Here is a 461,373-nt window from a genome sequence, read left to right on the forward strand (position 1 = left end):
GAAGCGAAATTTAATTTTTTTCATATCAACACCTCTTATAAAAAATGCGTTTTAGGCTTTTCCATTTGTTATACGGATACCATTGTCAAAAAGTTCCCTTAATCGTAAAATTTCATATTCTATTACATTTTTCCCACTTTCCGTAATTATATATTCCTTCTTACGCCCATCACCATCTAATGCTTCGATCCATTGTCGTTCCAACAATGTTTTAATAGCGCCATATATCGTGCCTGCACCTAGGCGAACACGACCTTTACTCATTTCTTCAACTAATTGCATAATGCCATAGCCATGTCGTGCTTCGAATAATGCTAATAAAATATAATAAACCCCCTCTGTTAAAGGCGGATATTCCTGTGCTTGTGTCATAAAAATACCTCCCTCTATATCGCCAAACAATATATCGACTGACGATATAAATAAAATATATCAGCGCCCGATATAGTTGTCAATGACAAAACTAACGATTGATTGATTTTAAGCTATTGCTATTAGAAATTACTCATGGTAACATGTAAGTAACCACTTGCATTGGAGGTTGTTTTTTATTGACAACAAAAGAAACAGCAGAACGAATCATCGAAGCAGCGATTCAGTTAATTAGTGAAAAGGGCTACACCGCAGCGACAACGAAGGCAATTGCCGACTTAGCACAAGTCAATGAAGTAACGATTTTCCGCCACTTTGGCAATAAACAAGGGATTCTAAAAACCATTGTGGATAGATTTTCCTATAATCCTATTTTGCAAAAAATGATGCATGAAGAGGTGACATGGGATTTAGAAAAAGATTTAAACCATTTTTCAATGAAATATTTTGAATATATGATGTCCATAAAGGACCTTGTGATGATTGGCTTTAAGGAATCAATGCAATTTCCAGAAATCAGTAATGAAATAGCAACAGTTCCCCTTATCTTCAAAAATGAGTTAATTCAGTATTTCGAGGAGATGCACCATAAAGGGAAAATCCGTGAGGTCAACTTTGAAGCCGCTGCACTATCTCTTATTGCCCTGAATTTTGGTCACTTTATTTCACGCGCTCGATTAGGTACTACCGTATCTACCCTACCAACTGAAGAACTCATTAACACAAGTGTTGCAATTTTTTCTAGGGGATTATCTTCCTAGAAAAAATTTTCCCCAAAATGCAAGTAAGCACTTACTTATAGGAGGTTTATTATGAAAGCATTACAAGCGTTATTTAACATCCGTGAAACTTATATTGGCATTTTTGCTACTATTGCTTTTCAATTAATATTTTTTACCATTTGGATGACCGCATACGACGGTATAAATGATCGAGCAGAAAATTTAACGATTGGCATTATTAGTGACGACTCATCCGTTGGTCAAGAAGTGATAAACGGATTAAAGGAATCATTGCCATTTGCAACGAAAGATTTCACTTCAATTGAACAAGCAGAAAAGGATTTGAATCAACGTCATATAAATATGATCATTCACATTCCAGCTGATTTTTCAGCTCAAATACAGGCAGGAGCAGAAGCTAACATTATTTATTCCATAAATCAAGCGAACGCAAGTCTTGCTAAAACAATGATGGAGAGCGTAGCAAATCAAGCTACAGTGGAAGTCAATCATAGTCTGTATCCTCTACAACAAGGAGAGATAATAAAGACATTTTCACAGCAGTTTTCTCAGCTACCTTTGGAACAAAATACAGCATTAAAAATTCAAGATACTGTTGCCACTACCATTATGAGTGTAAAAGACCAAACAGTTAAATCTACTATAATTAAAACAAATGAGGTCAAAGGATTTGCAGCAAATTTTGTGCCGTTAATGGTCATTATTTCATCATTTGTCGGAGCAATGGTAATGATTATGCAACATCAGCAGGCAGCAGAAATCGTACAACATACCGTTTCAAAATGGTCTTTATTTTTCGCTAGACAGCTTGTAAATATTGCTGTTGCTTTTGTTCTTCCATTACTAACAATTGGATTGATGCATCTATTTTCTATTTCGAGTGCGGAAAACTTTTTCACTATTTATTTTTTCCAAGCTTTCATGTTTTGGGCTTTTCTATGTTTAGCACAAGTCTTTGTTATCGTCTTTGGTAATCTTGGCATGGTCTTTAATATTTGCGCACTTTCGCTACAGCTTGTTACTTCTGGCGTACTCGTACCAAATGCTATGCTTTCAGACTTTTACCATCGCCTCGCTTCCCTATTACCAGCAACTTACGGCGCAGACGGCTACTATACAATCATTTTTGGCGGTAGCTCAGAAAGTCTAAGAAATAATAGCAGTTCGTTAGCTATTATCATTGCTGTCACACTAGTCATTGCAAGTATTGCCGTTGCCCTGAAAAAATCTAAAATAGAACAAAATCCAAGCGTGCCTAGCCTTCAGCAATAGAACAAAAAAAGCTTGGACAAAATGAAAAAGTGTTTGATTGGCTATTATCAATCGAACACTTTTTTGCTAAGATTCAATTAAATACTGGAAATTATCACTGTTTAATCGGCGTTTTCCTAGATTTATCGATAATTGTCTTAACTTTCATCAAAACGTAAAATTGCCGCAAGCTGCTGATTTAGTTCAATCGCACTTTCTTTAAAATCATGACGGTACCATTCAATAATTATGCCAATAATTGCATTTGCTTGATAGGCACTATAGAAATCCGTTTTTATTTTTCCAATTTTATTTTGTGCTAAGTCTCTTTTTAATAACGATTGGATTTCATCAAATAACATATAATAATAGGTTAACGGTACATTTTTCGAAAAGACGATTCGATAAAATAGTTTAAACCGTTCTATATGATGAAAAATACGAATTGTATTTGGATCTAGCTTATTTTTAATAATAGTCGTCGATGCTACACGATATGGTTCCTCATAGGAATTATATAAATCCTCGACAATTTCCTGAAAATATTCCTCGAACAGTTTCTCTTTTTGTTCATAGTGCAAATAAAATGTACCCCTATTTACATTGGCCACACGACATATTTCAGCAATCGAGATATTTTCTAGCGGTTTATGACTTAACAAAGTAAGCAAGGCATTATGTAACGCTTGTTTTGTTTTAACTACCCGCAAATCATGAATGGTCAAAATTTTTACCCCCTTATTGTACAAATATTTTAAATGTGTTGATTACTGAACAGTTCTACGAATTCTGCATATTGAAATCGCTTACATGAGTATTATAATATTTTAATGAACACATGTTCAATACATAACCAGTGGTAATAGATGCCCATGTATCATTACTTCTGGTTAAGCATTCGGACAAAGTAACTTTGTCCTCAGGAAAATTCGATCTAATAGGAGGTCTTTTGACATGAGATTAGAAGGTAAAGTAGCAATCGTTACGGGAGCAGCTTCAGGAATGGGAAAAGCAATTGCAGAAGGTTATGCAAAAGAAGGTGCTAAAGTTGTTGTTTCTGATTTAAATTTAGACGGAGCAAAGGCTGTTGCGGATAGTATTCAAGCAAATGGCGGCACAGCTATTGCTATACAAACAAATGTCGCTTCAACTGAAGACATGCAACACTTATTTGATGAAACAAAAAGTGCATATGGTAAATTAGATATTTTAGTTAACAATGCGGGCATTATGGATGGTATGGAACCTGTTGGTGAGATTTCGGACGAGCGTTGGGATAAAGTATTTGCGGTAAACACAACTGCTGTTATGCGTTCAATGCGCATGGCAACAAAGATTTTCCTAGAGCAAGGACATGGTGTTTTCGTTAATAATATTTCTGCTGGCGGATTATATGGTGCACGTGCTGGTGCTGCCTATACTGCATCTAAACATGCGGTAGTTGGTTTAACAAAAAATACAGCATTTATGTATGCAAACCAAAACATCCGTTGTAATGGTATTGCACCAGGTGCTGTTATGACAAATATCGCTGCATCAATGACGAATATGAGCGAAGTTGGTGCGGCTCGTCAGTCACTAGGATTAGCAATCAATCCACGTGCTGGACAACCAGAAGAAATAGCTCAACTTGCTATTTTCTTAGGCTCAGATGAAGCAAGCTTTGTGAATGGACAAGTCATTGCCGTTGATGGTGGATGGACTGCTTACTAAACCCTATATAAAAAGCACTCAAAGGACATACATGACCTTTGCGTGCTTTTTTCGACCTTTATGCTTTTTCTGTTGCAATGCGTATGCCAATTCCTACTAACATAACGCCTGCAATTTTATTAAATATTGCCTGCACTGTCTGTTTCATAAACCATTTTCGAATAACATTCATAACGAGTATCACAATGCCCAACCAGACAATCGATAACGCGATTAAAATGCCTGCCAACACGATTAATTGAGTGTTAATATTAAAATTTGGCTGAATAAATTGTGGCATTAATGTTACATATAAAAGCAATGTTTTTGGGTTTAATAGATCTGTCGTAATGCCTTGAGTCATACAGCTAAGCGATACGTTTTTTTCTCCATCTATCTCTATAGGTAGCTCCTCTTGCAACATCATATTTTGTGCTCTAGCACGCCAAGATTGAATGCCTAAATAGATTAAATAAGCAGCACCTGCATATTTTATCGTTAAAAATACGACCATTGATTTAGAAATAATCGTAGCTAGTCCTAATACAGCAAGGGTTGTCCAAACGACAAGGGCAAGAATAATCCCCACCATTGTAAAAAAGCCTGCTTTCTTTCCATGTATGATTGTATTTTTTAACACTAGCAGTGAATCCACCCCTGGCACCATAACAATCATCAATGCCACTGCTGTAAACATCCAAATCTCATGCATATGCTCACTCCTTAAAACAATACTAAGTATCATTATAAATTAAATTAAATAAATTTTCTGCATATAATATTTTCTTATATAAAAGCACACACATTCATTTTTTGTATGTGTGTGCTTTTGCATGTTTTAGTTAATTGTTGCTACTTTTTTTGAAGGCATTGCTAATCCAATAATGACACCAACTACAGCTGGTAATATCCAACCTAAACCAATATCATATAAAGGTAATATATTTGAATACAGCTCTGCTACTGAATCCAATACACTTAATTTTGCAGCAGGCATACTATTTACTAGTGCATTGTAGCCGTCAATTAGGCTAACAAAAAATGTTAAGAACATTGCAGATGCATAAACGGCTTGCTTATTGTTAAATAATGAAGAGCTTAAGGCTAGTAAAATAAGAACAATCGCAAGTGGATATAAGAACATTAGCACTGGAATAGCAAATTGAATAATATTATTCAAACCAAAGTTGGCTATTGAAAATGATACTACGCACAAAATGAAAACAAACCATTTATAGCTAATTTTCGGGAAAACTTCATGGAAAAATTCACTACAAGAAGTAATTAAGCCAATACTAGTTTTTAAACAAGCTAGTACAATAATTACTGCCAATAAAATAGCACCAAATGAGCCGAAATAATGGTCTGCTACTGCTGCAAAAATTAAACCACCATTATCAAATGTTCCGACAGCTTCAATACTAGATGCACCCATATACGTAATGAGCCCATAGATTAAAGTCATTAATGCCATTGCGAAAATACCCGATTTCCATGTTGCCTTAGCAATTTCTTTCCGATCAGTAATACCCGCATTTTTAATAGCATTAATTACGACAATACCAAATGCTAGTGATGCTAATGCATCCATCGTATTGTAGCCTTCTTTAAAACCTGTCATAAAGGAAGACTGGATATAGTCACCTATTGGCTGTTGGAAATGCCCCATCGGCTTCACAATACTGATAATAATTAATATAAATAATACGACTAAAAAGGCTGGTGTTAAAACCTTACCGATATAATCCATAATTTTCGCTGGATTTAATGAGAAATAATAGACTATTGCAAAAAATATGAAGCTAAATACGGCTAATAAAATTGTTGTATACTCCGCACTAATATATGGTTCAAAGCCAACGACAAATGGTACTGTCGCAGTTCGAGGAATTGCAAAAAAGGGACCAATTGTTAAGTATAGCGCTAGTGAAAAAATAACGCCAAATAAAGGATGAATACGGCTCGCTAAATCACGCAGACCATTACTGCCCGATAAACCAATCGCTAAAATGCCCAAAAATGGCAAACCGATTGCTGTAACTAAAAAGCCGATCAGTGCAAACCAGAAGTTTGTTCCTGCTAGTTGTCCAAGTTGGATTGGAAAAATAAGGTTCCCTGCTCCAAAATACAGTCCGAATAACATTGTGCCAATGACTGCATAAGTAGAAAAAGGTATTTTCTTTTGCATAATTGATGTACTCCCTTGATGTGTTTGACTATAGCAAATTACCTTGGCGTAATTCAATTCAGATTATTATGTGCTTACTCGAAAAGCCTTCTAAAAAATCTGGGGCATTCGCCAGGGCTTTAACTGTTTAAGCGTTTCTCTTCGTGCAAGTGACAATTTTTAGCTTGTCTCACTTCTCAGTTTTGAGAGTTATGCTAAAAAAGTTAAATCGAATGAATTTTCACTACAATTTCACTATGGTAACAGGCATTTATTATAAAAACAATAGTTTTTTCGAAGTTGATTACTAAATGCACAGTTGCTAGCTAATAAGTAAAAATTTTAAAATGAAAAGAGCTGTCAGAAGACAGCTCTTAGTTTGCAACAGACCACTCAATATGGTTTAAAAAATTATATACATCTTCATAAACTTTTTCACGTTCTTTATCTAATGTAATGATATGACCTGAATTTTCATACCATATAATTTCTTTATCATCAGTTTTAACTGTATCTAAAATAAACGGAGCGCTTTGTTGGTATAGCTCATCGTCTAATAATCCTTGCAATACTAAAGTTGGTGCTTTAATTGCTGGTAAATCTTCACGTGTTTCTTCTGTTAAACGAGTAACACCGTCTAAGGAATCTTTTGGTGTAATTCGTAATTCATGTAATTCAGAAATAATTTGGTCTTTTGATTTGTTTTCAAAATGTTTATATAGTCTTGCGTAATTATATAAACGTGTAAATAAACCTTTTGAGCTATCGCGTGTTATCGGCGCACACATGGCAACAACTCCTTTAACAGGAAATTGCTCTGCTACTTTTAACGAAAAGACACCGCCAAGTGAAATTCCTACTACTGCGATTTCTTCATGGCCTTTATTTTTTAGGAAGTTGTAGCCTTCTACTACATCATTCCACCAGTCTTCAGGCTTTGTTTCAAGTAGGGCTTCTGGTTCTACCCCATGACCACTATAAATAGGTGCATGAACTGTATAACCACGTGTTGATAAAAATTCCCCTAGCTTTTTCACATCTTTTGTGCTACCTGTAAATCCATGCAGTAATAGTACGGCTTTTTTGCCTCCCTCAATTGTTAGAGGTTGCGGCTTTGATAACTTCATTTTATAATATCCCCTTCACGGAAATTTGTATTTGTGTATTTTATGTGTCTATCTTAACACCCTTTATTCATAATGTACAATTTATAGTTTTTATCGATTCGATACTTTTCATGCATGAATGGTGTGAGGTTGAAGCCTTGTATAATCACTCTTTGCGGATGCTTAGAAATAATAAAAATTACTTTATTAAAATTACTTTGTTTTCCCTTATAAAATTTTTCCACGTTGCCTATACTTCCTATACTTTTACCGTTATAATGCAGGTAACTAATAGAAATACTATTAATGGAGGTGGGAAAAATGGAATGGCAACAATTGGAATATTTTGCAACGGTAGCAAAACTTGAACATATGACACGTGCTGCGGATGTATTAGCTATTTCACAGCCTGCACTAAGTCGCTCAATCTCTAAGCTTGAGGAGGAATTAGGTGTACCTTTATTTGACCGCCAAGGACGCTCCATCATGCTAAATCGCTATGGAGAACAGTTTTTATATCGTGTGCAGCGTATGCGCAAAGAATATGAAAAGGCAGTTTTAGAATTACAGGAGCTGAATAATCCTGAGCTTGGAGACGTGTCACTGGGCTTTTTACATACACTTGGAACAAGTATTGTACCTGATTTGATCCGCGCTTTCCGTCAGCAACATCCGCAAATCCGCTTTCATTTCACGCAAAACTATTCACACTCACAATTAAAACAACTACTTGCTGGTGAGCTCGATCTGTGCCTACTTGCAGCTATTAACACTGAACCACCTGTATGTTGGAAGGAACTATGGCGAGATGAGCTTTACATTATGGTGCCGATTGATCATCATCTTGCCAATCGGAAAAGCATTACAATGAAGGAACTAGAAAATGAAAATTTTGTATTAATGAAAAAAGGCTATGCATTACGACGGACTGCGGATCGATTATTAAATGCTGCAGGCATTAAGCCTAAAATTACTTATGAAGGAGATGAGGTCTCTACCGTTGCGGGATTTGTAGGGGCTGGCCTTGGCGTATCACTACTACCTGATGATGAAGATCTTAATCCAAATAAAGTCGTAAAAATTCATGTTGAAGATATGGTCTGTGAACGTATTATCGGAATGGCTTGGATTGAAAATCGTTACCTTTCACCTTCCGCTCGACAATTTCAGAAATTTGTCTTTGATTATTATGAAAAAATGGGACCTGCTAAAAACAACGACTAAAAGCGGAAGGATGCATTTATGCATTCTTCCGCTTTTAATTTATACTTGAAGAGTTATGATTGAAGGAAATTCATTACTCCCCTATATATTTAATTTGATAAGAAAACATATCCGTGGTATCTCCGCTAATTTCAAAAAGCCCTTGCCTTGCCATCGTAAAAATTCGATATTCTAAAAAGGCGTCGCTCATATAGTCCTCGTTTTTATTGATAGTTTGCCCAATGACAGTCGCTGGTGAAAGCCAGAACTCCTTGTTTTTATCTTGTAAATCTTTTGCACATTCAATAATTGTTGCATCGTAAATATTCTCTTCTGCGTAAACAACACCATTTTGCCAAACTCGCAATGTACTTGGGTTTTGCTTGAGTTCTTCCCATTCTTTAGCAAGTCGCTGACACTCTTCCAATGAAAAGCGCTTAGCGTCAGGTCGTAGTTTCATAAGCATATCTGCTGATAATTCTCCTGTATGGTGAATGGACATATCTGGATGAATTCGCTTTAAAGCAACAGTTGCATCTATACCAAATACCATGCTGCATTTATTTATAAACTCACTCATAACATAGCGTAACCCAATTTCTTCATGTGTATTTTGGCTATACCAAATCCATACATCCATATCACAAGGAATACCTGCGATTGATCTCGTCCACATCTTATGAATGTCTTCGTATAATGCTCGTTCTTCTTTATCTCTAAAAATATTAGTATTTAACCATTGCTTTCGATTTTCCAAACTTGTAAGTGGTCCAATCGAGAAAATATCATTGACACAAATGACCGACTCTTCTCGCTGTAAATGGTGTTGTCGTATCGCGTGTTTAATAGAACCTTGTGCAGATAAACTAAAGGTAATATGTAAAATTGCCATATAACCTCCTCCTTTTATTGTTTACTTAGTGCGATCTGTATACCGATAAAAGTAAATAGTATGCCTTGTACCATATTCAAACGTTTAGCGATTGCTGGCTTCCCTATAATGACTTTTCTAACTTTCCCCGCAAAAATACTAAATAACGAGAATAGAATGAGTGCCTGTACTAAAAATACAATACCCAAAATAAGCATTTGTAATGCCACATGGCCATGTATTGGGTTTACAAACTGTGGCAATAGTGCTAAGAAAAATAAAGAAACCTTTGGATTTAAGACATTCATCAAAATGCCTTTACGATACAGCGAACCTAAAGCTTGAATATTTTGTTGATCCAATGTAAAAGGATCATCCTTTGCTCGAAATGATTGCCATGCTAAATATAGTAAATAGGCAGCGCCTGCAAATTTGACAATCGAAAAGATGACCGTCGATTGATAAATAATAGCTGAGATTCCTAAAACTGCAGCTCCGATATGCACAAGTAAACCTGTACATAAGCCTAATGAAGTAGCAATGCCTGCCTTTTTATCTTGTGTAATGCTTTGTGCAAGGACAAATAAATTGTCTGGTCCTGGCATTAACGTTAAAATGATGGCTGCTCCTAAAAACGTCACTAACGTTGAAATTTCCAACTCTTCCCCTTCTTCCCACTGCTTATAAAAAAAAACATAATTAGAATGGTTTTATTTTCATTATACTACACGACACTCGCTACTTTAGTTGTGAGTTTATGACTATATATAGAATTTTTTACAAGAAAATTATTGTTTCGATTAATGCTCGTTCAAACAACATTTTCTTTGTTTATGCATTATAATGATAATAAACACTAGATATTCAGTTTACATTGCATTGGAAAAGAGGGGAGCCGACGATGGCAGTAAGCGATATAGTTCAAGAATTTGAGGACGAGCAAGGGAATGTTTTTTATAAAATGAAAACACATGATGTCGACGTTCAAGCAATGCAATCTTCTGGTTTAGCACCAGTTCTTACGTATTGGCTTAGCGAAAAAGATATTACAGAGGATATCCGAAATTTACGTTTTAGCCCAAGACCCCCATCAAGTTATATACAAGATTATGATGCATTTCAGTCAATGCTCTATGCAAAAGAGCAACGTGCCATCAATCAACTCTATGAAAAAATGAGCATTAAGCCAAAAAATATGACAACAGGAAAACAATTATTATGGAGTTTCTTTGTTATGATTTTGGCGATGTTGCCTTTATTAGTTGCCATTTGGTGGTTTAAATAACCGTTTTTAAATTATTAGGACATTCATTTTAATATGCGAGTGTTCTGATCTTCACCTTTTTGTCCTCATTTATACAGATTTTTTCTATTCAGCTTGACAGACTCACAGAAGTAGTGCATTCTTTATTCAATTACTAGTACGAACGAGTGCCGTTTTCATTATATATGGTACGGACCTCTGCACAAAAAACAATAAAAATAAAGCGAACGAAGACTAGTACGTAGAAACTAATTGCTAAGAGAGCGATGCCCACCGGCTGCAAGGCATTGTACAAAAAAGTCTACAGAACCTACTTCGTGAAACGTCCTAGCAAAAACTAGGCGCAGTCTCAAGCGTTATGAGGAAAGTGGAATATCTCAAGATATTCAATGTAGGTGGTACCACGGAAAGCAACCTTTTCGTCCTAATTTTTTAGGATGAAAAGGTTTTTTTATTGTTATTTCATGCTGTACAGCGGGTGAGACAACGAATGGTGAACTGGGGGAAATGGAATGGAAAGAAAAAGAATCGTCGTAAAAATTGGCAGTAGCTCCTTAACAAATGCAAAAGGCGAAATTGACAAAGTACGCTTAATGGATCATGTGCAAGCTATTGCAGAATTAAAAAAATGTGGTCATGAAGTTTTGCTTGTTTCTTCAGGAGCTGTTGCAGCGGGTTTTAAACATTTGGGCTACCCTTCTCGTCCAGTAACAGTAAAAGGGAAACAAGCTGCCGCCGCAGTTGGCCAAAGTTTACTTATCCAAACGTACCATGCGCTATTTAGTATTTATGATATTACGCCTGCACAGATTTTACTTACACGCACGGATTTTTCGAAAAAAGAACGCTACAAAAATGCCTATGCAACATTTGAGGAATTGTTAGAACGTTCGATGCTCCCAATTATAAATGAAAATGACACTGTATCTGTTAGTGAGTTAACATTTGGCGATAATGATATGTTATCGGCACTTGTAAGTGGACTTGTCCATGCAGACCAGCTCATTATACTTACAGATATTAATGGCTTATACGACGCAAATCCCAATAAAAATCCGCTAGCTAAGCGCATTGATCGTTTAACCGAAGTGACTGATGAAATGCTTGGCTTTGCTGATGGTGCAGGCTCAAAAGTCGGAACAGGTGGAATGGAGTCTAAACTTTTGGCTGCGCGAGCAGCTTTAAATGCTGGTGTGAAGGTATTTATCGGCACTGGTGATGGTGCGCATAAACTTGTCGATATTATGAATGGTCATGGAGATGGGACATATGTTGAGCATGAGGCGCTCGCTATATTAACAAATAATAAACAGTGGATTGCACTTACGGAAATTTCTGGTAAAATTTTTGTAGATAACGGTGCTGAAATTGCCTTGCTAGAGAACGGTAAAAGCTTGCTACCAGCTGGTGTCTACCGTGTTGAAGGAGACTTTGAACATGGTGATGTTGTAGAGGTTTATTGTGAAAATAGACTTCTTGGTCGTGGCGAAGTTTTATACTCCTCACTTGAGTTAGCACATGCAATGGGAAAACGGACCGATGAATTAACGAACTATCCAATAGAAGTTATTCATCGAGATAAATGGTTAAAAATACAAACGAATTAAGGAGGAATAAAGATGACAAGTGAAGTATATCTAAAGGGACAACGCGCAAAGGCAGCAAGCTATGTATTAAATATTAAAACAACTTGCGAAAAAAATGATGCACTACTAAAAATTGCTGAGCAATTAATCAACGATCAGGATGTACTCATTGCAGAAAATTTAAAGGACTTAGCAAGTGGCAAAGAAAAAGGTATGCCCCCTTCTACCCTTGATCGCATTATGTTAAGCAAAGATCGTATTTCAGCAATGGCCGATGCTATTCGTTTACTTGTAACATTAAATGATCCCGTTGGCACAATCCTTGAGCGTATTGATAAAGAAAACGGACTACTTATTGAAAAGCGTATGGTACCAATTGGCGTAATCGGCATGATTTATGAGGCGAGACCAAATGTAACTGTTGATGCTGCAACATTATCGTTGAAAACTGGAAATGCCGTTATTTTACGAGGAAGTTCCTCTGCTAAATTTTCAAATATTGCGCTTGTGGCAAGTATTCACAAAGCGCTTGAAAAAACATCTATCCCTGTTGATGCAGTGCAACTAATTGAAGATACGAATCGTGAAACGGCAAAGGAATTATTCCATTTGAAAGAATACCTAGATGTATTAATTCCTCGTGGAGGCAAAGCCCTTATCGATTTAGTCGTTCGTGAAGCTTCAGTACCAGTGCTTGAAACAGGAGCTGGTAATTGCCATATTTATATTGACCAAACTGCTGATTACATAAAAGCAGAGACAATTTGTCTGAATGCCAAAACACAACGTCCTTCTGTTTGTAACGCGGCTGAAAGCTTACTCATTCATCCTGACTGGTTTTGTGAACACGGTTCAAAGCTGTTAAATGCGATGCACGATGCTGGAGTGACAATTGTCGGTGATGCAACGGTTTGCCAAACCGTAAATTTCGCGCAGCTCGCTACAGAGGAAGACTTTGCAACGGAGTACTTAGATTTAAAAATAAGCGTTAAAGTTGTCGAAAACGTCTTTGAGGCTATTGAGCACATTAATCAATACGGTACAAACCACTCGGAAGCTATTATTACTGAAGATCAACTTGTAGCAGACACATTTTTAAATAATGTAGATGCCGCAGCCGTTTATCATAATGCATCTACTCGCTTTACAGATGGCTTTGAATTCGGCTATGGTGCCGAAATCGGTATTAGTACACAAAAATTACACGCACGGGGGCCAATGGGCTTACCAGCATTAACATCTACAAAGTATTTTATCCATGGAAATGGGCAAATTCGTCAGTAACAATTAGTTACCAATATTACAAGCCGACAGTAAACTACACTGTCGGTTTCTTTACTAGCATAATCACTTAACAACCAGTAGCTATTGTATGTCTACTAGAAAGAAGGTTTGATATGAATATTTCTGCAGTAATAAAACTTACTGTATCGATGGCCATTTTCGGCTCCATCGGCTTTTTCACCATTCATACTGGTTTACCAGCTATAGAGCTAGTCTTTATCCGTTGTATTTGTGCTACTCTCTTCCTCGGCTTTTTGTGGCTAATGACAGGTGGCCATAAAACCGAAGTATGGGACAAAAAAGAAGTAGCACGCACACTACTATGCGGTGTCTTTATCGTATTGAATTGGGTATTTTTATTTAAAGCATTTGAAGAAATGTCAATCTCCATTGCTATTTCAATTTATAATCTAGCACCGATTTTTGTGCTTATATTAGGAGCTCTGTTGTTAAAGGAAAAAATGACAGTACAAGCACTTGTCGCAACATTGACTTGTTTTATCGGAAGTATTTTTATCATCGGTCTACATAATTTTATTTCATTATCTGAATTTATGCAGTCTGGCTTCGTTTGGGCGTTACTCTCTGCTCTCTTTTATGCATTTACAATGTTAACGAGCAGAACGATACAAAATTTAAGCTCCTATGCCCTTACGTTTATACAAACAACAGTTGGTATCGTCATGCTTTTACCTTTTGTGGATTTTTCACTATTTGAAGTGTTAACAACAACGAATTGGCTTTATATTTTAGGTACAGGTTTTATTCATACTGGATTCGTTTATTATTTATTTTTCGATAGTATCCGCAACCTTTCTACGATACTAGTGTCTGTTTTAGTATTCGTAGACCCTGTTGTAGCTATTTTATTAGATATGCTATTGCTGGATTTCATGCCGAGCATTATGCAAACTGTTGGCATTGTTTTAATATTTGGGGGAATTTTTTATACGATTTACCTCCCAAAGCAAAAAGCTAAGTTATCGTAAAAGGGGGTATTATATGCGTAAATTGTATACAATCGGTGAGCTGTTAATTGACTTTACCCCTACTGAACAAAGTGACTCGCTTTGTTCAGTAGAACAATTCACAAAAAATGCTGGAGGGGCCCCTGCTAATGTAGCTGCGGTCTGCGCAAAATTGGGGCACCCCGCTGCCCTACTATCACAAGTAGGGAAAGATGCATTTGGTGACTTTTTAATCGATACCGTCAAACAAGCGGGCGTAAACATCCAATATATTGCGCAAACAACTGAAGGTGAAACAAGCCTCGCCTTTGTATCTTTGTCAGCAGATGGTGACCGAGATTTTTTATTTTACCGCAGAAATGCCGCTGATTTACTATATCAACCAGAACAATTACCAGCTAATTTACTTACAGCAAAAGACATCCTCCATTTTTGCTCGGTGAACTTAGTGGACAGTCCGATGAAGCAAGCACATGAGGCTATCATTGAGCAAGCACATCAAACAGGCTGTCTCGTTTCTTTTGATCCGAACGTACGACTCCCTCTTTGGCAAGACGCTGAATTATGTCAACAAACGATTTTAAATTTTATTCCGCGCGCGCATATCGTAAAACTTTCTGACGAGGAACTATCATTTTTAACGCATCTAGACGATGAACAACATGCCGTTCAATCATTATTCCAAGGGAAGGTCCAAGTTATTTTTGTAACCCATGGTGCACAAGGCGCTAGTCTTTATACGAGGCAACAACATGTGAAAGCTGCTGCTGAGGTTGTGCAAGCAATTGATACGACAGGTGCAGGCGATGCCTTTATCGGAGCCATCTTAAGTGTTTTATTGCAGAAAAACATAACAGCAGAGACAGTCGAAAACTTTTGCGAAACGTTTGCTACGCCTCTCCTTACCTATGCGAATCATTATGCAGGTGCATCCACAACAAAACATGGTGCCATCGCATCTTTTCCAACGAAACATGATATTCCATTATCGTTTTAAATCAAAAAACTCCATTTTGAAATAATTCAAAATGGAGTTTGCTTTATCAATTTTCTTCAAAATCCATACATATTCGATCAGTCATTAATGAACCGACGAATTGGCTCACACGAACATGGTCAGGGTGAATTTGATATTGTTGCAAATGTTCTTCACTTTCAAATAGACTGTTTAATACTACTTGTCGATTACTAGATGCTAATGGATTTGTGATAACATGTAATGAGATAATTCCACTAATTTTATCTGTTAGGCTTTCTAACTCTGTTTTGACGATTTGTGCATTTTGCGCTTGTTGCTCTTCGTTAAATTCATCTTTATGATTCCACATCACAATATGTCTAATCATGTACATATCCCCTCCTACACATCTTTTTTAATAATCATATAGAGTCGTCTATTAAATTTCAATACTAGTAATTTTGACAATTTTTATTTTTTTGAACAATATTCGTAAATTTATACGTCTAATCATTAAAAGACAAGTAAGGTGGTAGTTTTATGGAGCAGCTAGTGGACGAATACGGTGAATACCTATTCCATCTAAGCTATTTATATGTGAAAGATCGGCAACTCGCTGAGGAAATTACGCAGGATGTATTTTTTACATTTGCCATAAAGGGCGACGCTTTTCGCAAAGATGCATCATTGAAAACGTATTTAACAAGAATATTAATTAATCGCTGTCACGATGAATTACGCAAAATAAAGCGCAAAAACGTCCTGCAATTTTTAACACCCTTTTGGACGAACGAAAAATCTGCCGAACAGGAAGTCATGCGCCAACAGCAATTTCTTTCGTTAAAACAAGAAGTAATGAAGTTACCGATTCACTATCGGGAAGTCATTATATTGTTTTATTACGAGGAATTTGAGGCATCGGAAATAGCTGATTTGCTAAATCTTTCTCAAAACACAGTTCGCACGAGATTACGTAGAGGAAAAGAATTACTGAAATCAAAGTTATCGGCACATACGGAGGTGTTTATCCATGAATGATTTTAAAGATCAATTAAAGCAAGAGCTTCGTGCAGATGTTCCATTTACTGAGGACATGAAACAGCGTATGCTTATGCCGAGCCACCCAAAAAAAATACAAACTAAAACACAGTATTGGAAAGTACCCTTAATTACGCTGACATTTGTTTTGATTTTAGGCCTCGTACTGATATTGCAATTCACACCGTATGAACTGCACGAGGCAACTGCTGCAAAAACGGTAGCAACATTACCAGCAGATCCCCATGACCTTATAGAACTACTGCAAAAAAATGAAACAGTACTACCAATTATTGATTCCAAAGGGAAATTGGTGATTGATCCTACTATCTCCTTTGTAATGGGTAAACAGTACATATTATCCCATTTTCCAATGGTGGTTGACCCAGATGCAAAAATCGAAGTAGGTGATTATATTGCATATTCCGATAAATTGGATATTATAGTTACCCCTGTATTTGGTATCGAAGGCGATAAAGTACAAACATCGAATGGACAAGTAACATTAAATGGTGAGTACCTTGCCTTGCCAGGCGCTGTAGCTCCAGTACAATTCACACAGCCCGAACAACAGGAAATATATAAATATTATTTTAATAGTCGCTTCCATATGGATGCTGCTAACATGAAAACGATAGATGTGGACCTTGAACCGTTACGTGAAGAGGAGTACGCCGTTTATATGAACAATAAAGGTGGGACCATTGAAGTAGTAAATGCTAAAGCATTAATCGGTAAAGTTGTCGGAGTAAAAAAACTAGAACCAACCTTTACATTAACCGCCAAGGAACAATCACTTTATAATGCATTTAAAGAAAATTATGATTTAAATGTCCTTAAAGGGGTTAAACCACTGTCCATTGCAAAAATGTATGTCATTTCAGAAGCACAAGGGGACTACTTAACACATTATTCATTAGTGGCGAGACAAACACGTTCGGAAATTGAAGAGTATATAGATAACCAAAAATTTAAAAAATATTATTATACAAAGGAAATTCAGATGCTTATTAGTGCTTATAATTATAATGGTATTGAGAAAGCAGAATTTGAACAACTAAGTGAAACGCAAGGCACTATAATTTTAAGATTCAAGGATTTTACATTAAATATTAATTTCGTTAAAAATGAACAAGGTGTATGGCATCCTAACACTAAGTAAATTTAATAAAAAGGTCTTCTCAAAAATCATTTAAGAAGACCTCTTTTGTTTCAATTCTTTGACTCACAAAGTTAAGCTTTGTTAAATTGCTTTTTCATTAAAATATGCGGAATACCTGCGTCCATATATTCTTCACCTGTACGCGTATAACCGAGCTTCTCATAAAAGCCTTCTGCATATACTTGCGCACTTAGCTTCGATTTCGTTAAGCCCTTTTCTTGTGCTAACTTTTCTAGCGTTTGAATAATCACTTTTCCTAGCCCATATTTGCGGTATTCCTCTAAAATACAAATTCGCTCAAGCTTCCCATAGCCATCTACAACACGTAAACGACCTGTACCAACTGGCTGCGCATTGTAATACACAAGAATGTGATCACATAGAGCATCGAGTGCATCAAATTCATCGTATTCTTCTGATGCAGGAATTTGTTGTTCTTCTATAAAGACCGCTTTCCGAATAGCAAAAGCTGTTTGTAAGTCATTTTCTGTTGTAATTAGTGTTGTTGTCATGTAGAGTACCTCCTCGAATTTTACATGCGTAATCTATTTAGTATAGAACGTTTTTTAACTCCATGACAATAGCTGTTTTTTACGATTTTGAACGAGGATCCAGATAATCACGTAAGGCATTGCTCAGCATATACAATCCTAACACTAGCAGCGTAATTGCTCCTCCTGGGGCAAATGTATACCAAGATGCTTTCACTAAATACGCTTGAGAATCTTTTAACATGCGTCCCCAGCTAGGATTTGGTGGTTGTACACCAAGCCCTAAATAACTAAGTGCTGCTTCAGCGAGCATTGCTGTCGCAAAAGTAACCGTGGCAGCAACAATAATTTGTGAGGAAATATTGGGTAAAATATGACGAAACATTATTTTATAGGGCTTTACTCCAATTAATTTAGCAGCTAATACATATTCGGCATCACGATGTTGGACATAACCACTACGTGCTATTCTAGCGATGGCTGGAATGGCGATAACCCCGAGTGCTATCGCCGTATTGACTACGCCAGGTCCGAAAACAGCCACTAACATTAACGCTAAAATAATTCCTGGAAATGCCATTAAAGCATCCATCAAACGCATAAAAATTTCATCTACCCAGCCACCGATATATCCCGCTACACCTCCGATTAAAATACCAAATGATGAGCCGATGAATACTGTTAATAAACCGACCGCAAATGCTGTTTGGGTGCCTTTCATCATCCGACTAAAAATATCACGCCCGAATTCATCTGTCCCAAAGAGATACTTACTACTTGGACTGTGCAATTTTTCTGGTATATTCATCGTATTGACATCATGCGGTGTATAAAAGAAGCTAATGACCATTACAAGTAAAAATCCGACGATGACGAGTAGACCAATGATTAAATTTATATTTTTCATGTAGCGCTGTATAGTTTGCATTGCATCCACCTCTCATCGTAATCGGATTCTTGGATCTAAAACAGAATATAAAATATCGACGATAAAATTAATTACAACTACTGCAACTGTAATATACATAACAATCCCTTGTACTAAAGGGAAGTCTCGATTACTTATAGCAGTAATTAGTAGCTGGCCCACACCTGGCAATGAAAATACTTGCTCGACAATAATTGTTCCTGCGACCACTTCTGTCATAATTAATCCAAAGACCGTTAATATCGGTATCATCGCATTTTTTAAAACATGCTTATACATGACATTTTGCTCTGACATGCCTTTACTGCGTATTGTTCGAACATAATCAAGTTGCATTTGCTCTAAAATAGCCGTTCGCACGTAACGGAAGTTGACAGCAATTTGAGGTATAGCAATTGTTAACGCTGGAAGGACAAGCGTACTTAACGCACCAGATATACTTTGTGTCCATGGGATATAGCCACTAATTTTAAAAAAGCTAAATTTCATTCCGACATATAAAATAAGCATCATACCTAGCCAAAATGAAGGGACAGCCATGCCGATTTGTGTCAATGTCGATAATGACACATCACTCAGCTTATTTTGTCGTCTCGCTGCAAACATGCCAAGCGGCAAAGAAACGAGTAATACAATGGTTAGTGTGAGCAATGCTAATGACATCGTTACAGGAAGTCTATCAAACAATAAATCTTTTACAGGCATTGAGAAACGAATTGAATTGCCTAATTCCCCTGTCAATAACCCCTTCATCCAATCAGCGTATTGTTCATAAAGGGGTCGGTCCAAACCAAGCTCAGACCGCAAATTTTCAATTTGTGTAGGGTCTGCTTCCGTTCCTAACATTGTTCGAACAGGATCCCCAGGTAAAATTTGAAAAACACCAAATGTAATGATCGACACTAGAAGAATTGTTGTTATTAACAGGATGAATCGACGTATAATATACATCATTTGTAATCATCTCTTTCTAGTTTGAGAATTTTACCTCCGACATATCGTGGAACCAGAATGGATAGCTCTTCAGACCTGTCACTTGTTTATCAGACCCCCACACGATTTGGTAATCAGCCACATAAACGGACACTGCCTGCTCTGCTAAAATTTGTTGTGCACGTTGGTAGTAGTCGATTTGCTTTGCAGTATCTGTTTCTTTTAAGACGTCTGCCATAATTTTGTCGTATTCCTCATTTTTAAATAAGAAGAAGTTTTCACTGTCATTTGTAGAAATATAGTCATTTAGTATTTCAAAGGCAGATGCACGCCCTGTTAAATCGATCGTTGTCATATTATAGTCGCGGCCGAAGTACACACGATCAAGCCAAATCCCCCACTCCACTACTTCAATTTCTACATCCACACCTATTTCCTTTAAGTTTGCCGCAACAATTTGCGCTATATTTGAATAAATATCATTATGTGAAGATACAGTAATTTTTGTTTTAAAGCCGTCTGGGTAACCCGCTTCTGCTAATAATGCTTTCGCCTTTTCCACATCAAGCTTGTACATGTCTTCTAAACCTTTCTTTTGATAGTCCCCCATCGCTGGACTCATGTTTGAGCCAAGTGGTACGGCATAGCCTGCAAATACTGAATCAATAATATCCGATTTACTAATCGCATAGTTCATCGCCTGTCGTACTTTCACATTATCAAATGGCGCTTTCGTTTCATTAAACGTCACGATTAAGGAAGAGTTATTGTTTTGATGCGATAAATGATGACTACTCTCAACTTCATTAACACGTTGCCAAGGAACACTTGTTAAGTCCACCTCATTTGCCATTAGGCTCATAATGGCTGCTTGATCGTCCGATTGGAAGGTAAAAGTTACTTTATCTAAATAAGGCAAACCTTCCTTCCAATAGCTATCATTCTTTTTCAATATTAAATTTGAACCAGGCGCGTATTTCACATAGGCAAATGGGCCAGTCCCTATTGGATTTTCATTGTGTTTGCCATCATTACTTTTCGGAATAACTGCTGATTGACGAGCAGTCAGCGAATATAAGAAATTAGAATTCGGTTCTTTTAACTTAATAACAAAGGTCGAAGCATCTGGTGCTTCAGTAGACGCCACATTATCAAAATTATTGGACATTTTTTCTCCACCACTTTTGCCCATTAAGCGATCAAAAGAATATTGAATATCTTCAATTGTTAACTCCTCACCGTTATGAAATTTTACACCTGGACGGATTTTAAATGTATAGGTTAAACCATCTTCTGAAATCTTATAGCTTTCCGCTAGTCCTTCTTTTAATGACCCATCTGTTTCAGGTGCCATCAGCCCTTCAAACATATTAAGAATCATTTGGTAGGATATAGACGCTGTCGCTTTATGAGGATCTAAAAAATCTGGGTCATCATTAATACGGACAACAATTTCTTGCGGTGTTTCTGTTGTTACAGGCGCGTTTGTACTGACTTGATTTGTATTTTTCTTGTCCTCTTCATTTGAACACGCGCTAATAATCAGCCCAACTAGCAATAACAGCATTAGTACAAACCAATTTCTACTCTGCTTCAAATTGTTTCTCCCCCTTTGCCTCTTGAACATATTTTGAAATACTTATATAGCTTTCAACCTCTTCTAATTTTGTCGCACATTTTACCCCAGCAATAATGGCTTGCTCTACGACCTTGGTTGCCAAGTGTCCAAGATAGTCCACTGGATACGTTTGATGCCCTGTACCTAAAACAAAAATCGTATCACCATCTAACATTGTATGAACAGGATAAATTGTTCGGGCTAACGCATTTTGTGCAAGCTGTGCAATTTTTTTCGCCTCTGCCTTTGATAACTTAGCATTCACAGCAACAACGCCAATGGTCGTATTTGTGCCAGCCAGTGCCTGTGATTGTCCATGCTCTTCTAAATAAGTACAGCTATCCAGCCATTGTCCCGTTTCTCGGTTACGAGCTCCCGCAATGGTTGCTCTGGTATTAGGATCTTTAATATCACCGACTGCATTTACCGCTACAAGGGCTCCTGCAACTAGCCCCTCCTTGCCTTCTAGTGAACTACTGCCTAATCCTCCTTTCATACAATATTGAGGACCTGCTAGCTTCCCAACTGTTGCACCATATCCCGCGCCAATATTGCCGTTTTTAAAAGAGCCAACTGTCGCATTTTTCGCCGCCTCATAGCCCATTTGTGCTGTTGGTCTTGTATGTGCATCACCGATAAATAAATCAAACAATACCGCACTTGGTACAATCGGTATTTTTGCAATACCTGCATCTACTCCAACACCATGCTCCTCTAAGTAAGACATCACACCTGTTGCGGCATCTAAGCCAAATGCACTCCCACCAGCTAAGCAAATACCATGCACTTGCTGAATTTCATTGATGGGATCAAGAGCATCCGTTTCACGAGTACCTGGTGCAGAGCCTCGAACATCGACGCCACATACTGCGCCATCTTCTACTAGAATGACGGTGCATCCCGTTATACCGTCTTTATTTTCTGCATGACCTACCTTCACGCCAGGTACGTCTGTTATATTGCCAAACATTTAAACACCTCCTCTTTGAATAATAAATTGAATATTCAGATTTTTATTCATGTAAAAAACAGGCTACTTGCTGCTGCGCATTTATTTGTTGCAGTGTAGGTCGCTCCAGTCGACATTTCTCCATAACATATGGACAGCGAGTATGAAATACACAGCCAATCGGTGGATTCATAGGGCTTGGTAGCTCCCCTTGTAAAGGCACTAATTGCTTTGGCTCATCAAAATTCACAGTTGGAATCGCCGATAGTAACGCCTTTGTATATGGATGGAGTGGATTGGCATACAACTCTCTTTTCGCACCTATTTCTACTACTCTCCCTAAATACAGCACTGCAACCCGATCACTAATATGTTTCACAACACTTAAATCATGTGAAATAAATAAATACGTTAAATGAAATTCATCTTGTAAATCCATCATTAAATTTAATACTTGCGATTGTATTGAAACATCTAATGCAGAAACAGGTTCATCTGCAATAATAAATTCTGGATTGATGGCAAGTGCGCGAGCAATACCGATTCGTTGACGTTGCCCACCTGAGAATTCATGGGGAAATTTATGCATAGCATCTTCAGGTAAACCGACCTTTTGTAAAAGCTCACTAACTCGTTTCTTGCGTTGCTCTTTAGACAACGTTAATTGTAATGCCATCGGTTCTTCTATAATGGCGCCGATACGCATCCGTGGATTTAATGATGCGAATGGATCTTGAAAAATCATTTGCATTTGGTTGCGATATTTTTGTAAATGACGTCCCTTCAAGTGGTGAATAGGTTGACCTTTATATAAAATTTCCCCATCTGTCGGTTCAACAAGCTTTAAAATTGTGCGTCCGAACGTGGACTTACCTGACCCTGACTCTCCTACAATCCCAAGTGTCTCACCACGGAAGATTTCAATTGAAATATCATCAACAGCCTTGACGACTTTTTTCTCTTCTTTCATAGACTTGCGTTTCACCGAAAAATAGGCTTTTAAATGAAGAATTTCAAGTAAAACTTCTCTCTCCGTCATGTGCAAGTACTCCTTCCTCCGTGAATAAATGACACCTTACGCTATGATTATGTTGGATAAGTCTAGTTTCTGGCGTTACTTGACGACAATGCTCCATCGCAAATGGACATCGTGGTGCGAAACGACAGCCATTCGGCAGTGCATAGGCTGGTGGCACAGTACCAGGGATAGAAGGTAATCTAGTCATCTCTGTTTCAAGACTAGGCATCGTTTTTAATAAGGCAGCTGTGTAAGGATGTTTGGGCTGAAGAAAAATTTCTCGGACAGGCGCTTCTTCCACAATTTGCCCTGCATACATAACCATCACACGATCTGCTGTTTCCGCAACTACACTCATATCGTGTGTAATAAACAAAATGGCTGAGTGCTGTTCTTTTTTCATTTTCATCATTAACTTTAAGATTTGCGCTTGCACAGTTACATCTAATGCCGTTGTAGGCTCATCTGCGATTAATAGCTGTGGATTATTGGACATCGCGATGGCAATCATAACACGCTGGCGCATCCCACCTGATAACTGATGGGGATATTCTGTGATAATTTTTTCTGCATTGGCAATGCCCACTTCTTTTAATAGTTGAAGTGACATTTCTCTTGCTTGTTTTTTAGAGACTTTTTGATGTCTTTGAATCGCTTCTATCATTTGATTGCCAATTGTAAAAACGGGATCAAGGGATGTCATCGGCTCTTGAAAAATCATACTCACTTCATTGCCCCGTATCCTGCTCATCTCTTTATTTTTATAATGTAAAAGATTTTTTCCATTTAAAAGAATGTCACCTTTCGTAATTTCACCAGGTGGCATCGGAAGCAAACGCATTATCGACAACGAAGTTATACTCTTGCCACTGCCCGACTCTCCAACAAGTGCAACGGTTTCACCTTTATGAATCACAAAGCTTACATCATCAACTACTTTTGCCTTTTGGCCATTTTTCATATGAAATTGAACATTTAAATGTTGAACCTCCAACAACACCTGCTTGTCTTTTGCTTGTTCCATATCCTACCCTCCTACTCACTATCGTGATTGGGTGTTGAATAACGTATCGCAATATTTTTCATTTGTGTATAATTTCTTAATGCAACAAAGCCCTTTTCACGTCCGATGCCACTCTTTTTATAACCTCCAAATGGCATTTGAATTCCGCCTGCTGCGCCATAATTATTGACAAACACTTGTCCAGCCTTCACCCGACTTGCCACATAATGTGCTGTGTCTAAATCTTTTGACCAAACACCTGCCACTAATCCGTAGTCTGTCCCGTTTGCTAATGCAATCGCTTCATCTATTGATGTAAACGTCAATATTGTTAACACTGGTCCGAAAATCTCCTCCTGCGCTAATGTAGCATTTGCATCTACACCGTCGAGAATCGTCGGTTGAATATAATAGCCTTTTTCATAGCCTTTAATCGTAATGGTTTCTCCACCAGAGATAACATAACCATTTTCTTTCGCCTGCTTCAGCAGTGTGGAAATCTTCAAATATTGCTGATGATTTAACAGTGGCCCCATATCAACATCCGCTTCCCCTGGACCAATCTTTAAAGTTTGAAATTTCTTCACTAGCTTTGCAACGAACATCTCTTTCACGTCTTTTTCAATAAGCAACCGTGCTCCTGCCGAACAGGTTTGCCCAGCATTTTGAATAATGGCACGCATTACCCCTTCTAAAGCCTGTTCCATCGGCGCATCTTTAAATACAATATTCGGCGATTTGCCACCCAATTCTAATGTGACAGGTACAATGTTTTGAGCCGCTGCTTTCATCACTTCAATGCCTGTAGGGACCGAGCCTGTAAATGTAATATGATTAATATCAGCATGTGTCGTTAAAAATGGTCCTACATCACGACCTAAACCTGTAATATGCTGAAAAATTCCTCTCGGCAATTTATCAGCAAACCATTTCGTCATAGCATGCGTCGTCAGTGGGGTATCCTCTGCACTTTTAACGATGACAGCATTCCCTGTTGCGATAGCAGCGGCAACGCTTCTTGCAGTAATTTGTAACGGATAGTTCCATGGCACAATATGGACAGTAACCCCAACTGGTTCTAAAACGACCGCATTTAAAATACCATCTTCGATAGGAATGGTGTCACCCATAATTTTGTCTGCCGCACCGCCGTAAAATTCAAAGTAGCGAGCAGCGGCTTCCACATCTGCCCGCGCCTGTGTCAAAGGCTTACCCACATCACGACACTCTAACAAACTCCATTCTTCAGCATGCATGCGAATATATTGTGCTAATTGGATAAGTAGCTGACCACGCTCATAAGCTTTGACTTTTCGCCACTCTTCACTTTCATATGCATGACGAGCCGCTCGAACCGCCTCGTCTACCTGTGCCTTACTAGCATTCTTTATTTGCGCGAGCACTTCACCAGTAGATGGATTGACAACATTTATTAACTCCTGACCATCGCCTTGTACCCACTTACCATTTATTAGCATCGGAATAATTTGCATCGTACCCCTCCTATAAGCCACGGCCACCGTCAACATGTAATGTTGTGCCTGTCACCATTGTTGATGTATCTGATAGTAAATAATTTACTGCACCTGCTATATCAGTTGGATTGACTAAACGGCCAAGTGGCACTGATTGGATAAAGACATCTTGCTTTGTTTGCTCTGCATCTGCACCTTCTGCTGTAAACTGTGCTAACATCTGTGTATTCGCTGGTCCTGGATGAATTGTATTAACACGAATTTGATGTGATGCAAGCTCAATCGCCAGCCCACGCGTAAAGCTTTCCGCCGCTCCTTTTGAAGCAATATAAACCTGCAAGCCAGGACGGGGACGCACTGCCGAAATGGATGCAATCGTCACAATCGAGCCTTTTTTTCGCTCCTTCATATAAGGAACAACGGCCTTCGTTGTTATAAATAAACTTTTCACATTTACGTCCATAAGTCGATTCCACTCATCCATTGTTACTTGCTCAATTGGCGTCGCAGCCTGAGCAATACCTAGTGCATTGACGAGCCCATCAATTCGTCCATATTTGGCGTAAACTTCGTGGAAAATCGTCTGAATGCTTTCTTCTTGCAAAACATTGACCTCGAATTTTTGTAAAGATTCATGCGCTAGATCAGCAAGTGAGGCAACTGATAGATCAATGCCGATTACAATATTTCCTTGCTCAAGCTGATCTTGAATAATCGCTTTCCCCATGCCTCCCCCAGCACCTGTCACAATAATAACTCGCTGCGCAACTGCCATCTTACACACCCCTAGCTGTTTGATTTATGTTAACAAGCGCCTGACAAATTGCATCCCCCATTTGTGAGGTAGATGCCCGTCCTCCAATATCCGCTGTTTTCACGATACCTTCTTTTAACACCGCTTCAATCGCTGAAACAACACGTTTCTCTGCGTCTGATCTCCCAATATGCCCAAGCAATAATGCAAGAGACCAAATTTGTGCAATCGGATTGGCAATCCCTTTCCCCGCAATATTAGGAGCGGAACCATGCACTGGCTCGAACATCGATGGAAACTCCTTTTCAGGATTCAAATTTGCCGAAGGAGATAATCCAAGCCCACCAACAATCGCGGAGCCCAAATCCGATAATATGTCCCCAAATAAATTGGATGCCACTACAACTTCAAAATCTTGAGGACGCTCTACAAAATAAGCCACTAATGCATCAATATAAATAGATTCTAGCTTTAATGGCGGCGAAGTTTGCGTAACAATATGTTTAGTATGCTCATCCCAAAATTTCATGGAATGAATAATGGCATTTGATTTCGTTGCACTCGTAATTTTCGACTTGCCATATTTACTGGCATAATCACATGCTGCTTGTACGATTTTTTCAACACCGAGCCGTGTCATAATTGTATTTTGAATCGCCATTTCTTGTGGCTGGTTATGATACATATGGCCCCCGCTATTGGAATATTCACCTTCTGTATTTTCACGAAAAATAACCATATCAATGTCCTTACCATTTGCAAGAGGTGACACAATTCCTTGTAGTGATTTGACTGGTCTGAAATTCACATATTGCTGGAATTGCTTACGTATTGGCATAATAAATTCCCACACTGTCACATCATCTGGTACACGTGCATCACCAATGGCACCGAATAATATCGCATCATAGTTCTTTAATGTTGTAAGTGCATCTTTTGGCATCATTGAACCGTGTTGGACGTAATAATCAGAGCTCCACGGAAAAATGGTTGTTTCAATTTGTAAAGTTGGGTCATCCACCTTTAGTTGTTCGAGCACTTTTAACGCTTCCACCATGACTTCCTTGCCTATACCATCACCTGGAATAACAGCGATTTTGACCATTACGCTTCACCTGCTAAAAACTTTAATGCCGCTAAACGGTAAATGGCCGTTGTTTCTGCGAGTTCTTCAATATCGACATACTCATCAATTTGATGTGGAATTTCACGATCACCTGCTCCTACTGTTACGATTGGTACACCATGCACATGAAGGAAAGTACCATCCGTTGCACCTGGCACACCGTTATAAATCGGCTCTTTTTGCGTCACTTCTGCCACTGCCTCGTAAATAGCTTGTACAACTGGCTCTTCTTTCGCAGTAGCGGTTGCTGGGCGATTATCAAGTACAGTAAGCTCCACTTTAAAGTCTGGATCATCTGCTTGTAGTCGTTGAATAATGGCATCAATTTTACTTAGTAATTCATCATGCTTCTGTGCTGGTACGGTGCGAATATCAAGTGTCGTCATACAATGATCTGGAATAACATTAATTTGCGCATCCCCTTTCACAGGAGCGCGTAAAATCGTTGGCGTAATCGATGGCCAGTTGAGCATTGGGTCTTTCCCTAATCGTGCTTGCTCTTCTTTTTCTAACTTTTCAAGCTCCACAATCAAGCGTGCCATCCGCCAATTCGGATTAATGCCGCTCCATGAAATCGCACCATGCGCCATTTTGCCGAAAATATCGACCTGTAATCGAATAGCACCACGCTGTGCAATGCATACATTGTTTTCCTGCGGCTCACAAATAATCGCTCCATCTACGCCATCTGCCCAGCCATTGAGGATAAAATGTTTAATGCCAAGCATAAGCCCCTCTTCATCACACGGGATACATAAAATAATTTTGCCTGTAAATTCCTCATCGTCTAGTAACAATGACTGACAAGCAGTAATCATACATGCGAGATTCCCTTTTGTATCATTTGTCCCTCGACCATACATACGCCCATCAATGATTTCAGCTCCGAACGGATCATAAGTCCATGCCTCACGATTGCCTTCGGTTACGACATCTGTATGCCCTTCAAATAGTAAGGTTTTTCCTGGCTTCCCCGAATCAATAATGCCAATAACATTCGGTCTGCCAGGTACAACTTCCTCCACAAATGTTTCAATACCGATATCACTTAAATATTGTGCGACGTAATTGGCTACTTCCTGTTCATTGCCATGAGGATCATTTTCGCGATAGACACTTTCGATACGAACGAGCTTTTGTGTTAAGGCAATAACGGTTTCCCGATCCCGTTGATACGTTTCCGATGTCTTTATAGTTGGTTCAAGCATGTATGAAGCCTCCTTTATATTAGAAAATATTTACAATCCATATTTTCATATTGTATATTTACTAATATATTGGTTAAATTGATAATCATTCATAGAATCCCATGAAGTTTTTTGCTACTATCCATATGGAAAAATAAGGTGTAACGATGGCAATCTACAAAAAAAAACGTCGCCCAAATAGAAAACACTCACCTAAACTCTGTGAGCTCAACGTTTTGGGTGAGTGTTTTGCTTGTTTATAATTTACGGATTTGAAAACCTACTATTTACTTAACTCCCAGCTAATAAATAGTACTCATACTTAGTAAAGTCCATTTTATGCTTGATGTTCTTTTGGAAAAACTTCGCATTATCCTCTGTAATTTTGTAAGAGCCTGTGACTGGATGAATAGAAGAGAGTTGAAAAATAGTTCGCAACTCCTCTAAAGACATATCTTTCAATATTTCACTATCTTCGATTATTGTTTCTCCAGGAAAGCTCCATGCCACTTCTCGAATAACATTTTTTTCAGAAAGATAATACGGCGATATCATTTGTTCTACAAAAAGTCTCTGCTCGCTCGCAAATTGTATCGCTTCCTGTTGTATGCTATTAGCACCAATAAATAGATAATAGTCATAACCGAGATGGACAAAGAAATCCTCAGTAATCAGTTGACAATAAATATACTCTCTCAGCGCCATTTTACAGACAATCGGAATTTGTTCAATGGTTACTAGCATATCTTCTGCCAATGGAATTGTCTCAAACGATGAGTCATATAAAGGCGAAGTTTTATCCACGTTACTCAAACCATACGTTTCAAGATGAATGAGTCGTACGCTCTCAATTTGATAAACCTCAAGAAATTTCATCACCGTATCGACATATGCTTTCTCGACCTGTAAATAGTCGTCTATCGTTAATATTTCTCCAAGAAAAGATTTTCCAATTTCTGAAGCACTTGTCCACTCATCCCTCAAATAATGTCCTTCTGCATTTCGATAAGCAGGATTGTATTTTGTAATCCGCCATTGATAGTCGATATCTCTATGCACAGATAGATGCACCTCCATTTTTAAATTTTTAATTAGATATTATCAAAAACCAATCTCCAATTCTTTTAAAAACAGCATCAAAAGTAGCTAATTTAATAGTGTTATTTTTTAAATGTTCTACCTTGTCGGTTACTGCTCGCCTACACCCTATTTACCTCTATTATCTAAAATATCTTGAATCGTATAGTCTGCTAGCACAGATTGAAACGTTTTTTCCGCTTTCGCAATAATCATGGAAATAAAACGTTCCGAACCAGTAGATGGCACTGACCAATAAGGTGTTTCATTGTCATTGCCGAGCACGCTATAAATATCTTGCATCGTAATTTGCGCTGGTGCTTTATTAAGGCAATAGCCACCATAGCGTCCACTATGCGCCTGTACATAGTCTTGTTCTGCAAGCTTCGCAAGAATTTTTCTGACGAATGTCGCATCCTCCCCTAGCGTTTCCGCAATAACATTACTTTTTAGTAGTTCATTCGATTCCGCCATTAGGACGATTGCTCGTAATGCCACATGGAACCATTTTGGCCCAAGGTCACCCGATTGGATAAGTAGTTGCATTGTCACTCCTCCAATTTTCAAAATACTCTATTTTTTCATTTGACATCTCTTACCCATTGTACTATATTTTAATTGTGATATTTTAATCACAATTAAAATGATAGCGTTTTCAAAAATAAGGAGGGCATGCAATTGGAAAATCGAGTACATCCTGAGTTAACAACATTCTTATCCGCTATGCAGGAACTAAATTTAACAAGAGAGAATATTGCTGAATCACGTAGTGTCATGAATGAAGCGCTTGGCAGCGAAGAAGTAAAAATGGAAAACGTTACAACGACAGAACGCTATATTAGTAGTCCTAACGGGGCACCAGATGTGCGTATTCGAATTTACGAACCGACTGAAAAATATGGCACGTTGCCTGCTATTTTGTATATCCACGGCGGCGGTTTTATCATTGGGTCTATCGAAATGTTTGATGCAAGTTGTCAGATGCTTGTTTCACAATTAGATTGTGTGGTCGTTTCAGTTGGCTATCGCTTAGCACCCGAACATCCTTATCCTGCTGGTGTAGAAGATTGTTATACTGCACTTGAATGGGTAGCGGCAAATGCTGATGAATTAGGTATTGATTTAACACGTCTTGCTGTCCATGGCGCAAGTGCTGGAGGCGGATTAACTGCTGCTGTTTCACTCTTGGCTCGGGATCGAAAAGGACCTAAAATTGCTTTCCAAATGCCACTGTATCCAATGATTGATAATCGTTGTATTTTACCTTCAAATGACGAAATTACAGATGCTAGAGTATGGAATGGTCCACAAAATCATCAAGCATGGGAAATGTATTTAGGGCCAAATTACGCTGTTGATGCGCCTATTTATGCGGCTCCTCTTCATGCAGAGGATTATAGCAATCTTCCTCCTACGTATACATTTATAGGAGATTTAGATCCATTCCGTGATGAAACAATCGAATATATTGCGAGACTAACAAAGGCGGGTGTACCGACAGAATTCCATCTATATCCAGGGTGCTTCCATGGCTTTGAGCACATGGTCCCTCAAGCAGAAATTAGTCAACGCGCAATTGAAAATTATATGTATGCCTTTAAAAGAGCTTTTGAAAAAGCGGTTTCACCTACTACTTAACTAATCAGCGATTCTGAGGAATTTATCGGCGATTTCCAAGGTTCTATCGGCGATTACTGATGTTTTATCGGCGATTCGAATGGCTCTATCGGCGTTTCCTGATGTTTTATCGGCGATTCGCATGGCTCTATCGGCGATTTCAAAATCAACCAATCCAACATTTCTGCCGTTGCTGTCCGTTGCGGGCGGGGCATTCCTCGGGCACACCGTTAGCCGCAGGAGTAGCCGACTTTGCTACCATCAACTATAAAAGAATCACGTTCCTTTCTATATCAAGACAACTAAAAGAGCATCTAAGTTTAGATGCTCTTGCGAATATTTTTTATGCTATTATTGCTGACGTGATTCCGTCATTTGCTTCCATACAGAGCCTTTTGCCTCTTCACCTTGTTCGATTCGAGCAATGGCCATTTTCACTTGAAGCTTCACTTCAAACTCTTTATCTTCTTCAGCTGCCTTTAACGCTGGTAATGATTGCTCTGTTCCTACTTCATACAAATACATCGCTGCGCGCCAACGAACAAGCTTATTTTTATCTTGCAATGCTTGTTGCATCGCCTCTTCAAATTCTACCAAGCCTAGGTCACTCATACAGTCTCCCGCAGTACGGCGCACGGCTGCACTTTTATCGTGTAATGCTTTTTCCAAATACGGTACAACTGCTACATCTTCTATCATGCCTAAGTAAACGGTTGCTAGGCGACGAATAGACATTTGTTCATCTTGTAGCGCTAAATCTAATAGTGGTAAGTCATCTAGCTCTGGGTCTGCCATTTGGTCAAGTAATTGGAAACGCTTTTCCCATTCTGGCTGTTGGAACTGCTCGACCGTTATTTTTAATTTAGCAGGCTTTTGGTATACCTTCTCTGTATCATTAATCGTTGCAACAATGTCAGCTAGACGTTGTGCTGAAAAGGTTACATCAATTTCCTGTTTGACCGCTTCAGCAATTTCCTCAAGCTCGCCATAACGAACACCGTAGTCAATCCATTTACGTTGGAAAATATAGTTTTCATCGACATCTGATTCAATAATTTTATTGAAAGCATCGACAAAACGGTCACCACAGCTCACACGGTATTCACGTTGGTTATCAAACACCTTTACTTGCAATGGCACCTGCTTGTAAAACTGTACATGGACATATACTTCGCCATAAAATTCATTGGCAATTTGTATATCGCTAGCTTCAGTAACATCCTCGCCTAATACTTGTCGAATGCTCGATAAAATACTTTCCCATGCGTATTTTGCATTTCGTTCAACTGCAAAGAAATCAGCTACATGATAAACACCTTTAACCCCCTCAATGGCTAAAATAGCTGCCGCTTCCCCAGTAGCTTCGTCTTTATTATCCTTTGTAAAGTTAAAGCTTTTGCCAAACGGTAACTCCGTATCGACAATAATTTTCATAGAATTAGGACTTGGTGTCGGCTCAATTGTAAGTATTTTCATATTATACGCTCCTTATCCGTTTACGATTTCATCTAAGTACGACCATCTTTCTATTAGATGCTCATAATGTGCATTCAGCTCATCTAGTTTAGCCGTTAACTCCTGTAATTTAGTAAAGTCAGCGCCAGCGCTTGCAATACCTTCTTCGGTTTCCATAATTGCAGTCTCTGTTTTTTCTATATCATCTGCAATGGTTTCCCATTCTTTTTGTTCTTTAAATGATAGTTTTTTCTTATCTGATTTCGGCTTCTCGACCTTCTGCTTGTCTGCTTTCGGTGCTTCCACCTTCACTGACGTTTGCTGCTCTCGCTTCTGTAAATAATCACTATAAATATCAAGTGACTCATCTACATGTCCTTGACCGTCTAAAACCCAAAGTTTTTTGGCAATACGATCGAGGAAGAAGCGATCGTGGGAAATTGTTATAACGACACCTGGGAAATGTTCGATAAAGTCCTCTAATACCCCAAGTGTTTCAATATCTAAGTCATTTGTTGGCTCATCCAGTAATAGCACATTTGGTTGCTCCATTAATAGTTTTAATAAGTGCAGACGCTTACGTTCCCCACCAGATAACTTACCAATTGGTGTACCATGTGCATGTAATGGGAATAAAAAACGTTCCAGCATTTGCGCAGCGGAATAACGTATACCTTCTGCATCAGTAATATCATTTGACGCTTCGCGAATATATTCTATCATGCGCTCATTTTCATTCATCTTCGGTAACGTTTGTTTAAAATGTGCCAGTTTTACAGTGGAACCGACATGAATCTCTCCTTTGTCTGGCGACAGTTCACCAGCAAGCATGTTGAGTAAAGTCGATTTTCCAACACCATTGGCACCAATTATACCGATGCGATCACCTTGTTGCAGTAAAAACGTAAATTGTTCGACTATTTTTTGCGAACCGAAAGCCTTCGATATATTTTCTGCCTCTAATACTTTGCGTCCAAGTCGCGTTGTTGCTAAGCCCAATTCAAGAGAAACATCATCTGACTTGCGTTCTAAGTTATCTTCAAGTTGCTCGAAGCGCTGAATGCGAGCCTTTTGCTTTGTAGAACGTGCCTTCGCACCACGACGAATCCATTTTAACTCTGAACGATAACGATTGCGGTCCTTTTGAGCTGAAGCTGCAGCCATTTCCTCACGAATTGCACGCGCCTCTAAAAAGTCTCCATAGTTCCCTGTATGGCGATATAACGTTTGGTCTGCTATTTCATAAATATGCGTCGACAATTCATCTAAGAAATAACGATCATGGGTAATGAAAATTACAGCACCTTTTAAGCGCATTACCATTTCCTGTAGCCATTCTGTTGACTGTACATCTAGATGGTTGGTCGGCTCATCCAATAAATAAAGGTCTGCTGGTTCAATTAACACTTTCGCTAGAGCGACACGTTTTTGTTGACCGCCTGAAAGGGTTAACACTTCCTTATCGAACATTTCAATGCCTAGCTTTGTTAGGGCCGTTTTTGCAAGTGCATTGACGTCCCAAGCTTGCTCCTCGTCCATACGCTGCTGTAAGCTAAACAATGTTTTTTGTAAGCTTTCGGATGTAGGATTTAATGCGAGTGCCGCAACCGTCTCTTCGTATTGGCGATTGAGTTGTAAAACAGGAGAATCACCCGCAAACACTGCCTGTAGTACCGTTTCGCCACTATTAAATGTAGGCTCTTGGGGTAAATAAGCAATACGATACTTATTAGGACGATCAATATCTATTGTATCCGCCTCGATTTGACCAGCTAAAATAGATAACAACGTCGACTTACCTGTCCCATTAATACCGATCAGACCTGCGCGTTCCCCTTCATAGATAGTAAACTCGATATTTTGAAAGAGCGTTTTATCGCCCACTGTCTTCGTTAAATTTTGTACGATTAAATGACTCATTATGCTTTTCCATCTCTTTCATTTTGTAATTGCTCTAAAAAGCATACCATAAATTGATGGCGTTCCTTAGCCATTTGCTTACCTTTGTCGGTCGTCATTAATTCTTTTAATAATAAAAGCTTCTCGTAAAAATGAGTGACAGACGACGTATTTTTACTACGATAATCTTCCTCAGACATCGTTGTTCTTGCTTCCTCTGTGTCATCATATAATTTCCGACCTTTAGCACCACCATAAGCAAATGTCCTCGCTATTCCAATCGCTCCTATTGCGTCTAAACGATCCGCGTCACGTACAATTTTCGCTTCAATAGAAGTAGCCTCCAGCTCATTACCACCATTAAATGACACTTGTGCGATGCAATCACGAATATGTTGTTTTTTTGCTTCACTTATATTCAAATCGTTAATCAACAGGTCTTCTTGCTCTTTACTATCCGTATACTTTTTATCACTGACATCATGCAAAAGCACCGCCATTTTTACAACTTCTGCATCTGCATTAGGCTCTGTATGTAAAATCGCTAACGCATTTTGATAAACACGTTCTATATGTTGAAAGTCATGACTTGCATCAAATTGCTCATATATGCTACGTACTTTGTTCTTTAACTCATTCATATTAATACTCAGTCCTTTCTCTTTGCCTATTATACTGTATTGCTTTGTGAAGTGTAACGATGTCGCCTTCTATATTGGAAAACAAATAAAAAAATACATATCAATTGACTAATTATTCAGAATATTGTAGGATAAAAATACAGAACAAACTTTATTGTTCTGTAAGCTCACAATTTGCGTAGTGTACAAAAACTATGTGTTTTACAATTTTAAACAACTTCAGCGGGCATACAATTGAATACTGTTTTGCAATGAAATGCGTATAGTGTAACCGATCATCTTCAATTAAAAGTGAACACTTTCCCTAAATTTTAAAGTTTGTTAACCCGCATAGTAGCTGTACAATACAAAAATGTGAACAACCAGTTAGTTTTGTTTTCGCGACCACGAAGGCTTTTACCAAATGTAGCAAGTTATTATGGATTTTTCATTAAACGATGTTACCTTCTTTTACAATGTTGAACGTAACTTCTCCCTTAATGATTAATGTATAGCCAACAATGCAATCATTTTGCGAAAGGCCGCTTTATTGGAGTCGTGTTAACAATATTCGATAATTCATTGAAATAACGAAAGTTCATTTAAGCCATGAGTAAGAATACGTTATGAAGGAAGTAGGAAAGAAATTGATCGTATGTAATACCCTCCCGCTGAAGGAACAATAAAAGCTGCCCATCTTGAAGAGATGTAGGCAGCTTTTATTAATTAGATTGCTTTCTTGCTAATTTATTTTTATAAATCCTTACCAATCACCGCATCAATTTCCTGTAACAGCTCAGCATTTTTCATCGTTGAGCTTAAATTTAACTGGCTTTGATCAACTTGGATAACTGCTATATGCATGCCTTCTTTAATGCTTGCACTTGGTACAGGTACCATCCCTTCAATATCAAATGTCATGATTAAATCTGGAAATCTCGATTGGATGGTCCCTGCCTTTGATAATGTCATATATTCATTCCAAAAAGTTAACTCAACATCCTCAACAGTTAAGCTACCGACATCAAAGCCATTTTCCCTTATCAGAGTAAAATCCTTTACTGTTCCAGATACGATATGCTCGCCATTTAACAGATGAATAATATTATCTAATTTTTCATCCATTGTTCGCCCAATTAGGAAGCTATACCCGAGCTCAATCGCGGCAGATATTGCATTTGGTGCACCATGTTCTGTTAAATAGCCTATTGTTATTGGATTACGTGTCACCGCTACCATTCCTCCAGCTAGAATAGAAGCATGACGAACTGTCTTTGCGGTGTTTTGTAAATTACCTTCAGCTAAGCCTTGAATAGCGAAATCATTTTTTCCACCTGCATAAAATTGAACAGATTGATAATCTTGTTGTTCATGTAGATTTAGGGAACCCATTATAGCAGTAGGGTGAGCCCGTCCATTACAAGGGGCATCAATGACTGGTACGTTCAGTAATGCCGATTGTAACCAACCATTGATTGTCGTTATGGCACCATTTTCATTCGTAATAATTCCTTTTAATCGATGACCCATATACGCATTCATCTGTTGATAGCTCCAGCAAAGCTGTTCATTAGATACATATTGTTCTTCTGCTGAAGGTGCACCAACCATTGCAACGCAGGCTACTAAATCTTCATGGTTTAATGCCGTTATATCGATAAGTTGAGGGTTTCCTGAAGCGAAAATCTCCTCCAGTAACTTTAAACCTTCCGCAAGGAGGCCGCCACCACCGCCTCCAAGTATTGCACCTCCATAAACAGCAGCTAAACCATCCTTATACGTTAACACCCTTCCCATGCGCACTTACCCCTTTCTATTTTCCTATTTTCAGAATAGAAGAGAAGAAGCTATATAAAGCGTCTCCAGCAATAACACCTGCTGCAAATACAGTCATTTCAGATTCTTTCTTACCTTTTGTCATATAGGTGAAAATCACACGAAGGATAATACCTACTAATACTGCCCAACCAGCTATCGGATTGATTAGTAATAAACCAGTCGCAAACAGAATACCCATTTGTCTCTTTGAACCGCCAATTAATTGAATCAATGCCCCAGGAATCGACCAGATTAATAGCTGTTTTGCTACATCTCCAGTCACTCCGGATTGGATAGTGGCTGCATAGACATGGTTAACTGGTGCTACTAAACCTTGTGCAAAATACGATTGATATGAAAGTAAAACTACGACTGCAGAAATTGAAAATGCTAGCATCCCAGCAATCATTTGCTGTTTACGCCCTTCTTTTTCTAATACAGGATCACTGCCATTTCCACGTAAAATAAAACCTGTTTTCAAGTCATAGCCCATATCTGCAAATGCTACCCCTGTTGCCGCACTAAAGCCAGCTAACAAAGCAAGAGCAGGTGCTGGGAAACCAATTAATATTCCGACAATTAGTGTGATAAACGCCACTGCAAATGCAGGGAACCAGCCTGCATGCATTGCAGCAATCCCAACGATAAGTTCATGAACAAATGCTGCAATTGTTGCGAAAATGATAAAGCCGATTAGCATGCCAAAAGACATATGTGAAATCATACCGCCTATTAAAGCAATTAATAATGCAATCGCTAAATAAGCAATAAAACCTACACCAAAACCTTGTCGAATTTCTTTTTGGTCTTTCGAATAGATTAATTCTTCTGACTCTTTAGTTGCTCTTTTACTTAGCAAAGTAAAAGCAACCTGGAAAAGGGCTACAATACCCGCTCCAATCATAATGCCATGTGGAATGTAATATTCATTCAAATCGACATTAAATAATTGAACCGAATAACCTCTTAGTAAAAGACCAATTCCAAACATCGTAAGCGCCCAAATATTTCCGATAAATGCTACCCCGAAAGCTGACATTGGAATTTTAAGAATAGACCCCACTATACCGATTAACACACCGCCAATTAAAACCTTTGCATTTTTACCGCCTTTATCACCAGCTTTAATAGCCTCTGCTGTTGCAATCCCTGGCGGCCAGGTACCTGTTGCGGGGAAAATCTTTGTATCAAAAAATTTATATAATAATAAAGCATCCACAAACATCGCTAATATAACACCAATAAACAATGGCAAAACTAAATTTTCATAACCTAAAACATACGGAATACCAATTGGCAACATTAGACTACTCGCTGCACTAAACGTAGCCGAAGATATTGCTGTCTGTATAATATTTTGTCTATGCACGGATTTAAATGCAATTAGCTTGCCAATCGGAATTCTTCCTAAAATCATCGCAAATATCGCACCAATGATTGATGTATTAGCTGAAATACCTAAAGTCGTAATTAGCTGTATCCCAATAATTGCCCCTACAACAGATGTTAAGACAATCATTAGTAAAGTTACAGGCTCCAAAGCCCGCGGATGTAATACTTTATTATTCATAGTGTCAGGTCCCCTATTGTTGTTATAGTTTAGATATGTGAGATTGAATTTGATGAGCAATTTTCACTAACTGTTCAAGCATGTATTTCTCCCTTTGATTGTCAATGTCATATACTAATCCAGAAATTGTTAGAGATGCCATGATTTCTTTCTTATAATTGAATAATGGTACACTTATACCAAAAGCATGTTCATTGTACTCCCCGACAGTAACACACCACTTATTTTGTCGAATGGTTTGTAACTCCTCTTGTAAACTATCAAGAAGGTTTTTAAGCTCCTCTTCCGACAGCTTTTCATGAAAATAGGCTAACAATTCAAGCTGCCTTTCTTTGTCTAAATAAGCAAACATAACTTTACAAGAAGCACCGACATAAAGCGGTGTTTTTGTACCTAAGGACACTGCATATTTTATATTCTTACTACTTTCAGCAATTTTTGTTGTGACACCATACTCGTTATCCATATAAGTTAGAAATACTGATTCATTAATTTCACTTGCAAGACTTTGCATCAATTCATAAATTGTAAAGTGAGGGTCACTTGAGTTAGATAGCTTGTCATGAAATATAAACATTTTATAACCTAATTTATATTTTTTTGTAGCTTCATCCTGTAATAAATACCCTGCTTCAGTAAATGTATTGATGGTTCTTTGCACAACACTTGTATGCAGTTTTGTCATGCGTGAAATTTCACGTACACCTAATGCGCCATCTGTAGTTGCAAAGCATTCTAGTATATCCAATGAATTTTTTAATGTCTTGACAGTCATTTATATATTTCTCCTTTTATGCGTTTTCGTAGCCGTAACGGTTTTCAGCTACCTCTAAAGAAATATATCCATTTATTAGATCTTTTTCAATCGCTTTCGTACTTCGCTCTTGTGGATTGCCATAGCCACCCCCTGTTGCTGTGACAAGCTCAATACGATCGCCCTTCTGTAATTCATAATTGGCGAGTACTCCTACGGGTCCCACCTGTGTACCATCTTTTTTATGAATAATTAAATAGTTATACGAGCCTTCCTCACCATCATTTAAGCCAAATGGTGCAAATTTATGTCTACCTAGGTTGACAGAAACCTTTTGACCATCATGATTAACGGTATAAACTCGGCGTACACCTAGGCCACCTCGATATTGCCCTGCACCAGCACCATCGCAGTTTAAGCTATATTCATCAATCTGAATTCCGTATTTTGTCTCTGCAACTTCTATAGGAAGATTATAAGTTTCCCCATCTCCCATACAATATTGTCCACTTTGCCCATCCTCATCATTTGACGCTCCCCAGCCACCTACTGAAGGCTCAACGATTAGGAAGGATTCATTATTTTCAGGATTTTTGCCTGTTAAGATAAATGTACATACCGACTGTAAATGCCCTGCTGATAATCTTTCTGGTAAATGAGGTGCAAGCGCCTTCCAAATTAAGTCTGCTGCTCCAATACGTGCTTCAAAGTTCATTGAAACTGGATGCGGACGTTTGGCTGAGACAATTGAATTATCATCTGTAAGAATTGTTAAGCGTTTAAAGACACCTTCATTAATCACGTCAATATCTCCAAGTAATGCTAAGAACATTACACGAACACTCGCCATTAAACCAAATTGTGAACAGTTTACTGGCACATTCACAGCAGGGTGTGAGCCTCTAAAGTCACAAATAAATTCTTCATCGCTAATCGTTACTTTCACTTGAATTGGATAAGGTCCTCCTTTTAATGGATCGCCTTCAATAAAGTCTTCTGCATAAAATTCACCTTTAGGTAGATGTTGAAGCTCATACTCTACAATCTTTTCACCCTTGTCCAATAATTTTTGAATGGACAACTTCACCGATTCAGCACCGAATTTATGACAAAGTTCTGCAATCCTTTTTTCACCTGTTTTTAATGCTGCTACTTGTGCAAACATATCTCCAATCGATAGCTCTGGTAGACGAACATTTGTAGAAATGATTTCATAAATGCCTTCATTGAGCTCGCCCTTTTGATAAAGCTTTACACCAGGTAGCTGAAGGCCTTCCTGATAAATTTCATTCGAATTACTTGTAAATGAACCAGGGTCCATCCCCCCTACTTCGGTCCAGTGAGCTTTATTTGCAGAATAAGCAATAATTTCACCATTATTGAAGATTGGTAAAACCAATCCTACATCTGATAAGTGAGAGCCTCCTCCAACATAAGGGTCATTAATAATGATGACATCACCTTCGTTTAATTTTCTCCCATTATCATATTTTTCTATGACACGTTGAACCATTGGACTCAACATCCCAATAAAACTTGTCACACCATTACCTTGGCTAATCAAATTACCATTGGCATCAGTTAAACCACAGGCATAATCTAAAACCTCATAGATAACGGGGCTCATAGATGAGCGAGCTAAAGCAACAAACATCTCATCTCCAATGGCCAGCAATGAATCCTGAATAATTTCTATAGCAAAAACATCTTTTTTCATGTGTTATTTCCCCTCCATCTCTACAATTAGATTGCCGTATTTATCTATTTCAATAGATTGCTTTTCATTTATCACAACTGTAGATGTAGGGCTTTCCACAATAGCAGGACCAGCAATAACATAGCCAGGTACTAACTTTTGTTGATCGTAGACATTGACCTCTACCCAGCCTGTACCTTTGACGTATAACTTTCGTTTTGCTTTTATACTTGTTGAAGCATCAATATGTGAGAAATCTAACTCCTTAAACTGGACCGCTTCATCTTTCCCATAAATAGTGAGATGTAAATTTACTAGCTCTATCGCAGTCTCTGGTAAGTCAAAAGAGAACTCTTGTTTATGTTTGATATGGAAAGCTTTTGCTAATTGAGCTAGCTCTTCCACATGAAGCGAAATATTTGATGCATTCAATTTAACTGCATGCTCCTGACCTTTATAGCGCAAATCATAATTAATCTCGAAATAATAATGTTCCTTCGATAAAGGTGCATCCGCATAAGCATTTTCAATAGCCTCATCAATATTTGTTTGAATAGCAGTTAAATGATGCTTATCAAAATCCATTAAGCTTGTTTGAATATAATCTTGTCGATATTCCGTCATCAACATCCCTAATGCTGAAAAGACCGATGAGCCATAAGGAATAATTACTTTCTTCATGCCCAGTTCTTCAGCTAGATTAATCGCATGTAGTGGACCACCACCACCAAAGGCAACCATTGTAAAATCCTCAGGGTCATAGCCTTTACGAATAGAAATGAGCTTAAGTGCATTTAGCATATTAGAGTTGGCAATATCTAAAATTCCTTGCGCTGCTTCCTCTGCTGTCACATTAAACGGTTTCGCGATTGCTGCAATTAGTGCTTCCTCCACTTTGTCAATAGACACTGGATTATCGAAGTTTTCTAATGATAATCTCCCTAAATAGACATTTGCATCTGTAATTGTTGGCAATGTATTGCCTAAGCCATAAGCAACAGGACCTGGATTTGCACCAGCAGAATCTGGACCAACTTTTAAGGAGCCGAATGGATCGATGCGTGCGATGGAACCACCACCATTACCAATTTCAACAATATCTACAACAGGTGTTTTAATTGGATAGCCTGCAAATTTTTCATTTCTTTCAATATAGTAATCTGTCGTAACATTTACTTTTCCTTCCGTAATAAGTGAACATTTTGCTGTCGTTCCACCAACATCAAATGCAATTATATTGGATTCATTTAAAAGCTCTCCTAGTTTTGCAGCGCCAAACATACCCGCTACAGGACCAGATTCGACTAAATTAATTGGCAATTCCATCGCTTTATCAAAACTTGTCGTTCCTCCGTTTGATTGCATTATTTTCAAATGGTCTGTTATACCAATCGTGCTTAATTTTTCTTTTAGGCTTTTTAAATATGCGTGTGCAATTGGCTTTACATATGAATTTAAAACAGTAGTATTTGTTCTCTCATATTCCCGATATTCTTTAATCGTTTCACTTGAAAGTGTGATGTACACTTCTGGCCAAAGCTTTTCAATTTCTACTTTTAGCTGTAATTCATGAATTGGGTTTTTATAGCCATGAATCAAAGAAATAGCAATAGCCTCCACACCTAATTCCTTGAACTTTCTAACAATTACTTCAACTTCATCGGTATTAAGCGCTTTCATAACATTTCCTTTATAATCGATACGCTCATCAATTTCTTGTCGTAAGTAACGCTCTACAAAAGGTGCTGGTTTTTTATATTTAAAATTATATAGGTCTGGACGATTACCACGAGCAATCTCTAATACATCACGGAAGCCTTTCGTTGTAATTAACCCAACTACGCCCCCTTTTCTTTCCGTTAATGTATTAATAATGACTGTTGAACCATGAATAAATGATTCAATCAATGAATCTTCTGTAACGTGTCGCCCTAAAACATTTAAAATACCATCCTCAAAGTGACCTGGTGTCGTATGTCCTTTGTCAAAATGAAGATTTCCCTTCTCATCTGTGTAAACTAGGTCAGTAAAAGTACCGCCAATATCTGTTGCGATTTTCAAGTCTTCATCCCTCCGTGTTCCTATTATCGGAACGCTGTTCCAATTAAGAATTAAATAAATTATATTTAAAAGAAAAAGAAAATTCAATGTATTTTATAAATAAAAATTCATTTGACAATTAAATTTAATATAAAATCCTACTTTTTCTTAGCATTATTGGTTGGTTAGTTATTAAAACAACCAACTATTACATTTCACAAATTCACTAATATTAGTCATAAAACACAAAAAAGACCCTGGTTATACACCAGAGTCCTCAATTACATAATATATTTATAAAGTTTATAGGCCATACTTCTTCAATGTTCCCTGTTTACCTTTCTGACTAAAAAGAGCAGCTTTACATATTTTATAACAATTAAAACAATCCTACCGCATGTCCTTCACGATCGACATCCATACGTAAGGCAGCAGGTTGTTTCGGTAAACCTGGCATTGTCATAATATCACCTGTCAGACAAACTAAGAAGCCTGCACCAAGCTTTGGAATGACTTCACGAATCGTTACTGTGAAGCCTTCTGGACGTCCAAGTAAACTCGGTTGGTCAGATAATGAGTATTGCGTTTTCGCCATACAAATCGGCAATTCGTCCCAGCCAAATTTTTCGATTTGCGCAATTTGCTTTTTCGCTTGCTCTGTAAATTGGACATCTTTACCGCCATAGACCTTTTGTACAATTGTACGCACTTTTTCTTCAATCGATTCTGCTACATCGTATAAAGGAGAGAAATTATTTTCTTCTTCAAGGACAGATAGTACTTGCTCTGCTAGGGCTAATCCGCCTTTGCCGCCCTCTTCCCAGACATTTGTACGGGCAATGCGCACATCATTTTCTTGACACCAGTTTAGCACTGCTTCCAGTTCAGCTTCTGTGTCTGTAATAAAACGATTTAACGCGATGATTGGTTCAACACCAAATGTGCGAATCGTCTCCACGTGCTTCGCTAAGTTTTCAATGCCTTGTAATAGCGCAGGCACGTTTTCTCCAACGAGTGCTGTTTTCGCAACACCACCATGCATTTTCAACGCACGAATCGTTGCCACAATGACTACGGCACTTGGTTTGAAGCCTGCTTTTCGGGCTTTAATGTTCATGAACTTTTCAGCACCTAAATCGGAACCGAATCCCGCTTCTGTTACAACGATATCTGCTAGCTTGCGTGCTGTTTGTGTTGCCATAATCGAGTTACAGCCGTGTGCAATATTTGCAAATGGACCGCCATGAATAATGGCAGGTGTCCCTTCAAGTGTTTGCACTAAGTTTGGTTTAAACGCATCTTTTAATAGCAGAGTGAGCGCGCCTTCTACTTGTAAATCACGCACAAATACGGGCTCACGCTCAAATGTATAACCGATGACAATGCTTGCTAAACGCTCACGTAAATCATCTATGCTTGTTGCTAAACAGAATACCGCCATAATTTCAGAGGCAACTGTAATATCAAAGCCGTCCTCACGTGGCATGCCTTGCACTGGACCACCAAGACCGATGACTACTTTGCGAAGCGCACGGTCATTTAAGTCCATTACGCGCTTCCAAATGATACGACGAGGATCAATGTTTAATGCATTGCCTTGATGGATATGATTATCAATAAAGGCTGAAAGCGCATTGTTGGCCGTTGTGATGGCATGCAAGTCTCCCGTGAAATGCAGATTTATATCTTCCATTGGGACAACTTGAGCATACCCACCGCCTGTCGCGCCTCCTTTTACACCCATTACTGGGCCAAGGGAAGGCTCACGCAATGCGACAACAACATTTTTCTTTAATTGATGAAGTGCATCTGCCAACCCAACCGTTACTGTTGATTTTCCTTCACCAGCTGGAGTTGGACTTATCGCTGTCACCAAAACGACCTTCGCATCCTCGCCCTGTGCTGTTATTTTTAATGGATCTATTTTTGCTTTGTAGCGGCCGTATTGTTCTAGTGCATCTTCTGGAATACCTGCCGCTTCAGCAATGTCTATAATAGGCTTCATAACCGCTTGACTAGCGATTTCTAAATCTGATAAAGGTTGATTTTTCGTTGTCATTTGGCACCCAACTTTCTATTATTATTCATCTCCATTATAGACTTTATTGAGCAAGAAAACACAGTTAGTTACGCAATATTTCGACAATCAATTGACAACTGGAATCAATTCATGTATGTTCTAAGAGAAAATGCAATTTTTTCATTTTTTATCAATTATGCCACGAGTTAATTGGTAGTATTTTACATTCAGGCGCATTGGAGGCGAATGCTTATGCAACAAGGAATCGTAAAGTGGTTCAATAACGAAAAAGGTTATGGCTTTATTGAATGTGATGATGGAGAAGATGTATTTGTACATTTTACGGGCATACAAGAGGAAGGCTTCCGTACACTTGAAGAAGGTCAAAAGGTTTCATTTGATGTAGTGGAAGGCAATCGCGGACCTCAAGCGTCAAATGTTGTGAAATTATAAGCGGCAAGGAGCTGTTCAACAAATGAACAGCTCCTTCTTTTTTTAAAACTATGGGTTAAGCCAATAAAAGGCTCCAGGAAAAATTAATGTTTCCTTCGTCCGATCAGTGTCTCTCAACGTAACACCGAAAGGTCCTTCACATTTACGTCCAAGCATCATTTTAGTTGCTGCAGCTTCTTCATAAAAATCTAAACGAATATTTGGCAAATGTAATGACACAAACGCTGTGTGTGCTTCTGGCTCAGATAATTGTAGTACTTCTTGCCATTCTTTTGCTGTAGCCAGCGCATCTTGGACATAAAACTGTACTGACTCCATTGATATATTTTGGGTTGCTTTTAGCGCGCCACTTGCCTTTAATTGTTCTTTGCGCTTCTCATCACTATCCGCCCACTCAATAAAAAATGGAAAATCGATTTCTTGCTCTTGCTTTCCAAAATGTAATAGTTTCCATTCCACAACCGATCCATCTGGTCGTGTTCGACTACATACATCTGGTCCATAAACTTCAAAACCAAGCGCACTTAAACGCTGTGCCTCTTCTTCTATATTAGTTGTACGTAAAGCAATTCTTGAAAAACCATAGCGCTCATTGTCCTGTTTAAAAGTATAATGTAAGGAATACGGTAATTTTGCCGCTTCCTCAAAAAGCGCATGATCATAAATCGCTATTTGTTCAATATAGCTTAACCCAAAATAGCTTAATGTATTATACGTTCCCCACATGGTGTGCTGTCCACCATTTACAGTATGAATATGACGTTTATTTAAAAAGACTTTCATATTTTCTGGTGATTGAACTTGATGGACAAGATGATCAAAAAACAAAGTCATTCTCCTTCCCCCTTTTTGTCCTTTCATTATATACTTTACCTGTTAGTTTTCTAGGTTTAAATTAAAATTAGCAATATTCAAATAATTAAAGGTGTTTTAAAGGTGTTTAGTAGGTATTTGGAAGAGCCAAAATTAATCATAACTCACGAATTGTTATGTATTTTGTCATCAACTTTTTTATCATTATCACTTTTTAAATTATTAAAAAGGCTTAGCATGAATGTAAAACCTGCAACAATTTCAATGAAATAGGAACTTATAGCTTTATTAAACCATATGCCACCTATTGGTAATGATAATGGCAAAATTGTGGCTACTGGTACAAATATTGAAAAGAGAAAACAAGGAATGAAAACGCAAATAAGTAAAGGTAAATTTATATTAATGGTCCATTTTTTTATTAAAATAAGTGATAAATAGACACCCCATAAAAAAAGAGTAATAAAATTAGTCCAAAAAACAGGAGCTATACGATAAGTTGAAGCTGACATAACTTTTATTTCATTTTTTATATCAAAACTGACGATTGTACATAAAAATAAGCCTATCACCCAAATTAATTTCCATAAATACGGTGACCATTTCTTCATAAAATCTCCCTCCTTAGCCTCTTAGATGTTTGATTTATTATTATTAATACGCCCCAAAATTTAAATAGTTCCTAATAAATTATCCTTCTAATTACATTCGAATAGCCAACTGCTTTTTATTGACGATCGTCACGTTTCGAATTGCTGATGATTATCTTTTGACTTTAGTAATTTTTTTATCACCCTCGACTTTTTTTCCCCTCTCTATTTTACTAAAATTTTGTTTTCACATCAGCCATTTCCTTAGGGCTACAAAAAAGTTTCATGCATAGGAAAAAGGGTAATTTATTTATAAATGAAATGAACAGAAGCAGCTAGAGTATTCAAGGAGCTATTCACATGGTGAATTTTTAGATGCTCCTTTTTATAGTCAAAAATATTGTCATAACAGGTACTCTTCATTTTGCCTTTTATGAAGTTCTTTGTTTGGACAAGCAATTTTTAGAACAGCTAGCGGTCAGAAAGGATAAGAACATGGAAAAATTTTTGTATGTAGGCCTAATCCTCCTTAATTTTTGCTTTTTCACTATAACAAAGGAAGCAGAGGCGAAGGAAAATGACGAAACAACGGAGCGGAAGGTCATCCTTATCTCATTTGATGGAATGAAAAATGACTATACTAAAAAATATGTTCAAGAGAATAAATTACCGCATATCAAACAGATGCTTGAAAATGGTGTTACTGCGAAAAAACCTATTACTATTACCCCTTCTCTAACTGCACCTTCACATGCAGCGATTGCCACTGGGGCTACGCCAAAACAAACAGGCATTGTAAGTAATCATTTTCATGAACCAAACACCGCTTTAGATAATGAAGAAAGCGGTTTTCAAGCAGAAATTGAAGTCCCCCCATTATGGGAAGAAGCTCGAAAACAAGGAAAAACAACAGCCACTATAGCTTTTCCTGGCGCCAATCCTAAAGAAGAAAAACAAGGAGATTATTCTATATATCATGGTGAAACATGGGCACCAAGTAATTTAGAATCACTTACCTTTAAGAAAACTACTGAGTGGGTTCAGTCACCTAAAAGCTTCAGTCCTTTAAAGGAATCGGAATTCCGCATTAAGATGAAAAATGAAAAGGATCGTGTCATTCATATTTTGGCGATTGACTCAACTGATGATCAACATGAAAACTATGACACGTTTATATTATCTGAAGATAAAAAAGTAGATGCTGAGGATACTATTGTAAAAGGAAACAAATGGGGATCTATTCCCATCCATATGAAAGATAAACAAAGTGCGGGCTTTTGGTTCAAAATGAAAGTAGAGAACAATGAACTTAACCGTCCTATAAAGTTGTACCGCACAGCCGTAACCTCTAGTCAAATTAGTGGTCCTAAAGGATTTGCCGAAGAGATAGAGAAGGAATTTGGATTTTATCCAGCACAAGATGATGATGAAGCGCTAGAGAAAGGATGGATTACAAGACAGGAATATGAGGAGATTAGCAAACGATATATTATGTGGATCACAAAAGTTTCGCTTTATATAAAACAGCAATACAATCCTGATTTGCTCATGTTTTATGCCCCCCATATTGATCATGAACAACATAAGTATTTATTAATAGACCCTCGTCAGCCAGACTATTCAGATGAAAAGTCAAAACAGTACATGAGCTATATCGAATGGTCGTACCGTGTAGCAGACGAAGTAGTAGGAGCAACAATGAATTCCCTGCAAGACAATGATTATTTGTTTGTTGTCTCCGATCATGGAATGGAACCCGCCCATTCTACCCTTTCACCTAACAAAGTACTACAAGATGCAGGGTTATTAACGGTCGATCCAAAAGATAAAACTAAAATAAATTATGAAGAATCAAAAGCATACGCCATTCCGAGCGGATCTGCAGCAAATGTATACATCAATCTAAAAAATCGTGAAAAGGGTGGCGTTGTTCCTCAAGATGAATATGAGAATGTCCGTGACCAAATTATCGAAGCTTTTAAAGCTGTCGAAGTCTCATATAACAAAGGAGCAATCATTCAACATGAGATGAAAAAAGTGAAGTCTGCAATACAAACAGACAATTTTTCATTCGGGACTGTTCAACAACATGTCAAAAATATGTGGCGCCATCTGTTGGAACCAAGAGTACATCCATATGAAAGTGTATTGAAAAATGAAAATATCACCCTTCTGGAGCATCAAAATGCAGGCGATGTCGTGTTGATTGGTGCACCTGGCTATGTGATGGGGAGTGACGTTGAAAAAAATGTTTCGCCACCAATTGAATTAGGGACACATGGGGGAGATGCAAACAGAAGCATGCTTAGACCTATTTTTATCGCTACTGGAGCAGAATTTTCCAAAGGCAAAGAAATTAATGCCACCTCTAATTTAGATATAGCACCGACGATTTACGATTTACTAGGGTTAGAAATACCTTCATTTGTAGAAGGCAAAATAATTAAAGGTGTTTTTGAGGGAAGTGAATAATACAATTCTCTAACTTCTACTATTTTTCACTACAAGTAAGTGCTTTCTGCTCAGCACACCTTAAGCCGCAACCCTATGCAAAATGCATAGTTTGTTGCGGCTTACTTGGTGCTTTCCCTCTAATTTGATAGTAAGCACTGTAGCGCTCGCTAAACTATCACCTTGTTTAATTTGTCAGCAATGTTCCAGCATAAATTGCGTTCGTTCTTACGCCTGGTTTAATTTCTCCATTAATAGAGTAAATATTTTTATCCATTAACACTAAGCCCTCTCCGCAAGGTGCATCAAATGGAATTTTCCCAATAGTGCGCCAAGTATCCTTTTGCGCATTATAAATTAGTACATCTTTATTCCAATTAAACTCATAAGGATCTGCTGTAAAGTATTTTGTTCTAAATGCCAATAGTTCTTCATCTTTTAATGTCCCTAAATTTTTAACAGCATTATCATATACTGCTTTATTAAAGCCACCAATTACCAACATTTCATTTTTGTTTAATTTGACTGAATTTGCACCAAGTAACGAAATTTCTTTCCCATTTACTTTTACGGAAGACACTTTTGACCATTGGTTTTTCTCGATATTGTATTTGTAGCCATCTGTATATGCAATTGATCCTCCACCACTAAATACATAGAGGTTTCCATCTAATATTTGCGCTACACTTTGATTTCTCACACTTTCTCCAGGAATGGAAGCTAGCTCCCTCGTTTTGGATGTTTTTAAATCATACTCGTATAATTTATTGCTCTCTTTTGCATTTTGCTTACCTAGCCCAATATACAATTTGCCATCTTTCTCAACAGCTATCCCATCACTAAATGTAAACGGAAGGTCTCCTACTTTTTCTACTTTCAATTTTTTATTTTTATCAATCGTTAGTAAAGTAATATCGTCTGCATATTCTTTGTCAGGGCTACCGCCAATATAATAAATGCCTTTTTCTGTCGTTATCGAAGATCCATAACCTATTTCGTGTGTAAGATTCGTATGTTCGACCATCGTTAATTTGTTTTTCTCTTTTTTATAAACATATATATCTGAGTAATGTTGCTTGGCTCCTCCATTTAACACTGTATCATAAGGGAAATTCGCACCCCCTCCTACAATTAAATAATCTTTATAAGAGCCAGACAACACGCCAGCTGTCCCAATATTCTTTTCGAATCCTTTTTGTGCTTCTAGTTCTCCTGCATATTCCCATGTTATTCTTTCCACTGAATCTCCGCCTTTAGAAGCTTCTACTTTACTTCCAATACCTACGCCTAAAACCAACATTGATGTCATAGCTGCTACCAAAAATTTTTTCATAATTTCTCCTCCTTTTAATATGGAAATACCATCAAATTTCTAATTATAGATAATGACAAAATATCTCCAATCACCTCCTTTGGGGATTGCATTTATTTTTAAATCACCTGATTGAAATTCTTAATATTCCGAATATTTAACTGTTAACAAAACCTTTACTTTGTTTTTTAAAAGGAAAACTAGAAGAGAATTGAGGTAAAACGACAACCTTCGTGGTATAAAGTCTGCATTGGTAGTCGTAAAAGAAATTTATCAATAATTTGTTTAAGAACGCGTAAAATTTCAAAACTATGTAAATGAATAGTTTCAAGAAAGTTTTCGCGTTCTTCGTTAACCCATTGCCTATAATCTAGTCCACTATTAATAGTCTGCTAAGGCAAATTCTTTAGATGTCTAATCGCTAAAAATTAGTTAAAGGTAGATAATGTTAATCCACCATCGAGCTTTCTTTTTGATAAGATAAAATTCCTCTGCAAAATGTCATTAGCACATCATAATCATTGTTTAACACAACTAAATCTGCATCCATTCCAGCTTTAATGCTACCTTTACGATCACTAATCTGTAACTGTTTTGCTGGATTAGTTGCTGTCATTTTAATAACATCCTCAAGCGTACAGTCATCACAATATTTCAGCATATTTTTTAGCGCATCACTTAGTTTTAAAACACTGCCTGCTAATGTGCCATTTTCTAAAACAGCCATTCCATCTTTCACAATAACCTTTTGACCGCCTAAATCGTAGTTGCCATTTTTTAAACATTTTGCTCGCATGGAATCTGTAATTAAAATTAGTTTTTCGCTTTTTTTGTTTTGATAAGCTAATTGAATCATTTCTGGGCATATATGAATTCCATCTACAATTAACTCTGCATATAACTCTTCAAGAAGCAAAGCTGCCCCTACAACACCAGGCTCTCGATGATGCAATCCTTTCATCTGATTAAACAAATGCGTTACTTGCGAAGCACCTGCCCCTATTGCCATTTTTACTTCTGCAAATGTCGCATTTGAATGGCCAATAGAGACGACAATTTCATTTTCATTCAAGTATCGAGTTAATTCCATTCCACCCTTTTGCTCAGGAGCCAATGTAACCAGTTTAATAGTTCCTCCAGCTAGTTTTTGCCACTTTTCAAAAAGTGGAATTTCGGGCTCGATAATAAAATCAACAGGTTGGGCTCCTGCCATACGAGGATTCACAAATGGCCCTTCAAGATGAACCCCAAGCACCTCAGACTGTCCTGGTTTTTGATGATTTTTTATAAAGCTCGCTGCATTTTTCAATGCATTGGAAATATTCTCATCAGATTGGGTCATTGTAGTTGCTAGAAAGCTTGTTGTCCCTTCCTGTGGCAAAGCTCGGACAATTGTTTCCAGAGATGCAATTTCTGCATCCATTACATCAGCGCCAGACGTCCCATGTGTATGAATATCAATCATGCCAGGAATGACTGTTTGTCCTTGTAAATCGATAACATAGAATTGATCATTTGCTTTATAGTGAGTCATCCAGCCGATTTCTTCAATTTTCATTCCATCAATTTTAATAAATCCATCTGAAATAATCTGATTTTCTGCATAAATTTTTGCATTGATTAAAACAATTGATTGATCCATTCTATCTTACCTCTCCATTCTTTTAGCTTAGCTATTCCACATTGTAAGAGCTTTTAGCATCCCCTAGCTTCCCTCTAAAGCATCTTTTCAATAACTGCTTGCGCCGTTAGTTCTTTGTTATGAACTGATTCTTTGTTCGTTTTCTTGAAGTATTCAAGATAAAGTAAATCTAGAAGATAGAGCTGCGATATTTTTGCAGATAAACTGCCCCCTTGCAGTGGCCCTTCATTTGCACCACAAAGCAATGTTATATCGGCGAAACTTGTCAAAGGAGATTTGGCAAATCTCGTTATTGAAATAACTTTTGCCCCTCTTTCTTTTGCTACTTTTGCCACTTCAATCGTATCTTTCGTTGAACCAGAATAAGATATTAGAACAGCTACATCTTGCTCTGTCATTAAAGCAGCAGACATAATTTGAAGGTGAGAATCCACTGAACACTCCGTTTTATTGGTAATTCTCATAAACTTATTTTTTGCTTCCATTGCTGTCATTAAGGAAGAACCAACGCCAAAAAAGTGTATTCTTTGAGCGTTTATCATGCACTCGACAGCTTCCGCAATATCACTTTCTGATAATAAATTATAGGTTTCAGTCAACGCATGAACATTTGACGATAAAACCTTCGATGATAGTTCTGCAATTGTATCTTGCATCGTAATCGCACTGGAAAGTTGCGGTGTTTCATTATCAAGCGTAATGCTATGTGCTAACATAATTTTAAATTCTTGATACCCTTTAAGATCCATCGTTTTACAAAATCGAAACACACTTGACTCGCCTACATTACACGCATCAGCTAAATCAGTAATGGACATGTAAATGACATCTTTTATATTTTCGAGAATATAATCCGCTACCTTTTTTTCCGTATTAGTAAAAGAGTTGTATCTCGAATGAATAAGTGAAAATATATCTTGATTTCCCATATTAGTACTCCTTCTATTAATCGCCTCTTAAATGAAGTGATACTGCGCCAAGAATGCCAGCTTTATTTCCAAGAGAGGCTTTCATGATTTTTACATCCGAGAAACTCTCCATCATAAACAATTTAACTTTATCCGCTATATTGTTAACGAGATGTTCTTGCTCCATCACACCACCACCTATAATAATTGCTTGTGGATTAAAAATGTGAATGAAGGAAGTTAAACCTAATGCTACTTCTAAAATCCAATCTTGAAGAACTTTTTCTAAACTTTTATCCCCTTGTTGCATTCTTTCAAAAATGACTCTACCATTTATAAAGTCAGCGTTTATTTCCTGTGCTCTTTTTATTAAAGCGGTTGTAGATGCATACGATTCATAACAACCATTTTTACCACAGTTACAATTTTCACCGAATGGATGGGTAATAACATGCCCAAATTCTGCCGCCAATCCATTATGTCCTTTATAAATTTTAGAGTCTATTATGATGGCACCACCAATACCCGTACCATATGTTAAACAAAGAAAATCATTATAGTCCTTTGCTGCACCGAAATACTTTTCTCCTAATGCAGCAGCGTTTACATCATTTTCAACTTTAACAGGCACGCTAAAATGATCTTCAAGTATAGTCTTTAGTTGCGTACCAGTATAATTTGGAATATTATCATTAGCATAAATGATTGAGCCATCAGTACTATTCACTTGTCCTGCAGTGCTTATACCTATTGCATGAAAGCCCTGATACTCATTTATTATCTTAATTAGTTTTTCAACTAAATACTTTCCACCTTTTTTACTTTCTGTATCATATTCTTTAAATACTTCTATTTGCCCATTTTCATCAGAAATGCCCACTTTTATCGATGTGCCACCAATATCAGCTGCTAATATTTTCACTTTACTCATCCCTTTAGCCTGACAATCTAATTTACTCTAAATTTATTGAATCGCACTTACAAATCTTTTAGTAATTTCCATCGGTCTTGTAATAGCAGTACCTACGACTGCTGTATGAACACCAAGATCAAAAACACGCTTTAGTTCGTCTGGCGTCCAAATGCCGCCCTCAGCGATGACAGGAATAGGGAAATTTTGAATTAGTCTATTAATTAACTCTAAATCAGGTAATTTTTTATCATTTGTATACTCTGTATAACCACTCAATGTTGTACCTAAGCAATCAAAACCTAATTCATACGCCTCTTTAGCCTCTTCAAACGTTGAGCAATCCGCCATAAAAATTTGATCTTTATATTTCTTTCTAATTTCAGGGAATAATTCGCTTATTGTAGTGCCATCAGGTCTAATTCTTTTCGTTGCATCAAGCGCGATAATATCTACCCCCTCTTGGTAAAGCAACTCGACCTCTTGAATTGTCGGTGTGATACACACGTCAGATCCGTCAGTTGTTTTTTTAATAATACCAATAATGGGTAGGTCAACCATATTCTTTATTTCTCTAATATCTTCAATACTATTTGCTCTAATTCCCTTAGCCCCTCCAAGCATCGCCGCATACGCCATTTTCCCCATAATAAAAGAGCTATGAAGAGGTTCTTCTGGAAGTGCCTGACATGAAACAATCAGTTGTCTTTTAATTTCATCAAAAACTTTCTGTTTTTTATTCATTTGCATACATCTCCATGGATAATCATATTACTTATCTGCCCCAATCGTAATTCCTTTTGTAAAATACTTCTGGAAGAAAATAAATATTAGTAGCATCGGAATTGCTGCTACAGTAGCACCTGCCATCTTATAAGCAAAGTTTGGATTCAAGTCTTGCATTAAAGTTGCAATTCCTACCATTAGTGTTTTTGAGTTAACATCTTGACCTACAACGAGTTGCCATAAGTAATCATTCCAAACTTGAACAAAATTAAGAATAAATAATGCTCCAATACCAGGTTTCACTAATGGCAGCATAATTTTATAAAATATACGAAATTCGCTGGCACCATCAATTTTTGCAGCTTCACGTAATGAATCAGGAATGGTATCAAAAAATCCTTTCAGTAAAAACACACCAAATGCTGTAGCTACGTTAGGCCAAATCATGCCACTTAACGTATTTACCATATTAAAGTCTTGAATAATTCTAAACAGCGGAACAATCATAACTTCCTTTGGAATCATTAAACTTGAAATAAAAATAATGAAAATAACATTTTTCCCTTTAAATTTTAGCTGTGAAAATGCATACGCTGCAAGGGAGCTAACAACAATTAAAGCAAATGTAGACATCAACGCTACAAATAAACTATTATACGTCCATGTTAGCGCAGGCTGATTATTAAAGACATCTACATAGTTACTAAAGTTTAAGCTTTTAGGAAACCAATCTGGTGGCATTTTCACAACATCAGCACTGTTCTTTAAAGAACTCGTCACAAGCCAATATAATGGAAAAAGACTTAAAACAGCGAAAAATATAACAATACAGTTTGTTACAATTTCTATTTTTTCTCTTTTTCTCTTGTTCTTTTTTCTTAACATACTCATTCACCTCTAATTCTTCTTAAACATAGCTCTTAGCTGTGGAGTAGATAACACTAATGTAATGAGGAACATAATTACACCTACTGCAGAAGCAATACCAAGCTGATTATACTTGAATGCATTATTATATAAGTAATACATAAGTGTCGTTGAGGCGTTGTTTGGACCCCCACCTGTTAATAGCTGTATAACGACAAATATTTTGAGTACAGCAATAATGTTCATAATAATAATGTAAATCGTTGTTGGTTTTACCATTGGAATAATAATCTTGAATATTATTTTCAATCGGCTTGCACCATCCACTTCTGCGGCTTCAAAAAGTTCCTTTTGCACACCAATCATAGAGGCAATATAAAGAATGATTGCCTGCCCTACATTTGTTGCAAAGGTTACAAAAATAATTACTGGAAGTACCCAATGTGTATCCCCTAAAAAGTTAACTGAGGTTTCCATTTTTCTCGCTATAAATGGTATAAGACCATTGGCAGGATTTAGCAAAAAACTCCAAATCATACTCATAACAACCATCGAAACCATGACTGGAATATAATATGCTCCTTGTATAAAGGACACGTATTTTGCATTTTTATCAAAAACTGTAGAGGCAACAAACAGAGCGAAAATGACTGTTAATGCCACAATGAATACAACAAAAATAATGGTGTTGATTGTAGATTGAACGAAGACAGGATCGCTAAACAATTTTCGATAGTTTTCAAACCCTACAAATATTTCATTTTGATAGTTAATCTTAAATAAGCTTAAGCGAATCCCTTCAATGATAGGGTAAACTAAAAAAACTAAAAACAGTAAAATTTGGGGTCCGATAAACAAGTATCCTGTCATATTTTCTTTAAAAGATTTTTTATTGATTTTCATCGGTATCATTTACCTTTCTACAATTTAAGCCCCGAAATAAAGGGGCTTAAATTGTTGTAAAGTTATATACGCGCAGAGCTATTTATTATAAATTACAGAGTCTTCTTTCGATTCATCAATAACTTTATTACCTTTTGTTTGGTAATCTTTCACAGCTTCTTCTGCCGTTTTACCACCAGTATATAAAGCTTGTAATTCTGGATATAAAACTTGTCTTAATTGGCTGTATCCTGGTACATTTCCAGTGAAATTAAACATGTACGGATCATTTGCAGAATACGCCTCGAAGTAAGGCTTTTCTGATTTAAACTCATCGGCAACCGTTGTTCTAACTGGTACACCATTTTTAGATGCTTTCACAAGTTCAGGATCTGTTGAAATAAATTTCACGAAATCCTTACTAATTTTAATTCTTGTTTCATCTTTTGTATCAAATACAGCTGCGCCTGTTACATAAGTAAATGTTAATGGGTCCCCACCATCAGATGGAATATTAGCCAGTCTAATATCAAACTTAGGCGCTTTTCCACTTTCCATATCAGCCAATGCATTATTAAATAAAATTGCGTTTGTAAAACTAATTGCAAGTTGTTGATTTTGGAACATCGCATTCACATCGTTTGAAGAAACAGATTCTGCACCTGGGTTTGTTAAGCCCTCATCATATATTTTCTTTAACCAATTTGCAGCTTTTACACCATTTGCGTCATCAATGATTAAATTTCCATTGTTATCAAAGAACTGATTACCAAACATTCTTAAATAAGCAAGATTCCAAGTATCACCTTGATTATTTAGCGCGTATAATCCCATTGGATACGCATTTGAATATTTATCTTTTGGTAAATCTGTTTTTAACTTGTTTAGAATTTTTTCATAATCTGCTAGAGTCCAAGTTTTGATTTCATGCTCTCCACCAATGTACTCATCTAATCCAGCAGCTTTAAACATATCTGCGTTGTACGTTAAAGTACCTGGGTTATGAGAAAATGGGAAGAAATAAACATCATCACCGAATGTCACGCTGTCCCAATACCCTTGTGCAATATCACTTTTCGATTCATCATCAACGATATCATTTAATGGTACTAGTGCACCTCGATGAGCATAGTCCCCCATAGCAAACACGCTTTCAAAAAATACATCTGGAGGTGTTCCCCCATTAAGACTTACGTTCAATAGCTCATCACGTTGATCTCCTGCAATAACTTCTACATTAACTTTTACTTTGTGGTCTTTATACTCAGCAGCGAATCGCTCCCCTGCATGTTTGAAAAAGCTATCATAATCTGCTCCATCTTCAGAAGAATCTAAAACACCTTTCCATTGTGGAGTTAACCAAACTTTTAGTTCGACCTCATCAGAAGAACTAGATTTAGAACTATCTGTAGAATTACTTGTACAACCTGCTAGCACTGAGAGTACAAACAAAATTGCTATTGTGGTTGCTAGATAACGCCTTTTAAACATAACTACTCCCCCTTAATAATTGTATTTACAAATTAACATTACCTTTATGAAAGACAAGCCCGTGTAATAAGCTTGTGACCTTCCCCCATTATGTGAAACAACTTCAATTACTCCATAGCTTTAAGAAATTCAAAAAGCTTTGAATCTACTCTTCATACTTTATTATTGTTTGATCGATGAACGCTTTAATGCCTGCTACTTTATTTAAATCCTCACCTGATACTGGCTCTAATGGGCCTCTTACACTGCCAATAGTAACCCCATTTAATTTTAAAATTTCTTTAATTGTTGAATACATGGAGCCATTTAAAGAACATAAAGCAACGATAATATCATTAATATCATGCTGAATTTTTCTCGCATTTGCGATATCCCCATTCGATACAAATTCCTCAGCCTTGATAAAAAGTTCCGGCATCGCACCATATGTTCCACCAATTCCACTATCTGCACCGATTACTCTGCCAGCTACATATTGTTCATCTGGTCCATTGAATACAATAAAATCTTCACCTGCAGTTGACTTAAATCTTTCAATATCCATAACTGGCATTGACGAATTTTTTACCCCTATCACTTTCTTATTCTCTAATAATTTCTTAAATAGATTAATCGAAAGATCAAAACCTGTTGTTTGAGGTATATTGTAAATAATAAATGGCATATTCGTTGCATCCATAATTTCAGTCCAATATTTATAAACTGAACTTTCAGAAAACTTAAAGTAAATAGGTGGAATGGCAGAGACCGCATCGTACCCTAATTCCTCAGCATATTTTGCTAAAATTACACTATCCCTTGTCGATGGTGCCCCAACATGAGCGATTAACGTAAGCTTCCCTTTGACATGTTCTGCTACATATTTTAGTGTTGCTTTTCTTTCTTCAAGGTTGTGATAAATACATTCCCCTGAACTTCCACCAACATAAAGCCCTTTAACGCCTTTGTTGAATAAATAATCGCAAAGTTCTTTTGTTCGGTTCTCCGATATTTCCCCTAGATCATCATAACAAGCATAAAAAGCAGGAATGATACCTTTATATTTTTCTAAATTCAACTTTGAACACCACCTATATAATTTTAATAAAGCCAATTTGTGATATTACATCACGAATAAATATGACAATACATAAACCTTAACTCTACACCACTAACTGTTAACGCTTACAACTAATATTATAACAATTCAAAATAAAATGTAAATAATTTTCTTTATTTTTTTATTTTTTGGAGAAAAATTTCACCTTTTGTATGCATAAAAAAAGATTTACCCTTTAAATGCTACTTTAAACAACTTAAACAAGCTGTTATGTAGTGCTTCTTGTCATTAAAAGTAAAGAGTGATTAGCGATATTGTTTTACAGTTAGGCTGAAAATTGTTTACAATCAGTCTAAAAAGGAGAAACAAATGCTTGAAAAACTAGAAAATCTTTTTCAAACGGCTTTTACGACTACATATAATGCGCAAGATAATAATCGATATTGGTTCCAAACAGAAGATGGTAAGAAATTTGGCATCGTTAAAACTGCCCTATCCAATTCCGAACATAATTTGTTAAAAACTTTATTCCATCCTATTGAGACTCTTAATGTCGAACAAAATAATACGAAAAATCAACAGCGATGGTATGATTTTTTATTTAATGATGCAAAAGAGGTACCATTTTTACAGGATGTAAAAACATTACGTTTTTTTTATTTCTATCTGAAACAACCCATTGATGATTTTAACAGTTTTAAAGAAGCGATTATTGGCGGATTTCAGCAACCCATTATTTTAATGATTAATGAAACACAAGGTTTGATAATAGATGAAAAGCCACAAGTAGTTTTCGATCAAGAGTCATTCAATCAACTAAGTGACACGTTAACTAGTGATTTTTTTGTTAAAATTGATAGTTATATTGGCCAACTACACCAAGTTAATCATCTACTAAAAGAAAAATTTAATTATGAATTTCAATGCTTTAATACAATTCATCGATATGCAAATCGTGAAAAAACGATTACGTTTTACGAAGCTTTACCACTATTAATGATTCAGTCGCCGTCATGCGTAAAAAAGGATATACTATCTGATCTTTTTATAGAAAGTATCCAAGCGCAAGAGATGCTTCATACGATTCAAGTTTTTTTACAATGTAATTTAAATGCTTCTTTAACAGCCAAAAAGCTGTACATCCATCGCAATAGCTTGCAGTATCGATTGGATAAATTTATTGAAAACACTGGAATAGATATTCGTTCCTTCGCAAACGCTGCTTTTGTTTCTCTTGCTATGATACTGTTGAAATCTGAAAATTATCAATAGTTGTACAATGTGCCCAAACTTGTTTTGTGTAATGTATACGTATACATTTTACATATTTTTCTCATATACTCTAAAAAAACAGTTACATAAGGGAGATGAAGATATTGGCAGAATTAAAATTACAACATATTTTTAAAATTTACGACAAAAATGTCACGGCGGTAAAGGATTTCAATCTTGATATTGAAGATAAGGAATTTATTGTATTCGTAGGTCCTTCAGGTTGTGGTAAATCTACTACATTGCGTATGGTTGCTGGTTTAGAAGAAATCTCAGAGGGAGATTTAATCATTGATGGAAAGCGAATGAATGATGTAGCGCCTAAAGATCGTGATATCGCCATGGTATTCCAAAACTATGCCCTATACCCGCATATGAGCGTATTTGAAAATATGGCATTTGGCTTAAAGCTGCGCAAATTACCGAAAGATGAAATTAATCGCCGCGTGAACGAGGCAGCGCGTATCTTAGGGCTGGAAGAATACTTAAATCGTAAACCGAAAGCACTTTCAGGTGGTCAACGTCAACGTGTCGCTTTAGGACGTGCCATCGTGCGTGATGCAAAAGTCTTTTTAATGGATGAGCCTTTATCAAACTTGGATGCGAAACTTCGCGTACAAATGCGTGCTGAAATCACAAAACTTCATCAACGCTTACAAACAACGACAATTTACGTGACACATGACCAAACAGAAGCCATGACAATGGCTACTCGCCTCGTTGTTATGAAAGATGGCATTATTCAACAAGTAGGTGCACCAAAAGAAGTGTATGAGCAACCGAATAATGTATTTGTCGGCGGCTTTATCGGCTCCCCTGCTATGAACTTCTTTACAGGTACACTTACAGATGGCAAATTCCACATTGGGAATACGTCCATTACTGTGCCACAAGAAAGAATGAAAGACTTACTTGCGCAAGGCTATAACAATAAAGAAGTTATTATGGGTATTCGTCCTGAAGATTTCCACGATGAACAAGCATTTATCGAATCAACTCCAGGTTCAAGAGTCGATGTAACAATTGAAGTAGCTGAATTAATGGGCGCAGAGATTATGCTCTATTCACAAATTGAAGGTCATCAATTTATTGCACGTGTAGATTCCAATGCCACTGCTAAACCAGGCCAAGTATTGCCACTGGCATTGGATATGAACAAAGTCCACTTCTTCGATAAAGATACGGAGAATCGTATTATTCCAGGTAATAGTGGACAAAACAAAGGCAACGAAGGCACTGAAAAGCCTGTTATTGTTGGCTAAGATGGTAGCGAAGTTGGTGACTCCTGTTCATAACAGCACACAATGAAAGGCGGAGGCACTCTGCACAATAGCAAGGGTTACGGCTTACTGTGCTGAGCGGAAAACACCGCCGCAGCGGACATCAAAGGTATAGAAAAAGTGTTAGATTGATTGCAGTCAATCTAACACTTTTTTGCATTGTCGTAGATGTTCGCTACGATGATGCTTCCTCGGTCAAAATGCACGATAGCGACGGTCCAAAGGCAGAAGATTAGTTATACTCAATATAAATCGATTCAAATACGGGTTTTTAATTTTTGAATTTTTTCAATTTCGTAGCTATATTTAGTCAAATCAAGTTCTTTTACAAGAACTGTAAAAAAGACTTCAGCACGATTTAAAAAGATACCTAATAGCATTTTTTGTTCAAATTCTAACACATGATCGTCGTTATCAAATAAAAATTGTACTTTTTTATTTTTTAATTGCTTTAATTGTATTTTAACTGGTTGATCAGGAAAATAACTTTTCCCAATGCCATCCTCTAAGTAATCTTCAATCACATTGACAATATATCCCCATAGCTCAGGGAGATAGTCCCAATATCGAACACCTAAAATTTCTTTATTATAGCATTTAATCGATAACCCACCATCAAGTCTAAGAAGACCGTCTTCTTCTATATATTTATTTTGAGTGTTATTGATAAAAGAAACAAATTCATCCCAATTATCGTTTATGCTTATCGTATATTTATCAGGATTGTTGACAGCATCTTCCAAATCATTGATAATTCTTTTTACAACAAATTCATTAATTGTTACTACTTCCATCATATATTCACCTCACATTAGTTTTTTAGATATAGTTGTCTAATATGCCCCTCTTTAATCCCTAATACGTATTTAACACCATCTACTTGTCCCTCTACTCTGAACATACCATTTGTTCCTTTTTTGGCTAATATCGTAATAGGGGTTAATAAGAAATCCTTAAATACATATGCTATTAACTATAAAGGAACTATTATCTGCAAATACTTTTATTGCTTCAAGAATATTAGTATATGCTGATAGAAGTTGAAGGTTTGAAACAATATTGCTTGGCTATAAATGATTTGAAAATACTTAACTCATTCGATAGGCGAAGAATCAATAAATCAAGCTTTTTTTATGAAGTAAATACAATAAAATTTTTCAGAAAATTATAATTATAAATTCTTGCGGGAATATTATCATATGTCATTAATATAGTCAATAAATAATGTATCTCTTTAAAAACCTATATCAAATACCCATATTTAAGGTCTCTTTCTCTTTTTAGAAATTTTTATATTATAACAACTGAATAATATACGCTTTACAGTTGCTGGATTATTTTGTAGGCTTTCCTTTATAGCAACAGAAAAATGAGTAAGAACAAACAACCCGTTTTCTCCATAAAATAATAAGAGGTGATTGTATGACGGACAAAGTAACTGCTTTTAAACAGGCTTTAGGTAATTATCCAACAGGTGTCACAGTTGTCACAGCTTACAATGATGTGAATGAACCGATTGGCTTAACGGTCAATTCCTTTGCATCTGTTTCCATAGATCCGCTCCTTATCCTATGGTCATTGGACAAAAAATCCCAACTGCATCCGCTTTTTTGTAATGCGGACAAATTTGCGGTTAATATTTTAGCGAACGATCAAACACAATTATGTACAGTATTTTCAAGTAAAATCCCTGACCGATTTGCGCAAGTCAAATGGTCTTCTTCTTTACATGGTTTGCCGATATTACATGATACTTTAGCTACGCTGCAATGCGAAACATTTAAAAAAGTCGATGCAGGAGACCATACAATTTTCATTGGTCATGTGCTAGCAATTGATAATGCCCAAAAGGAACCTTTGCTCTATCATCGAAGACACATTGGTCAAATCCCAACGAGTTTTTACGAATAATATGTAAAAGTAGGTATTTCAAAATTTTCTTTGAGATACCTACTTTTTGTTTACCGTTACATACAATGCTATCCTTCAAGCATCCTACTGGATCATGACCAAATTTAAAATGTGTTGCTCATTCATTCGGGATATTATGCTTAAAATGGCCCCGAGTTAATTCATTTAGTTGTTGTAGAGCTTCACTTTTTCTGTGGAAATCTTTGCTTTTCAAGTCGATTAATTTGGACAATCACACCATCTTGAATAGTAATTTGCACTTCCCCAAATTCTAAATTTTGAATGGCCTTCGCAATTACTTCTAACTTCTTATCATCAATCTTTGACAGTTGAGACATACGATACACCCCTTCTTTTTTCATACTTTTGTGTATAAAAGAGATCTACGCATCAAGAAGATTTGATGCCTCCCCTTATCTCTTCGATAACCCAGTTGGATTTAGCAACGATTAATCGAGTTACCAAGACTTCATTGGGACTAGTCCCTCACACCTCACACGATAAGAGCATTACGTTTCTTGGAAATAATTCTATAATTCAGAAAACCCATTGTCAATATAAATATTACAAAACCTAGTCGAATACTATGAAATTAAGAAAAAAGGTACATTTTATTGCTATAAGATTTCTCAACATTCCATCTTAAAATCCTATTTTTCCTTAAAAGCAATAAAATAAATGTTAATACATGAAAAAAGCTGTGCAGAATTATATATTCTACACAGCTGCACATTATTCGTTTAGCAAGTATTCCATTAACACTTTTGCAGTTTCTTGTTTACCAATGACTTTAATCGGTTGTCCTTGTGCAGGCACTATCCAATGTGGCTCTTGTCCGCCATACAGTGATTGCGAGCTATTAGCAACCATGAATTGCGCATTCGCTGTCTCCATACGAAGACGTGCACGGGACAGTAAAAACTCCTCATCATCCGTAGCCTCTAGCTTAAATCCTACTAACGTGACATTAGGTTGCCAACTCTTTATTTGCCCTAGCACTTTTGGCGCCTTTTTAAAATGAATCACAGGGGGCTCGTCCGATGGCATCTTCCCTGCACCTTCCATTAGATTCCCTGATTGATCGTACACTTTATCAATGACCCAATCTGAACCTGCCGCTGCCATAATCACGATGTCTACTTGTTCTTCCTGTACAGCATGGCGAACCTTGTCACCTAAATCTTCAATACCTTCAAAGCGTACTGTACGCATTTTATGTTGATTAATCGGCAGTTGCGCAAAATAACCATACATATAGATAACGTCCGCTCCAGCTTCTAGTGCTGCTTCAGCCAAATAGCAGCCCATAGAACCCTTCGATAAATTCGTATGCCCGCGCACACGATCCCATTTTTCAAGTGTTCCCCCACTTGTAATGAGTACGGTTTTTCCTTGTAATGTCCCCACTCACACTCACCTTTTCTTTTCAAACTAATAACTAATTGATATCCAATCTACATGTTCTATTTTAACGTAAAAAGCTTAAATAACCTATTTCTTATTTTGTTCTTTTAGCCACACGCTTAAAATTTCCGCAAACTTTTTCGTTACTGGTGAGGCTTGATGTTTCATTGCCAGTCCTATCGTACGATAACCACCTTGCTTTAGTGGGATAGCCCTTAATGAGGACGGTAGTCGGTTAATCACTAATCGAGGTAAAATGGAAATGCCTAAATCGTGTGAAATCATTGAAATAATTCCAACCTCCTCCGATAGCTCGAACCGAATATTCGGTTTTACATGGTACTGCTCTAAAATTACTTTTACATCATTAGTACCTCGATACGACGTCATTATAAAAGGCATGTCTTCTAGTTCAGTAATATCAATTTCTGATCGATTGTAAAGAGAGCTTTGATCGGAAACTATACATAAAAGTGGGTCTTGGACTAATTCGATAAATTGAAATTGCTCCGATTTTTGTCCATTTAAAAAACCAGCATCAACTTCTCCACTTTGTAGCCACTGTTCGATTTCATAATAATCGCCTTCACGTAACTCAACTTGAATACCTGGAAACTGATTGTCCATAATACGAATAATTTCTGGCATCCAGTTGGAAGAAATACTAGAAATAACACCGATTCGTAATTTCCCTCGGGTTACCCCTAAAATATGTGCCGCTTCTTGTTGTAATAATTCGTCCGCATCGAGTACATTTCGCATTGCCCGAAGCATTGTTTGACCCTCACTCGTTAATGTCACACCTGTACGACTACGATGAATAAGGGCAAAGCCACATTCTTTTTCTAAGCTGGAAACAGCATGACTAACTGCCGATTGGGTTAAGCCAAGTGCATCTGCAGCTTTCGTAAAGCTGGAAACTTCTGCAACTTTGTTTAAAATCTCATATTTGACTAAACTCATTCACATTCCCTCATATATACATGAATTTTTTTAATATTAATCATTATAAACATTCGTTTTACTAATCACAATACAAGATATATAGTAAATTTTAGTATGAAACTGTTTTAGTACACAGAGATAGAAGGTGCATAATGAGTAATCAAGGAAAAGCAAATTTATTAATGGTCATTGTAACAATGTTTTGGGGATTGTCTTATACGTTTATGGTAATGGGACTTGAAACATTAGCTGTCTTTAACGTAGTAGCATTACGCTGTATTATCGCTTTTTTGGCAGCAGGCATTATTTTTTATAAACGTATGCTAAAAGTCAATTTTAAAACATTGAAATATGCAGCTATTCAAGGTTTGCTATTATTCATAGTATTTGCACTGAGCTTATTTGGATTAGAGACAACTTCCGTTTCAAATGCTGGATTTATTTTAAGCCTTACAGTAGTCTTAGTGCCTATTTTTAGTAGCTTTATCGAGAAAAAATTGCCTTCAAAAGCAGTAAGTTTTGCAATTGTTAGCACGATGATTGGTATTACGGTTTTAACAGTCCAACATTCTTTTACTTTTCAAACAGGTGATATATTAGTCGCAATCGCAGCGTTGTGTTATTCCATTTACCTACTATTAAATGGTAATTTCACACGTAATGTAGAATCGATTTCCTATGGCATATACCAACTCGGTTTTGCTGGCATTTATGCGCTTGTTTTAACACTACTTTTTGAAACACCAACTCTTCCGAATTCAACTACTTCATGGATTGCCATCCTAGGACTTGGAATTATTTGTAGTGCATTTTGCTTCGTTGGTCAAACTGTTGCACAACAGTACACTTCTGCTACACATACAGGACTTATTTTCTCATTAGAACCTATTTTTGCAGCGATGTTTGCCATGATGTTTATCGGTGAGGGCATAACGGTTAAATTACTGATCGGTGGAAGCTTTATTTTAATAGGTAATCTTGTCGCACAATTTGAACAACTTCACATTCTACGATTTATGCGAAAACATGAACAAGAAAAAGTTATGCATTGAATTTAAATATACGAAGGCTCTAGAAATATTCTAAATTTCTCAGAGTCTTTTCTTTTTTGTTAATAAAAAAGTAAAAAGTGAAATGGAGTGCATACCATTTCACTTTTTACTTTTTTTGCAAGCTAGTTAAACTCTAGCCACTTACATCTATAAATATCTTCTCATTTGTTCAGCTTCATTCATTTGCTCTTCAGCTTTTAATCGCTCTTCGCGTTGTTCAGGTGTCTCGTCTACGATTGATTGAGGTGGCGTTACATGTGTATCGAATGGGTCAAGTTGAGCGCGTTTCGAATCTGCAATCAGTGTAGACGTTGAAGGATTTACATCATCATGCTCCGCATATAAAACGATAGCACCTTCCTCTACAAGTTGAGCGTAATAAGCTGTTTGCCCCTCTGTCAGATCAAAACGTTTTAAACCTTCCGTCACAGCTGTTTCACCTGTAAACCATGATTTAATTTGGTCAAACCAGTTACCTGCCTCATGTGTTTTCACATCAACATTTGATTTTACATCATCAATTTCGTGTGCTTCTCTAGAAATAATATGAATTTCATCTGTGTTATAACCTTCCATGCGCATACATTTTAAAATATGAAACATCTCTTCTCTCGTATGTGCAACTTCAATTTTTGGGTTTTGTTCATTCATCATGTTCAATTCCTCCTAATTTTGTAAGGCTTACTATGTATGTACCCCCCACCTTTCACAAAAAACCCTTTTTATATATCCTTTATATAACTGTAATATTTGTCATAGCGTTTTGCCTTCTGTAGTGTTTTTGTCATATTTTTATTTATTGATATAAAAAAAGCACTTGGAGCGATTCACTAGACTCCAAGTGCAAATGTTAATTATGCATATTTTTTATCAAGAAAGGCTTTTAACATCCAAGTATGTTTTTCAAGGGAAAGATACATCGAATTTAGTAAATCTTCAGTACGATCGTCCCCTTCCAGTGCCGCTAGCTGCATAGCATTATTAATAGCCTGCATTTGTTTTTCGAAGTCTGAAACAATCGTTGCTACCATTTCATCAGCTGTTTCATTACCTGTTGCTTCTTGAACATGTGATAGCTCGAGATATTCTTTTAACGTGGCAACCGGCTCTCCACCTTTTGATAGAATACGTTCTGCCGTATCATCAAAGTTTATTGTAATTTCATTATATAATTCTTCAAATTTTGCATGGAGTGTAAAAAAGGCATTACCTGTTACATACCAATGATAGTTATGTAGTTTCGTATACAGTACTGACCAAGTTGCGACGAGTTTATTCAATTCCTTGTTTAAATCTTGTGGCATAATTACCCCTCCAAATTATAGTATTTTTAGATTTTTAGTATGCAACATTTTGTCGAACCCTTTCAAGTATACAGATTAAATAGAATAAAAAATAAAAAAATTTTCTAGTTAAACTCCTAATACTCAATACACTATTAGTTTGGTGAATTTAATAAACAGAACGCCAAATAGTATTATTTTAAAATAGCGTCCTATTTTAGTGATGAAGAATTTGAAATGATTGGACATAATTTAAAATTGGTTTATTATAAATGGAGTGATTCGGAAGCAACTTTTATCGATTAACTTTCTGAAAATGATTTAGTTTAGTTTTAATATTCAATAAATAAAAGATATTTTTAAACTAGTAAACCACCTATCAATTTTATTTGATCGGTGGCTACTGTTTTTAAGTTATCGAATTGACAAATCACTCAATATCAAATTTGTATAACTGCTTACTATATGGAATATGTTTAATAAACTTGCCTAATTCAATATTAAAATAGCTTTCAATATCTTCTTTAAGTTTTTTCTCTAAAACTAAAAATTCATTAACAATATAATCTAAGTCAAAAACATTATAAACATTAGATTTTGCCCAAATGGATTTTAACCTAGCTTTATTAGAAAAAGGTATCAAAGAAATAATCGCTCCATCTTTATAATCATCATACTCTACTGAATAATAATGGAAATCCAACCTTTCAATTTCTTTGATACGTTCTTTCCACACATACAGAGACTTATAAAATTCTAAAAAAGCTAGTTCTTCTTCAAAATATAACGCTTCATTAATTTTAATTTTAAAGATAGCCTCTACTCCCAAGATTAACGAAACATTTCTCTTATCTTTATTAGAAATGGCATCTGATTCACTTAAAAATTCATATTCAAATTTTATTTTACTGGAAATGCCGTCCATATATTACCATCATATCCTATCACTATTCTTATTTTTGTTTCACCTTTTGTACCTATTTTTTTATTAAGATTTACGTCAAACTTAAATGATAATTTATCATTATAATTTATTTCAAAATCTGAAACCGAGGCTTTCTGTAATGCTTCTTTTATCCAACCTTTGGCAGTTGTCTGACTGTTAGTATTAAATTTTGCCCAATTGCTAGTACTACTACTCAAATGTTTATTTTTAACAATGAAATTGGGCAATTTTTTTATTGCATTACTTAGAGCATATTTTCCAAAAGCACTTATAAGTGCTTTTTCTCCATACTTTTTAATGGCCCATCTTGCACCTTGTTGAATAACAATAGCTAAAACTGGAATTGCTGATGCATTTGCATCAATTGTATTCATTAAGAATACCTCTTCAGTATCTTTATCTACAAGAAGTGCTTTGAAATTTTCTCCTTCGATTTCCACAAAGATTAAATCATACTCTCTGTCTTTTCCATTTTCTTTTAAATTAACAAACATCTCACCAGAATCAATGTTTATATGCATATATGAATAAAAATCAAAATATTCTGAAATCAAATGCGAACTTATTCCAATTTCATTCATTGAAAACTCTTCTACTTGCATTTCAAAATTTTTATTGCTAATGCCCAAGTCGTCTTCGACATTGATACGATAAACAGACTTACTATCTTCTGAAGATATTTCATTAACACTATAGTCTACATCCAAATCAATTTTTCTCGCATTTGCTTCAATAGAATCATCACTAAAATTGCTCGCAAGACCCATCGCTGAATATGTTATATTAAATACTAAAGCTACAACTAATAATTGGATTAAACATTTTTTCATTTCCTTTCCTCCAAAATATTTTTATTAAGCGTCAATAGCCCTTTTCCATATCCTTTGTCATTTCCTATATTCACAATATAATTGCCTATAACATCTAATAAATCTTTTTTCTCTTCAATATTTTCTTGTTTTAATATCGAAGCAATTATTCCAGTTGCATAGGCAGTCGCAAAAGAAGTTCCTGAAAACAACTCATAATCCCCATCTTTATTTGTTGATAAAATATCAACACCAGGAGCTGAATAATCCACTTTATCAATAGCAGAATATGAATCAATCTTTAAGTTTTCATCTAATGATGCTATAGAAAGTACCCCATCATATTTAGCCGGATAGTCAACTGAAATCCCCATAGTATTCCCTGCTGCAGCAATAATTATAATCCCACTTTTTATAGCCTCTTCAATAGCAATTTTTAAATCTTTACGATCATTGATAAAGCCAAAACTGATATTAATTATATCAACTTCATTTTTAATACTCCAATTAATCCCTTCTATCACTGTGTCTAATTTAGCTTCTCCGTTTTCATTAATTACTTTAACATCATAAATTATAGGATTAGCTAAAATCCCCTTTACTTTCCCTCCTTTAGCTGCAATAATTCCAGCTATAGCTGTACCATGTCCATAATCATCATGAACTTTTTGAACTTTTTCTTTCTTTTTAGAAATCGCATTATATTCTATAAAATCTACATCTTGTAAATCAGAATGCTCTTTATTTATGCCACTATCTAAAATAGCTATTTTTACTGGTATATCATATTCATTTTTATCAAAACCAACAATTTTTTCTGACCAGCTTAAATCAGAACTATTATTATCCAATTTGGCAAATAAAAAAATACAAAATAAAATAGGTAAAGAACCTAAAAAAACAAATTTTATTCTTTTAGATTTGAAAACATTCACCTCTTTCTACACATGAACTCTGCAAAAAAATATAATCAAAAAACACCAATAGTCTTTATGAATTTCTTAAAAGAACCTTCTATTTTCAAACTAGGAAATATTTTAACCGCATTATAATTATTTCACCTTTAAAAGTCAATACATTTTTAAGAATTATTTTTATTTTTATAAAATATGAGCTACATCTAAACTTTGAGAGATAATTTTTAAACAATAATCCTCTGGAAAATAAAAATACTCAAAACGCTAGAATACTAGCATTTTGAGCTTTAAATGATGAAAGTTTTATTGGCATTAACCTTAATCATAAATTTCCCACTGTGTCTACTCATCATCTAATATATTTTCCTTAGACCTTTTCATGGCAGCCTTCATTTGATTTTCACTACTTATTATTTGAAAGCTTACTTGCTTCATTAATCGCAAAATCCGTTTATGATTAAATTGTTTATTAAATTTCTGGTTCATATGCTGCTGAATTTTGCGATAGCCATAGTTCGCTTGTCCCTTTTCATGTAGCTCGCGTATTTCTTTTAAAATCTCGTCATTTTCCTGTTGTCTTGTCGTTGGTGTACGCTGTGTCCATTTATAGTAAGCAGAGCGTGCAATCCCTGCGAATTCACATAGTAGTGAGATGGACAAGTTGTCGTTGTGATGCAATGCTTGAACGGCCATATATTTATTAATTACATTACTTTCCTCCCCTCGAGCTCCTCTAGCTTTTTTAACAATGCATTTTCTGTACGTAGTCGTTCATTTTCATGTTCAAGTTGTTTTATTTCTACCTTGAATTGCTCTTCTACAGTTCGTTCATGTTCTTCTTTATTTCGCCCACGCTTATCTTTCAGCGATTGTTCGTCACCCGCCTCATATTTTTTTACCCACTGGTAAACTTGTTGGTACGATACTTGATACGTATTTGCTGTTAGTTGATAATTGTTGTCGTTCTTTAAACAAAATAAAACAATTTGAATTCGTTCATCTAAGGTCGTTTTTCTTCCCTTTGGCATAAGTGCTTTCCTTTCAGTTTATCCGTCATTTTTTCTATTATAATTGTTAATGGAATGAACGAGAACAACATATTCATTAATGCTTAAAATATAAAAAATACCCCCTTCGTCAGTTGAAGGGGGTATTTTCACTCTGTTTTGTTTCTATTCAAATGTTCCATTTCTTCCATACTTTCTTCAGCAATTAATCGATTTTCCCGCTGCTGAGGTGTCTCGACGTTATCAATCGTATCAATAAATGGTTCTGGTGCTGTCATGCGAGGCTCAAGCGGATCATGGCGATATGGGTTTCCCTCTTGGTCGACCGCTATTTCTAATGGGCCATCCGTATCTGCCTTCTCAGCAAATATAACAATGGAACCATGCTCAACAAGCTCTGCATAATAGGCCGTCTGCCCCTCTGTTAAATGAAAGCGCTTAATGCCTTCCTTTACCGCAGAGTCACCTGTAAACCATGACTTAAATTGATCTACCCAATTCCCTGCCTCATGTGTTTTCACATCAGTTTCCCATTTAATGTCTTCAAATGGCGTAGAGTCTTTGGCAATAATATGGATATCATTTGTATGATAGCCTTGACTATACATATTTGTTAATATTGCTAGCATTTCCTCTTTCGAGTGTGCCACTTCAATATGTGGATTTTGTTCATTCATGCGCTTGTCCTCCTATTTTATGGCCCACTCAAGACACGTGCGTATCAGAGGAATTGCCTTTACCTTTTTTGTTCATAATTACTTAGTGATCTCATTTCATTTTTTATTCGTTAAGATATGCCTTTAACATCCAAGCATGTTTCTCAAGTGACTGATACATCGCATTTAGTAAATCTTCTGTACGATCGTCGCCCTCTTCAGCTGCTAGTTCCATTGCAAAATTTAAAGCCTTCATTAGCTTTTGAAAATCTGAAATAGTTGTTGCAACCATTTCTTCTGTTGTTTCTTTACCTGTTGCTTCATCAATATAAGAAAGTTCAAGGTGCTCTTTTAAAGTAGCAACTGGTTTTCCATCTTTTGAAAGAATACGTTCTGCGATCTCATCTAAATTTAATGTTGTTTCATTATATAACTCTTCAAATTTTGCGTGGAGTGTAAAAAATGAACTGCCCGTTACATACCAATGATAGTTATGCAATTTTGTATATAGTACAGACCATGTAGCTACCAGCTTATTTAATTGTTTGTTTAAATTTTGTGACATAATATCTCCTCCAATAATTCATATACTAGCCTTTAGTATGCGTTACATTGTGTATTGGCTATACCTCATATTTCCCCAATGACACATTTTCAAACATTTGATTTCACACATTGCATATTATTTTTCAAAGTTGACTGACTTTATGCATGAAAAGATAGCTTTTAATTTTTAAAACTTCTGTCTATAATTATTTCACTTTTCGAAATAGTTTCGTTATAATGGTATCACTTACGTTAAAAGGGGTGTTCTTACATGGAAGTATTACCATTACGCAAAGATGTTGCAATAGAGGAAACATGGAATTTACAAGATTTACTTGAAAATGATGCTGATTTTGAACCTGCATTAGCTCAGTTTGTTGAGGATGCAGTAAAATTTGAAAACACATATAAAGGTACAATTACAGATGCTCAAAAAGTAATTGATGTACTTACAGCTTATGAAGCATTACAAGTAGGGATTGTCCCAATCGGAACATATGCAAGTTTAAATATCCAGGCTGATCGTACGGATGAGGTCGCACAAATGCGTGCAGCGAAATTTGGGACAGCAGTTGGTAAAATTAGCAGCTCCATTGCATTTGTACAAAGTGAATTGCTTGCATTGGATGAAGCCATCTTAGAGGAGGCTGCAGCATCAAGTACGCTTTATAATCGCTATATTACAGAGCTATTAAAGCAAAAGCCTCATCAATTGCATCCAGAAGTAGAAAAAACGCTCGCTGCATTAAGCTCTACGTTTGAAGCACCATATGAAATCTATAACACGACAAAGCTTGTGGATATGCATTTTGGAGAGTTCGAGGCAAATGGTAAGAAGCATCCCCTAAGCTATGTTTTATTCGAAAATGATTGGGAACTTGAAACCGATACAACTATACGTCATGCAGCTTTCAACGCATTTTCTAATAAACTCCGTGACTATCAGCATACGACGGCAAAAGTGTATAACACACATATCCAGCAAGAAAAAACGATTTCTGATTTACGTGGCTTCGACTCTGTTATTGACTACTTATTGTTTGACCAAGAGGTAGATCGTTCACTTTATAATCGTCAAATTGATCTTATTACAAAGGAACTTGCCCCACATATGCGTCGTTATGCTAAGCTTGTGCAAAAAGCGCACGGTTTAGAAGAAATGACATTTGCTGATTTAAAAATAGCGCTTGATCCAAGCTATGATCCAAAATTAACAATGGCAGAAGCAAAAGATTATGTTGAAAAATCATTGGCTGTTATGGGTAAAGATTATGCGCAAATGATTGAAAGAGCGTTCAACGAGCGTTGGATTGATTACGCACCAAATAAGGGTAAATCTACAGGTGCATTTTGCTCAAGCCCGTACGGCAGTCATCCTTATATTTTAATGTCATGGAATGAACGTATGAATGAAGTATTTACGCTGACTCATGAGCTTGGTCACGCAGGCCATTTTGTCAATGCGCATGGACATCAATCTTATTTAAATAGTCGCCCTTCTCTATACTTTATTGAAGCACCATCTACAATGAATGAAATGTTGCTAGCAAACTATTTACTGACACATAATGACGATAAACGCTTCAAACGTTGGGTCATTTCAAACATCGTATCGAAAACGTATTATCACAACTTCGTTACGCATTTATTAGAAGCAGCATACCAGCGTAAAGTCTATGAATTAGTAGACGCAGGTGATTCTGTGAATGCAACTGTCTTAAACCAATTAAAACGTTCAGTTTTAGAAGAATTCTGGGGAGATACTGTTAACATTTCAGAAGGTGCAGAGCTTACGTGGATGCGCCAGCCTCATTACTATATGGGCTTATATCCATACACATATAGTGCTGGGCTAACAATCTCTACACAAGTATCGCAACGTATTTTAAAAGAAGGCAGTACTGCAGTAGACGAATGGCTAACTGTTCTTCAAGCAGGTGGCACAAAATCCCCTGTTGAGCTTGCCCAAATGGCAGGCGTGGACGTAACAACAGACCAGCCGCTACGTGATACGATTGCTTACATTGGTCATTTAATAGATGAACTTGAAAGACTAACAGAAGAGATTGATGCTTAATAGATTCCATCTCTTTTCTTCACTTTTTAACGTTACCATCTACGCTCTTTTCTAAGGCGTAGATGGTTTTCATTTTTTAGTTCTAAGCGAGAAAACTCATACATATACTAGAATGAGGGCCCGCCCCATTAACTTTTTTGATATTTCAAAATAGATAATCATTTTTCTTCGTACAAAAGTACCGTTATTATTAAGAGTACGCAATTTATTTAGCAAAAATCGACTAACAATTTTCAAAGGAAGTGTTTCTAATTATGGTAAAACGTAATGATCCATGCCCATGCGGTAGCGGCAAAAAATACAAAAAATGTTGTGAAGGTAAACAGCAAGTTACAGTGGAAGCTGTAGCAATCGAAGAACTAGAGCGTGTATTACAAACATTTTATCTAGAATATCCAGAACGCAAAGATGTTCGAGCTTATATCGAGCATGTTGGTACATGGCAGCCTAAATTAGAGAGCGTACTTCAACGTGAGCTTATTGAAGCGATTGCGTTAGACGACTTCTTCTTCCATCAAGAGCCATCTATTTGGAAAGGTTACTTAAAGAAAACGAAGAAAAAAACGGTTAGACCTTCTACTTTAAAAGTGCTAGAAGGCTGGTCACAACCAACATTATTTATCGGTACAGTGACTGTTGTAGAGGAGAAATATTTCAAAGCTAGTCATGTCCTATCAAATGAAGAAATTTATATTCGTCGCGAAAATGATAAGCCAATTCCTGAGGGAATGCATGTCTTTGCGTTCATCCTGCCAGATGGCACAAAGCAAGAAGCACATTATTTAGCGGTGTCTACTCTTATATTCTTCCCACAAGACCATGAAAAGGTATTTGTGAAGTTAAAAGAAAACTTTGAGGCTTCTAACAAAAAAGTTCAAACCTTCTTAAAAGAAGATCATCTTTCATTCTGGGAGCTACTTGTATCAAATGGCTACAAGGGTGAAGAATTTACAAGCTTTGAGAACGGTGTTATTGCGCAAGTAAAGGAATTTCTTGAGCAAAATGAGCGTGAAACAGCACCAATGCTTGAACTATTAGAGGATTACTTAATCGAAGGACAACCATCTGCACGTAAAGAATCGGCAATCGCAGCAGGTGCCATTCGCTACGGTCAAGAAAAAGAGCTATTTGAATCGCTTTCTTTAACCGTTAAAGAAATTGCAGCGACTTTTGATATCTCGCCATCCTCTTTAACAAAATACTATCAAGATTTAAGCCAATACGCTGCAACTAAATAAAAAAAGAAAAAGTGTTAGATTGATCGCAGTCAATCTAACACTTTTTGCTTTTTTAATGCTACCGCTTGCTGCGTTTCCGAGCTTTATCGGCGATTTACTTAGTTCTATCGGCGATTTCTGCTTGTTTACCGTCGATTCATGGGCATCTATCGGCGATTCATAGACTTCTATCAGCGATTTGACATTCGCCACCTTTGCTCTTGTTTCTAAAACACCACATGCTTATAAATAGAAAAAAGCTACGTATGTTATCTGCATAGCAGAACACAAGGTAGCTTTTTCTATGGTAACCAACCAATATTATTATTTCCGAACATATTGTTATTTATGCAAGCAAGAAAGGAAATATGATTAATTACGTGCATAAATATTTCTTTTTAAGTATTTTGGTGAGAGACTCCATATCTTTGGCTCCTATTTGCTATAAACTTTCATTAGCTCTTCACCAAGAAATTGTAGTCGCTCCCCTACTGTACATTCCTCAATACAAAAACGATGGGCTTCTGGTTTGCCCCGTTCTTTGCGTAGTTGCTTAATGACTAAGCAATCAGCACAGTACATATCATGTAGTTCATCAATATCTTTCATAACCGTCACTTTATCCATTAAGAACATTCGCCCCTTTCACGTCCAAATTTCATGTCTTTCTATTATGAAGCGAACGTTGTGTTCAAGCAACTATTTTGTTCATCCTTATTTAACAAAAATTGTTTGATAATTTGAAGGTTGTCAAACAGCACGATTGCGGTAAAATAAAATGGAAGTCTAATCACAAAGTAGGGATTTTCATGTTAGAGGTCTATATAGATGCGGCAAGTGCAGGTAATCCAGGTCCTAGCGGCATTGGCATTTTTATTAAAGGAGAAGGTCATCACGTTCAAATTAGTGAGTATATCGGTCAGACAAATAATCATATTGCAGAATTCACCGCGTTAGTACGCGGTCTAGAGGAAGCACAAAAGCTTGGTACAAGTATTGTCTCCGTCCGCTCCGATTCAAAGGTTGTCGTGGCATCTATAGAAAAAGAATATGTAAAAAACGAAGAGTTTAAACCTTTTCTTGAGCAAGCGTTAAAACTGGCAAGCAATTTTGATTTATTTTTCATCAAATGGATTCCAGATGGGCAAAATAAAGCAGCAGATGCATTAGCGCGTAAGGCAATTATTAAGGAAAAAAATTAAAATAATAGTGGGACTGCTTAAGCAGTCCCCTGTTCGCTTAATTTTAACTCATTGTACGTTTCTAAAAGCCCTCTATACTCCTTCTTCACCTCTCTTTTAAATAACTCTATAGGAACTAGAAAACTCTGGTATTTATCCAATTGAATTTCATAAAAATGACCATTTTCTTGAATGGTAGTATCGAAATAAGGATAATTGTCTAAAAAACAATCCTATGGAGTCTTCCATCATAATGACTATCAAAAATATAGATTAAATCACACCACGTATCTAATAAATCTTCAGTTAATTGCTCTTCCCCAAAAATCACCACATCATTATAAATTAAGCTGACAAAGCCACATAAATAATCACCTTCGTTTTCTTCTAAAATCGTCTGTGCTTTTTCTACCGCTAAAGGATTGGTAATCGGGTAGCTTTCAATTTTATAAACAGGAGCATATATATCTTCTTCCCCTATAAACGTTTCGATCTTTAGTTTATTCATACAAAGCACCACACTTCTTTGAAAATGAATCTTTTGTTAAAAACCTTAAATTACGGGAACTGCTCATTGGAAATAAGCAGTCCCACATCCACTAGTTTCATTTATCTTTATCATAGAGTAATTCGTTATATGTTTTTAAATGACTTTTATATAAACTTTCCTCCGAGAATATAAAGTTGCCATTTTTACAAAAGTCCATAAATTCAATAAAACCTTTTTTCACCTCATTTTTTAATGGCTCTATAGGCAATTGGAAGCTATGGGAACTATCAAGGTGAATTTGATAATGTTGATCAATTATTTCAATTTCAGCATCATAAGTTGCATTGTCCAAAAAGATGATATTATGAATACTACCATCATATCTGTGGTCCAAAATATAAACTAAATCACTCCACGTATCCAATAAATTTTCCGTTAATTGCTCTTCTCCAAAAATAACTACATCATTATATATTAAGCTTACAAACCCACATAAGTAATTCCCTTCATTTTCTTCCAAAATCCTTTGAGCCTTTTCAAAAGCTAAAAGATTCGTAATAGAAACTGCCTCAGTTATTCCTTCTGGAAAAGAGCTATCATATTGTCGACCAATAAATGTTTCAATCTTAAGATTGTTCATACGACACCTCACATTTATGAGTATTCCAAGAGAAATACAATGTGGGGACTGCTTGAATTTATCAAGCAGTCTCCTCTATATAATTTTGCCGTCTAAATTTACCTATCTTCAAGTCGAAGTAATTTTTCATAAGTGTCTAAAAGACCACGATAAGAACTATCTTCGGAAAACTCTAGTTTTTCATTTTTACAAAACTCCACAAATTTTAAAAATTCTTTCTTCACTTCTTTTTTGAATGGCTCTTTAGGCAACAGATAGCGCTGAGAACTATCAAGTTGAATTTCATAAAATTGATCAATTTCTTGAATTGTAGTATAATAATAGGGATAATTATCCAAAAAATTTATCTCCTCTTTGCTCCCATCATATCTACTATCTAAAATATTACTTAAACTACTCCACGTATCTAATAAACTTTCCGTTATTTGCTCTTCACCGAAAATCACCACATTATTATAAATCAAGCTTATAAAACCACATAAGTAATCACCTTCGTTTTCTTCTAATATCTTTTGTGCCTTTTCCACAGCTAAAGGATTGGTAATAGGATAACTTTCGATTTTATTAACAAGAGCCATTAAATCTTCTTCCCCTATAAATGTTTCGATTTTTAGTTTATTCATACGACACCTCACACTTATGAGTAATCCAAAAAACATCGTGGGGACTACTCGTAGACAAGTAGTCTCCCTTCTACCTTTTAAATTTTGGACAGCTAATTTTTCTCCTCTTCTTCTTGAATTAATTCTTCGTATGTTTCTAATAGTCCTCGATAAGAAATCTCCTCCGAAAACTCTAATTTTTCATTTTTACAAAATTCCACGAATTTAAAAAATTCCTTTTTCACTTCATTTTTAAAAAGTTCGATAGGAACTAGAAAGCGTTGGTGACAATCTAGTTGTATTTCATAAAACTCACCAACTTCTTGAATTACCGTATCATTATAGAAAGCATTATCTAAAAAAACAATTCCATGATTTCTTCCATCATAGTATTTATTAAAAATATAAATTAAATCACTCCACGTTTCTAATAAACTTTCCGTTATTTGCTCTTCACCAAAAATAACCACTTCATTATAAATCAAACTCACAAAGCCACATAAGTAATCACCTTCATTTTCTTCTAAAATCTTCTGTGCCTTTTCCACAGCTAAAGGATTGGTAATCGGGAAACTTTCAATTTGGTAAACAGGAGCGTGAATATCTTCTTCCCCTATAAATGTTTCGATTTTTAGTTTATTCATACAAAGCACCACACTTTTTTGAAAATGAGTCTCATGTTCAAAACCTTATATTATAGGAACTGCTCTTTGGAAATAAGCAGTTCCTTATCCCCAAAGTTTCATTTACCTTTATCATAGAGTAATTCGTGATATGTTTCTAAATGACTTTTATATAAACTTTCCTCCGAGAATATAAAGTTGCCATTTTTACAAAAGTCCATAAATTCAATAAAACCTTTTTTCACCTCATTTTTTAATGGCTCTATAGGCAATTGGAAGCTCTGGGAACTATCAAGGTGAATTTGATAATGTTGATCAATTATTTCAATAACGGCATCTTCATAAGTTGCATTATCCAAAAAAATGATACTTTCAGCACTACCATCATATCTATGATCTAAAATGTAAACTAAATCACTCCAAGTATCTAATAAATTATCTGTTAATTGCTCTTCGCCAAAAATAACCGAATCATTATATATTAAGCTTATAAACCCATATAAGTAATCACCTTCATTTTCTTCCAAAATACCCTTTGCTATATCAACAGCTAATGGATTATGAATAGAATAGCTTTCGATTTTACATTCTGGAAAAGCATTTAAATCTTCTTGAACAATAAATGTTTCAATCCTAAGATTGTTCATCCGACACCTCACATTTATGGTATTCCAAGAAAAATATAATGTGGGTACTGCTTGATTTTATCAAGCAGTCTCCTGTTATAATGTTGCCGTCTAAATTTTTCTATCTTCAAGTTGAAGTAGTTCATCATACGTCTCTAAAAGTCCACGATAAGAACTCTCCTCGGAAAACTGTAGTTTTTCATTTTTACAAAATTCCACAAATTTAAAAAATTCCTTTTTCACTTCATTTTTGAAAAGTTCGATAGGAACTAGAAAGCGTTGGTGACAATCTAGTTGTATTTCATAAAACTCACCAACTTCTTGAATTACCGTATCATTATAGAAAGCATTATCTAAAAAAACAATTCCATGATTTCTTCCGTCATAGTATTTATTAAAAATATAAATTAAATCACTCCACGTTTCTAATAAACTTTCCGTTATTTGCTCTTCTCCAAAAATCACCACATTATTATAAATCAAGCTTACAAAGCCACATAAGTAATCACCTTCGTTTTCTTCTAAAATCTTCTGTGCCTTTTCCACAGCTAATGGATTGGTAATTGGAAAACTTTCAATTTTATAAACTGGGGCAGTTATATCTTCTTCACCTATAAATGTTTCGATTTTTATTTTATTCATACGACACCTCACACTTATGAGTAATCCAAGAAAAAATACATTGTGGGGACTGCTCAATTTAAAACAAGCAATTTTCATTTTGAATTAATTCTTTGTATGTTTCTAATATTACACGATAAGAACTATCTTCAGAAAACTGTAGTTTTTCATTTTGACAAAACTCCATAAATTCGAAGAATTTTCGCTTCACTTCATTTCGAAATGGCTCGATAGGCACTAGAAAGCATTGGTTACGATCCAGATGTATTTCATAGGACTGATCAATTTCTTGAATTGTAGTTTCGATATAGGGATGATTATCTAAAAAAACAATCCTGTGACTGCTTCCATCATAATGTGTATTAAAAATATAAATTAAATCCAACCACGTATCTAATAAACTTTCCGTTATTTGCTCTTCTCCAAAAATCACTACATCATTATAAATCAAAGAAACAAAGCCACATAAGTAGTCACCCTCATTTTCTTCTAAAATAGTCTGCGCCTTTTCAACTGCTAATGGATTAGAAATATGAAAACTTTCAATCACTAAATCTGGAAAAGCATTTATATCTTCTTCTCCTATAAATGTTTCAATTTTTAGATTTTCCATACTAAACACTTCACTTTCTTTTATTTTCCAACAGGGTATGCTGTACTAACATGCCCATGTCCATTGAAATTAACTTCGTATTCAATTCCGTTTACTTTGGATCGAACACTTATCTTTTGCTGTTTATATAACTGTCTAGATATAGCAGATTTATTATTATTAATTACTGTTGTGACAATATTTTTAATATCATTAACCGATAAATCTGGATCAAAAAATGTCTTTTTCTCATTTCCAGTCCAATAATTCGGATGATGTCTTTCTAGAATGTGTCTCATTTTAGCTTTCGTAAAATAAACCTTTTTACCACCGCCTACATCCAACGTGATATCTGTAAAGTTGGCTACAGCTTTTTTCGCTGCATCTTTTGACTTGCTGTAAAATGAGCGTTTGCCAATTTGCAGGATTTTCTTAGTCCCGATTTTTGTTACTGTATAATGAATAATCGCACTACCGATTCTGTATACAATGGCATGTATTATCGATGCCTCTAACCTTGCAGGATTGGCTTCATACGTTTCATACGTTTCTAAATCCGTAAAGATTGTACTGTAATGGTCATCTTCTAGTTGTTGCATCGTCACACGATAATGGTTTTGCTCTACAATGCCGTTTTCTTCGATAACACTATCGATGAATATTTCTTCGCTTTCACTATTAAACTTGATGTCTAAATCCGCTTTCAAAGTCTCAGACTCAAAAGTTATTTGGACAAGTAATTCACTATTATATATTTCAATATTCCGAATATTTATCGTGCTATCGTCTGAATAAACAAGATTTTTATTTAATTCATCGTATAGTTCTTGTTGGTATTCTTCTGGATTAACGTCATGTAAATTATCTATAGAAACCATCACAATAGGCTCATCAGACACTACATCATATTCCTGTGCAGCAATCAAATTGGGCCCAATATTTGCAAATAGCAACCCTGCAATAATAATAGATATGAAGTGTTTTTTCCATTTCATCGTTTCATTTCCCCTTTATTATTGTATAAATATTGTACCTTTGCCATATTCAGCTTCATTCCAAAAATCTTTTGTCACAGTATATTGTTGTATAAATGAGTTAAAATCTTTTGTCTCAACTTCTTTATATGTCTCTTTCAACTGAATGAATAGATGTGTTGCATAAGCAGCTGCAAAAGAGGTTCCTGTAAAGACAGATGCTTGACCATTATTATTAATACTTTGTACATCTTCCCCCTTAAAAACATAATCAATTTTTCCAATAGCTGAAAAAGATGATCGTTTATTTTTTTCATTCATTGAACCGATGGACAGTACACCATCCAATTTTGCTGGGTAGTCGGTTGCTAAACCATATGTATTGCCAGCGGCGGCGACAATGGTAATCCCTTGCTCTATTGCTTTTTCAATAATAGATTCTAGTTCAGCATTTTGCGTTTGAAAGCCAAAACTAATATTCATAAAATCTACCTTTTTATCCATACACCATTTAATAGCTTCTATTAAATCCTCAATTGAACCATTGCCCTTTTCATCTAACAATTTAATATCATATATTTTTAACTTTCTACCAATTGGAGCATCACCTTCCCCTATAATAATTCCCGCGACTGGCGTACCATGATTAAAATCATCAACAATCTTTTCACCAGGATGAATGAGATTGACTTCTTCAAATACGACGCCTTGAAAGAAATCCAACTCTTTATTAATACCACTATCCAGTACAGCTACTTTTATATATTGGTTATCACTTTTAATTACCAATTGTCCGAAGGCAACATTACAAAGGAAGAAAATAATCAGTGACAAAAAGACTCCCATTTTTTTATTGATAGCGTTCACCACCTTACTATGTAGTTGTTAAAATTAATTCCAACATGGATGGGCTCTCTCACTGTAAAGAGAGTTATTCTAAAGGCTTTTTCGAAGTTAAGGGATGGTCATGTTGGAAAATTAAAATAGATTTATGTATATAAATCCTTTTAGTTCTCTACAAGACAATTGAAGTTTATCAAGAGAAGATTTTTTTAACATTATTCTAAATTCTCACTATAAAAAGTGTCAATAATTTTATGTAGATTTTCTTGCAAATTTTATGTAATGGCGATTGCTATTAGTTTAGTGGCGTTTCTTAAGGTTTTCGTGGCGATTCTAGAAGGGTCATCCTAGTGTTAATATGTGCCCGCGGAAAGCGTCAACCTGTAGCGGAAATCAACGGCAGTATGTATCGCTATAAAAAAAGCCATCGTGAAGTAACTCGATGCCTTCTATTTTTGTATTTTTTTAAAGCTTAACGTTTATCAGAGTTGATTGGAGCGAAAGGTGGCGACTCCTGCGGGAACGCATAATACGTAAGACACAACAATCCGCGCGTAGCGAGGGTTGTGGCTTACGGTGTGCCCGCGGAAAGCGTCCACCTGTAGCGGAAATCAACGGCAGTATTGATCTCTATAAGAAAAGACATCGTGAAGTAACTCGATGCCTTCTATTTTTGTATTTTTTTAAAGCTTAACGTTTATCATAGTTGATTGGAGCGAAAGGTGGCGACTCCTGCGGGAACGCACAGAACGTAAGACGCAACAATCCGCGCGTAGCGAGGGTTGTGGCTTACGGTGTGCCCGCGGAAAGCCTCGCCCGTAGCGGAAATCAACGGCAGTATTTATCTCTATAAGAAAAGACATCGTGAAGTAACTCGATGCCTTCTATTTTTGTATTCTTTTGAAGCTTAACGTTTATCAGAGTTGATTGGAGCGAAAGGTGGCGACTCCTGCGGGAACGCACAATACGTAAGACGCAACAATCCGCGCGTAGCGAGGGTTGTGGCTTACGGTGTGCCCGCGGAAAGCGTCCACCTGTAGCGGAAATCAACGCTAGTATTGATATCTATAAGAAAAGCCATCTCAAATGAGATAGCTTCTAAATTATTTCAAATTCCTTTGTAAAAATGCTTTTGTCCGCTCATGCTGTGGATTAGTGAAGAAAGCTTCTGGATGGTTTGCCTCGATAATGTCGCCGCCATCCATAAAGACAACCTTGTTTGCGACTTCGCGTGCAAAGCCCATTTCGTGCGTTACAACGATCATTGTCATATGATCTTCTGCTAAATCCTTCATTACCTTTAATACTTCACCTGTCAGTTCTGGATCGAGTGCGGAAGTTGGCTCATCAAATAATAGTATTTGTGGATTCATCATGAGTGCTCGCGCTATGGCAACTCGTTGTTTTTGCCCACCAGATAAATTCGCTGGGTACGCATTCGCTTTGTCCGCAAGCCCGATTTTTTGCAGTAAATCTTGACAGCGACGTGCAATAGCATCTGATGACTCTGTTTTTAGTAAGCCTGGTGCTATTTCAAGATTTTGCTGTACTGTTAAATGTGGGAATAGGTTAAAATGCTGAAATACCATACCCATTTTTGCCGTAATTTTTTTAATATCCTGTTGCTTGGCATATGCACCGTCTTTGACTAAATAGTCACCATCGACAGAAATGCTTCCCCCATTGATTTCTTCTAAATGAATTAAGCTTCGAAGCATGGTACTTTTACCAGATCCCGAAGGACCAATAACAGCTACGACATCGTTTTTTTCTATATTAAATGTGATCGTCTTTAGCACCTCTAACTCGCCAAAGGATTTCTTCAAATTCGATACTTCAAGCAGTGCCATTCGTGTCACCTCTATTCAAATTTAAAACGTTTTTCTAACCACTTAAAGAATACCGTTAAGACAAGCGTCATCACTAAATAAATAGCGCCAGCAATAAAGAATGGCACAATCGTAAAGTCACGATTTACAGCTGTTTGTGCAAAATGCAACAATTCTGGTACAGCTACCGCGTAAAGAAGTGCCGTGTCTTTAATTAATGTAACCGATTCATTCGATAATGCAGGTAACGCTACACGAAACATTTGTGGCAAAATAATGCGTGTCGTTGTTTGCCATTTTGACAAGCCTAGTACTTGTGCCGCTTCGTATTGCCCTTTGTCGATTGCCAATAAGCCACCTCGGAATATTTCTGCAAAATAGGCAGCGTAATTTAAAATAAAGCCAAGACATGCGGCAACAAAGCGATCCAGGACCATATATTCTCCAATCACAGGTACCATTGGTAAACCGAAACAAATTAATAGCAATTGTAGTAACAGCGGTGTACCACGCATGATGTATATATACGTTTGAGCAAACCAAGACAATGGTTTGATACGACTTTTTACCGCTAATGTAAGTAAGAATCCAAGTGGAATCGATACAAGTATGGCTATAATGAACAGCAGCACCGTCATTTTTGCGCCATCAAGCATCGGCAAAATCATTGTTTGCCAGTAATCCGCCATAACTATTTCCCTCCAAAAAGTATAAGAGTTTCACGAGGAAACTCTTACCGACTAATGACATTCAATTATCTTGTACGAATAGCTTAATTACGACCAGTAGGCATAAGTCGGAATTTAGCTCGTAAGTACATGCGATATTTACCTATTTCAACACCTTATCTTCACCAAACCATTTTGTAGAAATTTCTGCTGCTGTACCATCTTCATTCATTTTATCTAAAGCGGCTTGTAGCTTTTCTAATAATGCTTCGTTTCCTGGTTTGACACCAATTCCATATTGCTCAGGTGCTAATGATTCATCTAATAGTTTGAATGTGTCAGGTTCTTGCGTCATGTAGTATTCTGCTACCACTGCATCAATAATGACTGCATCTAAACGGCCTGTTTTTAAATCTGTTAAGGCTAACACATTATCCGCAAACTCTGTGACGTTTTTCACTTCTTTGTGAATTGGGTTTGCATTCAGCGCCTCTGCAGCAGAAGACTGTGCTTGAAGTCCAACTTCTTTTCCTACTAAATCGCTTAGAGCGTTAATAGAAGATTTTTTAATTGTCATTACTGCTTGTGCATTTTCTAAATAAGGCTTTGTGAATAATACCTTTTCTTTACGCTCGTCTGTAATTGTATAACCATTCCAAATTAAATCAATGCGGCCACTAATTAACTCAGCCTCTTTCGTTTTCCAATCGATTGGTTGGAATTCAGCTTCCACTCCCATATGTTCAGCAGCAGCACGTGCTAAGTCAATATCAAAGCCAACGATTTCGTTTTTATCATCACGGAATCCTAAAGGTGCAAACTTATCATCAATTCCGATTATTACTTTTTCTGTTGATTTATCTGATTCCTTCGAGCCAGCTGTTGAACTCGATTTTTCTCCAGAAGTACCGCAAGCTGCTAAAGCTAGTACCGCTGTAAGCATGCATAGTATTGTGAAAATGCGCTTCATTATCTAATATCCCCTAACATTTTATATTAATTATTAGAAATAATAGTTTTGCTTTCTCTTGCTAAACTACTAACGTGTTAAAGAATATCAAAACGGCGCATTGTTGTCAATATCTTAATTGAATTATTAGAATATTATACTAGAATTCAAAAACAGCCCACCCAGAAAACTCTGGCTGAACTGTTTTTAGAGTAAATTTTTATTTATGCTGTTGTTTTAACCATTCCATTGCCACATTTGCATGTAATGCAGCACCATATTTAAATACATCCTCATTTTGACGCATACGAGGGTTGTGCACAGGTGCTTCGCCTTCTTTTCCTGTTCCTAGCACAACAAATGCAGAAGGTACTTCTTGCGAAATGTAAGAAAAGTCTTCTGAACCTCCAAGGTATCCATTATCTACTATATTTTCGGCCCCTACTATATTTTCTAAAAATGGCGTTATCGCATCAATAAATGCTGGATTGTTATATGTTGTTGGCGTATGGAATTCAATTGTCTGATATTCTCCACGCCATGCTTTTACAGTATGGTCTATCATCTCTGGGATGCGTTTACATAAATGGTCACGTGTTTGTTGATCATAGCTTCTCATATTTCCTTGTAATACCGCTTTGTCTGGTATAATATTTGTCGCAGTACCACCAGCCATCGCACCTACTGAAAATGTTACACTATGATTTGGATCTGCTTCCCGTGTCATTAATAGGTTTAAACTTGTATACAGTTGATTCATAATCATATTGGAATCTATCGTTTTATGGGGCTGTGAGCTATGTCCACCATTCCCTTGAATATTGACGATATACGTATCCATTGCTTGTGTTAATGTTCCTTTATGGACAGATAATGTGCCTGCTTGTTGATCTGGCATAATGTGAATTCCAAATGCCGCATCCACTTTTGGATTTTGTAGCAAACCATCATCAATCATTAGCTTAGAGCCATACCCCCACTCTTCCCCAGGTTGGAACAATAGTTTAACCGTTCCTTGTAACTCCGCTTCATGGTCCTTCAAAATTTGCGCAGCGCCTAACAGCATTGCTACATGTGAATCGTGACCACAAGCATGCATCACACCAGGATTTTTGGATATAAATTCACAATCAACTTCTTCTTGAATTGGCAATGCATCCATATCAGCACGCAGAAGAATACAAGGTGTCCCCTGTCCAATTGTTGCAACTACACCTGTACATTGATCTTGTGAACCAAACCCTGCTATTTCATATTTTTCTTTAATTTCAGGTGGCACCACTCCACATTGCTTATGGGCAATGCCCATTTCATCAAGGCGTTGTTGGATATACTTTTGTGTATTTGGCAGTTCAAAGCCAATTTCCGGATATTGATGTAAATAGCGACGATCTTTTATAATTTGTTCTTCATATTTCTTAGAATGTTCCAAAATATTCATCGTGTCGTAATCCCCTTTATGTTTAATAGTAAGAGTAGAACTTCAAAGTGTTGAATGAACTAATAGATTAAAATGGTCCTAACCCCATATAATGTGCAATTAATATTAAAACAAATGCCGCGAAATGTAGGATAAGGAATAGTTTCATTGAAAATTTAACCCAAGCAGAATAGCTGACATTTGACATACCAAGCGCTGCCATAAGCCCACCAGAAGTTGGCCATAAATAATTCGTAAAGCCATCACCGAATTGATACACTACAACCATTACTTGTTGGTTAATGCCTAATATTTTTCCTAATGGCCCCATAATCGGCATTAAAATTATTGCCTTTCCACTTCCCGAAACAACGAAGAAGTTAAAGAAAATAACAACGATAAATAATACTAATAATGTAATAATCGTTCCCGTATTGTTTAATATATTTGATAATGAATGTACCGCTGTATCAATGATTTGTGCTTGCGTCATCAAAATCATTACCGAACGAGCAAACCCGATTGCAAGTCCTGTAGGTAAAAGTCTCGCTGCCCCAACGCCAAATGTTTCAGCAGCATCACTTGGTTTAAGTTTTAAAATAATGACTAGTAAAACAGCATAAATTGCATAGACAGCAGAAAGTTCAGGCATCCCCCATCCTAGCTTGATAGCCCCAAATGCGCTACCAACTAACACGACAACTAAACCTAGTAATGCCAACTTTCTTGACATAGTAAATTCTTCTTCTTCATACTCAGCTGTTTTTGTATTTTCAATTTCCTCTAAATATTCAACAGCAACAATACTTTTACTTGGATCTGCCTTCGTTTTATTTGCATAGCGCAAAATGTAAATCATTGAAATAATAATAAAAACAATTAATGCAACGATACGGAATGCTAGTCCAGAATAGATAGGTAAACCAACAATCGTTTGACTTACACCAGTCGTATAGAAATTAACAACCCCTGCGGTAAAACCAATAGCTAAACCTACTGTTGGGATAGCGAAAGCTGTGATGCGGTCATATCCCAATCCCATTACGACTGCCATTGCAAGCGGAATGAACGGAATACCCCCTTCTCCGAATCCAATTGTACCTAATACGGAGAACAATACGAGCAATGAGATAATAATTAATTTTTCTTTTCCTGCTGCGACGCTTAATAATTTATGGATACCTGCTGCTATTGCACCAGACTTTTCAAGTATAAATAGCGCTCCACTTGCAAACAGCAACATCACAATAATATCTGCTGATTGCACAACTCCGTTATGTAAAGCAGTGAAAAAATCCATAAATCCTATCGGCTTTGCTTGCTCCACATACGAAAAATTGTCGGTATTTAGTTCGGTAATACCCGTTTCTGGATTTACTATCCGTTCATACTCCCCACTCGGAACAATCCACGATAGTAATACAACTAGTAGCATAACGAGCATAAACATTATGTAAACATGTGGGAAATTAATGCCCTTTTGTTTTTCCTTTGTTGACATGAAAAATCCTCCAAACCCCTTTTACTCGTTTATTTAATTAATGCTTTAAATAGATTCACACCTGATTCAATCAATTCATCACGGAAATCATACTCATGTGTATGAACATGTGGATAATCTTCTCCATTTCCGATGAAGCAATAAGCACCCTTTGTTAGCTTTGTAAAATGGCCAAAATCTTCGGAACCGCGGAAAGCTTCCTCTAGTTCAAGTAATGCCATCCCCTCAGATTTCGCAACGGCACGTATTTTATCTGCACTATCTTTGTGGTTGAACGTTTCTGGGAATTCATCATTATAATCAAAACTTACCTGTAGCCCGTATTGTTGTGCTTGTTGTTTTGCAAAATTTTCAAGGTTTTCTTGTAGTTTAATTAGCTCTTCTTCATAAAGGGCACGTATTGTTAAACGAAGATCACCTGTCGATGCTGCAATTCCAAAAGCGTGTTCACCTACATCGATTTGTACTACAGTACAAAGAACAAGTCCTCTATTTAGTTCAGGGGAAATAAATTTAGGAATTTCATTCACAATATTTGCAATGGCAAACGCTGGATTGATGCCCTTTTCTGGCTGGCTAGCATGTGTAGGTGAACCTTTCATATGAATGGTCATTCCTTTTGATGCACATAAAGCAGTACCATCAATAATTCCAACAGTTTTGTAAGGAAGTCCACTCATGTTATGGTAGGCGAAAATTTCATCGATATTATGCTCCTTAATGAAATCAACACATTGAATTGCCCCATCTCCTGTTTCTTCAGCTGGCTGGAAAAGGAAAAAGATATTTTTGTCAGCACCTAGTTGATCGACTTCAAGTGCAAATCCCGCTAGTGTCGCTGCATGTCCATCATGACCGCATTTGTGTGCTTTTCCTGGAAATTGAGAAGCCCATGGCAGATCAATCACTTCATCCATCGGTAGTGCATCATAATCAGCACGGAAAGCAATATTTTGCTTAGCCGATTCTGCATGATAAATGGCATAAAACCAATTTCCTTTATCTACAATCACTAGCTTTGTATACGTTTTCAAAAACTCAATTAAATGCTGTTTTGTCCATACTTCTTCATTTGAAAGTTCTGGATGCTGATGTAATTCGTGACGCAATTGTTTGGCTAAATCAAAATTTTTACTGTTCACTATGTGTATCCTCCTCAAAAGCTAATTTTTGATATTTCCACCCTCATCTCTTTATCTATCAAATATTTCAAGGGTAAAATAAATCGTTTTAACCTTCTGTATATTGTATATTGTATATTATATTTAAATTTTTTCAACAAAAAAATAATTCTGTTTATTTAAAAACAGAATTACTTTTCGTGTATAAGCGAGCAATTTAGTACCTAAAGCGGTATAAGCTCTGCTTTATCAATATTCCAATGTACTTCTTTCATGTATCTCTCTAATTCAGCTATTTCACCTTTTTTAAATAGCTCGACCATTTTTCGATGTTCGTTGTTTGTTTGAGAAAGTCGTTTTTTTGTAATTTCTGGCTCATCTGCATGATGGAAATTTTTTAAAAATTTCTTTTCTAATTGTAATAGCAAGTTTACAAGACTTTTATTAGGACAAACCGATAAATATACGCCATGAAAAGCTTCCTGCATTTTATGATACATCGAAAAATTGCCAGTATTAATGGCTAAATCGATACTTTGAATATAAAACTCCATCTCATTCATATGTTTCTCGGTTAAAAAAGGTGCAGCTAAAGCAGCAGCCAAGCCATCCAATGCCCCGATAATAAAATACGTTTCTTTGGCTTCTTCCGTCGTAAGGTTTTTAATAACAAAACCTTTTCTTGGCACATTTTCTAGTAACCCTTCGGAAGAAAGTTGTATTAATGCCTCTCTGACTGGTGTCCTGCTGACATTTAGGCTTTCGCTAATAGCACTTTCATTCACCTTTTTTCCAGCAATCAGATTACCGTTATTAATTTGATCTACGATATAATTATAAACATGGTCTTTTAGCGATAAATAATTATTCATAAAGTAACCTCAATTTTAAATTTTTTAACAATCCTTTTATCTACTATACACTTTTTTCTAGTATGTTAGCCATAGCCTTTGCATGATTCCTATTCGTTAAAAATAATATTCCATTATTTTCCCCATCTAAGCATCTGTATTTCCATATACAATCTATTTTTCTTTTTATCATTTTCATTTATACGAATGCCTGAACTAGAAAAGGTTGATCTTTAACAAATAAGACCAACCTTCCTTTAGCTTTTAAATGAAGTAGAAGCGATTATTCAACAAATTCGAAATTAATTTCACTTTTGTAAAATAGAGCGATAGCAAAAATGATTACCATCATTTTTAGAATAGGACTGATAAGTTTGAATGAACCGACGTTATGCACCCCGATATTTCCCTAACATAATTTCATCATAATATTTATCTAATTGTGGTAAGCCCAACTCTTCTGCCATCTTAAGTTCAGCCTCTCTATCATAATCTACCCTAATAAACTGAATGGCGTTATTTGATTGTGTTCCATCTAGAATGGCGTATGATGCTGACGTTAAGTCAAGTGAATTTCCGACGCTGCCAACGTTACACAAAATCCCCTTTCTATATGTATGTAAAAAAGTTGTATGAATATCGCCGTAGAATACGATATCTGGCAGTTTATCGTAATGGATTGAATTGGTTATTTCACTATTCTCAAACATAGATAGACGCTTTTCAATTGGATGACTATCCAAAATACGTTCAAATTCACTTCTTGGCGATGCATGGAAAAACCTGATTAATTGTCCGTTTAATTCAAGATCAATATGAAAGGGTAACGAATTTAAATACGCATAATCTTTTTCTGTTAATCGATCTTTGTACCATTGGATAAACTTATTATCCGTAGGTGTTTGGATGAACACATCCCAGTTGCCTCGAACAACTCGCTCGCAGTTCTTTTGGATAAGTTCAATACATGCAGATCCTTGTGGTCCTTTCCCAATTAAATCTCCTAAACAAAAAATTCTTTCAATCTCTCTTAATCGAATGTCTTCTAATACTGCTTCCAATGCCGTTTTATTCCCATGAATATCTGAAATAATTGCAATCTTCGTCACAAAGCTTCCCCCTTAAAATTCCATATATTCTCTATTTATAATTCGACAAAATCGTTATTTAATCCTTTAAAAGCTAACTACACCGAAAAAAGACGTACATATCTCTGGAGCGCTGTTAATCGCTGCCTTTTTTGTACGTCAAACACCTTCTATTATAGAATTAATCAAAAGTGCAGTATTCCAAATCTTTTTTAACGTTTAAAAGAACCTAAAGTGTCCCCTTAAATTTTTCTGGCTTTTTTACATAGCTTTCAATTATGTACCCACAGTCAGTACAAAGAATATATTCAACTTCAGAACCAAAGCTCATCTTATTTGTTGGATGCATCACGGCATATCCATGATGTTTGCCCTTCCCTAATTCTACTCCTCCACATTTCGGGCATTCTGTTATTGCTTTAAATTGTTTCATTGGAAAACCTCCTCATTAGAAATATATGTATCACTTTCAAAGGACTGCATAATTTATTTACGGCCAAGCAGACATTTGGTTTCATGTTCCACATAAGAGACTTCAACCTGTTTATCAAAAATTTTGGCTTAAGTTGAAATCCTTCTATCTTATGGTTTTCCGATTACCGGAATTCTACCCGTTCATTTTCTTCGCCCAATAAATGAAATTTCATTTAATTATCTCTTCTCTTTTCTATCTCTATTTATATCTCAAAACGATTGGTAGCCGTCTTGTAATCTTTTAAACATTTACAGGTATGATCTTAAAGTGACATCATACCTGTGAATAGCTAAACAAAATTAGTAATTAATTTCATTTAATAGTTCAAAATGCAATGTATAATCTGTATTTTCTCCGTTTTCTTTTATAATTTTACCTTCATATAATGATTCACCTGTATATAAATCATAGATAAAGAACAAATGTTCATTAGAAACACTTTCGGCTAAATAGACTTTACCATTGGCAATCTGGAGAAAAGGCTCCCTCTCATCATTAACCGGGCTTACAAGATTAAAATGTAAAGGCTTTTCCCATTGTTTCTTTTCTATATTATATCGAGTCAACTGTAAACCATCAGACGAATAAAGAGGAATAAATATATCACCTTCGCGAAGCATTAACCTGTACAAATCCGGCGTCATTTCTTCAGGGATCGTCAACTCTTCTTGTGCACTATTTTTATTATTATAAAGAGAAATTTGTCTAGAAATAGTATTTCGTCCACCATCTTCGTATTGATCTTTATATTTTTCTATCATATAGACAAAATAATCATTTTGATATTTACTATTATCTTTAAATATACTAAGACTAGATTTAATTTCCTTATCGGATTCTTCCTTTGCAAGAATGGAGACAGATAATAATTTCTTATTGTTTATATCGACTGAATATAAAAGTAACTCCTCACCGCCATTAATCGGAGCGCCCGTTGCTAAAATCTTGATCTCTCCATTTTCTTTATAGATATTATTTACAACTATAAAATTATAGCTTGCTTGGGCTGTCGTACTGACTTCAAATGATAAACTGTCATTTTTCTTTTTATCGAGTAAATCGATTTTGAGTGTTAATAGATTTCCCTGTATTACTTTCTGACCATTATTTGGCGGTGCTGCGTAAATTATATGTGTTTCATTTTCTGAAAAATTACTTGGGAATAATACTTTACCTCGCATAAAATTCCGATGTTCTTCAATATAATTTTGAAACATCAACGTCTGAAATGGATCTTTTAACTTTGCAATAATTGAGTGTCTTATTTGAGGTGTAGAACCATCTTTTGTGATGTATAACCGTCGATCACTATCACCACTCTGATAATTAGCTTGGAACATTAGATTTTCGATTTCTTCTTTATCTCCGCTAATCGTTTCAATTTTAAAGGAAACGTCGTTTTTAGAAGCGACTGCTAACTGCATATAATATACACCCACTGTTATGACAATCACGAAAAAAATTACTACCATTTTCCAATATTTTTTCATTTTTTCCTCCCTGTTAGACCCGGATTTTATACTTTAGTAGCTGGTTCGCTATCCAAAAGGCACTGCCTAATACGATGATGCTTGTTACTAGTTCCATTAACAAGATTTCAAGTGGGTAAAAATAACCTGTGACAATACGTGATACTATGATTGGTGCAAAAAGGACTCCAAACGAAAGCACTCCATAAACAATTGCAGCGAAAATGCCCTTTAGCCCATAACTTCGTTCAAATAATATTGCGTTGAATAATATTACAACTAAGATTAACCCCATTCCATACATGATCATAAATTCGATAACGCTGTTAGGATACAACCATCTCCATATCTCTACACTATAGAAATCAAAAAGTGGATAGGATGTTCTAAAATCTGATGGTACAATTCTGTTAAAAATAAACATTTCAATTGGTATTAAGATGATTTGTAATGCTATTAAGCCAAATACAAAAAGCATGATTGCAGACAATTTGGAGACATAGATTGTAATTCTTTCGGTCGGCAACATGAATAATCTGTAGATGAAAGTGTTTTTACCGAACCACTCCCGATACCAAATAAAAAAAACATAAATCATCAACATGACGATACAAAAGAAAATCGGCATAATAAACCATTCAGAATAAATGACACGTTGAAAAGAGAATGTCCCATAGTTTTCAACATATTGGCTAACAGATAGTTGATTTTCGTAAATTACTTTATTTACTTCATTCATCTTTTCTTTTGTGACAATAATCGTCCCGATGAGCTGACTGACAATTGTTAAACCAATTATGATTAGGTACAGTTTGAAAAATCGGTTTATTTCAAAATTTACAAGCTTTAAATAGCTTTTCATCTACAATATACCTCCCTCATAACATCTACGACTGATTTCCCTTCACTCTCTCGTATTTCCTCTACGCTAAATTGCTTTAAGACTTCTCCGTCATCAATCAACACTGCTTTATCAATTAAGTGTTCAACATCACTAATTTCATGAGTAGTAAGAATGACTCCACGCTCTTCGATTAAGTGACTTGTAAACACTTCTGCAATCTGCTCACGGGAGAACATATCAATACCAGAGAATGGTTCATCCATCAGTATGTAATCTACATCTAGTGCTAAGCCTAAAATCATATTAACTTTAGCCCTCCCCCCTTTCGATAAATTGCCAATTCGATTAGTAGGTTCAAGTTGAAAAAATCGCAATAGATCTTGTGCTCGTTGTGAATTCCAACTTTTATAAAAATCCGCCATAAACTCGAAAGCATCACAAATTTTCATTTTCGATAACATCGTCATGGAATCTGGAATAAATGTAACTTTTTCATAGGTTTCTTTCTTAATTTTTTCACCATCAATCAAAATTTGACCGCTATCAATTGGCGTAAGTGCCATAATAGCTTTCATAATTGTTGTCTTCCCTACTCCGTTAATGCCGATCAGGCAAGTTATTTCTCCTTTATTAGCAGTAAAGGAAAGCCCTTTTAAAACCTGCTTTTTGCTGTATTTTTTCTGAACATTTTTCACTTCAATCATTTCGATTCCTCCGCTTCTCCACTTTCAGCATCGTACTTTTTCTTCACAAGTTCCAACACTTCTGCTAACGGTACATTGATGGATTTAATAGAACCTAAAAATAAATCAACTGCTTCAATCATTAACTCTTCACGAACACTTTTAAGGACTACCTTATCATTTGTAATGCAACTCGGCATATTTCCTTCAGTAAATATCAATCTTTGTTCCTCCATTTCCTTATAAGCTCGTTGTGCAGTATTTGGATTTATCTTCAGTTGATTGGCCAGTTCCCTTCTTGACGGAATTTCCTGACCTGGTTCAAAATATCCTTTGGCTATTTGCTCTTTAAAATGCCGAATAACCTGAACATAAACCGGATCCCGATTATTAAACTTTACATTCACTTCACTCAACTCCTTGAAAAAATATTTCGTGTATTAAGTACTTAATACACATTAGATAAAACAAATGGTCAAGAATTTAAATTATAAGAGACGTCCAATAAACCATGAAAGCAATGAAGTCGCTAGTCCGTTCTGTCCGTTCTATGTATTAATAGGTTAATACACCGTTCGAAGTGTATTATATGCTTAATACATAACAACGTCAACCATATCATAGTAATAAAAATAATAATTAACAAACAACCCAACTTCGGGTATCTGTATCCCAAACTCTTAAACACTGTGATTGGAACAAGTTTTGGTTTACTTAAAGCGTTATACAAAAAACACTACTTTTAAAGTAGTCGCAGCTTGTCGACAAAAGGGATTAAGAATAGAAATCTTAATCCCTTTTGTTGTTTTTATTGTGAAAAATGGGTTCTTACTTTCGTCTTGCCATACTCTTCGAGCATCTCCTCTCTATGAAGCTGTTGACCATGTCCAAGTAGCAATTATAGTAGACTTCTAGCAATACATATAAAGTTGATTGGAGTGGAGGGCGATTCCTGTGGGAACGTACAGTACGTAAGACGTAACAGACCCGCAACAGACCGTGTTAGCGAGGATTGCGGCTTACGGTGTGCCCGCGGAAAGCGACCACCCGCAACGGAAATCAACCATAACAATACTTCTTATTTAGAATACGCTTAGTGCCAGGCACTCAAACAATTTTTAGTTGATTGGAGCGGAGGACGGCAACTCCTGCGGGAACTGCACAGCACGTAAGACGCGGGCATTCCGCACGCTAGCGAGGGTTGCGGCTTACGATGTGCCCGCGGAAAGCGCCCGCCCGTAGCGGAAATCAACGGCAGTAATCATCCCCTATATTAGTTTTAAATTAAAAAAGGACTATAGACAAATTCGAAAAACTTCGAGTTTGTCTACAGTCTGGCACTACTTTTAAAGTTGTGGTCTTTAAAGTGTTTATTAAAGCTCCCAGCTTTACTTACATTGCCATATTTACGACTGCGTTAGCTTCCCTATCTAATGTTTTCTTAAAATATCATAACTGTAGACAAGCGCTACAATCTTACGGTTCATATTATGTATTCAATATTAACTTCCCACTAAAATTACATAAAAAGTGCAATAAACTCCCATATTCTATCGCTCGTTTTGTTTATATCAAAATAATATAACAATAGCTTCTCAGCAAGTTCAAACAAAAGAAGTATTATAGATACATGTTTGTGTCCATTTTGTTAAAGATGTATTTTATATATTGCTTTAAAGATATTTTAGGAATATAGTAAATCACGAAAGGACGTGTTCAACATGTTAGATCAACACACAATTAACGTTATTAAATCAACAGTACCAGTATTAGAGGTGCACGGCGTAGCCATTACAAAAACATTCTATAGCAACTTATTTAAAGATAATCCTTCATTATTAAATATTTTTAATCACACAAACCAAACTCAAGGTCGCCAACAAGGCGCTTTAGCAAATACAGTTTATGCAGCTGCTCAGCATATCGATAACTTAGAACCAATCGTACCAGTAGTCGTGCAAATTGCACATAAACATGTAAGTCTTGGGGTTTTACCTGAGCATTACCCAATTGTAGGTCAATATTTACTTGCAGCAATTAAAGAAGTATTAGGTGATGCAGCAACTGACGAAATTATCGAAGCCTGGGGTAAAGCTTATGGCGTAATTGCAGATATCTTTATTTCAGTAGAAGAAGATTTATATAAAGCTGCAGAGCAAAATAATGGATGGCGTGCATTTAAACAGTTCAAAATTGCTCGCACTGTAAAAGAAAGTGATGACGTTACATCATTCTACTTACAGCCAACAGACGGTTCAAAAGTACCCGCTTATAAACCAGGACAATATGTTTCAATTCGCGTAACTGCCCCAGGTGAAGAGTATTTATTAAATCGTCAATATACTTTATCTCAACCAAGTAATGAACAAGAATTCCGTATTTCTGTGAAACGTGAAAGCCAGCACAATCCTAAAGGTAAAGTATCTAACTTTTTACATGATGCTGCACTAGGCACAACGATTGACGTTAGTGCGCCAGCAGGTGTTTTCACATATGAAGCAACAAATGCACCAGTACTATTCATTAGTGGTGGCATTGGCGTAACACCTTTAAATGCTATGTTACAAACGATTCAAAATAAAGAGAACGTTACATTCATTCAATGTGCACGTAATGAACATGTCCTTGCTTTCCATGAAGACATTCAAAATAAAATGAACGCATTAAACGGCCCGACAGGTTTAAGCAAGTTATTCAGTGTATTCAAAAAAGACAGTAATGCACATCATAAAGTGTTATACTCTGAAAAAAATGAGTACATTAACGCGAACGTACTTCGCCCTCTTTTAACAAAAGATACGCAAGTGTACATTTGTGGACCAACACCATTTATGGAAACAACGATTAACGCTTTACATGAATGCAATATTGATGATAGTCAAATTCATTATGAATTTTTCGGTCCTGCTCTACAATTAAATACAAAATAAAAAAAGAACTAGCCCTGCAATGCGCAAGGCTAGTTTTTTGATACTTAAGTCTTACTCTCTGTATAAATTACTTCAATATTATTTTAATTGTATCCTTAATGTTATTTTGTTGACATAGAACTGTAATATAAGCATGTTAATATCATTAATGTACCAAGTAATACGTTTTAATGTTTTTAGGAGGATACATATAATGCAAAAGAAAAAACGAAATAAGTGGGGGATGAAATTAGCAGTATTAGCTTTAGGCTCTTCTGTACTTTTTTCAACAATCGACACAGCATCAGCTGCAACATATACAGTTAAATCTGGGGATTCCCTATGGAAGATTGCCACTCAAAATGGCATCTCTTATCAAACTTTGATGAGTTGGAATAACCTAACTTCTTCAAATATTCGAGTTGGTCAAAAATTAACGCTAAATAGCACGGCTAATAAGGCGCCTAGCACGCCTTCTAAAACACCAGCAAACCTTATCCAAATTGCTAAACAGCAATTAGGTGTAAAATATACATTTGGAGGCAGTAAACCGAGCACAGGTTTTGACTGCTCAGGTTATATCACATATGTATATAATAATGCTGGTATTTCAACGAGCCGTAAATCAGCAGCTGGTTTTTATGTTGCAGCGAAGAAAGTAAGTTCACCGCAAGTAGGTGATTTAGTATTTTTTGCTAACACTTATAAAGCTGGAATATCTCATGCGGGTATTTATATCGGAAATAACCAAATGATTAATGCAAGTGACGGTGGCGTTAGCATCGCTAACATTAACAGCACCTACTGGAAGAAATATTTTGTAGGTTACGGCCGTTTATAATTTATAAGGAAGCAGTTAGGCATGTCCTAACTGCTTTTTTTTATAGATTTACGTAAAAAATCCAAAATAAAAACGCCCTTTACAATAGTAATGGGCGCTTTTTATTGGTTTATCGGCGATATGCCTAGGGCTATCGGCGATTTTCTAGTCTCTATCGGCGATTTACCCGAGGCTATCGGCGATTCCAAGGATTATCCATGATTTTTTCCTACTAAATATGTGCTACCTTTTTCGATTTTATTTTTGCTAAGCGTAGTAAATATATGATAAAGACAACGGCTAGTACGCCTGCACCTGTTAAATAGACAGATCCATACCCTACTTGCACTGCAACCATTCCTAATATATATGAGCCAAGGGCAATACCAAGGTCAAACATTGTAAAGTATGTTGCCGTTGCGTAGCCACTACGTGTATGTGCTGTTGATTGGACAGCTAATGCTTGTAAGCTTGTTGTTACAGCGCCGTAGCCAAATCCAACAAAAACTGCCGAAAATAAGAATAACGCGGGTCCTGAAACATTTGCAAGGAGAATTAATCCAATGGCAAACGAAATAATGCCAGGAATAATTACAAATTGCGGCCCTTTTGTATCATAAAGCTTACCAGTATAAGGTCGTGTAATCAGCATAGCTGCCGCAAACACGGCATAGAAGAAACTTGCAACTGCCATGAGATCCTTTTGCTGCGCGTACACTGACAAAAATGATAATACACTAGCGTAGGCAAATGCTACTAAGCTGGCAATAGCCGCTACTGGTAACGCTTTTCGTTCAAATAAATCATTGAATTTAAAAGTTAGTTTTCCTTGATGTTCAGGTTTCGGTAAATCTTCTGTATTAATCGTTACAGCTAAAATACCACCTGCTAAAACACAAATACTCATTACGATAAATAATACATTGAAACTACTATATTGTATAAGGAGTAGTCCGATAAATGGACCGATAACAACAGCTAAGTTCGTGGACATTGTAAAATAGCCTAGCCCTGCTCCTTTGCGACTTACAGGTACTATATCTGCCGCTAAAGAACCTGCAGCTGTCGTAATAATACTAAAGAAAATCCCTTGTACAAATCGTAAAGCTAGTAATAGCCCAAATGGATGAATAAATAAATATAATATCGTACATAAAAAATAACCTATAATCGCAATGACTAAAAGCTTTTTCTTGCCGAATACATCTAGTAATTTACCTGAAAACGGACGTACTATAATTGCTGATAATAAGAAACCTGATAATAGTAACCCAGCTTCTTTATCTGTTTGGTGTAGCTCCCCGATCGCATACAATGGCAAAGTTGTTACCAAACCATAAAAAACAAAAAATACCGATATATTTGTTACAAATAAACTAATGAACCGCTTCGTCCATATTTGTGTGTTGCCTTCTTGCTGCACTTCAATCAACCTTTCATTTTTTGCAATAGATTTATAAATTGTGTCTGCTCTTCTACTGTGAGTGACCCTACCATTTCTTCCTCAAACGTTAATATCGTTTCCGTAATGGTCGGTAGACGCTCCTCAGCCATTACTGATAAAGTTACAATTTTTTCGCGCTTATCTTCTCCATCGATTCGTTCCACCCAGCCTAACGTTTCAAGCCTGGATATAGCTCTCGTTACACTTGGCGCTTCGACATTTAAATATTTCCAAATTTGAGTCAAAGTCATTGGACCATGTGTATGTAAGCAATATAAAATGGTCCATTGTGAGCTATACAACTGATGCTGTTTCAATACTTCATTCAAACAATTTGTTAAATAGCGACTTTTTTGAAATAAAGCATGGAAAACGGGATTCATATAATCACTCTCCTTATTTATTTACCTAGCTAAATAAATACTATACGCCTCATTTTTTCTGTTGTAAAGTAAGTTGTTTTCGCTTTTATTAGCGATTGGTTGATTATTTTTGGCGTTTTCAACTGGTTTCGTGCGTTTCGTGGCGATTTCCAAAGGTTAATGGTGCTTCAATGCTTTTCTCAGTGTTAGCAGGTAATTTACAATAAATGTCGAATACAGCTACTAGATTTAAAAAAGGGAGATGGGAACATGGGGAAAAACATACTAATTATCGCGGGCGACGCAGTAGAGGCATTGGAGATTTACTATCCATATTACCGCTGTTTAGAGGCTGGCTATGAAGTATCCATTGCCGCACCGTCAGTAAAAAAATTACAAACGGTTTGTCATGATTTTGTTGAGGGTGTCGACACCTATATTGAGCGTCCAGCGTATGGCTTAGAAGCGACGGTAGCCTTTGCAGATATTGATCCGACAAAGTATGATGGCTTAATTATCCCTGGTGGTCGCGCGCCTGAATACATTCGATTAAACGAGCATGTGCCAGCGCTTGTTAGCCATTTCTTTGAAGCAAATAAACCTATTGCTGCTGTATGCCATGCGGCACAAATTTTTGCAACCATTCCAGATGTACTTAAAGGACGTGAACTCACAGCTTATATTGCCTGCAAACCAGAAGTGCAAGTTGCGGGTGGTAAGTATATCGAAGCAAATCTGCACACAGATGGCAACCTTGTTAGTGGTCATGCTTGGCCTGATTTACCTGGATTAATGCGTGAATTTATTCAAAAATTAGAAGCTTAAAGAGGAAGAGGATGCCAATTTGGCATCCTCTATTTAGCTGTTTCTTGAAGCTCAATATCCAACACTTTTTGTGTTTCAGTTATATACTTAATCCTTACATAGACACCGAATTCTTTGTCTCCCTCTTTTAACCAAAGCTTAAATTTCTCAATGGTTGCATCGGCATTTGATTCACTACCTTCATGCAAGTAGTCAATAATTTTCGAATTGGGGTATGATGATTGTGTCTTTTCGATAGCAAGCTTTCCCCACTTCGCATAGGCAGGCGTTACCTCAGCATGTGTTTCCAAAATGTGTAGCGGCACAGCTTGAGACATTAACAAAATTCCAAATGCTACAAGTAATTTTCGCATATTTTGAGCTCCTTTCTTTTTATAGTTTGTACAACATAGAAAAAATCATTATGTTTCGCAGCATAATTGAAGAAAATGGCATTACTTTTATTATGTATTTATCGGTATAGCTTGGCTGTAACTACAAAAAATAAATGCTCCAGATGTTATCTTTGGAGCATCTCATATTTCAATGTCTTTTTGTTGTTGGTTGTTGCGGGTTATTATGAATTACTTTATTAAATTCTGCCGAATATTCTTCCCGATCATTTCTTTTATGCGTATCTTCCTTCTTTTTCTTTTTAAAGCTTGTTTTACTTTTCTTTGCCATTGCTAACTCCCTCCAATTTAGCTCTTTTTATTCGATTGTTGATTTTTATCATGATTCGTTTTATTGTTTTTATTTTTCGCTTTGGCATCAAATTCCGCACTGAATTCTTCGTTTAGATTATCATTAGGATTGTTATTATTACTGTTACTGTCATCTAAATCTTTACTTTTGTAAGTTCCAAAAGGATTGTGGGTTCTAGCATTCATTGTTTTTTTACTGTTTTTGTTATTTCTATTGCCCATAGCATCTTCACCTCCTACTTGTAATTTGCTCAGGAGAGAAGGAATTATGCTTTGGGGAAAACTTCAATGGGAGAAGAAACAATGGTAAAATTCACAGGCAGAAACACTAAAATTCATCAACAAAAAGGTTGCGCCTACTACGTTTTATATAGAAAAAATGTACATCACCAATCATCATTAGTAATGTACATTTTTATTTGTCCTTTAGACAATTGTATATTCAGTTATATTTAGTAAAGCACCGACTGCACCTGAAAAACCGTGGTCATTAATAAATACAGGCGTATGCTTTTTCGTGCGTGTATAATTGGCAATGACATGTGCTAAGTGGTCATTATGACTAAGCGTTGAGCCGATATAAACGATATGCTGTGCATTCTTTTCTTCGGCATATTGAATACTTAGTGTCGTGATCACCTCACCAACAAGACCTTGGACAGTCGCAATGATATCCTCTGGAGGATGTTTCACTTCCTCCGTAATACCGACCTTACCAAAATTGCTTGCAGTCAAATGCCCATCAATTGGTGTATCCATGCCTTGATAAATATCTTTCACAAGCAAATCTACACCTTCACGATTACCTCTAGTAGCCATCTCACGGATTTCATTGTAATCCGTAATTCCAGTTGTAAGCGCTGACAATCCAATCAATGTCCCACCGCCTACGCCTGTACCACCAACGCGAATATGTGTATTATCTTCCATGTAATGAATGGAAGTTCCCGTTCCAATATTGGTAATCATACTACGCTCGAAGAAATATCCTTCTTTATTTAGTAAAAAACGAACACCCTTCAATGTAGCTTCAAATTCTACTATATAATGAATCGATTTCATTGTTTTTATGACATCAAGTAATTGTTCTGTACGTCCCCCCGTAACTCCAATATCCTCAATATCTGGATTATTTTTAATCCACTCCATTACAGTCTGCAAATCATTTGACGGAAAAGTTGTTAAAACAAGTTCGTTGTGCTCGTCTAAGTAGGCAACCTTCGTCAATGTGCCGCCTGCATCAATACCTATAGCCTTTGGCATACCATTCTCCTTTAACTTTATTCAGTAGAAAAATTTCCTACCTAAATAGATGGTTAGATGAATACTAGTTTACTCTTTTATTCAGTGAGTGTCTAAAACGCTAACTGATTAAAGTTCATGCCTCTGGCGATCGTCAAGGATTTCGAAAGGAGTTTATTGTGTATGCACAATTCAAAATCCTGACACACTGGTTCTGCGCGAAAGCGAAACGTCAGCGATAATTAAGCCGAGGCGCAATTGAATATTCGCCCTTCCTAAACTTTACCGCTGTTGAAATGATTGTGCAATAACTTGGCAAACTTTCATGAAAAAAAACATGAAAAATAGCATAATTAATAGATAAATCCAACATATATTTACTTTTTATGTAAAAAAGAGCCGCTGTCAAAACAGTCGACTCTTTTTTCTATATAACAAATTTTAAAAAAACTTAAATTATTGTGCAGAGTATCCGCCATCAATTACAAGCTCGCCACCTGTGATGTAAGAAGCTTCATCAGATGCTAAGAATAAAATAGCATTTGCAACTTCTTCTGGTTGTCCAAGACGACCCATTGGAGTAGCACGAACTAACATGTCCATTGCTTCTTTAAATTGACCGATGTTAGCAGTCATTGGTGTTTCAATTACTCCAGGGAATACAGTATTTACACGAATGTTAGATCTACCTAATTCAGCTGCAGCAGCACGTGCGATTGCGCGTAAAGAACCTTTTGAAGCTGTATATGAGTTTAAGCCAGAACCGATAATAGCAGTGTATGATGATGTATTAACGATTGAGCCTTTTCCAGCTTCTTTCATGTATTTAGAAACGTGTTTAATACCTAAGAAAGGACCAAATGAGTTAATTTTGTGCATAATAGCCCAATCTTGGTCTGTAATATCTTGTGGAGATTTTTGTGAAGAAATACCTGCATTGTTGATTAAAATATCGATACGACCATATTTTTCAACAACTGCTTTTGTAAATTCAGCCCAGTTTTCATCAGAAGAAACATCTAATTTCATACCTTCTACATTTTCTAATTCAGAAATTTTAGCTAAATTTTCTTCGTTAATATCAGCAGCAATTACAATAGCGCCTTCTTTAGTGAATAGTTCTGCCATTGAAGCGCCCATTCCTGATGCGCCACCTGTAATAATTGCGATTTTGTTGTCTAAACGTCCCATTTTTAAAAACTTCCTCTCTTTTCTATTTCGCCTAAGCGTATTGAGCGTTGTTATGTAAGTTAAATACTAACAGTCGCCTAGCTCTTTAAAACGGATACAGTTATATATCAAACTGTATAGGTTTAAATAGTTTACTAATAAACTTTATCATATTTATGAAGCGTTTTCAAAGAATATGTACGAAATTTGAACAATCTGTTTTCACTTTCTTCACTTTTGCGATACGATATACATAGAGGCTTGACTATTTGAACGGAGGAAAAAGAAGTGAAAGATCAAAAAACACTTTATAAAGAAGCGATGCAAGTTTTAAAAGAAACGAGTCGCACATTTTATATACCGATTACTTTTCTAAAAAATGATTTAAAAATGTCAGTTGCTGCGGCATATTTAGCGATGCGTGCTATTGACGAAATCGAAGACCATGAAGAACTTTCGAATGATGTAAAATTCGATTTACTTTCCGCCACAAGTGAATTATTAAAAAATGACTTCGATGCAGCAGCCTATAATGCTTTATTAGCTCCATATGCTGAACAATTACCCGAAGTTTCCCTTCGTTTAGCGGATTGGTTAACATTTTGTCCAGATGGCTCTCGAGAAATTGTCAAAGCATCCACAAGTGAAATGGCATTTGGTATGGCCAAATGGGCAAAAGCAAACTGGCAAGTGCATACACGTGAAGATTTGGATGATTATACATACTATGTTGCAGGGCTCGTTGGGACAATGTTGTCAGAGTTATGGGCATGGGGTGCGGACGTTCAAACAGATCGCGACTTAGCAATTGGTTACGGTCGTGGACTACAAGCCGTCAATATTTTACGTAATCAGCATGAAGATTTAGACGAGCGTGGTGTAAGCTTTGTGCCAGACGGTTGGACACGTGAAGATTTATTTGCCTACGCTGAGGAAAATCTAGCGAAAGCAGATTTATATATGAAGGCAATCAATAAGCGTACGATTTTATTGTTCTGTCGTCTTCCCCTTGCTTTAGCACATAAAACATTAAAAGCAATGCAAGATGGCCGTGAAAAAATGACGCGCGCTGAAGTAGAGCAAACAGTAGAAGAAGTTCAAGCGGATTAACGCGGTGCCTGACACCGAAACAATTCGCACAATTCACTACAATTTATAAAAATTTAAAAGCCCTTGTGTTGAGAAAATTCACACAAGGGCTTTGTTGTTCAAATAACGCTAATGAACCGATTAATTAGCTCATAACTGAAATAAAGTGCAAGGACCGATAACAATGTAAAGACGACCTTTTCTACTTTTCCGCCAGTTTTTGTTGTTAATGGCAAGCGCACTGACAAGTTTATCGGGAAAAATAGCTTCACCCCTTGTTTCGTCCCCATATCGAGAACAATATGACTTATCATGCCGAGTAAAATCCCTACAATAATCGATTCATACGGGATTATTGTGTGTAACAGTGTTGCTACAAGAAACAAAAACAGTAAACTATGTGTAAAGGAGCGATGTCCAAATAGCTTATTAACAATTTTTGAGATAATGGGAAATGTCCGCCCAATTTTACTTCCGCCATGGCAAATATCGGGAAGTAAAGCACCGATAACACCCGCTCCAACTAATACGAATGGATTATCATTTGAAATTTGAGCAAAAGCAAGGCTAGCCGTGATGCCTCCAACGATGTGTGTATTCCCTTGCATAATGACTTCCTCTCTATGTATTGAAATTTCACTTTCCTAATGTAACATATTATTCTCCAAAAGAGAACATACATTCCAAACATACGTTTTATTTTTTTGTGATGTTAATGCTAATTAAAAAAATATGAAACAAGTGTATATCTAGTAGGTCGAACGGAGAAAAATGACTACTGGAGGTAACTATGAAAACATATAAAGGTTTGCTATTTATTTTCATTACTATGATTGGGAGTGCATTACTTTGGTATTGTGCCACGCCGATTGAAACAATCAGTGAGTTAAATAGGATTAGCCATATTGTTGGTGGCTTGGCGATTACAGGGTTCTTCCTTGTATTTTTATTATCAACACGAAGTAAGATTCTCGAACGATGGTTTTGCGGCTTAGAACATGTCTATAAATATCACAAGTATTTGGCGATTCTATCGTTAGGGTTAGTAATTTTACACAGCCAGTTACAGGGCATGTTACCACAAAAGGAAAATGGGTTAGAAACTCCGTTCAGAGAATTAGCAAAGCAACTTGGTGTGCTTGCACAATATGGCTTTATCGTTTTAATTGCCATTGCACTACTTGCAAAATTTCTGAAATATGAGCAATGGCGATTTATTCACCGTCTATTGCTTATTCCATATGCTTTAGGTCTGTACCATGCTTATTTTTCTAGCAAATATAATTTATTTCAAGCAACACCACTAGCCATTTTTACAGCGATAACGGCCACTATAGGGACAATGTCCGCTTTATATATGCTTTCAATGTATCAGGATATGCAATTTAAACACACAGGGAAAGTAACAGGTATTCAAAAAAAGGGTGGGAATGCTGTTGAAATACAATTTACTTTAGATCAAAAACTTTCTTATCGAGCTGGTCAGTATATTTTTATAAAAATATTCCAAACAGGATTCGAAAAAGCACCACACCCCTTCTCAATTTCAGGTGGAGATGGTCAAAAAATTTTTGTAACAATTAAGTCACTTGGCGATTTTACGAAAGAGGTTAATACAAAATTACAAGTGGGTACACAAGTAGCCATCGAAGGCCCCTACGGTCATCTAAACTTTGACAAAGGACATCAAAAGCAAATATGGATAGCTGGTGGTATAGGTATTACACCTTTTTTATCATATTTACAAGCGCATCCTACCGATCGAGAAATTGAATTATTTTATACATTCCACGGGCCACATGATGCTATCTATAAAGATTTTTTACAAAATTACGCAGAAAACAATACACATTTTAAGGTTAATTTTATTGATACGACCACTATGGATAGACTTACTTTCAAGCAATATACAGTGCCCGTAAATACGAGCATCTTTTTGTGTGGACCTGAGAAAATGGTGAAGCACTTCATCAAGCATTTTAAATCCAACTATAGCGCTATCGACATCAACTATGAAGCCTTTAAATTTAAATAAAAATCAAAAAAAGAGGCTACATCCATTAGTAGGGATGGTAGCCTCTTTCGTTTGTTTTCATTCGCCTCATTTAGCGATTAAACAAATGCTTATTTTTCACTATGATGACACATACGACAGCAAGTAATAGACCTGATATCGTAAACACTGCTCTTACCCCTATAACATCAGCAATAATCCCCATCATGAGAGAAGAAATGCCAAACGCACCAGTTGAAATAGCACTTAAAGAGGTAAATACAGAGGACAGTTCTGCTTTTGGAACACTTTTTTGAATAACTGTATGTTGTGGGATGCTTTTTATTTGTCCAAAAACGCCAACACAAAAAGTTAGGAATAAGGCGATAGTTGGAATAGTGTTTACGCTAAACAAAATCGTTGCAATAAACATACACAAAGAACCAACAAACATTACTTGCGCTAATTGCCGTTCAATAAAGGCGTTATATTTAACACAATAAACGCTTCCTGTTATTAACCCTACAAAAAATGTGCCATTCAAAAAGCCCCACCATTGCTCGTCAACTTGTAAAGCATCTGTGACAAATACCAATATAATTGCAGCAATCCAAACTGTACCAGCGATTGACTCAAGAAAATCGATCCAAACAACCCTTCTTAACACTGGAGTATGCCAAAGTAATTTCCAGCCTTTTATAACTTGTGTTAGTTTCCCTTGTTGGGTAAATGATTGATGATCAACATTTTCTAACAAACATAAGACGATACTGGCTATTATAAACAAACAGCCTACTACCCAAACTACTTGTTGGGAACTTAGAAAAAGTAAAAATAGGCTGCCTACAAACCACATAACTGTTTGAATAAATTGCGTTACCGCTTCATCAATGCCATTTGCCTTCAACAATTGTTCTTCTTGTACATAATGCGGAACCAATGTCTGTCTTATTGGATTCGCACAGCCATCGAGAAATGCAATCATACTTATGACAATAAACAACAAGTAAAAATTAGTTGCTGTTGTTACATACAACAGTAGCCCTAATAAAAATAATAAACATGTCTTTCCTATTTGAGAACCTGCCATTAACCATTTTAAATTCACCTTTTCAAACAAAAGCGGCGTCAAAATACTTGATACAAACATTGACGAAGCAATTGTAAATGGTACAAAGGAGGCTGCAATAGCCGATTCCGTTATAATGTAAATTAAATGGATAATGCTCACTATATATAAAACATCACCTATATTTGCCAGTGATTGACCGATTAATAATAATGAAAAGTTTCTACCCAATTTCATAAACAATCCCCCATTTTCAAAAAGTTAGCTTAATTGAAATGGGTGATTTTTAAATTGGACTGTTCATGTATACTTGCCTCCCCCATTTTTCACGAAATAAAAATCATTAAAATGGGGGATTTTAAATTGGACTACACATGCAAACTTGCCTCCTTTTCTCTAACAAATAAATCTTGGGGGAATTAGATTTATCTTAATTTTTGTATGTATTTGTAATTCTGTTGAAAAGCTTATGCCTTTTTATTATCAAAAAATCAGTACTAATTTTTATATTTCTGTTGAATGGTTTGAAGGTGTTGCGCTTTTACCACCTCTGTTACGTGCATTTGTGGTAGTAGTTTCGTATAAATGGCTTCAATATCACTTTGTGTGAAAATTGGCTTACCTGATTGATTGCGGGTTTCTATAAAATGCCTTACATTGTCTCGCTTTAACACATGTACATTTTCAGACTGTACCTCAATTTTCTTTAACTGACAACGCTCACTAAAAACAATAACGGAATGTAAAGCATCATCTGGTAGTCCTAAAAAATTTTGAATTGCTCTCATGTGGGTAGCATTTTGACGTATTGGATTGTAAAATTTAAATTTTTTATTATTAGGCATTGTTTGTGTCCACTGGCTTTGATTTTCATTGCCAAAAATCCAACCGCTATAGTTTTTAGACTCTATTACGTATAAACCAGTCCGATCTATATAAAGTAAGTCCACTTCCGTCCAATCATTTGAATTCTTTTTTTGAATATACACATTAAATAATTGCTTATGGCTTTTTAAAGCATACTTTTCTATTATACGTGATGTTAAATACTCTCCATACTTTCCTTTATCAAATATTACGTTAAACAGGCTGTATTTCGTTAGTGCATAGTAAATGCTTACTCGATAGTTTTTTTGCTTAAAATAAATAATTGATATGGCCATTAAAATGACTATTAGCAAGAAAATAATGTACACAAATTCTTCCCTCCTCATAATAAGTTTTTTAGTCTTTATTTTTTAAGTCCCTCAATTAGTTCACGAAGTCAAAGCACAAATCATTCATTACACAATTATACCAATATTTTCTAAAAAACGCGTATTTTTTATTTACATAGCATGAAAAACTCGACGATTTCATAAAGTGATTTAATGTTCTCTGAAATATTTAGTGTATTCATCTTGGAATATTACTAAAAATTTTTTGAGAAATGACTTGGATTTTGCATCCTAAGTTAATTATTAAATCTGTTGAAGGGGAGGTTTTTTGTTGAATTATTATGATCCGTATTATAGTGATTATGATGCAGTCTTTGGTGGCTTTATGGTTGTGTTCTTTTTAATATTTTTTGTATTTTTAATTATTGGCTATATTGTGAATGCACTAATTTATTTTATGGCATCTAAAACAAATGGCTTTAGCGACATTGCTTATATCGCGTGGATTCCAATTATAAATATTTACAGTTTATTTCTTCTAACTGCTAATGGTGATGACGATGCAACAATTCGTGCAGCTGCTAAAAAAACAACCTTAATTTATGCAGGTCTATTTATCGTTTCCTTTGTCCCTGTAGTTGGTATAATCGCATCTCTTGCTATGTTTTGCTATTGGATTTATTATACCTATCGTCTCTTATACCGTTGGACGGGAGAGACAGGAAAAGCTGTTCTCTATATGATCTTATCAATTATTACTTGCGGCTTATTCTTTGCCATTTATGGCTTAATGCGTATGAAACGCCCATTCATAGTATAGGCGACCCTATTAATTCCTCTTTCGTTTAAAAACTGAAAGAGGATTTTTTTGTGCTTCAGTACATTCTTCTGTTCCTATTTAATGCAATTCAGTGTTAGATGATTTTCCCTCATCTTTCCAATATTTTTAAAAAAAGAAGTCAGAAATTATGATGGATATGCTATATTATAGTTAGAAAATTTAGACATTCTAACTTTTAAAGAAAAGGGGATTTTTGATTATGTATGAAAATATTTTAAGACATCCAGGGCCGACACCTATTCCAAAAAAAGTGCAGCTTGCGATGAACCGAGATATCTTCAGCCATCGAAGCAATGAATTTGTCGAGCTATATCGGGAAACAACTGAGCTCGTGAAACCTATTTTCGGCACTAAGCAGGACATTTTATTGCTTCCATCTGGTGGTACAGCAGCATTAGAAGCAGCAGCTGTCAATACCGTTTGTGCAGGTGAGGATGTCGTTGTCATTACGGTAGGCGCTTTTGGGGATTATTTCGTTTCGATTTGTGAAAAATATGGCTTTAACGTACATAAGCTTGCGAAACAATGGGGACAAGCATGCACTGCTGAAGAGTTACGTAATTTTTTACAGCCTTTGCAAAATATTAAAGCTGTTTTTGTTACGTACAATGAAACTTCCACAGGTATTTTAAATCCAATTGCAGAATTAGCACAGGTTGTTCGTGAAGAAAGTGATGCGTTAGTCATTGTGGATGGGGTAAGCTGTATTGGTGGAGCTCCTGCTGAAATGGATGCATGGGGCATTGATATTCTCGTAACTGGCTCACAAAAGGCTATGATGCTTCCTCCTGGACTTTCACTTATGAGTGTAAGCGACAGAGCGTGGAAGGTCATTGAAGAAAATAAAGCGCCCTCTTATTACTTGAATTTATTAAGCTACCGCGATTGGGCAGAGAAAGGGATGACACCAAATACCCCTACCATTACATTAATTTATGGGCTACACGAAGTGTGTAAACTTATTGAGCATGAAGGTGGTTTTGCCCAAACCATTGCCCGTCATGAACTGATGAAAAATATGGTGCGCAGCGCGATGAAAGCACTTCATATTGAGCTTTTGACAGATGATGACTACGCTTCTCCTACAATAACAGCCATTATGGCACCAAAAGGTATTGCATTAGGTGAATTTCTGACACATCTTAAACAACGATATCATCTAGACTTTGCGGGCGGATTAGGTCATTTACAAGGTGAAATTTTCAGATTTGGCCATATGGGCTACTGCTTCCCAAGCGATGTTTTGCAAGCCGTTTCATTAATGGAGGCGGCACTACAAGACTTTTCTTATGACTTTGAGCCTGGTGCGGGTGTTAGCGCAGCGCATAAAGTGTTTTTAGCGGCACAACGAAGCTAACCTACTTTAACAGCAATAGACTGCTTGACGATAAAACATATCTAGCAGTCTATTTTTTTGTATACGCAATTCAACGAATTTTTTTCATATATTCCTCGCGCATTTCCTGAGGAACCATGCTGCCTCCTGTTGCCCATACAAGATGTGTTGCTTGTTCCATTTCATCCACTAAACCTTGATTTTCCAAATAACTTCGCCCATTCTTCATTAGTTGAATTGGTCCAAACATCCCTGCATGTGCAGACGGTTCTAAAAATAATCCTTCACAGTCCATGGCTAAACTGAGTGACGTAAACAATTCTTCGTCTTTTACTGTATAACAGCCGCTAATATATGTTTCCATCACTTTGCCAACAAATTTGGATGCACGTCCAACGGCTAGTCCATCCGCTTCCGTTCTATTGTCTAAACCGATATCCTCTACACTGATTTCATCGTGTAAACCTGTCATAAGTCCGATTGTCATACACGGTGAAGCAGTTGGTTCAGCAAAGAAAATATGAACATGCTCCCCAAACATTTCGCGCAAACCATATGCAACTCCACCAGGTCCACCGCCAACACCACATGGTAAATAAACAAACAATGGATGTGCCTCATCCACTTGAATATTTGCCTTTTTTAATTGATTTTTTAAGCGCATTGCTGCTACTGCATAGCCAGCAAATAAATCTTTAGAATTCTCATCATCAATAAAATGACACATTGGATTTTGTGAAGCTTCCTGTCTTCCCTGCTCTACAGCAACACTATAATCCGCCTCGTATTCAATGACTGTTGCCCCTTTTTCTCTTAATAATGCTTTCTTCCACTCTTTTGCGTCACTCGACATATGTACAACGACATTGAATCCTAGTTTTTTGCCCATTATGCCGATACTAAGCCCTAAATTGCCTGTTGAGCCTACCGCAATTGTGTATTGCTGAAAGAATGTTCGTAGTTCTTCTGTAGCAAACATTGCGTAATCATCGTCTACTTTCACCTTACCATGAGCAATTGCCAATCGCTCGGCATGCTTTAATACTTCATAAATACCTCCTCGCGCCTTGATTGAACCCGAAATAGGTAACGCATGATCACATTTTAAAAATAATTGACCTGGAATTAATAGTTGAAACTCTTTTTCAAGTGCTACCTTCATTCCATCTATCTCCTGAATAGAGGACTCAATCAGTCCTTTGCTTTCTACTAGTTCTGGAAAAGCAATATTTAAATAGGAAGAAAAGCGTGTTAGCGTTTCTTCCGCATCCTCAACCTCTTCTATGGAAAAGAGAGTTGTACTTGCATTTTTCGACCATTTTGTATTTTCCCAAAATACAGTGTCTCGATTTTTAATCTTTTCAAGTTTTGGAAATAGGTGAAATAATTCGTTTTTTAGTTTATTTTCCATCTGTGGAGCCCTCCATTTTTTGTGCCAAAATTGCTCGTTCACAAATTTGTCGAAATTTCATTTCAAACAGTATATTGTTTTCTTTCGTTCTTTTTTTAGGTCCCTTGGTTCGTCCTCCTGCCCGTCTAATCTTCTGTCCAACATGACGCATATCGAGCAGACGTTCGATGTTTTCACTAGACATTTCCCTACCGTTTTGATCAATCGGATACCCACCTCTTGCCAAAACCATAGCTGCTAAACCGTAATCCTGTGTAATCACAATATCGTGTTTTGAAAGCGCATTCACTAGCGTGAAATCAACCGAATCTGGTCCCTTCGGCACAATAATTGTTATTACATTTTCACGTTCAATACGGTGTGATGTATCGCAAAACAAGATAGTTTCAATCTCAAACTCAGATGATATAGATAGCGCTAAATCCACGACTGGACAGGCATCAGCATCAATTAATACCTTCACAATAAAGCATCATTCCTTTCTCATAATTAGATGAATCAAGCACCTCTATATTATTTTAATATAACATTCTCAAGACCTCGATTGCTCATTTTTTCACAAACTTATTTGACTTGGAAAAAGTATTTTATTGAATAGTGTGAAAAATAGATATACGATACACCTATCAATTAATTGGAGGTTTTCAATATGACAACAACAACTGTAAGCAACGATCAATTAGCAAAAGAATACGTTGACGGCGTGTTCGAGCAACTGAAAAACCAAAACAGTCATCAAGCGGAGTTTTTACAAGCAGCTGAAGAGATTTTCATTTCATTAGTGCCTGTATTTGCACAACACCCTGAATATATTAAGGCAAATATTCTTTCTCGTATCGTAGAGCCAGATCGCATCATTTCATTCCGCGTAGCATGGCAAGATGATAACAACCAAGTGCAAGTAAACCGTGGTTATCGTGTACAGTACAGCAATGTCATGGGACCTTATAAAGGCGGGCTTCGCTTCCACCCTTCAGTAAATGAATCCATTATTAAGTTTTTAGGCTTTGAGCAGATTTTTAAAAACGCATTAACTGGTCAACCAATCGGTGGTGGTAAAGGTGGATCAAACTTTAATCCAAAAGGTAAATCTGATTCTGAAATCATGCGTTTCTGCCAAGCATTCATGACTGAATTATACCGTCATATTGGTCCAGATGTCGATGTTCCTGCTGGCGATATCGGTGTTGGTGCTCGTGAAGTAGGTTATTTATGGGGTCAATACAAGCGTATTACAAAAGCAAATGAATCTGGCGTATTAACAGGTAAAACACCTGGTTACGGTGGTTCATTAGCTCGTAAAGAAGCAACTGGTTATGGTACAGTGTACTTCGTAGAAGAAATGTTAAAAGAAGTAAATGATTCATTTGAAGATAAAACTCTTGTTGTTTCTGGTTCAGGGAATGTATCAACTTATGCAATTGAAAAAGCACAAGCATACGGGGCAAAAGTTGTAGCTTGCTCTGATTCTTCAGGCTACATTTATGATGCTGAAGGATTGGATCTGGATGTCATTAAAGAAATTAAAGAAGTAAAAGGTGACCGTATATCAACTTACGTTGACTACCGTCCAAATGCTACATTTACAGAAGGTTGTACAGGAATTTGGTCTATTCCATGTGATATTGCTCTACCATGCGCAACGCAAAACGAAATTAACGGCGACGCTGCTCGTACATTAATTTCAAATGGTGTAAAAGCAATTGGTGAAGGTGCCAACATGCCATCTGATCTTGAAGCCATTAACGAATTTTTAAACGCTGGTGTATTATTTGGACCTGCAAAAGCAGCAAATGCTGGTGGTGTTGCAGTATCTGCACTAGAAATGGCACAAGATTCAAGTCGCGTATTCTGGACATTTGAAGAAGTAGATGCGAAGCTACACCAAATTATGAAAAATATTTATGCAGATAGTAAAGCTGCTGCTGACAAATACGGCTATCCAGGAAACCTAGTAGTTGGTGCAAACATCGCTGGCTTTATAAAAGTAGCTGATGGAATGCTTGCTGAAGGTATCTATTAATACAATTTATTCGATTATTCAACCATCTAGTAACTAGAATCCTTTATTAATATTTTAAATTTTCTTAATTTCACATAAGGTGATAACGATTATTCGTTATCACCTTGTTTTTTAGTATAAAATGGGTAAAAAACAAGCATAAATAAGTTTATAACGAACGTTTTTTATATTAAACATTATAATTATTCGTGTTATAATGTTAGAGTACTATGAAATATTGGAGGGTTTTTTGTGGAATTATTGTATACAGGTAAAACGAAAAATGTATTCAAGTTAGAAGATGGTCATTACTTATTAAAATTTAAAGATGATGTAACTGGAGAAAATGGCGTATTTGATCCTGGCGCAAATACTGTAGGTTTAACAATTGATGGTGCTGGCCTAGCGGGTCTTCGCTTAACTTCTTATTTCTACTCAAAACTAAATGAACAAGGTGTCCCTACTCACTACGTAGATGCAAACTTCGAAGATGCAACGATGACAGTCAAGCCCGCAACCGTTTTCGGTAAAGGGTTAGAAGTTATTTGCCGCTTCAAAGCTGTTGGCTCTTTCCTACGTCGTTATGGCGCTTATGTACAAGAAGGACAACCTTTAGATTCTTTCGTTGAAGTAACAATTAAAGATGATGATCGTCTTGATCCTCCAATTTCTGAAGATGCTTTAGCTATGTTAAACCTGTTAACACATGAAGAATATGCAATATTAAAACAACGCACAATTGAAATTTCTAAATTCGTTGGTGCAGAGCTAGCCAAAAAAGGCTTAACGCTTTACGATATTAAGTTAGAGTTTGGTCGTGATGCAAAAACAAATGAAATATTATTAATTGATGAAATTTCTGGCGGTAATATGCGTGCATACAAAGGCGAACAATATATTGAGCCATTAGAGCTTGAAAAAATTATGTTAGCTGACTAATAACTGCTACCCTTCTAAGTAATACGTTTACTTAGAAGGGTTTTGTTTTCAATATTCTTTTTTGTAAAATCCTCTCTATTATAAATTACCGATAATTCCCTGTAGCTATAAGGTTTCCTTTCATTTATGCTCGAATACGTTGGGCAAAAAATTTAATCCCAGGATATTTTTTGAAACCTTTCATCTTTTCACTCGTATATTGAGTAGAAACAAACTTATCATCTTAGGAGGTAGTTTAATGGAAAACTATAATGAAACAACGCAACAAGAAAGGCCTAAAGTTAATCCGTTTCTGTCTACTTGGATGCATCCAAAGCAAACAGCTCGCTACATGATTGATGCAAAATCTATCGGTTATGCTATCCTTGTTATGTCCATCGGTTATATTGGTTCTTTGCTTTCAGGCCTTATAGATAGTAATTTCTTACTAGATGTGTCCCCATGGATTATCGTGCTATTTTGTATCATTTTAGCACCAATTTCAGGAATTGCCGGTACAGCATTCTCTAGCCTTATTTTTTGGCTATTTGGTAAATTGTTTAAAGGTACTGCAACGTATTCTGACTTATTTAAAGCACTGAGCTTAACTGCTGTACCATTTATTTTAGCTATTCCTTTTTATTTAATTTGGCTATTTACCTCACAAGAATCATTAATGGATACTAACTTTATCGGGGCTACTCCTTGGATTTTTTGGCCAGCAATGTTAGTGACTGCTGTTGTTATCATTTGGTCCTTTGTGACTACAGTAGCTGTTGTTGCCGAGGCGCATCAAATTTCAAATTGGAAAGCATTCTTTACAATCTTTATTCCTTCTATCATAGGAGGAGTCCTTGTCTTTGTATTGGTTGCTGTTCTCTTTATTGGCCTTATCGGTATTAGCATGATGTAATAAAAATCTCCCGCTCTCAAATGAGAGGGGAGATTTTTTAGTTTAAAACCGACTATCTACAGATTAAACGGAAAGTACCGTCTGTTGCTGGAATAACTCGGATACACCAGATGCAACAGCTGCCCCACTAACAGCACGTGAAACAATTTCAACAACACGCTCATCTAAAGATTTAGGCACAATATATTCTTCTGTTAATTCTTCATCGCTAACAAGAGAAGCAATAGCTTCAACTGCCGCTAATTTCATATCCTCATTAATATCTGTAGCACGTACATCTAATGCTCCGCGGAAAATTCCTGGGAAAGCTAAAACATTATTAATTTGATTTGGGTAATCTGAACGTCCAGTACCCATAATACGAACGCCCCACTTTTTAGCGTTTTCATACGTAATTTCAGGATTCGGGTTGGCTAATGCAAAAACAACTGGATTTTCATTCATAGATGCAATATGTGCTTCTGTTAATAAATTCGCAACGGACACGCCGATAAAGACATCTGCACCTACAAGAGCATCTTCCAACGTACCATGAATTTTTTCTGGATTTGTTAAATGTGCAACGGCCTCTTTAATCGGATTCATACCTTCCACGCGACCTTCATAAATAATTCCTTTTGTATCGCACATATAAATATTTTTATAGCCCATTTGCACAAGGATACGTAAAATAGCAATACCTGCTGCACCCGCACCATTAATGACCACTTTCATTGTTGCTACATCTTTTTTTACGATACGATTTGCATTTATCATGCCCGCTCCTACAACGATGGCAGTGCCATGTTGATCATCATGAAACACAGGAATATCACATTCTTGACGTAGACGATCTTCAATTTCGAAGCAACGCGGTGCTGAAATATCTTCTAAATTAACAGCACCAAATGTTGGCGCAAGCGCCTTCACAATGCTGACGATTTCATCCGTGCTTTTTGTATCTAAACAAATTGGAAAAGCATCAACATTGGCAAAACGCTTTAATAAAATCGCCTTTCCTTCCATAACTGGTAGTGCCGCCTTCGGTCCAATATCCCCTAATCCTAATACTGCAGTACCGTCCGAAACAATCGCAACCATATTGCCCTTCATTGTATAGTCGTAGACAAGAGAAGGATTTTTTTCAATTTCAATACATGGTGCAGCTACCCCTGGTGAATATGCAAGGCTCAGATCATAAGAATCTTGTACAGGAACTTTTGAAATCACCTCTAGTTTTCCACTATAATGTGCATGCATCTCTAATGCCTTTTTCATAATATCCATTTTATCCGCCCCTTTTTCGTTTTTATTGTATGTCAGAATCATAATACTTTGTGAAATGACAGTCAACAAAAATAACTCAAAAAGCAATATTTTCTTTGATAAATCAATATTTTACGTCGTTAAATACATTTTTTCTTTTTGTTATTAATTTCACAATCTATTATTTCAATATAATAAACAACCCTTTTTCTCTTTATCAAAATGCACTTATATCAGCGCTAAGCCTGTTCAACTTTTCACATAGTATTTTTCTACAGTAAATGAGAAGAATTTCACAAACTAACGTAAGCGCATCCATTGTCATATCTATATTTGCCACATTTTCTCCACATTTTTTCACAAACATTTTTATTATTATTTTAAAAACATTTTACGTACAAGCGTTTCCTTCCAAGTGCAAAGCAGAACTTTACCTATCTTCATCCTAAAAAATAAAAAAAGAGTCCTTAGCGTAAGGACTCTTGTACAAATTGATTCGTAAATGCCGTAATAATATGTTTGGATGACCATTGTTCTCCCGATACCTTTGTAATCGGGTAATCTTTACGAAAGATTGCCTTCGTTATATCATCTACAGAATAGCCACGATCATAAAGCTTCCGAACCTCGCCCTCCAGCTCCTCTAAATAAGAAATTTTTTCAATAATTTTAGCACGTCCATCTGCTAGATAACCTGCATGGCAGCAATAAACCTTTTCAAAATCATAATGTAGTAGTTTTTTTAACGATGCCAAAGTATGTACAACGTTTTCCTCATCAAGTACGACCTTTGTTTTCGTTTGAATGTATAAATCCCCTGTGAACATCGCACCCGTTGCACGGTTGTAAAAAGACAAATGATCTGTTGTATGTCCTGGCGTAGCAATAATATCCCATGTAGCCGATGTTGTTTCAAGTGTCTCGTTAAACGGCTGGGCCATAAAAGCTGGGCGTTGTCCCCATAGCGCCTGACGATACAACTGATAGTTTCCATCTTCTGCACAATCCCCAATTGACGCATGATGAACATAAATAGGAACACCCATATGCTGCTGTATCCATGCAGCATTGCCCGAATGGTCCTCATGGGAATGTGTTAAGGCAACTTGTTCAATCGGTAGCTCTCGAAAAAAAGATTGAAACTCCTCGGCAAGTGAGTTAGAACCTGTGTCTATTAATAAACCATCCACATAAAAACTATACACACTCATACCAATACCTTGAACTGCTACCTTTCCATGCGCACATCGCACATCATTATTTTGTTCAATTTCAATACTTTTCTCTAGTTTAAACATGCTTTCTCCCCCTTACCCTTTGTAAAAAAAGTGTAGCACAAAATGAATAGCGAGTCATTTTCTGGCGTACGTTTCCATTTATTTAATGGAAATAGCAATTCTTTTTGAATATATAATAAACAATAAATAAAAAAACGCCCACCAAAGTGAGCGTTTCAGACTGTAGACAAACTCGAAGTTTTTCGAACTGCCGTTGATTTCCGCTACGGGCGGGCGCTTTCCGCGGGCACATCGTAAGCCGCAACCCTCGCTAACGCGCGGTTTGCTGCGTCTTACGTTATGTGCTGTTCCCGCAGGAGTCGTCCGCCCTCCGCTCCAATCAACTGGTTAGGTAATGATAACAGCTCCTCTCAATAACTACTGGTTTTGGGGTTAATTTCTGCTAAGGTCGGATGCTTTCCGTGAGCATACACGTAAGCCGTAACCCTCGCTAACGCGCGGAATGCCCGTGTCTTACGTTTTGTGCTGTTCCCGCAGGAGTGGTCCGCACTTCTCTCCAATCAACTTTATATATGTTGCTAGCAGTCTACTATAATTGCTACTTGGACATGGCAAACAGCTTCATAGAGAGGGGATGCAGGAAGAGTCTGGCAAGGCGAAAGTAAGAACCCCTTTTTACAATAAAAATAACAAAAGGAATTAAGATTTCTATTCTTAATTCCTTTTGTCGACAAGCTGAAACGCCCACCAAAGTGAGCGTTTTTTTATTTATTCGTTTGTTCCTGTTTCTACATCATACGCTGTAATCCAGTCACTGAAGCTACCTGTATAGAGCTGAATATTTTCATAGCCTTCATCTGCAAGCACTGCATAAAGCGGTGAAGCTGTGACACCACTGCCGCAATACACAACAATATGTTCATCATGTGCAACCTTTGCCCGTAGCGCATCATTAGCTTGAAGAGTATTTTCTACCTTTAATTGCTCCCAGTCAAAGTTTTTAGCTGTTGGAATATGTCCCGCTACTTGGTCTAGTGGCTCAACCTCACCACGGTAGCGAGCAGCTGCGCGTGCATCTAATAGCGTTGCTGACTGTTCTCCATCTACAATAGCTTTCACTGCTTCACGCGGAGCATAAAGATGATCTTGCCAATCAAAGTCGATTGTCGTTGGTGCATATTTGACAACATCTTTTGTAAATGTCACTTTGTTTTCAAGCGCAGGTGCTCCCCCATTGACAATGACAACATTCGGGAAACCTGCATATGTTAGCATCCACCAAGCGCGCGGCGCAAACGGTGATGCCCCTTGATCATAAACAACAATATGCTCTTCATAGCGGAGACCTAATTCTTGAAACACAGACGTTAGCTTTTCCTTACTCGGCATCGGATGACGACCATTTTCACTTGTCATATCTGATAAATCTTGCTCTAAATCTAGATATACAGCGCCAGGAGCATGACCTGCTTCAAATGCTAGTTTACCAAATTCTTTGTTCTGTAAATCAAAGCGAGCATCTACAAAACGGACATTGTCAACTTGAATTTCCTCAACTGTTTTGAATACTTTTCCCATATGAATCACCTCATGCGTATTGTAGTTGTGCGTAAATTGATTTCCACGAAGCTAATCGACTTTCTTCTTGTAATGCAAGTCGTTCAGTAGCAATTTGCTCTAATGCCTGATGGTAAATATGCAGACGTAATCTTTCTGCTTCCTCACCGATAAAGGCAATTGCCCATGTCATTAGAGATACTTTTTGTCCATCTAAATAGTTTTGTGCATCTGGTTTTGTTAATGTTTCTAATGCTTCACTTAGCTTCATTTTTTCATTTTTCTCAAAGAATGCTTTTTGATTGCGGAAATGAGATTTCACACTTACATATTTAGAAATATCAGCAAAAGGACCTTCAAAAGCTAATAAATCCGGTTCTGTTGATTCAAATGATAAAAACGAGAAGCTACGGTTCATTTCTTTTAACTCACGTACTTCATCTTTAAAGCGTAACTGCATTTTTTTACTTATAAATTGCGATAAGCGGAAATTAGTAACGCGCATTTCCTGTGTAAAGTCAAAACGTAAGCTTTGTAACACTTCTTTCAACGCATGTTCTAACGCTTGCTGTGCAGGCATCGCGGCAAATGTTGAAGGGTTATAGCCTTCCTTAAAGAATTCAGGATAACGATAATAGACACGCTGTAAGACATAATACAATAACTCATCTAATTCCTGCTTTGTCTCGCTTTCCATCATGCTTGTATTTAACGCATTAAACTTAGATTTAACATGCTGTTCAAGCGTTGTCAGCTCTGCCAATCGTTCATCTTTACGTTTTAAGTTTTCCTCTGTTTGTGCAATTAAATCCCCTAAACGTTGCTCTGTTTTATCAACTTCCTCTGCAAGTGCTTGCACCGCTAATGCACTTAGTTCATCATTTAAAAATGTATGGAAAGCATCTTCAAATGGAGGCATACCCGATGCAAATGAACCGCCCTCTACTTTTTCTTTTAAAGCCATCAAGCTTGATACTCCATATAGACGAGGGAAGCGAATGCCAAAGCGTTGCAATTCTGAACGAACATAGCCTTTGACATCTTCTTGCTCTTCTTCTGTCGTCGCTAAATCGATCGCATTGACGATAAAGAACATTTTATCAAGTTCAAACGCATCTTTGACACGACCTAATTGAATTAAGAACTCACGGTCTGCTTTCGCGAACGCATGATTATAGTACGTAATAAATAAAATGGCATCTGCATTCCGAATATATTCAAAAGCAACCCCAGTGTGACGTGCATTGATTGAATCGGCTCCTGGCGTATCCACGAGCGTTACACCCATACGTGTTAACGGGCTATCGTAATAGAAGTCAATATTATCTACGAAACAAGATTTATTTTCTTGAGCTACAAATTTTTCAAATTCTGCCCGCTCTACACGCAGCACTTGACCAAGTTCTGATTTAAATGTTGGATAGCCTTCTTTAAATGCACGGATAAACGATTTATGGACATTTAATCGCTCATCTGTAAGTTGCACCGCAAGCCCTTCATCTGCTCGGTTAAATGCTTCTTCTAATGAACTAACAGTTAAACCAATTGCCGCATAAGAACCTTGAATATCTTCAAGCATTTGTTCAGCATTTTTCAACTGAACATCTGCTGTTTCATGCGGATGCTCAGGAGTCACTGGTCGAATTTTATTGATTGCTGCTGTTGTTGGATTCGGTGATACAGGGAGCACGTTTGCACCCATTAGTGCATTAGAGAATGAAGATTTCCCAGCACTAAACGCACCGAATAACGCAATTGTAAAATCTTTTTTCTGTAATCGCTCGACTTTGTTTTCTAAATAACTCGCTACTTCAGCAAAGCCTTGTACCTCTTTTACTGCATTTGCTGTATGCAATGCACGCTTAATTACACCATCGATTGGCAAGCTCGCTGCACTTACCGACTGCTGTGCTTCCTCTTGCTGTACAATCTCTTCCTTCGGCTTTAACATCGATGCATCAAATATTCGAATTTCAGCTAAGTCTTGCTCAAACGATTTATCCCAAACTTCCAGCTGATAATTCGCTTCTTTGCGAATTTCATTACTTGCTTGGTGCATTACACTTGCACTATATTGCTGGTAGCCCTCGATTTCTAAGACAGCTTGAATGGCATCTACCTTCGCTTGCATACCCGCCATTTTCAACTTAGATGGAGCAGCGGTTTCAGTTGCAACAGTTTGTAACGTTGTTGCTTGTGCATCCTTCCACACATCTGTTTCTTGAATAAAATATCGCTTTGTTGCCTCGGCAATACGGTTAGCAAAATTGAGTACTGCATCTCCTGTTAATATTGCACCGACTTGCACTTGCTGTTCAATCAATGTAAATGGTAGTTCAAACACATAGGCATCCACTGCTTGTGCACGCTCTTCACTTAAAGCACCGACTTCTTTTAATGCCTTTTTCATTAGCCCTTTTAAGTGACCCGTAATTTGTGCATGGACAACTGTTTGATAGGCACTGTAAGCATCCTCTTTACGGCGATTGCGCTCTTCCTCGGTTTTTTTCTTTGCTGAAAATAAACCACCTACTTTGAATCCTTCTTGTTTACTTTCTAAATAAAGACGTAATTTATCACGCACATCTGCTGGCATAATTGCCGCATTTGCAAGTAGTTCTTTGCGCTCTTCCTCGAAAGTTTCATTCCAAGCTTCTACTGAGAATAATTCCACTTGACGATTTAATTTATTATATTGCTCTAAAATATCTTGATGGTGTGCCCAATCATCTGCACTTAATATATCCTCATCGATATCTAAACGATCTTGCTTTTCTTCCATTAAATAATTGTCATGCTCACTTTGTAGTAAACGTAACGTATTTGTCGCTGTATGAATAAGCTGGTCTTGCCAGTCATTCATACTATCCATCACAATTTTTTTCACAGCTTCAAAATCATTATTTGGATGTTCTGGCTCGCGTAATGAAGTGAAAAATACTCCTTTAGGCACAACACCCCAAGCAGCAAATGAATTGTGAACAGTTGCTTTAAATTCTTCAAAGCTTAATTCATTTTCCTTATGCTTATCAATCATATTTACGATTAAATAAACATTTGGATTGTATTTCATTAATTGTTTTGTAAATTGAAAGTTTAGTTCTGATTGAACATGATTATAGTCCATTGTATAGAATACAATATCTGCAATATGGAGCGCTGATTCTGTAGACATACGGTGTGCATCATCTGTTGAGTCTACTCCTGGTGTATCCATTACTGTTACGCCCATTGGCAATGTAGACGCACTATGACCAATTTCAATTTGCGATACAAGATCCCCATTTTTACTAAGCTCTTTTACGGTTTTAAAATCATACCCTGCTTCAAACTTAACTGGCTTTTCATCGTGCATATAGACAATGGCAAAATCCTCTTCAGATTTATGAACCTTTACGATATTCGCACTTGTCGGAATAGGACTGGAAGCAAGTAAATTCTCCCCAGATAGCGCATTAATCATACTTGATTTTCCAGCAGAGAAATGGCCAGCAAAGCCAATGACATATTCTTTTTGCTGTAATTTACGTGCAAAGAGTGATGTCTTATCCATGCGCTCTGTATCACCGTTATGCTGATATATTATGTATTGTAACGAAGCTTGCTTTAAAAGCCCTTCCAGTTGTTGTTCAAATTCTTTCATAAAACGTAAACCCCTTTACCCTTTTAATTATTCACAATTAGTATTCTACCTTATTAGATATGCAAAGTATAACACTAATTTACTTTGAAAAGCATATATATCAAGGTTTCAGACGTAATATTCGTCAACAAAGTCATGTTTATCCAAAATGATATTGCAACGATCTTCTAAAAAAACGACTGTATTTCCCCTTACCGTGGATGCATAACTAAGTTTCTCGTGATTTTTTTCATATTTTAGAAGGATAGTGAACTATGAAAAGCTGAAATAATAATTCCAACATAATTGTTAACTCCGTTTAATATTTCAAAGCACAAAATAAGAAAAGTTTTAAAGTAGATAGGAGCAAGGGGCACAAATAAATTAAAGGAGTGATTATATATATGGTAAAGGAAAAAGATTGTCGTCACATTATTCATTTATGTGACTGTGAAGATAGATTTATATGGCCACGTATAACAGCTATTAATGTCCCTGTTATTGCACCTCCTCCCATCATTGTTTCCGATGAAAGAATTATACCTAAAGTGAATAGATATTTTTATATAGTGACATCAGATATTCATTTGACGAACGGGGTCACACTTGCCGCTAATCTTTTTTCAGATGACAATGGAGCAACAGTAACGGAATTTTCCATAGTACAACCAAATGGCTATGTAAACCTCTTTATTAATGCCGTCATGCAAGAAGGTGGGATTTATTCTGTAACTTCGACTTCCCTAAGTTTAAATGCTGATAACGCAACCATTTATAGAGGGACGCCAATTATTATCGAATCTATTGGTTTTTTTACTGAAGTGAACTAAAACTTTTGAAAGGAGGTGAACGTACATGGCGCTTTCCATTATTAATATCAATGTCAATGTTTCTAGCACATCCACAAGGTTTTTCAATATTTTAGCTACCCCGCTCGCAATTACAGATGGCACAACACTTGCTGCAACAACTTTTTTAACTGACAGCGGCACTGCAGCAACTGCTTTCCCAATCATCATTAATGGGTACTATAATTTATATATCAATGGTGTGCTGCAGGAAGGTGACGCCTATTCAATTTCCTCAACAGAACTAACATTTAACATAGTAACAGCTTCTATTGCTGCTGGAACTCCAATAATTATTGAAGCTGTTGAATTATCGACTATTATTTAATCAATCGTAGAATTTCAGTCTGCTTATTTTGCTATTAACTACAACAATTAAGTATGCGATATAACTATTAGCTATGTTATCTGTATGGATGCTCTAAATTAATTTAATGCCTATTTTAGAGCATCCATACTAGCTATTCACTTAACCTATTTGTTTTCTTAATTCATAAATTTTTTTGGCATAGGCTAGTGCATGTGGTCCATCTCCATGTATACATATTGTTTGCGCCGAAATCTTAATTTTCTTTTGTTGCACTGACATCACTTCATTCGAAGTCAAAATATTTTTGACATGAACAAGCATCTCTTCCTCTGTTTGAATTAACGCATTTGCGTCTTCTCTACTTACTAACGTACCGTCTTCATTGTAATTGCGGTCAGAAAAAACTTCCTCGTATACGGATAAACCCTTTTCCTTTGCAATAGTCACCATTTCACTACCCGCTAAACAATATAAAACATAAGTTGGATTTAGATCATATACTGCATTGACAATCGCTGTTGCTTTTTCTATATTATTAGCACTTTGATTATAGAGCGCTCCATGTGGCTTCACATGATGAAGTGTTCCTTTTTCCACTGAAACAAATGCTTGTAATGCTCCTACTTGATAAACGATCATATTATATATTTCCTCTGCACTAAAATCCATATTCCGTCGGCCAAATCCTTGAAGATCAGGATATCCTGGATGAGCTCCAATAAGCACGTTTTTTCGGATGGCATTTCGTACAGTGTTATGCATAATTGTATGATTCCCTGCATGATAGCCACAGGCAATATTGATTGACGTCACATAGTCCAAAATTTTTTCATCATTGTCTAGTGTGAAAGCATCAACACTTTCCCCCATATCACAATTAATATCAATTGGCATATCTATTCCTCCATTAATGCAAATCTTATTGTGTTAAACATGCGCATTTGGGCAACTTTATGTAAATCATCTTCATGAATTGTTGCAATGATTGGATAGCCGCCAACCGTTTGGGCATCTGCCATTAAAACAATAGGCTCACCACTTTGCGGCACTTGAATTGTCCCATATTGGGTCGCTTCAGATAGGATATCTTTCCTGCTTTTCATCTGTAAGGCACTGCCTTTTAAATAATAGCCCATCCGATTTCCGCCAGTAAATTGATACGGACTATTTAAAAAATGTTGCTTGCTCTCTTCGGTAAATAAGTCAAAATGCGGGCCTTTAAATATCCTTACTGTTAGCGCCGTTTGAAATATCGGGCGATAAGGACCATAGAGCCCTCTTGTATAAGGTAGTGGCTCTATAGGCTGTCCATATAATACAGAGCCAACATTTAGCGCATTTTCTACAATTGGCAAGCACGATTTACTCCCAAGAATGGGCTCTGTTTGAAATCCATCTTTAGGTGTGAGATAGACGATAGCGCCATCGTTGACACTTTTAATGGATAAAATATCTCCTTTTACTAATTGAAAGGTTTTCCACATTTCCACAGGGCTACCATTCAATAAACAATGACAGGTTGCACCAGTCAATACATATGTGGCCTCATGTAACGCTTGAAATTCAAAGCCCCCTATAAACATTTCAAATGACGTTTGGTTTTGCACATTATTTAAAATTTGTTGGGCTAATTGAAAGGATACTTTGTCCATCGGTCCCGAAAGTGGGATACCATAGGCACGATAGTGGAATCTCCCTTGGTCTTGCAGGCTACCATAGACCCCTTGTTTTTTTATCAGAAGAAGTGACTTCATTTGCTACACTCCTCTATTTTTTATTTCTAAAAACTGTTGTTTTGTAATTTCGTAAAATTGTACATGATCTCCGAGAGTAAAGATAAACGTTTCTTCCCTATGAATATCAAATAAATTGACTGGCGTCTTGCCGATAATATTCCATCCTCCTGGTGAATCGAGCGGATAAATTCCTGTTTGTGCCCCTCCAATCCCTACTGAACTTGCAGAGACAAACGGTCGTGGTTTGGTTAACCTCGGTACAAATAATTGACTATTTAAATCACCTAAATAAGGAAAGCCTGGTAAAAAGCCGATTAAATAGACACTATATACTTTCGACATATGCAATTTTTTTATGTCTTGAAACGATAAACCCGTATATTCCATTACACGCTGCATGTCCAAAGCAAATTCCTCATCATAGCAAATTGGAATCTGTAACTGTCGACTCGTTTCTTCATCTACAGGAGCGTTACGTTGCATGAATAGCCATTGTTCTTGTAAAAAGCCAACATCAATTTTGCGTTTCACATATGCAGTCACCGTATGATAGCTAGCGACACTTTCAATAAGGTTGTTATGTAGTATTTTTTTTAGAAAGCGATTAAACTTTTGGACAATCTGAAAATTTTCTGTTGAGATGATTTCATTAAACGCAAAACGAATCGTGTTTTGACTAATCCACATCGTATGAGGAAACTCAATCATTTGTTTCACAAATGGTTTCCTCGATACAAAGCTTAATGCTCGCTAGTAGATCTTGCATATTCCACCCAGGTATTTTGCCATGCTGAATCGCCAATTCAAAAGACGCAGGAATATGAATAAAGCCAGCACGAATTCCGTTATGTTGCTTAGCATAAACGAGCCCTTCGTACATGATATTATTGCATAGATACGTACCTGCAGTATTTGAAATTTCTGCTGGATAGCCTTCTTTATTTAATCGGTCTACTATACTGCGAATAGGCAAATTTGTTAGATAGGCATCTTGGCCACCAGCCACAATACTTTCATCAACAGGTGCATAGCCATTATTATCTGGCTCGCCATCTTTTACATTAATCGCAATGCGCTCTGGTGTTATTTTAAAACGCCCTCCAGCTAATCCCAAAGAAATAATGATTTCAGGCTTTATATCCGCAATATATTGTTTCAACTGCTGAGCGGATTGCTGAAAATCTACGGATAGTGTACGTCCTACAATTTCATAGCCATCCATTATAGTGCCATGTAAAGTTTCTACAATTTGCATCGTTGGATTTATTTTAAAGTCTAAAAATGGAACAAATCCTGTTAATAATATTTTTGTCATGTTCTTCACCTAAATTTCTATAGGACGGTGCTTAATTGCCCATCCATTTATATTTTGTTTTATTAACTCAGAGGATACTGCTGAATGAATTACTTTTGTTGAAGAGGTATTTTTCTTTTCAATTTTAACAAACAACGGCAACAAATACTCTTCATGCTATGAAATAATTTTATTTTTCTAAATTTTCTTCTTATCTATTAAATTATCGATTGCTCATTTTATTCATATCCAAATTGAAGCCGCAAATTGTAAAATTCCATAAAAAAAGAGTATGACACAAGTCATACTCTCAGATTTTAGACAAAAGAATTCTATAGATTAAAGTAATAAATGATAGTTCACCAATTTTTGTTTATTCAAGCTTCTTTAGGAACTTGTTGCTTATAAGAAGTCACTACTACATCTCCAGCTTTATCAAGTACTAAAGTAGTTTGAGTTGGTGAATGATAAAGAATTATCGCTCCCGTATTTTTATCTACATATTTTGTTCCATACGTCATTGCGGATGCAAAATGCCTCTCAGTAATACCTCTTTGAGCAGCTCTTTCAGCTGCATGCTTAGATACTTTCTTTACAGCCTGTTTTCCTACCCATTTGGCAACTAATCTTATTACGTCCCCAATAACAATAGGTACAAAAGGAAGAGCCCTTGCTTGAATTTGTGATTCTACCGAATCATTGTCAGAACCTTCATTATCATCCGAATCATCCAGAAATATCGCCCAATCAAAACCTTCAACACCCTCATGGTAATCAACTATGTAATCATCTTCATCAAAAACTTCTTCATCATTAGCATAACTTACAGTTGTCCCAATAGTAGCAAATAAAAGAGTAAAAACCATAAAATGAACAATTACATAGTAGAAGGTTGAAATACAATATTAATATTTTTCAACTCATTTATCACTTTTTCTGTTAATTTAAGCCCTACTTCATTATGTTGTTTTTCTAAATTTTCACCTCCAACAATTAAGCTATCAGAATCCCATTTTACCCAAACACCATAATCATTTATCCATGATCTTAGCTGTATCTTTAAAGAAGGAGAAATTTCCATTTTATCCATATCCAAGTTAAAGCCACAAACCTTACACCATAACGGATCAGAACCAAAATCTGCTTCCACTTTTATTTGCACAAGTTCTTTACAATTACATAATGAATCCATAAATAACTCCACTCCTGAAATTTTTACGTAAATTAAAGAGTATGACGCAGGTCATACTCTTTAGGTATATATTCATTTATAGTAAAAAATGTTGAAAACAAGAGCACTAACGAAAGCGCGCTATTATTTTAAATGTGCAGTCGCCTGTTTCATGACGTATTTCCCCACTCCAATATAAATAGCAACTGTTGCTCCGATCAATACGAATGTCATTGCTGACCGCTCCTTTTCTTATTAAAATTAGGCTAAAGCAACGAATGCCGTAGCGTGAATTAACTGATTTTGAAAATCATTCTCATTAATATAATATAAATTTCGCCCTATTTCGTCAAGACATACTTTCATCTTACCCTTTTAACATGGTAAGATGTAGAAAAGTCGGAAAAAGGATGCGGTAATGATGAGTAATTCGAAGTACTTTCAAACTATTTTAAACGGGACAATCCATGCATTGAAAACGATTCTCCCTATGGATATTCAAGTGAAAACACCAAGTATTATTTCAGAGCCCTTTCAACAACAGCAAATGGGTGTATTAATAGGCCTTATTGGAGATGTAAAGGGACGTGTAATCATAGATTCTTCCCCTGACATATTTAGTGGTATCGGCAGCTCTATGTTCGGCATGCCACTTGAAGGCGAAATGCTAGAGTCTTTTACTGGCGAGTTCGGAAACATGATAGCAGGTAATCTATGTACGGCAGTAGGACAAGAAAGCCTAGATATAGATATTACACCGCCAACTGTAATGGTAGGAAACACAAAATTATATGGTTTTGAAAAAGCATTTGTACTACCCGTTACGATTCCAGACGTTGGTGCACTAACAGTATTACTAACGATTGAGGAAGAAGTAATAAGAGCGTAATCTTAATTCTTTCAAACTATACATTCTATGCAATTATAGCTAGTATTTATGAATACGAAATCGTTATCTGCATAAAAAGGAGTTGGCTCTTATTTGAGTCAGCTCCTTTTGTATTTCAACTAATATTTCACATTTTTTTCACACAATCCACTCGGTTGTGTGATTTTTTTCACATCAAAATGAATGGAATTTTAATATCATGACTTTAAGAAAGCCACTATGAAAGCATAGGAGGGAGTAAAAAATGGCTAACAAAAAAAAGTCAGAAGATAATCTAAAAGGTTCACTTTATGGAGTATTTGGTATTGGCTTTATCATTATTTTAATTTGGATTTATTGCTTCAATTTATTCATTGAACGCTTTTAATTTTTCAGTAAAAAGAATCATTCCGTCAACAAGATGTAAGTAATACGACAGAGGAAGGACGATAGAGAGATGCATATACATAAATACGAGAAATATTGGCTTGTATTTGGAGTTGCTACTTTAGTTGCATTTCTTATTATTCTTGGGATTGGGGCGTTTCATCAAGGCTCTCATCCAAACAGTAATAAGAAAACCATAGATTATGAAAAAGTGAAGGAAATCGCGCCATTTACGAATCCAGGAGTACACAAGGTAGAAGGTAAGGATTGGGATTACGAAGTAGTCATTTTAGCATCTGCTTTCTTTTACAATCCACCCGAAATTGAAGTACCTCTTGGTTCAAAGGTAAAATTTATTGCGACAAGTGAAGATGTTATTCACGGATTTGAAATCGCAGGTACAAATATTAACATGATGCTTGAACCTGGCTATATATCTGAATACGTAGCAGAAATCAATCAAGCTGGAGAATTTTTAATTGTATGTAATGAATACTGCGGTACAGGACATACGCTTATGCATTCTATGCTAAAGGTGGTGGATCCAAATGAGTCTAAATAATAATTTGACAAAGGTGGATCGTCGTGATGCGAAACTAGCACTTGCCCATATTTATGTGGCTTTTATCGCATTATTATTAGGTGGTCTAGCTGGTTTATTACAAGTTTTTGTACGGTCAGGACAATTCACATTGCCTGCTGGTATTGGCTATTATCAAGTGTTAACTGTTCACGGCGTATTACTCGGTCTTATTTTAACAACATTCTTTATTTTCGGTTTCCAAATCGCTGGGGTTAGTCGTACATCTGGCACACTTTCAGATAAACAGCGATTACTTGGCTGGATTGGTTTTTGGTTAATGACAATCGGTACAGCTGCCGCTGCAGTGATGGTGCTATTAAATAAGGCAACTGTCCTTTATACATTCTATGCCCCATTGCAAGCACATTGGATTTTCTATCTTGGCTTAACGCTCGTAGTAGTCGGCTCTTGGATTGGTGCGGCAGGACAAATTTTACGTTACGTTCAGTGGCGTAAAGAACATAAAGGCCAAACGTCTCCCCTATTATCTTTTATGGTAGTAGTCAATAATTTACTTTGGTTTGTGGCCTCTTTAGGTGTAGCAGTTTCTGTTTTATTCCAACTGTTACCTTGGTCTCTTGGTCTCATTGAACGTGTTGATGTGTTACTTTCTCGAACATTATTCTGGTATTTTGGTCACGCACTCGTTTATTTCTGGTTATTACCTGCCTATATGGTATGGTATGTTGTTATTCCAAAAGTCATTGGCGGGAAAGTTTTCTCTGACTCATTAGCTCGCTTATCTTTCATGCTATTTTTAATCTTCTCTGTACCAGTTGGTTTACATCACCAATTAACAGAACCAGGTATTGATACAACATGGAAATTCATTCAAGTTGTGTTAACAATGGCAGTGGTTGTCCCTTCTTTGATGACTGCATTCTCCCTATTTGCCACGTTTGAACTACGTGGTCGTGAACTTGGTGGGAAAGGTATTTTTGGCTGGTTTAAAAAATTACCATGGAAAGATGCACGCTTCTTAGTTCCGTTTATCGGTATGCTAGCATTTATCCCTGGTGGTGCAGGTGGTATTGTCAATGCATCTTATCAAATGAACCAACTTATTCATAATACGATTTGGGTACCTGGACACTTCCATTTAACATTTGCTAGTGCAGTTGTCTTAACATACTTCGGTGCAGCGTTCTGGTTAATTCCTCATTTAACAGGTCGTACACTGACGAAGTCGTTAAACTCGCTTGGTATTGCTTCTGGTGTTTTATGGGGCGTCGGTATGACTATTATGTCGGGAGCAATGCATATTGCAGGATTACTTGGTGCTCCCCGTCGCTCTGACTATTCAGAATATGGCGGTGCACAACAAGCGTATGATTGGATTCCATATCAAATTGCTCAAGCTGTTGGCGGTACTATTTTATTCATTGCGATTTTAGTTATTACGTATGTTGTCATTAAACTAGCTTGGTTTGCTCCGAAAGGCGAAGAGGAATTCCCTATTGGGCCAATTCATGAAAGCAGTGGCCCAACACCACCAATACTTGAAAACTTTAAAGTATGGCTCGTTATTTTAGTCGCATTAATCATTTTTGCATACACAATTCCAATCTTTGATATTATCTCGAACTCACCAGCTGGCTCAAAAGGCTTTAAGCTGTGGTAAATGGTTATTTGCAAAGCAACAAGCGATTTCTCATTGTAGAGAAATCGCTTGTTTTTTGGAACGTTTTTTTAGATTTATTTTGTATACTTTATAAATATTTGTTTCACTAAAGCTTTGTTAGTGGAATAAGAAGTTTCGTTTCTAAATAAAGCGATATTTACGTGAAAATTGCGTGATCACCAAAATACTCGTTAAACCAACAATGAAATACCATATTGTATTAAAAGGAACTATATACATTAATAAACCAAATAAAATAGCTGTTAAAAAACTAACTGTAATTGATTGTACTTTCGTAATTTTATCTTGAATTAAGTAATATAAAGTGAATGGTAGTGCTAAAGTAAATAACGGAATATAAATCGTTACAATAGATGTTTCTATGAGAGATATTGAAAGCACAGCTATTATGAAGCCTATTGACGTAGTAAGCGTTCTCCCCACAAATACTTTACCAGTAAAATAGCTGTATAGCAGAATAAACATAAGCGTTAAACTGGAACAAATCCCCGTGATTAAAACAAATGAATGACCTATGAAGAAAGCTGCTATTGAGAAAAAAACGAAAGAAACGAATGGCAACAGCAATATGGAAGGACACTGAACTTCTTCTATATTTATGACATTTGTAAAACCTACAAGAAGTATTAAAGTAAATGGAACCGCCAAATATCCTAATTCAAAATGTTTACCTAGAATAATATGACTAACCTCGAGGTGTCCAAATATTAAGATTACAAGTGACGCACTGATTTGACCAAGCAACCCTAAAGTGCTTGATAATTTAAAAGCATGAGTAAGTTTATTCGTAATTACAATTAAAACGACACCAATAAATAAAGCGAAATATAACAAATTTCCCCCTCCTAAAATAATTTTTTCGGATTTAAATCCTCTAATTCCAAATTATACATTATTTTTAAAAAACAGGAGCTAATACTAAGATAATTTGAATTTCATTAATAAACATCAAAAGGATGTATCACCTATTCAAAGAATTCCCCCATTACCAAAATTGGAAAAAAGCTCTCATATAAATTAAGAACGAATTTTATGGGATAATGTTACATATTAAAGTCCACAAACCGTCGTTTGGTAACATACCTTAAAAATGTTATGCAATAAAATGGCACGATTGTGGAATAAGAATGAAACAAATGTGTACGGCTTTGGTATAAATAGTGAAACAGAAAATAACCATTTCAGCACATTTATTTCGTGAATATGCCCATTAGCGTTGTAAGCAGGATTGTTAGACAAAGGTGGTATCAGTTTACAATGGTAAGTAAAAAGATGTTACCAAACGACGAATTGGAAATGTTATACTTAATCAAAAAGTAAATTAATGTTATAAAATATAAAGTTTTGGAGGTATTTAAATGAGCTCTTGTTCATTTATAGCAACAAATTTTGAAATGCCTGAAATAGAATCCAAAGCAAAGTATATTACGGCCAAAGAAGCTATTGAATTAGAAATAAAACCGCATGAATTGGTACCTTGGGAGAAGATGGATCCGAATACCCAAGTATTATTTGTTGAAAATAAAGAGGATTTAAATGAGTTAGTCATTAATAAAGACTGTTACTATAATGTAAGTGCATATACTGGATATCCATTTATATATGAAGTAAATTTTAGCTATTCAGAATTAAGAGTAAAGCAATTATTGGATTACTTAAAAGCCAATATTAGAGAAGGACAGATAATAGAACTATGGCGAGTATGGATCGGTCATGATGATAATGAACTAAATATACCGTATAGGAGGTTTAATCATAACGAATTATCTCTCAATCATCTGTTACAAATGTACAATTGGAACAATGCAAACTATAAACAACAATATTGTATAGTATTAGAAAGATAATATTGTTGTTGTGGAAGCAACGATTCCCAATTGTAGCTTTTCTACTTGTTAGGCAATCTTAGAAAGAGCTACGCTATCCTTTAGTTTAAGGGCAAGCGAAGCTCTTTTAAAAATTTCTTAATACTTTAGTTAATTCGCCTTTTAAGCAGGTTAACAGATCAAGCATCTAAGCGTCAGTTGCTTTGCCAGTTACCTTAAAGAGTGTTATTTCTTAGAAATCAAATGACTTCACGCCGCTTCTAAAAAACAAAAGTATATAATAAACTGCTCATTGACACTCGGAAAATCAGATTACCTTGTATTTGGGACGTTATGAAGTTTATTTATGTATTTGTTATAAATCCTATAAATCCTTGCTGCACTAATATAACGTGTTACTGTCTCTTTTCAACAAATAACAAAATTAATGTTGCCAATGGACCTAATACAAGTGAAAGTAGGAACCAATTTAACCCTCTTCTATTTTTCCCTTGTGCAAGTGCAGCATTTATCAATGCCAATGTACCCCAACCTACGAAATATTGGTTATCCATCCTCTGTCCCCCCTTTTACATTTAACTATACTACAATGTTAGATGAAAAAAGCTCCCAAAGAATCGTCTAGTTACATTTACAAAATCATGTTATTCAATAATCTAACCCTCTAATGAAAACGAGCGCTAATCCTTATTATAGAATCGCGCCGATTGTTGAAAAATCCTGTTATTATGATTTTTGTTACAGTTCATAAACAAAGGGAAATTTGCCATCTACAAATTATTTTTTTTTTATTTTCCCTTCCACTTTACTTTGGTTTTCAGCAACCCTAAATTTTACTATTTGACTAATTAATCCATAAGGGATGGGTTTTCCAATTGGGAATTGAACTGCACCTTTAGAGGTTTTATATCCCGATAATTCATGCTGAAAATTATTAATCCCGCTTGAAGTTGGGTAGAAGCCTATATGGTTTTTGTAAGCAGCAAAATGTACCAGATTTCCGTTTAATACAAAAGTAGGCATTCGGTAACTTATTTTTTCCTCGGCATTTGGTGCTGATTCTTTTATAACCTTTCTTATTGTTTTTAATATTTCTTGAATCACTTGAGGATATTGTAAAATATATTCATCAATTGATTTAGGAATGTTTTGTTCCATAATATGCCTCCTTGTAAATTTAAGTATTTAAAGGATTTTAAACCACTTTAATAATAAAGTAAATATTCTTTATCTATTTCTCACTCTCCTCAATTTTAAGCATCTTCTGTTGCATGAACCTCAACTTCTCCAATGCAGTTTATTTTAAGTACAAACATCCACCATCTTTTAGATGTTATCATGCGATATTGACTAATAGATACCAATACTATTTACACTATTAAAATTCTGATATTTTAGATAAAAATACATCTATTGTAACTGTTAATCAAAATTCAGAATTGTTAGAATATTATTAATTACCAAGAATACACTTAAAACCTAATTTCTTTCAGGAGGGATACAAATGAAGCAAAAGTTACATTTAATTCCGTTTCAAGTGAATGAAGTGTTCGAAGTGGTCGAAGTGGTGCCAGAAGGTATTGAACTTATTGCAGCGCCAAAAGTTTGGGAGAATTCTAAAGGGAAGGGGATTACTGTTGCGATATTGGACACAGGCTGCGACGTCACCCATCCTGATTTGAGTGGGCGTATTATCGGTGGGTGGAATTTCACTCATGATGATGATGGACAACCTGATCGATACATCGATTATAATGGCCATGGAACCCATGTAGCTGGCACAATTGCTGCAATTAATAACTACACAGGAGTAGTTGGTGTTGCACCTGAGGCAAGTTTATTGATTTTAAAAGTGCTTGATAAAAATGGATCAGGGCAATACGACTGGATCATAAATGGTATTAACTATGCAGTTGAACAAAGGGTGGATATCATCTCCATGAGCCTTGGAGGTTCTGTCGATGTACCTGAGTTACACCAAGCTATTCAAAACGCAATCACTAATCAAATACTAGTCGTTTGTGCTGCTGGTAATGAGGGAGATGGACAGAGTTCTTCAAATGAATTGGCCTATCCTGCCTGCTACAATGAAGTCATCAGCGTCGGTTCCATTAACCTGCAACGTAGATCTTCTTATTTTTCAAATTCGAATAATGAAGTCGACTTAGTTGCCCCTGGTGAAGAAATCCTTTCAACGTATTTAAACGGAACTTATGCAAAACTAAGCGGAACTTCGATGGCAACACCGCATATATCTGGTGCACTTGCACTCATAAAAGAGAATACCAACAGAAACTTTGAGCGAAATCTGACAGAGGCTGAACTGTATGCACAATTAATAAAAAGAACGATTCCTTTAGGAAACTCGCCAAAACTCGAAGGCAACGGAATGCTGTACTTAACAACAGAGGAGTACTTATCGGATGTATTCAACCAAAAATTATCTGGACAGGCGTTGAAAATATAATGGAAAAACTAGATTTGCTATACTGTGAATGGGAAACGGCCAAGTCAGACTTTTTAAACTATCAGGAAAATCGACCCTATTATGACGAAAAGAAAGATAAGGAAGTCAGAAATCAATACTATCATAGCATTTCATTCACGAATACTTCTCTTTTAGACAGCCTTCACACATTGCTCAAAAAAACACATACAGATCAGTTAAACTATAGCCCGCACCGTTATGTGTACCCCTGGGTTGATTTACAGGAAAACGGTTCATTAAAAAGTCTTTATTCTGGAAAAAGGATGGACCCCCTTTCTGTCATAGAGGAGGACGTTCGGCTCCACGAAATGCAGGCAAAAGGGTTAATGAGCATCTTATCGGATAATCTATTTAACTGTGAACATGTAGTCCCTCAATCATGGTTCGATAAAAAAGAACCGATGAGAGGAGACTTGCATCATTTATTCGCCTGCAATCCTACCTGCAATAGCAGTCGCAGCAACTACCCTTATTACGATTTCCATGATTATATCCCTGAAGGATTCATTTTAGGAATCAAAGATGGCTGCGGCAAAGCTGAAGAAAGTAAATTCGAACCAGAATACGGCAAAGGAATCGTTGCTAGAGCAACACTCTATTTCCTAATTCGCTATCCAAACATAATAAAAAAAGAACTAGAGAATATCTCCTTGTTGTTAAAATGGCATCAATCTTTTCCAGTATCTATCTATGAAAAGCATCGCAACCTAGCTATCCATGAACTTCAAGGCAATCGGAATCCTTTTATTGATTTTCCAGGGATTGCAGAATGTATTGTAACAAATTAAACAACACTAATTCCCTTATAATCGTACAAAAGAATTAGAGTTCGCTTTTTTAATATTAAACGCCAATAAAAGTATAATTTCTACATGTAGTAGGTTGAGATATTAAGGGTGATTGGACATCTTTTATTCCAAAAATTCGTTTCAAACGAAAATAAAGGAGATGGTTCCAATGACAGTTTATGAGTCTATAACGCTCATGTTTAGTTTCGCTACACTTATTGTAACGATTCTTGCGTTGTCATTTACTTTTTCAAAAAAAAAGTAAATCACCCTCTATATCTTACAGGATAGGGTGATTTACTAGCGCCAATCGCCTTTAATGTAATCATCTAAACCCGAACTATCTCATTACCTTTAATAGAAACTATCGCTGGTCTCTTTTGGTGTATTTTTTACATATTTAATAAATCTTCAAGGATATGTTGCAAACCTTATTATTCTTCCCCTTTGATACTTCTGGTTCTTTAAAAAAATTAGTAACATGAATAAACGTCTCTTCTGTTTCCTTATTTAAATTAAGGAAAATTAGTTGATGGGTTGCATTTACCTTTAATGCAATATCCAAAAACCTAGTAGCGTTATATTTGCTTACACAATTCCAACCTTCGAAATTATTTCGAATTCACAAGCTAGCTCAAAAGGCTTTACGCTGTGGTAAAGCAACAAGCGATTTCTCTATAATGAGAAATCGCTTGTTTTTTATAGCTGATAAAGCTTCGTATATTTTTCTTGTAAGTAGTTTGCCAGATACTTGGCATTTAAGCCTTCTCCTGTCGCCTCTTGAAGTAGCTCAAACGGCTTTTTCAATGCACCGTATTGATGTACTTTGTCTGTTAGCCATTCTCGAATTGGCAGAAGCTCCCCTTTTGCCAGTAAGTCATCAAAGTTTGGAATATCCTTATCCATTGCGTGCTTCCATTGCGCTGCATAAATCATCCCTAATGCATAGGATGGGAAGTAACCAAACATGCCTCCTGCCCAGTGCACGTCTTGTAAAACACCTTTGGCATCGTTGTCTGGTCGGATGCCTAAATATTCTTCGTACTTAGCGTTCCATACTTCTGGAAGGTCTTTTGCTTGCAAGTCTCCATTGAACAAATCACGTTCAATTTCATAACGAATCATAATATGCAGTGGGTATGTTAGCTCATCCGCTTCAATTCGAATTAACGATGGCTCCACCATATTAATGGCACGTAAAAAATCAGCTAATGGGACATCCCCAAATTGTGCTGGCGAATGCTTTTGCAAGCGCTCATAGTTTTGCTCCCAAAACTTTTCATTGCGACCAACCAGATTTTCATAGAATAGTGATTGCGATTCATGAATGCCTGTCGATGTCCCCATTGCTAATGGCGTACCTGCTAGTTTGGCATCAATATTTTGCTCATACATTGCATGCCCACATTCATGAATTGTGCCGAAGATCGCAGAACGGAAATCATGCTCATCATATTTCGTTGTAATACGTGCATCTCCATGATTGATGCCTATCATAAATGGATGAACGCTTTCATCTAAGCGACCCGCTTCAAAATCATAGCCAAGCTGTGTTAGCATTTCTAATGATAATGCTCGTTGCGACTCTCTTGGAAATTGTTTAAATAACATCGTTGTATCTGGTTTATTTGGAGAAGCTGCGATTTTTTGAACAAGTGTTACTATTGTTTCGCGTAATTGACCAAATACTTGATCTAATACATCCGTCGTCATATCTGGTTCATAAACATCGAGTAACGTATTGTATGTAGAGCCATTTTTAACGCCCCAATATTGAATAAATTTCTTTTGCCACTCAATGATTTGCTCTAAATAAGGTAAAAATTGTGCAAAATTATTTGTTGCTTTTGCTCCTTCCCAAACGGTTTCTGCTTTTGCTTGTAAAATAACATATTCTTTATACTCATCAGCTGGAATTTTTTTATTTTGATCGTAATTTTTGCGTACTTCTTCTACTAAACGTCGTGTTACATAGTCCAAATCTGTTTTTTGTGCTTCTAAAGCCGATAGTAGTTCTCCTAATTGCTCGCTCGTTTGCATCTCAAATAAGGAGGCCGATAATGTGCCTACTACTTCTGAACGCTGCGCTAATCCCTTCTTTGGAGCACCCGTGCGCATATCCCAATACACCACACCTAGCGCTTCCTGATAGTGCTGCATTTTTTTCACATAGTCTGTAAATTGCTGTACCGTCATATCCATTCATCCCCCTTTTTTCACCTTATTAGTTTAGCATATTTTCGAATATTTTGTTTATTTTGGACTTTTGAATTTTGAAGAAAAGCCCTCCTGAAAATTTAATGAAATCTTTGTATAATAAAAATCACCTAGAGACTACTAAAAAAGAAAGAAGGGTTTTAAATGAAGTATTTTTGGTATTTTATTATCGGAGGCTTAATTGGATTACTACTTTCATACATTGCAACTGAAATATCACGGACAGTGGCTTTTTTAACCTTGTGCATTGTAGCGGTCATAGCCTTCTATATTAAAAAGAGTGCCAGTCACTCAAACAATTCTGGCGATTAAACAATCTAAATAAAATGCCAGTTTAGTGTTTATTGACTAGCTAAGTAATAATCCACGTAGACTCCTGCGGGAACGCGCCTCCCCTAGGCAATTTCTGATTCTATCGGCGGTTCACTTAGTCCTAGCAGCGATTTCGGTAGGTTAATCGGCGGTTTTCATAGGTTTACCAGCGATTTCTATGATTCTATCGGCGGTTCGCGCAGTTCTTCCGTCGATTCCCCCACATGGGTAATAGTCTCTTATTTAAATCAAACGAAAAGTAGCTCCCTTCTATATGAAGGGAGCCTCTATTTTAAATTGGGGATTTCACGTTCATGTTCGGTTTCCAATCAAACATATTAATCATATGACGTTGGGGAGCGTCTATATGAATACTCGTTAAATGTTTTGGCAAATTTGCAATACTTGCTTAACGGCTTCTGCTGATTGAGTGAGTGCCGTTGTTTCTTCATGTGTCAGATGCAATTCAATGACTGATTCAATGCCATTGCCGCCTAAAATTGTCGGTACACCTAAAAATAAATCATTGTAGCCGTACTCCCCTTCTAACAGGGCGATTGAAGGAATAATTTTGCGCTGATCCTTCATAATAATTTCAACCATTTGAGCACATGCTGCAGCTGGTGCATAATAAGCACTACCATTTCCTAATAAAGCTACAATTTCGCCACCGCCTTTACGTGTACGTTCGACGATTTGCTGTAGTCTATCTTGCGGGATAAGCTTTTCTAATGGGATGCCTCCTGCATAGGAATAGCGGATTAATGGCACCATTTCATCACCATGTCCTCCTAATACAAATCCAGATACATCTTCGGGGGCAATTTGTAGCTCTTGTGCTACAAATGCATTAAATCGCGCGGTATCTAACACACCCGATTGGCCGATGATACGATTTTTGGGGAAGCCTGTTTCCTTATAGCAAACATACGTCATCGCATCTACAGGATTGCTTAAAACGACCACAATACTATTTGGCGCATATTGCTTTATTTGTTGCGAAACATGCTGAATAATTTTCGCATTTGTTGTAACTAAATCATCTCGACTCATCCCTGGTTTACGAGGAATACCTGCCGTAATAATAACGATAGATGCACCTGCAATATCCTCATAATGACTTGTTCCATGTATGGATACATTAAATTTTTCAATTGGTCCTGTTTGTAATAAATCCAGTGCCTTTCCTTTTGTTGGATTTTCGGCTTCTGGAATATCTACCAATACAATGTCGCCTAATTCCTTCTGTGCCAAGAATAAGCTTAATGTTGCACCCGTGTGACCGGCTCCAATAATAGCAATTTTATTTTTTCGAAATGCCATTATACATCACCTCAATTGTCCGTAGCTTCTGTCGTTTTTTTAGCACGCGCAGGTGTTGGTGCTGGCTTTTTCTTTGGTGTTTCTGAACCTTTAATCATATTGAATACTTCCTCATCAGGTCGAGGAATGACATGGGCACTTAATAATTCTCCGACACGCTTAGCTGCCGCCTTGCCAGCATCGACTGCTGCTTGAACTGATCCAACGTCCCCTTTGACGACGACAGTCACGATACCACCATCCACAAATTCTTGTTTGACAATCGTCACATCAGATGCCTTAATCATTGCATCTGCCGCCTCGTAAGAGCCTACTAATCCCTTTGTTTCTATCATGCCAATTGCACTACTCAATGTCTTCACCTCGCATAACATCTGTTGAATCTATAATTCCTATTACAACTGCATCAATAGGAAGTGGATTGTCTTTCATAATATAACGGGATGATCCCCCACTCGTTATGAGCACATCATCGCCAATGCCTGCCCCTATACGATCAGCTGCTACCATTTCCGTGCGAATTGGCTGCTGATTAGAATCAATTGGTTGAATAATTAATAGCTTTAAGCCATTCAATCCTTCTTCCTTGCGTGTTGCCCATACGCTTCCTATTACTCTTCCCATCTGCATGAACTCACCCTCTTTATGTTGCATAGATAATACTTATTATTCAGAGCGAATCGTTAATTTTTTATTCAGCTCTCGTAATTTGTCATAAGCTAGTGCCGTAACGATAGTTTTTTTCGGCACAACTATTTCTTGCGCTTCTATTTCAAGCACTTCCACCTGTGAAAGAAGCTTCTTGTCAAAATGATAAACCGATTGTTTTACAGGTGGTTGATTTACAACGAGCGGACGTTCTTTCACAGTTATCGCTTCAATCGCTTGACCATTGATGATTTCAGCCAATGCGCCTTGTTGGATTAAGCCTGCATTTGCTTCATCAGTATCGATATGCATTTCCAAACGATAGCGCTCAGACACCCGAATCAACACATTGGATAAAGTAATAGGTCGTATTCCTTGAACCTTGATTTGCACTGATTGCCCATCCACTACTTGGAACCTCAACCCATCTGACGGTGACATATGAATATGCGCTTGCGCAATAATCAACCCTTCTGTTAGTACTGCACTGCCTTTTGGCCCAATTAACGTAACAGGGCTGGAGCCTTTAATGTCTCCAGATACTCTTAATGGTGGCTTGACGCCGAGCTTCATCGCATCTGTCCAGCTAACTTCAACTTGTGTTAAAGTGCGTGCTGGACCTAATATGCGAACCCTTTCAATAGAGCCTTTCGGTCCCGCAATAACGACCGTTTCTTCAGCTGCAAATTGGCCTGGCTGTGACAGCTCAAACTTAGGTGTTAATTGATAGTTCTCGCCAAAAAGTTGCTCTACTTCTGCCTGTGCAAGGTGGACATGTCGCGCTGATACACCGATTGGAATTTTACCGTCGTCGTGTGGGGAAGGCTGATTTTTTAATACTTGCTGTAATACTTCTTCTACAATTTTTTGCACTAATTGTTCCTGCATCAAACCTCCTCCTTATGAAAATGTTTTAACAATTCTCCCCTGAGCTTGCTGTTGAATAAAGCCTGCATTCGCTTCATCTGTATCGATATGCATTTCTAAGCAAAAATCATTCGATACACGCACGACTACACCACGGAATGTTACAGGTCTTTCGCTTTCAACTACTACAGACACTAATTCATTATTGTGGACATCCAATGCTTGCGCATCTCCTTCTGTCATATGAATATGCGCCTGTGCAATAATAACTCCCTGCTCAATCATAATTGCTTGTTGTTGGTTAATTAATTTGATGCTTGCTGAATTTGCAATATCCCCCGATTGTCTCAAAGGAGGGGTTACTCCTAATTTCATCGCATCTGTTCGACTTATTTCCACTTGGGTTGCCGCTCTTACTGGTCCTAATATACGTACATTGTGAATAATACCTTTTGGTCCTTCTATGGAGACACGCTCATTCGCTGCAAACTGTCCTGGCTGCGAAAGGTCAAAATCTTTCGTTAACGTTGCGTTTGGACCAAACAATGCCTGCAAATCCTCTTCACTAACATGTACATGGCGAGCTGAAATGGCAACTGGAAATGCTTTAGATTTTATGTTCAAGCTAGCCACCTCTAAATCTAGTAACTTATTTTTCTTATGATAGACATCCATTGGTACTTACGCTTCTGCTTTTGGCAAGATTAATTCCAATTCGTTATGTGGGCGTGGAATTACATGAACAGAAAGCAGTTCTCCAACACGTTGCGCTGCTGCTGCACCTGCATCTGTAGCTGCTTTTACTGCGCCTACATCGCCTCGCACTAAAACCGTAACAATTCCGCCACCAACATGTACTTTCCCTACTAAATTAACACTCGCAGCCTTTACCATTGCATCCGCCGCTTCAATTGCTCCTACAAGACCTTTTGTTTCTACCATTCCTAATGCTGTACTCATTTGTCATTCCTCCAAATTATTTAGTTTGTAATGTGATTTGCTTTAATACTTGATCGACAATTTGTTGCACCACTTCTGTATCCAGTGATGGTGCTTGCGCCTTAATATTTTCTACTACTGGTTCAATTTCCAATTCCGGTTTTGGCACCTCTATATCTTTAATGCCATATGCCATGCGTTTTATATTCAATAAATGTCTAGCTGTAATATTATCGGACGTAATATTGCCCCCAAATGTACCACAGCCTAATGTAAAGGATGGGGCTAATCCAGTTGTTCCACCAACTGCGCCAATCGACGATAACGTGTTAACGACAATACGCGACACTGGTAAGTCGAGCGAAAACTGCTCTGCTAACGCTGCATTTTCCGTATGAATAGAACATGAATGACCGCGTCCTCCAATATTCAATAAATCAATCATCACTTGTTTTGCCTCTGTGCTGTCCTCTACTGTGTAGAACGCAAATATCGGTGAAAGCTTTTCTAGTGAAAATGGAATATTTTTACCGATCAGCGTCTCCAACCCAACAAGTACTTTCGTCTCTTCTGGCACGACAATACCGACTAAATTGGCCAAGCTCACTGCTGATTTCCCAACAATTTGAGGGTTTACTTTTCCTGGCACAGGAGAAATCAGCTTCTCCATCTTCAACTTCTCTTCAGCGTTTAAAATATACGCATGCTGTTTCTTTAACTCGGCTAAAACTTGCTCTGCAATCGCTTTATCCACGATAATGGCCTGCTCTGTTGCACAAATGGTGCCATTATCAAACGATTTACTTTGTACTAACTGACGACTAGCTTTTTGAATATTGGCTGATTTTTCGATGTAAGCTGGCACATTTCCTGGTCCTACTCCATACGCAGGTTTTCCAGAGCTGTATGCCGCTTTTACTAACGCACCGCCACCTGTCGCTAAAATTAAATGTATATTAGGATGCTTCATTAATTGCTGTGTCGCTTCCATTGAAGACATTGTTAAACATTGCAACAATCCTTCTGGTGCACCAGCTTTTTCCGCCGCTACTCTACAAATCTCTAAAGCTTCCTTTGTACATTTAACAGCATAGGGATGTGGGCTAAGGACAATACCATTTCTTGTTTTTAATGAAATAAGTGTTTTAAAGATTGCGGTTGAAGTAGGATTCGTTGTTGGCACAATCCCTGCAATAACACCAAATGGGCTTGCAATCTCTGTCACTTTTTTTATACGGTCAGTGCCTATAACGCCAACAGTCTTTAAATCCTTTATATCTTCATAAACATCTCTCGAAGCAACTTCATTTTTCATTTTTTTATGATTGGGGATACCCATCCCAGTTTCTTGTACTGCCATTTTGCCTAATCGTTCTGCCTCTTTAAATGCGGCATCCGCCACAGCCTTTACGATGGTATCCACTTGTTGCTGTGAATATTGCATATAGGCTGCTTGTGCTGTATTTGCCTGTCTTACGGCGTCTCTCATTTCCTGAATGGCTAATAAATCTTTATCTAAAGAAGCCATAAAGCCGCCTCCTTTCTAAATAACTGGATTTCTCGCAACATTTTCGATTGCTTCTCTAAAAGCATCTGCCGCAGCTTGACATGAAGACTGACTGCCACTCACTATGCCACCACCAAAGTTCGTTTCTGAAGGTGGACCAAAAAATAGTTTTAGCTCTACATCCGCTGCCTTTAATGCGGCATCTAAACCAACGACCGCCTCAAGTGGTGGGGCGATTAAGTAGGCGAGCGCCGTGCCAATCTTCACATCTGCTAGCTCGGCCAAATAGGTGCCACAGCTTGCAACAGTATGCGCAAAAAGAGCATGGCTGTCATTGCCATTAATTGCTTCAAAATACGTATCGAATTGAATTTTTTGTTCAATTGCATCTAGCCCACTGCGTATTTCGTCTGGTGAGCTGCCCGCGATAATGCCAATCATTTCACCTGATAAGGGACCTGAGGCATGTGCTGCTCCTGCATAGAAACTTTTTGCATAAACGACATCCACAGCAGCTTTTTTCGTCGCCTCGTCTAATGCTACATAACCGACATCATCGATTGTTAGTGTGACAAGCCCAATGCTATGTTGATTTGGCTTTAACTCAAGCTGTGCTGCTAATTCACGATTCACTCTAGGAATCATTTGCATTGCTAAAATTTCAGCCATAATTTTTTGAGGATTCATGGCTTTCCCCCTAACTTTCTTTAGCGACAAGATTTACGCCGCTTGCCTTGTATTGCAATATTTTTTGAACGACTGTACCTAAATAGGCACCTGCCTCAAGAGGCGGAATACCACCTTTATGAATGTTTGAAATAACCATTCGATCCGCTTCTACCGTACCTATTCTCGGCTGATAACATAAATACGCACTCATCGACTCTGCTGATACAAGGCCAGGGCGTTCCCCAATAAGGTAAACAATGACCTCTGCCTGCAATAGTTCGCCAATTTCATCCATGAGGGCAACACGCCCTTTATCAATATAAAAAGTGGTGCCTATTTCAATATTTAAATTGCTAAGACTTTGCTGTAATGCTAAATAAACATCTTGCACATTTTCTTCTATCGCACTTGCACTTAAGCCGTTAGAAATAATGATCTGTACTGTTGGACGTGCTTTGCAAGATGATTGAATAAGTGCTTTCGATTCATCCGATAAGCGACGACCTAAATCTGGTCGCGTAATATATTCTTCTTTATCCGTTACTCGTGTTGTAACTTGAAAGATATTCAATTTTTGTAATAGCCCTTCTGTCACTTCACCATATACGGCATCAACTGCTGCTGCATGATCAAGGCGGAACTTTAACCAAGTTTTTGTTTTTGGTCTTGTTCCCGCTCTACCTACACCAATTCTGGCAGGTGTATGTTTTTTTGCCGCTTGTACACTTTCCGATTGATTTTCCTCTTCAAATTGAAATGCTTTAGTAGGTTCCCCTGTTGAAGAATGCTCTACAATCGTTGCACTGTGCGACTTTTGTGTAGAGGATGCTTGTTGATAAAGCTTAATCAACGGTTGATCCGATGTTGTCATTGGATTCGATTGTTCTTCAAAACGATTAGCAGCTGGTTCATTAAACTTAATAAGTGGTTCTTTTTGTTCTACCGTAGGCGTCGCTTGTTGTTCAGATGAATCGTTTGATGAATCATTATTCATTTTCTCCATAACAAGCTTTGTAATCATGGATACTAGCTGCTCATTCAATGGTTTCACCTACCTTTCAAATATCGATAAATCGCCAGCTCTAGCTGAAAGTCGTCCATCTTCGTAAATGCCCATTTTTTCTAACCAAACTAAATACTCAGGCGCTGGTTTTTTACCAAATGTTTGAAGCAATGTTGCAACATCATGGAAACTCATTGACTGGTAGTTCAGCATAATATCGTCTCCCATCGGCGCTGCAATAATAAAGTTCACACCTGCTGCGGTTAGTAACACGCTTAAATCTTCCACATCATTTTGGTCTGCCTTTATATGATTTGTGTAACAAATATCAACACCCATTGGAATGCCGTGCATTTTACCCATAAAGTGATCTTCGAGCCCTGCCCGAATAACTTGTTTATTGTTATATAAATACTCTGGGCCGATAAAACCAACAACGGTGTTGACAATATACGGATTAAAATGTCTAGCAAATCCATAATTGCGTGATTCCAGTGTTACTTGGTCAATGCCCATATGTGCTTCGGCCGAAAGCTCCGAGCCTTGCCCTGTTTCAAAGTAAAATAAATTCGGTCCCGTTCCCGTTCCTTGTTTTTTCACAAGCTCCTCTGCTTCTTGAATTAAGTCTGCAGAAATACCAAACGAGCGGTTGGCAATTTCAGTACCAGCAATACTTTGGAAAATCATATCTGCCGGGGCCCCTTGCTTGATGGCCTTCATTTGAGTTGTAATATGTGCCAATACACAGTTCTGTGTAGGGATCGACCACTCATTGATAAATTCTTTTGTAGCATGTAAAACTTTTTTAACACTCTCGACCGAATCGTCTACAGGGTTAATACCAATAACGGCATCGCCGATTCCATAGGACAATCCCTCTTTTAAAGAGGCAATAATGCCGTCAATATTATCTGTTGGATGGTTGGGCTGTAGCCTTGAGGAAAGCGTCCCCTTTTGCCCAATCGTAATATTGCACGTTGAAAGGATTTCTACTTTATTAGCCGCATGAACTAAATCCAAGTTAGACATGAGCTTCGTGACAGCTGCAATAATTTCTGAATTCATGCCTTTACTTAAGCGCTTTAACTCTCGATCGCCTGTATTATTTGATAAAATGTATTCTCTAAGCTGCTCAATGCTCCAATTTTTTATTTCTCCGTAAATTTGCTCATTGATATCCCCTTCAATAATGCGTGTGACCTCATCATTTTCTGGAGGAACTAAAGGATTCTCTCGTATATCCTTCACGAGTAATTCGCTAAGCACAGCTTTTGCTGCAATGCGTTGTTGTACTGATTCGGCAGCTATACCCGCTAGCCGATCTCCTGATTTTTCTTCATTGGCCTTGGCCATTACGTCTTTTAATGAATGAAAATTATATTTTTCTCCACCAAATATCACCGATAGATTCACATTCATCCTCCTTACTTTGAGTGGAAAGCTAGTGTTTTGACAACAACAGGGACAACACCAGAAGGTAGCACTTCCCCAATGTCAATATAATCACCTGTTTCTACTTTAATTTGATCGATGCATAGTATAGGAACGGTCGAATTAAGCGCTTGTATCGTTTGCCCTATAACCTTTGCATAATCTGATTGAATGACTATGATAATTGGTATGTCCTTGGAGCTTCTTGTTCCTAAGTGCTGTAAAATGGCCTCGCATAATGTATGGACATCCTGAAAGCTTAAGTAAGGTAACTCACTAAAATAAAGGGCAAATGGGGAGTGATTGTCCTCTATCGAAAAGAGTGCATCTGCTCTTTCCACTGCCGTCTTTACCATATGGTCGAACGCTTTTGATGCAGAATTCATATGACAATTAAATACTGGAACATTTTTTAACGGCAATACATCGGCATCTACTTGAATGGTCGCACCACTAATTTCAGTTGTTTGCATCCCCGCACCCGTCACAGTTGCTCTTGCAGTTTCTTGTGGCTGTAACCATAAAAATGTTTGTAATTGCTCGTGCTGTAAAAGCATACATGCTAGTTTTTCACCGATATCATCATACTGACGCTGTGAACAATCATCATGATAAATACAGGAAGCTACTCCACCTGAAAAGACGATAGCCTCGACTGGCTTTTGCCAATTTGGCAAATGACCTAATAACAATGGATGCTCGGCATCAATTTCTTGCCCACTCAATGTTTTAGCTAAGAAGCACACCATTTCTTGAATAAGCAACGCAACGCGAGCATCGTCTGCCGAATCCCCTAGCTGTAATGGATTTGGCCAGTTCTCCATGAGCTTCTTAATGGGTGGTGAAATGGAAAGGATCTTGCCATGATGAAATTCAATTAATCTACCACCAACATGCAATGTACATGTACCAATGACTTCACCGAACTGCATAACTGCGATATTAGCTGTACCCCCACCAATATCGATATTGGCGATGACTTTGCCTGTTTTTTTTGACAGTTGGACAGTACCTGCACCTTTAGCCGCAATAATCCCTTCTAAATCTGGCCCTGCAGTCGCAACTAAAAAATGACCTGCTGTGTCAGCAATTGCATGGACAACCTCACTAGCATTTTCCTTCGTAGCGGATTCACCCGTAATTATGATGGCCCCTGTGGATATAGCCGTAGGTGAAATTTGAGCAAGCTCATATTGCTGAAATATAAATTGTTCTATCTGTTCCATATCGATCATGTCATGATTGACAAACGGCGTTTTAATAATAGGACTTTGATGTAACACTGTTTTTTCAATTATTTCTATCCGCGGCACATGTGTCACACCAGCAACGTTTTTTAACAGAAAACTACTAACAACCATCTTTGTTGTACTTGTCCCAATATCAATGCCAGCACTAAAAATTTTTTCTGTTTTCAACTTATGCCTCCCTCTATGTGACTACGGACAATAAATGAGATAGGGACTATCGCTTTCGTTAACAAATTCCCTAATTTCCTCGTCTGAATTGAGCTGAATTAGCGGTGCAATATACTCAATGCCAAGCATTTGCCATGCAGATGTTTGGACGATTGGACCGTGTGTCATCACGTTTTTTAATAATGTTGTTGCTCGCTCTATATCAGCAAGTGGTGCATCAATTTTAGTAATAACACCAATTTGCATTTTAGGAATGCCTAAGCTAAATTGTGGTGGAAAAACACTTCTTGATGATGTTGCATCTTGTAAATAAATTACATGTGTCACTTCAAGCGATGTTGCCATAATATTTCTGTAATACATTGGATTTTCTATATATTCTCCAGGTGTATCAACAATCCAGTCATCAAAAACGAGTGCTTGCGTTTTATTAGCTTTGCTATCTTTGCCGAGTAGCACATTCATTAGCGTTGACTTACCAGCTTGCACACCGCCTATTATCATTACTCGATTTTTCATATGGCACATCCTATGACTTCGTTATTTTAGATGGCGTATAGCCTAGCATTTCTGAAAGAAAACGATTAATTTCTAACATCGCCATTTCAACTTCAGAGACACTGCCCACGATAACGAGACTGCCAGTAAAACGATCTAAAAACCCCAGTTTTACATTTGCTGCCTTTGTAGCTATGTCCCCAGCAATAATGACTGTTTCACTCGGTGTACAAGTCATAATGCCAAGTGCACCCGCTTCTTGAATACCAAGCTTTTGAAACATATCAGGATCAGGATTTGCAATGAGATGACTCAATGTAAGTTGCTTACCTGGGACAAATTCCTGAATAAATCGTTTCTTTTCTTCACTCATACGTCATCACCTCTTTCTATCAAGACTTTTGATCGGTTAAATACTCTCCCTCTTTAATAATGCCTGCCTTGCGATCATCTTGTTCCAATTTCAAAGCTGTCGGTACTGATAGCTTATAGGCAAAGAATATGGCAATAATTCCAGCTAAAAGCTTCCCTGCCATTACAGGTAAAATAATTGTCGGCTGAAAATTGGCTGTAAATGATAAATGATCTCCTAACAGGAATGCCGAACAAACCCCAAAGGCAATGTTGATTACTTTATCTTTTGGTGGCATCTGACGCACGAGCGTAAACATAGCTAAAATATTTGCACTTGTCGCTAAAATTCCCGCACTTCCTACCGATGAGAGACCTAATTTTTTCCCTGCTGTTTCTAGCGGCTTAGAGGCATATTTTCGGATTAAATACACCATTGGGAAGGCACCTGCTAACATAATGCCGATATAACCAGCCGTTTCTAATGCACGGAATTGATCTACACTATCTGCCATGATCGGGTCAAAGCCCCATGCCCCAAAAATCTTTGTGAAAAGTCCAGTAAAAATTTCAACAATCGAGAATACAAGTACAAGCTTAATCGCCGCATCCATTACACGCCCGAAAATCATAAAGCCTTTGATCATGCCATTTGGAATAAGCTTTAGCCCTAACGCAATTAAGATAACGAAAATAAATAAAGGCAATAAATTAAGTAATATTTGTAAAACAGAAATGGCAAAAACATACGTCGGTGCAGATGTAGTACTAATGACTTCCCGAACCTCTGTATTAAACATGACAATCATGATTGATGAAATAAATGCACCAATCGGAATTGTTAAAACGCCCGCCATAATTCCTAATGCCATATACTTATGATCACGCTTGTCTAACATCGCAAGCCCCATAGGAATGGAGAATACAATTGTTGCACCTGACATAAACCCAACAACAAGTGCCATCACCCATCCTTCATAGGATTCCTTCAAGGCATTTGCTAATTGATATCCCCCCATGTCCGACGCTAAAATTGTTGTCGCGGCTATGGCTGGATCAGCTCCAATCCATTCAAAAACTGGACTAATAAAATGACTAATAAACCACGTTAAGTAAGGTATAGCTGCCATGATTCCTGCTGCGGGTACAAAAATATGACCTACAGTATGGAGTCCATTCATAAATTCTTTTCCAATCCCATACTCCGCATCTCGAATTGCTCCGATTGCTCCTAAAACGGCACAAATCATAATAATATAAACGATTATCGTTCCTATCATCGCCATCTTACTCATCCCCCCCTTTTGTTTTTTTTATATAGAAAAAAAGACGCATTAAAGAAAAAATCTCTTTAAGCGTCTTTGCTTCAACTATTCACTTGTAACGTATTAATAATTCGTTTTGCGATTGTTACCATTTCCTGCTGACTTTGCATACTCTCATTGCGAATTTTTTTATAAGCCTCGTCTTCGCTAAGTTTTTCTGATTGCATCAGTAAGCCTTTCGCTCGTTCGATTAATTTCCGCTTATCTAATTCACTTTGCTTATGCAAAATTTCACCGTTTAGCCGATTGAATTTATCAATTTGATGAAATGCCACTTCCAATGCTGGCAGGACATTTTTCTCGGAAAACGGTTTCATAACATAACCTAAAATATTATCCTGTTTCATGTACAATAACAATTCTTTTTCGCTGTAAGCTGATATAAAAAGGACTGGTATACCTAACTGCTGTTCTATAATTTTACTTGCTTTTAAACCATCTAGCTTTGGCATTTTAATGTCCATCAATATCAACTGTGGCTTATGTGTAAAAGCTAGCTCAATCGCTGATTCTCCATTATTTGCTTGTGCAACGACTTCATAGCCATTATCCTCTAGCATAAATTTCAAATCAATGGCAATAAGTGATTCGTCTTCAACAATCATTACTTTCCTAGTCATTTAGGATAAATACCTCCTCACTTACAGGAAACTGAATTTGAGTATGTGTACCTTGTTCACTAGGGATAATTGTAAATGTGCCAGCTAAATCATATTCGACAAGTCTTGTAATAATCTCCATTCCAAAAGATGCCTTCACCTCTTGCATACCAACGCCGTTGTCGGAAATATGAAGTGAAATAAAGGATGCATCTTGAAGAAATTGAATATCGATTATACCTTCCTCGCGATCGATAAAAGCATACTTTAATGCATTTTGTAGCAATTCACAAATGATTAAAGCGAGAGAAACAGCTTTTTTCGCATGACAATATAGCTGAATTTCATCATTATGGAACACTAATTGAATAAATGGTGTATTCGTAGTTCCAACCATTTTATGCCCTATCTTTTTAGACAAAGCGATAACATCAACTTTTTCTTCTGCATTATCCTCATTTTCTAAAATAAGCTCATAGACAGAGGAAATACTATATATTCGATTTAATGCTTCTTGAAAAGCGCTTGCATTTGAAGCTGCTAAGTCATTTCGCATTTGCAATCGCAATAGACTTGTAACCGTTTGTAAATTATTTTTCACACGATGGTGAATTTCTCTAATAGCAAATGTCTTCATCATCAGTTCATTTTCTTTCAGCTTTAACTCTGTTAGATCATGAATGATAAGAAGTGTGACTTTATCATGTTGACTGCGTATTGGTATTTTTTTCACTATAAACGATTTACGATCAATCGTAATTTCTAAGAAAAAGACATCATCGCCTTTATCATAGACTTCTTGTAAAAAAGGTAAAATTTTGTCCAATGCTATATTGTCAAAATGCTCTAGCCCTGAAAGCTCCGTAATAAAACGATAGCCCGCTGGATTGCTATAAATTACTTTATTTTCATGATTCGTAAGTATAATTGACTCTACTAATAAATCAGACACAACAGGAATTGGTTGCGTATTAGGTTCGACGATATGCTCAATTAAAGCAAAAGGCATATTTGCAAAATCATCCTTTGGTGCAGTTTGCATTTTAACCTTTTTTTCTTGAATCAACACGGCAATAACCTGTCCTTCGTCATTAAAGACTGGGACTACATTTTGTTCAACGGTGATACCTTCTTGTGTGATACCTCTAGAAATTGACGATTTTTCTTTATATTTAAAAGCTGCAAATACTGCAGGTTCAAAGCTTTCAAATACGAATTTGCCAATTACTGATTTCTCGTATAAACCAATTTCTTTTGTAGGGAATGCCTCTGCTATGACGATTGCATGTGGTAAATTTTCTACCAAGCAATCTATAAACATATAGCAATCTGTCAATTCAGCATAATAGGATAGTGTCGTTTCAAGCTCTACTAACTTCTCAATATCTCTATTTGATAAGTTTGTATAGCTACTACATAATGTATGAATGCTCGACAGGCCCACCCCCTACCATAGAATACTCACCAGTGAGCGTAACTATTCCTTAAATTTCTTGTCATCATTATAAACCTTTTGTAAAATTATTTTCAAGAAGAAAAATTTAATGTTTTAATCAATTACACCACATTACAAAGAACTATATAGTTTAAAAGAGAAATATTCAACACTTTTTTCGACACTATATTAATATCGTGTCAAAATTACTATTTCTATATATTTAAAAAAGCGAGTTTGCTTCGATGGCAAACTCGCTTTTTTTTATTTTATTTCTGGTGTCACCGCTAAAATATTTTCAAATGTTTCACGTTGCTTAGCTTCTTCTTCATTTAACAAAATATGAATATCCCCATGATCGTTCGATGTTCTTATTAATCGTCCCATTCCTTGTTGAAGACGCAGTTGCATAAATGGTAATTCTACTTCTTCATACGGATTTTCAGCAAACGTCCGTTTAGCATCAAACAATGGATCATGTGGAGGGAAAGGCAAGTCATAAATAATGACACGAGTCAGTGCTTCTTCAGGCAAATCTAAACCTTCCCATAAATGATAGGAACATAATGTTTTCACAGTACCTTCTTGGAAATCACGCACTATTGCAGATAGTTCTCGATCCCCTTCAAATGCAACATGCATACGTTCCATAATAGGTAATTCTGCCTTAAAGTTTAACATTGCTTGTTTAGATTTGAATAATATTAATGTCTTTTCTCCATCTCGTAGCAGTTGTTGAACACGAGCTGTTTTATTATTTTGAGATAGTTCATGTAAATAGATTTTCATTACCGCTTCATAATCAAAAGGAGACGGTACTGAGAAGGATTGGTAATTATTAATACCAAGACTATAAGCAATATATGAGAAATCTTTATTAACAGATAGTGTTGCAGAAGAAAATACGATTGGAAGTTTTTTCGAGAATAATTTTTCTTCTAAAACTTCTGTAATAAGTCTTGGCATAATAACAAGTGTTTCCTCGCCATCTGTTTCCTCTAGCCAGTCAACAGCATCCCCTTGCGCAGTAAAAATGCGAAGTGAAGCTTGATATTGCTCCAAATATTCTTCTGCCATATTTAACTCATACTCTGGAATCATATACATTTCTGATTCAAAGACAAATTCCTCAAGCAGTATTTCCACGTCTTGGATAAGTTGTTTTCCATATTTTAAAAGTGCTGCGGATTTGTTTATACGCTTACGTTCTTCCTCAGAAGCTACAATATCATCACGAAGTTGGTCAAAAAATAGTTCGTGATCGTCTTGTAATTTTTCCATTGCATACAAAGTTCGTTCACGCACACCATCTACCATTAAACGTTCTAAGAGTGGAACAATTGTCTTCGCCTGAACTTTGTATGTCATCGCTTTCTGTGCAGCATATTCTAATAAATGCCCTTCGTCCAGAACCATCATCGATACTTCTGGAAGTAACGCTAACTGTCCTTCACGTTCACGTGACTCTTTTGTTGCTAAATGCTCCATTAAAAAGTCTTGCGAGCAAATAATTAAATCCGTCGACTTACGGTAATGTGCACGGTGAAGAGTTTGACCGCAACGATTACGTAGATCACATACAGAGCATTGCATAATGGCGTTATAATTGACCTTGTGCCAATCTTCATCACTAACCGTTGGATAATCACTGCGGTCGCCGTATGGTTGCACAGCAATCATCGAACCTTGTGCATATACACCGTCAGGAATTGAAAAGGCTATATCATCAATCCATTCATCTGTTTCAACTTTTTCGGCTTCCTCGAAACGCTTTAAGCATAAATATTGATCACGTGATTTTGCTAAACGTACATCAATTTCTAAACCAAGTGTTTTTTGTAATTTATAAATATCGCCGCCCTCTTTTACGAGCTGATCGATTAATGTTTCATCTGCACAGGCTATCAATGCTGGTTTACCTGTATAACGTGCATAGGAAACAGCAGGTAGTAAATAAGCAATTGTTTTCCCTGTCCCTACTCCCGCTTCAGCAAATAATACATTTTTCTCTTTTAAAGCCTGTTCAATTTGATACGCCATAAAAATTTGCTCATCACGGCATTCAAATCCTTTTTCTGGTAATTCATCATAAAGGACGTCTCCCATCCAGTCACCTAATGACTCGAAAAACGAGCGATCCTTTGTTAATGCAAATGGTAAAGATTTACGCAATTGACGTTCCCCCTCATACAATCTGTTCCTATTATACGCGACGAAACGGAAGATAAGAAAAAATCTCACCTTCCGTTACTCTAGTTAGTCTCTTTTAGACTTTTGTCCCCAGTATTGATAATAATTCGTTTCAATAAAACCATTGAATAACTTACGTTTTTTCGTCGCTTGACGACCGTACAATTCTTCAAAGTTTTTCATGGAGGACAGCATGTACACTGACCAAGTTGGATAGTTTTTCATGACTTGTCCTAAATCACGAATGACCTGCTCCACAACTTCTACATCACCAATACGTTCACCGTATGGCGGATTCCCAATCATAACGCCATCTGTAAGCAGTGTTGTAAAGTCACGAGCTTGCATTTGTTTGAACGTAATCATGTCCCCAAAACCTGCTTCAAGAGCATTTTCTTGCGCAATGCTTACCATGCGATGATCAATATCTGAACCAATTATCTCCAGTGGTTGATCGTAATTGGCTATGCTATCTGCTTCATCTCGAACCGCTTCCCAAATTTTCGCTTTCATCCAAGGCCAGCTCTCCGAAATAAATTCACGGTTGTAGCCTGGTGCGATATTTTGTCCGTACATTGCTGCTTCTAGCGCAATCGTACCTGACCCACAAAATGGATCTACAAACGGTCGATTCGGATTCCATTTTGAAATCTGAACAAGTGCTGCGGCTAAAGTTTCTTTTAACGGTGCTTCCCCTTGAGCTTGTCGGTAGCCACGCTTATGTAGGCCAGCGCCAGAAGTATCAATGGTAAGTGTAGCCACATCTTTTAAAATTGAAACTTCAATTTTATAAGTTGCACCAGATTCATCTAAAAATCCAAGACGTTTGTAATGCTGCTTCATGCGTTCTACAATTGCTTTTTTCGTAATGGCTTGGCAATCTGGCACACTAAATAATTTAGACTTTACCGATTTTCCTGACACAGGAAATGATGCGTCTACTGGTAAATATTTTTCCCATGGTAACGCCTTTACACTTTCAAACAGTTGCTCAAAAGACTTTGCAGGAAATTGTCCTACGACAATTTTCACACGATCTGCTACACGTAGCCATAAGTTCGTGCGTGCAATAGCTGTTTCGTCACCTTCAAAATAAACCTTGCCGTTTTCGACTGTCGTTTCATAACCGAGAGCCTGTACTTCTTGTGCTACAATCGCTTCTAAGCCCATTGCAGCCGTTGCTACTAATTTATAATTTGCCATACATTATTTCCTTCCTTGATGTTCAATTTCCCAAAACTCGATATACTCCAGCAATTCGGGAAGTGGTAATGGTTTGCTGTAATAATAGCCTTGGATAATATCACAGTTCATTTTTCGTAGTATATCCACTTGTTGCGCTTGTTCTACACCTTCTGCGACAACTTTCATTTTTAGACGATGTGACATTTGAATAATAGCATCTACAACTGCCTGTTTTTCATCGAGCGAACTAATATGTTGAATGAAGCTACGATCAATTTTTAAACAATCGAGTGGGAATCGAACTAAATAGCTTAGTGATGAATAGCCTGTACCAAAATCGTCAATCGAAATTTTAAAGCCTAGTTGTTTTAGTCGAACGAGCTTGCTGACCGTTTCACTAGCACTATTCATAACAGTGCGCTCTGTAACTTCTATTTCAAAATTGTTAGCGGACGTGTTGTATCGTTCCAGTATTGTCTGAATCGACTCTAAAAAGTTTTGCTGCTTAAAATGAATGCTTGAAATATTAATTGCAATCGGTATTTTACGACCAAATTGTTGTAATTTGATCGCTGCTTCACAAGCCATTTCAATGATGACTTCGCTTAATGGAATAATAAGTCCTGTTTCCTCAGCATATGGAATAAATTCTGCTGGAGATACGAATCCAAGTCTTTCATTATTCCAGCGAACAAGTGCCTCAAGTCCTTGAATATTTTCATTTTCCACAGTAATTTTCGGTTGAAAATGCAGCTCAAATTCGCGATTTTCAATCGCTCTACGTAACTCTGAATCTAGCAAAAGAACACGCTGACTGTCAGTTTGCAATTCATCAAAATAAAATGAATAGCTATTAAGACCATTCTTTTTAGAATAGGTCATCGCTTTATCTGAACAAGTAATAAGCTGCTCAGATGTAACCCCATCAGCGGGATACATACTAATTCCAATACTCGTAGAGATAAAGACATCTTGTCCATTTATATTCATCGGTTGTTCTATAATGCCAATAATTTGCTCAGCAAATTTCGCAGCTTCTCGCACATTTTTTACATTCGTTAATGTAACGATAAATTCATCTCCGCCGTACCTTGCAATGATATCTTTATTTTTTAGCAAAGTTTGAATACGTTTTGCTGCTTCTACAAGAATTGTATCTCCTACTGCATGACCTAACGTATCATTTATTTGTTTAAATCTATCCAAATCAAGGAAATAGACAGCATGCTGTACTGAATGAGAAATAGTAGAAGACGATTCTAGTAGGTTATCCATTCTCTCAATATAAGCAAATCGATTTGATACATCTGTTAAGGAATCTGTTAACAAACGCTTTTCTAGTTCATTTTCTACTATTTTTCTTTCAGAAAGATCTGTGAAAATACCACAATAGTTTGTAATTTCTCCCACATCATTTGTTATGCTAACAATTGTTAACCATTCAGGATACACATCTCCTGTTTTACGACGATTCCAAATTTCACCTTGCCATATTCCTTCTTGTCGAATCTTTTCCCACATTGTCAAATAGAAGGATAACTCATGTACACCTGACTGCAACACCGCGGGCGTTTTTCCTATCACTTCATCGCGTTTATAGCCTGTAACGAATTCAAATGCTGGATTAACCATCTCTATTTTCTTATGTTTATCCGTAATCATAATGCCTTCAGATACATTTTCAAAAATTTTCTTCAGTAAGGAAGTGGGGTATTTAGAAATCGAATTAATCTTCTCCAGATTATTAATTACTCCGCCCATGTTTCCGCTCCATCCTATCTATCGATACTACCCTTATTTTTAGAAAAGCGCGTTCCTACTTTTTTGCGTAGGTATGTATGTCGCGTCCATACGATAACGGTGATGTTATGACTTTGAAGCGTATCGACAGAGGCGCGGCCAACATGGTGTTAGCCTAACCTCAGGCGTATATCGCGCATGACTAGACATCATAAGTAATAGATACAACTTTAATTAGTTCAAAAGAAAAGCTCTCCACCGAATTGGAGAGCGCTTGTTATTTCGTAGTTAAGCATCAAAAAATTCAATAAGCCATGTTTTGTTCCCGAGTACTCAAACAGCTTGCGCCTCGTACGACCGGGCAGTAATCATCTATCTACAGAGCGAACTCTGTCCCTCTATCCGTTCAATTCCTTCAAGAGAGTGCCCCTACCATAATTTGGGTTTCTCACTCGTGGGGTTTACCTCGTTCCACCTTGTATGTTTCCAAACAAGCTTCGTCACTGTGGCACTTTCAGGAAGTGTCAACCATATCAAAAAGACTTAGGTCTTCCTTCCGCCGTCAGCTTTAAGCTGCCTTACCTTATTTTTTCAGTAAGCACGAACACTACGGCCATCGCAGAACCGTGTGAGCATGGACTTTCCTCTACGACGTCTAGCGTCGCAGCGATTACTCGAATTTCATGATGATACGAAGATTATACTAGAGTTTTATGATAAATACAATGTATATGATAAAAATTATTCGTAAAGCTTGCTACCAAATACATGTTTTTCTAAATTTGAAAGTCGTTTGAGAATATCAAAGTTGGTTGTACCTGCTGCTGATACGGCTGGCTGCGGTTGTCTCTTTGGCGTATTTTCTATTTCTTCTTTTAGCTGTCTATTCTCTTCTTTCAGTTGAGCAACAACTTTTTCAAACGATTCATAATCTTGAATGATTTCATCAAGAAAAGAATCGACCTCTTCTACATTATAGCCTTTAAAGTTTTTCTTAAATTCCTTTTCAAGAATCATTTTTGAAGTTAATTTAATGTCCATTCACATCGCCCTTCCTCGCACTACATACACGAATTCATTATAGCATATTTCATAACATTATATCGTCTGTAACCATCAATTGTAAGGCTAAACTTGTCGTTTCTTGCGCTTACCCGGGAAATTATTGCTTATTTCCTAATCTGTGCATTCTCTTTTCCCAAGAAATTGCCCATTTTTGCTTTTGTTCCATTCGCCATTCCTCAGTCGAAGTAATCAATTGTATACCTTCTAATGTATAATTAAGGGCCTGCTTGTAATCTTTCATTTGATGCTCATAGATCATAGCTAATTGTTCTAACGCCTGCAACTTTTTACGTGGCTCTATAAAGTGGAGTGAAGCCACAAAAGCATCGATTGCTTCGTTGAATTGCTTATTTTTTTTAAGTTGGATTGCCAAATAAAATTGGGCATTGCCTGCTTCTCGTGCATCAAATTGGGCCGTGACCTTTTCTAAAACGTTAACACTTTGAGGGCTTTTCTTTAAATCAGCATACCATTTCCCAATATTCGTATAAGTATTGGCTGATTCATCACTCGCCTCTTCAAACAATAAGTTAGTAGAATGAACATATAAGGTAATAAGGGACAGCAAATCCCATTCATTATGAATAAGAACCTTCATCAGCGCATCAGGCACACCGCTTTTCACAGCATCAAGGTAAATTATTGGTGCTAAGTAGCCAGGAATATCGCCCAAACGTGAAAAGCCAAGCTTCTCCTCTTCTACTGATTTTAATTTCATGCGCTCCATATCATTTTTCCATAATCGCTTAGAGCTATGCAGTAAATCAATTTGTCGTTGTGTCCGTAATTTCGGTAATACTTTCTGGTTGAGCGTCCATCTTGTTTCAAGTTGTGGCCAATCGAAGCTTTTACCGTTATACGTAATTATCGTTGCTGTTTTTTGCCAAAGACTTGATTCAAATAACATGGCTGCTTCATGAGCAGGATCTGCTAAAACATATTGCGTTAAGACAAAATCATGATCTGTCAGTTCTAAAAAGCCTAGAAGAAAGATTTGTGTCCCAACACCTTTTAAACCAGTCGTCTCCGTATCAAAAAACAGCACTTTTTCATCCAAATCTAGTGCATAGGGATGTTCAAAATCAGCACTTTGCCATTTTGTGAGGGCATCAAAAAATGACTGCAATTGATAGTGACCGTGCTGATAATGAAATGGATAATGCACCTGTCGTTTAAAAACGATACCAAAGTCATTATCAATGCGCGTAAGTCCAGCCTTTTGCCACTGCTCGGTATAGTTAGGAGCATTCGGCTTTTGAAAAGCTGTTTCTTCAGTAGCTACCTGTTTTTCTACTTTTTTTCCGAGCATTTTTTTCATTTGTAATATTTTATTTTCGTAAGACATTAACTTCACTCATTTTCTGCCTGTAAGTTTTTTAATACTCGTAGTTCCTCACTTTTATCTACTGTATACTAAATTTTAAAATTAAAAATATTGGTCGGCCTTTATACCGCGTCTTTTACCACAACATTATGACATTCTATTGATGAATGTGGGATTTATCCCTACCTCTCCCATCATACACTACAATTATAACGCATCCATTTATATGTGTTAAAACTAAGAGGTACTTATTTTACACATAAGATATTTAAAAATTGAATTATTTAAAAGTGAACTTTCAAGAAAGTAATGACAACTCTTTAGCTATTACTATATAAAGAATCTAGAAATATAGTATCTTTCTAAATAGTAAAGCACATCCTCTTCCTTTTGTAAAAAGAGAGGATGTGCTTTTTATGTTATTGCTTCATTTCACAATACGTGAATACAAAAAAATATGCCTGTGTCACTCGAAAACTACCTTCCTCTAATCCAATCCTTTTATGTTCAGAGAAAGCGATATAATGACAGCTCCAATACGCAGTTGCTACATCTTTGAAAAAACTCGTCCCACCTAATGTTCAGTTGAACGCTAAAACGAGTACTTTTGCCATTTGTGCCCGTGGCAGTTGAATTCCCCGTTTGAACCATCTACAATACTATTTCTTTTCCTATGAGCAACAAAAAACATTCTACAAAGTTTTAGCATTCGCCTTTGTAGAATGTTCAGTACTTAATTATAAAGTCGTTTTTTTAAAATTCTTCAAACTAATAATTGTCGTTCAGCAAATGAAGAAGTTTGACGACTTTACTTTTTGAATCAATGATTGATTCTTGTGGACCGATACAAGATGGACAACCAGATTTACAAGGACATGCTGTAATATGTTGCTGTGCCTTCATCACTAAGTCCTCCCACAAATCATAAACCTTATCACTTAAACCAATACCACCTGGATACTTATCATAGACAAAAAATGTCGGTTGTTCGTTGTGTGTTGCCTTCACTTGCGGCACTACTGCGACATCACTACTATCACATTGAATAAATAATGGGATAAAGGCATTCATTGCATAGGCTGCTCCCGTCATAGCTTCGGTCAAATCTTCTTCGGTCCATTTATCAGGCGCTAAAAATGATAGCCACGATGAACTTGTATGCATCTCATCTGGTGGGAGGTGAATGGGACCAGAACCAATGTTATCATGCGTTCCAAAGCGGATTTTTTTAAAGATTGTAGCTTGAGCTACTAATCCTACATCACCAAAACTAATCGTTCCACCTCGATAGTTACGGCTTCGATCTTCCTCAAGTACTTTCATTTCCACAGCTAAATTAGCGTCTGTGTAATAATCTACATCTACTTCACGCACAAAAGCTTTCTTCTCTTCCCAATCAAGTTTTTCTACTTGATATTGAATGCCCTGATGCAAATAAATAGCTTCCTCATGCAATAGTGTCATAGCGCTATGGCGATCCATTTCTCCAATTACTTTCGTGCGAGCAGGAATAGTCATATCGATGATAACAACATTTTCTTGTGATGCAGAACGAAGGCTAATATCATGTGCTGGGAAACGATCATTCATCCAATGCCACTTCTCACTCGTTTTAAAAACAACCCCTTCTTCTGCTAAATATTCCAGTAATTCTTGTATTTCAAATTCTCCATATGAATCATTTGTTGTAAATGGTAACTCAAAGGCCGCACATTTTAAATGATCCATTAATATCAACATATTTTCTGGATAAATGCGTGCCTCCTCAGGGTCGCTTCCAAGTAAATAAAGTGGATGATCTACAACGTACTGATCTAATGCTGTCGATTGTGCCACATAAATAATGAGTGCTTCGTCTTGACGGCGCCCAGCACGTCCCGCTTGCTGCCATGCACTTGCAATATTTCCTGGGTAACCAGTCATAATACATGCCTGTAGTTGCCCAATATCTACACCTAGCTCAAGCGCATTCGTACTTACTACCGTTTGAATTGTTCCATCACGAAGTCCACGTTCAATAACACGTCGCTCAGAGGGTAAATAGCCCCCTCGATAGCCACGCACAGACTCATCTTGTAATTTATTGCGAGTCAATTCTTTTAAATAAGTAACAATCATTTCAACACGCACTCGACTTTTTGCAAAAATAATTGTTTGAATTCCTGCTGTATAAAGTCTTTTGGCTAAATCACTTACCTCTAAAACCGCACTGCGACGAACGCCAAACGTTTTATGGATAATCGGTGGATTGTAAAAAAGAAAAGTTTTTTTGCCAACTGGCGCACCTGAATCAGCAATTAACGTTTGTGATTCGTTCGTTAAATTTTCCGCTAGTTCCTTTGGATTTTTAATCGTGGCAGACGTACAAATAAAAACAGGTTTACTGCCATAAAATTCACAAATTCGTTTCAGTCTTCGAATAACATGTGCTACATGTGAACCAAATACACCTTTATATGTATGCAATTCATCAATAACGATATACTGCAAATTTTCAAAGAGTGACACCCATTTTGTATGGTGCGGTAAAATACCTGAATGTAACATATCTGGATTCGTCATCACAATATGTCCTGCTTTTCGAACCTTTTGTCGTATACCAGGAGCTGTATCCCCATCATACGTATAGCTTAAAATATCTTCTCCACTCTGTTCAATCAGTTCATTTAAATCATTTTTCTGATCTTGCGCTAACGCTTTTGTCGGAAATAAATAAATGGCACGTGCATTTCGATCTTCTAAAATCTTTTGTAATACGGGTAAATGATAGCAATATGATTTACCTGATGCAGTCGGTGTAACAGCCGTAAATGATTTGCGGCTTGTCGCCAAATCAAAAGCTTCGCGCTGATGTGTATATAATTGCTCGATGCCACGTGCATGTAATGCTTTAACAAGTGAAGGATGTAAATTTTGTGGAAAAGGGGCAAGCTTAGCATCTCGTCCATCTAATGTTTGCCAATGAATTATTCGCTCTTTTAGTTCCTCATCATATCGCCATTCATTTAATAGCGCACTAATCGTCCGTTTTTTCGATAGCATCACTTTGCGCCTCCTTCACTATGCGATAAAAATTATTTAGCGTGTAGGAAGTGGAATGCGTTGCATCTAAAAAACGCTTTTTACTTGTTTCTTTATAAAAAGATTGCACAACAAATTGCTCCATCGATTCAACCGCGGAAGCAATTTGCCCTGCATGCATATATTTCGGTCTGTTTTTTTGTATCCAAGCATTCGCTTCTTGTTGCCACTCTTTCAATAGTTGATGAATCGTATCAACATGTGGCTTGACCTCTCCAAAAAAGTCTGGCGTACGATCCTCCTCACGCATTTGCCAAAAGCGTGCAACACATTTTTCGCATTCATCTATTAATATGGAAGTTTGCTGTATTAGTAACAATTTCGCACCTCATCTCGTATCAAATGTACCTTTAGCATAATCGTCGCTAGCATGCTTACAACAATTAACAACGTATCAAAATGAAAATACATGCTGACATTCAGGACATTATGTCGCTCTCTTATTAGCGCGACATTTTATTTCGTACAAGCCTGAACGTTTTTCTGTATAATTCCCATCGTCTGCTAAAGACTTTAAATGATGCATCAAATGAATCATTTTTATTTGTATGAGATTAGTGTACCAAAGTCTATCATTTTTCACTACTAATAGGCGAACAAGCATTCTTTACTTGCCAGTTCTTTTCTGCTAAGCTTACTTTCTGGCTAACAGATTTGAGCTGCATAAAAAATTGCAGGCTGTGTGCATTGCTTTCCAATGACACTCTCGTTAAAAGTAATTGATTGACTAGATCCAACTGTGCAACTAATTGTCCTAATTTGTTCAATACAACGCCCCCTTTTATCTTTACTTACAGTATTCCTCGCATGTATAAAATTACCTTCATGCGTGACAAAATAAGCGTAAGTTAGCTGAAAGAAGAAGAATTTCGATAAATTTTTAATAGTTGCTCTTAATGGCCACTTTAATGATATCGCTGTAAAAGAATGATTCCCAACGGTTCTAGGAAAAAAGTGGTGCACTAAATAACAAATACAATGGCGAATGTAGTTGTTTTATTGGCGAAATTTCTACTTTAAACAGCGAATCATGCAAATCTATCAGCCATCATAAACTATCTTGAACACAACGTTCTTCCTGTGGTGAAGATATACTGAATCATGGTAAACTATTGTGTATAATAGCAGTATTATAGAAGGTGAGCTAAGTGACAATTCGTTATCCAAATGGGAAAGTCTACACCCCTGCTCCAGCTACTCACAAGGCTGAGAAAAAGGGAAAAACAAAGGATTTTTCCTATAGTAATCGAGGGAAGACGCTAGAGGATGAAATTAATGAAGCAAACGACTTTTATTTAGAAAGGCGACTTGCTATTATTCATAAGAAACCTGTTCCCGTACAAATCGTCAAAGTAGAGTATCCATCACGAAGTGCTGCTGTAATTCGTGAAGCTTATTTCCGAACGCCCTCTACAACTGACTACAATGGCGTTTGGGCTGGGCATTACATTGATTTTGATGCTAAGGAAACCGCATCTAAGACGAGCTTTCCATTAAAAAATATACACGAACATCAAATGAAACATATGCAGCAAGTGAAGGAACACAATGGTGTGGCATTCATTATCGTTCGTTTTTCAGCTTTTGAACGCTATTTTTTAGTGCCATACGAAGTTTTACAAAAGGCCTGGCAGGCAATGGACAATGGTGAACGAAAATCGATCCCTTTTGCAACGATAGAAAAGGAAGCTTACGAAATTCCAACAAGCTATTATCCCCGTATCGATTATTTACCCGTTCTACAGCAGTTCATTGAAGCAACAAGTCATGGCTCTGAAAGTGAGGAGATAAAAAAATGAGTGAACGTCGTCAAACACGCGGAGAGCATCAAAAGGCTCTCGCTCAAAAAAATAAAAAGAAAGCGCCGAAAGCATCTAAATCATCGGCCAAAACCTGGCTGAAGCGCATTGTCCTAACAATACTTATCATAGGAGTTGTTGGCTTAGTCGGCGGAGCTGGTGTATTTGCTTATTATGCAAGCACTGCACCAGAGCTTAATGAAGATTTACTAAAGGATCCTGTTTCTTCTGAGTTTTATGATAAAAACGGTGAAGTTTTCGCCACAATCGGTGCTGAAAACCGAAAATACGTAACATACGATGAAATTCCTGAAGATATGATTAACGCCATTCTCGCAACAGAAGACGTTCGCTTTTTCAAACATCATGGTATGGACTTTTACCGCCTTGGTGGTGCAATACTTGCAAACTTCCGTGATGGTTTCGGGGCACAAGGTGCTTCCACTTTAACGCAGCAAGTTGTCAAAAACTCATTTTTACAAAATGAGAAAAAGTTAAAACGAAAAGCACAAGAAGCTTGGCTTGCTTTCCAACTTGAACGTAAGTATTCAAAAGAAGAAATTTTTGAAATGTACTTTAATAAAATGTTGATGTCTGGCCGTGTATACGGCTTTGGTACAGCAGCTCAATATTTCTATGGCAAAGAGTTAAAAGATTTATCATTGGATGAAGAAGCACTGCTAGCAGGCTTAGTACAACGTCCGAACGCTTACAATCCATTAAAAAATCCAGAGCTGGCAGAAAAACGCCGAAATACAGTTTTAGGCTTAATGTATCAGCATGGAAAAATTACAAAAGCTGAAATGGAAGAAGCGAAAAAAGTGGATGTGCAAGCAGGTCTTGCAGACGATGCTACACGCCAAACATTTGCTGGCTCTAAGTACGATGCCTTCTTAGATATCGTTATTAATGAGCTTGAGGAAAACGGTGATGGTACTGCCATGGCAGAGGGCATTAAAGTTTACACTACACTTGATCCGAATGCTCAGCAAATTGTCGAAAACATCATGAATGATGACAGTAATTTCCCGACAGAAAAAATTGAATCAGGTGTTGCTGTTGTCGATACAAAAACAGGTCAAATTCAAGCAGTCGGCGGTGGACGAAACTATGGTAACCGCGGCTTTAACTATGCAGATGACTTAGTAATGAATCATCCTGGCTCTACAATGAAACCATTACTAGATTACGGTCCTGCAATTGAATATTTAAAATGGTCAACAGGTCAAACACTTGTCGATGATCCAATGAAATATACAGGTACGAATCAAACCATTACAAACTGGGATGGTAAATATTTTGGTGCTATGACAGCACGTAAAGCTTTATATGCTTCTCGAAATGTGCCCGCTGTTAAAACATTTAAAGAAGTTGGCGCCGATAAAGCGAAAGAGTTTATTGGTCGTTTAGGTATTGATACAGAGAATGTTGTCGAGTCAGATGCCATTGGTGGCGGTAACATTACCTTGTCTCCAATTCAAATGGCAGCATCTTATGCAGCATTTGGGAATAATGGTGTTTACACTGACCCTTATTCGATTACAAAAATTGTTTATCGCGATGGTAAATCATCGAAAGACTATACACCAAAGTCAAATGTTGCGATGGAAGAATATACAGCATACATGGTAACTGATATGTTGCGTGATGTTGTCAGCAATAAACCAGATGCATCTGGTACTGTAGCAAACGTTTCTGGATTAGATATTGCTGGTAAAACAGGTACAACAAACTATTCAAACGACGAGTTTAACAAATATAATTTACCAAGTACAAGTGTGCCAGATTCTTGGTTTGCTGGTTACACTACCAATTATTCAATTGCAATTTGGAGTGGTTACGAAAAACGTTCTGACCCAATTACAACATGGGACGAACGTCGTTTACCTCAACATTTATTTAAAGATATAATGCGAGATCTTTCTGCGAACATCGAAACTGAACGTTTCAAAAAACCAAGCTCGGTTGTAGAAGCTACGATTGAAGTAGGCTCTAGTCCGCTAAAATTAGCAAGTGACTATACACCAAGTGAATTACGTCAAACAGAGCTATTTGTTCGCGGTACAGAACCTACAGAAGTTTCTAATGAATACCAAGCTCCTGAACTTTCTACACCTTACAATGTAAGTGCAAGTTTAGATTTAGCAGGACAATCCATCAACATTAGCTGGGAGCATGATGCTATTCTTGACCCAGAAACGGATGAGCCAATGCCGACTACCTTTGAAGTATCCGCTACACGCGAAGGTGGAGAAACGGTTGTACTTGGAACAACTGAAAGTAAAGGTTTAACAGTTGGCAACACATTAGAAGATGGTAATTATACGATTTCTGTCGTAGCGATTGTGGATGAGACACGCAGTGAACCAGGAACGACAACCTTCCAAATAACGAGCATGCCTGATGAGGATTTAGAAACTGAGGATCCAGATGAACCGGATATTGACCAACCAACAGATCCTGATCAAGGCAATAATGGTAACAATGGTGACAACGGCAACCACAATGGAAATCATAATGGCAATAACGGAAATGGCAACAATGGAAACAATGGCAATAATGGGAATGGCGGTAACAACGGCAACAATAACGGTACCCAACCACCTGTTACGCCAACAGATCCTGCTGTGCCAGACGATGAAGATCCTGATGGTGAGTAAATAAAAAGCATACACTAAAATGAACAGGTGAAGAAAACAATGTTTTCTTCACCTGTTTTTTTCATAATAAAAAGGTTGTCCTTATATAGTCTAAAGGACAACCTCTTTATTATGTGATTGTTAAATTGCTTCATCTTTTAAGTGCTACTTAGCTTCCTACGTTTTTGGTTGCCTGTAGGCGTAAGCGTGCTGTGCGTTTTTTTGTTTCTTTAAATAATTCATCTAATTGACGATAACACGCATATTGTCCTGGCTTTGCTTTAATAAAGGTCATACGCTCAATTCCATTAATCGGCATTACCTCTTCACCTGCTTCAATCACTAAACGTTCGAATAACATGATAGCCTTTTCCATGAGACCCTTCGCTTCCCCATTACGTGCATCATGGGCAGCATGTATTTGAGCTTCCAGCATCGTCCATTCTGTATACCATGCATCGACTTTTTCTTTTGATATTGCATCAATATTCACGCGTTTGTCACCAGCCCTTTTTTTAAACGCTTTTGTCCTTCACGGCAATCCTCGAGTAACGGACATGTTTGGCAGCCAGGATTTTGTGCCTTGCAATGATAACGTCCGAAGAAAATTAACTGATGATGGGTTTTTGACCATTTATCCATTGGTGTTTTTTTCATTATTGTTTCTTCCACTTCAAGCACTGAATCCTTCCAGCGACATAAACCTAGTCGTTTCGATACGCGTTCTACATGTGTATCAACAGCAAGTGCTGGAATATCAAAAGCTACTGATAAAACAACATTTGCCGTCTTACGCCCAACACCAGGCAATGTCACGAGCTCTTCACGACTTGCAGGAATTTGCCCATCATACTCTGTTAAAAGTCGCTGACAGAGAAGTTGAATATTTTTAGCCTTATTGCGATAAAGACCTATTGATCGAATATCCTGTTGTAGCTCCTCTAAACTCACTGCCAAATAATCTTCTGGCTTTTTATATTTTTGAAACAACGTTTTCGTTACTTTATTGACAAGTACATCCGTACATTGTGCAGATAATAACGTGGCGATTGTCAGCTCGAACGGGTTGTCATGCACAAGTTCACAATGCGCATTAGGAAACATGCGGTCCATTTCAGCTAGACAATGCTCCCACTGTTTTTTTGTTAACATTCCCTAAAAGCCCCCTATTCTCTTTCTTCTAACCAGTTATAAAATGGTACTCTGTTTGTCGACTGCGTTTCTTGCTGTACTGTACGTGCTGGCGATCTATTCAAACTTTGTTTCTCACGGAACTGCTCGCTTTGTTTATGTGCAGCTTGTGGTGTCGTAATATTTTTCTTTTTCCACTCCAATAATATCCGATCAATATAACGAATGCTCAATTTACCAGCAAAAACAGCTTCCTTTAATGCCTCTTTAATAAGCGCAGGACTGTGCTTATCCTCATCTAGCCAAAAACCGATTTTTTCTAGCTCTAAAGGAGATAAAAGACGCCCCATTTCCTCTTCAAATAAACGGAATACTTCACCCTCTTCTTGACGAAGTGTAGCTGCTGTATTTTTTTGTTCTTTCATTTCTATAATCTGCAATATACGTTCCCAAAGGGGGTACACCGAATATTTTTCGTATAGCGTGCCATTTGCATCGACATCACGTGTAATCTCAAGAAAGCCCTTTTGCATGAGACGCTGTAAGCGAGAAGTAATATCATTACTAGGCATTGTGAGACGATTCATCAAATCTGTTGGTGTAGGAAAATCGTTTCCTTCCACATGAAAGGCAAGTAAGTGCATGACAATTAGCGCCTCATCATCCTCAATATTTAACTCCTTATAAAACTGAAAAAAGAGCTGAGGAATTTGTATAGTTCTCTGCTCGGTCCATGTACGGAGTCGATTATTTTTTGTATTCATGTAGACATGACTCCTTTTTCTAGTAAGTAGAAAAGCCGCGTAGAAATTTCACTACGCGACTTTTAAATTGTTTTCGTTTGTTGCTAATCGATTAAGGGTATAAACGATTTAATAAACGTGGGAATGGAATCGTTTCACGAATATGCTCTGTTCCAGAAATCCATGCTACTGTACGTTCTAGTCCTAGACCGAAGCCAGAATGTGGTACTGAACCTTGCTTGCGAAGCTCTAGGTACCATGCGTAAGCATCTAATGATAGATTATGTTCCTCAAGACGAGCTTTTAATAAATCATAGTCATGAATACGCTCTGAACCACCAATAATTTCCCCGTAGCCTTCTGGCGCAATTAAGTCGGCACATAATACGACATCATCACGGTCTGGGTGTGGCTGCATGTAGAATGGTTTGATACCTGTTGGGTAGCACGTAATGAATACAGGTTTGTCAAATGAATTTGCAATGGCTGTTTCATGTGGCGCACCGAAGTCATCACCCCATTCGATGTCATCAAAACCTTGTTCATGTAATAGTTTAATGGCATCATCGTATGAAATACGAGGGAATGGCGCTTTAATATTTTGCAGAGTTGATGTATCACGACCAAGTCGCTCTAATTCTAGAGTACAGTTTGCCAGAACAGACTGCACAATATGTTCTACATACTGTTCTTGTACCTCTAAGTTTTCTTCGAATTCTACAAACGCCATTTCTGGCTCAATCATCCAAAACTCGATTAAGTGACGGCGTGTTTTAGATTTTTCAGCACGGAACGTTGGACCGAAAGAAAACACTTTCCCTAACGCCATCGCAGCCGCTTCCATATAAAGCTGACCAGATTGAGAAAGGTAGGCATCTTCATCAAAATATTTTGTGTGGAATAGCTCTGAAGTACCTTCAGGTGCTGATCCAGTTAAAATTGGTGGGTCCATTTTTGTAAAGCCATTGTTGTTGAAAAATTCATAAGTTGCACGGATGATTTCGTTACGAATTTTCATCACAGCGTGTTGTTTACGAGAACGTAACCATAAGTGACGGTTATCCATTAAAAATTCAGGACCATGCTCTTTTGGCGTAATTGGGAAATCTGTTGCTGCATGTAACACTTCAATTCCTGTTACTGCTAGTTCACAGCCGAAACTTGAACGTTCGTCTGCTTTTACCTCTCCAATAACGTACATCGAAGTTTCTTGTGTCATACCTTTTGCAATTGCAAAAATTTCTTCGCCTACTTCTTCTTTTACAACAACGCCCTGCACAAAGCCAGAACCATCACGTAGTTGTAAGAAAGCGATTTTACCACTTGAACGTTTGTTAGCTAACCAAGCACCTAGCTTGACTGTTTCTCCGATATGCTGTGGCATATCTTGAATCATAATTTTTTTCATAGAAATCCTCCAAAGTTGGTTAGAAGGATTAGTCTTGCCATTTTGATTTTACGAATGCATCAATACGACGGACTGCCTCTTCTAATAATTCTAAAGATGTAGCATAAGATAATCGCATAGTAGTTGGTGCACCAAAGCCAGAGCCTGGAATCACTGCTACGTTTGCTTCTGTTAAAATGTCCGCAGCAAAAGCATCTACTGAATCATAGCCAGTATGTGCCATTGCTTCTGCTACATCTGGTAATAAATAAAATGCGCCTTGCGGTTTTAATACTTTGAAGCCAGGAATTGCACTAATTTGTGGATAAATTTTCTCAAGACGAGATTCGAAAGCTTGACGCATTTCTTCGACAGTGTCTTGTGGTCCATTATACGCTTCCACTGTTGCATATTGTGCAGTTGTTGTTGCGTTTGAAGTAGAGTGTGAAGCAAGGTCAGTCATTGGTTTAATAATGTCTGCATCACCTGCTGCATATCCGATACGCCAGCCTGTCATAGAGTGAGATTTTGCTACACCATTTACTACGATTGTACGTGCTTTCAATGCATCTGAAAGTTGTGCAATTGAAAAATGCTCAATACCATTGTATACAAGCTTCTCATAAATTTCATCTGACACGATTAAAATATCCTTTTCTTCTGCAACAGCAGCAAGTTCTGCTAGCTCATTGCGAGAATAAATCATACCAGATGGATTGCTTGGCGAGTTAATGATCACTGCTTTAGTTTTATCGGTAATAGCTGCACGTAATTGATCTGCAGTAATTTTATAGCCTTGTTCACGTGTCCCCTCAACATAAACGGGCACACCGCCTGCTAGTTTCACTTGCTCTGGGTACGATACCCAATAAGGAATAGGGATGATTACTTCATCGCCTTCATTTAAAATTACTTGGAATAACGTGTAAAGAATGTGCTTTGCCCCAACGCCTACGATAACCTCGTTCGGTTTATATGTAAGATTGTTGTCGCGTTGAAGTTTGTCAATAATCGCTTTTTTAAGAACTGGTAGTCCGCCAGCAGGGGTATATTTAGTTAAACCTTTTTCCATAGATTCAATTGCCGCATCTAGAATATTGCGCGGTGTGTTGAAGTCAGGTTCACCAGCTCCTAGACCAATTACATCAATACCTTGCTCTTTTAATTCTTTTGCTTTTGCAGTAATTGCTAATGTTGAAGATGGTGTTAAAGTTTTCACTCGGTTTGCTAATAGTTTTTTCATTCGGGATCTACTCCTCTTATAAATTCTTAATGCGCTTCCACCAGTCGCCGTCCTTAAATAAAATATAGACATAGTTGAGTTTATCTTGATCGTTTAGGTAAGTTATTTCCCAAACAGCCCCTACTTCCTCATAGCCTAATTTCATATGAAGAACCTTTTGGACATTTCCTTCATTTTTAAAAACCGATAATGCTTGCTTTTCCGTAATACCATCTTTCAAAAATACTTCCTGAATGGAATCCTCTTCTAGATTCGTTGGAACAAAGACAGCCTTTTTGTCACCATATTCGTCTACCCCGAACACAGTAACATACGAATGTTTGCCATTATATGTGTATGACTCCGAGACAATTGCTAGGGCTTTGGCATCAAGCGCCAACTGTTCAGCCTGTTCTTCAATTGAACTAAACGGAGCCTCGGCTTTCCAGAGTACTAAAATACTAATGACAAGTGACAAGGAAACCATAAAGACAGAAATGAAAATCAACCAGTTTTTCATATATTCACCTTATGTTTCATACCTAGCTTTTTTTGCGCTAAGAATGCCAGATATTTTTGCGTGTCTATAACTGCGCACACTTTCATTTTGCTTACCATTTTTGTCAACCTGCTTTCTTTCCTCATACCACAACATTATACACCAAAATTCTCTTGTCGTGTTTGCTAATTTCATTTATTGTACGTTGATAAACCAGCGTTTTCAAATGATTCGAGGCGTGATTTTCATTTTTTGCTCTTCCACTAAAAAAGACTGTACGTTATCGTTAAAAGTTCCTATTTTTTTCACACTAAAGAAAGGTGTAGATTTGCGAAAAAATCACTTTTTTACTATACCCAAAAGAGCAAAAGTCCTACACAAATTTATTCCCACTGCCTTTTGTTGACAGTGGGAACGATTCTCTCTTACATATATTATTTTATACTTGATAGACTCATTTATAGTGAGCTAATGACATAGTTTGCACGACCATTATTTTTCGCTTTGTATAAGTTGCGATCCGCCTGCTTAAAAAGCTGAATATAGTCATAATTTTCTTGATCATTCATACAGGCACCTAAGCTAATCTTTAAAGGATAACTATCAAAGTCTTGTTCTACTTTTAATGTTAAGATGTAGGCATGTAGTTCCTTAATAAAGTCATAGAAAAACTGCTTATTGTTATGACGCAGACATACGATAAATTCATCTCCACCATAACGTATAATGACCGCATCCTCATTACGTAAAAAATCTCTTAATCCAGTAGCAAGTAACTGGAGTACCATATCACCTAACAAGTGACCGTACTTATCATTATATGCCTTAAAATAGTCGATATCGAGGACAATTACGCCAACATACTGATGGCAAGCCTGTGCTCCCTTCAACCAATCATTTAGCTCACTATCTAGAAAATGACGATTAAGGACACCTGTTAAAGGATCATAGAGAGCCCTTTTTTCCAGTTTCTCTTTTTGTCTATTAAAATCTAAGTTCATGACCTGTTGAAGCAAATTGTCAGCACTCATTTTTTCTGTAAGTTCTATATAAGCTCGTTGCACATCAAATATCTCATTTCGGTAATCCAATTGATAAAGAACATTTAACAGCATACGCATGACCCTTTTCGTAATTGGATTATCCCCGTATGATTGCGCCAAATCTATCGCTTGCTTATAATATTTCACGGCCTCATCTAGCTTTTGTTGATGTTCATATAAAAAGCCATAGCCAAATAAAGCGGCTACCTTTTCTCGTTTATGATTTTGAATAATATCTGAATTTAATGTATCGTCCAATAATGCTTGACCAGTAACAAAATCGCCCTCTAGTATATAGACATCAGCCATATTATTATTAATGCGAATTTCTTGTAGCTTTGCCAATTCTGGCTGTGTTTTGGCAAGCTCCTTATTGTAATTTCTTGCGATAAATGCCGCATTAAGAGCGTCCCGATAACAGCCATTTTCGACTTCAAGATAGCACAGATTGCTATAGCAGCGTACAAGCATTTTAGTATCTTTAAGTTGTGTAGCAAATTCAATCGATTTTTTGGTCATTTCCACTGTTTTTTCTCTGACCCCAACTAAATCATATATTAAAGACATAACAAGATAATAATTCATAAAATCCTTTGTCGTGCCGTACTTTTGGCAGCACTCCTCATATTCATGAATGTGGCTCACCATGCTTAATGTATCGCCTAGAGCATGATGAATTAATATTTTTTGGAAGAATAAATCTAGTCCATGCTTATGATTATCATTTTCTATTGCTACTAAAAGTCCCTGTTCAGCAAGATTTAGAGCTTCTGTCAAACGCCCTTTCGTCCGCATTTCCATGATTGTTTTGTTTAATTCTTCTAATGTTAACTCCAAATAATCACCACTTCTCTATGCTCGGAATTTTCCTTATCCATAATACTTTAATGTAGCAGTTAGCCTATACATTAATTATAAGCGAAGTCTATGCCCTCGTCCGTCATTTCAAGCATATCCCATAAATTACCAAACACATTAAATGATATTAGTTGTCTCTAGGCTTATCTTTTCTCCAACAAGCTATTTCTTTTTATGTTTAATTTAAACAGGGCTAGAATAACAGCTTTATTTGCATGAATTTTTGAAATACAATATTTTTTATATATATTAGCACAAATAATTCCATTATTGTCCTCGTTTCTCATTGTTTTTACCCATATGATGTAGTTGATTGAGTATTTATTTGTAAAAACATAAGGGACGTGATGTTGTGAATAAACATATAAATCCATCTGATCCAGCAACAATACCTAAATTTGTAGATGAATTACCGAAGCCTGTTACTGCAAAGCCAAAATTCAGTAGCGGGCAGCCGAAGAAAGAATATTATGAGTTGCAAATGATGGAAGCAGAACATGGTTTTCATAAGAACTTTCCGAAATCCACGATTTGGGGATATAATGGACTTTACCCTGGTCCAACTATTGAGGCTTCTAAAGACAAAACGATTTATGTCAAATACAAAAACCAATTACCAGCAAAGCATTTTTTACCTGTAGATTTTACACTCCATGCGGCCAATGATTCTCAAGAGGTTCGAACGGTAACACATCTTCACGGAGCCAATGTTGATTGGGAAAGTGATGGGCATCCTGAAGCATGGTATACAAGAGACTTTATGTATACTGGTCCAAAATTCAATAAAGAAATACATGAATATACCAATCATCAGCCAGGTACAACGTTGTGGTATCACGACCACGCAATGGCATTAACACGCTTAAATGTATACGCAGGTCTTGCTGGCTTCTATTTGCTGCGCGATTCCATTGAGGAACGCTCAAATCTACCGTGCGGTGATTATGAATATCCTCTATTAATTGCGGATAAAACTTTTAATGAAGATGGCTCCCTCTTCTATCCTGATGAACCGCCTTTCCCCGTGCCAGTACATCCATCGATTACACCTGGCTTTGTGGGTAACACCATCGTTGTGAATGGTAAAGTATGGCCTTATTTAAATGTTGAGCCTCGCAAATATCGTTTTCGTTTGCTAAATGGTTCAAATCGAAGAGGTTACGTCATTAGCCTTTCTAATGAACAGCCTATGATTCAGCTCGGAACAGATGGAGGTTTTCTAACAACCCCGAACGAAATTTACGCTGTGGAATTATTGCCTGCTGAAAGAACGGATGTCATCATTGACTTTTCTAATTGTGAAGGTCAGGAAATAACATTAATTAACGGAGATACAGATTTTATTGACGAGCATACGAGTGTCATTATGCAATTTAAAGTGACTTGTCCGCTTCGCTGTGAAGATACGAGCGAAATTCCTGAAAGGCTTGCCGTCTCAATGGATTTACATCCACATCATGCACATGTCGAGCGCAACTTACCATTAAGTGCATCAACAGATGACTTCGGAAGACCAATGCTATTATTAAATGACCGTATGTACCATGATCCTGCTACTGAAAAGCCAGCTCTTGATAGTATAGAAGTTTGGAATTTCATTAATGCCACGCCATTTATACACCCAATCCATATTCATTTGGTTCAATTTAAAATTTTGGAACGACGTCCATTCGACGTAGAGCTCTATCAAAATGAAGGTAGGCTTGAATTTATTGGCCCAGCTGAAGAGCCTCGAGACTTTGAACGAGGCTGGAAAGATACTGTAAAAGCTGATGCAGGAAAGGTTACAAAAATTATTATGCATTGGAAAGACCATATCGGAAATTACATGTGGCATTGTCATTTCCTTGAGCATGAGGATCATGATATGATGCGCCCTATTCTAGTGATGAAAGATGTTCATCCCGTATCAGAGCCACATGTTGAAATAGAGCATGCTACAGAAAACCATAATGCCACAGCAACGACAGTTCTAAATAATAATGACAGCACTGCCCCACTTTTGAATAGTGCGCATAGCATTGCACCGACTACTGATCACACACAGCACACTCCTCTAGTGACCGATAGGCAACATTTATCAGTTACAAAGGAAACTTCGTCAGACGTTGCTACTCATACTCAGAATGTCTCACAGTTCATACCTCAACCCATTTATCCTTCTAACAGAAAACAATTACAACCTAACATGGCAAATAGATGGGGTAGGAGACGTCCGTAGGGATTTACATTATTCCTGTATAATGCCAATTAAAAAATCGAGGTATTTGACGTTAGTGTTTTCGAATACCTCGGTTTTTAGAGTTGCTATATATAGCTATCTTCACTCATCTCTCCTCATTCCGTTCCAATTGAATAACAGGCAATAATAAATCTAATTGCGAAAAATCTTCCCCTCGGTACCATTCAAGTATAGATCGGGTTGGTACCCAACTATGTTGCAGGGCATATTGTAGTAATTTTTGATATCCCTTGTTTATTTTGGTTAGAGGCTCTTTGAATGGTAGTGCCAAGCAAATACAAGCAGGCAAATGTTCAATAAAATCAACGCCTGTTAATTCATTTAAACTTGTATGTTCTAATACACCAAAACCAATTTGTACTTTTATTAAATCTTGTCCTTGTCCTGATAAATAATTTACATAATAGCTGTTAATTTGAATATTGTTTTGCTTTAATTCATCGGCTCTTTTCGCAAAATGCTCTCCAAACTTCCCCATTGTGGATTCTTCAATGAACCAAATTATTTTTTCTTCGTTTTTATCAATTAGATAGATATCCTCTCGAATGGAATCACTTTCTAAAAACCTTAAGCTAACATCAATTAGCTCGCGTTTTTTCTTTAAAGTGCGAATCCAATTATCCATCATTGCTTGACGAGCTACTTCGTCGTTATTTTGTAAGTAATGTTGAATGTCCTTAATAGGTACGTCTGCTATACGCAAAGTTGTAATCAATTTCACGATTGCAATTTGGTGAGATGCATATACGCGATATCCATTTCCTCTCCGTTCTACTGGCAACAATAAATTTTTCGTTTCATAAAAACGTAACGTACTTTTTGAAATACCTGTTCTATTAGAAAATTCCTGAATGGTCATATAGTTATACAAAAGCGACACACCTTTCAATTTCCATAATAAACCTTCAAGTTACTTGATGGTCAAGTGTATTTTCTGAATTGTTTGAGTGCCTGTCACCATTTCATATTCAGTTCATAAATGCGTGCTATAGTAAGGACACACAATCAATGATTCTATTGTTTAGCGTAATCAAGGAGGAAATTTATTAATGGATAACACAACTACTAAAGAAGTACCAATAAAAAATTGGCGGCGCTTTGTGGGGCTTGTAAAACAGGCGCAGCCACCGATGCTCTTGTTAATAATCGCTTTATGTATGAGTATAGCGACCACTGGCGTAGGATTTATCGTGCCACTATTCACTAAAAAATTAGTGGACGGCTTTTCATTACAATCTCTTAATTATTGGCAAATTATTTTACTAGGAATAGCTTTTATCGTGCAAGCCATCGCGAGCGGACTTTCCATTTATTTTTTAAATCGCGTTGGTCATCAGGTTGTAGCAAAATTGAGAGATCAATTATGGCGCAAATTGCTCCATTTACCAATCCCTTATTATGATGATAACGATACTGGTGAGACGTTAAGTCGTGTAACAAATGACACAGCTGTAGTAAAAGAGCTAATAACCGAACATCTGGCAAATTGTTTAACAGGCGTTATTTCGATTGTCGGTTCTGTCATCATTCTATTATTTTTAGATTGGAAAATGACCTTAGTCATGCTCATTGCTGTCCCACTCGCGATGATTATTTTAATGTTATTAGGAAAGCGTATGTTTGTCATTTCAAAAGGTATGCAAGATGAAACCGCTAAATTTACCGCTATTCTCAATCAAGTGTTACCTGAAACACGTTTAGTAAAAGCTTCAAATGCTGAGAACATTGAATATGAACGAGGAAAAAAAGGCATTACTAATCTATTTACATTCGGTCTAAAAGAAGCTAAAATCCATGCACTGATTTCACCTTTAATTTCATTCATACTAATGAGTGTCCTAGTAGCAATCATTGGCTATGGCGGAGTTCGTGTTTCATCTGGTGAACTTACAGCTGGTGATATGGTTGCTTTTATTTTATATTTAATTCAAATCATTATGCCTATGACGCAATTAACAATGTTCTTTACCCAGCTACAAAAAGCTATGGGTGCTACAGAACGAATCAGTGCATTACTTGAGCATGAAGAAGAAAACATTTATGATGGCCAACAATTAAATTCTGTACAAGAACCGATTCATGTCCGAAATGTAGACTTTGCCTATGGTGAAGAGCCTATTTTATCGAACATCAACTTTACAATTGAGCCTGGTAAGGTCACTGCCATTGTTGGGCCGAGTGGCGGAGGGAAAACGACGACTTTTGCGCTGTTAGAACGCTACTATCAACCGACAAATGGCTCAATTACATTAGGCGATACACCTATTAATACATTTTCTCTTCATTCATGGAGAAATCAAATTGGCTATGTTGCACAAGAAAGTGCGCTTCTATCAGGAACGATTCGTGAAAATATTTGTTATGGTATTGCGAGAGACGTTTCAGACGAGGAACTTGAACGTGTAGCAAAAATGGCCTACGCTGATCAATTTATCAATGAACTGCCAGATAAATTTAACACCGAGGTCGGCGAACGAGGCATAAAGCTTTCAGGTGGACAACGACAACGCATTTCGATTGCCAGAGCTTTGTTACGTAATCCACAAATTTTAATGCTAGATGAAGCGACTTCTAGCCTTGATAGTAATTCAGAAATTTACGTACAAAAAGCATTGGATAATTTAATGCAAGGACGTACAACACTCGTAATCGCTCACCGACTTTCTACTGTCGTAGATGCAGACCAAATTTTATTTATCGAGAAAGGTCATATTACAGGCTGCGGGACACATGATACATTATTTGAAACACACGATATGTATAGAGAGTTTGCTAAACAACAATTGCGCATTAAAGATTAAAGGCGAAAGGATTTGTTATAATGACAAAACTATTAGTCGTGGATGATGATGACCATATTAGAGAATTAATAAAAGTATTTTTACAAAATGAAGGTTTTGATGTTATTGAAGCATTGGACGGTGTGGATGCACTGTCCAAATTGGATGCAGAAAAAGTCGACATGGTGATTATGGACATTATGATGCCTAATATGGACGGTTGGCAATTATGCAAGGAAATTCGAACATTCAATAGTGATTTACCGATCTTGATGTTAACGGCAAAAGGTGAAACCGCTCAGAAAGTGAAAGGATTTAATTTAGGAACAGACGATTATTTAGTCAAACCTTTTGAGCCTGTTGAATTGATTGTACGCGTTAAATCTATTTTAAAACGGTATCGTATTGCGCTCTCTCAAACGATTGAAATTGGAAATGTTAAAATGAATCGCCATACATATGAAGTATTGTATGACGGTGAAAGCATCACGTTGCGCCTAAAAGAATTCGACCTTTTATTTACATTAGCAAGTTATGCGGGCAAAACATTTTCTCGCGAGCAGCTTATTGAAGAAATTTGGGGATTTGACTATGAGGGTGATGAGCGTACGGTAGATGTTCATATTAAAAGGTTGCGTGAACGATTTCCTGAAGAAAAAAGTGGCTTCACCATTCGTACGATTCGTGGACTTGGCTATCGCTTGGAATTAGCACTATGAAGTATTGGAAATTTTTCTTTAAGCTTCTAATGATTTTTATTATGTTCCTTCTAGCCAATATAGTATTTGCCTTTATTTCCTTCCACGTAACTTCTTGGCTCTTTCAGCGGGTGGACATACATCTGCAAGGATTTTGGCGACAATTAACGACGGTTCTCGGTGTATTTGTACTATTTGCCTGCACCGCAGCTTGCATTTTTTTAATCGGTTTAAAAAGACAGCGCAATTATTGGGATACGATTGTTGATGCTATTGGACGAATGGCTAAAGGGGATTTCAATGTACAGTTAGACAAAATGTCAGATGATGAAAATGATCATTTTGGCCAACTAATTAGTGGGATCAATCATATGGCGGTCGAATTAGGCGAATTAGAGCGTATGCGCCAAGAATTTATTTCAAATGTATCACACGAAATTCAATCTCCCCTGACATCCATAAATGGTTTTGCAAAGGCATTAAAAAATATGGATTTATCTGAAGAGAAACGTCAGCACTATTTAGCCATTATTGAAATGGAAAGTCACCGTCTATCAAAAATCAGTGATAATTTATTAAAACTAACGTCCTTAGAATCACAGCATCATCCATTTGAACCGAAGTACTATCGACTAGATAAACAGTTGCGCAATGTTGTGTTAGCCTTAGAGCCAAATTGGTTAGAAAAACAAATTGATATTGATATTCAATTACAAAACATAACGATTATGGCTGATGAGGACTTAATGAACCAAGTATGGATGAATGTACTCAGTAACAGCATCAAATTTACACACAAAAATGGCCAAATCCGTATTTTGATGACCGCCCACCATGATAAAGTTACGGTAAGCATTTGTGATAACGGTATTGGCTTAACGGATGAACAGCAAAAGCACATTTTTGAACGTTTTTATAAAGCAGACCAATCGAGAATCGCTACAAATGGAGGTAGCGGACTAGGACTATCCATAGTAAAAAAAATTATTGATATACATCATGGTACGATTACTGTCAAAAGTAAACTTGCTGAACAAACGAAATTTTTAATCACACTCCCTTTAGATAAAGTTACGGCAGAGAAGGAAGAGCATAGGATGTGAAAGTAGTTCACACCTATGCTCTTTCGCTTCTTCTAGTAAGCTACTTGTCGAAAATATTGATATACTTTTGCTAACTTTTTTTGTTGTCCTCCCTTTTTACTTTCCATATTCCCAAATTCAAAAAACTTCACTTTCTTAATTCCTACAAAATTAAATAAAGCCTTTCTCATCAATACTTTATGTGCATTATTCAACCATAATAGTGGATAATTTGTCGGGCCTTTCATTGTCGAAACACAAACGACTGACTTCCCTTTTAAAAGTCCATCGGGAAACAAACCCTTCTTATCTCTATAAGCAAAATTGGAGGCGAATAATTGATCAATATAGCCTAACAGCATTGCTGGCGGTCTTCCCCACCAAATCGGATAGACAAACACAATTTTATCTGCCCAAGTTATTTGTTCCCTATATTTTTCTAAGTTTGGATCACGATACATATCACGACGTCGTCTATGTTCATTAAAGTGTAAAATCGGATCAAATTTTTCTTTATATAAATCAACGACTTGTAATTCATTTATGTACGGATTTTCTTTGCATCCTTTCACAACTTCCTGCAAAAAGGAATAATTCAAACTTTGATGATTTGGATACGTATAAATAATTAATGTTTTCATAACGGCCTCCATTACTTATCATTTGATAAGTAAATAATACGCATTACTTATTTAGTTGTCAAATGATAATTGTTTTAAGATAAGTTATTTGTTATCTTGTCAGTAAGAGGTGAGCTATTTGGACAAGAATGCATTATTCAATCAATTTGTGACATTTACAGCAAGCGTCCATCAAGTAACAAATGAGTTAACACAAAACGTTAAAACGGAAGCCATAACTCCTGTTCAATATAAAATTCTTGAATATATAAAAGTAAGCCAGCCTGTTACGACTACTGAAATTAGTGATTGTCAGCAAATGTCGTTACCGAATACAAGTCGAGAGCTTAAGAAACTACAAGAGAAAAATTTAATTGAAAAAATTAGTGATACAGAGGATCGTAGAAAACATTATGTGCGCCTCACCGAAGATGGGGAACAAATGATGGATGAGGCATTTCGATGTATTGAAGTCCGTTTTCAACACCTTATTCAAGATGTTTCAGAAGAAGATTTAGAAGAAATTAAGCACGCATTAGATATTTTGCAGCAGAAGGTTTTTAAACAACAAGGTAAGCTTTAAGACGCATGATTTACTTCCGTTAATTTTTAGGACAGACTATAAGTGTGACCTCAAATGCAATTTGATTTGAGGTCACCTTTTTTCAAGGTTTTTAATTAGTTTAGCTATGTAGATTAATAAAGTTAGAAATTATTCCCTAATAATTCGTCACCGATTAGCCCTCCCTTTAATAGTCTAATGATGTATAAAGGAGATGACTCATGTGGGAGCAGTTGTAGATAAAAAATGGCTTGATCAGCATTTAACTTCCCTACCATTATGGCAACAGAATGCATTTAAAGATTTTTCTACAATGATTGCAGATGAAGCGAATACCTTTCCCTGTATTCCTGCCAGAACAGGTTTCTTATCGAATCAACTTCGCTTCAGCTTTATCGGAGATCCCCGAGAGTTACAATCAGCTAAAGCGTTAGCAGATTGCTTAAAGGAATATGGACAGTGCGCTCGATCTGCTGGCAAATATACTTCACATGCTATTTTCTTTGAAACGCCACAGGATATGCTAGAAAATTATGAGGTAGAGGATTATAGAGACCTATTTTGGACAGTGTTAAACAACATTACCGCATTTGACGAGAAAGAATGGCCTACAGAAATTCCCTCCGATCCATCTGTTCATACATGGGAATTTTGTTTTAATGGCGAGCCTTATTTTGTATTTTGTGCAACACCTGCCCACCAACTTCGAAAAAGTCGCCATTTTGCAACATTGCTTATGGCCTTTCAGCCACGCTGGGTATTTGAGGACATTAATGATACAACTGTATTAGGTCAAAAATTAAAAAGGCTAATAAGAAAGCGCATCGATTTATATGACGAAATCCCTGGTCATCCAGACTTAAAATGGTACGGGCAAAAGGACAATCATGAATGGAAACAATATTTTTTAAGCGATGATGAGCATAGTCCATCAAAATGTCCCTTTTTACGGGGGCATCTTCCATTAACTTTTTCAAAACAGAGAAATAATTAAACGGAGCTTTTGTTGCTCCGTTTTTTCATAACAATAAATGTCGCAACAGCAATGATGACGATAAAAAGCAGGCTTATGTAAAAACCGAATCTGCTTGTTTTATCACCTAATGTACCCGAAACTGTAACCGCTATAAGTAGCATCCCAACTACATTTTTTACATGTTGCCACTTCGTTAATGTCATAAGCTTTGCATAAGTGACCAAAATAAAAAGCCAATTGTAAATTAACATTAAACCTGCTGCTGTTATTAAATATTCAAAAATCTTTTCAGGAATTAGGAACCCTATCACAATCGTCATTATTAAACCAATTGTTAAAAAAAGAAATGCCGGGAATGGCACTTTCAGTTTTCCTTTTTTCGCTAATAGTGCCGGGGCATCATGATCTTCCGCTAAAGCCGTTAATATCGTAACTACTGCATATAAAGAAGCTACCATGGTCGAAAATCCAGCAATAATTAAAATGCCTGTTATTATATCTGCTACATATGGTAAGTGAAAATCTGCAAGAGCTGTAATGAACGGGCTTTCATCTATTATGAATGTTTCCCACTGTACTAATGCAAGCGCACCTACGAGTGCAATGACGTAGATTGTAGTCAACATCACAATCATCACTTTTCCAGCTTTCGGTGCCTGCTGTGGATCTTTTAAATCAATGACTAAGAGGCCCATCACTTCTATACCGCCAAAAGCAAAAAATGCATACAGTAGACCAAGCCATATCCCCTTTATCCCTTCAGAAAAGAAGCCTTGAAAGTTCGCTATTAAAGCATCTACTTGCTTAGGTTCACTATTTATCCCTTTTATTAGTAGGATGACAGCCACTACGATAAACATCACGACAGCAGCTGCCTTCATCGCCCCAAATATATTTTGAAACTTTTCAAAGCCTTTCATTCCAGTAAGTAAAATAAGCAAGCCAAGTGCGCCGAATCCAGCTGCAGTCATCCATAGCGGTAATGCAGGAAACCAAAATTGAGTAAAAATCCCCAATGCCATTAATTGACTTGCCATAATTAATATTTCCGAAATCAAATATACCCACCCATTACTAAAACCAGCCCAATTGCCAAATGCTTGTTTAGCATAAGTACGAAATGATCCTTTATCTGGATTGGCAACAGACATTTTCACAAGTGCATCATAAACAAGGTATGTTCCAATGGCTGCTAATATAAATGGAATTAAAATAGCAGGTCCACTTTTAGCAATTGCCATACTTGTACCTAGAAAAAAACCTGTCCCTAATGTACAACCGACACCTAATAGGGACAACTGCCACCAAGACATTTGGCCTTTGCTAGTTTTAGACTCCATTGCGATCACCTCTCTTACAATTTCCGCACCAATGGTAAGGTCATACAGCGAATACCACCGCCGCCTTTTTCAAGTTCTGTCACTTCGATTTCCACTATATTTTTCTTTTGTAATAGTGGATGGTTTTTAAATTGCTGTTTTGTAGCTTTTTTACTAACTAACAATGTCTCGGGATTTAAATTTAAAAAATTAATATCAGGAATCGTATTATATTTTTCTAACCAATAGACCTCAAAGCCATGACGATTAAAAAATTGCTCTGCCATATCAAAGCGAGTTGAACATGCGGTCATCACATACACAGGAAAATATCGCATAAAGCTTTTGGCTATCACAACATCTTCGTTTGCAACATTACAATTCATATCTAAGTGGAGTGTGTCAGAGCTTCGAGGCAAATCAATAATGCCAATTTCAGCAAAACCAGCTTCAAATAGTTTTTCCTTCACACGATCCACACCTTGTTTCGATGTCCGAACGCCAATATTGATAAGTACTGCATCCTTATTCAATACCATCACATCTCCAAACTCTAATACATCGCCAGTTTCCTTTGATGCCTGAAAGTTTTTAGGAAACCACTTTTCAAGTAATGCATGAGCATGTCCATATTCAGGGCGTCTAATAGAACTACCTGCTTCGCCTGGCAGCATTTGATTGCCAAATACACATGCGAGATCACGCACAAAATAACGATTTAGAAGCTGTTCGCTTAGTTGCTTCGCTTCCCCTTGCAGTTCCGTTGAGTAATCAATTACTTTCACACCCGCATGTTGTAAAGTACCTTTTAGCTCCATAAAGTTCTCCATTGCTCGTGCATGTAAAACAGGTGCGCTCCATTGTACGTTTTCAGCTGTTTTTAAATCGGGCACATCTAAGCAAGAAGGCGCACAAAGCATAACAGCCGTAAGCTCTCCATGCTCTGACCAACAACTCGGTTGTATTGAATACATCGTGTTTTCTCCCCTTTTCTTTACTATTACTGTTAGCCTTACCGTCAACTTTCAGATTATACGAAGCAACATTAACAAAAAAAACACACCATAAACAATGGTGTGCCAAAGTGTAGACAACACTAAAAAATTAAACAATAACAGTTGATTTTACAGCATGTGGACGCTTTCCTCGGCTATCGTGCCGCCCCACTCTATGCTGTTTCCGCACAAGGTTGTTTCCGCAAAGTAGTGTGCTTTACGTAAAATATTCTAGCTTCGCATTTGGGAAAAATTTCTTCATGTAACCATAAAGATGTTCTTTAATGTCTTCCTCTTCCTCTTTTTGATAAATATATTTGCCAATTCCATATTTGCCCCACTTGTACCTTCTAGCTGTTTCATCCAATTCTAATTTCGTCATTGGATAATTTTTTTCAATAACTCTTTTCGCGGGCTTTGTAAAACGGTGCTGAATAAATTCAAAGGTAATATCATCCCGTACATCTTGCGGTAATTCAGCATCAAGACGTTCAAACATATGATAGTAACCTTCCTCCCAGCCTTCATGAAGATAAATTGGAGCGACAATAAAGCCGAGCGGATATCCCGCCCTCGCTACTTTTCCAGCCGCTTCAATACGTAAGTCTAATGGAGATGTACCTGGCTCAAAGTTTTTTATGACATAATCCGCATTTACACTAAAACGAAACCTCGTCCTACCATTATGCTTAGCATCTAACAAATGGTCGACATAATGGAATTTCGTTACAAATCGCAACAACCCATGTTCACTTTGTCCAAAATGCTCAATGGCTCTTTTCAATGTATGTGTTAAATGATCAATCCCTACAATATCTGACGTACAAGATGCTTCAAATCGTGTTATTTCAGGAGCTCGTTCTGCGATATAGTGATCTGCTGCTTCCAGAATTTCATCGACATTCACATACGTACGAATATATGGTTTACTGCCCATCGTTGTTTGTAAATAACAATAATGACAGTGCCCCATACATCCAGTTGCGAACGGAATAGCATATTCAGCTGACGGTTTAGATGTATCAAATTTGAGTGTCTTTCGTATCCCAACAACGAGCGTTGACTTAGCTATACGATATTTTTGCAAATCATTGTCACCTGGGAGATTCCGCACCTGATTATGAGAAGTCGTATAACGGATTTCCACACCAAGCTTCTCAAATTTCTCTTTTAATTCTTTTCCTAGTGGATAATCCAGCGCATCAGGCTCAAAATAAACGAGCTGAGGAGTAAATGGTTTTCTCATTCTCTACCTCCATTAATGAAAATATTGATGATACGCTTGCTCCGCATCCATTTCACTTTTAAAAATGACAAAGTCATTCGTTAATGGATAATACGTCTCAAATAGAAATAACGCTAATTCATTTGGATTTTCTGGATTATTCACGACTGCAGCCTCCTGTATATTCGTTACATCTTGAATATGTGGATTGCGATAAAAAATATAAACAATATCTCCTGCATTATAAGTTTGCATGTACGTTCTCCTCCCAAAACATTTCATTTAGTTTGGCTTAAGTACGAGGAAATTATGTTAGTCTTTTGCAAGCATCATTTTCAAATCGCAGAGCAGAGTATCCTTCTACATTTCATTCTTTTCTAAGAGCTGCTCCAGTTTACTGTTGGCACGCTCTAATACTTGTTTTATTTGTACAATCTCTTTTTCTTTTTGAACAATTTGTTCATATTTATTTTGAAATAATCTTTTTAATTGTAGAAGATTGTCGATTTCTACTTTGGTCAATTTATTATGTTGATTCGTATTTTCAGTCCATTCGAAAAGCAATTTAATTTCCTGAAGTAAAAAACCAGATTGTTTGAGCTTAAGGATTATACTAATAATCTCGATGTGATGCTCATTATACTTACGATGATTATTTTTTATTTCGGGTTGTAATAGATTTATTTTTTCATAATAACGAATTGTATCCTTACTAATACCAGTACAGATTGCAAATTCACTTATTTTCATGGTTTCCTCCTAGTATTTTATAAATTTAGAAACTAATAATAGAAGTATACAATGTATGATGAAGCGAATGATATGGTGACTGTATCTAAGCTTATTATTTGTTAATTGACCTTCTATAATAGCTAATAGATGAAACATCATAAATTCAAAAATTAGTATTTTAAGTATCCATTCTTTGTATGGAATCCATATTGTTAAGAGAATACTAGTGGATAATAGGACAAAGAATAATGTTCTCAATTGATATCCTTTCTCTTTCCACTGCATTAAAGCTGCAAGTCCTGTTAATATTGCATATGCCTCAATTAATCCGTACGTAATCATAATCATTGGATCACCCCATTCTTTTTGTCCTTTCACTTTAAAAGGTGGAGTTTACTCCATGTCAACAATTATTATTATAAATTCCCGTAAAAGCTGACCACTATGTTTTTTACAAAATTGATACTTTTAAATAGGCCAAGCCTTTGCTAAGGTTATCCTAGCATGCAGCATTGATTTACAAAGTACAGTTTTGCGCAACTATTCTTTGAGATTTATAAAGCAAAATAAGGAAGGTTTACAACTATGCAAAAAACAATAAACTATTCACATGCACGAACTTTTGATCTTATTCTATCCGCAATGTTAATTGCACTTGTGTTCGTGGCAACACTCACATTAAATATTAAACTACCTATTAAAGCGAATGGTGGATTAGTTCATCTTGGGACAGGCATGCTCTTTACGGCATCTATTCTTTTTGGTTCAAAAAAAGGAGCGATTGCAGGTGCAATTGGCATGGGTTTATTTGACGTCGTTTCTGGCTGGATGTTGTGGGCACCTATTACATTTGTGGCTCGTGGCTTGCAGGGCTATATCGTAGGAAAAATCGCTTGGTCGAACGGACGCAATGGACATAGTATTGCCTTCAATCTTTTTGCAATGATTATTTCAGTTCCATTCATGATAGCTGTTTATTATGTTGGTGAAGCTATTTTATATGCCAACTGGGTTGCACCGTTGACATCGATTCCTGGAGACTTAGTACAAAATATTCTCGGGATGATTGTAGCAATACCAGTTTGTATTTTATTGAAAAAAACACCGATTTTTAAATAAAATCTTGATTGTTGTCTATCGACGATTTCTACCGACTTATCAGCGAATCAATTACTACGACAAAAGGGATTAAGAATAGAAATCTTAATCCCTTTTGTTATTTTTATTGTAAAAAAGGGGTTCTTACTTTCGTCTTGCCATACTCTTCGAGCATCCCCTCCCAATGAAGCTGTTCGTCATAATTATAATAGACTGCTAGCAATTCATATAAAGTTGATTGGAGTGGAGGGCGGGCGACTCCTGCGGGTACAGCACAAAACGTAAGACGCAACAAACCGCGCGTTAGCGAGGGTTGCGGCTTACGATGTGCCCGCGGAAAGCGCCCGCCCGTAGCGGAAATCAACGGCAGTAGTCATCACCTATATTAGTTTTAAATAAAAAAATAGATTCTTACTTCCATCTTGACCATACTGTCTGAACTTGATTTATATTGGTGATACGCTTGCTTCGTTTTTTAGTAGACTGCTTGCAATACTAATAAAGTTGATTGGAGTGGAGGGCGGGCTACTCCTGCGGGAACAGCACAAAACGTAAGACGCAACAGACCGCGCGTTAGCGAGGGTTGCGGCTTACGATGTGCCCGCGGAAAGCGCCCGCCCGTAGCGGAAATCAACGATAGTGGTCATCACTTCTATATAAATTTTAAATAAAAAATAGGGTTCTTACTTCCGTCTTGACCATACTGTCTGAACTTGATTTATATTGGTGATACTCTTGCTTCGTTTTTTAGTAGACTGCTTGCAATACTAATAAAGTTGATTGGAGTGGAGGGCGGGCGACTCCTGCGGGAACAGCACAGAACGTAAGACGCAACAAACCGCGCGCTAGCGAGGGTTGCGGCTTACGATGTGCCCGCGGAAAGCGCCTGCCCATAGCGGAAATCAACGATAGTGGTCATCACTTCTATATAAATTTTAAATAAAAAATAGGTTCTTACTTCCGTCTTGACCATACTGTCTGAACTTGATTTATATTGGTGATACTCTTGCTTCGTTTTTTAGTAGACTGCTTGCAATACTGATAAAGTTGATTGGAGTGGAGGGCGGGCGACTCCTGCGGGAAAGCACACAGTACGTAAGACGCAACAAACCGCGCGCTAGCGAGGGTTACGGCTTACGATGTGCCCGCGGAAAGCGCCCGCCTGTAGCGGAAATCAACGGCAGTAGTCATCACCTATATTAGTTTTAAATAAAAAAAGACTATAGACAAATTCAAATAACTTCGAGTTTGTCTATAGTCTGAAACACACTCGCTTTCACGAGTGTGTTTTTTATTTTGAAAGATCTATTTTTTTATTTAATAAGTGAATCGTCACACCGCCGACAGTCATTGATAATAACTCACCGACTCCAACAGTAAACCAAGTCGCCCAAAATGGTAAATCATATAGAATGGTTAATTGGCCTGCCACAGTGAACATTGATAAGGCAAAAATCAATGCTGTAATCACCATTTTCCAACTATCACTTTTAATATTTTTCGTTACTGATCGACAAAGAATTAATACTAGACATGTTGCAATACCACCTATAGGTACATCAAGTATCCAAGTCGGTGACATAAAATTTGCTACGATAACGCCTAGTGTTACTGCTACAACGTAACGTTTATTGTACAGTGCCAAATAGTTGAACATCTCTGATAGACGTAGTTGGACTGCACCAAAGCTAATAACTGACAATACTACAGTTACAGCCACATACAAGGCTGCGACCAGTGCTACCTTTGTAAGTTCCCTTACAGAAGTACGCGATGAATCTTTTACAATAGATGTATTCAATTTACATTCTCCTTTGTAAAATAGCAATCTGCTATTTTAGTACTAACTACGACCAAAGGAAGAGAGCAAGTTGCCCTAACTGAAGTGTCGTAGTGTAAGCTATTTTTTGCTTACTTGCGTATTATAGCAAAAGAATGTTAGATTGACCAACACTATTTCGCAATCCATCCGCCATCTATCGGTATCACAGATCCGTGCATATAATCAGCTGAATGACTCGCCAAGAAAAGCGTTAAATTGGCAACTTCACTTGGTTGTGCCCATCGACCTGCAGGTGTTTCATCAGCAACCCATTTTGCCATTGCACCATCGCCTTCAAAATCAGCTTTAGTCATTGGAGTTTGAATAGCACCTGGCGCAATGGCATTGGCACGTATCCCTTCACGGCAATAGTCTAAATCAAGTTGTTTCGTGTAGCCTACAATTGCATGTTTAGATGCTGTATATGCCGCACCTCCCCCACCTGCAATAAGCCCTGCAATTGACGCCATATTAACAATAATGCCAGCTTTTCGTTTTAACATATGGGGTAATATCGTATTTGTCACAAGAAAAGTACCTTTTACATTCGTATTCATAATCTTGTCCCATAGTGCCTCATCCGTATCAAGCGTTTTGGCAAAACCATCTAAGATGCCAGCAGTATTTAGTAAAATATCCACTTCTTTAAAAATCCCTAGTGCTTTTTCAACTGCTAGTTCTACATCATGTTTTTTACATACACTACCTATCATATAAGCAAAACATTGAGGGTATTGCTTGTATAAATTCAATAACCCTTGCTCCTCCATATCAAAACCGAAAACATTAGCCCCATTTTCTAAAAAAGCAATGGCTTGAGCTTGGCCAATACCTGAAGCGGCACCTGTTATAAAAACGGTTTTGCCACTATATTCTTCAAACTTCATAACATCTCTCCTCTATAAAAAGCAATCACTAATAGGCATAACTTCTAAGCTATTAGGAAATTACCTTAACATCAAAAAAATAGCATACTAAGTAACACCTAGCATACTATTTTATCTTTACCCACAGGTAATTTAGTTTACGATTTTCCAGTCTTCCGCTAATAAATCACAGACAGTTGGTGTGAACATCGTGTAGCCTTCACCGCGTACATTGATTAAAAAATAGGGGTTTAAATTTACACCCTCATGCTCGCTTTGTCCAACGAGCTTCACATATAATTCAGCACCGCCCCAACCTTCACGGATTACTTTGTCGCCCGCTTTTAAACGCGGTAATACTTCTTCAAATGTCATATAAATTCATCCTTTTTCACAATCTTTTCAAACTTTCCTTACAAAAAAGTATACTGGATAATTATTTTGTTTACAACTATAGCTAGTTCATTTATACTTTTCATTCTAACTACTTTTTTTACCTTTAATGTGAGTCTCTTGATATAAAAAATAAAATGGTCACTAAAATCGAGGGGCGGCTACCCCTTTTATTTCAAAGCATTTTACTTGCCCTTTCCAACAAAAAAGAACCTTCAATCCAAGATGGATCAAAGGTTCCTATTTTTTAATGACTAGTTTTTGTTTAGACCAAGTGTCTGCGCTGTTGAAGCATGAACTTCTTCAAGTAGCTCAGGGTTTTGTAGTAATGAGATACCGTATGAAGGAATCATTTCCTTTAATTTTGGCTCCCAATCTTTTGCTTGTTGTGGGAAGCATTTTTTGATAACTTCTAGCATAACGTGAACGGCAGTCGATGCACCTGGTGAAGCACCTAATAAAGCAGCGATTGAACCGTCTGCAGCACTTACTACTTCAGTACCGAATTGTAATGTTCCTTTACCGCCTGCTTCAGTATCTTTAATAACTTGTACACGTTGACCAGCAACTACAATATCCCAATCCTCACTTTTAGCAGTTGGGATAAACTCACGTAACTCTTCCATACGTTGATCTTTTGATAATAGAAGTTGTTGGATCAGGTATTTTGTTAATGACATTTCTTTAACCCCTGCCGCCAATAATGTTGTAATATTATGCGGTTTTACAGAAGCAATTAAATCCATGTTGGAACCTGTTTTCAAGAACTTTGGTGAGAAACCAGCGAATGGTCCAAATAATAATGATTTTTTATTATCGATAAAGCGAGTGTCTAAATGTGGAACAGACATTGGTGGCGCACCAACAGCAGCTTTACCGTATACTTTTGCATGATGTTGTTCAACAATTTCTTGATTTTTACATACCATAAATAATCCACTGATAGGGAACCCACCAATGTGTTTACCTTCAGGAATGCCTGATTTTTGTAGTAGCTCTAAGCTTCCTCCGCCAGCTCCAAGGAAGACGAATTTTGCTGTATGATACTCCATTTTACAACCATCTTTGTCATGCACTTTTAATTCCCATAAACCGTCTTTTGTACGTTTAATGCTTTCGACACTATGGTTGTAGTTGATATCAACATCTTTTTGTTTTAGGTGGTCAAATAAAATACGTGTTAGAGCACCGAAGTTTACGTCTGTACCAGTGTCAATTTTTGTAGCGGCAATGGCCTCATTTGCTGGACGGTCTTGCATAATAAGAGGAATCCATTCCATTAGTTTTTCTGGGTTATCAGAAAATTCCATTCCTTTGAAAAGAGGATTATTTGACATTGTTTCATAACGTTTTTTCAAATACTCAACATTTTTTTCGCCTCTTACCATACTCATATGTGGTAATGGCATAATAAAGTCTTGCGGATTTTGGATAAGCTTGTTTTTTACAAGATAAGACCAAAACTGCATCGAAACCTGGAACTGTTCATTAACATTAATCGCTTTGCTAATATCGATAGTCCCGTCTGGTTTTTCAGAAGTGTAGTTTAGCTCGCACAGTGCTGCGTGCCCTGTTCCTGCATTATTCCATTCATTAGAGCTTTCCTCACCGGCGTTTGAAAGTTTTTCAAACACAGTAATATTCCAGTCCGGTGCTAATTCTTTGAGCATCGTCCCCAAAGTCGCACTCATAATTCCGGCACCAATTAAGATGACGTCTGATTTAGTTACTCTGTTACTCATTTTTACCATCCTTATATTTTAAGATTTGCAGAAATGATGTAGGTGTAAACTAGTTACACACCTTTTCTGTATCAACTATAAACTTACAATAGTCTATCACAACTAATTAAAGAATAAAATATCTACTACAATATTATAGTAATAAACTAATCAAAAAGTAGTAAAAAGTGCGAAGTCAGCTTTTAAAGTTCTTTGTATAAACTAAAACTAAGCTATTGCCAATGTTTCCAAATGTATCACGATGGGTTGCCAATACATACATTATGTGTGCTAGTAGTCATCTTATTGAAAATAACATTAAATGAAGACATTTTAGTATGCTACTACTAAAATAAATTATCCATCGCTTTACAGATGTTAAACACTTCTTCGCTTCGCTTATTTAAAAAGCCCTAGAACTTTTAGTCTAATAGCTCGTAATCGACTCTATTTTACATGATTCACTAACATTCACAAGGTACCTTTAAACTAATTTTCGACTTTTTCGGCAGAATGTTTCATACGCTAAAATATGTATAGTACGCAGAGGCACTAATTTTTAAGCGGAAAAATTACGTCCATTAATACATAACAAAATAGCAAAAGCTTTTGACATTATTTATTTTGCTAGGCAAGAAATAAGAGGTTTTTCGTCACCTTCCTCCTTAGCTACTGTATACGCTTTCATCAAATCTATCAAGAGTTAAAGCTTCGATTTAATAATTTTCCTCCTTTTCATTCAGCGAATTTTTCACCTTAATACTATTCAATTTATCTTCATGTTGTTATATAACACCATCTGCACGACATAAATTTTACCATATAACAATCGAAATTATTAGAATATTTTATTTTTTAAAAATTAGGCAAAGCTTTTGCTGTATACACGTATTCCTAAATAATTTCTACTTAAGTCAATTTATCCACTTAATTTTTACCATTTGTTCTTACAATGCCAAAAAGGTAGGTCACCAATATATTAGGTGACTTACCCTTTTAATTTTAGTAAATCTGTTTTATAACGAAATTTTACTTCCTTTTATGTTTTAGTTAACACAAGGTAATACAGACACAATTTCACAGCAAAAGCGAAATGTTATGATTTCTAATTTTTTTATTTTATATAGCAGCTGATTCCATCATTTTTTTCTCAATTGCTTTTTGTTCTGTGGCATTCAGGACTTTTTCAGGTAAATTGTTAGAAATTCGAATAGTATAACGACCATCTAATATAATTTTCTTTAAGTCCGTTATTGTATGGCAGTCTTGCTCTAGTTCGTTGTAGATACAGCCATACTGTAAAAGATGATGTGTATCACTTCCACCTATAACTGGTTTATTGTATGTTTTAGCAAATTGATAAACAAGGTGCGAATTTTCTTCAATGCCCATTGAATATAAATCTTTACCATTTAAATCGAACGCATCCAGCTTATTTAATAAAGTTGGATCAAGATGATACAACGGCGTACTTTTACGATACGGATGTGCGCCAATTATTAATAGCTCGTATTGTGCGACAAGTTCAAGTAACTGCGCAAACTTAATAAAGCTATCTTTGGCTATATATGGTTCTAACTTTGTACGTATTTCGCGAATGATAGCTCGGTCGGCCACAATTAAAATATGCCCCACCTCTTGAATATCTACTTCCATCCCAGGGAAAATTCTCACATTGTCTACTAAGTAGTAATTTTGAATATATGGATAAACCTCATCAAGTGTGTTATAGACATCAAAAAAATTACGTGTATTAAAATGTTCTGTTAAAGCGAAGCCAGAAAGACCATTTTCTTGCGCTGATTTCACCATGTTTCTAAAATAATCTAATGAAAACTCAACTTTTTTTGAAAGCTTACCATGTGTGTGAAAATCGAAATTCATCTAAATGCACATCCTTTTTAGTTTAATAGTAAATTCCTAATGTAAAACTACACCCAATATAAAATATTGAGAAAACAATAAATAAGTAATCATTGCGCTTGAAAGTAAAGTAAGCTGTCTTCAGCTTTTTTACTTCTGTATTATTTGTAGCATGACTAAATCCTTTTGTTTCTAGTGCTTCAATAGTGGTTCTTGAACGCTTTGCCCCATTTAAAATAAGTGGATAAAATGATAAAACTAAGATTTTCATATAGTAGAACCCCATGCGCCAATATAAAAAACCCGTTTTTTCAGGTGCCTTGCCTCGTAATCGATACGACAAAATCACTTTATGAAATTCTTCCATTAAAGTAGGTAAAATGCGATAGCAATAAGACACACTAAACGAGACTTGAACAGGAACCCCTAAACGTATTAATGCATCACTAAACTTTTCAGGATCTAAACTCGTGAACACAGCTACGCTTGCTAATGATATAATTGCAAGCTTAATTGTCAGCCAAAACATTGGTTCGATTGATGCTAATTCTCCACCAAAAAATAAAGAGATAATAAATAATACAGCTATTTCACTAACTAACCCGACAAATAAAATGATTAATATAAGTGGGCTTACGCGTGCTAAAATCGTCATTCCTACCATAAACAATAAAAAGCAAACTAATATCATTTCGTTATGGATAAACCATGGGACAATCGCGAAAAATAAATACCAGAAAACAAGTGTCCTTGGATCCAATCGACCTAAATAAGTGTCACCACTACCATAGGCTGTTTTTAATAGTTCTCCTTTTACATATTCCAATGAAAGCTTTTCAGATATGCTATTAAATATATTCATAAGCTTTATCCTCACTTTCTATTATGGTGAACTGTTGGCAAAAGTCTTCAACCGTATAAACTGGTTCAGGTAAACCCAGTTTCATACTCAGTTCTACTATTTGTGGCATCATTAGCCCAGCTTTTTGTAACACCAATTGATTATGGAAAATATCTTGACGATTCCCATCAGCAATAATTTCACCGTTATGCATTACGATAATTCTCGTCGCCCATTCTGACACTAACTGCATATCATGGGTAGCAATAATAACGGTTTTGACATGTTCTTTTAATGTTTCTAACATATGAACAACATGCTTTTTCGTAGCAATATCTAAATTGGCTGTTGGCTCATCTAGTAAAATAACACTAGGTTGCATAGCGGCACCAATTGCCAAAGATACTCTCCTTTTTTGACCACCACTTAATAGCCTCGCATCCCTTTCCTTTAAATCAGTAAGTGCGAAATCTTTTAAGATTGTTTCAACTAAGACTTCGTAATCTTTCACTTTTCTAGCCTTTAAGAAAAGCTCAATCTCCCTTTTTACTGAATCCTCAATAAACATCTCCTCTGGATTTTGATAAACATATGATACATATTTACCTAATCTTTCAGGAGTCGCATTCGTTGTTGATGTATTTAAAACGGTTACTTGACCTTTATGTGGTTTCACAATACCTGCTATTAGTTTGATTAATGAAGATTTACCAGCACCATTATTGCCAACAATCGCTATCCGCTCTCCCTCAAAAAAAGTAGTATTAATATTATTTAACACTTGTTTTTTCTGCTTTTTTAAATTGCGAAATTGTAAAGAGACGTGTTCCATATTAACGATTGCTTTCTTATCTTGTTTTAAATGGATGTCTGATTTATTGGCTCTTGATGTGTTAGTGATTTTCGAAAATGTATTAAAATGTGCAATTCCTTCTTCTAACGTTATTGGTAGCTCTGGAGCCATTCCTCCCTCGCCTACCATCAACCTCGCAGCTTGTGTAATTTGTGGTGGGTATATGTTATGACTAACTAATTCATCAACTTTGGATAAAGCTATCTTGACAGGCTCTTTCCATAAGATACGGCCCATATCCATTAACACAACTGATTGACAATATTCAGCTATCAGTTCTGCATGATGCTCAATTACAATAATCGTCATCCCGAATTGTTCATTTAATTTTTTCAGCACTCGATACACTTCTTCGGCATGCTGTGGATCTAACTGTGCAACTGGTTCATCGACGATTAATATTTTAGGTTTCATAGCGAGAACACCTGCAATCGCTAATAAATGCTTTTGTCCCCCACTCAATTCCCAAATAAATTCATTTGCGATAGCAGTTAACCCTGTTACATCTAGAGCCCATCGTCCTCTTTCTTTATAATCCGCTAAGCCATAATTCAACGGCACAAATGACGCATCATCTAGAACAGTTGGCCGCATAATTTGATTCTCAAAATCTTGGTATACATACCCTATATCTTGTGATAACTCTGCAACTGAAAATTGCGATGTATCACGATTTCCGACAGTTACTTTCCCTTCAAAATCACCAACATAAAATTTAGGAATAAGTCCGTTAAATGTTTTACATAATGTCGTTTTACCTGAGCCATTCCCTCCAATAATTGCTACAAATTCGCCTTCATTTACAGTGAGGTTGGCGTTATTTAAAACTTTATCTTCAGCGCCAGGGTATGTGAAAGACACATCTTCAACTTGAATAATAGGCTTAACCAAGGTTTTCAAGCTCCTTTGTATTACGTTTTGATTTAGAACGCATTATGGCAACGACAAAGAATGTTACAAATATGGACAAAGCAATTGGTACCCAAATAAACCAATTACCGAAAGTAGCTAAAAAGTCAGGCTCCCATTCACCAAATGCCCACTCTGTTTCAGATAAAAATTCGGCAATTATAGCAGTAACAGCAAGAATGACGGAGACAACGACTAATTTAGGTGTCACAATGGCTCCTATTGTATAGGTCATATTTTTGTTACGAGGTTTCATCCCTAGCAACGGTTCAATTTTGCCATACAAGCGCGGTACCAAATATAAAGTTGGTAATAGTGCGAATAAAATCCCTGAGAATAAAAGGTCATTTAAAAGTGAGACACCTTCAATAATGACGATACTTTCTGCTAAACCTGAAACAGCCTCAAATTCATCTACACCAACCCATACTTTCCCAATATCTACAATCGTACCTAATAAGTGATGGACTAGAAGCCCCGCCATGACGGCAAATGTAACTTGTCTACGGTTTAAAGGATTACGCACTAAAACGCCTGCAATATACATACCTAACGAAAAGGTAATAAATTTTTCTACTTCTCCAATACCACCAAATTGTCCGAGCATTAATTCACCAAATATAATTTCCCCAAGTGAAGCTCCAATCGCAGCATAAAAAGGATGGAACAAAATACACAACGTTAATGGAATAAAAGCAAAATATTCTACAGATAACTCAATAAACCCTAATTGTAGTGAGGGAATTAATTCTGTAAACATGTTTGATAAGCCGTAAAGTGACATTGATAACACGAATACCATCATTTTTTGTGATTGCGTTAATTGATACGGGCGCTGAATTGACATTTTTTCTACCTCCTTCTATTAATAATCCCAATATATAGGAGTACTGTTAACGGAATATGGATCCATTGCAAAGGTTATGTAAATATTTTTTCAATTTTATTTATTATGAAAAATAATTTTCATTTCAAAGAAAATATGTTTAAATGGAAGAAAGATTGGAGGCGTAAAATGGAGCAAAAACTTTTTGAGGATCAACATTTAACACCAAATGAAAAGACAATCGCAGATTTTATTGCAAAAATGGGTATGACCGTATTAACGTATACGGAAGATGAAATTGCCAAGTCACTACAAATAAGCAATGCTACTGTTTCACGTTTTTGGCGTAAAATAGGCTTTAAAAACTTTAAAGATTATAAAAACAACTATAAAGAAACGATGGATATTTCACCTGCAAACAAGTTAGGTAATATTATGGAACAAGTTAGTTCAACAACTATACATGCGCAAATGATGACAATGAGTGTAAAGCATTTAGAGCTCACACTAGCTCAATATAATGCTGAAGATTTTCAGAAAGCGGTACAGTCCATCGTCAAGGCGAAAACAATTTATATTTATAGCCCAGGCCCATCAGAAGGTTTAGGAAACTTATTAAATTATCGATTATCTCGCTTTGGATTCAATATTCAGGTGTTGCCAAAAAGCGGACACGAAATATATGAATCTATGTTGCATTTCGGCTATGGGGACGTATTATTCATGTTTGGGTTTGTGAAGCTCCATCCCGAATCTCGTGTTTTACTCGAACATGCAAAAAAACTTAATATGAAATCTATCGTTATGACGGATAGCATAGTATCGGATTTCAATATGCTCGCAGATCTACTACTATTTGCAAGTCGCGGCGAACTTTGGGAGTTCCATTCTATGATGGCACCAACATTTCTTATCGAAAATATTATTATCGCTGTCGGTAAAGAAACGGCTGAACAATCAATGATGAAATTAGAAATGTTGGATTCGATAAGGAAAGAATATAAAGATTTGTTACCACGTTAACTGAACGTTTCAAATGCGAGTACTGACTAAATGCCATTTTAGAAAAATCCTTACAGAAAAAACGTTCATCCGGTTTGTGGATGAACGCTTTTTTATTTATTACTAATTCCCTTTTCATCAAACAGGATTTCAACATTTTCAGCAACTTGCTTTTGATCAGTAGAATTGGGCTTTTCAATTAAATCAAAGGACACTTTTTGCCCTTGTTTAAGAAATCTATAGCCGTCAGGAAATTGTTCTTTATTTGATAAAATCGAGCTAAAGTGAACAAAAACATGATTTCCATCTTCACCATTCAGCATTATACGACCATACCCCTTTTCTTCTTTAAACCATTTAACAATTCCCTCTCGTTTCATATTTTATCAACCACCTATTTTTAAATTCACTTATTTACCTTCATTTTATAAAAAAAGCAAGGAGCTAGTAAAAACCTTTCCAAAAATTCAGGCGTATATATAATCTTTTTATGTTGAATACATAAATTTTTCACTACCTATTTATAAAGAGGATTTCCTAAAGTCGCTAAATCGGCTAATGGGATCTGTTTTACAATTTCATAGCCGTTCCCTTCACCTTTAGGCTTTACAATAACCATTCCCATATTCGAAATTTTCCCTAGTCCAATCCCACTTGGAAAGCTATGCGCTATAATAACTTGATTTGTGCCATGGGGCGGTATTTTTTCTAGTTGAGATTGGCTATTCTTCAAAATTTGCTGCTGCTCTATAGAGGATATATTCCCTCCTAGTTTATTAATTTCAAACCAAAAAGGATTAATTTGAATATACATTGCTGGAAATGCAAGCTGCGCTGTCTCAACTGTTCTACACATTGGGCTAGCAATAATGGGCGAATTAATTGGGATTTGCCAATAACGAAGCATTTGTCCAAAGTAAACGGCTTCTCTCCGACCGTAATCTGATAAATTTCGTTGCGTATAACAGTATTGAAAATTAAAATATGGCTGGTCTTTACCAACTGTTGCTTCTCCATGTCTCACATATAAATTGTAGCCTCCTGCTCTCAGTAAATTAAGAATTGGCTGTTCCAACTTCTTTTCCTCCTATCCTACGTTAAAGATTTACTGCTAATATATGACTTACATAGTTCATTACATGAGAATATTCGTAACCTGTAAATTTACTCCAAAACAAAAAGCCCCCTACTTTATATAGGGAGCTAAACCAGATGTTTATGAGGCTCTATTCTTGCATCACATGCACTTATCTGCACTACTTCATTTTACTTTAAAGGGATAATTACAGTCGCTGTCGTTTCTAATTCTGATGTCGATTGTATAGAGATGTTACCATTATATTTTTTGACAACTTCTTTCACGATAAATAACCCTTGCCCTCTAATTTTACCGAATTCAGGTTTTTTTGTTGTAAAGCCTTGTTTATATATTTGAGCCGGCTCAGATATTGCCGGTCCTGTATTTATAATTTCAAAAACATACTTCATTTCATCGGCGTGACAACAAATGGTCATTTTACGTTCATTCTCTGGCAATTCGGTTGTGGCATCAATGGCGTTATCGATTAAATTCGATAGTAACTTAATTAGATCCGTTGTTTTAATCTTATTAAAAGCATTTTGTGAAACGGATATATCCATCTCAATATTATGATTTTGGGCTGCAAGCTTTTTCGTTTGCAACAAGATGGAAAGCCCAGGATGATTAATATTTAATTTTAGTGATTTAATGGCCTGTACATCTTTAGATAATGATGATAAATATTGCTTTGCTTGCTCTTGCTCCCCTAATTGCAGAAGCCCATGTAAAACTTGTATATGGTTAGTAAAGTCATGTCGCAATGAAGATACAGAGGTAATTAACGCTTTTATTTCAGCTTGATATGTATCTTCAGTTACACCTACTTCTTTTGTTACTTCTTTTTGATACCATCTTTGTAAAAAGAAGAAAGAAGCAATAACGATTAAAATAAACAGTCCATTGTAAATAAACATAAGTAAATTATTTTCTAGAACTTTACCTTTAATGCCATTAACTTTATCAGCACCTATATCAATGCCGAGATAGCCAATAATTTGTCCATTTTCATTCTTAATAGGAGCTCCTACAGAAAGATAATCACCATGATTAGGATCCTCAATTACATTCGTAACATACGTAGATCCTTGATATGCTTGCTTAATTTGCTTTTCAGGCACAGTGCAAATTTGTCCTATTTCAAACCCTTCTGTGTAGTGATCTGGCACACCAGCAATCAACGCTTTAGACACTTTAGGATTATCAATTTCTAATGTATACACAAATAAAGCACCCAGTTTTTCTCTTGCATCATTTAAGTAGCTTCTTAATTCCCAATAATCTTTGCTTTCCACAGGATTATTTAAAAATTGCTCATACTGCTTGATATCGATTGATGATGCAATAGATATTGCCGCTTCCAAACTTTGGTTAGCAATGGACTCTTCTACAGTTTTTTTCATCTTCACATAAGAAGTGACTACATTTAAGCTTGTGAACAGTGATAATAATACTGTCGCTAATACTAATATAAGTTTAATTTTTCGTTTTTTCATACAAACTGGTACTTCCTCATCTACTGTATTAAATAATTAACATATATGAATTTACTACTGTAACAAATAATTATACGATAACTGCAATAATATTATACTATAGTAATTTTCGTTTTTTCATAATTGTTTTTAAAAAAATCCTTAAAAATATAACTTTTATATAAGTCTATTTTTTAATACAATTTTAAATTATTATATTATAAAAAATAATTTTTCTTTCGAAAGTCGAAATAGCAATAAAACGAAGGGAGAATAGCCCAACAAAAGTTATGCCATTCCCCCCTATTATTCTATTAAATTATAAACTAAGCATGGCGAATTAGATAGCCAGAAGTATTTTTCCTTTTATCGTTGTCGGAAGAAGAAGGTTACCCCTAATAAATTGATGTAGTGAAAACGTATGTGGTTCGCTATTTTCGCCAATCCCCACAATGACTTCAAGTTGATTTGGTGAGTATACGACTGTGTGTAATGTACCAAAGTATTGTTTATATTGTTTAAAAAATAGTGGTGAATTTCCATCATTAAAATGATAAAAAGCAGATAAAGCAGTTGGGCATGCATTTGCTATAAAGCGATTGATATCGTGCTTGCGTTGTATCGAATTTTCAATATATGCTTTATTTTTCTCTTTCAATTTTTGCGATTCAAAATGATTTGTACAAGAAAATAAATGTTCTGCACAAACAATTTGCTCCGTTGGGGTAGCCTCTACCACAACCATTTTCCCACTTGTATCTGTCATAGAGTAGTTGTAGCAATAACGATGAGGGATTTTTTTTAGTTGTGAAATAGCTTCCTCAATATTTTTACACTTTTCCAGTAATATTCGAACAATCGTTGAGGCAAGAAAGCCCTCTCCTTCCCATTGATTATTTACAAAGTGAAGTCCTACAACGAGCCCTTTTTCATTCATTCCATCTAGCCTACCAATTATTTGCTGGCTAAATCCAACACTTGCATACCCTTCTGATGGATTAGAAAAAACGAGTCTTGCATCATATAAAGAAGGGCTAAAATCATAATTTCTCACATAAAACTCATCAAGCGCAAACGACGTACATCCCATTTCTGGAAATGTCATATTATATCCACTATACATTTTGATAATGGATTCATATGGCAGATTTAACCCCGAAGCTAAGCCTTTTATCTCCTCCAAAAGATTTGGCAAAACAACCTGTAATTCCTCTTGAGCCTTTTGTGCATTACAATTAGTTGATAAAGCAAGCAGTAGTTCCTCCTGCGCTAAATGAGCAGATTCTTGTATTTCCTTACATTGTTGGAGACCTATATCATAAGCATCTCCTATTAATGAAACGACATGCACTTCTAATTCTTCGTATTTTTTCAATTTGCATACCTCCTATACTCCAATCGGATGTTCCTATTATCGTAATCCTTCAAGTAACTGGAAGGTCAAGAGGCATCGCTATCGAAATAAAAAAAGTTGTCTTCCTTAGAAGAAGACAACTTTCAAAGTGACCAATTCATTAATTATAAGGTAAAGATAAATTATTTAAATATTGCCTTTAATTCTCTATTTACAATAATTTAAACAACCTATACCCATCATCTAGAGCTTTTCTTTTGCTTTAGATTTGAATGTTTTACAACACGTATCTGATGATTGACTTGCCGCCTCTTTAGACATCGACAACTCAAAATCAGAAGCAAACTCTGCATCATGTTTGTTATCGATACGTTTATCCATATCGATTGCTATCTTTTCTGCACCACAAAAATTACCTTTGGCATGGAAAACACAATTTGATACAGCACAGCTTACTTGAACATTCGGCATAACTATCCACCCCTTGTGATTGGTCTAGAAAAATATAGATACGTAAATCTAATCCATACTCTTCATTAAGTATTTTGTCCAATCCAAGCGTTTTTACAAGCAAAGCACGAAAATAACTTCATTTAATTGTTTAGTGTAAATCAAAAATAATGGGAATGTAGCTCAGTTAGATACACGCAACACAAAAGACGCAAAACTTACGTTTGAGCGTAGTTTGCGCCTTTTGGGTTGTGCTAAAAAATTATCGTTAATTTTTCCTCGAAGATGAACGAGTTTTATCTTGTGTTTGTAAAAATGCAGGCCTTTTACTATTTCCATTTGGAGCAAGACGTATTAATGATTTTTTAAAATCAGGCCAACTTAAATTGGCGGCAATATTTAAGTATGGAACACTTAATACACGTATATTTGCCACATAAACAAGAATGAAGAACACGGCCATGAAGAAACCAAATAAGCCAAAAAAAGCAGCCATAAAGATAACAAATAAGCGGAAAATACTCATGGCAGTTACAAACGATTGATTAACTAGTGTATATGCCGAAATACTGGAAATGGCAATTACGACAATCATTGATGGACTGGTAATACCTGCCTTGATTGCTGCATCTCCAATAATTAAACCACCCACAACACTCATGGTTCCACTCAATAGAGATGGTAAGCGGAGACTTGCCTCGCGGAATATTTCAAACATAAATAACATAAGTAATATTTCCAATAAAGTAGGAAAAGGCAGTCCTGTTCTTGATTGCACAATGGTTGCTAAAACTAGTATTGGCAATTGCTCCTGATGGTAGGTCGATAAAGCCAACCAAAAACCTGGTGCAAGCATACTTATTAATATACCTACAATTCGCAGGAGGCGCTCAAGAGAGCTTACAAAAACAGGATATTCATTATCCTCCCCCGATTTAAAGAGTAAAAAAATATTAGGTGGGGTAATAATCGCATAGGATACCCCATCAACTAAAATAATAATACGGCCTCTACTTAATGCTTGTATTGCAAAATCAGGCCGACCAGTATAATCATGATGTGGCAAAATCTTTGCTGTATTTTCTACTCTCTCCATCAATATGTCGCCACTAAACACAACATCTGTATCTACTTTACGTAATTGCTTTCTAATTTCATCCACCATAGTTTTATCTGTAATGTCGTCCATATAGAGAACAGCGACTGTTGTTTGAGACCGCTTGCCAATTTCCATCGTCTCTACACAAAATGATTTAGTTGGTAGTCGCTTACGAATTAAAGCAATATTAATAAATACATCTTCTATAAAATTGTCTCTCGGCCCTTTTATAATTACTTCTTCTGCTGTTTCTGAAGGCACTCGATTCGGCTTTTTAGCAATTTTACTTGAAAATAAAATTTTCTCCTCTTCAAAGTAAAGTAATGCATAACCCGAAAACACACGACGAATAGCATCATCTGTATTTGATATTTTTTGGAAATTTGGAATGTGTAATTTATGTTTTAGCTGATCTTCTAGTGATGTTGGTGAGGCATCCTCGAAAAAAGCTTCAACTCGATCTATAATAACCTTATTCAATAAAAACGGATCGAACATCGCATCACATGTAATAAAATGTACGTTATGTTGGTGAAAGGAATAGGATTGAAATTTTACGTCAGCAGAGAGTTTAAATAGTTCTTTTAACGTTTTTAATTCGAATTCTTGTTTCAATGATTGAATATTCCTCATCTCCCACTCACTAGATTCATACTAAAATTCCATAAACATATATTTCCCAATGCCCAATAAATTATGCAATATACACGTGATCTTTCATGGAAATTTTAATACATCGGAATTTCAATCATTTTAACTAATTAGTTTCTGTAAGTTCGCCATTTCAATAGCTGAGATTGCTGCATCATAGCCTTTATTCCCTGATTTTGTTCCAGCTCGTTCCACTGCCTGTTCAATATTTTCGGTTGTGACAACACCAAAAATAACTGGTACATTTGTAGCAAGAGACACATTTGCTATGCCTTTTGCTGATTCGTTACAAACATAATCATAATGTGTTGTAGAGCCACGAATAACTGTACCTAAACCAATAATGGCATCATATTTTTTTGTTTCAGCTAATTGTTTTGCGATAAATGGAATTTCGAATGCACCTGGTACCCACGCAACATCAATTAACTCTTCGTCTACACCGTGACGCTTTAAGCCATCTAATGCGCCACTTAATAATTTACTTGTAATAAATTCATTGAATCGACCAACTACTACCGCTATTTTTAAATCATTGCCGATCAATTGTGCTTCAAATGTTTTTCCCATAATGAATTCTCCTCTTTTACACTGTAAGTGAATTTTTTCCTTGGATTTGTTGACGGCGATATGCTGCTAATGCATCAATCGATATCATTTTTAATTGGTGTTTTTTTGCATATTTAACTAAATCATCGAAGCGTAACATTTCACCATCATCCCCCATAATTTCACAAATTACGCCCGCTTGTATGCTTTGGCAAAGCTTCGCTAAATCGATAGTAGCCTCAGTATGTCCTCTGCGTTCTAACACACCATTTTCCTTTGCTATCAGGGGAAATACATGACCAGGTCTACGAAAATCAGTCGCTTGCGCTTGTGACGCTAGCATTTTCTGAATCGTCAATGCACGTTCATAGGCGCTAATACCTGTTTTTGTATCTATATAATCAATACTTACGGTAAATGCCGTTTGATGATTGTCTGTATTATTTACGACCATTGGAGGCAATGCTAATTGTTGTGCAAGCTGCTGTGAAATCGGCGTACAAATAAGCCCTCTTCCATATGTAGCCATAAAGTTTATCGTTTCTGGTGTCATAAACTCTGCAAGGGCAAGTAAATCCCCTTCATTTTCACGGTCTTCATCGTCCACGACAACAATCATTTTGCCTTGTTTTAAATCTGCAATTGCTTCTTCAATTGAATGTAGCAAAATTGCCACCTCCTAATAAACTTTCATTTATTGTCCGTTCTATACTTTCTAAACAGGCTAAAAGCCATGCTTTGCTAAGTAATCTTTCGTAATGGCCGATGTTTGCTGACCACGGTGGAGCTGATGCATAATGTATTTGCCAATCAAATCGGTTTCTATGTTGACTAATGCCCCAACATTTTTTATTCCTAGTACTGTTTCCTCGTATGTGTGCGGAATAAGAGATACGGTAACACTGTTTTTATCCACATAGAAGAGCGTTAAGCTTGTTCCATCAATTGTGATTGAACCTTTAGGAATACAATAGCTCGTTAATTGTTCTGACAGTGCTATATCGATGTAGACTGCATTGGCCATTGGACGTTTGCGTAAAATTTTCCCCACACCGTCAACATGACCTGAAACAAAATGACCGCCAAAACGCCCGTTTGCAGGCATCGCTCGCTCTAAATTTACAGCATTCCCAACGACCAGTTGCTGCAAATTTGTCGCTTTCACTGTTTCAGGCATTACGTCCATTGTTAATTCCTGCTCATTATATTGTGTGACTGTCAAACATACGCCATTAACAGCTATACTATCTCCTAGCTTCACATCAGATACTATCTTTGGCGAAGTAACAGTTATTTTCATACTTTGCCTATCGTTTTGCAAGGTTTTTACTGTACCAATATCCTCAATAATACCTGTAAACATTTTTCCACCAACTTTCCAATTTTTATTTCGACTTGTAATTGCCTAAACGAGCTAAACAAAAAACCCCTTTTTAACAAAGGGGTTTGGGAGTTCTAATAAATAAGACGTCACGAAATAAACCTAGTGGATATGATATTCTCCACAGGCTACCATCTCATTGTTCTTCTCCCATCCAGACTATAACTGTCGGTTTTGGATTTGCACCAAATCAGCTTGCGCTCACGGACTTTGAATTGCTTCATCACCGCCGATTGGGAATTTCACCCTACCCCGAAGAACAGATACTTATTAAATTGTTAACTAAATAAAAAACTCCCCAACGAAGTCGATGGGAAGTAGCAATCTATATAAGCGTAGCCAAATAGACCCTTTAAACTCATACGAATTTAAAAAGCTTATACGTTTACCCTTCTCCCATCCAGACTGTAACTGTCGGTTTTGGATTTGCACCAAATCAGCTTGCGCTCACGGACTTTGAATTACTTCATCACCGCCGATTGGGAATTTCACCCTACCCTGAAGGATATGTTTATTTAGTTACTTCATACGATAACATTATTTTAATACATTATCTACTTAAAATTTTTTAATGGCTATTTTGTGTAGTTTAATTGCCTTGGCACAATCCAAATGTGCAAATTAAAACAACCAGCCAACAATTGAGCGTATTAAGGAGCTAGTGACTTTTAGGATACTTTAAAATTAGTAACGTCGAATGGAATTTTGAAGGATTCATAAATAAATACACTCTTTTAGTAGAAGGTCGTACAGTGGCCTTCATCTTAACTAAAAGAGCGTATTCTCTTTTTACTAAATGTAATTAGAACGTTTAGGCAAGTACTTCTTTCAGAAACATCCCCGTATAGGAATCCAATACTTTTGCCACTTGCTCTGGCGTTCCTTCCGCTACAAGCTTTCCACCTGCGGCTCCTCCTTCAGGTCCAATATCGATAACCCAATCAGATTCACGGATTAATTCTAGACTATGCTCGACGACAATAACGGTATTGCCCGCACACACAAGTCTGTTTAATAAAGCATGCAGCAGTTTTATATCAGATGGATGAAGACCCGTCGTAGGTTCGTCCAATAAATAAAGCGTGTGGCTTTTGGATGCTTTACTTAATTCGTTTGCCAGCCTAATACGCTGTCCTTCACCGCCAGATAAAGTTTTGACCGATTGTCCCCATTGAAGATAACCCAACCCTACCTCACATAGCATTTCAATCATGCGAGAAATCTTTGTTTCCGATTTCAAAATTGGTAAGCTCTCCTCTACAGACATATTTAGCAAATCTGAAATGGAGTACCCTTCATATTTTACTTGCAACACTTCGTCAGTAAATCTTTTACCTTTGCAGTTTGTACATGTCACTTCTATATCTGCTAGGAAGTCCATATCTACTGATAATACACCTAAGCCTTGGCATGTTTCACATCGTCCACCCGGAGAGTTAAATGAGAAATGCTTTGAAGTTAATTCTCTCTCTTTTGCTTCTGGTAATCCTGCAAACAATTTGCGGAGGTGCGTAAAGACATCCGTATAGGTAGCGACATTAGAGCGCTGTACTCTTCCCATTGGCGATTGGTCAAAAATAACGATATTTTCGATATGTTCTAACCCACTAATTTCCTTACATCCAGTTTGGACAAGGTTTTTCGATTTTCCTTGCGCAAGAATGTCGAAAACAAGCGTGGATTTCCCCGAACCTGAAACGCCTGTTACTGACACGAGACAGCCCAATGGAATAGAAACAGTAGGGATGTCGACATTTCGAAGTTTTGCTTGTTGAATAGTGATATGTTGTCCATTTCCCTCCCTACGAACTCGAACAGGAGAAGGGGAACATTCTTCTACTAGATAAGCTCCAGTCACTGATTGCCCATTTGACATTAAATCATCCAGACTGCCTTCACCTACAACAGTACCACCATGTATTCCCGCACCAGGACCGATATCAATGATATGATCTGCAGCACGCATCATCTCAACATCATGCTCGATAACTAGTACAGTATTACCTAAATCACGTAATTCCTGAAGCACTCGAATGAGACCTGCTGTATCCTTTGCATGAAGACCAGTTGTCGGTTCATCCAAAATATACAGAACGCCAGTTAAAGCGGAACCAAGTATGGTAGCAAGTCGTAAACGTTGTGTTTCTCCTCCTGACAATGATACCGTCTTACGGTTTAATGAAAGGTACCCAAGTCCAACATCGATAAGCCGCTGAAGTGTTGTTAACATATCCTCGATAATAGGCACCAATAAATGATGACTTGCTTCAGGGAACGTCGTCTGCAAGCTATTCGTCCATTGCAATACATCTTCAAGTGACCACTCTGATACGTCCGAAATTGTTGCGTCCGCTACCTTAACTTGACGCACTTCTTTCTTTAAGCGTGCACCAAGGCAATCTGGGCAAAGTTGTTCATGAAAGAAACCTCCTTCTTTTTCTTTAGCTCCTGATTCTCCCTCTTTCTCCTTATAACGTCTCCATAAGCTCGGTATGACTCCTTCAAACTTTGTTCCTGCGGCCGGTTTACTATTTGGATAGTGACGTTTAAATTCCTCGCTCTCGACACCATAATATAATAAATCTCGCTGAACATCATCGTAATCTTTTAATGGTAGATTAGGGTCAAATTCAAAGCCATAATGCTTTCCTGCTGCCACTAAAATACGCATTTGAATGTCACGATGGACCCCCTTAAGGGATGCTACGCCTCCTTCGCGTAAGCTAAGCTCAGGATTAAAAACCATCGCCTCATTTATACTCGCCACATGACCAAGACCGCTACAAGTTTCACAAGCACCTTCTGGCTTGTTAAAAGAAAAATGTAACATACCTAACTTCGCTTGCTGTTCATGACAATTTGGACAACTAATGATTTGATTATCTGTTTCCTCATCTTCCTCTACGAACGCTTCAGTTGGTTCAAAAGAAGCAGGAATACTTACATGACATGAAGTACAAACTTGTTCACCAAATCTGGCAAAGATAAAACGGATATACTTATAAATTTCTGTTACTGTTCCTACCGTTGAACGTGGATTTCGATTCGTAACATGCTGCCCAACACTGATTGACGGTGACAGTCCTCGAATAAACTCAACCTTAGGCTTGCTAATCGCATTAGCCATCATTCCCATAGAATCTAAATACTGTCTCTGGCATTCCCGCTGAAGTGTATCCATAGCTAACGTTGATTTCCCTGAGCCAGACGGTCCAGTCAGCACTACTAGCTTATATTTAGGTATGGAAAGCGACACTTTCTTCAAATTATTTTCCCAAGCACCTTTAATAAAAATAGTCTCTTTCATCATTGTCCTCCTGAACATCGTACGACTTATTAGTATCATCAATAGCTTAAATTCTTACTATATTTTATTTAGTTTTCCCTGTTGTCTTTTTCAGCTGTAACAATCACTCGGGAGTTCCCCATCATGAAAACGAAAATGGCTGCAATAACAATAGGAATGAGCGCAAGAAGAAATACATGTGTAACAGAGTTAGACATAGCATTCACAATAATATCAAGAATGTTTGCAGGGATATTCTCGCGTACACTAGGTTCAAAAATTTCTCTCATATCGCCAACATCAAACATTGCAGAATTTGAGCCTTGCCCCATATTTTTAAAACCTTCCGTTAGCTTACTAGCAAATACATTGTTTTGAATTGTTCCAAAAATTGTAATCCCCATCGTCATACCTAGCGTACGCAGAAACGAATTGGTTGAATTCGCCGTACCCCGATAACGAGCATCTAAATTATGCTGTGAAGCGGTCGGTAGTAATGAGAAGGAGAAGCCCATGCCAAAGCCTACGAGAATCATATACAGCGTAAGAAGTATTCGAGCCGTATCTGGTGTAAGTGTACTTAGTAAAAACATACCTACAAAATAAGATATAACTGAAATAACCATTAAGTTTCGATAGCTTATTTTCGTTAAGAAAATACCACCAAAAGCACTTCCTGCCACGGACCCCAACATCATTGGCATCAGAATTAGCCCTGCATTCGTAGCGGAAGCACCATATACAGCCTGCACATAAATCGGTATATATACTGTTAAAATAATAAAAGTACCGCCATATAAGAAAGCTAACATTTGCGAAGAGGCAAATAAACGACGTTTAAATAAGAAGAAAGGAAGTATTGGTTCTTCTGCTTTCAGCTCTACAAAAAAGAACACAATAAAGAACACAGCAAAACTGATAAATAATGAAATTATCGGTGCTGAATTCCAATCGAACTGTTTACCTCCTAGCTCCAATGCAAACATAAGACTGATAACAGCCAATACAAGTGTCGCCGCTCCCCACCAATCGATTTTCTGCTTTGTAAGCATCGGAGATTCCTTGTAATTTTTTATAATTAACATTAATGAAACGATACCGATTGGCAGGTTAATATAAAAAACCCATTCCCAACCAAAATGGGCTGTAATATAAGCACCGAGAAGTGGTCCTACGACACTTGCGATACCGAATACAGCGCCGAGTAGCCCTACCATTTTCCCCCGTTTTTCTGGTGGAAAGATGTCAAATACAATTGTAAATGCGATTGGCATTAGCGCACCTGCACCAATCCCTTGAATCGCGCGAAAAATGCTAAGTTGCTCAATTGTATGAGCGAAACCGCAAAGAGCCGAACCAAGTAAAAACACACCTAGACCAAAAATAAAAAATCTTTTTCTTCCATACATATCGGATAACTTACCAAAAATAGGCATGCCAGCCATTGTTGTTACCATATAAGCAGAAGTAACCCAAACAAATTTATCCATGCCTCCAAGTTGCGATACGATTGTTCCCATTGCAGTCGCAACAATTGTATTGTCAATTGCTGACATAAAAATGGCAAGAAGTAAACCTGCCACAACCAACTTTGTATTACTATTACTTTTCGATGCTTCCATCTAGAAACCCCTTTACAAATTATTAATACCTTCGCTAGAATGAACACGTAAACAATTACACACCCATCAAATATCTTGACTATCTAATATCTCGACCGTCAAGATATTAATAGTCTAAAAGGAGGCTTATCTTTTGTCAAGCAATCAAGAAAATCAAATGACTGATCCACGTGAACATTTCACTTCACTTATGCGCGGGCTAGGTACTCGCACAATATTACACCAGCAAAATGTGGCTGCATCTCTTGGGCTATACAATAATGATTTTATTTCTTTGGATATTTTACGTGAAACCGGTCCCATTACTGCTGGAGAGCTTTCAAAAAAAACGGGCCTTGCTACAGGCAGCATTACGGCATTAGTTGACCGCCTTGAAAAAATCGGTTACGTGCGTAGAGAAAATGATCCTAATGATCGTCGCAGGGTCATTATAGTCCCAGAATATGAATCGAGAGAAGAAATCCGCCATACCTATGAGTCGCTTCACCAAGCCATGCTTCAACTAGCTTCATCTTACAAGCAAGAAGAGCTTGCTCTCATTTCACAGTTTTTACAAAACGCAAGTACAGTACTAGAAGAGCAAATACAACTTCTCAGCTCTTCTACACAAAGTAAATCTTCAACAAAATCTATACGCTAAAACAAAAACAGGACGTTATCCCGATTGTGAAATGATTGTGGTTATCGTCCTTTTTCTTTTCTAAATCCTCCTTCGGCAACCTCACTCCTTTTAAAAGAGACAGTGGCGGGACAACTTTATGTTATCTAGTATTCGCATAATGATGAATGTTTAATGTACGCCATTCCTATAACACGGACACATTTTTTGTATAGCTTGTCACTCCCCTCCCAGATTCATAACAGACAGACAACAACAATCATCTGAATGTTTTTACATATTCAGTACGATGACTAAAAATGATACCTGCAAAATTTAAAACTAAATATTCAATGGAAAGCACAGGCAAACCATCATAGACGGCATGCTCCTTTATCATAAAAGGAAACCTTAATTGGTAAAGAGCGTTACTTCCTACGTGACTACTTTTGACCAGCCTTGACATAGAAAAATAGGAATGTTATTGTGAGTCATTGTTCAACGCAGCTTCTGTACAACGGACACTTCACTTGCTACGAACATAGTCAAATTCCCCTCATTGGAGGTTTTTTTATTGTTTACTATTATTTCTAATAAAAAACGGATATTATTCTATATCCTATAAGTACTGTGCTTTGTGGCTTCCTTTTTATTTGTTTCTCACAATGAATCCTTTTATGAGCGGCCAATTGCAGAAGTGATAAAAACAGAGTTGGAAGATTCAACACCTGTATCGGATATGTATAGTAATGACGATCAGTTATTTACGCAGCAAATAACTGCATTAGTGAAAAATGGAGAGGACAAAGGACAACTTATATATTTTACAAATGAGTATTCTTCCTCTGGTGCTTTTGATCATGAATACAAGGTCGGAAACAAACTGTTCGTTTCCATAAAGGAAGACAATGCTCAAAAAGGGCAATTATCAGGTTCAATTTTAGACGTAAAACGCGATCAATACGTATTAATAGTTGCATGGATTTTTATATTCGCCTTATTAATTGTTGGTAAAAGACAGGGGCTATTTTCCATAGTTAGTTTGATTGTTAATGCACTTATATTATCATTTGCATTGGATTTATATGTAAAGCATGCTAACGTCAGCTTGTTGTTCGTTAGCGGTGTATGTGTTCTGCTATTTACTGTTGTTTCGTTGATACTCATAAATGGTTTAAATGAAAAAACCTACGCGGCAATGCTGGCAACACTTTTAGGAACTTTCATTTCATTACTTATTAGCTTTTTCGTATTGTGGATTACATCTGAAAATGGCCTTCGATACGAGGAAATGCAATTTCTAACGCGTCCTTATCGTATGGTTTTTATGGCTGGTTTATTTATTGGGGCGTTAGGAGCTGTAATGGATGTGTCAATTACCATGGCTTCTTCCATGTTTGCTTTATATGAACAAAATCCATCAATTTCTGATAAAGCATTAAAAGTTTCAGGGCTCGATATTGGAAAAGATGTGATGGGGACAATTACGAGTATTTTGTTTTTTGTGTATATATGTGGTTCCATTCCTATGCTTATTTTATATTTAAAAAATTCGTCTACGCTAGGGCTAACACTTTCCATGAATCTTTCATTAGAATTAGCTCGCGCTTTAGCAGGTGGTATTGGCGTTGTATTAACAATCCCCATCAGTCTTTATACTACTATTTTTTTCATTAAACGAAAGAGGGTAAATTGATATGAATGTATTAGTGTGGCTAGCAGCCATTTTATTTATATTAATGATCGTTATTGGTGGAAAAAAAGGGGTACGTTCTTTTCTTTCTCTATTTTTAAATTTTGGGGTGCTCTTTGTAACGATTTTTTTAATGACTAATCCTAAGAACAGCCCCATTGTTTTAACGTTTATTGCCTGCACAATCATTAGTTGGATTAGCCTATTTTACATTAATGAAAAGAACAGCAAAACAATCACCGCATTTATTTCGACGATGATTACGATTGTGATACTTCTCTTTTTTATTATGGTTGTCACTGGGAAGTCTATGATTCAAGGATTTGGAGAAGAATCTACAGAGGAAATTAGTATTTTTTCACTTTATATTGGTGTTAACTTTGTTCAAATTGGCGCTTCTGTAATTATTATGAGTACAATTGGAGCCATTTTAGACGTCGCCATTTCCATTGCTTCGTCCATGCATGAAATTTTTCACCACAACCCTCTCATTAGCAGAAAAAAATTATTCACATCAGGCTTAAGCATTGGGAAAGATATTTTAGGAACAGATACAAATACGCTATTTTTCGCTTTTTTTGGTGGATATTTAGGTCTTTTAATATGGTTTAAAGATTTAAACTACTCGATTGGCGAAATCATCAACTCTAAAGTGTTCAGCACTGAGCTCATCACCATTTTTTGTGCGGGAATTGGCATAGCTGCCATTATCCCCATCGCATCATCTGTTAATGCCTATTATTTAATTAAAACACGAGAAAAAGTAAGCGCACAAGAAAGTGCCAGTCACTCAAAGTGACTGGCACTATTTTTTTAAAAATTTTAATATCATTGTTTTATGCTACCAAGCATACACATCTAAATGAACAATCATTACGATAACAAATAATGTAAACCAAAGAGCACACTAACTAATGGTTTTGGACTAGTAAGTTCCCCCTCTTTGTATATTAATCTTTATGATATTTCTTTTCTGAAATCCAATAGTGCGAAATAGTTACGGTTAAAGAAATCCATATGAAAGTAATTAACATATTGCCGTATAAATGCGAATCGACTGAACCCGTTATTAATACCATCATTGCATGTTGACTCATGCCTGCAGGATTTAATAAATCAATTATTGGATGTAAGCCACTAATTATTTTAAAAATAAACAAGCAAACGATACTAATTAAAGCGATAACACCCTGTCCATTAAAAATAGTACTTACCATCGAAGTAAAAGAAATCATAAAAAGAACCCATAATTGATAAAAAACAATGGCTAGTATCATATCTAGAAATGAAATATTATTAAACAAAAAATTTACATAAACGTAAGATACAATATATCCAAATGTCACACTAATAGCTACAAATGAGAAATTAGAAAAAAGCTTTCCACCGATGTATGACCCTACTTTTACAGGTCTTGTTAGAATAAAATCAAGCATCCCATTTGCTTTATCTGACTGAATAATACCCATCATTGCAATCACTATAATCATAATCCCTAACTGATCGAATTGGGATCCAAGTGTTGCAGCCATTACTTGCGCTCCATCCTGCTGAAGCATCGAAGGATCAATCGTAATGCCTTGATTTCCCCCAAGTGCTGCTAAAATGGTTGGTAAATAATATGTGACTACTGGTTGTGTAGCCCCTAAAAACATAAAAGCAAGCGGTAACCATATCACTTTAAAATCACGAAACATTTGTACATATTCTTTTTTTGTTAAAACATATATAGGCGTCATACGCTCACCACCATTTTTAAAAAGATGTCCTCTAACGTCTCACTGCTTCCAACTTCGAATCGAACAATATCTAATTTGTTTTCCAAAGTGTCACGCATTAACATATCTTTATTTTCCTGCACATTTTCGAGCGTTACCTTCATTCTTTTTCCGTTTGCTTCTACATGTTTTACATACGGAAGTTTTTCAATTATTTGGACAGAAAGCATATTTTCCGATGCTATTTCAAGATGTACAACTTCTTCACTATTATGAGTTAATAATTTATCTATTGTCGTATCCATTATTTTCTCACCTTGTTTCATGATGACAAACCGTTCACAAATTTCTTCAGCATCGCCTAAAATATGCGTTGATAATAAAATAGTCGTTTCATGTTTAATTTCTTGAATTAAATTCAAAACCTCTCTCCTTCCTATTGGATCTAATGCCGATACAGGCTCATCCATAACAATAAAAGATGGTTTATGTAAAAGCGTTTGAGCAATGCCTAATCTCTGCTTCATTCCGCCAGAAAATGTTTGAACTTTCTCATTCTGTTCGTTTATTAATCCTACTTTTGTTAATATAGCAGGTACTTCCTCAATAAGTTTTTCTTTAGTTATACCTGATAACTGTCCCATAAAAAAGAGTGTCTCTTTGGCAGTCATCCAGTGGAAGAAATCAGGGTATTGAGGAAGATAGCCAACCTCTCTTTTCATGTTTGAAATTTTTTTCCCATCTAGCAGTACCTCGCCTTTATCCGCATATAAGATATCTGCAATAATTTTAATTAGCGTAGACTTTCCAGCACCGTTTGGGCCTATAAGTCCTACACATTGTCCAGTGTCAACTACCATAGAAAAGTTATGAACGGCTGTCTTTGTTTTAAAGTTTTTTGTTACACCTTTAATTTCTAACTTCATTAAGCTTCGCTCCTTTTCGTCCAATAGTGAAATATAAAATGGGTCCAATTGTATTGAAAAATATAATAACAATTGTCCACAAAAGAACATTTGCCCTTTCCTTCCGATGCCTATACAAATCAAATAGTGCAATTAGGATAAGAATGAGACCTACCACCATGAACGGTAATGCTATCTGTAATACTGCTAACCAATCTACATCTCCCAATTCATTTAATCCATAGTGAAGTTTCATGTAATTTTCTCCTCTCAACTCACATTATCATTACTGATAATGATAACAATAACACACAATTTTTGGAATTGCACCTGTTTATTGCTTTATTTTTATATACATTATCATTACTGATAATATCATCGGTACTGATAATACGATTTCACTGTGTATTTAGTGTTCTAAATTTTTAATACTTTCCATTCTTCTCAACTATGTATTTTTCAGCGCCATGACTACTTTCAGCAACTAGATGTTCTACAAAAATTACTTGTTATCTATTTCTTTTTTTCCGTATTCATGTCATCATGAACGAATGATTACACTTACATAAAACATACATCTAAATAACGATGTTAAATCTTAAAGGAGAATAGATACAATGAAACATATCATATTTGATTTTGATGGTACACTTGCAGATTCCACTGCTGTACTCGCCTCTGTATGGAACACCATTGCAAAGGAATACGATTTTAAAGAAGTACAACTAGAGGACATTGATTCACTAAAAAAAATATCAATTACCGAACGCAGTAAATTATTTAACTTTCCACTACACAAGCTACCAATTATACTCCCTCAATTTTATCGTTTATACCAACAGTCCATAAAAGATGTTCACCTTTTTCGGGGGATGAAAGATGTATTAAAGGCAATTGAAAACAAGGGTTATACAATCGCAATTATCTCTTCTAATTCGAAGGACAATATTTCAGAGTTTTTAAAGGTAAATGATATTAATCATGTTTCTGAAGTACTGTGCTCTAGCCGTATTTTTGGGAAAGATAAAGTGATTAAAAAATATATAAAAGAAACAAATATCAAAAAATCAGACGTGTTATATGTTGGAGATGAGCAGCGTGATATTGTTGCCTGTAAAAAAGTAGGAATTCCAATTATTTGGGTTGGTTGGGGATATGATGCAATTGAGGTTGTTCAATCAGAGAAGCCCGATTATAAAGTATTTTCTCCAGCAGAAATATTAACTATCATTTAAGCAATGAATACATTTCTCATGTCTTCGGGCTCGAAAAAAAAAGACACTTTCTTCAGTGTCTCAGAGTAAAACAGAAATACAGAGAAGGTTGATTTGCTCCAAAACAACACTTTTGAGCTAGTCTTACATCAACCTCTTTTTTACTATGGGGCTAGCTTTTTATAAGTTCTTTGTATTTTTCGGATGTTCTTATTTCAATAGTAAGAAAATCTTTACCGTACGTTGCCTTAATTAAAAAAGGCACATCACTTGTGTTTTGAAACCTAAAATCCAATCCGCCATAGGATACCGTTGCATCTCTACCCTTTGGAACGTAGCCAACATCTAAAGAATGATGATGTCGCTCGACGAATTTTATAGGTAATTGATCGACTGCATTGAACAACGTTGAGGAAGTTTGGCATATACCCCCACCGATGCCCATAACAAGTTTTTTATTAATAATTTCAGGTGCGGGCTGATAGCCGTTTTTTTCATCTCTCGGTCCAACAACAGTATTAAAAGAAAAAGTATCCCCGCTCCCAACAATGACATTATTGATCGCCTTTGCTGACAGTTCGATATTTTTGTTTCTTCCTACATCTGAGGAGCTGAAGTATGTTGTATACGATGCTACTACAACATCCTCTAAATACGGTATGTCTTCTAGATAATAGCCACTTTCAGTAATATACAGTGGCATTTCTACTTTGCCCCCCGTTACAGATGCAGCTAGTACCCTTTCAACCAATTCACTTTCTTTTAAAATCACCAATGGACTTCCTTTAATAACCTGACCATTGCCATCCAATTTGTCGAGCACCATGCGCTTATCTAAACCAACTACTGTTTCTGTTCCCCTTGCTAATTGTTGTGCTAATTGTTCAATTTTCTTTTTATACGATTCAGGGTCTGTTTCATAGCCTAGTTCCTGTGGTGATATGATGTGGATGATTTCCAAAGATTGCGGATCAACAATTTCAACTACTATAGGTCCAGCTTCCTGCTCCTTGTCCTCCGTGTACGTCACTGGCTGCTTTACATCGTCAATGTCAATTTGTTCGTTCTCTAATGTTTCTTGACAGCCAGCCAAAGCAATAGTACTTCCTAAACAAAATACAGCTATCCAGCTCTTCAATAATAAACACCTACCTCTACCTTACTTACAGCAACATCTTATTCGACTAGTAAGGATAGTGTGTTTCTTTTCATGCATTTTTATTGGTAGTTGCTTAAATAATTGTTTTTTAAATATAGATTATTAGTGAATACACAATTAAAAATGTAGCTTTTTCTACAATTTAAGTAAAAGGAAAACACTCCATACAAGTTTAAATGCTACCTTTTGTGGAGTGCTTTCTGTTAAAAAATTGAGTTTTCGGCATATAATAAATACTTGTGTATTGCTTATCCTCTTTGAATACACAAGTTAAAATAACCTCGCTATGGAAATCAAATTATCTCATCTTTTGTTCCTTTCAAAAAATAAAATGAATAAAGTAAAAGTTGCAAGTAAGAATAATATAATGGTAGTCGCTCTAGGAATATAACCATTTTGGACTTGATGAAAAATTTCTATTAGTGAAAAAGATAATACTCCAAATATGATAAGTATAACTAAAATAAAATGTATCTCTTCTTTATTTTTCATGAAACCCGTACATTGGAAAAATCATCGTATTTTCCAAATCTCCAATTACGTTCTGGTCCAGGGATTTTTTTATAGGAGTTTAACGTTTTATTAGTAAGAATTAAATATTCAACAGATGCAACTATTACTGAAATGCCAGGTATGCTTTTTAAATATTTTCTCAAGAAATTGGTGACGTTGGCAACTGTAGGCTTTTTGATTGATTTAAATGCCTGATCTAGTAATCCTACTAATAATAAATCCTTTAGAATACTTGTTTCAAAATTCCTTATCTTATCAACATTTCTTGTGAATTGATCAAAGTGCTTATTGTATGTGTTAACTGTTTTTTCATTGGATAGTTCTCTGGCTTTTCCTCCTCCATTACTGTATTTATAATATGAATAATTAAATCCACTCGATCTTGCTGTCACCCATTTACCTGTTGCACTTGTCGTATATACTAGTTTATCATTCTTAATTTCGTTAACAGGCGAAACATCCACAGGTGTTTTTGAAATAATCTGTTTACTTAATATATTTTGCTGGCTTTCAAAACTATCATCGTCATTCATATCAATAATTGTTATGAAATTTTCGACAAGTTCTTTAGCTACATTATCTATTTTATATTTATTAGTAGTTACAGCTTCATTTTCAATTTGTTCCTCATATAAAAAAAGTTCGCCATTTTCTAATGTGTTATACACTACTTCCTTATCCGTAAATTTAATAATTTCCAATATTACAAAACTATCATCTTCCACATCTTCTTCTGAAAGAGGCATAGCAAATGACTTAACATGTACAAAAGTTAATGTAATTGTAGTGATTAATACAACTATAGTTAGGTAAATTATTAAGTTTCTAGCAAAAAAGTAAAAGGTTTTTTTCATAGTATCCTCTTCCTTCCCTTTCTTAGAAAATATTCAATAAATTACTTTTTAAATAATCAGTATTCTTTTTTATTTATAAAATAATAACCACTCTTTATTTTTTCAACGACTTTGTATGTTTATCTTCAATTCTTTTCAAATCTCTATTTAAAAATCAACCACATTAAAAATTTTTCACTTTTATTATTAGCCATTTCCCTTATTAAACTTCAAATCTATATATAAAAAGCCAAAAGTACTCACTTGTTAGTACATTGCTTTAACTTGCATAAAGTCCCATGTTTCTACTATATATATAGAAAAAGTCAACGAACAGAGTTATGGTTAGGACTATTAACATTCGTAATAATGCTGAAGCTTGTAGTAAAATAAATTACATCATTATCCTAAATTTCGAAAAGGAGGTAGAAAAGATGCCTACTACATTATTATCTTCTAAATTAACGATTCCTCTCGAGGCACCTGATTTAATTGAGCGAAGACAATTATTTGATCTTTTACGACTTCATACTTATAAAAAAGTGACGATTTTACGTGCACCAGCAGGCTATGGAAAAACAACTGTTCTAAGTAGCTGGTTCAAAAATAGTAAGGAAACTGTGGCTTGGGTATCACTTGATGCTGCTGAAAATGATCCGATTCGTTTTTGGACTTACGCTGTGCATGCCGTTGCCAAAGCTTATCAGTGCAATATAGATCAAATACTTGCACCACTGTTGCATGCTCAAGACCTAGCAACACTTGAATTTTTTATCAATTCATTTTTAGAAGAGCTTAATGCCTTAGCAAAACCGATACATATTGTATTAGATGATTATCATCTAATTGATAATCCAGCAATTCATCAACTTATGACTCAATTTATAGAGTACTTACCTTCTGAGGCACATGTTTATATTACAACTCGGACAGCCCTTGCACTCCCTACTGCTAAGTGGCGCGTTAAACAATGGCTACAAGAATTTAATGCGGATCATTTACGATTTACGTTGCAAGAAACTAAGCAATTTTTTTCCTACAAACATGCAACACCACTAAATCAACAACATTTACAAAATGTTTTAGACAAAACGGAAGGATGGGTAGCTGGATTATTGTTAACGCGCTTGGCAAATGAACAACAAATAGACCCAATCGATAATATAGCGCAGCCGTTTATTTCTGAGTTTCTATGGCAAGAAATTATTCAAAATCTTCCGCCTACAACACAAAAATTTCTCATACAAACATCTCTACTGCATGAGCTAGAACCTACTATATGTGACCAACTAACAAAGCAATCAAATAGCCTTGAACTGTTAGAAAATTTAGAAGCAAAAGGTCTATTTATCATTCGTCTGCAATCAAAAAAGCCTGTTTTTCGCTACCATCATTTATTTGCTGAAGCATTACAATTAGAACTAAACAAACAATATTCAGTTCAGCAAGTACAATCAATTGTCCAAGAAGTTGCTCATTCTATTTACAACAATCAGGGAAATTATATTTCTGCAATTGAGCTAGCACTTAAATATGAACAATATGAACAAGCCGCTTCATGGATAACAGAACATCTTGTACAGCTCTATGCTTCCGGGCAAACAACAACATTTATGCGCTGGCTACAACAACTTCGGAGTGCTCACTATGTCGTTTCGTATGAAATGCTTGTTATCGGCTTCCTAACTTCTATTACAACAATGGACACCAAAATAGCTACTTCCCTTATGGAGGAGCTTGAAATGAGACAATATGTAGAACATTGGATGGAGCAAGAAGAACATGGAGCGATGGCATATATTTATGAAAGTGCTAAGGCATATGCAATTGTCGCTTCTGGTGGAAATTTACAGGTAGTTGAAGAAATTATGCGTAATTTGCTTGCGAAAGGTCCTGCGCCCTCACGTTGGGATAACGTTCCGATTCCATATAATATTTTCGAATACAAACTGTCTCGTACTAGTATCGGCTCAAAAGGGAAACTTCAAATAATGGAAGATGGCGAAGCCGTTGGTAAACTTTTTCGAGAAACATCGTTACAAACTGCAAATGTTACAGCTTTTAGCTATGGGGTTGCTGCTGAATCATTATACGAACGAAGTTTAATAGAATACGCTCAAAAGGAGCTTGAAATCGCCATCGGTTTAGGTCATCATCATCAAGACCCTGGTTTATTTATTCCGATGTATTTATTAAAGGCAAAAATTTACACCCATCAACAACAAGCAACTACAGCACGTGCGATGCTAGCACAAGTATTAGAAGGTGTTTCGGAAAAACATTGGCGAACTTCCATTCAAATTATGCAAGCTTATTGTTTTATAATTGATGGAGATAGTCAAAATGCAGAGATGCTATTGCAGGCAACAAAAACGAAGCAACCATTTTGGCAGCTCGTTTATGCTCGTTTACTGTTATTAAAGGGCGAGCTAAACGATGCATTATCTATTGTCATTCAAGTGAAAACGAAGGCTCAGCAAGATGAGCAAATCGCAACGATTATAGAAGCAACAGTGTTAGAGGCTATTTGCCAGCATCGTTTAGGAAATACTTCTATCGCATTAGATATTTTACATGAAGTGTTACAATTAGCAGCAAAATATTATTATGTTCGGACGTTATTAGATGAGAAGGAGCTACTCCCTCTTTTAGAGCAATATTTTCAATTAGAGTCGTATGCATTAAAATGGAATCCTTACCCAGATTATTATTTCAATTATCTTCAAAGTTGCACAACAAGTGTCGTTCGTAACGAAATATTGACACCACGTGAAATGGAATTGCTCGATCTTTTAGCCAATGGTGTCACCAATCGAGAAATTGCGAAGCTGTTGAATTTATCAGATGGAACCGTTCGCGTTTATTTATCTACTATTTATCAAAAACTAGGTGTCAAATCCCGTACACAGGCAATCCTCCACACAAAAAAGTAAATATGAAAATGAGCATCTGACAGCTATTGATTGTTGTTAGTTGCTCTTTTTAGTTTTGTTTAAGGATCTTTGGAGAAATAATGAAAATTTCTGTTTAATTTCCTTAAAGGATGTACTTTTTTATAAAAAAGCTTCTCGCATTAATCAACTTTCTAAAAAGCGCGGACTCCATTTAACATTAGATGGAATTCATTTTATATAGTATGTATGCTAAATTTGTAGAGATGAATATGTAACGAAGATTGAGCAACTAGTTAATGTACAAAAAAAAGAACTGTTCCTATTACGTTGGAACAGTTCTATTATATTATTTTTGAATAAACATTTGAGACCAGTAGTTACCATCTTTCACAAAGCCTACACCGATATGTGTATAGCTTGTGTTTAGAATATTTGCTCGGTGTCCTTCACTATTCATCCAAGCATTTACGACTTCAGTAGCTGATTTTTGACCTTTGGCAATATTTTCTCCAGCTGATTTATACGTAATACCGAAGTTTTTCATCATTGTAAATGGTGTGCCATATGTTGGACTTGTATGGTCGAAGTAGTTTTTATCATGCATGTCTTGAGATTTATATTTTGCTACTCTTGAAAGCTCCCAATCTTCTTTTAATGCTGGAAGACCCGCTTTTGCACGTTCTGCATTGACAAGTTTAACGACTTCTTGTTCTACAGATGCTTGCTCATTTGTTGGAATATTAATTTTTTGCCCTACGTTTATTTGATCAGGATTTGCTAGTTGAGGATTTGCATCAATTAGCTCCTGTACGCCTGTTTGAGTGTTTACGGCAATTTTCCAAAGAGAATCACCTGCTACTACTGTATATGAATCAGCTGCCATTGCGCTGATTGGTACTAATATTGAAACCGATAATACGGATGCCATTGCGACTTTTTTTACTTTTTTAAACATGTTATTCATTCCTTCCTGTTTTGCTCTATATTCATGGTAAATAGTTTTGCAACATAATTCATCACTAAATATTTGGAAGGATTTTTACAGTTGTATTACATCTGAAATAATTGACGAATAGATTGCCAGAATAACGGTCTTTTCTCTCAACTTTTTAGTAATAAATTTGAAATATAGTTGTAACAGGAATATATTACTACAAGATTTTTAGTTGAATTAATACCTTTTCATTCATTTAATACCCAATAAATAGAAAATAAATTGTTTGAATGCCTAATTGTTTGAGTGACTGACACTACAACTATTCAGAATTGTTTGGGTGCCTGTCACTGCATCGGCATGCACACCTATTTCATATCCGCTTCTTACAACGTAAAAATCCACTTCGCTTTCCATGGGCACGGTGTAAGCCGCAACCCTCGCGTACACGCGGTTTGTTGCGTCTTACATTTCGTGTGTTCCCACAGGTGTCTTCGTGGATTTTTACTTGGCTATTCAAAATTTTTTGAGTGCCTGGTTTGAGTGCCTGACACCGCAACTATTCAGAATTGTTTGGGTGCCTGTCACTGCATCGGCATGCACACCTATTTCATATCCGCTTCTTAAAGCGTAAAAATCCACTTCGCTTTCCGCGGGCACGGTGTAAGCCGCAACCCTCGCGTTCGCGCGGTTTGTTGCGTCTTACATTTCGTGTGTTCCCACAGGAGTCTTCGTGGATTTTTACTTGGCTATTCAAAATTGGTTGAGTGCCTGACACTTCATAGTCATGTTGGTAAACCCTACTGACTGTACCCATGAAAATTCAGAATTGTTTGAGTGACTGGCACTTTTTCTTATTTATTTATTTTGGAAATGGCAGTATCTTCAACGAAGGTTGTTGTATTAAACAACAGCAGAACATCTTCAATACCATTTTCATTCATATACTGCGTTATATTACCGTTATAGTAGCGCAAGTCAATTACATGAATTTCAGAAATATGATTTGTCAAAAATGGAATGACGTTATGAGCATAAGAGTCTTTGATGACTAAAAGCTTTTGTTGTTCTATCTGCTGTGGGTCAAGCTTTGTCGTAAGCTTCATAAGCGCATGTACTCCTCCTAAGAAATAAGAATATTGATCCTTTTTCTTAAGAAAGCTTGTATCGTACATTGTAGTGAAGGTTTGATTAGAATCTGCGATATACATCTCTGTCTTTACTTGCTTACGTGGAATATAAGCTTGAATTTGATCAGGCGTTACATTCGTGAATTGACTTCGAGTATGATAGCTTCCAAGAAATGAATTGCTAACGTTTTTAATTAAAAAATCGCTCTTTGAAAGAGGCTCCCACCCCATTTGCTTTGCATACGCAACATACGCTAAATAGGCTCCATATGTCGTCCAATGATGGTCCGTACGGTAGTAAATGGTTTCAGTTGCATGTGGCTCTAAAAAATCAAAACCATTGATAAACGTTAAGTCATTGTGCAATTGCCCTTCTATTAATTGATTGACTTTCTTTTGAGGATACGTTGGAGCTAACCACGGTAAGCGCTCTGGATAAAGCCCAATTGATGTCGGTGCAAGCAAAAATGTCACGTTCACTTTTGGATGCTTATAGGCGAATTGCTTTACTGCATTTATATCTTGTTGCACTTTCGTATTATCTGGTTCTGTAAACTTGTCGAATAAATAGCCGTCTTTCCCTTGGTATATGCCATTATTCTCTTGTTGTAAACGTCCTTTTTCCGTGGCTGATTTCATCCACAACCATTTGTCACGAAATGGGAAATGGTCTGTGACGAAACGCTCCGCTTCCTCTGCATATTTTTTCGATATTACATTATCCCATGTTAAATGGGGTGCTGCTTGTAAATATCTATTTTCCAATTCGGAGAAGCGATGATGAGGCAAAATGAAAAACAGTAGCGTGAAGAACAACATTGTACCGATAAAACTAAAAACTAATAGCCGCTCTGCTTTTTGCTTCATACTGATCTACCTCCTTAAAAGCGAAAATATAAAAATGGATTAAACGTCGCGTCGACTAAATAAGCTACAGAAAGAAAATACAGTATGCCATACCAAGCAATATGCGGTAATGATAACTCACTCGTTTTCTTCCATAATTTCATCGGTATTGAAGCCATAATTAGCACTAGAAGGAGCACGATATTCGTATAAAAATAGTACCCAGTGTCATTATTCCAAAGGGATTGTCCATTGAATCCGAACATGGCCGCCAAATATTTTCCTATTAACGACGGTTGCTCGAAAGCAAACAGCACCCATCCAATTAAAATTAGGAAGATGGCATAAAAATGTCTTGTCCACCGTGGTAGGCGAGAAAGTAAAGTTAAACCCCACCATTTTTCAACAATAAGAATAACTCCGAAATACAACCCCCACCATATAAAATTCCAACTGGCCCCATGCCAAAAACCTGTCAGTAGCCAAACGATTAAAATATTGCGCATTTGAATGGCTAACCCTTTACGATTGCCACCGAGTGGAATGTAAACATAATCTCGGAACCAGCTGCTTAATGAGATATGCCACCTTCTCCAAAAGTCCGTAATGCTTTGAGCAATATACGGCTTGTTAAAATTTTCATTGAATCGAAAACCAAACATTAATCCAAGTCCTATGGCCATATCAGAATATCCGCTAAAATCAAAATAAATTTGAAAGGCGAAAGCAATAATGCCTAACCAAGCTGTTAACATTGGCATCGTTTCTACATTTGAGCTAGAAATTGTGTCCCAAAGTAAGCCTATGTTATTAGCTAATAGCACCTTTTTAGCTAAGCCAATAATAAAGCGTCGCACACCTTCTGCAAACATACTAATACTTTCTGCACGATGCTGCAGTTGCTGGGCAATCGTATTATATGTCACGATTGGGCCAGCCACTAATTGGGGGAACAGAGCCACAAATGTACCGAAATCAATCCAGTTCCGCTGTGCTTTTGCTGTTCCCCTGTAGACGTCTATAATATAAGACATGGATTGGAACGTATAAAAGGAGATACCGATTGGCAAAGGAAGTTCCGTTAAAGGGATATCCGTACCAAGTAATGTATTGATATTGTGAATAAGAAAATCTGCATATTTAAAATAAGATAACAGCATTAAATTCACAATAATGGAGCATAGAACAATGCCCTTTCTTTTTACTGACGACATGTTTGGCTTATCTAATAACAAACCGAAACAATAATCCGTCAGTGTAGACACTAGCATAATCACGATATAAACTGGTTCGCCCCATGCATAAAAAATTAAACTCATAATAAATAAAATGAAATTTTTAATTTTTCTTGGCGAACAATAATAAAGCATTAGCACTATTGGCAAAAATACGAATAGAAAGAGCAGACTACTAAATACCATGTGCTATTTTGATTCAAAGAAGCTATCGTAAACTTTTATAAGCTCGTCAGCACTATCTGAAATTACTAATAATACGTAATTCCCTTTTGTAATAAGTTTGTAGTTTTTAGCATTCTCATATTGGTCTGGTAAATATTGTTCAAATTGTTTTTGAACATTTTCTGCACGTTTTTTTAATGCCGCTTGGATATCCGCAACATCCTTTGCTTCTTTTACTTTGAATATAGCTATTTCATTTGTTTTAATATTCATCATTGGCACACGTACTGAATAATCCTCAAGCTTAGCAGAATCTATATTATAGAGGTCCTTTAATTCTTCCGCTGATAATTCCATTAGTACGGGTTGCTCTACTTTTTCTAACATTTGATCTGCCATTTCTTTAGCAGACAGTTTTACTTCAATTGTCGAATCTTTATCTCCCGCACAAGCAGAGATGATCACAGCTAGCATAGCCGTTAATAAAATCATGATTGTTTTTTTCATGTTAAAAACTCCTTTTAAATGTGTATTTCAATGAGAGTAGACGTAGAGCATCTACGAACGTTACATAAAAAGTTTTTTCTTTTATAATTTTTTGCGTTTTTTAGAAGTGATTGTCCTTTTTTAGCAGGAAATACTTACCTTTAACCTCTTTTCTATGAAAAAATATCCATAAAAAAGGGTACACCGATTTCCGATGTACCCTTTTCCCATTTACATTCATTTTCTTGATAAACGATAAACTAAAGCAATATACAGTAAATCATACATAACGGTTGCCATAGAAGTAATTGTAATGAATGGGGTTCTAAAATAAATAAAGAAACCGACAGCTGCAAATAACGTTCCAATCATTTTGCAAAGTGCAATGGACATAGATTGGCCAGCTAAACTCCCCCTACCGAGCAATAAACCGATAAATAGTCCAGACATCATTAAATTTTGTATAAATGCCGCATATTTTCCTTCCATATCATGTAGCTCATGGGAAAGTGCCATGATGATTAAAAAGCTGACGCTAAGTGTAAATAGGAATGATGTGTAAAAAAGTTTTGAAGAAATCGTTTTTTTATATTCATTACGCCCATATATTAAATATTGCCACATAATGACAAGGTCGAGTACAAACCATATAAACGAGATAACTCTTTGTAAATCATTTTGAGGATAAATAAAAGTAAAGATAAATTCCCATGAAATATTGGCACATATTGCAACCATTGGCATACCATATTTCTCATCTTGAAAGCTCCGTTTAATAATAAGTATGTATGTCAAAATCCAAAAAAGTCCCATGCCTAGTTGGCAAATAAATAAAAAATAATATTGATTCATTAAACACGCTCCTTTTAAACTTGCTTGATAGAAAAGAAACCTCTTCATGTTACTGTATGACTAGTACTGAATCTATTATGTCAGTTGTAAGAGGTACAATTTAAACAAGTAAAAATATAGCGCTCCAGTCAATTAACCTGTAAGTCAAGATGCACGTTGCATAAGCTATACATTGGCAATTCAATTCGATATAGTTAAACGGGGTGAGTATATGAAAACTAAAATTTATTACAACAATGAGCAGTTCATAGCAGGAACTACCTTGAAAGATAGTACGGAACTTGAACAAAACAATATGGCACTACACGTTTGCACAAGCCCAGATGATGTAGTAATTAATCGAAAGAAATTAGCTGCAACCTTACATTGTGATATCAATGATTTTATATGTACGCAGCAAACACACAGTGCTAATTTTCATCGGGCGACGTTAGACGATAAAGGATTCGGGGCACAGCAACAAGACACAGCCATTGCCAATACCGATGCGCTCTATACTTTTGAAAAAGATTTAATACTTTGTAGTTTTACGGCTGATTGTGTACCTGTCATTTTTTATAATGATCGTCATGGTGTGATTGGTGTGATTCATTCAGGCTGGCAAGGTACAGTCAAGGAAGTGACAGTCAAACTATTTCAACATCTTATCGAGACAGAGCAATGCAGTCCTCAAGATTTCCACGTACAAATCGGCATGGCACTTAGCCAGCAGAAATTTGAGGTTGATGCCGATGTCTATGAACAATTTAATCGTCTCGGCTATGCGGATGATTTTATGTATTACAATGCACAAACAAATAAGTATCACATTGATAACCAACAAACTGTGAAAAGGCAATGTGAGCTTGCAGGTATTCCTTCACATCAAATTACGATTGATAATACGTGCACGTTTCTTAGTGACCAAGGGTTCTCCTACCGTCAGGATAAACAGTGCGGCAGACATTTGAGCTTTATCATGCGAAAATCATAAGGATTACATCCTACTAACATCAAAAAGGCAATTTATCACAAATATTGATGATAAATTGCCTCACTTCTATATGGTTAATACACATATCCTCATTATTTACTGATTCATTTCTATCAGCATTTTTTAAATTGCATAAAAGCTGGCTATCCTATATAACATGTCCATTGGTTTTCCAATTCATTAGTGTATAGGAGGAATAATAATCCCTATTCCATATATTATTGTACTTAGCTTGCTTATTTCATTATTAAATATATTTGATGGTTTTGCGACACACTTTGGGTTGCTGCACAATAAAATTGAAGAATCAAACCCGATTATGCACTTTTTATGGATGTCAAGCCCTGCCTTGTTTTTAACAGTGAAAATGATGCTGTCTATATCCATTTCCTATCTTTCCTATTTAGTTTATAAGCTGAGTAGCACTCGTTTCCGAAAACTATACACAACCTGTTTGTTGGGAATTTTCATCCTTTACTTAGCAATTTTCAGTATACATTTGTACTGGCTAATTGTACTTTAATCTAATTATTCTTGCTTTATAGAACAATCGTTATTTTAATGTTCCCGTACTAATGATGGATGTTTTTACATGAACATCAATTGCAACTTTACTAACAATTTCTCTCTTCTTTTCAGTTGTCCATTTTCCATAATGGTACATTCGAAAATATTCACTTAGCCCACTTGGATCTACTTGCCATTCATTCAGTTTATCTAAAAACGTCTTAATATCTTGCTCTAACTCCTTATTTACGTCTTTTTCCAATTCGGCTAAGCTTTCTGTTGTAAATAAATCATTCTCTCTTTCACCTTTGTACTCACTTAATGTTCCTTTTATCTCTATAGATATAGTGAGCTTAGGTGAAGTCATACTTTTATTGCTTTTTAAGTGCACATCATTTTCAACTAAGTCAATTAATAGTTTTTCTTTGCCATGTCCCTGTTCCATCGTAATATCCAATGGGGCAAGGTTTTTTCTTCCTTGTATTGCTTGAATAATAAGTGCCTCTTTTGGATTTATTAATTCAAACATTTGGTTACCTTTAAACACCGCAATTCCTTTTATTTCAATTTTATCGCTATTTTTATCAATAAACGGAATAATAGGATCGAACACAGGATTAGTAATCGTATACATAAAATCGTGAATATTTGTATTAGGATTAAATGCTGTATTTATGCTTGGCTGCAATAAATCGTTTAAATAAAAGTTAATATTTGGTTTATCAGGATAATTATATTTTAGCATTTCTTCTCCATTTTCTTTCACAATCGCAATAAGTACTTTATTACCTACTTCTGCATTTCGGTATAAATGTTGAATCACTTTTCGCACATTACCTTGACGTGCAAACTCCTCATTAAACAACACAACACGTAATTGATTAAAAACAATTTTTTTATCTGAAAGCTTTTCTATTTCCACAATGCCATTTGAAACGAGATCCGTGACGACTGTAAAAGTCTGTGTACTCCGTTGTGCTTCAGGTGAATATTGAGGGATTGCGACGGTTAGTTTCATGCTGTCTTTATCTATATAATCAAAAGCGATTATACCTACCATCCCTACATCTTCAAGTGGTACCTTTATTTCCTTTTCTCCGCAAGCAGCTAAAAATAACAGTTGTATAAAAAGCATTAGACAAAGAAGTTTTCTGTTCATAATTGCACCTGCTTCTTTTTTCGAAATGCATAAATCATAATTAATAAAATAGGCCATAAAATTAGCATGTAGCCAACATAACTTGCACCGATAAATAATTTTTCTTGAAAATCTCTTGAAAAAGGCATTTTCACAACAAAGAAAATAATTATTGCTAAAATATATAAATAAGCTTTACTTTTTTTAGATAGTAAAGAATCTACACCTTTTTTCGCACACCATAAATAAGCTGCCACCGTAGATAATATTAAAAATACCCATAATGTAATACCGAAAATATCAATTCTTTCAATAAAAGAAAACTCACCAGCTTTAAATAAATTTAATACTGAGAATTCAACGTTTACCAGCTGCCATTCTGAATAATACATTACGCTTATCGCTGTTGTAATAAAACAAATTAGAATACTAATCCAAATACCTATTAGCGTATGCCGATATGCTTTTTTTTGATCGACAATGTAAGGAAAATAAAACATAATTAATTCATAGCCTAAAATCGATAAATAACCTCTTTTTAATGCCTCATAAAAGTCGTTTACACTAAAAAAATTGTATAGAGGTAGAAAATGGCTCATATCGCCCTTTTCAAATGCCCAATGTGTAAAATAGACCATTCCAATTGTTAGAAAAAAGGTCAAAATACAAAATCTCGCTATAGATTTAATACCTCCACTAACAATGTAAACAAGCAATAATAAAAAACAAAAAACAGGTCCAGTAATTGTTTGCTCTTGAAGTGCAGTACTTTGAATAAGATGCATATAATTACTAATAATTCCCGCAATAAAAACAATAAATTGAATAACGAAAAAAAGATTAATAAATTTACCTAACCATTTTCCTAGTAGAATTTCATTTATACGAAATAGGTTATCGTTCGGATATTTTGAACTAATCCAAACCATTGGGTAAAGTGTAGCACTCGCAATAACACCAAAAAGCAGTGGCATAAAAGCCTGGCTATATCCTAAAGAACTAAGTTGCTGAGGTAGTGAGAGAATGCCCGTACCGATCATTACGCTTTGTGCCAAAAAAACTACATGATATGCATTTAATAGCTTCCTCTTGCTCTTACCTGTACTCAACTTTAAACACCTCAAATTCTGTAACAGCTTTTATTTTTTTTGCGCTCTAGAAATACCTTTCTTTTCATTTAAATATTTAATTGGAAAACGAATAATACTATCCATTAAATCTTTTGCGTTACGAGGAACGACTGGCGTCATATATGGTGTCCCTAGAGAATTTAAACGTAATAAATGCGCAAATAGCCATGCAAACGCGAGCATTAATCCGTACAATCCAAAAAGCCCTGCCGATAAAATAAAAATATAACGAATAAATCTACTTGTATTACTTAATAAAAAGATCGGTGGGAGGAATGACAGTAAGGCCGATGTGGCAACTAATACAATTAAAATATTACTAAGCAATCCAGCTTCAACGGCCGCAGTACCAATAACGATACCTCCTACGATACCAATTGTTTGACCAACTTTCGCAGGCATTCGTGACCCAGCTTCACGGAGTACTTCAATAATTAATTCAATAAACAATACTTCTATTAGCGGTGGAAACGGTACTTTACTTCTTGATTCCTGCAAGTTTAACAATAGCTCATAAGGTAAAATTTCAGGATGAAAAGTCAATGCAGATATATACATTGGCGTAATCATAATGGTCATAAAAAAACCAAAAAATCGAAGCATCCTTAGCAAAGATGCTGTTGTCCAACGGTTATAATAATCTTCAACAGAAACAAACAGTTCAAAAAATGATGTCGGACAAACAATCGCTGCTTGGCTATTATCCATAAAAATCACGATTCTTCCATCAATAAGATACTGACTGACACTGTCTGGTCGTACGCTCATATAGTGCTGTGGGAAGGGCGATAACGGATTATCTTCAATCAGTTGCTTGAGCTCTGATATATCTGTAAAAAAGGGATATTGTAAATTATCAATGCGCTCTCGTAGCGTGTCTAAATTTTCTTTATTTACGATATTATCCATATATAAAATTGAAATTTTTATATTTGTTTCGGTTCCTATAGTTCGTGTTTCGTTTTTTAACATTGGATTTTGAATTCGTCTTTTTACTAATGAGATATTGGTCTCTAATGATTCTGTAAAAGCATCTTGAGGTCCAATAACGGTTGATTCGGTTTCCGTATTCGTAATTGAACGAGTAGGCGCACTATAGGTATCAATTACCTGTAAAAGAGCAGGTTTGTGGAAAAATAATAACGTTTGACCAGCATTTAATTTTTGTAAAATTACATCAATATCGTCTAAGGCAACCGATTCCGATATTTGGAAAATTTGATTAACATGATTGGCTAACGGAATGAAAACCATTGATTGTATGGTCATTTTCTCGATAAGTGAAGAGAAATAAATAATCGTAACATACCCTGCGTCTGTATCCATCTCTTTAATAACAACATCATCAATTTCTTGTATCTTTTTCTTTATTTTTTCTAGTACTTGCTGTTCTTTTTCTTCCATGTTATGTCTCCCCCCTTAAAAGCGAATTGAAATTGGCACGCCCCAACTAACATTTATATGTACCATGCATACACCATCACCATATTATTCATATAGTTTGTCCTTTTACTGATTAAATATGTATAAAATATTTCTATAAAAAGGACAAAAAAGGATATATCTCAAGCAAGAGATATATCCTTTTTTATTATTTTGTATAATTATTTTCAGATCGATTTTTTCCAATACCGAACAAATAGTAGCTCAGTGTAATAAGAATAAGGAAAACAATGCCTACAATTAATGAAACTCGTGTATCCTCATTGAACCACATACCAACGAGTACCATTATTAAAAACGCAATTGTAGCATAGTTTGTGAAAGGAGCGAATGGCGTTTTAAATGGATGTTTTTCCAATTGTGCTCCTTTTTCCTTTCTAAAGCGAATCTGACTTATTAAGATGACAAACCACGGAATCATCCCTGGCAGTACACTAGCACTATATACATAGACAAATAGGTTTTCTGGAGCAATGTAACTTAAAATAACGCCAACAACTAAACCAACTAGCACACCAGCTGTACCCAGAATTGGTACACCATTATTTGAAAGCTTTGCAAAAAACTTAGGTGCCTGACCATTCATAGCAAGAGTGTAAAGCATGCGCCCAGCACTATAAATCCCACTATTACAGCCACTCATCGCTGCTGTAATGACAACAAAGTTAATGATACCTGCCGCGGCAGTAATACCCACTTTTGCGAAAGTGGCAACAAATGGACTACCAATTGTCCCTAATTCATCCCACGGATAAACGGTTACAATGATAAAAATTGCACCGATATAGAAAATTAAAATGCGCCAAATAATACTTTGTATTGCATTCGTAATTGTTGTTTGGGGATTTTTTGCTTCTCCCGCAGTAATCCCAATAAGCTCTACGCCTTGGTAAGCAGCAACAACTAAAGATAATGCAAAGAAGAACCCTGTCCATCCGCCAGTAAAGAAGCCTCCGTGGGCCCAAAGATTTGATAGACCAATTGCAATGCCTCCATTGCCAATACCAAAGAAGATTAGGCCAAAGCCCGCCACAATCATTAACACAATCGTAACGATTTTTATCATCGCAAACCAAAACTCAAATTCCCCAAATGATTTAACAGAAACAAAGTTGGCAACACCTAGTATTACCATGGCAATCAATCCAGGCATCCACGCAGGCAAATCAGGGAACCAATACTGCATGTACGTTCCGACTGCGATAATTTCGGACATCCCAACGATAACCCACTGAAACCAGTTACTCCATGCCGTTAAATAACCTGCTAATGGATGTATATATTTATAACCGAATGTTGCAAATGACCCCGTACTTGGCTCAACATAAAGCATTTCACCCATTGCACGCATAATAAAAAATATAAAAATACCTGATATAGCATAGGCAAGGAGCACGGATGGCCCAGTCCACTGAATAGCACTGGCAGAACCCATAAATAGACCTACACCTATGGTCCCACCAAGAGCAATCATTTGAATATGTCGCGCCTCCAAGCCTCTATTTAATTCTTTTTTTGCCACTTGTATACGCCTCTTTCTACTAATATTGCTTCGTTATTTACTTTATAAATAATAATAAATTCTTTCGATAAATACAAATGTATTTTTAGGAAAAACATATTTTTTCTCACTAGAAGAACTAATAAAGCAAACGTAAACGCAAGTTACTATGTTGTAATACAAGACATTATATTAGATGTAAATCCCGTTAGAACAAGGAATTTTTGGGTAAACTCCAGATGAAATCAATTATTCATTTTGAAAATATATAAACGTACTACTTTGTAATTTGAAAATTTTAAGAAACAAAAAAAATTATTTTATGCATCCGCATTATTGTTTCAGAATATTCTTAATTATACTTTTTGCATTCAATAACCACATTATTGTTCATTCAATTTAAATATTTCTTAATATTCAACCGATTTAGTAGAAAATTAGCAAAAACAATTGACCTGAAAGTCAAAAAAGTATAATATTTTTACATATTTCTATGAAAAAGAGGCTTATATGTGAGAAATTTATTATTTAGAAGAAAAAATATAAAGGATTTATTAAAAAAAGATAGTTCAATTCAGCTCAAACAATCGCTAGGTGCTTTTGATCTAATATTACTTGGCGTTGGTGCTATTGTTGGAACAGGCATTTTCATCCTACCTGGCACAGTAGCTGCTACCCACGCAGGTCCTGGAATTGTGTTTTCTTTTATTATAGCTGCTATCGTTTGCGCGTTAGCAGGCATGTGCTATTCTGAGTTTGCGTCAAGTGTACCTGTCACGGGAAGTGCCTACACATATAGCTATATTGTATTTGGAGAAATTGTTGCTTGGTTAGTTGGTTGGGCGCTGTTATTAGAGTATGGACTAGCCGTTGCAGCCGTTGCAACAGGATGGTCATCTTATTTAAGTGCTTTACTGGCTGGCTTCCAAATATCGCTTCCAACAGCCGTCTCGGGTTCATTCGATCCATCCGCTGGTACGTACATTAACCTCCCTGCTATTGTCATAATTTTCGCTACTGCATTTTTCTTAACACTCGGGATAAAGGAATCAACAAGATTAAATTCCATTATGGTGTTCTTGAAAGTGGCAGTGATTTTTCTATTTATTGGCGTTGGAATATTTTACGTTGAGCCTACAAACTGGCAGCCATTTCTCCCATTTGGTGTAAGCGGGGTATTGGGCGGCGCAGCACTTGTATTCTTCGCTTACTTAGGATTTGATGCTGTTTCATCCGCAGCTGAGGAAGTAAAAAATCCCCAACGCAATATGCCTATTGGGATAATTGGTTCCCTGTTAATATGTACAGTTCTTTATGTCATTGTCTCACTCGTGTTAACAGGCATGGCCCCATACACACAACTGAACGTCAGTGATCCTGTCAGCTATGTCATGCAGCTCGTTCATCAAGATTGGATTGCTGGTATCATTTCATTAGGTGCAGTTGTAGGAATGATGACCGTTATTCTTGTAATGTCCTATGGAGGGACACGCTTATTATATGCACTAGGTCGTGACGGTTTACTACCAAAAAGTATGGCAGAGCTAAGTCCAAAGTTTAAAACGCCAGTGAAAAACACTTGGGTATTTGCAGTACTTGTTGCTTTCTGTGCTGGCTTCGTTCCTTTGTCAAAGTTAACTGAGCTTGTCAATATGGGAACACTCATAGCTTTCACAATCGTCTCACTTGGCGTGATTTATTTAAGAAAAAATAAAAACATTCCTTCAGGCGGCTTTAAAGTACCGTTCTTCCCTGTGTTACCTATTTTGTCATTCTTCATGTGTTTATTTTTAATTTCACAGCTATCCGTACATACTTGGATTGCTTGTGGTCTTTGGTTTATTTTTGGCTTGATAATATACTGTGTATACGGGCTAAAGCATAGCACAATGAATTAAGGTGTCAGGCACTCAAACAATTCTGAATTTTCACTAGGCATGCCCGTGAGAGTGTCAGGCACTCAAACAATTTTTTCCGATTACAAAAAACCCGCTGAAAATTCAGCGGGTTTTTACGTTTTCGTTGTCTAATTGATTTATTGCAACATTGTTTGTTCCTGTAGCTTTATCGCAAAATATTTGCGCGCATCCGCTGTCAGAATTTGCAAATGCACAACCTCTTCCTGCCGTGCAAACTCCACAAACATGCCACTTAAGTTTTCATAAACATATTTGATTTTAAAGCCACTATCTAAAAATTCGTCAATTTTTTTTATTTCCTCTGTACTTTGTAAGAAATCAGACATAGCCACACCCCTCTTTTACTTTCTACTCAGCACCTTTTATTTCAAGTATTGGTTCTGCCTGATCTACTGTCTCAACGTCCTCTGAACTAGCTGTCGGGTGAGATAGTGAATCTTGACCAAATAGTTCATCCAAGTTGTGACCAGCAGTAATTCCTAAATACTTAACATCACTTGGATCTTCTAGTTCAGCTTGTGGATACTTTTTGAACCACCAATACTTCGCCAACACATAGTAAACGAGCGCTCCGACAATAAATCCAACTAGGGACGAATATGCAGAAAACACATTAGCTACTGCCCCACCGACAATCCAAGCTATCAAACCAGCTAAATTAAAGCCTTTCATATATTTAAATTGGCCATTTAGCTCATACAAATCTTTTACGTTCACACGTCTTTTACGTATTAAATAATAATCTGCAAATAAAATACCGACAATTGCCGTTAAAATACCACCTATAATTAATAACGCATTCACTAATACATCAAATAAGCTCCACGGCTGTGCAAGAATTCCTATTATCCCTGCAATAACAACACCTACCCAAAACGGAACTTTTGGACCGCCAATATTTGAGAAAATAGTAGCTGCTGGAATTACATTAGCAGATGTATTTGTTGACCATTGTGCTAGAACGATCATTAATAAAAGTATTCCCAAAATAAAGCCACTCGCACTTTGTTGTAATGCGTTTATTGGATCAGCAGATGCGACAGCCATATAACAAACCGCTCCGATAGTAACGATAAACGTATTCGTAATAGGCATGACAATTAATGAACCGACCAACTGCGTTTTATTACGTTTAAACCAATTGCGCTCATTTTTTGGTGCTTTAAAGAAGCGAGAAAGGGACGGCATGTCGGCTGCTAAAGTAGCCCAGAAGCCCATATTCGCCATAATGACAATCATAAATGCTGTAAATGCCGCTACACCTGTAGTTGGCGTTTCAACCCAAGACCAAATTTCTTTTCCTTGAGCTGTAGCAGCATCAGCTAATGTTATATACATCCAACAGGAAATCAAAATGATAATCGGCGCTGCTAAATCTGCAAACCGCTCGATTGATTTAATGCCTAACGATGTATTGAAAAGTTGAAGTGCTGCAAAGACAAGGAAGCATATGAACCAATTATTAAAGTTAAATAGTAAATTTAAAATCCCATTAATAGCCATTGCACCGAAATATGTGTTTAGACCAAACCAACAGGCCGCTGTCACCCCTCGAACTAACGACGGTATATGTGTTCCAAACGTACCGAAAGGAGCACGCATATAGACAGGAAAAGACAAGCCATGTTCTATTCCGATATCTCCAATTAACGTCATAAATACACCGATTAAACACGAACCTATTAACGTTGCTAAAATTACCATAGGTAACGGTAAACTCATAATAGCAGAACCGCCTATTGCAAAGGCCGCTAATACAATAGCCATTCCTATCCAAATAACTGCAAAACCGAATGTTCCAATATTTCTTTGTTGATGTGTCACTGGAAGTAAATCAGGGGATTTCAAATAATTCCCGTCATGTTCCATACATTTCGCTCCTTTTTAATAAATTATGCATCCGTATCAAGCAATCCGAATAATGAGTAAGGCTGACCTAGCGCATCATTCATCACTTGTACTTGTTGCATGATTTTTCATTCAAATAGTTCCCGAATGAAAGGGCTATAAGAACATTTCTTTCGAGCTCCTTCAACGGTTGATTGCCCTACTGAATGAAATTTTCCGTGACATCTACTTGAGGTTGCCTCCCTTTAACACTAAAGGGAGGTGGAAAAACAGTTACTAACTAACAGTCGAAAATTTTATTTAGATAGACTACTCATAATTAATTGACGCTCATTCCAAGTCATTGGTGCAATAGCAGATTTTCTTTCTACCATTGTAATTGCGCCATCCACTGGGCACACAATGGAGCACAAATTACATCCAACGCAATCTTCCTCACGAACCTTTAACTTTGGCACCCCATTTTCTGTATATAAATCGATACATTGATGGGACGTATCTTCGCATGCAATATGACACTTATTGCAGTTAATACATACATCATTATTAATTTCCGCGACAATTTTATAATTTAAATCTAAATTGCCCCAGTCTGAATAACGAGATACCGAGCGTCCAACTAAATCTTTCACTGACGCAATCCCTTTATCATCTAAATAATTATTTAATCCATCAATCATATCTTCAACAATACTAAATCCATGATGCATTGCTGCTGTGCATACTTGCACACCTGTCGCACCCATTAAAATAAACTCTGCCGCATCTTGCCAATTAGAAATACCTCCGATACCCGAGATAGGCACATTAATAAGAGGATTACGGGCACACTCTGCCACCATATTTAGGGCAATCGGTTTAACAGCTGGACCACAATAGCCACCATGTGCCCCTTTACCAGCAACATGTGGCACAGTATTCCATGTATCTAAATCGACACCTGCCAGGCTATTAATTGTATTAATCATACTAATGGCATCTGCTCCACCTCTTGTCGCTGCTTCAGCAGTGACAGTTATATCCGTTATGTTAGGTGTTAACTTCACAATAACTGGTGTACGTGCTGCCTCTTTCACCCAATACGTTTGCTTCTCCACCAATTCAGGTACTTGACCAGAGGCGGAGCCCATTCCTCGTTCTGCCATCCCATGTGGACAACCAAAATTAAGCTCAAGACCATCTACCCCCACATCTTCTACTCGTTTTACAATTTCATGCCACTTTTCCTGCTTCGGTTCTACCATAAGGGAAGCAATAATGGCATGATCGGGAAACCTTTTTTTCGTTTCATAAATTTCTTTTAAATTTACTTCCAACGGTCTATCAGTAATTAATTCAATATTATTGAAGCCTGCCACTCGTTGTCCGTTATAACTGACTGCTGCAAATCGTGAAGAAACATTTAAAATTGGTTCACCTAATGTTTTCCACACCGCACCACCCCACCCCGCTTCAAATGCACGTTGCACTTGATAGCCTGAGTTCGTTGGCGGTGCGGATGCAAGCCAAAATGGATTTGGTGATTTTATCCCCGCTAAATCAATTCGTAAATCTGCCATGTCACTTCCCCCCTTATGCAATCTCGCTCGGTTTTCTTAAACGCTCATGAATCTTATAAGCTGCATCTTTACCTTGCTGAACAGCTGTTACTACCATTGCCTCACCTTGTCCGTTTCCAAAAACAACATCACCACAAGCAAACACTTTTTTATTGGATGTTTGCATTGTTGTTTCATCAATATCGACAACGCCATTTGTATGCTGTATGCCAAAAGATTCAATTAATGAAACAAAACGTGTTTGACCAATCGCTTTGATGACGGCGTCTACATTGATTATAAAATTGGACCCTGCAATTTCTTCTGGTCTTTGACGGCCATCCGCGCCTGGTGCACCTAGCTGCATTTTCACACATTCAATGCCAACAACTTCCCCTGCTTCATTGCCAATAATTTTTTTAGGCGCAGTTAACCAATTGAACTCCACTCCATCTTGCTTAGCAAATTCAAATTCAAATTTGTAGGCAGTCATTTCTTTTTGTGTTCTTCGATAAAGAATTTTCACATTGTCGGCGCCTAATCGAACAGCACAAGTAGCACCATCAATTGCTGTATTTCCAGCACCAATTACCGCTACGCGTTTTCCTACCATATCAGTTGGAAGCGCTCCCACTTTTGTTTGCTTTACAAACTCAATTGCATCATGGACACCGACAAGATCTTCCCCTTCGATGCCAAGGTTCGGTACAGCCCCCATCCCAACGGCTAAAATAACACTGTCATATTGTGCTAAAATTTCATCTGCAGAAATATCGATACCAACTGTAGTATTTGTTTGAATGTTTACACCAAGCTTTTCAATTTGTTCTACTTCCCAATCAGCTACCTCATTAGGTAATCGGAATGACACAATGCCGTAAGTTCCTAAGCCACCCGCTTTCGATTCAGCCTCAAAAATTGTGACACTATAACCAAAACGACTAAGCTCACGTGCCGCTGAAAGACCTGCTGGACCAGCGCCGATTATTGCGACCTTTAGTCCATTACTTTCACCCTTCTTAAAGAGCTGTGTATTGGTCTCCATTGCCCAGTCTGTAGCATAACGCTGAAGCTCTCCGATTTTGATTGGCTTTGTTGATGAATTTAATACACAAGCCCCTTCACACAGCTCTTCTGTTGGACAAACCCTTGCACAACTTGCACCAATTGGGTTTGCTTCTAATATAGTAGTAGCAGAGCCCTTCATATTACCCGATGCAATTTTTTTTATGAAATTTGGAATTTGAATACTCGTCGGACAAGCTTTAATACAAGGTGCGTCATAACAATAAAGACAACGATTTGCTTCTTCAATTGCTTCGTTTTTGGTCATTCTGCTAGTTAATTCAACAAAATTACGTTTCAGTTGCTTTGTCATTTCATGTTCTTGAATCGGAACCATTTCCACATCCCCCTCATGTGTTCTTGATGTGACTCGCCATTGTTTAATAGCCGATTGTCTTGTTCTCCAGTCAAAACAATCGGCCATGCATAGCCTTTTATTGATATAGTCTAGGGGTGACCCACTCAGACTGTAGGTCCCCTTGTTAGCATGCTTTCTCTACTTATAAAAATAGAGAATGCTGAAGCAAGTTAAATTTTTATCGTTTCTCCAGCAGACGCTTTCAACTCACGTTTTATAAAGCGTCCACTACCTAATACACCGACAAATTCTTTCTCTTTAATAACGTATTCACCACGCACAAGTACTGAAATTGGTTCACCAGTAATTTCCCAGCCTTCATATGGATTGTAATCGACATTCATATGATGTGTTTTAGCTGAAATTTCGCGTTTTACATCAGGATCAAAAATAACAATATCAGCGTCTGAACCAATTGCGATTGTTCCTTTTTGTGGGAATAGACCAAAGATTTTCGCTGCACTCGTCGAAATCATATCGACAAATTCATTAATTGTTAATTTGCCCTTTGCAACACCTTCCGAATATAAGATGCTAAAGCGATCTTCAATAAACGGTCCACCATTTGGAATTTTCGAGAAATCATTTAGCCCTAATTGTTTTTTGCCATTAAAACTAAACGAGCATTGATCGGAACCTATTGTTTGTAATTGCTTTGCTTTTAGCGCATTCCACAGGTGCTCCTGATGATATTTAGGACGAAGTGGTGGTGACCAAACGTATTTCGCCCCTTCGAAGCCAGGCTGTGCTAAAGCAGACTGATCTAATGTTAAATAAGGTGGACATGTTTCTCCATACACGTCGTAACCTTTTTCACGCGCGGCGATAATTTCATCAACGGCCTCTTTACAAGTTACATGGACAACATACAACGTTGCACCTGCTAAATGAGCTAATTCGATGGCACGCTTTGTCGCCTCGCCCTCTAACTCTGCTGGTCGAGTTAGTGCGTGGTATATCGGCTCTTTATGTCCCGCTTTTCTCGCCTCTTCCACAAGCTCGTCGATAACAGAGCCATTTTCACAGTGCACCATAACAGTAGCGCCAACCTCTTTTGCAATTTTAAACGCTTTAAAAAGTGTACGGTCTGTTGCTTGGAATTCTTTTGCATAGGCCATAAAGACCTTTACTGAAGTAATTCCTTCTTGCTCTAACAATACTGGTAACTCCGCCTCTGTCTCTGGCGTTAAATCACCAATCATTAAGTGGAATCCGTAATCAATTGCTGATTTCCCTTTTGCCTTTTCATGCCACTTCTCAACTGCTGTAGAAAGCTTCTTTTCTCCAGCCGTTAAGCAGAAGTCTAAAATGGTTGTTGTGCCACCAAATGCCGCCGCAATCGTACCAGACTTCCAATCATCATCTGTCACTGTATTGTTAAAGGGCATATCTAAATGTGTATGTGGGTCAATTCCTCCAGGCATAACATATTTGCCAGTAGCATCAATAATTTCTGCGCCTTCTACAGATAAATTTTTTCCAATTTGGACAATCTTTCCGTTTTCTATAAGAATATCTGCCTCGTATACATCAGAAGCAGTTGCTACTCGTCCACCTTGAATGATTTTTTTCATGCTATCCCTCACCTTTCGTGTCAATTCAAGTCATTATTTGAATTTATTCTAGTAGCCTGATAGTTTGCAAAATCACCATTAAAAAATTAACTGCCTTAATTGTCACAGCTCTGCTAGCTTTTACTGCGGGGTCATCGAGTCCGTCATTTTCCTACCAACTTGTCTATTAATATTCTAGTAAAACTAATTTACCGAGTACGATGCGCCCATACTATATTTCGTTTGCATCGTTAATACCGTTTCAAGTAGTACGTCTGCTCCCTTTGCACAATCTTCAAACGCTGTTTCCTCCTCCTCGCAATGACTCTTGCCTTTAATGCTCGGTACAAATATCATTGCTGAAGGAATTATACTCGCAATATATTGTGCATCATGCCCTGCGCCACTAAACATTCGATGAGCGCTATAACCAAAGCGTTGGCAAGACATTTCGATCTCATCACAAATTTTTGTATCAAACATTACCGTATCTCTACCCCACAGTTTGACTGGCTGTATGCGGCACCCCATATCCTCTGTAGGCAAAGCATTCAAAATTTCTTCAACCCTTTGCATTACCTCAGGCTTTTGATGACGAGAATCAATTGTAAATGTCACTTTATTTGGAATAACGGTATGAATATTAGGAAAAACATTCATTCGCCCAAACGTGAATACTAGTTGTTCGTCAATTTTCCTAAGCTGTTCATGGATAGACGACATTGTTTTCGATGCAACAATCATTGGATCTTTGCGCATTGACATCGGTGTCGTTCCCGCATGATTGGATTCACCTGTAATAGTAATTTCATAACAAACCATTCCTAGTACCCCTTGGACAACGCCAATTTCTAATTGTTTCGCTTCTAGTACTGGCCCTTGTTCAATATGAAGTTCGATATAAGCAAGTGCTTCTTTTAAACGATGTTGCTGGTCACCCTCATAACCACTAGCTTGTAACGCCGCTTCAAAAGTAATGCCATTTTTATCAACAGACTGTAGCATTTTATCCTTTTCAAATTTTGAAGCAATCACACCAGAGCTCATCATCGCTGGATCAAAGCGAGCACCTTCTTCATTTGTAAAATTAACAATCATTAATGGCACATCTAGCTCAACATCGTTGTCCTTTAATGTTCTAATCGCCTCTAAAGCTGTTAAAACACCTAAAACACCATCAAACTTGCCACCCTTTTCAACAGAATCTAAATGTGAGCCCATGACAATTGGAGGAACTTCCTTTTTCCCTGGTAGAAGGGCATAGATATTAGCCATATCATCCACCTTGATTTCCATCCCTAATTCCTCGCAGCACTTACAAAAATAATCCCTAGCTAAAACATCCTCATTCGAAAGAGACAAACGCGTTACGCCACCGTTTATAGTAGCCCCAAACTGACTAAATTGTTCAATTGAATCTTGCAATCGTCTACTATTACATTTATACATATGCAAGTCCTCTCTTTCACAGTAGTTAATAAATATTCTAAATTAGATAAAATTTACGAGATATGGATATAAAACTAAAAAAATATGTGCATCTGCACATGATATATGGTAAGTTATGTTCATATTAAGGGGGGAAACTATGGGAACGATTCGCAAAATTGTGGAGGGAGTTCAATTCCCTATGCTGACATTAGTAGCTGGACAAAGTGGGTCACATCGCAGAGTTACTGGTATTAACGTAGTAGAGAGCATTGATTTAATTATGTTTTGTCGACCAAATGAACTTGTCGTCACTACAGGTATTAACCTATCACAGCAAGAAGATTCCTTAGAACAACTCGTTAAGTTAGCTTACGAAAAAAAAGTAGCAGGCTTTATTATTAACATTGGCCCTTATATTTCTGCTATTCCTCAGTCAATCATCACTTTTGCTAACGAGCATGATTTCCCTGTTTTTCAAATGCCCTGGCATTGTCGAATAGCTGATTTATTAAAAACTACTTTTCAATTCATTGCAAACCATCACCAAGAGCTTTCCATTGAAGAAAAGGTCCTGTATCATTTACTTTTTCACTATAAAAAACATAATGAATCGATAAAAGAACAATTGATACAACTTGGATTTCCACTAGGTAGAGAGCTTGCCATCATCACTTGTTCAATGATAGGTAGCCAGTCTAGCATCGACCGCTACGAGGTCATGGTCCAATTTGCATTCCAACATCGCTATAAACGGTTTTTAAAACTTAAACATAAAAATCACCTCATTTTTTTAATTGATAGATCACAAATCAATACACCAAACATCCCCTTCTCGAAAATTGTTGAAGAAATCTATGATAAAATTAAACAAAAAAATGGTTCCCTCGATATGATTATCGGTAAAGGAAACTACCAAAAAGAGCATGAAAATATACGTAAAAGCTATGAAGAATCTTTAACTGTCATACAATTAGCACAGCTTCATAACAACCGATTTTTATATAAATATAAAGATATTGGTGCCTATCAAATTATTATGGCCGTTCAAAACCAACCATTAATGCAATCCTTTAGCCAAGATATATTAGGTCAATTACATCGCTACGATGAGCTACACAATACGGATTATGTAGCATTTTTGCGCATTTTTCTCGAGGAAAATGGCAGCACGAGTAAAATAAGCGAACGACAATTTATTCATCGTAATACCGTCCTATACAAAATGAGAAAAATAGAAATGCTTTTAGATATGGATTTAACAAACCCTTTTACAAAAACAAATCTTTACTTAGCTTTTTTGATAGAAGATGTGTTAACGCATCATTAACTAGGGTTTGTAACATCATCTTACTCCCAAAATATATATCTGAATTTTCAATTAATATATTGTCCTTCTAAAACAATTAAGCTATTCATATAAAGTAATAATGGAGTGATCGCCATCTGTTGCCAATAAGCGCAACAGCTTAACAGCTACTAATAGATTTTCGTAGTAGTGCTGCAAATTGAATTGTTTATTATTGCTATACTTGAAGGAGGAATGTTTAAGTTGGTTACGAATACGGGTGTAAAAGAACTCGGGCACTTTATTAATGGAGAAAATGTAGTAGGAAAAAGTAAAACCTTTTCAAATGTCTACAACCCAAGTACAGGAGCAGTAATTGCACGAGTCCCACTTGCCACAAAGGAAGAAGTGCAAGAAGCAATCGTTAGTGCCCAAAATGCCTTTCCTGCTTGGCGCGGACTTTCAGTTGGAAAGCGGGCTGAAATTGTACTAAAGTTTCGTCAATTACTAACAGCACGCATGGATGAATTAATTGACATGATTTGTACTGAAAGTGGGAAAACGATTGAAGATGCCAAAGGGGAAATTACAAGAGGCTTAGAGTCAGTCGACTTGGCAATTAATGCCCCCCATTTATTAAAGGGCGAGTATTCAGTTAATGTAGGCGGGAACATTAATGCCTATTCAGCAAAAGCACCACTTGGCGTTGTTGCTGCCATTTCTCCCTTTAACTTCCCAGTGATGGTACCCCTCGCTATCACTAGTATGGCCGTTGCAGTTGGGAATGCCGTTATTTTAAAACCATCTGAGCGTGTTCCTTGCTCTGCCCTATTTTTGTCTGAGCTTTGGAAGGAAGCAGGTTTACCAGATGGAATTTGGACTGTTATTAATGGGGATAAGGATACTGTAAATGAACTTTTAACAAATCCCTCTATCGAGGCAATTTCATTTGTCGGTTCGACACCAGTTGCAGAATATATTTACGCAACAGGCTCAAAACATGGCAAACGCGTGACAGCATTAGGTGGTGGTAAAAACAATATGGTTGTTATGCCAGATGCAGATTTAGAGCAAGTGGCAAATGCGTTTTTAGGTGCAGCTTATGGTGCAGCATCCCAACGTTGTATGGCCATTTCTACCATCATTCCAGTTGGTGAAACTACAGCTGATAAGCTTGTAAAAATATTAGCTGAAAAAATAGCAGCTTTAAAAGTAGGACCGTATACGGATCCAGAAGTTGATTTTGGACCTGTTATTACTCAACAATCGAAAGAGGCCATCATTGGCTTTATTGACCGTAGTCTTCAAGAGGGGGCTACTATCGTTTGCGATGGTCGTCAACCAGACATCTCGAAAGCGTCTAATGGTTTTTATTTAGGCCCAACATTATTGGATAACGTCAAACCAGGTATGGAAATTTATGAGCAGGAAGTATTTGGACCTGCACGAAATGTCGTACGTGTCCAAACGTTGGAGGAAGCGATTGATTTAATTAACAATCACGAATTAGGGAATGGCGTAACGATCTTCACGAATAATGGAGCTGCCGCTCGAAAATTTACTTCCGAAATTGAAGTCGGTATGGTAGGCGTAAACGTACCAATCCCAATTCCTGTAGGCTACCACAATTTTGGAGGCTGGAAACGGTCAAAATTTGGTGAAGGTCATATGTTTGGACCAGACCAAGTTCGCTTCTTTACAAAAGCAAAAACAATTTCTGAAAAGTGGTTTGAGGATACTACAGAATCTGCATCTTCCTTTGCTTTCCCAAGTAATAACGACTAAAAATATAAGCCGTCTCAGTTGTACATTTGAGACGGCTGTTTGTTCCGAAAAATTAATGCACCTAAAGAACGATCTGTTTTAAAGTGCTTACTTTTTCTTGTTTTTGGTATTTGTATTGGTATTGGTATTGTTATTTGTATCTTTTTTATTCGTTTTTGGAACGTCTGTGAAGTCTGCTTCTTCCCCAGCTTCCATACCATAACTTGGGTTGCTGTTAATACGAGTATGCGTCTCGAGGTTCTCTTCCCCATCCAAACGCTTTGCAAGGATTGGAATCGATATAAGTCCAGCAATTCCTACTAGTGCATATACCCACCTAGACAATACAGCTGTTTGTCCACCAAATAAATATGCGACTAAATCAAATCTAAAAAATCCGATTAGACCCCAGTTAATTGCACCAATAATTACGAGAACTAAGGCAATCCTATATAATGTTCCCATTCGTAGTCCCTCCTTTCTTTCTTTAGTGGCAAAGCAAGTCAAATGTCTGGCAAAGCTAAACCTCACCATTATTCTTTATGACGAATGAGCCATTAGTGAATGTGTCATGTAAGTTATTTACAACACTCATAATGACGGTCTTATTTTTCGCAATAACTGTTTTTTTATACAAGGTGCGCTTTGACTGCAAAAAAGCATACAAAAAGCACTAATAAATCTTAAAATGACCATTTATTAGCGCTTAATATTTCGTTATAGTTAGTTTATTTACCTTTGTGAAATGACTTTTCATGCTGAAGTAACCATTCTTTCCGCCATAAACCGCCAGCATACCCAGTTAAAGTTCCATTCGAACCGATAATCCGATGACAAGGAATAACAATGCTAAGTTTATTTTTGCCATTTGCATTGCCAACAGCTCTTATCGCTTTTTCATTGTTAATTGATAGGGCAATTGTTTTATATGTCCCTATTTCTGCATAGCCTATTTTAGTCAATGCTTGCCATACTTGTTTCTGAAAGTTCGTGCCTTCAACGCTATATGGAAAAGTAAAAGTAAAACGTTGACCCTTAAAATATTCATCCAATTGCTTTAGGCAATCAAGTAAAATTTTCGGTGTTGAATCTTTTGGAAAGTTTATTATGTGCGGCCGTTCGGTAAACATAATTGAACAAACGGCTTCAGCACTGCCAATAATTTCTATAATCCCTATAGGAGAATCGTAATCCACTTTATACATTGTCATATAATGACCTCCATAAATAAAAGGTTGCATAAGCTTGCCATCCTTGCCAAAGTACTTCAAACTCTTTTAGCTCATCTATTGTTGGTTTGCGATCTAATGCTAGTTGCACTTTCAAAGCATTATGGAGTCCAACATCGGCAATGGGAAACGAAGTTGGATTATGAAAACATTTCATAAGGACATAATCCGCAGTCCATGCACCAATTCCTCTTATTGCCATAAGAATTTTTTTAATGTTGGCACTATCTTCTTCATTTAGTAATTTTTCTTTCGTTAATTCACCGCTTGCCATCGCTTGTGCAATTGCAATAATATATTCCGATTTTCGAACAGTAAATTGCAATGCTCTTAAATCTTCTATATTTAGAGAGGCAATTTTTTCACATGTCGGAAATAGCCAATATGTTTTCCCCTCATAAGTCACATGCTCACCAAAATGTTCTACAAATCGTTTTTTGAGCGTATAGGCGAATGTTAAATTTATTTGTTGCCCAATAATTGCCCATACGAGCGCTTCAAATAAATCAGGAATACCTATTATTCGTAATCCATCATATTTTTTTACTAGTTGCTGCAAAATCTTATCTTTTTGTGCCATTTTATAAAATGGCGTCAAGTTTCTATCTAAGTCGAACCATTCCCTTATATAAGCTATCACTTGTACAACAGCAGTTTGGGAAGGTGTTTTAAGCGGAAAGTGAACTTTAATCTTTTGTCCGCTATAGCTAATTTTACATAAAATAAATTCATTATGAATGTTTAGCAATTTGTATAATATTTTATTTTGTATCGTATGCAGTATTTCATGATTGGATCTAGCTAAAAATAATAAGCATTCATCATAGTTAAATAACATTGGCGTACTAATTTCAATGTAGCATTTTTCCTCTGACTGTTTCATAATTCTAGCTCCTTATTTTGCCGATTGCGATATTCAGTAGGAGAGCAGCTTTTTTGGCGCCGAAACACTTTGTAAAAATTAGAAGAACTAAGAAATCCTGTTTCAAAGCAAATTTCTAAAATCGTTAAATTCGTACTCTTTAATAAATGTGCCGCTTTATCGATTCTTATTTTTTCTAAATAAGTACGTGGAGTTTCAGCAGTTGCTTGTTTAAATAATCGTTCGAGATGGAATGGGCTTATCCCAACATGATTGGCAATTTGCTGCAACGTAAGCGTTTGCTTGTATTCTGTCATTAAAAATGATGTAACTACTTTGATAAGTTGCGCATGTGGGGAGTGCTCAACTTCAGGTTGACACCGTTTACAAGCACGAAAACCTGCTTGTTCAACCTTTGTTCGATCATCATAAAATGCTACGTTTATTTTTTTGGGCTTTCTTGACCTGCACGAGGGACGACAATAAATTTTTGTCGTTTTCACTGCTGTGAAAAATAATCCATCATAAGTTCGATCACAAGCAATGATTATCTCCCACATCTCATCAAACGAAAGATTGACGTTAATATCCATTAAACCCCTCCATTTTCAGCTATTCATATAAAAATGATGTATCTCTTGTCTCCATTAACTGTGTTGCATTTTTTGTTAAATAAGCCATGATTGTATCAGATAATACATTGCCAAAACTAAAACGTTTAACGCCTAATTGTTGTAGCGTCTGACAATTTGTTAGACCTGGTAACGACATTAAATTTATTGGCGCATCAATCGCTGAAGTCATTTCTCTTATTTCATCATGATCTATCAACCCTGGTATAAAAATTCCACTAGCACCGCTGTCGACATATGCCTTCGCTCTTGTCATTGTTTCTAAAAAGGGCTGCTCCATTTGAAAATATGTATCTGTCCTTGCGTTAATAAAAAAGTCTTTATAACCATGTTGATCTAACATCGTTCTCATTTCTGCTAATAGGGAACAATGTTCATTAATATTTCTTAGTCCTTTTTGTTGTTTTAGTGAATCCTCAATATTAATACCTGCCACGCCAACATCGGCTGTTCTTAATACATTCTCTAATATTGTTTTCGTATCGCTTCCATACCCTGATTCAATATCCGCTGAAACTGGAATATTGACATTCTCGGTAATTGTTTTAATTATAGCTAAATGTCTGTTAAAATCGATACATTCACCGTCTGTATATCCAAGCGAATTTGCGATTCCCCAGCTTGTCGTTCCTATAGCTTTAAAACCCGCCTTTTCTAACGTTAATGCGGATAATAAATCCCAAACATTCCCTAATAATAATAAATCTTGTGTTGTATGTAACGCATTGAATGTTTTTATTGTCGTCATATTTAATCCCCCTATACATGATAGATATCATCTTAACAGGGGTGCATCAGACATTTCGTCCTCATTCTTGCTCTTATGGTCCATTGCAGACACTTATATAACATTAAAAAGCTACATCATTGCACCAATTATTAAAAGTCCCTCCTAGCATAATGCTAAAAGGGACCTTTATTATTTCTGCCAATTACTTAATTCTTTTAATAGCTCTGGTAATTGTAATTTCCTTACATTTATCGGTGGTAATGCATGAATAAATTCTTTTCCATAGGATTTTGTGCTAATACGGCGATCTAACACAATAAATGCGCCCTTATCTTGCGATGAACGAATTAATCGGCCAAACCCTTGCTTAAAACGCATAATGGCTTCAGGTAAAGAAAGCTCAGTAAATGAGTTGCGCCCTTGCAGTGTGATATGTTTGGCACGCGCTTTGAACACGGGCTCTTCTGGAGAAGAGAACGGTAGTCGTACTACGATAACCGAAGAAAGTGCGTCACCTGGAACGTCTACACCTTCCCAAAAGCTATTTGTTCCAAATAACACTGCTTGGCTAAATTTCTGAAATGACTTGAGAATACGCATTCGACTACCACCTGTCACACCTTGTGCGAAGAGCATATAGTCATCGAGCAGCTCACTATCCTGTATGAGCTCAACCGTTTTGCGCAACATATCTTGTGCAGTGAATAGCACAAAGCAGCGGCCTTCCGTCATACGAACCGTACGTGTAATGGCATGTGCAACCGCCTCTATATATTCCGCCTGTGTAACTTGTTGAATATCTGGCATATCCGTGACGATAAATGCCTTTGCCCCTGCGTAGTACGACGGATGTGCCTGTAACTTTACGACCTCCACACTGTCTGAAATACCTAACTGACGTGTAATAAAACGTTCATTACCTGGCACGGTTAACGTACCAGAAGTCCAGACGATACTTGCTTGGTGACGGAGTGGCGCAAGCACCTTCTCAATGATTGGTGTAACATTTACTGGCTTTTTAAAGACATGTAGACTACCTGGGACACTGCGCAAATCAAACTCAAACCACACTGAATTATCCTCATGGGGTAATAGGAAAATTTCCTCCCATTCGGCAATTCTTAGCTTCATTTCACGAATCCAATAATGCCACTCAGATACAATAAATATTTCATTTTTGTCTAATTGTTCAATATTATTTTCAAATGCTTTGCCCGCTTCCACTGCAAGGTCTAGCCATTGCTGTAATAATTTGCTGACTTGTAAGAGTGGCTCTTTTGCAAGAGATACATCCTCTAAAAACAGTGTACACTTGCTACTAGTCTGTTTGCCTTTAATCTGCTGTTGCACTTTTTGTACGACACGCTGAATTGTTTCATCGAACACACGCTGTAGGCGTATAAATTGCTTGTCAAGTTGCTGTAAACTTTGCATCGGAATGCGTTGCTTCTTTTTAGCCGCCTGACTAAATTGCTGAAAGAGGGCTGTTTCTTCCATTGTACCAATTTGTCCAAAAATATATTTCCATTGAGTATACGAAAAGACCGTTTCATCTTGTTGCATAGCTGCTTGAATAACTTGATGTGCTTCATCAATAATCCAACCATCAATTTGTGTAAAAATGGGTGTTTGTCGAACTAAATCACTAATGACCATTGAGTGATTTGTCACGATACAGTCCGCTGTTGCACTATTTTTTAACGCTTGCTCGTAGAAATCAAAGCCCTTTGTCGGTTTGTCATCAGGTATTTTACGGATTTTTTCTAAAAACAGTTGCCCTCCGCCCGAAACATTAAGTTCACTTAACACACCAGTTTGCGTTTTTGTTAGCCATACAAGCAATTGTAAAATTGTAAAGGTATCATCATAGGATTCATCCGCATATGCCATACACTGCTCAAAGCGTGCGAGGTCAATATAATGCTGCATGCCTTTAAGGACAGCTACATTTACTTTTGTACCAAGAATTTTTTCGATTTTCGGTAGTTCCTCTTCGACGAGCTGCTCTTGTAAATGTGCTGTATACGTACTGATCGCTATCTTTTTATTGTGCGCTCGCGCATATAAAATACTAGGTAAAAGATATCCAACTGTTTTTCCGATGCCTGTCGAAGCCTCGATAACGCATTCTTTTTTCGTATTCAATGCTTGCCAAATCGTATCCATCATTGCAAATTGTGCTGGTCTTTGCTCAAAGTTAGGCATAGCCTTTGTCATCATTGCTTCTTTATCTTTAGCAGTTTGAGGGTAAGGTAATAGCTCAGACTGAAAAACCTGTTTTTGACGTCCATCACAAATTGCAAAATTTCGATAGTAGGTAATATTTTCATCAGTTGAACTTTGATGGCGTTTTATTTGTAATGCCTCAAAGAAGAGCTGAGATAAGTTAGATTTTAATCGGAACGAGCGTTTATGCATTTGTTCCAGCGTTAGTTGTGGAAGGTTAAGAAGCTCCTCCCAACAATGTTTAAAAAGCTCAGCTGTTGCAAGCGCATCATCGTCCGCTCTATGTGCATTTTCAAGCTCGATATTTAAATCGGCTGCTAAATCACCTAGCTTAAAACTTAGTGACATAGGAAATAATATTTTTGCTAGCTCTACCGTATCCATTTTCTTACCATGCCATTTTGGTAAACCAGCTCGTTTGAATTCTGCTTGTAAAAAGGATAAGTCAAAATCGGTATTATGCGCGACAAAAACACTATCGGCAATTAATTCATATATGTAGTCCGCATGTGCCTCGAACGGCAATGCATCCTTAACATCCTCGTCCGTAATATGCGTTAAATCTTGAATAAAGGATGGAATAGATTTTCCTGGATGAATAAATTTCGTATAGGTGCGCTCTATTTTCCAATCCTTCATAATGACAATGGCAATTTGGATCATACGGTCACCATTTGCTGGAGAATGACCTGTCGTCTCCAAATCAACAATTGCATACTTTTGACTTTCCATCATACATCTCAACTCACAGTTCACATTAGATAGATGAATTTTATCATAAATTCATCTCGCTGGTCATCCTTCCGCCATCTTGGATGAAAGAAAATGCTTTTTCGCTAATGTTTTTCCATAAAACTCCTCAAAATTGTTTGAAAATTGAGTGAGTGTCTGATACTTTAACATAGACAACTAGCAATACATAGGCTTCTAAAAGCGGAAAAATCCACTTCGCTTTCCGCGGGCACATTGTAAGCCGCAACCGTCGCTATCGCGCCGCCTGTTGCGTCTTACATTGTGTGCTGTTCCCGCAGGAGTCTTCGTGGATTTTTACTCGACTATACAAAAATGACTTGCATTGAAATTGTGTGAGTGACTGGCACTATAAGATAGTTGCTTCAGGCTCGTAGGCAATCATTTCTTTAATTGTATTGCCTTCTCCCATAATTGCTACTGTTGGTTTATGTTCTTTTGCCTCTGCATTATCTATATAAACATAAGAGATAATGATAACAATGTCTCCACGTTGGACGAGGCGCGCTGCTGCACCATTTACACAAATAACGCCTGAACCACGCTCACCTGCAATAATATAAGTTTCAAAGCGAGCACCATTATTATTATTTACGATATGCACTTTCTCGTTTGGTAGCATACCGACTGCATCTAGTATATTCTCATCAATTGTGATAGATCCTACATAATTTAAATCCGCTTCCGTAACTGTAGCACGGTGGATTTTACTATTCATCATCATTCTTAACATATTATTTTCCTTCTTTCACATTAAAAATACAATTATCGATTAAACGTGTTTGTCCGATATAAACAGCAGTTGCTAAAAGGACTTGTTCCGTTTGAGCTGTTACAGGGAGTAGGTCTGGGTAAGCTAATAATTCGATATAGTCAATTTTGCCATGTGTGCTTTTAGTAATGTGAGCCTGTGCTTTTGCCAATGCCCCAGTTGCATCACCATTTGCTAAAAAACTGTCTTTTGCAAGCTGTAAAGCCTCATATATAGCTGGTGCTTCACTGCGATCTTTAGCACTCAAGTAGACATTACGCGAAGATTTTGCTAAACCATCTTCCTCACGTACGATAGGCACGACACGCATTTCTAAAGGAAAATGATAATCACGTACCATCGTAGCGATAATAGCCGCTTGCTGCGCATCCTTTTGACCGAAGTACGCACGGGTTGGCTGCGTTAAGTGAAATAAAATAGATACGACCTGTAATACGCCATCAAAATGACCTGGTCGACTTGCCCCACATAAAATGGTTGCCTGTTCGCCTGCATGGATGAAAATTCCACCATTATGCGGATATATCTCGTCAACACTTGGTGCAAAGACAATATCTACACCTACAGATTGTGCTAAAGCCTTGTCACGTTCTAAATCACGAGGATAACTTTCAAAGTCCTCATTTGGACCAAATTGCGTCGGATTAACGAATATACTCATCACAACAAGGTCATTTTCCGCACGAGCTTTTGAGGCTAATGTTAAATGGCCTTCATGCAAATAACCCATCGTTGGCACTAATCCAATGGTTTTTTGTGTTAGCTTAGCTGCTTGTATTTCTGCAGTTAGTGCTTCGATTGTTGTAATGACTTTCATTTATTTAACGCCTCCGTATAGCTGATCTAATGCTTCATCCTTCATCGTGAAGGAGTGTTTTATTGTTGGGAATGTCCCTGCTTTCACTGCATTTACAAAACTTTCAATACCACTACTTGCTTCACTTCCCATATCGGCGAAGCGTTCCACAAATTTTGGCACATGATGTGATCCATAGCTTAGCATGTCATGGAAAACTAACACTTGTCCATCTGCCTCAAGTCCAGCGCCAATGCCAATCGTCGGAATCATTAGTGCAGCGGATACTAACTCTGTTAGCTGATGTGGAATACATTCTAATACAATGGCACAAGCCCCCGCAGCTTCACACTTTTTGGCATCCTCAATAAGTTGTTGTGCCTGTTCAGCTGTCTTCCCCTGTACCTTGTAGCCACCAAGTACGCCTGCTAATTGCGGTTGCAATCCTAAATGGGCAACGACAGGGATACCTGCTGATGTTAATTTACGGATTACTGGCAATACATCCCCTGCTCCCTCTAGCTTAAGAGCATCTGCCCCTGTTTCCTGCATCATGGATACCGCTGTTTTTAAAGTGTCGTTAATCTCACCTTGATAAGACCCAAATGGCATATCCACAATCATAAATGTATTTTTTGCCCCGCGACGTACAGCTTTTGCATGATGGACCATATCCGCAACCGTTACTGGCATCGTTGATGAATAACCAAGCACAACCATTCCAAGCGAATCGCCTACAAGAATCATTTCAACACCTGCTTCCTCAGCAAATGTTGCGGATGGATAATCGTATGCCGTTAACATAACGATTTTCTCTCCTGCTGCTTTCATTTTTAAAAAATCTGATGTTGTCTTCATTGTGTAGTCCTCCTTTTTTAAGGAAAAAAACAAAAAGACCTTTCTATTCCGAAAATGGACAGAAAGGTCATGGGTTCGTTCAGAACTGTTTTACCCCATTGTCAACAGATTAGTAGGCTTTTGTATGCCTATGCAAATAACAATCCGTGACATGACGTTGAGGCTTTCACTTCATTTAACCAACTAGAAACAAGCCATTACAATTTTGTAGGTAGACTGTTTCCACTCAATCAAGTTAAATTTTGAACGCATCGTTTTCTTCCGTCCCTGTCTATAAAGATCAAGGCAGATATTTGTTGTAATTTGTAAATCAATTTTGAAGGTGCCGTTCACAAAGGATACTGCCCTTCAGCACTACTATAACAGATTCCAATTAATCTTCAAATATTTTTTTCTAGTAATTGACTTCCCGCTAAAATTTCCCTCTCCCATTATTTTCACAAAAATTGACAAACACATACTATACGTCATATACTATCAGCATACTATACAGCATATAATATAAAACCTTGTATAGGTAATTGAATGTGAGGTGGAAAGATGACATTTCAGCTAGGCTCCGCATTACTCGACGCTTGTGTACTTGCAATTGTTGATAAGGAGGATGCATACGGCTACTCATTAACACAGCAAGTACAATCTGTGATGGATATATCCGAATCAACACTGTATCCAGTATTGCGCCGTTTACAAAAAGCGAACTACCTAACAACCTATGATCAACCTTACCAAGGGAGAAATAGACGGTATTACCAAATAACCGAGCAAGGGCGGATACGATTGCTAGAGCTTTTACAGGAATGGCAAATGTATAAGCAAAAAGTTGACTGTGTACTTTTAGGAGGGAAATTAGATGGATAGAGCTAGCTATTTAAGAAAGCTACGCAGCAAATTAAGTCGGCTTCCAGCGCACGAGCTAAATGCTGCGCTTGTCTATTATGAAGAGTATTTTGATGAAGCAGGTGTAGAAAACGAACAGCAAGTCATTGCGCAACTAGGGTCTCCCTCTGTTGTTGCCTCACAAATAATGGCTGATTTTGCCATAAAGGATTTAGATGCAACACCCGCATCTACAAAGAAAAATATGACCGCGATTTGGCTCATTATTCTAGCAATATTATCGGCACCACTATCAATACCATTACTTGCAGTTGCAGTAGCACTAATTATATCGGTTGGAGCCGTCATTTTCAGCTTTGTTGTGGCGATTGTAGCAACAGTTTTAAGTATCTTTTTAGGTGGTGTTGTTGCACTTATTGCAGGTTTCTTTGTGTTAACAGAGCACTGGCCAACGGCACTTCTCTTTATAGGAATAGGGCTAATTGTTACTGGATTGGGCGTTCTCCTTTTCCCAGCCGTAGCGCGCTTGATTAAAAAAATTGGTCTTGTTTGTGTAGAAGTTTTGGCAAGTTTATTCCGTAAAATCACAAAAAAGCGTAAAGGGGGATTTTAGATGATTTCGCGATATAAGCTTATTGCGCTTAGTATGATTACTTTAGGTATTTTGCTTGCCGTCATTGGTTTTTCCTCTGGAGGAAAATTGAATATCGTACAAGAGGGTAATGGCTTCACTGTACCTGCTAAAAATGGGCTCGAAAATAATTTTTATACACTTGAAGCATTTACAGACCTGCACATAAACAATGACTACGGGGATGTTGAAATACTTCAGTCAGATAATTATTCATTAGAAACAAACGTTATGAAAAATACGGATGTGACTTATAGCATTAAAGATGGTACTTTGACAGTTGAAACGAAAAGTAAAAGAAAAAGTGGCATGTCGATTGGCATTGGCTCATGGAAGTCACCCTCCATAAAAATTACGGTTCCAAAAGATACAAAATTAAATTCGCTAGTGATTGACAGTAATTTTGGCGATACAATACTTAAAGGTTTCCACTACAAACAACTCAATGTTAAAGAGGATTATGGCGATATCCTACTGAAAAATATTACTGGAGAAAAAACGGAAATAACACAGGCATTCGGTGATTTAACGCTTGACCAATTTAATGGTAACGGCTTTATTGTTGAGAGCGAGCATGGGGATATCAATATAAATGGGACACTTAACGGTCAATCTAAGATTACCTCTAGCTTTGGAGATACTTCGCTACACTTAGACAATAACAAAAGTGATATAGGATTCGAATTAAAAACAAGCTTTGGCGATATTACAGTGAATGATAGTTCTCAAAATAGTAAAGTTTCACAGCTACATGCAGGAGAAAATCAGCTTAGTATTTCTCTTTCTCATGGAGATATAGAATTATCTTTAAAATAATAGATAGAACAGCCGTTAGTATAACTAAAAGCTGCATGGAAATTAATAACCATGCAGCTTTCTTTTTTATAAAATTTTAATATCTCCCGAATAAATTGTTCGAATTGTACCATCTTCTAATGTTAGCTGTAGCACGCCTTCATCTGTAATGCCGCTTGCAATTCCTTCAAAACGTTCGCGTAAAGTGGTCACCTCAATACGCTGTCCTATTGTGCATGACATTTGCTCCCATAGCTCCTTAATGCTAGAGAAGCCCTCTTTTACGAAAAGCTCAGTAAACTGCTCTAAATATTGTAAAATCGTTGCAACAAGCGCGGCACGATTAATTTCCTCTCCTGCAGCTAATCGTAGCGATGTGGCAATATCTGCGATGTCAGGTGAAAAATCATTTTCTTGCTGGTTGGCATTGATACCGATCCCTACAAGTAATGCTTGTACAAGGTCAGCCTCTGCTTGCATTTCTGTTAAAATTCCTGTACATTTTTTGCCGTTTATTAGTAAATCATTTGGCCATTTTATGGCAGGCTCAACATTTTTGTATAAAGTTTTAATCGCCATTGTCACTGCTACGGCTACGACAAGTGTAAATGAAGACGCTTGCTGTGGTGATACATCTGGTCGTAAAATAATGGTCATCCAAATACCCGTGCCTTTTGCTGATTCCCATGGTCTAGACATGCGACCACGTCCTGCCGTTTGCTCTTCACCAATGACAATCGTTCCATCTGGCGCACCTTCTTGTGCTAGCTTATGCGCAATTGTTTGTGTGGAATCCACCACATCAAAATAGTGAATTTCTCGTCCTAACCACTCTGTTTTTAAAAATAATTCTAATTGTGTTGGACTTAAAGTATTCGGCACACCAGTTAACACATAACCTTTTTTCTTAACGGTTTCAAAAGTATAGCCTTCCTCCTGTAGCGTCTGCATATGCTTCCAAATCGCCGTACGTGATACACCTAGTGAATCTGCCAATTCTTGTCCTGAAACCGCCTCACCACTCGCTACTAATAATCTTTTTAAAATTTCATCTTTCATGGACATACTCATTCTCAAACCAATCCTTTAGTATTTTTCTTCATTGCAATCTTGAATTACGAACGAACATCAATGGGTTAACACAAAAGGTCATTAAGATTTACCATTCATGCATTAAAATACTGTATAAAAGAGAATCTCGCCAGCCATCTCTTAATAACAAATCTTGTCGTATTCTACCTTCATTGGTCATGCCGACTTTTTCTAACACTTTTGCAGAGCCAACATTTCTTGGGTCACAAGTGGCGAAAATACGGTGTAAATTCAATGTCTTAAATCCAAAATCAATTAGCAGCTTCGATACTTCTGTTGCATATCCGTTCGCCCAATAATCTGGATGAATAATATAACCAATCTCACCTTGTCTATTCGAACTATCTCGAATATTAATCTCTCCAGCACCAATTACCTGTTCCTTTACAATGACGGCAAAAACAAAGCGACTTCTAGGTATGATTGAAGCATCTAACATTACTTGTGTGACAAACTCATATGACTCTTTTTCGGAGTTCGGACCCCAAGGTTGATATTGACAAACAATTGGTTGAGATGCGTATGCATGCACGGCTTCCCAATCCTGACGTTCCATCGCTCTTAGTATAACGCTTTCCCCTTTTAAATGGTCGATCATCATCAACCCCCTTTGATTGAAATTTTATTTATGTATAAATCGTTTTCGTTTCATCCTTAAAAAAATAAGCAAGTGACCTTTTAATGACGTACTTTCAATGGTCACTTATTGTCACTTGCCCTATTTTCATTTTATAATCCACTAGTCATCCTTCAAGGTCATACTCCCGCTCAAACCAATCTTTGATGTCTTTGCGCTCATTAGACAGTTCCCCATTAATAACAGCCGTTAAAATCAATTGCAAGGCTTCTTTTAACCATGGTCCTCGATTTTGTCCAGACCATTGTAGTAAATCCATTCCATTTACTACAAGCTCTTGGCGATGTCTTATTGGTAAGCGTGCCTGAGCCTCCCGTATACTTTGCTGCGAGTTGGTCGCTAGTTCTTTCAATTGCGCAAAATATTGTGCTGTTTCGAGCTCCTCTAACGAATACGTAAAATAGTCCATACTTGTCCAGCCTTTTTGTAGCGCATGAAACGCACTTAAAACAGCTTTAACAAATGCCATTTCCTTATTAGACAAACGATAGGTACGCAATACTTCCTGCCATTGCTCTTCTTGTAGAAGAGCAAAATACGCCCAACCACAAGTTGCATTTTTTACAGAAAAACCATGCCAATGCTCTCCTTGAAAGTTACCTTGCAAATAGGATACTAGTCCACTTTCTTCAAGCTTTCGAATGCCATTATAAACTTCTTTTCCTACCCAAAGCTTATCAAGTTCAGCCTTAATGCGCTCTTTGGCAACCCATGCGATATCTGAAGCTTTTTCCTGCATTGCTTGAAGTGTCTTGGCCTCGATAGTAAAGCCAAGCTGTGCTGAAAAACGCACAGCCCTTAGCATTCGTAAGGCATCCTCAGCAAAACGTACTTTGGCTTCTCCTACTGCTCGAATCACACCAGTCTCAATATCACGTTGTCCACCATAAAAATCTACAAGCGAGCCATCTCGACGCATAGCTATCGCATTCATCGTAAAGTCACGACGCTGTAAATCTTCTTCTAGAGAGCGAACAAAATGAACCTCCTCTGGTCTTCGATGATCCGAATATTCTCCGTCCGTACGATAGGTTGTTACTTCAACGGGTGCTGTCGGCTCAAGAACAAGCACAGTGCCGTGTTGAATACCAATATCAACCGTACGATTAAAAACAGTTTTAACTTCTTGTGGCAATGCATTTGTCGCTACATCGACATCATGTACAGAACGATTTAATAGGGCGTCTCGCACAGCTCCGCCTACGACAACTGCCTCAAAGCCCGCCTCCTCCAATTGTTCAATAACGGAGAAGGCAGCCTGCCATTCTTTATTGTTTTGCATGGTTTTTTTCAGCAACCTTTTCATACAGTTGTTCATACTGCTCAACAATTTTAGATGAGTGGAATTTTCCACTCACTGCACGCATTGCTGCTTCGCGGAAACGAAGTAATTTATCTTCATCGTTCAGTAACTGTACAGCATAGTCAGCTACAGCATCCGTATCGCCTAATTCCACTAAATAGCCATCTACACCATGATCAATGACTTCTGGTATCCCACCAACGGTCGTACCGATACATGGCACACCACAAGCCATTGCTTCAAGCAAGACAAGTCCAAAAGATTCTTGTTGTGAAAGTAACAGCTTTAAATCACTAATAGCGTATAATTCAGCTAAATTTTCTTGTTTGCCTAAAAATAAAACGTCCTTAACATATGGGCTTTCTTTTACTTGATCCATCACACGATGCTTTTCAGGTCCATCCCCTACTAACAGTAGCTTCGCTTTTACATTTTCACGGATTTTCATAAACGCATCGACAATATGAGGGAGGTTTTTAATTTTTCGGAAGTTAGAAACATGAATAATAACTTTTTCATCTTCTTGAATGCCAAACTGCTCTTTTAAGTTACCAGCATTTTGCGGACGATAGACACGCTCATCCACGAAGTTGTATATCGTTTCAATTGGCTTAACAGTATCAATAAGTTCGTAGGTTTGCTCTTTTAGTGACTCTGAAACTGCTGTCACAATGTCAGATTTATCAATACCATATTTAATAGCTTGTGACAGTGTAGAATCCTGTCCAAGAACGGAAATATCCGTACCATGGAGCGTTGTCACAATGCCAATATTTTGCCCACTCATTTCTCGGGCTAGTACCGCACATACGGCATGTGGGATTGCATAATGTACATGTAGCACGTCTAACCCTTCATCTTTAATCACGTCCGCCATTTTACTCGCTAATGCAATATCATATGGCGAATACTGAAATACTGAATAATTGTTCACTTCTACTTCATGGAAAAAGACGGTCGGATAAATTTTATTCAATCGAAATGGTACGCTTGAGGTGATGAAATGAATTTCGTGCCCTCTCTCTGCTAGCATTTTTCCTAATTCTGTTGCAATTACACCAGAGCCTCCAACTGTTGGATAACAGGTAATGCCGATTTTTAGCTTTCTCATTCGATAATCATCCTTTCTGAATTCACGTCTTTTAGTCTCGTCTTTCTTGAATCAGTCTCCAATCCACAAAGCCCTCTTGTAGGCCCTTTAGTAGTATTTCTGCAGTTCCCATATTTGTTGCCAGTGGCACTTGGTAAACATCACAAAGACGGATAAGTGCAGAAACATCTGGCTCATGTGGTTGTGCTGTTAATGGATCACGGAAGAAAATGACCATGTCCATATCATTATTGGCAATCATAGCGCCAATTTGTTGGTCCCCTCCAAGCGGACCCGAGCGGAAACGTGTAACCTCTAAGCTTGTTGCATCGATAACACGTTGCCCTGTTGTACCTGTTGCGTAAAGTGTATGTTCATTTAAAATATCACGATACGCGATAGCAAACTGTACTAGATTATCTTTTTTACGATCATGTGCAATTAATGCGATTTTCATAAGTTTTCCATCCGTTCTTTAGATGATGTTTTCTAAACCATAAACTAGCTGATCCATTTTCATAACTTCTTCTACACAAAATGCAACGCCAGACATAAAGGAATTACGATTTAATGAGTCATGACGGATTGTTAATAATTGACCGTCTCCTCCAAACAATACTTGCTGATGTGCCACTAAACCAGGTAAGCGAACAGAATGAATTCGCATACCATCAAAATCAGCCCCTCTTGCGCCTTCAATCGTTTCTTTTTCCTGTGGATGACCTTGCGTTTTTTGTGCTCGCACCTCTTGGATCAGTTGTGCTGTTTTGACACCAGTACCAGATGGTGCATCCAACTTTTGGTCATGGTGCATTTCAATGATTTCTACATCGGGTAAGTATTTTGCTGCTTCTTTAGCGAATTTCATCATCAGGATTGCCCCAATCGCAAAGTTCGGTGCAATAATGCATCCTAACTCCTTCTCATTAGCAAGTGCTGATAATTCTTCAAGTTGCGCATCTGTAAAACCAGTTGTGCCAATAACTGGTCGTACATTTAAATTTAAAGCTTCTTTTGTATGATTATATACTGCATGTGGATTCGTTAAATCTACTAATACGTCAGGTGCAGTTACTTCTACTAGCTCATTCATATCTGTAAAGATTGGTGCTGTATAACTTGCTGGAAACATCTCTAAATCAGCTAATGTCTGGCCAACCTCTTTATAATCAAGTACAGCTACTAACTCCATTTTGGCATGTTTCATAACTGTATGTACAGCTTCAGCTCCCATTTTTCCTCTTGGCCCTGCAATTGCTACACGAATCGACATTATTCCTCTTCCTTTCTTGTCCAGCGATCCTTATCTCTCGTTTCAAATTTATGTATGACGCGTAAAAGTGCCTCATCTAATTTTATACCTTGAGCATTAGCAAAGCATACTAAAACAAAGAAAAAGTCACCTAATTCTTCTTCAATACTATTCGTTTCTTCAGAGCTCTTTTTCTTTTTCTGCCCGTATACGTCCTGTACTTCGCGTGACAATTCTCCAAGCTCTTCCGTTAAACGTGCGAGTAGTTCAAAAGGAGGGAAATAACCTTCCTTAAATTGCCCAATATAGTCATCCACACGTTTTTGCAAGGCTTGCATCGTTATCTGTTCTGTCATCCCATATCACACTCCTAATTACCATCGTATAAAATTTACACCATTGTTGTCAAAAACAATAAAATGACAGATAATAAAACCACTACTTCATAGTTAGGAATTACAGGAGGTCTTATGTTCAAACAGATCAGAATTCGTAATATTATCGCAATAATGCTCGGAGCAGCCATTTATAGCTTTGGTTTTGTACACTTTAATATGCAAAATCAGCTAGGTGAAGGTGGTTTTAGTGGGATTACCCTTGTTCTCTATTTTACACTAGGTTGGGATCCCGCATTACTTAATTTAATCTTGAATATTCCAATGTTTATTTTAGGTTGGCGCCTACTTGGAAAAAAATCTTTTATCTACACATTAATAGGTACAATTTCAGTATCCATTTTCCTGAAAATATTTCAGAAATACCAGTTCACGATTCATTTAGAGGATGATTTATTCCTCGTGGCACTGTTTGCTGGTGTTTTCGTTGGACTAGGGCTCGGTATTGTTTTCCGCTTCGGTGGCACTACTGGCGGTGTGGATATATTAGCACGTCTCGGCCATAAATATCTAGGCTGGAGCATGGGGAAAACAATGTTTATTTTCGATGCTATTGTTATTATAATATCGTGGCTAACATTTTTAGATGCACGTTCTATGATGTATACGCTAGTTGCTGTCTTTGTAGGTGCACGCGTTATTGATTTTGTTCAGGATGGTGCCTATGCAGGACGTGGAGCACTCATTATTTCTGAGAAATCGAGTGCAATTGCGGATATGATTGCATTACGTATGGAACGAGGCGTTACGATTTTAGAAGGGCATGGTCACTTTACAAAGCAAGCCAAAGAAGTGATTTACTGCGTTGTTGGACGCAATGAAGTTGTACGTTTAAAATCGATTATCCATGAAGTTGATCCTCATGCGTTCGTCTCCATTTCGGAAGTTCGTGATGTGGCGGGAGAAGGCTTCACGCTCGACGATCAAAAACAACCATTACATTAAAATGAAAAAAGTGTTAGATTGACAGTAAATCAATCTAACACTTTTTCTTGCTAAAGGACGATGTGATCCGCTACGGCGATTGCTTTTGTCTTATCGGCGATTCTTCGTGTCTTATCGGCGATTGCTCGTGTTTTATCGGCGACTCATCGGCTTTTATCGGCGATTACACGTGCCTTATCGGCGATTCATCAACTTTTATCGGCGATTATTCCCTACATACAAATAAAAAACTTGTTATAGTGGTCATCCCACTATAACAAGTTTTTCTTAGTCATCACTACGCATATTTGTAAAGATTAAAATTAATCGTAATAATTCTAAAACAGCTACTGCTGTAGCAGCTACATAAGTTAACGCAGCGGCACTTAACACTTTACGCGCTGGACGTTCCTCTTCGTTCGTAATAATACCAAGTGAATTCATTTGCACGAGTGCACGCTTTGAAGCGTCAAACTCAACTGGTAATGTTACTAATTGGAACACTACACCTGCTGCTAATAGGACAATACCTAGCAATAACATATTAGATAAACCAGAAAAAATTCCGATCATAACAAAAACCCATGAGAAGCCAGATGAAAAATTAGCAACTGGAACAAGCTTACTACGTAAAGTAAGCATTGAATATGCCTCTTTATGTTGAATGGCATGGCCTACTTCGTGGGCAGCAACCGCTGCACCTGCTACACTTGCCTCATAAAAGTTACTTTCTGATAATGCGACTGTTTTTGTCGCAGGGTTGTAGTGATCAGATAACACACCTTGTGTTGGTACAACTCGCACATCGTACAAGCCGTTCGCATCTAAGATCGCCCTTGCTACCTCAGCACCAGTTTGTCCCTTCATGGTACGTTCCTTTGCAAACTTATTATACGTACCTTTTACCTTCATTTGAGCGTACAATGGCAGTAGCATAATAATCGCAAAATAAACAATATACATGCCTGTTGACAATTTCCTAACCCCTTTCTACCTCGATACTATAATTCTATAGAGATTTCCCTAATTGGGCAAATATTTGCGCCACCTAATTGAGAAAATAGCAATGAAAATACAAGCAATTGATAACCAAAAAGTAAAATATCCAATAGCACTTGTATATTCCGCTAAATCACGATACATTGGCATTTGCCCAAACACATAGTCTATGACATCATTATGCAAAGTCCAAACGGCTGCAACCGCAACATGCCAATACGAAAATACATATTTACCGATGTAAAGGATTCCTTGAAATGCCATCGCAAAATGGGATCCGATAAGCATCCAACCTTGCCAGCCAATGTAGCCTGTTTCTACTAAAGTCCAAAGATTCATTACATCTGCCCAAATACCATATTTAACTAATGTGACAAGTGCTAACACTTCCATCAATGGCCATCTTTTTCCTACTATCCATGCCAACAGCACAAAACAAAAAAACAAACTAGCAGTCGGACTATCTGGTACAAAAATATAAAAAATCGGCTTCGTAATCGCTAATTGCCAGCCATACCAATAATAGCCGTAAATCGTTCCTAACAAGTTGATAAGTAGTAATATGATTAAAAATGTTTTATGCGTAAGGAGGTACCAAATATTTGCACGTGTCATTTGCATGATTAAAACTCCTTTACTATCCGTCCATACTAAGATGTCTTTTTCTTTAATATTTATGTATTTTTTGGCGGCTACGCCTCTATGGCACTTATATGTTACAACAAGTGGCTAATTGCAATATGAAGTATTATTCATAGACTTTTCTCATTAATTATATCAAAAGCAAGTTCAAATGTTGAATAGAAGCTAGAAAAAAAGAGTCAGTTTCCCGACTCTTTTTGAAATTATTCAGCTTTTAAGCCTTCGATAAACTCAGCTAACTTTTGAAGATCTTCATCAGAACCTGTCCATAGACCTGCTGGCATTTTACCACTTGGTGAACCATTGTGTGCAATGTCTATAATTTCATCAGCTGTTAAGCCTGTATTCATAAGTGTTGGCGCACCAGCACCACCTTCTAAGCCTTCACCATGACATGTAATACATGCAGAGCCAGCATAGATTTGGTAACCTTCTGAGCCTTTATCAAACTCTACAGTTTCTACGATAGCACCTTGAATTTTTTGAGCTTCCCAGTCATGATTAACAACTGACTCCCAAGTTAAATAGAACATAGCAGCCAATGTTAATAACATAAACGCTGTTGGTAACGGGCGTTTAGACGGACGGCGTTCTGGACTCTTATCTAAAAATGGCATTAATAATAGCGCTCCAAATGCTAGACCTGGAATGACAATTGCTCCGATAACATTATATGGACCAGAAGCAAATGAGTATTTTAAGAGTTGGTACATGAATAAGAAGTACCAGTCCGGTAATGGCGTGTATGCTCTTGTTGGATCAGCTGGCCCTTCAAGTGGAGATGGGTGAGCGACTGTTAACAATAAATAACCGATTAAGAAAACAGCACCTACCATCCATTCTTTTAGTAAGAAGTTCGGCCAGAAAGCTTCAGTTTTACCTGGATATTCGGAATAATCCTTTGGAACGTTCGGCATTCTGTGATTCGCTTTAATACGAGAATCGCCGACAAATTTCATTCCTTTTCCGCGATGCATAGTGTCCCCTCCTTTAAAAAATCATCGAACCGTCAAGAATTATTACAACGGCCCTGAAATTCCTTGACGACGAATCATGATAAAGTGTGCTGCAAGTAACCCAAACAATACTGCAGGCAAGAAGAATACATGAATCGCAAAGAATCGTGTTAACGTTTGAGCACCAAGAATAGTACTGTCACCCGCTAATAATACTTTAATCATCGAACCAATAAATGGTACAGATGCCGCAATTTCGATACCTACTTTAGTAGCGAACAATGCTTTCATATCCCATGGTAATAAGTATCCTGTAAAGCCAAGACCCATCATTACACCAAAAATACCTACACCAACCATCCAGTTTAACTCACGAGGTTTCTTATAAGAACCAGTGAAGAATACACGAAGCGTATGTAAGAACATCATTACAATTACTAATGAAGCTCCCCAGTGGTGCATACCGCGTACGATTTCACCAAATGCTACTTCGTTTTGTAAATAATAAACTGATTTCCAAGCATTCACGACGTCTGGTACATAGTACATTGTTAAGAACATACCAGATAGAATTTGAATTACTGTGATGAAAAATGTTAATCCACCGAAGCAGTAAACGAATGCTGAAAAATGGTGTGCAGGGTTCACGTGCTCTGGCACTTCGTGGTCGGCAATATCACGCCAGATTGGTGTAATATCTAATCGTTCATCGACCCAATCATAAATTTTGTTTAGCACTGAATTCGTACCCCCTTACAAATTAAACTAGAGTATTTGCTCTTGCTGGACCAATCTCTAAATAACCATCTTTTTCTTGTACTTCAAATTCATCCAACGGACCTAGAGGCGGTGTACCTGCAATGTTTTTCCCGTTTTTCTCGTAACGCCCTGCATGACAAGGACAGAAGAATTGATTTGGGTGTGCTGAATCGCCATTCCAGTCCACCATACATCCTAAATGCTTACAAACAGGTGATAGCGCAATTATTTGGTCGCCTTCTTTGTAAACCCAAGCTACGTCTGTAACATTAGATTTGTACCAAGCGTCAACTTGCTCATAAGTGAAGTCAACTTTAACTGGCTCTGAAGTAAGGTCAGCGACTTTATGTTCGGTTTTGATAAAATCCCCACCTTCATGCTTTTGTAAAACTGGGTCAATTGCAAAACGAACCATTGGCATCAACATACCTGCCGCCATAAATCCGCCAACACCAGTGAGTGTGTAGCTTAGAAATTGACGACGTGAAACTCGATTGTTACTCATCCTTTTCCCCCCTCTAACTTAAAGGTCAGTCCAACGGACATACTTTTACAAATAGTAATACTAGGACATATCTATGATATATCAAGTCCATAGCTTGGTCAATATAGCATTCTGTGGAAACCTGGAGAATGTGAACATTTATTGAAACAAATTGCTAATTTTGTGACCATTTGGTCGAAAATACAGGTATTACTTGGCGCAACTGATCTTCGAGAATGGTTTGTTTCACGTTCATATTCATGGATTCTAGTGGAATAGCTGGTAACCAAATAATATTTACAACATCTCCAATATTTGTCCAAAAATGGTCACAAGTAATGAAGAACACATGCTTAAAGCCAGCAGTATGTAATTGTGTTTCTAATTGCACTGGCATTTCTTCATTTTTCAAAGCAGTACTATACGAAAATGGTGGCATGACTAGTAAGCGACCTCTAAACTGTTGTTCAATAAAAGCTGTAAGCGATAACAAAAAATCTGATTCTGCGCCACTTTGCTTTAATTTTTCAGCAGTAAGATCGATTCCTACAAGTGGAATAATTGCCGTATCGATAAAATCCTTCTGCGCTAAAAACGATGTCACATCGTTTGCATTAAAATACATCCAATAACCCCCCAACTGTAACAAATATAAAAATGCCCTTTTCCACTCTTTTATAGGATAACCAATAAAAAGTGAAAACAATCATTCACTAGTCATGTTACCATATAGAGGTGGATAAAGGGCATTCAAATTTTACCTATTGACTTAACACTATTGTAAATTAGCAGTTTCTTTTAAAACTTGTAACAAATTTGACAATTCATAAAATCGTTCTTCATCGCCTTTATCTAGGGCTTCATCAATTTGTGCAAGTAATTTTTCTTCTTGGAATACGAGTAAACTATTGGAAAGTAACTCTTCTGCCAGTAAACGATCCTTTTCACTAACAATTAATGTTTCTGGCATATAAGGGTTTTCTTCAAGAACTGCTAAGTATTGTGCACTTGGCGGTATATTTGGGAAGTTTAATTGTATATACATATCTTCTTGTTCATGTAAACGTAAGTCATGGAACGATTTCTCAGCATCGGCTGTCATCACATTGCCTTTATAAAAACGAAATGGTACACCTGTTGAGTCTACTGTAGACATCACCATTGCTCTAGGACAATAGTGAGCTTCTTCTACAAACCGTATTCGTTTTAACAACTCATCATTACTTAATAAGTAATTTAAAATCCATACACACTCACGACGTTTTAATTGGTAATTTTTTAAAAACCAGCGAACAAATGCTTTTTTATCGACAACTGATACAGAAGCAGTCATACCCACTCCCTCCTTTACTCTAATTCTAAGCCTTCTAACATCTCTTGCCATTGTGGTTCACTTGGTTGAAGCTTGATTAAATGACCGAGAACTTCTTTAACTTCTGAACGCTTGCCTTCTTCTAATAAGAAATAAACATATTTTTCTAAAAATGCTGCGTCTTCCTTAAAATCAGTATATGCCAAACGGTAAAATTCGTATGCACGGTCGTACAATTCTAAATTTGCATATGCATCTGCAGCGTAAGGGTATAAAGTTATCCATTCAAAATCATTTTTTTGTAATGTCTCAAATAATTCAACGACATCCTCATAGCGTTCTTGTTGATTAAATATGGAAATTAGTGTTAGCACCGCTTCCATATATTCAGGATCTAAAGCAATGGCTTCTCGTAAATAATTTTCTGCTTCTTCTGGCAGAGCATTTTTTAATGCCATTTTACCCGCAAATAAGAATAATGATTTATCGTACTCATCGCGCTTCAAGCCTTCTTTAATGGCTGCGTAAGCTTTGTTATTGTCCTCAGTCATGGCATAGCTTTCCGCTAGCAATAAATAAGCTGAGAAATAGTCAGGGTCTAATTCTTTTAAGTCCTCTAATTGCTTAATAGCCAACTCATATTTTTGCGATTGGAACGCAGCATATGCAGCACCAAATAAAGTATCTGGCTTCACTTCGTCATCTAGCGCTGTTAAATAATAGTCTAAGGCTGTTTCATAGGCAGCGCCCGCACGATATACTTCGGCTAGTCGTTCGACAAGACTGACGCCTGCAAATTCCTCTTGTTGTTCATGTAATTCTTCGTAAAGGCGTGCTGCCTCTAGAAAACGTCCTGTCTCAAATAATAACTCTGCTTTAGCAAAATGTAGTAGTGGCTCATCAGGTAAGATGGCTAACGCCTCATTAATACGTTTTTCTGCCACTTCAAATAAACCTTGCATTTGATAATAATCGGCTAGCACTAGTAATGCTTGCGGGTATTCGGGGGCTGTATCTTCGACTGCTAATAACATGTCTAATGCCTCGTCCTCATCGCCAAGCTCCATTAAGACGTTGGCACGGTCAATTTTTATTTGTGCCTCCTCTGGGAATAAAAATTGCAGATGCTCCAGTACACGGTCCGCTTCTTTCATGTAACCATATTGCATAAAAACTTCCGCTAGTGCGTATATTTCCTCAGGTAATTCCTTCATTAAAAAGGCTTCGAGAAGCTGGTCTATTAAAGCTAAATCCCCTTGCTCAAGTGCTTGCATCATTTCCGTCATTGCATTATTCACAGTCATTCACCTATTCTTTCATGTATATCTTTATGCTACAAAATATTTTCTTTTGAAACAAGAAAAAACTCCCCAAAAGGATTGGGGAGTCTAGTGTTGACTATTTCTTCACAGATTCAACATGCTCGAAAAACGATGGGTAGGAAACCGCGATGCACTCTGCATCATCTAATGTCACTGCTCCATCCGTTATTAACGCTGCCACAGCGCCCATCATACCGATACGGTGATCCCCGTATGTTTTCAAGCTTGCCCCATGTAATGGCGTAGGCCCTTCGATAATCATACCATCCTCAGTTGCTTCAATATGCGCCCCTAATTTTTTTAGTTCATCCACTACTGCAGTAATGCGATCCGTTTCTTTAACTTTGAGCTCCTCAGCATCTCTAATAATTGTTTTACCGTGTGCCTGTGTTGCTAAAAGTGCAAGAATTGGAATTTCGTCAATTAATCTCGGAATCATATTTCCTTCAATAATAGTTTCTTTTAAAGTAGACGTTTCAACTGTAATTGTTGCAGTTGGCTCAGATTGACCGTCCTCATTTGCTACTATTGTAATAGAAGCCCCCATGTTCTGAAGAACTTCTATGATACCGTCACGTGTTGGATTAATCCCCACATTTTCTAAAACAATTTCACTATCAGGGCAAATGGCACCCGCCACTAAGAAAAATGCAGCAGATGAAATATCGCCAGGCACAGACACATGTGTGCCCGAAAGTGTTTGTCCGCCTTCAAAAGTAATTACACCATCCGCCACAGTTATTTGCGCCCCAAATTGGCGTAGCATACGCTCAGTATGGTCTCGTGATACTTCTGTTTCACGCACAACGGTTGTCCCTTGCGCACGTAAACCAGCTAATAAAATAGCTGATTTCACTTGGGCACTCGCAACAGGCATTTGATAGTCAATAGCTTGTAGCTGTGTTCCTTGGATGGCAAGAGGTGTATACTGACCATCTGCACGGCCTGTAATATGAGCACCCATTTGACGTAATGGGTCAATAACACGTCGCATTGGGCGTTTACCGATAGAGGCATCTCCCGTCATCACGCTATGCACTTTTGAACCAGCTAAAATTCCGAGCATTAAACGTGTTGTTGTACCAGAGTTCCCAGTGTAAAGCACCTCACTAGGTTCCTGCCAAGCTTCCATACCTGCGCTTTCGATCGTGACATTTGTACCATCTACATCAATCTTCACACCAAGTTTGCGGAAACAATCAATAGTACTTAAACAATCTTCTCCAAGTAAAAAGCCTTCAACCGTTGTTTTCCCTGTTGCAATCGCCCCAAACATAACCGAACGATGTGAAACAGATTTATCACCAGGAATTGTTAATGTCCCTTGTAAAGACGGTTTGTTATACTGCAATACTTTTTCACTCATAATTATCTCTCGCCTCCGTATGAAGATAGAAAGCGCCGATATATCGACGCTTTCTTCATTATATTTAGCCGTTTAACGCCTCTTAGACGTAGACGAACTAATCTATGAAATATATGTTTCAAAATTTGCTCGCTTTTGAATACATGCTGCTGCACGTTCACGATCACTTTCACTTTGCAGACTTATCACAAGAATACCAAAGACATCTTCACGTGATTCTACAATTCGTAAATTTGTAATGCTGATTGCTTCTTCAGCGAGTAGGCCTGTTACCTCAGAAATGACCCCTGGATAGTCAGGCACATCCACATACAAGTCAAACGAAGTAAACATTGCTCCAGCACTAATTGGTAATTCATCACGTAGCTCTTTTGCAATAGCAAAATAACTTTCAATATCTGCTGAGCTACCATTTAATAGCAGTTCTTTCACACGATCCATTTCAGCTTGCCAGCCTTCTAGCTGTGCTACTAATTCATCACGATTTTGCAGTGTAATATCGCGCCACAAAATAGGATTAGAGGATGCAATACGTGTCACATCTCTGAACCCCCCTGCTGCAAGTGAGCGTGTCATAGGGTATTCACCATTTTCCCCACCTAATTGATGCACTAGGGATGCTGCAATAACATGTGGAAAGTGACTAACTACAGCTGTCATATGATCGTGCTCACGCGCGGATACACTAACTACTTTTGCATGTGTAAATTTTAATAGGCTTTCTAGCTGAGCCATATTGATAATTTCTTCGCCTGCAAGTGGTGTCAGCATATAATACGCATTTTCGAAAAGATGCGCTTTCGCAGCTAATACACCACTTTTATGAGAGCCTGCCATCGGGTGTCCACCGATAAACGTAATTCCGAGCTCACGTAACTCACCAGCTTTTTGCATAATCATTTTTTTCGTACTACCTGTATCTGTTACGATAACTTTATTTTTTAATGGCCATGTTTTTAATTGCTCCATCCATTCAAGCGTAGCGTTGACAGGCGTTCCAAAAATAATGATATCTACCTCTGCTGCAACGTCTTTTGGGTCTGTCACAATGTCATGAACAATATTTAATGTTTTGGCATGCTGGCGAGTTTTTTCATCCATATCATAGCCAATAATTTTAGTTTCAGGTGCTTTTTGTAAAGCAAGAGCAATCGAGCCCCCAATCAAGCCTAAACCAATAACGAGCACTTTGCGTGTCATGCAAAAACCCCTTGTTCTTTTAACACTTCTTCAAGATGCGCTAATAATGCTGCATTTTGAGCTTCTGTACCAATAGTGACACGGATAAAACCTGGCGCACCTAGAGCATTACCACTTCGAATAATAAATCCACGCTTCATAAGCTCTTGGAAAACAACATCACTATCAGCATTCGTGTTAAAGAAAATAAAGTTTGTATCAGATGGGTAGTATTTCAAATTATGTTTTTCACAAAAATCAACGTATTGTTTTTTACCTATTTCATTTGCTGCACAGCAAGATTTTAAAAAGTCTTGATCACTTAATGCAATAGCAGCAACTGCTTGACTTAAAATCGTATTGTTAAATGGAGCACGTACTGGATCTAGTTTTGCAATTACTTCAGGTTGACCAATTGCATAGCCTACTCGGAACGCGGCAAGACCGTATGCTTTAGAAAATGTGCGCATTAATAGTACATTGGGATACTCATCAATTAAAGGTAGAGTTTCTTTATGTCCTGGGTGTGACACGTATTCGATGTATGCTTCATCTAAAACGACAAGTACATCGCTTGGGACTTGCGCTAAAAATGCACGTAAATCTGTATCTGCAATAACGACACCAGTTGGATTATTCGGACTACATACCCACACAATCGAAGTGTGTTCATCAATTGCTGCTGCCATTGCGTTTAGGTCGTGCGCGCCTTCAATACAAGGAATTTTACGAACTTCTGCACCTTCAATTTCAGCATTATGAACGTATTGGGAGAATGATGGATCTGCCATGACTGTATTCACACCTGGATACAACAGAGCACGAGTAAGAATTGCAATAATATCATCTGAACCATTTCCAAAAAGAAGCTGTGTTTCTTTGACACCTACATGTTTGGCCACAGCTGAACGTAAATTTTGTGCGTAGCCGTCTGGATAAATTGCATAGTTTACTGCATTCTTTTGTAAATATGCTGTTACCTTAGGTGAGCATCCAAATGGGTTTTCATTTGATGCTAACTTTACGACTTCTTGTAGGCCAAATTCACGTTGTACTTCTTCAATTGGTTTACCTGGCTTATATGCTTGCATACCGTCCAATTGTTGTTTCCATTTCATCTTAAACATCTCCTCTTATTATTTAGCTTGGGCTAAATCTGGTCTTAATTTCACTGCATCATTTAAATAAATGTGCTGCACATCTTTCTGCGCCATTTCCACATTCGCATGGATTAACACACGAATACATAATGGCAGGGCACCTGGTACGTCCATTTCATGCATACACATAACAGGGACATACTGCCAGCCGTCCATTAACCTCACAGCACGCGCTGGAAACGCCGATGTAATATCTGGTGTCGTTGAAATTACGATTGAAGCAATGTCGTCAATCTCTACATGGTTTGCTGCCACCACTTCACGTACTAATCTCGCTGTCTCATCCCATACAAGCTCTGGCTTGTCCAATTCAATTGTAATTGCACCTCTAAGTCCACGAATCATACAAGCACCTCCGCTAATAACTGTCGGAATTCAGCATCTATTTCTTTGCATTCTGCTAACTCAATTGGTCGCACAAAAGGTTTTCCAATTTCTTCAAGTAATACAAATTGTAGAACTCCGTATTCCGCTTTTTTATCTTTCAATAAATACTCTATTAATTGTTCAAATGAATAATCATTTACCGCTTCAAAAGGATAGCCATTTTTCAGCGCAAATTGTAAAAATGCTGTTGTGAATTCACGATTTAACTTACCATATCGTTCACTTAATAATAGACAATACACAAGCCCAATCATCACTGCTTCACCATGTGCAACTTTTCCATAACCCGCCGCTGCTTCAATGGCATGACCATATGTATGTCCTAAATTTAAATATTTGCGCACTGATTGCTCTGTTTCATCCTCAGATACGATTTTCGCCTTTACTTCAATTCCAGCTTTTAAGTGATTGGCCAATTCCGTAGTGCTAAAACGGATAACAGACTCTGCATCCATTAGCTCTTGGAGCCAAGCGGCATTCGATATCATCGCATGCTTAATGACCTCTGCAGTTCCAGAACGTACCTCGCGCTCAGATAAGCTTTCAATAAAGACAGTATCGTAAATTACGCCTTCTGGCTGATAGAAAGCCCCAATCATATTTTTGCCTAATGGATGGTTAATAGCGGTCTTTCCGCCAACTGCTGAGTCATGAGCTAAAATTGTCGTTGGTATTTGTATAAAAGGCACTCCACGCATATATGTAGCTGCAACAAAGCCTGTTAAATCACCAACTGCTCCTCCACCAAATGCAAAAACAAATGATTTTCGTGAACATTTTTGTTCGAGTAAAAAAGTTTGTGCGGCATTGTATTGTTCAAATGTTTTACAAGCCTCACCACCTGGTAGCACAAATACCTCAAATGCATACGGAAAATTCCCCTTGAAATATTCCCCTTGAGCAGCCCAAACATTGGCATCTGTAAAAACAATAATCTTATCTGCTTTTTGCAGTTTCTCATCAAACGTTTTAACTGCTTCGGCTAAAAAATTATGTCCAAGCACTACCTCATATTGATGTGATTTTGTTGCTACTGGTACACGCATATATTAAAACTCCTTTGCGTAACGGCGTTGTTCTTCAATTTGTGCTTTTAATTGTGGCAGTTGATCTCCATGGAATTGATCCATAATCGCGCTTGCAATTTCCCAGGCAATAACATGTTCAGCTACTACTGAAGCTGCTGGTACTGCACAGCTATCTGAACGTTCTACACTTGCTTTAAACGGTTCTTTTGTCTCAATATCAATACTTTGCAATGGTTTATACAATGTTGGAATTGGCTTCATCACACCTCGTACAACGATTGGCATACCTGTAGACATTCCGCCTTCTAGGCCGCCAAGTCGATTCGTAGCACGAGTATAGCCTTCTTCTTCCGACCAAATGATTTCGTCATGCACTTCTGAACCTTTACGACGAGCCATTTCAAAGCCAATACCAAATTCAACACCTTTAAAAGCATTAATAGACAACATGGCTGCTGCTAATTTTGCATCTAATTTCCGATCGTAATGAACATACGAACCAACACCAGCTGGCATGCCTTCAACGATTACTTCAACAACACCGCCAATAGAATCGCCTGCTTTTTTTGCTTCATCGATTGCCTCTACCATTTTTGCCGAAGCAACAGGATCTACACAGTAGCAAGGATCAGCTTCGACAATTGTACGAATTTCATCTACAGTTTTTCCTTCAATGACAGACGTGTCTGCTTTAATACCAACTATTTCTGTTACATGTGACACAATTGATATACCGAGCTCATTTAATAAAGCTTTTGCAACAGCTCCTACTGCAACACGGACAGTTGTTTCACGCGCAGAAGAACGTTCTAAAACATTTCGTAAATCTCGATGTCCATATTTCATGCCACCTACTAAATCAGCATGGCCTGGACGTGGGCGTGAAATTTGACGTTTGATATCATCAGGATTAACATCCTCCGCTAAAGGTTCCGCCCCCATAATTTTCGTCCAATGCTTCCAGTCATCATTCGTGACAACGAGCGACACAGGAGAGCCGAGTGTTTGTCCGTGGCGAACACCACCTACTATTTCTACCGTATCCGTTTCAATTTGCATACGACGACCACGGCCATGACCTCCTTGGCGACGCTTTAAATCATGGTTAATTTTTTCTGCTGTAATTGGTAAAAGTGACGGTAAACCCTCAATTATTGTAGTTAATTGCGGTCCGTGTGATTCTCCTGCTGTTAAGTAACGCATAAACGCTTTCTCCCTTCAACTCGCTAAAGTATGTATTTTTCACTATAACATATATTCTCTAAAAAAACAGTCCTTTTGCAAATGTCATAGTACGTATTCATAAATCAATTAAGAATAGGATGCATAGCATTATATGCGAATATTCTGAACGATTTATTTAAAAAAAGAGGTTTTTTAGCTCACCATAAACGCCATATAATAAGTCCAAGATTTTTGAACGTGAAACCGTTTTACATTAATAAAAAATACGCTTTTGCTTATGCAAGCGAAAAGCGTACGGTCATCTATGTCTAGTGTCTTGGCAATTTATGTACGTGACAGTCATCTGTTGACTGTACGAAAGCTTTTCATCATTTAATTAATTATTTTTTTCTATAGAAGAATGTATCTTCTACTTCAAATTCATAACGTGAAGGATTAAAAATTTGCTCCGTTGACCCTACAAATAAAATGCCATCTTGTCGCAATGCTTTACTAAAGTTCGCATATATTTGATCCTTGGCTTCTTCGGTAAAGTATATCATAACATTTCTGCACACAATTAGATCATAATTCGAATCGTAATGATCGTTAAGCAGATTATGCTTTTTAAATGTGACACAGCGCTTAATTTCATCTTTAACTCGGTAGAAGTTTCCTTCTTGCTCAAAATACTTTGCTTGAATATCTTTTGGTACCTCTGCTAATGAACGCTCTGGATAAACACCTAGCTTTGCCTTTTGAATGACATTTTCATCTAAATCAGTGGCGATTATTTGAATTTGCGATAACGGTACTAATTGCGATAATACCATTGCTAATGAATATGGCTCTTCTCCAGTTGAACATGCGGCACTCCAAATTTTCAAACGCTTATTGGATTGTAGTAACTTAGGGAAAATTTTCTTCTGCAACACTTCCCAGCGTTTTCCATTTCGATAAAACTCAGATACATTAATCGTCATTCGATCTAAAAACTCATTCATCAAATCACGATCTTGCTCGAGTGCTTTTAGAAAATCAACAAAATTACGATATCCTTTTTTCTCGTACAGTGAGGTTAATCGTCTTTTCATTTGCGCTTCTTTATATAACGCTAAATCTATCCCAGTTTTGCGCTTAATACCTTCAACAAATTGTACATAATCAGACATACGGTCATCTTCCCCTCTAGCGTCGTATTTCCATTATAGCGGAAAAATGCCTTTACTGAAATAGTCTTTCCATGTATTCCATGTTAGTTTGTTGTATTTTTCTTTTCTTCCAATAGTAGCACTTTGGAATGTTCCAATTCTAGTCGCAATTTTTCTGTTTCTTTTGTATAGGATTCTAATCTTAACTTTTCTAATTCTACTTCTTGTTCAATTGTTTTTAATTTTAATTTTTGACCTTTTGTACGTGCATCAGTAAATATACCAGCTAAAGAGATCATAATGCCTCCAATAATAGCAACAATAGCAATTTCCATTTTTTCTCTTCCCCCTATCTATATAGATTATACGATAAAACAAAGGAATAGTTTCCATTTTCGAAAGTTCTTTAAGCAATTTTCTTATAGCGCTGCAGTACAGTAATCGCCGCAAATCCATTCTAAAAAACTAAAAGAAGGCATCGAGGTCTTCCTGATGCCTTCTATCGCCATTCTAAACTGCAGACGAACTAAAACACGCTTTCTTTGACAGTTAAATTTCTACACGATAATCTTTTAAATTATCCCTTAGCTTTGCTTTCATGAATTTTCCTACAGATGTTTTTGGTACTTCATCTAAAAAGACTACATCATCAGGAATCCATGTTTTATGGAACTGTGACCGTAAACTGTCCAGCAGCTCCTCTTTTGTAATCGAGTCTTTATGCTCTGGTTTAGGGACAACACATGCCAAAGGTCGTTCTAGCCACTTTTCATGTGGAATTGCTACCACTGCCGCTTCAAATACTTTCGGATGTGACATCAAAGCATTTTCAAGCTCCACTGACGAAATCCATTCGCCACCACTCTTAATTAAATCTTTTGTGCGATCTGTAATTTTAATATAGCCATCAGGCGTCATTACCGCAATATCTCCTGTGTATAACCAACCATCTTTAAAGGCCTCTGTTGTGCGCTCATCCTTATAATACTCATTCGCAATCCAAGGTCCTCTTAAAGTAATTTCGCCCATTGTTTTGCCATCCCAAGGTACCTCACCGTGTTCATTCACTATGCGCATATCAAGAAGTGGCACTGTTATCCCTTGTGTAGTGCGAATGTGCATTTTTTCGTCTGTCGTATAGTTTTCCATATGTGTTAAGTATATCGATAAACTAACGAGCGGTGATGTCTCAGTCATACCGTAGCCTGTAAAATACGGTATGTTTTGCTCTTCCTCGAAGCCGCGCACAAGTCCAATTGGAGATGCAGACCCACCACAAATAATCGAACGTAGGGAAGATAAATCTCGGGGCTGTTGACGTTGCTCTTGTAAAACGCCGAGCCAAATAGTCGGAACCCCAGCTGTTAACGTTACTTTGTACTGCTCAAACAAATCGAGTAATAGCTGTGGTGTAAACATCGGCCCAGGTAACACTTGTGTTGCGCCAAATAACACACTAGCAAACGGTAACCCCCAGGCATTGGCATGAAACATTGGTACAACGGGTAACACTACATCTTGCTCACATATCGCGATGCTATCAGCAAGTCCCGCTGTAATACTATGAAGAACAATACTGCGATGTGTATAAACAACACCCTTTGGCATACCTGTTGTGGCACTTGTATAGCACATACCTGCTGGTGCATTTTCATCTATATCATCAGGGAAGACAAAATTATCATTTGCCACTGCAAGAAGATCTTCATAGGACAGAGCATTCGGTAATGGCGAATTTTCTAACTCAACAGCATCTCCCATAATAATAAAATGTTTTACCGTTTTGAGCTGTGACACAATCGGCGCAATAACTGGTACTAAATTTTCATCAATGAGTAAAATTTCATCTTCTGCATGATTAATGACATACACAATATGCTCGGGTGCCAGCCGAATATTAATCATATGTAGCACAGCACCTGCACACGGCACAGCAAAATATGCCTCTAAATGACGATGATGATTCCAAGCAAACGTACCAACTTTTACACCACGATCCATTCCAAGTGTCGTAAGAGCATCTGCTAATTTACGCGTACGCTTAGCAAACTCTTTATAGGTAAACTCATGAATGGTTGTAGCGCTTGTACGCGAATATATTTTCTTCGCATGGAAAAAGCGCTCAGCTCGATTTAAAAAACTTGTTAGTAGTAAAGGTGTATCCATCATATGCATAATATCGCTCCCTTTCGTTTTCACATTTAACTTGCATTAATGCCAAAGCTGATTGCTACTACAAAAAGATATTTACATTTAAGAATGAATCCATTTACTTCAAACACGAAAAACTTTTTAGCCCATTATTTTGGCTGCATTCGTATCGCACCGTCAAGGCGAATAACTTCACCATTCAGCATGACATTATGAATAATACTTTCCACAAGCATCGCATACTCGGACGGTTTGCCAAGTCGTTTGGGGAATGGTGTCATGCTAGCTAATGCTGTACGAGCAGGCTCTGCTAATGACGCAAACATCGGCGTTTCGATTAGCCCAGGCGCAATGGTCATTACGCGTATGCCCAAATCTGCAAGCTCGCGTGCAATTGGTAATGTCATTGCTGCTACCCCACCCTTTGAGGCACTATATGCAGCTTGTCCTATTTGACCATCAAAGGCGGCCACCGATGCGGTATTAATAATAACGCCTCGCTGTCCATCTTCGTTTGGCTCATTAAGCTGCATTTTTTCAGCGGCAAGTCGAATGACATTAAACGTGCCTATTAAATTAACAGAAATTACTTTAGAAAATAGCTCAAGTGCATGTACTCCGCGTTTTGAAATGACCTTACTAGCATCTGCAATCCCTGCACAGTTCACCGCCACATTAATAAAACCAAATGTAGCAATCGCATACTCAAGCCCAGCTGCTACTGCTGCCTCCTGTGTAACATCTACACGGACATAGCGAACACTTTCTCCTAATTGCTGTGTGATTGTTTGCCCTCTTTCATCATTAACATCGAAAATGACAGCTTTACCGCCTTCTTCTACAATTTTCCTTACAGTTGCTTCCCCTAAGCCTGATGCACCACCTGTTACAATCGCTACAACGTCATGACATTTCATACAACCCAACCCCTTTACATTTTTTCAATAATAGTGGCATTTGCCATTCCCATACCTTCGCAAATAGCGAGTAGGCCATAGCGTAAGTTTTCACGTTGCATCCGATATAGCATCGTTGTTAATAGCTTTGTACCAGTTGCTCCTAGAGGGTGTCCTAAAGCAATTGCACCACCAGTAGGATTTAGCTTTGCAGGGTCTGCACCAATATCATGTAACCATGCAAGTGGTACTGGGGCAAATGCTTCATTCACCTCATACGTATCAATATCCTCAATAGACAGGTCTGAACGTTTTAAGGCTTGTCTTGTAGCTTCAATTGGACCCGTAAGCATAAGGGTTGGATCTGACCCTATAACTACGCGTGTCACTATTTTTGCCAGTGGTTGAATACCTAGCTCTTGCGCTTTTGCTAACGACATCAGCATGACAGCTGATGCACCATCACTCATTTGACTTGCATTACCAGCCGTAATAACGCCGTGCTCTTGAAAAACTGTTTTCAAGTCATTTAAACGATTGATGGTCGTATCTGCCCGAGGTCCTTCATCGACTTCAAATGTAGTAGCGGTTCCATCCTCTTGTATTATTTGGACAGGCATAATTTCCTTTTGAAAATGCCCTGCCTCTATTGCTGCTAATGCACGTCTATGGCTTTCATAAGCATAGTTATTCAATATGTCTTTTGAAAACTGCCATTTTGCAGCCATTTTTTCAGCTGATAGTCCTTGATGAATAATATGATAATTTTCTTGTAAGCGTTTACCTTTATGGGCAGTTTGCATATTTGAAAACATCGGCACCCTTGTCATACTTTCAACACCACCAGCAATCACAACATCCATATCCCCTGCTAAAATAGCCTGTGCTCCAAAATGGACTGCTTGCTGACTAGAACCGCATTGTCGATCAATCGTTACTCCAGGAACCTTCTCTGGGAAGCCCGCCATTAATAAAGCGGTTCTGGCAATATTTGCACCTTGTTCTCCTGTTTGAGTAACACAGCCAAGAATAACGTCCTCTACTTGTCCTTTATCAATCTGTGCACGTTTTATCACTTCCTGTAGGACATCTGCTGCTAAATCATCTGCACGTACATCTTTTAATGCGCCTTTACTACGCCCTACCGCTGTACGAACAGCTGCTACAATTACTACTTCTCTCATGTAAATACCCCTTTTCTAAAACAATACTGTCATACCCCATAATACATTTACGTTTAAGTTTATTTGCTTGGTAGAAAATATATACCGCTTTATGAAACTATTTACTAGTTATTAATTATCAGAATATTACATTATTTATTTTACATGACGAATGCGTGATTAACAATTCTTTATGTATTTAAATAGAGTGAAAAGATAGCTAGTTTGACATTGCGTATTCGGCCTTCTATACAAAACATTTAAGAAGGTTTTAAGCAAAAAAAAAGAGCGATTCCAAGTGAATGGATATCGCTCTATATTTTATAAAATTAAACTAAATCTTCACCGAAGAATAAGCCAATTTCACGCTCTGCAGAAGCAAGAGAGTCAGAACCGTGGATGATGTTGTGAGAAACAGTTGTTGCGTAGTCACCACGGATTGTACCTGGGTTAGATTCTTCTGGTTTAGTAGCACCCATCATTGTACGTGCAAGTTTAATTACGTTTTCGCCTTCCCATACCATTGCGAATACTGGACCAGAAGTGATGAAATCAACTAATTCACCGAAGAATGGACGCTCAGCATGCTCAGCATAGTGTTTTTCTGCTAATTCTTGAGGGATTACCATTAATTTAGCGCCTTTTAATACAAAACCGCGACGTTCAAAACGATCAACGATATCTCCTACTACTTGTCGTTCTACGCCATCAGGCTTAACCATTAAAAAAGTTTGTTCGATTGCCATGTTTAAAACACTCCTTAAATTCGTCTAACAGGTTTTACACCTACCGATAAATATTAACAAAAAATGAGCTTTAGCACAACAAAAAGCTAGAATTTACGCTTGCCCATAAACAAAGCGATGTCACGAAGCTTTTTCTTAATAGGATGTTTTGGTAAAGCATCTATTTCTTGTAAAGCCTTTTTTAAATACTTGTCGCTCATTTTATTAGCTTGTGTAATAGCATCAGATTTACGCACATATTGCAACATTTTTTGGCGCTCGGGCTCAGTTAATGTTCCAGCAAACACTTTTGCTAAATAAGGCTGCATCTGTTCATCATCTTTTAATAATAAAATCGGTAACGTAATATTACCTTGTAATAAGTCACTACCTGCTGGCTTCCCTAATTCTTTATCTGTCGCCATAATATCTAATACATCATCAATTATTTGAAAGCTCATGCCTACAAAGTAACCAAAGCGTTTTAAATGGCTTACCGTTTTTGCATCTACACCTGCTGCTACTGCACCAATCTCACAGCTAGAAGAAATTAGTAATGCTGTTTTTCGTTTAATACGTCTGAAATAATCCTTTAAGCCCTGATCCAATCTAAACTTGTCTTCGATTTGAATAACTTCACCGTTACAAATTTCCACCATTGTACGTGCTAAAATTTGATGAACTAGAGGATCCTCGAGTTTCGTGATGTATTCAAGTGCACGTGCAAAAATAAAATCACCCGTGTACATTGCTACTCTGTTATTCCATTGAGATTTGACAGTTGGACGTCCTCGTCGCATATCGGAATCATCAATCACATCATCATGTACTAGCGACGCCATGTGAATGAGCTCTAAAGGCACAGCCACATTTTTCATCTTTTCGATATCATAATCGCCAAATTTTGCGCCAAGCAACACAAAAATTGGTCGGATTCGTTTGCCACCAGCTTGTAATAAATGGAGAGAAGCATCGTTAATTAAATGCGAAGACGAATTCACCGCTTTTTCTAATTCTTGTTCGATGATATCAATATCTGACTTCAAATCGGAATAGAGTAGTTTTAACTTCATCTTTTCCACGCTTGAAAACCTTCCCCCATTAACGTATCTTTTTAAAGCCCATATGCATTGCCGCAGCACCGCCACTGTATGCTTTGTACGTTACTTTTTCTAAACCTGCCTGTTCAAACATTGCCGCTAGCTTCTTCATACCTGGGAAATTATTTGCGGACTCCTGTAACCAAGAGTATTCTTTATAGCTTTTCGCAAAAATTTTACCAAATATCGGCATGATAAATTTAAAATAAAATCGGAATAGTTGTCGATAGCCAGGAATTTCTGATTGTGACGTTTCTAAACACACAACCATCCCACCAGGTTTTACGACGCGATGCATTTCTTTTAACACTTGCAAATAATCAGGAACATTACGTAGACCAAATCCAATCGTCACATAATCAAATGTATTGTCTGGGAAAGGTAATTCCATTGCATTCCCTTGTATAAGCTCGATTTGTGGATAAGACGTTATTTTTTGCTCGCCTACTTTCAGCATGTTTTTACTGAAATCTAATCCCTTTACTTCGCCACTTTTTCCAACTGCCTCAGCTAAAGCAATTGTCCAGTCAGCTGTTCCACAACAAACATCTAGCGCTTTCGAACCAGGCTTGACAGCCATGCGCTTCATCGTATCGTTACGCCAACCAACATGCATTTGGAAGCTAATAACGCCATTCAATTTATCATAGTTTTCCGAAATACTTTCAAATACTTCGTGAACGTGCTCTTCTTTCGATTTAGCCATTTTAGTAAAACCTCTCTTATCCGTTTGTAGAAGCAATAGATGCCTCTACACGTGCTTGTAGAGCTTGTTTCACATCACTTTGTAAAAATGATGCTTGGTCTATCACCTGCAACAGCTCTGTTTTTAAGCGGGCAATTTTATCTTGTAAGACGCTATTAAATGCCGCGCCTGCTTGTATGGCACTTTGTTCAAGTGCTTTACTCATTAAAGACTTTTGTCCACGCTGATACATAGCCCATTCTCTTTCTAATCGTAACAATAATAAACTCTTTTCCATTAACGGAATATAATGATGCCATGCATAAAGATCAAAAAACTTCGCAATTAAACCTGATTCTATATTGCTTATTGAAGAACACCATTGTTCAACAGTACGCTGTTCTGCTTCGTATACTTTGATTTGATGTTCGCAACGTGCCACAATTCCTTGTGACAAATTCCGAATCAATGCGACATTTCCCGACATTGCCAAGATTTCATAATATCGCCCACTATAAAAATCTCCAGCTAAAACGGTTAGCTGCTGTTCTTTTGAAGTGGCGTCTAGTTCTTTAATATGATCATGTGCCGCTAGAGCTGCATATACAATTCCAACAGTTATTGCAGCTTCCCTTTGCTCTTGTTGCCACTCTTCGCCATTCAAAAAGGGAACTAACAAGTAAAACAGTTGATTTTCATCGAGCACAGGCACTCCTGTGTATTTTTGCAAAGTTCTATGACGAACATCCATGAAAATCTCTGTTTTTAACTGTGCAATTGAATTTTGAATGTATGTTGCATTCATAGACCTTACTCCATTTCACTTTCAAATACGTTAATCATCTACATGACTTAACGCTTGCTCACTGAGTCATTATAGCATAAGCATCGATTCGGAATAAAAAGTTTTTACTTTTACCAACATGAACGGGCAGTAGATATCCCCCATCGTAATACCCAGAAAAAATTGGTAGGAAATCTACTTGCCCGTAAAAATTAGTTTCAAACACACACACTGATTTGTTCCCGTATGTGTTATGCATTCCTGCACAATATAACTAACAAGTCATCGGCACTCTATATGGACCTTACCGATAAAAGCTACAATACAATACCTACGTTACTTTTTTCCTTCACTTTGGATAACACCATGTGCTGTATGAATTTGCGCTTTGCCACGAATTTTCATTGCAGATGTGTGCTCAGTAAATTGAGCAATCATGACTTCCCCTGCATCTAATTTTTCAGAATGATGGAATTTCGTATCCGTACCACGTGTTAAGCCTATTACATGTACGCCATCCTCTTCTGCCTGAATTACTATATAATCTTGCGCCATTGTCTGTACACTCCTTAAATCCGACAAATTCTTAGTCCATCATAACATAATTAGACATGCAGTTTAAGACATTTGAATAAATGACAAGACTTCTCTCCGTTTTACCTCATCTTGTTCATAAATGCCACGAGCCACAGATGTAACCGTTTTAGAACCTGGTTTTTTGAGACCACGCATTGTCATACACATATGCTCTGCCTCGATTACTACGTAAACACCTTTTGGAGATAACATTTCCATAATCGTATCGGCTACTGATGATGTAATACGTTCTTGTAATTGCGGACGACGGGCAATTGTTTCAACCGCGCGACCTAATTTGCTTAGTCCCGCTACGATGCCATCGTTTGGTATGTAAGCTACATGTGCTTTGCCATAAAACGGCACTAAATGATGCTCACACATTGAATAAAATGGGATATCCTTTACAAGCACTAATTCTTCATGATCCTCATGGAAAACAGTTTTAAAATAATCTTTTGCATCTTCATGTAAGCCACTAAACATTTCAGCATACATTTTCGCAACACGTTTCGGCGTATCGAGCAATCCTTCACGATTAACGTCCTCGCCTACAGCTTCTAAAATCATTTTGACTGCTTCTTCTATTTTCAATAAATCAACATTCGACATTCGTAAAAACCCTCCTGCGTATCAAAACATTACACATTTCCCTATGCATCGTAGCATATCCAAAAGTTAAGCGCAAAACGACTTACTTGATTTAAAAGAAATTCAACATATCTTCTTAAAGTTTACGTGCAACATGCTATGTAAAAGCCATCTTGTGACTTATTTTTTGTATTTTGTAAGTTGTTGCAAATCGCTTATTTTTAAAAATAAGTTAAAAAGAGCAGCCTTCATGCTCGTTTACATGAAGACTGCTCTATGTAACTACTAGACGTGTATTATTTTACAGCATCTTTAAGCGCTTTACCTGGTTTGAAAGCAGGTACCTTGCTAGCAGCGATTTCGATTTCTTTACCAGTTTGTGGGTTACGACCTTTACGAGCCGCACGTTCACGTACTTCAAAGTTACCAAAACCAATTAATTGTACTTTGTCACCCTTTGCAAGAGCATCTTGAATTGTATCAAATACAGCTTCAACTGCTTTAGAAGCGTCTTTTTTAGAAAGACCTGCAGCTTCAGCAACAGAGTTTACTAATTCTGTTTTATTCACACCATTCACCTCCTCTCAAAGGGTCATGAACCAATTCTGTAAAAAGAGTAACACATAGAAAACCGCTACGCAACTGTATTCATTCATGATTATAACCAAAATATGCGTTTTTCACCCAAAAAACAAAAATAACAGGACTTTTCGCATAAAAACGAATAGCCCTGCCCTATTTTTTTGCTCTGTAATTTCCATTTTATCTCTATAAAATAAAAGTAACCAATCCTCTATCGCCTTCATTCACCATACGCTCAATAGTTTGGCGCATACGTTTTTTAGCTGTAGTTGGCACTGCATTCATTTTGTAGCGGATTCCTTCTTTTAAGACCTCATGCAACGGAGTGCCAAAAAGTTGTGTTTGCCAAAGTGCATCACGATCATGTAAATACGCATGATTTAAATCTTTCAGCAGTTGCTGACTGTGGAATTCAGAGCCAATAAGTGGCGCAAATTCTGATTCCATATCAACTCGAATAATATGATAGGACGGTGCTGTTGCCTTCATACGAACACCATAGAAATTATTTTGCTTAATAAGTTCTGGAGCAGTTGGTTCAAACTCTTGCATCATCGGCAATGTCACACCATAACCACTTGAATCCGCTTCAGTTATTGCATCTTTAAAGCGTTTTTGTGCTTCTTTTGCTTCAGCAGCCTCTTTAATAAATAGCAACCAATCACGCTTGGTTTCAATCGGCTCATCTAACCATTCATTACAAACTGCCTTATACAATTCTCCTTGTAAAGACACACGAATAACCGCCGTACCGATTCCTGAATCTACATGAATCACTTCACTTTGATCAATAAAATCAATCTCTTTAAAGGCATCAGATGCTTGTTGTACATCTCTAATTTTCATGACAGATGAAAGTACTTCTTCCATCGAATCAATTAATGCTACGTTTAATGGGTGTGTCGCATCAAGGACATCAAGCCAATCTGGTTTCTCAACTTCAATCGTCCGAATTGGAAACTCAAATAACGCCTCTTGCAAAATATATTGAATATCTGACGCACGCATTTGATCGATGGAAATCGCAATTACAGGAACGTTATAACGTTCAAATAGCTCATTACGAAGCTGTACAGTTTCTTCTCGCGCTGGCATTTGACAATTTAACACGATAACAAACGGTTTTCCAATTTCCTTTAACTGTGCAACAATTTCTTCTTCTGCTTTTTCAGCTGCCCGACGACTAATACCATTAACTGTTCCATCAGTTGTCACAACAATACCAATATTCGCATGATCTCGAATGACTTTATCCGTACCTATTTTCGCCGCTTCTTGGAAAGGAATTGGCTCCGTATGCCAAGGTGTATGCACATATTTCGGCCCATTCTCATCCTCATAGCCCTTTGTACCTTCAATGACGTAACCGACGCAATCAGCTAAACGAATTTGGAATGTCATTTCATCTTCACCGACCGCAATACGTGTGGCTTGAGCAGGCACAAACTTCGGCTCAGCAGTCATGATTACTGAGCCTGGCGAGCTTTGTGGCAGCTCGTCCTGTGCTCGCATTCTTTCTGTTTCATCCACAATATTCGGTAACACTACAGCTTCCATTACTTTTTTTACAAATGTTGATTTCCCTACACGAACTGGACCTACAACACCAATATAAACATCGCCATTTGTGCGCTCTGCAATTTCTTTAAATACTGCTTCACTCAAGGTTTCTGCCTCCTTTATCTACGCTTTTTCACTATATGCATAAGCAAAGATAAATATGAAAAGCTCCTTGATAGCAAAGTGCACACAATTTTTATTTCCGCGGGGTTAGCATTCCGCGGAATGGGCTGTGAATTCCATGGGGTGAGGCTTTGATTCCGCAGTGCGAAGCATTGATTCCGCGATTCGGAGCTTGAATTCCGCGGTACGGAGCAATAATTCCGCGGGTGAAGCTTGAATTCCGCTATGCGAAGCCTTAATTCCGCGTTTTGGAGCTTGAATTCCGCGGGGTGAGGTGTAATTCCGCGGAGTGAGGCCTTGATTCCGCGGTTCGGAGCTTGAATTCCGCGATGCGGTGCCTTAATTCCGTGGGGGGAGGCTGGAATTCCGCGATTGTGGCCTTAATTCAGCAGAATGAGGCATTAATTCCGCGGGGTGAAGCTTGAATTCCGCGGTACGGAGCAATAATTCCGCGGGGTAAGGCTTGAATTCCGCGGTACGATACCTTAATTCCGTGATGCGAAGTAATAATTCCGCGGACAAACCTTTATCCCGCGATACGGAGCCTTAATCCCGCTATGCGTAGCAATAATTCCGCGGTTCTGAGCCTTAATTCCGCGGTGCGAAGTAATAATTCCGCGGACAAACCTTTATACCGCGATACGGAGCCTTAATCCCGCTATGCGAAGCAATAATTCCGCGGACAAACCTTTATCCCGCGATGCCGCGCCTCAATCCCGCGATACGAGGCCTTAATCCCGCTATGCGTAGGTTCTTCGTGCGCAGCCGCACACCTCACTGTCGCATCAACAGTGCATCCCTTCAAGTATTGCTGGCATGAGAATTGTTTGTGTGCCAGGCACTAAAAGGGAGCTAAAAAAAACCTCAATCATTAGATGTTCACCTAATGATTGAGGTAGAAAAAATTTAATTTGATTCGGTAGCTTTATTTTCGTTTTCTTGAGCCGCTTCAGCTTCTTCCCTCGCCTTTTTTGCATCTGCTTTATAGGCGTCCATCATATAAGTGGGCTCGCCATTTTCATCTACAGTGTATGGCACTGAATAGGCTGGAACTACGGGATATTTATCGACAAGTAATTGACGAATATCCTCGCCTGGCTTTACATCTGGCTTGTCCTCTTTTAATAGCTGACCTAAATCGATTGAATAATCCACATGCATTTCGCCATCGCCTGTCATAAATATCGGTAATTCTGCACCTGAATATGGACTTTTGACAGTCACTTCTGATTTATAGCCTAATTTTTCAAAGTTAATTTGGTAGACATTATCAGCAATTGCACCCTTTGTCGGAATATACTGTGTGCCCAATTTGCGAATATTAATTTCTCGCATACGCTCTGCAGAGTTTAAATCTACTAATTTTACTTCTGCACTGTTTTCCGGATCCCAAATAATATATTGATAAATACCGCCTTTTTCATATGCATTTCCGGGAATTTGCGCAATATATTTTGGCATAAGTTTTTCAAAATCAATTAAATATTTTATATAGATATCCGTATCCAATTCGCTGTTTTTAATTGGTACTAGTCCACCTGTTGCTTCACGATATTCATTAACAGCCCGTTGTACAGATGCTAGTTGATCGACATCTGGCACTTGGTTTGCGGCCTTTTCCTCCTCAGGATATGCGCAACCACCTAGCAAAACGGCTATTGCCACTGTTAAAAGAAAAGCATTTAGTTTTTTCATTTCACGTTTTCCCTCCTTTTTATGGCCATGTGGCAACGATCAGTACCATTAAAAATGTTCCAAGTCCAAACAGTATGTATGCTAATAAATTTACGATTGTACGTAGAAAACCATTTGAAATTTTATTGCGACCTAGATAAATTAAACCAACTGAAATAATCATAAAGCCGATACAATAAAAAGACACCCACATGACATCCAGTGCGGGCATATGTGCTAACGGACCCATTTACGTCTACCACCTTTCTTCAATGACACGAGACAATCAACGTTAATTATACTATGGGCTTCCTTAAAAAAGAAGGCGCTTTCCCAAAAGGAAAAATGGAGTGCTTCAAGGTGCTTCCAATAATATTTTTTTGATATACGAAAAAAATAAACATTGCAAGATTATACAAATTAAGGTGACTGCTACTATATATAACGCTCCGTGGAAATCATATCATATTTTTACTATAGATAGGGAAATCCATTAGTATAAAAATAACTTTTTATGCATAAAAAGCGTTGTCATCACCTATTACTTTCCAATTTGTTCAAAAAAGAGACACTTCAGATCGTTCTGAAGTGTCTCTTTTGTGTCCATTTCATGACAAGTTATATAAAATTTCTATTGCTAGCTACTATACTAACATAAGTAATTAGTTCATCAGCTCATCGATTTCACGTTTTTTCACACGCATCATTAATGCGTCTACTGCTACTTTTGGCTCGACATCATTAAACAATACGCCATAAAGTTCCGTTGAAATTGGCATAGCAACATCATATTTTTCAGCCAGTTGATAAGCTGCCTTTGTTGTCCGTACACCTTCTACAACCATACCCATTTGATCGAGTACTTCTTGTAGCTTCATGCCTTTCCCTAACATATTTCCTGCACGCCAATTTCGTGAATGCACACTTGTACACGTTACGATTAAATCACCCATACCTGTCAGCCCTGAGAACGTAAATGGATTTCCACCCATTTTGACACCGAGACGGGTAATTTCAGCAAGCCCACGAGTAATCAGTGCTGCCTTCGCATTATCACCATAATTTAAGCCATCTGTTATGCCAGCAGCTAACGCTATAACGTTTTTCAATGCACCACCCATTTCCACGCCGATAACATCCTCATTCGTATATACGCGGAAAAACTGATTCATAAACAAGTCCTGTACCTTCTCAGCTGCCTCAATATTGGCACAGGCTGCTGTAATCGTCGTTGGGGAATGCAATACTACTTCCTCTGCATGACTTGGCCCTGAGAGCACTACAATGTCTTCTACAAATTCAGCCGGCAAGCTTTCAGCTAAAATTTCAGATATACGTTTTAATGAATCTGGCTCAATTCCCTTTGAAACATGGACAAATAATACTTTTTTGTCTAAAGTAGCAGTCATCTTTTCACACGTTTCTCGTATAGCCTTCGTTGGCACTGCTACAACAATCGTATTGGAATGTGCTACAGCCTTTGCAATATCATCAGTGGCATGTAAATTCGTTGGTAGCACCGTTTCTGGTAAATACTTTTTATTTGTATGATGTGTATTAATTTCTTCTGCCTGATCAGCTCTATGCGTCCACACAAGCGTATCATGTCCATTTTCAGCAAGTACCATCGCAAGTGCTGATCCCCAAGAGCCTGCTCCTAGTACACAAACTCGTTCCATATCATATTCCCCCTTTTATTCCCTTTAGGTAAAACTTCATCGGCAAATGCTTGTCTAAAATGCGATTTAGCCTAGCCCTTTGAAAAAAGACGCCACCCAACAATAATAGTCGGGTTGGCGTACTAAATGAGTTATATTTTAGATTATGCACGCGCACGTGTAATTAAACGAATTGGCGTACCTTCAAAATCAAATGTTTCACGAATTCTATTTTCTAAAAATCGCTCATAAGAGAAGTGCATTAATTCCGTTTCATTTACAAATACCACAAACGTCGGTGGTTGAATCGCCACTTGTGTTGCATAGTAAATACGTAAGCGACGACCTTTATCAGTTGGCGCTGGATTACGTGCAACCGAATCTTCAATCACTTCATTTAGAATTGATGATTGTATACGCATCGCGTGATTTTCACTTACGCGTTGTACAATCGGTAAAATTTGATGAACTCGTTGTTTTGTATTTGCTGATACAAAAATAATCGGTGCATAGTCTAAGAATAAAAAGTGCTCACGGATTTGCTGTGTAAACACATTCATTGTTTTGTCATCTTTTTCAATTGCATCCCATTTATTTACTACAATAATAATTGCTTTTCCAGCCTCATGTGCATAGCCCGCAATTTTTTTATCTTGTTCTTGAATGCCTTCTTCCGCATTTAGAACAACTAAAACAACGTCGGAACGTTCAATAGCACGTAGCGCACGTAAAACGGAGTATTTCTCTGTCGTTTCGTACACTTTCCCTTTTTTACGCATTCCGGCAGTATCGATGATTACATATTCGTTCCCATCGTATTCGTAAGGCGTATCAATAGCATCTCGCGTTGTACCCGCAATGTTACTTACTATGACACGATCTTGACCTAGGAACGCATTCACTAATGATGATTTCCCGACATTTGGGCGACCAATTAAAGAGAATTTAATAACGTCATCTCCATATTGATTTTCATCTTCTTGTGGGAAGTGCTTAGCACACTCATCTAATAAATCCCCTAAGCCCAATCCGTGGGAACCAGAAATTGGCCAAGGTTCACCAAATCCAAGTGCATAGAAATCATAAATCATTTCACGCATATCTGGATTATCAATTTTATTAACTGCTAAAACGACTGGCTTTTTTGTTTTGTATAAAATTTTTGCAACTTGCTCATCTGCGGCTGTTACACCTTCACGACCATTCGTCATAAAAATAATAACGTCTGCTTCTTCAATAGCAATCTCCGCTTGTTGACGAATTTGTTCTAAAAACGGCTCGTCTCCAATTTCGATACCACCTGTATCAATAATATTAAAATCATGTGTTAACCACTCTGCCGAACTATAAATACGGTCACGTGTTACTCCCGGAATATCTTCTACAATCGAGACACGTTCTCCAACGATGCGATTAAAAATCGTCGACTTACCTACGTTCGGACGACCTACGATGGCTACTACTGGTTTCGTCATCTGTACTTCATCCTTCCAACTTCTTGTCTTTCGCTATTATACACGAAAAATGCCATTATATCATAACATATCCATCATGGAGAGTACTTTTTAGCTTACTCTTTAACATTACCGTTTTTTTTCGTTCCAGACACACTCTTTTTAGCAGGTCACAAGACAAACGAAACGTTGAGGGTGTCAGGCACTCAAACAATTCAAAAAACTCGAACATTAGTAAGCCTACCTGCAATAGACATCAACAGCAACAATTCAAAAATGACTGTAAACAAACTAAAACGAGGATACGATCGTATCCTCGTTGTTGATGATTATTTAAAGTTTTTCAGTTGGTCGCCAATTACATCACCGAGAGAGAAACCAGTGTTTTCTTCTGGTAATTCATAATCGATTACTTCTTCAGCCTCTGGATTTTCTAATAAATCTTTAATACTTAATGCTAGGCGGCCTTCGTCAACGTTGACATCTAGCACCTTCACTTGTACCTCTTGCGCTTCTTTCAACGCTTCATGTGGCGTATTAATATGCTTATGCGCAATTTGTGAAATATGCACTAAGCCTTCCACACCAGGGAACACTTCTACAAAAGCACCAAATGATGTAAGGCGTTTTACTTTCCCTACAAGCACTGTGCCTTTCGCAGCACGCTCTTCAATATTCGACCACGGTCCAGGAACGGTATCCTTAATCGATAGCGAAATACGCTCATTCTCTGGGTCTACAGAAAGAACCTTCACTTTTACTTCTTGTCCTTCTGATAATACCTCACTGACATCACTCACATGCTCATGTGATACTTGTGAAATATGGACAAGTCCATCGATACCACCAAGATCGATAAATGCACCAAATGATGCTATACGCTGTACTTTACCATCTAATACGTCGCCAGCTTTGATTTGGTTAATTACATTTTTCTTCTGAGAAGCTTTCTCAGATTCTACTACAGCTCGATGTGATAAAATTAAGCGATTTTTTTCTTTATCAAGCTCGACAATTTTAAAGCTTAGTACTTTCCCTTTATAATCTTCAAAATCATCGACAAAATAATCTTCTACTAGGGATGCTGGAACGAACCCACGTACTCCTAAATCTACAACAAGACCACCTTTAACAATATCCTTTACTTCCGCTTCGAAAACTTCCCCAGCAGCATATTGTTGTTCTAGTGTATCCCATGCTTTTAAGGCATCGACTTTACGTTTTGATAATACATAGTTTTCCTCTTCAACCTTTGTAATCATCAATTCTAACTCATCCCCAACGGAGATAGCGTCAGACGCTTTTTCAATGTGTAAGCTCGATAATTCACTTATTGGTACGATACCGTCAAACGGTGCACCCGGAATTGAAACAGTTACTGCTTTTTCATCAACCTGCTCCGCAATACCTTTGACGATATCACCTTCGTTAAACGTTTGTTCTGCATAGTTCATTTCTTCAGACATATGTAACCCTCCTTCGCATCTTCCCTTACTATTTTATTCGATATTGAAGACAAAGACAAAAATAAATCCTTTAAATTCTAAAAATGTCTGAAATTTTAGGATTTATACCATTTTTTCTTGTGCTAATTTTAAAATGGCTTGCGCTGCTGCATCAATTGATAGCTCCGTTGTGTCTAGATAAATAGCATCCGCTGCTTGAATCAGTGGTGAAGCTTCACGCTCACTATCCATTTTATCGCGTAAAGCAATATCTTCTTGGAGCTTTTCTAAAGAAGACGCAATCCCTCGTTTTTCATTGTCAATATAGCGGCGTCTTGCACGTTCCTCTACAGTAGCAGACATAAAGATTTTCAGCTCTGCATTTTTTAACACATGTGTCGCAATATCACGTCCATCCATGACAACACCACCATTAGCGGCAAGTTTTTGCTGCTGCGCTACTAACAATTCACGCACTTTAGCATGTGCCGCTACTTGCGAAACAGATGATGTTACTTCATTGGAGCGAATTGCATCAGATACATTTTCGCCATCTAAAAAAACAAGTTGACCTTGAGGAGAAGGCTTTAATTCAATTGAGCTAGCTGCTAACATTTCTGCTAATTTTGCTTCATCATCTAAATGTATGTTTTGTTGCATTGCTTTATACGTAACTGCTCGATACATTGCTCCCGTATCGATATACGTGAATCCTAGTGATTCTGCAACGATTTTGGCGATTGTGCTTTTTCCAGCACCTGCAGGACCGTCAATCGCAATTTGAATGTTTTTTTTCATTATGCTTCCCTACTTTCTTTCACACCATATTGTAACATACTAATAAAAAAAAGCCCTCTACGAGCAAGAGGGCTACTGTCCATTTAATCATCGAATGGGTTTATTTCTTTACGGCGATTTAATAGCTGTCGTTCAAAGCAAAAACGTACAATATGTTGTTGATCAATATCATCCGTATCCGTTAATTGAATGGTAGCAATTGTCTTGTCATCTTTTTCAAATATTCGAACAACTGTTGCTTCTGTAACGACGTAATTCACATCGCCATTGGCAAATGGCAAGACAATCGTTAGCTTAATGTCATCGCCATCTTGAAAGGCTATGTTGCCTTTTAAAATAAGTGCCAGTCCACCTGCACTAATATCTGTTGTTACAAGCTGGTATTTATTATCTTTAAATTGCACTGCCACATCGACAGGTGTTTCCACACGAACGTATTCGCGGCGTTGAATTTTGATAAACTCATCCTCTTGAGGACAGTGCAACATAATCATCGGTATATTACCAGCTTTGCGACCGATTACTTCTGTATTGAAGGCGTAAGATTGTTTATCTTCTGTTCGAAAGGTTGCCCTAAATTCAGAACCATCTATTAAAAAGGCTGTTTTTTTAGTTATTACATTTGTTGGATAATCAATATAAATTATATTGTCTCTTTGTTCAACTACTTTACAGCGGAATTTTTCAATACGTTCTGTATAAGTAGGTTCAAGTTGTAGTAGTGTACCAATTTTAATTTCCATGAGCATCTCCCCGAACAATATATATACCCCTATTATTGCATGGGATGTAAATTTTGGCTATATGAACTGGGAGCTTTTTCTAGACTTAAGTTAAATATTCTACTTTTAACACATTGTGATTTTCAGCATCTACTACAATTCGGAACGTTTCTTGGACTTGTTCGTCTCGAACGGCAATGACTTCATAGCAAAGACGTTGTTCGAATTGTCCGTTATCCGTATATATATTTCTTACTTCTTCAACACGTACATTATCGTCAAAGAAAGTTTTCCAATCAATTGGATTAGCTTTTTGTGGTTTTATCGATTCTTCTTGTATATATTCCATTGCATTTGCACCAAGTAATTCTCCAGTATCTTTTGCAATTTTTAATTGTACACCATCTGCATAAATTAATGCATTATCACCAGGATGAACGCGTGCAAATGTAACATGCCAAGCTAAATGGTTTTCACGTGACTCAACAAAAGCAACATCTTTCATCTCAAGTCTCTTTAAATGTTCTTCCGCTTTTTTAATAACTTCCTCTTGTGAAAGCTTAGCCTCATCTACAGGACGTTCAACTAAATAGGATAGTAAGTGTCCTCCCTTTTCAGTTACGTCGACATAACCTAAACGAATACCTTGATGGAACTGTATGTGATAAAACGGATATGGCGCTGTATCGCTACTTTTTGTAACAGTAAACGTAGCATCTTTAATAATTGGGAATAGTTTTTTCACTTTTTCTAGCGCTTCTTTTTCTGTAATGACTGAATCTTGTAATGCTTTTAATTCTAATTTTTTCTGCCAATCTGATTCACTTAATGTAAGTGGGAAATCACTTTCACCATAATCTTTTAGTGTCTTCTTAATATTATCAAATGATGTATTAGGATTTTTATTGTCTACTTGGCGCGTCCAAACATCCATATTTCCATCTTGTTTATAATAATCAACAGTTGCAGTTGTCCATTCGTCAGATAAAGCTTGCAAATTAGTGGAGATTTGCGGCATTTTTTTACGCCACTCTTCATAATCTCCCGACTTCGCGGTTTTTTTCGCTTCATCACCAAGTCTTCCTAAATAACCTAGCCACTGACTAGAAAGCTCTTGCCCAATGGGAATATTTGAAATTGATGAACGTACTTCTGAGCTTAGTCGCCAAATAGAATCTAGCTCACTGTGGATAGCCTGTTCATCCTTAAATAATAAGGATTGCGAAACTGCTCTTTGTAAGTACGATAATTTTTCAGAGGCATCCGTTAGTTTTTCTGTATACTGCGCATGTACTGTACGTTGTAAACTTTCTTTATCTCCATGTAAATCAATACTATATGCTCCTAAACCGATAACGGCTATCGTTAAAATAACGAGCATTGTTCTCATCTATTTTCCTCCTTTCTTATGAACAGAAAATATGCTCACCTATTTGTTTTATTTGCGGACGAGACCAAATCCACTTACTTGTTGCTGTTTTAGGGTTAAAATAATACAGTGCATTTTCTGATGGATCCCAGCCATTCATTGCATCGATAACCGCTTCTTTTGCACGCTGGTTTGGTTCTAGCCAAATTTGACCATCTGCTACTGCTGTAAATGCTAAAGGTTGGAAAATGATACCTGATATTGTGTTCGGAAAATCTGGACTTTCTAATCTATTTAAAATAACAGCGGCTACGGCTACTTGGCCTTCATATGGTTCTCCCCTAGCCTCTCCATAAACTGCATTGGCAATAAGCTGTAAATCACGTTCCGTATACTTTGGTGGAATTTGTGTATCTGTCCCATTATTATTACTGCTACCAGTGCTTTCATTATTTGCTGTTCCGCCACCGCCAGCGTTCCCACCAGCATTACCAGTACTTTTCACCTGCTGATCAAGTGGAACACCACCATAATAGGTAAACTGATTGCCTGCTTTTAATTGCGCTTTCACCCATTTTTCATCGTAATCTGAATATCCTGCTAATGCTTTTTTCGTCTTTGTGCCTGCTATACCATCTACTGGTATGCCATATTTCTCTTGGAAATTTCGTAATGCCCAGTAAGTGTTGTAGCCGAATTTTCCGTCAATTTTACTTTTATAAAATCCTAAGTATTGTAATCTAGCCTGTAATTCAATGACATCATCTCCATACGCACCGCGGGTAATTTGTTGATCGCTAAACGCTGTTGCGTTATTTTGTGGAATCGAGACTATACTAATCGCAAGAATGAAAGCAAAAAGTATACTTAATAAACGCACAATCATCACTCCTTTTTTTATAGCTTGAAACAAACAGCACTTTTTATACATTCATAAAATAGAAAAAACGTAGAAATCATTTTAAGATTTCTACGCTTCTATATTTTTTTATGCATATGCAAATGTTGGATAAGATGATAATGCGCAAGCTTTACTTTACGTAAACCAAACCACCATAAAAATAGCATAAACGGTATCATTAAATATACCCAATGTCCTTTAAATGATAATATTGTATTGTATAAAATGTGTAATACGACTGGTGCACAAATGGCCATCGCAATCATTTCTTTTGTCTTTGCATGCTTTGAAAACTTTGCACGACCATAATAATAGCCCATTACTACACCAAACAGAGCGTGACTTGATACGGGTAGTAATGCTCGCATAAATGCTGTATTCAAACCAAAAGAAAATAAATACAATACATTTTCAATCGTCGCAAATCCAAGAGATATACTTGCACCATACAATATACCATCATAAGGATCATCAAATTCTACATGATTGTAGATAGCTATTAACAGTACAAACCATTTAAAAAACTCTTCAATGACACTGGAAAAAAGGACATCTTGTAAATAAAGATATTGAAAAACCCCTTCTTCTGTTAATACATACTGTAAAAACAAGATAGGGAATGTTAAAAAAGCACCATACAAAAACGTTTGAAGTAGTGTTTTTCGTGGCTCCGTTGCCATTTGATTGCGCAAATAGAAGTAACTAAAAAGCGCTAGACCTGGAGCAATGGCAGCTGATAAAAGGATGATCATGTTGCCGGCTCCTTTCAACAATAGACTGATATCATTATACCATGTAATGACAAAAAAATTTTAAAAAGGAGATTTATTTTTTATGAGAAAAACAATTTTATTAATTCATACTGGCGGAACAATTTCCATGGCAATGAGTGAAGAAGGGGCGGTTATGCCAAATAAGGAAAATCCACTAATAAAAGAAAGTAAAAAACTTGATACACTTGCATCTATTAAAGAAGTGGAGGCATTTAATTTACCTTCACCGCATATTACACCAAAAGAAATGCTTAGTTTACGTAATTTAATTATGGAAAAAACTTCAACTGAGCAATTCGATGGTGTTGTCATTACACATGGCACGGATACTTTAGAAGAAACAGCTTATTTCTTAGAGTTAACAACCAATTTATCCATTCCTATTGTCTTGACGGGTGCAATGCGTTCCTCTAATGAGTTAGGCGCAGACGGCATCTACAATCTAGTTGAAGCAGTTCGCGTAGCGGTAGATGACGAAGCACGTGACAAAGGAGTGCTTGTTGTAATGAACGACGAGGTTCATCTTGCCGTTAACACTACAAAAACGAGCACTAGTTCAGTCAATACGTTTCAATCGCCACAATACGGCCCAATCGGACTTATTACAAAATCGCGTATTTTGTTTCATCATGCCCCAATTCGCCGCCAATATGTAGACATACAAGGCTTAGCGAAGCGAGTAGCCATGCTGAAGGTCTATGCAGGGATGGAAGTAGATTTACTTGACGTAGTGCTTGCCTGTCAGTACGACGGTGTTGTACTTGAAGGCCTTGGACAAGGGAATGTTCCACCAACCGTTGTCAAAGGCATTGAAAGTCTGTTGGAACGTGGTATCCCTGTTGTTCTTGTCTCTCGATGCTTCAATGGCATTGCTGAAGGCGTATACGGTTATGTTGGTGGTGGTAAAATGCTAGAAGACTTAGGCGCAATTTTTGCGACAGGTATTAACGGGCAAAAAGCACGATTAAAATTACTTATCGGTTTAAACAAAGAAGGAAACCCATTGGACTTAAAGGAATTTTTCCAGTAAGTCCTATGAATTTCTCGTTAACGCCACTAAAACGGTGAATCGCCACTACATCATGTCATAGCGCCAATAAAGCAAGTTAATTCGCCATTAAAAAGAGAAACCGCTCATAAACACGGCAGCTCGCCGATAAAGCATAATTTATCGCTTATACATCTACAGTTTGCTCATAATAAGTTAACAGCTCACTTAGGCGACCTAGCGCAAACTCAAAATCAGGTTGGATTATTGAAAGCTGAATAAAATTTCGCTTACGTAAATATTCACTATCTCCATGGACATATAAGCCGTTCAATTTTAAATCGGTTGATAAATTAATGAGTTTCCTTGGACATTGAATGGTTAAAATCATTGGATACGCTATAGTTGGTAAGCGATAGTCCATAAATGGTAGCTGCAGCAGCGCTTCAAAGTGCTGTTGTAGTTGACTATAGCGCGCTGGATAAGCTTGTAAAGCATCTACTACATTGCCAATAAGTACTGCTGGTAGCGTAGAAGGAATAGCACCTTGCTGATAATTAGCTAAATCCAAGTAAGCAGGAATAGTTGTAGATGGCTCCACAAGTTCTTGAGAAAAGACAAATGACAAGCCACTAAGTGCTCCTAACGCTTTACCACTCACCGCAGTTGATAAGTAGCACTCAGCTAATGAAAACGGCATAGCACCAAATGAGCTAATACAATCAACACAAAGCTTTACATTATAGTGCTTAACCAGTTGTAAAATTCCCTCTAAATCATTACATGTGCCTGTTGAAGTTTCCCCATGCACCATGAGTAGCCATTGATAGGAACCTGTTTGCAATAAAGCCTCCAATGACCGCAAATTAAATGCGCTTCCCCACTCGTGCGTCACGACATCGAAATCTAAGGACCAGCGCTCAGCCTGCTTATGAAGACGTTCTCCAAATTCTCCATTCGTTAAAATAAGTCCATGCCCCATTTTTTGTGCCTTGAGCTGTCCGAGCATCACTTCATTCGCTAATGTTCCCGTTCCTACTAATGTTGCGATATACTTTGCATTTGATAATTCCAATAGCTTGCTACGCATGTATCCATATAATGATTGAAAGGCTTGAGATCGGTGCGATATGTCCGAATACAAAATAGCCCCTTGCTGTTTAACTGGCCCTGGGTAAAATGTATAACTTTCCTGTGCCAGTTTTTGTTGTAAGGACTGTTCAAATTGTTGCCTTGTTAATACCATTGGTAAAAACATAGCTTCTGCTGTACCTACTGCTGGTGCAAATTGGGTAAAGCCCATTTGCTTATACAATTTTTCTTCACGCGTAGTTCCTGAAATTACAGCTGCTGAATAGCCTTTTTCATATGCAAAAGCATTTAATGCCTGTGTCAATCTTAATAATACACGGCCTGTACGATATTGCTTTTTTACTGCAAGCAAACGAATTTCACAAAGTTTTGTACAAATTTCCTTAGGTAAATACTGCTCCACTTCACCAATTTTTTCATCAATTGAAAACGGTCGTTGATCTCGAAAAGCTAACATGCCAATTAGCTCAGTTCCTTTATAAACAACTAAATACGTATTTTCTTGATGGAAACGATCTACTTTTCTTTTCATCGTATTTGGTTCATGCTGTGGAATTTCTTCAACAAAGGTTTCATAATTCAACTGCGCGATCGCATCAAATTCCTTTTCTGTCTGTGCGACTTTACACCAGTACATACAATCACTTCCCTCTTCTTAAAGACTCCTTAATATTCGATGTATGCTTAATCAACATACAAATAATCGCAACAAGCAACGGTATGTATAGCGATAAATGACCTGTTAGTCCAATCGCTCCAATGTAAAACACGAAGCCACCTAACATGCCAAGCGTAAGGCTCCTCGTTATACTAAACACTAGTGCAGTGCCAATAATCATCATGGTAAATAAAGTCGGTGATAAGGCAAGCCCAACACCGATAAATGTTGCCACACCTTTACCACCATGAAATTTCAGCCACATAGGATACATATGTCCGATTATAACGAGACATCCACCTACAACAATTGCCCACTGTTCTAAATGCCAAAAATTACCTAACAGCACAATAAGAACACCTTTTAGTGAATCACCCAAAAACGTCCACATAAATGCAGCCTTTCCTAGTACACTCCCTGCATTTCGCGCACCTAGGTTTTTACTACGCTCCTGTTGCAAATTGACACCATATACTTTTCCAACGAAAAAAGCCGTCAAAAAGTTTCCAATAAAATAGCTAATTATCCAATATAACCAAGTCATTTTCCCCCACCTTTTATAGACACACTATTCTAAAAGAAGCTGTATAAGCAGTCACGCCTATACAGCTTCTTTATTTATCTTCTTTCTGCAATTGTTTGTGCAATACAATCACCATGGAAACGTCCATTTTCAATAAAAATTTCATTGGCGTTATTGCCTGCTGCGATGACTCCAGCAATAAATAGGCCTGCTACATTTGTTTCCATTGTGTCAGGTTGACAAAATGGTCGGCCTGTTTCCTCGTCTATCGTCACACCCATCGCTCGGATAAATGAATGATCTGGATGATAACCAGTCATAGCAAAAACAAAGTCATTTTTTAATACTTCTTCACGACCGTCAATATTTATTACAACTTCATGCTCCCGTATTTCGACTACACTCGTATTAAAGTGCATTGTAACTTCTCCGTTACGTACAACACCGTCAAATTCAGGTAAAACCCACGGCTTAACGCTTGGTGAATATTCACTGCCACGATATACAACTGTGACACGTGCTCCAGCCTTGTTTAATTCTAATGCTGCATCTACAGCTGAATTTTTCCCACCGATTACAAGGACATCCGTATCAAAAAATTCATGCCCTTCTTTAAAGTAATGGTGAACTTTCGGTAATCCTTCACCAGGAATATCCATATAGTTAGGATGATCATAGTAACCTGTCGCTACTACAACATATGGAGTTTCATATACATCCTTATCCGTCGTTACCGTAAAAATCTCTCCATTTTTCACAACACTTCCGACTTTTTCAAAACGGTTAACTTGAATTTTTTTCAAGCGTACTACCTCGCGATAATAAACAAGTGCTTGATTTCGCTTTGGCTTGCGCCCCTCAATAATGAATGGTACGTCACCAATAGCTAAACGTTCACTCGTACTAAAAAAAGTTTGATGTGTTGGATAGTTGTAAATGGCATTAACAATATTTCCTTTTTCGATGACAATCGGTCGTAAACCAATTTTTTGTAAAGATATTGCTGCAGCTAAACCACAAGGGCCTCCTCCAACAATAATTGCATCAACTTGTTGCATTGTTTGACACTCCTATCAAATAGACATCCATGTATAAACCACAGATGCTTCGCTTTCATGCAGATTATATTCCTATTCAGGAACTCTACATTTTAAAAAATAACGCTCGTTTCCATTATACGCCTTCTGCGCATTATTGGTTGTTTATTTACCCGAAATGTCAATATCAATTATATGGCATTCAGGTTTCGCGCCTAAACGGAATGGCAATAGTGTTGTACCATAGCCGTTACTCACAAGTGTCATCACACCCTCGCGTTCCCGATAAGAACCAAGTGGATGAACACCATAAGGTCCAACTCTTATTTGACCACCATGTAAATGTCCACCAATCATTAAATCCGCTCTAAACTTCGCACGTACTCTAGCAAAGACACCAGGATTATGTGAAATAAAAACGACTAAATCATCCTCGCCAACTTTTTCAAAAGCAGCATCAAAACTATATTGCATCGTAGAAGTATCTTCAATAGCACTTATCCATAAGCGATTCTTATTAGGTAATAGAATTGCATCATTGGCGATAATTTTAACATTGTGTTGTTGTAAAATATCTCGAAACTGCTCCTCGCCTACTTCTCTATCATTATTCCCCCAAACAAAATAAGTAGGTCCTAGCGGTGTCAATAAATCAAGATTGTCATGAATACGTTGAATAGGTGTGCGGCTATCTGCAAAATCCCCACCGATTATTACCGCATCGAATGTGCCTGATAATCGTTCTATCATGGGACGATTAATTTTCCGTAAATGCGTATCAGAAATAAAAAATAAACGAATCGTTTCTTGTTCACCTTTGAGTGATAATTGATGATGCAACACATTATTTTCGTGCGCGACCTTCCACATATAGAGTAGGAAGGTGATAACTATTAAAAGAAATAGTCCAATATATATCATTCCCTCACTTCTCCTTATGACAACAAAAAGACGATTCATCAATGCTGTAGAATCGCCTTTTTGCTAATCAGACGTTTGCCTCAACCATTCATTGGTGTTGACGTTTGTCCTTTATTTTATACTAGAAAAACATCGTTGCCAAAGAATGACACCATTTTTCTTACGGTAGTTTAATGACTTGCCCAACAAATACAGTGTCATTAGGCATGCCGTTCGCCGCTCGGATTTTCGCTAACGTTGCTTCACTACCATCACCGTAGTAATTTAATGCAATACGATATAGATTTTCATTTGCTTTAACTGTATGTGTTTTTGCTTTTGCAGCATTTTGCTTTTCTTGTTCTGCTTTACGTGCTTGCTCAGCTTTTTTCGCTTCTTCAGCTTTCTTAGCTGCCTCAGCCTGTTGCTGTGCTACCTTAGCTTCTTCAGCTTTTTTTGCCTCTTCGGCTTTTTTCGCTTCTTCTGCAGCCTTTTGTTGTGCAGCTAACTTTTCAGCGTCTTTTTGAGCCTGTGCTTTAGCTTCGTCGTTTGCTTTATCATCTTTGTCTTTATCAGATGATGTGGATGCTTCCGCTTTACTACCAGTCTTATCAATTTCTACAACAGAATCCATCGTATCTTTTTCGGCTTCTTCAATCGTTTTACCAGGATCATAGAATTGCACGAAATAAATTAATATAGTTAATGGAATTAAAATAAATGTAACAAAAAGTATCGTCATTAACGGTGATTTACGTTTTGTATTTTTCGGCTTTTTGTTATTGCTTCCATTTTTATTCATTCTTGAAACTCTCGATAGATTTTGCTGTTCTTGTTGTTCTTCTTCAAATGACTGACGATGTTCTTCGATTTTATCACGATAGTCTTCTTTACTCATTCGACTTTCCTCCAACCTTGCTACGCATTCTTCTATCATTCTATTATGACGAATTTTGCGAAAAAAGTAAATGACCGTCAATTACAGTCTAATCGCTTAATAAAAGCTGTTTTAATCGACTTTCCCATGCAACCATTTCTACTTTTTTCGGTTCCATAACGCGTGCTATATTGATTTCATCATAATGGATTCCACAATTTTCACAACAGATTTCAGGTTTTTTCTGCAATTTTTGCCCAAAATACCCGACAAGCTGCTCACGAATACAGCCTTTTGTCTGAGTAATTTTTAACATTTCATCAACTGCCTGATATTTTTCAAGTGCAAAATAATTAAGTCGCGCTTTCACTTCCTGAACAGATTCCTGATGGTACCAATAATCAAGCACACGAAAAGCCGTTTCACTCAACTCACCATTTTTCAACATTTGTGCTGGCTCGATATGTTGCATCACAAGTTCTTGATAACGATCCACATGACTTGCTGACGGTAAATCGCCTGTTACAACAAATTTCGCAAGTTCCTCGTCACCTTCACTATAAAGTAAAATTGCTAAAGCTGGATTTCCATCACGTCCTGCGCGTCCAATTTCTTGCATATAATTAGCGACATTCGCTGGCATGGATTCATGTATTACTTGTCGAATATCCGCCTTATTAATACCCATACCAAATGCATTGGTCGCTACAATCCAATCTAGCTCCCCATCAATAAATTGCTGTTGAATAAATTGACGATCCTCCGCACTATACCCCGCATGATAAGCAGCAGCCCGAATACCTGCTTGTATAAATGTTTCACAATATTGCTCTGCTCGCTTACGTGATGACATATATAAAATCCCTGGTCCAGCTGTTTTTTTGACATGCTCTAAAATCCATCTTGCTTTATCTGCCCTATCCTCAAATCCAACACGTCCAAGATGAATATTAGGACGATCCACATTGTACATAAATTCAAATGGGGCGTTTAGCGCAAGTGTAGTACGAATATCCTTAATTACTTTTTGCGTTGCAGTCGCTGACAAAGCTAACACTGGCGGGCGATTACTTTGCGAAAACCATTCTCCAATACGCAAATAATCTGGACGAAAATCGAAACCCCATTGCGAAATACAATGCGCTTCATCCACTACAATAAGACTTAATGACATGTTTGTTAACTTTTCCTGCACCTGTTGTTGTAAAAGCATTTCTGGAGACGTAAAAATAAAGCGATATTGTTCTAAAAAATGCAGGGCATATCGTTTTTCATCTGCTGCTAAAAATGAATTTAATGCGACTACTCTTTTTTCACCAAATCGTTTAAGCTGCTCTACCTGGTCCTGCATTAAAGACAATAAAGGAGACACAATTAATACAGGCTTTTGCAATAGATATGCTGGCAATTGATAGCACAGCGATTTACCCATGCCAGTTGGCAATAACGCAATAACATCTTTTCCATCTAAAATTGCTTCGATTACTTCCTTTTGACCTGGTCTGAATGTCGTATAGCCAAAATGCTTTGCTAATGTTTGCTCTAGTTCCATTTATACTTCCCCTTTCGCGAGGACAAGTCTCAGCTGGAAATAACTCATATCATTTACTACATCATGCAATGCCTTTAATTTTTTTGTTTGGTATTTCTTAGAAGCCTGCCAAACTTTTTCCGCCTCTTCATATGAGACGAATGGGCCAATCGAAAAGTTCGGTTCATTCATCGCTAATTCAACTAAATGGTCCTCAATCGTACTTTGTTTCAATTTTCTTATTTGCACTATTTGTTCAATTGAATAACCTTGTTCATATAAATAGGCGGTTTGTTGTGCAGAATCAGTCAGTAATGCCTTCACCCGAAGGTCCGAAGCCATTTGACCAAGTAACGGGTAGTTATTTGTTGCATGCACTTCATTCATTAATGTATGTAGTAATTCAATAAATGCTAATTGACTATCTAGCACAGTTTCCTTACGTTCACTAGAAAGCTGCTGCCATGTCCAACCAGGTAGACTATGGCCACTCAATCGATAAAGAACAAGTTGTTTATTGCTATCTGATACTGGTAAAACAGCTAAAATACGAAGACATTCTTCATGTAAGCGTTGCTGTAATTGTCCTAATTGATACTGATTGTCCTGTAGAAAAGTACGTACCCATGATTGAACTTGTACATCCTTACTAATAGGAGAAAATGAGCGAATCCCCTCTTTTTGATAAGATAGACTTTGGACGATTAAAGATAGACGAGCAAAAAACACATGCTCATTTCCTCGATAATGCCAGCCGTCAAATAAAAAAGTAGATGTTTGCTCCGCTCGTTGTAAACCTAGCTTTTTCATGGAATAATGACCAGATTCCTGCATACTTAACCAACTATATTGCAAAAAGGTTGCTACAGCCTCGTCAAATGTCGCACGGGGTAGTTTTGGGAGTAAGCCAAAATAGTTATGGAGCTGAAACAGTCCAACATCTTGAATTGTCTGTCCTGAACGCTTTCCTCTTAGGATATGATAAGCTGCAGAAACGGTTCGCTCATTATTAAGTTTTTGAAAGATTTGCAATAAAATTTGATAAAACATTGAAGCAAATTCCTCCAATTTAATAGTATTAGGTTGAAATGTAAGTTAAACATCTTTAAAATGAGTATGAAGCTTTGTAGGACCATCGTAAAAGGAGAGAAAGAAATGGCTAAATACACAATTGTTGATAAAGATACATGCATCGCTTGTGGCGCATGCGGAGCCGCAGCACCCGATATTTATGATTATGATGATGAAGGAATTGCCTTCGTTATTTTAGATGATAACATGGGAACTGCCGAAGTTCCAGAAGATCTACTAGAAGACATGCAAGACGCTTTTGAAGGTTGCCCAACAGATTCTATTAAAGTGGCTGAAGAACCTTTTGATGGCGACTCTTTAAAATTCGAATAGTAAAATCCTTACTAAAAAAGGCATCCTACTTAGGGTGCCTTTTTGTATCGTTTTGTTTTCTATACGGTTCATCAATTATTTATCAAAGGCAAATACAAATGAAGTTTTATGCTCTTTTCATCTTGTTATTGCAACCATAATTTATGTATGCTAAGATTTTAGTAGTTGGTACTAATAACAGATATTATTTCGTAAAGGGGTTCTTATAAATGATGGACAATTTATTACAATTAAAAGATAAAAACATTGTCGTTATGGGTGTTGCAAACGACCGCAGTATTGCTTGGGGGATTGCAAAACGTTTATTCGACGTAGGCGCTAATGTTATTTTTACATATCGCCAAGAGCGTTCATTAAAAAAATTACAAAAGCAACTTGAAAACTATGGGCAAGCAGATGCATTTGTCGTACAATGTGATGTTAACAGCGATGACAGTACAAAAGCTGCCTTCGATACAATCGGTGCAAAAGTTGGCGTTATCCATGGGATTGTTCACTCTGTCGCATTTGCCAATGCTGAAGACTTACACAATCGCTTTTTAGAAACAACACGTGATGGCTATGCATTCGCGCAAGATACAAGTGCGTATTCACTTATTTCAACTGCAAAAGCAGCGCACCCATACATGACAGAAGGTGGCTCTATTGTAACGATGAGTTACTTAGGTGCTGAGCGTGTACTTGATGGCTATAACGTAATGGGTGTTGCCAAAGCTGCATTAGAAGCGTCAATGCGCTATTTAGCTGCTGATATTGGTCAAGACAATATCCGTGTAAATGCTATTTCTGCAGGTGCTATACGTACACTAGCTGCAAAAGGTGTTCCTTCTTTCAATACGATTTTACACAAAATCGAAGAAACTGCGCCGTTAAAACGCAATGTTCAACAAGATGAAGTAGCTGATATGACAATTGTAATGCTTTCTCACCTATCACGTGGGGTAACAGGCGAAACAATTTACATTGATGCTGGCTACAATATTATGGGTTAATAAAAGACAAAAAGTGTTGGATTGACGACAATCAATCTAACACTTTTTTGTGCATCGTGGATGTCCGCTACGACGAGCGCTTTCCGCGGGCACAACGTAAGCCACAACCGTCGCTGTCGCGCCGCCTGTTGTGGCTTACGTTGTGCTGTTCCCGCAGGAGTCACTCGTCTTAGCTACCATCAACTAGTATTTTCTTGTAATTTACTTCTAAAAATAGAAATTATATGCCGATTTTTCGCATTTCCTCTAGAATCTTTTCCATTTTATCTTCAATATTTGTGTCAGTAAGTCGGTTAAAGTGTACCTCATCGATTATTTTTCCATCACACATAAACAGTATTCGATCTGTCCTTGCTGCAATCTTTGGATCATGTGTTACAAGCAGCACTGCTGTCCCTTCTGCATTAATTTCAGTAATAATGTCCATTATTTCCTGTGCTGATTTTGAATTAAGCGCACCTGTCGGCTCATCACCGAAAATAATTTTAGGATTGCTTATCAGTGCACGGCAAATACCTGCACGTTGAAGCTGTCCTCCCGAAACTTGTGTGATATCACGTTTTTCGAGCTCATCAATTCCAACCTTTTTCATAAGTGCTCTAGCTTTCTTTGTTATCTTGTCTATGCTTTTTCTATTATCTCGCAATGAAGGAAGTAGAATGTTATCTAAAATATTTAAGTTTTTAAGCAAAGTCGGCTGCTGAAAAACAAACCCCATTTTTGTTCTTCGTAAATCGGCAAGTTTCTGTTCACTCAGTAGTGACAAATCCATTCCATCAAACGACACCTTTCCAGTGTCAATGCTATCCATACCACTTAATGCAAACATAAGGGTAGATTTTCCTGAGCCTGATGGACCCATAATAGCAACAAATTCTCCCTCATTTATCGTAACGGATACGCCATTCAGAACATGGTGCTTTTTCGCCCCTTCACCGAATGATTTTACAATATTGTCTCCGAGAATTATTTTCTTCATAAACTACTCCTTTATATTTTCGGATATTTTAATTTTCCCAGCACTCAAAGTACTAATAATCGTTGCAATCAGTACCGAGCATGTCATCAGTAGCGGACAAAATAGGTATGCCGCTAAAGGATTGACCGAAAATGTAAACGACGAAGCACCAAAAGAAGAGATCATTGCACCTGCTAGTAAACTTCCGACCGTATTAGCAAGCAGTGTACCAACAACCATTCCAATCAATAAAATGAATAATGAGCGGGCAATATACTGTGTCGTAATATCTGAATTTGTAAACCCTACCGCTTTCATTACAGCGATAGCGTATCGATCTTTTACTACAAGCATTTTCATAAACAATAACGTAATTAGTACAGTGATAAAGAGTGCAACGGCAATGGCAGCGCGTGAAGCCTTTCCTACTGCATCAATTGTTGAGCCGAAAGTTTGTAAGACGTAATTATTGATATCTGAAACTTTTGCATAGGTAAAGTGATTCGTATACTCTATCATTTTATTTTCGAGCATAGCTTTATCGGAAAATTCTACACTAATAACACTCCACATCATATTGGTAGAATGGTCATTAAAAGTGGCCTTCGCAGTTTTTCCACCGTTTGTAATATCAGAATAGATGCCACTAACCGTAAATTTCCGTTCTTTTCCTGCAATGACGAGTGTCATAATATCACCTACTTTTTTACCTAGCTCAGCGGCATTTAACACAGAAAGTGCAATTTCATGTTGTAAAGCTGGAGCCCTGCCAGTTGAATATTTTATTGGGAAAATTGAGTGGTTACCAAGTTCAATTTTTATATTTCGCTCTGCTCCATTTTCCATTTTTACTTTAAATGTTTTGGTCGACAGAACTGTATGTTTTGTTATAGTTCTATCATTGTTTATGGCATATAAAATTTGTTTTGTTTTTTGAGATATATTATCAGTTTGCTGAATGTCAATACGCATATCGTAGTTTCCAATACCCATATATTTGATGAAGTTATTTGAGGAAATCGTGTTGTAAAGGTTAAGTGGAACAATCATAATAAAAGATGAAATAACAAGCACTGTTAGCATTGTGGCATATAGTCTTTTTCTTGACAGCACATCTTTAATACCAAGAAATATATTTATGTTAATTAGGCGGTTGCTATTCAAGCTAAATCTCTTTGTTCCCATATTTTGTTCTTGCGAAGTACCATAGTGTAGTGCCTCAACAGCAGAAATTTTTCGAAAGCGTTTCAACACTCCGTTTACATAAGCAATAATGGCACAAAAGACAAGCACTACTCCAATTATTCCAAAAAGTGAAGCAAGAGAAGAATTGTCGCTTTCCCCCATATAAAGCCTAATATTTTCAAGAAGTATGTTTTTGAACAAAAATGAACATACAAAACCGATTACACTACCTGCCAATGCAATGGCTGCGTATTTTGCTAAATATATCTTCTTTATATTAGAAACTGGTAATCCAATTGCCTTCATTACACCTATTTCGCGGTAGTCTAATTCGATTTTCGCGAGGAGTGTAAAACGAATGCACATAAAGGCAATGGCAACGACTAGTACACTGACAAGGAGTATAATGCCGATCATCAATCCATCAGTAAGCGCATTAATCATTTTAAATAGTGGATAAGTAATTGTCGGGCCATTTGCTTCAAGTCCAGCGGTTGCATAGGCAGTTTCAAATGCCCCGAGCGTCGATAAATCTTTTAATCTGAACTCGATTAAATATTCCATACGGCCAAAGCCTTTTATGTCCTCGTAATCATTTTTACTAATAAGAAACCGCTTTGAAGAGGAGAGCATCGAATTCATCTGTGAATCTCTTAAAAATCCCGCAACAGTAAATTGTTTCCCACTTATCGCTGCCTTATCACCGATCTTTACGTTGTTTTCTTTCATATAACGGATCGGTACATAAAGTTCACCATCTAACGCATCGATTATATTGCCATCAAGATCCAGAAGATAATCGAATTTCTTACTTTGAATTGTAAAACCATTATCCTGCACATTATTTGCAAACGAACGATCACCTAAAATAATTTGCGAGCCGTCAATATTGAGAAACTCAAGCACTTGATAATCTTGAACGTTATGATTCTGTTTTGCAAAGTCTTCAAGTCGAACTGTATCAATATTACCTACATGCATTTGCATAAAATGAGGGGTTTTCGCCTGCTTCATAAGTGTATCTAACGCCCCCGAAAGATTAACAACAAGTATTGCTGATAATGCAACAAGCATAGCCGCGACCGCAACAAATATCATTGTTGTTAGCGAAATCAGTTTGCTATTTGAAATGTCATTACGGATTATTCTGTAATACATATGTCACCTCTGTTCAAGCTTTTTAACAGATTGAAAAACATAATTCACCAGCTAGCCTTCCTGTCTATGAAAAGGGAATTCCCTAATGAATAGCGAATTAATCTAAAGTCTTCTCACCACCGCTATCTCCTTTTACATTATCGAACATCCTCATCATGTGCATTAGACTTCCACTTTCAACACCTAACAGTCGTTCGACATTAAATAGTAAAGCTTGTATACGCCTGGCAACCTCTGCATTCGTTAAATTGACCATTGCATCATCAAAAACAGTATTGGTATACGCCACAATCATTTCCATACATTCATAAGGATATGGCGTATTAAAAAGTCCTTGCTCAATACCTTCCCGAATAATTCCCGTTAATACTGGCGGAACCTCATTAACTATCACTTTTTGTATTTTTTGATGCATAAGCGCATTTTGCGGTTTATGCATATGCTCTATTACTTCTTTACCATTACCATCACTTATGTTTAATGCCATGACAACGCCGATAATACGCTCATAGAAGGAAATATTCTTATTCGCAGCAATTTCTTTTGCACAATATAAAATTTGCACCGTATAGCGTTCAATCAACGCATCCATAATATCCTCTTTCGATTTAAAGTGATAATATAGCGTCCCCCGTGCAATACCTACTTTTTCTAAAATTTCATTAGTACTTGTGCCATCAAAACCTTTTTGACCGAAAAGCTCATCAGCTACATCCAGTATTTCGTTTCGACGCTCTTCCGCTTCTTTTCTCATTGCCTCCTCCTTACTGACCGACTGTCTGTCTATACCATTTTATGGTACTATAGGCTATATTGTCAACGTTATTCACCAAATCTGTTAAATTTTATGTCATCTAACAAAAAAACCGCAACTCTATGAATAGCTTGAGATGCGGTCATTGTTTCTATTATCGTTCATGTGCAAAATAACAAAATTTCTATCAACATAGTATTTTACTCTACTAGTTGGTAATTAATCGTTGTTTGGCAATGATGCTCTTTAACACAAATGTGAGCACACATGCAATAACTAAAAATACCGTAATCATCGCAATTACGCCTACCCAACCAAAGTGCATCCAAAACACGCCCCCTGCGGTGCCACCCACACTCGAACCAAAATAATAAAAAAATAAATACAGCGATGATGCTTGCGCCTTATCATGAGTGGCACGCCTGCTTACCCATCCACTTGCTATTGAATGGGCTGCAAAAAAACCAAAGGTAAAAACTGTAATACCTACTATTTTTAATAACAGTAGACCTTGTAATGTAATAATTGCACCTGCCAGCATAATAGCAATCGCTAACAATAACATTTTTTGACGTCCAAAACGATCGGCTAAACTGCCAAACCATGCCGAGCTAAATGTCCCTACCAAATAAATAACAAATATCCATCCGACAATGGTAGCACTTAAATTATAAGGTGGTGCCATTAATTTAAATCCAATATAATTGTAAAGTGTCACAAAGCTACCCATTAACACAAAGCTAATGCCAAATAAGCAAAGCATCGACGGATCTTTTAAGTGCTGAATAAGAGACTTTGTTAACGCCTTTATTTGTAATGGACGTGCCGTAAAATGCTTAGAATTCGGTAGCATCCATATAAATAACACACTAATTATTAAACTAATTATCCCAAGTACAATCATACCTACTTGCCAGTTATACAAGTCTGTTAATGTACCGATAATGACACGGCCACTGAGCCCCCCTACAGAATTGCCACTTATGTAAAGCCCCATCGCAATTCCTAAACTTGACGGGGCAATTTCCTCTCCTAAATAAGCCATCGCAATAGCTGGTAACCCTGCAAACACAACACCTTGAATAACGCGCAATACTAATATAGTTTCAAAGTTTGGCGAAAAAGCAAGCGCTATCGTCAAAACTGATGCTGCAAATATAGATATTGTCATTAACGACTTTCTTCCCCACGCTTCAGATAATGAGCCGACAATTATCATACTAATCGACAAAGCCAATGTCGTTACAGATAATGACAAACTTGCTATTGCAGGTGAGACATTAAACTCCTCGGCAAACGTCGGTAGTAGTGGTTGCGATACATATAAGTTCGCGAACGTAATAAACCCAGCTAAAAATAATGCCCAATTTGCTTTGTTAAATGCTTTTGTTCCCTTCTCTATATAGTCCATCTCTATCTCCTTTCGACGACTTGTCCCTTCTATCTATTATTCTAATACAACATTCTCTAAAAAACACTGGAAGGTTGTCAAAATTTAGACAAACTATATGACCTTTTCTTTTATTTTCCATTATTTTTATTTGACAATATTATTAAAAGCATAAACTAGCATTACTATTGCTTAACAGGAAATCAAAAAATATCTCTTTTCTGTTAAATGAATGTTTTTACTATTTTGAATTAGCCATTATTGTGCTACAGTGAAGGAATAATCTAGAAATCACTGTTTTTATAAAGACTTGGAGGTATTTCATGAAAATGATTGAAGCTTTAGCTCTATCCGCACACTACATTCACCTTGCATTAAAAGAGGAAGCGATAGTAGCTGTCATAGAGAAGGAAAGTGAAACAGTTGTAAAATATTTAGCAGGCAAACGTGCCGACACTGGTTATGTGGATGGTCAAAAAGTAAATGCAAATGATCAAAATGTATACATCGCCTTTGCTGGAAAAAATGCAGATGTGATCATTCCCGAGGACGTATACGGCGTTGCCATCAATGCTTTTGCCTTTCCGATTCGAGAAAACGGTAAAGTAGTTGGGGCACTAGCCTTTGGATTACCGATAGATAATGAGCTCAAACTGGAACATTATATGAATACAATGGATAATATTGTGAATAGTCTTCAAGATAAAGTACATACAATTGCTTCTCATTCAGAGGAGCTAGCAGCAACAAGTGAGGAAATTAACAAACAGGCACAACACGCCCTGGAGGATTCAGAAAAAACAAATGATGTGACAGATTTAATAAAAAGTATTTCTCGCCAAACGAATTTACTTGGCTTAAATGCATCGATAGAAGCGGCTCGCGCAGGTCAGCATGGAGCTGGTTTTAATATCGTCGCACAGGAAGTTAGAAAACTTTCATTTGAAACGTCTTCTGCAACAGAAAATATCGAAGCTTCTCTTCGCAATATTAATAGAAATCTTGATAATCTAAAGCAAAATATGGGACAAATCAATGATGCAACAAATGAACAGGCCCAACTTGTACAAGATTTTAGTGAAATTATTGAAGAACTAACAACGCTAAGTCAAGAAATGAAGAGCTTTATGCATAATGCTTTAAAATAAATGGTAGAATTGAGGCAGCAATATTATGGAAATAAATATCAATCATGAATTAACGTTACGAACAATCGCTATTGAAGATGCAGAGGCTGTTTTTGCACTAACAAATAATTCAAGGGAAAATTTACGTGAATGGTTGCCATGGTTAGATTTCACCAAAGAGCTTTCCGATACAAAAGGTTATATAGAAGGCTGTATTACTGGCTACGAAGCTAAAACCAGCCTATCTCTTGTTATTATTTTCCGCAATAAAATTGTAGGCATTGCAGGATTTAATACTATTAATAATACAAATAAAATTGCAGTAATTGGCTATTGGCTCGATAAAGATGCGCAAGGCCACGGCATTATGACAACAACGGTTCAAGCTTTAGTACAATACGCATTTGACGAATTACAACTGAACAAAGTGGAAATCCGTGTAGCTGTAGGTAACACAAAAAGCCGCGCAATCCCTGAACGACTTCATTTCACTACTGAAGGAACAATACGCGCTGCAGAGTGGCTATATGATCACTACGTCGACCACGTCCTTTATGGCATGCTTGCGAGCGAGTGGAAATAAACAGCTGAGAGGAACTCGCTTTGCGCTGATAAAACTTGAATAATTGCCACTAGAAGCTCATATTGCGTCACAAATAGCGCCACTTAGCAACAAAAAGCTAGCTAATACATAATAGTATTAGCTAGCTTTTTTCTAATTTTTATTGTTCAACTGCTTCTTTTTGTTTTTCTGCCGTCGCAACAGGCTCTGGCTGTTTCACTAGCTCTGTCGCAATACGCTCAAGCTCTGGTCGCAATGTGTGCTTACCAGCGTAGCTTTCGATTAATTCCTTCACATCAATACCTGATGTTTCTTTTAATGTTTCTTGTAGTGTCGACATTAAGTTCGTTGCATAAGAAGTCACCTTATTGGCACCACTTCCACCTTCACCGCCACCAGTGTCCACAACTGTAATTTTATCAATATTACCAAGTGGGCTAGCAAGCTCTTTCGCATACTCTGGCATCATGCGTACAACCATATCAAGAACAGCTGCTTGACCGTAGTATTCAAAGGCTTCGGCAATTTTACGTTTCGCTTCGGCTTCTGCAAGACCTCGTAGGCGAATAATATCCGCTTCTGTTTCACCTTGTGCACGCTCAGCATCCGCTTTCGCGATACCATCTAAACGAATCTTCTCCGCTTCTGCCTTTGCTAACGACTCAATACGATATTTCTCAGCATCTGCTTGTGCAAGCTCACGCATTTTTTCAGCTTCTGCATTTTGTTCTATAGCATAACGATCAGCGTCTGCCTTTTTCTTCACTTCTGAATCGTATTGCTTTTCACGACGTAAAATTTCTTTTTCTTCTAATTCAATTTGTTTTTGACGTTCGATAATGCGAATTTGCATTTCTTGTTCTGTTACTTCCTGTTTCGCACGTGCAGTTTCTAATTCATACGCTTGGTCTGCACGAGCTTTTGCAACATCTTGCTCACGACGGAATTCCGCCACTTTTAATTGATTTTCTTTCTCGGCTTCAGCAATTTCTGTTGCACGTTCAAGCTCAGCCTTTTGCGCTTCTTTCGATGCTTCTGCACGCTTAATACGCGTTTCTTTATCTGCTTCGGCAGTCGCAATATCTGCATCTCGTTTCACTTGTGCAATCCTTGGCTTACCAAGTGAATCAAGATAACCATTTTTATCGCGTACATCTTTAATTGTAAAGGAAACAATGACAAGACCCATCTTCGCTAAATCTTGTGAAGCTACACGTTGTACTTCTTGCGAGAATTTATCTCGGTTTTTATAAATCTCTTCAACTGTCATAGATCCTAAAATCGAACGTAAATGGCCTTCCAATACTTCCCGTGCTTCCCCTTCACGTTCTGACTTTTGCTTCCCTAAAAACTGCTCAGCAGCTGTAGCGATTTCTGAAATCGAACCACCAATTTTAATAATCGCTGTACCATCTGCCATTACTGGCACGCCCTGCTCTGTATACACTTCAGGTGTTGTAACTTCTAATTTACTTGATAATAAGCTTAATGGTTGCGCTTGCTGGAAGATTGGGAAGACGAATGTACCGCCCCCACGAATAATTTTAATGCGATTTCCTGACTCATCTTTATGTACATTTTTTGAGCCAAGATAGCTACCTGTTACAATCAGTGCTTCATCAGGACCCGCTGTTCGATACTTTGTTACATACAGTGCCACAAGAGCGATTAATATAAATGCTACAATTCCTAGAACTATCAAAATTTCCATTGACATATTAGTATCTCTCCTTTAAATAAATTTTTTTTCATAGGCTCTCACATAAAGAGTGCCTGCCCTCACTTCAACAACAAGGACTGTCGTATCATAATCAATTACCTCATTGTCAAAGCCCACAGCTCGCTTTGCAATCATACCGCTCGTAGTCTCAATAACTACTTCACCAAAGCCATCAGACGGTATTGGTACAATCACCTTCCCTAACTGACCTTCAAGTGATTCTTCTGTATAGGCTAATGAGACATCGGCTGATTTGAGTGGAACGAGAATAAATAAATAAAAAAGGGCACTTAAAATAACTCCTATTACAGCAGCTACACCGATATTCCAAACGCTAGGGAAAAAGGCTAACTTCTCTAAAATAAAACCAGCTGCTGACATCAACGTAATGAAAGATAGAATGACACTTGGATTTAAAATCGGTAGACTTTCTCCTACACCCTCGACGGCATCACCGAAAAACATAAACAAAACGGTTGCCAGTCCCGCGAAAATTAATACCACTAAATAAATTTGCTCCAATGTATAGCCAAATAGCGTCAAGTAGATCACCTCTTTTCAACGTATTACCTACTATACGATTACACTTTGAAAAAAGTTTCAAAATTTTTTAGATTATCTAAATTTTTAAACTAAGCAATTAGTTGTGCAAAATAAGTCATTCATCTGCGTATATTTATTCTTCACTTCAAACCATGTTACAATAGAAAAGATTAAAGGCATCGAAGGAGATATTGCATGAAGCTATCCACCGTTTTAAATGTTTGTATTTTCTTATTTTTCACTTTACTGTTTGTCAATGATTTTTTCCCTGCTACGACGCTAGCTGAGCTGTTGTCGAAGAAAATTATCCTTGTCATATTAATCGTGCTTGTATGTATACAAATGATGACTTCAAAAGGTACATATAAAAAGATATCCAAAAAGGCGTATGCTGGATTAACGCTCTATACAATTGGCCTTTGGATTGTGCTCACATTATTAGGTGGGGAATCAGAAATTGGTCTATCCTATAATAGCCCTATTTTCTACCTTATTGTGATAGTACTTGGCTTTGATTTGCTACGTGTATATCGTCAATGGAAACGTGAAGAAGCAGAAAAAAATAACGTAAAATAAAAGCATGTCAGCCGATTGGATTTTAAACACAATTGGCGACATGCTTTTATCTTTATGCTTATGGATATTTGTCATATCACATTAAACAAATATTCGATTAAGATTCTAATACATTTAATATAGCATCTAGTTCCAGAACAGCGTTATCTAAGCGTTCCTTTGCTTGGATATTTTGTTCCTTCAACTGACTATATTCCAATAAATTTTTTTCATGCTTTAACTTAATAGAAGATAAGCGTTCAATGCGTGCCTCTACCTTGTCAATTGCTTGCTCACAAACTGTAGTCCATAACTTTTCCGATTGCTGCATTTCTGTCGTGGACGGATTGTGTTGGCGCAAAATGCGTGCGTACACCACTTCGATTTGTTCAATTATCTCTGAGTAAAAATGACGTTCTACACGTGTAGTTTGGAATGTTGAATTCTCTACATCTTTAGCATAGGGCGTAATTTGACGAAGTATTTTCCCCGCATTTTCTCCAAAACTATGCGATAAGTTCAATACGTTCATTAATTGCAATAGTAAGCGAATTTCCTCAAGATTAATTAGCTGTGAATCGATATTTTCCTTAACTTTTAGTGATTCCATATATCGTCGACCGAAATGCTCAATTTCACCATTATGTTGTTCAACTAAATGTAAATTTGCATTTTCTTTTAAGCTTTTAATATATCGAATCGCATGACTTCTTAGCTCTTCCATCGAAAGCATGTTGTCATTCCCTTGTTGTGGCTTCCCTCGTTGAACATATGCAAATGCATCCACTTTTCGTGGCCATGTTGCTTCTTGGTTTTTTTCTGAGACATTGTAGCGTATATAAATTCCGTGCATTTCATATCCTCCAAGTCCATTAAACAAGTATCTCTAAAGACAATAAATCGAATACCACATTTTTTCAAGTAATATACTTTTAAGATTCAAAACTTTTTTTACAAATGTTTATTTTTCTTGAATAAATATAGATAATGATTCATATCCCTATAAAAAAATTTCCCCTTACCCCTATGCTCTCATCGCTCGTGCCCAAACAGAAGCTGACCGATATGAGGGACTTGCTGTACAATGACATGACGTAAAATCTTTCTATGTGTACATTCTAAGAATCGATGTCTAACAGGTCCATCTTATCACTAATCCGTTCTATAAGGATATCGGTTTTGGGAAGTTTTTGAGTGATCATTCATTTGTCTAATATATTACAAATGGCTTTATTCTTTCATCTTATTAAGTTGAAAGGTTTTCACTTTTTTAGCTCGCATACTCCTCGAAGAATGATGCCTCAAGCACTCGTTTCCCCCACAACGAAAAAAATATGCAAAATAGTGCGGAAACCCTATAATATTCAACCAGTTTTAACATTACAATTGCCTTCTTCGCTTTTTTTTAAACAACAGTAGCATTCATGCATGGTCCGATTCCCCTTGCAGCCACTTCTCGTATAGTGTTTCTAGTTGTTGCTCTAGTTTTTGACGTTGTTCCTTAACGAGAGTCGATTCTGTTAATTTACACTCTAGTTTTTCAATTTGTTCTTCGATTGAGAGATCTTTATGACTTTGTACAATCGACTTTGTGGTTTTCTCTACAGTTGGAACTTGTTCTACAAGTATATGTTTTGTCTTCGCCCATTCATAATCGCCTTCATATACATGAATCGTATTACGGTCAATCCATGCAATTTTTGTAAAGATTTTTTGTAAGAAATAACGGTCATGGGATACACCAATTATTGTCCCTTCAAAAGATTCGAGTGTTTCTTCTAATACTTCTCTTGCCTCAATATCTAAATGGTTTGTCGGTTCATCTAATATGAGTAAATTAATCTCTTCGTGCATTAGTTGCGCTAGACGTAGACGCATCTTTTCTCCACCACTTAAGTCCTTCACTTTCTTAAAAACGTCATATCCATAAAATAAAAATTGTGCAAGCAAATGACGTGCTTCTGCCTCAGATACTGCTACAGACTCTCGAAAGGCATCAATTAAACGAGTTGTTGGGTTTTGATGTTCGAATTGTTGCGACAAATAACCAATTGTTACACTATTACCTACTTTACAAGTCCCTTCATTGGGTACAATTTCTCCTAATATTATTTTTAACAATGTTGATTTACCACTTCCGTTATTGCCCACAATCGCCAAACGTTCGCCAAAATAGACCGATAATTGACTGTCTTGTAATAATGGCTTGTCAAAAGCATGACTTAACGCTTGCATTTGTACGACTTCCTTGCCACTACGTTCAGCCATCGTTAAAGCTAAATTCATTTTCTTTTTCGTAATTGGCTTTTTAACACGTGCTATGCGGTTTAATGCCTTTTCCATACTTTTAGCACGACGAAACAATGCAGCATTCGGTGGATTCGCTTCATTTGCCCACTGTCTTAAACGTTTAATCGCCTCTTGCATTTTTTTTATTTTCTTTTGCTGTTCTTCATATTCAGCAAATTGCTGTTCAACTTTTGCTTCTTTTTGCGCAATAAAATCATCATAATTTCCCTTGTACGTAAATGCTTCTCCATCCTCAATTTCGATAATTTTTTGCGCCATTTGATTCATAAACTGACGATCGTGCGATACAGTTATGACTATGCCCTCAAAATATCGAATATAATCTTCAAGCCACTCTATTGCCTGCATATCTAAATGATTTGTCGGTTCATCTAATAATAAAATAGACGGGTTACTTAGTAGAATTTGACCTAGCATGACCTTTGTTTTTTCCCCTCCGCTTATACTTGCAAAGGGTAATGGAAGTAATGGCGTAATGCCAAGTCCATTTGCAATGGTCGCTAGTTGAGCATCCATTTCATAGCCTCCCAGCAGCAAAAATTGTTCTTGAACATGCCCATACTGTTGTAAAACTTTGTCCGAAACGTTTATTTGCATTTCTAGTTCCATTGTGTCCATTTTTGCTTTTAACGCAAATAGTTCAGCAAATGCTTGCTCCAGCACTTCTTTTACTGTAAGTAAAGGGTAATTCGGAATTTGATGTAAGTAGCCAATTGTTGTTCCCTTACTTTTAATAATACGACCACTATCCGGCACATCTATACCCGCTAATAAGTGCAGTAAGGTTGTTTTACCACTACCATTTACACCGACAATCGCTACATGTTCCCCTTTATTAACTTCCAGTTGAAGCCCTTCGAATAATATATTTCCACCAATTACCTTTTGAATTTGTTCAGCCTTTATTTGCATTGTTTTTTCCTCCATAAAACGTGCGAAAAAACATCTTTAGACAACAAAAAAGACCGCTCGATTAACAAGCAGTCTTTTCCTTCATTATTTGTGAAAAAGAATGGCTAATCCGCTACGTATAATATTTGATTTTGCTTAAAAATAGACAGACCTATCCCGTTGTTGGCAAAATCGAAAGTTTGAACACGTGCAAAATACATAGCAGTATCCACCTTTACACCTGTTCTCGTAGCGTTTAAATTCATTCCTTTTCACCTCCGTTCTTATAATTAGAGACATCATACCATATTTCATAGAATTTGGGAATATATAATTAACTCCAATTGTTGGAGTAGGAAGAGATTTTTCAAATAGGTCATTCGAATACAAAAAAGAACTTGAACATCAACTCTTTTAGTAAAAATTCCTTAAAAAGTGCTACTTAAAATTCACTAATTATATTTAATTTAGAAATATACAAAAAGCGTCAGTAATTATATACTAATAAAAATAGAAATGTTTTCCTTAAACATATACAAAACAGCAAGTATTTTACAATCACTTGCTGTCTATTTATGTGGATTAAAATGTGGAGGGATCTATGAAAAACTTACGTATGCAAACGAAAATGAGCTTGCTAATTGTGACGATTATTTTATTTGTTTTAATTGCTGTTGGAATTGTAAATATTAGTGAAATGAAAACAACCCTTGAATCAGAAAATAATACACGTCTTACTCAAATTTATGATTTAAGCGTCTACAATTTGGAACAAACCTTACCAGGTGAATGGCATTTGGAAAATGGAGAACTTTACAAAGGAGACGCAAAAATAGCCGACGAAACTGCATTAATCGATAAATTAGGAGAGTTATCCGAAGCAGCTATTACCATTTTTGCGAATGATACACGGGTTAATACAAATATTATGGTAGATGGGCAGCGAGCAATCGGCACAACTGCTGATCCGAAAGTAACAGATGCTGTTATTACCGAAGGAAACATATATAGTGGAACAGCTGACGTAGTCGGAAAACCTTATTTCACACAATATGGACCGATAAAAAATGCTAATGGAGAAACTATTGGTATGATTTTCGCTGGAGTTCCCTCCTCCGAAATTAATGCGGTAGCACAAAAAATGATTATCAAAATGGGGATAGTTGCCTTTTTAGCTGCCATAATTGCTGTAATTGCAGGAACATTACTTGTGCGCAATATTGTAAAACCTTTAAAACGCTTGAATACCCAGCTTGAAACTATCTCTGCTGGTGAAGGAGATTTAACACAACAACTCGTTGTAAACACAAAAGACGAAATTGGCGATCTTGCAAAATCTTTCAATGCCATGCTTGAAACGCTACGAAAAATGATGAAACAAGTAGATGAAACAGCCAATCAAGTTTCTGCTTCATCCGCTGAGCTTTCTGCTACAGCAGGCTCTACAACAAGAACGACTGAACAACTAACAGCTAATATGCAAGAATTAGCAAGTGGCGCAAGTACGCAAAAACAAAGTGCCAATGAAAATGCTGAAGCTATGCATGATATTGCTGGAGGTATTCAACATGTAACAGAAACCAATATGGAAGTTTCATCGCATGCGACAGAAGCTTTTGATACGGCGAAACATGGTGAGAAAACGGCACAAGCTATGCAAGCACAAATGCAGGCTATGACAGAAGCGGTGTTAGAAAGTGCTAAGTCAATCGTTGCCCTTGATGCACATGCAAATACTATTGGTAATATTGTCGAGGTCATCCATGCAATAGCTGACCAAACAAACTTACTTGCTTTAAATGCATCCATTGAAGCTGCACGTGCAGGAGAACATGGTAAGGGCTTTGCCGTTGTAGCGGAGGAAGTTCGTAAATTAGCTGAGCAATCTAAAACATCTGCTGCGCAAATTACCGAGACCATCCATACGATGCAGCAGCTAGCTCAAGAAGCGAGTGCGCATATGGAACAAAGCGAAAAGGAAGCCGCATCAAGCGTAGATATTGTTCGTACAACAAATCTTGCATTTGAAAGCATTACAACTAAAGTGGCTGTTGTCACTAATAAAATTCAAGAAGTTTCAGGCATTGCGGAAGAGTTATATGCTCGTATTGAACAGGCCAATGCATCTACTCAAATTATGGCAGAAATAGCTGTCGATGCACGGGAGCAGTCAAAAGTCGTTTCACAGATTGCTGAAACAAACCTCTACTCGATGGAGGATATTAATAACGCGGCAACAACCCTTACTAAAAATGCAGAAACGCTGCAAAATTTAATTCATCAGTTCAAATATTAAGGAACGCAAGATTGTTCATCGGTAAATCCGTATGAGCAATCTTTTTTTACGTCTTCGCTTTTTTCACAAATATTTTCACTAATGGTACGAGGAAAATGGACACAATCAAAACACGGAATAGCTGAAATGCTGTCACAATGGTCACATTTGCATGAACAGATGCAGCTATAATTCCCATCTGATCTAGCCCTCCTGGTACGATACTTAAAAAGCCTGTGCGAAAATCAAGCTCGTACAAATTTTTCATAATGAAGGATAATGCATATGCAGCGCCAATAAAAAGCCCCGCTGAAATAAAAGCGTAAAATACATGTTTTTTTGATAAATGCAAATCTTCTTTTTTTAGTAGCAGGCCGATATAAATACCAATTACGAGCTGTGCGAGATGAAGAAATGATATGGGCATTTTAGGCACTTCAAGCCCTGTAATATTTAAGCCCATTAATAAAAAAACGGGACCTAGCATGTAACCAGTTGGAATTCTCACCTTTTGGGCAAGCCACCCTGCCACTCCGCAAATAAGTAGTAAAATGAATAATGGCAATGAGAGCGTTCCATCCACAGTAACGATATTTTCTCCAGTGCCTGTCACCATTAATGGAACGAAGCCAACAATTAGCAATACTCGTAATACCTGATAAAACGTAATGACAGCCATATTCATATTTCCCTGCTCCTCGGCAAAGGCAACAATTTGTGTCATTCCTCCTGGGACACAACACGTTAGTGCCGTAGGAAAATCTAATTCCGTACGTTTTGCTACTAAAAAACTGATAGCAAAAAATAACAAAATAAAGATTAAGTTAAGAACAATGATACTGCCTAAAAACTGTTGAATATCCTGTACTGCCTCTTTAGTGAAAGCAAACCCAATGGAGTATCCCGCCACAATTAGCCCAACATTTCGAAAATATTTATGCCATTGCAATTGTATCTTTGTAAATAGCTGTACGCATAGAACAGCTGTGATTGCTCCCAGCAACCATGGCATCGGAATATGTAAAAATTGAAATAACAGCGCTCCTAATAACCCAATACATAGTGTTAAGAACATCTGCTTATAAAATGTCAACATTGCTAGCAACCCCTCAAGAATGATAGTTCTATTATGACCTCAACCGAGCCAATTTGCTACCCTCCCCCCTTCCATACCGAGTGCCTGACACCAAAACGATTATGAATTTTCAGGCATTTTAAAAACAACAGTTATTATACAAAACTAACCTGTTAATCATTAATTTTAACCTCTTATCAAACAATTTAACGTAACTAAAAATTTCTATGCTACATTAATATTAACCTGATTCAGTAAATAAATGCCTTTTCCTTTTAGGGAGTTGAGGTAATACGATTACCAAAGGAGGCCTCCAATGAAAATTCATTTAATGATTAATAGCGCGCTAGAAGAAACAGAAATCCATATACATGCAAAGGAGTACAACGAAAACATTGAAAAATTAATGAAGCAGTTGCAAGCAGCCCAAACAACAATGCTAGACGGCTATTTACAGCAAGAAATTCATTTACTAAAAATTACAGATATTTATTCCATTTATGCTGAAGGCGCTAAAGTCTTTTTACAAACAGAGGAGCAAGAATTTGAATCAAAACGCAAATTATATGAGCTCGAAGCGCAACTAGCAAAAGATTTTGCACGTGTGAGTAAATCGACCCTTGTCAACATTAATAAAATTGCTTCTATTCAGATGGGCAAAATCGGCTCAACGGAATTACTGTTAGACAATGATGTGTCGATTCATGTTAGTCGGAAGTATTTAAAAGACTTAAAACGGCAATTAGGTATTGGGAGGGATTTTTAATATGAAAATATTACGCATGATGATTATTGGTCTACTGTTTTCACTTAGCTCATCCTATATTTTAGTGACGTTAAGTATCGTTTCTAATCATGCAATGGTGACAGGACCTGAATTACTCGAGCAAGTAATCATTGCAACCATACTTGGGATTGTAATTGGTACGCTCTCCCTTATCTTTGAAATAGAGCGTTTATTATTTTCTGTCCAGCTAGTCGTGCATTTTATTGCCGTTACACTGTGCGTGATGATAGCAGGCTATTTTGGTCGTTGGTTCGAACATGGCGGTATTATGTACGTGCTCGTTTCAGAGCTTATTATTTACTTCATTGTCTGGTGCGTTTTATATATATTACAAAAAAGCGAAATTGAAGAAATCAATCATGTAATCCAAAAAAGAAAGGAATAGACAAATATGACGTTTGCGATTCAAGTCGAACATTTACAAAAGCATTATGGCGAACATTTAGCGGTCAAAGGCATTTCCTTTAAGGTAGAACAAGGCTCGCTCTTTGCTTTTTTAGGTGCCAATGGTGCTGGTAAATCGACCACTATTGAAATTTTATGTACATTATTACAAAAATCAAGTGGAACTGTAACGATTAACGGTTATACGCTCGATGAAAAATCTATGAATGGGGAAATTCGTAAATCAATCGGCGTCGTCTTTCAGCAAAGTCTACTAGATGAACGGTTAACGGTACGTGAAAATATTATCCACCGCGGCAAAACATATGGTTTATCGAGAGCACAGCTTGCAGAAAACTATCGATTTGTCTCGACCTATTTACATTTAGAAGATATTGAACAGCAAAAATATGGCACATTGTCTGGAGGCCAAAAAAGACGTGCAGATATCGCTCGAGCACTTATTCATCGACCGAAAATCTTATTTTTAGATGAACCTACAACTGGGCTTGATCCACAAACACGCCAATTCGTTTGGCAAACGATCAAACAACTACAGGAAGAAACAAATATGACGGTGTTTCTAACAACACACTATATGGAAGAAGCTGCCGTTGCGCATCAGGTCATCGTATTAAAACAAGGTCGCATTGTCGCTGAAGGAACACCCGATTTCTTAAAAACACAATATGCCTATGACCAGATGGCACTTGTATTTCATGATCGTTCGATGGGGTTAAAGTGGCTGAAGGACAACACATTACATTTCACCGAAAATCAAGGTATTTTCTCAGTTCGACTGGACTCTACTATGCATGCACTTTCCCTTTTAAAAAGTGCCGAACCCTTTTTAGCCTCGTTTGAAGTTATTAAAGGATCGATGGACGATGTTTTTCTTCATATTATGGCACAAGGAGATGCGATGTAATGGAAGCAATGATTAGCTTAATTCAACGTAATAACAAGGTATTTAGGAGAGATAAAACACAAGTCTTTTTCTCCCTCCTTTCCGTAATCATCGTTATCGTTCTTTATGCGGTGTTTCTTCAAAAAATGCAAGTGGACGCTATTGAGCAAATGACAGTGGCAACACCAGAATTAATCGCAATGGTCAATGAATGGCTTGTGGCAGGTTTATTATCCATGATGGCTGTCACTACCACATTAGCAGCATTTGCTATTGCCGTTCGTGATAGTGAATCCAAGGCGACAGCAGATTTTTTAACTGCCCCTATTTCCCGCGCAACAATTCAGATGAGCTATGTTATGAATGCATTTATTATTGGCTGTATCTTCTCACTCATTGCCCTTGTAGGCTGTGAAATTTTCTTAGTGGCCACTGGCGGTCATCTACTTAGCTTTGGCTCCCTAATTACAGTGATAGGTATACTATTATTGTCTGTGTTATTGGCGAGCGTATTTAATGTTTTTCTCGTACTATTTGTAAGTACTCAAAACGCTTTTTCAACACTGAGTACAATCGTCGGTACGGTATTAGGCTTTTTATGTGGTGTATATGTACCTGTCGGTGTTCTACCAAACTTTGCCCAACAGCTTATTATGTATTTCCCTATTAGTCATACGACACTTTTATTACGTAATGCGTTTATGGATAGCTCAATAACAAAAGTTTTTGACGGTGTTCCTGCTGCACAGGTGGAAAGCTATAAGCTGAACTATGGTATTGTTTATGAGCTCAATGGGCATTCTCTTAACCTATCAACAAGTTATATAGTGATTCTAATAACAATTTTCGTACTTGCCATTTTATCAATTATGATTTTCAAAAAGAAAAATCATGAATAGTCATTTTATACACATCGCCAGCAAACGCGATGTGTATTTTTATTGCTTTTTACCAAACACTTTGTTATTTTAAATATTAATAAACAAACAAAATAAATAATCGTTTGTTTTTCAGGAGGTTTCACAATGGATGTAAATCAATTATTTTGGCAGGCTTCGATCGAGGACATAACACATGGCTATACAAATGAAGCTACACACTACACTTGCCTTCTTTGTGGGGAAAAAATCGAAAAGGGCATTATTTATCCACATGAAGATGTCCTATATGAAGCAGAAAAATTTATGCAGCATCATATTACTGCTACACACCAATCAGTTTTTCATTACTTAAATGGCTTAAATAAAAAAATGACAGGTTTAACAGAACATCAGAGTCATATTTTGCGCCTTTTTTATGAGGGTAAAACGGATCAGGAAATTAAAGAGGAGCTAGAAATTGGCAGCGCAACGACTATTCGACATCATCGTTTTGCCTTAAAAGAAAAAGAGCGTCAAGCTAAAACATTCCTTGCCATGATGGAGCTTTTAAAACAACAAGATCAAAAGGAAGATTCTTTTGTACCGATTCACAAAACGGCTACGATGGTCGACGATCGCTATAACATCACCCTTACGGAAGAACAACAGCTGCTTGCAAAATACTTCCCGAATGGCATCGGTCAAGAGCTCGTCCGCTTCCCAAAACGAGAAAAGCATAAAATCGTTGTACTACGTGCGATTACAACGCTTCTTGATGAGTCAAAACAGTATACAGAAAAAGAGCTTAATGCAATTATTCAACCAATATATGAGGACTATGTACAAATTCGTCGCTATTTAATTCAATACGGTTTTATGGATCGTGTAGACGATGGCAGTGCTTACTGGGTAAAAAAATAAGAAAGTAGGGTTAACAATGGACCACAAAAAAGAATTAAAAGAAATGTATAAAGAAATGAAAATTGAAGCAGGAGTTTTTACAATGACAAACAAACAAAATGGTAAAGTGTTTGTCGGGAGCTTCAATAACTTAAAACGATTAAACGGATTTCAATTTATGTTAAAAACAAATACTTATACGAATAAAGCGCTACAGGCTGACTACAATACATTTGGCAAAGATGCTTTTCAGCTCGAGGTCGTGGAGTATTTGAAGGAAAAAGAAGAAGGCTATTTTGACGCAAAAAAAGAACTTGAAAAGCTAGAAGAAAAGTGGCTTGAAAAGCTTCAGCCTTATGGGGATCATGGCTATAATTCTTAACTAAATTGTTTGAGTGACCGGCACGATGTAAGCCGCAACCCTCGCTATCGCGTGACCTGTTGTGGCTTACATTGCGTGCTTTCTCACACCATACTAAAAAATTCAGAATTGTTTGGGTGACTGGCACGCTAAGATTAGTATAATCAAAACGTGTACTAGTAAAATACATTTTCTTAAAGTAACGATAGTGTAGATAAGCACCAAAACATATCATTATTTCGATCCACGATCAAAAACCCCTATTACTTCTGTCGTTTGCAAAATGTTTACAAATGCCTTGGCATCTACTTCTTTTATTAAACTTTTCACTTCCGCAAGCTGGTAACGTGTAATAACGGTAATGAGTACTTTTCGTCCTTCACCTGAATACCCACCTTTGGCATCCATCATCGTTATGCCCCGTTGTAATCTCGTTAATAGTTGTTGTTTTACATCCTCACCATTGCTCGTAATAATCATAAGCGTTAGTTTAATATTACTTGTATGGATTGTATCGACAACCTTCCCTGTTGCGTAGATTGAAACGAGCGTCAGCAAGGCTGCATCCCAACTAAATACAAATCCTGATATTGCCACTACAATACCATTCATTGCTGAAATCAGTGCACCTAGTGGAAAATCTCTTTTACGGCTTAAAAGCATCGCTATAATATCAAAGCCACCTGAGGAACCCGATGCGCGAAAAACGAGACCGACACATAGGCCGACAATAACCCCACCAAATAAAGATGCTAATATCGGTTCCTCTGTTGCCTTATAAATTGGAATGATTAACAAAGAGATAGACATTACCGCAACAGATAGGATTGTATAAGCAATAAAGCGTTTCCCCAGCTTCATCACACCTAAAATTAGCAACGGTAAATTTAATAAAAGGTTTAATATACCTGTATTTAAAGGCGTCACAATACCAAGCATAATGGCAATCCCACTTAATCCGCCACTTAAAATCTCATGCGGTATTAATAAAAAATTATATGCAAATGCCATTAATATCGAAGCAAGCGTGATAATCACAATATTGCGCATGAATTCCCCTACCATTCTACAACGAACAATTTTGATAATCTTCTCTTTAGAATACCCAACTTATTCGCCCTAAAAACCTAAACCTTTATGAATTGTAGCAACTTACTACACATTCTATTTACCTTTTTTCTGTTCTTCCTTTAGTGGCTTTTCATTTTTCGGTTCTTCTGTTTCCGCCACTTTCATAATTCGATCAAGCATCGTCGGATGTGTATAGCGGAACCATTTAACAAGAAGCGGCGGATTAACTTCACTCAACCCTGAGATTGTAAGTTTTTGGAATGCAGTTACCGCTGCCGTACGATCATTCATTAAAGATATAGCATACTGATCCGCTCTCATTTCCTGATATCTAGATATATAATTAGATAAAGGGCTTGATGCAAATAATAAAAAGGATGTGATTAGTAAAAATAGTGGCAAGGAATGAATGTCGCTCATTTTCGTAATTTTTATCGCATGTCCGTACCGAGCAATCGCCCACCTCATAGTCTTTGCTGTTATCCAAAGCCCTACTAAGGTCAACAATAAATAACCTGCAATGCCAAAGTAAATATGTTTCTCAACATAATGTCCCATTTCATGCGCCATGATAAATAAAATTTCATTATCTGTTAAGCGATTTAATGTCGTATCCCATAGTACAATTCTTGAATTACTACCGATACCTGTTACATAGGCATTTAGAGCATTGGTCTTTTGCGCCATATTAACTTCATAAACATGTTCTGCTGGAATATCGGCTTGATCAGCGATTGCTAAAATTTTTGTTTCAAGCTCTTTATTTTTTAACGGATAAAAATCATTGTATAGAGGATCAATGACAACTGGCTGAAGAAACATGATAAAAATCGTAAATGGTATTGTTAATAGCCATGCGTATAGCCACCATCTCTTAGCGCTCTTTTTAATCAACCAATAAATAACTGATACGACAATAAAGGTCATGCCAAAATTGACCCAAAAATCAACAACTCCATCTCGCATCCATGAAGTAAATGCTTGTGTACTTATCCCATAGCTTTTACTTAAATTGTAGCGATAGTATTCAATTGGGAAAAGAACGACATACAGCAAAAATGATAACAAAAATAAATAAGCAGCATTTTGCAGCAGTTTCCATTTTGTTTGTGAGGTAGCCACTTTTTCAAAATAACGAGAAACTCCCATTAACAAAATGACGATATAAACGAGCCATTCAAACGGTGTTACTACGAAAAATAGGAAATTTCGTATTTTAGAGTATTCACCACTTAAGTTTAGCTCTTTTTCAGACATAAACATGACTGGGTCCGCTGCTGTTCCTTGAAACGCCCGCGGAATCGTGCCGCCACCACTATGGAAAATATACCAGTACATGCAAAGAACATACACACCAAATAAGAATAGCGCAATAATTCCCATTTTTTTCGCTATGTTATTTCCCCCTTACTCCACACAAAGTTCGTCCTATAGTAAGTGTAAGCTAATTTGAAAAAGTTAGAACAAACTTTATATGTTTTTATTTTACCTAATAAGAAATTGTCCATTATTCTCAATAGTCATTCCAAATGATGCATGTTCCAATTTGTTACTGCACCATAATAATTGATACTTTCTATATAGTGACTAATCTAAAAATATTTAATAAAGCGGGTATCTATTGGTTTCACGGGTAATTCTCCTTGCTCCGCGGAATCCTCTCCCTGCTTCGCGGAATCCTCTCCCTGCTCCGCGGAATTCTCTCCCTGCTTCGCGGAATTCTCTCCCTACTCCGCGGAATTCTCTCCTTGCTTCGCGGAATTCTCTCCCTGCTCCGCGGAATTCTCTCTTTGCTTCGCGGGTAAACCTTCTTATTCCACAGATATTTCCCTCTGTCCAGCGGATAAACCCAAAAAAGGGCTCCTAAGGAAAGCCCATAATCCATTTCATATAATGATTTGTTTGCTTACTTGTTCCTCTGCTCTGTGTGTTTTTTGTATGTTTTAACCACTTCAAGGATATATAATTGTTCTTCCTCAGATAATTCTTTTGCAATACTATAAATGTCCGAAAGTACTTTAGCACTTTGAACAGCCTCATCTGTAACGCTCATTTCACCTTCACCTGTCAAAAGCCAATTTTTATTAATTTTTAAACATTGACTGATAGCATTAATCACAATCATCTGTGGTTCAGTTTTATTTTTTTCAAGATTAAAAATTACACCCCTTGAAACGCCTATTGTTTCAGCAAGTGCATCTTGCGTATATCCTTTGTTTTTACGAGCGTATATTAATCTTTCACCTAAAGAGTCCATTAAAATATCACCTCTGTATTGTATTATAACCGAAATAAAATTCATTATCAAAGCATTTAATCATTGACAACGCATATAATACAACACTTAATTCATTGACAGCGCAAAATACGCGTGATAAAATTCATTCATAAAGCATGCTACAAGGAGATGATTGTCTTGTCAAAACAAAGCAAAGCCGTTTCATCTGAAAAAACTTTGAACGAAATTATTGATACAGCCAATGAACTTCCATTGGAGTACCAAGAAAAGGTTCTCGATATTTTGCGAGGGATGGTTTTTACGAAAAATTGCTTGATTAAAAAAGGGCAGTTACAGCAATCTGAAAAACTATAACGATTACTAGTTTTATAATTTTTCATAAGTTATGCTGCTATACCATCACATTACAAAGAGAACCAAAATATTCAGCAATCTTACATCATTGTGTATCATGCATTAATAATATGTATTGAAAACATGTTGATTAATAGCGAAGGGAGGGATGACCAACTTGCTTACCGAGTTACTTAATCTGAATGCGATCCAAATTGCTAACGAAGTAGCTAACTGGCAGGACGCTATTCACGTCGCTTCATTGCCCCTATTACAGCAAAATAAAATAGAAAAACGCTATATCCAAGCAATGATAGAATCCATCGAACAACAAGGTCCATATGTCGTGCTTACACCTAAAGTAGCCATTCCACATGCGCGACCATCTGATGGAGTAAATGAATTATCAATGAGCTTATTAAAATTGCAAAAACCTGTACAATTTGGACCCGATAAACCCGTGTACATAATTATTGTGTTAGCAGCTACAGACAATACAACTCATTTACAGGCATTAGTTGATTTAACACAAGTGTTACAAGAACCAAGTCAAATCGACAATATTATCGAATGCAAGTGTCCAGAATGTATTATTGAAAAAATAAAACAATATGCTGCAAAGGAGCGATGATGATGAAGATTTTAGTTGTTTGCGGAAATGGCTTAGGCAGTAGCTTTATTATGGAGCTAAATGTTAAAAAGGCACTGCTTGAACTCGGAAAAGATGTTGAGGTGGCGCATACAGATTTAGCATCTGCAATGGCAGAGAAAGCCGATATTTATATCGGTGCAGGAGATATTATCGATCAATTGGATAACGGTGCTCGTAATATTGTACGTATCGTTAATATGATGAATGTTTCAGAAATTAAATCTAAGCTTGATCCACTACTTTAAAGCTTTACTCAATGGCATCTGTAATGCTTTTTAAAATTGGATTGGATTGAGGTGTTTGTATGTTAGATATTATAATGAATGACATTTTAGGTACACCAGCAATATTAGTTGGCCTATTTGCGCTTATCGGCTTATTAATACAAAAAAAATCGGCTTCTACTGTCCTTTCAGGTACATTAAAAACCATAATGGGCTTTGTCATCCTGGGCGCTGGTGCAACCGTTTTAATTGGATCTTTAAATCATTTTAGCAAAATGTTTGATCATGCCTTTCAAGTTCAAGGAGTTATCCCCAATAATGAAGCGATTGTAGCGGCAGCGCAAACGACTTTTGGAACGTCCACCGCCATGATTATGGTATTTGGAATGGTAATGAATATATTGCTAGCGCGATTTACCCCTTTTAAATATATTTTTTTAACTGGCCATCATACATTATTTATGGCGTGTTTAATCGCAACTTCCCTCTCGATAGGCGGTATGAGTGGTGTACCTCTAATTATTGTCGGATCCATATTATTAGGTATTTGTATGGTTGGCTTCCCTGCCATTTTACAGCCTACAGTGCGACAAATTACAGGTAATAATGATTTCGCAGTGGGTCATTTTGGAAGCATTGGCTACTATGTATCTGCTAAAATAGGTCAACTATTTGGCAACAAAACTAAATCAACTGAAGCAATTCCAGTACCAAAATCATTAGGATTTTTACGAGATACATCCGTTGCCATTTCCTTAACAATGTGCCTATTTTTCATTATTGTTGCCTTATTTGCAGGTCGTTCTTATATAGAAGGACAATTATCCGATGGCTCAAATTTCATCGTTTTCGCAATTATTCAAGCGATTACCTTTGCTGCTGGGGTTTATATCATCCTAGCAGGGGTACGCATGCTGATAGCCGAAATTGTCCCTGCATTTAAAGGGATTGCCGATAAGCTCGTACCAAATGCTAAGCCTGCATTAGATTGCCCGACAATATTTCCATTTGCACCGAATGCCGTTATCATCGGCTTCCTCTTTAGTTTCCTAGCTGGTATTTTGTCTATGTTCGTACTCCCCCTAATCGGGCTAAAAGTCATTATACCTGGCCTTGTGCCCCACTTCTTCACTGGTGCAGCCGCAGGTGTTTTCGGAAATGCAACAGGTGGTCGAATCGGCTCAATGGCAGGAGCCTTTGCCAATGGCTTAATCATTAGCTTCATTCCTGCGATACTACTCATCTTTATGGGAGACATCGGCTTTGAAGGCACCACTTTTGGTGATTCTGACTTTGGCATTGTCGGGATTATTATTATAAATATTTTAAAATTAGTAGGTGCGGTATAAATATATACCTCATTTTCACAAAAGCCCTTCAATTATTAGATAGCTTCTAACAATTGAAGGGCTTTACTTTCTTGCAAGCCATTCACCTTATAGTTAGTCCAATATTACTTCTCCATAACAAACGCCGTTTTCCCACGCTGATCCGCACTTAGATAGCCAGCTCCTTCTAGTTGTTCACGCCATACTTTTTCAATCGTGGCCGCTTTTGCAGCATCATTTTCTTTTGTCGATAGCTCTGTCATGATTTCACCTTGATAATGCCAAACTTCAATATCTGCCTCATATCCTGCAAAGCTTCCTTTATATGTTGTTGCCTTGGCAGGTCCATAGACGACTGTCTGTGATAACGTATTGTTATACCAAGTTGCAGAGTCCCAATTTAAAATTTTCTTTGGCACATTTTCTAAAATTAGTTTTTTGGCTGCACTTGTATCCACCGAATTATAGTTAACTTTAGTAGTTTCCTTCAATGACTCTTTTCGACTAATGGTAAATGTACGATTACCACCCTTAATATCCATTTCAAATTTATAGTTGGATTCGTCACCAGTAAAACCATGGCTTTCAGTTATTGCAAGTGCTTCTTCAAGTGGTGTATTGAGAAATCTCTTTTTATACGTAAAGTCGATTTTATTGCTATCTTTATAAACGCGTAAACGATTGTTATAGTCTGCACTTAAAAAATCTTTCCTCTGTGTATCGAAGTAGTAAATTTTTACTTCATCTTTTTTAGTAGCGGCAAAAAAGTTTAAAATATCTGACTCATTGAATAGCTCTGATTTCAAATTATATTTAATCTCATGCCCAGGCTCGATGGCGGCTTTTGCTTGTACGGCACCCATTATTCCAAACGTGCTTAATACTAATCCTATTACGGCTACTTTCAATGCAAGCCTCTTCAAATAATATTTCATATATTTTCATCCTCACTTCCGATTATTTTTAATAGTGACGTTTCTTTATTTGTTAATTGACTGTGAAAATAGATGGTTTGATGAGCATTAATATACTTTGATAGCACGATAGTATCCTCATAATCAGGATGTGTTTTGTAGAAAAAATGTTTTAGTTGATTTGGTGCTAATTGTTGAATGTAACTGCCTTTATTAAAGTACCCCGTAAAGATGACATTGGCTGATGGTAAATCCGTAAGTAGCTTCGATATTATTACGTCATCGCGCTCTGGAACAAAATAAATGGCGTTCTTTGCCATTGTCCGCTCTTGTAAGCATTCTTTTTTGAATGATGACAAGAGCGGAGAGAATACAACATTATCAGGTGCATCGTAATACTCTTCAAAAAAAGGTAAAAAATCTTTCGCGATAGACACCTTTCTAGTCGTATGCTCAAAAAGGTAAAATGCAATATCAGCCGTTTTGCCAGAAAAGGAAGAAGGGAAAAGTATTGCATTACGATCGTTCTCTTCGATATAATCCGCTAATTGCTGTAATACTTTTTTGTTGTGAATACGTTTCTCAAAATGACCACTATCTATGAATGCTACGTCATACTTTTCACTATGCTCTTTCGGAAGATTTGCCTTTAATAGATAGGAATCCATCACATAATCTCCTGAAAAAAATATCACCTCCTCTAAAAAGCGAATACTGTACCAAACACTTCCTATTAAATGCCCACTATAGCCCCATAGAAAAGAAAGATGATCGTTAACATTGACCCATTTGCCTAGCGATGCTGGCTCAAACGTTCTAATATTTTGAAAAGATTGTTGTAATTGTTTTGCGGTTATTTCACTCATAATCAATTGCCCATCGTAGCCCCATTGTGCAAGTAAAGGAAGCGCTCCTACATGGTCAATATGGGAATGAGAAATAAACACGGCATCTAGTTTTGCCACATGAGCAGGTGTTAAATTTGGCTTTGTCTTTTCACGATTGTTCATAACACCACAATCTAGTAAAATGGCATGGCCATTCTTTTCAAGATAAAAGCAGTTACGGCCATACTCCCCAACGCCTCCTAAAATCTCTATCTTAAGCACCTACATGCCCTCCCCGCTTTTGAAGCCAATCTAATAGGAACATAAAAACAACTGTCATAGCGACTGTAATAACAGCAACAGCCATTCCTAACCCTACATTGCCTTGTTCAAATTGGCTGTAAATAAACGTTGCTCCTGTTTCCACTGAAGGTGGCAAAATAAGCAGACCTGCGACTAACTCACGCATTGAAATGATAAATGTCATCATCATACCAGCAAGTATTCCCTGCATTAACAGTGGGATGAAAATATATCGATACATGTCCCAACTATTCCGTCCAAAAATAGCAGCTGATTGGAAAATAGATTGATCTAACTGTGAAAATGTCGATTTTGTATATTGCACAGAGTATGGTAGGAAAAGCACACAATACGTCACCACTACCATTGTTTTTGTATTGTAAATCGTTGCTGGTAGCCAAGGTGCATTCCAAAACATAATTAAACCGACGACAAAAACAATTCCTGGAATAATATTTGGCATTAGGCTAAAGAAATCTAACATTTGTTGCTTTTTCGTTTCGCCCTTTTTAACGTATAGTGCAATAAAAAATCCAATAATCGCTGTAATAACGGCAGTGACAATTGAAAACACAATACTATTCAAAAATGCGGCTAATCCCGCGCTTCCGCTAGTAAACAAAGCCTGATACGACGCAAAACTGAAATTGCCAGCACTTAAACCGTCTCCTCGCACCTTTTGTAAAGAAGTTACGATAATTGAAAAATACGGAATTCCAATAGCAAGCAATAACACAATCCCGACATAAAACCATGACCCAAACTTGATATACCATTTATCTTTTATTTCACGAACAGCAGGTGTTTTTCCTGAAAGCACGCTATATGTAAACTTTCGTCCAATAAGATTTTGAAAGTACCAAACAACGAGGCACACGGAAAGTAAAAATAATGATAGCGATGTTGCCATCCGAATATCAACTGGCCATCTAGAAAGATAAGAGTGAATTTCTGTTGTAAAAACTTGAAATCCAATACGACTGCCAAACGTTGCAGGCGTCCCAAATTCCGCCAGCGTTTTAATAAAAATGAGCAATACTCCTAGAACATAGCTTGAAACGAGTAAAGGCAATATAACCTGTAGCCAATTTCTTAATGAGCTGCGGCCAAAAATAAGTGCAGCATCTAAAAATGAACCATTAATTCTAAGTAGCGTATTTTTCAGCATTAAATATAAAAAAGGAAACAGGTGCAGACTCATAACCATCACCATGCCAAATAAAGAAAAAAAGGCATCCGATAACCAAGCAGTCCCAGGTACTAACTGCTGTAAAAAACCATTATTTTGCATAAATAAAATCCAACCCATAGAACCGATATAAGGAGGTGTCATAAAAGGAATCGTTAAAATAATATCTAGCCAACCATATTTATGTAAGCTTGTTTTTGTGCGAATAAATGCCATAGGTAATGCCAGTATTGTAGTCCCTAAAATTACGAAAACGCCTAATAATAAAGAGTTACCCAATGTACGCCACAAACGATCATTGTCAAACATTCTACTAATTTGTGAAACATCAAAATGACCATCCTGGACAAATGTATAATAAACAATGGCTATTAATGGTGCGATAGCAAACGTTGCGACAATCGCCAATAACAAGCTAAAAGTGCGTCTGCCTTCCATTATCATCATTGCATCATTCCTTTCATAGAAACCTAGTGTAGATATTCCTAATAAAATGAGGCTTTTTGTATTTAGAAAAAATCCGCAATCATCAGTGCTGTTTCTTCAAAGTCTTATGACTGAAAGCGAATTTTTTCTTTACCTATTTATCGCATCATCTAGTAGGAATGAGGCTTATAGACTCATTGCCTCTTATCGAAAAATATCGTTAAACTTCGTTAAAATATCAAGCTGCTTTGACTCTGAACCTTTCCAGTTCACCTTTAACTGCGGAATCTCATCTAATGCCGCACGATCTTTTACAGCAATTTCGTTATTACCTGGCAGTAAATATGCATCTGTCACTAGCTTTTGTCCTTCATCTGAAAGTAGGAAATTGACGTATGCTTTTGCACCTTCCACATTTTTAGCATCTTTCATAATAGCGACTGCTCGAGGACTTACAACAGTTCCGCTCTTCGGATAAACAATTTCTACTGGCTCCCCACTCGCTTTTGCTTTATAAGCCATATAGTCTACACCTGAGATTGTTGCATTTTTATCACCTGTAATAACTGCATCTAGCGCTTCCTTATTTGCGCCATTCACTTGGAGTCCGTTGTTTTTCCATAATTGGATTGTATCCCAAGCAGTCTTTTCCGCTTCTGTATAGCCGTAAATAAAATCGACCGCAGAGCCTGACAAACTCGGGTCAGGGATATTCATTTTCCCTTGCCACTCTGGTTTAGCTAAATCTGTCCATTCAGTAGGAATATCTTTTGTATTTTTCGTGTTGTAAGCAATGCCTAATGCCGATGCACTATAGCCATAGTAATAGCCCTCTGCATCTGACCAATTGCGATTCATTTTACTAGCATTTTCTGCTTCTTGATAGCTAAGTAACTGATTGGATTCCTTTAATCCATCCATTGATGCGACGGAAGCTAATACAACGATATCTGCCACAGGATTATTTTTCTCCGCTTCTAGACGAGATAAAATTTTGCCTGTTGTTCCTTGGAACATTTCTACTTTTATGCCCGTTTTTTCTTCAAATGCTTGCTGTATATTGGCAGCTAAGCCATCTGGACCAGCTGAATAAACCGTTAATGTTTGCACTTCTTCTTTCGACTTTGCACTTGCTGCCTCATTATTGACACTGTCGGCTGATTTGTTATTGCCACACCCCGCTAATGTTAGTGCTAAAAGAATCCCAGCAGTTGCTAGTAATTTGAATCGTTTTTTCACGATAAGCCCTCCAATTGATATATTTGTTTTGTATCTACAAAAACCTCAAGTTGTTTGCCATGTTCTAAAGGCATGCTTTCATAAAAGCTCCACTGCTTTCCTTCTACTTGTGCCTGAACCAAATAGCGATCTCCAACGAAAGTACTTTTTACAATCATCGCTTGTTTCGCAATAGTTCCAGGATATTGTTTTCTCGATACCCCCTCGGGACGTACAATCCGATTCCCTTTATCGAGCCAATTGACCTTACCTATAAAATCCGCTACATAAGGAGTTGCTGGTGCATGATAAATTTCCTGTGGTGACCCAACCTGTGCAATTTTTCCTGACTCCATCACAATAATTTGATCTGACATCGTCATTGCTTCCGTTTGATCATGTGTAACAAATATAGCTTGGCAATCGAATTCATGGATAATATGCATAATTTCATCTTGCATTTTTTCTCTTAGCACCGCGTCTAACGCTGATAATGGCTCATCAAATAAGATTAACTTTGGATTCGTTGCCAGTGCTCTCGCAAGTGCTACTCGCTGTTGTTGACCACCTGATAACTGTCCTGGCTTGCGATTTTCATATCCCTCCATGTTCACCAAACGCATAACATACGCTACCCGTGCTGGTATTTCCGCCTTTGGTACAATCTTTTTTAAACCAAATGCGATGTTCTGGAAAATGGTCATATGTGGCCATAGCGCGAAATCTTGAAAGACCATAGCGATATTGCGTTGATTTGGTTTAACATTTTTACGAAGTTTAGCAGAATAAATAATTGTGTCATCGAATGCAATTTCACCATTCGTTGGTTTTTCAAGACCAGCTAGTAATTTCAATAATGTCGTTTTACCACAGCCTGACTGTCCTAAAATTGTAATGAACTTACTGTTTAATTCCACATTAATAGGCCATAGCGCTTGTGCGTGTCCATATTTTTTCTCTAAATTTGTAATTGAGATTTTCATCGTATCCTCCTCGTCTATCTCTACTATAGTTTCCAGATATTTAGAAAATATTAACCTACTATTAATATGTCGTTAAAAAAAATCTAATAAACTAAAGTAAATGCAATAGTTTATCGAATTTCCTTTAGGAGGCTAAAATGAATTATCTAAAATTACAGGCATTTTGCTTACTCGTCGATTTAAAAAAATTAGCTCCTGTCGCTAAAGAGCTAGGTATTACACCACCTACTGTCTCCTTTCATATTCGCTCCATTGAAGAAGAATACGGTGTACGCTTATTTCGGACAAATGCTGGTGGTTATCGTTTAACCGAAGCGGGGGAAGGGCTGTTTCACTATGCACGCCAAATCGTACAATTACAAAACGATATGGATCGCTTCATTGAAAATCTACTAGCAGGAAATGTTGGCTCCATACGTTTAGGAGCAAGTGCACTCCCTGCCCATATTTTTATGCCTGAAATCATTAACCAAGTTTCCACAGCTTATCCTGACATTCGCATTTCCTTAGAAGTAAAAACTGCACCTGAAATCGAAAAAATGGTAGCCTTGCAGGAGCTTGATTTTGGCTTAATAATGGAAACGAAGAAACAAAATTCAACACTTTGCTATGAAACGATTGGCGAAGATTCACTCGTTTTAGCATTAAGCCCTAGTCACGAACTGGCAGCAAAAAAGGACATCTCGCAATCAGATGTCCTTAAAAACAAAGTATTATTACATACGTCCTCGAGTTCAACCAACCATTTTATTGAAAAATGGCTAAACCCTTTTCAGCCATCTTTCAATACAATTGAACTCGATTCTGTCAGTACGATTAAAAAAATGCTTACCTTTGGTAAAACAATTGCCTTTCTGTCTGTATCCCTTATTGAAGAAGAACTGCAATCAGGTTTATTAGTACAGAAAGACTTACATGATATAGCACTGAAACGAAAAATTCAGCTTATATACCCTCAGTCCAGACTAGATAATAAGATTGATGCATTCGTCAAAAAAGCCATTTACAATTTAGCACAAAAAATCCAGTCTTAATGCCGTTCATCATAATCAAACAACTAGACTCACAGATACAACCATCTGTGAGCTCCCCTCTCTCTTTTAGCGGATGATTACGCATTCCCCCCTTTTCAACAATTTCGTTAAAAACATTCGACAATTTGACATAATTTCTTAGCATGCATTAATACCTTGGATAGAAGACATGTTGATTCCTAATGAAAGGAGGGATAACAACTTGCTTACCGAGTTACTCATTATAGAGACGATTCAAATTGTTAACGAAGTCGCTAACTGGCAAGATGCTATACACATCGCTGCAGCACCCCTTTTACAGCAAAACAAAATAGAAAAGCGCTATATTCAAGCGATGATACAATCCATCGAACAACATGGTCCATATGTCGTGCTGACACCTAAAGTGGCAATACCACATGCTCGACCATCTGAAGGAGTAAATGAATTATCGATGAGCTTATTAAATTTACAAAACCCTGTTCAATTTGGACCAGATAAACCTGTATTCTTAATTATCATTTTGGCAGCTACTGATCATACAACACATTTACAAGCCCTAGTTGACTTAACACAAGTGTTACAAGAACCTAGTCAAATTGACGAGATTATTGGATGCCAACATCCAGATTGCATTGTTGAAAAAATAAAACAATATGCGACAAAGGAGCGATGATGATGAAAATTTTAGTCGTTTGCGGAAATGGTTTAGGCAGTAGTTTCATTATGGAACTGAACGTAAAAAAAGCACTACTTGAACTCGGAAAAGAAGCAGAGGTAACTCATACAGATTTAACATCTGCAACGGCAGAGAAGGCAGATATTTATATCGGTGCAGGAGATATTGTAGATCAATTAGATAATGGTGTGAGAAAAATCGTTCGTATCGTCAATATGATGAGTATTCAAGAAATCAAATTAAAGCTTGAGCCACTGCTTTAAGGAAATTTAATTGTACGGCTAATAGTCTGTGGTATTAACTATATATAAAGTTTGTAAAAACTGAATAGGATGAGGTGTTGGTATGTTAGATGTTATGATGAATGACATTTTAGGTACACCAGCAATTTTAGTCGGCCTATTTGCTCTTGTCGGCTTACTAATCCAAAAAAAATCAGCTTCAACTGTTCTTTCAGGTACATTAAAAACGATAATGGGCTTCGTCATTTTAGGTGCTGGTGCTGCCGTTTTAATTGGTTCTTTAACGCATTTTAGTAAAATGTTCGACCATGCCTTTCAAGTTCAAGGGGTAATCCCTAACAATGAGGCTATTGTAGCTGCAGCGCAAACGACTTTTGGAACATCTACTGCCATGATTATGGTATTCGGTATGATCATGAACTTATTGTTAGCGCGATTTACGCCTTTAAAATATATTTTTTTAACTGGGCATCATACATTATTTATGGCGTGTTTAATCGCGGCTTCACTCTCAGTTGGTGGAATGAGTGGCATTCCACTTATAATTACCGGATCCATCTTATTAGGTATTTGTATGGTTATTTTCCCAGCCATTTTACAACCTACAGTGCGCCAAATTACAGGCAGTGATGATTTCGCAGTTGGTCATTTTGGAAGTATAGGCTACTATATTTCTGCTAAAATTGGTCAGCTTTTTGGCAACAAAGCTAAAACAACAGAAGCAATTCAAGTTCCTAAATCACTAGGATTTTTAAGAGACACATCCGTTGCAATTTCCTTAACAATGACCATATTTTTTATTGTAGTGGCATTATTTGCAGGTCGCTCTTATATTGAAGCACAACTATCGGGTGGATCTAATTTCATCGTTTTCGCAATTATTCAAGCGATTACTTTTGCTGCTGGTGTTTATATTATCCTTGCTGGTGTTCGCATGCTAATTGCTGAAATTATTCCAGCTTTTAAAGGAATTGCCGATAAGCTCGTACCAAATGCCAAGCCTGCATTAGATTGCCCGACAATTTTCCCATTTGCTCCTAACGCTGTTATCATCGGCTTCCTCTTTAGCTTTTTAGCTGGTTTATTATCTATGTTTGCACTCCCTCTTATTGGGCTAAAAGTTATTATCCCAGGTCTCGTGCCTCATTTCTTCACAGGTGCAGCCGCAGGCGTTTTTGGAAATGCAACAGGTGGTCGAATCGGCTCAATGGCAGGTGCTTTTGCCAACGGTTTAATCATCAGCTTCATTCCTGCTATACTACTTATTTTCATGGGTGACATCGGCTATGAAGGAACAACATTTGGTGATTCTGACTTTGGCATTGTCGGTATTGTCATTATCAATATTTTAAAATTATTTGGTGCAGTGTAATAGCATCTCTCTATACTAAAAGCCTCGTTCTAAATATAAGAACGAGGCTTTTTTAACTATTTAATTGTCAGAATTATTTGCGTGCCTGGCACACACGATCCAACCCCTTTTTTATATACAAAAAAACCCGCCCATAAAATAGTTGCGCACTAACAACGCAAGCTATTTTATGGCGGGCTAATATCCTAGCAGTAATACCTACTAATTTATCCATCTCACCATATATCGCAAAATGATTTTTATCATAAACTCAATATTAACTTTTATGATAGCGTTTCATACATAACTTGCCCCATTTGAGAGACGTCATAATCTCCTAACGCAGCCACTTCAGATTGGAAAGCAGGTGCATTTAAAATCTCTTTCACCGCATCAATTAGTGGTCGGTTTTCAGGCGTTTTTAATAACACAATATCATAACGCTCTTTAACAACTGGAATAAAATCGACATCAATGAGCTTGGCGATTTTTTCAATTCCTATCCCAACATCAGCGTGTCCATTGGCGACAGCAGAAGCAACATCAAGATGGCTCATTCCTTCACGGGAATAGCCTTCAATAGTGGTCGGTACAATATTATGAATACGCAATTGCTCATCTAACAAAGTGCGTGCACCTGAGCCTTTCTCACGGTTGATGAAGTTAAATGACTTTGTTTGAAAATCTTCAAATGTGTGGATTTGCAATGGATTTCCTTTTTGAACATAGAAACCTGCTCTACGTGATACTACATTCATGAGGATAAACGGATGGCTCACAAAGATTTTCTTTACATAAGGCGTATTATAATCTTCTGTATCCCCATCAAACATATGTAAACTCGCAATATCACAGTCTCCATTATACAATGCCATCACACCATTAAAACTACCTTCATGTGAACGCAATACTTTCGTAGACTGCCTTTTCTCAATATATTTGGCTAAAATATCTAATACTAAATCTTGTCCACTTATAATTATTTTTGAATAATTTTTAGTCGGAGTAGCCACGGATGTCAATGACGCACTACCTGTTTTTCGTTTTTGTATATAGGCTTGCAAGTCAGCACGATCTACCCGCATTTGCCTTCCTACACGGAAGACTGGCAATTCTTCCTTTTTCACTAAATCATAAATCGTCAATTTCGAAACTTTTAATAATTGTGCAACCTCTTCAATCGTATAGGATTGTTCTTGTGACATAAAAATTCTCCTCCTATATGCCTCTATTTACATGGTAACGTATTTATAGCTTTATGAACATCTTGAAATTTTCTACCAATTCTATCTTTCTTTTTCACTTATCACTGTTTATAATTTGTTATGTCTTGTTATAACGAGTTATAAAAGGAGTATTATCATAGTGAAAAAATTTTATAGTTTATTTGCGACACTAGCATTACTAGTTGGGCTACTTGCAGCCTGTGGTAACCAAGAAAAAGAGTTGACAGCAAACGAACCTGTTGAATTAACGATTTCTGCGGCAGCTAGTTTACAGGATGCCTTAGAAGAACTTAAAACAACTTATGAAAAACAACACGATACAATCAAAATCCTCTATAACTTTGGTGGTTCTGGTGCATTACAGCAACAAATTTTACAGGGTGCTCCTGCAGATCTTTTCTTTTCAGCCGCGGAAGATAAATTCGATGCGCTTGTAGAAAAAGAAATGATTGATCAAAAGCAAGGAACGGATCTTTTAGCCAACGAATTAGTATTAATTGTTCCTAAAAATAATGAAAAACAAATCAAATCCTTTGAAGATTTACAGCAAGCAGGAAAAATCGCGCTTGGTACACCCGAAACGGTTCCTGCTGGGCAGTATGGCGTCGACACATTAAAAAATATGCAACTTTGGGATTCACTTGAATCGAAAGTGGTGTATACAAAAGATGTGCGTCAAGTACTTACTTACACAGAAACAGAAAACGTAGATGCTGGAATGGTTTATAAAACAGATGCTCTTGTCTCCGATAAAGTTGATATCGTTGCGACTGCTGATGAAGCTATGCATGCACCGATTATTTATCCTGTAGGTGTCTTAAAAGCGAGTAAGCATGCTCAAGAAGCGGAAGATTTTTATCAATTTTTACAGAGTGACGAAGCAATGAATATTTTTAAAAAGTATGGGTTTAAAGGAGCTCACTAAAAATGAGTACCGATTTTTGGTCTCCACTTAAACTTTCAATTGAAATTGCCTTTGTTGCGGGGATTCTCGCTATTATAGCAGGAATTTTACTTGGTAAATGGATGGCAAGCCATCATTTTAAAGGGAAGCTCTTGCTAGAAACCGTGTTGCTCTTACCTTTAGTATTACCTCCTACTGTAGTAGGTTTCCTGCTCATCGTTATTTTTGGGAAAAATAGTTTTTTTGGAAATCTAATTGTGTGGCTTTTCGATCAGCCAGTCATGTTCACATGGTGGGCGGCTGTTATCGCTTCTACGATTGTTGCCTTTCCTTTAATGTATCAATCAGCTAAAACGGGCTTTGCCTCTGTTGATCGTGATATTGAAAATGCAGCACGTGTAGATGGGGCTAACGAATGGCAAGTCTTTCTTTATGTGTCCATACCCCTTGCTTTAAAAGCACTTGTATCTGGCGGGATTTTAAGCTTCACACGAGCTTTAGGCGAGTTTGGAGCGACATTAATGTTCGCGGGGAATATTCCAGGGAAAACACAAACAACACCGCTAGCTATTTATATGGCGATTGATTCGGGAAACATGACCCTTGCCTGGACATGGGTTTTGTGTATGATTGCTATTTCCTTTCTTTTGCTTCTTAGTATCCATATCCTCAAAGTATAAGAGAAAAAGTGTTAGATTGACCGCGATCAATCTAACACTTTTTTGTTGTGCCGTTGTTGTTTGTTACAGTGGGTGCTTTCCTCACTTGCTCGCGGAGTGCACACGTCTTATGTGCTGTGCGTAACTGCATAGCTTCTTTCATGTTACATAGCAAAATTTATAACATCTTTTAAACTTAACGTTGTATGCCGCTCTTTTGTCTTCATCCCCCACTGATGGGTGGGATAAAGGCGATAGTGTCGCCCGATTTGACGATTGTAGTATCCGTTGCAAATTCCTCATTTACTGCCGTCATTATTTGTTGTAATGATAGCTGTGGATAGTGCTCTTCCATCCACTCTTTCAAGTGAGCAACCGTCACATTTGACAGCTCTACAGTTAGCTTTGTTTCACCAACCATTTCCTGTAGGTGTGCAAATAATAAGATGTTAATCACACTTTTCCTCCCCCTCCTGAATAACTGGCTCCCCTTTCGGATAAGGGATATTTTCTAATTGATCACCAATCCATTCTGTCCCGTCTTCCCAATGTTCTTTTTTCCATATAGGAACAATTTGCTTAATACGGTCAATCGCATATTCATTTGCCAAATATGCGATTTTACGATGTGGTGATGACACCGCAATGACGACCGCAATATCAGAAATAGCTAAATGCCCTACACGGTGGGAAATGGCTATTTTTACTTCAGGCCATTGCTCTTGTATTTCCTTCGCAATCTGTTCAAACATTTTTATCGCCATCGCTGGATAGGCTTGATATTCCAAATGCAATGTTTTTTTACCATTTGTCATTTCACGCACTGTCCCAATAAATAGTGTAATAGCTCCTGCATTTCGATTAAGTACTTTTTGTCTTACTTGCTCTACATCAATCGGTTTATCAATTATTTCAAACAACGTTGCAGTCATCATTTTCCCCTCATTTCTTTCAACAAAAATTCCATATATTGTGTTTCATCATGTATCGAAAAAGCTGGAATCGTTAGGGACGAATCGAGTGGATAGCTTGGCCAATAAATTACACAAATAATATTGGTTACTCGCTGTAGTAGCACATGATCCTGTGCTGTTCGTAGAAGCACAGCCTTTGGATAATGTTCGCGTTTATACCCTTCAATCAAAATGATATCCATTGGAAAGGAAGCATAAATCGCTAGTATATCAGCCAGTTGCCAGCTTTTTTGGTGAATACTCATCCGTAAAGTACCCTCCCCCTCCACTGCTGTAATCATCGCACCCGCCTGCTCATGCCGACTACTATCTTTCGAAGTTTCAACCATTGGCACACCACCATGTCCGTGATGCTTAATCGTTCCTACTCGTAACCCTTCCTTTGTAGCTTGTTTAATCAATTGCTCCATCAGCGTCGTTTTTCCACTATCTTGATAACCAACTATCTGTAAGATTTTTCGATGTTGTCCCAAGGCCACTCACTTCCTTGCAAATCTTCTAACAATAAAACTGCTACTGACATGTCCTTTTCATAGCCTCGTGAACCACCAGGTAAGACGATGAAAGCATTGGCTGACGCCAACGAAGAAACTGCGCTCGATTTGTCAAAGCCAGATGGTACTGCAACTAGCTTACCTTCTTGATAATAGGCTTGTGCGCGTACAAAACGTGTAAAAGGATTTGGCTTTGTAAAATCCGCCCCTAAAATCGCTTGCGCTCTACGTAAATGGGGTTGAGCATTACTATATGCAGTGCGAATAATCGGGCGTACAAAAAGTTCAAAGCCAACGTAGCAAGCTGAAGGATTACCAGAAAGCCCAAACAATAATTTGCCGTCGCGAGCAGCCACCGTTGTCACACTACCTGGACGCATCGCCACTTTATTAAACAGTACGTTTGCATGAATCGCTTCGTAAATGGCTGGTAAATAATCATAATCACCTACAGAAACGCCTCCTGTTGTAATTAGAATATCTACTTCCTGTAAGGCGTTTTCAACATTTTTAATACATAACTCAAGGTCATCGCTAAACTTGCCGTAATATTTTACTTGTGCTCCAGCCCGCTCAATTTGCGCCATCATCATATAGGCATTACTATTTCGAATTTTACCAGGTTGTAAAGATTCGCCTGGCTCTAGTAATTCGCTACCAGTTGCAATGACACCAATAACCGTTTTTCGATAAACAGGTACTTGCTCATAGCCAAAAGTAGCGAGTAATGCCATTACACCTGGGTTAATATATTGACCTTTTTCAATGAGAACAGTGCCTTGCTGTACATCTTCCCCTTTATAGGAAATGTTTGTCCCTGCTTCAAAAGATCGTTTAATTGACATATACTTTTGATGATTTTCTTCAAAAGTATGGGTTAATTCTAGCATGACCACTGCATCACAGCCTTGTGGTATAGGAGCCCCTGTCATAATGCGGACAGCTTGTCGTTCGCCTACTACTTCGTTATATATATAGCCTGCGCCAATTTCCCCAACAACCTGAAATGGGACTGGATGCTGCGAAGAAGCTTCTTTGCTATCGACGGAGCGAATAGCATAGCCATCATATGGTGAACGGTCAAAAGCTGGTACATCATGATCGGCCCTAATTGCTTCTGCAATAAAGCGACCATGGGCTTGCGTTAATGACACAAGCTCTTTTTTTGCTTGAAAAGCATGGTCCATAACACGATGAACAGCTTCTGCTACTGGAATTGGTTGTCTTTTTTCTAGCATTTTACACACTCCTTTAACCTAATAAACGATAGTAAATGGTTTTTGCTTTTTGTATATCTTGTACACCATGAATTACAACTCGCCCATCTTGGAAAATGACGATTCGGTAATCGTCAACCTGGCAAGAAAGCAAATAAGGATTCATCTGAATTTCACCATAGGCGCGAAGTTGGTTTGCCAGCTGCTCGAATTGATAGTGAATCGGCTTTGGCGGTCGAATTTGGATTGCATCCCGTCCACAAAGTATCTGTAATTTAGTTTGATTTTCATAGGATAAATAAGGATAAGTTGGGTGATTACCACAAGATGGACAATCGGACTGCCTTATTTTATCTACATTGATTTCATAGTGTTGATTTTGCCAAACATCAAACGTTAAGTAGCTTTTTCTTAATGCTTTCTCATCACCAACAAGCAATTTTAAAACTTCTGCCACTTGATAGGCAGCAACAATTTGGACCGTTGGGCTAATAATTCCTACCGTATCGCAAGTCATCCCTGTATGGGGCATTACTTTTAATAAGCAATGCAAACAAGGTGTTTTGCCAGGTACAATCGTATAAGTTGCACCATAACTTCCAACACAAGAGCCGTAAACCCAAGGAATACCATATTTTTGAGCAAGGTCATTCATAAAAAAACGAACATCAAAATTATCAGTCGCATCGACCAACACATCTACATCTTTTAACAATGGTAGCAGCGATTGTGTACAAGCATCCATAATGACCGCATTGATTTCTACTTCTGCATTAATTTGTTGGAGACGATTTTTAGCTGCAATGACTTTCGGCATTTTCTCTTGTGCATCTAGCTCTGTATACAATTGTTGTCGTTGTAAATTACTCCACTCTACATAATCACGATCAATGAGTGTCAGTTTGCCAATACCCGCACGCACAAGCGCTTCAGCACTAGCACTCCCTAATGCACCCGCACCTATTATTAAGACATGTTTTTGTTGGATGGAGGCTTGCCCTGTTTGTCCGATAGGATTAAATAATTGTTGTCTAGAATATCTATTTTGCATAAGTATATGGCCTTTCTTTCTATGAATTTTCGTTTGACCTTTTCATTTATAGCATTATAATAAAGGCAATGTTTTTAAGTAAAACATGTTCGAAGGAGGTCTTTACTGTGCATCCCACACATCATCAGCAACCAATACAAGTTGCTATTTTAACGGTCAGTGACACACGCACAAAGGCAGATGATCATGCTGGACAGCGTATTCAATCATTACTTCAAGAAGCTACATTTGACGTTGTCGACTATCAACTAACAAAGGATGAGCCACTGGATATCGCTAGTCATGTAAAAAAATGGTGCAGTGATTCAACAATTAATACCATTATCGTTACGGGTGGAACAGGTTTTACACCAAGAGATCAAACTTACGACACCATTTTGCCTCTTTTTGAAAAAGAAATGATGGGGTTTGGTGAATTATTTCGAACACTCAGCTATGAAGAAATTGGCCCAAAAGCGATGTTTAGTCGTGCTACTGCTGGGAGTCTTCAACAAACAGCCATTTACGTTTTACCAGGCTCCACAAATGCGGTGACACTGGCTATGACGAAGCTCATATTACCTACTGTCAAACATTTTGTTGGTGAGTTGCATCGCTTATGAAAATGAAAATTGCTGGTATTGTATTAGCTGGCGGTCAATCCTCTCGGTATGGTAAACCTAAAATGTTCGAGATGTTTGCTGGGCAACCTTTATATAAGCATAGTCTCATAGCGTTGCAAAAAAATCAGCTATCCCCTCTCATCATTGCTACAAATGCGCACTTACACTATCAGTTTGAAGAGGAAAACGTCCACTGGGTCATCGAAAAGCAGCTACATCAAGGGCCCCTTTTTGCCTTGCATTATATTATGACAACCTATCCTGATGTGGAATGGTTTTTTGTCGTAGCAAGCGATATGCCTTATATGAATGCTGATTTTATCCAAAAAATGGTCACCTTCATTCATGACGATTATGATGCGATTGTTCCTTTACAAACGCTACGCGATCAACCATTAGCTGCATTATATCGCCGTACAGCTATATCCAAGGCACAACAATTAATGGAACAAAACAAACGAAGTATGAAAGTGCTGTTAGCGCAACTGCGGGTTTGTTATGTCCCTTTTGATGATGATAACTCAACATTTATCAATATTAATGCACAGCAAGATTGGTCAAAAACAAATAAAAAGGAGTCTAACAATGAATAATTTTACACACTGGAACGACGAAGGTCGTCCTAAAATGGTTGATATTTCAGAAAAGGAAATTACGACACGTACTGCAATTGCTCGTAGTATCATAACTTTATCTGATGTTGTCTATGAAGCCATCCAACAAGGTGACATTAAAAAAGGTGATCCAACGCAAGTTGCTCAAATTGCAGGGATTATGGGTGCAAAAAAAACCGCAGATATCATTCCCATGTGCCATCCCATCATGCTACAAGGCACAGATTTTCAATTTAATTACGAAAAGGCAGAGAATGGCTATGAGCTCCATATCCAAGCTACGGTCAAATGTAGTGGGAAAACTGGTGTTGAAATGGAAGCCCTTACTGCTGTGTCTATTGCTGCATTAACTTTTTATGATATGTGTAAAGCAGTTGATAAAACAATGGTCATTAAAGAAACCTATCTTGTTGAAAAAACTGGTGGGAAAAGTGGCACTTTTGTGCATAAATAAACAGAAAAATTCGGCATTATTTTGCCGATTTTTTCTGTTTTTTTATACACTACCCTCCAATATGAGACATTTCAATTTTTGAATTTTTCCTTTTTGCCATTGTTTGCTCATTACGTTCATCTGAATAACGATCATCTCTTGTTTCCCATACCTTTGTAATACATTTGATGATGGCAGCATCATCTTGCCCTGACCGTAACAGCTCTCTTAAATCCGTTCCTTCTGTTGCAAATAAACAAGTGTATAATGTTCCTTCTGCCGAGAGACGAGCACGTGAGCAACTGGAACAGAAAGAATCCGTAACAGACGAAATTACTCCAATCTCACCTTGTGCGTCTTGATATTGATAACGTGTTGCCACTTCCCCTTTGTAATTTGGCGCTGCTGGCTGTAACGGTGAAAATTGATGAATTTGCTTAATAATGTCCTTTTTGGACACAACATCATCTAAGCGCCAACCATTTGAATTGCCTACATCCATATATTCAATAAAGCGTAAAATATGCTGTTTTTCTTTAAAAAATTGTGCCATTGTAACGATATCTTGATCATTCTTTCCTTTTTGCACAACCATATTAATTTTCACTTTTAAACCCGCTTCTGCAGCCTTTTCAATTCCTTCTAACACTGTTAAGACTTTGCCACGACGACCATTCATCTCAGAAAAACGCTCATCATCCAGTGAATCGAGACTAATGGAAACGCGAGATAAGCCAGCTTGTGCCAATGGTTGTGCAAATTTTTTTAATAAAGAACCATTTGTTGTTAATGCAATATCTTCTACACCTTCTATGCGATGAATGCGCGCAATTAATTCAGGCAAATTACGACGAAGTAAGGGCTCTCCGCCTGTAATACGCACCTTTTTTACATTTAAAGAAACAAAGATTTTTACTAATCGTTCAATCTCATCAAAAGTTAATATTTTATTAGACGGTAAAAATGCGTAATCTGGACCAAATACTTCAGCTGGCATACAATAGCGGCAACGAAAATTACAACGATCTGTTACGGATATTCTTAAATCTCTTAAAGGTCTATTTAATTGGTCTTGTAGATCATGCATTTAATCTCCTTCTTTCAGTGAATTCTGAGCAGGTAATAGGATGCGTTTTGGATGTGTATAAATATTCAGTGTATGTTGTCGGATAAATCCTACCGTCGTAATGCCAAGTTGCTCTGCTAATTGCAATGCTAATTCAGTTGGTGCTGATTTAGACAGCACAATTTCACAGCCTATTTTGGAGACTTTTAGTAAAATTTCAGACGAGATCCGTCCGCTAAAGACGATGATTTTATCTTGCATACTAATATTGTTACGGAGGCAATAGCCGTAAATTTTATCTAACGCATTATGACGTCCTATATCCATGCGGCTTAAGACAATGCCATTGACATTACATAATGCGGCATTATGCACACCACCCGTTTTCTTAAAAATGTTTGCACCGTCCTGCATCTCATGCATTAAACGAAAACAATCCTCGGTCGTCATTTGCACATGAACATCATCCATTTTTTTCGCTACTAATGCATCATTGGTAAAAACAAATCCTTGCCGACTCATGCCACAACAAGAGGTAATATAACGTTTATTTTGCGTCTGTTGGTAATAGGGATTGACATGTTTTGTTTTAATATGCACAAAGCCCTCTTTCTCTTGGTGCCAAATTTCCTCAATATCCTCAAAGCTACGTATCACTCGTTCAGAAGCTAAGTAGCCGATAACCATATCTTCCACATACTCTGGTGTACAAACCATCGTAACAAACTCTTGCTGATTAATTTTTACAGTCACAGCGTATTCTGAGACGATTAAATCATCTATTTCTTTTACTTGCTGGCCTTCTACACGCGTAATTTTCCTTGTTATTGCTCGATCCATAAGGCATCCCCTTTACACACTAATATTTTTTTCAAAAACAAAGACGGAAATCGCAAAATCCTCTTCAATTTTTATATCTGAAAATAAGTGCAGTAATTTGCTGCCTATCAATTCCTCCATCCCCTCGGGTGGTGATTGTGTATATAAATCCTGAATCATACTCGTCCTTGCAGCATGTACCATCTTTAGCCCTTCGGGTGTACTGGCAATAAATTTTTCCGTCGGTGTGATATTTCCGTATAATGTTGATACAGCCATATTCTCGACAAAAACAGTATGAATACGCTCTGGCCCTTTTCCAAATACTTCTTTTCTTAACTTTCGAATCATATCATTAAATTCATGGATTTTTTTTGACATAGCAACGATTCTCCCATCGTAAATAAACTTTTTTAGGCAAATTGATATGAGGTCACCCTTACAGTTTGTTAATGATATAGCAACTTGAAAAAAATTAAAAGTGATAATATTTTTTGATAATCATTCTCATTTAATAAATTTTATGATTAATATTGTTCATTTTGAAGGATAAGTCTATAATAATACATATCACAAATGGAATTGATTTATTTTAATCCCTATCTCACGATGTTGCATAGTGTTTTTAATATTTGAATTCTATTGTTATTAAAAATAAAAGTAGATTGAGTTTTTAGCAAGACCTGCTAAGAATTTTATCCACCATGAATGATTAGCATGTTTTGGACATGTAATTTCATGGTGGATTTTTTTATTTTAAAAAAACGAGACATGGATAATTTGTTATAATCTAGAATTTACACCTATTTCGAGGTAGATTAAAGAACAAGAGGGAATTACAATAATAACAAGACAATCGCTTCAAAAATAACTAACTCGATTTGTTATTCCCTTTTGTCTTTAGCCGTAACAAGTTGTCCTATAAGTCTCAAAGTGAATAGGAGGAAGTTACCTTGACTCAAATTAAAATTAATGGCGCTCCATATAATGTAAAAGAAGGAGCAACAATCCTTGATACCATTAATCAACATGGCATTCCTCATCCTCAGATTTGTCATGTGCCAGCTGTAGACCCAATTGAAACATGTGATACTTGTATTGTGGAGGTGAATGGCCAATTAGTTCGTTCCTGCTCCACAAAGGCAGTAGACGGCATGAATATTTTATTAACTTCTGACAAAGCAAAAGCTGCACAAACAGAAGCAATGGACCGTCTACTCGAAAACCATTTATTGTACTGTACAGTATGTGATAATAACAATGGAAATTGTACATTACACAATACAGCCGAATTAATGGAAATCGAGCATCAAAAATATCCGTACACGCCCAAAGTTGAACCACATGAAGTGGACATGTCGCATCCATTTTACCGATATGATCCTAACCAATGCATTGCATGTGGGCAATGTGTAGAAGTTTGCCAAAATTTACAGGTTAACGAAACATTATCACTCGATTGGGAAGCAGAACGACCACGTGTAATTTGGGATAAAGGTGCTGCCATTAACGATTCTTCCTGTGTAAGTTGTGGTCAATGTGTAACCGTTTGCCCATGTAACGCCTTAATGGAAAAATCCATGCTTGGGGAGGCTGGATTTATGACTGGTTTAAAACAGGATATGTTAGATCCAATGATCAGTTTGATTAAGGAAGTGGAACCAGGATATAGCGGTATTTTTGCCGTTTCTGAAGTGGAAGCAGCCATGCGTAGTAAACGCACTAAAAAAACGAAAACAGTTTGTACTTTCTGTGGTGTAGGCTGTTCATTCGAAGTATGGACAAAAGACCGAAAAATTTTAAAAGTACAGCCTTCCGATGGTCCAGTAAATGCGATTTCGACTTGTGTCAAAGGGAAATTCGGCTGGGATTTCGTCAATTCAGAAGAACGAATTACAAAACCACTTATACGTAAAAATGATGAGTTTGTTGAATCATCATGGGATGAAGCACTGGATCTAATTGCAACAAAACTTGGTGGTATTCAACAACAATATGGTCCTGGTTCTATCGGCTTTATTTCTTCTTCTAAAATTACAAATGAAGAAAATTACTTAATTCAAAAAATGGCTCGTCAGTTATTTGAAACAAATGACGTCGATAATTGTTCTCGTTATTGTCAATCTCCTGCTACTGATGGTTTATTACGAACAGTAGGTTTAGGCGGTGACGCTGGGACAATAAAAGATATTGCCAAAGCTGGTCTTGTCATTATTGTTGGTGCTAACCCAGCTGAAGGTCATCCCGTTTTAGCAACACGTGTGAAACGTGCTCATAAATTACATGGTCAGAAATTAATCGTTGCCGATATACGTAAACATGAAATGGCTGAGCGTTCCGATATCTTTATGCGTCCGAAACAAGGTACTGACCAAGTTTGGTTAATGGCAGTTACTAAATATATCATTGATCAAGGATGGCATGATGAAGCCTTTATTCAAGAAAATGTCCTTCATTTTGATGATTTCAAACAAGTGCTTGAAACATATACACTTGATTATGCACAAGAAATGACTGGTATTGCGAAAGAAACATTGATTGAAGTTGCTGAGATGATTCGTGATGCAGACGGTACATGCGTTCTTTGGGGCATGGGTGTAACACAAAATACTGGCGGTTCATACACATCAGCAGCTATTTCAAATTTACTATTATCAACTGGTAACTATCGCCGTCCTGGTGCTGGGGCCTACCCTCTCCGCGGTCATAACAATGTTCAAGGTGCTTGTGATATGGGAACATTACCAAATCTATTACCAGGCTATCAAAAAGTAACTGATGATGCGGCACGTGCAAAATTCGAAAAAGCTTATGGTGTTCCTATTCAGTCCCAACCAGGTCGTACTAATATGCAGATGTTAGATGCCATTATGGAAGGTAAAATGAAAGCGATGTATTTAGTGGGTGAAGATATGGCACTTGTTGACTGTAATGCCAACCATGTAGATGAGGTCCTTTCACAAATAGAATTTTTTGTAGTACAGGATTGTTTCCTATCACGTACTGCACAATATGCAGATGTTATTTTACCAGCTGCCCCTTCCCTTGAAAAAGAAGGTACATTTACAAATACTGAACGTCGCGTTCAGCGCCTGTATCAAGTTTTACCAACACTTGGTGAATCAAAAGCAGATTGGGAAATCCTTCAAGCTGTAGCACGTCGATTAGGAGCAGATTGGCATTATGAACATCCAAGTGATATTTTTGATGAAATGGCGAGCCTGTCTCCTCTATTTTCACAAGCCAACTATGATGTCTTAGAAGGCTGGGGTAGTTTCTGTTGGGGTAGCCACGATGGTAAAGATACACCGTTATTGTATGAAGACGGCTTTAACTTCCCTGACAAAAAAGCCCGTTTTGCTTTAAATGATTGGGTACAACCAGTTGAATTTGAGGCACAATACGATTGTCATATTAACAATGGTCGTATGCTTGAACACTTCCACGAAGGAAATTTAACAAATAAATCGAAAGGTATTCAATCAAAGGTACCTGAGATTTTCGTTGAAGTCTCACCAGAATTGGCAAAAGAACGAGGCATTGAAGATGGGGCCCTACTCCGTTTAGTATCTCCATATGGCGCATTAAAGCTAAATGCCCTTGTTACAGATCGTGTACAAGGAAATGAATTATTTTTACCAATGAACTCTGTTAGCAAAGATTCAGCTATCAACTTCTTAACTGGTCCTGCAGCAGATGTTAATACATCAACACCAGCTTATAAACAAACAAAAGTACGAGTAGAAGTGCTAAAAGCTAAAGGCAAAACACCACTTCCTCGCACTAACCCTCGCTATAAAAAGCGTCATCCTCAAAATGGTGTTGAGGTACAACGAAAATGGAATCGTCCTGGCTACGTTCACTTAACAACCATAAACGAAAGAGAGTGAGAGCATGGCTGCACCCATTACAAATATAAAAAAACAACAAGTAACAGAAGAACAGCTAAAGGAACAAAAATTAGATAATCTCAAACAACTGCTTTCTGATCAAGAAGATGCAGTCAATCAAGTGTTGCTTATTATGGCTGAATTAAATGATATCGGTGCATTAGAAGCAGCAATGAAGCTACTAGAAGCTAAAGAAGAAGTCGCCCATGTTGCACTTGGACAATTAACACGAAAACCTGTAACTAATATTATTAATAATTTAATGGGTGTTGCGGGAGCATTGACTGAGCTAAGTCCTGAAACAACGACTAAGCTGATTGATGGCTTAAATTCAGGTGTAGAGGAAGCCAACAAAGCACTTGAATCCGATGAAAAAGTAAGTGCCTTTAAGCTTGTAAAAATGTTAAATGATCCAGATGTCAATCGTGCCCTCAATTTTGGGGTCCATTTCTTAAAGGGACTTGGCAAAGGTTTAAAAGAATAAGGTGGTTCTGTTATGTTAGGACAAGAAGATGTAATCAACGCATTACAACAAGTTCAAGATCCTGAGCTTCATCAGAGTATCGTCACATTGAATATGGTCCGCAATATTCATATAAATGACACCCATCTATCACTGGATATTATTTTAACGATTCCTGGATGTCCGTTAAAAGCGAAAATCAAGCAAGATGTGGAGGAAGCATTACAAGCGATTGGTGCCTCAAGTGTTGCCATTACCTTTGGCGCTATGACTGATCAGGAACGTCGTGCATTAACTGCCTCTTTACAAGAGAAAAATGTTGATGCACAAGGCATGCCTCACATGTTGCAGCTTAATTCTGGCGTGCAATTCATTGCTATCACAAGTGGCAAAGGCGGTGTTGGGAAATCGACTGTTACGATTAATTTGGCGGTCGCTCTTGCCCGTCTTGGTAAACGTGTAGGCATACTTGATGCTGATATTTATGGTTTTAGTATTCCTGCCATGATGAACATTGAGCAAAAACCTACCATGATTGACCAAACAGCGATTCCAGTTGAAAGTCATGGGGTTAAATTGATGTCGATGGGCTTTTTCACAAATGGAAACCAGCCTGTTATGTGGCGTGGGCCTATGCTTAACAAATGGATTCGCAATTTCCTTGTCAATACGTTATGGGGCGATTTGGACTATCTCCTGATTGATTTACCTCCAGGTACTGGGGATGTAGCCATTGATATGGCAGCGATGATTCCACAAGCACAAGAAATCATCGTTACAACACCGCATCTTGCCGCGTCTCATGTCGCATCCCGTGCAGGCTTGATGGCACAACATACGAAGCATACTATACTTGGTGTAGTAGAAAACATGGCTTATTTTGCTGGGGCAGATGGTCAAAAAAACTATCTGTTTGGACAAGGTGGAGCCGAACATTTGGCAGATTTACTGCAAACGCAAGTAATAGCTCATATTCCTTTCGCCCAGCCTGAAGAAAATACAGGCTCCTCGGTATATGATGAAGAAACAATTATCGGCGAAATATTTACTCAGCTAGCAGAAGATTTACTACATCAATAAAACAGAAATCCCTTGATTTGCTTTTACACAAATCAAGGGATTTTTTCTGTTACAAATAACCCGCCTTTTTTAGTACTTGCATGAAATAAAAACGATACGTATTTTGGACGAATGAATCTAAAGGTAGCCCTACATTCACCTGATATTTTGTAAAAATAAAATAAAACCGTTTATCCCATTTTAAACGTAATAACTCTCCTGCATCTTCACCATACTTCGCTGTAAATTCCACAATTAAAGGCTCAATCATCTCATAACAATAGTCTTTTAAATTCGCTAGTGCTTCAATATCTTTATCCCTTTGAAAGCGAATAATCCAATCCACTAATTGCTCATTCATGTCCGAACGTCATCCTTTTATATAGAGTTTCTTCCTATTTAATAATACTCTTTTTTTATGAAGCCGAAAAGTGAACAAAACATGCCTATTGAATTATCAGAATTGTTTCGGTGCCTGTCACTCTATTGGAGTGGCGAAAATTTGTTTTTCTGCTGGGTCCCATAAAATAATTCCAACATCTTGTTTTTGATCGATAATACGAATTGTTACAGGAACATAGTCAAATAAAATGGCATTTAATTTTGTACTAATAAACTGCAAAAGAGCAATCAATTCCGTATCATTTATTAGAGGTGCATGTACTTCTATCTTAATATCTGCTAATTTTCCATCTTCATATCGTAGCTTTCCAAATGCTTTTGGATTTAAATGTTTGAAATTCTTTTGTATTTCTTCCTTAAAACTTAATAATTTATTATATGTATCTTGATCTAAACTATATAATGCATCAGAAGGAAATGTATAATCTTTTTTATCAATCTCCGTCCATTTATCTATTCTATCCTTACTCTCCCCAATAAAGGTTTCAGCTAAAAAAATACCTGGAAGTATATCATTTTTATTGGATTCCTGATACAACGTTAAATAGATTGGAACATTCGGCATTGCTTCATGATTTCTTATATTTTTTACTATTGTTTCTGCTATTTTTTTACCGTAATTCTTTACATCATTGACATCATCATCGGTATTATCAACTTTCACTTGGTCTGTATAAATTAATCCTTTATCATCAGATACTCGTATGTCATAATATTCATTCAACGATATAGCTAATGACATCCCTTCTATTTTTCCACTTTTTTTGTTAATGTAATTTTGTTCTAATATATGAGATAAAAAAAGTGGATTCTGTTTTTCATCCTCTAACACATTTCCAGTACTATTTTTTATCGGTGGATTTAAACCTAACCCTTCTTCCGTTTTTCTTGCCAACCATTGATTAATCATATTTTTATCTAAATATTGGCCTTCTTGCATATAAAAACTATTAGGTGAAAAATAATTAACTGATAAATTCATTAACCCTTTTTCTATTTCATTGATATTTATCGTATTATTCATATTACTAACAATTAATCCTCTTGCTACATTCATTTTAGCGGGTTGTTGAATTTCGAATGTTTCCTTTTTCTGAATTGAAGATATATACATTTTCTCATTATTATTTTTACTTTCTTCCTCATCACTACAAGCTACTAAAAAGAATAAAGGTGATATTAATAAAAGCACACTTTTTCTTATAACCATGACTATAATGCTCCTTTCTTATTGTGATATTATGAAAATCTTACCCTACTATCGTCATACCTTATATTACCATAAGTTCTATTAATATTTATATTAAAGACTTTATATATTACAACCGCTATTTGTTATTTAAGAAGGTGCAAAACGTCTAGTTGCTAGCAAATAAAACAATCGTTTTACTGTTATTTAAAGTGCATTTTTCATTCAAAATGGAGTTTAATATACATACAAAAAACCCTATAAAAAATACAGGGTCTTTGTAAATGATTTATATCAATAATTAACTCTCACTCATAAAGGCTTTTGAATAATTTACTGTTCCTTGAACATTAGTCAAAGAATCTTTCGTCAATTCAATTGCCATAAATACTTCATCCGGCACATCAAAAGGAGCTTTTATATTCCATAAACTTGCCTTTTTAAATCCGAATTTCGGGTAATAATCTTTGTGTCCTAAAACGATTACTGACTGAAAACCAAGCTCTTTTGCACGTTTTAAAGCTGCATTAATGAGTTGACTACCTACACCTTTCTTGTGGTGTTCAGGTGCGACTGCAACAGGAGCAAGTGCTAAAGAATCTACAGTTAAATTAGAAGCGACAATTGTTATTTTAGATAAAAGAATATGACCAACAATTTCATTCGTTTCCTGATCTATCGCTACTAGTGACAAGTCAGAAATAAAAGCATCTGATTGTCTAATTTTATTCACAAGAAAATGCTCTTGTTTGTCACTTTGTTCTACATTTAAAAATGCCATTTTGATAACATCTTCAATTTTTTTGCAATCTGAAGGGTGCTCTTGCCTAATTTTAATATACATATACTCTCCTATTTTAAAAAAATTTCGAAATTACCCAACATACTTTCTTAATAATAATTATTAAGAAAGTTTCCATCCCAGTAAGAAACATAAGTTAATCAAACAAAAACCTCCAATTTAATATGAGCCTATTTTATTTCAAATTTATATGGCAAGTCAAACATGTTATTTTTTCGAACTAAATAAATAATCGTGAAATTGTGTGTAAATTGTATGGGTGACTGGCACTCCTACAAAAAAATTAAGTTCGGTACAGTACCGAACTTAATTCTTACGAACTTATTTTGTGCCGCTTGCTCCAAATCCAGAAGCTCCACGAACCGTTTCTGATAATTCATTTACTTCTTGCAATTGAATAGAAGGAACCATCTGGATTACCATTTGGGCGATGCGCATTGATTTCTCCACGATAAATGTTTCTTTACCATGATTAATTAAAATAACACCAATTTCCCCTCTGTAGCCTTCATCAATTGTTCCAGGACTATTGAGAACAGTTACACTATGTTTTAATGCTAGTCCACTTCTTGGACGAACTTGCGCTTCTGTCCCTTTTGGTAATTCAATTTGTAAGCCTGTTTTTATTAATTTTGCTTCTCCCGAAGGAATTTCTACTGCTTCAATTGAATAAAGATCCATTCCCGCATCACCTGGATTTGCTTGCAAAGGTAGCAATGCATCAGCATGAATTCTTTTGATTTTTACGTCTAAGTTCATTTTTTTCATCCTTAACGATTAAATTTAAATGTGTCATCTGTAATTGGCGCTACTTTTGCTTTTGCGTAAGTAGAACCCTTTTGTGAAAAGAAGTCATATGTTGAACCTTCATTACGAATACCATTCATTACGATTGGATTCACTTCTTCTTCAGGGAACATTGGATCAAAACCAACATTCATTAACGCTTTATTGGCATTATAGCGAACATATGCTTTTACTTCAGGTGATAACCCTGTTTCTGCATAAATATCTTCTGTATAATTCATTTCATTTTGATATAAATCCAGCAATAATTCATATCCCCATAAAGTCAACTCTTCTTGCTTTTCCTTCGAAAATTGCTTATATAAATTTTGTGCGAAAAAGCCTACTGCCACACCGTGGATGGATTCGTCACGTAAAATAAGGGAAATAATTTCTGCACTATTGCGAAGAAAGCCTTGTCCGCCTAAGTACAATGGATAGAAGAAACCAGAGTAGAATAGGAACGATTCTAGCATTACGGACGAGAACATCGCTTTCCATAAACTTTCTGAATCCCCTTCTTCAATGCCATTATAAATATCCGCAATTTTATTTGCCTTATATTGTAGGTATTCGTTTTTCTTAACCCATTCAAATAGCGCGTCAATTTCTTCATTTGTACAAAGCGTTGTGAAAATATAAGAATAAGATTTTGCATGGATTGCTTCAAAAGCATCAAATACAGTAAGAACAGCCTTTTCTTGAAGGTCCGATGTATATGCAGCAACACGGTTCATCCCAATATTCGTTTGAACTGTATCAAGTAATGTTAAGCCTGCAAATACTTTCTTATACGTATCTTGGTGTTCGAAGTTTTTCCACTGCTGAATATCCTTACTTACCGCAATTTCCTCTGGAAACCAAATTTGTTTCCATTGTTGGTCCCAAAATACTTGTGCGAGTTCACTCGTTGACTTATTCCAATTGACCGCTTCGTAAATTATATTTGACATGCGACACACTCCTCTAAGCTTTGCAAACGTTGACGGACATAATAAACTGATTTAATTCCCTTTACCCAAGCGTAAATGTAAATTTTCGCTAACTGTTCCGTTGTCCAGTTATCCGTGACATACAGCGTCATCGAAATCCCTTGGTCTACGTGTTTTTGAGATGCTGCGTATAAATCGATTAAATCATATGGATTCACATCATATGCTTCCACATATAAATGACTGTTGTCATTTGTTAAATGTGGCATTGGATAAATTGTTCGACTATCCGCATAATCACGCACCTCTACACGCTCCGTACTTGGTGCAATTGAAGCTGTACAGCTACGAATATATGAAATACTACCAGTTGGTGCAATAGCTAGACGATAAGAATGGAATAAACCATATTCCATAACATCCTGCTTTAATGTTTCCCACATTTTCGATGTCACGATTGGAATATTTCCTAATGCTTTTAATACAACTGGTGAAAGCTCTTCTTCAATTTTATTAACATATTGATCAAAATAAACGCCTGACGCATAATCACTATCCTCAAAACGGTAGAACGTTTCGCCTCGTTCCTTAGCAATCTCCATCGATGATTTAAGTGAATAATAGTTCATCGCTTCCATAAAGCTATCCATAAAAGCAATTGAATCTTTAGAGCCATACATAATCCCTTCTGTAACAAGATGACCATGCAGATTCATACATCCAAGCCCTACAGAATGCATTAACTTATTGGCTTTAGCTACAGGCGGTACATTCGTGATGTTCGTCATTTGCGACACATTCGTTAAAAGATGCATTGCTGTATCTACTAATGTACCAAAATCACTTACTTTACTTGCGGCATGTATATCAATTGAGCCTAAGTTACACGATACATCTAGTCCGTATTCATTTGATTCATTTTGGTCAGTAATGATACTTGTTTCTTGTACTTGTAAAATTTCTGTACATAGGTTCGACATTTTTACACGACCTATATTTTTGAGTGGATGTACATCGTTGACATTATCATCAAAGATTTCGAAAGGATAGCCTGATTCAAATTGCGCTTTTTTCACTTCTGTATATAATCTGCGCGCATTCAAGCGTTTAATCTTACGGATATTAGGATTATCTAGTAGCTCATAATACATCTCTGTAATGGAAATTTCAGACATTCGTTTCCCGTATTCTTTATAAATATCATATGGACTGAACAACACAATATCTTTATCACGTTTCATCAGTTCAAAGAAAATACTTGGAATAATAATACCTGTTGATAGCGTTGCAAGTCGGATTTTATCATCAGCATTTGGCTTTTTCGATGAAATAAAATTCTCAATATCAGCATGGAAAATATTTAGGTAGACAACGCCAGAGCCGTTACGTTGTCCAAGCTGATTGGAATAGCTGAAGGAATTTTCTAAAAGTTTAGCAACTGGAATCACACCACTTGCACGATTTAAAATTTCTTTAATTGGATCTCCTAATGGACGTAAATCTGTTAAGTTTACCCCTACTCCACCGCCAAGGCGTGATAGCTCTAAACAATAACCAATATTTTCAGCAATACTATTCATTGAATCATCCATTGAAAGTTTAAAGCAGCTTACTAATTCGCCACGCGCTTTTTTTCCACTATTTAATGCGGTTGGCGTTGCTGGTTGATACGCCTCCATCATTGCTTCAACGGAACGTTCTGCTAAAACCGTGTTCCCTTGTGCTAAATATAAAGCGATGATAACAATACGATCCTCATATTTTTCTAAAATTTCTTCCCCGTCACGACTTTTCATTGCGTAACTATCGTAAAATTTACTTGCACTCATAAAAGATGGGAAGCGGAAATTGTAATCGTATGCTTTTTTGTATAAGTGTTTAATAAAATCTATCTCATACATGTCGATAAACTCTTTCTCGTAATAACCTTCATCGACTAAATAGCGTATTTTCTCCTCAATATCAATAAAATAACGTAGACGCACATTTACATATTCTAAAAAATAACGGCGTGTTGCTTCACGGTCCTTTTCAAGCTCTAATTGACCCGTCGTGCTATAGCGATTAAGCACCTCATTATTAAGCTTTAAGTATGTTTTCATCCCTTCACCCTCGTTTCATAAAACGTTTGTATTACTTCATAATCAGCCTGATATCCACGTAAATCTAATTTACGCACTAGCGGGACCTGGTAGGTTTCTGCAATTTTTTCGCCAGCTCCACCAAACACATGGTGCCCAAAATTACTATTACCACTTACAGCTACTCCCTTGCAATATTCCTTGTTTTGCTCTAAAAAGCGAGCTACTTTTGCAGGAATATCACCTAAGCCGTCCGTGTATGTAATTAATAGAAAGGGCTCAGTCAGCAACAATCCATCATAAATTTCAATAGATTCCCCATCTAATTTCGTCACAATACTTCGCACATTACCTGTACGACTAGCATAAACGATCATATTGCAATCATCTCAATTTGAGAAACAATTTCTTTGACATCTCCTATAAATGTGTCATTTACTTCAAGAACAGGCACACTTAAAAAACCTGCGTCCATAATTTTTTGTTTTGCTTGCTCATCGTGATCAATATTCACAATTTCTGCTTCAAGTCCTGCACGTTGTAATTCCGATTTGACCCAAAGACATTTTGGGCATATAGTTTTCGTATAAAGTTTCATTTTAAATTCCCTCTTTTCATAATATAAAAAGGCTATCTCTTGGGAGAGACAGCCTAAGTTAGAAACGTAAAAAAACAAAAAAATCGTCACGTCCCCATTTCTTATTCCCCGAAGAAAGGTTGAATTGTTTTATTATAGGCAGGTCTCCTGGCTTTGCTTCATTCTCTGATATCCTTCCCATACGAATGCACAGTGGATTAAATCATCGTCAGCTTAACAGTTGCGGGGACAGCGTCGGATATACCGAACTTCCCTATTAAACTACATATAGTAGTACCTATATAAAACTAACACAATATATTGTTGTTGAACACAATTAAGTGTACCATCCTTCAAGTAAAAAGTAAATCAAGAAAAGCGAATTCTTTATAGTGTAACTTTTCACTATTTTCTTTAGGAACAACAAACGGTTAATAAATGAAAAATGACTAGCTAGGTTAGTATAATTAATAATATCGTCAATAGTTCTAAAGAATGATAGACGGTTTTCCATGATAAGCTTTATCAAATGTTAAGCAATTATTATTCTACCTACTGAAGCCTAAATTAAACTGCGTATTATATTTAATATGTACTTATATAATTTTATAGCTGTTATCATATTTTAGCCACTATCGTAAGCCCTATAACTTCTATTCAATTTTTCATTATACACACAAAAAAATATTAAAATAGATTTGCCGTTTGTTAGATATCATTTATGCTAGTTCAGATTAGAATGAAGTGTATTTATTCGTGGCTATTCTGTTCGCTATATTGATATAAAACAAATAACCATCTGACATCAATGGAATATCGACATCAGATGGCAATATAGACTTTACAATAGTTAATCGTAATTTATTAACCTGTTCAGTTATTGTGCGGGAATAAATGATTCGACAATGGCAGCTAAAGCTTGAATGGTATCATAGCTATCACCTGGAAACTCCGATTGTGCAAATTCAACTTGCAGTTCCTCACATAATCGATGACATTCATATCCGACTTCAAAATAGGACTCAATATCCGCTGAAAGTGAAAGAAGCTCACATGTGACGATACCTTGAGCACCCTCGCCTTGCAATGAATTAATTTTATCTTTTACATTTGGACCTAGCCAGTCACCTTTCCCATGACCACTTCGATATGTAACATGCCAGTTCGCAATTTGTGCTTCTTTAGAAATGGCTTCGGCTAATTCGGAAAACTGGCGCACATAGTGCTCGTTTCTTTCAGGGTCAATAGGCTGACTATGGACTGTATATAAAACATGCGTCTGTGCTCGTTTTTCAGCAGGAATCCATTCAAATGCACGTTGAACACGGTCTTTATAAACAGCAAGTAAATCATGATTTAAATGCCAATTTTTCGCATGGATAACTTTAACGTCATGAGAAGCTAATAACGTACTAACTTCATCATGAAACGCTGATGCCCCTGTAGACATAATCGGATTTACAGGTAGTGTTATAAAAGTTGTAATACCATCTCTAAGCATTGTGTTAACAACATCTGGAATATAAGGTTCTGTATGTTTGTATGCGTTATATACTTTTACAGGCTCTGTTACACGTTGCTGTAAAGCATGTTCCAGCCCTTTAGCAATACGTCCCGTATTTGCTGCTAATGGATCAATACCACCTAATTTTTTAAATTGTGCCGTCACATTTTCAATTACATGAGGTGGTGGTGTTTTACCTTTCATTATATGTGTAAAATAAGGTGTTACATCGTCTAAAGATTTCGGTGCGCCATATGCGTAATAAATTATACCAATCATTTTTTAGTCTCCTTTTCTTCAATAGATTAATGTATATAGTGTTGTAGTTTTAGTTCTAATTTCTTTTTAAAAATAGCCTACGATTTTTCACAAGAACTTGAGCACAATTTTATCGGCGTAAAGATTGGATTTCCGTCTTGCATATAAATTTCCGCATCTATTTCAAAAATTGATTGAAACATTTCTTTACATAATACACAATGTGGTGAATCATCGTAATAGATTTTGCCTTTCTTTAATACAATCAGACGTTCGCTATTTTGTGCCGCTTGGTTAATATCATGTAACACCATTATAACGGTCATATTGTATTTTTGATTTAACTCTTTTACAAGCTCCATCACTTCTAATTGGTGTGCAATATCTAGATATGTTGTTGGTTCATCTAGAAGCAACACTTTGGGATGCTGTGCTACAGTCATTGCGATCCAAGCACGTTGACGCTCACCCCCAGACATCGAAGGTAGTACCCGATTTTGTAAGTCTTTCAGTCTAGTTACGTCAATCGCCCAATCAACAATTTCTTTATCCTCTTTAGACAGGACCGTCTTTCCTCCGCTATGTGGATGACGCCCAAACTCTACTAACTCACGCACTGTTAAATCTAATTGATGATTATTCATTTGCGGGAGCATCGTTAGTGTTTTAGCTACTTCTTTAGACTTCATTTCATGAATGTTACGCTCATTTAAAAAAACTGTCCCACTATTTGGTTTTAAAAGACGTGATATTACACGTAATAATGTTGATTTCCCCGAGCCATTCGGACCTATTAAACTTACAACTTCCCCTTCATTAATTTTCAGGTTAATATCATTTAATCGAAATTGAGTGAACTCATGTTGATACTGTATGTGCTCAGTTCGTAGCAATGGAATTCCCCTTTCTATGAATTAAATAAAGGAAATACGGTCCACCAACGAATGCTAGCAAAATGCCTACAGGAAACTCAATAGGATCAAATACGGTTCTCGCTATTGTATCAGCAAACACAACAAGTAAGCCACCAGCCAACGCGGAAGTAGGTAGTAAATATTTATGATCTCCACCAATAATTAGTCGCAAAATATGTGGTACAACTAAACCTACAAACCCAATTAAACCAGCAACACTTACTGCAATTCCCGCCAATAACGTACTTAAGGCAATTAAAAAGAATCGACTGCGTTCTACATTGTGCCCTAAAAGGCTTGCCATTTCATCTCCTAAACGCATGATACGTATATGTTTAATTGCATAAATTGAAAATATAAGTGCTACAAGAACATAGTAAATAATCATTTTAAATTGCACCCAACCAACACCTGTCAAGCCACCCGACAACCATGGTAGGACAGATTGTACACGATCGCTATACAAAATCATAAGTGCATTTGTTCCTGCACCACAAAGTGCATTAATGGCTACACCCACTAAAATTATTCGCATTGGGGATGTACCACCCTTTTTCACCGATAAAGAATACACAATCATTGCGGCGACAAAAGCGCCTAAAAAGGCTGCAATAGGTAAATATATGATATAGCCAGGAAAAACAACCATTACAGCCACCGCCATAATGCCCGCGCCGGATGTAATTCCTATAACCCCTGGATCAGCTAATGGATTTTGCATAACACCTTGTAAAATCGAACCTGCAATAGCCAAACAAACGCCTACTATCATACCTGTTAGTATACGGGGCATACGGATTTCCCACACAATTCGCCGTGCCATTGTATCTTCTGAGCTAATAATTCCATTAAACACTTCACTTACTGAAAACGAAACTTGGCCAATCATAAGGCTACCGACACTCACTATGACCAAAAGTATTGGTAACAAAATTAACGCCATTCTTCGTTTTTTAGCAAGCGGGTGTGCATATTTTTCCTCTTCTATTATCATCGTTATACCCCGCTATAAAAGAATTATTTCACAGCTTCTTCAGCTGTCTTTAAAACTTCTCGCATATAATCAATGGCTTCAACAACCTGTGTACCGGGATTGTCAAACAGCTCTGCTGGTAAAATGATAATCTGATTATTTTTTACTGCATCTAAATTTTTCCACGCTGCATTTTCTTTCAATTGTTTTTCAAACCCTTCTTTTACTGTCGCTGGATTTGCATGCGTAATCAGCATAATTACTTTTGGGTTACGTTCCACAATTTTTTCAACACTTAAAGTCGCGTAGCTGGGAAACTTTTCTGTAGCTGGTAAATCGGCTGCGATATTTTTACCTCCAGCTTTCTTTAAGATATCCCCGTATAACGAATTATCTAGTGCTGCTAAATATGTACCTGGTGCTCCATAAACAATGAGGGCATCTAACGTTGATTCTGTAGCGCCTTGTGCAATTTTCTCATCAATTTGTGCAACTAACTCATTGGCTTTTGCCGTGTTATTAAATAATTCACCATACTGAGTAATTGTTTTTTTAATATCATCTACTGAATTCATGTTCAAGTAGACAATTTTCGTACCAGTAGCCTCTACCGTTGTAGCGAACTGCTGGAAGCTTGGTGGGACAATAAGTATTTCCGCATTCAATGCAGCAATCTGCTCAAATGACGGTTCATGTGGGTTACCTATTTCTTGAATAGCTTTTACGTCCTCCTTCATTTCTGTTGTAATCGTAGGTCGTCCAGTAACATTTGCTCCTAATGCAAGCAAAATGTCCATCATTCCTGGATTTAACGTTGCGACTGATCTCGGTGTTGCTTCAAACTCAAGCTTATTTCCAAGGTCATCTATGAATGTTACTGCCTCTCCTGATTCAACTTGTTGTTCCATTTCTACTTTATCTTTGGAAGAATCCGTCTCCGCTTGTTTACTTTCTTCTCCACATGCAGCTAATGATAATGCCAACGCACCTACTAATAGAAATTTAAACTTCTTCATGTTAACTACCAACCTTTTCTTTTTATTTAAAAATTGAAATGAAATTGATAATCATTCTCATACCATTGTTTATGATTCTATTTTAAATAAAAAAAATTGTCAACAAACGTTTTTAATGTTGTTTTTTTAAATTTTTTATTGCATAGCCAATTAATGTATGTTTTAATTGATAATGAAAATCAATATCAATTAAAACTGTTATAAAGGGGTCATGAATATGATTACAGTTACTAACCGCTTTTTAGTAAAAAAAGGCTTTGCAAATAAAATGGCACCATTGTTTATATCTGATAAAAACTTATTGAACTGGGAAGGTTTTAATAAAGTTGAAGTGAACATTTGCTCAGAACCAGAAGATCATGATGAAATGAACGTTATGATGTTCTGGGATACAGTTGAGCAATTCAAGGCTTGGCGTGATTCTGATGACTTTAAAAATTTACACCGACGTGAAGCTATCGGGAACAAAGAAAACAGTGAGGCATCCCCAATAATAGGTAATCGGGTTGTGATTTCTGAAATTGCTGCTACATTAATAAAGTAATTTCATATAGGAATCTTAAAAGGCTCTACTAATCTTAGTAATTAACAGTACGCTATTCGTAAAAATACAAGAATATAAACTTTACGTTCTCAGACGCTTTTTCATTGAGTTACAGGTTAAACTTCTAACTCAATCCGTTTAAGAACGCTTTTAAATTTCTCTTTTCTAACAACCCACAATTAACTATTGTGGGTTCTTCTTCAAAGTCATTAGTTTTAATAGCCATGTAAAGTAGGTATTTTTTACTTTTGATAGCATCCTTTTGGCCAAATTTTATATTTAGAACGCTCCCCCTTCTCAGTTAAACATATACAATTAATAACTCATAAATTACTAAAAAACGACGAGCTTGCATTAATAATAGTTGGCTGTTTAATAGTTTAAAAAATGCAATTCAAGTTAAATTTGAATTGCATTTTTTTATTAGAGAAGGATTCTATAGCGATAGCGGAACTACTTAACTGCTAAGAAGCGTAGTCACCACATCCAACTTTAGAAAAAGCTTAAGGGATAGTAATAGTACCTTACTTACTTAAATTATTAATCAATTAAATTGACGTATTCTAATGAGCGTTTTAAAATTTTTGCCATTTGAGCACGTGTTAAATTACTTTGTGGGTTTAAATAACCATTAGATCCCGTCATAATATCTAGTGCTTGCAGTTCTGAAACTGCTTGTTTAGCGTAGTCAAATACTTTATTAGCATCTTTATACGTTAAAGCACTTTCATCAACTGTTACTTTATATCCTTTATATTCCAGCATACGTAATATCATTGCAGCTGCTTGCTGACGTGTAATATTTGCTGTTGGGTTAAATGTCGTTGCATTGACACCTGTTACAATACCGACCTCTGCCAGTGCTTGTACCTCATGTTCATACCACTGACCTTTAACGTCCTTAAAAGCAGTAGCTTTAGCTGATTGAATATTTAAAGCTCTAGCAATCATCACTGCAAATTGTGCACGTGAGATATTTTTATTTGGGCTAAATGTTGTGGCTGTTGTACCTGTTGTAATGCCAGCTGCATATAAAGCTAAAATTTCATCCTTACTGAATACATTATCGATATCTACAAAAGGATTTTTGATAGTAGTATTAGGGTTATTAGGGTTATTTGTTTCTTCATCTAAAGCTGGCACATCAAAAGTAAAGAATAATGTGTACGCCCCATAACCTAAACTGCCTGAATCAATAAATATTTTCGTAATTCCATTGCTATCTTGAACTAATGGTAAACGAACAACTCGTACTTGATCCATTTTCTCACCAGTAGAACTAACCACTTCGATATTTTGTTGTTTACCATTTTCATCAATATATGCAAGTGTTTCAAAACCATACGCTTTACCAACTAGCGTCATTTCAATATAACGTTTACCGTCTATCGTCACTAGTTCAGCTTTCGTAAAGTATGGTGCTAAATAGTTTGTAATAAAATCAGCCATATTTCCGTTTGGATCAGCCACCATTTTATACGTAATTGACTGTCGATTATTCTTTTCAATTGTATTTGTATTTGTCGTCGTTGCTGTGACATTTGAAGAAATTGTCTTATCCTTCGTTACGGCCTCAAAAACAAGATTATCCAGTGTATCCGCTTCAAATGAAAGTGTTGTTGTTTTTGCAATTGCAACTGGTACTAATGAAGCTACTTGATTTGACCATTTCGCAAGTTCTTTACCATTCTGTTTAACAATAAAATTTTGTAAGTTATTTTCAATATTTAATGAAAGCGTAACCTTATATTTGTTATTTTCAAATACTGTTTTTGCTTTTTGTAGGAATACAGCTATCTCTTTTGCATTGTTAGCAAATTCAAATTTAGCTATCCCCTCTTGACTAAAGTTCCCAGTAGTACCTGTGTTTGTTCCGTTATTAGTCGAACTACCATTTGTAGAATTACCATTTGTTGAACCACTATTAGATGAACCACCTGTACTTGGGAATGATGTACTATCATTAATCTTTGAAAGTGACGCTTCATCAAATTTCAAAAGAACATTATAGTCATGATGATAGTTAAGATCGGCAATATCTACTTTTACCCACGCATTTTGAAGCGCAGTTAGACTTGATACTGTAAATTGCACTACGCGTATATCATTTGAATCGCTAATCGTACTAGGTGTTGCACCATTCACTGAAAATCCAGTAATCCATGAACTATTTTTTAATGTTAATTGAACCTGGTAAGAGGAACCATTTTTCACGACATATGCTTGATTATCTACATATGTGTTCATAATAGAACTACCAGTACCTGATTCATTTAAAAACGTAAAGTTTACTGTATACAGCCCATTAGTTGATTGTTCATTGTTTTCAGTGTTAGAATTGTTATTGCCACCGGTATTTGAATTATTATTGTTCTCCCCAGAACCTGATTCACTGCCGTTGGTATTTTCTTCTGAACTATTATCCTCTTGTTTAGCAATTTCACCTGTTAATAGTACTTTTTCAACTGTCGTACCCATTGTCGAAGCAGACCCATTTCGCTCAGTTGTTAACGTGAATGCTAAATTCTCTAACGAATCAACTGTAAATTTAATTACACTTTTCGTGCTTCCTGCTGCCCATTCTGCAACTGTTTTATTTCCTTGTTTTACAGAAAAGCCCTTCGTCGTATCATTTACAACTAAATTCATTGTTACAGCAATTTTATTGTCTGTTGTTTTTGTTGCATATGCTTGACCTAAAAGTGATGCGATTATTGTATGAGCTGGTGCACCAGCGCTGACAGGCGTTAGTCCAAAATCAATCACTTGATTGTTCGAGTTAAAATGCTCTGGTAAATAAACAATAGTTTCTTTTACGGATTTAAAATCAAATGTAAAAGGCGTTGCTGGATATTTGTCACCTGACATAATGACTGTTGCTTTTAAATCAGCATCTAACTTTACTTTGATAACACGTACTAATGAGTTACCTTCTCCTTCAGAGCTTGCGATTTCTACGTCTTCCCCATTTTCACTGCCTACTTTTAGTGTCGTAAATGCATATGTGTGACCTGTTAGTTTAATATATGCATATTTTTCTAACCCAGCAGTAGCTAAATCAGCATAGTTAATATAGCTTTTAAAATAAGTATCGTATGTCTTATTATTTGTTAAAAATGTGAAAGGAACGTTCTTTGTGATAACTTCTTCTGTGTTATCCCCTGGTTGTTCTGGTTGTCCTGGTTGTTCTGGTTGTTCTGGTTGTTCTGGTTGTTCTGGTTGTTCTGGTTGTTCTGGTTGTTCTGGTTGTTCTGGTTGTTCTGGTTGTTCTGGTGCTTCTTCACACACACGATTAACTTCCGTAACATCGGCAACTTTTAAATATACAATATAGTCATGATCATAATTTATCATCGGAATGTAAACATCGACCCATGCTTTTATTGTTTGCTCAAATTGGTCAACTACGAATGTGTAAATATCGTTACCATTACTATCTGTTGTTTTATTGATCGCTGCTTTTAATTCGCCACCTGATTCAACTTTAAAGTCCTGATACCAAGTTGTATTTGCTTGTGGCACCGTAATGTCTATTGTATATAGACCATTTTCTTGTTTAACAGTAGCTTCTTTTTGAACATAGCTATTCATCATTGAATCTGCTGTTTGTTGTTCATTAAGAATTTTGATATTTGCTGAATAGTTAACTGCACAACTTGGTACGGTATTTTCTTCCGCCCTTACTTCCATTCCAAAGCTCGGTAATATTGCACCTAACATCAGCACTACCATAGCTACATATTGCAAAAATTTCTTCAATACACTGACCTCCTGATTTTTCCAAATATTTTGACCTACCTTTGTTGTTTCTACCTCCTTTGTATTAAAAGATTTTTCTAATACTATCCCTTAACTCGAATAATTTTCATATCAATTAAAATTCATAAAAAAACATCTATTTATTACATGGATGTTTGATAGTATACTACTCTTTTAATTGATTATGATTCTCATTCTCATTCATTATAACCCACATACTATTATTGTCAAGAAAGTGCATATATGTTATGAGATAACTTTTTTGTTAATATTCTAAAAAAGTAAGGTCAAAGGAAAATATTAAGAGATGCACAATGTAGCTTATTAAGTAATTCATAATATGATATGTCTAAAAAACCCCTAAATTCTTACTGGCATCATATACGTACCAACACTTTCATGCTTTTGAATAATGACTTCTACACCATATACTTCTTTCATACGTTCCGCTGTTACTGTTTCTATAGGTGTGCCTTCATATAAAATTTTTCCGTCTTTCATCAAAATTATATGGTCACTATATTTTATTGCTTGATTAATATCATGCAACACCATGACAATTGTTAACGAATTTTCTTTGTTTAATTTCTTCACTAGCTCCATTAATTCGATTTGATAAAAAATATCTAAATATGTTGTTGGCTCATCTAAACATAGAATGGATGATTTTTGAGCAAGTGCCATTGCAATCCAAACACGCTGACGTTCACCACCTGACAAGGCATCCAATTTACTCGTACGTTTTTGTGTTAAATTGGTTGCTCCCAATGCCCAATTTACTGCCGCCTCATCCTCTTCCACATTTTTTTTCATCATTTGTTGATGAGGTACACGTCCATAAGCAACTAGTTTTTCAATTGTAATATCTTGCGGCACGATGTTTTGTTGATAAACAATCGCTAGTTTTTTCGCAAATTCCTTTGCCTTGTACGTCATAATATCTTTCTGTTCTAACGTTACTGATCCTTTTTGTGGCATATTATTACGGGAGATAACACTTAGTAATGTGGATTTCCCACAACCATTCGGGCCAATAATCGTGGTAATTTTTCCTTTTTCAATTGTTGTTGTAACTCCATCTAAATGATTTTTCTTCTGATCATAAGATAGTTCGATTTGAGATACTTTCAATGCACTCACCTCCCTTTACTTATCTTTTCGGATTAAGAATATTAAGAACGGCCCACCGATTATGGCCATTATTGTTGATGCTGGTACTTCTAACGGTGCAACCACTATTCTCCCTAACGTATCAGCAGTCAAAATCAGTAATGCACCAGCTATTGCTGAAAAAGGAATTAACCATTTATGGTCGGAACCTACTAATCTTCTTGAAATATGCGGAATTAATAACCCAACAAATGCAATAACACCTGCTGTAGCAGTTGAAATTGCCGCTAGTAATACCGCTATTGCTGCAATAATTAATCGTGCACGTGTCACATTAAAGCCTAAGCTCTTTGCTGTTTTGTCTTGTAAAGCCAATAAATTACACCACGAAGCTATTAGTAGGGAGGCGAGTAAGCCGATAACACCATAAAATGAAATTAAACGTACATCACTCCAAGTTCGCATTGACAAATTAGAGCTCCCTGCTCCACCAACCATTATATTCATGTAGCTACATAGCGTAACAAACGCTTCTGTTAGACCAGTAAACATCGCATTAATCGCAATACCTACTAAAATAATTTTCAAAGGATTTAAGCCTGATTTCCACGACAACATAAATACTAAAAAGCAAGCAAATGCTCCACCAAAAAAAGCCAATATTGGTGTGAAGAAAAACGTCATTGGGAATAATGTAATGACTAATAATTGTACAAATGACGCCCCTGCCGAAATACCGATTACACCTGCATCAGCTAATGGATTACGCATCACTGCCTGCAATAATACCCCAGCAACTGATAAGCCTGCTCCTGCAAAAATTGCGACGATAATCCGTGGAAACCGTAAATCTTTAATAACTGCGTAATTTGAATTATCTTCACCAAATATGGCTCTAATAAATTCCGCAATCTCCATTTTAATAGAGCCTGTGATTGCAGAATATATAATTACAACTAAAAGCAATATGCTTACAACTATAAAACTACTAATTTTTTTATTCATCTGAGTCCTCTACATTTCTCATTATGGATACATAATGTTAATCAGTTCTTCAAGTGCTTGAGGTACTGCAAGCGTTGCTGTTGTTCCAAATAAAGGTTCCTCTAAATCATATACACGTCCGTTTTTCACTGCATCAAAATGCTTCCATATATCATTTGTAGCAAATTCCTCATTAAACATTTCCACAACTTGATCGGGCAATCCATGTGCCAGACGAATAATAATATCTGGATTACTTTGTTGTAAAAACTCCGTATTAGACGGTAAATACTCAGGTTCTTGCCCGCTCATGACATTTTGACCTCCAGCCATTCTCACTAGGTCCCCAATATACGAATTTTCTGTTGCCACCAAATAGCTACCTGGAATACCAAGTAAAATTAAAACTTTAGGGGATTCTTTTGATTCTATTTGCATTCGAAGGGCCGCAATCTTTCCTTCCAGCTCTGACACTAACTTTGTTGCCACATCACTCCGATTATACTTTTTCCCTATTTCTAAAATGGCAGCTTTCATATTATCAATGCTCTGTAAATTTACATAGGAAGCATTAATACCAACCTCATCAAATATCTTTTTTAAATCTGTCTCCAACGTGGTTACTGAAAAGACCTCTGTTGGATTCAAAGATTTTACAATTTCCATATCTGGTGACATCGGACTACCAACCTCGGGTAAACCTTCATATCGTTTAGGTAAATCATAAACAGTCGTAGGAACAGCAACGACGTCTAAATTTAGTGCATCTAAAATGTGAGCAACTGCAACTGTCGTTGGAATAATTCGATTTTCATCTTGAGTCGTTGTATTATTTTCTTCTTTATCTTTTTCTACCGTATTTTCTTTTTCCTTATTTGAACTAGTACATGCTGAAAGAACGACAAAAATAATACATAGCGCCACAATATGTAACTTATTAAAATTAACTTTTGTAGCTTTTATCATGGTCATTCACTCCTTTTAAAAAGCACCCTACTCCTACCTTAGCGAAGTAGATGAGGGTGCTTCCGAAATATTTCAATTGATTTCTTCCTTCATTCGTTTTTTAAAATTAAATAAGATAAATCCACTAACACCGAACAATAAAAGTATACCTATTGGAAAAGCATCGCTTGTTTGAGGATTTGCTTCTTTTTCTTTTACTGTCGAAGTATTTGTTACTCCAGTATTAGCTTCTTTTTTAGTCGTGTTAGTGTTATTTTGCACTGTTGTAGCTGTTACTGCACTACCATCTTCATTTTTTAAAGACGCTGCATCCCACACAAAATCTACTGTATATTCATGGTGATAATTTAAGTCATCAATATCCACCTTCATCGTAACAGCCGTTTTTGATGTATAAGAAGGTAATGCAAATTGGACAATACGAGTATCCTCTGCCTTATTCTCGCTTACGACTTTATTACCGCCTGTACTCGATGCAAATTTCGTTATCCACGCACTTTTTTTCATCTTCAGTTGTACGACCGAAGTGCCATTTTGAACTATAATTGTCGCAGGCTTTAAAAAATAATCATTTGCAATGGAAGCAGATGAAGAATCTGGTTTATTCACTTGATAATTAATTGTGTATTTCCCATCTGCAAGTGCGGCAGACGCATCTAAATAAGGTGTTACAAAAATTGCTAATAATGCGATTAACATTACTGAAACTAACCTTTTGATAGTAAAACCTCCTTTCAATTGATAATCATTATCAACACTATGTAAATAAAAAGGGATATTAAATAATACCCCTTTTTATTCTGCGTGTTTGACATATTATTTAATGATAATGATAATCATTATCATTAAATAAATAATAATATGTATAAATTAAATTGTCAATACTAATATTAATTAACTTTTTATACATTATTTATTTCGAAGATGTATATTTCGAAGATGTAATGATTACGCGAAAAATATTGCAAGATAATAAGAAATACTCCTTTTAATCGACTTTTTATTTTCAAGTATTCATACTTCTAAAATGGAATCTGATTTTCGTTCAATGCAATTGTAAGTGATATAAAATAAAACGGTAGCCAAAGAAGTTCTCCCCAGCAACCGTTTATATTCTAAAACATTATTTTCTTTTTGATTTAACTACTATTATTAGCATAATCAATGCTAAAAAGATTGAAACTGGAACCAATTCATTATGTTTCTTCCAAATTACCAAATATACAATATATATATTTAATGAAAATATAATAATGAAAAAAACTATGAATAGATTTTGATTTTTCATTATAACACCCCGACTTATTTTATTAATCATTGAGGCGTAATATTATAAATTGTTGCCCAAGTCATATCTACAACAACACCACTACCTTTATTATTAGCATCTAAACGCTCTGAAAGAAGCCAGAAGTAACCCGAAGTCAAACCAGAAATAACTCCAGCAGCAACTAAAGGAGGGAACCAAAATCCAAGACCAGTAAGACCAGTAGCAGTTATAGTACCACCTGCTGCTATTGTACCTGCATCAGAACTCACTTTAGCAGTATCACAACTATTTAACTTTGTTTTATATCCCCACCAGAAATATTCAGGTGATCTAGTTACACCTTTACACCCTGCAAATCGTAAAAGTGTATTGCTTCGATAGTCATTGTTATTATTTGATAAATTGTGAATAGTTAAATCTGGCGATACACTAATAACATTCATTTCGACCTGTCGATTTAAAAAAATAAAATACTCTTGTTGACCTTTAATTAATACATTATCAATTCCTGCTTCAATAGCTGCGGTTTCATTAAGTACTAATAAGCCATCTTCAACATGCACGTAAGGTTCTATCGATAGAATATCCTCGAAAGTATATTCTTTAAAATCCTTTACATTATTATCATTTTCAATTACAAAATCCATTACAGAAGGCTCATAACCTCGAGCCAATGCTGTTGTTACAGTAGGGAGCAAAAAAATTGTTAATAATACTAAAATGAATATTTTACGCAATTTCAATTCCTCCATTCATGTAATAAAATTTAGAAAATATATTTTCTATAATTATTATAAAATTATTTACAGCATGAGAAAAGTTTATTTTTTTAAATATTCCGTGAAATGAATATATTCTATTTTTAGAATTTTTTTACATTAAATCATTGTATCCCCCCTGCCCATTCTGTTGTCTTTTCAGGGTACTGAATCTTGCAATTTAAACTAGGTATTAAACAAATCACAACGTGTTTTACTTACAGCTCTTAATAATGCATATAGGGATTTCCATAAAATGTTGACACTTTACTAACCAATGGTTATTATATAACCATTGGTTAGTAAATGTAGAAAGTAGGTCCTATAATGAAAAGTAAACACGCGGAAAGGTCTGAAGAAACAAAAAAGCAGATAGTCGAATCAGCAGGCAGGTTATTTTCCGAAAAAGGATACGATTCAGTGACAATACGAGCAATTGCGAAGGATGCAGGGTGTTCTCATACAACCATTTATCTTTACTTTAAAGATAAGGAAGAGTTATTACATCAGCTCTCTATGCCTCCTTTGCAAGAGCTACACAAACAATTTCTGTATCTTTCGGACGTAAGTACTTTATCTTCAGAAAGCAAATTAAAACAAATCAGTCTTAAATATATTCACTTTTGCCTACAGAATCGAAATTTGTATGATATTTTCTTCAATGCAAAGTCTACAAGAGTAGATCAAGAGGATCCAAAACTTGAGATTAATAGATTGCGAATTGAAATTTTTGAAATAATGAAAAAAATAATTCAGGAATGTCTTGCTATTTCAAATGAAGAACAATTATTAGCTTTTTCACGTATTTATTACTTCAACCTCAATGGCATTTTAAGCACTTATTCGTATCAACACGAAACGCTTAACGTTCTAATGGAAAGATTAACACCAACTTTTGATCTTGCAATTGAAATTCTTCTTTTAGGCTTTAAAGAAAAATTACAAAGGGGAAATGAAAATGAAAGCTGAAAAAATCTCTGAGCATATTTGGAGCCTAAAATCGTGGATGATTGTTCCGATTCATGTGTGGATAGTCATTGAGGAAGATGGGGTCACTTTAGTAGATGCAGGAATGCCGATGATGGCAAAAGGAATTATCAAATTTATAAAGCAATTGAATGCTGGGCCTTTACGTAGGATTCTGTTAACACATGGCCATTCAGATCATGTAGGTGCAATACAGAAAATATTATTGACTCAAAATAATGTACCTGTATACGCACACGATCTAGAAATACCTTATATGGAAGGTACAGTTCTTTATCCAAAAAGAAAGAAACTTGAATACAACTTGCCTAAACAATTAGCCCAACCTCTCACAAAGAGTGCAAATGGAAAGTTACAAACCATTGCGGGGCTAACACCATATTTAACACCTGGTCATTCTCCAGGACACGTTGTTTACTACCATGAAAACGATAAAGTACTGCTAGCAGGTGACCTTTTCAACTCCAAAAAAGGAAAGCTTCATCCACCAATGTTCACCCCCTATATGGATGAAGTATTACAGAGTAGTTTAATTGTAAAAGAATTAAAACCTGAGCGATTAGAAGTGTGTCATGGAAACACGGTATTTCGCCCTGCAGAACAACTAGCAGAATATATTCAAAAGGCGACAAAAAATTAGAGAGCTAGTATTGGAGAGAAGGAAAATGCCTCGAATTAGAGGCATTTTCCTTCTCTTTGTAGCTAATATTTTGCAGCTTCAGAAGATGGATTTAAAATGTCTTTTATTTGTTCTTCTGTCACATTATAATTGTAAAATTTAGTATAGTAATTTTTTATTTCTTCGGTCATATTATAGTCAAATATTTCTGGATGGTTATGCTGAGCCATCCATTTTAACATTAGTGGTGCATCTCCATTTGGTGGATACCAGCGATAAATACCTAGCGGCACTTTATATACTTGTTTATTTTTTACTGCTTTTAGCTGACTCCAATCTTGGCCATCAATCGTATTATTGAATAAGTCTTCTGGCTGTGTTTCAGTAAAGTTCGTTATATAGATAATATCTGGATCCCAGTTATATATTTGTTCCATATTGACTGCCTTAATACCTTGAACATCCGCTTCTGCAACATCTATACCACCCGTAGCTTTAATCCATCGATTGCCATGCATATTCGAGCCTGCTACCGATATTTCTTTATCGTTATGGTATTGAAGAATCATTACTCGAGGCATATCCTCTTTTTGTACATTGGCTAGTTTATCGTTAATTTCTTGTTGATTCTTTTTGCCTTCTTGAATGATTTGGTCGGGGCGATCTGTTGTCCCTGTGATTTCACCCGTTAATGTTAACCAACGATTTAAAATTTCTAATGGATCATCAGAATCTGCTGTTGCTTGAAGGGCAACTGTCGGAACCCCTGCTTCTTCTAATTTATTAATTGATTTTTCATCCGATGCAATCTCAAAATAGACTTCAGGATTCACTTTCATCAATTCTTCAATATTCACTTCCCCATTTTGAATAAAGGATGTATCTGCTTTCAATATATCAGGTGAAATATCTTTTAATATTGAATGAGACGCTGCATTATAAGAGTTTGGATGCATACCAACGATTTCTTGTGTAGAATTCGTTGCAATATACCATGTTGAGAAATATGGTAGGATGCCCCCTACTACAACACGGTCAGGATTCATTGGGATTGTTACTTTTCGATTTAGCTCGTCCTTAATAATTGCCTCTTCTTTCGTTTCCATTGTTTCATTTGATGCAGATTTATTTGCATTTTCTGACTGATTACAGCCGACTAATAACGCAGAAAGGGCTATAGCTGATAATGGGTATTTCCAATTCATTTGTTTACACTCCTAAAATCTTATATTAGACTTAATTGATAATGATTATCAATATCATTCTATACTCTACAGGATAGTAGTTCTAAGAGTCAACACCTTCTACTAATATTATATTTTTCTATTAATGCCCTCACCTAAAATTTTTTCAACATACCTTTAAAAGGAATATAATGGAGTGAAACATTAGTTGGAAAGAGTAAAAGCCCTCCTGTATGATGCATACATGTCAAAATAATTGACTCTACATCAAACAGAAGGACCCTATTTTTAATTTGTCCTATAGACGACTTAAAAGCTCAAAATCCACTGAGTGAAAAGTAGTTCGCAAATGACAATCCCTGTGCACAATCTGCTACTGCCCATTCGGTTTTCATTTCGATGTAGCTGCTTGAATTTCAAAGAAAGCCCAATGTTCTTTAGGAATATCGATAAAGATTTGTTCCTTTTCTTCAGTTGGTATTGGTCGGTTAAAAATTCGATTTAGTACCTTTACTGCCTGCGCACGTGTTAGATTCTCTTCCGGTCTAAATTGACCGTCGCCTGAGCCAACCATAATGCCCGTTGCGCTTATGCGGTCGATTTCTTTTACTGCCCAATGCGTAGACGCGACATCACTGTACGTTTCGCCATTCGCCGCTAGCTGACAGTACGGGTTATCTTTAGGTTCTTCTGCACATTGCTTATCGATCCACCTTACAGCAATAACCGCCATTTGGGCTCTCGTCATCATATCATTCGGTGCAAATGTACGATTCGAACGTCCTTGCATAATTCCTTGTGTCCGAATATACTCAATTTCGTTTTTTGCCCAAGTAGCAGCCGTATCCACATAAATGAGTTGAGATGCTACTGGTACATCATTATCACTCAAATTTCTTGCTAGCATTGCTGCCATTTGCGCACGTGTGACAAATGCATTCGGACGGAAAGTACCATCTGTGTAGCCTTGTATATATGAAGTAAATGTCCTATCTACCTCTTCTGGTTGTTGTTCTTCTTCCTGCCCTTGTTCTACATATAGTAAAGAGAAAGTTGAAAAATGCTGTACATCGAAGACAATACCTGTTTGTCCTTTCGAAAATTCTACAATACGCCCACGAATTAATTCGACTGTTCCGTTGCTATGCTCTACATATACCATAATTCGTTCTTGTTGAGCTGATGTTAGGTTTGCGGGTAGAGGCAATAACAATGTCACTGTACGATTTTGAAGGTTTGTGTCAATCGTTACTGGTTGACCGATGAGCTTTACATTCGCCCCATGACTTTGTTGTAAAACTAATTCTGCTTGTTTAGCCCGATCTTCGATAGCTTTTTGAAGTAGTGCATTCTTAATCGGCACAATTCGGAAATAAATATCGTCATTGAAATCATTCATTGACGCAAGCGGAACATCTATGTTGATTATTCCCATATCTATACCAAAATTAGATTTGCCTTCTACTAATCGTTTCGCAGCTTCTCGATCAAGTATGACCTTTGTTTCACTAGCTGGTTGTTCCATATCGGGAATTATAAGTCGAGTTCTCTTTTGTTCTTTGTTCGCTAATTTGCGAAGAAACTCGTTTGCGTTGGCAACAGTAAAATTCACTCTGTCTTGGAAACTACCGTTAATATTTACACGTGTTAATACTGTTTGTATAAGTACCTCATCTGGCATACTTGGGTCTATTACATTCACCATGAATTGATTATTTGGTTCAACAGGGTCTGGACTTGAGGTTGAGGTTCCTCCATCTGCTGGTACATCGTTTTTAGACCATATAGCATACAATAGTAGATTTCCTTTGGCCATTTGAAGCGTTTGTCCAGCTTTATACGTAACACCTTTGCCATCAGCCTTCGTATTCCATCCTACAAATGTATAGCCTGTTTTCCTTAAATTATCGGTATTTCCGAGTACTGTAATTGTTTCGTAACCTTTATACTGCTTAGAGTCTGTTGGCACTTTCCCTCCATCAGCTCCGTTACTGTCATACGTAACGGTGTATGTTGGTATTGCACTCGTCGTAAAACGCCAAGTAGTATTATTCGTAATTCCATCATACATATTTCCAGCTAAATCCTTAAATGCTCCTACATCAATTTGAATACTGTAAACGGTGTTATCGTCCAAATCCACTGTAGGATTTATTGTCACAGTTTCATTAGTGATCGAAACGTTTGCTTGTGAAATACCGATTGTTTCGATAATTTGATTAGTTGAAACATTTCGAATGAGAATGTTTTTACTAGCTACAGGTAAGATTTTTTCATTAAACTTTAACACGAGATTACCTGTAGGCAGCGCATTAGTTGCAAGGTGCGCTGGGTAATAGGTTGTTATTTCAGGAGCCTTTTTATCAAACTCCACCACTGCTCCTGTTGAAATCTCTGTAACCTGTGAGCTATCATTCCCCGCTAAATCTTGAACATCAATTGTAAAGTTAATAGGTCCATCTGTATCTACTGACTTTAGTGTATAGTTTGCTTGCCATGTTTTAGCATCGCCATCACCTTTATCACTTACATTTACTGTTTGTCCTAGAATCGTAACATTTGGTGATTGAATGTCCTCACTTGTCTCAATATCAATTGTAATAATATCGCCCACTTTAGCAACGGCATTGTTGGCATTGGTTGAAGTCATTGTCACCTTCTTTACAGTTGGCTTTATACTATCCACTATGACAAAGCTTCCATCCGTTACGTCCGTTACAGTTGTTGCCGAATTGCCTAGTAAATCTTTAAAGTTAATTGTAAAAGGTGCTGTACCTTCAATATCACCATTGGCTATAACATATGTCGCTTGCCAGTTCTTTGCATTTCCGCTTACAGTAGCTGTTTTTCCTGCAATGGTAACTGTTGGTGTTTGGATATTTTTATTTGTTTTTATTGCTAATATGATAGTGTCGCCTGCCTTAGCTTTTGTCGAATCGAAATTAGTCGATTTGATTGTCACCTCTATAGCTTGTGGCAGCGTTTTATCAATCACAAATGAAATCGTTGAGGTATTACCGGCCCTATCTGTTACAACCAACGTATAACTTCCAATTGACGATACAGTGCTGCCACTTGTAAATGAAGATCCATTCAAGGTAGCCGTTCCTTCATTAAAGCTAATGGTTACATCAGTGTTATAAATACCTCCATTTGTAACCCCTGATATGAATGGAGGCGTTGTATCTACCCCAATTGTATCTGAAAATGCATTCGATATATTACCTGCTGCATCTTTTAGTTGCATATATACGGTTTTACTACCATCCCCGCTTGATAATATCCAACTTTTCGTAGACACTTTTGACTCCCAACTGGACCAAGTAAAACCATCATTTGAAAAGCGCATATCTATCGCTTCTCCTTCTGTATCCGTTGCCGTCATGGTTAAAGTAACATTCGAAGAACTTGTATACGCTGCTCCATTATTAATTAGAATAGTACCTATAGGAGCGTGATTTTTAGTAATCTGGATAGTAAACTCCTTATCAGACGAGTTGCCTGCCTGATCCGTTACGCTTATCGTAATCCTATAACTATTTTTCGTATCATAAGTAAAAAGCGCATTTGTCTTTAATACATTGCCATCAATCGTAAAGAAATTTGTATCTCCAGACTTTAATGCATACCTGAATGTTTGTGCACTTCCTGAATCTGTTGCTGTCAATGTCCCTATAGGTGTCCCTATAGGCGCCTTTTCTTGGACTATCGTATTAGAAAGGTCAATATTAGTAGGCGGTGTAGCATCATAGAATATTTGTAAATCATTGGATGCTTTATTGAATGTACCACTACTGTTCGTCACAACCTTTTCAGGAATTTTAATTTTCACCGTTCCATCAGTAAGAGGTGATATTTGTGCCGTATATGTGGTACCACTTCCTGCCACAGACGTAACATTTCCATTTATTACATTTATATTGGAAGTTGTTAAGCCTGTCACTAGCTCACTGAAAACAATAGTTATAGAAATTGGATTGCTATTTGTTGGATTAGTTTGATTTGATGCTATTGTCACGGTTAGATGTGCATTAACGTTTAAAGTCATCGTATAGCTTGGACTAAAATTTAGACCATCACTTACCATAAATGTAAAAGATGATGCGGTGCTATTGTTGGTAATGTATTTTAATTTACCTGCATCTATGTCAACCTTACTAATCGTCATACCATTTGTAATTGCTTCGACAGCATCAAACTGTTCATTAAGATTGCTATCAACAAAGAGCTGCCCGCTATTTGGGATTGTAACGATTTGTATGGCTTGCATCGTATCTCCAGCATCTTCATCAGAAAATGCAAAAGAAGTACTATTAAATGTATACACTTGACCTTCATTTACATTTACGGTTCCATCACTCGATGTTGGAGGTTTATTTAATCCAACGGTTGTTACCTGTTGCATCGAATAAGCACTTTTATTGCCATCAGCATCTTTGACAATGACATTAAAATAATAGGTTGTATTGGCGGTAAGACCTATAACATTTATGGAAGTAATGTCTTTGGTATAACCGCTTCCTAAAACTGTACCATTCGATTCAATAGTACTAACCGTATCAATATTATTACTACTAGATTGATAGACACGGTACTGTAAATCCCCTTGAGTTGTTAGATCGTCAGATGCTTTAGCCCAGTCCAACTGTACGCCTGTTGCAGTAATATTTGAGGCTGTAATCGCATCATTTGTAACGATTGGTGGATTATTTGGGGTAGGAACATCAATTGTAAATTGAGTAAATGTTAAATCCCATATGCCCGCAGAAATAGTAGGTATATATAGTACATTCGCAGTAATGACAAATGAGTTAATGCCCTCTACATTTATCGGGATATCATAAATAGGGTCATGATTAGCAATTGTTTTAAAGGTTACGGGATTTCCCTTTGGATTTCCGGCTATATCATACCCTTGAATCGATAAGCCGAACACATCGTTTTCCGAATGTGTATATATCGTATCAATCGTTAATGATTTTAAATCGAAGATACCACCAGCAAAACCTTCTCCAGCAGAAATTTTAATTGATTTTGGTGGTGAATGTTCATCTGCATCAATATAATAACCTGCTGGATATGATGAACCATCACTATACTTTAATAAATCAAAACCATCATTACTAGGAATACCACTTACAATAAAGCCATTCGTTGTATCATTTAGCCAGGAAGCTTGCGTTAAATCTTGTGTACACTTTGGAAAATTCGGCGTATTGCAAGTTGCCGCCTCCACTTTTAACGGGGACATTAAGCTTATGCCCGTCAATTGGCTAAAAGTAATTAGCATTACACATAGTGTTATAATTAAAATCTTTTTCCCCATTTTTGTACTCCTTTATAGTTGTCTCACATCCTTCGGTCAATGCAGTCTTAGCTCCTAGAAGGCCACTCTCCAACTAAACAAATAATGAAATTTACTCCCAAATACGGTTGCATATTATTATGTGCTTGACTTCCACCTGCTTGCCCAACCGTTAACGCGTTCATTGTTGTATTCCCTGAAACAGAATAGACAGGGCGAGAACCTCTCCCTTGTTGTTCCGTCCATAATGCTCCTGCTGGCTCAATATTGGTTGTTTGGTCATTGTTGCAAGTAGCGCGATGATTATGACTAGGCATTTGTGTTGTTAATAATGTAACAGTTGCCAAACCTCCAGCTGCGCCTATATTCCTTGTCGTTAATCCTGCACCTGTTCCTTGATGAATCGCTGCCCGTCCATTTAAATTTGGTAAAGCAAAGGTTGTCTTTCCATCTCCTCCATATATGGTTCCTAAAATGGCAAATAAGGCGCTGTTCGACGCAATATTTACTAGCTGACCATTACAAAAAGCCCAGTTTTGAGGTGCAAAATTACCACTAAAAATTCTGATTTCTCCAATATACGCTTCTGACATTTTTTTCACTTCCTTTGTTATTAATTTCTTGGAGGATATATGCCTAATAAAGCAATGCAATAATTTGCCACAATAAAGGGCTGCATATTTTGATGTGATTGCCCATTTCCTGCTGGCGATAACGCTTGTGCATTCATAATCGTATTCAATTGATTAGATGCATACATATTAATATCGGTTGAGCCCCATACATTACCAGTAGCCACTTTCGACGTAGCACTTTCCGAGCTAGCAGTCACAATATGGGTATGTGCTGGCATCTCATTACTTGTTAATGCATGTGTCTCTTGTCCAGCTTTTTGTCCGAGTGCCACACTGTTCCCTACATGAACAGGAACCCTTCCTCGTAAATCAGGTAAGGCAAAAGTTGTCCTTCCATCCCCCCCATAAGTTGTGCCCAATAAGGAAAACAAAGCTTGGTTTGTATTAATTGACAATAATTGCCCGTTACATAATGCCCATCCTCTTGGAACGCGTCCAAAGCTAAATAATCTAATTTCACCTACAAATGGATCCATTTTACATTCCTCCTATTCAAATGATGGGTAATTACCGAAAAGCGCGATGATATAACTAATTGTTAAAAACGGCATCACATTGTCATGCGGTATATTTCCTCCAACACTTGAAACGATTGTTGTATCCAATGTGCCTGTTGGTGGTTGCGTCGAGTATTGCATATTTTTTGCCCATACCGCATTTTTTGGACTAGGTGTTGTGCCTTCTAGTGAAGAAGCATTTACTTGATGCGTATGAGCTGGAAGTTGTGATGCATTTAACGTCACAGACTCTACCCCTCCCATTTGACCTATTACGTAATTAGTGCCAGTTCCTGGATTCTGTCCTTGGTGTACGATGACCCTACTTTGAAAATTAGGCAAGGCAAACGTCGTCTGTCCATTGCCCCCATACGTAGTACCAATTAGTGTAAATAGCACTTCATTATTAGCAATAGATAATATTTGCCCATTGCACAAACTCCATCCTTCAGGAGCATAATCCCCTGCAAACATGCGAATTTCTCCGATGTATTGTTCCATTACTAACACCATCCTTTAAAATTTTTAACTTAAAACATTCCTTACTGTAAAGATAAATTTAGCTACTCATTAAGCGTGTTTTATACCAAAATACGCTAATATATGTAGCGTTGACATCAGCCACATTTCACAACTTCATTTTAACTAAAATAGTATCTCTTGACTTTGATTGATATGTTTGGGTACAGTCACTTCCTTAATAGAATCAATATATAAAATGTACCTATAAGTAAATGAGTGCTGTAAAATATGTGATTGTCATCATCAATACAAAAAGTATGATTAAATTTCCTTTCAAAAAGTACACTCAAATTAAAAATACTAAAGAAAGATACCGAATAATACTGACAAATGTTAATGGTTTGAGAATTAACAATTTTAAAAATACCCTTCATTATCTATAGGAGGTTCTATCTTCTTTCATTAATAAGAAAAATACAAAAAAGAAGGATTTCCCGCTTTGCCTGGGATTCCTACTAGTAGGTTTCTCGAAAAAATATCAGCAATAGATGTATCAAGTGAGATCAAAGTACCTTTGAAAATTTCAATACTACATAAAAAAAACCAAGTACCCATATTTCATGAGCACCTGGTTTTCAATGTGTATTCCTCCACATTATCTTGTTTTTCAATAATTAATTTCCTTATAAATCATCTCGATTTCTTGTGAAAAAGATTTGACTTGGAAGGCTTCTGAATATATTTTATTCTCAGATGTAGCCACTACTTGTTGCAGTTTTTCTTCATAGGTTTGTACAAAATGATCAAGCGTTGGCGTTTTCAATTTTAGTGCATTGGCAATTCCTTGGATGATTTTCACACGATAATAATCCTCTTTTGGCATTCTAGGAATATCCCATTCTCCGTCGTGATTAATAAAAATTTCTCTAAGAGGGACTGCTGAAAAATCAAAGTATTTTCCTTTTTCATTTGGTATAGAAAATGGGTCAATTAATAAGGATGCATAACGAATATAGAGCAAATATTCTTGATGGATGGGCTCAAGATGATTAAAATTCTCTATGTCTTGTCTAGCTATACTTTTTGGATGTAATGGATAATTATCATCTACCATAAACTGCAATAAATTAAGTGGTTCAATATTGAAGTGTTTGACAATTCCCATCATTTCTTTCCAATAATTTAACAAATGCCGAATTGTTGTATAAGTAATAGGACCTTCAGGATAAAGTTTATAAACATACTTTGTGATATTATTGCCGTCAAATATTGCTTTTAATGAAAAATCATTCATAAATAAGGGAGGATGCACGTACAAAGAAATATTTTTTGTCTCTGCTTCAAAAGGAGATGCTAATTTTTTTAATTGAATCCCTAAATGGCGAAACAGTTTAGATAATTTAGCCACGCTAACCGAGTTTGCGTAAGTTGATCCGATATAAACTTTTTTCTTTACGCCTGTGGTCAATACTTCATTTGATGGAATCCCATCTAACCATCTAGTATCTCCATAATAGGTTGAAAAGCTAATTATCTCAGCCTGAGGTGATATTTTTTTTAAGAAATGAGTTATTAAATGACTAGAGCCAAATGTAGGTGAAATTAATATAAAACAGCTAGCCCTCTTCAACACTGTCGTATCGATTTGTGCTAATACTGAAAAATATGAATCTGTTGTAATGCTAAGTACAATAGTATCCCAATTACCAGAAACTAAATGATAGCCTTTAAAAAGAGCATCGATAGTACATTCTCCTGCAACAGATTGATGTTGTTTATTTTGTACGTCTACCTTAAGTGCAAGCTGATGCTGCACGACAGTTTCAAAGAAAACTTTGGAGCGTAAAGATTCTCGACCAGCAATCGCTACTTGACTATTAAAATAATTTTTGAAGTTTACAGCTAGTTGTATTGCTGTTGGCCCGGTTCCTAACAGTAAAACATTATTAAATTCAGTCATTACCTTCTCCTTGTCTTCATTGTACTTTTTGATACAAAATAACATCAAACACACTTTGAGGGTGTCTAATTTCCTCTACTATATACCATTTGGTTTCGTCTACTTTCTGCATTGGATAATTAAAAATAGACTTTAACTCATTACCATAACGCATAGCAATGAGTACATCTTCGTTCGTTAAATCATACAATTGCTCTAATATGTCATATTTATTGCTAACAGTCGAACTAAATATTATATGGCTAATTTTTTTAATAACTGTTAGTTCCTCTACTGTCTTCTTCTCAATTTGAATTGATAAATGTCTTCCTAATTTATTTACTACATGTCTTCCCAACCGAATCGCTTCATCATCAATATCAATTCCAAAAACGTCTGCACCTGTTCGTTCCGCAACCATCAATAATGTTAAAGGGAAAGCCCCAGAACCTACCATGAGTACTTTCGACTGACTATTAATTTGAAAATCCCCGAATTCCTTTTCAATGCAGTCTTCTATATTACGAAAATAATCGGTTATCTCCTCGTTTTCTAATCCCAATACTAAAGCTCGATATTTTTCTATGATTTGGATACAAATAGAAGAGTTATTTCTAAGATTTTCGATTAATGTTATTATTTCAATCGATTGCTTTATATGATTCCAATGTTTTTCATTGTCACGGTTTGTAATAAACGAAGAATAATTATTGATTAAATCACTCAACTGTATATACTCGACTTTTCGTTGATTACTATGTTGATTGATTATTAACTTAAATGTTTTATCAAAGTAATGTAAGTTCTCTAAAAACAAATCTACATCCTTCACTTGCCCCACTCCTATGTTTGAGGATTAAAGTTCAATATATGCATTATCTTTTCATCCTATTTCATCGCTTCCTTGGAATATGTTTCCTTTCACGATAAAAACGAGCAATAAAATGTTTTCGCTTCGCCAAATGAAAGATGATATATTTTCTCAATATTAATCACTTACATATCTAGTGGAAGTTGCTAAAGCACAGTCTACTTTGAAACAACCATTAGATGTCCAGCCATTGAAATATACACGTTTTTTTAACGAATTGTCAGAAAGAAATAGAAAAGACTATCGATGGGCTACATAGAAAACTAGCATGTCTAAAAAAGATAAAAAATGCAATTCAAGTTAAACTTGAATTGCATTTTTTTCACGATTGCTGAGGCAATTTGCACAAGACTGCATTGCCCGAACAAAATTCTTATAGCACCACAAGCAAGCATGAAACATAATCACCTCACCCAACTGCTAGAAAGCGTTTCGGGATAGTAATAGTACCTAACTTAAAATTATTAATCTTTTAGATTAAATTTACTAACTCTAGTGAACGTTTTAATATTTTCGCCATTTGTGCACGTGTTAAATTACTTTGCGGGTTTAAATAGCCATTGGATCCCGTCATAATGTCTAGTGCTTGTAATTCTGATACTGCTTGCTTTGCGTAGTCAAATACTTTATTAGCATCTTTGTACGTTAAAGCATTTTTATCCACTGTTACTTTATAGCCTTTATATTCAAGCATACGCAATATAATCGCTGCTGCTTGTTGACGTGTAATATTTGCATTTGGATTAAATGTTGTGGCATTGACACCTTTAACAATACCAATCTCTGCAAGTGCTTGTACCTCTTTTTCATACCATTTGCCTTTCACATCCGTAAATGCAGTTTCTTTATTGGATGAAATATTTAAAGCACGAGCTATCATCACTGCAAATTGCGCACGCGTGATATTTCTATTTGGACTAAATGTTGTGGCTGATGTACCTGTTGTAATGCCAGCAGCATATAAAGCTAGAATTTCATCCTTACTAAATACATTGTCGATATCTGTAAATGGATTTTCAACAATAGTACTATTTACAATATTTGTATCTTCTTCTATGATTGTTGCTTCTTCCTCTAAAGCTGGGACATTAAACGTAAAGAATAATGTGTACGCCCCATAGCCTAAGCTTCCAGAATCGACAAATATTTTCGTTACGCCATTTTTATCTTGCACTAATGGTAAACGGACTACGCGCACTTGATCCAATTTTTCACCTTTAGAACTAATAATCTCGATATCTTGTTGCTTACCTTCTGCATCAATATAAGCAAGTGTTTCGAAACCATACGCCTTACCGATTAGTGTCATTTCGATATAACGTTTATCATCAATCGTCACTAATTCTGCTTTCGTGAAGTAAGGTGCTAGATAGTTCGTAATAAAATCAGGTATTTTACCATTTGGATCAGCTTCCATTTTATATGTGATTGGCTGGCGAGTAATCTTTTCATTTGTCATTGTCTTCGTTGCAGTTACATTTGAGGTAATTGTCTTATTAGCAGTTACCGCTTCAAAAACAAGGTTATCAAGTGTCTCCATTTCAAATGAAAGTGTAGCTGTTTTGTCATTTACTATAAGCACTCGTGATGCTGCTTTATTTGACCATTTTGCAATTTCTTTACCATTCTGTTTCACAATAAATTGTTGCAAATTGTTACCTGTATTCAATGTAAGCGTCACTTTATATTTGTTATCTTCAAATACAGTGTTCGCTTTTTGTAAGAATGCCATTAGTTCTTTTGCATTCTGTTGAATCTCAAATTTCACTGCGCCCTCTTGGATAAAGTTTCCTACAGCTTGGTCTATCTTTGTTTCTTTTTTAGGTAAATCTTTATTCATTGGTGGAGTATCAATTGGGCCACTTGTAATTGGGAAGGTTGAACTATCACTTATCTTTGAAAGGGAACCTTCGTTGAATTGTAAATAGATATTATAGTTATGGTGATATTTTATATCCTCAATATCTACTTTTACCCATGCATCATAACGATCTGCTAAATTTGGTAATGTAAATTGAACGACTCTTACATCATTGGCGTCGCTTATCGTAGTAGGTGTTGAACCGTTCACAGTAAACCCAGTAATCCATGAACTATTTTTTAATGTTAATTGAACTTGATAGGAAGAACCACTTTTCACCACATACGCTGGTTTAATCACATACTGGTCCATCATTGAAGTACCAGAACCTAATCCCTTTATAAACGTATAATCCACTGTATACAGCCCATTAGTTGATTGTGTAGAGCCACCCGTTACATCACCTGTAACCGGCACTGTTGTATTATTATTTTTTTTTGAAGCGGAAGCTTCATCTCTCACTATAGCTGTTACATTCGCAGATATTAATTTATTAGTCGTTACCGCTTCAAAAACAAGGTTATCTAGCGTGTCAGCTTCAAATGATAATGTTGCTGTGTTTGGCATTGCAACAGGTACTACTGATGCTACTTTGTTGGACCATTTTGCAATCTCTTTTTCATTTTGTTTTACAGTGAATTCCTGTAATTTATTTTGTGTATTTAACGAAAGAGTAACTTTATATTTGTTATCTTCAAATACTGTATTTGATGTTTGTAAGAATGTCGTTATTTCTCTTTCATGTTGTGGAAATTCAAATTGAACTACTCCTTCTTGTTTGAAGTTTGCTGTAGTGTTATTGTTCTCGCCAGAACCTGATTCACTGCCGTTGGTATTTCCTTTTTCATTATCTTTATTTTGCTCTAATGTTTCTGGTTGCTTTGGTGCTTCTTTACAAACGCGGTTAGTTTCCTTAACATTCGAGAGTACTAGGTAAACAGTATATCTATTATCGTAAAGAAAAGGTACAGGTTGCTCCAATTTAACGTATATATCAACCCATGCTCGGATTGGGTCATCATGTTGGTCTATTGCGAATGTGTAAACCTCATTCTCTTCCGAATCTTTTTCTTTTTTAATAGCTTCTTTTAACTCCCCACCTGACTCGACTTTAAACCCTCTGTACCAAGTAGAAAATTGTCCTGGCACCGTGATATCTACCGTATATTGACCATTCTCTTTTTGTAATGTAGCTTCTTTCTTTACATAGCCACTCTTAATCATTACTGAATCCTCTGATTTGTCCTCTTTTAAAACATTAAAACTTGCTGAATAGTCTATTGTACAGCTAGCTTCGGTATTCTCCGCCGCTTTTACTTCCATGCCAAAGTAAGGTAATACTGCACCAAAAATGAGCAATGTCATTGCTACATATTGTATAAATTTCTTCATACTACTCTGACCTCCTGAAAATTAAAATTATTTTAAATCACTAGGAATCCAGAATTTTTGATTAGTTTAACCTCTCTTGTGCGTTTCAGCCTCCTTTTAAAGCTTTTACTACTACTACCCCTAAATGATTACCATTCTCAATTAAGAACAAAATAAAGCATCTATGATTTATTACATAAATGTATCAAATTCTTTAATTGATAATGATTCTCACTATAATTTAATTATATATTTCTCATTATTGTTGTCAAGAAAGTTAAAATATTTGATTAAATATCATTTTGTATCAATAGTCCGACGCTTAATGTCCTCCTTAAAATTTAAAAAGATCGGACACTCACTTTTATGGGTGCCCAATCTTTTATATTTAGAGTATTAATGTAACGGAATTGCTAATACATCTTGGTTTGCGTTAGGAATTGGTTAAGGATAGATAACAACGCTTTCTCCAGCAGATTGATTTATATACTTTTCTGCTTCTTTGTATTGTTGTCTTAATCGTTGTTCAAATTCTTGTAGTGTCATATCTTGGACGCTATTTAAAAATTTATCTTTGTTTTTTTCTGGAATATACATTCTTACCCCCTATTCATTACTTAAGTTTTCTAATATTTTTTTGTAAGGTATGAGTAATAGGTCAGGATCGTTGTCATATGTTGACTCAGCACGATAATGAGTAGTTGAACAAAAAACAGAAACCATTAGACAAATCAGTGTGATATTTATTACCTTTTTCATTTCTGTTCTCTCCTTTGTGTTCCTCTCTTTAGTTTATCTGTCAAACTTAGTGAAGCCTATCACCTTTTCCATCTTCACTCGCAGAAACATAGGTAATTAATGATAAAGATATACTTAAACATAAAAAAGACGCAACCAATAACTTTGCAATATTTTTCATAGTATTCCCCTATTTTTAATTTTCCTATATTTAGATTTAACTAAATTAAAACATGAATTATCTAGTTTTCACCTTAAATATCTTACGTAAATTCTTGAATAAGTTATGATTTTTACCTACTTCTATTATGTTATATAGCTAAATACAGGGATATCCCATCTCATTTTCTTGCTACAAAAAAAGCTGCATTATGCAGCTTTCTTAATTTATATTATTTTTTTCTGTATGTGTAATAGATTCTCCTTCTACATCAATATTCGGTAGAATCCTATCTAACCATTTAGGAATATACCACGCAGTTTTCCCCATTAGAGACATGACAGCAGGAACTATGGTCATTCTTACTATAAATGCATCGAAGAATACTCCAAAAGCGAGGGCCATTCCTATTGATTTAATCATCGCATCAGGATTCATCATAAATCCGAAAAATACTGCCATCATGATGAGAGCTGCAGCAGTTACTACTCCGCCACTATCTCTCATGCCATATAAAATAGCTTTCCGACTATCTCCAGAATGGATATAAATTTCTCTCATTTTACTAACTAAGAATATTTCGTAGTCCATCGCTAATCCGAATAATATTCCGATTGTAATAACAGGTAAAAATGCTAGTATTGGAGATTGTGCTGGGAAGCCAAAGAAATTGACGAAATGTCCGTCCTGCACAACGAATACCATAAATCCTAATGTTGCTCCTAAAGAAAGCAAGAAACCTAAAACAGCTTTTAACGGTACTAATAGTGATCTAAAGACCATTACTAAAAGTATATAGGCTAGCCCGACTATCAAGGATGCAAACAAAGGTAGCGCATCATTCAATTGTTGTGATATATCAATGTTCATGGCCGTTGTTCCAGTTACCATTAGTTCAATACCATGTTCATTTTTGGTTTCTTTAGATTTGTCTCTTATAAGATTTACCAAATCCTTTGTCTTTATATCATCTGGTCCAGACTGTGGTGTAATTTGTATCATAAAGATTTTACCAGAAGGGCCTGGAATTGGCGGTGAAACCGTTTTTACATCTTTTAATTCACTTAATTCTTGAACTATCTCACCTGCAGCTAGTTGTGTTTCCTCTGTCAATGCATCTACTTTTGCAGCAACTATTAATTGTGCATTAAAGCCTTCTCCGTACGCCTCGGTAAGTAAATCATACGCTCTTCTTTCCGTCATCTCTGTTGATTTAGCTGTCCCATCAGATGGCAGACCCAAATTCATATGGAAGAAAGGAATTGTAAGAATGGCAAGGAATGCAATCGCTAATAACGATAAAACGACAGGGTGTTTAGTAACTAATCTCCCCCACAAGTCCGCTTTCGTTCCAGCCTTTTTCTTGCTATTACCAGTAATCTTGTTCGATAATAAATTTTTCTTCGCAGGTGACAAACGATGGCCAACCATTCCTAAAATGGCTGGTAAAGTGATAATAGAAATCAGAACTGCTGCAAATATACTGATAGCCGCTGAAACACCCATCAGCGTTAAAAATGGTATTTGGGCTACTGATAAACCTAAAAGACCAATTATAACAGTCAACCCAGCAAATACTACAGCACTCCCAGATGTTCCGATGGCTATAGCGATTGAATTGTTTACAGTATGCCCCTTTGCTAATTCTATTTTAAATCGTGTAATTATAAATAGGGAGTAGTCAATCCCTACTGCTAAACCTAGCATTGCTGCTAGAATGATAGAAATAGAATTTAAATCAATAAAATAAGCACCAAACATAATTCCTAATAAGCTAATACCTAAACCTAATACCGCTATAAGAATTGGTAGGCCTGCTGCAATAAAGGATCCAAATGTTATGGCTAAAACAATAAAGGCAACGACTACTCCAATAACTTCATAAATTCCCTCAAACTCTATATCAGAGAAAACTATATCTCCACCTTTTATTTCTGTTTGAATACCTGCATTTCTTGTGAGATTAATACTATCTAAAAGATGTTCTTTCGACTTCTCTGAAACTTTATCCGCTTCTACTGCAAATGTAACTTGTGCGTAACCAATCGTTTTATCTTCATTTAGATTGTTTAGTTCTAGCGGTGATAACACACTTGCTACTTTAGTATCTTCACTTATCTCCTTTAAAAGGTCCGAAATACTGCTTTGAGCATCTTCTGATTCTAATGTTTCATTATCGGGTGCCTTAAATACAATGTTTAGGGTAGATTGTTTGGCAGCACCTGCAAATTCCTCTTTAATTAGTTCAGCTGCTTTGTCAGCTGGCGTATTTGGAATAGTAAGTTCTCCATTAAATGATGGTTTAAAATACAATACTAACGATACTAGTATAATCAGTATCCCTAAAGTACTAAAAAGAACAGATTTTTTATGTGCCGTTGACCAATTTGCTAATTTATAAAGATACTTTGCTATTGTAATCTCCTCCTGTTGAATGTGCTAAAATACGTAAAATTACTATAATGAACAAACATGAACATATGTTCATTTTTGTTCTAAAAAAATACCCACATTAGTAAATGTGAGACATTTCTTCAAATCGTCTTTCAATACTGTGAAATGATAAAAATATTAGCTGGTCAATGAGCATACCAATTTTTTCACCATTTTCTTGTGTCTTCAAAATGGTATATATTCCTTCTATAAAGTTTGCTGAAAGGACATAGAAAATAAATGGTTCTTTCACAACGCTTTTATCTTCAAAACGAGAGAAGGTTTCTTTTTGAAGTATTTTATGTAGTACATCCACAAGTTCGTCCTTAAAATACTCATATTTAGAACCTTTACTTTTACCAAAAAGTATTAATAGATCTTTACTGTGCCCTTTGAAAATGTCTAAAATTTTATTTTTAATCTCAATCAATTTATCATCTGGGTTAACTTCAGTCATTATAATTTTATTAATGGCAGCAAACAAATCATTATAGACGGGCTCTACTATCGAATTAAATAAATCCTCCTTATTTTTAAAATATTTGTATACTGTACCTAATGCAATATCAGCGTTACTAGCTATATTTCTAATGGATGCACTTAAATAACCCTTTTCTTTAAATTCATCCAATGCAGCTAATAAGATTCGATTTTTTATTTCCTCTTTTAAATATTGCATACGTGAACCTCCGTTCATTTTAGGACTTTTTTAGCTTATCATGCGAAAATCTATTTGTAAATTATTTTAATTATTTTTTTCAGTATACTACACAAGCTCGCAATTGCCCTTCTTTCCCCTATCCAAAATGTCTTCCACAACGATTATTATGTAAATGTTAATCATAAATGAAATTTTTCAAATTCATAATATGTAGATTTTTCTATATACAACTACTATTAATAAAACTTTATACGAAGTGCAAATTCTCAACATGTAAAATATTCCCTGCTTGAAAGCTTGATTTTATTAACCTCTTAATATCATAAATTTACAAAACAACTCAATGAAACCATATTTTAATAATTGATATCGTTTACGAAATTAATAGATAATAAAGTGGATAAAATCTAATACAAAGGAAGAAAGAAATGAAGAATACATTAAAAAAATATTTGATAATACCAGCTATGCTCACTACATTATTAGCTACTTCATTTAGTGCTAACGCCTCAGCGAATGATATACATATGTCATATTTATATAGCGGGAATACTAGCTCTTTCATAAAAAATATAGATATGACTCATGGTGCGTTAAATACGGCGACACCCAGCTTTTTTGATTTAAATGCAGATGGTAGTTTAAGTGCTACGATTGATAAAAGTTTAGTCGATGCATTACATAATAGAGGTTTAAAAGTTGTACCATTCATTTCTAATCATTGGGACCGTAAATTGGCACAAATCGCAATGACAAATCGAGATATATTGTCTACTCAAATCGTCAATTCTGTTGTAAAAAATAATTTAGATGGCGTCGATATTGATATAGAAAATTTAAACTATACAAATAAAGATGAGTTTACAGATTTCATCCGATTATTACGTGAAAAAATGCCTAATAATAAAACAATTTCCATAGCAGTAGCTGCAAATCCATATGGGTGGACAACTGGGTGGCATGGTTCTTATGATTACATGAAACTAAGTGAGTATAGCGATTATTTAATGGTAATGGCGTATGATGAAAGCTATAATGGTGGTTCAGTTGGTCCTGTCGCAAGTTTATCATTTGTTGAAAATTCGATTAAATATTTATTAGATAAAGGAATTAATCCCAATAAAATAGTATTAGGCCTCCCTTTTTATGGACGAATTTGGAAGGATGATGTGGAAATAGGAGGCGACGGCATTGCTAATAATGAAGTAAAATCTATTGTGAATAACCATAATGGAAAATTTCTTTTTGATCATACTTCAAAATCAGCATTTGCCAAATTTACTGTAAAAAGCAGTGACTCTCCTACTTATATCGGTGGCAAAAAGCTAGTACCAGGAAATTACACGATATGGTACGAAAATGATTTATCTTTAAAATATAAGTTAAGACTTGTAGAGAAATATCATTTAAGAGGAACAGGTAGCTGGGAGTTACCTCAAGCGGATAATGGTATTTGGAAATTTTATTCTTCGTGGGCGAATGGTGAACATAACTTTATAGATACGGAAAATCATTGGGCAGAACAGGATATTATGGCCCTTTACCGAAAAGGCTGGATTAATGGCAAAAACGAATACACTTACGATCCAAATGGTAATTTAACAAGAGCTCAGGCTACTGCTATCGTTATTAGTGCCATCGGTTTAGACAAAACAAACGAAACTGTACCTAATAATTTCAAGGATGTGCCAGCAAATCATTGGGCAAAACGTGCTATTGAAATTGCCTATAAGTATCATATTGTGAATGGAACAAATGAACACATTTTTGATCCGAATGCCTATATCACAAGAGCACAATTAGCAGGTATTTTATCGAGAATATTAAATTATCCATTACCTACGGATGAGTCCAGTTATTATGATGTTTCAAAAGATTTTTGGGCATATGCAGATATTTTAAAATTAAGTAGTAAAGGTATTATTAACGGAAGAGAAGATGGAGGATTTTATCCATTTGATCATGTCACGAGAGGTCAAATGGCAGCGATGGTAAACCGGGCAAGTGCAGATTTAGAAAAGTATGCAGTAAAATAATAAATCCCTTCACCATAGTTAATAATAACTCAGCTAGAAGCAGCTATTCACCAAAAACGAGGCTGTTATTAAACGATTCCATCCTAAACCTTCAAACTAATCTGTAATATTAAAGACAAGAATTTGTACTTAATGGTTTCTTACATCATTACTTGTTTATAATGTTGCACATATTATCAAAATGTACATTGCTAAATTCAATTTTAATAGTGTACATTTTTTTATTTTGTAAACATAATTCTCATAAAATAAATCTACTGTGTATTTTTATCACATCGACTCTCACCTTTTATTTCCGAAACTGAGCACCATCTAAAATTCCTCTCATATTCTATAATTAGACCTATTTTGAGGGGGAAAAATTATGGGGATTGAATTGACTGCTCTCCATTGGATTTATGTTGTGTTTATTGTCTTAATCATTGGCTTTATGGTTAAACGTCGGGATACTACCCTCATTTGCATTCTAGGCATATTCCTACTTGCGATTGTCGCTACTGGTGATCTCACTTCTTCTATAAGTGGTGTTTTTAACAGCTTTATTTACGCGATTACCGAACTGTTATCTACCATATTAATTATTTCCATTATTGTTGCGATGAGTCGTGTATTAATGACTTCTGGTATTAATGAGGTCATGGTTGCACCTTTTACAAAATTCATTAAAACACCAACTCTTGCCTATTGGACAATTGGGATTTTAATGATGATTATTTCTTGGTTTTTCTGGCCCTCTCCTGCAGTTGCACTATTAGGAGCTGTTCTTTTACCAGTCGCTATTCGTGCAGGATTACCAGCATTAGGTGTAGCGATGGCAATGAATTTATTTGGTCACGGAATTGCGCTATCGAGTGATTTTGTCATTCAAGGGGCGCCGAAGCTGACTGCCGATGCTGCGGGAATTCCAGTTGGAGACGTTGTATCAGCCAGCATTCCACTTGTCATTACGATGGGGCTTGTTACAACAATTGTTGCTTTTTACTTTTTAAAACGTGATATGAAACGAGGCACACTTCATTTTCATACAGCACACGAAACGACTGATGGTATCGAGCAAGTGAAAGATGAACATTTGCTAACATCTGGACAAAAACGATTTTTTGCCATTCTAATTCCGATCACCTTTTTACTCGATGTTATCGCTATGTCCGTATTGAAATTACAAGGCGGTGATGCCACTGCCCTTATTGGTGGAACAGCTGTCTTTATTTTGTTAGTGCTCTGTCTTGTGGCACACAAAAAACAAGGATTTGAGAAATCGACAAGTTACTTAATTCAAGGATTCCAATTTGGATTTAAAGTATTTGGACCCGTTATCCCAATAGCAGCCTTCTTCTACCTTGGTGACTCAGGATTTACCAAAATTATCGGTGACTTTCTCCCTGCCGCTTCTCATGGTATTGTGAATGATTTAGGCGTCGGCTTAGCCGCTGTTGTACCCTTAACGAAGGAAATTGCAGTCATTACCCTTGCCGTTGTAGGTGCCATTACAGGTTTAGACGGCTCGGGCTTCTCTGGCATTTCGTTAGCTGGTTCTGTCGGTAGTTTATTCGGCAATGCTATTGGTGGAGGTACAGCAACCCTTACCGCACTCGGACAAATCACTGGAATTTGGGTGGGTGGCGGTACACTGTCACCAATGGAAGACATATGATAAAGAGGCTTCTAAAACAAGGCAACAATTTAAAGCAATACGGAAAGAATTCGAATAAAATAAAAAAACGGCTTGAAATGATCAAGCCGAAAATAAAAAGAGAGAGGTTAAATTATTAGTTAATTTATTATGCTACTTTGTATATTTATTATACTAATTTATCTTTTAAAGCATCCGTTAAAGTTTGGGAAAAGTTTATACCTTGTTTTATACCTAAATCGTTTAAATAGCTAGGAATAGTTAACGTTTTCTTTACTGGTGTTAAATCTAAAGCTTTCTTATGTGCCTCTATATCAACATCTACAAGTGTTACAATATCTTCTTCTTTTGCCTTGAAAGATACAGTATACGGTTTATTTATTGCTTCATCTGCAAACACTATGGCATTACCTATATAGTCCCTTGCATATTCAATTGCTTCAGCAATAGTTTCCCCTTGAGTAATCCCGTCAATATCAGGAATTGTCACTAAGTGAAAGCCGTCTGCTGATAATGGTGAAATAACCACAGGATAAACGACAACATTTTTCATTTTTACCCTTCTTTCGATTCTATTTTAATGGGCTTTAAACCACCCCTTTTACAGCTTGTGCTTCTTGATTAGCCCTTTTGCTAAATCTTCATTAACTTATCTATACCTTGGGATTTGTTCTTTCTTGCCAGTTGGTGACACCCATATGTCATGTTTGCCACCATGGGTTAAGAATTTCCACCCTTTAGCCGAGAAGCGTTTCTCTAACTCTCTCTTTTTCATTATTTTACCCCTTTCGACTATACGTATATTATACGTATCAATATAAAAGGAGTAAAGTGATTAATACGTATTTTCTACGTATAGATAAAATTTTATGCAGTAGATGATTGATATATGAAATGGATAATTTCACTTAATCCAACCTTTATAAATCAGATGCAACAAAACAAAGCCCAGGCTCAAAATCTCCGAGTACCTGGGCTTTACACAATATATACTTGTTTTTCCTACTAATTCAGCACGTTAATAAATCGGTTTTAAAATACCTATTGGAAGCCATTTGCATTGTTCGTCTTTTGCTTCTAGGTCTTCTTTTACACATAGAAAAGCATTAATGGAATCACTCACTGAATAAACTATGCTACCTTTTGGCATCGGTTTTTCCGTTTTAGAACCTTCTAATGGATAGGTTTTCGCTTCAGAGTCTTCCGTTACTTCATAACGAACACCAGCTTTTTTAAATATTGTATCAAGAACTTTCATATCTGAACCAGGATAATGCTTTTCGCACTTTAAGCCATTTCCAGTGTCCCTGCAATATCTCAACATTTGATCACCATTCATATCTGAGATGTTAGTATCACGCCATTCCGTAAAGATTTTACCATATTCGCCGCTATTACGATTAATATTGATATACGTTACATTTGGATAGAAAGATGCGCGAATTTTCATCGGTATTTCTTTAAAAACTACTAGATTTGTTGCTTGTACACGATATGGCCCCATTTGATAAAATGTTTTACCATCATATTTTTCAATTTCATACGTTTTAAAATAATTATTGCGCTTCACCACTAACGAATCAAATGTGCCATCTTCATTTTTCTTATAAATCTTAATATCTTTCGTAAACGTCATTTTCCCCGTTTGGTCTTTATGCACCTCGGCTCCATCAAACCTAATAGCCTCTGATTTTGTTGGATTCACTATCGACAATACAAATGCTGCTAATAGTACAATAAATAATTTTTTCATTATGCTCCTCCTAATCATTTTGTAGCTCATTTCTTTGCCTACTAATATCGTATTATTTTATCAATAGAATACAATAATGTCAAAAATATAACAAAATTAACTCGTTTTCCCACAACTTTTTGTTGCCCATTCTTTAGCAAACATTTGAAAACTAATAATAATAATAGGCTTTAATAATATAAAATTGTTTATTTTTATATATACTTTTTCCAATTTTACCAATAAAATAGTCAATAAGGAGCGTGGATATATTCATGGATAATTTATTTTTAATTGTAGCAGTGTTAAGTTTTTTAGCTATTATAGTTTTTGCTATTATGGCTATTGTTCAATTTATTAAAAAGAATGTTTCAAAAGCTAAAAAACAAATTAAGTTTACTGGAATATCAGTAGCGGTAATGATTGTTTCCTTTATTGGTTTTGGCATGACAGCAGATCCAGCAGAAATTACAGAAAAAGAAGATACACAAAAACAAGTAGAAACTGTAGCAAAAGTGGAAGAAACGCCAGAAGAAAAAGCTACCCGTGAGGCGAAGGAAGCTGAAGAAAAAGCGTTAGCAGAACAAAAAGCTAAAGAGAAAGCAGAAGCACAAGCTAAGGCAGATGCAGAAGCTAAAGCTAAAGCAGAAGCGGAGGCTAAAGCGAAAGCAGAGGCCAAAGCTCAAGCAGAAGCGAAGGCAAAAGAGGCAAGTGTCCCACGTGAGCATAAGTCAGCGTTAAAAAAAGCAGAGCAATATGCTAAAACGATGCATATGTCAAAGGCAGGGATTTACGATCAATTAACATCGGAATATGGGGAAAATTTCCCTGCGGATGCTGCTCAATACGCTATAAATAATATTGTATTTGATTGGAAAGAAAATGCATTGAAAAAAGCAAAATCATACGCAGATATGATGAATATGTCAAATTCGGCTATTTACGAGCAATTAATATCTGAATACGGAGAAAAATTCACCAAAGAAGAAGCTCAATATGCTATTGATAATTTAGAATAAACTCGACCGCATTTAATGTGTAAGACACAATACAAGTCACTCACCCGAGTGGCTTTTTGTAATAAGGAGATGAATCATTGAGATATATTACTGGATTAATTGGACTTATTTTAGTCTTCTTCGGCAATTTATTAATGAGCATAACCGATAGTGACCTAACTACGAATATAACATTAAAGACATTTGGGTTTATTTATTTTATAATCGGATTAAAAATTTTATTTTCTAACATAAACTCTTTAAAGAAAAGCAATAACCAAGATGACGATTAAGCTATCTTGGTTATTTTAAAGCAACTCCTTAAGTTCTTTAAAAGAAAGCATTATTTATCTCCGACTAACTTTAAGACATTATCAGGTAGCCAAACATAATAGTCTTTTTCCGTTACAAAGACTAATACATACCCGTTAATAATCAACCCACCTGTGACAAAAATGCTTCCCTTTTCATACATGACATCTGGTTGCGATTCTTTTAATGGAGCGTGTTTTCCTATTGTATTTTCTATTAGCTTATAACGCTTTTCTTCTCCTAGTATCGTGTCAGCAATTTTAAGATCTGTACCAAGATAACGTCTACAAGAATCGTAAGTCCCATCATTAATGTCATCGCAATATTCCACTATTTGTCCATTTGGGGTATCCTTAAAATAAATAGAAAAGGATTCTTCTTTTCTGAAGTACCTTCCATAATTTCCATTCTCGCGATTTATATTAATATACGATGGATTTTGATAGAAGGAAGCACGAATTTTTAATGGGACTTCTTTGAACACTACTAAATCTGTTGCTTGTACCCGATATTGCCCCATCTGATAAAATGTTTTACCATCATATTTTTCAATATCATATGTTCTAAAGAAGTTATTTCGCTTTACTACTAACGAATCAAATGTGCCGTTTGGATTTTTCTTATATACCTTGATATCCTTTGTAAAAGTCATTTTCCCTGTTTGACCTTTGACTACTTCTGCTCCATCATGCATTACTTTTGCTTCTGTTATGGTCGGATGAATTACTGCTACTATTAATGCAGCTAAAAACACCATAATTAATTTTTTCATTATTCTCCTCCTTCACAGCTTTATATTAATTTCTTTATATACGAATATTGTAGTATTTTATCAATAGCAATGAATTACGTCAAAAAAATAACAAATTTAACGTGTTTTTCCACAACTTATTTTCATCCAGCTACCCATTCACTCAAGTTTTTAAACAAAACGGTTCATCCAATCTCAATATCTCGTTTGACATACTAATTTTTATAAGTTACTATTTCCTCATTAAACGTGAGAGGTTGAGGACGATGATACGTCGTTTAAGAAAACTTAAAAACGTCGCTGTGCGTTTAAGCTTCTAAGTAGATACATGAAAACTAATTACTTAGAAGCGAGGTACGCATAATGAACAATCAAAAATATAATCATTGGTCAGAAATTAAATATATTAAGGATTTAGTGACAAATCCGCTCATTGAAGTTGGCGACTATTCATACTACTCAGGTTATTATGGAAATCAAAATTTTGAGGACGGGTGTGTCAGATATCTTTGGGGTGACCATAAATCTCGTGAGTTATTTAATCCTATTAATGATTTTGGTTGGCATTTAGATAAACTGATTATCGGAAACTACGTTTGTATTGCCAGTGGTGTCATCATTTTAATGGGTGGTAATCATAATCACCATTCAGAATGGATAACAGTGTATCCGTTTACGGAACAGATTGAACGTTCTTATGAGCCAAAAGGAAATACGGTTATTAAAAGTGATGCCTGGATTGGTATGAATGCAATGATTATGCCTGGGGTTACTATCGGTGAAGGTGCGATTATTGCTGCAGGATCTGTTGTATTAAAAGATGTTCCGCCTTATACGATTGTCGGTGGGAATCCAGCCAAAGAAATACGAAAACGATTTTCAGATTTACAAATAGATAAATTATTAGAAATGCGTTGGTTTGATTGGGAACGTGAGAAAATTGAAAAGGCTATTCCTTTGTTATCAAACGATTCTATCGATCAATTGTATGATTTCTATTTACATGAAATAAAAATATAATAAATATAGAGAACTACTACGAGTTAATTTAAGTATGTGGGAACGCTTTCCACTTGGTACGTTCTGAGCAAAATTGCCGCGCTTATGTAATCAACTGAATAAAATGCATTTCAGTTAACAACATCTTGCTGCCTTATGGTGATACATGAAACTACATCTAATTTAGATGTAGTTTTTTTAATGCCCTCTCACACGTGCTTTGTTCGAGTTTGTCCTTAAAATTATTAGACTGCGCTATTTCGCGCAATCGTCTTTATAAACCGTAATGCCCCCCACGGTTAAGTCCTTTAGTGTTACCTGTCTGCCATATTCCCGTGACAGAATACTTTCAATGATTGGCAACAACTTACGTACCTTTTCTTCTGTCATTTTTACAGCCTTCATACGCACACTCCTTTTTATCAGAATATGTCGAATAGGCTTGTCACTTTCGTTAAGACATATTTCAAATTAAATCCTTGGCAAACGTTCCTTCTTTCTTACTCATTTCAGGCTGTTTTTCACAACATACCATTCCCCCAAATACAAATACTGCCCATGGATGCTGCATACCAACTAAATCCAATTTACTATCTCCATTTGGGCCATTTTCTGTTAAAATGATTTTAGAAAGGAAGGTGATTGAAAATAACGACAGTGGAAAAGGAGAAATTGTCTGTCGGTTTAACACAATTCATTGATTTCACAGTTAGGCAAACAATGTTGGCAAAGATGAACAAAATTACTGAAATTAAAAATCAAGGTGATTATCACCCAGTAAAAGATCATTGGAAACAATTAAGAGAACGGATTAAATTTTGCTATGAGAAAAATCAATCTCTAGAAAATTTAGATGCTTTACTGTCTGAAGTTCATGAAAGAAAAATTAATTCCTATACCCAAGCAATAAAGGCATTTAAAAAATTTACTCGTAACAAAGAAATCGAATGGTTTGATCCACCAAAATCGTTATGGACATCTAATAATGGGTTAATTGTTCGTTCGTCTCCCGAATTAGGTTTAGTTATTGATGGCATTCCTCACTTAATAAAATTGTTTTTTAAAGGAAACACTGAAAAAATCAACGAACGAAACATTCAACCAATCCTCACTTTAATGTTAGAAGCACGATGTAACGACCCTATCCCAGAAAACATTATATATGCTGTATTAAACGTCAAAACAGCTAAATTACATGTAGCTTCTCAAACAAATTCGAAAATCCTTCAAGCACTTCAACTTGAGGCACAAACATACGAAAATATTTGGCGAAATTAAGCGTCCAATTCATTTCCATTTTAAATTTTGTGCACATTGCTCATACGTCCCTCATTACACTCATGACTTCATTTGAACAAATGCAAAATCCACCCTTTTTTCGTGCTTGCTAAAGCTGGCATCCTTACCATACATGTTGATTAATTAACTAAAGGCTAGAGCCTGAACATACAACAGGCTCTTCCCATCATCAAAAATAATACCCAGTTATTGAAAAACGGCTCGTTCTTTTTTAATCAAATTTTTTAATCAACATCCAAATCCATCTACATATAAAAGTATTATTTTTATAGTTAGTAAAATATATAAAAGAAAGGAAGTTTAGAAGGAGTGAAATACTGATGAAGTGCGTCATCTATGTTCGAGTCAGCACAGATGAACAGGCTAAACATGGATTTTCGATTGCTGCACAAATCGAAAAATTAGAGGCTTATTGTGTTTCACAAGGATGGGAAATTGTTGAGGAGCCCTACATTGATGATGGGTATTCTGCTAAAGATTTAAATAGACCCCATTTCCAAGCAATGCTACAGCGCATTCAGCAAGGAGGAATCGATGTCCTTCTTGTGTATAAGCTAGATCGCTTAACTCGCTCTGTCCCTGATCTCCACACAATTTTAGCTGAGTTAGATCAATATGAATGTAAATTTAAATCCGCTACAGAAGTTTACGATACGACAAATGCGATGGGTCGTTTATTTATAACACTTGTTGCTGCGATTGCCCAGTGGGAGCGAGAAAATACAGCAGAACGGGTACGTTTAGGAATGGAAAAGAAAGTGAAGTTGGGTTACTGGAAAGGTGGCACGCCCCCCTATGGCTATCACGTAGTGGATGGTGAATTAGCTATCAATAAAGAAGAAGCTCAAATTGTGAAAGACATCTTTACATTAGCCAAGACATTAGGTTTTTTCTCACTTGCCCGCCAATTAACAAATAAAGGAACCCCCACGCGAAAAGGCGGACAATGGCATGTCGATACTGTGCGAGATATTGCTAATAATCCGACATACGCAGGTTACTTAATGTTTAGCTCTAATCCGAAAGACATTAAAAAGCCTCCTCGGGAACGTGTGCTGTTTGAAGGCATTCATGAACGTATTATAGATCGTGATGAATTTTGGGAGCTACAAGATTTGTTAGAAAAACGCAGAACATTTGGAGGAAAGCGCGAATCGAGTAATTACTATTTTTCCTCACTTTTAAAATGTGCTCGATGCGGGCATGCAATGTCTGGTCATAAAGCTGGCAAGAAAAAAACATATCGATGTTCTGGCAAGAAAGCTGGAAAAGCTTGTACTAGTCATATGATTTTAGAAAGCAATTTAGTGCAAACCATCTTTGCAAAATGGGATGACTTGGTCGGTGGCCATTTTCAAAGTAACGAAGGCGACGCAATATTCCCAATGGCACAACTGTCGTCATTACAACAGGAATTAGCTGTTGTGCAAAAGCTTTCACATAAGAAGAAAACCATGTTCGAGCATGATATTATCGGCATCGACGAGTTAATAGAAGAAAGTGAAAAGCTTCGTCATCAAGAAAACGAGTTATACGCAAAGCTAAAAACGTTACAGCAGCAGGATCAGCGTCAACATGTGGAAATCCGAACTGTTATCCGCAATATTGATACACTATGGTTGAATGCCGATGATTACGAACGCAAGCAATTAATGACCACCATCTTCGAGCAAATTATCGTTGATACAAAGGATGATTATACGAGCAGTAAACAAGCCAGGGAAATTATAATTGTTGCAGCTAAATAATATGTCTTTTATTGGTGGCGGTACACTTATACCATGGGCACTCATTCCCGCTGCTGCTATTTGTAACGTCAGTCCATTTGAACTTGCACGGCGCAATTTATTGCCTGTAGCGATAGGACTTATTGTTACGACAATTGTTGCGTTATTTTTAATTTAAAAACATCTGCTTGTTTATATTTTTTTACACTAGGCATCAAGAAGTTCATCTTGATGTCTTTTCATCTGTTAAATGAGAGCTTTGACCTTTAAGAGAAGTAGCCCCAAGTTCCGCATCCAAAACAAAAATGGCAGCGTGGGAAGCACCGATACTGAATATCAACAACAATTGTCCCTACACATTACACCCTAATAAAATGCAAAGTTTTTTAACAAACGAATAATATTATCATATTCATATAATAATTTCATTAGCTTTTTACTGTACATCTGTTTAAAAATATATTATATTTTTTGATAATGTTCTCACATTGATAACATTTGCGTTTTCCATTAATACCATCTCTTTTCTACAGATAGGGGGCTCATAATGCTTAATAAAGCGGAGGTTTTAATGCATCCAGTGAGAATGAAGATTTTGCAGGCACTGATGCATAATACAGAAGACGGTTTAAGTACGTTAGAGATGATTTCTTTAATTAAAGATGTACCGCAAGCTACATTATATCGCCATATTCAAATATTAATGGATGAAAACATTATTAAAATTGTGAAAGAACGCAAAGTACGTTCTGTCACGGAAAAATTTTATGCTTTAAATGAGGGAGCAGCAAAAATAGATGCGGAGGAGTGGTCCAAGCTTACGAAAAAGCAAAAGCTAAACTATATTTCTTATTATCAATTAGCACTACTGTCTCAATATCAAAATTACTTAAACTTATTTGAAGAAGATTGCGTCGAGGATCAAGCTACTTTTTCATTACTTGACTTATCTTTAACAAAGGAACAGTTTAACAACTTTCAAAATGATTTAAATGATTTATTAACGAGATACTATAATATGTCCGATTCAAGCAATAAAACGGAAACAAAAACGATCGCATTAAATATTATTCCAAAATCTTAAGTAACAATATGTAGGTACGATCACTGGATTTAAATTGTAAAGAAATGGAGAAGATTTATGAAAAAAGGCAAGTCAGTTGAAAATATAAGAAAATTTATTATGATTATTATAGGCGCAGTCATCGCAGCATATGGACTTGAAGCGGTATTAATACCGAACAATGTCATTGATGGTGGCGTAACAGGTATTAGTATTATGGGTGCCCATTTATTCGGAATTCCGTTAGGGGTGCTACTCTTTGTACTTAATATCCCATTTATTTATATTGGCTACAAACAAGTAGGAAAAACTTTTGCATTAATGAGTAGTACTGGGATAGCGGCTTTATCGATTTCCACAGTTCTATTACATGATGTTAAAACAATTTTAGGTCCAAACGATCCTTTATTAATTGTCTTATCAGGTGGTATGTTACTTGGAATTGGAATAGGAATTGTCTTACGTAACGGTGGTGCATTAGATGGCTCTGAAGTGTTAGCCGTACTATTATCACGTAAAATTCCGTTTTCAGTCGGAGATATTATATTATTTATTAATGCCTTTATTTTCTTAGGGGCAAGCTTTATTTTCGGATTAGAAAGCGCATTATATTCAGCTTTAACGTACTATATTGCGAAAAACGTTATTGATATTATTCAAGTAGGTTTAGAAAAATCAAAAGATGTTCGTGTTGTCAGTGCAAAATCTGAGGAAATTGGTGACGCCATTCAAGCTCGTTTAGGACGTGGTGTTACTTATACACAAGGGCGTGGCGGATTTTCAAACGAACCAACTGAAATTTTGAACTGTGTCATTAACCGTATGGAAGAAAATAAGCTTGTGACAATCATTAAAGATATTGATAGCGGTGCTTTTGTTGTTATTTCTGATGTTTCAGAAGTTCGTGGTGGTAATTTCAAAAAACGTGATATTCACTAATATTAGAAGTAAGCAAGTATCATTACTTGCTTACTTCTTTTTATTTACCGTATTTGTTGGAGTTCACTATTATTTTTTTCATATTTTATTCCGTTTATTAGACAGATTGCTCCTACTAGGACAACAGCAGATGCACCTATTAGCGCATATTGATAACTGTTTGTATAGTTGGCCAATATTCCTGCTAGTGAAGGTCCAAGCAATTGCCCTAGTGCATAGCCTGCTGTTAAAACTCCTAATATTTTATGACTATTTAAAGGGACAATTTGCTTTGCTAAAGTAGTTGCAACCGTTGTAATCCCCATAAATGTCGCACCGAATATAAAAGCACTTGTGTAAATGGTAAAAGTGTTTGTGGACAATGCTGGTAACACAATCCCTAATGACTGCAATAACATAGCTATAAATAATGTCATTACATAACCCCAACGCTGTGCAAGTTTTGACCAAATAAAACAAGATGGAATGGCTGCAATGCCAACGACAAACCATACAAAGACTGCATCCCCCTGAAAGCTTGTTGATTCATTTGCAATGGATACGATGAAAGTTCCAGTAATAATATAGCCAAGTCCTTCTAGACTATAGGCAAGTACTAGCCATTTAATCCACCTTGTCGGTAGAGCTTTACGCAATATTGGTGTTTCACTAGTTTGCTGTTGTGTTTTAAGTGTGTTTGGCTTTATTAAAATGACAATAAATATTAGTAAGATACTGCTAAATAATGCTAAGGCAAACCATGTGCCATACCAGTTAAATAAAGCATGTATTGGTGAAACAATTAAAGCACTTAATGCAATTCCTATCCCTACACCACTATAAAAAATCCCTGACAAGTGTGATTTCCTGCTCGTAGCTAATTGATCGAGCACTAGACTTGCAGCAATGACAAAAATAAAAGCACTCATTACGCCAGAAATAAACCGAAGCACATACCAAACAAAAATCACCTTAGTGCACCCCATTAAACCAGTAGTTACAATACTTATAACTAATGCTAGTTGTAAGAAGGGAATCCGTTTTTCTTTGAATTGTAGACGTCCAACAATAATGGCACCTACAAAATAGCCTAAATAATTGCTCGTAGCTAAAAAGCCTGCAGTTGCTCGACTAAACGCAAAAGCTTCTTGCATGTAAGGTAAAATGACTGTATAGGCAAAACGACTAATGCCCATTGCAACGATGAATGCAAAAACGCCTCCAATTAAATAATGAACTGTTTGCTTATTCATAGTTCCCCTCCCCTTCACATTTACTATAACTAATATTTAGGTATCACAAATAGAGCCGATTATTTATAATAGATATCAAATAAATTGATAGCAGGAGGGAATATCTTGAATTTTAATGATTTGCTTATTTTTCGGACGGTCGTACAAGCAGGAAGTTTTTCTAAAGCAGCCGCAGAACTTAATTACTCACAATCTAATATTTCAATGAAAATACAAAATATTGAAGAATTATATAATGTAACCTTTTTTCATCGAGGACATCGCGGAATCCGTTTAACAGCTAAAGGAGAACAATTTTATGAAATCGTATTAAAAATGCTATATTTGCATGAAAAATCCTTTGAAATGCTCCATGATACGAGAGAAAAAAAGGGTGTTCTGCGTATTGGTTCAATGGAAACTACCGCTGCGCTCCATTTACCAACGCTCTTAACTAATTTTCATAAGTCGTATGCACAGATAGAGTTAACAATTTCAACGAGTACATCGACGGAAAATATTGAACGATTAGAAAATTATGAGTTAGATGGTGCTTTTGTTGTAGGGCCTGTTTATAAAGAGCATGTAATAGCAAAGGAATTTATCAATGAGGAGCTAGTAATCATTTCGTCAATCCAGCATAAACCAATTGAAAACTTGCAAGATATAGAAAATTGCACCCTTATTACTTTCCGTCATGGCTGCTCTTATCGGGCAATTTTTGAACACTGGTTACATGAAGACGGTGTGCAACCAAAGAAAAGAATGGAGTTTGGAACACTTGATGGCATTATCGGCTGTGTAGCAGCAGGACTTGGAGTAACGCTCCTGCCACGTGCAATCGCAGAAAAATATATCGCTTCGCAACCACTCGCTATTCATGTATTGGCTACAAAGCAAACGCATATCCCTACTTGGTTCATATATCGTCAAGATGATTTTCAACCACCTGCACTAACATATTTCATTGATTCGATTTTAGCGTACCAACAGCTTCAGAAGTGAACGTCTGTTTTCAATAGGCAAAAGACATACGATGGTTGCAAGCAACACGATATCAACACCTAAGGCTCTTTCACGACATTCTAAGCAGAAAAAGCTATACTTAAAATAGTTATGAGACATCTTGAATTTACAAAATGAAGGAGATCTAAATGGACTTATTTATAGCGAGTGATCGACAATTGCCAATCCGATATTATGTAAATGAAGCGATTTGGATTCGCCGTGGCTGTTTCTCACCACCACAATTAACATTGCCTTTTTTTGTGGAAGTAGAAATTAAAAACAACGACAATTTATCAATTATCACGCAATATATTCGTGAATTCCAATGTCAATATAAGTCCACTGAAATGCAGATTCTCGTTAAGGACAACGTTATATATACTGAAATGGAAGTCATGCTCAACGACCAGCTTTTGAGCAATCATACGATTACTATCCATCCACTATCAAAGTAGTTATTTTTAAAAGTTATTTGGAATTCTCGGCTAACTTTTTCAATTTAACTTATAGTTAATATGAATAATCGTACTACCGTTAGCTATTTTTCAAGCTTGAGTAATGGATTATTTCTCCTGTTCTCTACTATTTTTAGGTGTCCACCTTAGTCATTACATCTATTTCATCTGTATAATCATTACAGGAGTACTAGTCGATTTATCATTTCATTCATTAATCACCACATACAAATTAGTTCTACATCTCCACAAATTCGGTAGCAGGATAACGATTAATGTAAAAGAGCAGTTTTTGATATTTCAAACTACTTTCTTTAAAGAAACATTAAAATATTAAATTATCCTTGTCTAAATATGCATACAATTGGGTTAAAAAGAATAGAAACCTAATAGAGAGATAATGCAAAATTTAGCAAATGAAAAATAAAGTGGGGGTGTAGAAGGAATGCTTGAAATAAGTGATGCAAAAGAATTAGTACTCGGAATTGTGCAGCATGATCCATTGTTTGTCGTTCTACAACATACACCATTAGAAGAAACACTTTATGGTGATGCCTATTTAACACATATCCATGAAAAAAAATATTATAGTATTTCAGAAGTTGCAGGTTGGTTTGAAATAACGGATGCTATGCTCCGTTACTACATTAAACCTTTTGACCAGTATATTTTTGATAGTGCCTCTAATCATCAAATCACAAATATTCGGTTGGACCTCCCTGCCATTTTACGACTTCGTATGATACTACTTCTAAAGGACGAATACCGTGTAAAGGGCTTAAAACTTCTTCTAGGAATTGATGATAGCAGTCAGCAAATTAAACACCAAATTACTGCTACCACTCTTGCTTCATCTGATGATTTAGCCAATAAAGTCGATGTTTTAGGTAGTGTCCTACAGCAAATGATACAAACAGGGTTATTTCATATGGAACCTAATGAAAAGCAAGGGACATTGCACATAACGATTAACGAAGATTTTTTAGCTCAAAATGCGCTATCTTCCGAATCGAGTCGCAAAATCGAAGACATCCAAAATGAAACAAATGAACTGAGACATATAAATGAAAATCTCCAAAAGCAAATGCTAGAGTTACAAGAAGGTAGCGTAAAGGATATTGTAAAAAAAATCCGTGAACGCCATATTGAAAATGAAATCGTTTCAACATTACGCACCGAAGCACTGCAACAATTTTCACTCGAAAATAAGTCAGGGTTTTTCGCAAAAATTTTTAGGTCCTCACAAATTGAGATGGAAAAGGAACAGTTTGTTTTTGGCTATATTTCACAACATTTAGAACAACGCTTGGAAGCAGCACTCAATACGTATTACGGTGCCTGACACGCAAACAATTCTGAATTGTTTGCGTGTCAGGCACCTCATAAGGAGTTGTTTTTTTGGGAGAGCAGGCAATTACATTAAATGCTGTCGAAAAACGTTTTCATCATAAACAAGTTATTGCCCCCCTTTCCTTGGGCATTCCAACTGGTCAGTTAATTGGTTTACTTGGCCCATCTGGTTGTGGGAAAACAACATTAATTAAGCTAATCATGGGCATGTTGAAGCCAGATAGTGGCACTATCCATGTATTCAATTACGTGGTTCCTCACAAGCAATTGTTAATGGATATTGGATACATGGCACAATCCGATGCGCTATATACAGATTTAACAGGTGCAGAAAATCTCCATTTTTTTGCAAAGCTTTATCAATTATCAAAAAAAGAACGAATGGAGCGCGTCGCGTACGCTGCACATCTTGTTCGTTTAACAGACGAATTAAATAATAAAGTAATGAATTATTCTGGAGGGATGAAAAGAAGATTGTCCCTCGCAATTGCTCTGATTCAAAATCCAAAACTTTTGATTTTGGATGAACCAACAGTAGGGATAGATCCTGTATTGAAACAAGAAATTTGGCAGGAGCTTATTCGGCTTAAAGAACAAGAGAACAAAACAATTTTAGTGACGACACACGCAATGGATGAAGCAGAGCGATGTGATCAATTAGCAATACTTCGTAGCGGCCACGTTCTTGCACAAGGTACACCGAACGAGTTGAAAACAAAATATCAAGCTAAAGATTTTGATGAAGTGTTTTTAAAAGCTGGAGGAACAATACTATGAGAATTGGCGCCCTAGTTTTAAGAATTATTCAGCAAATGCGACGCGATAAGCGTACACTTGCATTGCTATTTCTTGCCCCCCTCCTCGTGCTTTCATTAATGTATTTTATTTTTAATAGTAATGAGCCTGTAGTAACGCTAGTTGTATCACATAGCCCGGCAGAGCTTATTGAAAAACTAGACGCTGCCGATTTTGATGTAATTGAAAAAAATGATTTTACTATTACCAAACTAAAAGAACAACAATATGACGGTTGGTTAGCACTTCACAACAATCAAGTGAAGCTTACCTTATTAAATGACGATCCTACTACTGCTAGAGCTGTTATGATGAAGTTGTCACAAGTATTACAACCAGAGCAAGTTTCTAATATGGCGATAATGACCGACTATGTATACGGTGACAAAGATACGGCTATTTTTGATACTTTCAGCCCAATGCTTATCGGTTTCTTTGTTTTCTTTTTTGTTTTCTTAATTACTGGTATTGCCTTATTAAAGGAACGTATGTCTGGAACATTAGAGCGATTACTAGCAACACCTATTAAACGTGCCGAAATTGTAGCAGGTTATCTGATTGGTTACGGTTTTTTTGCCCTTATTCAAACCATTATAATTGTTCTATTCGGAATTTATGTTCTTGATATCGTCCATATAGGTTCCATTTGGCTCGTGTTTCTTATTAATATTTTGATTGCACTTGTATCTTTATCATTAGGTGCACTTTTATCTAGCTTCGCCGCTTCAGAGTTTCAAATGATGCAATTTATCCCCATTGTTATTGTGCCACAAGTATTCTTTTCGGGTATTTTCCCACTGGATCATATGGCGGAATGGTTACAATATATTGGTCGTATCATGCCATTATACTATGCGGCGGATGCCTTAAATGGCGTGATGTATAAAGGATTTTCCTTTAATGAAATTCTAGTAAATTTAGTAATTCTAGCTTGCTTTGCTATTGTCTTTATTATGTTAAATATCATTAGCTTAAAAAAATATCGTTCATTGTGACTTTTTAAAAGGTTCTGCTCTTTAGTATGAGCAGAGCCTTTTATTTTTGCTAAATTAGAAAATAAAACCATTTTAAGAGGTATTTTGTGTAGGATTAATTTATAATAGAATCATTAGAATTATCACTCACAAAAAGGTGTGTCCTTATGAATACGATAATGGAAGTAAAAAATATTTCTAAACAATATAAAGCCACAAAAGTTTTAGACAACATTTCATTCTCCATTTATAACGCGGAAATTATAGCATTCGTCGGAAAGAATGGCTCAGGAAAGAGTACGCTACTCAAAATTATTGGTGGTATAGTGGATACAGATAGCGGGACAGTGACCAAACATCGACAATCTTTAAAAATCGGCTACGTACCCGAAGTCACTCCATCGCATCTATTATTTTCCCCTGAAGAGTATCTTTTTTATATGGGTAAAATTAGTGGTATCCCCAAAAAACATTTACAGCAAAAAATAGATCAATTACTAAAGATATTTAATATGGAGGCGTCTCGTACGACAAGAATTACTCATCTTTCAAAAGGCATGAAGCAAAAAATTATGATTATGCAGGCAATGCTTGAAGAAACACATCTTCTCATCTTGGATGAACCTTTATCTGGACTTGATCCTCGCGCCCAAATTGATTTAGAACAAATTCTTTTGTCATTAAAGGAAAATGGATATAGTATCATTTTAACTTGCCATGAAACAAAATTATTAGAAAATCTTGTAGACCGAGTTTTATTAATTCAAGAGGGCCAAGTGTTATAACTGGAATCATTTAAAGAAAACCATATTCCATACAATCAAATAATTTTTGAGTTATCAAGTCAAAAATCCCTTGATGCACTTTCTTCTCTTATGCAAATCAAAGAAATGCGTACATTAACGAATGGCAATCAAGAGGTAACCGTAAAAGTTAGTAGTTCAGATACTGATAAAATCCTTCTGACATTACTTCAGCACCAAGCGTCCATTAAACAGCTCATACCTCTAAATCCAAAGAAAGATCAATTCCATAGCCATTTCTAGGAGGTTTACAAGGGAAATGATGAGTTTATTGCACTATCAAATAGTTAACTATATAAGAACGTATAAATATATTCCGCCTTTTTTCATTTTCATTTTATGTATGGTAGTCAATTATGCATTTGTGCCAAATCCAATATTAGATAGTTACTCGTTTACTTCGACATTTCTTTTTATGTTAATGGGATGGTTTACCGTTACAATATTTCATGGGGAGGATGAAGGACAAAAAGTAATTACTATACTCCATTCTAAGGGAGAAAAAGCTTATTTTAGGGCACTTTATTTGATTTGTATAATGATCGGCTTTAGTTTAAGCTGTGTTGCAGTATTCTATCCGATAATGATTGATGCATTTGGTGAAAGACCAAGGGCCTTACATATAATATTAGGCTTTCTAGCTCACTTTAGCCTTTCGATCCTTAGTATTGCACTCTCTTCCCTTTTTACAAGGGAACTAGTCCAAAACAGACAAAATTCTTGGTGGGGGGTACTTAGTGTCCTAATCATTTCTTTAGCTATCGTTTCGTTGAAAAATGTCATCGTGCAAGTACAAGGTCTTATATGGCTTCTACCTCCTGTACATCTTTCTTTAAAAATGATGAGTGCAGATGATAGTATCCAAACAATACCTGCTGTTTTTTATTGGCAATATATATGGATTTTTATTTATAGCATGCTAGTAATTAGTTTGTACTTCTTTATTTCAAATCGTAAAAAGAAAATGTAATAAGTGCCAGGCACCCAAACAATTCTGAAAATTACGAGTGTCTGGCACCTAAAGAATTAATCAAGTAATTCTTTTAGCTGTTCAATTTCAGTAACTGTTAGTCCGGTTAATTCAGCAATTGTTTCAACATCTGTATTTCTTTTTAATAGTTTCAATACGATTTCCTTTTGCATCTTATTTTCTCCCTGTTTGATACCTTGCTCAATACCTTGTTCAATTCCTTGTTCAATTCCTTGTTGAATACCTTGCTGAATACCTTGCTGAATACCTTGCTCCATTCCCCGTTCTATTCCTTTTAATAGCCCTTCCTGCTCAGCTATATATTTTGTATCTTCAAGCTTCGCCGCCTCATCAAGAATATATTTCAAACGAGATTGGTAAGCATAATAATCTTCAGGGGATTGACTTAAATCTTGCCAAACATTGAAAGCATTTAATAACTCCTCATCTTTCATGGCGAGCTCCTCCAATTCCAAATAGATTTCTTCATAGACTTTACCTTTACGACCATCAACCATTGCCAGCAACATTAACCATCTAGCAAGTACATTTTCCCAAGAATTTAATTGCTTTGCGTACCATTGCTTTATAAATTTATTTATTTCGATAAAATGAATTTCAAGTACATCGTCCATTTTAAACTTCTCATCAAAGTCATATAGTTGGAAAAGGGAATGGTAATTATTTGTTTGTTCAAATAAACTAAAATTACAAATATTGATAGTTATTGTAGGTCGAAGTTTATAATAACCCATTCCTTTTCGAAGCTGAGAGGTATAAATTCGAGACCAATAATACAGTGTTCGTTTCATCATGTCGTATTTATTTGTCAGTTGGATTTCAACATTAATAAATAAATCATCTTGTGTTTTCACTAAAATATCCAAGCGTGACTGCTTATCATCTACATGCTCGCTACCGAATTCTTGCCGCATAAAAGAAATCTCTTTTATAGTATTACGGCCAGTACGTTTTAAAATAGCATTTAGAAAAACCACAGTAATATTTTTATTCTGCTCTGTACCAAAAAATTGTTTAAAAACATAATCTACCTTTAAATCGACAAAACTCTCAAGTGGGATTTTACGTAAAGTCTTTACACTCATTCGCATCACTCCAATTGATTGATTTACTATCTATAATTATAACATTTTGTCGATTTAGGGAAAAATGAAAAGAGTGCCTGACACCCGAACAATTCAGAATCTTTCGAGTGTCAGGCACTTTCACTACCACTAAGGTGTGGACTGCATGTTTAGATTGGCTGCCTTTTCCTGTTGTTTTATGACGATCCATTTACCGCATAACATCACTATTAACGCTAAAAATACGATGACTCCAGCAAAGATGAGTGCTGCTTTATAGCTGCTGTATACTACTACAAGTTGTCCAGCAATTATTGGTCCGATTATTTGGCCAAATGCATAAAATGTCGTTAATACTGAAACGATTGGACCACTTTGGGTTGGAAAGAGCTGTCTGGCATATGCGGTTGTCAATGTTACAATGCCAACGAATGTTAAGCCAAATAAAAATGAAGACAATAAAACACTCCACACTGTTTGTGAAAATACCGGCAACAAAATCCCTAGCACTTGTAATATGTATGCCACAAACAATATTTTAATTGCTGAAAACTTTTCTAATAAAACTGTCCAAACTGGGGCAGATGGGATTGCCGCCACTCCAACAATGACCCAGCTATAGGAAGAGTATGCTTGGAGAGATGGAATGTTATGAATAATATCTACTAAAAATGTCCCTGTAATAATATAGCCAAGCCCCTCAAGCCCATACGCAGCAATAAGCCAAGGCATAAAACCTCGCGACATTTTTGTATCAGACGATTTAGTAACCTTTACGCTATCGTGAACTTGTAAATTTCTCCATAAGATCAATGTAATAATTAATAAAAGTGCTGATAAAATTCCTAAGCCAATCCAAGTACCTTGCCAAGCAAAACGTACTTCAATGAAAGGTACGAACAAGCCAGATATGGCAATACCAAGTCCTATACCGCTAAATAAATAACCTGACCACTTTGTCAGTGATTGTTTAGCTAAATAATCCATAATAATACTGGATGTTAAAACAAATATTAGCCCTCCTGTAATCCCCGCAACTAAGCGCAGGACAAGCCAAACACTATAAATTTCAATTAGCCCCATAAGAACTACAGAAATAACATTTAACACAACACTCAACAGTAAAAAATTTTTCTTTTGGCGATAAATAAATCCAGCCCATAATGCACCAATAAAATAACCAATATAATTACTGGATGCTAAAAAGCCGGCCACATTAAACGAAAAGCCGACATCCTCCCGCATAAATGGCAAAATGGGCGTAAAAGCAAAACGGCTAATCCCCATTGCTACTACGAGCAACAATACTCCTCCAAATAATACCCCTATATGTTGACGATTCATCGCATCCCCTCCCCTTTTTGTTAATAAAAGGATACTTAATACACATTCAGAAAGCAATTATATTTATAAAATTTTACCAATATTCTAAAAACAAGCGTATTACAAGCTACAAAAAAGACTCAAGCAATTATACTTGAGTCTTCTAAATTTTATTTAGCTTCTAAATTCATAATAATAAATAAAATGAGCAAAAAAACGAGCAAACATATTCCTGTTATGACGACAGCCTTTCTACCAAGCATGCCCATTCACATTCCCTCTATAATCAGAATTTAACTCGATGTTAAAGGTTCTTGGACGCACCCCAATAACATTATCTCCTATTTTTGCACCTACAAAAGCTGTAAATGCAGCACTCGCATAAAATTTACCATCACTAACATATGCATCTAACGAAGTTCTTTCAAAACCACTTAAAGGAACAAAGTTCTGAACAATGTAAGCATTTTTATACTGTACAGAGGTTACTCTTTGATTACTATATTCAAATCTACCTTCTAACCTAATTTTCACAAAGGTTATCCCGAATAATCTAAAATCTGCATCAAATGATACTGGTCTAGTTTGTACGGTTGCTCTAGTATATCTATGTTTTTCATTGCTTTGTATACTGTTTTCAGTAAGCTCTACGTCAAAATTACCACCATTTTGTAAAACATCTAAAATTACTTCTTGCTTTTCTTTCGATAATTCACTATATTGCTGAATGAATTCATCGTACGTATCACCAAATGACTTTAGATAGGAAACATATTTTTCTGGGGTTTCAAATGGATTATCTTGCTCATTCTCACTTGCTGCCAAAGCAAAATTAGGGATTACTAATCCTATAACTACTACAAATAAAATGAATACACTACTTATTTTTTTCATAGTATGCTCCTTTCTCTGTTTAGTAAGTATAGAGATTCTAGCAGTGAACGTTAGAATAACCTAATTACCATTTTTATACCTTGCTAGATTCAAAAGGCCATACTGCCACCTCCCTTTTTTGCGCGAGATTTTTAATTGAAAATAATTCTCAATTATATTTTATTCAAAAATTTTTAAGTTGCCAACCCCCTTTTTTCATTTTTCATTCCTTCAACCACATATTCCCATTGCGTTAAATTGTTGTAAAAAACTTTTCATTTTATGTTAATTCCTCTTATATCTCTATCAAATCCAGCAGCAATTTATTCGTTTTTTTATAGACTTCACAGTTTTTTTGTCCTATAATATTCCCTACCGATACTAAAATACGAACATTGAGGTGCGAAACGTGTTAGAATATACGCAAATTTTCAAAGGTACTGCTTTTTCGAGTCAGTCTCCAAAAGAAGTACAAATTTTAAAAGATTATCTATTTTGCATTAACGCTGACGGTATGATTGAAAAGGCTGTTGCGCCAGAACATCCTGATTATCAAACATTACTAACTACATACGAAGGAAAAGAAAATTTCCACCAATTATCTGATGGACAGTATTTCTTACCCGGCTTTGTCGATTTGCATGTACATGCACCGCAATGGGCGCAGGCTGGAACTGCTTTAGACATTCCTCTTAATGACTGGCTGAACACATATACCTTCCCTATTGAATCGAAGTTCTCGGATTTAGCATTTGCCAAAGAAGTGTATGAAGATTTAGTTAGTACCCTCCTTGCGAATGGCACAACTACATCGCTATATTTCGCAACTGTCCATAAAGAAGCGAGCCTACTATTAGCAGAAATCTGCGCTACAAAAGGACAACGTGGTCTAGTTGGGAAAGTTGTCATGGATGACCCTGAACAAAACTCTGAATTTTATCGAGATGCAAACACAGATGCAGCATTAGCTGACACAGAGGAGTTTATTTTAGCTGTAAAAGAATTAGCGAAAACTACTAAACAAGGTGTCTATCCTGTTGTAACACCTCGCTTTATTCCAAGTTGTACAGATGGTGCTTTAAAAGGTTTAGGAGAATTAGCTGCTAAATACGATACGCACATTCAATCTCACTGTAGCGAAAGCGATTGGGAGCACGACTACGTACAAGACCGCTTCAACAAAAACGATGCCTATGCGTTACATGATTTCGGTCTATTAGGTGATAAGTCTGTTATGGCGCATTGCAATTTCTTAAACGATGATGATGCAGCATTATTTGCTGAAACAGGGACAGCAATCGGTCATTGCCCAATCTCAAATGCTTATTTTGCTAACAGTGTCATTCCAATTGCCCGTTTCCATTCAAAAGGGGTGGATATTGGTTTAGGATCAGATATTTCAGGTGGCTTCTCTCCAAGTCTTTTTGATAACGCAAGACAAGCTGTTATGTCATCTAGAATGTTAGAAGATGGTGTTGATACGGCGCTTCCTGCAGACAAACGTGGTGTACCAAATTCACGTATTACGATTAATGAAGCATTCTACTTAGCAACAGCAGGTGGTGGCGAAAGTTTAAGCCTTCCAGTAGGTCGCTTACAGGAAAACTATACGTGGGATGTTCAAGTAATCGATACAAAAATAGTCTCTGCCAAACTTCCAATCTATGATAACAATGAAGCATTGATTGATATTTTCCAAAAAATCATGTATCTTGTTCGTCCTGAAAATATTCGTGAAGTGTGGGTGCAAGGCACTAAAGTTCATGAAAGAGCTTAATAATTTAACGCAAACAATGCCCTCCCCTTTGCTGTAGCAGTTGGAGGACACGAACCAATGTAAGATTCAACCTAATCATCATATAAAAACTTAAACTTTGAGGTGTACATCTTAGTGGAAACGCAAAAAAACAATCTAGCAAACGATAAAAGTAATACCACGCATTTAACTGTTTTACCCGATGAAAAAGTGCCATTTAGCCAATCAGTTCTTCTAGGTTTACAGCATGTTATGGCAATGGACGTCTATGTAGTTCCCTTCCTTATTGCGATGTTAATTGGTTTGCAATCAGGTCAATCAAGCGCATTGATACAATCGACTTTTATTGCAGCAGGGATTGCGACAATTGTTCAAACACATTTCTGCATGAAGCTACCAATCGCACAAGGGCCGTCTTATGTACCACTAGGTGCGATTGTAGGTATTTATGCCGCTAGTGGCAGTGGCGAACTTGGTTGGAGCTCTGTGTTAGGAGCAAGCTTAATTGGTGCCATTTTTGTCATTATTTTAGGCTATACAGGTATTTTCAATAAAATTGTTAAAACTTTTATTCCTCCAATTGTAGGAGGTACAATTATTTTCGTTGTTGGATTATCGCTAATGCCTGTTGGTATAAGTAGTAATATTTTTGAAGGCGCTGGTGCGACGATTAACCAAAATATTTATTTAGCGCTTATTTCAGCTATCGTTTTAATTGTTTGTGTAATGCTAGGCTCTGTGTTCCGTCAAAAAGGTCGTGCATTTCGTATTGCATCTGTTATTATCGCGTTACTTATAGGTTGTATCGCTGCTAATATAATGGGTGTATTAGATTTATCAGCAGTTGGAAAAGCAAAGTGGTTTAGCTTACCACAAATTCCTTTTGCAGACTTTGGCTTTACATTTAACTTCTCAGCAATTTTAACAATGATTATTATTTATATTGTTTTACTGGCTGAAACAACAGGTACATGGTTTGCAGTTAGTAATGTTATTGAAAAACCATTGACAGATAAGCAAATTAATCGTGGGGTTATCGGAGAAGGTATCGGCTGCTTCATCGCCTCATTATTAGGTTCTACTCCAGTAACTGGCTATTCAACCAATGCAGGTGTGATTTCCATTACAGGTATTGCAAGTCGTCGTGTCTTTATTGCTGCAGGTGCTTGGTTTATTTTGTTCGGTTTTTCTGGTAAATTAGCTGCATTAATTTCTGCCATTCCTTCTGCAGTTATCGGCGGTGTTTTCGTTATCGTTTGTGGCATCATTGCAATTAGTGGGTTACAAGTAATGAAAAATGAACGTATCGGTGAAAAAGAAATGTACGTTATCGCTGTGCCAATTATTTTAACATTAGCACTAACGTTATTACCGAAAGATTTCTTATATTCTTTACCAACAACGGTTCAATATTTATTTGGTTCTCCAGTAGCGACCGCTGCAATAGTTGCCATTCTTCTAAATAAAATTTTACCGACTGTTAAATAGATTAATAATAATGCGAGAGACTGTAGATAAACTCAATGTGAGTTTGCCTACAGTCTCTTTTTTTTGTTCTACTGGTATATAGTAAAATTTTACAAAAAAGGTATAATAGTATTGCCTAATTCATAAAAAGGAGAATAGTCAAATGAATAAAGTAATTATACCAATACTAATTGTCATTATTATGACCGGATGCAATGCATTTCCTAAGGGTGTTTTTAAACAACCAGTGGGCCAAGTTATTTTGGATGGTGCGCAATATAATATGCTTCCAAGTAAATTTGAATGGAAAGAAGACGATGTTGAAATGAGGCTGAAAGGGTCCCCTGATATTAATGAAATAGCAGATAACTTTGAAACATTAGATGTCAAAAAAGGAGAGATACTAAAATTTAATATTGAACAAAGTCCAATCGCCATTACTGCAACTAAAATGAATGAAGATGGCACAATTGAAAATGTTGAAATTAAAGAGGAAAAAATAACGATGCCTTCTAAAGAAGGATATTATATTTATGAACTGGATGCCTTATGGAATAACGGAAAAGAATCATTTATTTTTGATGTTTATGTAGAATAAATAGGATCGCTTCTTACGATTTATAGACAAAAAGACAAAATACCTTAAGAGAGTGGTACTCTCGAGGTACTTTGTCTTTTTTTAGATTGACTCTTTCGTAGTTTGTTCAAAATCACATAAATCAATCCATTTTTGAATAGACAGGATGACTTCCTGAAACGCTAAGCCGTTCGGTGTTAACGCATATTCTACTTTTTTTATCGATGAATCAATATATTTTTTCTCGATTAGTCCTGCTTGAACAAGCTCATTTAGACGTTCTGTTAGCAAACGATCAGAAATGCCAGGGATAGTGGCATGTATTTCATGATACCTTTTTGGACCAGGCAATAACGTATAGATGATCATGCCCATCCAACGTTTTCCTATAAATTCAATTGCCTGATGGTAGCTACTACATATATGTGAACAATTAGATTTAGTCATATAATAACCTCCCATTTTTAAATTCCGTATTTCTATTGTAACACACAAATTTTTTTATTTGACGTATAAACTTACTAATGGTAAGATTCTAATTATCAACTTACCATTAGTAAGTTTTAAGGAGGACATTATGTCAATAACAAATAACAAAGCGAATCTATATACAATTATGGAGGATCGAAAATCAGTGCGTGTTTATGATCCTACTTTTAAAATACCTCAAGCAGAGCTTGAAAAAATCATTCAAGAAGCAACAAGTGCACCGTCATCTAGCAATCTACAAGCATGGAGATTTCTTGTTATTCAAGATGAAGCAGTGAAAACAGAGCTCCGTGCGATTGCCAATAACCAAGAACAAGTTGAAACATCATCAGCAGTTATTGCGGTGTTAGGAAATGCCGAAATGTATCAACAAGTAGAACAAATTTATACACAAAATGTCGCAGAAGGTCATATGGGTGATGCACAGAAGGATTTAATGATTGCGAATACCCTACGCACTTACCCATCTGCCCCATTAGAAGTACGAAAAAATATTGCTACATTTGATGCAGGTCTTATTTCAATGCAACTTATGCTTATCGCCAAAGAAAAAGGCTATGATACTGTGACAATGGGCGGTTTTGATAAAGCGAAATTTGCTGAACGATTTGAATTACCAGAGCATATTTTCCCTGTAGTCCTTATTGCTATCGGTAAAGGTGCTGCACCTGCTTATGGCTCGTCTCGTTTACCGTTAAAAGATATTGCTCGTTTTATTTAATAGGTAAATACTTGACCACCATCGCACATGTATCCCTGTGCCGCTTAGCCGCTGCTTAAATAATAACAACCAAGAGAACATATTGTCTCTTGGTTGTTTTCGTTACACGATAAGATTAAAAACATTACTCTCAGTATGCTAAAGTCCGATTGTTCATGGACTCAAAATTCATTGGATAAATCGTTATAAACTTTCCAGATGAAGCACGATTCGCATTTTTTGAATTTAACGCTAACATACTATATTTGTCTTTAAGATGCTTAAACTCAATATTTTTAGCTATGCATAATCGCGCTACCTTTTCTAATATAATATTTGAATCCTCTAATAAGGACGTTACATGAATTTTCCAACCCTGTTCTGGAAGTATTGCGTCTTTCACATGATAAAATTTCCAAATCGAGTCACTATCTGATATAACAGAATAATTATCTGGAATATCACTCAATTGGTATGTATCTTCCTTTTCTTTTATCTCCATTTCACCGTAGTATTCAGAATTGGGCTTCAAATACTTGAAATAGTGCAATAACCCTTCCATTTAAATCCCCTCCATTTAGTTTAATACTACATTGATACATACTCACTATTTAGATTTTTTCATATAAAGTAGATTATGGTGTATTTTTCAATGTGCTAGGATAGAATTTAGGACTATAATTCCTCTGCATAGCACTTTATTATCCATATATAAGGAGCGCAATAAACCCTAAATATTATGTTAAGTAGCTTAAAATTCTTTCTTACGATAGATACAGAGTGATATAAGAGAAGATAGTATAAATAACAAAATACCTACTAGGAGCAATAAAAATGGCAGATATATTGATAGATTTAAATTAAGATTTGACAACGGTGGCCGTTCCAGCAAGTAATGTATCTCGCTTACATTATTTATAGAAATAAACGATCCAAATACCCCTGCTATTATAATAACGTCAGACTTTTCTACTCCATAGTTATAAAGAAGGGGGAATACTATTGCTCCCGCTAAGAGCAAAGCAACAGCATCAACAGCAATCAACTCAACAACGTTATTACTATTAAAGGGAAGCTGGAACAATAGTGTATATATATATACTACGCCATAGGATAGTATGACTCCGATAGTGATGAATAAAAAGTAGAATAGATAATAACTTTGTACAATAGTACTTCTACGCACTGGTAAAGTAAGCACATACTTATCATAACCGGACTTAGCCTCAATTTTTGACAATTCTAATATTGGTAACATCATAAGCAGCATTATAAACCGAATGGCTAACCACTTACCGCCCTCACCCAATACGAAAGACTCTGAGACATCTGAAATCCACAAAGAAATACCAGATAATACTATACTTGTTGCTGCGTACATCAACACACTTCGATAAACCATAAAAAAGTTTGTATATTGAAGACCTAGCATACGCATAATCTCTATTCACACTTCCTTTTTTAAAAGTATGACTTAAAATTCTTTCTTTTTATTGATAGTTACAGAACAATAATAAGAAAGAATATAGATTAATAAACCAATTAAAATAAATATTACTGAAAAACCAATAAGTATATTAAATTTATGTAAATTTATATTCATTAAACCAGCTATATACTGCATTGCCTTACTTATTAAACCAACAACATAATACGAAGCAAAGAAAGTTAACAAAACAAAAATATCTGACTTTGCTGTACCAAACAGATAGATAAGTGGAAATGTTACCGAACCAGTTAAAATAAATATAGTAAACATAGATATCACCTCTTGATATAAAATAATATCCAGCGATATCCAAGAAAGTAGACTGAATATATAAAGAGCACCCAGAGCCACCATTATCCCTACAACTGTAATAAAAGCAAGAAAAATATATTGACTTTTCACAATAGTACCTATTCGAACTGGAAAGGTAAGTACATACTTATCATAACCAGACTTGGCTGCAACTTTTAACACTTCAAATGCAGGAAGTATACTTAACAGAAATATAATCCTAGGAACAAAGAACTCTGCATCAATTCCAAAAAATGTATCATCTCCAATATACATAAAAAGAATAGCGCCTGTTACTATTGCTCCAACCATGTATATTATCAAACTTCGATAAACCATATAAAAGTTTGTCAATACCAAATACCAAACCTGTCATTTTCATTACTTAAATCACCTCTAATTTAAATAGCATAAGTCAAAATTCTTTTTTACTATAAATAAAGAAAGAAATAAAAAAAGATATAAGAAAAATTAAAATACCTATTAATAAGAATATGAACGGAACTTGTTTTAATGGATTGAGATTAAACTTTAACAACGGTAGTTGATCTAATAGGTAGCCCACTCCCAAGCGGAGTGAATTTACTACTAAACCCATAAATAATAGACTCAGCAGTAGAATAAAATCTGACTTCTCTTCTCCCAGAATAAAAATTAATGGGAATATTATTCCCCCAAGTGTTAACATCGAGAGAATAGTAAAAGCAATAGTTTGAAATAAGCTAAGTTCAATTGAAACCTCTGAAAATAAACCATAGATATAAAGGATACCAACAAATAGTATTACACCTATAACTACTACTAAGAAATAGACTAAATAATAACTTTGTATTATATTTTTTCTACTAACCGGTAAAGTGAGTGAATACTTGTTATACCCGGACTGAGCCTCAACTTTTAGGATTTCCCATACAGGCATTGTTATTACTATACACAACGTAATAGCACTAAAAACTGCGTATGCCCCTCCAGTTAGCTTTAAATAAAAAGCAGTGAGCCCTATTCCTATCAATGTGTACACAAAAATACTTCGATGAACTAAATATAAGTTTGTAAACAATAACCCTTTCATTATTTCGCACTTCCTGTTAAAAATACACTGATTTCTTCCATAGAAATTTTTCGGGCAATCAAGCCACTTGGCAATTTTTTCTTATCTGATATAAGTAACGTGAAAGAAGCACCATGTTTTCTTCGAGCGACAATAATATCCTTATTTATTAGTGTTAGTTGTTCACTATCATTTAAATCTACAAAAGCATATTTCTCAAATACTATGTCTTTCTCTTCATTTAAAGTTATTTTACCTTCACTAATAAAGACAAGATGACTTGCTATTCTCTCAATATCACTCATAATATGAGATGAAAGTACGATACCATGATCCGCTTCTTTCGCAAAATTTTCCAATTCATCTAATACCACTTCTCTTGAAGAAGGATCAAGACCGCCGGTTGCTTCATCTAGGATTAATAATTGCGCATTATGAGATAATGCCACAGCTATTGAAATTTTCATTGACATTCCACGTGAGAATGAACTGACTTTTTTATTTCTAGGTAAAGCGAAAATATCTACTAAGCGATTAAATTCATTTTGATTCCAAGAAGAAAATAACTTAGAAAAAGCTTTTCCTAATTGCTTTATTGTAAGATTAGACGGCAGATTAATCGCGTCAAATACCACCCCTATCTTTTCTTTAAGTTTGACTTCTTTATTTAGATTTTCTTTACCAAATAGCTTTACTGTACCACTCTCTTTATGAACTAATTCCAATACCGCTTTAAATGTTGTCGATTTACCAGCCCCATTATTTCCGATAAATCCAACGATTGCGCCTGGTGGCACATTAAAAGAAACATCGTCTAAAACAACTTTGTCACCATATGACTTTCTAAGATTATTAATTTCTAAAAGATTTGACATTATTTCGTCCTCCTTTATTAATATTAAAATTAGTATGTCAACAGTTATCTACACCTAATAAGTTATACCACCCCATTATTTTCTATATAAATAGAAATAAATCTTAGGTGTTGCACAGAATTACACATTGCTAACATTTTAATCGTTGTCGTCGTTTGATGAATGGTGTTTATTTCCGAATGGGGGTGACGGTGCTGAATAATATAATTGTAATTGCTAAAAAGACTTCAGCTTTATTAAGTGAATTGAGGTATTATTTCATGGAATAAAAGACCTTGACGTTTCCTCCTATTTAGAAAACTATTTAGCCCTTTTTTTCTGCCTAGAAGTATTTTGCAAAAATGCGACGTATGTCGAATCTCGTTCTATTTGTCATTGCGTGGATGTTTATATGATGTGGGAGAATCGACTTCTGATATGTAACGGAATAATCGTTGCGTTAACGATTTCTAGAACAGAATCACAGTATTCAAGTCCGTCAGTTTTACAATATTTCAATAAATTATTTTACAAGTGCTCTCGTTTATAGAGAAATATAGCTATTTTGTTTGTATCATAATGATAGGAAACCGCTATATCTCCACTTACTATTTAAAGTTATTACTAGTTTATCATCCCCATAACCGCCATTTCAACCGACATTTTTTCTGTCGGTAACCGTCATTTTGCTGTCGGTTGATGTGTAATTTTTCTCTTCTTGACTGAAAAAAAACTTAGAATAAACGTCTCTTATATTGAAATAGAAAATGACGGTACATCAAAAAAATGTCATACTTTGCAATTAAATAGGGTAGGAAAGCTTTTCTTTAAAAGTTTGTGGGGACAGAATTGATATCTTAAGTCAGAAGTACACAGCTTTGACACCTTTATAAAATAGCTTCATTAAATCTTGCAATCAACAATACATCCAATTAGAAAAGCACTACTAAAAATGATACTCGAATAGTAACTAACAATGAATCCACCTTATCCTGAGCTAACTTCATATTTAAAGCCACTTAAACTAACTATCAAACATTTATTTATAACTAGTCTTTAAATTCATACAATTACATTACGAAAATAATCAAAAAAGATTGGTACAACGAAACTCGTTATACCAATCCTTTCAGTCATTGATTATTCTTAAAAACTCATGCCAATGATTTAAACGTGGCAATGCTACAAGCTGATTATACGATTGATTTTTTAATATCACTTTCGTCTTAATACCTTGTAGCGTTTCTAACACTGCTGGTTTGTCATCAACGTAAACATCTAAATCAAGTTCTTTAATAATAGCCACTTTCTCCACATCTTGCATACCACAATAGAAATGCCCTTCTTCCACTGGGAAACCTTGCGCTTTCATCCATTGTTGCGTTTGTTGACAATGTTGTTTTGGACGTGACGTAATATAATAAATTTCATGCCCTTGCTGATGTAATGTTTGCAATGTTTCAAGAGCAGCTTCAAAAATTGGACAATCCGTAAAATAGATTTCATCTAAAGAACTGTTCCACATGGCAGAGCCTTCTGCGTCCGTTAAGCCAAATGGTTCGTGAATCTCTACTCTATTCAATGCATGAAATGCTTCGATTGTAATATTTTTGCCTAGTTTTTTATTATAAAGTGAAAAGGCATGTGCACGTAAATCGATCAGCGTATCATCTATATCAAAGCCAAATTTCATCTATATCTTCTTCCTTTCAAGATGCCTGGTCTATAAAGTGAAAGGCAAAAGTTTGTTCTTTTTCAATTTGCTGCGCTAATACATCTTCAATGGCCTGTTCTCGCAGTTGCTGAAAATCTCTCACATTAAATTGTTGTATAGCGTCCTTATTGAGTAATGACGCAAGACAATCAGCATCCTTTAGCGCGCTATTTAAGCCGAATGCGCCAGTAGGTGTCATCGTATGAACGGCATCGCCTAAAAGGACAAGTCCTTGTGTCCCCCAACAGTCACAATGACTACTAAACACATCAAGTAAGACAAAATCTTGCCATGAACGAATATGGTGAGGAACGGTTTCCTCTAATTCAGGAAAAGCCTTTATAAGCTGGCTAATAAACGGAGTAATTGCCTGTTTTCGAAGTTGAGGAAAATCACCCTGTTTAATATTCCAACCAATTTGAATATAGCCCCCTGTCTGTGAGAAAAGAGACAATTGCATACAATCGATTAGCGCCATTTTAATAGCGGGCTCCCAGCCTTGAGGAGCAGGAATTTTTGCCCAGAGTAAATCAAAACCATGTTTCTGTTTTTGAATGGCGATGTGTGCTCGTTTTCGAATAGTTGAGTATCGACCATCCGCTCCTATGATAAGCTGGCTCTTGATTTCAATTACTTCTTCATCCCTTGTTGCAATAACGCCGACATATCGTCCTGCCGTATCTGTGATAAGTGATGTCACCTTTGTATTTAGGAAACACTTAAAATTTTGAAAGTGCGCTGTATGTTGGAGTATTCCTTTAAGCAAATGTGCTTGAGGAACATGAATCCCTAAATGTCCTACAGACGTATCAGGAAAAATCGTTTTAAACGCTTCGCCCTTCGCATAATATTCTAGTTTTTCCATTCGTAATAAGCCAAGTACTTCTATCGCTTCAAAAAGATGATGATTTTTGAGAACAGCTTCGCCTTCTTCATTTAAATGTTCACCACGAAAAGCCTGCCCAAGTGCTGCGCTTTGTTCCAGCAGTATCACAGACAGACCCTTTTTCGCTAGCAAATGCGCGAGAAGTGTACCACTTGGTCCAGCCCCTACTATACATACATCCGCTTGAAAATTCACTTACCTTCACCTTTTTTAGGATAAGCAATAATGCGTAAATCTTGCCCTACCTTATCAACTGAATCAAATACAACATCCCACGCCTCATCCATTGTTGGCGCATTATAGCCAGCAAAAGGTGTTAAAGATAAACTCCCACCTAAAACTTTAGGCGCTACGTAAACAACGTATTTATCGATGGCGGCATTTTGTAAAAATGAAGCATTGATTGTACTTCCACCCTCTACTAAAACATCAGTAATACCAAGTAAATATAGTTTTTCTAACATATCATCAATATGAAGACCTTCATTACCTTTTCGAACAGGTAGGACAGTGACACCTTTAGCCTCAAACGTGTCGATTTGCGCTTGCTTAACATCCTCACTGCAAACAATAATCGTTTTCGCTTCTTCTACATTCAAAACATTGGCATCTGTCGGTGTACGAAGAGAGCTATCCATAATGATGCGTATTGGGTTTTTGCCCTGGCGATCGTGAAGTCTCGTCGTTAAAGATGGATTATCAGCCATTACTGTTCCTACACCAACTAATATTGCATCTACTTCGTGGCGAATATGATGGACATCCTCTCGAGCTTCTGCACCCGTTACCCATTTAGAATGCCCCGTATGCGCTGCGATTTTCCCATCTAATGTCATCGCATATTTGGAAATAACAAAAGGTCGTTTCGTGAGCATATTATGGATAAAGCGCTCGTTTAAACGGCGAGACTTTTCCTCTAATACGCCTACCTCAACTTCAATGCCTGCATCACGCAATAATTGGATACCATTACCCGCTACAGCTGGATTAGGATCTTGCATCGCTACTACAACGCGGCTTACTTCTGATTCCTTAACTAAATTAGCACAAGGAGGCGTTTTACCATAATGTGAACATGGCTCAAGTGTTACATAAAGTGTAGCACCTTTTGCATGCTCTCCTGCCATGCGAAAAGCATGCACTTCCGCATGAGGTTCTCCCGCTTTTCGATGTAAGCCAGTGCCTACGATTACATCATTTTTTACAATAACAGCTCCGACAAGAGGATTGGGGTTCGTATTCCCTCTTGCACTGGCTGCTAAATCTAATGCTAATTGCATATATTTTTCATCTGTCGTCATCTTTGTACCCTCCACCTACTTCACTTCCGTATATGACCAGATTTCTCCACTTTTGTATCTAAATAAAAACGATTTGTTTCCGTTATACCTCCCCATAAAGGGATATGTCCGTCTGCTGCTAAGCCGTGCAACTGCAAAGCAGTAAGCTTCTTTGGATTATTTGTAATCAATGTGACAGGCTTCGCACGAAGAGCTGTTAATACAGTAACCGCATCTTCATAAGAACGCGTATCATCTTGGAAACCTAGTGCAAGATTTGCTTCTACAGTATCTAATCCTTCTTCCTGCAATAAATAAGCAAGCGATTTAGAAAATAGACCGATGCCACGTCCTTCATGATCAGCTAAATAGAAAATCGCTCCACACCCATGTTCGACAATCATTTTCATAGATTCATGTAATTGATAGCCGCAGTCGCAGCGTTGGCTACCGAATATATCGCCAGTATGGCAAATACTATGCATACGAATTAAAGCATCTTCTTCATTGGCGAAATCACCGTAAACTAGTACGGATGATTGCTGAGAAAAAGCTAAATTTGCCGTTGCTAGCCCATCCATAATTTCTTCTTTCGTTAAATCGCTACCAACCTTTAACCAGTTATACCATTGAAAAGTTGCTGAAAAATCACCTTGCTTAATAGGTAACTTTACTGGACCTACTAGACAAATATTTTCTGTTTCAGTTTGCTTAACAATTGTCATTTTGTCCTTCACTATATCCACTACTTTAGTAGTAATTGTCATATTTATCGCCAACTTTCTATTCTAAACATTTAGTTGTATTTTCCAAATTAATGCTTCTACATACATAACTTACTTAACGTAACTTAGTTTATAATAATAACTAAAAACTGTCAAACAACAGCTCTTTTTTATTAAAATATCATATCTCAACAAAAAGCTGTTAAATGATGCTTAAATCATATACTAATAGCTTATGGAGGTGCTATTTTTTCTGTGCAGGCTAGTCTATAATAAGCGAAGGTAGGTTTGTTATGACGAAAGGAAGTTTAAGCATGAACTTAGAAAAAAATGTGCAAGTAAGGCAGCCCAAATACCAGCAAATTGCGGTGGATCTGGCCTCAAAAATTGTAGAAAAAAAATATCAAATTGGTGATAAAATTTATGCAAGATCTTCGTTAGCTAGCCAATACAATGTTTCAGCTGAGACAGCGAGAAGAGCGATAGCCGTTTTGCAAGATTTAGAAATTGTCGAGGCTTCTAAAGGTAGTGGAGTTATCATTAAATCGTATGAAATGGCTGCACGCTTTGTCCGACAATTCCATGATGTCCAATCCGTTCATGAGCTACAAAATGAACTTTTATTAAGTATTCAAAAGCAACAACATGAATTGTTACATTTACAAGAAAAGACGAAACAACTTATTAGTCGTACGGAACATTTCCGCTCGGTCAATCCCTTTATCCCATATCAAATTGAAATGACAGCTGAAAGCCCATGTATTCATCAAACTTTGCAAGCATTAAATTTTTGGCAAAATACATCTAGTACAATTGTTGGTATTCGTCGTGGAAATGAATTATTACTTTCACCAGGCCCATATGCTTCATTTGAAGAAGGAGATATTATTTATTTTATCGGCAATGACGAAAGTTTAGGCCGTGTTCAAAGTTTTTTATATCCAAATTAAAATCCGCATAAGCGCTGATATAACAGCGTTTATGCGGATTTTTTCTAATTTCTCAATTTGACAAAAGTAACAACCTTTTGTTAGTGTTAAGTTGTTACTTGTTTATTTTTGGTATCATTATCCTCACATAGTGTAATAAAAACGAAACAATTGTCATATGGAATTTCTTCATCCATTTGATGTTTCTTTTTAAGAGTAACTAGATTCAGCAACACTATTTGAGAGACATCTCACGCTTTTACAAGTGGGATTAGAGCACGAAAGGAGTGGTTCTATGGAAAAAATAAAAGTAGAACATGTTTCTAAAGTATTTGGTAAACATATTCCCCAAGCTTTAGAACTCGTCAAACAACAAAAAAGTAAGACAGATATTTTAAAAGAAACAGGTGCAACAGTTGGTGTATACGATGCCAGCTTTACTGTAAATGAAGGGGAAATTTTCGTCATCATGGGCTTATCAGGTAGTGGTAAATCGACGCTGATTAGACTATTAAATCGACTTATCGAACCTACAAGTGGCAATATTTATATTGATGGAGAAAACATTTCTAAAATGGGGAAAGAAAGCTTACGAACCGCCCGACGAAGTAAAATGAGTATGGTTTTTCAAAACTTCGGTTTATTCCCTCACCGTACACTTCTACAAAATACCGAATACGGCCTTGAAATTAGAGGTATCTCAAAAGAAGAGCGCAAAGCAAAAGCGGAACAAGCTCTTGCAAATGCAGGCTTACTTGCCTATAAAGATCAATATCCAAACCAACTTTCAGGCGGGATGCAACAACGTGTAGGTTTAGCACGTGCACTCGCAAACGACCCAGAGATTTTATTAATGGATGAAGCCTTTTCCGCTCTCGATCCTTTGATTCGTAAAGAAATGCAAGATGAATTGCTAGATTTACAACGAACATTGAAAAAAACGATTTTATTTATTACGCATGATTTAAATGAGGCACTTCGTATTGGTGATCGCATTGCCATTATGAAAGATGGTTCCATCATTCAAATTGGGACTGGGGAAGAAATTTTAACGAACCCAGCTAATGATTACGTAAAAACATTCGTTGAAGATGTCGATCGCTCTAGAGTTTTAACAGCTGAAAACGTGATGGTTCGACCTGTCTATGTCAATGTCGACCTTGACGGACCAACAGTAGCGCTAAAAAGAATGCGCCAAGAAGCTGTAAGTTTACTAATAGCTGTTGACAAAAACCGACATTTAAAAGGGTATATTACCGCTGATGACGCACTAGCGGCTGCTAAAAAACAGGAACAAACGGTACATTCAATCGTTCAATCTGAGATGTTAACCGTTCCACCAGATATGCTTTTACAAGATATTTTAGGTTTAATTCATAATTCCCCTACTCCTATTGCAGTTGTTAAAGATGAACGCTTGCTTGGTGTTCTCATCCGAGGTGTTGTTATCGAAGCACTTTCAACATTCACTGAGGAGGAAGTAACACATGAATAAATTTTTAGACAATATTCCAACCTTACCACTTGCCCCGTGGGTAGAGTCAGCTATGGACTGGTTGACGAGTAATTTTTCAGCATTCTTTGATGTGATTCAAAAATACGGAAAACTACTCATGAACCAGGTCACTGATTTATTAATTAGCATACCGGCTATTATTCTCATTTTGCTTATCGTTATATTAGCGTTTTTCGCTGTAGGCAAAAAATTGGGGCTTGCTAGCTTTACACTAATAGGCCTGTTATTTATCTATAACCAAGGCTTATGGGATCATCTCATGGAAACCACAACGCTTGTTTTATTCTCTAGTGTAATTTCTATCATCATAGGCATACCACTTGGTATTTTAATGTCCAAGTCAAACATTGCCGAAAATATTATTAAACCAATTCTTGATTTCATGCAAACGATGCCTGGCTTCGTTTACTTAATTCCAGCAGTTGCCTTTTTCGGCATCGGCATTGTACCAGGTGTATTTGCTTCCGTTATCTTTGCATTACCCCCTACTGTTCGTATGACAAACCTAGGAATTCGACAAGTACCAAAAGAATTAGTGGAAGCAGCTGATTCATACGGCAGTACTGCAGGACAAAAATTATTTAAAGTAGAAATTCCGCTTGCTAAATCAACAATTATGGCTGGCATTAACCAAACCGTTATGCTATCACTTTCAATGGTTGTTATCGCTTCTATGATTGGGGCACCAGGTCTTGGTCGTGAAGTATTAACAGCATTGCAACGTACACAAGTAGGTAATGGTTTCGTTGCAGGTTTAGGACTCGTGATTTTCGCGATTATTATCGATCGCTTAACTCAAAGCTTTAATAGAAAGAAAGTGCTTTAATTGAGCATTTAAGGATATACATGAACGCACTTCGACGTTTTGTGTATTACTAGAATGCTAAATAACCAGAGAAGAAAGGAAGATTTGATGAAACTGAAAACATTATCTAAATTAGGGATGGCTTTAGGGCTTGGCTTTATGCTAGCTGCATGTAGTGAGAGCGATTCGTCTAAAAGTGAGGACTCGAAAGATGTAAATTTAACCTACGTTGAGTGGGATACAGAAATCGCTTCGACGAACGTTGTCGGCCAAGTTTTAGAGGACTTAGGATATGATGTTACATTAACACCGCTTGATAACGCTATTATGTGGGAAGCTGTTTCTAAAGGAGAAGCAGATGGCATGGTCGCTGCTTGGCTTCCACATACACATGCAACACAATATGAAAAATATAAAAAAGATTTAGATGAGCTAGGTGAAAACCTTGCTGGTGCGAAAATTGGCTTAGTTGTACCGAGCTATATGAATGTCAATTCAATTGAAGATTTAACAAATGAAGCAGACCATACAATTACAGGAATCGAGCCTGGTGCTGGCATTACAGCGGCAACTGAAAAAGCACAAGAAGAATATGATAACCTTTCAGATTGGAATCTATTAACTTCATCTTCAGGTGCTATGACGACTGCTCTTTCAAAAGCAATTAAAAATAAAGAAGACATTATCGTTACTGGCTGGTCTCCACACTGGAAATTTGCTAAATATGATTTAAAATATTTAGAGGATCCAAAAGGTGTTTATGGCGGAGAAGAAACGATTAATACATTTGTTCGTAAAGGCTTAAAAGAAGATCAACCAGATGTATATTCTGTATTAGATAATTTCCACTGGACATCAGAAGATTTAGAAGCAGTTATGTTAGATATTTTAAATGGTGATGATCCTAAAGATGCAGCAAAAGAATGGATTAAAAATAATCCAGATAAAGTTGCTGAATGGACGAAAGATGTAAAAGAACAAAAATAAACAAAATTGTTTGTGTGCCTGACACTTAGTATGTGCACCTAGCAAAATATAAGTTTACTATGTAGTAAAAATCCACTTCGCTTTCAGCGGACACGATACAAGCTGCAACAAGCGCTATTGCGGTTTGTTGCGACTTGCGGTACGTGCAATCCCGCTGGAGGCTTCGTGGATTTTTACTTTGTTATACATAAAATAATTTACAGAATTGTTTGTGTGCCTGACACCTAAGATAATAATTTCAAACAAATGGCGGCACCTAAAACGAGGGCAATACAAACGATTCGTCGCCAGTCTTTAGACTCGTTGAAAAACAGCATACCTAACAACGCTCCACCTGCTGCCCCTATTCCTGTCCAAATGGCATAGGCCGTCCCCATTGGCAATGTTTCCATTGCGAAGGCAAGCCCTAAAAAACTAACCGTAAATGCTACAATCATTAAAGCTAAATTTTTTATGGATTTTTCATCATTGTATTTACTAATCATAAAAACACCCATCATTTCACAAACTCCTGCAATTACTAATGCTACCCATGCCATTATGCTTTCACCTCTTTATCCTTCGGTTCACCTGTTACAAGCTTCAAACCAACAACACCTGCAAGCAACACGACAATACATAAGATTTTAGCGAGCTTCCATGGTTCTCCGAACAGCAGGCTATCTGCGCAAACCGTACCAGCTGTTCCCAGTCCTACAAATACTGCATAGACCGTCCCAACAGGTAAATGCTCACCAGCTTTAATTAATAAATAGAAACTAATAAAGATGGCAATTGCTGTTCCAAGCCATTCTAATATGCTTGTTGCATGCTTTAAGCCGATTACCCAGCCTACCTCAAAAAAAGCGGCAACTAAGACACTAATCCATTGTTTGTTCATTTGTATTCCTCCATTTCATTTTAGATATGAGACACAAAATAGCTTCAAAGTTCTTTCCTAGTTTGTAGCAAAATCTAGGGCAGTAGCATTGAAGGCAAATAAAAAAAGCCTAAGAAACACTGTTTTTCAACAGTATCTCCCAGGCTTTTATCCTTCCGTGTCACAAAAATGCATTTTGTGGTTTTCTCTCGGACCAGACTAGCTATCGCTACGGAACCCTAGAAAACTATCATATCTAATTGTCATTTTAGTATAGCAAATAATTTAAAAACTTTCTACTGGAACATAGCCCACCTTTTCAACTAATGCCTGCCCCTCTGGTGACACAATCCAATCAATAAACTGCTTAACATTAGGATTGTCTGTCCCCGTCGTCACTGCATAAAATTCCGATGTAAGTGGATATGTACCATTTCGAATATTTTCCTTTGTTGGTGCAATACCATCAATGGACAGTAATTGAATTTCCTTATTGCCGACCATTTCAGTTGAATAGTACCTAAATGTAAAACCAATTGCATTTTTATAATTACGATATTGAGAAACCTCATGGATAATGCCGCCCATTCCAGATGCTACATCTTCTGCTGGCGCCTCCATTAGTGCAGTATCACCCATCATTTTTTCTAGTGTCGTTTGACTACCGCTATCAGCAGGTCGTTGGAATGCACGAATCGAGTCATTAGCTCCTCCAACCTCTCGCCAGTTTGTTATTTCTCCAGCGTAAATTTGTTTAATTTGTTCTAGCGATAAATTTTCAACATTATTTTTATGGTGGACAAAAAAGACAAATGCTTCACGCCCAATCGGTGTCATTTCAAATGTCAGCCCATTGATCTCCGCTATCTTAATTTGTGACTCAGAAGGAGCCGCAGCAAAAATTACATCAACATCACCTGAAATTAAATTTTGATAAGCCTCTGGCGTTCGACTTACTTTAACCTCACTATCATAGTACGGGTATTCCTTTTTAGGATATGTCGCTTCTACAAAAGCTGCATATAAGGGATACATTGCCGTTGCGCCATCTAAGCGCGGTAATGGGTCCTTCAATTGTAATGAAGCTTTTGTATCGTTCTTCACAACCTTATTGTGGTCTACGAATGGTTCGTAGGCATACGCATCGATTTCAGCATCGACAGTAGCCATACTCATTTTATAATGATACTGAATGGGTGCAATAGAAGCGATTAAAACAGCAACCCCAATAATTGTCGAAACCACTACTTTGCGCTTCTTTGTCTTAAACCAATCTAACAATAGAAACGTATAGAGTAAAAAGAAGCTTATCGATAGCACGAAGAGTAGAGTTAAATAATGAATAGCACCATTTAATAATAAAGTAAAAGCAATTATTCCAGTAAAAAATAACACGCCGATGAACACGAATATTAATTGCAAAACTATCATTGCCTTGTCCTCCTTTTATATAAAAGTGTAAAATTACACTATTTATATTTACCTTATAAGATTTTAGAGAAAAAGGCAACAAAATATTGGAAAATTAAGTGAATGCAACAGCAAAATGCACACGCATGGCTTATACATTATGTACAGAAAAAAGGAGCTAATAAAAGCTCCTCGATTCGAAACTGTTGCTTATCCAGTGTAAACCCCTTCACATGTATCTGGTGCTGGTTCATAGAAACAATGATTTTTAAATTGACCAGTGAACGGTTGGCCATACCATGTTGGAGGGCACGGTGCATATGGATTAAAGTACCAGAGGGCAAATTTCGCTGGGTGCTCTCTCCAATAGTCCAAGTTCTGTTTCGCCAATCTTTTCTCGGTTTCCCTTGCTCGTTGATAAAACATATTCCCTTTTTGCACCGCTTCAAAAGAATAATTTCCGCCCTGTACTTGAAAAATTACATCGTCAATCGATCTTAAATCTTTAAAATCTAAACAATTTGATACAAGCCGATTAACAATGACATTTCCAACATACAACATACCTTGTTTACCTTCACCTTCGGCTTCTGCTCTCATCATCCTCGCCATCAAAGCGACATCTGCATCACGGTATTTTGCTCTTGGCAATTTAATCACCCCACGATTATTGTATGACAGGAAGACGAAAATAGTGTCACGGTGAAAAATGAACAATGCTTATTAGCTTATCGTTGGACATTGTGACTATTTTTAAAATAAACGTTATATTTGCTCGCATTTGTAAAACCTAATTTACTACCTAAGCGAATGGAAGCACTATTATCAACATCACAATCCCAGCGCGGTTGAATTTGGTTTGCAAGGCAATAATCTATAAACTGTTCAGCCACAATGCTTGCTAAGCCTTTTCCTCTATAATTCAAATCGGTAACGATATCAATTTCTGCATATCGTGTAGACTTAAATATCGAAACACATTCACTAATTACCTTTCCTTTATCCTTCACACAAAATCCAATGCCATTTTCAATGAAATTATCTATAGAATCCCAATATTCATTGTAGTATTTTTTATCAAACTCCAAACAATGTTGCATATCAAATTGCTCTATTTTTGCTACATCATACTCGCAAGTATCGCTTCTTCTCTTTTTATATTTCATTGCATCAAAAGAAAAAGCATATCTTTGAATTTTCCCTACATTCTTATGAAGGCACTTTTCAATTGCCTGATTCCAACAAGAATTAGCAGAAAATAATGTAAAGCGTTTCGCTTGATTTACAGATGCCTCAAAAAATTTAACAAGGTTCTGTATTAATAGCTCATCTATTGTCTTCCCTGCAATATAGTACAATCCAGAATCTGTTTGAATAAGCAATGATTTGTAATCGGTAGAATCAGCATAAACAGTACCTTTAATAGTAAAATCCAAGACACTAAATACAAACGTTGGTGCGTCTTCAAGTTTGTTCTTTATTAAACGATAATGCTCTTTTGGTGCTACAATCATTTTTCTATAACTCCTCTATCTATATTTCAAATTGAATTCATAAACGTACATTTTGAAATGTTGTCTGCTAATATAATGTTAATAAGAATAATAAAATCGATAATGTAAAGCAAATGCTCCAAAGAGAACCAAGTATTTTTTGATTTTTTATATTTTTATTTAGTTTAAGTTTTTCTAATAACTGAACTAAATTCATAAACCATAAAAAAGAAAATAATAACGGTAATAACATAAAAAATGTATAATCCATTGCCTCCTCCTTTATCCTTTAATTAATAGTTTTCTTTTTTCTTCTATTCCTTAGGAAAAATAAAATCAGCACAATGCACCCTACAATCCCGATAATGTCATATATTCCTAAATCAATAACGAAGAAATAGCTATCATGTATCTGATATTGCTCATTCCCTAAATGCATTCAACCACTCCTAAATTTAAACATTCCCTTACCCTCGTCGTTGGAGCAAAGCAACCTTAGTTAAACAATCTTTAATTCACAATACCTTGAGCTGCAACGAATAACATGAATAACGCAGTGCCTAAAAAGAAAATTCCCCACCATAAATTTTTTGTTCTTTTATATTCTCGTAGCCCTATTATTAGGAACATAACTCCCATCAAAACAAATAAAAGCGGGAATAATTGATAACTTTCCGTAACATTGACGTAAATACTAATTCCCAAAACGAGGAGTCCAAACATTAAGTGCAATAACAATAAAAAATCAAACTTTTTTTCTTTCATTTTTTATACCTCCTGCAAAAGCCATTCCAATTTTCTTTTTAATATTGGAACAATTTGATATCCGTCAGTTGGCAGACGAGTGTAGGGTTTATACAGTTTTAGATACTTAATCAAAACAAACATAGAAAGATGGAAGTTATTAATCCCATTTATAAAATTATGAATAGCAACGGGGCAAGACCTAGCGCCACAGTACTGATAGGCATACCTATTAAAAAAGAATGAATGAAATCATGCACTGGCCCCGTAATGAAAATTGCACATAGCATTATTTTAAAAATTTTTTCAAAATCGCTAAATTCTTTTCAAAAAACAAAGCATTTTTTTCCATACCACGACGTTTACACCATCCGATACTATTGAAGGCATCTGTAAATTGATAAAAAGGTAATACAACTTCTAAATCAATTAATGGTCTAACACTGTTATAGCCCTGTTGATAAGCATGGTACAATGCCGAATCAAAGCGTAGAAAATCACGATACAATTTTGTAAAATCCATTTCTGTTGAACCAAATCGTACGGACTCAAAATCGATGGTGCCTGTCACTGTATGACCATCAACAATGATATTTGCTGGACGAAAATCCATATGTATAAAGCTAGGTCCATCAGGAGAAGGGAGCTGTTGCTTCAATCTTTCAAAATTTTCAATGGCATGTATGTATAAACGTTCATCTAAAACATCTTTTACATCCTCGGCAAAACTATAAAATTGTCGTTGGACAAAACTAGACCAATTAGGAAATTCATTTTGAATACCAGAAAGCTCTTGTGTTGGCGGTTCAATGGAATGCATTGATGCTTGAAGAACTCCGACTTGATACGCTACGGATGGTGAAGCATCCGAAAGTAATGGCTTTCCTTTTAATTCGGATAATACAAATGCACCTGTACATACCTCATCACCTGACCAATAATCCAACATTTCTGGAATCGCTACTTTTCCTTTTAAAATTTCATAAGCTTCTAATTCACGCTGGCACTTTAATTTTGAATAAGGAATCTTCAAAAAAACATTTTCCCCATTAAATAATGTGCATTTATAAACCGTAGAACTATGGGAATCTGCCACCTCATTAACTGATTCTATTGGCAATCTAAATTGTTCAAGAACTCGATTTAACATATATGGCCTCCCTTTTATTAAGGACGTTAGTTTGACTAACTCGAACAACAGCTAAAAGTACGTATGGAAACATTTAACTTTATTCTATTATCTATTAACACATGCTATATATGCAAATGCATTTGTATACCGAGCAGATGAGCTTAACGTTCCTGATTGAAAAGTAAAAACTGCTACCCGAAATAAATAAAATCGAAGGTTCAATGGAAAATTCGATAACAAAGGGGAAAGAGATAGAGAAAAGAACGACAAAATAAATGAAATCATCGTTGTTATTGCTAATATCTCAGTACAAACTAATTTATTGGCGTTAAATGTAGCAGTTGAGGCTGCAAAAGCAGATGAAAATGGAAAAGATTTTGTAGTAGTAGCTGACGAGGGAAAAATGCTTGCAGAAGAGGTGAAATTTATTGTCAATGACATGACAAACATCGTCAACTCTGAACAACAAGCATCTGGCGAAGTCGCCTCATCACTAGGTAAAACAATTTAAAATGGTTCCTCTCAAATAAAAGAAACAGCGGTTAATTTAATAGCCGACCTTTCTTTTTTGTTTATTAAGGGATATCGGCGATTCTTCATTTTTTTATTGACCCCAAGGCTGTTCGCCATATCTTTTAAGTGCTACAACTTCACCCTCATTATTTTTCAAGCGATTATAGACATACTTAATTTTGTATTCGTTGTATTTATCTAATTCGAGTTTATCGTAATACTTCTTCGATAATAGCAACTCGCGATTATCAATGAACAAATAGTGTTCGCCATTTCTTTCTATAATACTTTGCTCATTAAGTTTATAGGTGCTTTCAATTTGTACATCATTAATAGTGTAAAAACCCGCTACAATCAGTCCTCCAAAGATGACTAAGAAAAAGATTGCAAAGATTTTCCTTCTACTCATGTGCCTTCACCCCCATTAACTTCTGTAGTTACTATTTATACGATTCACTTATCACAAAGTTTCAAAAAATAACCAAATATGCATAAATACTGATGAAACTTTAGAGATAACATACCCCTCAAGAAAGCTCTTAATCGCAGTACACACAGTCAATAATCCATCTCAAACGACCTACAGCGTTCGCTTTGTCTCTCCGTCAATTAAATTAACATGCACATTAAAAGATGTTCCACTTTCAATATGTTTAGGAATTCCTGATAAATCGAGTAGTTCCTTTATATAAATTGATTTTTCTTGATTTGCTTCGATTGTTATACTATATGGACCAACTACATTCATAAGTGATTCCATTCGCATACCATCTTCCATGAAATAGGAGTCTAAAAATTCTAATTCAAATGTCACCGCTTCGTTGCTTCGATTATGTAATATCAAGTTACATTCACCATTTATTAAGTCTTCACTTACATTTTCAAAATTACACTGGCCCTCCCCATCGTATGAAATGGCCATAATGCCACTCGCTAATGTTTCTTGGTAAGTCATAATGAGGAACTTTGGTAAAAATGTATAGACAATGACGACTATTACGATAGTCCGAAAATGATATTTCTTCATGCCTATCACCAGTAATATAATAGCAATTAGAAACATTGCAGAACCGATTATTCCAAGCACTATGTATCCATCTTGATTGCTAATAGGAAACGACATGAATGTAGAATAAGCATCTAACATGTCATTGTTAGGAAACGGGAAATATAAATACATGCATATACCTAAAATAACAATTGAACAAATAAGTACGATTTTATTTCTTATCATCTAATCCCTTCTCTATTTACGTCTTTTAAGCATTTAACTGTTCAGATAATGATTGCAAATCCATTTCTATTGTTACAGGTCTTGTTAACTCCGATTGCCCAAAGGATTTCCGTATTACACATAACCTTTAAATAAATTCATATCCAACCATAAACATACAGTATGCAATTCCCTTTATTTTACCATAGAGCACATTTTATGATTAAAGAAAAGAGCTCTACTCTGGATCAGAGTAAAGCCCTAATTTTTAATCTTCGTTATCGTTACATTTAAAGGAAACGTAATCTGCACAGATGATAAAGTAAATTAATTCCATATCGCTATTTTGAAGTAAAACGTGAAATTCGTATTTGTCATTTTCTTTATATATTTCGTTATACAGCCACCAAGAATCTTCCAACAAACCCTCTTGTTTTATAATCTTATAATTTTCAAAAGTGACTTCCTCTATATTTGTAAAACCCCCTGAATTATCTAGGTATAATGTTAAGGACATGTCATGCTGCACTGATTTTGTAACCGTACAATCATGAAATCCAAAGTGTTCAACTATGTCTTTTTCAAATGAAAGAGAAGCTTCTTTAAAATATTTTCTATACGTGGCACCTGTTGCGGTAACAGACCGTTCATTTTGCTCACAAAATTTCGTTAAAGCGTTTATAACTTTACGCGTTGCTTTATATAAAGCAAAAACTCGTATATCTGCTATCTGTTTCAGTATCGTTTCTGGTAAATCGTTTTGTAAACGATGTTGATTATAAATGAAACCATCATGAAATTGTTTAATGGCCAAATTTCTATTAAAAGGTTCATATTCGTTATGATCATCATTTGTTGCCAATATAGAAGAAATTTCTTCTTGTAATTCAAGCCAGTTATTTAATTCGTGATTGAAAAGTTGCTGAAAATATTCTTCAGAGAATGTTTCCGCTTGCTTTTCTTCCTCCAAATTCAAATGAAAGCTTGTTTTTTGACACAGCTCGTACCATTCTTTTGTGAAATATTTCATTGAAACTCGCCTCTCTCAAATGGAATAGGGGTAGATTTTTTATCGACGATTTACAATGTTCCGATGTACTTATAATACTTTCTTACATGTTATCATTATAAATTTTATAGGCGGTTTATTTTCCGCATGCTTCGTTGGCTCGTCCAATTCTGAAAACTCTACGAGCCCATATTGTTCAAATTCTTGTTGTATAGAGTTAGCATCATAAAAGAACATTTTAACGCCTTCCATTACCTCGTAATAGTCTTTAGCTAATTGTTTCCCCTTGCCATACATAGGTGCTTTTTGAGAAACTGTTGTAAAAATCATATATCCATTTGGCTTTAGCTGATTATAGCAATCTTGTATAAACTTCGCACGCTCTTGAGGATTCAATAAATGAATTAGCGCATAGCAAAATATCCCATCATATTGTTTATGATTAAAAGGCATATCAGTTACAGAACCATGAAAAATAGTAAAATCTATTCCATTTTGTCTCGCCAAATCAATCGCTGTTTGTGAAATTTCGATTCCTGTTACATCGATCCCATTGTCAGTAAAAACCTTTGCATTTCTACCGTATCCAACACCTGGTATTAGTATCTCCTTAACATTTCTTTCAAGGAAAAAATCCTTTACGATGATTGCTGAGTCAGTCGGTTCAAATCCCCACATCGTTTGCTTTTCTATAAAACTTAATTCCCAAAATTCTGTCATCTCGCATCTCCTAGCTAGTTTCATTTGTAAGATTAAGTTTCCCTCAGCTATCCCGTTAATTCAACTAATTAGCTTTACAGTATTCATATGTATTCAATAGGATAGATTCTTCTTTTTACTTTTGATTAGATAAACAGTCCACCAAACAAGTAAATAAAAGAATCCTGTTAGGACATAAATAGTCCAAGTAGAGCCTTGTTGTAAATGTGTAATAAAATGTTCGAACTCATCCACGCCTTTTTCTCTCCCCATGCTATTGATAATACTAATTATCGGTATGGTCATTGTAAGAATTATTGTAATAGTAGATCTAATGATTAATTTCTTTTTTACTATACTAACTATTGCAGTTCCCAATGTTGCTAGTATAAATGTGTAATAAATAATCCAAACCCAATTAGGAAGGGTTTCCCAATACATGTTGCCACCTCAGCGATTAGTTAAATTTAAGTCTGAATTTAAATAGCTTTGTAACGTATTTAAACGGTAGTTGAATTCTAGCCCAGAGGACAAAAAATACTGCACTTATCGTAAACAGTCCAATCGGGAATACATAAAACCAATCGGGGAAATAGCGATGGACAATATAATAATTTCCTGCTTTAAATCCTTCAATGACATAAAATGATGTAGTTAGCAAATTCGCTTTATTATCCGCATCGAAGGGAAACACATGTTTCGCTTCTTTAAAATCTAAATTTAAATATTGAACATTATCAATGTCGTCTCTTTTGTCGTAAATTGCAATGCTTTCTGACGTATGAAATTGTTCATTCATCGCTTGAAGCGTATGCTCGATATTTATAATATCCTTGTCG

General features: G+C 36.7%; 450 protein-coding genes, 1 other RNA gene, 1 pseudogene and 4 riboswitches (2 of these 456 only partly in view). Of the genes and pseudogenes, 122 read left to right on the forward strand and 330 right to left on the reverse strand.

Annotation, left to right across the window (positions count from 1 at the left end; all coding sequences use genetic code 11):
* On the reverse strand, positions 1-24 hold the 5' portion of the coding sequence (locus tag JNUCC52_RS04625; RefSeq protein WP_337981539.1) for a DUF2812 domain-containing protein. 507 nt of this gene lie to the left of the window's left edge; the window shows 24 of its 531 coding nt (coding positions 1-24); the start codon lies at positions 22-24; the stop codon falls past the left edge of the window.
* A 27-nt stretch (positions 25-51) separates the two neighbouring features.
* Positions 52-372 carry a PadR family transcriptional regulator gene (locus JNUCC52_RS04630; protein WP_172771111.1) on the reverse strand — a complete coding sequence of 107 codons (321 nt, stop codon included), beginning with the start codon at positions 370-372 and terminating at the stop codon, positions 52-54.
* Positions 373-551: 179 nt separating this feature from the next.
* Between JNUCC52_RS04630 and JNUCC52_RS04635 the strand changes: the two genes are divergently transcribed.
* A complete protein-coding gene (locus tag JNUCC52_RS04635) occupies positions 552-1,133 on the forward strand; it encodes a TetR/AcrR family transcriptional regulator (protein ID WP_337981540.1) in 582 nt (193 codons plus the stop codon).
* A gap of 51 nt (positions 1,134-1,184) precedes the next feature.
* Positions 1,185-2,387, forward strand: coding sequence for a YhgE/Pip domain-containing protein (locus tag JNUCC52_RS04640; protein ID WP_337981541.1), 1,203 nt, complete (start codon positions 1,185-1,187; stop codon positions 2,385-2,387).
* Between the two features lie 137 nt (positions 2,388-2,524).
* Here JNUCC52_RS04640 and JNUCC52_RS04645 read toward each other — a convergent pair whose 3' ends face one another.
* Positions 2,525-3,091, reverse strand: a complete 567-nt coding sequence (locus tag JNUCC52_RS04645) for a TetR/AcrR family transcriptional regulator (RefSeq protein WP_172771108.1) — start codon at positions 3,089-3,091, stop codon at positions 2,525-2,527.
* Positions 3,092-3,320: 229 nt separating this feature from the next.
* On the opposite strand from JNUCC52_RS04645, the gene JNUCC52_RS04650 reads away from it, so the two are divergent.
* The gene (locus JNUCC52_RS04650; protein WP_337981542.1) at positions 3,321-4,079 is read left to right on the forward strand and encodes an SDR family oxidoreductase; all 759 of its coding nucleotides are present in this window, start codon (positions 3,321-3,323) and stop codon (positions 4,077-4,079) included.
* Between the two features lie 58 nt (positions 4,080-4,137).
* On the opposite strand, the gene JNUCC52_RS04655 is transcribed toward JNUCC52_RS04650, so the two are convergent.
* The 3 genes from JNUCC52_RS04655 to JNUCC52_RS04665 form a co-directional block, all read right to left on the reverse strand.
* Positions 4,138-4,770 (reverse strand): LysE family translocator, encoded by a 633-nt coding sequence (locus JNUCC52_RS04655; protein WP_337981543.1) that lies wholly within the window; start codon positions 4,768-4,770, stop codon positions 4,138-4,140.
* A gap of 126 nt (positions 4,771-4,896) precedes the next feature.
* Entirely contained in the window at positions 4,897-6,246 is a 1,350-nt protein-coding gene (gene brnQ, locus JNUCC52_RS04660; RefSeq protein WP_337981544.1) for a branched-chain amino acid transport system II carrier protein, read from the reverse strand.
* 353 nt (positions 6,247-6,599) lie between these two features.
* On the reverse strand, positions 6,600-7,352 hold the full coding sequence (locus JNUCC52_RS04665) for an alpha/beta hydrolase (protein ID WP_172771105.1): 753 nt from the start codon (positions 7,350-7,352) through the stop codon (positions 6,600-6,602).
* A gap of 300 nt (positions 7,353-7,652) precedes the next feature.
* On the opposite strand from JNUCC52_RS04665, the gene JNUCC52_RS04670 reads away from it, so the two are divergent.
* Entirely contained in the window at positions 7,653-8,555 is a 903-nt protein-coding gene (locus JNUCC52_RS04670) for a LysR family transcriptional regulator (protein WP_172771104.1), read from the forward strand.
* Between the two features lie 73 nt (positions 8,556-8,628).
* On the opposite strand, the gene JNUCC52_RS04675 is transcribed toward JNUCC52_RS04670, so the two are convergent.
* Together JNUCC52_RS04675 and JNUCC52_RS04680 are read right to left on the reverse strand one after the other, a co-directional pair.
* Entirely contained in the window at positions 8,629-9,426 is a 798-nt protein-coding gene (locus JNUCC52_RS04675) for a DUF1835 domain-containing protein (RefSeq protein WP_172771103.1), read from the reverse strand.
* Between the two features lie 14 nt (positions 9,427-9,440).
* Entirely contained in the window at positions 9,441-10,064 is a 624-nt protein-coding gene (locus tag JNUCC52_RS04680; protein ID WP_172771102.1) for a LysE family translocator, read from the reverse strand.
* Positions 10,065-10,306: 242 nt separating this feature from the next.
* Between JNUCC52_RS04680 and JNUCC52_RS04685 the strand changes: the two genes are divergently transcribed.
* From JNUCC52_RS04685 to JNUCC52_RS04705, 5 genes are all read left to right on the forward strand, one after another.
* Positions 10,307-10,690, forward strand: coding sequence for a sodium:proton antiporter (locus tag JNUCC52_RS04685; protein WP_337981545.1), 384 nt, complete (start codon positions 10,307-10,309; stop codon positions 10,688-10,690).
* A gap of 491 nt (positions 10,691-11,181) precedes the next feature.
* A complete protein-coding gene (gene proB, locus JNUCC52_RS04690) occupies positions 11,182-12,276 on the forward strand; it encodes a glutamate 5-kinase (protein ID WP_337981546.1) in 1,095 nt (364 codons plus the stop codon).
* Between the two features lie 12 nt (positions 12,277-12,288).
* Positions 12,289-13,539: a glutamate-5-semialdehyde dehydrogenase gene (locus tag JNUCC52_RS04695; RefSeq protein ID WP_337981547.1), complete on the forward strand. Its 1,251-nt coding sequence runs from the start codon at positions 12,289-12,291 to the stop codon at positions 13,537-13,539.
* A 113-nt stretch (positions 13,540-13,652) separates the two neighbouring features.
* Positions 13,653-14,528: a DMT family transporter gene (locus tag JNUCC52_RS04700; protein WP_172771098.1), complete on the forward strand. Its 876-nt coding sequence runs from the start codon at positions 13,653-13,655 to the stop codon at positions 14,526-14,528.
* Between the two features lie 13 nt (positions 14,529-14,541).
* Positions 14,542-15,504, forward strand: coding sequence for a carbohydrate kinase family protein (locus JNUCC52_RS04705; protein WP_337981548.1), 963 nt, complete (start codon positions 14,542-14,544; stop codon positions 15,502-15,504).
* A 46-nt stretch (positions 15,505-15,550) separates the two neighbouring features.
* On the opposite strand, the gene JNUCC52_RS04710 is transcribed toward JNUCC52_RS04705, so the two are convergent.
* Positions 15,551-15,853, reverse strand: a complete 303-nt coding sequence (locus tag JNUCC52_RS04710; RefSeq protein ID WP_337981549.1) for a Dabb family protein — start codon at positions 15,851-15,853, stop codon at positions 15,551-15,553.
* Positions 15,854-16,005: 152 nt separating this feature from the next.
* On the opposite strand from JNUCC52_RS04710, the gene JNUCC52_RS04715 reads away from it, so the two are divergent.
* Both JNUCC52_RS04715 and JNUCC52_RS04720 read left to right on the forward strand, forming a co-directional pair.
* Positions 16,006-16,503 (forward strand): sigma-70 family RNA polymerase sigma factor, encoded by a 498-nt coding sequence (locus JNUCC52_RS04715; protein WP_337981550.1) that lies wholly within the window; start codon positions 16,006-16,008, stop codon positions 16,501-16,503.
* A complete protein-coding gene (locus JNUCC52_RS04720) occupies positions 16,496-17,665 on the forward strand; it encodes a hypothetical protein (RefSeq protein ID WP_337981551.1) in 1,170 nt (389 codons plus the stop codon). The genes JNUCC52_RS04715 and JNUCC52_RS04720 overlap by 8 nt, the downstream gene beginning before the upstream one ends.
* Before the next feature lie 71 nt (positions 17,666-17,736).
* Here JNUCC52_RS04720 and JNUCC52_RS04725 read toward each other — a convergent pair whose 3' ends face one another.
* The 13 genes from JNUCC52_RS04725 to JNUCC52_RS04785 all read right to left on the reverse strand — a co-directional run bounded on the left by JNUCC52_RS04725 (position 17,737) and on the right by JNUCC52_RS04785 (position 30,770).
* Positions 17,737-18,177, reverse strand: a complete 441-nt coding sequence (locus JNUCC52_RS04725) for a GNAT family N-acetyltransferase (protein WP_172771093.1) — start codon at positions 18,175-18,177, stop codon at positions 17,737-17,739.
* 79 nt (positions 18,178-18,256) lie between these two features.
* Entirely contained in the window at positions 18,257-19,084 is an 828-nt protein-coding gene (locus tag JNUCC52_RS04730) for an ABC transporter permease (RefSeq protein WP_172771092.1), read from the reverse strand.
* A gap of 12 nt (positions 19,085-19,096) precedes the next feature.
* Entirely contained in the window at positions 19,097-20,038 is a 942-nt protein-coding gene (locus JNUCC52_RS04735; RefSeq protein WP_172771091.1) for an ABC transporter permease, read from the reverse strand.
* Between the two features lie 16 nt (positions 20,039-20,054).
* The gene (locus JNUCC52_RS04740; RefSeq protein WP_337982183.1) at positions 20,055-21,584 is read right to left on the reverse strand and encodes an ABC transporter substrate-binding protein; all 1,530 of its coding nucleotides are present in this window, start codon (positions 21,582-21,584) and stop codon (positions 20,055-20,057) included.
* Positions 21,585-21,600: 16 nt separating this feature from the next.
* The gene (locus tag JNUCC52_RS04745; protein WP_337981552.1) at positions 21,601-22,605 is read right to left on the reverse strand and encodes a P1 family peptidase; all 1,005 of its coding nucleotides are present in this window, start codon (positions 22,603-22,605) and stop codon (positions 21,601-21,603) included.
* Between the two features lie 43 nt (positions 22,606-22,648).
* Complete coding sequence (locus JNUCC52_RS04750; protein WP_337981553.1) at positions 22,649-23,623, reverse strand: ABC transporter ATP-binding protein; 975 nt, start codon at positions 23,621-23,623, stop codon at positions 22,649-22,651.
* Entirely contained in the window at positions 23,598-24,626 is a 1,029-nt protein-coding gene (locus JNUCC52_RS04755) for an ABC transporter ATP-binding protein (protein WP_337981554.1), read from the reverse strand. The genes JNUCC52_RS04750 and JNUCC52_RS04755 overlap by 26 nt, the downstream gene beginning before the upstream one ends.
* Before the next feature lie 11 nt (positions 24,627-24,637).
* The gene (locus tag JNUCC52_RS04760) at positions 24,638-26,098 is read right to left on the reverse strand and encodes an aldehyde dehydrogenase family protein (RefSeq protein ID WP_337981555.1); all 1,461 of its coding nucleotides are present in this window, start codon (positions 26,096-26,098) and stop codon (positions 24,638-24,640) included.
* 10 nt (positions 26,099-26,108) lie between these two features.
* Positions 26,109-26,855, reverse strand: coding sequence for an SDR family NAD(P)-dependent oxidoreductase (locus tag JNUCC52_RS04765; protein ID WP_172771085.1), 747 nt, complete (start codon positions 26,853-26,855; stop codon positions 26,109-26,111).
* A 1-nt stretch (position 26,856) separates the two neighbouring features.
* Positions 26,857-27,939: a tartrate dehydrogenase gene (locus tag JNUCC52_RS04770; protein WP_337981556.1), complete on the reverse strand. Its 1,083-nt coding sequence runs from the start codon at positions 27,937-27,939 to the stop codon at positions 26,857-26,859.
* Positions 27,939-29,168 carry a M20 family metallopeptidase gene (locus JNUCC52_RS04775; protein ID WP_172771083.1) on the reverse strand — a complete coding sequence of 410 codons (1,230 nt, stop codon included), beginning with the start codon at positions 29,166-29,168 and terminating at the stop codon, positions 27,939-27,941. The genes JNUCC52_RS04770 and JNUCC52_RS04775 overlap by 1 nt, the downstream gene beginning before the upstream one ends.
* Before the next feature lie 270 nt (positions 29,169-29,438).
* Positions 29,439-30,206: a DUF7683 domain-containing protein gene (locus JNUCC52_RS04780; RefSeq protein WP_337981557.1), complete on the reverse strand. Its 768-nt coding sequence runs from the start codon at positions 30,204-30,206 to the stop codon at positions 29,439-29,441.
* A gap of 147 nt (positions 30,207-30,353) precedes the next feature.
* On the reverse strand, positions 30,354-30,770 hold the full coding sequence (locus JNUCC52_RS04785; RefSeq protein WP_337981558.1) for an RrF2 family transcriptional regulator: 417 nt from the start codon (positions 30,768-30,770) through the stop codon (positions 30,354-30,356).
* A gap of 132 nt (positions 30,771-30,902) precedes the next feature.
* Here JNUCC52_RS04785 and JNUCC52_RS04790 point away from each other — a divergent pair, with 132 nt between their 5' ends.
* The gene (locus JNUCC52_RS04790; protein WP_172771076.1) at positions 30,903-31,862 is read left to right on the forward strand and encodes an alpha/beta hydrolase; all 960 of its coding nucleotides are present in this window, start codon (positions 30,903-30,905) and stop codon (positions 31,860-31,862) included.
* Here JNUCC52_RS04790 and JNUCC52_RS04795 read toward each other — a convergent pair whose 3' ends face one another.
* The 10 genes from JNUCC52_RS04795 to JNUCC52_RS04840 all read right to left on the reverse strand — a co-directional run bounded on the left by JNUCC52_RS04795 (position 31,863) and on the right by JNUCC52_RS04840 (position 45,752).
* Positions 31,863-32,015, reverse strand: a complete 153-nt coding sequence (locus JNUCC52_RS04795; RefSeq protein ID WP_337981559.1) for a hypothetical protein — start codon at positions 32,013-32,015, stop codon at positions 31,863-31,865.
* A gap of 177 nt (positions 32,016-32,192) precedes the next feature.
* Entirely contained in the window at positions 32,193-33,317 is a 1,125-nt protein-coding gene (locus JNUCC52_RS04800; RefSeq protein WP_172771074.1) for a conserved virulence factor C family protein, read from the reverse strand.
* A gap of 12 nt (positions 33,318-33,329) precedes the next feature.
* Complete coding sequence (locus JNUCC52_RS04805) at positions 33,330-35,216, reverse strand: ABC-F family ATP-binding cassette domain-containing protein (RefSeq protein ID WP_337981560.1); 1,887 nt, start codon at positions 35,214-35,216, stop codon at positions 33,330-33,332.
* Positions 35,216-35,836, reverse strand: coding sequence for an HD domain-containing protein (locus JNUCC52_RS04810; protein WP_337981561.1), 621 nt, complete (start codon positions 35,834-35,836; stop codon positions 35,216-35,218). The genes JNUCC52_RS04805 and JNUCC52_RS04810 overlap by 1 nt, the downstream gene beginning before the upstream one ends.
* Positions 35,837-36,568: 732 nt before the next feature.
* Positions 36,569-37,612: an S-methyl thiohydantoin desulfurase domain-containing protein gene (locus JNUCC52_RS04815; protein ID WP_337981562.1), complete on the reverse strand. Its 1,044-nt coding sequence runs from the start codon at positions 37,610-37,612 to the stop codon at positions 36,569-36,571.
* A 16-nt stretch (positions 37,613-37,628) separates the two neighbouring features.
* Complete coding sequence (locus JNUCC52_RS04820; RefSeq protein WP_337981563.1) at positions 37,629-39,203, reverse strand: OPT/YSL family transporter; 1,575 nt, start codon at positions 39,201-39,203, stop codon at positions 37,629-37,631.
* A 22-nt stretch (positions 39,204-39,225) separates the two neighbouring features.
* Positions 39,226-39,978, reverse strand: coding sequence for an IclR family transcriptional regulator (locus tag JNUCC52_RS04825; protein WP_337981564.1), 753 nt, complete (start codon positions 39,976-39,978; stop codon positions 39,226-39,228).
* A 16-nt stretch (positions 39,979-39,994) separates the two neighbouring features.
* On the reverse strand, positions 39,995-41,674 hold the full coding sequence (locus tag JNUCC52_RS04830) for a hydantoinase B/oxoprolinase family protein (protein WP_337981565.1): 1,680 nt from the start codon (positions 41,672-41,674) through the stop codon (positions 39,995-39,997).
* 3 nt (positions 41,675-41,677) lie between these two features.
* Entirely contained in the window at positions 41,678-43,714 is a 2,037-nt protein-coding gene (locus JNUCC52_RS04835) for a hydantoinase/oxoprolinase family protein (RefSeq protein ID WP_337981566.1), read from the reverse strand.
* A gap of 358 nt (positions 43,715-44,072) precedes the next feature.
* Positions 44,073-45,752, reverse strand: coding sequence for a formate--tetrahydrofolate ligase (locus tag JNUCC52_RS04840; RefSeq protein WP_172771066.1), 1,680 nt, complete (start codon positions 45,750-45,752; stop codon positions 44,073-44,075).
* A gap of 213 nt (positions 45,753-45,965) precedes the next feature.
* Between JNUCC52_RS04840 and JNUCC52_RS04845 the strand changes: the two genes are divergently transcribed.
* Positions 45,966-46,166, forward strand: a complete 201-nt coding sequence (locus tag JNUCC52_RS04845; RefSeq protein WP_004269397.1) for a cold-shock protein — start codon at positions 45,966-45,968, stop codon at positions 46,164-46,166.
* Between the two features lie 48 nt (positions 46,167-46,214).
* Here JNUCC52_RS04845 and JNUCC52_RS04850 read toward each other — a convergent pair whose 3' ends face one another.
* Positions 46,215-47,000, reverse strand: a complete 786-nt coding sequence (locus tag JNUCC52_RS04850) for a VOC family protein (RefSeq protein ID WP_337981567.1) — start codon at positions 46,998-47,000, stop codon at positions 46,215-46,217.
* A 143-nt stretch (positions 47,001-47,143) separates the two neighbouring features.
* A complete protein-coding gene (locus JNUCC52_RS04855) occupies positions 47,144-47,590 on the reverse strand; it encodes a hypothetical protein (protein ID WP_337981568.1) in 447 nt (148 codons plus the stop codon).
* A 474-nt stretch (positions 47,591-48,064) separates the two neighbouring features.
* On the opposite strand from JNUCC52_RS04855, the gene JNUCC52_RS04860 reads away from it, so the two are divergent.
* Complete coding sequence (locus JNUCC52_RS04860; protein ID WP_337981569.1) at positions 48,065-50,041, forward strand: alkaline phosphatase family protein; 1,977 nt, start codon at positions 48,065-48,067, stop codon at positions 50,039-50,041.
* A gap of 166 nt (positions 50,042-50,207) precedes the next feature.
* Here the strand turns inward: JNUCC52_RS04860 and JNUCC52_RS04865 are convergent, their stop codons facing one another.
* From JNUCC52_RS04865 to JNUCC52_RS04905, 9 genes are all read right to left on the reverse strand, one after another.
* On the reverse strand, positions 50,208-51,353 hold the full coding sequence (locus tag JNUCC52_RS04865) for a cyclically-permuted mutarotase family protein (protein WP_337981570.1): 1,146 nt from the start codon (positions 51,351-51,353) through the stop codon (positions 50,208-50,210).
* A gap of 427 nt (positions 51,354-51,780) precedes the next feature.
* Positions 51,781-52,974 (reverse strand): N-acetylglucosamine-6-phosphate deacetylase, encoded by a 1,194-nt coding sequence (nagA, locus tag JNUCC52_RS04870; protein WP_337981571.1) that lies wholly within the window; start codon positions 52,972-52,974, stop codon positions 51,781-51,783.
* A gap of 74 nt (positions 52,975-53,048) precedes the next feature.
* The gene (locus JNUCC52_RS04875; protein WP_172771060.1) at positions 53,049-53,903 is read right to left on the reverse strand and encodes a MurR/RpiR family transcriptional regulator; all 855 of its coding nucleotides are present in this window, start codon (positions 53,901-53,903) and stop codon (positions 53,049-53,051) included.
* A gap of 16 nt (positions 53,904-53,919) precedes the next feature.
* A complete protein-coding gene (locus tag JNUCC52_RS04880; RefSeq protein ID WP_337981572.1) occupies positions 53,920-54,813 on the reverse strand; it encodes an ROK family protein in 894 nt (297 codons plus the stop codon).
* 33 nt (positions 54,814-54,846) lie between these two features.
* The gene (locus JNUCC52_RS04885; protein ID WP_172771059.1) at positions 54,847-55,536 is read right to left on the reverse strand and encodes an N-acetylmannosamine-6-phosphate 2-epimerase; all 690 of its coding nucleotides are present in this window, start codon (positions 55,534-55,536) and stop codon (positions 54,847-54,849) included.
* A gap of 27 nt (positions 55,537-55,563) precedes the next feature.
* On the reverse strand, positions 55,564-56,403 hold the full coding sequence (locus JNUCC52_RS04890; protein ID WP_172771058.1) for a carbohydrate ABC transporter permease: 840 nt from the start codon (positions 56,401-56,403) through the stop codon (positions 55,564-55,566).
* Between the two features lie 12 nt (positions 56,404-56,415).
* Positions 56,416-57,288: a carbohydrate ABC transporter permease gene (locus JNUCC52_RS04895; protein WP_172771057.1), complete on the reverse strand. Its 873-nt coding sequence runs from the start codon at positions 57,286-57,288 to the stop codon at positions 56,416-56,418.
* A 78-nt stretch (positions 57,289-57,366) separates the two neighbouring features.
* Positions 57,367-58,758: an ABC transporter substrate-binding protein gene (locus JNUCC52_RS04900; RefSeq protein ID WP_337981573.1), complete on the reverse strand. Its 1,392-nt coding sequence runs from the start codon at positions 58,756-58,758 to the stop codon at positions 57,367-57,369.
* A gap of 145 nt (positions 58,759-58,903) precedes the next feature.
* On the reverse strand, positions 58,904-59,815 hold the full coding sequence (locus JNUCC52_RS04905) for a dihydrodipicolinate synthase family protein (RefSeq protein ID WP_337981574.1): 912 nt from the start codon (positions 59,813-59,815) through the stop codon (positions 58,904-58,906).
* A 351-nt stretch (positions 59,816-60,166) separates the two neighbouring features.
* Here JNUCC52_RS04905 and JNUCC52_RS04910 point away from each other — a divergent pair, with 351 nt between their 5' ends.
* Both JNUCC52_RS04910 and JNUCC52_RS04915 read left to right on the forward strand, forming a co-directional pair.
* Positions 60,167-61,069 (forward strand): PucR family transcriptional regulator, encoded by a 903-nt coding sequence (locus JNUCC52_RS04910; protein ID WP_172771054.1) that lies wholly within the window; start codon positions 60,167-60,169, stop codon positions 61,067-61,069.
* A 104-nt stretch (positions 61,070-61,173) separates the two neighbouring features.
* Positions 61,174-62,331, forward strand: coding sequence for an ABC transporter ATP-binding protein (locus JNUCC52_RS04915; RefSeq protein ID WP_337981575.1), 1,158 nt, complete (start codon positions 61,174-61,176; stop codon positions 62,329-62,331).
* A 275-nt stretch (positions 62,332-62,606) separates the two neighbouring features.
* Here the strand turns inward: JNUCC52_RS04915 and JNUCC52_RS04920 are convergent, their stop codons facing one another.
* Positions 62,607-63,146: a hypothetical protein gene (locus JNUCC52_RS04920; protein WP_337981576.1), complete on the reverse strand. Its 540-nt coding sequence runs from the start codon at positions 63,144-63,146 to the stop codon at positions 62,607-62,609.
* A gap of 625 nt (positions 63,147-63,771) precedes the next feature.
* Here JNUCC52_RS04920 and JNUCC52_RS04925 point away from each other — a divergent pair.
* A complete protein-coding gene (locus tag JNUCC52_RS04925) occupies positions 63,772-64,260 on the forward strand; it encodes a flavin reductase family protein (protein WP_337981577.1) in 489 nt (162 codons plus the stop codon).
* 182 nt (positions 64,261-64,442) lie between these two features.
* Here JNUCC52_RS04925 and JNUCC52_RS04930 read toward each other — a convergent pair whose 3' ends face one another.
* From JNUCC52_RS04930 to JNUCC52_RS04940, 3 genes are all read right to left on the reverse strand, one after another.
* On the reverse strand, positions 64,443-64,598 hold the full coding sequence (locus tag JNUCC52_RS04930) for a YezD family protein (RefSeq protein WP_080653350.1): 156 nt from the start codon (positions 64,596-64,598) through the stop codon (positions 64,443-64,445).
* Positions 64,599-64,992: 394 nt separating this feature from the next.
* The gene (locus tag JNUCC52_RS04935; protein ID WP_337981578.1) at positions 64,993-65,667 is read right to left on the reverse strand and encodes a phosphopantothenoylcysteine decarboxylase domain-containing protein; all 675 of its coding nucleotides are present in this window, start codon (positions 65,665-65,667) and stop codon (positions 64,993-64,995) included.
* An 84-nt stretch (positions 65,668-65,751) separates the two neighbouring features.
* Positions 65,752-66,627, reverse strand: coding sequence for a LysR family transcriptional regulator (locus JNUCC52_RS04940; protein WP_337981579.1), 876 nt, complete (start codon positions 66,625-66,627; stop codon positions 65,752-65,754).
* Between the two features lie 134 nt (positions 66,628-66,761).
* Here JNUCC52_RS04940 and JNUCC52_RS04945 point away from each other — a divergent pair, with 134 nt between their 5' ends.
* The gene (locus tag JNUCC52_RS04945; protein WP_337981580.1) at positions 66,762-67,661 is read left to right on the forward strand and encodes a DMT family transporter; all 900 of its coding nucleotides are present in this window, start codon (positions 66,762-66,764) and stop codon (positions 67,659-67,661) included.
* A gap of 147 nt (positions 67,662-67,808) precedes the next feature.
* On the opposite strand, the gene JNUCC52_RS04950 is transcribed toward JNUCC52_RS04945, so the two are convergent.
* From JNUCC52_RS04950 to JNUCC52_RS04990, 9 genes are all read right to left on the reverse strand, one after another.
* Positions 67,809-68,315 (reverse strand): general stress protein, encoded by a 507-nt coding sequence (locus JNUCC52_RS04950; RefSeq protein WP_337981581.1) that lies wholly within the window; start codon positions 68,313-68,315, stop codon positions 67,809-67,811.
* A gap of 200 nt (positions 68,316-68,515) precedes the next feature.
* On the reverse strand, positions 68,516-68,965 hold the full coding sequence (locus tag JNUCC52_RS04955; protein ID WP_172771046.1) for a Dps family protein: 450 nt from the start codon (positions 68,963-68,965) through the stop codon (positions 68,516-68,518).
* 409 nt (positions 68,966-69,374) lie between these two features.
* Positions 69,375-69,869, reverse strand: coding sequence for a DUF7878 domain-containing protein (locus JNUCC52_RS04960; RefSeq protein ID WP_172771045.1), 495 nt, complete (start codon positions 69,867-69,869; stop codon positions 69,375-69,377).
* On the reverse strand, positions 69,845-70,720 hold the full coding sequence (locus JNUCC52_RS04965; RefSeq protein ID WP_172771044.1) for an SAR2788 family putative toxin: 876 nt from the start codon (positions 70,718-70,720) through the stop codon (positions 69,845-69,847). Before JNUCC52_RS04965 ends, JNUCC52_RS04960 begins: the two co-directional genes overlap by 25 nt.
* Positions 70,717-71,634: a S8 family peptidase gene (locus JNUCC52_RS04970; protein WP_337981582.1), complete on the reverse strand. Its 918-nt coding sequence runs from the start codon at positions 71,632-71,634 to the stop codon at positions 70,717-70,719. The genes JNUCC52_RS04965 and JNUCC52_RS04970 overlap by 4 nt, the downstream gene beginning before the upstream one ends.
* A 324-nt stretch (positions 71,635-71,958) precedes the next feature.
* A complete protein-coding gene (locus tag JNUCC52_RS04975; RefSeq protein WP_337981583.1) occupies positions 71,959-72,309 on the reverse strand; it encodes an IS3 family transposase in 351 nt (116 codons plus the stop codon).
* A gap of 11 nt (positions 72,310-72,320) precedes the next feature.
* Positions 72,321-72,644, reverse strand: coding sequence for a helix-turn-helix domain-containing protein (locus JNUCC52_RS04980; RefSeq protein WP_172771041.1), 324 nt, complete (start codon positions 72,642-72,644; stop codon positions 72,321-72,323).
* A 128-nt stretch (positions 72,645-72,772) separates the two neighbouring features.
* On the reverse strand, positions 72,773-73,300 hold the full coding sequence (locus tag JNUCC52_RS04985; RefSeq protein WP_337981584.1) for a general stress protein: 528 nt from the start codon (positions 73,298-73,300) through the stop codon (positions 72,773-72,775).
* A gap of 103 nt (positions 73,301-73,403) precedes the next feature.
* A complete protein-coding gene (locus JNUCC52_RS04990) occupies positions 73,404-73,844 on the reverse strand; it encodes a Dps family protein (RefSeq protein WP_337981585.1) in 441 nt (146 codons plus the stop codon).
* A 252-nt stretch (positions 73,845-74,096) separates the two neighbouring features.
* Between JNUCC52_RS04990 and pepF the strand changes: the two genes are divergently transcribed.
* Together pepF and JNUCC52_RS05000 are read left to right on the forward strand one after the other, a co-directional pair.
* Positions 74,097-75,902, forward strand: coding sequence for an oligoendopeptidase F (gene pepF, locus JNUCC52_RS04995; RefSeq protein WP_337981586.1), 1,806 nt, complete (start codon positions 74,097-74,099; stop codon positions 75,900-75,902).
* 254 nt (positions 75,903-76,156) lie between these two features.
* Positions 76,157-77,140 carry an SEC-C domain-containing protein gene (locus JNUCC52_RS05000; RefSeq protein ID WP_172771037.1) on the forward strand — a complete coding sequence of 328 codons (984 nt, stop codon included), beginning with the start codon at positions 76,157-76,159 and terminating at the stop codon, positions 77,138-77,140.
* A gap of 414 nt (positions 77,141-77,554) precedes the next feature.
* On the opposite strand, the gene JNUCC52_RS05005 is transcribed toward JNUCC52_RS05000, so the two are convergent.
* On the reverse strand, positions 77,555-77,746 hold the full coding sequence (locus JNUCC52_RS05005; protein ID WP_172771035.1) for a zinc-finger domain-containing protein: 192 nt from the start codon (positions 77,744-77,746) through the stop codon (positions 77,555-77,557).
* 182 nt (positions 77,747-77,928) lie between these two features.
* Between JNUCC52_RS05005 and JNUCC52_RS05010 the strand changes: the two genes are divergently transcribed.
* On the forward strand, positions 77,929-78,321 hold the full coding sequence (locus tag JNUCC52_RS05010; RefSeq protein ID WP_172771034.1) for a ribonuclease HI family protein: 393 nt from the start codon (positions 77,929-77,931) through the stop codon (positions 78,319-78,321).
* Between the two features lie 199 nt (positions 78,322-78,520).
* Here JNUCC52_RS05010 and JNUCC52_RS05015 read toward each other — a convergent pair whose 3' ends face one another.
* The 22 genes from JNUCC52_RS05015 to JNUCC52_RS05120 all read right to left on the reverse strand — a co-directional run bounded on the left by JNUCC52_RS05015 (position 78,521) and on the right by JNUCC52_RS05120 (position 97,616).
* Positions 78,521-78,808, reverse strand: coding sequence for a hypothetical protein (locus JNUCC52_RS05015; protein ID WP_337981587.1), 288 nt, complete (start codon positions 78,806-78,808; stop codon positions 78,521-78,523).
* 97 nt (positions 78,809-78,905) lie between these two features.
* On the reverse strand, positions 78,906-79,430 hold the full coding sequence (locus JNUCC52_RS05020; RefSeq protein ID WP_172771032.1) for a hypothetical protein: 525 nt from the start codon (positions 79,428-79,430) through the stop codon (positions 78,906-78,908).
* A gap of 98 nt (positions 79,431-79,528) precedes the next feature.
* Positions 79,529-80,053, reverse strand: a complete 525-nt coding sequence (locus JNUCC52_RS05025; protein WP_337981588.1) for a hypothetical protein — start codon at positions 80,051-80,053, stop codon at positions 79,529-79,531.
* 92 nt (positions 80,054-80,145) lie between these two features.
* On the reverse strand, positions 80,146-80,676 hold the full coding sequence (locus tag JNUCC52_RS05030; protein ID WP_337981589.1) for a hypothetical protein: 531 nt from the start codon (positions 80,674-80,676) through the stop codon (positions 80,146-80,148).
* A 98-nt stretch (positions 80,677-80,774) separates the two neighbouring features.
* On the reverse strand, positions 80,775-81,302 hold the full coding sequence (locus JNUCC52_RS05035) for a hypothetical protein (protein ID WP_337981590.1): 528 nt from the start codon (positions 81,300-81,302) through the stop codon (positions 80,775-80,777).
* A gap of 90 nt (positions 81,303-81,392) precedes the next feature.
* Positions 81,393-81,923, reverse strand: a complete 531-nt coding sequence (locus JNUCC52_RS05040) for a hypothetical protein (RefSeq protein WP_337981591.1) — start codon at positions 81,921-81,923, stop codon at positions 81,393-81,395.
* A 58-nt stretch (positions 81,924-81,981) separates the two neighbouring features.
* On the reverse strand, positions 81,982-82,515 hold the full coding sequence (locus JNUCC52_RS05045; RefSeq protein WP_337981592.1) for a hypothetical protein: 534 nt from the start codon (positions 82,513-82,515) through the stop codon (positions 81,982-81,984).
* Positions 82,516-82,535: 20 nt separating this feature from the next.
* Positions 82,536-83,489, reverse strand: coding sequence for an SAR2788 family putative toxin (locus JNUCC52_RS05050; RefSeq protein ID WP_337981593.1), 954 nt, complete (start codon positions 83,487-83,489; stop codon positions 82,536-82,538).
* A gap of 18 nt (positions 83,490-83,507) precedes the next feature.
* Positions 83,508-84,302, reverse strand: a complete 795-nt coding sequence (locus JNUCC52_RS05055; protein ID WP_337981594.1) for a S8 family peptidase — start codon at positions 84,300-84,302, stop codon at positions 83,508-83,510.
* 1,112 nt (positions 84,303-85,414) lie between these two features.
* On the reverse strand, positions 85,415-86,161 hold the full coding sequence (locus JNUCC52_RS05060; RefSeq protein ID WP_305068713.1) for an amino acid ABC transporter ATP-binding protein: 747 nt from the start codon (positions 86,159-86,161) through the stop codon (positions 85,415-85,417).
* Between the two features lie 11 nt (positions 86,162-86,172).
* Positions 86,173-86,829, reverse strand: a complete 657-nt coding sequence (locus JNUCC52_RS05065) for an amino acid ABC transporter permease (protein ID WP_172771027.1) — start codon at positions 86,827-86,829, stop codon at positions 86,173-86,175.
* Positions 86,830-86,971: 142 nt separating this feature from the next.
* The gene (locus JNUCC52_RS05070; protein WP_337981595.1) at positions 86,972-87,778 is read right to left on the reverse strand and encodes an amino acid ABC transporter substrate-binding protein; all 807 of its coding nucleotides are present in this window, start codon (positions 87,776-87,778) and stop codon (positions 86,972-86,974) included.
* Positions 87,779-87,977: 199 nt separating this feature from the next.
* Entirely contained in the window at positions 87,978-89,198 is a 1,221-nt protein-coding gene (locus tag JNUCC52_RS05075) for a M20 metallopeptidase family protein (protein WP_337981596.1), read from the reverse strand.
* A gap of 67 nt (positions 89,199-89,265) precedes the next feature.
* Entirely contained in the window at positions 89,266-90,678 is a 1,413-nt protein-coding gene (locus JNUCC52_RS05080) for a YfcC family protein (RefSeq protein ID WP_337981597.1), read from the reverse strand.
* A gap of 29 nt (positions 90,679-90,707) precedes the next feature.
* Positions 90,708-91,820 (reverse strand): M20 metallopeptidase family protein, encoded by a 1,113-nt coding sequence (locus tag JNUCC52_RS05085; RefSeq protein ID WP_337981598.1) that lies wholly within the window; start codon positions 91,818-91,820, stop codon positions 90,708-90,710.
* 203 nt (positions 91,821-92,023) lie between these two features.
* A complete protein-coding gene (locus JNUCC52_RS05090) occupies positions 92,024-92,671 on the reverse strand; it encodes a GntR family transcriptional regulator (RefSeq protein WP_172771022.1) in 648 nt (215 codons plus the stop codon).
* A 368-nt stretch (positions 92,672-93,039) separates the two neighbouring features.
* A complete protein-coding gene (locus tag JNUCC52_RS05095) occupies positions 93,040-93,759 on the reverse strand; it encodes a metallophosphoesterase family protein (protein WP_337981599.1) in 720 nt (239 codons plus the stop codon).
* A 208-nt stretch (positions 93,760-93,967) separates the two neighbouring features.
* Entirely contained in the window at positions 93,968-94,171 is a 204-nt protein-coding gene (locus tag JNUCC52_RS05100; RefSeq protein WP_172771020.1) for a transcription initiation factor TFIIIB, read from the reverse strand.
* Between the two features lie 341 nt (positions 94,172-94,512).
* Entirely contained in the window at positions 94,513-95,703 is a 1,191-nt protein-coding gene (locus JNUCC52_RS05105) for a hypothetical protein (RefSeq protein ID WP_337981600.1), read from the reverse strand.
* 13 nt (positions 95,704-95,716) lie between these two features.
* Positions 95,717-96,544: a hypothetical protein gene (locus JNUCC52_RS05110; RefSeq protein ID WP_337981601.1), complete on the reverse strand. Its 828-nt coding sequence runs from the start codon at positions 96,542-96,544 to the stop codon at positions 95,717-95,719.
* Positions 96,541-97,230, reverse strand: coding sequence for an ABC transporter ATP-binding protein (locus tag JNUCC52_RS05115; RefSeq protein ID WP_337981602.1), 690 nt, complete (start codon positions 97,228-97,230; stop codon positions 96,541-96,543). The genes JNUCC52_RS05110 and JNUCC52_RS05115 overlap by 4 nt, the downstream gene beginning before the upstream one ends.
* Positions 97,227-97,616 carry a GntR family transcriptional regulator gene (locus JNUCC52_RS05120; RefSeq protein WP_337981603.1) on the reverse strand — a complete coding sequence of 130 codons (390 nt, stop codon included), beginning with the start codon at positions 97,614-97,616 and terminating at the stop codon, positions 97,227-97,229. Before JNUCC52_RS05120 ends, JNUCC52_RS05115 begins: the two co-directional genes overlap by 4 nt.
* Before the next feature lie 1,314 nt (positions 97,617-98,930).
* Between JNUCC52_RS05120 and hmpA the strand changes: the two genes are divergently transcribed.
* Positions 98,931-100,139: an NO-inducible flavohemoprotein gene (gene hmpA / locus JNUCC52_RS05125; protein ID WP_337981604.1), complete on the forward strand. Its 1,209-nt coding sequence runs from the start codon at positions 98,931-98,933 to the stop codon at positions 100,137-100,139.
* Positions 100,140-100,332: 193 nt separating this feature from the next.
* Complete coding sequence (locus tag JNUCC52_RS05130; RefSeq protein WP_172771018.1) at positions 100,333-100,959, forward strand: C40 family peptidase; 627 nt, start codon at positions 100,333-100,335, stop codon at positions 100,957-100,959.
* Positions 100,960-101,170: 211 nt separating this feature from the next.
* On the opposite strand, the gene JNUCC52_RS05135 is transcribed toward JNUCC52_RS05130, so the two are convergent.
* Entirely contained in the window at positions 101,171-102,361 is a 1,191-nt protein-coding gene (locus tag JNUCC52_RS05135; RefSeq protein WP_370635717.1) for an MFS transporter, read from the reverse strand.
* 5 nt (positions 102,362-102,366) lie between these two features.
* On the reverse strand, positions 102,367-102,765 hold the full coding sequence (locus JNUCC52_RS05140; RefSeq protein WP_337981605.1) for a MarR family winged helix-turn-helix transcriptional regulator: 399 nt from the start codon (positions 102,763-102,765) through the stop codon (positions 102,367-102,369).
* Positions 102,766-103,014: 249 nt separating this feature from the next.
* Here JNUCC52_RS05140 and JNUCC52_RS05145 point away from each other — a divergent pair, with 249 nt between their 5' ends.
* Positions 103,015-103,569: a DJ-1/PfpI family protein gene (locus JNUCC52_RS05145; RefSeq protein WP_337981606.1), complete on the forward strand. Its 555-nt coding sequence runs from the start codon at positions 103,015-103,017 to the stop codon at positions 103,567-103,569.
* A 29-nt stretch (positions 103,570-103,598) separates the two neighbouring features.
* Here JNUCC52_RS05145 and JNUCC52_RS05150 read toward each other — a convergent pair whose 3' ends face one another.
* The 5 genes from JNUCC52_RS05150 to JNUCC52_RS05170 all read right to left on the reverse strand — a co-directional run bounded on the left by JNUCC52_RS05150 (position 103,599) and on the right by JNUCC52_RS05170 (position 106,685).
* Positions 103,599-103,922 carry a DUF3889 domain-containing protein gene (locus tag JNUCC52_RS05150; protein WP_172771015.1) on the reverse strand — a complete coding sequence of 108 codons (324 nt, stop codon included), beginning with the start codon at positions 103,920-103,922 and terminating at the stop codon, positions 103,599-103,601.
* Between the two features lie 169 nt (positions 103,923-104,091).
* Entirely contained in the window at positions 104,092-104,232 is a 141-nt protein-coding gene (locus tag JNUCC52_RS05155; RefSeq protein WP_172771014.1) for a hypothetical protein, read from the reverse strand.
* A 17-nt stretch (positions 104,233-104,249) separates the two neighbouring features.
* Positions 104,250-104,474, reverse strand: a complete 225-nt coding sequence (locus tag JNUCC52_RS05160; RefSeq protein WP_172771013.1) for a hypothetical protein — start codon at positions 104,472-104,474, stop codon at positions 104,250-104,252.
* A gap of 204 nt (positions 104,475-104,678) precedes the next feature.
* The gene (gene coaW, locus JNUCC52_RS05165; RefSeq protein ID WP_172771012.1) at positions 104,679-105,515 is read right to left on the reverse strand and encodes a type II pantothenate kinase; all 837 of its coding nucleotides are present in this window, start codon (positions 105,513-105,515) and stop codon (positions 104,679-104,681) included.
* 435 nt (positions 105,516-105,950) lie between these two features.
* On the reverse strand, positions 105,951-106,685 hold the full coding sequence (locus tag JNUCC52_RS05170) for an SDR family NAD(P)-dependent oxidoreductase (protein WP_172771011.1): 735 nt from the start codon (positions 106,683-106,685) through the stop codon (positions 105,951-105,953).
* 267 nt (positions 106,686-106,952) lie between these two features.
* Here JNUCC52_RS05170 and JNUCC52_RS05175 point away from each other — a divergent pair, with 267 nt between their 5' ends.
* Positions 106,953-107,774, forward strand: coding sequence for a squalene/phytoene synthase family protein (locus JNUCC52_RS05175; RefSeq protein ID WP_172771010.1), 822 nt, complete (start codon positions 106,953-106,955; stop codon positions 107,772-107,774).
* 98 nt (positions 107,775-107,872) lie between these two features.
* Here JNUCC52_RS05175 and JNUCC52_RS05180 read toward each other — a convergent pair whose 3' ends face one another.
* Entirely contained in the window at positions 107,873-108,361 is a 489-nt protein-coding gene (locus JNUCC52_RS05180) for a metal-dependent hydrolase (protein ID WP_172771009.1), read from the reverse strand.
* A gap of 182 nt (positions 108,362-108,543) precedes the next feature.
* Between JNUCC52_RS05180 and JNUCC52_RS05185 the strand changes: the two genes are divergently transcribed.
* Positions 108,544-109,788, forward strand: a complete 1,245-nt coding sequence (locus JNUCC52_RS05185; protein ID WP_337981607.1) for a ferredoxin reductase family protein — start codon at positions 108,544-108,546, stop codon at positions 109,786-109,788.
* A 70-nt stretch (positions 109,789-109,858) separates the two neighbouring features.
* On the opposite strand, the gene JNUCC52_RS05190 is transcribed toward JNUCC52_RS05185, so the two are convergent.
* Positions 109,859-111,052 (reverse strand): MFS transporter, encoded by a 1,194-nt coding sequence (locus JNUCC52_RS05190; RefSeq protein ID WP_337981608.1) that lies wholly within the window; start codon positions 111,050-111,052, stop codon positions 109,859-109,861.
* Between the two features lie 260 nt (positions 111,053-111,312).
* The gene (locus JNUCC52_RS05195; RefSeq protein WP_337981609.1) at positions 111,313-112,011 is read right to left on the reverse strand and encodes a nuclease-related domain-containing protein; all 699 of its coding nucleotides are present in this window, start codon (positions 112,009-112,011) and stop codon (positions 111,313-111,315) included.
* A 292-nt stretch (positions 112,012-112,303) separates the two neighbouring features.
* On the opposite strand from JNUCC52_RS05195, the gene JNUCC52_RS05200 reads away from it, so the two are divergent.
* Complete coding sequence (locus tag JNUCC52_RS05200; RefSeq protein ID WP_337981610.1) at positions 112,304-112,792, forward strand: hypothetical protein; 489 nt, start codon at positions 112,304-112,306, stop codon at positions 112,790-112,792.
* A 220-nt stretch (positions 112,793-113,012) separates the two neighbouring features.
* Entirely contained in the window at positions 113,013-114,170 is a 1,158-nt protein-coding gene (locus JNUCC52_RS05205; RefSeq protein WP_337981611.1) for a pyridoxal-phosphate-dependent aminotransferase family protein, read from the forward strand.
* 70 nt (positions 114,171-114,240) lie between these two features.
* Here the strand turns inward: JNUCC52_RS05205 and dsdA are convergent, their stop codons facing one another.
* Positions 114,241-115,560, reverse strand: a complete 1,320-nt coding sequence (gene dsdA / locus JNUCC52_RS05210; protein ID WP_337981612.1) for a D-serine ammonia-lyase — start codon at positions 115,558-115,560, stop codon at positions 114,241-114,243.
* Positions 115,550-116,023: a YaiI/YqxD family protein gene (locus JNUCC52_RS05215; protein WP_172771002.1), complete on the reverse strand. Its 474-nt coding sequence runs from the start codon at positions 116,021-116,023 to the stop codon at positions 115,550-115,552. The genes dsdA and JNUCC52_RS05215 overlap by 11 nt, the downstream gene beginning before the upstream one ends.
* Before the next feature lie 186 nt (positions 116,024-116,209).
* On the opposite strand from JNUCC52_RS05215, the gene gdhA reads away from it, so the two are divergent.
* The 3 genes from gdhA (at position 116,210) to JNUCC52_RS05230 (ending at position 119,393) form a co-directional block, all read left to right on the forward strand.
* Positions 116,210-117,583, forward strand: coding sequence for an NADP-specific glutamate dehydrogenase (gene gdhA / locus JNUCC52_RS05220; RefSeq protein WP_337981613.1), 1,374 nt, complete (start codon positions 116,210-116,212; stop codon positions 117,581-117,583).
* Positions 117,584-117,814: 231 nt separating this feature from the next.
* Positions 117,815-118,501, forward strand: a complete 687-nt coding sequence (locus JNUCC52_RS05225; RefSeq protein WP_172771000.1) for a phosphoribosylaminoimidazolesuccinocarboxamide synthase — start codon at positions 117,815-117,817, stop codon at positions 118,499-118,501.
* Positions 118,502-118,739: 238 nt separating this feature from the next.
* Positions 118,740-119,393, forward strand: coding sequence for a Yip1 family protein (locus JNUCC52_RS05230; protein WP_172770999.1), 654 nt, complete (start codon positions 118,740-118,742; stop codon positions 119,391-119,393).
* A gap of 63 nt (positions 119,394-119,456) precedes the next feature.
* Here the strand turns inward: JNUCC52_RS05230 and JNUCC52_RS05235 are convergent, their stop codons facing one another.
* The 4 genes from JNUCC52_RS05235 to JNUCC52_RS05250 form a co-directional block, all read right to left on the reverse strand.
* Positions 119,457-120,659, reverse strand: a complete 1,203-nt coding sequence (locus tag JNUCC52_RS05235) for an NAD(P)-dependent malic enzyme (RefSeq protein ID WP_172770998.1) — start codon at positions 120,657-120,659, stop codon at positions 119,457-119,459.
* 446 nt (positions 120,660-121,105) lie between these two features.
* Positions 121,106-121,936, reverse strand: coding sequence for an MBL fold metallo-hydrolase (locus JNUCC52_RS05240; protein ID WP_337981614.1), 831 nt, complete (start codon positions 121,934-121,936; stop codon positions 121,106-121,108).
* Positions 121,937-122,644: 708 nt separating this feature from the next.
* Positions 122,645-123,454, reverse strand: coding sequence for a sulfurtransferase (locus JNUCC52_RS05245; RefSeq protein ID WP_337981615.1), 810 nt, complete (start codon positions 123,452-123,454; stop codon positions 122,645-122,647).
* 10 nt (positions 123,455-123,464) lie between these two features.
* Complete coding sequence (locus JNUCC52_RS05250; protein WP_337981616.1) at positions 123,465-127,076, reverse strand: dynamin family protein; 3,612 nt, start codon at positions 127,074-127,076, stop codon at positions 123,465-123,467.
* 383 nt (positions 127,077-127,459) lie between these two features.
* Between JNUCC52_RS05250 and JNUCC52_RS05255 the strand changes: the two genes are divergently transcribed.
* Both JNUCC52_RS05255 and JNUCC52_RS05260 read left to right on the forward strand, forming a co-directional pair.
* The gene (locus tag JNUCC52_RS05255; protein WP_337981617.1) at positions 127,460-127,885 is read left to right on the forward strand and encodes a DUF4183 domain-containing protein; all 426 of its coding nucleotides are present in this window, start codon (positions 127,460-127,462) and stop codon (positions 127,883-127,885) included.
* A gap of 25 nt (positions 127,886-127,910) precedes the next feature.
* Positions 127,911-128,231, forward strand: coding sequence for a DUF4183 domain-containing protein (locus JNUCC52_RS05260; protein WP_172770994.1), 321 nt, complete (start codon positions 127,911-127,913; stop codon positions 128,229-128,231).
* Positions 128,232-128,372: 141 nt separating this feature from the next.
* Here the strand turns inward: JNUCC52_RS05260 and JNUCC52_RS05265 are convergent, their stop codons facing one another.
* The 6 genes from JNUCC52_RS05265 to JNUCC52_RS05290 form a co-directional block, all read right to left on the reverse strand.
* A complete protein-coding gene (locus JNUCC52_RS05265) occupies positions 128,373-129,107 on the reverse strand; it encodes a 5-oxoprolinase subunit PxpA (protein WP_337981618.1) in 735 nt (244 codons plus the stop codon).
* A gap of 2 nt (positions 129,108-129,109) precedes the next feature.
* Complete coding sequence (locus tag JNUCC52_RS05270; protein ID WP_337981619.1) at positions 129,110-129,967, reverse strand: 5-oxoprolinase subunit C family protein; 858 nt, start codon at positions 129,965-129,967, stop codon at positions 129,110-129,112.
* Positions 129,968-129,970: 3 nt separating this feature from the next.
* Positions 129,971-130,657, reverse strand: coding sequence for a 5-oxoprolinase subunit PxpB (pxpB, locus tag JNUCC52_RS05275; RefSeq protein WP_337982184.1), 687 nt, complete (start codon positions 130,655-130,657; stop codon positions 129,971-129,973).
* Positions 130,650-131,264, reverse strand: coding sequence for a pyroglutamyl-peptidase I (locus JNUCC52_RS05280; protein ID WP_172770990.1), 615 nt, complete (start codon positions 131,262-131,264; stop codon positions 130,650-130,652). The genes pxpB and JNUCC52_RS05280 overlap by 8 nt, the downstream gene beginning before the upstream one ends.
* Before the next feature lie 356 nt (positions 131,265-131,620).
* Positions 131,621-132,109, reverse strand: coding sequence for a hypothetical protein (locus JNUCC52_RS05285; protein ID WP_337981620.1), 489 nt, complete (start codon positions 132,107-132,109; stop codon positions 131,621-131,623).
* Between the two features lie 11 nt (positions 132,110-132,120).
* Positions 132,121-132,435: an immunity protein CdiI family protein gene (locus JNUCC52_RS05290; RefSeq protein WP_337981621.1), complete on the reverse strand. Its 315-nt coding sequence runs from the start codon at positions 132,433-132,435 to the stop codon at positions 132,121-132,123.
* Between the two features lie 400 nt (positions 132,436-132,835).
* Here JNUCC52_RS05290 and JNUCC52_RS05295 point away from each other — a divergent pair, with 400 nt between their 5' ends.
* From JNUCC52_RS05295 to JNUCC52_RS05310, 4 genes are all read left to right on the forward strand, one after another.
* The gene (locus JNUCC52_RS05295) at positions 132,836-133,303 is read left to right on the forward strand and encodes a chemotaxis protein CheX (protein WP_172770987.1); all 468 of its coding nucleotides are present in this window, start codon (positions 132,836-132,838) and stop codon (positions 133,301-133,303) included.
* A 244-nt stretch (positions 133,304-133,547) separates the two neighbouring features.
* Positions 133,548-133,670 (forward strand): hypothetical protein, encoded by a 123-nt coding sequence (locus JNUCC52_RS05300; protein WP_255639709.1) that lies wholly within the window; start codon positions 133,548-133,550, stop codon positions 133,668-133,670.
* 69 nt (positions 133,671-133,739) lie between these two features.
* Positions 133,740-134,231 carry a cupredoxin domain-containing protein gene (locus JNUCC52_RS05305; RefSeq protein ID WP_172770986.1) on the forward strand — a complete coding sequence of 164 codons (492 nt, stop codon included), beginning with the start codon at positions 133,740-133,742 and terminating at the stop codon, positions 134,229-134,231.
* The gene (locus JNUCC52_RS05310) at positions 134,218-135,873 is read left to right on the forward strand and encodes a b(o/a)3-type cytochrome-c oxidase subunit 1 (protein WP_172770985.1); all 1,656 of its coding nucleotides are present in this window, start codon (positions 134,218-134,220) and stop codon (positions 135,871-135,873) included. Before JNUCC52_RS05305 ends, JNUCC52_RS05310 begins: the two co-directional genes overlap by 14 nt.
* Before the next feature lie 141 nt (positions 135,874-136,014).
* Here JNUCC52_RS05310 and JNUCC52_RS05315 read toward each other — a convergent pair whose 3' ends face one another.
* On the reverse strand, positions 136,015-136,728 hold the full coding sequence (locus JNUCC52_RS05315; RefSeq protein ID WP_337981622.1) for an MraY family glycosyltransferase: 714 nt from the start codon (positions 136,726-136,728) through the stop codon (positions 136,015-136,017).
* A gap of 524 nt (positions 136,729-137,252) precedes the next feature.
* On the opposite strand from JNUCC52_RS05315, the gene JNUCC52_RS05320 reads away from it, so the two are divergent.
* Complete coding sequence (locus tag JNUCC52_RS05320) at positions 137,253-137,741, forward strand: magnesium transporter (protein ID WP_337981623.1); 489 nt, start codon at positions 137,253-137,255, stop codon at positions 137,739-137,741.
* A gap of 374 nt (positions 137,742-138,115) precedes the next feature.
* On the opposite strand, the gene JNUCC52_RS05325 is transcribed toward JNUCC52_RS05320, so the two are convergent.
* Both JNUCC52_RS05325 and JNUCC52_RS05330 read right to left on the reverse strand, forming a co-directional pair.
* Entirely contained in the window at positions 138,116-138,274 is a 159-nt protein-coding gene (locus tag JNUCC52_RS05325) for a hypothetical protein (RefSeq protein ID WP_337981624.1), read from the reverse strand.
* Between the two features lie 223 nt (positions 138,275-138,497).
* The gene (locus JNUCC52_RS05330; RefSeq protein WP_337981625.1) at positions 138,498-138,878 is read right to left on the reverse strand and encodes an iron chaperone; all 381 of its coding nucleotides are present in this window, start codon (positions 138,876-138,878) and stop codon (positions 138,498-138,500) included.
* 346 nt (positions 138,879-139,224) lie between these two features.
* Between JNUCC52_RS05330 and JNUCC52_RS05335 the strand changes: the two genes are divergently transcribed.
* From JNUCC52_RS05335 to JNUCC52_RS23165, 3 genes are all read left to right on the forward strand, one after another.
* Positions 139,225-140,187 carry a S8 family peptidase gene (locus JNUCC52_RS05335; protein ID WP_337981626.1) on the forward strand — a complete coding sequence of 321 codons (963 nt, stop codon included), beginning with the start codon at positions 139,225-139,227 and terminating at the stop codon, positions 140,185-140,187.
* A complete protein-coding gene (locus tag JNUCC52_RS05340; protein WP_337981627.1) occupies positions 140,187-140,996 on the forward strand; it encodes an endonuclease I family protein in 810 nt (269 codons plus the stop codon). Before JNUCC52_RS05335 ends, JNUCC52_RS05340 begins: the two co-directional genes overlap by 1 nt.
* Positions 140,997-141,192: 196 nt before the next feature.
* Positions 141,193-141,261 (forward strand): hypothetical protein, encoded by a 69-nt coding sequence (locus tag JNUCC52_RS23165; protein WP_409370514.1) that lies wholly within the window; start codon positions 141,193-141,195, stop codon positions 141,259-141,261.
* Between the two features lie 434 nt (positions 141,262-141,695).
* Here JNUCC52_RS23165 and JNUCC52_RS05345 read toward each other — a convergent pair whose 3' ends face one another.
* The 26 genes from JNUCC52_RS05345 to JNUCC52_RS05470 form a co-directional block, all read right to left on the reverse strand.
* Entirely contained in the window at positions 141,696-143,192 is a 1,497-nt protein-coding gene (locus tag JNUCC52_RS05345) for a carboxypeptidase M32 (RefSeq protein ID WP_337981628.1), read from the reverse strand.
* Positions 143,193-143,903: 711 nt separating this feature from the next.
* Positions 143,904-144,848, reverse strand: a complete 945-nt coding sequence (gene mdh, locus JNUCC52_RS05350) for a malate dehydrogenase (protein ID WP_337981629.1) — start codon at positions 144,846-144,848, stop codon at positions 143,904-143,906.
* 11 nt (positions 144,849-144,859) lie between these two features.
* Complete coding sequence (locus JNUCC52_RS05355) at positions 144,860-145,201, reverse strand: BMC domain-containing protein (RefSeq protein ID WP_139860181.1); 342 nt, start codon at positions 145,199-145,201, stop codon at positions 144,860-144,862.
* Positions 145,194-145,478 carry a EutN/CcmL family microcompartment protein gene (locus tag JNUCC52_RS05360; RefSeq protein WP_139860183.1) on the reverse strand — a complete coding sequence of 95 codons (285 nt, stop codon included), beginning with the start codon at positions 145,476-145,478 and terminating at the stop codon, positions 145,194-145,196. Before JNUCC52_RS05360 ends, JNUCC52_RS05355 begins: the two co-directional genes overlap by 8 nt.
* A 36-nt stretch (positions 145,479-145,514) precedes the next feature.
* A complete protein-coding gene (locus tag JNUCC52_RS05365) occupies positions 145,515-146,384 on the reverse strand; it encodes a phosphate propanoyltransferase (RefSeq protein ID WP_337981630.1) in 870 nt (289 codons plus the stop codon).
* A gap of 12 nt (positions 146,385-146,396) precedes the next feature.
* Positions 146,397-147,038, reverse strand: coding sequence for a phosphate propanoyltransferase (locus JNUCC52_RS05370; RefSeq protein WP_172770979.1), 642 nt, complete (start codon positions 147,036-147,038; stop codon positions 146,397-146,399).
* Between the two features lie 6 nt (positions 147,039-147,044).
* Positions 147,045-147,323, reverse strand: a complete 279-nt coding sequence (locus JNUCC52_RS05375; RefSeq protein ID WP_024363388.1) for a BMC domain-containing protein — start codon at positions 147,321-147,323, stop codon at positions 147,045-147,047.
* 16 nt (positions 147,324-147,339) lie between these two features.
* A complete protein-coding gene (locus JNUCC52_RS05380) occupies positions 147,340-148,830 on the reverse strand; it encodes an aldehyde dehydrogenase family protein (RefSeq protein WP_337981631.1) in 1,491 nt (496 codons plus the stop codon).
* A 15-nt stretch (positions 148,831-148,845) separates the two neighbouring features.
* Entirely contained in the window at positions 148,846-149,496 is a 651-nt protein-coding gene (gene eutL, locus JNUCC52_RS05385; RefSeq protein WP_172770977.1) for an ethanolamine utilization microcompartment protein EutL, read from the reverse strand.
* Positions 149,497-149,506: 10 nt separating this feature from the next.
* Positions 149,507-150,520: an ethanolamine ammonia-lyase subunit EutC gene (gene eutC / locus JNUCC52_RS05390; protein ID WP_337981632.1), complete on the reverse strand. Its 1,014-nt coding sequence runs from the start codon at positions 150,518-150,520 to the stop codon at positions 149,507-149,509.
* A 9-nt stretch (positions 150,521-150,529) separates the two neighbouring features.
* Positions 150,530-151,900, reverse strand: coding sequence for an ethanolamine ammonia-lyase subunit EutB (locus JNUCC52_RS05395; protein WP_172770976.1), 1,371 nt, complete (start codon positions 151,898-151,900; stop codon positions 150,530-150,532).
* A gap of 5 nt (positions 151,901-151,905) precedes the next feature.
* Positions 151,906-153,330, reverse strand: a complete 1,425-nt coding sequence (locus JNUCC52_RS05400) for an ethanolamine ammonia-lyase reactivating factor EutA (protein WP_337981633.1) — start codon at positions 153,328-153,330, stop codon at positions 151,906-151,908.
* Between the two features lie 21 nt (positions 153,331-153,351).
* Entirely contained in the window at positions 153,352-153,849 is a 498-nt protein-coding gene (locus JNUCC52_RS05405; protein WP_337981634.1) for a EutP/PduV family microcompartment system protein, read from the reverse strand.
* A gap of 10 nt (positions 153,850-153,859) precedes the next feature.
* Complete coding sequence (gene eutS / locus JNUCC52_RS05410) at positions 153,860-154,201, reverse strand: ethanolamine utilization microcompartment protein EutS (RefSeq protein ID WP_172770973.1); 342 nt, start codon at positions 154,199-154,201, stop codon at positions 153,860-153,862.
* Positions 154,202-154,220: 19 nt separating this feature from the next.
* Complete coding sequence (eutH, locus tag JNUCC52_RS05415; RefSeq protein ID WP_172770972.1) at positions 154,221-155,465, reverse strand: ethanolamine utilization protein EutH; 1,245 nt, start codon at positions 155,463-155,465, stop codon at positions 154,221-154,223.
* 80 nt (positions 155,466-155,545) lie between these two features.
* Complete coding sequence (locus tag JNUCC52_RS05420) at positions 155,546-156,124, reverse strand: ANTAR domain-containing response regulator (protein WP_228134462.1); 579 nt, start codon at positions 156,122-156,124, stop codon at positions 155,546-155,548.
* Positions 156,117-157,547: a sensor histidine kinase gene (locus JNUCC52_RS05425; protein WP_337981635.1), complete on the reverse strand. Its 1,431-nt coding sequence runs from the start codon at positions 157,545-157,547 to the stop codon at positions 156,117-156,119. Before JNUCC52_RS05425 ends, JNUCC52_RS05420 begins: the two co-directional genes overlap by 8 nt.
* A 255-nt stretch (positions 157,548-157,802) precedes the next feature.
* Positions 157,803-159,710 (reverse strand): ATP-dependent DNA helicase, encoded by a 1,908-nt coding sequence (locus JNUCC52_RS05430; RefSeq protein WP_172770971.1) that lies wholly within the window; start codon positions 159,708-159,710, stop codon positions 157,803-157,805.
* 84 nt (positions 159,711-159,794) lie between these two features.
* Complete coding sequence (locus JNUCC52_RS05435; protein WP_172770970.1) at positions 159,795-160,931, reverse strand: THUMP domain-containing class I SAM-dependent RNA methyltransferase; 1,137 nt, start codon at positions 160,929-160,931, stop codon at positions 159,795-159,797.
* Between the two features lie 3 nt (positions 160,932-160,934).
* Positions 160,935-162,674 carry a sensor domain-containing protein gene (locus JNUCC52_RS05440; protein ID WP_337981636.1) on the reverse strand — a complete coding sequence of 580 codons (1,740 nt, stop codon included), beginning with the start codon at positions 162,672-162,674 and terminating at the stop codon, positions 160,935-160,937.
* Positions 162,675-162,956: 282 nt separating this feature from the next.
* Positions 162,957-163,335, reverse strand: an RNA gene (gene rnpB / locus JNUCC52_RS05445) — RNase P RNA component class B.
* A 59-nt stretch (positions 163,336-163,394) separates the two neighbouring features.
* Positions 163,395-163,694, reverse strand: a complete 300-nt coding sequence (gene gpsB / locus JNUCC52_RS05450; protein ID WP_172770968.1) for a cell division regulator GpsB — start codon at positions 163,692-163,694, stop codon at positions 163,395-163,397.
* Between the two features lie 121 nt (positions 163,695-163,815).
* A complete protein-coding gene (locus tag JNUCC52_RS05455; RefSeq protein WP_337981637.1) occupies positions 163,816-165,063 on the reverse strand; it encodes a ribonuclease H-like domain-containing protein in 1,248 nt (415 codons plus the stop codon).
* Between the two features lie 747 nt (positions 165,064-165,810).
* Complete coding sequence (locus JNUCC52_RS05460) at positions 165,811-168,084, reverse strand: DEAD/DEAH box helicase (RefSeq protein ID WP_337981638.1); 2,274 nt, start codon at positions 168,082-168,084, stop codon at positions 165,811-165,813.
* On the reverse strand, positions 168,059-168,442 hold the full coding sequence (locus JNUCC52_RS05465) for a YppE family protein (protein ID WP_173478559.1): 384 nt from the start codon (positions 168,440-168,442) through the stop codon (positions 168,059-168,061). The genes JNUCC52_RS05460 and JNUCC52_RS05465 overlap by 26 nt, the downstream gene beginning before the upstream one ends.
* A 253-nt stretch (positions 168,443-168,695) precedes the next feature.
* Positions 168,696-168,890, reverse strand: a complete 195-nt coding sequence (locus JNUCC52_RS05470; RefSeq protein ID WP_173478558.1) for an endonuclease — start codon at positions 168,888-168,890, stop codon at positions 168,696-168,698.
* A gap of 381 nt (positions 168,891-169,271) precedes the next feature.
* Here JNUCC52_RS05470 and recU point away from each other — a divergent pair, with 381 nt between their 5' ends.
* Both recU and JNUCC52_RS05480 read left to right on the forward strand, forming a co-directional pair.
* Entirely contained in the window at positions 169,272-169,922 is a 651-nt protein-coding gene (gene recU / locus JNUCC52_RS05475; protein ID WP_173478557.1) for a Holliday junction resolvase RecU, read from the forward strand.
* Positions 169,919-172,582: a penicillin-binding protein 1A gene (locus JNUCC52_RS05480; RefSeq protein WP_337981639.1), complete on the forward strand. Its 2,664-nt coding sequence runs from the start codon at positions 169,919-169,921 to the stop codon at positions 172,580-172,582. Before recU ends, JNUCC52_RS05480 begins: the two co-directional genes overlap by 4 nt.
* 148 nt (positions 172,583-172,730) lie before the next feature.
* On the opposite strand, the gene JNUCC52_RS05485 is transcribed toward JNUCC52_RS05480, so the two are convergent.
* The 7 genes from JNUCC52_RS05485 to JNUCC52_RS05515 all read right to left on the reverse strand — a co-directional run bounded on the left by JNUCC52_RS05485 (position 172,731) and on the right by JNUCC52_RS05515 (position 179,423).
* Positions 172,731-173,054, reverse strand: a complete 324-nt coding sequence (locus tag JNUCC52_RS05485) for a YpoC family protein (protein ID WP_173478555.1) — start codon at positions 173,052-173,054, stop codon at positions 172,731-172,733.
* Positions 173,051-173,713: an endonuclease III gene (gene nth, locus JNUCC52_RS05490; RefSeq protein ID WP_173478554.1), complete on the reverse strand. Its 663-nt coding sequence runs from the start codon at positions 173,711-173,713 to the stop codon at positions 173,051-173,053. The genes JNUCC52_RS05485 and nth overlap by 4 nt, the downstream gene beginning before the upstream one ends.
* A 14-nt stretch (positions 173,714-173,727) precedes the next feature.
* Positions 173,728-174,456, reverse strand: coding sequence for a DnaD domain-containing protein (locus JNUCC52_RS05495; protein ID WP_139860074.1), 729 nt, complete (start codon positions 174,454-174,456; stop codon positions 173,728-173,730).
* A gap of 91 nt (positions 174,457-174,547) precedes the next feature.
* Entirely contained in the window at positions 174,548-175,843 is a 1,296-nt protein-coding gene (asnS, locus tag JNUCC52_RS05500) for an asparagine--tRNA ligase (RefSeq protein ID WP_173478553.1), read from the reverse strand.
* A gap of 28 nt (positions 175,844-175,871) precedes the next feature.
* Positions 175,872-177,065, reverse strand: coding sequence for a pyridoxal phosphate-dependent aminotransferase (locus tag JNUCC52_RS05505; protein WP_173478552.1), 1,194 nt, complete (start codon positions 177,063-177,065; stop codon positions 175,872-175,874).
* Between the two features lie 16 nt (positions 177,066-177,081).
* Positions 177,082-177,564: a cell wall elongation regulator TseB-like domain-containing protein gene (locus tag JNUCC52_RS05510; protein WP_173478551.1), complete on the reverse strand. Its 483-nt coding sequence runs from the start codon at positions 177,562-177,564 to the stop codon at positions 177,082-177,084.
* A gap of 437 nt (positions 177,565-178,001) precedes the next feature.
* Positions 178,002-179,423: a tetratricopeptide repeat-containing diguanylate cyclase gene (locus JNUCC52_RS05515; protein ID WP_173478550.1), complete on the reverse strand. Its 1,422-nt coding sequence runs from the start codon at positions 179,421-179,423 to the stop codon at positions 178,002-178,004.
* 373 nt (positions 179,424-179,796) lie between these two features.
* On the opposite strand from JNUCC52_RS05515, the gene JNUCC52_RS05520 reads away from it, so the two are divergent.
* A complete protein-coding gene (locus JNUCC52_RS05520; protein ID WP_337981640.1) occupies positions 179,797-181,665 on the forward strand; it encodes a multicopper oxidase family protein in 1,869 nt (622 codons plus the stop codon).
* Between the two features lie 106 nt (positions 181,666-181,771).
* Here JNUCC52_RS05520 and JNUCC52_RS05525 read toward each other — a convergent pair whose 3' ends face one another.
* A complete protein-coding gene (locus tag JNUCC52_RS05525; protein WP_370635712.1) occupies positions 181,772-182,566 on the reverse strand; it encodes a MerR family transcriptional regulator in 795 nt (264 codons plus the stop codon).
* Positions 182,567-182,735: 169 nt separating this feature from the next.
* Here JNUCC52_RS05525 and JNUCC52_RS05530 point away from each other — a divergent pair, with 169 nt between their 5' ends.
* From JNUCC52_RS05530 to JNUCC52_RS05540, 3 genes are read left to right on the forward strand one after another with little or no spacing between them, the layout of a single operon-like run.
* The gene (locus JNUCC52_RS05530; protein ID WP_337981641.1) at positions 182,736-184,487 is read left to right on the forward strand and encodes an ABC transporter ATP-binding protein; all 1,752 of its coding nucleotides are present in this window, start codon (positions 182,736-182,738) and stop codon (positions 184,485-184,487) included.
* A 20-nt stretch (positions 184,488-184,507) separates the two neighbouring features.
* Positions 184,508-185,185, forward strand: coding sequence for a response regulator transcription factor (locus tag JNUCC52_RS05535; RefSeq protein WP_173478547.1), 678 nt, complete (start codon positions 184,508-184,510; stop codon positions 185,183-185,185).
* Complete coding sequence (locus tag JNUCC52_RS05540) at positions 185,182-186,267, forward strand: HAMP domain-containing sensor histidine kinase (RefSeq protein ID WP_173478546.1); 1,086 nt, start codon at positions 185,182-185,184, stop codon at positions 186,265-186,267. The genes JNUCC52_RS05535 and JNUCC52_RS05540 overlap by 4 nt, the downstream gene beginning before the upstream one ends.
* A gap of 32 nt (positions 186,268-186,299) precedes the next feature.
* On the opposite strand, the gene JNUCC52_RS05545 is transcribed toward JNUCC52_RS05540, so the two are convergent.
* Entirely contained in the window at positions 186,300-186,887 is a 588-nt protein-coding gene (locus JNUCC52_RS05545) for an NAD(P)H-dependent oxidoreductase (protein WP_337981642.1), read from the reverse strand.
* Between the two features lie 118 nt (positions 186,888-187,005).
* On the opposite strand from JNUCC52_RS05545, the gene JNUCC52_RS05550 reads away from it, so the two are divergent.
* Entirely contained in the window at positions 187,006-187,449 is a 444-nt protein-coding gene (locus tag JNUCC52_RS05550) for a MarR family winged helix-turn-helix transcriptional regulator (protein ID WP_337981643.1), read from the forward strand.
* 202 nt (positions 187,450-187,651) lie between these two features.
* Positions 187,652-188,422 carry a YqcI/YcgG family protein gene (locus JNUCC52_RS05555; protein ID WP_337981644.1) on the forward strand — a complete coding sequence of 257 codons (771 nt, stop codon included), beginning with the start codon at positions 187,652-187,654 and terminating at the stop codon, positions 188,420-188,422.
* On the opposite strand, the gene JNUCC52_RS05560 is transcribed toward JNUCC52_RS05555, so the two are convergent.
* The 6 genes from JNUCC52_RS05560 to JNUCC52_RS05585 form a co-directional block, all read right to left on the reverse strand.
* Positions 188,419-189,744 (reverse strand): amino acid permease, encoded by a 1,326-nt coding sequence (locus JNUCC52_RS05560; RefSeq protein WP_337981645.1) that lies wholly within the window; start codon positions 189,742-189,744, stop codon positions 188,419-188,421. The genes JNUCC52_RS05555 and JNUCC52_RS05560 overlap by 4 nt on opposite strands.
* Positions 189,745-189,758: 14 nt before the next feature.
* The gene (locus JNUCC52_RS05565) at positions 189,759-190,697 is read right to left on the reverse strand and encodes an arginine deiminase family protein (protein ID WP_337981646.1); all 939 of its coding nucleotides are present in this window, start codon (positions 190,695-190,697) and stop codon (positions 189,759-189,761) included.
* 238 nt (positions 190,698-190,935) lie between these two features.
* On the reverse strand, positions 190,936-191,964 hold the full coding sequence (gene splB / locus JNUCC52_RS05570) for a spore photoproduct lyase (RefSeq protein ID WP_173478540.1): 1,029 nt from the start codon (positions 191,962-191,964) through the stop codon (positions 190,936-190,938).
* 12 nt (positions 191,965-191,976) lie between these two features.
* The gene (locus JNUCC52_RS05575) at positions 191,977-192,198 is read right to left on the reverse strand and encodes a transcriptional regulator SplA domain-containing protein (protein ID WP_173478539.1); all 222 of its coding nucleotides are present in this window, start codon (positions 192,196-192,198) and stop codon (positions 191,977-191,979) included.
* 105 nt (positions 192,199-192,303) lie between these two features.
* Positions 192,304-192,693 (reverse strand): helix-turn-helix domain-containing protein, encoded by a 390-nt coding sequence (locus JNUCC52_RS05580; protein WP_173478538.1) that lies wholly within the window; start codon positions 192,691-192,693, stop codon positions 192,304-192,306.
* Between the two features lie 9 nt (positions 192,694-192,702).
* Positions 192,703-193,023, reverse strand: coding sequence for a hypothetical protein (locus JNUCC52_RS05585; protein ID WP_337981647.1), 321 nt, complete (start codon positions 193,021-193,023; stop codon positions 192,703-192,705).
* A 237-nt stretch (positions 193,024-193,260) separates the two neighbouring features.
* Between JNUCC52_RS05585 and JNUCC52_RS05590 the strand changes: the two genes are divergently transcribed.
* A complete protein-coding gene (locus JNUCC52_RS05590; RefSeq protein ID WP_173478536.1) occupies positions 193,261-193,794 on the forward strand; it encodes an ECF transporter S component in 534 nt (177 codons plus the stop codon).
* 1,270 nt (positions 193,795-195,064) lie between these two features.
* Here JNUCC52_RS05590 and JNUCC52_RS05595 read toward each other — a convergent pair.
* The 8 genes from JNUCC52_RS05595 to JNUCC52_RS05630 all read right to left on the reverse strand — a co-directional run bounded on the left by JNUCC52_RS05595 (position 195,065) and on the right by JNUCC52_RS05630 (position 203,888).
* On the reverse strand, positions 195,065-195,574 hold the full coding sequence (locus tag JNUCC52_RS05595; protein WP_337981648.1) for a QueT transporter family protein: 510 nt from the start codon (positions 195,572-195,574) through the stop codon (positions 195,065-195,067).
* Between the two features lie 152 nt (positions 195,575-195,726).
* Positions 195,727-196,482, reverse strand: coding sequence for a 3-oxoacyl-ACP reductase (locus JNUCC52_RS05600; protein WP_337981649.1), 756 nt, complete (start codon positions 196,480-196,482; stop codon positions 195,727-195,729).
* Positions 196,483-196,614: 132 nt separating this feature from the next.
* Positions 196,615-196,836, reverse strand: a complete 222-nt coding sequence (locus JNUCC52_RS05605; protein WP_173478534.1) for a DUF2829 domain-containing protein — start codon at positions 196,834-196,836, stop codon at positions 196,615-196,617.
* A 272-nt stretch (positions 196,837-197,108) separates the two neighbouring features.
* A complete protein-coding gene (locus JNUCC52_RS05610; protein ID WP_173478533.1) occupies positions 197,109-198,596 on the reverse strand; it encodes a malate:quinone oxidoreductase in 1,488 nt (495 codons plus the stop codon).
* A gap of 1,098 nt (positions 198,597-199,694) precedes the next feature.
* Positions 199,695-200,459, reverse strand: coding sequence for a PHP domain-containing protein (locus tag JNUCC52_RS05615; protein WP_337981650.1), 765 nt, complete (start codon positions 200,457-200,459; stop codon positions 199,695-199,697).
* Between the two features lie 22 nt (positions 200,460-200,481).
* The gene (locus JNUCC52_RS05620) at positions 200,482-201,300 is read right to left on the reverse strand and encodes an energy-coupling factor transporter transmembrane component T family protein (RefSeq protein WP_173478531.1); all 819 of its coding nucleotides are present in this window, start codon (positions 201,298-201,300) and stop codon (positions 200,482-200,484) included.
* Positions 201,287-203,023 (reverse strand): ABC transporter ATP-binding protein, encoded by a 1,737-nt coding sequence (locus JNUCC52_RS05625; RefSeq protein WP_337981651.1) that lies wholly within the window; start codon positions 203,021-203,023, stop codon positions 201,287-201,289. The genes JNUCC52_RS05620 and JNUCC52_RS05625 overlap by 14 nt, the downstream gene beginning before the upstream one ends.
* On the reverse strand, positions 203,016-203,888 hold the full coding sequence (locus JNUCC52_RS05630) for a DUF8171 family membrane protein (protein ID WP_173478529.1): 873 nt from the start codon (positions 203,886-203,888) through the stop codon (positions 203,016-203,018). The genes JNUCC52_RS05625 and JNUCC52_RS05630 overlap by 8 nt, the downstream gene beginning before the upstream one ends.
* A 168-nt stretch (positions 203,889-204,056) precedes the next feature.
* Here JNUCC52_RS05630 and JNUCC52_RS05635 point away from each other — a divergent pair, with 168 nt between their 5' ends.
* Positions 204,057-204,890, forward strand: coding sequence for a MurR/RpiR family transcriptional regulator (locus JNUCC52_RS05635; protein ID WP_337981652.1), 834 nt, complete (start codon positions 204,057-204,059; stop codon positions 204,888-204,890).
* A 92-nt stretch (positions 204,891-204,982) separates the two neighbouring features.
* Here the strand turns inward: JNUCC52_RS05635 and JNUCC52_RS05640 are convergent, their stop codons facing one another.
* The 11 genes and pseudogenes from JNUCC52_RS05640 to JNUCC52_RS05690 all read right to left on the reverse strand — a co-directional run bounded on the left by JNUCC52_RS05640 (position 204,983) and on the right by JNUCC52_RS05690 (position 217,814).
* Positions 204,983-205,249, reverse strand: a complete 267-nt coding sequence (locus JNUCC52_RS05640) for a cold-shock protein (RefSeq protein ID WP_173478527.1) — start codon at positions 205,247-205,249, stop codon at positions 204,983-204,985.
* Positions 205,250-205,386: 137 nt separating this feature from the next.
* Complete coding sequence (locus JNUCC52_RS05645) at positions 205,387-205,944, reverse strand: histidine phosphatase family protein (protein WP_173478526.1); 558 nt, start codon at positions 205,942-205,944, stop codon at positions 205,387-205,389.
* A 191-nt stretch (positions 205,945-206,135) separates the two neighbouring features.
* Positions 206,136-207,443, reverse strand: a complete 1,308-nt coding sequence (locus JNUCC52_RS05650) for a Spo0B domain-containing protein (protein ID WP_337981653.1) — start codon at positions 207,441-207,443, stop codon at positions 206,136-206,138.
* Positions 207,444-207,762: 319 nt separating this feature from the next.
* On the reverse strand, positions 207,763-208,797 hold the full coding sequence (locus tag JNUCC52_RS05655) for a C45 family autoproteolytic acyltransferase/hydrolase (RefSeq protein ID WP_337981654.1): 1,035 nt from the start codon (positions 208,795-208,797) through the stop codon (positions 207,763-207,765).
* Positions 208,798-209,019: 222 nt separating this feature from the next.
* The gene (locus JNUCC52_RS05660) at positions 209,020-209,247 is read right to left on the reverse strand and encodes a DUF1540 domain-containing protein (protein WP_173478523.1); all 228 of its coding nucleotides are present in this window, start codon (positions 209,245-209,247) and stop codon (positions 209,020-209,022) included.
* Between the two features lie 247 nt (positions 209,248-209,494).
* Complete coding sequence (locus JNUCC52_RS05665) at positions 209,495-210,949, reverse strand: spore germination protein (RefSeq protein ID WP_337982185.1); 1,455 nt, start codon at positions 210,947-210,949, stop codon at positions 209,495-209,497.
* 129 nt (positions 210,950-211,078) lie between these two features.
* Entirely contained in the window at positions 211,079-211,546 is a 468-nt protein-coding gene (gene ribH / locus JNUCC52_RS05670) for a 6,7-dimethyl-8-ribityllumazine synthase (RefSeq protein WP_173478521.1), read from the reverse strand.
* 52 nt (positions 211,547-211,598) lie between these two features.
* Positions 211,599-212,192, reverse strand: a pseudogene (gene ribB / locus JNUCC52_RS05675) (3,4-dihydroxy-2-butanone-4-phosphate synthase); the annotation flags it as partial.
* Between the two features lie 57 nt (positions 212,193-212,249).
* Positions 212,250-212,888, reverse strand: a complete 639-nt coding sequence (ribE, locus tag JNUCC52_RS05680) for a riboflavin synthase (RefSeq protein ID WP_173478519.1) — start codon at positions 212,886-212,888, stop codon at positions 212,250-212,252.
* 156 nt (positions 212,889-213,044) lie between these two features.
* Positions 213,045-213,170, reverse strand: a riboswitch (FMN riboswitch).
* A gap of 120 nt (positions 213,171-213,290) precedes the next feature.
* Positions 213,291-213,416: riboswitch (FMN riboswitch) on the reverse strand.
* Between the two features lie 301 nt (positions 213,417-213,717).
* Positions 213,718-216,213: an excinuclease ABC subunit UvrA gene (gene uvrA / locus JNUCC52_RS05685; protein ID WP_337982186.1), complete on the reverse strand. Its 2,496-nt coding sequence runs from the start codon at positions 216,211-216,213 to the stop codon at positions 213,718-213,720.
* Positions 216,214-216,281: 68 nt separating this feature from the next.
* Entirely contained in the window at positions 216,282-217,814 is a 1,533-nt protein-coding gene (locus JNUCC52_RS05690) for an MDR family MFS transporter (protein WP_337981655.1), read from the reverse strand.
* A 157-nt stretch (positions 217,815-217,971) separates the two neighbouring features.
* On the opposite strand from JNUCC52_RS05690, the gene JNUCC52_RS05695 reads away from it, so the two are divergent.
* The 3 genes from JNUCC52_RS05695 to JNUCC52_RS05705 all read left to right on the forward strand — a co-directional run bounded on the left by JNUCC52_RS05695 (position 217,972) and on the right by JNUCC52_RS05705 (position 220,904).
* On the forward strand, positions 217,972-218,454 hold the full coding sequence (locus JNUCC52_RS05695) for a MarR family winged helix-turn-helix transcriptional regulator (protein WP_337982187.1): 483 nt from the start codon (positions 217,972-217,974) through the stop codon (positions 218,452-218,454).
* Positions 218,455-219,040: 586 nt separating this feature from the next.
* Entirely contained in the window at positions 219,041-220,108 is a 1,068-nt protein-coding gene (locus JNUCC52_RS05700; protein WP_337982188.1) for a YibE/F family protein, read from the forward strand.
* A 1-nt stretch (position 220,109) separates the two neighbouring features.
* Entirely contained in the window at positions 220,110-220,904 is a 795-nt protein-coding gene (locus JNUCC52_RS05705) for a YibE/F family protein (RefSeq protein WP_337981656.1), read from the forward strand.
* A gap of 151 nt (positions 220,905-221,055) precedes the next feature.
* Here JNUCC52_RS05705 and JNUCC52_RS05710 read toward each other — a convergent pair whose 3' ends face one another.
* The 3 genes from JNUCC52_RS05710 to JNUCC52_RS05720 are packed head-to-tail and all read right to left on the reverse strand — an operon-like array spanning position 221,056 to position 222,984.
* A complete protein-coding gene (locus JNUCC52_RS05710; RefSeq protein ID WP_337981657.1) occupies positions 221,056-221,844 on the reverse strand; it encodes an ABC transporter permease in 789 nt (262 codons plus the stop codon).
* On the reverse strand, positions 221,841-222,749 hold the full coding sequence (locus JNUCC52_RS05715; RefSeq protein WP_173478515.1) for an ABC transporter ATP-binding protein: 909 nt from the start codon (positions 222,747-222,749) through the stop codon (positions 221,841-221,843). Before JNUCC52_RS05715 ends, JNUCC52_RS05710 begins: the two co-directional genes overlap by 4 nt.
* Positions 222,733-222,984 carry a PLD nuclease N-terminal domain-containing protein gene (locus JNUCC52_RS05720; RefSeq protein ID WP_337981658.1) on the reverse strand — a complete coding sequence of 84 codons (252 nt, stop codon included), beginning with the start codon at positions 222,982-222,984 and terminating at the stop codon, positions 222,733-222,735. The genes JNUCC52_RS05715 and JNUCC52_RS05720 overlap by 17 nt, the downstream gene beginning before the upstream one ends.
* 361 nt (positions 222,985-223,345) lie before the next feature.
* On the opposite strand from JNUCC52_RS05720, the gene JNUCC52_RS05725 reads away from it, so the two are divergent.
* On the forward strand, positions 223,346-223,963 hold the full coding sequence (locus JNUCC52_RS05725; RefSeq protein ID WP_337981659.1) for an HAD-IA family hydrolase: 618 nt from the start codon (positions 223,346-223,348) through the stop codon (positions 223,961-223,963).
* A gap of 151 nt (positions 223,964-224,114) precedes the next feature.
* On the opposite strand, the gene JNUCC52_RS05730 is transcribed toward JNUCC52_RS05725, so the two are convergent.
* Together JNUCC52_RS05730 and JNUCC52_RS05735 are read right to left on the reverse strand one after the other, a co-directional pair.
* A complete protein-coding gene (locus tag JNUCC52_RS05730) occupies positions 224,115-225,080 on the reverse strand; it encodes a VanW family protein (RefSeq protein WP_337981660.1) in 966 nt (321 codons plus the stop codon).
* A gap of 509 nt (positions 225,081-225,589) precedes the next feature.
* Positions 225,590-226,468 (reverse strand): hypothetical protein, encoded by an 879-nt coding sequence (locus JNUCC52_RS05735; RefSeq protein WP_337981661.1) that lies wholly within the window; start codon positions 226,466-226,468, stop codon positions 225,590-225,592.
* A 413-nt stretch (positions 226,469-226,881) separates the two neighbouring features.
* Between JNUCC52_RS05735 and JNUCC52_RS05740 the strand changes: the two genes are divergently transcribed.
* Positions 226,882-229,380: a winged helix-turn-helix domain-containing protein gene (locus JNUCC52_RS05740; protein WP_337981662.1), complete on the forward strand. Its 2,499-nt coding sequence runs from the start codon at positions 226,882-226,884 to the stop codon at positions 229,378-229,380.
* A 307-nt stretch (positions 229,381-229,687) separates the two neighbouring features.
* Here JNUCC52_RS05740 and JNUCC52_RS05745 read toward each other — a convergent pair whose 3' ends face one another.
* The 5 genes from JNUCC52_RS05745 to JNUCC52_RS05765 form a co-directional block, all read right to left on the reverse strand.
* Positions 229,688-230,296, reverse strand: a complete 609-nt coding sequence (locus JNUCC52_RS05745; RefSeq protein WP_337981663.1) for a CAP domain-containing protein — start codon at positions 230,294-230,296, stop codon at positions 229,688-229,690.
* Positions 230,297-231,129: 833 nt separating this feature from the next.
* On the reverse strand, positions 231,130-232,272 hold the full coding sequence (locus tag JNUCC52_RS05750) for a DHHW family protein (protein ID WP_337981664.1): 1,143 nt from the start codon (positions 232,270-232,272) through the stop codon (positions 231,130-231,132).
* Between the two features lie 14 nt (positions 232,273-232,286).
* Positions 232,287-233,672: an MBOAT family O-acyltransferase gene (locus JNUCC52_RS05755; protein ID WP_337981665.1), complete on the reverse strand. Its 1,386-nt coding sequence runs from the start codon at positions 233,670-233,672 to the stop codon at positions 232,287-232,289.
* A gap of 3 nt (positions 233,673-233,675) precedes the next feature.
* Complete coding sequence (locus JNUCC52_RS05760; protein ID WP_139860567.1) at positions 233,676-234,158, reverse strand: DUF4358 domain-containing protein; 483 nt, start codon at positions 234,156-234,158, stop codon at positions 233,676-233,678.
* A gap of 216 nt (positions 234,159-234,374) precedes the next feature.
* Entirely contained in the window at positions 234,375-234,989 is a 615-nt protein-coding gene (locus tag JNUCC52_RS05765; RefSeq protein ID WP_139860565.1) for a transmembrane-type terpene cyclase, read from the reverse strand.
* A gap of 211 nt (positions 234,990-235,200) precedes the next feature.
* Here JNUCC52_RS05765 and pgeF point away from each other — a divergent pair, with 211 nt between their 5' ends.
* Together pgeF and JNUCC52_RS23170 are read left to right on the forward strand one after the other, a co-directional pair.
* Positions 235,201-235,962 carry a peptidoglycan editing factor PgeF gene (gene pgeF, locus JNUCC52_RS05770; RefSeq protein WP_337981666.1) on the forward strand — a complete coding sequence of 254 codons (762 nt, stop codon included), beginning with the start codon at positions 235,201-235,203 and terminating at the stop codon, positions 235,960-235,962.
* A gap of 283 nt (positions 235,963-236,245) precedes the next feature.
* Positions 236,246-236,485: a DUF5658 family protein gene (locus tag JNUCC52_RS23170; RefSeq protein ID WP_443136918.1), complete on the forward strand. Its 240-nt coding sequence runs from the start codon at positions 236,246-236,248 to the stop codon at positions 236,483-236,485.
* Positions 236,486-236,515: 30 nt separating this feature from the next.
* Here JNUCC52_RS23170 and JNUCC52_RS05775 read toward each other — a convergent pair whose 3' ends face one another.
* The 4 genes from JNUCC52_RS05775 to JNUCC52_RS05790 form a co-directional block, all read right to left on the reverse strand.
* Complete coding sequence (locus JNUCC52_RS05775) at positions 236,516-237,628, reverse strand: Ger(x)C family spore germination protein (RefSeq protein WP_337981667.1); 1,113 nt, start codon at positions 237,626-237,628, stop codon at positions 236,516-236,518.
* The gene (locus tag JNUCC52_RS05780) at positions 237,625-238,647 is read right to left on the reverse strand and encodes a GerAB/ArcD/ProY family transporter (protein WP_337982189.1); all 1,023 of its coding nucleotides are present in this window, start codon (positions 238,645-238,647) and stop codon (positions 237,625-237,627) included. The genes JNUCC52_RS05775 and JNUCC52_RS05780 overlap by 4 nt, the downstream gene beginning before the upstream one ends.
* Positions 238,648-238,746: 99 nt before the next feature.
* Positions 238,747-240,141 (reverse strand): spore germination protein, encoded by a 1,395-nt coding sequence (locus tag JNUCC52_RS05785; RefSeq protein WP_173478503.1) that lies wholly within the window; start codon positions 240,139-240,141, stop codon positions 238,747-238,749.
* Between the two features lie 187 nt (positions 240,142-240,328).
* Positions 240,329-241,702: an amino acid permease gene (locus JNUCC52_RS05790; protein ID WP_173478502.1), complete on the reverse strand. Its 1,374-nt coding sequence runs from the start codon at positions 241,700-241,702 to the stop codon at positions 240,329-240,331.
* Between the two features lie 491 nt (positions 241,703-242,193).
* On the opposite strand from JNUCC52_RS05790, the gene bcaP reads away from it, so the two are divergent.
* Complete coding sequence (gene bcaP, locus JNUCC52_RS05795; RefSeq protein ID WP_173478501.1) at positions 242,194-243,579, forward strand: branched-chain amino acid transporter BcaP; 1,386 nt, start codon at positions 242,194-242,196, stop codon at positions 243,577-243,579.
* A gap of 137 nt (positions 243,580-243,716) precedes the next feature.
* Here the strand turns inward: bcaP and JNUCC52_RS05800 are convergent, their stop codons facing one another.
* The 6 genes from JNUCC52_RS05800 to JNUCC52_RS05825 form a co-directional block, all read right to left on the reverse strand.
* A complete protein-coding gene (locus tag JNUCC52_RS05800) occupies positions 243,717-243,926 on the reverse strand; it encodes a hypothetical protein (RefSeq protein WP_173478500.1) in 210 nt (69 codons plus the stop codon).
* Between the two features lie 22 nt (positions 243,927-243,948).
* Positions 243,949-245,469, reverse strand: a complete 1,521-nt coding sequence (locus JNUCC52_RS05805) for an NCS1 family transporter (RefSeq protein WP_337981668.1) — start codon at positions 245,467-245,469, stop codon at positions 243,949-243,951.
* Positions 245,470-245,744: 275 nt separating this feature from the next.
* The gene (gene preA / locus JNUCC52_RS05810; RefSeq protein ID WP_173478498.1) at positions 245,745-247,007 is read right to left on the reverse strand and encodes an NAD-dependent dihydropyrimidine dehydrogenase subunit PreA; all 1,263 of its coding nucleotides are present in this window, start codon (positions 247,005-247,007) and stop codon (positions 245,745-245,747) included.
* A gap of 13 nt (positions 247,008-247,020) precedes the next feature.
* Positions 247,021-248,388 (reverse strand): NAD(P)-dependent oxidoreductase, encoded by a 1,368-nt coding sequence (locus JNUCC52_RS05815; protein WP_337981669.1) that lies wholly within the window; start codon positions 248,386-248,388, stop codon positions 247,021-247,023.
* A 191-nt stretch (positions 248,389-248,579) separates the two neighbouring features.
* Positions 248,580-249,983, reverse strand: coding sequence for a dihydropyrimidinase (gene hydA, locus JNUCC52_RS05820; RefSeq protein ID WP_173478496.1), 1,404 nt, complete (start codon positions 249,981-249,983; stop codon positions 248,580-248,582).
* Between the two features lie 183 nt (positions 249,984-250,166).
* Entirely contained in the window at positions 250,167-251,411 is a 1,245-nt protein-coding gene (locus JNUCC52_RS05825) for a Zn-dependent hydrolase (RefSeq protein ID WP_337981670.1), read from the reverse strand.
* Between the two features lie 139 nt (positions 251,412-251,550).
* On the opposite strand from JNUCC52_RS05825, the gene JNUCC52_RS05830 reads away from it, so the two are divergent.
* Both JNUCC52_RS05830 and JNUCC52_RS05835 read left to right on the forward strand, forming a co-directional pair.
* On the forward strand, positions 251,551-252,720 hold the full coding sequence (locus JNUCC52_RS05830) for a PucR family transcriptional regulator (RefSeq protein ID WP_173478494.1): 1,170 nt from the start codon (positions 251,551-251,553) through the stop codon (positions 252,718-252,720).
* 213 nt (positions 252,721-252,933) lie between these two features.
* The gene (locus JNUCC52_RS05835) at positions 252,934-254,463 is read left to right on the forward strand and encodes a CoA-acylating methylmalonate-semialdehyde dehydrogenase (protein ID WP_337981671.1); all 1,530 of its coding nucleotides are present in this window, start codon (positions 252,934-252,936) and stop codon (positions 254,461-254,463) included.
* An 87-nt stretch (positions 254,464-254,550) separates the two neighbouring features.
* On the opposite strand, the gene JNUCC52_RS05840 is transcribed toward JNUCC52_RS05835, so the two are convergent.
* From JNUCC52_RS05840 to panB, 9 genes are all read right to left on the reverse strand, one after another.
* Positions 254,551-254,907 (reverse strand): DUF378 domain-containing protein, encoded by a 357-nt coding sequence (locus tag JNUCC52_RS05840; protein ID WP_173478492.1) that lies wholly within the window; start codon positions 254,905-254,907, stop codon positions 254,551-254,553.
* A 263-nt stretch (positions 254,908-255,170) separates the two neighbouring features.
* Positions 255,171-255,653, reverse strand: a complete 483-nt coding sequence (locus JNUCC52_RS05845) for a methylated-DNA--[protein]-cysteine S-methyltransferase (RefSeq protein ID WP_337981672.1) — start codon at positions 255,651-255,653, stop codon at positions 255,171-255,173.
* Positions 255,640-256,554 (reverse strand): DNA-3-methyladenine glycosylase family protein, encoded by a 915-nt coding sequence (locus tag JNUCC52_RS05850; protein ID WP_337981673.1) that lies wholly within the window; start codon positions 256,552-256,554, stop codon positions 255,640-255,642. Before JNUCC52_RS05850 ends, JNUCC52_RS05845 begins: the two co-directional genes overlap by 14 nt.
* Positions 256,551-257,126, reverse strand: coding sequence for a bifunctional transcriptional activator/DNA repair enzyme AdaA (locus tag JNUCC52_RS05855; protein ID WP_173478489.1), 576 nt, complete (start codon positions 257,124-257,126; stop codon positions 256,551-256,553). The genes JNUCC52_RS05850 and JNUCC52_RS05855 overlap by 4 nt, the downstream gene beginning before the upstream one ends.
* A 19-nt stretch (positions 257,127-257,145) precedes the next feature.
* Positions 257,146-257,913 (reverse strand): isocitrate lyase/PEP mutase family protein, encoded by a 768-nt coding sequence (locus tag JNUCC52_RS05860; protein WP_337981674.1) that lies wholly within the window; start codon positions 257,911-257,913, stop codon positions 257,146-257,148.
* A 171-nt stretch (positions 257,914-258,084) separates the two neighbouring features.
* On the reverse strand, positions 258,085-260,856 hold the full coding sequence (gene dinG / locus JNUCC52_RS05865; protein WP_337981675.1) for an ATP-dependent DNA helicase DinG: 2,772 nt from the start codon (positions 260,854-260,856) through the stop codon (positions 258,085-258,087).
* Positions 260,857-261,220: 364 nt separating this feature from the next.
* Positions 261,221-261,604 (reverse strand): aspartate 1-decarboxylase, encoded by a 384-nt coding sequence (gene panD / locus JNUCC52_RS05870; RefSeq protein ID WP_337981676.1) that lies wholly within the window; start codon positions 261,602-261,604, stop codon positions 261,221-261,223.
* Position 261,605: 1 nt separating this feature from the next.
* A complete protein-coding gene (panC, locus tag JNUCC52_RS05875; RefSeq protein WP_173478485.1) occupies positions 261,606-262,460 on the reverse strand; it encodes a pantoate--beta-alanine ligase in 855 nt (284 codons plus the stop codon).
* Positions 262,461-263,297 (reverse strand): 3-methyl-2-oxobutanoate hydroxymethyltransferase, encoded by an 837-nt coding sequence (gene panB, locus JNUCC52_RS05880; RefSeq protein ID WP_173478484.1) that lies wholly within the window; start codon positions 263,295-263,297, stop codon positions 262,461-262,463.
* Positions 263,298-263,837: 540 nt separating this feature from the next.
* Between panB and JNUCC52_RS05885 the strand changes: the two genes are divergently transcribed.
* The 3 genes from JNUCC52_RS05885 to JNUCC52_RS05895 are packed head-to-tail and all read left to right on the forward strand — an operon-like array spanning position 263,838 to position 265,584.
* Entirely contained in the window at positions 263,838-264,158 is a 321-nt protein-coding gene (locus tag JNUCC52_RS05885; protein ID WP_173478483.1) for a PadR family transcriptional regulator, read from the forward strand.
* A complete protein-coding gene (locus JNUCC52_RS05890; RefSeq protein WP_337981677.1) occupies positions 264,151-264,750 on the forward strand; it encodes a DUF1700 domain-containing protein in 600 nt (199 codons plus the stop codon). The genes JNUCC52_RS05885 and JNUCC52_RS05890 overlap by 8 nt, the downstream gene beginning before the upstream one ends.
* On the forward strand, positions 264,751-265,584 hold the full coding sequence (locus JNUCC52_RS05895; RefSeq protein ID WP_337981678.1) for a DUF4097 family beta strand repeat-containing protein: 834 nt from the start codon (positions 264,751-264,753) through the stop codon (positions 265,582-265,584).
* A 66-nt stretch (positions 265,585-265,650) separates the two neighbouring features.
* On the opposite strand, the gene JNUCC52_RS05900 is transcribed toward JNUCC52_RS05895, so the two are convergent.
* From JNUCC52_RS05900 to JNUCC52_RS05930, 7 genes are all read right to left on the reverse strand, one after another.
* Positions 265,651-266,634, reverse strand: a complete 984-nt coding sequence (locus tag JNUCC52_RS05900) for a biotin--[acetyl-CoA-carboxylase] ligase (protein WP_337981679.1) — start codon at positions 266,632-266,634, stop codon at positions 265,651-265,653.
* 88 nt (positions 266,635-266,722) lie between these two features.
* Positions 266,723-267,253: a GNAT family N-acetyltransferase gene (locus JNUCC52_RS05905; RefSeq protein ID WP_337982190.1), complete on the reverse strand. Its 531-nt coding sequence runs from the start codon at positions 267,251-267,253 to the stop codon at positions 266,723-266,725.
* Between the two features lie 145 nt (positions 267,254-267,398).
* Positions 267,399-268,574 carry a CCA tRNA nucleotidyltransferase gene (locus tag JNUCC52_RS05910; protein ID WP_337981680.1) on the reverse strand — a complete coding sequence of 392 codons (1,176 nt, stop codon included), beginning with the start codon at positions 268,572-268,574 and terminating at the stop codon, positions 267,399-267,401.
* Entirely contained in the window at positions 268,561-269,706 is a 1,146-nt protein-coding gene (gene bshA, locus JNUCC52_RS05915) for an N-acetyl-alpha-D-glucosaminyl L-malate synthase BshA (protein WP_173478477.1), read from the reverse strand. The genes JNUCC52_RS05910 and bshA overlap by 14 nt, the downstream gene beginning before the upstream one ends.
* A gap of 31 nt (positions 269,707-269,737) precedes the next feature.
* Positions 269,738-270,142, reverse strand: a complete 405-nt coding sequence (gene mgsA / locus JNUCC52_RS05920) for a methylglyoxal synthase (protein ID WP_173478476.1) — start codon at positions 270,140-270,142, stop codon at positions 269,738-269,740.
* A gap of 18 nt (positions 270,143-270,160) precedes the next feature.
* Positions 270,161-270,958 (reverse strand): 4-hydroxy-tetrahydrodipicolinate reductase, encoded by a 798-nt coding sequence (gene dapB / locus JNUCC52_RS05925; protein ID WP_173478475.1) that lies wholly within the window; start codon positions 270,956-270,958, stop codon positions 270,161-270,163.
* On the reverse strand, positions 270,958-271,293 hold the full coding sequence (locus tag JNUCC52_RS05930; protein ID WP_337981681.1) for a nucleotide pyrophosphohydrolase: 336 nt from the start codon (positions 271,291-271,293) through the stop codon (positions 270,958-270,960). Before JNUCC52_RS05930 ends, dapB begins: the two co-directional genes overlap by 1 nt.
* Before the next feature lie 114 nt (positions 271,294-271,407).
* Between JNUCC52_RS05930 and JNUCC52_RS05935 the strand changes: the two genes are divergently transcribed.
* A complete protein-coding gene (locus tag JNUCC52_RS05935) occupies positions 271,408-272,277 on the forward strand; it encodes a YitT family protein (RefSeq protein WP_173478473.1) in 870 nt (289 codons plus the stop codon).
* A gap of 267 nt (positions 272,278-272,544) precedes the next feature.
* On the opposite strand, the gene JNUCC52_RS05940 is transcribed toward JNUCC52_RS05935, so the two are convergent.
* From JNUCC52_RS05940 to prsW, 37 genes are all read right to left on the reverse strand, one after another.
* The gene (locus tag JNUCC52_RS05940; RefSeq protein ID WP_337982191.1) at positions 272,545-273,219 is read right to left on the reverse strand and encodes a zinc metallopeptidase; all 675 of its coding nucleotides are present in this window, start codon (positions 273,217-273,219) and stop codon (positions 272,545-272,547) included.
* A 60-nt stretch (positions 273,220-273,279) separates the two neighbouring features.
* A complete protein-coding gene (gene lhaT / locus JNUCC52_RS05945) occupies positions 273,280-273,876 on the reverse strand; it encodes a lipoprotein heptaprenylglyceryl N-acetyltransferase LhaT (RefSeq protein ID WP_173478472.1) in 597 nt (198 codons plus the stop codon).
* Between the two features lie 224 nt (positions 273,877-274,100).
* Positions 274,101-274,874, reverse strand: a complete 774-nt coding sequence (locus JNUCC52_RS05950) for a menaquinol-cytochrome c reductase cytochrome b/c subunit (RefSeq protein WP_173478471.1) — start codon at positions 274,872-274,874, stop codon at positions 274,101-274,103.
* Between the two features lie 42 nt (positions 274,875-274,916).
* A complete protein-coding gene (gene qcrB / locus JNUCC52_RS05955) occupies positions 274,917-275,591 on the reverse strand; it encodes a menaquinol-cytochrome c reductase cytochrome b subunit (protein ID WP_024364262.1) in 675 nt (224 codons plus the stop codon).
* 22 nt (positions 275,592-275,613) lie between these two features.
* Positions 275,614-276,117: a QcrA and Rieske domain-containing protein gene (locus JNUCC52_RS05960; protein ID WP_173478470.1), complete on the reverse strand. Its 504-nt coding sequence runs from the start codon at positions 276,115-276,117 to the stop codon at positions 275,614-275,616.
* A gap of 154 nt (positions 276,118-276,271) precedes the next feature.
* Entirely contained in the window at positions 276,272-276,721 is a 450-nt protein-coding gene (locus tag JNUCC52_RS05965; RefSeq protein WP_173478469.1) for a DUF2487 family protein, read from the reverse strand.
* Between the two features lie 150 nt (positions 276,722-276,871).
* Positions 276,872-277,429 (reverse strand): ReoY family proteolytic degradation factor, encoded by a 558-nt coding sequence (locus JNUCC52_RS05970; RefSeq protein WP_024364265.1) that lies wholly within the window; start codon positions 277,427-277,429, stop codon positions 276,872-276,874.
* Positions 277,430-277,443: 14 nt separating this feature from the next.
* Complete coding sequence (locus tag JNUCC52_RS05975) at positions 277,444-278,712, reverse strand: tetratricopeptide repeat protein (RefSeq protein WP_173478468.1); 1,269 nt, start codon at positions 278,710-278,712, stop codon at positions 277,444-277,446.
* Between the two features lie 94 nt (positions 278,713-278,806).
* On the reverse strand, positions 278,807-280,096 hold the full coding sequence (aroA, locus tag JNUCC52_RS05980) for a 3-phosphoshikimate 1-carboxyvinyltransferase (RefSeq protein ID WP_337981682.1): 1,290 nt from the start codon (positions 280,094-280,096) through the stop codon (positions 278,807-278,809).
* 102 nt (positions 280,097-280,198) lie between these two features.
* A complete protein-coding gene (locus tag JNUCC52_RS05985; protein ID WP_173478466.1) occupies positions 280,199-281,296 on the reverse strand; it encodes a prephenate dehydrogenase in 1,098 nt (365 codons plus the stop codon).
* Positions 281,293-282,393: a histidinol-phosphate transaminase gene (gene hisC / locus JNUCC52_RS05990; protein WP_337981683.1), complete on the reverse strand. Its 1,101-nt coding sequence runs from the start codon at positions 282,391-282,393 to the stop codon at positions 281,293-281,295. Before hisC ends, JNUCC52_RS05985 begins: the two co-directional genes overlap by 4 nt.
* A gap of 18 nt (positions 282,394-282,411) precedes the next feature.
* Entirely contained in the window at positions 282,412-282,780 is a 369-nt protein-coding gene (gene aroH / locus JNUCC52_RS05995; RefSeq protein ID WP_173478464.1) for a chorismate mutase, read from the reverse strand.
* Positions 282,777-283,868 carry a 3-dehydroquinate synthase gene (gene aroB / locus JNUCC52_RS06000; protein ID WP_337981684.1) on the reverse strand — a complete coding sequence of 364 codons (1,092 nt, stop codon included), beginning with the start codon at positions 283,866-283,868 and terminating at the stop codon, positions 282,777-282,779. Before aroB ends, aroH begins: the two co-directional genes overlap by 4 nt.
* 3 nt (positions 283,869-283,871) lie before the next feature.
* The gene (aroC, locus tag JNUCC52_RS06005; RefSeq protein ID WP_173478462.1) at positions 283,872-285,053 is read right to left on the reverse strand and encodes a chorismate synthase; all 1,182 of its coding nucleotides are present in this window, start codon (positions 285,051-285,053) and stop codon (positions 283,872-283,874) included.
* A gap of 362 nt (positions 285,054-285,415) precedes the next feature.
* Positions 285,416-286,186, reverse strand: a complete 771-nt coding sequence (locus JNUCC52_RS06010; RefSeq protein ID WP_173478461.1) for a CheR family methyltransferase — start codon at positions 286,184-286,186, stop codon at positions 285,416-285,418.
* A gap of 83 nt (positions 286,187-286,269) precedes the next feature.
* Positions 286,270-286,500 carry a hypothetical protein gene (locus JNUCC52_RS06015; RefSeq protein WP_173478460.1) on the reverse strand — a complete coding sequence of 77 codons (231 nt, stop codon included), beginning with the start codon at positions 286,498-286,500 and terminating at the stop codon, positions 286,270-286,272.
* 214 nt (positions 286,501-286,714) lie between these two features.
* The gene (locus JNUCC52_RS06020; protein WP_337981685.1) at positions 286,715-288,340 is read right to left on the reverse strand and encodes a long-chain fatty acid--CoA ligase; all 1,626 of its coding nucleotides are present in this window, start codon (positions 288,338-288,340) and stop codon (positions 286,715-286,717) included.
* Positions 288,341-288,465: 125 nt separating this feature from the next.
* Entirely contained in the window at positions 288,466-289,233 is a 768-nt protein-coding gene (locus JNUCC52_RS06025) for a 3-hydroxyacyl-CoA dehydrogenase (protein ID WP_337981686.1), read from the reverse strand.
* Between the two features lie 14 nt (positions 289,234-289,247).
* Complete coding sequence (locus tag JNUCC52_RS06030) at positions 289,248-290,396, reverse strand: thiolase family protein (RefSeq protein WP_337981687.1); 1,149 nt, start codon at positions 290,394-290,396, stop codon at positions 289,248-289,250.
* Positions 290,397-290,704: 308 nt separating this feature from the next.
* On the reverse strand, positions 290,705-291,121 hold the full coding sequence (ndk, locus tag JNUCC52_RS06035) for a nucleoside-diphosphate kinase (protein ID WP_173478456.1): 417 nt from the start codon (positions 291,119-291,121) through the stop codon (positions 290,705-290,707).
* An 86-nt stretch (positions 291,122-291,207) separates the two neighbouring features.
* The gene (gene hepT, locus JNUCC52_RS06040; protein WP_173478455.1) at positions 291,208-292,182 is read right to left on the reverse strand and encodes a heptaprenyl diphosphate synthase component II; all 975 of its coding nucleotides are present in this window, start codon (positions 292,180-292,182) and stop codon (positions 291,208-291,210) included.
* Between the two features lie 19 nt (positions 292,183-292,201).
* Positions 292,202-292,906, reverse strand: a complete 705-nt coding sequence (locus JNUCC52_RS06045) for a demethylmenaquinone methyltransferase (protein WP_173478454.1) — start codon at positions 292,904-292,906, stop codon at positions 292,202-292,204.
* A gap of 16 nt (positions 292,907-292,922) precedes the next feature.
* The gene (locus JNUCC52_RS06050) at positions 292,923-293,690 is read right to left on the reverse strand and encodes a heptaprenyl diphosphate synthase component 1 (RefSeq protein WP_173478453.1); all 768 of its coding nucleotides are present in this window, start codon (positions 293,688-293,690) and stop codon (positions 292,923-292,925) included.
* A 315-nt stretch (positions 293,691-294,005) separates the two neighbouring features.
* Positions 294,006-294,224 carry a trp RNA-binding attenuation protein MtrB gene (mtrB, locus tag JNUCC52_RS06055; protein ID WP_010858802.1) on the reverse strand — a complete coding sequence of 73 codons (219 nt, stop codon included), beginning with the start codon at positions 294,222-294,224 and terminating at the stop codon, positions 294,006-294,008.
* Between the two features lie 63 nt (positions 294,225-294,287).
* On the reverse strand, positions 294,288-294,857 hold the full coding sequence (gene folE, locus JNUCC52_RS06060; RefSeq protein WP_173478452.1) for a GTP cyclohydrolase I FolE: 570 nt from the start codon (positions 294,855-294,857) through the stop codon (positions 294,288-294,290).
* Between the two features lie 275 nt (positions 294,858-295,132).
* The gene (locus JNUCC52_RS06065; protein ID WP_004232618.1) at positions 295,133-295,405 is read right to left on the reverse strand and encodes an HU family DNA-binding protein; all 273 of its coding nucleotides are present in this window, start codon (positions 295,403-295,405) and stop codon (positions 295,133-295,135) included.
* A gap of 199 nt (positions 295,406-295,604) precedes the next feature.
* A complete protein-coding gene (gene spoIVA, locus JNUCC52_RS06070) occupies positions 295,605-297,083 on the reverse strand; it encodes a stage IV sporulation protein A (RefSeq protein WP_173478451.1) in 1,479 nt (492 codons plus the stop codon).
* A gap of 924 nt (positions 297,084-298,007) precedes the next feature.
* The gene (locus JNUCC52_RS06075; protein WP_337981688.1) at positions 298,008-298,796 is read right to left on the reverse strand and encodes a YphF family lipoprotein; all 789 of its coding nucleotides are present in this window, start codon (positions 298,794-298,796) and stop codon (positions 298,008-298,010) included.
* Between the two features lie 19 nt (positions 298,797-298,815).
* On the reverse strand, positions 298,816-299,025 hold the full coding sequence (locus tag JNUCC52_RS06080) for a DUF2768 domain-containing protein (protein WP_173478449.1): 210 nt from the start codon (positions 299,023-299,025) through the stop codon (positions 298,816-298,818).
* 412 nt (positions 299,026-299,437) lie between these two features.
* Positions 299,438-300,454, reverse strand: coding sequence for an NAD(P)H-dependent glycerol-3-phosphate dehydrogenase (locus tag JNUCC52_RS06085; protein ID WP_173478448.1), 1,017 nt, complete (start codon positions 300,452-300,454; stop codon positions 299,438-299,440).
* A gap of 143 nt (positions 300,455-300,597) precedes the next feature.
* The gene (gene der, locus JNUCC52_RS06090) at positions 300,598-301,908 is read right to left on the reverse strand and encodes a ribosome biogenesis GTPase Der (protein WP_173478447.1); all 1,311 of its coding nucleotides are present in this window, start codon (positions 301,906-301,908) and stop codon (positions 300,598-300,600) included.
* 308 nt (positions 301,909-302,216) lie between these two features.
* Positions 302,217-303,353: a 30S ribosomal protein S1 gene (gene rpsA / locus JNUCC52_RS06095; protein ID WP_173478446.1), complete on the reverse strand. Its 1,137-nt coding sequence runs from the start codon at positions 303,351-303,353 to the stop codon at positions 302,217-302,219.
* A 102-nt stretch (positions 303,354-303,455) separates the two neighbouring features.
* The gene (cmk, locus tag JNUCC52_RS06100) at positions 303,456-304,130 is read right to left on the reverse strand and encodes a (d)CMP kinase (protein WP_173478445.1); all 675 of its coding nucleotides are present in this window, start codon (positions 304,128-304,130) and stop codon (positions 303,456-303,458) included.
* Positions 304,131-304,213: 83 nt separating this feature from the next.
* Positions 304,214-304,873 carry a flagellar brake protein gene (locus JNUCC52_RS06105; RefSeq protein WP_173478444.1) on the reverse strand — a complete coding sequence of 220 codons (660 nt, stop codon included), beginning with the start codon at positions 304,871-304,873 and terminating at the stop codon, positions 304,214-304,216.
* An 85-nt stretch (positions 304,874-304,958) separates the two neighbouring features.
* Complete coding sequence (locus JNUCC52_RS06110) at positions 304,959-306,242, reverse strand: PepSY1/2 domain-containing protein (RefSeq protein WP_173478443.1); 1,284 nt, start codon at positions 306,240-306,242, stop codon at positions 304,959-304,961.
* 16 nt (positions 306,243-306,258) lie between these two features.
* On the reverse strand, positions 306,259-307,101 hold the full coding sequence (sleB, locus tag JNUCC52_RS06115; RefSeq protein ID WP_173478442.1) for a spore cortex-lytic enzyme: 843 nt from the start codon (positions 307,099-307,101) through the stop codon (positions 306,259-306,261).
* 98 nt (positions 307,102-307,199) lie between these two features.
* A complete protein-coding gene (prsW, locus tag JNUCC52_RS06120) occupies positions 307,200-307,874 on the reverse strand; it encodes a glutamic-type intramembrane protease PrsW (protein ID WP_173478441.1) in 675 nt (224 codons plus the stop codon).
* Between the two features lie 82 nt (positions 307,875-307,956).
* On the opposite strand from prsW, the gene JNUCC52_RS06125 reads away from it, so the two are divergent.
* Positions 307,957-308,925, forward strand: coding sequence for an asparaginase (locus tag JNUCC52_RS06125; protein WP_173478440.1), 969 nt, complete (start codon positions 307,957-307,959; stop codon positions 308,923-308,925).
* Between the two features lie 145 nt (positions 308,926-309,070).
* Here JNUCC52_RS06125 and JNUCC52_RS06130 read toward each other — a convergent pair whose 3' ends face one another.
* The 7 genes from JNUCC52_RS06130 to JNUCC52_RS06160 form a co-directional block, all read right to left on the reverse strand.
* The gene (locus tag JNUCC52_RS06130) at positions 309,071-310,612 is read right to left on the reverse strand and encodes an aminotransferase class V-fold PLP-dependent enzyme (protein WP_337981689.1); all 1,542 of its coding nucleotides are present in this window, start codon (positions 310,610-310,612) and stop codon (positions 309,071-309,073) included.
* Between the two features lie 4 nt (positions 310,613-310,616).
* Positions 310,617-311,177 (reverse strand): glycerol-3-phosphate acyltransferase, encoded by a 561-nt coding sequence (locus JNUCC52_RS06135; protein WP_173478438.1) that lies wholly within the window; start codon positions 311,175-311,177, stop codon positions 310,617-310,619.
* Positions 311,178-311,251: 74 nt separating this feature from the next.
* Positions 311,252-312,214: a YpdA family putative bacillithiol disulfide reductase gene (locus JNUCC52_RS06140; RefSeq protein ID WP_173478437.1), complete on the reverse strand. Its 963-nt coding sequence runs from the start codon at positions 312,212-312,214 to the stop codon at positions 311,252-311,254.
* Positions 312,215-312,358: 144 nt separating this feature from the next.
* Positions 312,359-313,114, reverse strand: coding sequence for a metallophosphoesterase (locus tag JNUCC52_RS06145; protein WP_337981690.1), 756 nt, complete (start codon positions 313,112-313,114; stop codon positions 312,359-312,361).
* A 160-nt stretch (positions 313,115-313,274) separates the two neighbouring features.
* Positions 313,275-313,991, reverse strand: a complete 717-nt coding sequence (locus JNUCC52_RS06150) for a LysM peptidoglycan-binding domain-containing protein (protein WP_337981691.1) — start codon at positions 313,989-313,991, stop codon at positions 313,275-313,277.
* An 88-nt stretch (positions 313,992-314,079) separates the two neighbouring features.
* The gene (locus tag JNUCC52_RS06155) at positions 314,080-315,522 is read right to left on the reverse strand and encodes a RecQ family ATP-dependent DNA helicase (protein ID WP_173478434.1); all 1,443 of its coding nucleotides are present in this window, start codon (positions 315,520-315,522) and stop codon (positions 314,080-314,082) included.
* Positions 315,523-316,551, reverse strand: a complete 1,029-nt coding sequence (locus JNUCC52_RS06160) for a YpbB family protein (protein WP_337981692.1) — start codon at positions 316,549-316,551, stop codon at positions 315,523-315,525.
* 105 nt (positions 316,552-316,656) lie between these two features.
* Between JNUCC52_RS06160 and JNUCC52_RS06165 the strand changes: the two genes are divergently transcribed.
* Both JNUCC52_RS06165 and fabI read left to right on the forward strand, forming a co-directional pair.
* Entirely contained in the window at positions 316,657-316,905 is a 249-nt protein-coding gene (locus JNUCC52_RS06165) for a ferredoxin (RefSeq protein WP_173478432.1), read from the forward strand.
* A 209-nt stretch (positions 316,906-317,114) separates the two neighbouring features.
* Positions 317,115-317,897, forward strand: coding sequence for an enoyl-ACP reductase FabI (fabI, locus tag JNUCC52_RS06170; protein ID WP_173478431.1), 783 nt, complete (start codon positions 317,115-317,117; stop codon positions 317,895-317,897).
* 220 nt (positions 317,898-318,117) lie between these two features.
* Here the strand turns inward: fabI and JNUCC52_RS06175 are convergent, their stop codons facing one another.
* The 4 genes from JNUCC52_RS06175 to JNUCC52_RS06190 all read right to left on the reverse strand — a co-directional run bounded on the left by JNUCC52_RS06175 (position 318,118) and on the right by JNUCC52_RS06190 (position 323,363).
* Positions 318,118-318,876, reverse strand: a complete 759-nt coding sequence (locus JNUCC52_RS06175; protein ID WP_337981693.1) for an ABC transporter ATP-binding protein — start codon at positions 318,874-318,876, stop codon at positions 318,118-318,120.
* Between the two features lie 3 nt (positions 318,877-318,879).
* Positions 318,880-321,198 (reverse strand): ABC transporter permease, encoded by a 2,319-nt coding sequence (locus JNUCC52_RS06180; protein WP_337981694.1) that lies wholly within the window; start codon positions 321,196-321,198, stop codon positions 318,880-318,882.
* A gap of 97 nt (positions 321,199-321,295) precedes the next feature.
* Positions 321,296-321,952, reverse strand: a complete 657-nt coding sequence (locus JNUCC52_RS06185) for a TetR/AcrR family transcriptional regulator (RefSeq protein WP_337981695.1) — start codon at positions 321,950-321,952, stop codon at positions 321,296-321,298.
* Positions 321,953-322,160: 208 nt separating this feature from the next.
* Entirely contained in the window at positions 322,161-323,363 is a 1,203-nt protein-coding gene (locus JNUCC52_RS06190; protein WP_337981696.1) for an MFS transporter, read from the reverse strand.
* Positions 323,364-323,665: 302 nt separating this feature from the next.
* On the opposite strand from JNUCC52_RS06190, the gene JNUCC52_RS06195 reads away from it, so the two are divergent.
* Together JNUCC52_RS06195 and JNUCC52_RS06200 are read left to right on the forward strand one after the other, a co-directional pair.
* Positions 323,666-324,490, forward strand: a complete 825-nt coding sequence (locus tag JNUCC52_RS06195; RefSeq protein WP_173478426.1) for a methyl-accepting chemotaxis protein — start codon at positions 323,666-323,668, stop codon at positions 324,488-324,490.
* 25 nt (positions 324,491-324,515) lie between these two features.
* Complete coding sequence (locus tag JNUCC52_RS06200; protein WP_173478425.1) at positions 324,516-325,052, forward strand: GNAT family N-acetyltransferase; 537 nt, start codon at positions 324,516-324,518, stop codon at positions 325,050-325,052.
* A gap of 139 nt (positions 325,053-325,191) precedes the next feature.
* Here the strand turns inward: JNUCC52_RS06200 and floT are convergent, their stop codons facing one another.
* Both floT and JNUCC52_RS06210 read right to left on the reverse strand, forming a co-directional pair.
* On the reverse strand, positions 325,192-326,748 hold the full coding sequence (gene floT, locus JNUCC52_RS06205) for a flotillin lipid rafts scaffold protein FloT (RefSeq protein WP_173478424.1): 1,557 nt from the start codon (positions 326,746-326,748) through the stop codon (positions 325,192-325,194).
* Between the two features lie 15 nt (positions 326,749-326,763).
* Positions 326,764-327,294 (reverse strand): NfeD family protein, encoded by a 531-nt coding sequence (locus JNUCC52_RS06210; protein WP_173478423.1) that lies wholly within the window; start codon positions 327,292-327,294, stop codon positions 326,764-326,766.
* Positions 327,295-327,489: 195 nt separating this feature from the next.
* Between JNUCC52_RS06210 and JNUCC52_RS06215 the strand changes: the two genes are divergently transcribed.
* The gene (locus tag JNUCC52_RS06215) at positions 327,490-327,870 is read left to right on the forward strand and encodes a hypothetical protein (protein WP_173478422.1); all 381 of its coding nucleotides are present in this window, start codon (positions 327,490-327,492) and stop codon (positions 327,868-327,870) included.
* Positions 327,871-327,967: 97 nt separating this feature from the next.
* Here JNUCC52_RS06215 and JNUCC52_RS06220 read toward each other — a convergent pair whose 3' ends face one another.
* The 3 genes from JNUCC52_RS06220 to JNUCC52_RS06230 form a co-directional block, all read right to left on the reverse strand.
* The gene (locus JNUCC52_RS06220; RefSeq protein WP_173478421.1) at positions 327,968-328,702 is read right to left on the reverse strand and encodes a hypothetical protein; all 735 of its coding nucleotides are present in this window, start codon (positions 328,700-328,702) and stop codon (positions 327,968-327,970) included.
* A gap of 569 nt (positions 328,703-329,271) precedes the next feature.
* On the reverse strand, positions 329,272-331,071 hold the full coding sequence (gene abc-f / locus JNUCC52_RS06225) for a ribosomal protection-like ABC-F family protein (RefSeq protein WP_337981697.1): 1,800 nt from the start codon (positions 331,069-331,071) through the stop codon (positions 329,272-329,274).
* Between the two features lie 104 nt (positions 331,072-331,175).
* Positions 331,176-331,316 (reverse strand): RAxF-45 family protein, encoded by a 141-nt coding sequence (locus JNUCC52_RS06230; RefSeq protein WP_173478419.1) that lies wholly within the window; start codon positions 331,314-331,316, stop codon positions 331,176-331,178.
* Between the two features lie 335 nt (positions 331,317-331,651).
* Between JNUCC52_RS06230 and JNUCC52_RS06235 the strand changes: the two genes are divergently transcribed.
* The gene (locus JNUCC52_RS06235) at positions 331,652-333,346 is read left to right on the forward strand and encodes a methyl-accepting chemotaxis protein (RefSeq protein ID WP_173478418.1); all 1,695 of its coding nucleotides are present in this window, start codon (positions 331,652-331,654) and stop codon (positions 333,344-333,346) included.
* A 46-nt stretch (positions 333,347-333,392) separates the two neighbouring features.
* On the opposite strand, the gene JNUCC52_RS06240 is transcribed toward JNUCC52_RS06235, so the two are convergent.
* Positions 333,393-334,421, reverse strand: a complete 1,029-nt coding sequence (locus tag JNUCC52_RS06240; protein ID WP_337981698.1) for an AbrB family transcriptional regulator — start codon at positions 334,419-334,421, stop codon at positions 333,393-333,395.
* A 295-nt stretch (positions 334,422-334,716) separates the two neighbouring features.
* Here JNUCC52_RS06240 and JNUCC52_RS06245 point away from each other — a divergent pair, with 295 nt between their 5' ends.
* From JNUCC52_RS06245 to JNUCC52_RS06270, 6 genes are all read left to right on the forward strand, one after another.
* A complete protein-coding gene (locus JNUCC52_RS06245) occupies positions 334,717-335,166 on the forward strand; it encodes a LytTR family DNA-binding domain-containing protein (protein ID WP_337981699.1) in 450 nt (149 codons plus the stop codon).
* A 1-nt stretch (position 335,167) separates the two neighbouring features.
* Complete coding sequence (locus JNUCC52_RS06250; RefSeq protein WP_173478415.1) at positions 335,168-335,572, forward strand: DUF3021 domain-containing protein; 405 nt, start codon at positions 335,168-335,170, stop codon at positions 335,570-335,572.
* A 6-nt stretch (positions 335,573-335,578) separates the two neighbouring features.
* The gene (locus tag JNUCC52_RS06255; protein ID WP_337981700.1) at positions 335,579-336,499 is read left to right on the forward strand and encodes an ABC transporter ATP-binding protein; all 921 of its coding nucleotides are present in this window, start codon (positions 335,579-335,581) and stop codon (positions 336,497-336,499) included.
* Positions 336,499-337,377, forward strand: a complete 879-nt coding sequence (locus JNUCC52_RS06260; protein WP_173478413.1) for an ABC transporter permease — start codon at positions 336,499-336,501, stop codon at positions 337,375-337,377. The genes JNUCC52_RS06255 and JNUCC52_RS06260 overlap by 1 nt, the downstream gene beginning before the upstream one ends.
* Positions 337,378-337,503: 126 nt before the next feature.
* On the forward strand, positions 337,504-338,259 hold the full coding sequence (locus JNUCC52_RS06265; RefSeq protein WP_173478412.1) for a DUF2087 domain-containing protein: 756 nt from the start codon (positions 337,504-337,506) through the stop codon (positions 338,257-338,259).
* A gap of 16 nt (positions 338,260-338,275) precedes the next feature.
* Entirely contained in the window at positions 338,276-338,620 is a 345-nt protein-coding gene (locus tag JNUCC52_RS06270) for a GIY-YIG nuclease family protein (protein WP_337981701.1), read from the forward strand.
* A gap of 213 nt (positions 338,621-338,833) precedes the next feature.
* Here JNUCC52_RS06270 and JNUCC52_RS06275 read toward each other — a convergent pair whose 3' ends face one another.
* The 3 genes from JNUCC52_RS06275 to JNUCC52_RS06285 all read right to left on the reverse strand — a co-directional run bounded on the left by JNUCC52_RS06275 (position 338,834) and on the right by JNUCC52_RS06285 (position 341,927).
* On the reverse strand, positions 338,834-339,649 hold the full coding sequence (locus JNUCC52_RS06275) for a YitT family protein (RefSeq protein WP_173478579.1): 816 nt from the start codon (positions 339,647-339,649) through the stop codon (positions 338,834-338,836).
* A 114-nt stretch (positions 339,650-339,763) separates the two neighbouring features.
* Positions 339,764-341,065: a M48 family metallopeptidase gene (locus JNUCC52_RS06280; RefSeq protein ID WP_337982192.1), complete on the reverse strand. Its 1,302-nt coding sequence runs from the start codon at positions 341,063-341,065 to the stop codon at positions 339,764-339,766.
* 511 nt (positions 341,066-341,576) lie between these two features.
* Entirely contained in the window at positions 341,577-341,927 is a 351-nt protein-coding gene (locus tag JNUCC52_RS06285) for a helix-turn-helix domain-containing protein (protein ID WP_337981702.1), read from the reverse strand.
* Positions 341,928-342,086: 159 nt separating this feature from the next.
* Here JNUCC52_RS06285 and JNUCC52_RS06290 point away from each other — a divergent pair, with 159 nt between their 5' ends.
* The 4 genes from JNUCC52_RS06290 (at position 342,087) to ulaA (JNUCC52_RS06305) (ending at position 344,467) form a co-directional block, all read left to right on the forward strand.
* Entirely contained in the window at positions 342,087-342,263 is a 177-nt protein-coding gene (locus JNUCC52_RS06290; protein ID WP_217270260.1) for a hypothetical protein, read from the forward strand.
* A 157-nt stretch (positions 342,264-342,420) separates the two neighbouring features.
* The gene (locus JNUCC52_RS06295) at positions 342,421-342,873 is read left to right on the forward strand and encodes a PTS sugar transporter subunit IIA (RefSeq protein ID WP_337981703.1); all 453 of its coding nucleotides are present in this window, start codon (positions 342,421-342,423) and stop codon (positions 342,871-342,873) included.
* Between the two features lie 2 nt (positions 342,874-342,875).
* Complete coding sequence (locus tag JNUCC52_RS06300; RefSeq protein ID WP_173478406.1) at positions 342,876-343,139, forward strand: PTS sugar transporter subunit IIB; 264 nt, start codon at positions 342,876-342,878, stop codon at positions 343,137-343,139.
* 59 nt (positions 343,140-343,198) lie between these two features.
* Complete coding sequence (gene ulaA, locus JNUCC52_RS06305; RefSeq protein WP_173478405.1) at positions 343,199-344,467, forward strand: PTS ascorbate transporter subunit IIC; 1,269 nt, start codon at positions 343,199-343,201, stop codon at positions 344,465-344,467.
* 104 nt (positions 344,468-344,571) lie between these two features.
* Here ulaA (JNUCC52_RS06305) and JNUCC52_RS06310 read toward each other — a convergent pair whose 3' ends face one another.
* From JNUCC52_RS06310 to JNUCC52_RS06330, 5 genes are all read right to left on the reverse strand, one after another.
* Positions 344,572-345,381 (reverse strand): hypothetical protein, encoded by an 810-nt coding sequence (locus JNUCC52_RS06310; RefSeq protein ID WP_337981704.1) that lies wholly within the window; start codon positions 345,379-345,381, stop codon positions 344,572-344,574.
* Positions 345,378-346,469 (reverse strand): MBL fold metallo-hydrolase, encoded by a 1,092-nt coding sequence (locus JNUCC52_RS06315; RefSeq protein WP_337981705.1) that lies wholly within the window; start codon positions 346,467-346,469, stop codon positions 345,378-345,380. The genes JNUCC52_RS06310 and JNUCC52_RS06315 overlap by 4 nt, the downstream gene beginning before the upstream one ends.
* The gene (locus JNUCC52_RS06320) at positions 346,462-348,123 is read right to left on the reverse strand and encodes an ABC transporter permease (protein WP_173478577.1); all 1,662 of its coding nucleotides are present in this window, start codon (positions 348,121-348,123) and stop codon (positions 346,462-346,464) included. Before JNUCC52_RS06320 ends, JNUCC52_RS06315 begins: the two co-directional genes overlap by 8 nt.
* 186 nt (positions 348,124-348,309) lie before the next feature.
* Positions 348,310-349,347 carry an ABC transporter substrate-binding protein gene (locus tag JNUCC52_RS06325; protein ID WP_337982193.1) on the reverse strand — a complete coding sequence of 346 codons (1,038 nt, stop codon included), beginning with the start codon at positions 349,345-349,347 and terminating at the stop codon, positions 348,310-348,312.
* Positions 349,341-350,306 carry an ABC transporter ATP-binding protein gene (locus JNUCC52_RS06330; protein WP_337981706.1) on the reverse strand — a complete coding sequence of 322 codons (966 nt, stop codon included), beginning with the start codon at positions 350,304-350,306 and terminating at the stop codon, positions 349,341-349,343. Before JNUCC52_RS06330 ends, JNUCC52_RS06325 begins: the two co-directional genes overlap by 7 nt.
* Positions 350,307-350,443: 137 nt before the next feature.
* Between JNUCC52_RS06330 and JNUCC52_RS06335 the strand changes: the two genes are divergently transcribed.
* From JNUCC52_RS06335 to ulaA (JNUCC52_RS06350), 4 genes are all read left to right on the forward strand, one after another.
* Positions 350,444-351,340: a LysR family transcriptional regulator gene (locus tag JNUCC52_RS06335; RefSeq protein ID WP_173478401.1), complete on the forward strand. Its 897-nt coding sequence runs from the start codon at positions 350,444-350,446 to the stop codon at positions 351,338-351,340.
* 202 nt (positions 351,341-351,542) lie between these two features.
* Positions 351,543-351,995 (forward strand): PTS sugar transporter subunit IIA, encoded by a 453-nt coding sequence (locus JNUCC52_RS06340; protein ID WP_337981707.1) that lies wholly within the window; start codon positions 351,543-351,545, stop codon positions 351,993-351,995.
* A gap of 2 nt (positions 351,996-351,997) precedes the next feature.
* Complete coding sequence (locus JNUCC52_RS06345) at positions 351,998-352,261, forward strand: PTS sugar transporter subunit IIB (protein WP_337982194.1); 264 nt, start codon at positions 351,998-352,000, stop codon at positions 352,259-352,261.
* Between the two features lie 82 nt (positions 352,262-352,343).
* The gene (gene ulaA / locus JNUCC52_RS06350) at positions 352,344-353,612 is read left to right on the forward strand and encodes a PTS ascorbate transporter subunit IIC (RefSeq protein WP_173478398.1); all 1,269 of its coding nucleotides are present in this window, start codon (positions 352,344-352,346) and stop codon (positions 353,610-353,612) included.
* Positions 353,613-353,875: 263 nt separating this feature from the next.
* On the opposite strand, the gene JNUCC52_RS06355 is transcribed toward ulaA (JNUCC52_RS06350), so the two are convergent.
* Positions 353,876-354,796 carry a substrate-binding domain-containing protein gene (locus tag JNUCC52_RS06355; protein ID WP_337981708.1) on the reverse strand — a complete coding sequence of 307 codons (921 nt, stop codon included), beginning with the start codon at positions 354,794-354,796 and terminating at the stop codon, positions 353,876-353,878.
* A 160-nt stretch (positions 354,797-354,956) separates the two neighbouring features.
* Between JNUCC52_RS06355 and modA the strand changes: the two genes are divergently transcribed.
* Entirely contained in the window at positions 354,957-355,742 is a 786-nt protein-coding gene (gene modA, locus JNUCC52_RS06360) for a molybdate ABC transporter substrate-binding protein (RefSeq protein ID WP_337981709.1), read from the forward strand.
* Between the two features lie 2 nt (positions 355,743-355,744).
* Positions 355,745-356,401, forward strand: a complete 657-nt coding sequence (gene modB / locus JNUCC52_RS06365; protein WP_337981710.1) for a molybdate ABC transporter permease subunit — start codon at positions 355,745-355,747, stop codon at positions 356,399-356,401.
* A 202-nt stretch (positions 356,402-356,603) separates the two neighbouring features.
* On the opposite strand, the gene moaD is transcribed toward modB, so the two are convergent.
* From moaD to JNUCC52_RS06390, 5 genes are read right to left on the reverse strand one after another with little or no spacing between them, the layout of a single operon-like run.
* Positions 356,604-356,837: a molybdopterin converting factor subunit 1 gene (moaD, locus tag JNUCC52_RS06370; protein WP_337981711.1), complete on the reverse strand. Its 234-nt coding sequence runs from the start codon at positions 356,835-356,837 to the stop codon at positions 356,604-356,606.
* Positions 356,830-357,312, reverse strand: a complete 483-nt coding sequence (locus JNUCC52_RS06375; RefSeq protein WP_337982195.1) for a molybdenum cofactor biosynthesis protein MoaE — start codon at positions 357,310-357,312, stop codon at positions 356,830-356,832. Before JNUCC52_RS06375 ends, moaD begins: the two co-directional genes overlap by 8 nt.
* Complete coding sequence (gene mobB, locus JNUCC52_RS06380) at positions 357,312-357,827, reverse strand: molybdopterin-guanine dinucleotide biosynthesis protein B (protein WP_337981712.1); 516 nt, start codon at positions 357,825-357,827, stop codon at positions 357,312-357,314. Before mobB ends, JNUCC52_RS06375 begins: the two co-directional genes overlap by 1 nt.
* The gene (locus JNUCC52_RS06385) at positions 357,797-359,086 is read right to left on the reverse strand and encodes a molybdopterin molybdotransferase MoeA (RefSeq protein WP_337981713.1); all 1,290 of its coding nucleotides are present in this window, start codon (positions 359,084-359,086) and stop codon (positions 357,797-357,799) included. The genes mobB and JNUCC52_RS06385 overlap by 31 nt, the downstream gene beginning before the upstream one ends.
* 13 nt (positions 359,087-359,099) lie before the next feature.
* Positions 359,100-360,116 (reverse strand): thiazole biosynthesis adenylyltransferase ThiF, encoded by a 1,017-nt coding sequence (locus JNUCC52_RS06390; protein ID WP_337981714.1) that lies wholly within the window; start codon positions 360,114-360,116, stop codon positions 359,100-359,102.
* A gap of 107 nt (positions 360,117-360,223) precedes the next feature.
* Here JNUCC52_RS06390 and JNUCC52_RS06395 point away from each other — a divergent pair, with 107 nt between their 5' ends.
* From JNUCC52_RS06395 to moaC, 3 genes are read left to right on the forward strand one after another with little or no spacing between them, the layout of a single operon-like run.
* Positions 360,224-360,718, forward strand: coding sequence for a MogA/MoaB family molybdenum cofactor biosynthesis protein (locus JNUCC52_RS06395; protein WP_337981715.1), 495 nt, complete (start codon positions 360,224-360,226; stop codon positions 360,716-360,718).
* Positions 360,715-361,311 carry a molybdenum cofactor guanylyltransferase gene (gene mobA / locus JNUCC52_RS06400; protein ID WP_337981716.1) on the forward strand — a complete coding sequence of 199 codons (597 nt, stop codon included), beginning with the start codon at positions 360,715-360,717 and terminating at the stop codon, positions 361,309-361,311. Before JNUCC52_RS06395 ends, mobA begins: the two co-directional genes overlap by 4 nt.
* Positions 361,304-361,786: a cyclic pyranopterin monophosphate synthase MoaC gene (gene moaC / locus JNUCC52_RS06405; protein WP_173478390.1), complete on the forward strand. Its 483-nt coding sequence runs from the start codon at positions 361,304-361,306 to the stop codon at positions 361,784-361,786. The genes mobA and moaC overlap by 8 nt, the downstream gene beginning before the upstream one ends.
* Positions 361,787-361,835: 49 nt before the next feature.
* Here moaC and moaA read toward each other — a convergent pair whose 3' ends face one another.
* Genes moaA through JNUCC52_RS06420 form a run of 3 tightly spaced genes read right to left on the reverse strand, consistent with a single transcriptional unit; the run spans position 361,836 to position 364,031 of the window.
* A complete protein-coding gene (gene moaA / locus JNUCC52_RS06410; protein ID WP_337981717.1) occupies positions 361,836-362,852 on the reverse strand; it encodes a GTP 3',8-cyclase MoaA in 1,017 nt (338 codons plus the stop codon).
* Positions 362,853-363,671 (reverse strand): formate dehydrogenase accessory sulfurtransferase FdhD, encoded by an 819-nt coding sequence (gene fdhD / locus JNUCC52_RS06415; protein WP_337981718.1) that lies wholly within the window; start codon positions 363,669-363,671, stop codon positions 362,853-362,855. It lies immediately after the preceding gene.
* 12 nt (positions 363,672-363,683) lie between these two features.
* Positions 363,684-364,031 (reverse strand): Na-translocating system protein MpsC family protein, encoded by a 348-nt coding sequence (locus tag JNUCC52_RS06420; protein WP_173478387.1) that lies wholly within the window; start codon positions 364,029-364,031, stop codon positions 363,684-363,686.
* Between the two features lie 572 nt (positions 364,032-364,603).
* Between JNUCC52_RS06420 and fdhF the strand changes: the two genes are divergently transcribed.
* Genes fdhF through JNUCC52_RS06435 form a run of 3 tightly spaced genes read left to right on the forward strand, consistent with a single transcriptional unit; the run spans position 364,604 to position 369,083 of the window.
* On the forward strand, positions 364,604-367,540 hold the full coding sequence (gene fdhF, locus JNUCC52_RS06425; RefSeq protein ID WP_337981719.1) for a formate dehydrogenase subunit alpha: 2,937 nt from the start codon (positions 364,604-364,606) through the stop codon (positions 367,538-367,540).
* A 4-nt stretch (positions 367,541-367,544) separates the two neighbouring features.
* On the forward strand, positions 367,545-368,024 hold the full coding sequence (locus tag JNUCC52_RS06430; RefSeq protein WP_173478385.1) for a helical membrane plugin domain-containing protein: 480 nt from the start codon (positions 367,545-367,547) through the stop codon (positions 368,022-368,024).
* A gap of 12 nt (positions 368,025-368,036) precedes the next feature.
* Positions 368,037-369,083 carry an Mrp/NBP35 family ATP-binding protein gene (locus tag JNUCC52_RS06435; protein ID WP_337981720.1) on the forward strand — a complete coding sequence of 349 codons (1,047 nt, stop codon included), beginning with the start codon at positions 368,037-368,039 and terminating at the stop codon, positions 369,081-369,083.
* A 49-nt stretch (positions 369,084-369,132) separates the two neighbouring features.
* Here the strand turns inward: JNUCC52_RS06435 and JNUCC52_RS06440 are convergent, their stop codons facing one another.
* From JNUCC52_RS06440 to JNUCC52_RS06495, 12 genes are all read right to left on the reverse strand, one after another.
* Positions 369,133-369,423 carry a hypothetical protein gene (locus tag JNUCC52_RS06440; protein WP_173478383.1) on the reverse strand — a complete coding sequence of 97 codons (291 nt, stop codon included), beginning with the start codon at positions 369,421-369,423 and terminating at the stop codon, positions 369,133-369,135.
* Between the two features lie 117 nt (positions 369,424-369,540).
* Complete coding sequence (locus JNUCC52_RS06445) at positions 369,541-370,674, reverse strand: CamS family sex pheromone protein (RefSeq protein WP_337981721.1); 1,134 nt, start codon at positions 370,672-370,674, stop codon at positions 369,541-369,543.
* Between the two features lie 280 nt (positions 370,675-370,954).
* Positions 370,955-371,497: a GNAT family N-acetyltransferase gene (locus tag JNUCC52_RS06450; protein WP_337981722.1), complete on the reverse strand. Its 543-nt coding sequence runs from the start codon at positions 371,495-371,497 to the stop codon at positions 370,955-370,957.
* Between the two features lie 279 nt (positions 371,498-371,776).
* On the reverse strand, positions 371,777-372,214 hold the full coding sequence (gene dut / locus JNUCC52_RS06455; RefSeq protein WP_173478380.1) for a dUTP diphosphatase: 438 nt from the start codon (positions 372,212-372,214) through the stop codon (positions 371,777-371,779).
* Positions 372,215-372,225: 11 nt separating this feature from the next.
* Positions 372,226-373,194, reverse strand: coding sequence for a class 1b ribonucleoside-diphosphate reductase subunit beta (gene nrdF / locus JNUCC52_RS06460; protein WP_173478379.1), 969 nt, complete (start codon positions 373,192-373,194; stop codon positions 372,226-372,228).
* On the reverse strand, positions 373,182-375,275 hold the full coding sequence (gene nrdE / locus JNUCC52_RS06465; protein WP_173478378.1) for a class 1b ribonucleoside-diphosphate reductase subunit alpha: 2,094 nt from the start codon (positions 375,273-375,275) through the stop codon (positions 373,182-373,184). Before nrdE ends, nrdF begins: the two co-directional genes overlap by 13 nt.
* The gene (gene nrdI, locus JNUCC52_RS06470; protein ID WP_173478377.1) at positions 375,272-375,631 is read right to left on the reverse strand and encodes a class Ib ribonucleoside-diphosphate reductase assembly flavoprotein NrdI; all 360 of its coding nucleotides are present in this window, start codon (positions 375,629-375,631) and stop codon (positions 375,272-375,274) included. The genes nrdE and nrdI overlap by 4 nt, the downstream gene beginning before the upstream one ends.
* The gene (locus JNUCC52_RS06475) at positions 375,628-375,852 is read right to left on the reverse strand and encodes a glutaredoxin family protein (protein WP_173478376.1); all 225 of its coding nucleotides are present in this window, start codon (positions 375,850-375,852) and stop codon (positions 375,628-375,630) included. The genes nrdI and JNUCC52_RS06475 overlap by 4 nt, the downstream gene beginning before the upstream one ends.
* Positions 375,853-375,972: 120 nt before the next feature.
* Positions 375,973-376,148, reverse strand: a riboswitch (cobalamin riboswitch).
* 560 nt (positions 376,149-376,708) lie between these two features.
* Positions 376,709-377,614: a ferrochelatase gene (locus tag JNUCC52_RS06480; protein ID WP_337981723.1), complete on the reverse strand. Its 906-nt coding sequence runs from the start codon at positions 377,612-377,614 to the stop codon at positions 376,709-376,711.
* Positions 377,615-377,691: 77 nt separating this feature from the next.
* Positions 377,692-378,486, reverse strand: a complete 795-nt coding sequence (locus tag JNUCC52_RS06485; protein ID WP_173478374.1) for an ABC transporter ATP-binding protein — start codon at positions 378,484-378,486, stop codon at positions 377,692-377,694.
* Positions 378,473-379,501 (reverse strand): FecCD family ABC transporter permease, encoded by a 1,029-nt coding sequence (locus JNUCC52_RS06490; protein ID WP_173478373.1) that lies wholly within the window; start codon positions 379,499-379,501, stop codon positions 378,473-378,475. The genes JNUCC52_RS06485 and JNUCC52_RS06490 overlap by 14 nt, the downstream gene beginning before the upstream one ends.
* A 23-nt stretch (positions 379,502-379,524) precedes the next feature.
* Positions 379,525-380,496 carry an ABC transporter substrate-binding protein gene (locus JNUCC52_RS06495; protein WP_337981724.1) on the reverse strand — a complete coding sequence of 324 codons (972 nt, stop codon included), beginning with the start codon at positions 380,494-380,496 and terminating at the stop codon, positions 379,525-379,527.
* Between the two features lie 217 nt (positions 380,497-380,713).
* Here JNUCC52_RS06495 and JNUCC52_RS06500 point away from each other — a divergent pair, with 217 nt between their 5' ends.
* Positions 380,714-381,040, forward strand: coding sequence for an antibiotic biosynthesis monooxygenase (locus JNUCC52_RS06500; protein WP_173478371.1), 327 nt, complete (start codon positions 380,714-380,716; stop codon positions 381,038-381,040).
* Between the two features lie 540 nt (positions 381,041-381,580).
* On the opposite strand, the gene JNUCC52_RS06505 is transcribed toward JNUCC52_RS06500, so the two are convergent.
* The 6 genes from JNUCC52_RS06505 to JNUCC52_RS06530 all read right to left on the reverse strand — a co-directional run bounded on the left by JNUCC52_RS06505 (position 381,581) and on the right by JNUCC52_RS06530 (position 389,866).
* Positions 381,581-384,799 (reverse strand): NEAT domain-containing protein, encoded by a 3,219-nt coding sequence (locus tag JNUCC52_RS06505; protein ID WP_337981725.1) that lies wholly within the window; start codon positions 384,797-384,799, stop codon positions 381,581-381,583.
* A gap of 360 nt (positions 384,800-385,159) precedes the next feature.
* A complete protein-coding gene (locus tag JNUCC52_RS06510; protein ID WP_337981726.1) occupies positions 385,160-385,930 on the reverse strand; it encodes an ABC transporter ATP-binding protein in 771 nt (256 codons plus the stop codon).
* Positions 385,931-385,945: 15 nt separating this feature from the next.
* Positions 385,946-386,914, reverse strand: coding sequence for a FecCD family ABC transporter permease (locus JNUCC52_RS06515; protein ID WP_337981727.1), 969 nt, complete (start codon positions 386,912-386,914; stop codon positions 385,946-385,948).
* A gap of 21 nt (positions 386,915-386,935) precedes the next feature.
* Positions 386,936-387,859: a heme ABC transporter substrate-binding protein IsdE gene (gene isdE / locus JNUCC52_RS06520; protein ID WP_173478367.1), complete on the reverse strand. Its 924-nt coding sequence runs from the start codon at positions 387,857-387,859 to the stop codon at positions 386,936-386,938.
* A gap of 72 nt (positions 387,860-387,931) precedes the next feature.
* Positions 387,932-388,558 (reverse strand): heme uptake protein IsdC, encoded by a 627-nt coding sequence (gene isdC, locus JNUCC52_RS06525; RefSeq protein WP_337981728.1) that lies wholly within the window; start codon positions 388,556-388,558, stop codon positions 387,932-387,934.
* Positions 388,559-389,173: 615 nt separating this feature from the next.
* Positions 389,174-389,866, reverse strand: a complete 693-nt coding sequence (locus tag JNUCC52_RS06530; RefSeq protein WP_337981729.1) for a hypothetical protein — start codon at positions 389,864-389,866, stop codon at positions 389,174-389,176.
* Positions 389,867-390,214: 348 nt separating this feature from the next.
* Here JNUCC52_RS06530 and JNUCC52_RS06535 point away from each other — a divergent pair, with 348 nt between their 5' ends.
* Together JNUCC52_RS06535 and JNUCC52_RS06540 are read left to right on the forward strand one after the other, a co-directional pair.
* Positions 390,215-390,856, forward strand: coding sequence for a TetR/AcrR family transcriptional regulator (locus JNUCC52_RS06535; RefSeq protein ID WP_173478365.1), 642 nt, complete (start codon positions 390,215-390,217; stop codon positions 390,854-390,856).
* Positions 390,846-391,514, forward strand: a complete 669-nt coding sequence (locus JNUCC52_RS06540) for an MBL fold metallo-hydrolase (protein ID WP_173478364.1) — start codon at positions 390,846-390,848, stop codon at positions 391,512-391,514. The genes JNUCC52_RS06535 and JNUCC52_RS06540 overlap by 11 nt, the downstream gene beginning before the upstream one ends.
* 62 nt (positions 391,515-391,576) lie before the next feature.
* Here JNUCC52_RS06540 and JNUCC52_RS06545 read toward each other — a convergent pair whose 3' ends face one another.
* The 11 genes from JNUCC52_RS06545 to JNUCC52_RS06595 all read right to left on the reverse strand — a co-directional run bounded on the left by JNUCC52_RS06545 (position 391,577) and on the right by JNUCC52_RS06595 (position 409,628).
* Positions 391,577-392,698, reverse strand: coding sequence for an ABC transporter substrate-binding protein (locus JNUCC52_RS06545; protein WP_337981730.1), 1,122 nt, complete (start codon positions 392,696-392,698; stop codon positions 391,577-391,579).
* Positions 392,699-393,068: 370 nt separating this feature from the next.
* Positions 393,069-398,003 carry an S-layer homology domain-containing protein gene (locus tag JNUCC52_RS06550; protein ID WP_337981731.1) on the reverse strand — a complete coding sequence of 1,645 codons (4,935 nt, stop codon included), beginning with the start codon at positions 398,001-398,003 and terminating at the stop codon, positions 393,069-393,071.
* Positions 398,004-398,050: 47 nt separating this feature from the next.
* Entirely contained in the window at positions 398,051-398,575 is a 525-nt protein-coding gene (locus JNUCC52_RS06555; protein WP_173478361.1) for a phage tail protein, read from the reverse strand.
* Positions 398,576-398,595: 20 nt separating this feature from the next.
* Positions 398,596-399,093: a phage tail protein gene (locus JNUCC52_RS06560; protein ID WP_173478360.1), complete on the reverse strand. Its 498-nt coding sequence runs from the start codon at positions 399,091-399,093 to the stop codon at positions 398,596-398,598.
* 12 nt (positions 399,094-399,105) lie between these two features.
* Positions 399,106-399,615, reverse strand: a complete 510-nt coding sequence (locus tag JNUCC52_RS06565; protein WP_173478359.1) for a phage tail protein — start codon at positions 399,613-399,615, stop codon at positions 399,106-399,108.
* Between the two features lie 628 nt (positions 399,616-400,243).
* Positions 400,244-401,536, reverse strand: a complete 1,293-nt coding sequence (locus JNUCC52_RS06570) for an opine metallophore biosynthesis dehydrogenase (RefSeq protein ID WP_337981732.1) — start codon at positions 401,534-401,536, stop codon at positions 400,244-400,246.
* Between the two features lie 16 nt (positions 401,537-401,552).
* Entirely contained in the window at positions 401,553-402,347 is a 795-nt protein-coding gene (locus tag JNUCC52_RS06575) for a nicotianamine synthase family protein (RefSeq protein ID WP_337981733.1), read from the reverse strand.
* Between the two features lie 511 nt (positions 402,348-402,858).
* A complete protein-coding gene (locus JNUCC52_RS06580) occupies positions 402,859-405,639 on the reverse strand; it encodes an NEAT domain-containing protein (protein WP_337981734.1) in 2,781 nt (926 codons plus the stop codon).
* 423 nt (positions 405,640-406,062) lie between these two features.
* A complete protein-coding gene (locus JNUCC52_RS06585) occupies positions 406,063-406,215 on the reverse strand; it encodes a hypothetical protein (protein WP_337981735.1) in 153 nt (50 codons plus the stop codon).
* A gap of 523 nt (positions 406,216-406,738) precedes the next feature.
* Entirely contained in the window at positions 406,739-408,931 is a 2,193-nt protein-coding gene (locus JNUCC52_RS06590; RefSeq protein ID WP_443136919.1) for an MMPL family transporter, read from the reverse strand.
* A 97-nt stretch (positions 408,932-409,028) separates the two neighbouring features.
* Positions 409,029-409,628, reverse strand: coding sequence for a TetR/AcrR family transcriptional regulator (locus tag JNUCC52_RS06595; RefSeq protein ID WP_337981737.1), 600 nt, complete (start codon positions 409,626-409,628; stop codon positions 409,029-409,031).
* Positions 409,629-410,038: 410 nt separating this feature from the next.
* Here JNUCC52_RS06595 and JNUCC52_RS06600 point away from each other — a divergent pair, with 410 nt between their 5' ends.
* Complete coding sequence (locus JNUCC52_RS06600) at positions 410,039-411,646, forward strand: glycosyl hydrolase family 18 protein (RefSeq protein WP_337981738.1); 1,608 nt, start codon at positions 410,039-410,041, stop codon at positions 411,644-411,646.
* 364 nt (positions 411,647-412,010) lie between these two features.
* Positions 412,011-413,300, forward strand: coding sequence for a hypothetical protein (locus JNUCC52_RS06605; RefSeq protein ID WP_337981739.1), 1,290 nt, complete (start codon positions 412,011-412,013; stop codon positions 413,298-413,300).
* A gap of 148 nt (positions 413,301-413,448) precedes the next feature.
* Here JNUCC52_RS06605 and JNUCC52_RS06610 read toward each other — a convergent pair whose 3' ends face one another.
* Positions 413,449-413,832 (reverse strand): type II toxin-antitoxin system HicB family antitoxin, encoded by a 384-nt coding sequence (locus JNUCC52_RS06610; protein WP_173478351.1) that lies wholly within the window; start codon positions 413,830-413,832, stop codon positions 413,449-413,451.
* Between the two features lie 465 nt (positions 413,833-414,297).
* Complete coding sequence (locus JNUCC52_RS06615; protein ID WP_337981740.1) at positions 414,298-415,032, reverse strand: hypothetical protein; 735 nt, start codon at positions 415,030-415,032, stop codon at positions 414,298-414,300.
* A 494-nt stretch (positions 415,033-415,526) separates the two neighbouring features.
* On the opposite strand from JNUCC52_RS06615, the gene JNUCC52_RS06620 reads away from it, so the two are divergent.
* Positions 415,527-416,030, forward strand: coding sequence for an Ltp family lipoprotein (locus JNUCC52_RS06620; RefSeq protein ID WP_228134507.1), 504 nt, complete (start codon positions 415,527-415,529; stop codon positions 416,028-416,030).
* Between the two features lie 322 nt (positions 416,031-416,352).
* Here JNUCC52_RS06620 and JNUCC52_RS06625 read toward each other — a convergent pair whose 3' ends face one another.
* Positions 416,353-417,093, reverse strand: a complete 741-nt coding sequence (locus tag JNUCC52_RS06625; protein WP_173478349.1) for a hypothetical protein — start codon at positions 417,091-417,093, stop codon at positions 416,353-416,355.
* 342 nt (positions 417,094-417,435) lie between these two features.
* Between JNUCC52_RS06625 and JNUCC52_RS06630 the strand changes: the two genes are divergently transcribed.
* Positions 417,436-418,092, forward strand: a complete 657-nt coding sequence (locus JNUCC52_RS06630) for a CatB-related O-acetyltransferase (RefSeq protein ID WP_173478348.1) — start codon at positions 417,436-417,438, stop codon at positions 418,090-418,092.
* 234 nt (positions 418,093-418,326) lie between these two features.
* Here the strand turns inward: JNUCC52_RS06630 and JNUCC52_RS06635 are convergent, their stop codons facing one another.
* Positions 418,327-418,476 carry a hypothetical protein gene (locus JNUCC52_RS06635; protein WP_173478347.1) on the reverse strand — a complete coding sequence of 50 codons (150 nt, stop codon included), beginning with the start codon at positions 418,474-418,476 and terminating at the stop codon, positions 418,327-418,329.
* 237 nt (positions 418,477-418,713) lie between these two features.
* Between JNUCC52_RS06635 and JNUCC52_RS06640 the strand changes: the two genes are divergently transcribed.
* The 5 genes from JNUCC52_RS06640 (at position 418,714) to JNUCC52_RS06660 (ending at position 423,099) form a co-directional block, all read left to right on the forward strand.
* Positions 418,714-419,349, forward strand: coding sequence for a hypothetical protein (locus JNUCC52_RS06640; RefSeq protein ID WP_337981741.1), 636 nt, complete (start codon positions 418,714-418,716; stop codon positions 419,347-419,349).
* 341 nt (positions 419,350-419,690) lie between these two features.
* Positions 419,691-421,118, forward strand: coding sequence for a recombinase family protein (locus JNUCC52_RS06645; RefSeq protein WP_337981742.1), 1,428 nt, complete (start codon positions 419,691-419,693; stop codon positions 421,116-421,118).
* Positions 421,102-421,275, forward strand: a complete 174-nt coding sequence (locus JNUCC52_RS06650) for a hypothetical protein (RefSeq protein ID WP_337982252.1) — start codon at positions 421,102-421,104, stop codon at positions 421,273-421,275. The genes JNUCC52_RS06645 and JNUCC52_RS06650 overlap by 17 nt, the downstream gene beginning before the upstream one ends.
* Before the next feature lie 369 nt (positions 421,276-421,644).
* Complete coding sequence (locus JNUCC52_RS06655) at positions 421,645-422,181, forward strand: helix-turn-helix domain-containing protein (protein ID WP_337981743.1); 537 nt, start codon at positions 421,645-421,647, stop codon at positions 422,179-422,181.
* A gap of 57 nt (positions 422,182-422,238) precedes the next feature.
* A complete protein-coding gene (locus JNUCC52_RS06660; protein ID WP_139859914.1) occupies positions 422,239-423,099 on the forward strand; it encodes a YitT family protein in 861 nt (286 codons plus the stop codon).
* Between the two features lie 44 nt (positions 423,100-423,143).
* Here the strand turns inward: JNUCC52_RS06660 and JNUCC52_RS06665 are convergent, their stop codons facing one another.
* Complete coding sequence (locus JNUCC52_RS06665) at positions 423,144-424,331, reverse strand: YbfB/YjiJ family MFS transporter (RefSeq protein ID WP_139859912.1); 1,188 nt, start codon at positions 424,329-424,331, stop codon at positions 423,144-423,146.
* A 105-nt stretch (positions 424,332-424,436) separates the two neighbouring features.
* Between JNUCC52_RS06665 and JNUCC52_RS06670 the strand changes: the two genes are divergently transcribed.
* The 7 genes from JNUCC52_RS06670 (at position 424,437) to JNUCC52_RS06700 (ending at position 430,665) form a co-directional block, all read left to right on the forward strand.
* On the forward strand, positions 424,437-425,315 hold the full coding sequence (locus JNUCC52_RS06670) for a LysR family transcriptional regulator (protein ID WP_337981744.1): 879 nt from the start codon (positions 424,437-424,439) through the stop codon (positions 425,313-425,315).
* A gap of 149 nt (positions 425,316-425,464) precedes the next feature.
* A complete protein-coding gene (locus JNUCC52_RS06675; RefSeq protein ID WP_337981745.1) occupies positions 425,465-425,773 on the forward strand; it encodes a hypothetical protein in 309 nt (102 codons plus the stop codon).
* A gap of 445 nt (positions 425,774-426,218) precedes the next feature.
* Positions 426,219-427,115, forward strand: coding sequence for a hypothetical protein (locus JNUCC52_RS06680; RefSeq protein WP_173478342.1), 897 nt, complete (start codon positions 426,219-426,221; stop codon positions 427,113-427,115).
* Between the two features lie 56 nt (positions 427,116-427,171).
* Positions 427,172-427,900 carry an ABC transporter ATP-binding protein gene (locus tag JNUCC52_RS06685; RefSeq protein WP_337981746.1) on the forward strand — a complete coding sequence of 243 codons (729 nt, stop codon included), beginning with the start codon at positions 427,172-427,174 and terminating at the stop codon, positions 427,898-427,900.
* Positions 427,897-428,913, forward strand: a complete 1,017-nt coding sequence (locus tag JNUCC52_RS06690; protein ID WP_337981747.1) for an ABC transporter permease — start codon at positions 427,897-427,899, stop codon at positions 428,911-428,913. Before JNUCC52_RS06685 ends, JNUCC52_RS06690 begins: the two co-directional genes overlap by 4 nt.
* 146 nt (positions 428,914-429,059) lie before the next feature.
* A complete protein-coding gene (locus tag JNUCC52_RS06695) occupies positions 429,060-429,677 on the forward strand; it encodes an ABC transporter ATP-binding protein (protein WP_337981748.1) in 618 nt (205 codons plus the stop codon).
* Positions 429,678-429,954: 277 nt separating this feature from the next.
* Complete coding sequence (locus tag JNUCC52_RS06700; protein ID WP_337981749.1) at positions 429,955-430,665, forward strand: ABC transporter permease; 711 nt, start codon at positions 429,955-429,957, stop codon at positions 430,663-430,665.
* Between the two features lie 56 nt (positions 430,666-430,721).
* Here JNUCC52_RS06700 and JNUCC52_RS06705 read toward each other — a convergent pair whose 3' ends face one another.
* The 3 genes from JNUCC52_RS06705 to JNUCC52_RS06715 form a co-directional block, all read right to left on the reverse strand.
* Positions 430,722-431,771, reverse strand: coding sequence for an Rpn family recombination-promoting nuclease/putative transposase (locus tag JNUCC52_RS06705; RefSeq protein ID WP_337981750.1), 1,050 nt, complete (start codon positions 431,769-431,771; stop codon positions 430,722-430,724).
* 129 nt (positions 431,772-431,900) lie between these two features.
* Positions 431,901-433,094: a YbfB/YjiJ family MFS transporter gene (locus JNUCC52_RS06710; protein ID WP_337981751.1), complete on the reverse strand. Its 1,194-nt coding sequence runs from the start codon at positions 433,092-433,094 to the stop codon at positions 431,901-431,903.
* 231 nt (positions 433,095-433,325) lie between these two features.
* Positions 433,326-433,967: a hypothetical protein gene (locus JNUCC52_RS06715; RefSeq protein WP_337981752.1), complete on the reverse strand. Its 642-nt coding sequence runs from the start codon at positions 433,965-433,967 to the stop codon at positions 433,326-433,328.
* 388 nt (positions 433,968-434,355) lie between these two features.
* On the opposite strand from JNUCC52_RS06715, the gene guaD reads away from it, so the two are divergent.
* The 3 genes from guaD to JNUCC52_RS06730 all read left to right on the forward strand — a co-directional run bounded on the left by guaD (position 434,356) and on the right by JNUCC52_RS06730 (position 437,767).
* The gene (gene guaD / locus JNUCC52_RS06720; protein WP_337981753.1) at positions 434,356-435,723 is read left to right on the forward strand and encodes a guanine deaminase; all 1,368 of its coding nucleotides are present in this window, start codon (positions 434,356-434,358) and stop codon (positions 435,721-435,723) included.
* A gap of 114 nt (positions 435,724-435,837) precedes the next feature.
* Positions 435,838-437,190 carry a uracil-xanthine permease family protein gene (locus JNUCC52_RS06725; RefSeq protein ID WP_173478334.1) on the forward strand — a complete coding sequence of 451 codons (1,353 nt, stop codon included), beginning with the start codon at positions 435,838-435,840 and terminating at the stop codon, positions 437,188-437,190.
* Between the two features lie 142 nt (positions 437,191-437,332).
* On the forward strand, positions 437,333-437,767 hold the full coding sequence (locus JNUCC52_RS06730) for a hypothetical protein (RefSeq protein ID WP_173478333.1): 435 nt from the start codon (positions 437,333-437,335) through the stop codon (positions 437,765-437,767).
* 81 nt (positions 437,768-437,848) lie between these two features.
* Here JNUCC52_RS06730 and JNUCC52_RS06735 read toward each other — a convergent pair whose 3' ends face one another.
* On the reverse strand, positions 437,849-438,193 hold the full coding sequence (locus JNUCC52_RS06735; RefSeq protein WP_337981754.1) for a winged helix-turn-helix transcriptional regulator: 345 nt from the start codon (positions 438,191-438,193) through the stop codon (positions 437,849-437,851).
* 136 nt (positions 438,194-438,329) lie between these two features.
* Between JNUCC52_RS06735 and JNUCC52_RS06740 the strand changes: the two genes are divergently transcribed.
* Positions 438,330-438,956: a nitroreductase family protein gene (locus tag JNUCC52_RS06740; protein WP_173478572.1), complete on the forward strand. Its 627-nt coding sequence runs from the start codon at positions 438,330-438,332 to the stop codon at positions 438,954-438,956.
* A 130-nt stretch (positions 438,957-439,086) separates the two neighbouring features.
* On the opposite strand, the gene JNUCC52_RS06745 is transcribed toward JNUCC52_RS06740, so the two are convergent.
* The 9 genes from JNUCC52_RS06745 to JNUCC52_RS06785 all read right to left on the reverse strand — a co-directional run bounded on the left by JNUCC52_RS06745 (position 439,087) and on the right by JNUCC52_RS06785 (position 447,267).
* On the reverse strand, positions 439,087-439,497 hold the full coding sequence (locus JNUCC52_RS06745; RefSeq protein ID WP_337981755.1) for a class III lanthionine synthetase LanKC N-terminal domain-containing protein: 411 nt from the start codon (positions 439,495-439,497) through the stop codon (positions 439,087-439,089).
* Between the two features lie 189 nt (positions 439,498-439,686).
* Positions 439,687-440,367, reverse strand: coding sequence for an ABC-2 transporter permease (locus JNUCC52_RS06750; RefSeq protein ID WP_337981756.1), 681 nt, complete (start codon positions 440,365-440,367; stop codon positions 439,687-439,689).
* 42 nt (positions 440,368-440,409) lie between these two features.
* Positions 440,410-441,027 (reverse strand): ABC-2 transporter permease, encoded by a 618-nt coding sequence (locus tag JNUCC52_RS06755; protein ID WP_337981757.1) that lies wholly within the window; start codon positions 441,025-441,027, stop codon positions 440,410-440,412.
* Between the two features lie 103 nt (positions 441,028-441,130).
* Positions 441,131-441,787, reverse strand: coding sequence for an ABC-2 transporter permease (locus JNUCC52_RS06760; RefSeq protein WP_139860744.1), 657 nt, complete (start codon positions 441,785-441,787; stop codon positions 441,131-441,133).
* Complete coding sequence (locus JNUCC52_RS06765) at positions 441,787-442,641, reverse strand: ABC transporter ATP-binding protein (RefSeq protein WP_337981758.1); 855 nt, start codon at positions 442,639-442,641, stop codon at positions 441,787-441,789. Before JNUCC52_RS06765 ends, JNUCC52_RS06760 begins: the two co-directional genes overlap by 1 nt.
* A 1,108-nt stretch (positions 442,642-443,749) precedes the next feature.
* Positions 443,750-444,313, reverse strand: coding sequence for a 5' nucleotidase, NT5C type (locus JNUCC52_RS06770; RefSeq protein ID WP_173478326.1), 564 nt, complete (start codon positions 444,311-444,313; stop codon positions 443,750-443,752).
* Between the two features lie 16 nt (positions 444,314-444,329).
* Positions 444,330-445,415: an FAD-dependent monooxygenase gene (locus tag JNUCC52_RS06775; protein ID WP_337981759.1), complete on the reverse strand. Its 1,086-nt coding sequence runs from the start codon at positions 445,413-445,415 to the stop codon at positions 444,330-444,332.
* Complete coding sequence (gene ribD / locus JNUCC52_RS06780; protein WP_173478324.1) at positions 445,412-446,521, reverse strand: bifunctional diaminohydroxyphosphoribosylaminopyrimidine deaminase/5-amino-6-(5-phosphoribosylamino)uracil reductase RibD; 1,110 nt, start codon at positions 446,519-446,521, stop codon at positions 445,412-445,414. Before ribD ends, JNUCC52_RS06775 begins: the two co-directional genes overlap by 4 nt.
* A gap of 20 nt (positions 446,522-446,541) precedes the next feature.
* Positions 446,542-447,267: a GTP cyclohydrolase II gene (locus JNUCC52_RS06785; RefSeq protein WP_337981760.1), complete on the reverse strand. Its 726-nt coding sequence runs from the start codon at positions 447,265-447,267 to the stop codon at positions 446,542-446,544.
* A 272-nt stretch (positions 447,268-447,539) separates the two neighbouring features.
* Between JNUCC52_RS06785 and JNUCC52_RS06790 the strand changes: the two genes are divergently transcribed.
* From JNUCC52_RS06790 to JNUCC52_RS06805, 4 genes are all read left to right on the forward strand, one after another.
* Entirely contained in the window at positions 447,540-448,175 is a 636-nt protein-coding gene (locus JNUCC52_RS06790) for a GntR family transcriptional regulator (RefSeq protein ID WP_173478322.1), read from the forward strand.
* Between the two features lie 274 nt (positions 448,176-448,449).
* Positions 448,450-449,649, forward strand: coding sequence for a quaternary amine ABC transporter ATP-binding protein (locus tag JNUCC52_RS06795; RefSeq protein ID WP_173478321.1), 1,200 nt, complete (start codon positions 448,450-448,452; stop codon positions 449,647-449,649).
* Positions 449,642-450,496, forward strand: coding sequence for an ABC transporter permease (locus JNUCC52_RS06800; RefSeq protein WP_217270254.1), 855 nt, complete (start codon positions 449,642-449,644; stop codon positions 450,494-450,496). The genes JNUCC52_RS06795 and JNUCC52_RS06800 overlap by 8 nt, the downstream gene beginning before the upstream one ends.
* An 87-nt stretch (positions 450,497-450,583) precedes the next feature.
* A complete protein-coding gene (locus tag JNUCC52_RS06805; protein WP_337981761.1) occupies positions 450,584-451,462 on the forward strand; it encodes a glycine betaine ABC transporter substrate-binding protein in 879 nt (292 codons plus the stop codon).
* Positions 451,463-451,686: 224 nt separating this feature from the next.
* Here JNUCC52_RS06805 and JNUCC52_RS06810 read toward each other — a convergent pair whose 3' ends face one another.
* The 7 genes from JNUCC52_RS06810 to JNUCC52_RS06840 all read right to left on the reverse strand — a co-directional run bounded on the left by JNUCC52_RS06810 (position 451,687) and on the right by JNUCC52_RS06840 (position 457,118).
* On the reverse strand, positions 451,687-452,001 hold the full coding sequence (locus JNUCC52_RS06810; protein ID WP_173478320.1) for a DMT family transporter: 315 nt from the start codon (positions 451,999-452,001) through the stop codon (positions 451,687-451,689).
* Positions 452,001-452,342 carry a DMT family transporter gene (locus JNUCC52_RS06815; protein ID WP_173478319.1) on the reverse strand — a complete coding sequence of 114 codons (342 nt, stop codon included), beginning with the start codon at positions 452,340-452,342 and terminating at the stop codon, positions 452,001-452,003. Before JNUCC52_RS06815 ends, JNUCC52_RS06810 begins: the two co-directional genes overlap by 1 nt.
* A gap of 134 nt (positions 452,343-452,476) precedes the next feature.
* A riboswitch (guanidine-I (ykkC/yxkD leader) is annotated at positions 452,477-452,575 on the reverse strand.
* 31 nt (positions 452,576-452,606) lie between these two features.
* Positions 452,607-453,752 carry a PstS family phosphate ABC transporter substrate-binding protein gene (locus JNUCC52_RS06820; RefSeq protein ID WP_337981762.1) on the reverse strand — a complete coding sequence of 382 codons (1,146 nt, stop codon included), beginning with the start codon at positions 453,750-453,752 and terminating at the stop codon, positions 452,607-452,609.
* 189 nt (positions 453,753-453,941) lie between these two features.
* Complete coding sequence (locus JNUCC52_RS06825; RefSeq protein ID WP_305068711.1) at positions 453,942-454,382, reverse strand: cell wall hydrolase; 441 nt, start codon at positions 454,380-454,382, stop codon at positions 453,942-453,944.
* Positions 454,383-454,459: 77 nt separating this feature from the next.
* The gene (locus JNUCC52_RS06830) at positions 454,460-455,245 is read right to left on the reverse strand and encodes a GNAT family N-acetyltransferase (RefSeq protein ID WP_337981763.1); all 786 of its coding nucleotides are present in this window, start codon (positions 455,243-455,245) and stop codon (positions 454,460-454,462) included.
* A gap of 489 nt (positions 455,246-455,734) precedes the next feature.
* On the reverse strand, positions 455,735-455,989 hold the full coding sequence (locus JNUCC52_RS06835; protein ID WP_337981764.1) for a DUF3953 domain-containing protein: 255 nt from the start codon (positions 455,987-455,989) through the stop codon (positions 455,735-455,737).
* Positions 455,990-456,257: 268 nt separating this feature from the next.
* On the reverse strand, positions 456,258-457,118 hold the full coding sequence (locus tag JNUCC52_RS06840; protein ID WP_337981765.1) for a phosphotransferase family protein: 861 nt from the start codon (positions 457,116-457,118) through the stop codon (positions 456,258-456,260).
* Positions 457,119-457,401: 283 nt separating this feature from the next.
* Here JNUCC52_RS06840 and JNUCC52_RS06845 point away from each other — a divergent pair, with 283 nt between their 5' ends.
* Positions 457,402-457,611 carry a methyl-accepting chemotaxis protein gene (locus tag JNUCC52_RS06845; RefSeq protein WP_337982197.1) on the forward strand — a complete coding sequence of 70 codons (210 nt, stop codon included), beginning with the start codon at positions 457,402-457,404 and terminating at the stop codon, positions 457,609-457,611.
* A 93-nt stretch (positions 457,612-457,704) separates the two neighbouring features.
* Here the strand turns inward: JNUCC52_RS06845 and JNUCC52_RS06850 are convergent, their stop codons facing one another.
* The 5 genes from JNUCC52_RS06850 to JNUCC52_RS06870 form a co-directional block, all read right to left on the reverse strand.
* Complete coding sequence (locus JNUCC52_RS06850) at positions 457,705-458,022, reverse strand: hypothetical protein (protein WP_173478313.1); 318 nt, start codon at positions 458,020-458,022, stop codon at positions 457,705-457,707.
* A gap of 171 nt (positions 458,023-458,193) precedes the next feature.
* The gene (locus JNUCC52_RS06855) at positions 458,194-458,847 is read right to left on the reverse strand and encodes a hypothetical protein (RefSeq protein ID WP_337981766.1); all 654 of its coding nucleotides are present in this window, start codon (positions 458,845-458,847) and stop codon (positions 458,194-458,196) included.
* A 247-nt stretch (positions 458,848-459,094) separates the two neighbouring features.
* The gene (locus JNUCC52_RS06860; protein ID WP_337981767.1) at positions 459,095-459,856 is read right to left on the reverse strand and encodes a DUF4085 family protein; all 762 of its coding nucleotides are present in this window, start codon (positions 459,854-459,856) and stop codon (positions 459,095-459,097) included.
* Between the two features lie 69 nt (positions 459,857-459,925).
* Positions 459,926-460,555, reverse strand: coding sequence for a class I SAM-dependent methyltransferase (locus tag JNUCC52_RS06865; RefSeq protein WP_337981768.1), 630 nt, complete (start codon positions 460,553-460,555; stop codon positions 459,926-459,928).
* A gap of 436 nt (positions 460,556-460,991) precedes the next feature.
* Positions 460,992-461,373: the 3' portion of a hypothetical protein gene (locus JNUCC52_RS06870; protein WP_337981769.1), read on the reverse strand. The gene runs 164 nt beyond the window's last position; 382 of the gene's 546 nt are visible here — the last part of the coding sequence; the start codon falls outside the window, past its right edge; its stop codon occupies positions 460,992-460,994.

Source organism: Lysinibacillus sp. JNUCC-52, assembly GCF_015999545.1.
Classification (GTDB): domain Bacteria; phylum Bacillota; class Bacilli; order Bacillales_A; family Planococcaceae; genus Lysinibacillus.

What these genes read in the sequence shown, in the direction of transcription:
- ulaA (WP_173478405.1), top strand. Translation starts at nt 343,199, where the DNA reads ATGTTAGATATTATAATGAATGACATTTTAGGTACACCAGCAATATTA.
- JNUCC52_RS05960 (WP_173478470.1), bottom strand. Translation starts at nt 276,117, where the DNA reads ATGAGTAACAATCGAGTTTCACGTCGTCAATTTCTAAGCTACACACTC.
- JNUCC52_RS06110 (WP_173478443.1), bottom strand. Translation starts at nt 306,242, where the DNA reads ATGAGAACAATGCTCGTTATTTTAACGATAGCCGTTATCGGTTTAGGA.
- JNUCC52_RS05245 (WP_337981615.1), bottom strand. Translation starts at nt 123,454, where the DNA reads ATGGGAAAAGTATTCAAAACAGTTGAGGAAATTCAAGTTGACAATGTC.
- JNUCC52_RS05785 (WP_173478503.1), bottom strand. Translation starts at nt 240,141, where the DNA reads ATGGAAGAAAAAGAACAGCAAGTACTAGAAAAAATAAAGAAAAAGATA.
- JNUCC52_RS04945 (WP_337981580.1), top strand. Translation starts at nt 66,762, where the DNA reads ATGAGTAATCAAGGAAAAGCAAATTTATTAATGGTCATTGTAACAATG.
- JNUCC52_RS05755 (WP_337981665.1), bottom strand. Translation starts at nt 233,672, where the DNA reads ATGGTATTTAGTAGTCTGCTCTTTCTATTCGTATTTTTGCCAATAGTG.
- JNUCC52_RS06085 (WP_173478448.1), bottom strand. Translation starts at nt 300,454, where the DNA reads ATGGAACGAGTTTGTGTACTAGGAGCAGGCTCTTGGGGATCAGCACTT.
- hmpA (WP_337981604.1), top strand. Translation starts at nt 98,931, where the DNA reads ATGTTAGATCAACACACAATTAACGTTATTAAATCAACAGTACCAGTA.
- JNUCC52_RS06690 (WP_337981747.1), top strand. Translation starts at nt 427,897, where the DNA reads ATGAGAATTGGCGCCCTAGTTTTAAGAATTATTCAGCAAATGCGACGC.
- JNUCC52_RS05590 (WP_173478536.1), top strand. Translation starts at nt 193,261, where the DNA reads ATGCAAAAAACAATAAACTATTCACATGCACGAACTTTTGATCTTATT.
- ribH (WP_173478521.1), bottom strand. Translation starts at nt 211,546, where the DNA reads ATGGGAAAAACATTTGAAGCACAATTGATCGGCAATGATTTAAAAATA.
- JNUCC52_RS04715 (WP_337981550.1), top strand. Translation starts at nt 16,006, where the DNA reads ATGGAGCAGCTAGTGGACGAATACGGTGAATACCTATTCCATCTAAGC.
- JNUCC52_RS04650 (WP_337981542.1), top strand. Translation starts at nt 3,321, where the DNA reads ATGAGATTAGAAGGTAAAGTAGCAATCGTTACGGGAGCAGCTTCAGGA.
- JNUCC52_RS05690 (WP_337981655.1), bottom strand. Translation starts at nt 217,814, where the DNA reads ATGGAAGCATCGAAAAGTAATAGTAATACAAAGTTGGTTGTGGCAGGT.
- JNUCC52_RS05250 (WP_337981616.1), bottom strand. Translation starts at nt 127,076, where the DNA reads ATGAAAGAATTTGAACAACAACTGGAAGGGCTTTTAAAGCAAGCTTCG.
- JNUCC52_RS05970 (WP_024364265.1), bottom strand. Translation starts at nt 277,429, where the DNA reads ATGACTGCTTCTGTATCAGTTGTCGATAAAAAAGCATTTGTTCGCTGG.
- hydA (WP_173478496.1), bottom strand. Translation starts at nt 249,983, where the DNA reads ATGAAAAAAATCATTCAAGGTGGACGAGTAGCAACTGCTTCTGATGTA.
- JNUCC52_RS05845 (WP_337981672.1), bottom strand. Translation starts at nt 255,653, where the DNA reads ATGACAATGTATAAAGTGGATTACGATTCTCCTATAGGGATTATAGAA.
- JNUCC52_RS05640 (WP_173478527.1), bottom strand. Translation starts at nt 205,249, where the DNA reads ATGAAACGAGAGGGAATTGTTAAATGGTTTAAAGAAGAAAAGGGGTAT.
- JNUCC52_RS04810 (WP_337981561.1), bottom strand. Translation starts at nt 35,836, where the DNA reads ATGAATGAGTTAAAGAACAAAGTACGTAGCATATATGAGCAATTTGAT.
- JNUCC52_RS05620 (WP_173478531.1), bottom strand. Translation starts at nt 201,300, where the DNA reads ATGAATATATTTAATAGCATATCTGAAAAGCTTTCATTGGAATATGTA.
- JNUCC52_RS06440 (WP_173478383.1), bottom strand. Translation starts at nt 369,423, where the DNA reads ATGAATGAGCAATTAGTGGATTGGATTATTCGCTTTCAAAGGGATAAA.
- JNUCC52_RS05395 (WP_172770976.1), bottom strand. Translation starts at nt 151,900, where the DNA reads ATGAATGTGAATCTATCGGTGATATTTGGTGGAGAAAAATATAATTTT.
- JNUCC52_RS06605 (WP_337981739.1), top strand. Translation starts at nt 412,011, where the DNA reads ATGGGGATTGAATTGACTGCTCTCCATTGGATTTATGTTGTGTTTATT.
- JNUCC52_RS06330 (WP_337981706.1), bottom strand. Translation starts at nt 350,306, where the DNA reads ATGAAAATCTCAATTACAAATTTAGAGAAAAAATATGGACACGCACAA.
- JNUCC52_RS05020 (WP_172771032.1), bottom strand. Translation starts at nt 79,430, where the DNA reads ATGAACAATCTTAAGATTGAAACATTTATTGGTCGACAATATGATAGC.
- JNUCC52_RS05155 (WP_172771014.1), bottom strand. Translation starts at nt 104,232, where the DNA reads ATGGCAAAGAAAAGTAAAACAAGCTTTAAAAAGAAAAAGAAGGAAGAT.
- dut (WP_173478380.1), bottom strand. Translation starts at nt 372,214, where the DNA reads ATGAACTTAGACGTAAAAATCAAAAGAATTCATGCTGATGCATTGCTA.
- coaW (WP_172771012.1), bottom strand. Translation starts at nt 105,515, where the DNA reads ATGCCAAAGGCTATAGGTATTGATGCAGGCGGCACATTGACGAAGGTT.
- JNUCC52_RS05290 (WP_337981621.1), bottom strand. Translation starts at nt 132,435, where the DNA reads ATGGATTCATTATGTAATTGTAAAGAACTTGTGCAAATAAAAGTGGAA.
- JNUCC52_RS05885 (WP_173478483.1), top strand. Translation starts at nt 263,838, where the DNA reads ATGACATTTCAGCTAGGCTCCGCATTACTCGACGCTTGTGTACTTGCA.
- brnQ (WP_337981544.1), bottom strand. Translation starts at nt 6,246, where the DNA reads ATGCAAAAGAAAATACCTTTTTCTACTTATGCAGTCATTGGCACAATG.
- JNUCC52_RS06700 (WP_337981749.1), top strand. Translation starts at nt 429,955, where the DNA reads ATGATGAGTTTATTGCACTATCAAATAGTTAACTATATAAGAACGTAT.
- JNUCC52_RS05010 (WP_172771034.1), top strand. Translation starts at nt 77,929, where the DNA reads ATGTTAGAGGTCTATATAGATGCGGCAAGTGCAGGTAATCCAGGTCCT.
- JNUCC52_RS05695 (WP_337982187.1), top strand. Translation starts at nt 217,972, where the DNA reads ATGACTGATCCACGTGAACATTTCACTTCACTTATGCGCGGGCTAGGT.
- JNUCC52_RS06285 (WP_337981702.1), bottom strand. Translation starts at nt 341,927, where the DNA reads ATGGACTCTTTAGGTGAAAGATTAATATACGCTCGTAAAAACAAAGGA.
- JNUCC52_RS04745 (WP_337981552.1), bottom strand. Translation starts at nt 22,605, where the DNA reads ATGTTTGGCAATATAACAGACGTACCTGGCGTGAAGGTAGGTCATGCA.
- ribD (WP_173478324.1), bottom strand. Translation starts at nt 446,521, where the DNA reads ATGACGACAGATGAAAAATATATGCAATTAGCATTAGATTTAGCAGCC.
- mdh (WP_337981629.1), bottom strand. Translation starts at nt 144,848, where the DNA reads ATGGCATTTCGAAAAAATAAAATTGCTATTATTGGAGCCGGTCACACG.
- JNUCC52_RS06790 (WP_173478322.1), top strand. Translation starts at nt 447,540, where the DNA reads ATGAACTTAGAAAAAAATGTGCAAGTAAGGCAGCCCAAATACCAGCAA.
- JNUCC52_RS04940 (WP_337981579.1), bottom strand. Translation starts at nt 66,627, where the DNA reads ATGAGTTTAGTCAAATATGAGATTTTAAACAAAGTTGCAGAAGTTTCC.
- JNUCC52_RS06490 (WP_173478373.1), bottom strand. Translation starts at nt 379,501, where the DNA reads ATGATAATAGAAGAGGAAAAATATGCACACCCGCTTGCTAAAAAACGA.
- dinG (WP_337981675.1), bottom strand. Translation starts at nt 260,856, where the DNA reads ATGATGGAAAGTCAAAAGTATGCAATTGTTGATTTGGAGACGACAGGT.
- JNUCC52_RS06255 (WP_337981700.1), top strand. Translation starts at nt 335,579, where the DNA reads ATGACGTTTGCGATTCAAGTCGAACATTTACAAAAGCATTATGGCGAA.
- JNUCC52_RS06480 (WP_337981723.1), bottom strand. Translation starts at nt 377,614, where the DNA reads ATGATTGGTATAATTTATTACGCATATGGCGCACCGAAATCTTTAGAC.
- JNUCC52_RS06355 (WP_337981708.1), bottom strand. Translation starts at nt 354,796, where the DNA reads ATGTCACAAGAACAATCCTATACGATTGAAGAGGTTGCACAATTATTA.
- eutH (WP_172770972.1), bottom strand. Translation starts at nt 155,465, where the DNA reads ATGGCGATGATAGGAACGATAATCGTTTATATTATTATGATTTGTGCC.
- JNUCC52_RS06075 (WP_337981688.1), bottom strand. Translation starts at nt 298,796, where the DNA reads ATGAAAAAACTAAATGCTTTTCTTTTAACAGTGGCAATAGCCGTTTTG.
- JNUCC52_RS05740 (WP_337981662.1), top strand. Translation starts at nt 226,882, where the DNA reads ATGCCTACTACATTATTATCTTCTAAATTAACGATTCCTCTCGAGGCA.
- JNUCC52_RS06235 (WP_173478418.1), top strand. Translation starts at nt 331,652, where the DNA reads ATGAAAAACTTACGTATGCAAACGAAAATGAGCTTGCTAATTGTGACG.
- JNUCC52_RS05935 (WP_173478473.1), top strand. Translation starts at nt 271,408, where the DNA reads ATGTTCAAACAGATCAGAATTCGTAATATTATCGCAATAATGCTCGGA.
- JNUCC52_RS05065 (WP_172771027.1), bottom strand. Translation starts at nt 86,829, where the DNA reads ATGGCGGATTACTGGCAAACAATGATTTTGCCGATGCTTGATGGCGCA.
- JNUCC52_RS04980 (WP_172771041.1), bottom strand. Translation starts at nt 72,644, where the DNA reads ATGCCAAAGGGAAGAAAAACGACCTTAGATGAACGAATTCAAATTGTT.
- JNUCC52_RS05765 (WP_139860565.1), bottom strand. Translation starts at nt 234,989, where the DNA reads ATGAATCAATATTATTTTTTATTTATTTGCCAACTAGGCATGGGACTT.
- JNUCC52_RS05545 (WP_337981642.1), bottom strand. Translation starts at nt 186,887, where the DNA reads ATGAAAACATTAATTATTTATACGTATCCAAATCATCAAAGTTTGAAT.
- JNUCC52_RS05985 (WP_173478466.1), bottom strand. Translation starts at nt 281,296, where the DNA reads ATGACACGCAAAGTGCTCGTTATTGGTTTAGGCTTGATTGGGGGCTCG.
- JNUCC52_RS05300 (WP_255639709.1), top strand. Translation starts at nt 133,548, where the DNA reads ATGGCTAACAAAAAAAAGTCAGAAGATAATCTAAAAGGTTCACTTTAT.
- JNUCC52_RS04750 (WP_337981553.1), bottom strand. Translation starts at nt 23,623, where the DNA reads ATGACGGAGAGAGAAGTTTTACTTGAAATTCTTCATTTAAAAGCCTAT.
- JNUCC52_RS05420 (WP_228134462.1), bottom strand. Translation starts at nt 156,124, where the DNA reads ATGACTAGGAAAGTAATGATTGTTGAAGACGAATCACTTATTGCCATT.
- JNUCC52_RS05540 (WP_173478546.1), top strand. Translation starts at nt 185,182, where the DNA reads ATGAAGTATTGGAAATTTTTCTTTAAGCTTCTAATGATTTTTATTATG.
- JNUCC52_RS06695 (WP_337981748.1), top strand. Translation starts at nt 429,060, where the DNA reads ATGAATACGATAATGGAAGTAAAAAATATTTCTAAACAATATAAAGCC.
- JNUCC52_RS04685 (WP_337981545.1), top strand. Translation starts at nt 10,307, where the DNA reads ATGGCAGTAAGCGATATAGTTCAAGAATTTGAGGACGAGCAAGGGAAT.
- JNUCC52_RS05230 (WP_172770999.1), top strand. Translation starts at nt 118,740, where the DNA reads ATGGAAAACTATAATGAAACAACGCAACAAGAAAGGCCTAAAGTTAAT.
- JNUCC52_RS04820 (WP_337981563.1), bottom strand. Translation starts at nt 39,203, where the DNA reads ATGAATAATAAAGTATTACATCCGCGGGCTTTGGAGCCTGTAACTTTA.
- JNUCC52_RS06560 (WP_173478360.1), bottom strand. Translation starts at nt 399,093, where the DNA reads ATGGATCCATTTGTAGGTGAAATTAGATTATTTAGCTTTGGACGCGTT.
- moaA (WP_337981717.1), bottom strand. Translation starts at nt 362,852, where the DNA reads ATGCATGATCTACAAGACCAATTAAATAGACCTTTAAGAGATTTAAGA.
- JNUCC52_RS05950 (WP_173478471.1), bottom strand. Translation starts at nt 274,874, where the DNA reads ATGCATCGCGGAAAAGGAATGAAATTTGTCGGCGATTCTCGTATTAAA.
- JNUCC52_RS06165 (WP_173478432.1), top strand. Translation starts at nt 316,657, where the DNA reads ATGGCTAAATACACAATTGTTGATAAAGATACATGCATCGCTTGTGGC.
- JNUCC52_RS06220 (WP_173478421.1), bottom strand. Translation starts at nt 328,702, where the DNA reads ATGCACGGAATTTATATACGCTACAATGTCTCAGAAAAAAACCAAGAA.
- JNUCC52_RS05650 (WP_337981653.1), bottom strand. Translation starts at nt 207,443, where the DNA reads ATGAAAAAACGAAAAATTAAACTTATATTAGTATTAGCGACAGTATTA.
- JNUCC52_RS05235 (WP_172770998.1), bottom strand. Translation starts at nt 120,659, where the DNA reads ATGGATATTATGAAAAAGGCATTAGAGATGCATGCACATTATAGTGGA.
- JNUCC52_RS06275 (WP_173478579.1), bottom strand. Translation starts at nt 339,649, where the DNA reads ATGCGCAATATTGTGATTATCACGCTTGCTTCGATATTAATGGCATTT.
- JNUCC52_RS04850 (WP_337981567.1), bottom strand. Translation starts at nt 47,000, where the DNA reads ATGACTTTGTTTTTTGATCATCTTGTCCATCAAGTTCAATCACCAGAA.
- JNUCC52_RS05455 (WP_337981637.1), bottom strand. Translation starts at nt 165,063, where the DNA reads ATGTCTTACGAAAATAAAATATTACAAATGAAAAAAATGCTCGGAAAA.
- gdhA (WP_337981613.1), top strand. Translation starts at nt 116,210, where the DNA reads ATGACAACAACAACTGTAAGCAACGATCAATTAGCAAAAGAATACGTT.
- JNUCC52_RS05365 (WP_337981630.1), bottom strand. Translation starts at nt 146,384, where the DNA reads ATGCAGGAACAATTAGTGCAAAAAATTGTAGAAGAAGTATTACAGCAA.
- JNUCC52_RS06190 (WP_337981696.1), bottom strand. Translation starts at nt 323,363, where the DNA reads ATGGACTATATAGAGAAGGGAACAAAAGCATTTAACAAAGCAAATTGG.
- JNUCC52_RS05130 (WP_172771018.1), top strand. Translation starts at nt 100,333, where the DNA reads ATGCAAAAGAAAAAACGAAATAAGTGGGGGATGAAATTAGCAGTATTA.
- JNUCC52_RS06805 (WP_337981761.1), top strand. Translation starts at nt 450,584, where the DNA reads ATGAAACTGAAAACATTATCTAAATTAGGGATGGCTTTAGGGCTTGGC.
- JNUCC52_RS05805 (WP_337981668.1), bottom strand. Translation starts at nt 245,469, where the DNA reads ATGGAACATGACGGGAATTATTTGAAATCCCCTGATTTACTTCCAGTG.
- JNUCC52_RS06610 (WP_173478351.1), bottom strand. Translation starts at nt 413,832, where the DNA reads ATGAAAAATGTTGTCGTTTATCCTGTGGTTATTTCACCATTATCAGCA.
- JNUCC52_RS05280 (WP_172770990.1), bottom strand. Translation starts at nt 131,264, where the DNA reads ATGACAAAAATATTATTAACAGGATTTGTTCCATTTTTAGACTTTAAA.
- JNUCC52_RS04815 (WP_337981562.1), bottom strand. Translation starts at nt 37,612, where the DNA reads ATGGGAAGGGTGTTAACGTATAAGGATGGTTTAGCTGCTGTTTATGGA.
- JNUCC52_RS06145 (WP_337981690.1), bottom strand. Translation starts at nt 313,114, where the DNA reads ATGATATATATTGGACTATTTCTTTTAATAGTTATCACCTTCCTACTC.
- JNUCC52_RS05940 (WP_337982191.1), bottom strand. Translation starts at nt 273,219, where the DNA reads ATGTATATTGTTTATTTTGCGATTATTATGCTACTGCCATTGTACGCT.
- JNUCC52_RS05775 (WP_337981667.1), bottom strand. Translation starts at nt 237,628, where the DNA reads ATGAACAGAAAACTTCTTTGTCTAATGCTTTTTATACAACTGTTATTT.
- JNUCC52_RS06195 (WP_173478426.1), top strand. Translation starts at nt 323,666, where the DNA reads ATGAAAATGATTGAAGCTTTAGCTCTATCCGCACACTACATTCACCTT.
- JNUCC52_RS05160 (WP_172771013.1), bottom strand. Translation starts at nt 104,474, where the DNA reads ATGGGCAATAGAAATAACAAAAACAGTAAAAAAACAATGAATGCTAGA.
- JNUCC52_RS06420 (WP_173478387.1), bottom strand. Translation starts at nt 364,031, where the DNA reads ATGTCAAAAAAAATCCATGAATTTAATGATATGATTCGAAAGTTAAGA.
- JNUCC52_RS06135 (WP_173478438.1), bottom strand. Translation starts at nt 311,177, where the DNA reads ATGACTTGGTTATATTGGATAATTAGCTATTTTATTGGAAACTTTTTG.
- JNUCC52_RS06715 (WP_337981752.1), bottom strand. Translation starts at nt 433,967, where the DNA reads ATGAAAAAAATAAGTAGTGTATTCATTTTATTTGTAGTAGTTATAGGA.
- JNUCC52_RS06800 (WP_217270254.1), top strand. Translation starts at nt 449,642, where the DNA reads ATGAATAAATTTTTAGACAATATTCCAACCTTACCACTTGCCCCGTGG.
- JNUCC52_RS05345 (WP_337981628.1), bottom strand. Translation starts at nt 143,192, where the DNA reads ATGACGGTACAGCAATTTACAGACTATGTGAAAAAAATGCAGCACTAT.
- JNUCC52_RS06755 (WP_337981757.1), bottom strand. Translation starts at nt 441,027, where the DNA reads ATGGTTGGAGCAATAGTAACAGGCGCTATTCTTTTTATGTATATTGGA.
- JNUCC52_RS05145 (WP_337981606.1), top strand. Translation starts at nt 103,015, where the DNA reads ATGGGGAAAAACATACTAATTATCGCGGGCGACGCAGTAGAGGCATTG.
- gpsB (WP_172770968.1), bottom strand. Translation starts at nt 163,694, where the DNA reads ATGGACATTAAATTAACTTCAAAAATGATTCTTGAAAAGGAATTTAAG.
- JNUCC52_RS06665 (WP_139859912.1), bottom strand. Translation starts at nt 424,331, where the DNA reads ATGAATAAGCAAACAGTTCATTATTTAATTGGAGGCGTTTTTGCATTC.
- splB (WP_173478540.1), bottom strand. Translation starts at nt 191,964, where the DNA reads ATGAGAAAACCATTTACTCCTCAGCTCGTTTATTTTGAGCCTGATGCG.
- JNUCC52_RS05080 (WP_337981597.1), bottom strand. Translation starts at nt 90,678, where the DNA reads ATGTCAACAAAGGAAAAACAAAAGGGCATTAATTTCCCACATGTTTAC.
- JNUCC52_RS05435 (WP_172770970.1), bottom strand. Translation starts at nt 160,931, where the DNA reads ATGGCAAATTATAAATTAGTAGCAACGGCTGCAATGGGCTTAGAAGCG.
- JNUCC52_RS05855 (WP_173478489.1), bottom strand. Translation starts at nt 257,126, where the DNA reads ATGGATATTAACGTCAATCTTTCGTTTGATGAGATGTGGGAGATAATC.
- JNUCC52_RS04930 (WP_080653350.1), bottom strand. Translation starts at nt 64,598, where the DNA reads ATGTCTCAACTGTCAAAGATTGATGATAAGAAGTTAGAAGTAATTGCG.
- JNUCC52_RS06245 (WP_337981699.1), top strand. Translation starts at nt 334,717, where the DNA reads ATGAAAATTCATTTAATGATTAATAGCGCGCTAGAAGAAACAGAAATC.
- abc-f (WP_337981697.1), bottom strand. Translation starts at nt 331,071, where the DNA reads ATGCAAATAAAGGCTGAACAAATTCAAAAGGTAATTGGTGGAAATATA.
- JNUCC52_RS05320 (WP_337981623.1), top strand. Translation starts at nt 137,253, where the DNA reads ATGAGCTCTTGTTCATTTATAGCAACAAATTTTGAAATGCCTGAAATA.
- JNUCC52_RS06300 (WP_173478406.1), top strand. Translation starts at nt 342,876, where the DNA reads ATGAAGATTTTAGTTGTTTGCGGAAATGGCTTAGGCAGTAGCTTTATT.
- JNUCC52_RS04695 (WP_337981547.1), top strand. Translation starts at nt 12,289, where the DNA reads ATGACAAGTGAAGTATATCTAAAGGGACAACGCGCAAAGGCAGCAAGC.
- JNUCC52_RS05585 (WP_337981647.1), bottom strand. Translation starts at nt 193,023, where the DNA reads ATGATTATGATTACGTACGGATTAATTGAGGCATATGCAATATTAACA.
- JNUCC52_RS04705 (WP_337981548.1), top strand. Translation starts at nt 14,542, where the DNA reads ATGCGTAAATTGTATACAATCGGTGAGCTGTTAATTGACTTTACCCCT.
- folE (WP_173478452.1), bottom strand. Translation starts at nt 294,857, where the DNA reads ATGTCGAATGTTGATTTATTGAAAATAGAAGAAGCAGTCAAAATGATT.
- JNUCC52_RS06860 (WP_337981767.1), bottom strand. Translation starts at nt 459,856, where the DNA reads ATGAAATATTTCACAAAAGAATGGTACGAGCTGTGTCAAAAAACAAGC.
- JNUCC52_RS05375 (WP_024363388.1), bottom strand. Translation starts at nt 147,323, where the DNA reads ATGAGTACAGCATTAGGAATGGTAGAAACAAAAGGTCTTGTAGGAGCA.
- prsW (WP_173478441.1), bottom strand. Translation starts at nt 307,874, where the DNA reads ATGATCATCCTTTTATCAGCTGCCATTGCTCCAGGTCTAGCGCTTTTT.
- JNUCC52_RS06680 (WP_173478342.1), top strand. Translation starts at nt 426,219, where the DNA reads ATGCTTGAAATAAGTGATGCAAAAGAATTAGTACTCGGAATTGTGCAG.
- JNUCC52_RS05850 (WP_337981673.1), bottom strand. Translation starts at nt 256,554, where the DNA reads ATGAAACAGTCAGAGGAAAAATGCTACATTGAAATTAGTACGCCAATG.
- JNUCC52_RS06765 (WP_337981758.1), bottom strand. Translation starts at nt 442,641, where the DNA reads ATGTCAAATCTTTTAGAAATTAATAATCTTAGAAAGTCATATGGTGAC.
- JNUCC52_RS06615 (WP_337981740.1), bottom strand. Translation starts at nt 415,032, where the DNA reads ATGAAAAAATTATTTATTGTACTATTAGCAGCATTTGTATTGTCGATA.
- JNUCC52_RS06855 (WP_337981766.1), bottom strand. Translation starts at nt 458,847, where the DNA reads ATGATAAGAAATAAAATCGTACTTATTTGTTCAATTGTTATTTTAGGT.
- JNUCC52_RS06200 (WP_173478425.1), top strand. Translation starts at nt 324,516, where the DNA reads ATGGAAATAAATATCAATCATGAATTAACGTTACGAACAATCGCTATT.
- JNUCC52_RS04900 (WP_337981573.1), bottom strand. Translation starts at nt 58,758, where the DNA reads ATGTTTAAAAGGCGTTATCTAGCAACCACAATAGCAATTTTGTTTGTA.
- der (WP_173478447.1), bottom strand. Translation starts at nt 301,908, where the DNA reads ATGACGAAACCAGTAGTAGCCATCGTAGGTCGTCCGAACGTAGGTAAG.
- JNUCC52_RS05050 (WP_337981593.1), bottom strand. Translation starts at nt 83,489, where the DNA reads ATGAAATGGAAAAAACACTTCATATCTATTATTATTGCAGGGTTGCTA.
- JNUCC52_RS06550 (WP_337981731.1), bottom strand. Translation starts at nt 398,003, where the DNA reads ATGGGGAAAAAGATTTTAATTATAACACTATGTGTAATGCTAATTACT.
- moaC (WP_173478390.1), top strand. Translation starts at nt 361,304, where the DNA reads ATGAATAATTTTACACACTGGAACGACGAAGGTCGTCCTAAAATGGTT.
- JNUCC52_RS05265 (WP_337981618.1), bottom strand. Translation starts at nt 129,107, where the DNA reads ATGCCAATTGATATTAATTGTGATATGGGGGAAAGTGTTGATGCTTTC.
- JNUCC52_RS06570 (WP_337981732.1), bottom strand. Translation starts at nt 401,536, where the DNA reads ATGACTGAATTTAATAATGTTTTACTGTTAGGAACCGGGCCAACAGCA.
- JNUCC52_RS06030 (WP_337981687.1), bottom strand. Translation starts at nt 290,396, where the DNA reads ATGAGAGAAGTAGTAATTGTAGCAGCTGTTCGTACAGCGGTAGGGCGT.
- JNUCC52_RS06050 (WP_173478453.1), bottom strand. Translation starts at nt 293,690, where the DNA reads ATGAATGCAACATACATTCAAAATTCAATTGCACAGTTAAAAACAGAG.
- JNUCC52_RS06500 (WP_173478371.1), top strand. Translation starts at nt 380,714, where the DNA reads ATGATTACAGTTACTAACCGCTTTTTAGTAAAAAAAGGCTTTGCAAAT.
- JNUCC52_RS04735 (WP_172771091.1), bottom strand. Translation starts at nt 20,038, where the DNA reads ATGATGTATATTATACGTCGATTCATCCTGTTAATAACAACAATTCTT.
- JNUCC52_RS06310 (WP_337981704.1), bottom strand. Translation starts at nt 345,381, where the DNA reads ATGAAATATTATTTGAAGAGGCTTGCATTGAAAGTAGCCGTAATAGGA.
- aroA (WP_337981682.1), bottom strand. Translation starts at nt 280,096, where the DNA reads ATGAGTGAAAAAGTATTGCAGTATAACAAACCGTCTTTACAAGGGACA.
- JNUCC52_RS06830 (WP_337981763.1), bottom strand. Translation starts at nt 455,245, where the DNA reads ATGATTGTAGCACCAAAAGAGCATTATCGTTTAATAAAGAACAAACTT.
- JNUCC52_RS04975 (WP_337981583.1), bottom strand. Translation starts at nt 72,309, where the DNA reads ATGGCCGTTCAAGCATTGCATCACAACGACAACTTGTCCATCTCACTA.
- JNUCC52_RS05835 (WP_337981671.1), top strand. Translation starts at nt 252,934, where the DNA reads ATGTTTAAGTTGGTTACGAATACGGGTGTAAAAGAACTCGGGCACTTT.
- JNUCC52_RS06585 (WP_337981735.1), bottom strand. Translation starts at nt 406,215, where the DNA reads ATGTATATTCCAGAAAAAAACAAAGATAAATTTTTAAATAGCGTCCAA.
- JNUCC52_RS04825 (WP_337981564.1), bottom strand. Translation starts at nt 39,978, where the DNA reads ATGACTGTCAAGACATTAAAAAATTCATTGGATATACTAGAATGCTTT.
- JNUCC52_RS05090 (WP_172771022.1), bottom strand. Translation starts at nt 92,671, where the DNA reads ATGAATAATTATTTATCGCTAAAAGACCATGTTTATAATTATATCGTA.
- eutS (WP_172770973.1), bottom strand. Translation starts at nt 154,201, where the DNA reads ATGAGTGAAGAAAAGAAACGATTTATTCAGGAATTTGTCCCAGGTAAG.
- JNUCC52_RS06820 (WP_337981762.1), bottom strand. Translation starts at nt 453,752, where the DNA reads ATGATAGTTTTGCAATTAATATTCGTGTTCATCGGCGTGTTATTTTTT.
- JNUCC52_RS05745 (WP_337981663.1), bottom strand. Translation starts at nt 230,296, where the DNA reads ATGTTTAAAAAAGTAAAAAAAGTCGCAATGGCATCCGTATTATCGGTT.
- uvrA (WP_337982186.1), bottom strand. Translation starts at nt 216,213, where the DNA reads ATGAAAGAGACTATTTTTATTAAAGGTGCTTGGGAAAATAATTTGAAG.
- JNUCC52_RS06445 (WP_337981721.1), bottom strand. Translation starts at nt 370,674, where the DNA reads ATGGTTATAAGAAAAAGTGTGCTTTTATTAATATCACCTTTATTCTTT.
- JNUCC52_RS06010 (WP_173478461.1), bottom strand. Translation starts at nt 286,186, where the DNA reads ATGTCTGATTATGTACAATTTGTTGAAGGTATTAAGCGCAAAACTGGG.
- JNUCC52_RS04960 (WP_172771045.1), bottom strand. Translation starts at nt 69,869, where the DNA reads ATGGACGGCATTTCCAGTAAAATAAAATTTGAATATGAATTTTTAAGT.
- JNUCC52_RS06020 (WP_337981685.1), bottom strand. Translation starts at nt 288,340, where the DNA reads ATGCATATGATGGATACACCTTTACTACTAACAAGTTTTTTAAATCGA.
- JNUCC52_RS05240 (WP_337981614.1), bottom strand. Translation starts at nt 121,936, where the DNA reads ATGTTTAAACTAGAGAAAAGTATTGAAATTGAACAAAATAATGATGTG.
- ribE (WP_173478519.1), bottom strand. Translation starts at nt 212,888, where the DNA reads ATGTTTACAGGTATTATTGAGGATATTGGTACAGTAAAAACCTTGCAA.
- JNUCC52_RS06595 (WP_337981737.1), bottom strand. Translation starts at nt 409,628, where the DNA reads ATGCAATATTTAAAAGAGGAAATAAAAAATCGAATCTTATTAGCTGCA.
- JNUCC52_RS04770 (WP_337981556.1), bottom strand. Translation starts at nt 27,939, where the DNA reads ATGGTCAAAATCGCTGTTATTCCAGGTGATGGTATAGGCAAGGAAGTC.
- JNUCC52_RS04950 (WP_337981581.1), bottom strand. Translation starts at nt 68,315, where the DNA reads ATGATGAATGAACAAAACCCAAAAATTGAAGTTGCACATACGAGAGAA.
- JNUCC52_RS05890 (WP_337981677.1), top strand. Translation starts at nt 264,151, where the DNA reads ATGGATAGAGCTAGCTATTTAAGAAAGCTACGCAGCAAATTAAGTCGG.
- JNUCC52_RS06545 (WP_337981730.1), bottom strand. Translation starts at nt 392,698, where the DNA reads ATGAATTGGAAATACCCATTATCAGCTATAGCCCTTTCTGCGTTATTA.
- JNUCC52_RS04630 (WP_172771111.1), bottom strand. Translation starts at nt 372, where the DNA reads ATGACACAAGCACAGGAATATCCGCCTTTAACAGAGGGGGTTTATTAT.
- JNUCC52_RS06835 (WP_337981764.1), bottom strand. Translation starts at nt 455,989, where the DNA reads ATGAAAGAAAAAAAGTTTGATTTTTTATTGTTATTGCACTTAATGTTT.
- JNUCC52_RS06230 (WP_173478419.1), bottom strand. Translation starts at nt 331,316, where the DNA reads ATGAATTTAAACGCTACGAGAACAGGTGTAAAGGTGGATACTGCTATG.
- JNUCC52_RS06335 (WP_173478401.1), top strand. Translation starts at nt 350,444, where the DNA reads ATGAATTATCTAAAATTACAGGCATTTTGCTTACTCGTCGATTTAAAA.
- aroC (WP_173478462.1), bottom strand. Translation starts at nt 285,053, where the DNA reads ATGCGTTACTTAACAGCAGGAGAATCACACGGACCGCAATTAACTACA.
- pxpB (WP_337982184.1), bottom strand. Translation starts at nt 130,657, where the DNA reads ATGATTGAGTTTCCTCATACGATGTGGATTAGTCAAAACACGATTCGT.
- JNUCC52_RS06160 (WP_337981692.1), bottom strand. Translation starts at nt 316,551, where the DNA reads ATGTTTTATCAAATTTTATTGCAAATCTTTCAAAAACTTAATAATGAG.
- JNUCC52_RS04755 (WP_337981554.1), bottom strand. Translation starts at nt 24,626, where the DNA reads ATGGAACAAGCAAAAGACAAGCAGGTGTTGTTGGAGGTTCAACATTTA.
- JNUCC52_RS05750 (WP_337981664.1), bottom strand. Translation starts at nt 232,272, where the DNA reads ATGAAGCAAAAAGCAGAGCGGCTATTAGTTTTTAGTTTTATCGGTACA.
- JNUCC52_RS04670 (WP_172771104.1), top strand. Translation starts at nt 7,653, where the DNA reads ATGGAATGGCAACAATTGGAATATTTTGCAACGGTAGCAAAACTTGAA.
- JNUCC52_RS05705 (WP_337981656.1), top strand. Translation starts at nt 220,110, where the DNA reads ATGAATGTATTAGTGTGGCTAGCAGCCATTTTATTTATATTAATGATC.
- JNUCC52_RS05530 (WP_337981641.1), top strand. Translation starts at nt 182,736, where the DNA reads ATGGATAACACAACTACTAAAGAAGTACCAATAAAAAATTGGCGGCGC.
- JNUCC52_RS06185 (WP_337981695.1), bottom strand. Translation starts at nt 321,952, where the DNA reads ATGAGAAAAGAAGCGGAAGAGCGTCGAAACGAAATACTGGATGTAGCT.
- JNUCC52_RS04920 (WP_337981576.1), bottom strand. Translation starts at nt 63,146, where the DNA reads ATGATGGAAGTAGTAACAATTAATGAATTTGTTGTAAAAAGAATTATC.
- JNUCC52_RS05310 (WP_172770985.1), top strand. Translation starts at nt 134,218, where the DNA reads ATGAGTCTAAATAATAATTTGACAAAGGTGGATCGTCGTGATGCGAAA.
- proB (WP_337981546.1), top strand. Translation starts at nt 11,182, where the DNA reads ATGGAAAGAAAAAGAATCGTCGTAAAAATTGGCAGTAGCTCCTTAACA.
- JNUCC52_RS06265 (WP_173478412.1), top strand. Translation starts at nt 337,504, where the DNA reads ATGGATGTAAATCAATTATTTTGGCAGGCTTCGATCGAGGACATAACA.
- JNUCC52_RS06710 (WP_337981751.1), bottom strand. Translation starts at nt 433,094, where the DNA reads ATGAATCGTCAACATATAGGGGTATTATTTGGAGGAGTATTGTTGCTC.
- JNUCC52_RS06660 (WP_139859914.1), top strand. Translation starts at nt 422,239, where the DNA reads ATGAAAAAAGGCAAGTCAGTTGAAAATATAAGAAAATTTATTATGATT.
- JNUCC52_RS05205 (WP_337981611.1), top strand. Translation starts at nt 113,013, where the DNA reads ATGTATGAAAATATTTTAAGACATCCAGGGCCGACACCTATTCCAAAA.
- JNUCC52_RS05630 (WP_173478529.1), bottom strand. Translation starts at nt 203,888, where the DNA reads ATGTCAATTCAGCGCCCGTATCAATTAACGCAATCACAAAAAATGATG.
- JNUCC52_RS04860 (WP_337981569.1), top strand. Translation starts at nt 48,065, where the DNA reads ATGGAAAAATTTTTGTATGTAGGCCTAATCCTCCTTAATTTTTGCTTT.
- JNUCC52_RS04740 (WP_337982183.1), bottom strand. Translation starts at nt 21,584, where the DNA reads ATGCTGTTATTGCTAGTTGGGCTGATTATTAGCGCGTGTTCAAATGAA.
- JNUCC52_RS05030 (WP_337981589.1), bottom strand. Translation starts at nt 80,676, where the DNA reads ATGAATAAACTAAAAATCGAAACATTTATAGGGGAAGAAGATATTCAC.
- JNUCC52_RS05565 (WP_337981646.1), bottom strand. Translation starts at nt 190,697, where the DNA reads ATGTATTCAATACAACCGAGTTGTTGGTCAGAGCATGGAGAGCTTACG.
- JNUCC52_RS04700 (WP_172771098.1), top strand. Translation starts at nt 13,653, where the DNA reads ATGAATATTTCTGCAGTAATAAAACTTACTGTATCGATGGCCATTTTC.
- JNUCC52_RS05340 (WP_337981627.1), top strand. Translation starts at nt 140,187, where the DNA reads ATGGAAAAACTAGATTTGCTATACTGTGAATGGGAAACGGCCAAGTCA.
- JNUCC52_RS06015 (WP_173478460.1), bottom strand. Translation starts at nt 286,500, where the DNA reads ATGGAAATTGCTATTGTTGCTATTATTGGAGGCATTATGATCTCTTTA.
- pepF (WP_337981586.1), top strand. Translation starts at nt 74,097, where the DNA reads ATGGAAGTATTACCATTACGCAAAGATGTTGCAATAGAGGAAACATGG.
- JNUCC52_RS05105 (WP_337981600.1), bottom strand. Translation starts at nt 95,703, where the DNA reads ATGAAAAAATATTGGAAAATGGTAGTAATTTTTTTCGTGATTGTCATA.
- JNUCC52_RS06810 (WP_173478320.1), bottom strand. Translation starts at nt 452,001, where the DNA reads ATGGCATGGGTAGCATTAGTAATTGCAGGAGTTTGTGAAATGATGGGT.
- panC (WP_173478485.1), bottom strand. Translation starts at nt 262,460, where the DNA reads ATGAAAGTCATTACAACAATCGAAGCACTAACTGCAGAAATACAAGCA.
- JNUCC52_RS05840 (WP_173478492.1), bottom strand. Translation starts at nt 254,907, where the DNA reads ATGGGAACATTATATAGGATTGCCTTAGTTCTCGTAATTATTGGTGCA.
- JNUCC52_RS05760 (WP_139860567.1), bottom strand. Translation starts at nt 234,158, where the DNA reads ATGAAAAAAACAATCATGATTTTATTAACGGCTATGCTAGCTGTGATC.
- JNUCC52_RS05440 (WP_337981636.1), bottom strand. Translation starts at nt 162,674, where the DNA reads ATGGGCGGAGTAATTAATAATCTGGAGAAGATTAATTCGATTTCTAAA.
- JNUCC52_RS04855 (WP_337981568.1), bottom strand. Translation starts at nt 47,590, where the DNA reads ATGAAGAAATGGTCACCGTATTTATGGAAATTAATTTGGGTGATAGGC.
- JNUCC52_RS04840 (WP_172771066.1), bottom strand. Translation starts at nt 45,752, where the DNA reads ATGACAACGAAAAATCAACCTTTATCAGATTTAGAAATCGCTAGTCAA.
- JNUCC52_RS05025 (WP_337981588.1), bottom strand. Translation starts at nt 80,053, where the DNA reads ATGAATAAACTAAAAATCGAAACATTTATAGGGGAAGAAGATTTAATG.
- JNUCC52_RS06025 (WP_337981686.1), bottom strand. Translation starts at nt 289,233, where the DNA reads ATGAAATGTCATGACGTTGTAGCGATTGTAACAGGTGGTGCATCAGGC.
- JNUCC52_RS05005 (WP_172771035.1), bottom strand. Translation starts at nt 77,746, where the DNA reads ATGGATAAAGTGACGGTTATGAAAGATATTGATGAACTACATGATATG.
- JNUCC52_RS05735 (WP_337981661.1), bottom strand. Translation starts at nt 226,468, where the DNA reads ATGAAAAAAACCTTTTACTTTTTTGCTAGAAACTTAATAATTTACCTA.
- eutL (WP_172770977.1), bottom strand. Translation starts at nt 149,496, where the DNA reads ATGAATCCTCAAAAAATTATGGCTGAAATTTTAGCAATGCAAATGATT.
- panD (WP_337981676.1), bottom strand. Translation starts at nt 261,604, where the DNA reads ATGTTAAGAATGATGATGAATAGTAAAATCCACCGTGCTACAGTTACG.
- JNUCC52_RS05635 (WP_337981652.1), top strand. Translation starts at nt 204,057, where the DNA reads ATGGAGCAAAAACTTTTTGAGGATCAACATTTAACACCAAATGAAAAG.
- JNUCC52_RS05605 (WP_173478534.1), bottom strand. Translation starts at nt 196,836, where the DNA reads ATGACATTTGAAGAAGTATTACCGCGTTTAAAAGCGGGCGACAAAGTA.
- JNUCC52_RS05495 (WP_139860074.1), bottom strand. Translation starts at nt 174,456, where the DNA reads ATGAATACAAAAAATAATCGACTCCGTACATGGACCGAGCAGAGAACT.
- ulaA (WP_173478398.1), top strand. Translation starts at nt 352,344, where the DNA reads ATGTTAGATGTTATGATGAATGACATTTTAGGTACACCAGCAATTTTA.
- JNUCC52_RS04760 (WP_337981555.1), bottom strand. Translation starts at nt 26,098, where the DNA reads ATGCAAATTATTCCGATGCTAATAAATGGTAAGTGGGTACAAGGCGAT.
- JNUCC52_RS05710 (WP_337981657.1), bottom strand. Translation starts at nt 221,844, where the DNA reads ATGACGCCTATATATGTTTTAACAAAAAAAGAATATGTACAAATGTTT.
- JNUCC52_RS06600 (WP_337981738.1), top strand. Translation starts at nt 410,039, where the DNA reads ATGAAGAATACATTAAAAAAATATTTGATAATACCAGCTATGCTCACT.
- JNUCC52_RS05975 (WP_173478468.1), bottom strand. Translation starts at nt 278,712, where the DNA reads ATGACTGTGAATAATGCAATGACGGAAATGATGCAAGCACTTGAGCAA.
- JNUCC52_RS05895 (WP_337981678.1), top strand. Translation starts at nt 264,751, where the DNA reads ATGATTTCGCGATATAAGCTTATTGCGCTTAGTATGATTACTTTAGGT.
- JNUCC52_RS05900 (WP_337981679.1), bottom strand. Translation starts at nt 266,634, where the DNA reads ATGAGTATGTCCATGAAAGATGAAATTTTAAAAAGATTATTAGTAGCG.
- dsdA (WP_337981612.1), bottom strand. Translation starts at nt 115,560, where the DNA reads ATGGAAAATAAACTAAAAAACGAATTATTTCACCTATTTCCAAAACTT.
- JNUCC52_RS05965 (WP_173478469.1), bottom strand. Translation starts at nt 276,721, where the DNA reads ATGTATTTTAATGCAAACGATGTGACATCGTTTTTAGCGCAGAAGGAT.
- JNUCC52_RS04640 (WP_337981541.1), top strand. Translation starts at nt 1,185, where the DNA reads ATGAAAGCATTACAAGCGTTATTTAACATCCGTGAAACTTATATTGGC.
- JNUCC52_RS05830 (WP_173478494.1), top strand. Translation starts at nt 251,551, where the DNA reads ATGGGAACGATTCGCAAAATTGTGGAGGGAGTTCAATTCCCTATGCTG.
- JNUCC52_RS05150 (WP_172771015.1), bottom strand. Translation starts at nt 103,922, where the DNA reads ATGCGAAAATTACTTGTAGCATTTGGAATTTTGTTAATGTCTCAAGCT.
- JNUCC52_RS04965 (WP_172771044.1), bottom strand. Translation starts at nt 70,720, where the DNA reads ATGAAAAAATGTTTAATCCAATTATTAGTTGTAGCTTTAGTATTTAAT.
- preA (WP_173478498.1), bottom strand. Translation starts at nt 247,007, where the DNA reads ATGGCAGATTTACGAATTGATTTAGCGGGGATAAAATCACCAAATCCA.
- JNUCC52_RS05600 (WP_337981649.1), bottom strand. Translation starts at nt 196,482, where the DNA reads ATGAAGTTTGAAGAATATAGTGGCAAAACCGTTTTTATAACAGGTGCC.
- JNUCC52_RS04955 (WP_172771046.1), bottom strand. Translation starts at nt 68,965, where the DNA reads ATGCCACAAGATTTAAACAAGGAATTGAATAAACTCGTCGCAACTTGG.
- mobA (WP_337981716.1), top strand. Translation starts at nt 360,715, where the DNA reads ATGAAAATGAAAATTGCTGGTATTGTATTAGCTGGCGGTCAATCCTCT.
- ndk (WP_173478456.1), bottom strand. Translation starts at nt 291,121, where the DNA reads ATGGCAATCGAACAAACTTTTTTAATGGTTAAGCCTGATGGCGTAGAA.
- lhaT (WP_173478472.1), bottom strand. Translation starts at nt 273,876, where the DNA reads ATGCAAATGACACGTGCAAATATTTGGTACCTCCTTACGCATAAAACA.
- JNUCC52_RS06580 (WP_337981734.1), bottom strand. Translation starts at nt 405,639, where the DNA reads ATGAAGAAATTTATACAATATGTAGCAATGACATTGCTCATTTTTGGT.
- JNUCC52_RS06630 (WP_173478348.1), top strand. Translation starts at nt 417,436, where the DNA reads ATGAACAATCAAAAATATAATCATTGGTCAGAAATTAAATATATTAAG.
- JNUCC52_RS06565 (WP_173478359.1), bottom strand. Translation starts at nt 399,615, where the DNA reads ATGGAACAATACATCGGAGAAATTCGCATGTTTGCAGGGGATTATGCT.
- JNUCC52_RS04885 (WP_172771059.1), bottom strand. Translation starts at nt 55,536, where the DNA reads ATGAATAAAAAACAGAAAGTTTTTGATGAAATTAAAAGACAACTGATT.
- JNUCC52_RS06795 (WP_173478321.1), top strand. Translation starts at nt 448,450, where the DNA reads ATGGAAAAAATAAAAGTAGAACATGTTTCTAAAGTATTTGGTAAACAT.
- JNUCC52_RS05460 (WP_337981638.1), bottom strand. Translation starts at nt 168,084, where the DNA reads ATGCTATCGAAAAAACGGACGATTAGTGCGCTATTAAATGAATGGCGA.
- JNUCC52_RS06730 (WP_173478333.1), top strand. Translation starts at nt 437,333, where the DNA reads ATGAATAAAGTAATTATACCAATACTAATTGTCATTATTATGACCGGA.
- JNUCC52_RS05720 (WP_337981658.1), bottom strand. Translation starts at nt 222,984, where the DNA reads ATGAAACTTCACTATGGATTAAATGAATTGGGAGATGTAGATTGGTTA.
- aroB (WP_337981684.1), bottom strand. Translation starts at nt 283,868, where the DNA reads ATGCGTGTACCAGTAGCAACAAAATCACATCAATATGAGGTAGTGCTT.
- JNUCC52_RS05535 (WP_173478547.1), top strand. Translation starts at nt 184,508, where the DNA reads ATGACAAAACTATTAGTCGTGGATGATGATGACCATATTAGAGAATTA.
- floT (WP_173478424.1), bottom strand. Translation starts at nt 326,748, where the DNA reads ATGTCAATGGAAATTTTGATAGTTCTAGGAATTGTAGCATTTATATTA.
- JNUCC52_RS06320 (WP_173478577.1), bottom strand. Translation starts at nt 348,123, where the DNA reads ATGATAATGGAAGGCAGACGCACTTTTAGCTTGTTATTGGCGATTGTC.
- JNUCC52_RS05505 (WP_173478552.1), bottom strand. Translation starts at nt 177,065, where the DNA reads ATGAAAAAACTATTAGCAAACCGAGTGAAAACTTTAACACCATCTTCA.
- JNUCC52_RS05780 (WP_337982189.1), bottom strand. Translation starts at nt 238,647, where the DNA reads ATGATCGGTACGGGCATTCTCTCACTACCTCAGCAACTTAGTTCTTTA.
- JNUCC52_RS06840 (WP_337981765.1), bottom strand. Translation starts at nt 457,118, where the DNA reads ATGTTAAATCGAGTTCTTGAACAATTTAGATTGCCAATAGAATCAGTT.
- bshA (WP_173478477.1), bottom strand. Translation starts at nt 269,706, where the DNA reads ATGAGAAAGCTAAAAATCGGCATTACCTGTTATCCAACAGTTGGAGGC.
- JNUCC52_RS05285 (WP_337981620.1), bottom strand. Translation starts at nt 132,109, where the DNA reads ATGGTTTTTACTCTTTTATTTGCTACTATTGGGACAACTGTAAGTTAT.
- JNUCC52_RS05270 (WP_337981619.1), bottom strand. Translation starts at nt 129,967, where the DNA reads ATGAAGTCACTTCTTCTGATAAAAAAACAAGGGGTCTATGGTAGCCTG.
- JNUCC52_RS04890 (WP_172771058.1), bottom strand. Translation starts at nt 56,403, where the DNA reads ATGTTAAGAAAAAAGAACAAGAGAAAAAGAGAAAAAATAGAAATTGTA.
- JNUCC52_RS05185 (WP_337981607.1), top strand. Translation starts at nt 108,544, where the DNA reads ATGAAAACATATAAAGGTTTGCTATTTATTTTCATTACTATGATTGGG.
- JNUCC52_RS05325 (WP_337981624.1), bottom strand. Translation starts at nt 138,274, where the DNA reads ATGGATAACCAATATTTCGTAGGTTGGGGTACATTGGCATTGATAAAT.
- fdhD (WP_337981718.1), bottom strand. Translation starts at nt 363,671, where the DNA reads ATGGATCGAGCAATAACAAGGAAAATTACGCGTGTAGAAGGCCAGCAA.
- aroH (WP_173478464.1), bottom strand. Translation starts at nt 282,780, where the DNA reads ATGATTCGTGGACTTAGAGGTGCAATTACAATTGAATTGGACAAGCCA.
- JNUCC52_RS05295 (WP_172770987.1), top strand. Translation starts at nt 132,836, where the DNA reads ATGAGTAATTCGAAGTACTTTCAAACTATTTTAAACGGGACAATCCAT.
- JNUCC52_RS04925 (WP_337981577.1), top strand. Translation starts at nt 63,772, where the DNA reads ATGACGGACAAAGTAACTGCTTTTAAACAGGCTTTAGGTAATTATCCA.
- JNUCC52_RS05115 (WP_337981602.1), bottom strand. Translation starts at nt 97,230, where the DNA reads ATGATTGAAGTGAAAAATGTTCAGAAAAAATACAGCAAAAAGCAGGTT.
- JNUCC52_RS05100 (WP_172771020.1), bottom strand. Translation starts at nt 94,171, where the DNA reads ATGAAACAATTTAAAGCAATAACAGAATGCCCGAAATGTGGAGGAGTA.
- JNUCC52_RS05060 (WP_305068713.1), bottom strand. Translation starts at nt 86,161, where the DNA reads ATGGCACTGCTTGAAGTATCGAATTTGAAGAAATCCTTTGGCGAGTTA.
- JNUCC52_RS06735 (WP_337981754.1), bottom strand. Translation starts at nt 438,193, where the DNA reads ATGACTAAATCTAATTGTTCACATATATGTAGTAGCTACCATCAGGCA.
- JNUCC52_RS06535 (WP_173478365.1), top strand. Translation starts at nt 390,215, where the DNA reads ATGAAAAGTAAACACGCGGAAAGGTCTGAAGAAACAAAAAAGCAGATA.
- JNUCC52_RS05560 (WP_337981645.1), bottom strand. Translation starts at nt 189,744, where the DNA reads ATGGAGTCTAAAACTAGCAAAGGCCAAATGTCTTGGTGGCAGTTGTCC.
- JNUCC52_RS06240 (WP_337981698.1), bottom strand. Translation starts at nt 334,421, where the DNA reads ATGTTGACATTTTATAAGCAGATGTTCTTAACACTATGTATTGGGTTA.
- JNUCC52_RS06270 (WP_337981701.1), top strand. Translation starts at nt 338,276, where the DNA reads ATGGACCACAAAAAAGAATTAAAAGAAATGTATAAAGAAATGAAAATT.
- nrdI (WP_173478377.1), bottom strand. Translation starts at nt 375,631, where the DNA reads ATGATCGTTTATGCTAGTCGTACAGGTAATGTGCGAAGTATTGTGACG.
- dapB (WP_173478475.1), bottom strand. Translation starts at nt 270,958, where the DNA reads ATGTCGATTCGTGTAGCAATTGCAGGGCCAAGAGGAAAAATGGGAGCT.
- JNUCC52_RS04775 (WP_172771083.1), bottom strand. Translation starts at nt 29,168, where the DNA reads ATGCTTGAACCAACTATAAAGACATCGGAAACGTATCAACGGGATCGG.
- JNUCC52_RS05580 (WP_173478538.1), bottom strand. Translation starts at nt 192,693, where the DNA reads ATGAAAATAAGTGAATTTGCAATCTGTACTGGTATTAGTAAGGATACA.
- JNUCC52_RS06430 (WP_173478385.1), top strand. Translation starts at nt 367,545, where the DNA reads ATGGCTGCACCCATTACAAATATAAAAAAACAACAAGTAACAGAAGAA.
- JNUCC52_RS06540 (WP_173478364.1), top strand. Translation starts at nt 390,846, where the DNA reads ATGAAAGCTGAAAAAATCTCTGAGCATATTTGGAGCCTAAAATCGTGG.
- JNUCC52_RS06675 (WP_337981745.1), top strand. Translation starts at nt 425,465, where the DNA reads ATGGACTTATTTATAGCGAGTGATCGACAATTGCCAATCCGATATTAT.
- JNUCC52_RS05305 (WP_172770986.1), top strand. Translation starts at nt 133,740, where the DNA reads ATGCATATACATAAATACGAGAAATATTGGCTTGTATTTGGAGTTGCT.
- JNUCC52_RS05360 (WP_139860183.1), bottom strand. Translation starts at nt 145,478, where the DNA reads ATGCAGATGGGAAGAGTAATAGGAAGCGTATGGGCAACACGCAAGGAA.
- JNUCC52_RS06250 (WP_173478415.1), top strand. Translation starts at nt 335,168, where the DNA reads ATGAAAATATTACGCATGATGATTATTGGTCTACTGTTTTCACTTAGC.
- JNUCC52_RS05190 (WP_337981608.1), bottom strand. Translation starts at nt 111,052, where the DNA reads ATGAAATTGGGTAGAAACTTTTCATTATTATTAATCGGTCAATCACTG.
- JNUCC52_RS06130 (WP_337981689.1), bottom strand. Translation starts at nt 310,612, where the DNA reads ATGTACTGGTGTAAAGTCGCACAGACAGAAAAGGAATTTGATGCGATC.
- JNUCC52_RS05615 (WP_337981650.1), bottom strand. Translation starts at nt 200,459, where the DNA reads ATGAATTTCGATTTTCACACACATGGTAAGCTTTCAAAAAAAGTTGAG.
- nrdE (WP_173478378.1), bottom strand. Translation starts at nt 375,275, where the DNA reads ATGAAAACATACTTAAAGCTTAATAATGAGGTGCTTAATCGCTATAGC.
- JNUCC52_RS04710 (WP_337981549.1), bottom strand. Translation starts at nt 15,853, where the DNA reads ATGATTAGACATATTGTGATGTGGAATCATAAAGATGAATTTAACGAA.
- isdC (WP_337981728.1), bottom strand. Translation starts at nt 388,558, where the DNA reads ATGTTAATCGCATTATTAGCAATTTTTGTAACACCTTATTTAGATGCG.
- JNUCC52_RS04720 (WP_337981551.1), top strand. Translation starts at nt 16,496, where the DNA reads ATGAATGATTTTAAAGATCAATTAAAGCAAGAGCTTCGTGCAGATGTT.
- JNUCC52_RS06150 (WP_337981691.1), bottom strand. Translation starts at nt 313,991, where the DNA reads ATGAGTAAAGAAGACTATCGTGATAAAATCGAAGAACATCGTCAGTCA.
- JNUCC52_RS06140 (WP_173478437.1), bottom strand. Translation starts at nt 312,214, where the DNA reads ATGCAACAAGTTGATGCAATTATTGTTGGAGGAGGCCCTTGTGGTTTA.
- JNUCC52_RS06125 (WP_173478440.1), top strand. Translation starts at nt 307,957, where the DNA reads ATGAGAAAAACAATTTTATTAATTCATACTGGCGGAACAATTTCCATG.
- JNUCC52_RS05110 (WP_337981601.1), bottom strand. Translation starts at nt 96,544, where the DNA reads ATGAAAAGCTATTTAAAGCTTGTAAATTTTGAAATAAACCGATTTTTC.
- JNUCC52_RS06045 (WP_173478454.1), bottom strand. Translation starts at nt 292,906, where the DNA reads ATGGCTAAATCGAAAGAAGAGCACGTTCACGAAGTATTTGAAAGTATT.
- JNUCC52_RS06760 (WP_139860744.1), bottom strand. Translation starts at nt 441,787, where the DNA reads ATGAAAGGGTTATTGTTTACAAACTTATATTTAGTTCATCGAAGTATT.
- JNUCC52_RS05170 (WP_172771011.1), bottom strand. Translation starts at nt 106,685, where the DNA reads ATGGGACGTTTAGACAACAAAATCGCAATTATTACAGGTGGCGCATCA.
- JNUCC52_RS04895 (WP_172771057.1), bottom strand. Translation starts at nt 57,288, where the DNA reads ATGAAAATCAATAAAAAATCTTTTAAAGAAAATATGACAGGATACTTG.
- JNUCC52_RS06515 (WP_337981727.1), bottom strand. Translation starts at nt 386,914, where the DNA reads ATGAATAAAAAAATTAGTAGTTTTATAGTTGTAAGCATATTGCTTTTA.
- JNUCC52_RS05330 (WP_337981625.1), bottom strand. Translation starts at nt 138,878, where the DNA reads ATGGAACAAAACATTCCTAAATCAATTGATGAATATATTTTACAATAT.
- JNUCC52_RS05910 (WP_337981680.1), bottom strand. Translation starts at nt 268,574, where the DNA reads ATGCAAAACAATAAAGAATGGCAGGCTGCCTTCTCCGTTATTGAACAA.
- JNUCC52_RS06390 (WP_337981714.1), bottom strand. Translation starts at nt 360,116, where the DNA reads ATGCAAAATAGATATTCTAGACAACAATTATTTAATCCTATCGGACAA.
- JNUCC52_RS05610 (WP_173478533.1), bottom strand. Translation starts at nt 198,596, where the DNA reads ATGAGTAACAGAGTAACTAAATCAGACGTCATCTTAATTGGTGCCGGA.
- JNUCC52_RS05575 (WP_173478539.1), bottom strand. Translation starts at nt 192,198, where the DNA reads ATGCAAACTTATAATGCAGGAGATATTGTTTATATTTTTTATCGCAAT.
- JNUCC52_RS06345 (WP_337982194.1), top strand. Translation starts at nt 351,998, where the DNA reads ATGAAAATTTTAGTCGTTTGCGGAAATGGTTTAGGCAGTAGTTTCATT.
- JNUCC52_RS06625 (WP_173478349.1), bottom strand. Translation starts at nt 417,093, where the DNA reads ATGAAAAAATTAATTATGGTGTTTTTAGCTGCATTAATAGTAGCAGTA.
- JNUCC52_RS05075 (WP_337981596.1), bottom strand. Translation starts at nt 89,198, where the DNA reads ATGAATATTTTGGAACATTCTAAGAAATATGAAGAACAAATTATAAAA.
- JNUCC52_RS06850 (WP_173478313.1), bottom strand. Translation starts at nt 458,022, where the DNA reads ATGAGTAGAAGGAAAATCTTTGCAATCTTTTTCTTAGTCATCTTTGGA.
- mtrB (WP_010858802.1), bottom strand. Translation starts at nt 294,224, where the DNA reads ATGGCGCAAGATTATATAGTAATTCAGGCAGAAGAGGATGGCGTACAT.
- JNUCC52_RS04785 (WP_337981558.1), bottom strand. Translation starts at nt 30,770, where the DNA reads ATGCAACTACTTATCCAATCGGGTGACCTTGGGCCAAAATGGTTCCAT.
- JNUCC52_RS05000 (WP_172771037.1), top strand. Translation starts at nt 76,157, where the DNA reads ATGGTAAAACGTAATGATCCATGCCCATGCGGTAGCGGCAAAAAATAC.
- mgsA (WP_173478476.1), bottom strand. Translation starts at nt 270,142, where the DNA reads ATGAAAATCGCATTAATTGCACATGATCGTAAAAAAGATAATCTAGTA.
- JNUCC52_RS04675 (WP_172771103.1), bottom strand. Translation starts at nt 9,426, where the DNA reads ATGGCAATTTTACATATTACCTTTAGTTTATCTGCACAAGGTTCTATT.
- JNUCC52_RS05715 (WP_173478515.1), bottom strand. Translation starts at nt 222,749, where the DNA reads ATGAAGTTAGAAATTAAAGGTGTAACAAAAAACTTTAAAACAAAGACA.
- JNUCC52_RS04805 (WP_337981560.1), bottom strand. Translation starts at nt 35,216, where the DNA reads ATGAGTCATTTAATCGTACAAAATTTAACGAAGACAGTGGGCGATAAA.
- JNUCC52_RS05725 (WP_337981659.1), top strand. Translation starts at nt 223,346, where the DNA reads ATGAAACATATCATATTTGATTTTGATGGTACACTTGCAGATTCCACT.
- JNUCC52_RS06175 (WP_337981693.1), bottom strand. Translation starts at nt 318,876, where the DNA reads ATGAAGAAAATAATTCTCGGAGACAATATTGTAAAATCATTCGGTGAA.
- JNUCC52_RS06450 (WP_337981722.1), bottom strand. Translation starts at nt 371,497, where the DNA reads ATGTATATTAAAATTAGGCAAGAGCACCCTTCAGATTGCAAAAAAATT.
- JNUCC52_RS06260 (WP_173478413.1), top strand. Translation starts at nt 336,499, where the DNA reads ATGGAAGCAATGATTAGCTTAATTCAACGTAATAACAAGGTATTTAGG.
- panB (WP_173478484.1), bottom strand. Translation starts at nt 263,297, where the DNA reads ATGAAGACAACATCAGATTTTTTAAAAATGAAAGCAGCAGGAGAGAAA.
- JNUCC52_RS04845 (WP_004269397.1), top strand. Translation starts at nt 45,966, where the DNA reads ATGCAACAAGGAATCGTAAAGTGGTTCAATAACGAAAAAGGTTATGGC.
- JNUCC52_RS06495 (WP_337981724.1), bottom strand. Translation starts at nt 380,496, where the DNA reads ATGAAGAAGTTTAAATTTCTATTAGTAGGTGCGTTGGCATTATCATTA.
- JNUCC52_RS04655 (WP_337981543.1), bottom strand. Translation starts at nt 4,770, where the DNA reads ATGCATGAGATTTGGATGTTTACAGCAGTGGCATTGATGATTGTTATG.
- JNUCC52_RS06375 (WP_337982195.1), bottom strand. Translation starts at nt 357,312, where the DNA reads ATGACTGCAACGTTGTTTGAAATAATTGATAAACCGATTGATGTAGAG.
- JNUCC52_RS06555 (WP_173478361.1), bottom strand. Translation starts at nt 398,575, where the DNA reads ATGTCAGAAGCGTATATTGGAGAAATCAGAATTTTTAGTGGTAATTTT.
- JNUCC52_RS05860 (WP_337981674.1), bottom strand. Translation starts at nt 257,913, where the DNA reads ATGACGACAATAAAAACATTCAATGCGTTACATACAACACAAGATTTA.
- fabI (WP_173478431.1), top strand. Translation starts at nt 317,115, where the DNA reads ATGATGGACAATTTATTACAATTAAAAGATAAAAACATTGTCGTTATG.
- JNUCC52_RS05905 (WP_337982190.1), bottom strand. Translation starts at nt 267,253, where the DNA reads ATGATCGACCATTTAAAAGGGGAAAGCGTTATACTAAGAGCGATGGAA.
- modB (WP_337981710.1), top strand. Translation starts at nt 355,745, where the DNA reads ATGAGTACCGATTTTTGGTCTCCACTTAAACTTTCAATTGAAATTGCC.
- JNUCC52_RS05140 (WP_337981605.1), bottom strand. Translation starts at nt 102,765, where the DNA reads ATGAATCCCGTTTTCCATGCTTTATTTCAAAAAAGTCGCTATTTAACA.
- JNUCC52_RS05825 (WP_337981670.1), bottom strand. Translation starts at nt 251,411, where the DNA reads ATGTATAAATGTAATAGTAGACGATTGCAAGATTCAATTGAACAATTT.
- JNUCC52_RS06180 (WP_337981694.1), bottom strand. Translation starts at nt 321,198, where the DNA reads ATGTATTACAGAATAATCCGTAATGACATTTCAAATAGCAAACTGATT.
- JNUCC52_RS05800 (WP_173478500.1), bottom strand. Translation starts at nt 243,926, where the DNA reads ATGTCTGATTTCTTACAAAGTACAGAGGAAATAAAAAAAATTGACGAA.
- JNUCC52_RS06770 (WP_173478326.1), bottom strand. Translation starts at nt 444,313, where the DNA reads ATGAAATTTGGCTTTGATATAGATGATACGCTGATCGATTTACGTGCA.
- isdE (WP_173478367.1), bottom strand. Translation starts at nt 387,859, where the DNA reads ATGATAAAAGCTACAAAAGTTAATTTTAATAAGTTACATATTGTGGCG.
- JNUCC52_RS05335 (WP_337981626.1), top strand. Translation starts at nt 139,225, where the DNA reads ATGAAGCAAAAGTTACATTTAATTCCGTTTCAAGTGAATGAAGTGTTC.
- JNUCC52_RS04990 (WP_337981585.1), bottom strand. Translation starts at nt 73,844, where the DNA reads ATGTCACAAAATTTAAACAAACAATTAAATAAGCTGGTAGCTACATGG.
- JNUCC52_RS05815 (WP_337981669.1), bottom strand. Translation starts at nt 248,388, where the DNA reads ATGGTTCCGATTCAAGAACATGAAATGACAAAGCAACTGAAACGTAAT.
- JNUCC52_RS06865 (WP_337981768.1), bottom strand. Translation starts at nt 460,555, where the DNA reads ATGACAGAATTTTGGGAATTAAGTTTTATAGAAAAGCAAACGATGTGG.
- nth (WP_173478554.1), bottom strand. Translation starts at nt 173,713, where the DNA reads ATGTTAACAAAAAAACAGTGGGAGCATTGTCTAGCTGAAATGGACCGC.
- cmk (WP_173478445.1), bottom strand. Translation starts at nt 304,130, where the DNA reads ATGAAAAAAAACATTCAAATTGCGATTGACGGTCCTGCAGGTGCTGGA.
- JNUCC52_RS04910 (WP_172771054.1), top strand. Translation starts at nt 60,167, where the DNA reads ATGCTTGAAAAACTAGAAAATCTTTTTCAAACGGCTTTTACGACTACA.
- JNUCC52_RS06475 (WP_173478376.1), bottom strand. Translation starts at nt 375,852, where the DNA reads ATGAAACTTTATACGAAAACTATATGCCCAAAATGTCTTTGGGTCAAA.
- JNUCC52_RS06655 (WP_337981743.1), top strand. Translation starts at nt 421,645, where the DNA reads ATGCTTAATAAAGCGGAGGTTTTAATGCATCCAGTGAGAATGAAGATT.
- JNUCC52_RS04765 (WP_172771085.1), bottom strand. Translation starts at nt 26,855, where the DNA reads ATGGCAGTTGCGCAGCGAGTTATTATTGTGACAGGTGCTGGGGGAGGC.
- JNUCC52_RS04875 (WP_172771060.1), bottom strand. Translation starts at nt 53,903, where the DNA reads ATGGGAAATCAAGATATATTTTCACTTATTCATTCGAGATACAACTCT.
- JNUCC52_RS06815 (WP_173478319.1), bottom strand. Translation starts at nt 452,342, where the DNA reads ATGAACAAACAATGGATTAGTGTCTTAGTTGCCGCTTTTTTTGAGGTA.
- JNUCC52_RS05260 (WP_172770994.1), top strand. Translation starts at nt 127,911, where the DNA reads ATGGCGCTTTCCATTATTAATATCAATGTCAATGTTTCTAGCACATCC.
- JNUCC52_RS05070 (WP_337981595.1), bottom strand. Translation starts at nt 87,778, where the DNA reads ATGAAGCGCATTTTCACAATACTATGCATGCTTACAGCGGTACTAGCT.
- JNUCC52_RS06385 (WP_337981713.1), bottom strand. Translation starts at nt 359,086, where the DNA reads ATGCTAGAAAAAAGACAACCAATTCCAGTAGCAGAAGCTGTTCATCGT.
- nrdF (WP_173478379.1), bottom strand. Translation starts at nt 373,194, where the DNA reads ATGTCAAATATAATTTACGAAGCGGTCAATTGGAATAAGTCAACGAGT.
- JNUCC52_RS04725 (WP_172771093.1), bottom strand. Translation starts at nt 18,177, where the DNA reads ATGACAACAACACTAATTACAACAGAAAATGACTTACAAACAGCTTTT.
- JNUCC52_RS05040 (WP_337981591.1), bottom strand. Translation starts at nt 81,923, where the DNA reads ATGAATAAAATAAAAATCGAAACATTTATAGGTGAAGAAGATATAACT.
- JNUCC52_RS05370 (WP_172770979.1), bottom strand. Translation starts at nt 147,038, where the DNA reads ATGGATGTCTATCATAAGAAAAATAAGTTACTAGATTTAGAGGTGGCT.
- pgeF (WP_337981666.1), top strand. Translation starts at nt 235,201, where the DNA reads ATGAAAACTAAAATTTATTACAACAATGAGCAGTTCATAGCAGGAACT.
- JNUCC52_RS05255 (WP_337981617.1), top strand. Translation starts at nt 127,460, where the DNA reads ATGGTAAAGGAAAAAGATTGTCGTCACATTATTCATTTATGTGACTGT.
- JNUCC52_RS05480 (WP_337981639.1), top strand. Translation starts at nt 169,919, where the DNA reads ATGAGTGAACGTCGTCAAACACGCGGAGAGCATCAAAAGGCTCTCGCT.
- JNUCC52_RS06635 (WP_173478347.1), bottom strand. Translation starts at nt 418,476, where the DNA reads ATGAAGGCTGTAAAAATGACAGAAGAAAAGGTACGTAAGTTGTTGCCA.
- JNUCC52_RS06785 (WP_337981760.1), bottom strand. Translation starts at nt 447,267, where the DNA reads ATGACAATTACTACTAAAGTAGTGGATATAGTGAAGGACAAAATGACA.
- JNUCC52_RS05015 (WP_337981587.1), bottom strand. Translation starts at nt 78,808, where the DNA reads ATGAATAAACTAAAGATCGAAACGTTTATAGGGGAAGAAGATATATAT.
- JNUCC52_RS05035 (WP_337981590.1), bottom strand. Translation starts at nt 81,302, where the DNA reads ATGAACAATCTTAGGATTGAAACATTTATTGTTCAAGAAGATTTAAAT.
- JNUCC52_RS05180 (WP_172771009.1), bottom strand. Translation starts at nt 108,361, where the DNA reads ATGCAAGGGAATACACACATCGTTGGAGGCATCACGGCTAGCCTTGCT.
- JNUCC52_RS04865 (WP_337981570.1), bottom strand. Translation starts at nt 51,353, where the DNA reads ATGAAAAAATTTTTGGTAGCAGCTATGACATCAATGTTGGTTTTAGGC.
- asnS (WP_173478553.1), bottom strand. Translation starts at nt 175,843, where the DNA reads ATGAAAAAAATTATGATTCAAGATATGCCACAGCATATCGGAGAAACA.
- JNUCC52_RS06215 (WP_173478422.1), top strand. Translation starts at nt 327,490, where the DNA reads ATGAAGCTATCCACCGTTTTAAATGTTTGTATTTTCTTATTTTTCACT.
- JNUCC52_RS05930 (WP_337981681.1), bottom strand. Translation starts at nt 271,293, where the DNA reads ATGACAGAACAGATAACGATGCAAGCCTTGCAAAAACGTGTGGATGAC.
- JNUCC52_RS04800 (WP_172771074.1), bottom strand. Translation starts at nt 33,317, where the DNA reads ATGAAAATACTTACAATTGAGCCGACACCAAGTCCTAATTCTATGAAA.
- nagA (WP_337981571.1), bottom strand. Translation starts at nt 52,974, where the DNA reads ATGGATCAATCAATTGTTTTAATCAATGCAAAAATTTATGCAGAAAAT.
- JNUCC52_RS04730 (WP_172771092.1), bottom strand. Translation starts at nt 19,084, where the DNA reads ATGCAAACTATACAGCGCTACATGAAAAATATAAATTTAATCATTGGT.
- JNUCC52_RS06750 (WP_337981756.1), bottom strand. Translation starts at nt 440,367, where the DNA reads ATGCTAGGTCTTCAATATACAAACTTTTTTATGGTTTATCGAAGTGTG.
- JNUCC52_RS06435 (WP_337981720.1), top strand. Translation starts at nt 368,037, where the DNA reads ATGTTAGGACAAGAAGATGTAATCAACGCATTACAACAAGTTCAAGAT.
- JNUCC52_RS04880 (WP_337981572.1), bottom strand. Translation starts at nt 54,813, where the DNA reads ATGAGTAAAGTGAAAATATTAGCAGCTGATATTGGTGGCACATCGATA.
- JNUCC52_RS06080 (WP_173478449.1), bottom strand. Translation starts at nt 299,025, where the DNA reads ATGGGTCCGTTAGCACATATGCCCGCACTGGATGTCATGTGGGTGTCT.
- JNUCC52_RS04830 (WP_337981565.1), bottom strand. Translation starts at nt 41,674, where the DNA reads ATGAAAAAAGATGTTTTTGCTATAGAAATTATTCAGGATTCATTGCTG.
- JNUCC52_RS05380 (WP_337981631.1), bottom strand. Translation starts at nt 148,830, where the DNA reads ATGGCTTCTTTAGATAAAGATTTATTAGCCATTCAGGAAATGAGAGAC.
- JNUCC52_RS05660 (WP_173478523.1), bottom strand. Translation starts at nt 209,247, where the DNA reads ATGCCGAATGTTCAAGTAAGCTGTGCTGTATCAAATTGTGTTTTCCAT.
- rpsA (WP_173478446.1), bottom strand. Translation starts at nt 303,353, where the DNA reads ATGTCTGAAGAAATGAACTATGCAGAACAAACGTTTAACGAAGGTGAT.
- JNUCC52_RS06705 (WP_337981750.1), bottom strand. Translation starts at nt 431,771, where the DNA reads ATGAGTGTAAAGACTTTACGTAAAATCCCACTTGAGAGTTTTGTCGAT.
- JNUCC52_RS04985 (WP_337981584.1), bottom strand. Translation starts at nt 73,300, where the DNA reads ATGAATGAACAAAATCCACATATTGAAGTGGCACACTCGAAAGAGGAA.
- JNUCC52_RS04665 (WP_172771105.1), bottom strand. Translation starts at nt 7,352, where the DNA reads ATGAAGTTATCAAAGCCGCAACCTCTAACAATTGAGGGAGGCAAAAAA.
- JNUCC52_RS06155 (WP_173478434.1), bottom strand. Translation starts at nt 315,522, where the DNA reads ATGGAACTAGAGCAAACATTAGCAAAGCATTTTGGCTATACGACATTC.
- JNUCC52_RS06745 (WP_337981755.1), bottom strand. Translation starts at nt 439,497, where the DNA reads ATGGAAGGGTTATTGCACTATTTCAAGTATTTGAAGCCCAATTCTGAA.
- JNUCC52_RS05510 (WP_173478551.1), bottom strand. Translation starts at nt 177,564, where the DNA reads ATGAAAAACTGGTTGATTTTCATTTCTGTCTTTATGGTTTCCTTGTCA.
- hisC (WP_337981683.1), bottom strand. Translation starts at nt 282,393, where the DNA reads ATGAAATGGAAACAACAATTGGACGGTATGCAAGCATATAAGCCAGGT.
- JNUCC52_RS05405 (WP_337981634.1), bottom strand. Translation starts at nt 153,849, where the DNA reads ATGAAAAATCGAGTAATGATAATAGGCGGTGTGCAAGCTGGTAAGTCA.
- JNUCC52_RS06645 (WP_337981742.1), top strand. Translation starts at nt 419,691, where the DNA reads ATGAAGTGCGTCATCTATGTTCGAGTCAGCACAGATGAACAGGCTAAA.
- JNUCC52_RS06105 (WP_173478444.1), bottom strand. Translation starts at nt 304,873, where the DNA reads ATGGAAATTAAAATTGGTACACTACTACAACTTGAACCTACTTATACA.
- JNUCC52_RS05045 (WP_337981592.1), bottom strand. Translation starts at nt 82,515, where the DNA reads ATGGAAAATCTAAAAATTGAAACATTTATAGGAGAAGAAGATATAAAT.